We start from the raw sequence: 455416 nt of genomic DNA on the forward strand, positions 1-455416 counted from the left end.
CGATCGCCGGTCACAGCCTGAGAGAGATACGTGCCAGAACCTTACGCCGGACCGATCATCGACGCCCATCATCATCTTTGGGATCTCAGACTGGGACGGCATCCCTGGCTCGCCGCCACGGCCAGCGAGCGCGGCGGCCTCGGCGAGCTTGGCCCCTTGCGGCGGAACTATCTGCCCGGGGATTATGCGCGCGATGCCATAGGGCATAATGTCGTCGCCACCGTCCATGTCGAAGCCGGCTGGGCGAGTGGCGACTGCATCGGAGAAACGCGCTGGCTTGAAACACTCGACAAATCGCGCGGCGTCGCCGCCCGCTATGTCGTTCACGTGCCGCTCGCCGATCGCCAGGCGCCGGCGCTGATCGAAGCGCAAGCCGCGTTCGAGCGTGTCGCCGGCGTGCGCGACATATTGAGCTGGGATCCCGACCCTGCCCGCCGTTTTGCGGCCCGTGACGGCATCATGGACGATCCGGCCTGGCGCGCCGGGCTTGCCTTGCTTGGCCAGCATCGGCTGGCCTTCGACATGATGGTGTTTCCGCGCCAGCTCGCCGACGCGGGGCTGCTTGCCAGGGCCTTCCCCGATCAGCAATTCGTGCTCAACCATTGCGGTAGCCCGATCGACCGCGACGCCGATGGCATGCAGGTGTGGCGCGACGGGCTGCGGCTTCTGTCGCAATGCGACAACGTCGCCATCAAAATATCGGATCTGGTCGCCTACGATCATGACTGGACGCTCGACAGCCTGAAGCCCGTCGTCCTGCATTGCATCGATTGTTTCGGCACCGGTCGCGCCATGTTCGGCAGCGACTTTCCGGTCGCCGGCCTGCATGCCTCGTTCGATGACATATATGACGGCTTCAAAACCATCACAGCGGACTTTTCCGCCGACGAGCAGACGGCGCTGTTCTTCGGCAACGCAAGGCGCATCTATCGGCTCGACGATGTGTCATCGGCGCGCCTGCTCCCGGCCTGAGAGCAGCAGCAGGCCGAGGATCAGCGAGCCGAACAGGATGCTGCGCCAGCCGGGCGATGCGTTGACGACGGTGATCAGCGCGGTGATGGTGACCAGCAGGATGGCGCCGGGGATGGTGCCGGCATAGGTGCCAAGCCCGCCGAGGATCGAGGTGCCACCGAGGACCACGGCGGCAATCGAGGCGAGCAGATAGGGATCGCCGATGCCGACATAGCCCTGTCCGTTCATGCCCAACACGAGCACGCCGGCAAGTCCCGAGCAGAAGCCGCTGATGCCGTAGACCGCAAGCGTCGTGGACGTGACCGGAACACCGGACAGCGCCGCGGCAAGCGGGTTGGCGCCCATGGCAAAAATCCGGGCGCCGAGCGATGTCGCATGCATCGTGGTCAGCACGATCGCCGAGACGACCACCCACAACAATACGCCAGCGGGAATGCCGGCCGGCCGGCCATTGCCGAGCCAGTGGACCAGCGGGTTCTCGGCGGTCACGGCGCTGCCGCCGGCGATGATGATCAACAGACCCTGCAAGAATGTCGCCATGGCCAATGTCATGATCATCGGGTGGACGCGCAGCAAAGCGACGCCGAGCCCGTTGACCAGGCCGATTGCCGTGGTCAGCACCAGAACGGCAAGAATGGCGGTGATGCCGGTCGGATCCACCTGCCACGACAGCAGCGGCAGGCTGACGGCGCTGACCGTGACGATGGCCGCGACGGAAAGGTCGATGCCGCCGGCGATCACCACAAAAGTCTGGCCCGCGGCAACCAGGCCGATGACGGCGCCGAGCTCCACCAGATAGCGCAGATGGCCATAAGCGCCGAAGCCGCGCGAAACGAAGCTCGCCACGATCCAGACCGCGGCAACGATGGCAACGGTGAGAAACGGCCGGCTGCGCAGGACCGTCAGGGCGCGTTTGCCGCCCGCGCTGTCATTCCATGCTGTCATTGCTGTGCCTTGCGGAATTGCGGGATGGCGACCGCGCCGATGATGATCAGGCCCTGGGCCACATATTGTGCGACCGGCGTGAAGCCGAGGAAGAACATGACGCTGATCATCAGGCTGAGCAGCAGGCTGCCGGCAAGCGCGCCGCGCATCGTGCCCTGGCCGCCGAGGAAGCCGATGCCGCCGAGCACCGCAGCGGCAATCGAGTTCAGGGTAAAGGCGGCGCCGATGACCGGGTCGCCCGAACCGGTCTGTGCGGCGACGAACAAGCCGGCGCCGGTGGAGAGCAGACCGCTGATCGCATAGGCCGCAATGCGCGCGCCGTCGACCGGCACGCCGGAGCGATAGGCGCCGACCGGATTCTCGCCGGCGGCATAGAGGCTCAAGCCAAGCGGCGTGGCGAGATAGAGCTTCCACAGGAGAACGATGAGCACCAGCAGCACGAATGCCGCCGGTGTGTTGCCGGCAAGCAGGTCGGACAGCCACGCCGGGATTGCGCCGCCGGGCCGCGGCAGGATCAGCAGTGCGGCGCCGCCGATGATGAACGACCCGGCAAGCGTCACCACGATGGCCGGCAGCCGAAGCCGTACCACGATGAAGCCGGTCGCCGCCCCGATGCCGAGGCCCGTCAGCGCCACCGCGGCAGTGCCCCCGGCGACGCCCAGCGGCCCGGCCATCGTCGTCGCGGCGATGACCGCGCCCAAGCTGACCGTCGCGCCGATGGCCAGGCTGATGCCGCCGGTGAGCATCAGGATCGCCTGCGCCATCGCGACCAGAGCCAATGGAAACCAGCTCTGCGTGAATTTGGCGAAGCCGGACGCCGTGAACAGACCCGGAAAGAGGACGCCATAGGCGATGAGAAACACCAGGACGACGGCAAACAGGCTGCGCACGCCGACATTGCGACGCAGTTGCACCGGCCAGTAGAGCGCGCCGGTCTGCCGGGCGGAGGAAGATGTGTTCATGCCGCAACCTTCCGCTGTTCGGCGCCCATCGCCGCGGAGACGATGGCTTCCTCGCTCAGCGCTCCACGCGCCAGCATGGCGACGATGCGGCCTTCGCGGACGATGGCTACACGGTCGCAAAGGTGCACGAGTTCGGGCGTGTCGGAACTGAGCAGCACGACCGCCTTGCCGGCGGCGGCGAAATTGCGAAGCATCATGTAGATCTCACGCTTGGTTTCGACGTCGACGCCGCGCGTCGGATCGTTGAGCAGAAGCACCAACGGGTCGTGCGGCATCCATTTCGCCAGCGCCACCTTCTGCTGGTTGCCGCCCGATAGAGCCTGCGCCGCCCGGCCGAGGTGACCCTTGATGCCGAGTTGGGCGGCAAGGCTTTTGGCCGTCTCGCGCTCTGCGCGGCGGCTGCGCAGCTTCAGCGCCGGCAGCCTGGCAAAGGCGGGCAGCATCATGTTGGTGATGATGGGATGGATCAGGTGCAGGCCCTCGCGCTTGCGATCCGCGGGCACATAGGCCAGCCCCAGCGCGTTGGCTTTCGGCACGCCGCCGGGCAGGCCGGAGGCGCCGTTGACGGTCGCCGACGCCGTCCGTGCCGGAATGGCGCCGTAGAGACCGAGCAGCAGATCTTCCTGCCCTTGCCCGACCAGGCCGCCAATGCCAAGCACTTCGCCCGTTTTGATATCCAGATCGACGTCGCGCATCAGGCCGGCCGAAAGATTTCGGACGGAGATAGCGTCGGCAAGCAAACTGGAAGGCTGCCATTGCGGAAAAAGATCACCGGGATCGCGGCCGACCATCAGCCGAACCAACCCGGCGGCGTCGGTGCCTTCCAGGGTGCGGTCGGCCGTGCAGGTGCCGTCCTTCAGCACGGTGACGTGCTGGCACAGCGCCATGACTTCGTTCAGTCGGTGCGAGATGTAGAGAATGGCGATGCCTTCGCCGCGCAACCGCTGCAGCAGATCGGTGAGGATTTTGGTTTCGGTTGCCGATAGCGACGATGTCGGTTCGTCGAGAATGAGCACGCGCGGCCGGCGGTAGAGCGCCTTGGCGATCTCCACCATTTGGCGGCGGCCGAGCGACAGATTCCCGACCGGCGTCGACAGCGGCTCGTGCAGCCCGACAAGTTCGCATGCGGCCCTCGCCCGCGCAGCGAGTTCGCGGTAGTCGATCAGGCCGAACCGTTTGGGATAGGCGCCGAGACCAACATTTTCGGCGATGGAAAGACTGGCCGTCAGGCTGAGTTCCTGCTGGACGACGGCGATGCCGGCCTGCCGCGCAACAGCTGGCGTCATGCGTGAGACCGCGCGTCCATCGACCTCGATCGTCCCGCCATCCGGTCTCAAGGCGCCGGACAAAAGGTTGATCAAGGTCGACTTTCCGGCGCCGTTCTCGCCGAGCAGCGCATGCACGCGGCCCGGCTGGAGAGCGATTGAAACGTCGCGCAGGACGGGGTTGCCGAAGAAAGACTTCGACACCCCGCGCGCCGCGAGCAGCGGAGCCATGGTTGTCAACACTACAACCCTTCAGGCTTATTTCTGAGCCAGCAGCTTCTTGAACAGCTCCTCATCGTAAGGAGAAAAGATGTAGCCGTCAGCCGGGAAGTCCTTGGCCCGGGCGAGGTATTCGTCGATGTTGGAATTGTCGATCACCGGCAGCGGAATCTTGACGAAAGCCGGCACATCCTTGCCTTCCAGCGCCTGAACGGCGGTGTAGGTGGCGAAGGCGCCGAGCCAGTTCGGCTGCATCGTCGCCCAGCTCTTCAAGCCCTTTTCTTTCCAGAGTTCCAAAAACTGCCGGGCGTTCTCACCGGTGATCGGCACCTGTTCACGGCCCTGCTTGTCGAGGGCCAGCACGGCGCCTGCCGACAGAGCGCCGCCGAGCGACAGGATGCCGTCGATCTCGGGGTTGGCGAAGAGCAGGCTGGTGACGGCTTCCTGTGCCGGCGCGACGTTGTAGGGCGTGTTGGTCTCGGCAAGCACCGTCACGTCGGGATGGGCCTTGAGCTCAGCGTCGGCGCCTTTGCGCCTGTCATCGCTGACCGAAACCCCGGCGGGGCCATTGAGGATCAGGATCTTGCCCTTGCCGCCGATGGCATCGATCAGGAACTTGGCGGCCTGGTCGCCCCATTGCGAAGAATCGGTGTTGACCTTGGCGGTGACCTTGTCTGTGTCGACGAGGCTGTCGAAGTTGATGATGGCGATGCCCTTGGCGCAGGCGTCGGCCAGAACGCGTGCCGGTGCGGTCGACGAACCGGCGATCAGGATGATGGCGTCGACATCGGAATCGATCATCGACTGGATCTGCTGGATCTGGACGTTGGCATCGCCCTGAGCGTCGGTGACGACGAGCTTGTCGGCCAGTCCCTGCTTCTTCAGGGTCTCGACTTCGGCTTCGATCGTGCCCTGGGTCTGCTTCATCCAGGTCGGCACGGAATAGATGTTGGCCCAGCCGATCGTGTACGGCGCCTTGCGGTCGCCCTTGATGCAGTTGGCGGCAGCATTGGCCTGCGAGGCGACGCCAAAGCTCAGCACGAGACCGAGGCAAAGCGCGCTGGCGGATGCGAAAAACGGTGATTTCATCATGACTGTTCCCTTCAGAGGTTGTGGCCTCGACGTGCAGAACAAGGGCGAGGAAACCCGTCGGTCGCCGGGTCTTGGAAACCGTGTGTCCTCTCGGGATTTGTCTGCGTCCGGCTCGTTAGTTTGTCTGGTATTTCAGACAATGTGTCTGTATATCGGACAAATTGGATGCTAGACCGAGCCTTGACATCTTTCAAGCGCCTTGAGACGAGAACCGAAATGATTTTGGCGGATGGTCATGAGCGACGGCACTAACGATGCGATCGGGAAGGAAGCCGGCGCGGAGCCGCGCAACGGCGAACGACGACGCGGCATTGACCGCGTCATCATGCTGCTCGAGGCGTTGCTGCGGCACCGCGCGCCAATGCGCGTCGGCGACATCGCCAAGATGATCGGCGCGCCGCGTTCGACCACCTACGAGATCGTCAACAGCCTGCTCGACGCCGAAATGCTCGAAAACGTCGGCGGTGAAGGTTACGTCTATTTCGGACGCGCCATGCATCTGTTCGGCTGGGCCTACTCACATCACAACGCCCATTACCGTCGCATCATCGAGACCTTGGATAAGTTGGCCGCCGAGACAGGCGAGACGGTCCAGCTATGCGGCCTGCGTGGCAACAAATACGTCGTTCTGGACTGCCGAGATTCGCCGGGCCCGTTCCGGATCTCAAGCGATGTCGGGGTCGAGGTGCCGATCCCATGGACGGCATCCGGACGGCTGCTCCTCGGCCATATGAACGAGCAAGAGTTGAGGGACTTCATCCCATCTGGCGACTACAAGCTTCCCGACGGCCGCATCATTGCACCAGCCGAATTCTTTGCCGATGTTGCCCTGGCCCACCGGCAGGGTTTCAGCGAGACCGCCGCTCTGGCGGACCGCTTCACCTGGTGCATGGCAGCGCCCATCCACGACGGCCACGGCGCCATCAAAAGGACCTTGTGTCTGGTGTTACCCGTCGACACGCCGGAGCCACGGCGCGACGAACTGCTTGCCTTGCTGCGCGAGCGCGCCCGTGGACTGTCTCTGGCGGGAGGCTGACGATCAGCCGTCGTGCCCTCTGGTTGAAGCCTCTTAAAGGCACATGGATTCCGCTCTTCCCCATCGGTTCCATTTAGGTTCGGGACCTTAGTCCCATAGTCGGTGGATAAGGTCCGAACCAGGGAACACGCAACCGGAAGCCACATTAGGAGAAGACCGTCGATCAAAGTCCCTTCATCGCCGGTTGAGGATCCCGCCGCTCTTACTGTCGAGAGCGCGGCGGGATCCTTACGCGCGGAGCGAGCACATGAGATTTGTCGAAATTTTCACAGATGTGCTTACGGCCCTGCTTCTCGCTTTATTCGTGTGCGGGATATTCGCTGTTTTCGGAGGCCATCTGGTTCCTCCACGCTACGCAAAGATGGTGTTGCTGCCGGACCTCGATAAGATGACGACTGCATCATCTACACCCAGCTTGCCCGATTCCATCGACTTGCAAGTTCAAAAGCGCCCAGAGGTGCAAAGGTCTGCCGGCGTGACACAGCGCGCAGTCGGTCTGGAGCCGCCAGTGCCATCCAGCAAGCGGTAAGAATCAGCGGAGGTTTCCCCAGCTATCAGAGAGCGCCGGCGATTATTGACAGACCCGGCTCTTGAAATTGGCTGAAATCGCCGCTCCACATTTCCGCATCTGTTTGAATTGTGTTTATCAACTAGTGCGAACGCTATGGCGAAGCAGGTTGAGTTGGCGGCGTTCCTGGCTGATCCCCGCCAGTGCTTGATCGCGGCGTGGGATCCTTGTCGAGCTTGGGATTTCGGTCCACCGGTTCGCCATTCACATCATCGGCCTTGGAGTTTGCGGGGTCCGTTTGGCCAGGATTTGGGCTGTAAGTATCTGGCGATGGAACCCGGCTGTTTTGTTGTGTCGCCGGTGTCTTAGCCTGCTCGCCATAGATTTCAGCGATCCCCCAGGCAACGAGCGCCAAGACAAGGCCTGCCAAGAGCACGCCAAGGACCGGTCGCCCCAAGCCACCCTGCCTGGCCCGCTTTTCCGGAATGTTTCTGCTCATGATCGCAACCTTGGGCTAAGAGGAGTGGCCCGCGCTCCAGGAGCGAAGACGCGGGCAGTCAAGAGCTCCGGCAGTCGGCCATGCGGCGAACAGGGAACTCGCTGCACATACCGAACTCGCTGGCGCTGTTGATGTTCCCACGGAATCCAAACAGCGCGCCGCCGGGAGCCGGACTGGCAATTTGGGTTGGAGTGGCTGGAACGAGCCAGCTCAAGGTCAACGAGCGGCGGTGTGCGTAAGCGGGCATTGCGAGCCAGACTGGAACTTTGCCGAATCTGCCGCGTTGCCGACCATGGCCGCCAGCGGCAGGAGCATCATCATGAACGTCGAACGTAACCCGGCCGAAGACAGAGGCGATATTCAGTCTGGGGTGACAGAGGACAAGACGCCGGGATTCGACCCGGCGGCGGCGCCTATGGAAACCGATGCCGAAGCAGCAGACACCTGCGCCGTGCCGGTTCCCGCAGCGACGGGCACGCCGGCTTTCGCTAATCAAGCAAGCTTCGCCAATGCGATGCGGCGGCCGGACGACGAGCGAGCCCCGGCCCCGAGTAAAAACGGCCCGGTGCTGGCCATTGTCGCGCTTGTCGTCGTTGCCGCCGTCGTGTTCGTTGTCGCCGCGATGCTGGCGCGATAGCAGATCCTGCGCTTGCGCCAAACCTCTGCCCTGCGAAGCGATCAGGGATGCGGTCGTGGCAGCAGGCGATCAGCGGCTGGAAAAACAAGCTGCAGGTTGCAGCGGCGCATGGCACGCCGGCCGGCACCCTGGCCGAGCAGCATTGCGGCATGGCCGAACCCGGCTCGGCCGCCAAGGGTTGAGGCCGGATGCTCGTTGGAAGCGGGAACATTTCACATCAAGCCAAGTTCGGGCTCGCAGGGCTTGTCGTCAAGGAACAGCACATGAAGGCCCTCACATGGCACGGCAAAGGCGACATACGTTGCGAACAGGTGGCCGATCCGACGATCCAGGATGAACGCGACATCGCTGCAGAAAGTTCAGAACGGCGATATCGACCCGTCATTCCATCGCGCTGGCCTCAAGGCCGGGCCCGAACTTACAAAACCTTCCGCGACAAGGAGGACGGCTGCATCAAAGTCGTGATGCGCCCGCACGGCTGACCGTTCTGTCCAATGGCCCGACTTTGTTGTCCGGCCGTCTGCATGCTGAAAAGGCGAGAGTTGAAAATGGCCAAGGATAAACCCGCATCGACAAACCCGGCCGCCACACCCCCGGTCAGGTCGCCTGAGGCCGCCGGTTTGCCACATCCCCGTCGCGATGCTGAAGACAGCGATTCCGGCGCCAAGCCGACGGCACCCAAGACCGCTGGCGCCCAGCAAGCGTCCAGATCGCCACTCGACAGCCGCATTGCAAATCGCAATGCCGGCCGTCCTCGTCAGGCAGGCACGACGCCTCGGCCGACCGACGAACCGCTGGAGTAAAATGAAACCTAAGCTGCGGCGCGGGTATCCGCACCGCGGTGTGTGTGCGCAGTCAGGGTCTTCCTGCCCTGCCGACAGGGCCATACAGGTCTTGATCTCTCGTGGATCGTCGGGATCGGCAATCAATACTTTAGCGGGAAATTCGATGGTACCGTTGGCTGGGATCGAACCAGCGACCTCCGGATCCACAATCCGGCGCTCTAACCATCTGAGCTACAACGGCACGTTCGCCTGAGCCAGATCGTGGTGAAAATTCATTCTCCGAGATCCGCTCTGTCGTTCGGCGATGCGTCCAATACGGTCTATCAGAGACTAATTCAAGGCCTTTGATAAGGCAAAGCCGGTCTGCCAACAGACGCCCGTTTCTTCGGCAAAAGAAAAAGGCCGGCGGGAGGAGGTGCCGGCCTTTTCCTGTTACGAGCCAGCGGGAGGAGGTGCTGGCTGGTCACCCCGGAGAGCAGAGGGAGGAGGTTCCACTCGCCGGGTATTCATTTGGACAACTCTATCGCACACCTATTTGTCTGACGAAATGCGACGTTTTGATGCATCGCAGAGTTGTGCGCAATTATTAGGCGGCCTTGATGTCCTTCAGGGCCTTCTCGAAAGCGGTCTTGACCGGCTTGGAGACGTCTTCGGCAGCCTTCGAAGCAACAGCCTGGAAGTCCTTGGCCTGCTCGACCGTGGTCTCGACGCGCTTGCGCAGGAAGGCGGTCTGCAGTTCGACTACTTCCGACAGCGACTTGGCGCCGATGAGGGCCTCGAGATGCGAGAAGCCGGCTTCGGCATTGGCGCGCAGAGCGGCGATCGTCTTGAGCGACAGGTCGCTGGAAACGGTCTTGGCAGTCTCGAAGGTCGATTCCAGGACTTTCTGGGTCTCTTCGGCGCCGGTCTTCAGCTTGGAGTAGGCTTCCTTCGACTGCTCGACGCCCTTTTCGGCGAAAGCGCGGATCTGGTCGGTTGCCTTGGAAGCGTCGAAGCTCGGGAATTCGACGTTTTCGATGGTCTCAGCGGTCTTGGCCTTGGTCATTTTCCATCCTTTCGGGGTAGCGGCTTTGACAAAAAGCCGTCTCGTTCATGTATGATGGCAATATAGCGGTTTTTTTGTGCGATGCAATATCTTTGTTGCAGTGCACCATAAATTTCTTCCCATGCGTCACCCAAGAGGTTATCCAGGGACATTCCGAGACGCTGTTAACCAAGTGGCCAGAGATTCCACCTGCTTCCCGCCATGGCTTGTGGACCTTCGCCGCGCGGGCTTTTATTAACAAAGCGTTAACTGCAAATTGCCCGCCTTGTAGGTTCGCCAAGAGGGGTTCGCCAAGAGGTTTCACCGAAAGGGTCCGCCAAGCGCATGCCTTCCGAGAACTACTCTTTCCTCGATGTCGCCGTGCTTGATGCGGTTCGCCAGCGCTTCGCCGCCGGCGACGCGATCGCGATTCTGTCGGCCGACCTCGAACAGGTGATCTGGGCCAACGGCCCGGGCGCTGCGGTGTTCGGCTATCCCGATATCGAGGCCATCATCGGCGCCTCGGCTCAGCTGCCGCTGATCGCCAGGCGCCAGATCATGGCGACCGCGGGCTTCCCGCAGATCGGCAGCGACCGCGCCATTACGGTACGGCTGGCGACCGGCATCACCAGCCGCGCCGTCGGCTTCCTGGCCAGTGCGGTGACTATGCCGGACGGCGAAAGCGCCATTATGCTGGTGGTGCCGGCAGCGCAGGCCGGCTCGCGCAGTGCTGCCGACATTGGGACCCGCGCCATCAGCGGCTTTACCGAAGACGGCCATTTCATCGCCTTTGTCGACGCCGCCGGCACTGTCGAGGCGGCTTCGGATGGCTTTGGCGCGCTCGCCATCCGGCCTGAGACGCTGGCCGCGCTTGTCGCCGACGTGGCGAGCCAGGACGACCGCATCGTCAAGCGGCTGGTCCCCGGCGGCGCCACGTCCTATCCGGCCGGCTTCGCGCGCCTGACCGAGTCCAGGCATCTGCTGGTGGTCATCGACGAGGATCAGCTCGGTGAGGAAAATCCTGTCGGCGAGCTGGATGCCGAACCTGCTGCAGCGCAGGTCGACGATGGCCCGGCGCAAGCCGCCGCGGAGAACGCGGTAACGGTGGATGCGGTGGCTGACCACCCCACCGCAAGCGGGAATCAGGGCGCCCCACTCGCGGCCGCGCCTGATGTCGGGGAGACAGGTCCGGCTGCCACCGAGCATGATGCTTCGGCGTCAACCGATACAAAGGCGGACCATCGCGAGCAGACGACCGGCCGCGAGCAGGCGGCGAATGACAGCGCGCCGGCGCAACATGATCATTGGTACTTCCATGCCGGCGAAGAGCCGCAGGCGGGCGAGCCGGACAGCCCGGCGCAGGCCGAGCCGGACTCTGTTTCCCCGGCCGAGAGTGCGCAGTTGGACAGCAGTGCCGCTGCGCCCGCCCTGCCGTCCGACGCAGCCCCACCGGCTGCGCCTCCCGCCAAACGTGAGGTCGACCGCTCGGCGCCGCCGCTGCGCTTCGTCTGGCGCACCGACGCCGAGGGCAAGTTCAGCGCGCTGTCGCCGGAATTCGGCGACATTGTCGGCAAAGCCGCCGCCGACGTGATCGGCCGCCGCTTCAAGGACGTCGCGACAACTTTCGGCCTCGACGCCTCGGGCGAGATCGCGGGCCTGCTTGAACGGCGCGACACCTGGTCGGGCCGCTCGGTACTGTGGCCGGTTGCCGGCTCCGACCTGAAGATACCGGTCGATCTGGCAGCACTGCCTGTCTATGGCCGCAGCCGCGCCTTCGAAGGTTTTCGTGGTTTCGGCGTCGCCCGCGCCGGCGATGCGGTGGTCGATCCGGAAGCAATCGGCATGGCGCTGGTCCCCAATGGCGCGCCAGCGGCAGCAGCTGAGCCGGCCCCGGAACAGCCCGTGGCGGAAGCTCCCAAGGCGGCCGATCCGTTCGAGGGCGAAGTGCCGGCACTGACCATCGTGCCGAAGCAGGAACGTCGTTTTGCCGACAAGGTCATCCGGCTGGCCGAGCATCGGCAGCCCGCCAACGACAAGCAGCCGACAAGCGAGAGGGGCCTGTCGACGCTGGAGCGCAGCGCTTTCCGCGAAATCGGCGAGCGGCTGAAGAAGGACAATCCCCCGCCGGAGCAGCCGGAGACTGCCAAGCAGGCCGAACCGGCCAATCCGGATCAGGTAATGCCAGACCAGGCCAAGGCAGATGAGCCCAAGCCGGATCATGTCGAGGCGGACCAGCCTGAAACAGCCGCGCCAGCCCGACAACCCGCCGAGGTCTCGAGTCCGGACGAAGCCGGCCCGGCTGCCGTGGCTGAACCATCGGCAGCCGCACCCGAAAGCGAAACGGCTGAGGCCGAACCGCCGGAAAGCGATGCCGAGGACGAAAAGGACCTGACGCGGCTTGACGGCGAGCAGCCGGACGACGGCCTTGCGGACAGCGAAGCAGGCGAGGCGAAGGCGCCGACAGTGTCGCGCTCCCTGCTCGACTATGCCGATCCCGAACCAGGCTCCGTCACCGAAGACAGTACGGAAGCAACGTCGTCCAACGACGAACTTGCGCCGGCTTCCGAACCGGATGATACGCAAGCCCAAGAGATCGTCGAGGCCGCAGAGCCACAGCCGGTTGTTGCCGAGACGCCGGCCAATGCCGGTGAAGACGACAGCATGACGTCGGCCGACTTCCGCGATGCCGAGGACAATGAGGATTGGGCGCCGTCCGACGAGGCGACCGATTCCGCCGTGGAAGACGGGGACAAGGCCGGCGATGCGGACACAGTGCCGGCAGAACCACAGCGCCTGAAAGTGCCGCCGCTCAAGCTTGAGGGGTTCATGCCTTCGGCATTCTCGGCCGGAGATGAACACAAGGCCCCTGACACGTCGATCCTCGGCAAGCTGCCGGTGCCGCTGCTCATCCATTCGGGCGACGAGCTTCATTACGCCAATGAGGAATTCCTCGGCCTGACCGGCTATGACACGCTTGAGGACCTGAGCGACGCCGGCGGGCTCGACGCGCTGTTTGCCGATCCCTATTCAGAAATGGCCGGCGAAAGCGACCACACACTCAAACTGAAGACGCGCGAGGGCCAGGAATTTCCGATCGAAGCCATTTTGCGTTCGGTGCCGTGGCGCGCCGGCAAGGCGCTGATGCTGGTGGTGCGACGTACCGGCGATAACGAGCCGCCGATGGTTGCGCATCTCGCAGCCGAGGAGCAGACGCAGCCCGATGTCTCCGAACTCAAAGCGCGCATTGCCGAGATGCGCACCATCATCGACACCGCGACCGATGGTGTGGTGTTGATCGGCCGCGACGGCGACATCCGCTCGATCAGCCGGCCGGCCGAGGCGCTGTTCGGCTTCGACAGCGACGACGTCACCGGTAAACCGTTCGCCTCGCTGTTTGCCATCGAAAGCCAGCGCGCGGCGCGCGACTATCTGAACGGCCTGTCCGAGCCCGGCGTGGCGAGTGTGATGAACGATGGCCGCGAGGTGATCGGGCGCGAGGCGCAAGGGCGCTTCATCCCGCTGTTCATGACCATCGGCAGGCTGCCCAATGACAGCGGCTTCTGCGCCGTGGTGCGCGACATCACGCAGTGGAAGCGGGCCGAAGAGGATCTGACCCAGGCGCGCGCGGTGGCCGAGCGCGCCTCCTCGCAGAAGACCGATTTCCTCGCCCGCATCAGCCACGAGATCCGCACGCCGCTCAACGCCATTATCGGCTTTTCCGAGCTGATGGTGGACGAGAAGTTCGGCCCGGTAGCCAATGACCGCTACCGCGACTATCTCAGAGACATCAACCGCTCGGGCAACCATGTGCTCGATCTCGTCAATGACCTCCTCGACATTTCGAAGATCGAGGCCGGCCAGCAGGAAATGGACTACGAGGCGGTGTCGCTCAACGATACGCTGGCCGAGACGGTGGCGATGATGCAGCCGCAGGCCAACCGCGAGCGTGTCATCATCCGCTCCAGCTTCGCCTCGCGACTGCCGGAAGTCGTCGCCGACCTCAGAAGCGTGCGCCAGATCGCGCTCAACATCCTGTCCAATGCCATTCGCTATACGCAAGCCGGCGGACAGGTGATCGTGTCGACCGCCTATGAAACCTCCGGCGACGTTGTCATGCGGGTGCGCGATACCGGCATTGGCATGAGCCATGCCGAGATCGAGCAGGCGCTGAAGCCGTTCAAGCAGATCAATGCGCTGAAGCGCGGGCGTGGCGACGGCACCGGTCTCGGCCTGCCGCTGACCAAGGCGATGGTGGAAGCCAACCGCGCCCGCTTCACCATCACCTCGACGCCGGGCGAAGGGACGCTGGTCGAGGTCGCCTTCCCGTCGACGCGGGTGCTGGCCGAATAGGCCGGCGATTTCCGGGCGAGAATCCCGGACAAAGAAAAGGCGTCCAACAGGACGCCTTAAATGGGATTTGCTGTCACAACGGGGGCTTGAGCGAATCTGATCCTCAGGGGACGAGGAACGGGATTTCTCCCTCAAGTTACGTGCGACTATCGACGCCGGGCCTTAACAACTCCTTACCGGCCGTCCAAAAAATTTACGAATGTGTACCACTCATGAAATCTAGGTAAATTCGACCGACATATCTGGTTAACCATCCCGGCCGCGTCACTCAGCCAGCTGCGGCAGGTTCCTGAACAGCTCCAGCGCCTCTGGATTGGCCAACGCTTCCTTGTTCTTGATGGCGCGGCCATGCACCACGTCGCGCACTGCAAGCTCGGTGATCTTGCCCGATTTGGTGCGCGGAATGTCGCTGACGGCGACGATCTTTGCCGGCACGTGGCGCGGGCTGGCGCCGCTGCGGATCTTGGAACGAATGCGCTTTTCCAGATCCTCGTCCAGCGTCACGCCGGCGGCCAGCCGCACGAACAGCACGACGCGGACGTCATTGTCGAAATCCTGACCGATGCACAGCGCCTCAAGGATCTCCGGCATCTGTTCGACCTGATTGTAGATCTCCGCCGTGCCGATGCGCACACCGCCCGGATTGAGCGTCGCGTCGGAACGGCCGTGGATGATCATGCCGCCATGCGCGGTCCATTCGGCGAAGTCGCCGTGGCACCAGACATTGTCGAAGCGCTCGAAATAGGCGGCCTGGTATTTCTTGCCCTCAGGATCGTTCCAGAAGCCGATCGGCATCGACGGGAACGCTTTTGTGCAGACCAGCTCACCCTTTTGCTCGCGGATCGGCTTGCCGTCATCGTCCCATACATCGACGGCAAGGCCGAGGCCGGGACCCTGGATCTCGCCGGTCCAGACCGGTTGCGTCGGTACGCCGAGCACGAAACAGGAGACGATGTCGGTGCCGCCGGAAACCGAGGCGAGATGTACGTCCTTCTTGATGCCGCCATAGACGAAGCGGAAATCCTCCGGCGACAACGGTGAGCCGGTGGAGGAAATAGCCCGCACACTCGACAGATCATGGCTGCGGATCGGCTTGAGCCCGGCCTTGCGCACGGAATCGATGAATTTGGCTGAGGTGCCGAAAAAGGTCATCTTCTCGGCATCGGCGAAGCTGAACAGCACATTGCTGTCGGGGTGGAAGGGTGAGCCGTCATAGAGCAGCAGCGTGGCGCCCGAGGCCAGGCCCGACACCAGCCAGTTCCACATCATCCAGCCGCAGGTGGTGAAGTAGAAGAAGCGGTCGCCTTCGACGAGCCCGGCATGCAGCCGGTGTTCCTTGACGTGCTGGACCAGCGTGCCGCCGGCCGAATGGACGATGCATTTGGGAACGCCGGTGGTACCTGACGAAAACAGGATGTAGAGCGGATGCGCAAACGGCAGCCGCTCGAACGTGACCGCTTTGGCGGCAAAGGGTGACAGCGCCTCTTCGAGCGCCACGGCCTTATCGATGACCGCGGCGATGTCACGCGAGGTACCGAGATAGTCGACGATCAGGACCTTGGCTACTGTTTCGAGCTTCGCTGCAACGGCAGCGATCTTGTCGGCGACCTCGATTGCCTTGCCATTGTACCAATAGCCGTCCGGCGCAATGAATATGACCGGCTCGATCTGGCCGAAACGGTCGAGCACGCCCTGCTCGCCGAAATCGGGGGAACAGGACGACCAGACCGCGCCGATGGAGGCGGCCGCCAGCATGGCGGCGACGGTTTCCGGCATGTTGGGCATCATCGCCGCGATGCGGTCGCCCTTTTTCACCTTGAGCGACAGGAAAAGCTGCTGAAAGCGCGAGGTCAGCTGGTGCAGTTCGCTCCACGACAGCCGCCGCTCGATCTTGTCCTCGCCGCGAAAGACGATCGCGTCACCGGAACCGGTCTTCTTCAGCAGGTTCTCGGCGAAGTTCAGCGTCGCTTCGGGAAAGAACGATGCGCCGGGCATCTTGTCGCCATCGACGAGCACGGGCTCGCCCGCATCGGTCCCTTTGTCGCCGACAATGCCGCAAAAGTCCCACAGCAGGCTCCAGAAGCCCTCGCGATCCTCGACCGACCAGCGGTGCAGTTCGGCGTAGGAGGCGAAGGATGTGCCGCTTTTGGCCGCTGCTGCCTTCATGAACGCGGTCAGTGGTGCTGCGTCGATCTGGTCTTGCGTCGGGGTCCAGAGCGGTGCTTCGGCAGCCATTATCGATCCTCCTTGAAGCCCGTCGCGTCGCAAGATAGATATGCTTTTGTTTTGATGCACGTCGTTGTCCCGGAACCGCTGCACTCTTCCGGGCGACATGCACTAGCCTCAGCTTTACAGGCGCGCTGTCCCAAAAACGCCGCGCCTCGTAGCAGGCTGAAGCTGCATCGCTTATGCCTACCACCGTGCGGCAGAGCAAGATTTTGTTCCGCTAAACTCGGCCATGTGTGCGCAATTGCCATCGCCGGGCCATAAAGACTTGAAATGCCTCAGCCCTAAGTCGTAGTGACGACTGGAAGGCGTGGTGACGACTGGCGGTTACACCCGTCAGACGATTTTTATCGGAATGAAAGCAACCGGGGCAATATGCCATCACCTTTGATCCGGCGCGGAATATGGGCGATCGGCGTTGCCGTGCTCGTCATCGCGCTGGTCGTCGCCGCTCTGCCGCTGATTGCCTCGACCCGGATCGTGCGCGATCGCATTGCCTGGGAGATGAGCGCGTGGAGCGGATTCAGGGTCACCATCGCCGGTTCGCCGCGCATCGAGGTGTGGCCGAAGTTCCGCGCCATATTGAGCGACGTCACGCTGTCGCAGTGGACCGAGACCGACGCGCCGCCGGTGATCGAGGCCGAACGGGTCGAGGTCGACCTTTCGGCCATGGCGGCGCTGCAGGGCGATGTGGTGTTTTCGACGGCGCGGCTGGTGCGGCCGACGATCCGGGTCCAGCGCGCCGCAAACGGCATATTCCTGCCCGCCATACCAACGGGCGGACGCATCACCCGCTCCATCGACACGGCGCGCGGCGTGGTCAACGCCGATCCGACGAAGCCGGATCTGAGCAAGCTGCCCGCCGATCCGTTCGGCACCGTGGAATTCAGGGACGGCCGTATGGTCGCCTCCGTCGGCGGCAAGGACGTCGAATTGCTGACCAGCCTGTCCGGCCAGGCGAGCTGGGCAGCGATGAACAGCAACGCGACCTTGTCGGCGACCGGAATCTGGCGCGGCGAGAGCGTCACCGTCGATGCCGCCTCGCCCAAGCCGCTGGTGCTGTTTGCCGGCGGCGCCGCACCGGTCACGTTTTCGTTCAAGGCAGCGCCGGCCAGCTTCTCGTTCGACGGCACGGCCAGCATGTCGCAAAACGCCTATTTCGATGGCCAGGCGAAATTCGCCGCGCCCTCGCTGCGGCGCGTGCTGGAATGGTCGCAGGCCGGCATTGCTCCTGGTACGGCGATCGGTTCGGTCTCGATTTCGAGCAAGATCACGGCGACCGCCGGCCGCGTCAAATTCGAAAACACCGCGGTGACGCTCGACAACAACCCGGGAATGGGGGCGCTGGATTTTTCGTTCGGCGACGCCTTGCCGGTGATATCAGGCACACTCGCCTTCGATACGCTCGACCTCAGGTCGCTGTTTTCGGCCTTCACGCCGCTGGCGCCGACCGGCGAGACCGGTCCCGGCGAAATCGACACCAGCTTCGCCGACCGGATCAATCTCGATCTGAGGCTGTCAGCGGCGCATGCCTCGGCCGGCGCAATCCAGCTTGCCGACGTCGCCGCCACGGCGCAGGTGAAGAACGGGCTTGCCGTCTTCGATATCTCCGATGCGTCGGCCTTTGGCGGCAACGTGCAAAGTAGCCTGCGTTTCGACCGCAAACCGGAGGGCTCGCAGGTCGAGATCCGGCTGCTCGCCTCCGACATTGACGGCGCCGCTTTCGGCACCGCGGCCGGAATGACGCGGCTGGTGCCGGCCAGCACCGGCACTGTCTCGGTCATTCTCAAAGGGCCGGGCAAATCCTGGGACTCGATCTTCGAGAACGCGGACGGCTCGGTCTCTGCGACGTTCGGGCCGGGCGCGCTGAGCGGGCTCAATTTGCCGGCATTTCTGAAGCACACGGAACAGGGCGGCTTCTTCGCGCTCGACGACGTCTCGGACGGGACACTGCCGATGGACGGCGCCGAGCTCAAGGCCACCATCTCGAAGGGTGTGGCAAGGCTGGACAAGGCCGAGGCCAATTCGGCGAAATACAAGGTCTGGCTGTCCGGCATCGCCTCTTACGGCGGACGCGGGCTGGCGCTTTCGGGGGGTGTCACCCAGGCCGACCCGGCAGCGGCACCGGTCAATGGCCAGCAGGGATCCAACCAGTCGTCATTCTTCGTCGGCGGCACCTGGAGCACGCCGTTCATCTCGCCGATCAGCCGCGGCGTCTCAGGCGAATAGGCGGACCCTTACCGGGACCGCCCTATCCCTCGTTTGACGCAATCAACCGCGCTGCGCGGCCTGTTCGTCGAGCTGGCGTTGCACCTCACGCCGCTTGTTGGCGACCGAAGCGATGATGACGCCTACCGCCACGACGGCGATCAGGATGGTGCAGGCGGCGTTGATTTCCGGCGTCACGCCGAGACGCACCTGGCTGTAGATCTTCATCGGCAGCGTGGTGGCGCCAGGCCCGGAGGTGAAGGAGGCGATGACCAGGTCGTCAAGCGACAGGGTGAAGGCCAGCATCCAGCCGGAGACGATGGCCGGCATGATGACCGGCAGCGTGATCTGAAAGAAGGTCTTTACCGGCGTTGCGCCGAGGTCCAAGGCAGCTTCTTCCAGCGAACGATCGAACGACACCAGGCGCGACTGCACGACGACAGCCACGAAGCACATGGTCAAGGTGATGTGAGCAAGCGTCACGGTCAGGAAGCCACGGTCGAGACCGACGGCAACGAACAGCAGCAACAGCGACAGGCCGGTGATGACTTCCGGCATGACCAGCGGCGCAAACACCATGCCGGAAAACAGGATGCGGCCGCGGAAGCGGGTGTAGCGGGTCAAGGTCAGTGCTGCCAGCGTGCCGAGCACGGTTGCCACAGTGGCGGAGATGACACCCACACGCGCGGTCACCCAGGTGGCGTCCATCAGCCCCTGATTGTGGAACAGCGAGGCATACCATTTGGTCGAGAAGCCGCCCCAGACGGTGACCAGCTTCGACTCGTTGAAGGAGAAGACGATGAGCAGCACGATCGGCAGATAGAGAAAGGCAAAGCCCAGCACGACCGAGGTGACGTTGAAGCGGCTCCAGGTGGCGTTCATTTGTCCTGCTCCTGGGCGCGTGCCTGGGCCTGCTGGAAGAGCATGATCGGCACGATCAGGAGCAGCAGCAGGATGACGGCGACGGCCGACGACACCGGCCAGTCACGGTTGGCGAAGAATTCATTCCACAAGGTCTTGCCGATCATCAGCGTCTGCGAGCCGCCGAGCAGATCGGGAATGACGAACTCGCCAACCGCTGGAATGAACACCAGCAGGCAGCCGGCGATGACCCCGGGCAGCGACAGCGGGAACGTGATCTTCCAGAAGGCTGATGTCGGCGGGCAGCCGAGATCCTTTGCCGCCTCGATCAGCGAGTAATCCATCTTTTCCAGCGACGAATAGAGCGGCAGCACCATGAATGGCAGGTAGGAATAGACGATGCCGATGAAGATCGCCGTGTAAGTGTTGAGGATGATCAGTGGCTGATTGATGATGTGCAGCGACAACAGCATCTGATTGAGCAGACCCTCGGGCTTGAGGATGCCGATCCAGGCATAGACGCGGATCAGGAACGACGTCCAGAACGGCAGGATAACCAGCATCAGCAAGGTCGGACGGATCGTCGCCGGCGCGCGGGCCATGCCGTAGGCGATCGGGAAGCCGACGAGCAAGGTCAGGATCGTCGAGACAGCAGCGATGATAACACTGGTCACGTAGGCTTTGAAGTAAAGCGCGTCCTGCGTTAGCCAGACATAATTGTCGACGCTGAGTTCGCGGAAGCGGACAAAGAACCCGGACACGCCGTCCCTGAAATCGAGCGCCGGCGTGTAGGGCGGCATGGCGATCGCCGACTGCGACAGCGAAATCTTGAAGACGATGATGAACGGGATGAAGAAGAAGAACAGCAGCCAGAGATAAGGCACGATGATGACGAGCCGGCTGACAAAGCCGGCACCGAGCCGCATCAGGAACGGTTTGGCCGCGGCCGATGGACCGGCGTCGGTGAGTGCAATGTTGGACATGGCCGCCCCCTACCGTGTCAGCACGACGCCGGCATCCGGCCGGAAGGAGACCCAGGCGCGGTCGTTCCAGGTCAGCGGGTCCTCGGTGACTCGCGCCGCGTTGAGCGCGCTTGCCCTGATGATCTGCCCGTCATCCAGCCGGATGTGGTAGACGGTCATGTCGCCGAGATAGGCAACGTCGTAGACCTCGCCCTCAAGCGCATTGACTGCGTCGGCCGGTTTCTTCGACGACACCTTGATCTTCTCCGGCCTGATGGCGAAGACGATGTCGGAACCGGCCTTTGTATCGGTGCTGTTTTCGACGACGATCTGGGCCCCTGTCGCGCCGGTAATGCGCGTGGTGTTTGCCGCACGCTCGGCGACCTTGCCTTCGAACATGTTCACATTGCCGACGAAGTGGGCAACGAAGCGTGAGCTCGGCGCCTCATAGACTTCCGCCGGCGTCGCCACCTGCATCACCTCGCCCTTGTCGATGATGGCGATGCGGTCGGCCATGGTCATCGCCTCTTCCTGGTCGTGGGTGACGACGACGAAGGTAAGGCCGAGATTTTGCTGCAGGTCCATCAGCTCGAACTGCGTTTCCTCGCGCAGCTTCTTGTCGAGCGCGCCGAGCGGCTCATCGAGCAGCAAGACTTTTGGCCGCTTGGCAACCGAGCGGGCGAGCGCGACGCGCTGGCGCTGGCCGCCCGACAATTGGTGCGGCTTGCGCTTGGCGAACTGCTCTAGCTTCACCAGCTTCAGCATCTCGGCGACGCGCTTTTCGATATCCGGTCCCGGCATGCCTTCCTGCTTGAGGCCGAAGGCAATGTTCTTTTCCACGCTCATATGCGGGAACAGCGCATAGGACTGGAACATCATGTTGACCGGGCGGCGGTAGGGCGGGATGCCGCGCAAGTCCTGGCCGTCGAGAAGGATACGGCCGGCGGTGGGCTCCTCGAAGCCGGCAAGCATCCGCAGCAACGTCGACTTTCCGCAGCCCGACGCGCCGAGCAGGGCGAAGAACTCGCGCTCGAAAATGGTCAGCGACAGATTGTTGACGGCGGTGAAGTCACCGAACTTCTTGGTGACGTTCTCGAATTGGATATATGGCTTGGCGTTCGGGTCGTTCCATGGCGCGAAATCCCTGCGGATGCTGCCAAGCGATTTCATGTCCCACTCCGTCCTATTTTTTTGCTTCTTGCCCCAGAGAAGAATGGTCCCGGCAGGTGGCTGCCGGGACCATGTCGCATTGCTTACTGGCCGGTGACGATCTTGGTCCAGCTGCGCGTGATCAGGCGCTGGGTCTTGGGATCGTAGGGCTGGACCGTATAGAGCTTTTTCAAGGTCTCGGCGTCCGGATAGACCGCCGGATCATCCAGCAGCGCCTTGTCGACGAACTGCTGCGAAGCCTTGTTGCCGTTGGCGTACAGCACATAGTTGGACGACTTGGCGATCACTTCCGGCTTCATCATGTAGTTGAGAAATTCGAGTGCCTCGGCGGCATGCGGCGCATCGGCGGGAATCGCCATCTGGTCGAACCACATCTGGGCGCCTTCCTTGGGTACGGAATAGCCGATCTCGACGCCTTGCTTGGCCTCGACCGCGCGGTTGCGCGCCTGGAAGACGTCACCCGACCAGCCGACCGCCAGGCAAATATCGCCGTTGGCGAGCGCGTTGATGTATTCGGACGAATGGAATTTGCGGATATACGGCCGCACCTTCAGCAACGTCTCCTCGGCCTTGGCGATGTCGTCAGGTGAGGTGCTGTTCGGATCGAGGCCGAGATATTTGAGCGCCGCCGGAATGATGTCGGCCGGCGAGTCCAGCACATAGACGCCGCAGTCCTTCAGCTTGGCCAGGCTGTCGGGATTGAAGAACACATCCCAGCTGTCGATCTTGTCGGTGCCGAGTGCTGCCTTCACCTTCTTGATGTTGTAGCCGATGCCGACCGTGCCCCACATGTAGTTGATCGAATATTCGTTGCCCGGATCGTATTTGGCGGTGCGCTCCGAAACCGTGTCCCACATGTTGGAAATGTTGGGCAGCTTCGACTTGTCGAGCTTCTGGAACACGCCGGCCTGGATCTGGCGGGCCAGGAAGTTGCCGCTGGGCACGACGACGTCATAGCCGCTGCCGCCGGCAAGCAGCTTGGTTTCGAGGATTTCATTGGAATCGAAGGTGTCGTAGACGACCTTGATGCCGGTCTCCTTGGTGAAGTCGTCGATGATCGAACTGTCGATGTAATCCGACCAGTTGAAGACGTTGACGACGCGATCCTCGGCATGGCCGCCGACGGCGAAAAGCGTCAGAAATGCCGAGGTTGCCGAAAGCCAGAGCGCTTTGCGGATCATGCTGTTCTCCTTTGATGAGTGTTCCTTCGCCAAGTCGTCGCTGTTCGAGCGCGATTGGGCATTTGCTTCAGAGTATTGAGCTTTCCGGGCAGCCACAAGCATGAACTTCCAGCGCCGTCCGGGCGGTTCGACGAGCGGCAGATGATGGCTCTGTGTGCCCGCATGGCGGGCGCGCTGACGCCGTCAGAGGCTTTCGCCGTGGCGCGGGCAGGGATACGACGCTGTGGTCCGGTCTTGGTCCGACCGGCGGGGACACTTGGCAAGATAAGCCTGTCTTGTTGTTGCCGTGCCCCAGCCTGCCCGTGCCGCAGCAAGGTTGTCAATGGCCCGCGCGGGGCAAGCCCGGTCCATATGGCGTGCGGCTTCGTTAATTAGGAAAGACGAGCCTAATAGGGAGAGACGTTGTCAACCAAGGGAAAGGCGGTCAATTAGGCGATGGCAGGCCGCTGGTCCCCGGCCGTGCAGCCTCGCCTGGCGCTTGAATTCAAGCCCGATATGGAGGAGCAGCGCGGCGACCACCACCGCGCCGCCGATGATGGTGCGCACCGAGGGCACCTCGCCATGGACGAGCCAGACCCAGATCGGTCCGAGGATCGGCTCGAACGTGCCGAGGAGTGCTGCGATCGCCGCCGGAACCAGCCTCGCGCCGGTGGCGAAGAAGGCAAGGCCCAGCCCGAGATTGATGACGCCGAAGGCAAACAGGAAAGCCATGTCGTGGGCCGACGTGGCAAACTGCGTGGCTTGCGATGCGGCGAAAGCCGCTGCCAGCATCGTGCCGAGGCACGTCGCCGGCGTCATGCGCACATGGGCGAAGCGCCGGGTGATGACAGTGGCGATCGAGAACATGACGGCGATCAGCAGCGACAGCCCGTCACCGATGGGCGATACGGCGCCGTCGAGCGATTCCGACACCATGATGGCGACGCCGGCGATGACGGCGGCGATCGCCACCCAGGTCGCGACGGCGACGCGTTCGCGAAACAGCACCCAGGCAAGCAATGCCGCCAGCAGCGGCACACCGGCCTGCATCAACAGGATATTGGCAACGGTGGTGTAGGCGAGCGCGACAACGAAGCACGTCGACGCCGTGGCGAAACAGACGGCCACGGCAAGGCCGGGCAGGCCCATGTCGCGAAACAGCCGCAACATGCCGCGCCAGCCGTCGCGCCAGGCCATGAAGCAAATCAGGAACACAGCCGCCCACAGCGATCGCCAGAACACCACGGTCCAACTGTCAGCGGTGTCGATGAAGCGGGCGATGGTGCCGCCAAAGCTCCACATCAGCGCCGACAGGAACACCAGCAGCAAGCCGACCCGCTCTTCGCGCGGCGAGACGATCGGCGGTGCGGCGATTGGAGAAGATGCGGTATCGGTCATGGGGTGCGACTGTCGGCTATCTCGGGGCGGCATGATGCACAATGGACGACAGAAACGTGCCGTATTCGCCTAGCGCATAGGCTACCGCCGGACGTGATCCAGCCCGGCATTCCCTTTGGCGCACCGCCAACCGGCAGCCATACGGGCAAACACCGCCGTTTCTAGGACGTGCCCTTGTTGCCGCGGATAAAGCGCCAAAGACCGGCCAACGGTACCAGCAGCAGAATGCCGAACTTTTTCAGGGCGATGACCGCGACCGCAATCAGGCCGGCCTTTGCCGCGAGTTTTCCGGCGATGAGGCCGCCAATGCCAACCGCGGCGACCGTGTCGGTGCCGGGCAGAAAATCGGTGTATTTCTTGCCGGTGTTGAAGTCCGCCACGCCCAGCACTTCGTCCAGGCTCTGCTTGATCTCCGGCAATTGTTCAACCGTAGCGATGTAGCTCATCACGAAGACGCCTTCCCGGCCGAGGAAACGGACGTCGTAATTGAGCGTGTGGACGGTATCGTCTCCGAACTGCAGTTCCTTGGCCCAGTGCAGCCGCTTGTGGACGAAATCATAGACCGGCGGCGAGGCCCAGCCGATTAGCTTGATCGGGGGAAAGCCGTCCTTTACCCGCTGATCGTTGGCCGACAATGTGTCCGCCTGCATGCTGCTCAGCAGTTCGGTGTAGTCGATGGATGCGGCGTCGGCGTCATCGACATGGCCGATCTTTTCATAGCGCAATTCGATGCCCCAACCCTTGCCGGCGATGGGCTCGTACTTGGCCGGGAAGATCATGCCGATTGCTTCGGACGCGGTATCAGGCGGATTGCCCCAGGCCTCGGTCAGGACGGACGTCGCGTCCTTCTTGCCCAGAAAATAGAACTTGTCCTTGAGATCGAGATGGATGCCTTCGGGAAGGTCGACCGCGCCGGTCTTTGGATCGATCTTGTCCAGGAATGCCTTGCCGTCGTCACTATACTGTTGATAGTCCTTGAAGAATTCCGAGGATTTTTCTGCCAGAACAGGCCCCGCCAAAAGGGCAAGCGCCACGCCAAGCCACAAAGCTTTCCTGTTCATAAGCCGTCCCCCCTTGGCTGCCCTGCAGCTCACCTTCGATAGCGCAGCGCCGATGCTTAATCAATATTTGGTTCGGTGATGGTTCGGGCCGCGCTCTATTGCTTTAGCGCAAACAGCTGCAGTCTTCCGCGACCTCCAGCCCGAGAAGCATCACTGGAAATCGAAGGCGCTCAGGCCCGTCACCATCTCGTCGAGGCCCAGCGGACGGGTCACCGGCGGCTCGGCGCGGGCGAGGCAGCCGATGCGTTCGCACAGCCGGCAAGCGGGACCGACCAGCGTGGCGGCGCCCTGTCCGGCCTTTGCCGGCAGCCCGGCGCCATAGACGATCTCGTCGCGAAAGCCGATATCGCAGCCCAACAGCAGCGCGGTGCGGCGCGGACGCTCGGAGAACGAACCCTGCGGCCCCTCGAGCGTGCGTGCGATGCAGAGGAACTCGGCGCCGTCGGGCATTTCAACCGCCTCGACCAGGATTTGGCCAGGCGAAGCGAAAGCGGCATGGACCGGCAGTTTCGGGCAGCCGCCGCCAAAGCGGCTTTGCGGAAAGCCCTGGCCACCGGCCTTGCGGAAGCGGTTACCGGCATTGTCGACCTCGAGCATGAAGAACGGGACCCCGGACAAGCCAGGACGCTGCAGCATGGTCAGGCGGTTCGCCGCCTGTTCGAAGGAGACGCCGAAACGCGAGCGCAGCACATCGATGTCGTAACAAGCCCGCACGGCGGCGGCATGAAAGGCCTGATAGGGCATCATCAAGGCATGGGCGGCGTAGCGGCCGAACTCGAAGCGGGCGAGCCGGCGGGCTTCGTCCGTACCGAGCTTCAGCGCCTGAATTTCGCCGGCGACAGCGACCGTCATGCGGATCAGGCAGGCCTCCATGGCGACTTCGCGCAACTGGTCGAACGGCGACAGCCGCTCCGATAGAAAAAGACGCTGCGAATGACGGTCATAACGGCGGCGCCAGTTCGGCATGGTGGCCACCGGCAGCACCTTGACGACGATGCCATACTCGCGCTTCAGCCACGCCTTCAGCGCGCCGAACAGATCGTCGCCGGGGTCGAGCACCGAGGTGAAGGCCTCGGCCTCCTCCTCGAGTGCTGCAAAATGGTTCGGCCGGCGCTCGAAAATCTCGTGCACTTCGTCGATCGGCAGCCGCGCACCGGACAGCGCCGTGGCGCGGCCCTCGCGCGCCAGAAGCTCGTTGAGATCGGACAGCCGCTCGACCTGCTCGCGGTAAGCGCGAAACAGTTTTATCATCGCAGCCGATGCGTTGGGGGCGGCCTCGGCCAGTTCGATCAGTTCCTGGTCCCCCGGCAATTCACCGGCAAGCAGCGGGTCGCCGAACACTTCCTTCAAGGCCGAGATCGACCCTCTCGCCTCACCCTGCAATTCATGCGGGTCGACCTTGTAGACAGAGGCCAGCTTTAGGATCAGCTGCACCGTCAGCGGCCGCTGGTTGCGCTCGATCAGGTTGAGATAGGACGGCGAGATGCCGAGCCCCTCTGCCATCGCTGTCTGGGTCAGGCCTTTGGCGATGCGGATGCGGCGGATGCGCGGCCCGGCAAAGATCTTCTGGTCGGCCATCGGCTTTCCTTGACAGGAAATTTACACGACTTGCGAGCGATGAACGGCGCACCATCTTTTTACAATCATGACAGATTTACAGCGGCAGGCAGTCAAACACAACACAGGTTTTCTCTTATTTTCTACCGGAAATAGCGGTTTTCCTCGCTCTCGTCGCGGCGCAATGTAAATGATGTCACACACAGACGACGCACACTATCCCAGGGCGCGGCGTTTCAAGACACTGGCATCGATTGATCTGGAGTGACCAATGACTGATTTTTACAATCTTGTCCCATCCGCGCCCGAAGGCCGCTTCGACGGCATCGAACGACCCTATTCGCCGGACGATGTGAAGCGGCTGCGCGGGTCGGTCCAGATACGCCAGAGTCTTGCCGAAATGGGCGCCAACCGGCTGTGGAAGCTCATCCACGAGGAAGACTTCGTCAATGCACTCGGCGCCATGTCGGGCAACCAGGCGATGCAGCAGGTGCGTGCCGGGCTGAAGGCAATCTATCTCTCGGGCTGGCAGGTAGCCGCCGACGCCAACACCGCGTCGGCCATGTATCCGGACCAGTCGCTCTATCCCGCCAATGCGGCGCCCGAACTGGTCAAGCGCATCAACCGCACGCTGCAGCGCGCCGATCAGATCGAGACCTCGGAAGGCAACGGCCTGTCGGTCGACACCTGGTTCGCGCCGATCGTCGCCGATGCCGAGGCCGGCTTCGGCGGACCGCTCAACGCCTTCGAGATCATGAAGGCGTTCATCGAGGCCGGCGCTGCCGGCGTCCACTATGAGGACCAGCTGGCCTCTGAGAAGAAGTGCGGCCATCTCGGCGGCAAAGTGCTGATCCCGACCGCCGCGCATATCCGCAACCTCAACGCGGCGCGTCTGGCGGCCGACGTGATGGGCACGCCGACGCTAGTCGTGGCACGCACCGATGCGGAAGCGGCAAAGCTTCTGACCTCCGACATTGACGAGCGCGACCAGCCTTTCGTCGACTACGATGCCGGCCGCACGGTTGAAGGCTTCTACCAGGTCAGGAACGGCATCGAACCGTGCATCGCGCGCGCCGTTGCCTATGCGCCGCATGCCGACCTGATCTGGTGCGAAACATCCAAGCCCGATCTGGCGCAGGCCAAGAAATTCGCCGAAGGCGTGCGCAGGCATCATCCGGGCAAGCTGCTCGCCTATAATTGCTCGCCGTCGTTCAACTGGAAGAAGAACCTCGACGACGCGACGATCGCCAAGTTCCAGCGCGAGCTCGGCGCCATGGGCTACAAGTTCCAGTTCATCACGTTGGCCGGGTTCCACCAGCTCAACTTCGGCATGTTCGAGCTGGCCCGCGGCTACAAGGCGCGGCAGATGGCCGCCTATTCCGAGCTGCAGGAAGCCGAGTTCGCGGCCGAAGTCCACGGCTACACCGCGACCAAGCACCAGCGCGAGGTCGGCACCGGCTATTTCGACGCCGTCTCAATGGCGATCAGCGGCGGCCAGTCCTCGACCGCCGCCATGCATGAATCGACTGAGCACGCCCAGTTCAAGCCGGCAGCGGAATGAACCGGTCGACATACCAACAGAGGAAACGCCCGAAGGGCAAGGGAGAAGAAAATGGCATCCATAAGCCGCGTCAAGGAACGTGCAGAAGAGCAGTCCACCACGATGAGTGTCGACCAACAGGCGACCATCCGCATGCTGGCCAACGACCTGCACCGGCTCAATCAATCGGTGATGAAGGCAGTGGAGGCCGGCGTCTCGGTGGAACTGGTGCGCTCGGCCCGGCATCATGGCGGCGACGGCAATTGGGGCGACCTGCTGATCCCGGTGATCGTCACGCAGAAGAGTCACGGCTGATCTTTCCCTTACGGAAGCTTTGTGCTTGTGGAATCTATGGGCCCCGCCGTTCACTGGCCGATTTCAACGTCACCCGCGGGTTTTCAGCGCGGGTGACTTTCGCTTTTGAGCGTAAACTTAACTACAGTTCGAAAACAGACCTTGTCTCCGGGGTTTAATATTTCCAGCTATATTTCGCAGGTCCGTCATTTCAGCTTGACATGGCGGGCGATCTCACGCCAATTGGCTCTCGGATTTCAACCCTGCATTGAAGCAGCGCCGAGTGCCCGCCCCGCCCATGTGCCCTGTGAACCGCGAGACCGACACCGCCAAACATCTGAATTCGTCAAGCAGGGACGCGAACTCCGAGATATCAACGGATTTCTCCCACGTGCTGGTCGTTGGAAGATCGCCGATTAACCGGGTGGTGGTGTCGAAGATCGTCGAGAAGTCCGGACTGAAGCCGATCTCCGAGTCGCCCGAAATGGCGGCAAAGACATTGCGAACCCTCATTCCGGGCGCCGTCGTTCTCGATGGCGGCCCCGACAACGAGGACTGCCGCGCGCTGATGGCGGCCATCGACGCCTTGCGGCGGACATCTGGGCGGTCGCTCCCCAAGGTGATCCTGCTTTCAACCAAGACCGGCACGCCCGACAGCCTGGGCCTGTCGAGCGTGGTCGATGTGGTGGTAACCAAGCCGATCACCACCGAAAGGCTGCAGCCGGTGGTCGACCGGCTGATCAGTCTCGGGCGCGGCTGATCGCAATCCGCCCGAACGCGTGCGGGGCGGTCAGCCTTCCTTGCCGATGCTCTCGATCAAAGCCGGCAGTTCGCCAAGATCGACAAGCTGACGAAAACGCGGTGCCTCGACCGGCGGCTCGACGTGTTCGAGCACCCAGGTCAGCTCGTGCGGCACATACACACCCCAGCTGCCGGCCTCGATGGCCGGCACCACGTCCGACTTGAGCGAATTGCCGACCATCATGCTGGTCTGCGGGCTGCCGTGGCGGCCAAAGATCCTGGCATAGGTGGCGGCGCTCTTGTCGCTGACGATCTCGACGGCATCGAACAGGTCGCCAAGGCCGGACGCCGCCAGCTTGCGCTCCTGGTCGAACAGATCGCCCTTGGTGATCAGCACCAGATGGTAGGCGCCGGCGAGCCTTTCCACGGTCTCACGCGCATGCGGCAAAGCCTCGACCGGATGTCCCAGCATGTCGCGGCCGGCGGCAAGGATTTCGGCGATGGTCGACCCCGGCACACGGCCCTCGGTCACTTCTATTGCCGTCTCGATCATCGACAAGGTAAAGCCCTTGATGCCGAAGCCGTAGACGGCAAGGTTGCGCTTCTCGGCCTCCAGCAGCCGTGCCGAAATGTGCTCGGCCTCGCCATGGTCGGCGAGCAGGGTTGCAAAATGCTTCTCGGTCAGGCGGAAGAACTGTTCGTTCTGCCATAGGGTATCGTCGGCGTCGAAGCCGATAGTGGTCAGGGGCATGGTCGACTGTCCCGTTCAAGTGAAGGCAATGATGTAGACGTTGTCGCCGCACACTGCTAGCTACGGCAAGGGAATGGTGGGAAGCAATGCCGGAATTGGGCGCCTGGAAGCGTGAACTGGAGCAAATTGTGGGCTCCTTGCCAGGGCGTACTCCGACTGAACTCATAAATGCCATCCGAGATCTTGGCATCGCCATGGGACACGATACCGGCGAGGCGTTGCTTGAAACCTACCCGGAGATCCTTTCGTACCGACCGGCGCTGACCGCCGCATTCGGCAAGATGGTGCAGGAGCAAGATACCGCCGAGATCAGGCACATGCTGGATCAGGATCTGAGCGGTCCGGCATCCTTCGGGCAGATCGCAGCGGGAAAAACAAGCATCGGCGTGCTGTCATCCAGGGATGCGTATAATCGCCTGAACGAAGTCTTCGATCACGTCGATTTCGGCAGCTGCTGCCGCGCTGTCATGGTCGGCTGCGGAGGGCGTCCGTTTACGATGTTCCGCATACACGACCAGACTGTCGTCCCCGAAATCATCGGTCTCGATATTGTGCCTGAAGCGGTCGAAACGGCAAACAGGCTTGCGGCCAAGCTCGGCTATGTGCGGATGCGGGCCGAGCTTTGCGACGGCCGCGACTATGACTATGGCGAGGCGCAGGTCGTTTACGTCGCCAGCATGGTATCGCCCAAGGCAGCGGTGGTTTCTCGCATAGCCGATACCGCGCCTCAAGGTGTGCAGATCGTCTTGTGGGAGCCGGTCTCGCTTGGCAGGCTGTGGGTGGAAAGCGTAGAAAGAACGCTTGATCCCCGGCTTGCGGTTACCGGCCGCACGAGCATCCATCGAAATATGACGCGGGACGTGTTCGTTGCACGCGGGAGTGTTCCCAGGCCAGCAAGCTGATCATGCCAGGGCTGCGGATGAGCGACCGCGTGCTGCTTACCCTGGTACAGGCATGGTGCCTTGTCCGCCATCCGATGATTTGCGCCCGCACCTTCAATCATAGCGGCGTGCTGCCCGATCCGGCAAGGCCCGCTTCCTATGCAGACAAGTTCCTGTGGCGCAAGATTTTCGACCACAATCCCTTCTTCACCACGGCTTGCGACAAGCTCGCCTCGAAAGCCTACGCTCTGTCCACCTGTCCAGAACTCAAGACGGCTGCGGTTCTGTGGTCCGGATATGACGCGGCAGAACTTCCGGCGGAGCTGCTCACCGGCAATGTCATGGTGAAGGCCAATCATGGCTGCCGCTGGAACATGATGGTGCGCAACGGTGAGGTAGACAGAGCTAGGCTGCGCCGGCGTACGGCACGCTGGATGCGCCACCGCTACGGCAGGAAGCTCGGCGAATGGGGCTACAAGCACGCCAGCAGGCGCATCCTCGTGGAAGAGATGCTCCTCGAGGACGGTCAGTCCGTTGCTTTGGAGTACAAATTCCACGTGTCTAACGGGACGACGGCCTATGTCTATGCCGCGCGTCGGGATGAACACGGCAACGAACAGAAATGTCATTTCGACCGTGACGGAACCTACGCGCCGCCACCGCCAGGCAGCGGCCCCCAGTGGATCCGGATCGACCTGCCGGCATCCTTCCCGCGCATGCTTGCCATCGCCGAGCGGCTGACCGCGCCGTTCGATCACATGCGATGCGATTTCTACGAAATCGAAGGCGCGATCTTCTTTTCCGAATTCTCGGTCTATCCGCTATCCGGCAAAGGCATCATCAACACAAGGCTCAGGGATCTGTGCGCAGACAGCTGGAACCTCAGCCAATCCTGGTTCCTGACCGCGCCGCAAAGCGGATGGCGCAGGCGCTATGCCGGTGCCTTGCGCAGATGGCAGGGCGCAAATGCGCCGCCCGGCAAGGCCGTCTGACATAGGCCGTTCAGCCTCGTTGCCGCACCTATCGGGCCGGCTCCCCTTCCCTTCCATCACCGGCAACAGCTATACTGTGATAATTGCAACCCAAACTGGTGAATGATGCCGCCTGCGAAAAAGGAAGTCCGTCCGTCGACCCGCGGAGGACGCGTCCGAACGCCTGCCTTCGTGAAAAATCAACGCGGCGTGAAGAACTGGAAGGAAGTCAGCGCCTGGCTGGAATGGCGCGGCATCGAAGACATAGAATGCATCACGCCTGATCAGGCTGGCGTCGCGCGCGGCAAGATGATGCCGTCGAAGAAATTCACTTCCAACACCTCGCTGGCGCTGCCATCGGCAGTGTTCATGACGACGATTTCGGGCGGCTATCCCGAGGACGGCAACGGTTTCCACTATCCGGAGGATGATGGCGACCTGAAGCTGATGCCGGATCTGTCGACGTTGACCGTGGTGCCGTGGGAAGAAGACCCGACGGCCGCCGTCATCTGCGACCTCGTCCATCAGGATGGCCGTTCGGTCGAGTTCACGCCGCGCAACGTCCTGAAGCGCGTGGTAGCAGCCTATGACAAGCGCGGGCTGAAGCCGGTGGTGGCGCCCGAGATCGAATTCTACCTGGTGCGCAAGAACCCCGACCCGGATTACCCATTGACGCCACCCGTCGGGCGTTCCGGACGGGCAATCGGCGGCGGCGCCGGCTATTCGATCGCCGGCGTCAACGAGTTCGACGAACTGATCGACGACATCTACCATTTCTCCGAAAGCCAGGGCCTGGAGATCGACACGCTGATCCACGAGGAAGGCGCCGGCCAGCTCGAGATCAATCTGCGTCACGGCGATCCGGTCGAGCTCGCCGACCAGGTGTTCATGTTCAAACGCACCATCCGCGAGGCAGCGCTGAAGCATGAGATCTATGCCACCTTCATGGCCAAGCCGATCCAGGGCCAGCCAGGTTCTGCCATGCACATCCACCAGTCGATCATCGACAAGAAGACCGGGCTGAATATCTTTTCGGCGAAGGACGGCTCGGAAACCGACGACTTCTTCCATTTTATCGGCGGCATGCAGAAGCATGTGCCGAACGCGCTGGTGATGTTTGCCCCTTACGTCAATTCCTACCGCCGGCTGACGCAGTCGGCCTCGGCGCCGGTCAACAACAAATGGGGCTATGACAACCGCACCACGGCGTTCCGCGTGCCGCGCTCGGATCCGGCGGCGCGGCGTGTCGAAAACCGCATCCCGTCTTCCGACGCCAACCCCTATCTGGCGCTGGCGGCCTCACTTGCCTGCGGGCTGATCGGCATCACCAACAAGATCAAGGCCGAGCCTCCGGTGCTGACCACCGCAAACGCCGATGAGATCGACCTGCCACGCGGCCTGCTCGAAGCCGTCGACCTTTTCGAAGGTGACGAGGAACTGTGCGCTCTTCTGGGCAAGTCCTTCGCCGCAACCTATGCAGCGATCAAGCGGGCGGAGTTCGAGACCTTCATGGAAGTGATCAGCCCGTGGGAGCGGGAGTATCTGTTGCTCAACGTGTGAGCGGCGACTTCGTCGTGTGAATGGTGAATAGTGAATGGTGAGTAGTTTCATATTGGATGGATGAGCGCAGACGTCGTGCGTCTCGCAGCCATTCACCATTCACCATTGGCTGGTGTCCCCATGCCTTACCAATCACCTATCTCCCCCGGTCGCTCCTGGTACGAAGACACAGCCGGACCACGCCCTGAGTACCCTGCCCTGGACGGCGACCGCAGCTGCGACGTCGTCGTCGTCGGCGGTGGCTTCACCGGGCTGTCGGCGGCCGCTCATTTGGCGAAGGCGGGAGCCGACGTCGTTCTGATCGAGGCGCATCGCTTCGGCGACGGCGCTTCAGGGCGCAATGGCGGCCAGCTCGGCACGGGCCAGCGCGCCTGGGCCGAAGAGATGGAGGCCGAATACGGCTTCTCCCGCGCCAAGGCGCTGTTCGACCTTGCCGAGGAGGCGAAAGCGCACCTGCTCGAATTCGCCGCCGTTAACCAGATCGACATCGACTATATGCCCGGCCAGTTGTCCGTGGCGCACAAGCCGCGCTATCTCGACGACTACAAGGCGCATGCCGAGATCATGGCCGGCCGCTTCAATTATCCTCACATCGCCTTCATGGATGCCAGGGAAACGGCCGAACGGCTGGGCTCCACACGCTACTTCGGCGGCACCCGCGACACCGGCACCGGACACATCCACCCGATGAAGCTGGTGATCGGCACGGCAAAGGTCGCGGCAGCGGCCGGCGCGCACCTGTTCGAGCAGACACTATCGACCGGTGTTACCTCCAGCGGCGGCAAGGTCAGGGTGACGACTTCGAGAGGAACCATCACCGCCCAGAAATGCCTGATCGGTGTAAATGCCTATGGCGGCACGCTCGAGCCGGTGAGTGCCGCGCACATCATGCCCATCGGTTCCTTCATCGGCGCGACGGTGCCGCTGGGCGTCGATTCGAAAGTGCTGCCGGGCGGCGAGGCGGTCGACGATTCGCGTTTCGTCGTGCGTTATTTCCGCAAATCCAGGGATGGAAGGCTGCTGTTCGGCGGGCGCGAGGTCTATGGCGTCAACGATCCGAAGGACATCCATGTCCATATCCGCCGGCAGATAGCCGAGCTTTATCCGGAACTGAGCGATGTCGAGATCACCCATGGCTGGGGCGGCTATGTCGGCATCACCATGCCCAGGAAACCGTTCGTGCGCGAGGTGATGCCCAATGTGATCTCGGCCGGAGGCTATTCCGGCCACGGCGTGATGCTGTCGAACTTCTTCGGCAAGCTCTATGCCCAGACCGTCGCCGGCAACCGCGACAGACTGAAGCTGATCGAGGACCTGAACATCCCGGCTTTTCCCGGCGGCCGGCGATTTAGAACGCCATTATTGTTCTTGGCACTGAACTGGTTTGCCCTGAGGGACCGAATATAGAGAAAGTATCTCATATCGGCCGTGGCTGGTACTGAGCTGATTCTATTGAGCTGTTGGTTGCCGCAGCGAGACGTTGCAGAATCCTTAACAAGAGCGCACAATTCCCCTGAGGGCGCACTGATGCCACAATCAAGGGCAAAGGATGCCGGTTCTGGGCGATTGAACGGGGATTTCTGCGGGCCTGCCCGCTTTGTTGTTGGGACCGATGCCGATCGAATGCCGGGCTGCCGGCGCCGATCGAAAGAACACCGGCTCATCTTTTGGAGGTGGCAAGAGTGAACGAGCCCTTCAGTTTCGGCGCGCCGGAACGTCGGCGCTTCGCCATGCAATTCGGCTATGACATGCGGCCCTCCTTCTGGCAGGGGGTGCGCACGAATTCGCATCTGGTGATCGCCGCGGTCGGCACCGCAGCGCTGCTTGGCGTGGCGGGCATAGCGCTTTGGCTGGCGTTGCCGGCCAGCGACCGGCAAGCGATCGCCAGCACACAGCAGAACGTTCCGACTTTTCCGGTCAAGACGACCAAGATTGCCCCGGTCGCAGCGACGGCTGCCGCGGTAGCGGCGCCACAAGCCGCGCGCAAGGGCGACGCGGTTTCATCGACGGTCGCTGTGGGTGGGGCTGCGATGCCGCCGCTGTCGGCCAACGATCCGCGCTGGACTGCGGCGCAATCCAACAGCGACCCTGCCGCGACGCCATCCGATCAGGCGCCTACCGAGCAGGCTGCCGCCAAACCGTCCGATGCCGCGGCATTCGAAGAACCGGCGGCCCAGGGCGACGCCACGACGCAGTTGTCAAAGGTCGCTGCTCCCGCCAATGACGACGACGCGGAAACCGCCGCCATACCGACGCCAAAACCGCAACTTCCAGACGAGCAATCTTCCGCCGCAACGAACGATACCCAGGCCAAGGCCAAGCCACAGAAGGTGGCTGCTGCCGCCGGCACCGGACGCATCCTCAGGACGGTGACAATGCGCAGCGGTCCGCAGAAAAACGCCGCCGCCATGGGCACCGTGCCCGCCAAGTCGTCGGTGCAGGTGGTGAGTTGCAAGAAATGGTGCCAGATCGTCTACAACGGCAAGCGCGGCTGGATCTACAAGAGCTACATCAAGACCGGGGCTTGAGACACAAGCCGCCAGATCTGGTCAGCCGCCGAGCAACCACCTGAAACGGTGTCTCCTGCGAGCAAGTTTGCGCTTCGCCAGGAAATCCCGGTGTTCCTCGAACGGCACCTCACAGAGGCCGCACATTTGGCAGCTTTCGGACTTGCCGCATAGCGGGGTCCAGCATTTCACATCGTGCGTCCAGGCGAGCGCGATCCTTTCCAGATGAAGGTTAGACGAACTTTTCAGCAGAATCAGTTCTCCTGGGACCGCCGTCTGTTTGATGTGATCCGAAACTTCCTTGGGACTGCGAAGCTCAATGAACCGGCCGCTGTCGCGGTCGGCCTGGCTGGCGCGCGAGCGATGCGCATTGTCGCCCGTGTAGATGACCTCATCGGCGATTTCGCGCGCGATCTTGTATGCACTGCCGTATTTCCTCGGCGAGCCGGCGAAGTCGGATATCTGCCCAAGCACAATGCGCTTGCGAGCGACCTTGGCCTTTGCGATCATCTCCAGGGCAATGTTGAGCGAATGCCAGGGCGCTTTGGCCGTATCGACCAGGAATTTCGGACCCGCTGATACCTCTTGCACCGTAGAGCGGTTGGGCAGTGGTGCAAACGATGCCGTTCTCGCTACGACTTGCTCTGGCGGGACGCCAAGTTCCAAGGCGGCGGCAACAGCCGCTGCAGTCGGCAGCCAGAATTGCTCGCCGGGAAAAGGCGCTTGAATATTCAGGCTGCCACCGCGCCAATGAAGGGTGAACCGCAGCAATTCCGGATACGCGGCATGCACGTCACTCACGCGGTAGTCTGCCTCGCCGGACTGGCCGAAGGTCGCAATCCGGCATTTCGCGCCAGACGCCATGCCGATCACCAGTGGGTCATCGCAATTGAGAACCGCAAGTCCATCGGGTTGGAGTGCCTCGACCAGCGCCCGCTTCTCTCCCGCCACAGCTTCCAGAGTCCTGAACTTGCCGAAATGCTCCAGACGGATCATCGTAACCACCGCCACACTCGGCTTCAGCATCTGCGCCATGGCGCTGATCGTGCCGAAGTCGGAAGCGCCGGCTTCGAAAACGACGTAATCGACTTTGCCGGCCTTCCTCAGGCGCTTGTAAAGCGTTCGAACCAACACCTTCATAGTGTTGGCCAGAACCTGTGTGTGGACCGAACCCTGGCCAGCCAGGATGTGTCCAAGCAGGCTTCCCGCCGTCGTCTTGCCGGAGCTTCCGGTAACACCGATGAAAATTGCCTTGCTTCGCGCCCGCGCACGCTTGGCCAGGTAAAGCCGCAGCCGCCATCCCAGATCGTAGCGACTTTTCTGCTGCCTGATCTTCATCACCCGCCAACACTATCCACGATCCGTTATGCCTTTCGGGGGATCGAGAAGTCAAACTGGGGTCCGGCGTGACGACGTCAACTGTTCGTTCCTCGGCCGGCCGGCGCACCGATGCGAACTCTTGCCGACATTGCTCTGTCTGCCATGCATTGCGAACAGCGAGGTACTTCCCGAATTGCTCAAATGCAGCGGCCGCCGTCGACCTCCAGCGCCACACCGGTGATGAAGGCGGCTTCGTCCGACGCAAGCCAAAGCGCAGCGTTGGCGATATCGAGCGGCGTCGACAGACGGCCGAGCGGTATCGAGGCACGGAATTTCTCGCGGATCTCCGGCGTGTCAGTGCCCATGAATTTCTCCAGCATGCCGGTCTCGCCGGCGACCGGGCAAAGGCAGTTCACGCGGATGTTCTTGGGCGCGAGTTCAACCGCCATCGACTTGGTCGCGGTGATCGCCCAGCCCTTCGAAGCATTGTACCAGGTGAGCCCCGGCCGCGGCCGCAGACCGGCGGTCGAAGCCGTGGTCAGGATGACGCCGCCGCCCTGCCGCTCCATGATCGGCACCACGGCAAGTGCGGCGTGATAGATCGCCTTCATGTTGACTGAAGTGATCAGGTCGAAGGTCGCCTCGTCGACGTCGAGCATGTCGCCATTGCGATGGGTGTAGCCGGCATTGTTGACCATGATATCGATGCGGCCGAAGGCGCTTTTTGCGGCATAGACCATCTCGTCGAATTCGGAACGCTGCGAAACATCGGTCTGGGTCCAGATCGCGGCCTGGCCGATCTCTGCTGCAACGCGCTCCGCGCCCTTGGCGTTGAGGTCGGCGACGACGACCTTGGCGCCCTCTTCGGCAAAGCGCCTGGCCATGCCTTCGCCGAAACCTGACGCAGCACCCGTGATGACGGCAACCTTGTTTTCCAGACGCATGCTTTTTCCGCTCATTGAAGACCCACCTCGCAAGCGCATTTTTCCTTTTTGTTTGATGCGTGTCTGTCTCCCAGAACCGCTTCGCACTTCTGGGCGACACGCATTAGCTTTCGTCACATTCCCGCTTTATGTTGCAGGCGCGAAAGCCCCGGGACCATCGCTTGACGAAAAGCCTCCGGGTGGGAGCCAGTGTCAAGGCACATTTGGAGCGAATCAATATGCAGTGATTTGGCCTTGATGTGACACCATGGCACTGGATAGTTTAAATCGATTAGATTATATCCTGCCGCGTCACAGCGAGCGGCGTCAAAGCGGACAGACCATGACCAGCCAGATCATTCCCGTCGAGCCTTTCGACTTCATCATTTTCGGCGGCACCGGCGACCTGTCGGAACGCAAGCTGCTGCCCTCGCTCTACCACCGCCAGCGCGACCACCAGTTTTCCGAGCCGACCCGCATCATCGGCACCTCGCGCTCCAAGATGAGCGACGAGGAATTCCAGGCTTTCGCCAAGCAGGCGATTTCCCAGCATGTGAAGCCGGCCGACATCGACGCCGAGGAACTCAAGACATTTCTTGCCCGGCTGTCCTACGTATCGGCCGACGCGACGACGGGTGCCGGCTTCGACAAGCTGAAAAAGGCGATCGGCGAAAGCGACCGCATTCGCGCTTTCTATCTGGCGGTTGCGCCGGCGCTGTTCGGCGACATCTCGCACCAGCTGAAAGCCCACAATCTCATCACGCCGAATTCGCGCATCGTGCTGGAGAAGCCGATCGGCCGCGACCTCGATTCGGCGCGCAAGCTCAACGACGTGGTTGGAGACGACTTCCACGAAAGCCAGATCTTCCGCATCGACCACTATCTCGGAAAGGAGACGGTGCAGAATCTGATGGCGCTGCGCTTTGCCAACGCGCTCTATGAGCCGCTTTGGAATTCTGCCCATATCGACCATGTGCAGATCACGGTGGCCGAGACCGTCGGTCTTGAAGACCGCGTCACCTACTACGACAAGGCCGGCGCGCTGCGCGACATGGTGCAGAACCACATGCTGCAGCTGCTCTGCCTGGTTGCCATGGAGGCGCCATCGTCGATGGATGCCGATGCCGTGCGCGACGAGAAGCTGAAGGTGCTGCGGGCGCTGAAGCGCATCAACGGCAATGAGGCACCCAAGCACACCGTGCGCGGGCAGTACCGCGCCGGCGCCTCTGCAGGCGGCGCGGTGAAAGGCTATGTCGAGGAACTTGGCAAAGACAGCTCCACCGAGACTTTCGTCGCCATCAAGGCTGAGATCGGCAATTGGCGCTGGGCCGGCGTGCCGTTCTATCTCAGGACCGGCAAAAGGCTGGCGACCCGCGTTTCGGAAATCGTCATCGAGTTCAAGCCGATCCCGCATTCGATCTTCGGCGACAGCGCCGGGCCGATCTCAGCCAACCAACTGGTGATCCGGCTGCAGCCCGACGAAGGCGTCAAGCAGTTCATCATGATCAAGGATCCAGGCCCAGGCGGCATGCGGCTGCGCCAGATTCCGCTCGACATGAGCTTTGCAACATCTTTCGACGGCCGTGCGCCGGACGCCTATGAACGGCTGATCATGGATGTTATCCGCGGCAACCAGACGCTGTTCATGCGCCGCGACGAGGTCGAGGCGGCATGGAAGTGGATCGACCCGATCCAGAACGCCTGGGAAAGCGCCAGGCAGGAGGCGCAAGGCTATACGGCCGGCACATGGGGTCCCTCGGCCTCGATTGCGCTGATCGAACGCGACGGGCGGACATGGCACGAAAGCAATTGAGCGAGCCCGTCTATAACTGGAACGGCTTTGCCGGGCGCCAGGATCTGGCGGCAGCCCTTGCCGGCAATGTCGCGGCGCGCCTGACCAAGGCCATCAACGAGCGCGGCACGGCCCTGCTTGCCGTTTCCGGCGGCACCACGCCGGCAAAGTTCTTTGCAGCACTTTCGGCCATTCCGATCGCCTGGAACAAGGTGACGGTGACGCTGGTCGACGAACGGTTCGTGCCGGCCTCCTCGCCGCGCTCGAATGCGGGGCTGGTCGCGGCCAACCTGCTGCAGAACAAGGCGGCTGCCGCGCACTTCGTGCCGCTCTACCATGAGGCGGCAAGCATCGAGACCGCCGCGGCGGCCGACGATGCGGCGCTGAAGGCTCTGCCCTGGCCCCTCGATGTCGTCGTGCTCGGCATGGGCGGCGACGGCCACACCGCCTCGTTCTTTCCCGACGCCGAGAATCTCGGCGATTTGCTCGACCCCGCCTCATCAAGGATCGTGCTGCCGGTTCACGCGGCAAGCGCCGGCGAACCCCGGTTGACGCTGCCGCTGGCGCGGATCGTCGACGCCGGCTTCATCGCGCTGCATATAGAAGGCGAGGACAAGCGCACCGCCTTCGATGGTGCGATGGGACCGGGTGCGAAAAAGCCCATCCGCAAAGTGCTCGAAGCGGCACCCATCCCGGTAGAGGTGTTCTGGGCACCCTGATTTCACGCAAAGCAGTCCCGGCAGACGGTGGAGGACGTTCTTCCGGGGCTCGAAAGGACCGACCATGACAGCCAGACGCGACATCGAAGCCATCACGGAACGCATCCGCCAACGCTCGAAAGCCGGCCGCGAGCGCTATCTCGGCCGCATCGCCGAGACCTCCAGCCGCGCCGCCAACCGGGGGGTTCTGTCTTGCGGCAACCTCGCGCATGGCTTTGCCGTCTGCAGCCCGTCTGAAAAGCTGGCGCTCGGCGCCGACAAGGTGCCGAACCTCGGCATCATCACCTCCTACAATGACATGCTGTCGGCGCATCAGCCCTTCGAAACCTTCCCGGCGCTGATCAAGGAAGCCGCGAAGGAAGTTGGCGGCATCGCGCAAGTGGCCGGCGGCGTGCCCGCCATGTGCGACGGCGTGACCCAGGGACAGCCCGGCATGGAGCTGTCGCTGTTTTCGCGCGACGTCATCGCCATGTCGGCGGCGATCGGCCTGTCGCACAACATGTTCGACGCCGCCGTCTATCTCGGCGTCTGCGACAAGATCGTGCCCGGGCTGGTGATTGCAGCCCTCACCTTTGGCCATCTGCCGGCGGTGTTCGTGCCGGCAGGGCCGATGACGACGGGCCTGCCCAATGACGAGAAGGCCAAGGTTCGCCAGCTCTATGCCGAGGGCAAGGCTGGGCGCGCAGAACTACTCGAAGCGGAGTCCAAATCCTATCACGGGCCGGGCACCTGCACCTTCTACGGCACCGCCAACTCCAACCAGATGCTGATGGAGATCATGGGCCTGCATACGCCCGGCGCCTCGTTCGTCAATCCGGGCACGCCGCTGCGCGACGCGCTGACGCGTGAGGCGACGAAGCGGGCGCTCGCCATCACCGCGCTCGGCAACGCCTACACGCCGGTCGGCCGCATGATCGACGAGCGCTCTTTCGTCAATGGCGTCGTCGGCCTGCACGCCACCGGCGGCTCTACCAACCACACCATCCACCTCATCGCCATGGCGGCGGCCGCCGGCATCACGCTTACCTGGCAGGACATTTCCGACCTGTCGGAAGCGGTGCCGCTTCTCGCGCGCGTCTATCCGAACGGGCTTGCCGACGTGAACCATTTCCATGCCGCCGGCGGGCTCGGCTTCCTGATCCGCGAATTGCTTGACGAAGGCATCCTGCATGAGGATGTGCAGACGGTATGGGGCGAAGGTCTCAGGCCCTATGCGGTCGAAGCCCGGCTCGGCGAAGACGGCAGCGTCGTGCGTGAAGCCTCGCCGCTGCAGAGCGGCGACGAGAAGGTGCTGGCGCCGTTCAAGAAGGCCTTCCAGCCGACCGGCGGCCTGAAAGTGCTCGCCGGCAATCTCGGCCACGCCGTCATCAAGACGTCCGCCGTGAAGCCGGAACGCCGCGTCATCGAGGCGCCGGCCAAGGTGTTCGACAGCCAGCAGGGACTGAACGAAGCCTTCAAGGCCGGCACGCTGACCGGCGACTTCATCGCCGTCATCCGCTTCCAGGGCCCGAAGGCAAACGGCATGCCGGAACTGCACAAGCTGACCACCGTGCTCGGCATCCTGCAGGATCGTGGCCAGCGCGTCGCGCTGGTCACGGACGGGCGCATGTCTGGCGCTTCCGGCAAGGTGCCGGCGGCGATCCATGTAACGCCGGAAGCGGTCGAGGAAGGGCCGATCGCCAGGATCCATGACGGCGACATCATCCGGCTCGACGCCGATGCCGGCACGCTGGAAGTGCTGGTGCCGGGGCCAGAGCTCGCGCTGCGCCGCACGGCCGACATCGATCTCATCGGCAACGAGTTCGGTTTCGGCCGCGAGCTGTTCGCCGGTTTCCGCCAGCTGGTCGGCCGCGCCGACCATGGCGCCAGTGCTTTCGGCACGGCCTGAGGCATCATTGCCTATTTTGTAAAAAGGGCGGCTCGAGCTCGGTTTGAGGCCGCCCTTTGGTGAGGGATGGATGGCGATTACGGCTGAACCGTAATCTCGCTCCGTTCGCCGGCCTTGACCGTCACCGGCATTTCCTTGTCATGGCCTTGATCGGACATGTGGCGGAGGACGACATAGTCGCCGGCCGGGATAGTCTGCTGCCAGGTGTCGCCATAGTTCAGGCCGAGCGCCTTGCGGTTGCCCTGGATATCCTTCTTCGACGACAGCACCTCGATCGAATAGGCACCCGGCGCCGACATCACCAGCACGCCGGCATCGAGCGTCACCTTGACGTCCTTGACGTCGCCAACCTTGACGCTGAAAGGCTGCTCGACGGTTGCGAGCTCAAGCGAGGTGACCGCGACATAGTCGTCCGGCGGCAGCCAGAACTTGCTGTCGGGCCCATAGGAGTGGGCGACATCGTCACGCGAGCCGTCGATCTTTTTCTTGGCCTTGACGATCTGGACGCTGATGCCCGAGGAGTCGGCCTTGTCGCCGCCTGCAGTGTAGTAGGCGTTGACGGCGGCATGGCCGACGCCGACGACTATGTCTTTTTCCACAGTCTGCCCGGCGGCGAGCTGGATGTTCTCGGTCACCGAGCCGCTGCCGATCGCAACCGTCACCTTCTGCTCACCAGCCGGCACGATGATCCTGGTGTCGCCATAGTGGGTGGTGCTGCCGCCCGGGAAGGCGAAGTCGACATGGGCTTCGTCACTGATCTCGGCGCCCTGGCTTGGCTTCGGATGGATGAGCATGGTGCCGGCGTTCAAGGTGAAGAGCGGCTTGTAGACCTGGCCCGCCTCGATCTTGACCTTCTGTTCCGCCCGAGCTTCGTCGGCGCGCGCGACGACGACATAGTCGCCCGGCTCGAGATTGGCCTCGTAGTTGTTGTACTGGGTGGTGACGGCCTCGCCGCGCGTGCCATCGGCCTTGGCCTTGTAGACCTCCCAGGCATTGCCGTCGGTGATCGGATCGCCGCCTTCCGCCATGACCACGGTCGGGATGAAATTGAATTCGGGCTTTGCCGGTTCAGGGGCAGGCGCCGGAGCGGGTTCGGGTGCCGGCGCCGGAGCCGGCGCGGCGACGGTTTCGACCAGTGCTTCCTGCAGCGCCTTCTCGTCCGAGGCCTGGATATATTTGCCGCCGGTGTTGTCGGCAAGGCAGGCGATCTGCTTGCCCTCGTCAGCGGTCAGGCCGAAGCCGACGACGTCGACGGTGAAATCGACGCCTGAGGCCTCCAGTTCCTTGCCCAGCGCGCACGGGTCACCTTCACAGGTTTCAAGCCCATCGGTGATGAGAACCACGGTCGCCTTGTCCTCGGTGTATTTCAGAGCTTCGGCCGCCTGCTTGACGGCTGCGGTCAGCGGCGTCTTGCCGAGGAATTTCAGGCTGTCGGCAGCGGCCGAAATGGCGCTAGCCGAGCCGGCTTGCGGCGGCACGATCAGCTCGATGTCGTCGCAGCTGCCCTTTTCGCGGTGGCCATAGGCCATTAAGCCGATCTCGTCGTCGCCCGGGACCGACTGCAGTACGGTCCTCAGCGATTCGCGCGCGATCTCGAGCTTCGGCTTGCCGTCGATCTGGGCCCACATCGAGCCTGAAGCGTCAAGAATGATGATAACCTTATTGGCGGCAAAGCCGAGCGAAGTCATCGACAAAAGGAGCAGCGCCGCAGCGACGCTCCGCAAAAGTCCCGCCATCGAAATCTCCTTGAGGCCGCCCTCTGATCCGCGCCGGAAGCTATTTGACAGCGCGTCCGGACACAAGCCTGGAGCGGGTTACTAGATCATGATGAGATTTGGATGAAATCTCATCATGATCTAACCCTTTGTTGGAGCACGATCTTTTCCAAAAACCGGCACCCACTTTTTGGGATCATGCTTCTAACGGTTGCAGTGTAACAGGATCGGCGCCGGCAGAGCTGGTAACACGAAATCAGTAGGTGGTGCGCCGCTCTTCGGAAGGCGGACGGCCAAACTGCAGCCGATAGCTCTGCGCGAAATAGGAGTGCGAGGTAAAGCCGGTGGCAATGGCCACGTCGAGGATCGGCATGTTGGTCTGGCGCAGCAGTTCGCGCGCCCGCTCAAGCCTGAGCCGCATGTAGTAACGACCGGGCGTGACGCTCAAATGGCGCAGGAACAAGCGCTCGACCTGGCGCACCGACAGGCCCGCCGATTTGGCAAGCTGCACGGCTGATAGCGGCTCGTCGAGATGGTCGGCCATCAGTTCGACGATGCGCCTTAGCTTCTCCGACTTGCCGGTCAGGTCGCGCTCCGGCCCGACGCGCTGGCGGTCGCCGGCGGAGCGGATGCGCTCATGCTGGAACTGGTTGGCAACGCCGTTGGCGAGGTTCGAGCCGAAGTCGCCACGCACGATCTCCAGCATCAGGTCGATCGAGGTGGTGCCGCCGGCGCAGGTGTAGCGCTTGCGGTCGATCTCGAAGACGTTGCCGGTGCAATTGATGTCGGGAAAGCGCTCGACGAAGCCGGCGCGGTTTTCCCAATGGATGGTGCAGCGATAACCTTCGAGCTGACCGGCTTCGGCCAGGAGGTAAGAGCCGACCGACAACGCGCCGAGCGCATTGCCGCGCCGGCCCCAGCTGCGCAGCGCCGCCAGCACCTTGCTCTTGCCGGGGAACTCGACCGACAGGCCCACCGACACGAATAGGATATCGACGGGCGGCAAATCGGCGACGGCATAGTCGATCTTGAGCGGCAGGCCGTTGGAGGCCATGACGGGATCGCCGTCGGCCGAGACCGTCGTCCAGCCATAGAAATCGCGGCCGAGCAGGCGGTTGGCCGAGCGGAAGGTATCGATCGCCGCTGCCAGCGAAAACATCGAAAACTTGTCGACCAGCAGGAACGCGAATTGCCGGCCCCCTTGAACGGGATCATCCACGACCGGCCGTTCAGAGGGTACAGTAAGGTTCGGCAAAGAAGCTGCTTTCTGGGTCAGAAGGAAGGCCGCTTCAAGCCGGCCGCAAGGTAGGCTGAGGCTAACGTATTGGCCATCAGCATGGCAATGGTCATCGGTCCGACACCGCCGGGCACGGGGGTGATGGCGCCGGCGGCCTTGGCCGCTTCGGCATAGGCTACATCGCCGACGAGGCGGGTTTTGCCTTCGCCCTTCTCGGGTGCGGCAATGCGGTTGATCCCGACATCGATCACGGTGGCGCCGGGCTTGACCCAGTCGCCCTTGATCATTTCGGGCCGGCCGACGGCGGCAACCAGAATGTCGGCTGTGCGGGCCAGTGCCGGCAGATCCTTGGTGCGGCTGTGGGCGATGGTGACGGTGCAGTTGGCGGCAAGCAACAGATTTGCCATCGGCTTGCCGACGATGTTGGAGCGGCCGACGACGACCGCGTTGAGGCCGGAAAGATCCTTGCCGCGCACGCGTTCGATCAAAAGCATGGAGCCGGCCGGCGTGCAGGGCACGAAGGCTGTTTCGAGTTCGCCGGTGCCGAGCTTGCCGACATTGATGAAATGAAAGCCGTCGACATCCTTTTGCGGTGCGATGGCCTGGATGATCTTGCCGGCATCGATATGGGCGGGAAGCGGCAGCTGCACCAGAATGCCGTTGATGGCCGGATCGGCGTTGAGTTCGCCGATGATCTTCAGCAGTGCCGCTTCGGACGTGTCGGCCGGCAGCGTGTGCTGCAGCGAATGAAAGCCGCATTCCTTGGCGGTGCGCGACTTCGACGCGACATAGACCTGGCTTGCCGGATCCTCGCCGACGATGACCACCGCTAAGCCGGGCTGGGCCTTTCCCTTGGCGACCAGGTCCTCGGTCAAGGCCTTGACCTTCTGAACCACGTCTGCGGCGACGATCTTTCCGTCAATCACTTCGGCCATGAACCATCCTCGACATCATTCCAGCCAAGGCGCGGCGCGCGCCTTGAACGTTGCTTCGTGCATGTCGTTGTTCCAAACGTTCCGCCCTTTCGGGTAAAGCCCGACGGCAGCGCTTTTTGGGCGCCATGCTGCGCGGCATTGTCACGAAATTTGGCCTAAGCAATCCCGTCAAAGCGCCGTCACATGCCGTAAACTCGAAACCGGCAGCTTTTATTCTGTGCTGACGGGCTCAGAGCGACTCATCCTTTCACGGAAAGGCTAAACCGCTCTATTTCTTGTTTTGACGCAATTCCCAAGGGAAAGCGCGCTACGCGCTTTTCCCGGGAAAACCGTTTCACACTTTTCCTGGAATTGCTCAGAAATAGCGGCGGTGCGAACGGCTTTCGGTGAGTTCGCGCACCGCTTCGCGAAATTCGCGCAGGCCGGCGCGGATATCGTCGATTTGCGCCTGCTGGTCTTCCGGCGCCGCCCCAGCGGGCTGCGGAGAAGACCACGGCCCGGACGCCGCGGGCATCGGCTGAGCCTGCGAATAGGCATAGTCAGCCGGCTGACGAGGCTGCGCGTAGCCAGGCTGCTGCGCAGGGGAATTGGCGTGCGGAACCTCGTTCCGGAAATCCGGCTGGCGATAGCCCACAGGCTCCTGCACCGGCCTTGTATATTCGGCGGCTGGTTGGGCGCGGTAGGTCTCGACGGGTTCGCCTGACGTCCCGCTACCCGGCGCGGCTTTGCGCATCGCCGAGAACAGTCCGTCGAACAGACCTGGGCTCCGGGCGGGAGCGGCCGCGGTCGGCAACACCGGAGGTGCTGCCGGTGGCGGCGCCACAGGCAGCGGCGCGCGATAGACCTTGTCCTCGACCGGAGGGCGGCGCTCGTCCATTCTGCCGCGCGAACGCGAATTGGCAGCGCCGCGCAGGCTGGCAAAGGCGCCGCGCATGGCGCCGACACCGATGCCCGAAGCAAGCCCGAGCAGCAGGCCGGCCATCGCTATTACAGCCCGCGACGGTCCGTTGGGTTCGAGCGGCGGTTGCGCGGGGGTCATCAGATTGATGTTGGTGGTGTTGATGTTTTGCTGTTCGCCGGTCTCCTTGGCGCGCAGAAGGTACTGTTCGTAGACGGAGCGTTTGGCCGTGGCATCACGCTCCAGTTCGCGCAGGCTGACCAGATCGCTGTTGACGTCGCCGCTCTGGACCTTTGCCTGAGCCAGGCGGGAAGCGAGATCCTGCTCAAGCTGGACCGAGCGCTTCAAGTCGACCTGCAGCGACGAGGCGATGCGGCGCAGTTCGCCTGCGATGCGCTCGCGCGAGCCGTCGAGCTGGGCACTGAGCGCCTGGTATTCGGGATGACGCGGTCCCAGACGCACGGCGGCGCGGTCGGCCTCCTGCTTCAAAGCTGCATATTGCGCGCGCAGTTCGCTCATCGTGTTGGAATTGATTTCTTCCGGCAACGTGCCGTTGATGACCGAATTAACGTCCAGCGAACGCGCCGACGCGGCCCGGGCATTGAGTTCCAGCGTACGGGCCCGGGTGACTGAGAACTGCTCGTTGAGCTTCAGCATCTGGTCGTCGCTGATCAGATGGCCCTGCGCGTCGACGAGATCATGCGTGGCCCTGAAATCCTCGACCTTGCGCTCCGCTGTCTCGACATCCTTGCGCAGGTCATCGAGCTTGGCCGTCAGCTGGTCCGTCGCGCGCCCGGCCATCCCGAACTGGTATTGGGCCGCCTCCTGCTGGAAAACGTCCCTGGTCGTATTGGCTATCTTCGCCGATTTGTCGGCGCTTTGAGTGGTGGCGCTGATGGAAACGACAAAGCTCTTGCCGCTGCGCTCAACCGACAGGCTCTTGGCCAGATTGCCGACCGCCAGCGCCTGGCGGCGCACTTCACCGGCGCCGCCAGGGCCATCCTGGCGCGACAGTATCGAGCGAATGAGCGACAGGACGCCAAGGCCGCCAGAGCCCTGTCCGTTGAATTCCGGATCGTCGACGAGATTGAGATCGGCCACGACCTTGTCGAGGACCTTGCCGGATGTCACCATCTTGATGCGGGTTTCGACAACAGCCAGCGCCGCATCGGGCTGCCCGACCGGTTGGGTGAGATCGTTGTCGGAAAGCTTCAGGTCGCCTGGCTCGATGACCATCTGTGTGGTGGCTTCGTATTTCTTCGGTGTCGAAACGGCGACGGCGACGCCGAGCACCGTGCCCAATATCGTCGTCGAGACGATCAGCAACTTGGAACGACTAATGCCGCGGACGACCTGGAGCGGATCGATCAGCGGCTTCCATTCCTGCCCGTCATCGTCGTCGCGGTCCGGTCGCTGCTCGTGGAAAGAGCGGAGCTCATAGGCGGCGTGCTGCTGACGCCGGCCGGAAACAGGCTCCTCACGCGCGCTGGCGGCCGAAACGGGTTCGCCGTCGGCCTGGAACTGCGGCGGCTCGGGCGGTGACGTTGGCGCCGGATTCGACCGCGCCTCGCGTTGCGAGCGGGCTATGCGGTGACGCGTGGCGGCGTCCTCGCGCCATGACGGATCGACCCGGTCACCGATCGAGACCGCCGACGCATCCGCCGCCTCATCGCCGCGCACGGCTTTGCCGAGCGCCAGGAGGGAGCGCTCGCGCCTCCAGTCTTCACGGTTTTCCCTGTCGACCATTGTCTCGAAACTTTACCTTCGACGGCGCAGGAGCGGCGGTCGGCCAATCGTTAAGTCACGCTAAACAGGCATGGGAAACAAAAGGTTAATTTCCGAAGTCTGCAAGTGAAAGTTTCTCGCTTCGCCACGCATTGCCGGGATCTGTAAAATGGCGTCAGAACCGCACGTTAAGCTTTCCGGATTACGGCTTTCCTCGATATGACGCAGGCCAGCGACATACCGCAAAGGCGGACACTCGCCCGCATCGGCACCTTCCTTGCCGAAAGACGGGGGCTGGTTCGCGACTATCTTTCAGCGATCAGCGGCGCCGGCGGGCGGCTGGTGTTCTCGCTCGCCTATTTCATTGCACTCGCGAACACGCTGTCGATTGCCGAGTTCGGCATGTTCGCCACCGCCTCGGCGGCCGGCGTCATGCTGTCGCGCATCCTCGCTTTCGGCTTCATCTCGGCGCTTTACCGCACAGCCACCATCCGCCCCAATCTGATCGGCACCTTCACCGCCGGCTTCCTTTTGCTTGGCGCCGTGTCCCTGCCACTGCTGGCGGCCGCCTCGTGGGGCGTCTACCTGATCTTCTTCGCCAGCACCGTTCCGCTGGCCGTCTTTGCCGCAATCGTCTTTGCAGAGGCGCTTTTGTGGCGGTCGGTCGAGGTGGTGCTGATCGTCAACAACGGGCTCGGCAAATTCGGCCGCGCCGCCGTGCTGTCGATCGTGGCCACGGCGTTCCGCGCGCTGGGCGCCGTGCTGTTCATGCTATCGGGCCAGCACAGCGTCTGGATCTGGTCGTTGTTCTACATCGGCGCCAACGCCGCCTCGCTGCTGCTGGCCTTCGGCTTCTATTATCCACGCCAGCGGCTGAGGCTGCGCACCGAGCTCTATCTCAGGCGGCTTGCCGATTCGATCTATGTTGCCGGAGCCGAAGTGCTGTTCTACCTGCAGTCGGAATTCGACAAGCTGCTCGTGCTGGCGATCGGCGGGCCGCATCTGGCCGGTATCTATGCCATCATCATGCGGCTGGTCGACCTGACGGCAATACCGATCCGCACCTTCTCGATGATGCTGGTGCAGAAGATGATGCGGGCGCCGGAGCTGTTGTCGCGACTGCGGGTCAAGAGCGGTATCGAAGCCGGCGTGTTCCTGGTGTCGACATTGGCGCTGGCCGCACTCGGCATCGTGCTGCATTTCTTCCCCAATGCACTTGGCCGGAATGTCGCCGAGGCGTCGCCCTTGGTGGCATTGGCAATCGGCGTGCCGGGACTGCGCAACCTGGTCGAATACCAGGCCGAGCTGCTGTTCGCGCGCGGCCAGACCGCGCTCAGGGCGCTCAACCTCGGCCTGCTGGCGGGGCTGAAGGCGGTGCTGTTGACCTATGTGCTGACCACGATTGCCGACACGCCCAGGCTTGTCGTATCGCTCAATGTCGTCTTCCTGCTGCTCTATCTCGCCTCGGCGCTGCTGACCTATTCGGCGCTGCGCAAGCCCGCCAAGGCAATCTAAGCCAATCCGATCAAGCGGCGGATGCGGCCAATATCGGTGCCGATGAAGGATTGCATGCCGATCGCCACCTGCCCCGGTGCCATGGCGGCGACGAAGCTGCGGAATTCGTCATCCGACAGCGCCTCCCCGGTCCAATGCACGCGGCAGAATTCCTCCGAGCCGTGGAAATGGCCGGCGCCCCCCAGCACATCGTCGACATAGCGGCCATAGATCATGCATTCGGAGAACCGGCGCACTGAAGCGATGACCTCGACCCAGCCGCGCGCGTGCACCTTCTCGATCTCGGCGCACATCGCCGTCACGGTCTGACGGCGCCAGGCGATCAGCGTCGAAATATAGTCGTGGTTCGAAACCTCGGATGCATCGATACCAATCGCCGAGGCCGCATTGCGCGACCAGATGCGATGCTCGTCGTGACCGTCGCTCGACAGCACGCCGTCGCGCCGGAACAGCCGCACCTTGCCGTCGCGCCAGAAGGCGCTCAGATCGAATGGCTTGAGGAAGGCGACGTCGGAATCGCAGAAGACCAGCACGTCTTCTCCAGCATGCGCAGCGATGGCGATGCGGCGCAGCTGCTGCACATGCCAGCCGCGCAGCGGCTGGGTCTTGAAACTGAGCCAGATGCGACGGCGAAAGAGGCTCATCGGATCGTCGAACACACGCAGCCAGCGCGGTAGCAGGTCGCGCTCGTCGACAATGCTGCGGCGGTCGTTTTCCAACTGGCGAAACAGCGCCACGTCGCGGTGCTCGACCAGAATGTAATGATGCGCCACGCCGGAGACATGGCGGTCGAAGGTCTCGCACAACAGGCGGCAGCGTTCGAAATCCGGCGCATAGCTGGCGGTCACCACCGCCGCCGTCGGCGTTTGCGGCAGGGCACCGGTCTCGGCTGCAGGGCTCGGCACGACGCGGCTGTTCACCGCAACTCTCCGGCGGGCTCGGGCCGACGCGAGAATTTCTGCCTGACGACACGCAGCAGGAACACCGGATTGCCGACGACGTAGCGGCGCCACAGCCGGCCGGGCTCGATGCACAGACGGAACAACCATTCGAGCCTCAGCTGGCGCATCCACAGAGGCGCCCGCGGCACCGTGCCGGAGAGAAAATCGAGCAGCGCGCCGACGGCGATCGGCAGCGTGCAGTGGCGGGCATCGATATGACGGGCGATCCACAATTCCTGGCGCGGCACGCCCATGGCCACAAGCAGCACGTCGGGCCGCAATGCCTCGATGCGATCGACGATCGCCTGCTCTTCGGCGGGGGAGAAATAGCCGTCATGGATGACGACGAATTCGTGCTGCACCGCCAGAGCGGCTAGCCTGACCGACGCCGCCTCGGCGTTGGCGCGGGTGGCGCCAAGCAACCCGACGGTCAGCGGCCTCGCCGATGCCTGCAGAAAGGCCGGAATGAGATCAGTGCCGTTGAGATTGTCCGGGAACGGCGCGCCGTAGAGCAGCTTTGCCGCCAGATCGACGCCAACGCCGTCAGGCAGGATGAGGAAATCGTCGAGCGCCTCGGCAAAGACCGGATCGGTAGAGGCGATGTTGGCGTTGTGAGCGTTGAGAAAACTGACCTTGGTGAAGCGCCGCTCGGCAATCAGACGAGTGAGCAGCGCGATCGCGTCATCCCAGCCGATGGCAAGGACCGAAATGCCAAGGATCGTCTTCAGCGTATCGAGCCCGAAGGCGGCGCGGGCGGTGTGCATGTTCATGCAAACACCTCCTCCCCCACCGGCCCGAGCTTTTCCAGGCCGAGCCTGATGGCGGCATCCAGTGCCTTGATCTGCCGGCGATGGAAGGCGCTGCCATCGACATCCCTGACATCGGCCGCCGCTGCCTCCAGCGCGCCGGCGAAGGCGGCCGGATCGTCGGTGACGAAACAATTTGCCGGGCGATGATCGATGCCGCGCAGCGAACGGCTGGTGGCGACCGACGGCAGGCCGAGTTCGAAGGTTTCGATGGTCTTGAGCTGAACGCCGCTGCCCGCGGTGCTGATCAGTGGGATGACGGCGGCGCCGCGCACGAAATCCTGGGCGTCGGGCACGCGGCCGACAAATTCGACACCGGGATGGGCAGAGGTGATATCCGACGGCATGTTGCCGGCGACCCTGATGCGAAAGCTCCGGCGAAGATGCGGCACGACTTTTTCCAGGAACCAGTCGAGGCCGATGCGGTTCGGCTGCCAGGTCCAGGTGCCGATCAGCGCCGCGTCGCAATCGATGCGGCGCGGCTTGACCGGCTTTGGCGCCGTGGCAGTGGTCACCAGCGGCAGCACCGCCGAGCGGTCGTCGCTGGCAACGCCGAGTGCGGCGCGGTCTTCCTCGGCCAGCGTGAAGACGAAGCGAGCCCGGCGGCAGAGCCGCTCCTCCATGGTCTTGAGCAGCCTGGCCTCGCGGGCAAACAGCAGGCGCTGGAAGCGACTGTTTGCTGCTGCCGCATTCTCTTTGGCCGAACCATGTTCGACATTGTGGGCGACGAAAATCGAGGGACGGTCGGCGAACAGTTTTTCAAAGGCGCCGGCGAACTGCACCGAATTCAGGACATAGCCGTCGAAGGGACCGGCGCGCTCGATCGCGGCACGGACTTCGCTGTCGGAAACCGCGCGCAGCTTCACGGAAGCGAAGGTGAGCCCTGACAGCACCGCCTTGCCAAGCCAGGCGAGCTTCTGCCGCGCCGAGGCGCTTTCCGTGCGCACGTCGACGGCGCCGAGCACGAAGGTGTTTTCGGGGTCGCTGGGCGCCTTGCCCGGCCAGATGAAGCCAATGACGGTGACGCGCACGCCGGCGCGCCGCAAGGCGGCGATGATCGCAGCATTGGCGATCTCATAGCCCGAAGCGAGAGCGCCGTCGGGCACGATCGATGTGGCGAACAGCAGATGCATCTCACCTATCCAGGCGTCAGCCACTAGCAAAGCTGGGTGAACCCTTGATTAAATCACGCAACGCAACGGCTGAAAGGCGCGGACCGGCAGGCGCCGCTGCGAAAGGTGATTAACGAAACGTTATCGTCGCGGTGTTATCGAAAGCCAGATTCAAAACATGCGGCTGGAGCGGATGATCCCTTTGCCATCGGACGGTTCGGTTTCGATTGCGGGACGCTCTCCGGGGCTCGCCGCAGAGACGATGGAAGCCGTCGTCACGCTGCCGACCTTCAAGCGGCCGCAACTGCTGCTCGAAACGCTGGCGTCGCTCAAGGCACAGCAAACCAGCCGGCGCTTCGCCGTCATCGTCATCGAAAACGAGGCCGAGGCGCGTGAGGGCGCCCAGGCGGCCGTGCCGCTGTTCGAACGCGACGATATGAAGGGCATGGTCATCATCGCGCATGAGCGGGGCAATTGCAGTGCCTACAATGCTGGCTGGCAGACGGCGATCCTGCATTTTCCGGATTTCCGCCACCTGCTGGTCATCGACGATGACGAGATCGCCGACGCGGACTGGCTGGAGCGCATGTGCAGGACGGCGGAGACGCTTGGCGCCGACATTGTCGGTGGCCCGCAAGTGCCGGTGTTTACCGATCCTGCTCACGCCAAATGGGCCGAGCACCCGGTGTTTGCGCCGCCCTATCGCCAGACCGGGCGCGTGGCCGCACTCTATTCCTCGGGCAACCTTCTGGTCGGGCGCAATGTGCTCACCATCATGGGGCCACCCTTCCTCGACCTGCGGTTCAACTTCATGGGCGGCGGCGATTCCGACTTCCTCAGCCGCTCGGCGCAGAAAGGTTTCGTGCTTGGCTGGTGCGCCGAGGCAAAGGTGCGCGAAGGCGTTCCGGCCCGGCGCGTCGAGGCTGACTGGATCCGCGCCCGATCCTTACGCAACGGTGTAATCTCGACGCTGGTCGAAAAGAAGAAGCGCGCCGGCACGCCATTCGCCGGCGCCAAGGTGTTTGCAAAAAGCCTGGCGCTGCTGATAGCCTCGCCCGTGCGCGGCGCAATCAAATTGGCGCGGACAGGATCGCTGTCGACGGCGCTTTACCCCGTCTATGTCTCGCTCGGCCGCGTGCTTGCCGAATTCGGATACGCCAATGAGCAATACAGGCAGCCTGAGAAGAACTGACGAGCTGCTGCTGGGCGGCATCGTCACCCGCAACAGTGTGGCGACGGCGATTGCCGCGCTGTTATTTGCCGTCGTCATCGTGTCGTTCCGGCCGTTTCAGCCGGCAGGCGCGGAACTGACCGGCGACGGCGGCGACATCGTCAACCAGCTCGGCTTCAGTTCGCTCGGCGCCATTTCGATCTTCTCACTGCTGACGTTCGCCGACCCCAAGATGGTGCGCTCGCTGCTCAGCCCGTCCTGGATCCTGATGCTCGGCTTTTTCATGCTTTCGGTCATCAACGCGACCGACCCGTCCTCGGCCATGCGCGCGGCCTTCTTCACGCTGCTTGGCGTTCTGACGATAGCGACGGTCCTGGTGCTGCCGCGCGACGCCGACAGTTTTTCGAAAGTCATCATATTCTGCGCGATCGTCGTTATCGGCCTGTCCTATATCGGCCTCATCGTCTTTCCGCATGAGGCCCTGCATACGGCCGATTCGCAGGAGCCCGAACATGCCGGCCTGTGGCGTGGTGTGTTCGCCCACAAGAACATTGCCGGACCAATCATGGCCTGCTTCAGCTTCGCCGGCCTCTATCTCTTCCGGCGCGGCCAGAAGTTCTGGGGCGTGGCGATCTTCGGCGCGGCGATGATCTTCATGCTGCACACCGGCTCCAAGACGACGGCCGGCCTGGTGCCGTTCTCGATCCTGATCGTCGTGCTGCCGGGCCTGATCGGCATGCGGTTCGGCACGCCGATCCTGTTTGCACTGGCGATCATTGCGACGGCCATCGGTACCTTAGGCATCGTCTTCATCCCCCCGGTGAAAGAGCTGGCGGCCACCTATTTCCCCGACCTCACCTATACCGGGCGCACGACGCTGTGGGAGTTCTCCGGCGAGATGCTGGCGAAGAAGCCCTGGACCGGCTACGGCTATGAAAGTTTCTGGGGCACGCCGCTGCTGCTCAGTCAGGACCAGCCCTTCGACCGGGCCTGGGACATCCGGACCATCGTGCATGGCCATGACGGCTATCTCGACATTGCGGTGCTGATGGGCATCCCGGCGCTGTGCGTTGCCGTCTACACTTTCGTGATCGCGCCGCTGCGCGACTACATGCGCATCCCGCCGCGCAAGGAGAACATCTATCTCGGTGACTTCTTCATGATGGTGGTGCTGTTCACGGCGCTGAACGCGTTCCTGGAAAGCTTCTTCTTCCATCGCGGCGACCCGGTGTGGCTGTTCTTCGTGCTCGGCGTGCTTGGCTTGCGGCAAGTGTCGCTGCGGCCGATCGCGGTACGCCGGCGACCTTGACCGGCTGGCCTGATCCAGCACCCCTTGAGGGGCTTTCCCGTCTGCCCGCTAGCGTCTAAGGAGAACCCTTGTCTCGGAGGGCTCTCAATGACGATCAGGCTTGTTCTCGCCGGTTGCGGCAATATGGGTTACGCCATGCTTTCGGGCTGGCTGAAATCCGGCAAGCTTGCCCCGCAAGCCGTGTTCGTGGTCGAGCCCAATGCCGAATTGCGCAAGCGCGCCGAGCACCTCGGTTGCAGTGTCGCCGCGGACGCGAACGGGATCCCCGCCGACGCAGAGCCCGACCTCGTCGTCATCGCCGTCAAGCCGCAGGTGATCCGCGACGTCACCGCCGCCTACAAGCGCTTCGGCGACGGCAGGACCACCTTCGTCAGCATCGCCGCGGGCACGCCGGTCGCCACCTTCGAGCACATCCTCGGCCATCTCGCGCCTGTTATCCGCTGCATGCCCAACACGCCGGCCGCGATCGGCAAGGGCATGATGGTGGTCTATTCCAACCCGCTGGTGACCGACGACATCAGGCGTTTCGTTGCCGAGCTGCTGTCGGCGAGCGGTGTGGTGACGACGATCGACGACGAAGGCCTGATGGACGCGGTGACGGCGGTTTCGGGGTCCGGTCCGGCCTACATCTTCCATTTCATCGAGGCGCTTACGGTTGCAGCCGAGAAGGCCGGGCTGCCGACCGAGACCGCCAGGCTGCTTGCCATGCAGACCGTCTATGGCGCTGCTGCACTCGCTGCCGAAAGCGGCGAGGAGCCCGGCGTCCTGCGCCAGCAGGTGACCAGCCCCAACGGAACCACGGCAGCCGCCCTTGCCGTGCTGATGGGCGAAGACCGGCTGACGAAGCTGCTGACCGAGGCGGTGGAAGCCGCGCGGCTGCGGTCGGTGGAATTGGGGAAGTAGCCCAGACGCTCGCGGGGCCGTATCAGCCCCACTTCATCTCACCCTTGGCGACCTTTGCGCCCAGTTCCAGGGACGAGACGTCCAGAAGATCGGGATAGCGCCGCTTCATCGCTGCAATCAGCTCGACGCTGGATTTCGCTTTTCGGCTTCCTTATTGAAAGCTTCGAGGTAGGCGCGGGTGAATTCCACGGCCGCCAGACCGTCCGGTGCACCGGCTACCTGATGGGACGGCACCACGATGTTGGGTTTGCGGGACGCGATTTCGTTGAGCGCGGCAATCCATTTCTTGCGGTCGTCTACGGTTGGCTCGTCGGCAACCCAGACATGTACGCCGGACGAGATCAGCACGCCGCCGAACACCGCTTCAAGGCTGGGCACCCAGAGATACCGCCGGTCTTTCAGATCGGCGACGGTGACGATCTCGATCTTGTTTCCTTCGATTTCAAGTGAGGTGATATCGGATGCCTCGGGAATGACGACATCCGCCAGGACCTTCGGTCCATTGTCCTTGAGCTGCGGGCCCCAGACATCCAGCTTGGCTTGCACATTGGCTTTGATGGCCGCCACCGTCGCAGCGGCCGCGATGATCTTGGCGCCGGGGAAAGCATCCGCGACGGGACGCAGGCCAAAATAATAGTCAGGGTCGCTGCAGCTGACATAGATCGTGGTCAGGGTCTTGCCCGTCGCCTTGATCGCATCCGCGACCGCACGGCCATCGGACAGGGTAAATCCGCCGTCGAGGAGGATGGCTTCTTTTTCCCCGGTCAGCAGCACCGGCGTGCGGCGGAAACCATTCTCGTCAGCCTGAAAATGGGTCCATTCCAGCTTGGCGGCGGCCTTGGCTGCAAAAGCCAGAGGCTGAAGCATGGCAACCATGCCCGTTGCCAGAAGGGTTTTCATCGTCTCGCGTCTTGTCCAAATGGTTTGCAAGATTTCAATCCTCAATGGGGGTTCAACTGATCGAGATTGGCATCTCGGCATCGTTTGAAAAACCCGGATCAAAAAGGATCACACAATGGCAGCCGATGGTCTGCGTCGTCAGCACGAGCGCAATGATCAGGCGTGTTGCGCGACCAGGTCAACAGCCCATGGCGCGAGCGCGGCAGCATTTGGCCTGCTGGGCGGGAGCGGCTGACGAAGCTGCTGGCCGAATCGTGGAACTGGGGGAGTAGGATCAGGCCAGATCGGTGTGGGAAAAGTCTTTCCCTTTGTAGAGTAAGGGCATCCCACAGCTTTTTGCCGAGGCATATGACAGGCAGTCAGCGAGATTGAGCTGAGCCGGGTGGCCGCGACGTTTGCCATAGTTCGAAAAAGCCTGGATCGCGAGCTTGGCATCACCGATTTCGATCGGAACCACCTCGATCTCGGCCTCACGCAGGAAGTCCTCTATCGCCTTTTCGGCGAAGAGCGGCTCCACCACCAACTTCGATGAAAGCCGCATCGCCGCTTCGAGCACGACCAGCGGAGATGTTATCCGTATCGAGGCCTGCCCGATCCGGCGGCTCCAATCGGCGGCGTCTTCCTCTCCGGCGAGGACAGCGATCACCACCGAGGTGTCGATGAACATCAGGAATGTCCCCACATCTCGTCGATCTCATCCTTAGTCAAATCCCTGCCGCCGCTTCCCGCCTTGGCCTTCAGATCGTTCGATATGGCGGCCAGCCGCTCAGCCAGCGGAACTCGTCCACGTTCGCGCTGAAGCTCGGATTCGAGCGCCTCGATCACCGCCTCGGTCATTGAAATCTTTCGCTTTTCGGCAAGCTGCCGGGCGAGGTCACGGGCGCGCGGGTCTCTGATCTGGAGATTCATCCTGGAAGCCTCCGTTCGGTGCCACTACAACATAGGGAGTTGTCATGACAAGGCCAGCCCGACTGGCCTGTCATCCAATCTCAGCTCCCGTACAGCATCTCATCCTGCAGCTTGCGCAAAGCGAACAGCCTGGTCGTGCGGTCGGGTGTGGCGTTGTCGGTGGTGATGAGCTCGCCCTTCCTGACCGGCTTCAGCACCTTGCCGCCTTCGAGCAGGCCGACCGGCACTGCCAGATTGGCGCGCGCCTCTTCGACGGTCATGGTCCAGGAGCGGCAGCAAGTCTCGCCGATGGCATCGAAGGTCTCGCCCGTGGCGAGATCGCGCTTGGCGACCGCGCAGACCTCGGCCACCGGCTTCGGCAGCGGCACCATGTCGGGGCGGCCGTAGAGCATGATACGCGCTGCCGTCAGCGGCACTTCCAGCGAGGTCAGATGGTAGGGCCGGAAGAAGCTGTAATAGGGGCCGTGGCCGATATGCAGATCGTCCATGCGCTCGACGATGCGCGGATGCGTCGCCTCGACGATGACGAAGACCCCCGGCGCCACACCCTTGCCGATCGTGTAGTCGACAACACCCTTCTTCGACAGGATGCCGCCATCGGCGCGCGGTATCAGCACCTTGGCCAGCTGGTCGCGGTCGGCCTTGGGCCCGTGCATGCCCGGCACATCGGGCACCAGCCCGGTGGCGTTGGCGATGGCGCACATCTCGACCATGGTTTTCGAGCCGTCGACGAACTCGACCAGCATGCGCGGGTTCATGTTGCGGCGAAGGGCTTCCTCGCGATAGTCATCCGGAACGGCATCGTGGTTGAGCGGGTTGTTCTTGCCCTTGCCAGCCGAGACGATGGTGTAGCCGAGCGCGGAGGCAAACTCGATCAGCTCCATACAGCTCGAGGGCTCGTCGCCGGCGCCGACCGAATAGACGACGCCGAGCCGGTCTGCCTGCTGCTTGAGGTAGCAGCCGATCGTGACGTCGGCCTCGACATTCATCATCACCAGGTGCTTGCCGTGCTCCATCGCCTTCAAGTCGAAATCGGCGGCGACACCAGGCTTGCCGGTGGCGTCGATCACGACGTCGATCAGCGGATTGGTGACCAGCATCTCGTTCGAGGTGATGGCGATTTTCCCGGCCTCGATCGCCGCGGTGACTTTCGAACCCATGTCGGCCTCGACCGCCATCGCCTCGTCGCCATAGGCGATGCGGATGGCGTCGCGCGCCGTGTGCGGACGCCGCGTCGAGATGGCGCAGATCTCGATACCGGGCATCAGCATGCCTTGCGTGACCAGGTCGGTGCCCATTTCGCCGGAGCCGATGACGCCGATGCGCACCGGGCGGCCCTCGGCGGCGCGCCTGGCGAGATCGCGGGCCAGTCCGGTCAGGGCGACATTGGTCATGCAAGCGTGTCCACGGCTTCTTGATTGCAGGCGGGAATAGCAGGGAACGGCCCCGCTTTGCCAACGAAACCAGCGGACGGCGGCAATTTCTCCGGCAACAGGCCCGGCAGGTGAGGCCAACCCCAGTAGAGGCTGATTGACCCGCCTCGGCGTCAAACCACCCTGATATAGCTCGTCATGCCGGTTTTCTGATGTTCGATGATGTGGCAGTGCAGCAGCCAGTCGCCGGGATTGTCCGCGACGAAACCGAGCTGAACCTTCTCGTTGGGCTGCATGAGATAGGTGTCGGAGATGACCGGCTGAACCTGGCGTGTCGACGACGACAGCACCTTGAAGCTCATGCCGTGCAGATGCATCGGATGCGATTGCGGCGTCAAATTCTCCATGTCGATGACATAGCTTTTGCCGAGCTTCAGCTCGGCCAAAGGCGCGGTCGGGTCCGGCGTGTCGCCCGGCCACGGTACCTTGTTGATGGCCCAGAAGGAGTAGCCTAGCGTGCCGCATATGCTGTCGCTCGGCACGTTTTCCGCCGTGGCGCTGAGCGAGAGCGCGATGTGTTTCGCGCTGGCGAGATCCACCTCCGGCACCGGGTTGGCTTCCAGCGGTGCGAGGTCGCGCAAATCGCGCTTGAGCGAGCTGCCGGTGGCGCGCAAGGTGGCGAGGACCTTGGGTTTGGTGCCTCTGATGTCGCCCAGGCTGACGATCGCGCCCTCCTGGTCAGGCATGCGGATGGCGAGCTCCATGCGCTGCCCCGGTCCGAGCAGCAAAGCATCGGGCGCAAAACGCTGCGGCACCGGATTGCCGTCCAGCGCGATGACCGCGGCCTCCCCACGCTCGACGCGAAAGGCGTAGATGCGGGTGACATCGGTGATGGCGACCCGCAGCCGCACCAACCCGCCGGCCGGCGCGTCGAATTGCGGCTGGTCGAGCCAGTTGGCGGTGCGCACCGTGCCATAGGTTCCGGTTTTTGCGGCATCGCGCGGCCGGAATTGCTGGATGAACTGCGCGTCGTCGCCGAGGCGCCAGTCGCGCAGATTGACGATTGCCTCCGCATCGAATTTCGGATCGCCCGGGTTTTCGACCACGATCACGCCGGTCAGGCCGTGGCCCATCTGCTCCAGCGTGTTGCAATGCGGGTGATACCAGAACGTGCCGGCGTCGGGCGGGGTGAAGGCGTAGTCGAAATGATCGCCGGTGTAGACGTAGGGCTGAACCAGGAAGGGAACACCGTCCATCTTGTTTGGAACGCGAATGCCGTGCCAATGGATGGTCGTGGGGTCGTCGATGGCGTTGACGAGACGCGCGGCAAAGGGCTCGCCCTTTTTCATCCTGAGCACCGGCGGCATTCCGGCCTCTCCATAAGTCAGCACATCGCGGGTCTGGCCGATATCCATGAACCTGGCCTGGATCTTTGCCGTCTTGAGCACCACCGGCTCCGGTGCGGCCGCGGCCCAGCCACCAAGCCTGGCCATCGCTGCAAGGCCGATCCCACCAGCGCCGGCAACCGCAGCCGTTTTCAAAAGCCTGCGGCGGGTGAGTAAGGTCATCTGGCGCTCCAACGGAATATGATTACCTGCCGCCCTGAATGACGGGGGGCGACCGGCGCACAAGCCGATACTGCCACATCGCATCTCTGTCACGCCATGGCGAGCCGGTGACATGCTTGCACAACAGCGTGAACGCTGGCGTGCCCACCATTCGCCCGCATCCGGGAGCGCGGGCTCGGATTAATGCAACTCGGCCAGCAACGCCTGTGCCTCGGCGAGGTTCTTTTCGGAACCGGCGGCGAGATCGTCCATCTTCTTGTCACGGAAGATGACGAGCGCGTCCTGGCATGCGGCGATCGCTTCCTGTGCCATCGCCTTGTCCTTGTAGGCGGCGCCCAGATCGACCAGCACGTCGCACAGGCTGTCCTGCGTGAAGGCGACAGCCGGCACCGAATTGATCTTCTTTTGCACCACGATCGCCTCGCGCAGGACCAACACCGCCTCCTCGAAATGCGCGACATTGTTTTCGGCGCGGCCGGCCATGGTCAAGGCATAGCCCATCTCGTTGCGCGCATTGGCCCAACGTTCGGGATCGCGGTCGCGACCGAGCTGCTCGGCAAGCGCCCGGTTGACGACAATCGCCTCCTCGTACAATTCAGCCGAAGGCTCGCGGGCCGCGATCATGCCCAGCGTCTGCGCGAGACTGGTCTGGTTGGTGATCCAGAGATCGGGATCGCGGGCGATCGTTCGCACCGTGGCGAGGTCGCGGTAGATCTGAGCGGCTCGTTTCAGCTTGCCGACATCGTTCGCCCAGTAACCAAGACTCGACAGCCCGCCGGCGAGATTGTTCTGATTGTTCTCCCAGACAGCCAGCGCATTCTCGCGCGTTACCACGCTGAGCGCTGCGTCATAGGCGGCAATCGCGCGGGTGAGCAACTCGACGTCCTTGCCGTCCGCGGCCATCAGCAAGGCATTGCCGATATCGCCCTTGGTGCGCGCCCATTGCATGCGGTCGGGAAAACCGTCGTAGATCCGCGCTGCCGTCTCGAAGCTCTCCACGGCCTTGGCGTAGAACGTGGCGTCGCCACCAATCCGGCCCTGGCTGTAGCGGGCAAAGCCGAGCTCGTAGTTGATATTGGCCCACTCCTCCGGGTCGGCGTCCTTGGAGTAGGCGGGGAGCGCGGCTTCCAGCATGTCGGCTGCTTGCGCCAGCAAGTCCAGGTTGGATGTATTGTCGCCCAGGATCGACAGGGTCTGGCCGAGCACGCGGCGCGTCTGGCCGATCTCCGTGACATCACCGCCTTTCGTCTGCCCGTCGAGCGCCGCCCGCAGCGCGTCGACCGATTGCTGCAGCAGTAGATCGTCAGAGGCCAGCTTGCCTGACATCATCAATGCGCAGCCGAGGCGGAATTCCGTCTTGGCCCAATTGGCTGGGTCCTTGTCGCGGGTGCGAACCCTGAGCACCTGACCGTAGACATCGATCGCCTGCCGCAGGATCGAGATGTCCCCCGCGCGTTCGCCCCAGTTCGACAGCGTGCCTGCAAGGCTGTAGCCGATCGAAGCGAACTCGCGCGGCGCGGCGGTTGCGGTATAGACCTCCCATGCCTGATGATACGCGGTCACCGCCTGAATGTAGTAATCGGTTCCCGTATCGAGATCGCCGAGCGTGTCGTTGACCGATCCCAGATTCTGCTGCAGCGAAGCCCAGTCAAGCGGCAGTTTCTCACGCGGATATTCGGACAGAGCGGCCTGGTACGCGGTGGCTGCCTGCATCAGCAGTTCCTTGTTCTTCTGCTTGGCGCCGAGGCGCTGCAAGGCGTTGCCGAGCGTCAGCTGGCCGTTGGCCCAGCTCGCCGCGGCGTGCTCGCGCGTCCAAACCGTAAGCGATGCCAGGGCGGCGTCGCGCGCCTGCTCAAGCGTGGCGACATCGCCGTTAATGGTTCCGATCGATTCCAGCGCCGTGCTCAGATTATTCTGGATTGTCGCCCATTGCGCCGGCGCGCGTTCCCTGGTCATTTCGCCGGTCGCCGCCTGATAGGCAGCAACCGCCTGCTGCATGGTCGCGATATCCTTTTCGCGCTCACCGAGGCGGTAGAGCGCAGCACCCAGATTGACCTGGCTCAGCGCCCAGTCGAGCGGCACGCGCTCTCTGTTGTATTCCGTCAATGCCGCACGATGCGCTTCGATTGCGGCGCGAAAACTGTCCGATGTGGTCTGGCGTTCGCCGATCTCGGACAGCACGATGCCGAGATTGTTCTGCGTCGCGGCCCATTCCAACGGCAGTTTCTTCGACGACTGCACCTCGAGCGCCGAGCGAAAGGCCGCAACCGCCCGCTCCAGCAGCGCGGTGCCGTTCTCGCGCTGGCCGAGCCGCCAGTAGACCGTGCCCAGATTGCCATAAGTCGATGCCCAGTCGTCAGGGTAGGCGTCATGCGTATAGACGGTCAGCGCCTGCTCATAGGCGGCAGCTGCCTTGTCGAGGTTTTCGCGGCCGGCTTCCCGTTCGCCCAACGTAGCAAGCGTGGCGCCCATATTGTTCTGGGTGGCCGCCCAAAGCAGCGGCAACTTTTCGCGGGTGACATAGGTCAATGCCTGTTCATAGGCTGTCAGGGCCTGGGCGAGATACGCATTGTCGCCGGAGAAATCCCCTTGTTCTGACAGAGCGTTGGCCTCTGCCGCCTTGTAGTAGAACGCGTCCTCATCGCTCCATTTGGAGGCCTGTTCATAGGCCTTGGCGTAATCCTGCGCCGCCTCCTTGAAGTTGAAGGAGATTTCATAAGTCCTGGCACTGCTGGCGAAGACCTTTGCGAATTCCAGCCGCTTTGCCTTCACCTCGGCCTCGGCCTGGTCGACCGTTGACGACAGTTCGCCGATGCGGGCCTTGGCCTGCTCGTTGAATTTCTGCGCCGCTTCGAGCGCGCCTTCCTGAACCGCCTGTTCGGCGAGTTTCGATAGCCTGGCAATTTCGGGGTCCGGGTTTTTCAAAGTCTCGCGTTCAGCCAGCACCTGTTTCAGCCGTTCGGTCTGGCCACGCAGCAGCTTGTCGAGCTCAGCCGGATCCTTGGGTATGTCGACGCCTAGCGCCTTCAGCATGGCGTAGAGCCCATCCATCGGCACCTTGCCGTCACGCGATATGGTTTCGATCTGGCGACGCTCCGGGTCAGGCAGCGTCGAGATGGTCAGCAGCAGCTGGCGCCGCTCGCTGAGGATTTCGCCCTCATCGCCTTTCGGCGCCTCGGCGGGGGTGCCGAAATAGAGCAGCCTGCGCAGGCTCTCATTGACCCAGGGCCGCTGCTGGCCGTTGGTCTTGAGATAGACCTCCTCGCCGATCATGCGCAAAACGGTGCCGAATTCCTCGCCGCCCATCGTGTCGATGTGGCGCAGGATCGCCGCCGCATATGGGCTGTTGCCGTCGGCCGGACCGTCGAGCGCAACTTTACCGGGTTCGGCGGCAAAGGCGATGACCTGGCCGAGGCTGTCGTCGGCAGAGCCCTTGGCCTGGTCTCCCGACTTGAACGCAACGACGCCGCGCGTTTCGCCGAGGCCGCCCGCGCCGATCGGCTTGCCTTCATCATCCGGCGCCAGCTTCAAGAGCGTGCCCGGCGGGAACGGATCGTTGCGGCAGGCGTCGAGCAACACGATGGTGACCGGCACCTTGGCCTTCAGTTCGGCGACGATGGCCGACAGCGGCACCAGCTTCTCGCCGGCGTCGTCGAGCGCCGAAATGTCGGCATCGACAGGCAACAGATAATTCTCGCCGCCGGCTTCGATGCCATGACCCGAATAGTAGATGATGGCGACGTCTGCTCCCTCGGCGTCGTCGACGAAGCCTTCGAGATCGCGCCGCAATTTGCGCGCGTCGCGGTTGGTGGCGACATCGGTCTCGAAGCCGAGCTTGTCGAGCATCTCCTCGATGGCGCGGGCGTCGTTTTCCGGATTGGGCAATTTGCCGACATGCTGGTAGCCGGACTGACCGATGACCAGCGCCACGCCTTTCAGCGCCTTCGGCTCTTCAGCCCACGCAGGGAGAAGCGTGCACAGGCACAGCAGCAGTGCCGCGGCTATCGCCGCACACGCGCGCCCCATCGCACCTGCTGTTCGCCCAAAGAGCATCGTCTATCCCAAACCCGGCGATATCTTCCGCAGCCGAGATGGCATCATGATGGCCGACCGATGGCAAGTCCTTGGGCGAGCTGTGTTCTTGTCGTGGATATGCGTACGAGGCGGCTGGCTTTCAGCGTGCGAGCGGTAGTGTTCAGCATGCCGGATACGGCCAGTCCGGCCTGTTCGTGAGTTGACAGGTCCGGACTTGTTGAGCAGTCGTCCGGCCCGTAGAGCCTCTTTCTCTCAATGTTTCCGGGCGAGGGGGCCACGGTTGGATGCGCGGGATTGGCACTTTTACGTCAGCCGGCTTTTTTGGTCCGCAACGAGACCCCGACTTCGCGACTGCATCTTTTAAAATCAAAGGAATGAACTGGTGCTGCGAGAGAGGATTGAACTCTCGACCTCTCCCTTACCAAGGGAGTGCTCTACCACTGAGCTACCGCAGCCGCTGATGGCGGGGCTTCTGCCATATAGAACCGGCAAGCGCAAGGCGTCTGTGAAAGGCTTTGCCAGACAAGTTTCGCTGACATGGCGGCGCCACAATGCTAGCTATCCCTTGAACGGCAGGCCCTGCCAGTTGCGGGCGGGACGGAACGATGGACGAGAAGACAATTCCACCGAAAAAGGCTGATCCGGCAAAAAAGGACGGGACTGACCGCAAGGACCGTCTGGCCGAGCAGCTGCGCGCCAATCTCATGAAGCGCAAGACGCAAGCGCGCTCGCGGCGCACCGGTGACGCTGACCAGCGCCCGGAAGGCCTGGCGGCTGCTGAAAAAATGCACAAGGACTGACCGATATCAGCCACACTGGCCGGTCACCTTGGCCAAAGGGGCTCAGAAATCCTATTTCTTGAACCAAGCCGGCCAATGGTCTAGACGGGCCGATACTCAAACTGACGAAAACCGGCCTTTCGGGCCGAGGGGACATTCTCTCATGGATCGCATCAGAATTGTCGGCGGCAACAAGCTCGCCGGACGCATTCCGATTTCGGGAGCGAAAAACGCCGCTTTGCCGCTGATGATCGCCTCGCTGCTCACCGACGACACGCTGACGCTGGAAAACGTGCCGCATCTGGCCGATGTCGAGCAGCTGATCCGCATCCTCGGCAATCACGGCGTCGACTATTCGGTCAACGGCCGCCGCGAAAAGCAGAATGAGGGCTATTCGCGCACCATCAATTTCTCGGCCCGCAACATCGTCGACACCACCGCGCCTTACGAGCTGGTGTCGAAGATGCGGGCGTCGTTCTGGGTGATCGGCCCGCTGCTGGCCCGCATGGGCGAGGCAAAAGTGTCGCTTCCCGGCGGTTGCGCCATCGGCACGCGCCCGGTCGACCTGTTCCTCGAGGGCTTGCAGGCGCTGGGCGCCGACATCGATGTCGACACTGGTTATGTGCTGGCCAAGACCAGGAACGGCCGCCTCGTCGGCAATCGCTATGTATTCCCGAAAGTCTCCGTCGGCGCCACCCATGTGCTGATGATGGCGGCGGCGCTCGCCAAGGGCGAGACGGTGCTGGAAAACGCCGCCTGCGAGCCCGAAATCGTCAACCTCGCCGAATGCCTCAACGCCATGGGCGCAAAAATTTCCGGCGCCGGCACGCCTGTTATCACCATCGATGGCGTCGAGTCGCTGTCGGGCGCGCGCGTGCGCGTCATCCCCGACCGCATCGAGACCGGCACCTATGCCATGGCGGTGGCCATGACCGGCGGTGATGTCGTGCTCGAAGGCGCCCGCCCCGAGCTGCTGCAGACCGCGTTGGATGTGATTGCCCAGACCGGTACCGAGATCACGCCGACCAATTCCGGCATTCGCGTCCGGCGCAACGGCGCCGGCATTTCGCCGGTCGACGTAACGACGGCGCCGTTCCCGGCCTTCCCGACCGATCTGCAGGCGCAGTTCATGGGCCTGATGACCATGGCCAAGGGCAAGTCGCGCATCACCGAGACCATCTTCGAAAACCGCTTCATGCATGTGCAGGAACTGGCCCGGCTCGGCGCCCACATCACGCTGTCCGGCCAAACGGCGATCGTCGACGGCGTCGCCAAGCTGAAGGGCGCACCCGTGATGGCGACCGATCTGCGCGCCTCGGTGTCGCTGGTCATCGGCGGTCTGGCGGCCGAAGGCGAAACGACGGTCAACCGCGTCTACCACCTCGACCGCGGTTTTGAGCGGCTGGAAGAAAAGCTCTCCAATTGCGGCGCGGTGATCGAGCGGATTTCGGCTTGACCGCACGGCAGTTGCTTCAGACAGACAGGCGTCTGGTGCTGCCTTCATTCGCTACCAACACTTCAAACCCGAGGCCCTAGCCTCGGGTTGAGTTTGTGTCGCGGTTGCACGGACCGGAAAGACCGCCTAACAGAAGGCTGAAACCAACTTTCAGGTGTGCATTCGGCATGGCAGCCCTCAAACTCATTGCGCTCGACGATCAGGATCTGAGCATCGTCTCGGCTCACGTCCAGGACGCCGTGATGAAGGTCTCGGATCTCGAATACCTGCCTTCGGCCAAGCGTTTCATATTGACCATGAACCGCTTCGTCTGGGAGGCGAAGTCCGGGCTGTTCAGCCAGCACAATGAGCGGCGCCAGGCGGTGTTGCATTTCGACCGCGTGCTCGGCGCCAAGACCAGCGGCATTGCCCGCGATCGGCCGGCCGAGGTGCTGTCGCTTCTGGCAATCAGCTTTATCGAAATCAGCAAGCCGGCCGGCATCGTCGAATTGGTCTTTTCCGGCGGCGGCGCGATCATGCTCGACGTCGAATGCATCGAGGCGCGGCTTGCCGACATAGGCGGCGCCTGGGAAGCCACCTCGCGTCCGGTGCACAGGGTCTAGAGCATGATCCCAAAAAGTGGGTGCCGGTTTTTGTTGGACAAAACGGGAATCGTTTGTCCAGAGATCTTGCTCCAACAAAGGGTTAGATCGTGATGAGATTTCAACCAAGTCTCATCACGATCTAGACGCAGCCGATGGCCATTACGCTTATCCAGTCCGATGCCGGTTTCGAGCAGCGTTTCGCCGCCTTCCTGACCACCAAGCGGGAGGTATCGGAGGACGTCGACACTGCCGTGCGCGCCATCATTGCGCGGGTTCGTGCCGAGGGCGACGCTGCCCTGGTCGACTACACGCTGAAATTCGACAAGGCCGACCTCAATAGCCTCGGCATTGCCGTGTCGAAGGACGACATCGCGCAGGCCTACAAAGACGCCGATCCGCAGACGGTCGATGCGCTCAAGTTCGCGCGCGACCGCATCCGATCCCATCACGAGCGACAAATGCCCAAGGATGATCGCTATACCGATGCCGCCGGGGTCGAGTTGGGTTCGCGCTGGACGGCGATCGAGGCGGTCGGGCTCTATGTGCCGGGCGGCACGGCAAGCTATCCAAGCTCGGTGCTGATGAACGCCGTGCCGGCCAGGGTGGCGGGCGTCGAGCGCATCGTCATTGTCGTGCCGGCGCCGGGCGGCATCATCAATCCGCTGGTGCTGGTGGCAGCCGATATATCAGGCGTTTCGGAGATTTACCGCGTCGGCGGCGCGCAGGCGATTGCCGCCCTTGCCTATGGCACGCAGACGATCCGGCCGGTCGCCAAGATCGTCGGACCGGGCAATGCCTATGTCGCCGCCGCCAAGCGCCAGGTGTTCGGCACGGTCGGCATCGACATGATTGCCGGACCGTCTGAAGTGCTGGTGGTGGCCGACGGCAGCAACGATCCCGACTGGATCGCCGCCGATCTTCTGGCGCAGGCCGAGCACGACGTGTCGGCGCAATCGATCCTGATCACCAACGATCCTGCGTTCGGAAAAGCAGTCGAACAGGCGGTCGAGCGCCAATTGCTGAGCCTGCCGCGCGCCGAGACGGCGGCTGCCAGCTGGCGCGATTTCGGCGCGGTGATCCTGGTGGAGACCATCGAAGCCGCGCTGCCGCTGGTCGACCGCATCGCCGCCGAACATGTGGAACTCGCCATCGACGATGCCGAGGGCTTCCTGGCCAGGATGCGCAATGCGGGTGCTGTGTTTCTGGGACGCCATACGCCCGAAGCCATCGGCGACTATGTCGGCGGCTCCAACCACGTGCTGCCGACGGCGCGTTCGGCGCGCTTCTCTTCGGGCCTGTCGGTGCTCGATTTCGTCAAGCGCACCTCGATCCTGAAGCTCGGGCCGGAGCAGCTGAGAGCACTTGCGCCGGCGGCGATTGCGCTGGCCAAGGCGGAAGGCCTCGACGCGCATGGCCGCTCCGTCGCCATCCGGCTGAACATGTAGGCGGCGATGGCGGACGGCGATCAAACCCGCGCAAGGCTGATCGATGTCGAGCTCGACGAGTCGATCGGCCGTTCGACGCCCGATGTCGAACATGAGCGCGCGGTGGCGATCTTCGACCTGATCGAAGAAAACAGCTTTCAGCCGGTCAATGATGACGGCGCCGGGCCTTATCGGCTGAAGCTCTCGCTGGCCGAATCCCGGCTGGTGTTTGCGGTCGCCCGCGAGGATGGTGCTGATGTCGTCACCCATATCCTGTCGCTGACGCCGCTCAGGCGCATCGTCAAGGACTACTACCTGATCTGCGAAAGCTATTACGACGCCATCCGCTCCTCGACGCCAAGCCATATCGAGGCGATCGACATGGGCCGGCGCGGCCTGCACAATGAAGGCTCGCAGACGTTGATGGACCGGCTGGCCGGCAAGATCGACATCGACTTCGACACGGCGCGGCGGCTGTTCACGCTGGTCTGCGTGCTGCACTGGCGGGGTTAGACCTGACTGCGGCGCCCCGCTCGATCCTGTTTTTGTGCGGCATGAACGCCGTGCGCTCACCGATGGCCGAGCAGCTGGCGCGGCGCATGCTGCCGCCGGCCACTTTCGTCGCCTCTGCCGGCGTGCACAGGGGCGAGCGCGATCCGTTCGTCGACGCGGTGCTGGCCGAAGAGGGCCTGACGCTGGGCGAGCGCCAGCCGCGCTCGATGGACGATCTCGAGGACGATTATTTCGACCTGATCGTCACCCTGGCGCCCGAAGCCCACCACGCCGCGCTCGAGCTCACCCGCTCGCTTGCCGTCGACGTCGAATACTGGCCGATGCCGGATCCGACCGATGTCGGCGGCAGGCGCGAGCAGATCATGGCCAGCTATCGCGACGTGAGAGAACGGCTGAAAGCGCGCATCAGCCGACGTTTTCTGCTTCCGGAGGTAAAAAACGCGGCGGATTGATGCATGTCGCTCAAAAGCGGTCCCGGTTTTGAGACAACGACATGCATAAAACGAAAGCTTGGAGCGCGTCGCTTATGACGCGATCTAAGCGTGTTCACAAGCGCACGATTATCATATAGGTTCCGCCGAAATTCCGGCCTGGGCGCTCCAGGGCGCCGGAACTGCAATCCAAGCAAAGGTATCGAATGCCGAAGGAAGAAGTCCTCGAGTTTCCGGGTGTCGTGACGGAATTGTTGCCCAACGCGATGTTCCGGGTGAAGCTCGAAAACGAACACGAGATCATCGCCCATACGGCCGGCCGCATGCGCAAGAACCGCATCCGTGTGCTGACCGGCGACAAGGTCCTGGTCGAGATGACGCCCTATGACCTGACCAAGGGCCGCATCACCTACCGTTTCAAGTAACAGTCCGGCGCGAACCGCGATGAGCATCCTGCAGAAGCTCGTGCTTGCCTCTGGTTCGCCGCGCCGGATCGAACTGTTGCAACAGGCCGGCATCGAGCCGGACCGAGTGCTGCCAGCCGATGTCGACGAAACGCCGCTGCGCGCCGAACATCCGCGCTCGCTGGCCAAGCGGCTGTCGAAGGAAAAGGCCGAGAAGGCGCTGGCCTCGCTGAAAAGCGAGGAAGACTATGCGCCAAGTTTCGTGCTGGCCGCCGATACGGTGGTCGCGGTCGGACGCCGCATCCTGCCCAAGGCCGAGACGCTGGACGACGCCGCCAATTGCCTTGGACTGCTTTCGGGCCGTTCGCACCGGGTCTATTCCGGCATCTGCCTGATTACGCCGGGCGGCAAGCTGCGCCAAAGGCTGGTTGAATCCAGGGTACGCTTCAAGCGGCTTCCACGCGAGGAGATCGACGCCTATGTCGCCTCCGGCGAATGGCGCGGCAAGGCCGGCGGCTATGCCGTCCAGGGTCTCGCCGGTTCGTTCGTCGTCAAGCTGGTCGGCTCCTATACCAACATTGTCGGCCTGCCGCTCTACGAGACGGTGGCGCTGCTTTCGGGCGAAGGCTTCAAGGTCCACACCAGCTGGCATACCGCGCGGCCATGAGCCTGGACGATAAGGTCACACCACTGCGCCCGAAGCGCCCCTGCCCCGAATGCGGCAAGCCGTCGGCGCGCGAGACCTATCCGTTCTGCTCGAAGCGCTGCAAGGACATCGACCTCAACCGCTGGCTGAAGGGCGCCTATGTCATCACCGCGCGGGATGACGAGGACGAGAGCGACGAGCCGAAGTAGGGTTTGGGCGGTGCCGGCCGCGCAATTCCACTTCGCCGACCTTACGCAATTGCTGCTTTGCCGGCGTCGGTATTGTCTGCGACAATTGCCCCGGAAAATCAGCGCTTAGGCGCTGGACAGGCCGGATTCCCGTGCTATAACCCACGCGCTTTCAAGGGGTGCCCCACGGCGCTTTCCTGAAATCCGGTCAGGCGATGTCTCGTTTGCCGGCGAGGCCCAGATAGCTCAGTTGGTAGAGCAGCGGACTGAAAATCCGCGTGTCGGTGGTTCGAATCCGCCTCTGGGCACCATCACCCTAGGGTCCATTCCGGACACATAGCTGAGCAATGCCTCCGCGCTGCACATCGCGGTGTCAGCGCCGCCAGTGAGTTGAACTCCGCCTGCAGCCATCCGAAACGCCGCGCCGATTAGCGCCGGTTATTTCAGTCCGAACTCGACCGGCGTCGGCTGACCGCCGGCCGGCCCATCGAACAGCAGAAGCGCGCGCAGCCTGCCATCGGCCTCGCCGAGCGGCAGCAGCGCTTCCGGCTTGATCTCGGCGCCATAGCCTTCGAGATCGAGAAGCTTATCGGCCTGATCGCCATCGGAGAACACTGAGTAGTCGCCGAGCTTGATGGGCTGGCCTTCGGGCGGGTCGTTGACGGGACCGGCGAGCACGAGCAGCTTTCCCTGATAGGCGAGAAGATCGCGCACGCCGCGCGCATGTCCCTCGCCGTCGACTCCGAGTTCCAGCTTCAGCAGGGTCGCGCCGCCCGGCCCGTGATCGAACAGCATGCCGAGCGGCACCGACAGGATGACGGCCCGGTTGCCCTCCAGAACCGGCCCGCGCAGCCCCGCCAAAAGGGCGCCGTCGCGCACCGCCACGCCCTCTATGGTGAGGCCGTTTTCCTCAAGCGGGCTTTGGGCGAAGGGCGCGAGCTCGGGCTGGGCGCGCACGATTGCCGGCAGTTCCGTCGATCGCCTCTTTTCCGGCTCGGCCATGAGCTTGCCGGTCGTCATATCGATCGAATCGGGCGCAAAGCGAATGCGGAAAATCTCACTGCTCGCCATGACCCTCGCCTCGACCTCGGCGGCGGCGTCGACGCCGGATTCATGGCGCGGCCGGCCATATGAACCTATGACATAGAAGGCTCCGCCGGCGAAGGCCACGCCCTCGGCGTCCAGTTCGAGAGGCTTGCCGACGAAACTGTCGTCGATCAGCCGCACGAAATCCCCGGCGATCAGCTTACCGTCCTGCAGGATGATGATCTGTGCCCCTTGCGTCTCGTCATCGGCAATGAGGCAAAGCCGCGGGAAGCCACTTTCCGTCGCGCAGGCAATGCCGCTCACATCCTTGGAATTCTTGCTCTCCGATCCCTCGAGATTCTTCGGCTTGCCTGTCAGCTTGCCCTGGATCGTCCAAGGTTGCGGAGCCTGCGCAAGCGCCGCTCCGCTCCAGCCAACCGCCAGGCACGCAGCCACAAGCGAGGCGCTTAGTTTGCGAGAGTCAATCGACCATGTCATGGCGCTCAATCCATCCGCCGGCCCGTCAAGAACATGCCAAACGCGCGATGCGGCACAGCCGTCGGGAACGGGTGGAGCAGACGATTGACTTGCTTTGTCCGTTTTGAACAGCTTCTTCCGAAGCGCGTCGTATTTAAACGGGATCCTGCGACGCACTTCAAGTCTTTGTCTCGATACACGCTCAATTCCTTCCATGGCATTCAGGTATTTTCGAAGACGCTGAAATAGCCACTGGATTTTTACAATAGATCAAAGTAACCTTCTCCTGTCGGCTTCTCACTTTTGAATGATCGTTGTCTATTTTCGTGCGGCGCAGTAGCACTGTGCTGGGCAAATTCTGGTATTTATGGAGGCACTGGCATGTCAGGCATTGTGCGCGTGTGGATTTTTGGAATGTCGGTGCTTTTCCCGATCGCCATGAATTCGCCGAGTGCCGCGAAATCGCTCGAATGTACCTATGAGGGGCAGGCTGGCGTCGATGGCAGCCGGCTTATCGAAATCAACACAGAGCATTCGAACTATTCTTACCAGATGGTCGCATCAAACCCCGAAGATCTTGAGGCAGAGGGCAGCACTTCCTCTGACGCCACATTCGTTGAACTGGACGGCGCCCTCGCCGCTCTCGTTCATGTGAAAGGTTTGATGCAAGGGGGCGAAATCACCACCGAGACGCCGGCCCTCACAATTTTTTACGCCGGAGCGGACGGTAAGTTCGTGGAGGTGACGGACGGGGCCATCGCCAAGGGTACCTGCGTGGCCGGCAATGGCGAGGAGGCTGCACGGCAAGAGGCGCCTTCCGATACTTCTGATCCTTTTTCAGCGCCTTGGGAAAATTCGCAGAACGCAATCGTGCTCGATCCGTTCAAGGGCAACGGCATCGTCTGGGACAAAGTAAAGACGGACCGGCGCGTCGCCGCGGTTATTCACAAGGCGACGCAGGGGCTCGGCAGAGATTCCGCATATGCCACCCGCAAAGGCGAGGCAAAGGCGCTCGGTCTCAAATGGGGCTCATACCACCTCCTGACAAAAAGCGACGTTGACCGGCAGATCAGCAACTACCTCCAGGTGGTCGGAAACGATACGACAGAGACCCATGCCGTTGATGTGGAATGCCTTTCCACGTCCTCAGACTGCCAGGATGGAACGTTCAAGGTCACTTTCGTGCAGATCGAGAGCGCGCTTCGCAGGATGAAGTCGGAGACTGGACGGTTTCCGCTGCTCTATGTGAACCATTCCGTCGCCAAAGAGCTCTCCCGCCACTGGCACGGCTCGACCGAGTTCGGCGGCGTCCCGCTCTGGTATGCACGCTTCAAGCGGCACGTAACCGACTTCCCCGAAGGGCCTTGGCACGGCTACACGCTCTGGCAATTCTCCAGCGAGATAAACTGCTCTGCTGCTTCCTGCCCATACCGAGTACCGGGGACCGACCCTGACATGGACCTAAATGTCTACGGGGGGACCGTTGCGGCACTTCAGGCAGCGTGGCCTCTCGATCATTGAGTAGGCCGGGAAGCCACGGCCTGTGCCCCACAGCACGATTTGAACTGACTTGAGCGGTGGCCGCTCAAGCCTAGGCGTCGCGTTCAACGAGGATATCGGCCTCGATCGCCGCATTGACGGAGGCAGCGCGGGCATAGTGCGCCTCTTTCAGGCCTTCGAGAACGCCGAGGCAGGCCTTGCGGGCGGCGACGTGATAGCGGCCCGTCTTCGCGGGCCAGCGGTTCATCAGGATGTCGGCGGCCTGCGCCACGCGCTCCACCTTGTAGATGGTGTTTCCGGACCTGCCGAGCGCCACGCGAACCGGCTCATCGACATGCTGGTCTTGCATGCTTCCCCTCCCGAACGCGATCGCGAGTCAATTCGGCATGCACTGAAATGGTTCCAGAAACGAAAGAAGCCCGCCAGCCTGAGCCAGCGGGCTTTCTGTTGATCAGCAAGTCTCGCGCTCAGTGGAGGTCTATATCAAGTCTCGTCAGTGGATGGCGGAACGTCAATGGTTCCGCCGCCACCTGACGTAGGCGAAGCAACATGCGCCGCAAGTTTGCCCTTCCGGTGCAGGACCGGCTTTTCGTATACTTCTTTCATTGAAATATGCCCCAAGGCCCAAACGCCCGGCGCAACCCGCGCCTCCATCAGCCCAATGTCAAGCAAATACGAAAACCGGCGCAACGCGAATGACAGGCTTGCCGCGATAGGAGATGGCGGCGTCCAACATTTGCCGCCCAATGAAATCACTTTGCGCCCATCGGCCAAATGGCGGATTCGCTTTGCTTGGTGATCCCCTCCACCTAGGGCAAACTGCCTGCCGGGGCTGCAGGAGGAGAAATGCGAGCACGCGCAGCTACGATCGGCGATCTCGAAAGTGTCTTCCGTGATCTGTCCACGCGGATGTCGGACGAGTATGTGGCCGCCGGCAAGGACAGCAAGGTCGCCTACGACAATCTGATGATGAATTTGAAGGAAGGCCGAGCGCACGCGCTGGTCGAGGGCGACAAGACGGTGGCGATCGTCGCCTGGCACGAGAACAGCGACGCCGCCGACACGCTGTTTGCCGCGCAGGAGGGTTTCTTCAGCGCCGCGACGGTCCGCTTCTGCAGGCGCCACATCCGCCACATTCAGGCGCTGGCCGGCAACCTTCCCATCCACTCGCGCAGCTGGCTGCAGCGGGCCGACGTCGGCAAATGGTTCCGTGTCATCGGTTATGTCGAACGCGGCCGAGAGAACGGCGCCACTGTGTTCGAATTGCCGCCGGCACGGGGAGCGTCAGCTGCGCGGGCTGCCTAGGGCTGCGCACCCACGGATGCCATCACGGAAAAGCCCCCGCCAGGATGGCGATGGGCCAATATCGCCTGCAATGGGCTCATATCGGGGGCTCAGATATCGGGCTGATCCAGCGCCTCGAAAATCACCCGTTCCAGCGGACCGAGATCCTCTTCGATCTCGCTGACCTCAAGGCCTAAATGCCGAGCATCCAGGGCAGCTCGCGTGGTTAGGGTTCGAGCCGTTGCCTTGTCGGCAGGCAGTTCGCCCGGCAGGTGCTCGTGGATCCAGCCCTGCAGGAAATCAACGCCGCGCTCGCTCATCGATTTATCCCTTCCGTTATCTGGGGGATCATTCCCCCAGAATGACCCCAGAAGCGACGATCTGAGCCGTCAGGCTGGTGAGCCTGCCTCGCTTCACGAGCGTCGGCTTTTGGTAGATTTTCTTCATGGCGGTGCCTTTCGCGACAAATCGCTCGTCGGCAACAACGTCCGTCGCGGGGCAGCGTTCCATGGCGGGCTGTTGAGCCCGACCCCCTGACACATCGTATTTGAGAACAGCCCCGCTCCCGCGACCCGTGATGTTGATGCCGAGGCAGGTTGCGAAGCCAATGCGGGGCGTGGCATTTGTCGATGCCGATCATTGGGATGGCAAGCAGGACATGGCACGGCCACCAGACATCGCCCGACACCAGGCCGCCAAGGCAGGCGTTAGCCTGAACCGGGCGCTTTCCAAACTCGGCCTGTGTTCGCGCAAGCAGGCCGAGCTGCTGATAGCCGAAGGGCGCGTGCGGGTTGGCGGCAAGGTGGTGCGCGATCCGTCGCTGCGTGTCGATCTCGGCCGCGACCGCATCGCTGTCGACGGCGAGCAGATCGTCGGCGAGGCAAAAGTCTACCTGATGATCAATAAGCCGCGCGGACAGGTCACCACGCGCGATGACCCGCAGGATCGTGGCACCGTCTATGACTGCCTGGTGGAACTGGAGTTGGCTTTCGTGTCGCCGGTCGGCCGCCTCGACAAGGCCAGCGAAGGCCTGTTGCTGATGACCAACGACACGCGCTGGGCCAACCGCCTGCTCGATCCGGCCTCGCATGTCGCCAAGACCTATCATGTGCAGATCGGTATCGCGCCGGACGAAGCGATGCTGGCGCGCTTTCGCGACGGAGCGATCGTCGACGGCGAACTGCTGACCGCAAGTTCGATCGAACTGCTGCGCAGCGGCGGCCGCACTGCCTGGCTGGAAATCGTGCTCGACGAGGGCCGCAACCGCCAGATCCGCCGCCTGCTCGGGGCATTCGATATCGAGGTGCTGAGGCTGGTTCGGGTGGCGATCGGCGGTTTGCAGCTCGGCGAACTCGCCAAGGGCAAGGCGCGGCATCTGACATCGGAGGAATTGGCGGTGCTCGCGCGTTAAGAGGCAGGCTTGCCGCGAAACCCTACTTCTGGTTCCACCTGCGTATCACCGGCTCGCTCAGATCGTGCTCATAGCCGAGGATGCTGAGGCTCGCGGTATCAAGTACGAAGTGCGCACCGCCTTCGGGTGGCAGACCGAGCCAGCGCGCGGCCAGCACGCGCAGGAAATGCGAGCTTGAAAACACCAGCACATTGCCCTCGATTGCCCGCAGCCCGGCGATGATCCTGTCGGCCCTGGCGCCAACATCCGCTACCGACTCGCCGTCGGGACAGCCGTCACGGAACAATTGCCAGCCGGGGCGCTGCACAAGAATCTCCTTGGTCTTAACGCCCTCATAGGCGCCATAGTCCCATTCCTGCAGGTCGTCCTTCTTGACGGCAGCAGCGCCGAAGCCGGCAAGCGTGCAGGTGCTGAAGGCGCGCTGCGACGGGCTCGACCACACCGCCTGGAAGGACAGATCCTTGAGCCGGTCCGCCACGCCGCGAGCCGCCGCCTCGCCCTTTGGCGTCAACGGTATGTCGGTGCGGCCGGTGTGTTTTCCCGAAGCGCTCCACTCCGTCTCGCCGTGACGGACCAGATAGATCTCGGGGTATGCACTGCTCATTCGCCGGCCTTTCGGTTGAAAACCGCCGACATCCTAGCCGGGAAGCTTTGGCCAACACCAGCCGCCATGCGCGCCAAAACAAAAGGCCGCAACGGGCGAACCGGCTGCGGCCTTGTGGCGAACGTCTGCGTTCAGTAATCAGGCGGGCTGCAGATTGCCCGACAGCGCCAGGTCGGCTTCCTCGGACAATGTGCCGGCCATGGCGGCGGCGAACTTGGTCTGGTCGAGTTCGCCTTCCCAGCGCGCCACAACGATCGTCGCCACTGCATTGCCGACGAAATTGGTCAGCGCTCGGCATTCCGACATGAAGCGGTCGACGCCGAGGATCAGTGCCATGCCGGCAACGGGTACCGTAGGCACGACAGAGAGCGTGGCGGCCAGCGTGATAAAGCCGGCGCCGGTGATGCCGGCGGCACCCTTGGAGCTCAGCATGGCAACCAGCAGCAGCAGGATCTGGTCGCCATAGGTGAGCGGCGTGTCGGTCGCCTGGGCGATGAACAGCGCCGCCAGCGTCATGTAGATGTTGGTGCCGTCGAGGTTGAAGGAGTAGCCGGTCGGGATGACCAGCCCGACCACCGAGCGGTTGCAGCCGGCGCGCTCCATCTTGGCCATCAGGCCGGGAAGAGCGGCTTCCGAGGACGAGGTGCCGAGCACCAGCAGCAGCTCTTCCTTGATGTAGCGGATCAAGGCGAGGATCGAGAAGCCGTTGTACCAAGCGACAGCGCCGAGCACGACCAGCACGAAGAGCAGCGACGTCAGGTAGAAGGTGCCGATCAGAAAGGCGAGGTTGGCAATCGCGCCGATGCCGTATTTGCCGACGGTGAAGGCCATGGCGCCGAAGGCGCCGATAGGGGCGGCCTTCATCAGGATGGCGACCAGGCGGAAGATAGGCGAGGTCAGCGCCTGCAGGAAATCGACGACCGGGCGGCCGCGCTCGCCGACCAGAGCGAGAGAGATGCCGAACAGCACCGAGAAGAACAGCACTTGCAGAATGTCGCCTTGCGCGAAGGCGCCGGTGATGGTGTCGGGGATGATGTTGAGCAGGAAGCCGACGATGGTCGTGTCATGCGCCTTCTCGGTGAAGGTGGCGACCTTCGAGGGGTCGAGCGTCGCCGCATTGATGTGCATGCCAGCGCCCGGTTGGACGACGTTGGAGACGACCATGCCGACGACCAGCGCCAGGGTCGAAAAGACCAGGAAATAGATCATCGCCTTGCCGGCGACGCGGCCAACCTTTTTCAGGTCGGAGACGCCGGCAATGCCGGTGGTCACCGTCAGGAAGATGACCGGCGCGATCACCATCTTGACCAGCTTGATGAAGGCATCGCCGAGCGGCTTCAGCGAAGCACCGAGTTCGGGATAGAAATGACCGAGCAGCACGCCGGCGGCGATCGCCGTCAGGACCTGCACGTAGAGATGACGGTAAAAGGGTAGCTTGCCGCGCGGTTCGGCGGCAGCGAATGCTGGCTGCATGACGTCCTCCATGGCGCCCCGATCGAAAGCTCGACCTCCCGGGGCAGTTGTTTTCCGCAGCCTTGCGACTGCTGTATTGGTCACTGCAACTGCCGTGCCAGACTGTGCGGCATACCGCAGCCATTGATTTTGTTGGGTATTCGTCCGATCGAGGCTGCTGCCGCTCAACGCAAGTGCGGACATCCGCATGACTGAATTGTGCTTTGTGCGAAATCATGCACAAATAGGGAATGCTGCAACGCCCTGCCGCGGTCCTGTCGCCGACGCCCGAGCAACTCGGCAAACGCGCGCGTCGCGCCTGGCTGCTGTTTGCGGCGATCGCGCTGGTGATCGTTGCCACGGCGCTCACCGGCGCCGGCCTCTACGCGCGCCGCGCCGAGGTCGCGGCACTGGCGGCGCAAGGCCGCACCGATGCCAATCTGAAGGTTGCGTTGCTGCGCGCCGTGCTGGAAAGCCCGCGGGCGCTGCCGCTGCTCTTGTCCGAGGACCAGCAGGTGCATGACGCCCTGCAGAACAAGGGCGCTGTCACGATCGACGTGCTCAACCGCAAGCTCGAAGGGCTGGTCTCCGGCACCAAGGCTTCGGTGCTTTACGTCACCGGCGTCGACGGGTTTGCGATCGCCTCCAGCAACTGGCGCGAAACAACCAGCTTCGTCGGCAACGACTATGGTTTCCGCGCCTATTTCTCCGGCGCCATGCAATCGAGAACGGCCGAATATTTTGCGCTGGGCAACATCAGCAAGCGCCCGGGCCTCTATATTTCGCGTCGCGTCGGCAATGCGGCGGCACCGCTCGGCGTCGTCGTCGTTAAGATGGAATTCGACCAGCTTGAAGCCGACTGGCATGAGGCCAACCGGCCGGCCTATGTCAGCGACGACCACGGCGTCGTGCTGATCACCAGCGTGCCGTCCTGGCGCTTCATGACCACCGCGCCGCTGACCGGCCCGGTGGCTGCCGCCATCCGGAGCAGCCAGCAATTCGGCAACGCGCCGCTGATCCCCTTGCCGATCACACGCCCCGAGGCATTGAGCCCTGACGTGTCGATGGTGCATGCGATAACACCGGGCGGCAGCGATGCCGAATATCTCAGGCTTTCGACACTGGTCCAATCGACGCCATGGCGGCTCGATTATCTCGTGCCGGTCGAAGCGCCGATCGCGGCTGCGGTGCGTGAGATGCGGCTGCTGGCGCTGGGCGTTGTGGTGCCGTTGCTGGCGCTGGCCGGCTACCTCCTGTGGCGCCGTCAGTCGGCGCAGATGCGCATCGCCGCCGAACAGGCAGCGCGCATCGAGCTCGAGCGCCGCGTCGTCGAGCGTACGCATGACCTCAGCCTGGCTCGCGACCGGCTGCAGGCCGAGATCACCGATCACCGCAGCACCGAAGCCAAGCTGCAGGTCATGCAGCAGGAATTGGTGCAGGCCAACCGTCTTGCTACCCTCGGCCAGGTTGCCGCCGGCGTCGCGCATGAGATCAACCAGCCGGTGGCGACCATCCGCGCCTATGCCGACAATGCGCGTGTGTTCCTGGAGCGCAAGCAGACCGCCTCGGCCGAGGAGAACCTTGGAGCGATTGCCGCGCTGACCGAGCGCATCGGCGGCATCACCGAAGAGTTGAAGGTCTTTGCCCGCAAGGGGCGCACGGCAGCCGAACCGGTCGAACTGCGCGGCGTCATCGAGGGCGCCGTGGTGCTGCTCAGAAGCCGCTTTGCCGGCCGGCTGGACGCGCTCGATATCACGCTGCCGCCGGTAACGCTCAAGGTGATGGGCAACCGGCTGCGGCTCGAACAGGTGCTGATCAACCTGTTCCAGAATGCGCTGGAAGCGCTGGACGGGCGCGACGGCGCCAGGGTGCAGGTGTCGGCCCAGGAGACGGCCGACGGCGTGGCGCTTGCCGTCGCCGACAATGGGCCGGGCATTTCGCCTGCCATCCTCAAGTCATTGTTCACGCCGTTCAACACCTCGAAGGAAAAAGGCCTGGGGCTCGGCCTCGTCATCTCGCAGGACATCGTCGCCGATTATGGCGGGCGCATCGAGGTGGCGAGCGGCCAGGCCGGCACGCGCTTTACCATTCACCTCGCCAGGGCAGCATGATGGACACCGCACCGGTCGTATTGATCGACGACGACAGCGAATTGCTGAGGGCCACTCGGCAGACGCTGGAACTCGCTGGTTTTTCCGTCTCGGCCTTTGCGGTGGCGGCCGAGGCGCTGGCCGGGCTCGACGCCAATTTTCCCGGCGTGGTGGTGTCCGACATCCGCATGCCCGGCATTGACGGCCTGCAGCTCTTCGACCGCGTCTTGCAGCTTGATGCCGACATTCCGGTCATCCTGGTCACCGGGCATGGCGACATCGCGGTTGCGGTCAAGGCGATCAAGGATGGCGCCTACGACTTCATCACCAAGCCTTTCGCCGCCGACCGGCTGGCGCAAAGTGTGGCTCGGGCGGCGGAAAAGCGCCGGCTGGTGATGGAGAACCGCGCCTTGCGCGAAAGCGCCGAACAGGCGCAGGACGGCCTGCCGCTGATCGGGCAGACGCCGGCGATGCAGCGATTGCGCCGCACGCTGCGGCAAATCGCCGACACCGATGTCGACGTGCTGGTGACCGGCGAGACCGGCTCCGGCAAGGAGGTGGTGGCGAGCCTGCTGCACCGCTGGAGCCGCCGCGCCAAGGGCAATTTCGTGGCGCTGAATTGCGGCACGCTGCCGGACACGGTCATTGAAAGCGAGCTGTTCGGCCATGAGGCAGGCGCCTTCACCGGCGCACAGAAGAAGCGCATCGGCCGCATCGAGCATTCGAGCGGCGGCACGCTGTTCCTCGACGAGATCGAAAGCATGCCGGCCTCGACCCAGGTGCAGATGCTGCGGGTGCTGGAAATGCGCGAGGTGACGCCGCTCGGCACCAATGAAATCCGGCCGGTCGACCTGCGCGTCGTCGCCGCCGCCAAGGTCGATCTCGGCGATGCCAGCCGGCGCGGCGCCTTCCGCGAGGATCTCTACTACCGGCTCAATGTGGTGACGATCTCGATCCCGCCGCTGCGCGAACGCCGCGACGACGTCGCCCTGCTGTTCTTCTACTTCGCCGAGCGTGCAGCCGCCCGCTTCCGCCGGCAAATGCCAGCAGTGCCTGCCTCAGTGCACCGCCATCTGAGCCAGCACGACTGGCCGGGCAATGTGCGTGAACTCGCGCATTTCGCCGAGCGTTTCGTGCTGGGACTCGAGGAAGCGGCGCAAGCGCCACCTTCCGCCCCGGCGGAGCCGGATGACGCCAGCTCACTGCCGGAACGGCTGGAACGCTATGAAGCCAATGTCATCCGCGAGGCGCTTGGCCGGAATGACGGCGATGTCCGGCGCACGATTGAAGCGCTCGGCATTCCGCGCAAGACCTTCTACGACAAGCTGCAGCGGCACGGCATCGTGCGCAGCGATTTTTCCAGGTAATTCATTTTCCAGGTAATTCAGGCGTGTGGACCCGAAAGCAGGGTAGATTTTGTGAACCGGCGCAAAAAAACCGTGGCAAGTCGGCATCAGAAAGTGTTGAAGACCGCATCGGCGGCCTTCGGCACGGCGCGATCCGGTTGCGCTCGGCAGATGTTGATGATTTGTTGCCGGTCAGCGGAGAATGAATGATGCGAGAACCTGTCGGTCAAGATGAATATGGATCGACCAATCCGTTCGATCCGGACGATCTGACGAATTTGAACGCGATCGGCCCGGCCATGGGCGGCGGCAACGACTTCGAGAAATACGCCGTTGCCGTGATCATCGTCTTCGGCGCGCTGATCATTGGCGGGCTGATGGCCGCTTCCATGACCTTTGGTCACCGGAACGGCTTCCTGTTTGCGCTTGGCGGCGCAACCGCGGCCTGGATATCGGGCAATGCGCTGCTCCTCGACCGTCCCCGCATCTACGCGGCGTTCGTCGTGATCGCCGCGCTGATGCTCGTCGGGTCGACGCTTACGCTCGTCCTCTGATTAATCTCTTGTTTTGATCAGTAGCCAATCGCCTCGCCGGATGCGGCGCGGCTGTCGATGGCGCCGTTGTAGCGGGCGCCGCCGCCCTTCTCGATTTCCGCCAGGCTCTTGCCGCCGACAAGAATGCCGGCAGCCTGACCCCAGGTAGAATCCGCGAGATCGAGGTGGTAGCCCATGCCGGCCAGCAGTTTTTCCGTGTCGGGCGACAGGCCGAAGGGTTCGACATAGATCGTGTCGGGCAGCCATTGATGGTGGATGCGCGATGCGTCGATCGCCTCCTGGATGTTCATGCCGTGGTCGATGACGTTGACGATGGCTTCCAGCGTGATGGTGATGATGCGCGAGCCGCCGGGGCTGCCGATAACCATGAACGGCTTGCCGTCCTTGGCGACGATGGTCGGGCTCATCGATGACAGCGGCGTCTTCTTCGGCTGGATGGCATTGGCCTCTCCCTGCACGAGACCGTAGAGGTTGGGCACGCCAGGCTTCTGGGTGAAATCATCCATCTCGTTGTTGAGCAGGATGCCGGTGCCGTCCGCGACCACGCCGGCGCCGAACGAGCCGTTCAGCGTATAGGTGACCGCGACCGCATTGCCGTCATCGTCGATGATCGAATAGTGCGTCGTTTCCTTCGACTCGCCGAAGCCCTTCGGCATCAAATTTTGCGAGACGCCGGCGCGGAACGGGTCGATCTTGTCGCGGGTCTCCTTGGCGTAACCCTTGTCGAGCAGTTTCGAGACCGGATTGTCGACGAAATCGGGATCGCCGAGCGCCGAGTTGCGGTCCACATAGGCGTAACGCATCGCCTCGACCATGACATGCACCGTCTCGGCCGAGCCGGCGCCGAGATAGGACAGCGGGTAGCCCTCCAGCACGTTGAGGATTTCGCAGATGATAACGCCGCCGGAGCTTGGCGGCGGCGAGGACGTGATCTCATAGCCGCGATAGGTGCAGCTCACCGGTTGCAGCTCGCGTATCTTATATTGCTCGAAGTCTGCCTTGGCCAGAATGCCGCCCCTGGCGCCGCTCGCCTTGACGATGGCGTCGGCAATGGCGCCTTTGTAGAAGGCGTCGGCGCCTTTTTCGGAGATGGCGGCGAGCGAGGCTGCAAGATCGGGCTGGAGGAGACGCTCGCCGGCGCCATAGGGTTTGCCGTCCGGCTTCAGGAAGATGGCGGCGGCGGCAGGGTCCTTCGCCAGCCGTGCGACATTGCTTGCGAATGAAGCAGCGTCGCCCTGGTCGAGGATGAAGCCATCCTTGGCATAGGCAATTGCCGGCGCCATCAAATCCTGGCGTGGCAGCGTGCCATATTTTTCACGAGCCATCTCGAACCCTGCCACGGAGCCCGGTACGCCGACCGCGAGGTAGCCATCAAGGCTGGCGCCCTTCACCGGATTGCCGTCCTTGTCGAGATACATGGTCTTGGTTGCCGCCAGCGGCGCGCGCTCGCGGAAATCGAGGAAGGTCGATTTGCCGTCCTTGAAGCGGATGGTCATGAACCCGCCACCGCCGATATTGCCGGCATTGGGGTAGACGACGGCGAGCGCATAGCCGACGGCGACCGCCGCATCGACGGCATTGCCGCCCTTCTTCAGCACCTCGACGCCGGCTTCCGACGCCAGATGCTGGGCGGTGACGACCATGCCGTGCTCGCCCTTCGCCGGTTGAGGCGAGGCGGCATGGAGCGCGCCGGATGGCGCGAGCGCAATTGCGAGCGAAAGGGTGACGCCAATCAGCGTCCGGCGGGTCAAGGGCATGGCGGTGCTCCAAGTGCAGTGTGCCTAGAAGACCTACATGGAGCGGCCGAGTCCATCATCAATGTGAGCGAACATTGGTGTTCGCCTGCTGGCGGAGGCAAGCTGATCTCCCCCCTGTGGTGGAGATTAGCCAATCTCAAACAATCCCGCCTGAACCGGCCACAACCGCCGGCCGTTCCGCCGCGACCTTCGCCCGGTAGCCCGCCGCGCGATATGCGGCGACTGGATCGATGGCGCCGCCTGTGTTCAGCCGCGCCATGGCCAGGATCGGCTCGACATCGGTGCGGTAGGCAGCTTTCAGCGTCTGCGTCGCCATCAGCGCATCATTGCCGTCCTGAAAACCTTCGAGCGCCTTGCGGTCGACCAGCAGCGCCTGCGCATAGGCGCGCTGCACCTCGACTGCCGACAGCATCAGGCTTTCGATCGGGTCGGTGACGTTGTGGCTCTGGTCGAGCATGTGGGCGGGATCGAAACCCTCGGCGCCGGACAGCTCGGCATCGACCAGTTCGTTGAAGACCAGGAACAGCCGGTAGGGATCGATCGAGCCGGCATCGAGGTCGTCGTCGCCATATTTGGAATCGTTGAAGTGGAAGCCGCCGAGTTTCTTGAACTGGATCAGCCGCGACACGATCATCTCGATGTTGACGTTGGGCGCATGGTGGCCGAGGTCGACCAGGCAGTAGGCCTTGTCGCCCAGCTCCTTGGCGATCATGTAATTGGTGCCCCAGTCCTGCACGACCGTGGAGTAGAAAGCCGGCTCGTACATCTTGTGTTCGGTGAACAGTTTCCAGTCGGCGGGCAGTCCGGCATAGATCTCCTTCATGGCGTCGAGATAGCGCTCGAAGGCTTTGGCGAAATTGACCTGGCCGGGGAAATTCGAGCCGTCGCCGATCCACACTGTCAGCGCCCTGGACCCCAGCGTCTTGCCGATCTCGATGCATTCGAGATTGTGCTCGACGGCCTGGCGGCGCGTGCCGGCATCGGCATGCGAAAGCGAGCCGAATTTGTAGGAGAGCGTCTGATCCCTGGCATCCGAAAAGGTGTTGGAGTTCATGGCGTCGAAGCCGAGGCCGAAGCGCGAGGCGGCCTGCTTCAGCCGGTTCGGATCGGCCTTGTCCCACGGGATGTGCAACGAGACGGTCGGTGTCGCCTGCGTCAGTTGGCTGATGACTGCGCAGTCCTCGATCTTGTCGAAAATGTCGCGCGGCTCGCCGGCGCCGGGAAAGCGGGCAAAGCGTGTGCCGCCGGTGCCGACGCCCCAGGACGGAATGGCGACGGCGAATTTCTCGACCTTGCCGCGGATGGCGTCGATGGCGATGCCGCGACGGTCGAGGCGTTCCCCGAGAGAGGCGTAGTCGCGCTCGAGGTCGGGTTTGCGCTGGGCGTTGTGGCTGGAGACGAGATCGGCGGCGATGATGGTTTCGGACAAGTGCTATTCCTCCCAATGCGTTCAGTCAGCGCTGCCCCTCATGCGGCCCTTCGGGCCACCTTCTCCCCTTATAGTGACGGGGAGAAGAGAAGCGCTCCGCCCTTAACTCAGCGCGTAAAGCTCTGCGCGTTGCCGGCGTCGACGTTGATGATGTTGCCGGTGGATTTGGCCGACATGTCGGACGCCAGGAAATAAATCGCTTCGGCAATGTCTTCCGGAAACACCGAGCGCTTCAGCATCGAGCGCGAGCGGTAGTGTTCTTCCAGATCGTCGGTCGACATCTTGTAGGCGGCGGCGCGCTGTTCCTTCCACTCGCCGGTCCAGATCTTCGAACCGCGCAGCACGGCGTCCGGATTCACGACATTGACCCGGATCTGGGCTTCCGCGCCTTCCAGCGCGAGGCAGCGGGCGAGATGGATTTCGGCGGCCTTGGCGGTGCAATAGGCGGCGGCGTTGGGTGACGCGGCAAGGCCGTTCTTGGAGGCGACGAAGACGACATTGCCGCCGATCTTCTGGGCGCGAAACAGCCGGAAGGCTTCGCGCGAGACCAGGAAATAGCCGGTCGACAATATGTCCATGTTCTTGTTCCACAGCGCCAGCGTTGTCTCCTCGATCGGCGCCGAGGAGGCGAGGCCTGCGTTGGAGACGAGAATATCAATGCCGCCGAACTCGACGGCTGTCTGGGCGAAGCCGGAAATCACCTGCTCCTCCGCGGTGACGTTGATCAGCACCGGCCGGACGAAGTCCTTGCCATAGGCTTTCGCCAGTTCGTCGTTGGCGTTGGCAAGTGCGGTCTCGTCGATATCGGCCAGCACGACGCAGGCGCCTTCGCGCAGCAGCCGGCTGGCGGTGGCGCGGCCGATGCCGCCGGCGCCGCCGGTGACCAGCGCGATTTGGCCGGCGAGCGACTTCGGCTTCGGCATGCGCTGCAGCTTCAAATCCTCGAGCAGCCAGTATTCGATGTCGAAGGCCTCCTGCGCCGGCAGGCCGACATAGGACGAAACGGTCGAGGCGCCGCGCATGACATTGATGGCGTTGACGTAGAATTCGCCAGAGATGCGGGCGGTGGCCTTGTCGCCGGCGAAGGTGAACATGCCGACGCCGGGCATCAGGTAGACCACGGCGTTGGGATCGCGGATCGGGGGCGAGTCCGGATGCTTGCAGCTGTCGTAATAGGCCTGGTAGCCGACACGGTACTCAGCGATATCGTCGGCGAGGCGCGCAATTACGGCTTCGACGTCGGGCTTCGCTGGGTCGAACTCGATAACCAGCGGGCGGATTTTTGTGCGCAGGAAATGATCCGGGCATGAGGTACCGAGTGCCGCCAGCGGGCGCAAATCCCTGGAGTTGACGAATTCGAGCACGGCGGCGGAATCGTCGAAATGGCCGAGCTTGTGGCTCTTCTCCGAAATCAGGCCGCGGATCCTCGGCATCAGTCTCGCCGCGATGGCGCGGCGCTCAGCGGCGTCTAGCGATTTGACGACTTCGCCGCCGAAGATGGCGAGACCCTCGGAGCGGCGCTCGAACCATTCGATCGCCTGGTTGATGACCGAAATGGTCGTTTCGTAGCACTCCTTGGGTGTGTCGCCCCAGGTGAACAAGCCGTGGCTTTCGAGGATGACGCCCTTGGCCTCGGGGTGTTCGACGCAGAATTTCTCAAGCCACAGGCCAAGTTCGAAGCCCGGCCGCTTCCATAGCAGCCAGCCGATGGCGTCGCCGAAGATTTCCTTGGTCAGCGCCTTGGAATCCTTGGCCGCGGCAATCGCGATAATGGCATCGGGATGCATGTGATCGACGAACGGCTTCGGCACATAGGCGTGCAGCGGCGTGTCGATCGAGGCCGCGCGCGGGTTGAGATTGAAGGTGCAGTGGGGAAGATAGCCCACCATCTCGTCCTCATGCGCGACGCCACGATAGAGGCCTTTCAGCGCCTGCAGTTTGTCCATGTAGAGCGTGGCGAAACCGTCCAGCTTGATCGAGGCGCTGTCGCCGCCCGAGCCCTTGACCCATAGCACTTCGACTTCGGCGCCGGAGAGCGGGTCCTTCTGCCGGATCTTGGACGAGGTGTTGCCGCCGCCATAATTGGTGACACGCTTGTCGGAGCCGAGCGTGTTGGAGCGATAGACCAGAAGCTCAGGCTCGCTCAGCCCCTTGGCTTTCGCATCGTCCCAAAGGTTGGCAAGGCGCGAGCCGGAGCGCTTGTCGAGCATGATTATCCTCCCTGGGACGCAAAAGGCGCGGTCCATTTTGCCGGAAATGTCTACGCAAGCATCTCGGTTGTCAATCATAAACGATCAAGATCGATCATATTGCACTGCACAATGAAATTATATGAGCGAAAATGATTGACACTGGTGGTTTTCTAGTGCCTCATGACCATGCAGGGAGGAACCATGCACGAAAAAGAGCGCCACAGGATCATTCTGTCCGCCGTCCAGGAAAAGCCTGTGGTGACGGTGCAGGAGATGGTCGACCTGACGGACTCCTCCGAGGCGACGATCCGGCGCGATATCGCGGCTCTTCATGTGCAAAAGCGCCTGCGCCGCGTGCGCGGCGGCGCCGAGGCGATCTCGCCACCGCAGTTCATCGGCCTCGCCGGCCGGCCCTTTTCCGTCAACGAAACGCTTAATGCTTCGCAGAAGCGCGCGATTGCGCGCGAAGCGGTGGAGCTGTGCAAGGACGGCGAGCCGATCATCATCAATGGCGGCACCACCACCTTCCAGATGGTGCATTTCCTGACCGGACGCCGCATGCCGATCTTCACCAATTCGTTCCCCATCGCCGAGCACCTGCTCAAGCATTCGAAGAACACCGTCATGCTGTCGGGCGGCACCATCTACCGCGAGCAGAACATCATCCTCTCGCCCTTCGACAATGACGTGACGCGTAATTTCTACGCGCGCCGCATGTTCATGGGCGCTCAAGGGCTGGGGCCGCTTGGCCTGATGGAAGGCGACCCGCTGCTGATCCAGGCGGAGCAGAAACTGATCGACCAGGCCGACGAACTGGTGGTGCTGGTCAACTCATCGAAATTCCGCCAGCGCTCGAGCCTGATCCTGTGCGGGCTGAAGCGCATCGCCACCGTCATCACCGATGACGGCATCGAGGATCGCGAAGCCAACATGCTGGAGGCCGCGGGTGTGACGATGATCGTCGCCCGCAAGTCGGCAAAGGAAGAATCCTCGCTGCAGGCCTGAGGCCAACCGCAGCGACGATGGAATGCAACGCTCAAGGGAGGAAATACGATGAGCTTTCTGAAGAAATTGATGGTGACGGCCGCGTTCTCGGCCGCCATGTTCGTGAATGCCGCCTATGCCGAGAACGTCAAGATCGCGCTGGTGGTGAAGTCGCTCGGCAACGGCTTCTTCGACGCCGCCAACAAGGGCGCCGAAGAGGCGGCCAAGGAACTCGGCGATGTCGACATCATCTACACCGGCCCGACCAAGGCGACCGCCGAAGCGCAGATCGAAGTGGTCAATTCGCTGATCGCGCAGAAGGTCAACGCCATTGCGATTTCGGCCAATGACGCCGACGCGCTGGTGCCGGTGCTGAAGAAGGCGATGGAGCGCGGCATCACCGTCATCTCGTGGGATTCGGGCGTCGCCAAGGAAGGCCGCCAGCTGCACCTCAACCCGTCCGACACCGGCCTGATCGGCGAGACCATCATCAAGCTTGCCGCCGACTATCTGCCGGAAGGCGGCGAAGTCGCCATTCTGTCGGCTTCGTCCACCGCGACCAACCAGAACGCCTGGATCGACGCGGCCAAGAAGATCCTGCCGGATAAATTCCCCAAGATCAAACTCGTCGCCACCGTCTACGGCGATGACGATTCGGCCAAGAGCACCGACGAAGCCAAGGGCCTGCTGAAATCCTATCCGAACCTCAAGGCGATCATCGCGCCGACCACCGTCGGCGTCGTTGCCGCTGCCCAGGTCGTCACCGACGCGAACCTGATCGGCAAGGTCAATGTCACCGGTCTCGCGCTGCCGTCGGAATTCAAGAAGTTCATCGACAACGGTTCCAGCCAGGCGGTTGCCCTCTGGAATCCGATCGACCTCGGCTACTCCGCCGTCTACCTCGCTCATGATCTGGCGGTGAAGAAGGAAGAGGCAAAGCCGGGCGCAACGCTGTCGATCGGCCGCGTCGGCAAGGTCACGCTCGATGACAGCAACTCGGCTGCGATGGCTCCGCCCTTCCAGTTCGACAAGTCCAACATCGAAAAGTTCTCCAAGATCTATTGATCTCGGACGTCTCGGACCAAGCGCGGCGGGACCAAAATCCCGCCGCGACTTTAAACGGACCTTGTTTCAGGGCTTGATACGGATATGGACACGACAGCCCAGCACGGCATTGCGAAGGAGGAGCCCACGGGTCCTGCCCCGCGCCTGACGCTGTCCGGCGTCTCCAAAAGCTTTCCCGGCGTGCGCGCGCTGCACAATGTCAGCCTGTCGCTTTACCCCGGCCAGGTTACGGCGCTGATCGGTGAAAACGGCGCCGGCAAGTCGACGCTGGTCAAGATCATGACCGGCATCTACCAGCCGGACGCCGGCACGATCAGCATTGACGGCCAGGCCGTCACCCTGCCCAGCGCGCATGCCGCCTTCGGCCACGGCGTCACTGCCATTCATCAGGAAACCGTGCTGTTCGACGATCTGAGCGTCGCCGAAAACATTTTTCTCGGCCATGCGCCGCGCACGCGGCTAGGCACCATCGACTGGCGCACCATGCGAAAACACGCGCGCGAAGTGCTCGACACCATGCATGCCGGCCATATCGACGCCGATGCGCGGCTGAAAGACCTCGGCATCGCCAACAAGCATCTGGTAGCGGTTGCTCGCGCGATGTCGATCGATGCGCAGATCGTCATCATGGATGAGCCGACCGCAGCCCTTTCGATGAAGGAGATCGAGGAGCTTTTCCTGCTGATCGAATTCCTCAAGGAGGAAGGCAAGGCGATCCTGTTCATCAGCCACAAGTTCGACGAGATCTATCGGATCGCCGATCGCTACACCGTGTTCCGCGACGGCGAGATGGTTGGCGAGGGCCTTATCAAGGATACCGGCCAGAGCCAGATCGTGCGCATGATGGTCGGCCGCTCGGTCGATCACATCTTTCCGCAACGCAAGGCCGAGATCGGCGCGCCTGTGCTGTCGGTCGCTGGCCTTTCGCACCCGACCGAATTCAACGACATCGGCTTCGAACTGCACAAGGGCGAGATCCTCGGTTTCTACGGCCTTGTCGGCGCCGGGCGGTCAGAGGTGATGCAGGCGATTTCAGGCATCACCCGCATATCGGGCGGCACGATAACGCTGGAAGGTAAGGTGATCACGCCGAAATCGGCGGCGGATTCCATCGAAGCCGGCATCGTCTACGTGCCGGAGGAACGCGGCAAGCAGGGCGTGGTGATCGGCCTGCCGATCTTCCAGAACGTCTCGCTTCCCTCGCTCAAGCGCACCTCCAAATCCGGCCTGCTGCGATTGTCGGACGAATTCGCGCTCGCCCGCTCCTACACCGAGCGGCTAGACCTGCGCGCCTCGTCGCTGAGCCAGGATATCGGCACGCTGTCGGGCGGCAACCAGCAGAAGATCGTCATCGCCAAATGGCTGGCGACAGCGCCCAAGGTGATCATCCTGGACGAGCCGACCAAGGGCATCGACATCGGCTCCAAGGCCGCCGTGCACGGCTTCATGGCGGAGCTCGTCGCGCAGGGCCTGTCGGTGATCATGGTGTCGTCGGAACTGCCGGAGATTCTGGGCATGTCCGACCGCGTCGTCGTCATGCGCGAAGGGCTGGTTGCGGCGGTCTACGATAATAAGGGGCTGGACGCCGAAACGCTGGTCCGGACGGCAGCGGGGATCGCGGCATGAAGGCTCTCCTGAAATTCCGCGAGATCTGGCTGGCAGCGGCGATCGTCGTTTTGATTGCTATGATCTCGACGCGCTTCCCGGCCTTTGCCGACCCCGGCAATCTCGCCCAGGTGTTCAACGACACATCGATCCTGATGATCCTGGCGCTGGGACAGATGGTGGTCATCCTGACCCGCTCCATCGACCTGTCAATGGCCTCCAACCTCTGTTTCACCGGCATGGTGGTGGCGATGCTGAACGCGGCGCATCCGGCGATCCCGATCCCGCTGCTGATCGTCATTGCGCTGGCCGTCGGACTGGTGCTCGGCGCCATCAACGGGCTGCTTGTGTGGCGGCTGAACATCCCTTCGATCGTGGTGACGCTGGGCACGCTCACCATCTATCGCGGCGCCACCTTCGTCCTCTCCGGCGGCGCCTGGGTCAATGCCGACAAGATGAGCCCTGAGTTCATCGGCTTCCAGCGCGCAGCTTTCCTGGGCATTCCGGTTCTGTCCTGGATCGCCATACTGGTCATCGCGCTGTTCTTCGTGGTGATGACGCGAACGGCGCTTGGCCGTTCGATCTATGCCATCGGCGTCAACCCGACGGCGTCGGTCTATGCCGGCATCGATGTCGGCCGAACCAAATTCATCGTCTTCTGCATTTCCGGCATGATCGGCGGGCTCGCCGGTTATCTCTGGATTTCTCGTTATGTCATCGCCTCGGTCGAGGTCGCCAATGGCTATGAACTCAATATCATCGCCGCCTGCGTCATTGGCGGCATTTCGATTGCCGGCGGCATCGGCTCGGTCGGGGGCGCGGTGCTCGGCGCGCTGTTCCTCGGCATCATTTCCAACGCGCTGCCCGTCATCAACATCTCGCCCTTCTGGCAGATGGCGATTTCAGGCAGCGCCATCATCCTGGCCGTCGTGCTCAACGCGCGTGGCGAACGTCAGCAGGGGCGGATTATCCTGAGGAAAGCGGAAGTGGCATGACCGACACCCCCGCCCCGCGCCACATTCCCGACCGGCTCGACAAGCCGCTCTCCTCGGCGATCTTTTCCTGGGAGGCGCTGCTGGTCGTCGTGGCGGTCGCCATCTTCGCCATCAACAGCTTCGCCTCGCCCTATTTCCTCGACGCCTACTCCCTGTCGGATCTGACTTTCAATTTCACCGAGAAAGGCCTGATCGCCTTCGCGATGGCGCTGCTGATCATTTCGGGCGAGATCGACCTGTCGGTCGCCGCCATCATCGCGCTCGCCTCGACCATGATGGGCATGGCGGTGCAGGCCGGCGCCGACACGCCGGTGCTGGTGGCTATCGGCATCGTCGTCGGGCTCGGTTGCGGCGCCTTCAACGGGCTCCTGGTGACAAGGCTCGGCCTGCCCTCCATCGTCGTCACCATCGGCACGATGAGCCTGTTTCGCGGCATTGCCTTCATCATCCTGGGCGATCAGGCCTACAAAGGCTATCCCGAGAGTTTTGCTTTCTTCGGCCAGGGCTATGTCTGGTGGGTGGTGTCGTTCGAACTGGTGCTCTTCCTCATCGCGGCCGTCGCCTACTGGTTCCTGCTGCATCGCACCAGCTTCGGCCGCCGTGTCTTTGCCATCGGCAACAATCCGGTCGCGGCACAGTTTTCCGGCGTTCGTGTCGGCCGCATCAAATTCATCCTGTTTTGCCTGACCGGGCTGATGGCCGGCATGGCCTCGGTGCTGATCACCTCGCGGCTCGGCTCGACGCGGCCGTCGATCGCGCAGGGCTATGAGCTTGAAGTCATCACCATGGTGGTGCTCGGCGGCGTCAGCATTCTGGGCGGCGCCGGCAGCATTCTCGGCGTCGTGCTCGCCGCCTTTATCATGGGGCTGGTGACCTTCGGCCTCGGCCTGCTCAACGTGCCCGGCATCGTCATGTCGATCTTCATCGGCCTGCTCTTGATCTTCGTCATCGCGCTGCCGATCGTCTGGCGACAGCTGCGTGGTAACAGCTGATGCCTGAGAAATACGCCTTCAAGATGCAGCTCAAACCCGGCATGAAAGCCGAGTACAAAAAGCGCCACGATGAGATCTGGCCGTCGCTGGTGGCGCTGCTGAGAGAGGCCGGCGTCGCCGATTATTCGATCCATCTCGATGAAGACACCAACATCCTGTTCGGCGTGCTGTGGCGGCGCGACGACCATGGCATGGCCGACCTGCCGAAGCACCCGGTGATGCAGCGCTGGTGGGCGCACATGGCCGACATCATGGAGACCAGGCCGGACAACCAACCGGTGGCCATCCCCCTGGAAACAATGTTCCATATGGCATGAGTGCGCTGCGCCACATCGCCGTCATCGACATCGGCAAGACCAACGCCAAGGTGGCGCTGGTCGATCTCGTCACGCTGAGCGAGGTGGGGTTGCGCCGCATGGCGAACGCGCCGCTGCGACAAGCGCCCTATCCGCATCACGATGTCGAGGCGCTGTGGACGTTTATCCTCAACAGCCTTGCCAGCCTCGACCGCGAACAGCGTATCGACGCGATTTCGATCACCACGCATGGTGCGACCGGCGTGCTGGTCGACGCCTCGGGCGAGCTGGTGCTGCCTGTCCTAGACTATGAGTTCGATGGCCCCGACAGGTTGGCGGCGGAGTATGATGCTGTTCGTCCGCCCTTCGCCGAAACCGGTACACCGCGCCTGCCGGTCGGTCTCAATCTCGGCGCGCAATTCTTCTGGCTTGAGAAGCGTTTCCCCACCGAATTCGCCAAGGCCGCCGCGATGCTGATGTATCCGCAATACTGGGCGCTGCGCCTGACCGGCGTTGCCGCCAACGAGGTGACCTCGCTCGGCTGCCACACCGATCTGTGGAGCCCTTGGGAGGCGGACTTTTCCTCGATGGTCGACAGGCTGGATTGGCGCAGGCTGATGGCGCCGGTGCGGCCGGCCAGGGACCAGCTCGGCCCGATCCTGCCGGCGCTTGCCGCGCGCACCGGGCTCGATCCGCAGACCCCGGTATTCTGTGGCCTGCACGATTCCAACGCCTCCCTATTGCCGCATCTTCTGTCCGACGAGCCGCCCTTCTCGGTCGTCTCGACCGGCACCTGGGTGGTATCGATGGCGGTCGGCGGCAGAGAGATTGCGCTCGATGCTGCGCGCGACACGCTGGTCAATGTCAGCGCGCTTGGCGCTCCCGTCCCCTCGGCGCGGTTCATGGGTGGCCGCGAGTTTTCCCAGCTGACCAAGGACAAGCCGCAGGACTGCAGCGGCAGCGAGGTGCTGGCCGTTCTGACCGGAAAAATGCTGCTTTTACCTTCTACGCAGCAGGGATCGGGACCGTTCCCGCACCATGCCGCGGAATGGCTTGATGCCGACGGCATCAGCAAAGGCGAGCGATTCGCCGCCATTTCCTTCTATCTGGCACTGATGACGGCGACCTGCCTCGAGCTGATCGGCGCCGACGGCCCGACCACCGTGGAAGGACCGTTTGCTCGCAACCGGCTCTTTGTCGGCATGCTGGCGGCAGCGACCGCGCGCATCGTCATCGCCTCCGAGGCGGCCACCGGCACCAGCATCGGCGCGGCACTGCTCGCATCCGATCAGCCAGTGACGCACGGCAAGGGCGAAAGAATTGAGCCGCAGACCGACCCGGTCTGGGCGGCCTATGTCACCGCGTGGCGCGCGGCAGTCGACGCGCAAGGCTGATCACAAAATCCGCTTCCCAAAGGCCGACATGACGAAGTTGACGGCGTCGGCGCCGATCCGCGGCTCCAGACCGGCGGTCAGCCCGGAAACATCCATCGACAGCAGACCGCCGGACAGCGAGATCGCCTCCATTGCCTGATGCGTCTCGCGCACCGTCAGCCCGCCCGAGCCCGCAGCCCAGCCGGTAAATTCGGTCGCCGTCGGCGAATAGCTGACGTGAAAGCCCTGCGTGCCCGACGTCGCGATGCGGATCGCCTCATGCATGAGGTCGCGCATGCCCATGGCGTCGATGTCGGTCATGGTGAAGGCCGAGACACGCGAATCCTTGAGCACCCTTGCCTCCGCCGGATCGGCATGGCGCAGGCCCACGATGACGACATTTTCCGGCGACAGCTGCGGCTGCAGCGCGCCGGGCTTGTGATCGAGACCGAGCGCGCGGGCCAGCACCGAGACTTCAGGCATGTCTTCGGCCTCCTCGTCCTCGGGCATCAGGGCGGCGAGGGAATCGATCCAGATCAGGCCAAAGGAATGCGTCGCCCGCGCCGTTGCGGTCAGCGCCTTGTGGGCGATACGGCGATCTGCGCCGGCGGCGAGACGGACGAGGCCCGAGGGCGGCCGCTCGACGTCGGCGAGTTCGACCACGTCGAAATTCATTGCCTCCAGCCGCGCGCCGGTTCCCTCGCGGGCGATAATCCCGCCGGCTTCCGGTTCGGCCGAGATCGACACCATCTTGCGGCCGGAGAAATCCGCGACGTCGTGCATCGGCGCCTTCTCGACATATTCCGAGGTCATCGCCAGAAGCATGGCGCCATAATTCATGCGGAAGGCGACGCGGTCGCCGACGGTGGGTCGCGGATCGGCATCCTGCACATCGAGCAGCAGATGGTCGCTGGAAGCGCCGAGCACCCTCACCCCTTTGGCGATCGGCGTCAGCCCTTCCACCAGCACGTCCTCGCGGCCTATATTGGCGATGGCGCGCAGCCGGTCGCCCTCGTCGGCAAAGACCGGCTGGTTGCCGAAGGCGTCGTAGCCGGATGTGCCGATCGGCCGCGAAGGCTTGAGTTTGACCTCGATGATGTCGCTGGTCAGCCGGCAGGCATCGGGTTCGAGTTCGGGCCACGGCACGTCGCGAAAGGTTTCGACACCGCCTTGCAGGATCGCCTCGCCCACGCGCAGATTGTTGATGCCGGGCGGCAGCTTGCCTTCGAGCAGCAGCGTCAGCGATGACGAGGCGCCGCCGGAAATGAAGTCGAGGCTTTTGCCGGACAGGCGCTCAGTCTTGTAGGCATGGGCGACGAGTTGGCCAAGGTTCTCCGGGGTCGGCATTATGGCGCCGAAGCAGCCGAGATTGGTGCCGATGCCGGCGATGCGCACGCCCTTGAATTCCAGGATCTGCTCGACGGTGGGGATCAGGTCGCTTGGCCAGATGCCTTCGCGGAGATCGCCGAGATCGATCATCAGCATGATGTCGTGGACGCGGCCCATGCGCTCGGCAATGCGCGATATCTCGCGGATGGTGGTCAGTTCCGACTGCAGGCTGATGTCGACGGTGCGCACGACCTCCTCGACGCGCGCCATGGGCGGGCTGCGCAGCAGCATGACCGGCGCATTGATGCCGCTGTCGCGCAGCCGCCGAATGTTCTCAAAACGCGATTCCGCGATGCCGGCAACACCGCCGCGCAGCATGGCCCGCGCCACCTGCGGCATGCCGCATGTGCCCTTGGTGACACCGAATACCTTGATATCAGACAATGCGCAGCGTTCGACGATGGTGCGGGCGTTGCGCTCGATGCGGCCAAGGTCGATAGCGACTTGCGGTCCCGACATTTCGTCACTCAGGGTTTGTAGAATCTGTCAGTCAGATGCATCTTCCAGATCGTCGTACGATATTTGTCAAACTTTGCGCAGTGACGGTCTCAATGTTGGAAACCAGAGCAATTGTATGTGGGCACGTCTTTCGATCGGAGAGGCCGGTGACGCTGGTCGTTCATCATTTCGATGGTGAGTGGCAACTGACCTGCGGCGAACATGATCACCCCGCGGACTGCGGAGGTTTCGAAGTTATCGGTCTCGGCCATTTGACCGCCAGGCAGGAAAACTTGGCACAGATTGGCCAGCTTGAGCGCGGATGGCTTGCCGAATGGGTGCACGACGAATGGACTCGATGCCAACACGACGACTAGAGCTCCCTCAGTTCCCGTAGACCAGCCCTTGCGGGTCGATCTCCGGCTTGCGGCCGGCGACGAGGTCGGCCAGGAACTTGCCCGAGCCGCAGGCCATGGTCCAGCCGACATGGCCGTGGCCGGTGTCGAGGTAAAGGTTCTTGTATTTCGCCTTGCCGATGACCGGCACCGAGTTGGGCATCATCGGTCGCAGACCTGCCCACAACAGCGCCTTCTTCTCGTCGAAAGCGCCGGGGAAAAGGTCTTTGCCGGTGCTCAGCATGGACTTGAAGTCGCTGAGCTTGAAGCTGCGGTCGAAGCCGGTGAACTCGGCTGTCGAGGACATGCGCAGGCGGTTTCCGAGCCTGGAGTAACCAACCAGCCGGTCCTCGTCGGCGCCGCCCATGGTCGGTCCCTTGCTCTCGTCCTCCAGCGGGATGGTCGCGCTATAGCCTTTAACCGGATAGACGGGCAGGTCGATACCGTAGCGGCGGCCGATCAGGCCGCTCTCGGGGCCCATGGCGATGACGACGGCGTCGCCCGTCACCGGGCCGGCCGATGTCATGACCGCACGCACCCGATCGCCTTCTATGTCGAGCCCCTCGACCGTGGTGTCGAACAGGAATCTGACGCCGAGCTTTTCGGCGGCATAGGCGGCCAGCCCATCGACGAATATCCTGGAATCGCCGGTCTGGTCGATTGGCGAATAAACGCCGCCGGCGATCTTTTCCTTCACTCCGGCGAGCCCGGGCTCAAGTTCGACCAGCCGGTCGCGGCCGACGATCTCGATCGGCAGGCCATGCTTCGCGAGAAACTGGTAGTTGTCGGTGCCGGTGTCGAGACTGTGCTGCGAGCGGAAGAAATAAAGAATGCCCTTCTTGCGCTCGTCATAGTGGATGCCGGTGGCGTCGGAGAGCGCGTTGATGCAGTCGCGCGAATAGAGCGCCAGGCGCAGTTTGACCTGGCTGTTGGCGCGCAGGCGCGCCACCGTGCACTGGCGCAGGAAGCGCAGGCTCCAGGCGAGGAAATAGGGATCGAAGCGCAGCCTGACCTTGATGCCGAGATCATGGTTCCAGAGCGCGCGCAGGAAGGTCTTCAGCGCCGCCGGGGAGGCCCAGGCGGTGGCGTCGCCCGGCGACACTAGGCCGGCATTGGACTGGCTGGTGCCGCGCGCCGGCGCCGGATGGCGCTCGATAACGGTGACCTCATGGCCGTCGGCGGCCAGATAATAGGCGGCCGCGGTACCGACAACACCGGCTCCAAGCACCGTTATCTTCATGCCACCCCCTCTTCGCGGCGCAGCGCCTCCACGCCGCATCGCCAATGCCTTCAATAGCGCTTCGCTGCGCGCCTTGCGAGCCCTCGGAAGTGCCCGGCTCAGCCCCGCGCGGAGTTCTTGCCGGTGAGGATACGCTCCCAGGCGAGTGCATCGGCGACGATCTGGTCGAGGTCGTCGCGTTGCGGGGTCCAGCCGAGTTCGGCGCGTGCAAGGTCCGAATTGGCAACCACGGCGGCGGCGTCGCCGGGGCGCCGGTCGCCCATCTTGACCTCGAAATCCCGGCCGAAGGCGCGCCGCACGCTGTCGATGACCTCGAGCACCGAATAGCCGTGGCTGTAGCCGCAATTGGCGACGAGGCTGCCGCCGCCGGCGCGCAGGCGCTGCAGCGCCAGCCGGTGCGCCGCGGCCAGGTCGCTGACATGGATATAATCGCGCATGCAGGTGCCGTCCGGCGTCGGATAATCGGTGCCGAACACCTGCATGAAGGGGCGTTTGCCGAGCGCGGTCTCGCAGGCGACCTTGATCAGATGCGTGGCGCCAGGCGTCGACTGCCCCGTCCGGCCCCTGGGATCGGCGCCGGCGACGTTGAAGTAGCGCAGCGCCGTGTACCGCAAGGGATGCGCAAGCGCTGCGTCGCGCAGCATCCATTCGCTCATCAGCTTGGACAGGCCGTAGGGCGATTCCGGCGCCAGGCGGGCATCCTCGCGCACCGGCTCCAGGCCGGCGCCGCCATAGACGGCGGCGGTCGAGGAGAAGATGAAATGCGGCACGCCCTCGTGCACCGCGGTTTCGATCAGCGTGCGGGTCTTGGAGGTGTTATTCTCGTAATAGGCGAGCGGGTCGGCAACCGATTCCGGCACCACGATGGAACCGGCGAAGTGGATGATCGCGTCGACCTCGTTATCCCGGATGATCTGGCCGACCAATTCCCTATCGGCGACATCGCCGACGACAAGCTTGGCTTCCGGCGCTACCGCCCATTCGAAGCCGGTGGAAAGGCGGTCGAGAACGACGACGCTCTCGCCGACATCCAGCAGTTCCCAGACCATGTGGCTGCCGATATAACCGGCGCCGCCCGTTACCAAAACCGTCATCCGTGTCCTCTTTTACTCATGATTTATCGGAAACTGTCTCAATCACCGCCTTACTGGAAAGCCTGCGGCAAGGCCATTAGAAACGCCTGAATGTTAAATCCGTAACAGTCTCACCGGCCTGTGGCATCGTACGGAAACAAAATTGATCCACATCAAGGGAATAGGCCACGATCCGGGGTCGTTAGGAACAGGCTTGGGGCGTGGCATTTTGACCAAAACGGCCCGGTGGACGACGAATGGGCCAACGATTATGATCCCGCGCAAAACTGGGAAGGCGACATGAACTATCAGCGGTTCTTTGAGGAAGCGATCGATCAGCTCCACGCCGAGCGGCGCTACCGGGTTTTCGCCGATCTCGAGCGCATTGTCGGCAAGTTTCCGCGCGCTATCTGGCGTTCCAACGGCCGCGCCGAGGAAATCACCGTCTGGTGCTCCAACGACTATCTCGGCATGGGCCAGAACCCCGATGTCATCGCCGCTTTCCAGAACGCGGCCGGCAAGATGGGTTCGGGCGCCGGCGGCACCCGCAACATTTCCGGCACCTCGAACCCGTTGGTCGAGCTCGAGCTGGAACTGGCCGACCTGCACGACAAGGAAGCGGCGCTGGTCTTCACCTCCGGCTTCGTCTCCAACGAAGCGTCGATCTCGACCATTGCGCGGCTTTTGCCCAACTGCCTGATCATTTCGGACGAGCTCAACCATGCCTCGATGATCGAAGGCGTGCGGCGCTCGGGCGCCGAAAAGAAGATCTTCCGTCACAATGACGTCGCGCATCTCGAAAGCCTGCTACAGGCGGCGGGCCGCGAACGCGCCAAGCTGATCGTGTTCGAGAGCGTCTATTCGATGGACGGCGACATTGCGCCAATCAAGCAGATCGTCGAACTGGCCGAACGCTACAACGCCATGACCTATATTGACGAGGTCCATGCCGTCGGCATGTACGGACCGCGCGGCGGCGGCATCACCGAGCGCGAGGGGCTTGCCGACCGCATCGATATCATCGAAGGCACGCTGGCCAAGGCGTTCGGCACGCTGGGCGGCTATATCGCCGGCAACAGCGCCGTCATCGACGCGGTGCGCTCCTATGCGCCGGGCTTCATCTTCACCACGGCGCTGCCGCCGGCCGTCGCCGCCGCCGCCACCACGTCCATCCGCCACCTCAAGCGCTCGCAGGCCGAGCGCGATGCGCAACAGCACCAGGCGTCGCGGACCAAGGAGGTTCTGTCTGCAGCTGGCCTGCCGGTGATGGAATCGCCGACACACATCGTGCCGGTGCTGGTCGGTGACCCCGAACTCTGCAAGATGGCCAGCGACCGTCTGCTCGGCGTGCACGGCATCTACATCCAGCCGATCAACTATCCGACCGTGCCGCGCGGCACCGAGCGGCTGCGCATCACGCCGACGCCGTTCCATACCGATGCGCTGATTGCGGGACTTCAGGACGCGCTGGTCGAGACATGGGATGCGCTGGGCATTCCCTACGGCTCCGCCGGACGGCCCACTGTCGCCAAGAGCGACCGGATTGTGCCACTGCTGGTGCCGAAGTCGGGCGGCTGAAGCCGCCGCCCATTTATCTCAAACCGTCCTCATCCATCCCGCCAAGCGATGTGCCGCTTCCTCGAGCTGGTCGAGGCGGCGGTGGAAGCACAGGCGCAAAAACGCCTCTCCGCCAGGGCCGAAGGCGGTGCCCGGCGCCAGGCCGACATTGGCCTTGTCGACGATGTCGAAAGCAGCCCGGCGCGGATCGGTGATGCCGTCGACCGTGAAAAACAAATAGAACGCGCCTTGCGGCACGGTGAAGCGCGCTTTGCCGGTTGCGCCGAGAATATCGCAGACCAGGTCGCGCGCTTTCCTGGCGCGCTCCACCTGCTCGACGATGAAGGCATCACCGTGGTCCAGCGCCGCGACGGCGCCGCGCTGCATGAACTGGGCGACGCCTGAGGTCGAATACTGGATCAGGTTCTCGAACACCTGCTGCAGCTCGGGATGGGTCTTGATCCAGCCGACGCGCCAGCCGGTCATCGCCCAGTTCTTGGAAAAGGAGTTGACGAACAGGATGCGGTCTTCCGCGGTCGAAATGTCGAGGAAGGACGGCGCACGGCCGTGGCCGTAGTGGAACAGCGAATAGATCTCGTCGGCGATGATCCACAGACCCTTTTGGCGGGCGAGATTCAGGATCGCCTGCAGCGTTTCCTTATCGGCCGTCCAGCCGGTGGGGTTCGATGGCGTGTTGACGAACAGCGCCTTGGTGCGCGGCGTCACCGCAGCCGCAATCTTGTCGACATCGCAGGACCAGCCATTGCCCGACTGGTCGAGCGTGACCGCAACCGGGGTAGCGCCGGAAATACCGGCGGCGGCGGCGAAATTCGGCCAGGCCGGGGAGAGATAGACCACCTCGTCGCCGCTGCCGGCGACCGCGGCTAATGCCAACTGAATGGCATGCATGCCGGAACCGGTGGCGATGAATTCCTCTTCGGCGAAGCTCTTGCCGAAATGCCTGGCATAGTAGCGAGAAAGCGCTTGCCTCAGCTCCGGAATGCCTTTCTGCCAGGTATAGAAGGTCTCGCCATTGGCGAGCCCCTTGGCGGCGGCTTCCGAAATGAAGGCAGGCGTCGGCAAATCGCCTTCACCGGCCCAGAGCGGGATCATGCCCTCGCGCGTACGGCCGTAATTGACGACGGCGACAATGCCGCTTTCGGGGGCGGCCACCGCTTCGGCGCGCAAGCTATCGATCAGGGTCATGACAGGTCCGTTTTGATGTCCGCTTTGATGCATGTCATTATCCAGAACCGCTGCGCACTTATGGGCGACATGCATTGGCGGATGCTCTTAGCAGATGCGGCAACAGAAAACCCCGGCCGCGAACGACCGGGGTTTTGGTCCAGAAATCTGGCCTTGTCTATTTCCTGGCGAGGAGATCGCGAATTTCGGTGAGCAGTGCGACGTCAGCCGGCGGCGGAGCCGCAGGTGCGGCCGGCTTCTCGCGCTCGAGCCGCTTGCGCATGTTGTTCACGGCCTTGACCATAAGGAAGATGATGAAAGCCAGGATGACGAAATTCAGCGCCACGGTGATAAAATTGCCGTAGGCGAACACCGCGCCTTCCTTACGCGCGTCGGCAAGATTGGTCGAATGCACTGTTGATGAGAGGCCTATGAAGTAGTTGGAAAAGTCGACGCCACCAAGTGCGCCGATGAAAGGCATGATGATGTCATTGACAAGAGAATCGACGATCTTGCTGAAGGCCGCGCCGATGATGACGCCGACCGCAAGGTCCATCACATTTCCTTTGGAAATGAATTCCTGGAATTCTTTCAGCATTCGACCCTCCTTGTCATGACGGACCGCGCTGCCGCCGTCCCTCCGGCGTCGGCCCGTGCGCACCATAACAAAAACCTGCGGTTGCAACAGAAGCAAAAGCTGGAAAACACCGCTTTCTCCTTACCTTAGGTCACGGTTCGACAGGGCGGCGTCGCGGCCATGCGCCGAAAGCCGCGATGGACTTGACCTTAGAGCTGTGATTGCCTCTGGGCAGGCCGGGGTGAAAGCTGGCCGAGGAGGATTTTCGGGTCGTGCAGGGCTGGTTCATCGTCATCATTGCGGTCGCCTATGTAACGCTGCTGTTCGTCATCGCCAGCCTTGGCGACCGGCGGTCGACGGCGTTGGGACCCGGCCGCGCCCGGCCCTTCATCTATGCGCTCAGCCTCGCCATCTACTGCACCTCCTGGACCTTCTTCGGCTCGGTCGGCCTGTCGTCCGAGCGCGGCCTCGAATTTTTGGGCATCTACACCGGGCCGGTGCTGGTGTTCGTGTTCGGCTTTCCGCTGCTCAATCGCATCGTGCGGCTGGCCAAGAGCGAGAAGATCACCTCGATCGCCGACTTCCTCGGCGCGCGCTACGGCAAGAGCTTTGCCGTCTCGGCGATCGCCACGCTGATCGCCACCATCGGCGCGGTGCCCTATATCGCACTGCAATTGAAGGCGATCTCCGGTTCGGTCGGCCTGATGGTCGAGCATTATACGGGATCGCCGCCCTCCTTCGATCCCTTCGTCAGCGACATCTCGCTGGTGGTGGCCATGCTCTTGGCGCTGTTTGCGGTGCTGTTCGGCACCCGCCATGCCGACGCCACCGAGCACCAGGACGGGCTGGTGCTGGCGGTGGCGGTCGAAACCGTGGTCAAGCTCGCCGCCTTCCTGGCGATCGGCCTGATGGTCACCTTCCTGATCTTCGGCGGCCCGGGCGACATGATCGACAAGCTGGCCGAAAACAGCCAGGTGCGGCAGGCCATGGGCTACAACACCTCGCTCGCCACCTGGCTGGTGCTGACCTGCCTGAGCGGCTTTGCCATCATCATGCTGCCGCGCCAGTTCTACGTCACCATCGTCGAGAACCGCGGCGAGGCCGAACTTCGCACCGCGACCTGGGTGTTTCCGCTCTATCTCGTGGCGATAAACCTGTTCGTGCTGCCGATCGCCTTCGCCGGCCTGGCGCTGGTCGGCGCCAAAACCACCAGTGACCTCTATGTGCTGGCGCTGCCCTTGTTCGGCGGCCATGACTTCCTCGCCATGGCCGCCTTCATCGGTGGGCTGTCGGCGGCGACCGCCATGGTGATCGTCGAAAGCGTGGCGCTGTCGATCATGATCTCCAACGACCTCGTCATCCCGCTGTTCGTGCGCCGCCTGCTCAAGACCACGACCTCTGAGAATGAGGATTGGTCGACGCTGATCCTCAACGTGCGGCGCGGCGCCATCTTCATCCTGTTGTTCATCGCCTTCCTCTACTACCGCGAAAGCACCAACTCGGCGCGGCTGTCGTCGATCGGCCTGATGTCGTTCGCGGCAATCGCCCAATTCGCGCCGGCGCTGATCGGCGGGCTGATCTGGCGCGGCGCCAATGGCCGCGGCGCGGCCCTTGGCATGGTCGCCGGCATCCTCGTCTGGGGCTATACGCTGCTTTTGCCGTCGCTCTCGGCAGCCGACGCGGACATCGTCGTGCAGGGGTTGTTCGGTTTCGAGGCGCTGCGGCCGCAGGCTCTGTTCGGCACCGTCGCCGAACCGTTGAACCACGGCGTGCTCTGGAGCCTGTCGGTCAACACGCTGTTCTTCGTGCTCGGCTCGCTGTCGCGCGCGTCAGTGCCGCTGGAGCGGATCCAGGCGTCGATCTTCGTGCCGCGCGAATCCGGCCCGATGCCCAGCCTGCGCCGCTTCCGCACCGCCATCACCGTCAACGTGCTGAAGGACACCATCTCGCGCTACCTCGGCGTCGAGCGCACCGAGCGCTCCTTCCAATCCTTCGAGAAAAGCAATGGCGTCTCGCTGCACGGCAATGAGCAGGCCAGCATGGATGTCATCCGCTTTTCCGAGCAGCTGCTGGCGAGCGCGGTCGGCTCGTCTTCGGCGCGGCTGATCCTGTCGCTGCTGTTTCGCCGCAACGACCGCGAGTCCAAGGACGCCTTTCGCCTGCTCGACGACGCCACCGAAGCGCTGCAGCACAATCGCGACCTGCTGCAGATCGCGCTCGACCAGATGGAGCAGGGCATCACCGTATTCGACCGCGATTTTCGTCTGATCTGCTGGAACAGACAATATCGCGCGCTGTTCGATCTGCCCGACGAGATGGGCCAGGTCGGCGTCTCGCTCGACCGCATCCTGCGCCACCTCGCCGAGCGCGGCGATATTCCGGCCGACCAGCGCGTGGCGATGCTCAACCGGCTGACCAGCTTCGTCAGCCCATGGCAGATGGAGTTGAAGACCAGTGGCCGTATCCTCGAACTGCGCTCCAACCCGATGCCGGACGGCGGAATCGTCGCCACCTATGCCGACATATCAGGACGCGTCGAACAGGATTTGGCGCTGAAGCGGGCCAATGAATCGCTGGAGCAGCGGGTCAAGACGCGGACCATCGAACTGACTAGGGTTAACGAGGAGTTGACCCGGGTCAATGAGGAGCTGGCGCAGGCGCAGATGCTGGCCGAGGAGGCCAATCTGGGCAAGACGCGCTTCCTCGCCGCCGCTGGCCACGACATCCTGCAGCCGCTGAACGCCGCCCGTCTCTACTGCTCGTCGCTGATCGAAAAGGCCGGCAAGGGCCCGGCCGGGAAGGCTGCTGTCAACATCGAATCCTCGCTCGAATCGGTCGAGACGATCCTGGGCGCCGTGCTCGACATTTCGCGCCTCGACGCCGGCGCAATGAAGCCGGACGACAGCGCCTTCCGCCTGGACGGGCTGCTGCGCCAGATCGGCAATGATTTTCAGCCGCTCGCCGCCGAAAAGAAACTCGATCTGACGATCATAGCCTCGTCGCTCAGCGTGTTGACGGACCGCAACCTGCTGCGCCGGCTGATCCAGAATCTGGTCTCCAACGCCATCAAATACACCCCCCATGGCCGCATCCTGGTCGGCGTGCGACGGCGCGGCGAACTCGCCGAAATCCAGGTGATCGACACTGGCATCGGCATTGCCGGCGACAAGCTGAACACGGTCTTCAACGAGTTCACCCGGCTGGACGAAGGCGTGCGCGAGGCCGAAGGTCTCGGCCTTGGCCTGTCCATCGTCGACCGCATCGCGCGGGTGCTGCGGCTCGAGATCCAGATCTTTTCCAACCCGGGCAAGGGTACGCGCTTTTCCGTTATCCTGCCGGTTGCGGCGGTTGAGGCGCCGCGGCGCGAGGTCGAGCCGAAGGCGCCTGCCCGCACCGCGAATTCGCTGGCCGGCCTGCGCGTCATGTGCATCGACAACGACGCTCGCATCCTCGACGGCATGCGGCTTCTGCTCGAGGGCTGGGGCTGCAGCATCGGCACGTTTTCGGGTTCGGAGGATTTTGGCAGGGCCGATCGTCCCGACATCGTGCTTGCCGACTATCATCTCGATGGCAGAAGCGGCCTCGACATCATCGCCCGCCTGCGTGACATCCATGGTTCGGACCTGCCGGCCGTGCTGGTCACCGCCGACCGCTCCACCGAGGTCCGTGCCGCTGCCGCCGCCCTGGACGTGCCGGTGATCAACAAGCCGCTGAAGCCGGCCGTGCTGCGTTCCATGATGGCAAGGGTCAGGCCGCTGGCATCGGCGGCCGAGTAGGGTTCAATGCATGTCGCCCAGAAGTGTGCCCCGGTTCTGGGACCACGACATGCATCGAACAAGAGCTAAAGCGGGTCGCATGAATCCGTTCAGCGCGATGCGCTTTAGCCTGCTGGCTGCAACGGATCGCTGCCGATCTTGGACAGCTGGATCACCGCCTGGGTGCGGCTGTCGACGCCGAGCTTCTGCAGGATGGCCGAAACATGCGCCTTGACCGTCGCTTCGGAGACGCTGAGCTCGTAGGCGATCTGCTTGTTGAGCAGGCCTTCGGCCAGCATGCCGAGGACACGCGTCTGCTGCGGTGTCAGCGCCTGCAGCCGCTTGATCAGGTCGGATATTTCCGGGTCGCGCTCGACGCCGAGGTCGATGCCGACGGGGGCTGCGATATCGCCTACCAGCACCGATTGCACAGCGCTGCGGATTTCCTCCATGCTGGCCGATTTGGAGATGAAGCCGGATGCGCCGAGATCGAGCGCGCGCCGGATGGTCACCGGGTCGTCGTGCGCCGACACCACCACCAGCGGCACCGCCGGGTGGATGCCGCGCAACGCGATCAGACCGGACAGGCCGCTGGCGCCCGGCATCGACAGGTCGAGCAGCACCAGGTCGACATCCTCATTGGCCACGACCAGGGCCTTGGCGCTTTCGAAATCGCCGGCCTCGTGAATGGCGGCGACATCGCCGACGCCGGCAAGCGCCTCTTTCAAGGCGCCGCGGAACAGCGGATGGTCGTCGGCAATGACGAAGGTGTAGCCCGACGGCAAATGTTCCTCCCCAAATCCCGTTGTTGCCCAAACTTCGTTATCGATTGACGGCTTTTACGGGATCGGACGATTATGCGGCGAAGCGCTTTGTTTTCAAGCGGCAATGGCCGGACGGCACTTTGCGCCGGGCAGCTCAGGTCTTTTGCGAGTTGAGCTTGGCGCCGTCGCCATTGTCCTTGTCCATCTCCTTGACGATGCCCATGAAGCCACGCAGCATGCGCTCCATATAGCTCATCGTCTTGTCGAAATCCTCTTCGCTCGGCAATTTCGACTCGAGACGGGCCGACAGCGAATTCTCCAACCTGGCGACGCGTTCGTCCATGGCCTTCATCGAGGCCTGCAAACGCTCGACCTCGTCCTGGAAGGCGGCGCGTTCGTCGGCCGCCATCTTGCAGACGAGCTGGCCGGAGCGCTCCTCGCAGATCGACATGGCGCCGGTCCGGGTGTCCATGCGGACATAGCCGTTGGCCGATTTTTCCAGCCGGTAGTGGTCGGCCTCCTCCGACCAGGCCGATGCCGCGACCAGCGAGACCAGTGCGGCGGGGATCAGTATGTGCTGCAGACGCATGTTCCATCCTCCACGAGCCAGTATGCGCAACCTATCACAGCTTTGCGCCGTAAATGCGGACGAGTTGCCCTTCCCCGCATGAGCCATCCGGACCAGAGCGGGTCGCCGTTCCACGGCGCTCCGCTCTATCTCCTTGTTTTAACGCAATTCCGGGCGGAAAACCGCTTCACACTTTTCCTGGAATTGCTTTATAGCGCAACAATGTCTCAGATCATCTACAAGATCGCGCCCGAAGCGCTTTGGCGCGCGGCCGAGAAAAACGGCCGTTTCACCGGGGCTCCGATCGACATCGCCGACGGCTTCATCCATTTCTCCACCGCTGATCAGGCCAGGGAGACGGCAGCGAAGCATTTCGCCGGCCAGATGGATTTGCTGCTGATCGCCATCGACGGGGCGCTGCTCGGTGACGCGCTGAAGTACGAGGTCTCGCGGGGCGGCGCGCTGTTTCCGCATCTTTACGGCGAGCTCGACCTGAAGACAGTCCTGTGGGTGCGGCCATTGCCGCTGGGCGCCGACGGCACGCATCAATTCCCGGCGCTGGAGGCCGAATGAGCGTGTTCGACCGCATCGGCCAGAAACTGCTGTTCACCTTCGACCCTGAAACGGCGCATGGCATGTCGATCGCGGCGCTGCGATGCGGTCTGCCGGTCGGCGCACGGGTGGTGCGAGACGATAGGTTGAAGGTCAGCCTCTGTGGCATCGCCTTTCCCAATCCGCTCGGCATGGCCGCCGGCTACGACAAGAACGCCGAGGTACCGGACGCGCTGCTTGGGCTCGGTTTCGGCTTTGCCGAAGTCGGTACCGTGACGCCGCTGCCGCAAGCGGGCAATCCGAAGCCGCGCATCTTCCGGCTGACCCAGGATGACGCGGTGATCAACCGCCTGGGCTTCAACAACGAGGGCCACGAGGCGGCGGAAAAACGCCTTGCCGCGCGCCAGGGACGCGGCGGCATTGTCGGCGTCAACATCGGCGCCAACAAGGACAGCGCCGATCGTGTCCGTGACTATGAGTTGGGCGTTTCCCGCTTTGCGAAATACGCCAGCTATCTCACCGTCAACATCTCGTCGCCCAACACGCCCGGCCTGCGCACCATGCAGGCGCGCGAACAGCTCGGCGAACTTCTGGCTCGCGTCGTATCGGCGCGTGCCTCGGCATCGGCCCAGCCACCAATCTTCCTCAAGATCGCACCTGATCTGGTCGAGGCCGAGCTGGAGGACATCGCCGCCGAGGTCAGCGAAAAGCAGATCGACGGGGTCATCGTCTCCAACACGACGCTGGCGCGGACCGGATTGCGTAGCACCACCAGCGAGACCGGAGGGCTCTCCGGCAAGCCGCTGTTCGAACGCTCGACGATCGTGCTGGCCAAGATGCGCAAACTGCTCGGGCCGGAGTGCGCCATCATCGGCGTCGGCGGTGTCGATTCTGCCGAGACGGCTCTGGAAAAAATCCGCGCCGGCGCCGATCTGGTGCAACTCTACACCGGCATGATCTATGCCGGCCCCGCGCTGCCAGGCCGCATTCTTTCAGGCATGGTGCGCTTTGCAGAAAAGGAAAGGCTGACGTCTTTGCGCGAACTGCGCGACAGCCGGCTCGATCAGTGGGCTGCCAAGGCGCTCTAAAAAGCCGTGCGCAGCCTGAGCCGCAGGATGGCCAGCAGGCTGAAGCCGCGCACCAGCAGGAAAACGTGCAGCGCCGCCCACAGGCCGCGATTGCCGAGAGACGGCGCCAAGCTGAACAATGCGGCGCTGAAGGCCAGGAACGACACCAGCATCATGTTGCGCATGTCGCGCGACCACGTGGCGCCGATGAAGACGCCGTCCATCTGGAAGGCCAGCACGCCGCTCAACGGTGTCAGTGCCGCCCACGGCAGATAGATGTCGGCAGCAGCACGAACGTCCTGCGACGTGGTGATCAAAGAAATCAGGCCGGCGCCGCCGAGCCAGAAGATCAGCGTCGCGGTTCCGGCGAGGCCGAACCCCCAGAACAAGGTCAGACGCACCGCCCGGCGGAACGCCGTCTCGGCGCGTGCGCCGATCGCGCGTCCCGCCAACTGCTCGGCGGCTGTGGCAAAACCGTCGAGGAAATAGCCGGCGACGAGAAAGAAGTTCATCAGCACGGCATTGGCGGCCAGCGTCAGCGTGCCGAACTGCGCGCCCTGGCGGGTGAACAGCGCGAAAGCGGCGAGCAGCGAGAACGAGCGGATCATGATATCGCGGTTGAGCGACAGCATGCGCAGGAAAGCGGGCATGTCGAGCAGGCGATGCCGCGGCAGGCGGGGTGCGGCCCGGAACCGCCAGACAACGATGGCGAGACCCAGCAGCATGGCCAGACATTCGCCGGTGACGGTCGCCCAGGCCACGCCGGCGACGCCCCAGCCAAGCTTCAGGCCGAGCAGGATGCAAAGCACGATGTTGATGCCGTTGAGCACCGCCTGCAGCATCAGCCCAAGCCCGCCCTCGCCGCGTCCAAGGACATAGCCGAGGATGGCGTAGTTGATCAGCGTGAAGGGGGCGGCGAGCATTCTGATGTGGATATAGACGCCCATCGCCTCGCCGACGCGCGCTTCGCCGCCGATGAATTTCTGGCCGGCGATGGCGATCAGCGGCGCAAGGACGACAAGCACGATGCCGGCGGCGGCCGCGATCAGCACGGCGCGCCAGAACACCGCCTGCTCCTCGGTTTCGTCGCCGCGCCCAAACGCCTGGGCGACGAGGCCGGTGGTGCCGGAGCGCAGGAAATTGAAGGTGCTGAAGACGACGTCGAAGACCAGGGCCCCGGCCGCCAGGCCGCCGAGCAGGGCGGCATCGCCGAACTGCCCGACCACCGCCGTGTCGACGATGCCGAGCAGCGGCGTCGTCAGATAGGCGAGCGTCATCGGCACGGCGATGGCGAGCACCGAACGGTTGGTGACGGCGAAGGGTCTCGCGTCGGCTGGGGTTGCACCCGTGTCCAGGGGATTGCTGCCTTGCTGGTTGCGGCTTGATCGAACAGCCGATGTGCCCCATTTTCCCGCCACCGCGCAATCACTCTTGCCGTGACGGCCAACCGAAATGTTCTTCTGGCGCGAGCCCGCCGGATCCCAGTACTGGTTTTAAGCAATTCCCAAAGGGAAGCGCTACGCGCTTCTCCCGGGAAAACCGCTGCACACTTTTCCTGGAATTGCTTTAGCCATGCCCCTGCAGATCGTCCATCATCCCGACTACGATGCCGGCTTCGCCGTCAATCATCGCTTTCCGATGAGCAAATATCCGCTGCTGATGCAGGCCTTGCATATCAGGGGTCTGATCCATGCCGGGGCGCTGTCGATGCCCGAACCGGCGCCGGCCTCCTGGCTGAAGCTCGCCCATGCGGCTGATTATGTCGACCAGGTCATCACGTGTTCAGTGCCTGAAAAGATCGAGCGCGAGATCGGCTTTCCCGTGGGACCGCGCGTTTCGCTCAGGGCGCAACTCGCCGCCGGCGGCACGGTGCTGGCGGCGCGACTGGCGCTTATCAATGGCATTGCCTGCAACAGCGCCGGCGGCAGCCACCATGCGCGGCGCGCGCAAGGCGCGGGCTTCTGCACCTTCAACGATGTTGCCGTCGCTTCGCTGGTGCTGCTAGCCGAAGACGCGGTGAAAAACATCCTGATCGTCGATCTCGATGTGCATCAGGGCGACGGCACCGCGGACATCCTGAAAGACGAGCCACGCGCGTTCACCTTTTCCATGCATGGCGAGCGCAATTATCCGGTGCGCAAGATTGCCTCCGATCTCGACGTTGCCCTGCCGGACGGCACCGGCGATGGCGCCTATCTCGAACGGCTGGGTGTCCTCCTGCCGGAGCTCTCGGCCAAGGCGCACTGGGACATCGTCTTCTACAATGCCGGTGTCGACGTGCATGCCGAGGACCGGCTCGGCCGGCTATCGCTCAGCGATGACGGCGTGCGTGCACGCGACGCCATGGTGATCGGTCATTTCCGCGCGCTCGGCATCCCGGTCTGCGGTGTCATCGGCGGCGGCTATTCGACCGATGTCGCAGCGCTCGCGGCGCGCCACGCCATCCTGTTCGAGGTGGCGTCGGACTTTGCCTGAGTGGCCTTTGGTTTGAGCACAATCTTTTCCGAAAACCGGTTTCCACTTTTCGGGATCGTGGTCCGCTTCACTTCCGGTAGTTCGCGAGCCTGAGCAGGATGAACACCGGCACGACGATCGCGGCTCCGAGCAGGATATAGCCCAAGAAGCGATAGACCGCGTTGAAGCCGAGGTTCCAAAGATCGATGAAGAAACCCTGGATGCGGTAGAAGACGTCCATCGGCGTCCAGCCGAACGCATTCATGACCAGGCCGACCAGGAACGAAACGACCAGCAGCTTGACGATCACCCTGACGGGCGAGTCACCGAGAAAGCGCGTCACTGTGGACAAGGGGCCTGCCTCCAGATTGGTGTGCCCGGATTCGGGGTACAAACCCACGAATACGCACTTGCTGCGCCCGCATCAAGGCAGGCGGACTGGCGCAATCGGTCGGGGTTTCCAACAGCCGTTTCCGAAGAGCTGTCCAAGGGCGATTGCCCGAAGCACGCCCGTCATGATATCGAGAGGCCAATGCGGGTATGATGTAATGGTAGCTTGTCAGCTTCCCAAGCTGAACGCGAGGGTTCGATTCCCTCTACCCGCTCCAGTTCCTATCCCACCTCCCGCAAGATAAAATCGTGCAGCATCTTGGCCGCCGGCGACAAGACTCGGTTCTTCACCGTGATCAGGCTGTAGGGCCGGACCTCGATGTCGAACTCGGTCTGGACGACGTCGATGGCGCCGGCGAGACCGTCGGGGTTCTGGATGAATTTTGCCACCTGGATCGACACCGGGGCGATGGCGTCGGACTGCGCCACCATGACCAGGGTGAGCAGCAGCGACGAGGTGTTGAGGATGCGGTCCGGCAGGGCGATGTTGCGGTTCAGGAAATTGCTCTCCATCGCCTGGCGCAGCGGCGACCCGCCCGACTGGAACACCCAGTCAAAGGCGGCGGTGTCCTCCAGCCTCACCGCCTTCCCATTGTTTAGAGGATGGCCGTTGCTCAGCGGGTGGCCTCGGCGCACGATCAGGCAGGCCTTCTCGACGCCGATGACGCGCGATTCGAACAGGCGCGGATTGAGGTCTTCGGGGACACGGGCGATGATGAAATCATGGCGCGTGGCGATCAGTTCGCGCGCCAGCACATTTGACGTCTCGACCTGCATGGTAATCTCGATGCGCGGATAAAGGCGGCGTATCTCGCGGATCGCCGGGACCGCCAGTTCGATCGCCGGCGCCGTCACCGCGCCAAGGAACACCGAGCCGCCCTTGCCGGCCTTGAGCTCCGATATTTCGCGGTCGGCCTCGCGCATTTCGAGCAGGATCGAGCGCGCGCGCCGCGCCAGCGCCTTGCCGTAAGGGGTGAGCGTGATGCCGCGCGGCAGCCTTTCGCACAGCTTGACCTCAAGCACCGCTTCCATCTCGGAAATCATGCGCGAGGCCGCCGGCTGCGAGATGTTCATCACCTGGGCGGCCGCGCTCACCCGACCGTGATCGTCCAGCGCTGCGATCATGCGCATGTGACGCAGGCTCAAGCCACTGCGCAGAAGTGTCTCGCCATCGCCCGGCAATTCATCGTAACCGCTTGAAATTCCCTGAGGACCTCGTAAAGCCGCCATGCCTTTTCCCGCTTCCGCCACTGTTCCAGCCCGGTCTCGTCATATACCGGTTTTGGTATAGCAACCACCGAAGATCGCATTTGACAGTTATGGCAAAGGGTCACACTTTCGCGCGTCCTCAAGACTTGACGGTCGATGACGAGCAAAATCGTATCGATTTAAATCAAGACTGTGGGCCGATTGGGAGGATACCGGAGATCGATTATGACGGCGGCGGCGCTTTGGCGCATCCGCCCGACTGCGCGGCCCGCGAAGCCCCGAGGTGTCGCGTCCATCAACCAGGGAGAGTTTACGTGAAAATCATCAAGACACTGGCCGCCGTCGCGGCCCTTGGCATCGCTGCCATGACCTACTCGGCGCATGCAGCCGACAAGGGTCTTGTCGGCGTGCTGATGCCGACCAAGACCTCGCAGCGCTGGATCAATGACGGCGATGCCGTCAAGTCCCAGCTCGAAGCTCTCGGCTACACGGTCGACCTGCAGTACGCGCAGGACGACATCCCCAACCAGCTCAGCCAGCTGGAAAACGAAATCACCAAGGGCCCGAAGGCGCTGATCATCGCTTCGATCGACGGCACGACCCTGTCGGACGCGCTGCAGAAGGCCGCTGACGCCGGCGTCGTCGTCGTCGCCTATGACCGCCTGATCAAGAAGACCGCCAATGTCGATTACTACACCACCTTCGACAATTTCGGCGTCGGCGTGATCCAGGCGAACTCGCTGGTCAAGGGCCTCAAGGAGCGCTTCCCGAACACCAAGCCGTGGAACGTCGAACTGTTCGGCGGCTCGCCGGACGACAACAACGCCTTCTTCTTCTACAACGGCGCAATCTCGGTGCTGCAGCCGCTGATCGATGACGGCTCGATCAAGATCAAGTCCGGCCAGACTGGCATGGACAAGGTCGGCACGCTGCGCTGGCTCGCCGCGACCGCCCAGGCGCGCATGGACAACCTTCTGTCGGCCAACTACTCGGACGGCAGCCGCGTCGATGGCGTTCTGTCGCCCTATGACGGCCTGTCGCGCGGTATCACCGCTTCGCTGCGCGCCGTCGGTTACGGCACCGACGCCCAGCCGTGGCCGATCGTGACCGGCCAGGACGCCGAGACTGCTTCGGTCAAGCTGATCATCACGGGCGAGCAATACTCGACCGTGTTCAAGGACACCCGCGAACTGGCCAAGGCCACCGTCGAACTCGTCGACAAGGTGCTCTCGGGCGGCAAGCCGGACGGCCTCGATGAAAAGACCTACAATAACGACGTCAAGGTCGTTCCCTCGATCCTTTTGACGCCGCATGAGGTCGACAAGTCGAACTACCAGGCACTGGTCGTCGACTCCGGCTACATCAAGGCCGACGAACTGAAGTAATCCGTTTAGAAAGACAGGGGTCCTGCGCGACGCAGGACCCCTTTCCGTTCACAAGCGACCCCGGTATTGTTTCTACCGGACTTAGTTTGCGTGCATGTCGTTGTCTCAAACCGCAAGCACTTTGGAGCGACATGCAACAGGAGGAGCTTGCCCTGATGACGACGATTTTGGAGATGCGCGACATCACCAAGACCTTCCCCGGCGTGAAGGCGCTGTCGAACGTCAACCTCAGCGTCGAAGAAGGCGAGATCCACGCCGTGGTTGGCGAGAACGGCGCCGGCAAGTCGACGCTGATGAAAGTTCTGTCGGGCGTCTATCCCGTCGGCACATATGACGGCCAGATCATTTTTCAGGGTCAGGAATGCCAGTTCAAAGGTATCCATGACAGCGAACACAAGGGCATCGTCATCATCCACCAGGAGCTAGCGCTGGTGCCGATGCTGTCGATCACCGAAAATATCTTCCTCGGCAACGAAAACGCCCGATACGGCGTCATCGACTGGGATGCCAACGAGGCGCGCACCGCTGCCCTGTTGAAGAAGGTGGGCCTCAAGGAAGACCCCAAGACACTGATCACCAATATCGGCGTCGGCAAGCAGCAGCTGGTCGAGATCGCCAAGGCGCTGAGCAAGGACGTCAAGCTTTTGATTCTCGACGAGCCGACCGCGTCGCTCAGCGAGAAAGACAGCCAGGCGCTGCTCGACCTTCTGCTCGAATTCAAGCGGCAAGGCATGACCTCGATCCTGATCTCGCACAAGCTCAACGAGATCAACCGGGTCGCCGACAAGGTAACCGTCATCCGTGACGGGCGCACCATCGAGACGCTGGCCAAGAAGGATATCTCCGAAGACCGCATCATCACCTCGATGGTCGGCCGTTCGCTAGACGACCGCTATCCGCCGCGCGAGCCCAAGATCGGCGAAGTCGTGTTCGAGGTGAAGAACTGGTCGGTCTATCACCCGCTCCATGCCGAGCGGCAGGTGATCAAGGGCATCGACATCAATGTGCGCAAGGGCGAGGTGGTCGGCATCGCCGGGCTGATGGGCGCCGGCCGCACCGAATTCGCCATGAGCCTGTTCGGCCGCTCCTATGGCCGCCGCATCACCGGCGAAGTGCTGCTCAAGGGCAAGCCGGTCGATGTCTCCTCGGTAAGCAAGGCGGTCCAACATGGCATCGCCTATGTCACCGAGGACCGCAAAACCTACGGCCTCAACCTCATCGACCATATCAAGCATAACATTACGCTGGCCAATCTCGACGGCGTGTCGCGCCACAGCGTGATCGACGACATGCGCGAACTTGCGGTCGCCAACGACTATCGCAAGAAGACCAATATCCGTGCGTCAAGCGTCTATCAGATGACCGGCAATCTTTCCGGCGGCAACCAGCAGAAGGTGGTGCTGTCGAAATGGCTGTTTGCCGATCCTGACGTGCTGATCCTCGACGAGCCGACACGCGGCATCGATGTCGGCGCCAAGTATGAAATCTACACGATCATCGCGCGCCTTGCCTCGGAGGGTAAGGCGATCGTGGTCATCTCGTCGGAAATGCCGGAATTGCTAGGGATTACCGACCGCATCTACGTCATGAACGAAGGGCGCATGGTGGGCGAAATGCCGGCGGCGGAAGCAAGCCAGGAAAAGATAATGCGCGCCATCGTCCGGGGAGAAGGAAAAGCAGCATGAGCACCGAAAGCGCCCCCGCCCCGCAGGGCAACGTCGCTGACGAACAGCGCCCGCGCATCGCCGTCTCGGCGCTGGCGACGAATTTGCGCGAATACGGACTGATCATAGCCCTGATCGTCATCATGCTGTTCTTCCAGTTCACCACGTCGGGGACGTTGTTCAAGCCGGTCAACCTCAGCAATCTGGTGCAGCAGAACTCCTTCATCATCGTGATGGCGCTGGGTATGCTGCTGGTGATCGTATCGGGCTATATCGACCTCAGCGTCGGATCGGTCGCCGGTTTCATCGGCGCGCTGGCGGCAAACATGATGGTCATCTGGCAGCTCGGACCGCTGAGCAATCCGCTGGTGGTTTCGATCGTCTGCCTGGTCGCGGGTGGCCTGATCGGCGCCGCGCAAGGGTATTGGATCGCCTATCACCGGATACCGAGCTTCATTGTCACGCTGGCCGGCATGCTGATCTTCCGCGGCATTTGCCAGGCCTTGCTTGGCGGCGGCTCGTCGGTTGGTCCGCTTCCCGACGACTTCAAGATGCTCAGCTCCGGCTTCATCCCGGATGTGATCGGCCCACTGACGCTCGTCCCGCCGGTCGTGAACGCAGCCGGCAAGACCATCATGGGCAGCGGCGTGACCCTGCACATGACGACGGTCGTGCTGGGGCTGATCGCCGTGCTCGCCTATGCCTATTTCGGGGTCCGCACCCGGCGCAAACGAGAACGCCATGGTTATGAGGCCGAGCCCTTCACCCTGTTCGTCGTCAAGACGCTGGTCGCCAGCGCGCTGGCGCTGTTCCTGGTCTATGAGTTTGCCAGCTACCGCGGCCTGCCCGTGGTGCTGCTGGTCATGGGCGTGCTGATCACGCTGTTCGTCTTCGTCACCAAGCGCATGACCATCGGGAGGCGCATCTACGCCATGGGCGGCAATCCCAAGGCGGCGCAGCTGTCGGGCATCAACACCGAGCGGCTGACGCTGATGGTGTTCATCAATATGGGCGTGCTGTCGGCGCTTGGCGGCCTGATCATCGCGGCTCGTCTCGGCCAGGCGGTGCCGGCGGCGGGTCTCGGCTCGGAGCTCGACGTCATCGCCGCAGTGTTCATCGGCGGCGCCTCGGCGATGGGCGGCGTCGGCCAGGTCATCGGGGCGGTCGTCGGCGGCTTCATCATGGGCGTGATGAACAACGGCATGTCGATCATGGGCGTCAATGTCGACTGGCAGCAGGTGGTCAAAGGCCTGGTGCTGCTCGGCGCCGTCATCTTCGACGTCTACAACAAGAACAAGGCCTGACAAGCTTCAGGCGAGGCAAGCAGGAGGCATACGATCGCGGCGCAGCCGGCAAATTGTCGGCATAAGAAGTCCCCCTGAAGGATGTAGCTCGCGAGCGCAATCCGGACGAAGAGTTCAACCCGTGGCGCGGCTAGGTCCGAGCCGCGCAGGTCAAGGTTTGCCAAGAGGCATCCAAGGCCAAGCACATGAGAGAGGATTTAATCATGCTGATCTCCCAGATCCTCGACGACGCCGAGACCATCCGCGTCGTCGCCCGCAATGGCGGCGGCAAGACCAGGATCATCAACGGCGCCCGCAGCGTCTATTCGCTGGCCATGGAAGCCGCGCGCACCGGAACGGGCCTCGCCGCGCTGATCGAACGCAAGGGGTTCGGTGAAGCGATAGACCTCGACGCCGTCTACAAGAAGGGCCGGCTGGTGTCGCCGATCAATCATCCCGATCCCGCGCATCTGCATCTGACCGGCACCGGCCTGACCCATCTCGGCTCGGCGGCGACACGCGATTCCATGCACAAGAAGCTCAGCGATGGCGGCGGGGAGCAGCTTACCGATTCCATGAAGATGTTCCGCATGGGGCTCGAAGGCGGCAAGCCGGCCAAGGGCCAGACCGGCGTGCAGCCGGAATGGTTCTACAAGGGCAACGGCACCATGGCGGTGGCGCCGGGCGCCGCACTGATGTCGCCGGCCTTCGCGCAGGACGCCGGCGAGGAGCCGGAAATCGCCGGCATCTATGTCATCGGCGACGACGGCGCGCCGTTCCGCGTCGGCTTCACGCTGTCGAACGAGTTTTCCGATCATGTTACCGAGCGGGTGAACTATCTGTTCCTGGCACATTCCAAACTGCGCAACGCCTCGTTCGGGCCGGAAATCCTGATCGGCGACCTGCCGGCCGACGTCAGGGGCTCATCGCGAATCTATCGCGACAGCAATTTGCTGTGGGAAAAGCCGTTCCTGTCGGGCGAAGCGAACATGTCGCACACAATCGCCAATCTCGAACATCACCACTTCAAATATTCGGCCTTCCGCCAGCCGGGCGACGTGCATGTGCACATGTTCGGCACGGCGACGCTGTCCTTTGCCGACGGCATCAAGACTCAGGCCGGCGACGTGTTCGAGATCGAGGCCGGGGATTTCGGCCTGCCGCTGCGCAACCCGCTGGAGATTGAGCAGCCGGTGAAGGTGGCGGTGAAGGCGCTTTGAGAGCGTAATCTCCCTCCTTGAGGGGGAGATGTCGCCGAAGGCGACAGAGGGGGTCGTTGCGCGTGGAGCGCTAAAGTCTTCCGCGGCTGAGAGGCGCTGGCATTCTACGCGCAGCGACCCCCTCTGGCCTGCCGGCCATCTCCCCCTCAAGGGGGAGATTTGGCAGTTCCAACCTCAATAAATATCGAAATCGAAATACTTGGCCTGGATCTTCTTGTAAGTGCCGTCGGCGACGATGGCGTCTATCGCCGCATTCAGCTTGTCGCGCAGCGCCGTGTCTTCCAGGCGGACAGCGATGCCGGCTTGCGTCTCGGTGCCCTTGACGTCGCCGACAAGCTTGCAGCAGCCTTCGCTCGCCTTCTTCAGCCAGTCCATCAGCACGAACTTGTCGGAGATGACGGCGTCGAGACGGCCGTTCTGCAGGTCGGTGATCGCCTCTTCCTGGGTGGGGTAGAGTTTCGCCTCGGCGCCGGCCTTGCCGTAGGCGTCCTGCGCATAGTCGGCCTGAGTGGTCGAGGCCTGCGCGCCCACCGTCTTGCCGGCAAGGGCTGCCGGTTCGGTGGTAGTGAGATCGCTGTCCTTCGGCGCCACCAGCGCCAGCGGCGTCGTGTAGTATTTGTTGGTGAAGGCGACCTGTTTCTTGCGCTCCTCGGTGATGCTCATCGAGGCGATGATGGCGTCGAACTTTTTCGCCTGCAGCGCCGGGATGATGCCGTCCCAGTCCTGGGTGACGATCTCGCACTCGACCTTCATCTGCGCACACAGCGCATTGGCAATGTCGATGTCGAAGCCCTCGATCTTGCCGTCCGCGGTGATGGTGTTGAAGGGCGGATAAGCGCCCTCGGTGCCGATCTTCAATTTCTCCTGCGCCTCAGCCAGCGAGCCGGCCGATATCACCAGCATGGCAGCGCTCGCTGCCGATATGATCCATCTTGAAATCTGCATTTTGGTTCCCCTTGCGCGCCGTTCTCTTGCCGGCCTCCGAAAGGCAGCCAAGCATGGTGAGGCAGCGCAGGCAAGTATTTTGCCTGACGGTGATCGAAGGTTCAGCCGGCGGGGCGGAAATGCTTGGAGAGCTTGAGGCCTTGCGCCTGGTAGTTCGAGCCGAGATCGGTGCCGTAAAGCGCCTGCGGCCGCTTCAGCATGTGTTCGTAGACCAGCCGGCCGACGATCTGGCCGTGGTCGAGGATGAACGGCACTTCGTGGCTGCGCACTTCGAGCACCGCCCGGCTGCCGGTGCCGCCTGAGGCCGAATGGCCGAAGCCCGGATCGAAGAAGCCGGCATAGTGAACACGGAATTCGCCAACCAGCGGATCGAAGGGCGTCATCTCGGCGGCGTAGAGCGGCGGCACGTGCACGGCTTCGCGGCTGACCAGGATGTAGAACTCGTCCGGGTCGAGCACCAGTTCGCCGGCGCCGCTCTTATAGAGCGGCTCCCAGAAATCGACGGCATCCTGGGCGGCGCGCTTGTCGACATCGACCAAGCCGGTGTGATGCTTGCCGCGATAGCCGACCAGGCCGTTCTGGTCGCCGTCAAGATCGATCGACAGCGCAATGCCGCCGCCGGAAATGTTGGGCGGCTCGGTCGCCACCAGCATCTCGGCGCGGTGCAATTCGTTCAGCTCTGCCTCCGACAACAGCGCGTTGCCGGTGCGAAAGCGGATCTGCGACAGTCTCGATCCGGCGCGTACGACGATCGGGAAGGTGCGCGGACTGACTTCAAGATAAAGCGGCCCGTGATAGCCGGCGGCGATCTTGTCGAACTCATGGCCGCGATCGGTCATCACCCGGGTGAAGATGTCGAGCCGGCCTGTCGAGCTCTTCGGGTTGGCCGAGGCCGACACGTTTGCGGGCAGCGCCAGGCTTTCGAGCAGCGGCACGATGTAGACGCAGCCGGTTTCCAGCACCGCGCCCTCGGCGAGACTGAACTCATGCAATTTCAGCCGGTGAAGCTTGTCGGCCACCAGATGATCGGGACCCGGCAGGAAGGAGGCGCGCACGCGAAAAGCCTTGTCGCCGAGCCTCAGATCGAGGCTCGCCGGCTGCACCTGGTCGACATCGAGCGCGCGCGGCGACTCCAGCGCGCCGGACTGAAACAGCGCGGAAATGTCCTGATCGGGAAGAATGCCTGTCTGCCGCAAAAGGCTGGCTCCGCTCCAAGGTCGGTCTCTTTGTGGCAGGTTCTTGCCGCAAAACCGCTGGATATTATTGCGGAACCTGCCTGGTACAAACCTCTTAATGAAGCCGGCAATTGACGCAAGCGCAGGTGAGGTCTAAAGAGTCGTTATCCCGTGGTGATTTGGCCGGTCGGCTTGCAGCCACGTTAAACAAGTCGCTAAAGGACCGTCGGGCCGCAAGGCCATATGGACCGGTTGCGACTTTCGCGGCCGGTTTTTTTGTGTCTGGAACAAAAGCGATGAGCACCAAGAAGCGTAACTGGAAACCTCAGACCGCACTCGTGCACGGGGGAACGCTGCGTTCCCAGTTCGGCGAGACGTCCGAAGCGATGTACCTCACCCAAGGCTATGTCTACGAGACGGCGCAGGCTGCCGAGGCCCGTTTCAAGGGCGAGGAGCCGGGCTTCATCTATTCGCGCTATGCCAACCCTACCGTCGACATGTTCGAAAAGCGCATGTGCGCGCTGGAGGGTGCCGAAGATGCGCGCGCCACGGCGTCCGGCATGGCGGCGGTGACGGCAGCGCTCCTGTGCAGCGCCAAGGCCGGCGACCATATCGTTGCGGCGCGCGCGCTGTTCGGCTCCTGCCGCTGGGTGGTGGAGACGCTGGCGCCGAAATACGGCATCGAGGCAACGCTGGTCGACGGCACCGACATCGCCAACTGGGAAAAGGCGGTGCGGCCGAACACGAAACTGTTCTTCCTGGAAAGCCCGACCAATCCGACGCTGGAAGTGGTCGACATCGCAGCGGTGGCGGCGCTCGCCACCTCGATCGGCGCCAGGCTGATCGTCGACAATGTCTTTGCCACGCCCTTGCAGCAGAAGCCCTTGCAGCTCGGCGCCCATATCGTCGTCTACTCCGCGACCAAGCACATTGACGGCCAGGGACGCTGTCTCGGCGGCATCATCCTGTCGGACAAGAAATGGATCGACGAGAATTTGCACGACTATTTCCGCCACACCGGCCCGAGCCTGTCGCCGTTCAACGCCTGGACGCTGCTCAAGGGCCTGGAGACGCTGCCGGTTCGGGTGCGCCAGCAGACGGAAAGCGCGGCCAAGATCGCGGATTTCCTGGCAGGACGGCCGGAAATCGCCCGCGTCATCTATCCCGGCCGCGCCGACCACCCGCAGGCCGACATCGTCAAGAAGCAGATGACGGGCGGATCGACGCTGATCTGCGTCGACGTCAAGGGCGGCAAGCAGGCGGCCTTCGCCTTGCAGAACGCGCTCGACATCGTGCTGATCTCCAACAATCTCGGCGACGCCAAGAGCCTGATCACCCATCCGGCGACCACCACGCACAAGAACCTCAGCGACGAAGCTCGCGCCGAGCTTGGCATCGGGCCGGGAACGCTCAGGCTGTCGGTCGGTCTTGAGGATACGGACGATCTGCTGGAGGACGTTGCGCAGGCGCTGAAGGCAGCCGGGTAGGCCGCGAGGCGTCACGCTCCCGACGAAACCTCTTCCAGTTCGGCCGTCTTGGTGCCGATGGTCATGGTGTTGCCGCGCCAGTCGACGGCGCCGCTCAGCCAGCCGCGCGCCCAGATGGCGGGAAGCATCATGTCGCGGACCATCATCGCCGGGACCATGCGCAGCGACAGATGCCAGCCCTTGGCCGCGGCCAGCGCGCATTCGGGAATGTAGGCCGCCGTCAGCACGGCCAACACCGTGGCCGGCAGGCTGATGCCGGCACTTGCGGCCGCCACCAGCGCCAACGCCAACGGCACGGCGACGCCGGTCAGGATCTCGGGTGCGAAAAACAGCGGGAAGGTGACGCGGCGCAACCGCGCCCAGCGCGCCTGACGCGACCAGATGTCGGGAAGTCGGCGCTGCCCCAGTGGTTGCTCGAAAGGCGAGGCAACGAGATTGACGCGCAGGCCCAGTCCGTTGACCAGCTTGGTTGCAGCAGCATCCTCGGCGATCTCGGCGGCCAGCGCGCGGATACCGCCACTGGTATCGAGCATCGGCTTGTTCCACAGCATGCTCTTGCCCTGGGCAAAGCCGAGACCGAGCGCCTCGCCGGCATATTGCCAGCGCGCCTGCAGCGTGTTGAGGAACGCGCATTCGACCTCGGCCCAAAAGCCATCCGGCCGAGAGCCGATCGGCGTCGAGCAGATAAGCCCGGTATTGGTCCGCCAGGCCGCCATCATGTGCTGGACGTAATCCCTAGGCATCAGCACGTTGGAATCCGCGAGAATCACCCAATGGTAGTGCGCCGCTTCCCAGCCCTTGACGCAGTTGTTGAGCTTCGGGTTGCTGCTGACGCGGTCGTCGCCGATCAGCAGCCGGGCCGGCACGTTGGGAAACAGGACGATCGCCCTGTTTATCAGTTTGACGACGGGATCGTCGGCGTGAGCGACGCAGAAGATCAGTTCGTAGCGCGGCCAGTCGAGCGAGAAAGCTCGCTGCAGCGTCTCTTGTGTGAACGGCTCCACGCCGCGCGACGGCACGACGATCGAGACCGGTGGCTGCTCGTTGGACGGCGGAGGGATGAGACGGCGCGCTTTCAGCTTCGACGATGCAAGCAGGATGCTGGCGAGATTGGAAAGAAGCAAAGCGGAGGAAGCGAAGGCGGCTGTGAGAGCTGGTTCCATCGAGATCTGGTCACTCCGGAAAGGCCGCTCGCGGCTGCTTTGTCAGTCGACAGATGGGCCTTGAGTCGCCGGCAAGGTTTGCGCACACCAACATTGTCATGTGTCACTTAAATGACATTGTTTGTCGGCACCTGCGCTTTGAGGCTGGCAGGACATGCCGCTCTGCGCGTATCAAACCGCATGGCGCGACAAATGTTCCCTGCTGCGCAACCGGAGCAGCCCATGTATCGCGCCGTCACGCGCAACATCGAAGTGCAGGTCAGACCGTTCTACCTGGAGGACCGCTCGGACCCGGCGGAGAACCGTTATGTCTGGGGCTACCAGGTCACGATCGACAACCAGTCGGACGATTTCGTGCAGCTTATGTCGCGTTACTGGCACATCACCGACGGCAGCGGCCGGGTCGAGGAAGTGCGCGGCGCCGGCGTGGTCGGCGACCAGCCTGAGCTCAATCCCGGCGACAGCTATCAATACACGTCAGGCTGCCCGCTCTCGACGCCCTCCGGCTTCATGGTCGGCCACTACACCATGCGCAACAAAAAGGGCGAGACGTTCGACGTCGCTATTCCCGCGTTTTCGCTGGATCTGCCGGGGACCCGACGGACGGTGAATTAGGGGTTTTCTCCCCGTCACTATACGGGGAGAAATGCCCGGCAGGGCAATGAGGGGCAGCGCCAGACTCATGAGGTTATCTTCCACGCACATGACCTGGCTATGCGCGGCCATTCACCAAAGTTCGCGCTGCCCCTCATCCGCCCTTCGGGCACCTTCTCCCCGTGAACGGGGAGAAGGAAAAGACTTCACTGAGCTGCGAATTCCGCCGGGTCGAAGTCGTACTGCTTCGAGCAGAACTCGCAGGCGACGTGGATGCCGCCATCTTCGGTGCTGTCCTTGATCTCCTGCGCGGAAAACCCCTCGAGGATGCCGCGTATCTTGTCCCTTGAGCAGGAGCACTGGTCGGCGACCGGCACGCCGCCGAAGACGCGCACGCCATGTTCGTGGAACAGCCTGTAGAGCAGCCGCTCGGCGCCGATGGTCGGGTCGATCAGCTCGGTCGGCTCGATGGTGCCGAGCAGCGCCACCAGCTCGCGCCAAGAATTGTCGGCCGGCTCGTTCATCACGTCGCGCGGATCGCCGTCGCCTCCCGAAATGTCGGGCACGCGCATGCGCTCGGGCGACTGCGGCAGGAACTGCGCCAGGATACCGCCGGCGCGCCACTGCTCGCGCGCACCGCCGGGGCCGGGCGTCAGCAGCTTGGCCACCGACAGCCTGAGGTCGGTCGGGATCTGCTCCGACTGGCGGAAATAGGTGCGCGCGGCGTCTTCCAGCGTCTCGCCGTCGAGCTGGACGATGCCCTGATAGCGCTGCGTGTGCGCGCCCTGGTCGATGGTCAGCGCCAAAACGCCGCTGCCCAGCAGCGTCTGCTGCGAGGTCTGGCCTGCGGCCACCAGGGCCTCCAGCCGGTCGGCATCGAAGCGCGCATAGGCGCGCAATGCCGAGGGCGTGGAGAAATCCGCGACCAGCATGTCGACAGGCCCGTCGGTGCGGGTCTGCAGGATGAACTTGCCTTCAAATTTGAGCGAAGTGCCGAGCAGCACCGTCAGCACACAGGCTTCCGCCAGCAGGCGGGCGACCGGCTCGGGATAGTCATGACGGTTGAGGATGGCGTCGAGCATCGGCCCGAGCTGCACGGTGCGGCCGCGCACGTCGAGCGGGCCGACCTCGAAGGGCACGACATGATCGTCGCCGGCATAGCCGAACTCGCCGAGTTTGGGGTGATGTTCAGTCACTTGATGCGTTTCCAACATTACAAAGCTCCAGGGCGCGGCCATGCGGCCCGGAGGGGTGCATGCGTCCAAACGCGCTTGATTTGCGTGATGCGGCGCAAATAGGCATCGCGCCGCCCCGGATCAAGCGCTTGGAGATCAAGCGCCTGGAGAACAAGCGCCCAGACACCAGGCCAAAACCGCCTTCTGGGCGTGGAGCCGGTTCTCGGCTTCGTCGAAGACCACCGAATGCGGACCGTCGATGACCTCGTCGGTGACTTCCTCGCCGCGATGCGCCGGCAGGCAGTGCATGAACAGGGCGTCGGGCTTGGCCCTCGCCATCAGCGCCGCATTGACCTGATAGGGCGAGAAGACATTATGGCCGCGGGCGCGGTGTTCCTGGCCCATCGACACCCAGCAGTCGGTGACGATGCAGTCGGCTTGGTCGACGGCCTCTTCGGGCGAGCGGGTGAAGTGCAGCTTGCCGCCATTGGTCTTCGACCAGTCGATATGCTTTTGCGCCGGCTCGCTGCCTTCCGGCACTGCGACGTTCAGGTTGAAGCGGAACCGCGCCGAAGCTTCGAGCAGCGAATGCAGCACGTTGTTGCCGTCGCCGGTCCAGGCGATGGTCTTGCCGGCAACCGGACCGCGATGCTCCTCGAAGGTCATGATGTCGGCCATCAGCTGACAGGGATGGGTGTCGTCGGTCAGCCCGTTGATGACCGGAATCGTGGCATTCTCGGTCAGCTCGAGCAGCCGCTCATGCGACGTGGTGCGGATCATGATGGCGTCGACATAGCGCGACAGCACCTTGGCGGTGTCGGCGATGGTCTCGGAGCGGCCGAGCTGCATTTCGGTCCCGGTCAGCATGATGGTCTCGCCGCCGAGCTGTCGCATGCCGACGTCGAAGGACACGCGCGTGCGCGTCGACGGCTTGTCGAAGATCATGGCCAGCACCTTGCCTTCGAGCGGTTTGGTCCGTTCGCCGGCCTTGAGGCGCGCCTTGCGCACCACCGCATCGTCCAGCATCAGGCGCAGATCGCCTTCGGAAACGGCGGAAAGATCGGTGAAATGGCGAAGGCTCATCGGGAATGGTTCTCGGGATTACTTCGCGGCGGCCGCGGCGATGGCGTCGGTCAGGCCCTTGGCGCCGGCGCGGATGCGATCGAGCGCTTCGCCGATCTCGGCGTCGGTGACGGTCAGCGGCGGCAGCAGACGAATGACGTTGTCGCCTGCCGGCACCGCCAGCAGATGCTGGTCGCGCAGCGCCATGTTGACCTTGGTGTTGGGCATGGCGCATTTCAGGCCAAGCATCAGGCCGCTGCCCCTGATGCCTTCGATGACATCGGGAAATTCGTCGGCGACCGCCGCCAGGCCCTGCTTCATCAGCAATGCCTTGCGCTGGACGTCTTCGAGGAAGCCGTCTTCCAGCACGACGTCGAGCACAGCGTTGCCGACTGCCATGGCCAGCGGATTGCCGCCGAAAGTGGTGCCATGCACGCCTGCCGTCATGCCGACGGCAGCGTCGTCGGTGGCGAGGCACGCGCCCATCGGAAAGCCGCCGCCAATGCCCTTCGCAATCGCCATGATGTCGGGCGTCACGCCGGTCCATTCATGCGCGAACAGCTTGCCGGTGCGACCGATACCGCACTGGACCTCATCGAAGATCAGCAGCAGGCCATGCTGGTCGCAGAGCTGCCGCAGCCGCTTCAAGGATTGCGTCGGCACCGGGCGGATGCCGCCCTCGCCCTGTACCGGTTCGATCAGGATCGCGGCGGTCTCTGGTGTGATCGCCTTCTCGGCGGCGTCGATGTCGTCGAAGCCGACCTGGTCGAAGCCTTCGACCTTGGGGCCGAAGCCTTCTAGATATTTGTACTGGCCGCCGGCGGCGATGGTCGCCAGCGTGCGGCCGTGGAAGGCGCCTTCGAAGGTAATGACCCGGAAGCGCTCGGGATGGCCCTTGACGAACTGGTAGCGCCGCGCCGTCTTGATCGCGCATTCGAGCGCCTCGGCGCCGGAATTGGTGAAGAACACCTTATCGGCGAAGGTGGCGTCAGCCAGCCGCTCGCCGAGCCGGGCCTGCCCCGGGATCTCGTAGAGATTGGAGACGTGCCAGAGCTTGGCCGCCTGTTCGGTCAGCGCCGAGACCAGATGCGGATGGCTGTGGCCCAACGAATTGACCGCGATGCCGCCAGCGAAATCGAGATATCGCTCGCCCTTGTCGGTAACCAGCCAGGTGCCTTCGCCATGGTCGAAGGCCAAAGGGGCGCGGGCAAAGGTCTCGTAAAGCGCCGAACCGCTCATTATATGCGTCTCCGGTACCGGAAAAATCAAAAAAGCCGCCAAAGCGGCGGCCTTTGCGGCTTATCGTGTTTTTCGGCCATGAAGTCAACGAAAACGTCGCGCAGAGGCGCGCGGCAAGCTCCCGACGAGACGCCGGCTCATAAGCGACCGGGCAAGTTGGGGAAAACCTAAAAAACCGATTCGTGTTGCACCTGGGACTCTTGTCACCGAGTCAACACATGAGGTAATTGTAGTCGGGAAATAACTAGATTTCGTGCGGCGGACCTAATCACCTAATATATGTGGTGTCTGCCCCGGCAAAGATTGCCGGGTCGGGAATGGATTCCGGCTGCCGCACACTTAGCAGGAGCGCGGTCTCATGAACTGGACTGACGAGCGGGTCGAACTTCTCAGGAAACTGTGGTCGGAGGGCTTGAGCGCAAGCCAGATCGCCGCACAACTCGGCGGGGTCAGCCGCAACGCGGTCATCGGCAAGGTGCACCGGCTGAAGCTGTCGGGCCGCGGACGCTCGACCGCGACGCCGGCGCGTCAGAAGAAGACAACGCAGGGATCTTCGATCCAGAAATCGGTGCCTCGCGCCGCAACCACGCAGCGCCATGTCACGACGTCGATCGGGGCGAACGCGCTGCAGGCGCAGTTCGACGCCGAGCCAGTGGCGCGCCACTACATCCGCCCGGTCGAAAACGTCGTCGTGCCGATCTCGCGGCATCTGCAGCTCACCGATCTCACCGAGCGCACCTGCAAATGGCCGAATGGCGACCCGCTGTCGGAAGACTTCAACTTCTGCGGCAACGAGGCGGCCGAAACCGGACCTTACTGCAAGTACCACGCAAGGGTGGCGTTCCAGCCGGCTTCAGAGCGGCGCAGAAGCCGGTAGTTAGGAATAGGGATTGGGGACTGGGCAGTAGGGAATGGGGTAGCGCTCGTGAGGCGCTACCTTATTCTGCCTACTGCCTACTGCCTACTGCCTACTGCCTACCATCACAGCCACCCACTCTTCCGAAATCGCCAATACAAAAACGAGCAGATCAGCGCGATCGAGACCAATACGACGGGATAGCCGTATTGCATCTTCAGCTCCGGCATGTCGTCGAAATTCATGCCGTAAATGCCGGCGAGCGCCGTCGGCACCGCCAGGATCGCGGCCCATGAGGCCAGCTTCTTGGTGTTCGCGGTTTCCTGGCTCTGGCCGACCAGCAGGCTGGCTTCGAAAGCGAAGGCCAGAACCTCGCGCAGGCTGTCGATCTTTTCCTGCACGGTGCGGATATGATCGGTGACATCGCGAAACAGCGGATGCATGGCGGTATGGATCTGCGGCAGGTCGGCGCTGGTCAGCCGGCGGCAGACCTCGACCAGCGGCAGCGCCGCATTGCGCAGGCGCAACAGATCGCGGCGCAGCATATAGAGCCGCTCGATGTCGGGACCGGTCATCGGCTTCAGCAGCACCCTGTCCTCGATCGCCTCGACCTCGTCCTCGATCTGCTCTAGCACCGGCATGTAGTTGTCGACGATGAAGTCGAGAATGGCGTAGAGGACGAAATCCTCGCCCTTGGCCAGTGAGTGCGGACAGCTTTCCCAGTGCTGGCGCACGGCGGCGTATGAGGTCGAGGGACCATGCCTGACGCTGACGATATAGCCTGAGCCGACGAACAGATGCGTCTCGCCGAAGGTGACGCGTCCGTCGATCAGCTGTGCAGTGCGGGCAACGATGAACAGCGCATCGCCATATTGCTCGATCTTCGGCCGCTGGTGCGGATGTTCGGCGTCTTCAATCGCCAGCTCATGCAAATGGAATTGCGCCTTGACGCGCAGCAGAAGCTCGCGGTCGGGTTCGAGCAGCCCGATCCAGACGACATGGCCCGACTTCTTGGCCCATTCGCCGGCTTCCTCGATCGGAATGTCGGCGATGCGCTTGCCGGCGGTGTAGACGCTCGACGCGATGATGCCGGACGATGCCGGCGCCGGCTTGAACTCTCGGACATATTCCATCGCAGCCTCCTGAGCGCCTGGCCTTGGCCAGGAACCGAGACGCTAACATCCGGGTAGTTTAGCGCAATATGATTAAGCGTTCGAGGGGCGCGCGATCACTTCACCGGCAGCGCCGGAAGGGCAATCTTGTCGGTCTTGTCGCCCTTTGGACGCTCGGCCGGCAACTGCTCGCCGGTGACGATGTAGTAGATCGTCTCGGCGATGTTGGTGGCGTGGTCGCCGATGCGCTCGATGTTCTTGGCGCAAAACAGCAGATGCGTGCACGGCGTGATGTTGCGCGGATCTTCCATCATGTAGGTCAGCAATTCGCGAAACAGCGAGGTGTACATGGCATCGATCTGGTCGTCGCGGTCGCGAACGAAGCCTATTTTCTCGACCGAGCGCGAGGCATAGACGTCGAGCACTTCCTTGAGCTGGGTCAAAGCGAGTTCGGCCAGCGCCTCGAGGCCGCGAAACAGGCTGGTCGGCTGGCGGCCGTCAATGACGCTGACCACACGCTTGGCGACGTTCTTGGCGAGGTCACCGACCCGTTCGAGGTCGGCCGAAATGCGGATGGCGCCGACGATCTCGCGCAGATCCGTCGCCATGGGCTGGCGCTTGGCGATGATGACGATGGCTTTGTCGTCGATTTCGCGCTGGCCATCGTCAAGCACGATGTCGTCACGAATGACCTTCTGGGCGAGGCCGGGATCGGCATTGACCAGCGCCTGGATCGCCTGCTCGACCATGCGCTCGGCATGGCCGCCCATCGCAGCGATGCGCTTCGCCAGGTATTTCAGCTCTTCGTCATAGGCGCTGACAATGTGTACGGACTGCATGGGCGAAATGCCTTCCTTAAATCTTTGGCCTTTTGAGTCGTTTTCCTCGACCCTGTGCTGATACGCTAGCCGGATGACAGAAAGAAGAAACAGGCAGTTAGCAGATAGTACCGCCTCAGCCTGCCGGCAAATGGACCGTGAACGCCGCTCCCTTGCCAACTTCCGACTTGATCGAAAGCCGGGCGTTGTGGCGCGTCAGAATATGCTTGACGATGGACAGGCCAAGACCGGTGCCTTTCTGGGTGCGGCTGCTCTCCACGTCGACGCGATAGAAGCGCTCGGTAATGCGCGGTATGTGCTCTTCCGGGATGCCCGGGCCATAGTCCCTGATGGTGACATCGATGCCCGGTTCCGGGCCGGCCTCGCCCCGCGCGATCGACACCGTGACGCGTCCGCCAGGCTGGCCGTATTTGCAGGCGTTTTCCAAGAGATTCTCGAACACCTGGAACAGCTCGTCGCGGTCTCCGGGCACGTCGAGCGGCCCCTCGGCGTAGTCGCGTTCGACGACGACGCCGTTCTCGCTGGCGAGTGGGCCCAGTGAATCGATGACGCTGTCGATGGTCTGGCGCAGATCGACCTCGGTTCCCGGCCTCAGGTAAGGCTTCATTTCAAGCCTCGACAGCGACAGGAGATCGTCGATGAGGCGCGCCATGCGGCCGGTCTGGTTCTGCATGATCTGCAGGAACTGCTCGCGCGCCGCCGGATCGTTGCGGGCCGGGCCGCGCAACGTCTCGATGAAGCCCGAGATCGAAGCAAGCGGGGTGCGCAACTCGTGGCTGGCATTGGCTATGAAGTCAGCGCGCATGCGGTCGATGCGGCGCGTCTCGCTCTGGTCCTTGAATACCAGCACATAGAGATCGGTGGCGTGGCCGACCGAGGACGCGCTGACCCGGTAGGCGCGTTCCACCGGCAGCTTCTCGGTGTAGTCGACGGCATCGGAGGCGACGGCTCCCGACAGCACGCCGTCCAGCAATGCCTGCATTTCCGGGGCGCGGAATTTCAGCGACAGCGACAGGCCGGGCGCGATGCCGCCAAAGGCGGCATAGGCGGCGGCATTGGCGTGGACGATGGTGGCGGTGCGGTCGAAGATGATCAGCGGATCGGCAACGGCAGCCGCAAGATATTCGCCGGAAAGCCGCTGCAGCCCGCTCGCCTCGACCGTGGTAATGGTCTCAGCAGACCGGCTGGCGCCACCGGTTGGCAGAAGCGCGGCGGCCAGCAGCACCGTCAACGCAGCCAGGACGACATAGGCGGAGATACCGGCAAACCCATAAACGGCCATGATGGCGATCGCACCGGCGGCAAGCAGCCATCGGCTGTTCCACAGCCGGCCGGCGACGGCCTGCCCCGTGGTTGTCCGCTCTGCGCCGGTGTCAGCCATTCGTGCTTTCCGTGCTTCTGCGCCGGTCCCGCCGAAACTTCCGCTGGACCGGGTTTGAGGCCCCCCATAGCATGAGTCCGCAAGCTGGAAAGGTTCGTCTCGATGAAAAAAGCCAAGGAAAGTCCCGCCGCAGAGCCGGCAAAGGGGCCGCTGAAGATCAAGGTGGACGGCAAGGAGCGGGAGTTCGACATCGAAAACCCCGAGCTTCCCAGCTGGATCGAGGACCACAAACTGACCGCAGGCGACTACCCCTACGACAAGAAAATGAAGAGCGAGGAGTATGACGAGACGCTGGAGCGGCTGCAGATCGAACTGGTCAAGGCGCAGGCCTGGCTGCAGGCGACCGGCAGCAGAGTGATGTCGCTGTTCGAGGGGCGCGATGCCGCCGGCAAGGGCGGCACCATCTCGGTGCTGCGCCAGTATCTCAATCCTCGAACCGCGCGCAATGTGGCGCTGACCAAGCCGACCCCAACCGAAGTCGGGCAATGGTACTACCAGCGCTACGTCGCCCATTTCCCGACATCGGGCGAATTCGTCACCTTCGACCGGTCCTGGTACAACCGCGGCGGCGTCGAGCCGGTGATGGGCTTCTGCACACCGGAACAGCATGCAAAATTCCTCGACGAGACGCCGCATTTCGAGCGGATGATCTCCAACGACGGCATCTATTTCTTCAAATTCTGGCTCAACATCGGCCGCGAAACCCAGCTCGAACGGTTTCACGACCGCCGCTGGTCTCCGCTGAAGAACTGGAAGTTCTCGCCGATCGATATTGCCGGCATTACCAAATGGGACGACTACACCAAGGCGCGCGACCAGATGGTCGAGCGCACGCACAAACAGTTCGCGCCCTGGATCATCGTGCGGGCCAATGACAAGCGACGCTCGCGGCTGGCCGTCATGCGGCGCATCCTGTTGTCACTGCCCTATGATGGGCGCGATCTCGACGCCATCGGCAAGGAAGATAAGAAGATCGTCGGCGACGGGCCGTCGTTTCTCGAGAAGTAGAGACTGGCCTCGATGCAGAGGCTGAAATTACAGAGCCCACCCCCACACGGAGGTGGGCTCTGTGGCCATTGTCTAAAGCGCGTCGCATTTGAACGGATTCACGCGACGCGCTTTAGGTCTTTGTTTCATGCATGTCGTTCTCTCAAAACCGGGGCCACTTTGAGCGACATGCATTAAAGCGCGTCGGGTGAAGACAGTCTCACGACGCCTGCCGCATGCCGAGCATGTGGGGGGTGCCCCTGACCAACACCGGGGCGTGATGGTTGCGGCGCGAACGCACGACATCCAACGTATGCTCGTTGAAGGTCAGCAGCGTAGCGACGACCTGCTGATTGCCATAGGTGCGCTGGTAACCGAGCGGCGTCGCCAGGAAGTGCAACTGCAGCGTCCGCAGCACCCACACCGGCTCGACCTCGATAATGACCTGATCGACATTGCGAGCAAGGCCCCATTCGACGAAGCCGGCGATCAGTTCGGTGCCGACCGTAGACACGCCGCGCTTGCCATCGCGAAAGCCTGGCGCCACCGCGTAACGGGTTAGCTCCCAGACATTCGGTCCCGAAGGGCGCTTTCCCTCGCAGAGTTCCGGCATCACATCGCTAAGGAGATGCGGCCGTGTGGTCGGCAGCATCCGATGATAGCCTGCAAGCTCGCCATTGCGGATGACCAGGTGGTGTTCGGCCTCATCATGGTCGAATTGATCGATTTCGAGGCCGTCCGGGCGATCGAGATCGGTCCACCGCATCTCATCGACGAAGACCTTGTAACGCAGGCGATGGACGGCCTCCCATAGGTCGGGACGTTCCATCAGTTGTTGAGTGGTAAGGGAAAATAGCATTAGCCGTCTCCTGGGCTTAAGAGGAAGATACGGCCGGGCTTTCCCGAAAAAATTGCGCGAAGGTGTTGGCAAGGATTTCCAGGCTGCCACAGCCGACATGGCTAATATAGCTGCGCCTAAACGCCTCCGCGATGGCGTGCACCCTGTTGGCGACGCCGAGTCTGCTTTTGGCGTTAAGAAAGCATTAGCCGTCTCAAGAGGACGACAGGGGCCGGTCTTTTCTGAAGATATGACGCCGACAATGCGGCCATAAATTTCGGGCCGCCAGAACCGGCCTAGCTGATATAGCCGTGCCTGACTGCTTCGGCGACTGCCTGCACACGGTTGGCGGCGCCTAGTTTGCTCTTGGCGTTGAGAAGGTGTTTCTCAGAGGTATGCTCCGAGATGCCGAGGATCTGCGAAATCTCCCACTCGGATTTTCCGACCGCCGCCCATTGCAGGCATTCGCGCTCGCGCGGCGTCAATTCAATGTGATCGATAGATTTGCCGGCCGTCGTTTGAAGCTGCATGGCGCGGCCGATTGCATAGGTGGAGGCCAGCGAGATCATTGCGAATTCGGCTTCGGACAGTTCGACCGCCTCACCGCCCAGCGAAACCAGCGCGATCTGGCCTTCGAGCGTGATCAGCGGGAAGGCGAGGCCGTCACGCAGCTTGAACTGGCGGGCGTCGCGCATTACCTCGGCGCTGCTCTTGTCGGCGGGCATGCTTTGAACGGCATCGCGCCATTGGAATGGCGCCCGAAACTGCTTCAAATGGCTGACGACCGGATCGTGGTCGACGTAGTTGCGCGATAAGTAACGCTCCAGCCATTCGCTAGGCCAATCGCAGAGCAGCACATGGTCCTTCGTCTGGCTGCTTGGTGTGCCGGGCTGCGGCACCGTTGCGGCTATCAGGGCCGTCAATCCGAAATTCGAGGTGACACTAAGTAGCTGCTCGCACACCGCAGCCGACGTGTCGGCACGCTGCACCCGGTCAATATATTCAAGTGTCCGGTCAAAATAACCCATCGCAACATCTACCCCATGTTGCCTACCGCTCTTGAGACCGATGCTACGTGCCTGCCCCGCACTTAGCCATCAACCCCGGATTGCAAAGCCACATCCTTAGCTTTTCTAACGCCAGCGACCGCCAACCCCGGGCCGACTCTGTGCGGCTATTTGCAACCTCGCCAAAGCATAACCCGAAATTTGCCCTTTGAAATCAAAAACAATTGTGCCTGCGCCGTTTTCGTATCACAAGCCAACGGCCAAGACGGGCGGAGTTTTTTGTGACATCACGCTGGATAACCATCGCCTTGCTGTCGATGCTGATCGGAGTGCAGCCGTTTGCCGGCGCTGTGCGGGCAGCGGAACCGCAGGTGCCGGTGCTTTGGGATGCCAAGGAGCGGCTGCCGAAGCCGGACCTTGCGGCGCTGCCGAGGCTCAGGTTCCTCACCACAACCGATTTCCCGCCCTTCAATTTTCTCGACGGCACGGGCCGACTGTCCGGCTTCCACATCGACCTGGCGCGGGCGATTTGCGCCGAACTCGACATCGCCGACAAATGCCAGATCCAGGCGCTGCCCTGGGCCGAACTCGACGACGCGTTGCAGAAGGGCGAAGGCGAGGCGATCATCGCCGGCATCGCCGCAACGCCGGAGACGCGGGCGAAGTACAGCTTTTCGCGCTCCTATCTACAGTTTCCGGCGCGCTTCATCATGCCGAAGACCAAGGCCTTCGCCGAGCCGATCCTCGACAAATTGCGCTCGAAGCGGGTCGGCGTGCTGGCCGGCTCGGCGCATGAAAAGATGCTGCGCGATTATTTCGGCACCGTGCAGATCATCCGCTTTCAACGGCCGGAAGACCTCTACAGCGACTTGAAGAGCGCCAAGATCGATGCCGCCTTCGGCGACGGCATGCGCTTTTCCTTCTGGCTGGGCGGCACGGACGCCGCCGGTTGCTGCCGCTTCGCCGGTGGACCCTACCTGGCGCCGGAATATCTGGGGTCCGGCATGACCATTGCCACCCGGGCCAGCGACCCAGCGCTGGCCGCAGCCATGGACTACGCGCTGCAGGAGATATCGGTGAAAGGCACCTTCGCCGAATTCTACCTGCGCTATTTCCCGGTCAGTTTCTTCTGATCCGGTTCCCGGTCAGCTTTTTCTGATCCGGTCCCGGTCAGCTTCCTCTAGGGGCTGGATCAGGTCAGCGTGCGCAGGCGGGCCTTCGCCCCGCGCGCGATGGCTGCGGCGGTCAGCGTGTCGAGATCGAGCTCACGCCGGATCAACTGCAGCACCCGCAATTCCTCCATGCGCATTTCTAGATCGACGGCGGCAACCTCGAAGGCCGCGGCATAGGCGGTGTCGTGCAGCCGTTCGGGCAAAGTCTCGGCGACACGCTCGAGCACGCCTTCCAACCCATCCTTTTCATGCAGCATCTTCTGGCAGTCCTGCGCAATGGCGATCAGCCTGTCCTGCTTGAAATCCTCGAACACCGGCCAGCTGCGGACGACGTCGCCGATGCGCGCCAGTTCGATATCGGTCATGTCGCGATCGGAAGCCGAGGTGATGACCATCAGGTAGATCAGGGCTTCATGGGTGGACGGCAACGGCATTCAAAACTCCTTGATAGTGAGGGTCGAAGGTAGGGACGCCACGGCGCCGTCGCAACGAAAACGCCTGATATCGTTGACGCTCCGCCCTGTCGCGCCTAGAGACCCGGTTGAAAATCTTACCAGCCGCGAAAGCCGGCCATGACTGGAACTTTGACATGACGGGATCAAACATCGCCGATCTCAACCCCGAAATGCTTGCGGCAGCCGCCGAAAGCAAGGCCTGGCCGTTCGAGGAAGCCAAAAAGATCATCGAGCGCTACAAGGGCGGCGACTTCCCGGAGATCGTCCTGTTCGAGACCGGCTACGGCCCGTCGGGCCTGCCGCATATCGGCACGTTCGGCGAGGTCGCGCGCACCTCGATGGTGCGCCATGCCTTTCACGTGCTGACCGGGAACAAGGTCAAGACCAAGCTGCTCTGCTTCTCCGACGATATGGACGGCATGCGCAAAATCCCCGACAATGTGCCGGATCGCGCAGCGCTCGAGCCCTATCTGCATATGCCGCTGTCGGCGGTGCCCAATCCGTTCGGCGGCGACTATCCGAGCTTTGGCGACCACAACAACGCGATGCTGTGCCGCTTCCTCGACACGTTCGGCTTCGACTACGAATTCGCCAGCGCCACGCAGTACTACAAGGCCGGCCGCTTCGATGCGATGCTGGTGCGCGCCGCCGAGCGCTATGAGCAGATCATGGCGGTGATGCTGCCGACGCTGGGGCCGGAGCGGCAGGCAACCTACAGCCCGTTCCTGCCGATCTCGCCGAAGAGCGGGCGCGTGCTCTACGTGCCGATGAAGCATGTCGACGCCAAGGCCGGCAACATCACCTTCGACGATGAGGGCACCGAGACCACGCTTTCGGTGACCGGCGGGAAGGTCAAGCTGCAGTGGAAGCCGGATTTCGGCATGCGCTGGGCAGCGCTCGGCGTCGATTTCGAAATGTTCGGCAAGGACCACCAGACGAACGCGGTGATCTACGACCGCATCTGCAACATTCTCGGCGGGCGCGCGCCCGAGCATTTCGTCTACGAACTGTTCCTGGACGAGAACGGCCAGAAGATCTCGAAGTCGAAGGGCAACGGGCTGACCATCGACGAATGGCTGCGCTACGCGCCGACCGAAAGCCTCGGCCTCTATATGTATCAGCGGCCAAGGCAGGCGAAAAAGCTCTATTTCGACGTCATCCCACGCGCCGTCGACGAGTACTACACCTTCCTCAACGCCTATCCGCGCCAGGACTGGAAGGAGCGGCTGGGCAATCCGGTCTGGCACATGCATGACGGCAAGCCGCCTTCCATCGACATGCCGGTGCCGTTCTCGCTGCTGCTCAACCTGGTCAGCGCCTCCAACGCGCAAAACAAGGATGTGCTGTGGGGCTTCATCTCGCGCCATGCATCTGGCGTGACGCCGGCGACGCATCCCGAACTCGACCAGCTGGTCGGTTTCGCCATCCGCTACTTCGACGATTTCGTGAAGCCGACGAAGACCTTCCGGCCGGCCGACGATGTCGAACGCGTGGCGCTGGAAGCGCTTGGCAACGCGCTTGCTGGCCTGCCGGCCGGCGCCGACGGCGAAGCGATCCAGAACGCTTCGCTCAACGTGGCGCGCAAGATCGAACGCTATCAGGACCATTCGAAGAAGAGCCCGGACGGCGGCCCTGGTGTCTCGGGCGCTTTCTTCCAGATGATCTACCAGGTGCTGATCGGCCAGGAACGCGGACCGCGCTTCGGTTCGTTCGCAGCCCTCTACGGCATCGCCGAAACCCGCGCGCTCATTGAGCGGGCGCTGGCTGGTCAGCTGGCGGCGTAATTTCCGTCCCGGACGGCGGCGTGTCTATCGCCGGGGCATCGAGGATCGGTTGCGACGCCGTCGGTGCCACAACAGGCGTTGGCGCCGGTGGCAGGCCGCCAAGATCGGGCGCGGCGCCGAAGACGCCCTTCTTGGCGGCGCGCGCCTTGTCGCCCGCTTCGACATAGGGGCCGGCTGCCGTGGCGCGCGCCCAGCCGTTTTCGACCAGCCACTGGCCGACATCCAGCTTGCCGATGCGGCATTCGGCGGCGATCAGCGCACGGTCGGCCTCCGGCGGCACCTTGCAGGCAACGGCCCGGCCGCGCAGGAAAGACCGGAACGCGGTGCGCGCCCTGATACCGCAAGCCCAGGACTTGCCGCCCTCGGTGCAGGTCTCGTCTTGCCTGACGATGTCGATGCCGGAGACCGTCACGGAATAACCATTGGCTTCGATCAGGCCGGCGGCGGCCGCGACCGGCTGGAACAGTTTTGTTCCTCCCCAGTCGTCGACCGCTCTGCGCCCACGCGGCTTGGGCGGCCCGGCCAGCGCCAGGTCGCTCAGCGGCGCGCGTGGCTCAACCCGTTCAAGTTCTTCTACCGGCAGCGGCGGCGGAGCGATGGCCTCGGGATCGATCGCCCTCGAATGCACCTGAGGCGAGTGCATCGGAGGCTTGACGGGCCGGACCTCGGGGATCGCCGACGTCGCCGGCTCCTCGGGCACGGCCTCGGTGTCCGGGTCGATCTGGTCGACGGTGATGGCGGGGCCGTCGCGATGCAGCGCGCGACCGCCGGCGACGACAATGGCGACCATCACCGGGATCGCCAGGAGGGCTATGAGGATTTGAAGCAGACGCACCGCGAGACCTACTGGCTTGCCCAGACGATCCGCGCCACCCATTCGACATCGCGCATCGCGATGTCGCGGTCCGGGTGGTCGGGGTTGAGCGAAATCAGCACGATCGATTTCGTCGTCTGGCGGTCGAGCACCTTGGCCATGACTTCGCCGGCATTGGTCTTGACGACGACGCGGTCGCCCTTGCGGGTAGCGGCGCCCGGCTCGACGATCAGCACATCGCCATTGCGGTACAGCGGCAGCATGGAATCGCCCTGCACCTTCAACGCATAAGAGGTTTCGGTCGCCCGTGCCGGAAGCTCGACAAGGTCCCAGCCCTGGCCTGAGGGATAGCCGGCATCATCGAAGAAGCCGCCGGCGCCGGCCTGGGCAAAGCCGAGCAGCGGCACCGCCGAACGCTGCGCGGCTACCGAGCCCGAAGCGGCCTTGGCACGGCCTTCGACCAGCCCGGTGAATTCGTCGAGCGAGGCGCCGGTCGCCTCGATGATCTTCGCCAGCGATTCGGTCGACGGCCAGCGCGGCCGTCCATCCGAGGACAGCCGCTTCGATTTGTTGAAAGCGGTGGAGTCCAGACCGGCTCGCCGGGCCAGGCCGGAGGCCGACAACGAATAGCGCTCAGCGAGAGCGTCGATGGCTGCCCAAACTCGGTCATGCGAGAGCAATTCGCTCTCCTCAAAACAGGAAAAAATACCTTTTCCTTCTAACGCGCGGTCATCCGATTGTCCACCGGCGCGCGGCCCGATCCCCTAAAAAGCTGTGTGCGGCGAAGTCGTCATGGATGCCTCAAACTGCCTTGGCAAGGCTGCGCAATCCCTGGTCGGAGCTCATGAAACCCCGCTCGGCCTAGGTCGGCGGTCGCGGTTGAACGGAGCGGGCAAGCGTACTGTTGGACGCGCCAAGGACGCTGTAGCATTTTGATTTGGCGCATGACCCCGAAAATCGATTCCGATTTTCGGGGTCATGCGCGAGGTCGGCGAGCATCACGTAGCGGGCGTTGTTGAGATGGAGGTTGAAGTCGATCTCGGTCGGCAGGCAGCGAAAAGCCAGTCGGCTTTCGCTACCGACCGCATAAGGCCACGGCGCCTTGCCGTGGCCATCATGCGCGCAAGGCGCCCCCAGACGTACATGGGGCGCTAGCTCAAGCGGCCTTCTGCACCTCGCCTTTCGCATAGGGATCGAAGCGCTGGTAGAAGGTCTCGCCCTTCTCGGCCAGGTCGAGCAGCAGCTTGGGCGCCTTGAACTCGGCGCCGTATTTCTTCTGCAGGCCTTTGGCTATTCTGACGAACTCCCTGGCGCCGATGCCGTCAATATAGGACAGCGCGCCGCCGGTGAATGGCGCGAAACCAAAGGCGAGGATCGACCCGAGATCGGCCTCACGCGGATCGGTGACGATGCCTTCCTCCATCACCCGGGCCGCTTCCAGCGCAATGGTTACCAGCAGGCGCTGCTGCAGTTCCTCATAGTCGACCTTCTCGGCCTCCAGCTGCGGATAGAGATCCTTCAGGCCCGGCCACAGCTTCTTCTTGGCAGGCTTGGCGGGATAGTCGTAAAAACCCTTGCCGTTCTTGCGGCCGAAGCGGCCATGGGTGTCGACCAGCGTGTTGATCAGCGCCATCTGCCTGGGGTCGACAGACTTGTCTCCGAGATCCCTGACGGTCTGCTTCATGATCTTCTGGGCAAGGTCGATCGCCGTCTCGTCGGTCAGCGCCAGCGGGCCGACCGGCATGCCGGCGGCCTTGGCGGCATTCTCGATCATCGGCGCCGGAACGCCTTCGATCAGCATCTTGTAGGCTTCCGACATGTAGCGCAGCACGCAGCGGTTGACGTAGAAGCCGCGCGTGTCGTTGACGACGATCGGCGTCTTCTTGATGGCGCGCACGAAATCGATCGCGGTGGCCAGCGCCTTGTCGCCGGTCTTCTTGCCCAGAATGATCTCGACCAGCATCATCTTGTCGACCGGCGAGAAGAAGTGGATGCCGACGAAATTCTTCGGCCGCGCCGAATTCTTGGCCAGCGCGGTGATCGGGATGGTCGAAGTGTTGGAGGCGAAGATCGCCGACGATTTCAGCACGGCTTCGGCCTGCTCGGTGGCAGCCTTCTTGACGGCCGAATCCTCGAAAACCGCCTCGACCACCAGATCGCAGCCGGCGAGATCGGCATAGTCGGCCGTCGGCGTGATCAGCGACAGAAGTCTGTCCTTCTCCTCGGGCTTGGCGCGGCCCTTCTTGACCTGATCGGAGATCAGGCTGTCGGAATGCGCCTTGCCTTTTTCGGCCGACGCCATGTCGCGGTCGAGCAGGACGACCGGGATGCCGGCCTTGGCGGTGACAAAGGCGATGCCGGCGCCCATGAAGCCGGCGCCGAGAATACCGATCTTCTTGAACTTGGTCTCTGGCACGCCGGCCGGACGGCGGGCGCCCTTGTTGAGCTCCTGCAGCGAGACGAACAGCGAGCGGATCATCGCTGCTGCTTTCTTGGACTGCATGATTTCGGTGAAATAGCGCTGTTCGATGCGCAGACCGGTGTCGAACGGCACCAGCAGGCCCTCATAGACGCATTTCAGGATGGCCGCGGCGGCCGGATAGTTGCCGTAGGTCTCGCGACGCAGGATGGCGATGGCCGGCGGCCACAGATTGAAGCCGGCGGGCGAATAGATCAGGCCGCCGGGCAGCTTGAAGCCCTTCTCGTCCCAGGGTTGGACGGCTTTCAGGCCGTTCCTGATCATCGCCTTGGCGGTCTCGATCAGCTTGCCGGGTTCGGCGATCTCGTGGATCAGCCCCATCGCCTTGGCTTTCTGCGGCGACAGCGTCTGGCCGGTGGTCAGCATCTGCAACGCCTGCTGCTGGTCGGTCAGGCGCGGCACGCGTTGGGTGCCACCGGCGCCGGGGAAGATGCCGACCTTGACTTCCGGCAAGGCCATCTTGACCTTTTCGGAGTCAGCGGCAACGCGGCCATGACAGGCCAGCGACAGCTCGAACGCGCCGCCCATGCAGGTACCGTTGATCGCCGAGACCCAGGGCTTGCCCGACGTTTCGAGCTTGCGCCACAGGCCCCCCATGCGGCCGGCATTGTCGAACAGAAGCTGTGCCGCCTTCTCCGGGTCCTTGGTCTTCTCCTTGGCAAATACGGCCAGCATCTTCTGCAGCATGGTCAGGTCGGCGCCGCCGGAGAAGCTGTCCTTTCCCGAGGTGATCACCGCGCCCTTGATGGCGGCGTCGGCCACCACCTGGTCGATGATCTTGTCGAGCTCGTTCATTACCTCTTCGGTGAAGACGTTCATCGAGCGGTCCGGCATGTTCCAGGTGACCAGCGCGATGCCGTCTGCGTCGGTGTCGACCGTGAAGTTTGTATAAGTCATGTCTCTCTCCTTCCGGCCGAAAATCAGACGCGTTCGATAATCGTTGCGGTGCCCATGCCGGCGCCGATGCAGAGCGTCACCAGAGCGGTGTTCAAATCGCGGCGCTCGAGCTCGTCCAGCACCGTGCCCAGGATCATCGCGCCGGTGGCACCGAGCGGATGGCCCATGGCGATGGCGCCGCCATTGACGTTGATCTTGTCGTGCGGGATTTCGAATGCCTGCATGTAGCGCAGCACCACCGAGGCGAAGGCCTCGTTAAGCTCGAACAGGTCGATATCCGACAGCTTCATCTTGGCGCGCTTCAGAAGCTTCTCGGTGACGTCGACCGGACCGGTAAGCATCAGCACCGGCTCGGAGCCGATGTTGGCAAAGGCGCGGATACGCGCGCGTGGCTTCAAGCCCATCGTTTTGCCGGCCTTCTTGGAGCCGAGCAGCACTGCGGCGGCACCGTCGACGATGCCCGACGAATTGCCGGCATGGTGGACGTGATTGACCTCTTCCACCTCAGGGTGCTTCTGCACGGCGACCGCGTCGAAGCCGCCCATTTCACCAGGCATGACGAAGGACGGGTTGAGCGAGGCCAGCGACTGCATGTCGGTCGACGGCCGCATATGCTCGTCATGATCGAGGATGGTGAGGCCGTTCTGGTCCTTGATCGGTATGACGGAGTTCTTGAAACGGCCATCGGCCCAGGCCTTGCCGGCGCGCGTCTGGCTCTCGACCGCATAGGCATCGACGTCGTCGCGCGAAAAACCATACTTGGTGGCGATCAAATCGGCCGATATGCCTTGCGGCACGAACCAGCCGGGCAGGCCGACGGACGGGTCCATGAACCAGGCGCCGCCCGAGGCGCCCATGCCGACGCGCGACATCGATTCCACGCCGCCTGCAATGACGATCTCGTCGGCGCCTTGAGCGATCTTGGCGGCGCCGAAATTGATGGCGTCGAGGCCTGAGGCGCAGAAGCGCGAGATCTGCATGCCCGGCGCCTTGTTGTCGTAGCCGGCCTCGAAGGCGGCGGCACGCGGGATGACGGAGCCGGCTTCGCCGACCGGATCGACGCAGCCGAAGATGATGTCGTCGACGTTTGCAGTGTCGAGGCCGTTGCGGTCGCGCAACGCTTCAAGCGTCCTGGCCGCAAGCCGCACCGCCGGCACCTCGTGCAGCGAGCCATCCTTCTTGCCCTTGCCGCGCGGTGTGCGCACGGCGTCATAGACATAAGCTTCAGCCATTTGCTTGCTCCTTGCTTTGCCGACGTCGCTCTCAGAGAGAGCGGCCGATCAGCAATTTCATGATCTCGTTGGTGCCGCCGTAGATGCGCTGGACGCGGGCGTCGCGGAACATGCGGGCGATCGGATATTCATTCATGTAGCCATAGCCGCCATGCAATTGAAGGCATTCGTCGACGACTTTTCCCTGCAGGTCCGAGAGCCAGTATTTCGCCATCGACGCCGTCACCGGATCCAGCCCGCCATTGATGTGGCGGGTGACGCAATCATTGTAGAAGACGCGGCCGATGGTCGCCTCGGTCTTGAGTTCGGCGAGCTTGAACTGGGTGTTCTGGAACTCGATGATCGCTTTGCCGAAGGCCTTGCGATCCTTGACGTAGTCGATGGTCAGCGCCAGGGCGCGTTCGATCATGGCGATGGCGCCGGTGCCGATCTGCAGGCGCTCCTGCGGCAATTGCTGCATCAGCTGGATGAAGCCCTGTCCCTCTTCGTGGCCAAGCAGGTTCGAGGTCGGCACGCGCATATCATTGAAGAACAGCTCCGACGTGTCGTTGGCCTTCAGGCCGATCTTGTCGAGGTTGCGGCCGCGTTCGAAGCCTTCGGCCTCGTCGGTCTCGACGACGATCAGCGAGGTGCCCTTGGCGCCTTTGGCCGGATCGGTCTTGGTGACGACGATGATGAAATTGGCCAGTTGCCCATTGGTGATGAAGGTTTTCGAGCCGTTGATCTTGTACTGGTTGCCGTCCTTCTCGGCGCGCGTCTTGACGCCTTGTAGGTCGGAGCCGGCGCCCGGCTCGGTCATGGCGATGGCGCCGATCAGTTCGCCGGTTGCCAGCTTCGGCAGCCACTTCTTCTTCTGCTCCTCGGAGCCGTAATGAAGGATGTAAGGGGCAACGATCGCATTGTGCAGGCCGATGCCGAAACCGTCGACGCCGACATGGCCGATCGCCTCGATGATGGCGCTCTCATGCGCGAAGGTGCCGCCGGAGCCGCCATATTCCTCCGGCATCGAGGCGCAGAGCAGGCCGGCGGAACCTGCCTTGCGCCAGCTCTCGCGGTCGACCATCTCGTTCTTCTCGAACTCGTCGTAGCGCGGCGCGATCTCTTCCGACATGAAGCGATGCGCCATGTCGTAGAGCATGCCGACTTCGTCCGCCGCCCAGGCGGGCGTCGGCAAGGAGAGCACTTCTGATGGATTTGTCATGCCGTTTCTCCCGCGCCAACGTCCCCCTCCCCCTCGAGGGGAGGGTGGCCGCGAAGCGGTCGGGTGGGGTCGCCGATGACGTGCTCGACCTTATCTTCGGAATTGACGCGGGTTTGGGGCATTGCGATCATCTCCTACCAAAGCGCCAACCAGCCGGCGCACTGCACGCAGGACCCCTCCCGGCCCTTCGGGCCACCCTCCCCTCAAGGGGGAGGGGGACGCTGGCCATTTCTAGAACGCTTCCGCAGGCAGCGCCATTAGCGTGTCCGCACCACTGGAAATGCGGGCCAGATGTGCCGACGTCTCGGGCATGATCCGCTCCATGAAGAAGCGCGCCGTCACCACCTTGTTGTCGTAGAACGACTGCGAACCATTGGCGCCGGTCTTGCGGAGCGCGGCCTTGGCCATCTGCGCCCACATGTAGCCCAGCGCCACCAGGCCGAAGAGATGCATGTAATCGGTCGACGCGGCGCCGGCATTGTCGGGCTTGGCCATGCCGTTCTGCACCAGCCACATGGTCGCCGCCTGCAGATCATTGAGGCCCTTCTTCAGCGCCTTCGTGAAAGGCGCCAGCTTCTCGTCGGCGCGGTTCTCCTCGCAGAACTCGCCGACGTCCTTGAAGAAGGCCTGCACGGCGCGGCCGCCATTCAGGCCAAGCTTGCGGCCGACGAGGTCGAGCGCCTGGATGCCGTTGGCGCCTTCATAGATCATGGCGATGCGGGCATCGCGCACGAACTGGCTCATGCCGTGCTCTTCGATGTAGCCGTGGCCGCCGAACACCTGCTGCGCCATGACGGCATGGTCAAAACCCTTGTCGGTGAGCACGCCCTTGATCACCGGCGTCAGCAGGCCGGTATAGTCGTCGGCCGCCTGGCGATCCTTGTCGTCGGCGGAGCGGTGGGCGATGTCGGACTTGATCGCCGTCCACAGCGCCAGCGCGCGGCCGGCCTCGTTGAAGGCCCTCATGGTCATCAGCGAGCGGCGGATGTCGGGATGGACGATGATCGGGTCGGCTTGTCTGTCCGGCGCCTTGGCGCCCGACAGCGAGCGGCCCTGCAGCCGGTCCTTGGCGTAGGAGACCGCGTTCTGGTAAGCGATCTCGGACAGCGACAGGCCCTGCAGGCCGACGCCGAGGCGGGCTTCATTCATCATCGTGAACATCGCCTTCAGGCCGCCATTGGCCTCGCCGAGCAGCGTGCCTTCGGCCTCGTCATAATTCATGACGCAAGTCGAATTGCCGTGGATGCCCATCTTCTCCTCGATCGACCCGCAGGAGAGCGTGTTCTTCTCGCCCGGATTGCCCGAGGCATCGAGCTTCAGCTTTGGCACGATGAACAGCGAGATGCCCTTCACGCCTGCCGGCGCGCCTTCGATGCGGGCCAACACGAGATGAACGATGTTTTCCGACATGTCGTGCTCGCCGGCCGAGATGAAGATCTTCTGGCCGGATATCTTGTAGGTGCCGTTGCCGTTCGGCACCGCCTTGGTGCGCAGCAGACCGAGATCGGTGCCGCAATGCGGCTCGGTCAGGTTCATGGTGCCGGTCCAGGACCCCTCGACCAGCTTCGGAAGCCATGTCGCCTTCTGCTCGTCGGTGCCGTGGGTGATGATCGCCGCGATCGCGCCTTGCGTCAGGCCGGGATACATCATCAGCGCCATGTTGGCCGAAACCATGTATTCGGCAACCGCGGTGTGCACGGCATAGGGCAGCCCCTGGCCGCCGAACTCGACGGGCGCCGCCAGTCCCATCCAGCCGCCTTCGCGATACTGGTCGTAGGCTTCCTTGAAGCCCTTCGGCGTCGTCACCGAGCCGTCCTCATGGCGCACGCAGCCTTCCATGTCACCGACGCGGTTCAGAGGATGCATAACGTTTTCGGCGAGCTTGGCGCCTTCGGCGAGGATCGCCTCGACAACGTCGGGCGTCGCGTCGGCAAATCCGGGAAGGTTGGAGTAGCGCTGATAGCCCAGCACCTCGTTGAGCACGAACAGCGTGTCCTGGACCGGCGCCCTGTAGATCGGCATGTGTTTCCTCCACCATGCGGGTCTTGGCCGCGAGATCGAGCCCCGAAACATGAGGTTGGGGCGGCATGCGGGCCAATGTTGAAAGCGGGATAGCAAAAATTGACGTTTGCGTAAACGTCAATTTAGTCGCCGCGACAAAATTTACTTATGCCAGCCTGTCGCACGAGCGGTGCATGGCTTTGCGCAAAGCAAGGGGGGGTCAAACAAAAAGAGCCGCGCGGGCGGCCGCGCGGCTCTTCCGTTCAAAGCTTTCGCCGGGAGCTGCGGAGCAAAATCAGCTGGCGGCGCTGGCCGGGGCCGAACGCTCGGACAGCATCTGGCGCACGGCCGACATCGAGCCGCTCAACTCGTTGATGGCGTCGTCGATCAGCGCGCGCTGCTTCTGCAGGCGGGCAAGCTGCTTCTCCGACTTGTCGAGAGCCAGCCGCAGCTGCTTGGTGTTGGATCCCGTCGGATCGTAGAGATCCATCATCTGCTTGACGTCGCGTAGCGAGAACCCGACCTTGCGGCCGAGCAGGATCAGCTTCAGCCGCGCCTTGTCGCGACGCGTGTATAGCCGCGTCGCCCCATCGCGCTTTGGATTGAGCAGGCCCTTGTCTTCATAGAAACGCAGCGTGCGCAGCGTCACGCCGTATTTCTTGGCCATCTCGCCGATGCGCACGAGCTCCTCACTGGCTTCGGCAGACATATTGTTGGTGTTGGCCGCGGCTTCGCCGGGCGAAACAAGTTTCATAGTCACTGGCTTTCCCCTGTCGTGGCATCGCGGTCTCGGACCTTGCAACGCCTGAGTGGAAGCGGGGGCATGCTTCCAGTCGTGGTTTCAACTAATTCATCGCAAAAGGCACGAACGGCGCCCCTCTTACGTTTACGTCAATTCTATATCGATAGCCGCCGCATGACGCAAGGGCGTTCTGGGATTGCGAAACCTTATGCCGCACCCCCGGCGCCGGGTCCGAACGGGCACCGCCTGTATTTCAGCAATGCCGTAACTTCTTAAGCTTGGTTAACACCTTGTTTACCACGATGGGTGAAATGTGCGGATGTCGGTCACCCGTGTTTATCCTGTAGCGAATTTTTCACGGTTTTTCGGAGAGCGGGCCTGGCCCGGGAAGCTCGTCTTCCGCCGCAGCAGTGCCGCGCGGCCGCCTTCGTTCCCGACAAGGACTTGGGAAACTGGCAGCAAGCCGGCCATTCTGAAAAACGGACGCATCGATGAACAGCAAGCGGTCCTATCTCGATACACTCAACGCCGGCAGGCCGCGCAGGCCGAACACCACACTTGATGAATTGAACCGCTCGCTGGAAACGCTGGAGCAGCGGCTGGAGCGCAAGCGCGAGGACGCCGCCGAGCGCTTCGATCCGCGCCGGCCGCCGGCAGAGCCGCGCTACGCAAGCGCCCAGCCCTACGCCCCGCCGCGCTGGTACGAGGACCCGCAGCCCACGCCGCGGCCGAAAGGCGCCGGGCCGGCCGGCTTCGACCAGAACTATCAGGCGATCGCGCGCGACATCGACCGCGTGCGCGGCCAGGAAGACAGCGTCGCCGTGGTCGGCAAGATCGCCGGCGAATTGCGTGGCCTGCGCGAGGAACTGCGCCATCAGATGACGGCCGGCCTGCAGCGCGAATTCGCCGCGTTGCGCAAGGACATCGAACGGGCCTTCCAGGCGAGCAACCAATCGGGTGGTCAGGCAGGCGGCTTGCCCGGCAAGGGCAGCGCCGAACTCGGCGTCGAATTCGAGCGGCTGTCCGGCGCCATCCAGACGCTGGCCGAGAAGAGCGACGACCGAAGCGTCAACATGCTGCGGCTCGAGCTCGAGCAGGTAAAGACGGCGCTCGACACATTGGCGCGCGAGGAAAGCGTGCTGAAGGTCGACCGCCGCTGGGACGATTTCGACCGCCGCTGGAGCGCGTTCGAGGACCGTGTCGACGCCGACCAGCGCAACCGCGCCGACGGCCCCGGATTTTCGGCCCTGACCGACCGGCTCGAACAGATCAGCAATGCGGTCCACAATCTGCCGGAATCGCTGTCGCTGCGCTCGATGGAAGAAAAGGTCCGCACGCTTGCCGGCGCCGTCGATCATTTCGTCAGCCAGCAGAGCAACCGCGGCGGCGACACGCTTGGCCTGATCGACGAACGGCTCGACGAGATTTCGCGCGCCATCGTCGCCTCGACCGTCGCCGCACAGGCCAATTCCTTCGACCCCGAACCCTTTGAACGCATCGAGAAGCGGATCGCCTCGCTGGCGCAGCAGATCGAGGAAGTCGTGCAGGTTCGTCCGAGCGGCGAGGTTCTCGACCGTCTCAGCACGCTGTCGAACAGGGTCGACGAGCTTGCCGGCCGCGCCAATCTGCCGGAACAGGCGATGGAGCGCCTCGGCAAGCAGATCGCGATGATCGCCGACAAGATCGACCGCGCCCCGGCCATGCCCGACGCCGACTATATCTTCCAGGGTCTGGAACAACGCTTCGACGTGCTGTCGGGCATGATGGAACGCCGGCAGGGCGACGCCATCGAACAGGGCAACATGCTGTTTCGCGATCTCGAGCGGCGGCTGGACGAGGTTGCCGACCGGCTGGACCAGCGCCAGCCGCAGGCTGACAGCGCCGGCATCATGGACGCCATCGACGCACGCTTCACCGCGCTCGCCCAACGCATGGAGACGCGCATTCCCGATCCTGCCAACGAGGCGGCGATCCGCGGCCTGGAAAGCCGGCTCGAAGACATTTCAAGCCGGCTGGAATCGTCGGCCGCGCAGGTCGCCGGCATCGATCCGGCACTGATCCGCAGCCTCGAGGCGCAGGTCTCCAGCCTATCGGCGCATCTGTCGAAGCCCGGCACGCCGCTGCCGGAATTCGAGGACATCAGCCCGCGCCTCAACGAAATCGAGAAGTCGCTGGCCGGAACCCGCGAATCCATCATGGGCGCGGCACGCGAAGCAGCCGAGAGCGCCGTGCGCTCGCTGGCAGATTCCAACGCCAACACCGCGGCCGTTACCGGCCTTGCCCAGGATCTGAAGACGCTGGAAGCGCTGACGCGCCGTTCGGACGAGCGCAATTCACGGACATTCGAGGCGATCCACGACACGCTGCTCAAGATCGTCGATCGTCTGGGCTCGCTGGAGACCAGCGAACCGGCCGAGGCGGTGAGCGAGCTTCTGGATGCCCAGGCCGAGCCGGCGCGGCGGGCCCGCGCTGCACGCGCCTCCAAGATTTCGGTGCAGGACGCGCCATCGATGGATATCGACCGGCCGCTGCCGCTGACCGGAGACATGGCCGATCTCGACGGCCGCGCCGCCGTCATCATGCGCAGCGAGCCGGATATGCGCGCCGACTCGGGTACGCGTAGCGACCCAGGTACGCGTAGCGACCCGGTCATGGGCAGCGAACCAGTGCGGCGCTCGCCAGCCGAGGCTGCCGCGGCCGCTGCCCAGGCAGCGCTCGGTTCCGACAGGATTGCCGAGAAAGGCGAAGGCACGGCCAAGAAGTCGCTGTTCGGAGGATTGGCGCGCGCCTTCAGGGGCAAGAAGCCGGCTGACATGCCGCCGCTTGCCGGCTCGGGGCCCAATGTCGACATGCCGAGCGTCGATCTCGACGAGCCGCTCGATCCGAAGCTCGCCAACCGGCCGTTGGAGCCGGGCTCCGGCGCGCCCGACCTCAACGCCATCATGAAGCGCGTGCGCGACGAGCGTGGCCCACCGGTGCGCCAAAACTCCGGCGATGCATCGAAATCCGACTTCATTGCCGCTGCCAGGCGCGCGGCGCAAGCCGCGGCCGCCGAGGCCGACGCACTGAAACGCCAGTCCACCATGAAGGGCCCGGTCAAGGCGCTTCGTATCGGCGACCTGCTCAAGGCGCGGCGCAAGCCGATCCTGATGGGAGCGGTCGCGATCATGCTGGCGCTTGCCGGCCTCCAGTTGGGCAAGGCCTTCTTCGCCGACCCGGTCGAGGTCGCAAGCAACGATACAGCGCCGATCGTCGCCTCGCAGCCGGTCGAGACTGCTTCGGTCAACGCTGCCAGCCAACCCAAGGCAGACGCGCAGGTGGCCGTGCAGGACGCGCCGGCCCGGACCGTCAGGCAGGCGGAGCCCACGGAACCGGCAGCTGGCAACGATGCGCCAATGAATGCGGCCTCGATCGCCGAGCCCGAAATGCCGGCCGTGGAACCCGTGCCAGCGCCGGTGGCTCTGGCCGATCCGGCCCCCGCGCCAAATGCAATGCTGCCGAGGACCGCCACTGCGGAACCGGCGGCTGCCGACGCGCAGCCTGCGGCCGCCGTCATGGCGCCCTCGGCCTCGGATACGACGGCCTCGGATACTACCGGCGCCGTTCCGCCGGCTGATGCCGCGGTAACACCTGTCGTGGCCAAGATAGACGTTCCGGCCGATGCCGGCCCGCAAGCCTTGCGCGACGCGGCTGCCGGCGGTGACGCCAAGGCGCTGTTCGAACTCGGTTCGCGCTATGCTGAATCGCGCGGCGTCAAGGAAGACATGGCGGCAGCGGCCAAATGGTACGAAAAGTCGGCCGAGCTCGGCTTCGCACCGGCGGAGTACCGCATCGGCAATTTCTACGAGAAGGGCATCGGCGTCACGCGCGACGTCAAGAAGGCAAAGACCTTCTACCAGCTCGCCGCCGCGCAGGGTAATGCCAGCGCCATGCACAATCTGGCCGTTCTGTTTGCCATGGCCGCCGACGGCGTGACCGACAATGAATCGGCCGCGCACTGGTTTCAGGCGGCGGCCGATGTCGGCGTCAAGGACAGCCAGTTCAATCTCGGCATCCTGGCGGCAAAGGGCGTCGGCATGAAGCAGAGCCTGGAGGAATCCTACAAATGGTTCGCGCTCGTCGCCAAGACCGGCGACAAGGATGCGGCTGCAAAGCGCGACGAGGTCGCCACTGCGCTGCGCCCCGAACAGCTGGAGCGGGCGCGCGCCGCCACGGAACTGTGGAAGCCGAAGCCGCTCGACCCGGCGTCCAACTCGGCCGATATTCCTGAATCCTGGCAGGAAGGCACGCCGCAGACCACCGCCAGCGTCGACATGAAGAAGGCGGTCAAGAACATCCAGCTCATCCTCAACAAGAACGGCTACGATGCCGGCGGCGCCGATGGCGTGATGGGCGGCAAGACCAAGACCGCAATCATGGCTTTCCAGACCGACAACAAGATGCAGGCGACCGGCGAAATCGACGAAAAGCTGGTGAAGGCGCTGCTGGCGCACAAATAACGGCAGATGCGTCGCTAACGCGACGCCCTTGCCATACATTTGCCTGTTAACTGCTTGAGATGTTTTTTGTTTCGGTAGGGCGGCGGGGTTTGATCCCACTGCCCCGGCGGTGCAAGAAAGAATTGGCTTTTCGGTGCGACAATGCCCTGGAATGGCTGCAATCGCCGACAGGCAAACTGATCGAGACTGACGGGTGGGCATCTATCTCCCGATCGCGGAAATTTCCGTCAACGTCTTCGTGCTGCTGGCAATGGGCGCGGCGGTGGGTTTCCTGTCGGGCATGTTCGGGGTCGGTGGCGGCTTTCTGATCACGCCGCTCTTGATCTTCTACAACATCCCGCCGGCAATCGCCGTTGCTACCGGCGCCAACCAGGTTATCGCCTCCTCCTTCTCCGGCGCGCTGTCGCACATGAAGCGCGGCACGCTCGACTTCAAGCTCGGCGGGGTGCTGCTGGCCGGCGGCATCGTCGGCTCGACCGGAGGTATCTTTGTCTTTGCCTTCCTGCGCCGGCTCGGCCAACTCGATTTGTTCATTTCGCTGCTCTACGTCGTGCTGCTCGGCACCGTCGGCGGGCTGATGCTGGTCGAGAGCGTCAATGCGCTGCGCGCCACGCGCAGCGGTGCGGCGCCGGTCTTGAAGAAATCCGGCCAGCACAACTGGATCCACCGGCTGCCGCTGAAGATGCGCTTCAGGGCCTCGAAGCTGTTCGTCAGCGTCATTCCGGTGCTGGGGCTCGGCGCCGGCATCGGCTTCCTGTCGTCGATCATGGGTGTCGGCGGCGGCTTCATCATGGTGCCGGCGCTGATCTATCTCTTGAAAGTGCCGACCAACGTCGTCATCGGCACCTCGCTGTTCCAGATCATTTTCACCTCGGCCTACACCACGCTTGTCCACGCCACCACCAACCAGACGGTCGACGTCATGCTTGCCTTCCTGCTGATGGCGGGCGGCGTTGCCGGCGCGCAATATGGCGCCAAGGCAGGACAGAAGCTGCGCGGCGAACAGCTCAGGGCACTGCTGGCGCTGCTGGTGCTGGCGGTTGCCATCCGGCTTGCCATCGATCTCTTCGTCACGCCGCCAAACCTCTATTCGCTGACCGCCGCGGGCCTGAACTGATGCCGCGGTGGGGGATTTTTTCGGCCGCCGCTTTGCTTATCGCCGTCGCTCTGCCGGCCGCAGCGCAATCGCCGAACCCCTTGCCGGAAGGCATCCAGATCGGTCTCTCCACCGACGCCGTGTCGATCACCGCCGGTTTTTCCGGCGCCGACCTGACCATTTTCGGTTCGCTGGAAAACCCCGACCCGCTGGTCGCGCGACAGGGGCGCTACGACGTCATCGTCGTGCTCGAAGGCCCGCCGCGGCCGGTGGTGGTGCGCCGCAAGGACCGCGTGCTCGGCGTCTGGGTCAATCTGGAATCCGAGACCTTCGAGAACGTGCCGGTATCCTACTCCGTCGCCACGACGCGGCCGCTGCAGGACATCACCGAACCCAACAGCTACAAGCAGCTGTCGCTCGGCGCCTCCAACCTTTACATGCAGCCGGCCGAGGTAACCGACAGTCCGGCGACGATCGAGGAATTCACCGTGGCGCTGCGCGAGCGCAAGGCGGCGACCGGCCTCTATAGCGAGAATGTCGGCGGCGTGCAGTTCTTGTCGCAGAACCTGTTTCGCGCCACGGTGCGGCTGGCGCCCAACGTCCCGGTTGGAACGCATAAAGCCCGCGCGTTCCTGTTCAAGAGCGGCCTGTTCCTCAAGGAAAGCTCGGCCCAGCTCGAAATCCGCAAATCGGGTTTCGAACAGTCGATCTTCCGCGTCGCGCATGATTACTCCTTCCTCTACGGCGTCTTCTCCGTGTCGCTGGCCATGATCACCGGCTGGCTGGGCAGGCTGATCTTCCGCAGGGATTGACGCGCACGACCCATTTCCGGGGAAAGGGGGTTCCCCTTTTCTCAGTCTTGCGATAGACCGCCGCCTCCCAACCCTCGGGTTACACGCACAATCATTCGGCAGAACGGTCAGGCCTCTGGACGGCGCGCGCCTTGCGGACGCCCGCCACAGCGACGACCCAATGACAGGAGGCTGCAATGCACCAGGCATTTGGCGGCATCGATTTCGGCACGTCCAATTCTACGGTGGGCGTGATCCGCAACGGCCAGGCACGGCTGGTGGCGCTGGAAGGTGAACAGCCGACATTGCCAAGCGCGGTTTTCTTCAACTTCGAGGACGGTCACACCTATTTCGGCCGCCGCGCCATTGCCGACTACACCGATGCCATCGAAGGCCGGCTGATGCGGTCGCTGAAGAGCGTGCTCGGCAGTTCGCTGGCGCATGAGAAGACGCGGATCAAGGCCCGGCAGATCGGTTTCATCGACATTGTCGGCATGTTCGTCGGCCATTTGAAGAAGCGGCTTGAGGAAGATGCCGGCGCTCCGGTGGAGAACGTTGTGCTCGGCCGGCCGGTGCAATTTGTCGACGACGATGTGGAAGCCGATGCCAAGGCGCAAAGCGAGCTTGAAAAGGCGGCGCGCGCGCAAGGCTTCAAGCACATCGCCTTCCAGTTCGAACCGATCGCGGCAGCGCTCGACTATGAGCAGGACGTGAAGCGCGAGGAACTGGCGTTGATCGTCGACATGGGCGGCGGCACGTCCGACTTCTCGATCGTGCGCGTTTCGCCGCAACGCGCCCGCTCACGCGACCGCAAGGACGATATCCTGGCCAACCGCGGCATCCATATCGGCGGCACCGATTTCGACCGGCTGCTCAGCATTGCCCATGTCATGCCCAAGCTCGGCTATCTCTCGCCCACAAAAGACGGCAAGCGCAACCTGCCGGCGAGCTATTTCATTGATCTCGCGACGTGGCAACGCATCAACCTCGTTTACACCGCCAAGGCGATGACGCATCTGAGGCAGATCCGCTTCGAGGCCGTCCGCGCCGACCTTGTCGACCGCTTCATCCATATTGTCGAGCACCGTTACGGCCATGCGCTGGCCGGCCTGGTCGAACGAGCCAAGATCGCGCTGACAGATCAGGCTTCGGCTGATGTGACGGTGGCACTGCCCGGCGCGGGTTTTGCCGCCGAGATCACGCGGACCGGCCTGGAAGAGACCATCGCCGCCGACATCGAGCGGGTGTCCGCTACGGTGCGGCAGACGATTGCCGATGCCGGCATAACGGCGTCTGCGATCACCGCCGTATTCCTCACCGGCGGTTCGACCGCGATCCCGCTGGCACGGCGTGAAATCCTGTCGCTGGTGCCGCAAGCCGCCGTTATCGAGGGCGACATGTTCGGCTCGGTTGGCCTCGGCCTGGCGCTGGATGCGCAGCGGAAGTTCTCCTGAACACATAACTGCGGCTACCCACAATGACCATAAATACCCAAACGAGGCCGCACCATTTCACCCCGACCCTAGACCGATATCAGATGCCCTGAGGACGGCTATGCCGGGATGCCGTTCCCCGCTTCAGCGCCGAGATGCGCCTTGAGCGCCATCTGGGCCAGGCTTGCCCGGCGGTCACGATGGGTGATCATGGCGAAGTCGCGCTTCGGCAGTTCGAGCGGCACCGACCGGAGACTGCCCTCGGCGACGGCGCGTCCGACGACGAGGTCCGAGATGATGGTGGCGCCGGCGCCGGCCTCGATCGCCTGGCGAACCGCCTCGTTGCTCGGCAGCACCAGAAATATCTGCAGGTCGCCAAGCGATATCCCCTCGCGGCGGGCCAGGTCCTCCAGCACCTCGCGCGTGCCGGAACCACCCTCACGGATGATCCAGCGCAGCCCTCTGATATCCGGGCGGCCCGGCGCGATCTCGGCGATTTCGGGATGCGAGGCGGCGACGACCAGCATCAACCTGTCGACGTCGACCTTGGTGCGGCGGAGGATGTCTGACTCGGTGCGCCCCTCGACCAGACCGAGATCGGCGGTGCCGTCGAGCACATTGGCCTCGACCTGCCTGGTGTTGCCGATGCTGACGCTTAAGCGCACCGCCGGGTAGGCCTCGTGGAAAGAGGCCAGCCTGCGCGGCAGCCAGTAGCTGGCGATGGTCAGGCTGGCGGCGATGGACAGACTGCCGGCGACCGTCTGCGAGACATGCTCCAGCACATTTCGGGCGGCGGCGGCGCGTTCCAGCACCGCCTTGGCCTCGGGCAGGAAACGGTGGCCGGTCTGAGCCAGCTCGATGTTGCGGCCGACACGGTTGAACAGATGAACGCCATGCTGCTCTTCGAGCGCGCGGATGGCGGCCGACGCCGCCGACTGGGAGATGCCCAAAAGCTCCGCCGCCTTGGTCATATGGCCGCGTTCGGCAACGGCAACGAAAATGCGCAACTGGTCCAGCGTCATGTGTGCATTAAGAACCAATTCCGATCGAATTTACAAGAACAACTGATTAGACGGATCGATAGCTTTATTCTACTTTTTCTGCCGAAGTTAGAAAAAATTCGCCAACAAATCGCAGCCAACAAAATGATCGGGCGGTTCAGATCCCTGTTTGCGCATTGGACCCGTGGCCTCAGGCGGCGGCTGGCCGGCGACCGCTATCATCCTGAAGAACACTATATGCGTGGCCCCGGACCGAAGACGCGGGCCAAATTCGCAGGTAGCAAAAGCACGCCGGCATCATGAACCCAGCTGCGCCGCGCGGGGCCAATTCCGCACCGTCGCAACGGCCGCTTGCCGACACGCGCGCGCCGGATGAAGGCGACGGCGTCGACACCTCGCCCGATGTCTCCGACAGCATCGCCAAGACCACCTGCTATATGTGCGCCTGCCGCTGCGGCATCGACGTCCATATCAAGAACGGCAAGGTGCGCTACATCAACGGCAACAAGGACCATCCGGTCAACCGCGGCGTAATCTGCGGCAAGGGCAGCTCCGGCATCATGCAGCACTACAGCCCGGCGCGGCTGAAGAAGCCGCTGTTGCGCAGCGGCCTGCGCGGCTCGGGCGAATTCCGCGAGATCGAGTGGGAGGAAGCGTTTTCGATTGCGACCGGGCGGCTATCGAATATCCGCCGGGCCGATCCGAAAAAGCTCGCCTTCTTCACCGGGCGCGACCAGTCGCAGTCGCTGACCGGCTGGTGGGCGAGCCAGTTCGGCACGCCGAACTTCGCCGCCCATGGCGGCTTCTGCTCGGTCAACATGGCGGCCGGCGGGCTCTACACGATCGGCGGCTCGTTCTGGGAGTTCGGCGAGCCGGACTGGGACAATACGAAATACTTCATGCTGTTCGGCGTCGCCGAGGACCATGATTCCAACCCGATCAAGATCGGCTTGGGTAAACTCAAGGCGCGCGGCGCCAAGGTGGTGTCGATCAACCCCTGTCGCACCGGCTACAACGCCATTGCCGACGACTGGATCGGGATCCGGCCCGGCACCGACGGCCTCTTCGTCTTCGCCCTAATCCATGAACTGCTGAAGGCAGGCCGCGTCGATCTCGATTATCTGCTGCGCTACACCAACGCCCATGTGCTGGTCGTCCAGGAGCCGGGCGCGGTCGATGACGGGCTATTCCTGCGCGACAGCGACAACAATCTTCTCGCGTGGGACAGAGTGGCGAAGACAACCGTCAACGCAGCCGATGCGGATGCGAAGCCGGCGCTGACCGGCAGCTTCACGTTCGCCGGCCGCCGCTGCGTGCCGGTGTTCCGGCTTATCGCCGACCGCTACATGGACGACAGCTACGCACCCGATGCGGTCGCGGCACGATGCGGCATTCCGGCCGACACCATCCGCCGGATCGCTGCCGAACTCGCCCACGTCGCCTTCGAACAGACGGTCGAACTGCCGGTTGCGTGGACCGACTGGGCCGGACGCCGGCACGAGACGATCAAGGGACGGCCGGTGTCGATGCATGCCATGCGCGGCATCTCGGCCCACTCCAACGGCTTTCACTCCTGCCGCGCCATCCACCTGCTGCAGGTGCTGCTCGGCACGGTGGACGTGCCCGGCGGCTTCCGTTTCAAGCCCCCCTACCCGCGCTCGGCGCCCCCGGGACCGAAGCCGGCCGGCAAGGTGGTCAGGCCGATGACGCCGCTCGACGGCATGCCGCTCGGCTTCGTCTGCGGGCCGGACGATCTCCTGGTCGACGAGGCCGGCACGCCTTTGCGCATCGACAAGGCTTATTCCTGGGATGCGCCGCTCGCCGCGCATGGGCTGATGCATACGGTCATCCGAAATGCGTGGGCCGGTGACCCGTACCCGATCGACACGCTGATGATGTACATGTCGAACATGGCTTGGAATTCCTCGATGAACACCGTCGAGACCATTGCCATGCTCACCGACCATGACGAAGCGGGTAACTACAAGATCCCCTTCATCATCTATTCCGACGCCTATTATTCCGAGACGGTGCCGTTCGCCGATCTGGTGCTGCCCGACACCACCTATCTCGAACGTCACGACTGCATCAGCCTGCTCGACCGGCCGATCAGCCATGCCGACGGGCCGGGCGACGCGATCCGCCATCCGGTGGTCGAACCGGACCGAGATGTCAGGCCGTTCCAATCGGTGCTGATCGAACTTGGCGCTCGGCTTGGCCTGCCCGGCTTCGTCGAGGACGATAGCTCGGCCAGATATGCCGACTATGCCGACTACATCGTCAATCACGAACGCACGCCCGGCATTGGGCCGCTCGCCGGCTGGCGCGGCAAGGACGGCACGTCTGTCGGCGAGGGCGAAGTCAATCCCGACCAGTTGCAGCACTACATCGACAATGGCGGCTTCTGGCACCAGGATTTTGCTGAGGACCAGCGCTATTACAAGATGGCGAACCGCTCCTATCTCGACTTCGCAGAGCAGATGGGGTTCATCCCCAAGGCCGAGCCGATCGTGTTCCAGCTCTATTGCGAACCGATGCAGCGCTTTCGCCTCGCCGCGCGCGGTCATGGTCGCGTCCAACCGCCGGAGAGCGAGCGCCAGCGCATCGAGACCTATATGGACCCGCTGCCGTTCTGGTTTACGCCGTTCGAGGAGGCCGCCGTCGATCCGCAGAAATATCCGCTGCATGCGCTGACGCAGCGGCCGATGCACATGTATCATTCCTGGGGTTCGCAGAACGCGTGGCTGCGGCAAATCACCAGCCAGAACCGCCTGTTCGTGCACCACAAGACCGCGGCGGGCCTCGGCCTTTTCGACGACGACTGGGTGTGGATCGAAAGCATCAATGGCCGGGTGAAGGGGCAGATCAAGCTGGTCGACGGGGTCAATGCGGATACGGTCTGGACATGGAACGCCATCGGCAAAAGGCGCGGCAGCTGGGGGCTTAAGGACAACGCTGCCGAGAGCAATCGCGGCTTCCTGCTCAACCACATTATCGGCGACCAGACATCGGCTGACGCGAAAGGCAAACGCTATTCGAATTCCGATCCGGTGACCGGCCAGGCGGCGTGGTTCGACCTCAGGGTACGCATCCTCAAATGCTCTGATGAGGAAGCCGGCTTCACCGAACCGCAATTCGAGCGTTTCAGCCAGCCGCCAAATGTCGAGCCTTCGCCCGACATCCTTCGCTTCGGCGCCGAGTTCCGCGTCAATAGGGAAGCCGTGGAATGACCTGCCTTCCCGCCCATACAGACAAGAAGCTTGGCCTGGTCATCGACCTCGACACCTGCGTCGGCTGCCAGGCCTGCGTCACCGCCTGCAAGGAGTGGAACACCGGCGGCCACATGGCGCCGCTGACCGACATCGACCCCTATGGCGGCCATGTCGACGGCGTCTGGTTCAACCGCGTGCACAGCTACGAGCACACGACCGAGGCGGGCGGGCGCACGGTCAACTTTCCGCGCTCCTGCCTGCATTGCGAGACGCCTGCCTGCGTCACTGTCTGCCCGACCGGCGCGTCCTACAAGCGGGCGTCGGACGGCATCGTGCTGATCGACGAAAGCAAATGCATCGGCTGCAAACTGTGCAGCTGGGCGTGCCCCTATGGCGCGCGCGAATTCGACACCGATGTCGGCGTGATGAAGAAATGCACGCTTTGCGTCGATCGCATCTACAATGACAATCTGGCCGAGGAAGACCGCGTGCCGGCCTGCGTTGCCGCCTGCCCGACCAGCGCCCGGCATTTCGGCGATCTCGGCGATCCCTCGTCGGCTGTCTCGCAACTGGTGGCGGAGCGTGGCGGCGTCGACCTGATGCCGGAGATGGGCTACAAACCGACCAACAAATATCTGCCGCCGCGCGCCCAGCGCGCCGCATCGGTGCCGGCGCCAAGGCTCGAGCCAGTCACGGCCGAAGGCGGTTTTCTCGGCTGGATCGACCGCATGCTTTCGAACTGACCAATGCATCCAGCCTTTTCCGTCGTCTTCTTCACAACTGCCACAGGAGCGGGCTACGGCCTGCTGGCGCTGCTTGGCGTGCTTGGCGGACTGGGTTTTATCCCGGCCCATTTCTGGCTCGGCCTTATCGGCATGGGGCTGTCGCTCGGCCTGATCGCCGCCGGCCTATTGTCCTCGACCGGCCATCTCGGCCGCCCCGAACGTGCATGGCGCGCCTTCTCGCAATGGCGCAGTTCCTGGCTGTCGCGCGAAGGCGTGGCCTCGGTCGCGACCTTCATTCCCGCCGGGCTGTTCGGCATCGGCTGGGTGTTTTTTGGCCGCACCGGAGGCTGGATGGCCATCGCCGGGTTTCTCGCAACTATCGGCGCAATCGTCACCGTCTGCACCACCGGCATGATCTATGCCTCGCTGAAGCCGATCGCGCAGTGGCATAGCCCGTATACGCTGCCGGGCTATGTCATCTTTTCGGCGATGACCGGCAGCGTGCTGTTGAACGCGCTGCTGCAGGCTTTCGCCATCAGCCCGACCGCCGTTGCGGTAGCCGCCCTGCTGCTGACCTTGCTCGGCTGGGGCTGGAAGCTGGCGACGTGGCGATACAATGACGCGCTGGAGATTGCGAGCACCGCCAACACGGCAACGGGGCTCGCCGGGGGTACAGTGCGCTCACTGGAATGGCCGCACACCGAAGAGAACTACCTGCTCAAGGAAATGGGCTTTCGCATCGCGCGCAAGCACGGCGCCAGGCTGCGTCGTATCACGCAGGTGCTGGCTTTCGCCTTGCCTGCCCTGCTGCTTGCTGTTCTGTTCGCTTTGCCCTGGCCGTTCGCAGCGGCGCTGTCGGTGCTTGCGGCAATCGTCCAGTTTGCCGGCATGCTGGTCGAGCGCTGGCTGTTCTTCGCCGAGGCCAAGCACACCGTCACCCTCTATTACGGCCGGTAGAGCGTCCCGCCGTCAGGCGGCCCGTGCTCGTGGCGCCGCCGGCAAATCCTTAAGCAGGATTTCGATCGCGGCATCGATTACAGCTGTCCTGCGGTCGTGCGCGTAAAGGCCGTATTGGACCGTGAGCGGCTCGGGCAGGCCGGCTGACGTCTTCAGCACCCGCATCGAAGCGGTACGCACGGATTCGGGCGGAAGCAGCCCGACGCCCAGCCCGTTCTCGATCGCCGCCTGCAGGCCGGTGACGCTCTGGCACGACAGGACGATCCTATACTGCCGGCCGGCGGCGACCAGCGCCTCGATCATACGCCTGCGCCAAGGGCAGGTTGCGCCGAAGGCGGCGAGATCGAGTGGCCGGTCATGGTCCAGCACATAGTCCTGGGCGCAGACCCACTGCAGTTCGACGTTCCAGGTCGTCACTGCATCGGCCGCGACGACGGATGTCGGGGCAATCATGACATCCAGCGCATCCTCGCTCCACAGCCGTCCCAGCGCGACGCTGTGCTCGACCATCGCGTCGAGGCTGATGTCGGGATATGTGCGATGCAGCCGCCCAAGCGCGGCCGAAAGCGCGGCCGTGGTGACCTCTTCGGCAAGACCAATACGCACGCCGCCGCCAATGCCAGCCTGCTGCAGACGCGCCACCGCTTCATCGCCGAGAGCGAGGATGCGGGTCGCGTATCCCAGAAAGAGCTCTCCCTCCGCAGTTGGTACGACACCGCGGCCGGTGCGCTGGAACAGATGCCGTTGGAGCAGGCCCTCCAGCCGGCGCATCTGCATGCTCAGCGCCGATTGGGTCTTGCCGGTCTGCGCGGCGACCCTGCTCAGGCTACCTTGCCGGCAGACCGCGACATAGGTGCGGAGAAGGTCGAGGCCGATCTGTTCAGATATCATCTTGTTTGAACTCTGATGTCATCGGTATCAGTCTACAATGATATCCCGCCACGCGCTATCTCACACTCAAGAGAACAGCGCAGGCAAGAAAACCATGAAAGCGATCCGTGTTCACCGCCATGGCGGGCCAGATGTGCTCGCCTACGAAGATGTCGACATCGGCCAGCCCGGACCGGGCGAGGTGCGCGTGCGCAACCGGGCGGTCGGTCTCAACTTCGTCGACATCTATTTTCGCACCGGCGAATACGCGCCGCCCGCTCTGCCATTCATTCCCGGCAATGAAGGCGCCGGCGAAATCGTCGCCGTCGGTGAAGGCGTCAGCGGCTTCGCGCCTGGCGACCGAGTCGCCTATGTCGAGACCCTCGGCGCCTATGCCGAAGAACGCATCGTGCCAGCGCATTTCGTCGTGCATCTGCCCGACGCCATCGATTTCGAGACGGGCGCGGCCATGATGCTGAAGGGGCTGACGGCGCAATATCTGCTGCGTCGCACGTTTCGCGTCGAGGCGGGCCATACAATCCTGGTGCATGCCGCGGCGGGCGGCGTCGGCCTCATCCTGACGCAATGGGCAAAGCATCTCGGCGCCATCGTCATCGGCACGGTCGGTTCACCCGAAAAGGCCGAACTTGCGCGCGCCAATGGCTGCGACCATGTCATCGACTACAGCAAAGAGAATTTCGCCGCACGGGTGAAAGAGGTCACCAACGGCGAAGGCTGCCACGCCGTCTATGACGGCGTCGGCAACGCGACCTTCCCCGCCTCGCTCGACTGCCTGCAGCCGTTCGGCACCTTCGTCAGCTACGGCACAGCGTCGGGGCCGATCCCGCCCTTCGACATCATGCTTTTGATGCAAAAGGGTTCGCTGTTCGCCACCTGGCAGTTGCTGTTCCATCATCTCGCCAGGCGTGAGGACGTCGTTGCCATGAGCGAGGATCTGTTCAGCGTCGTCCTCAGCGGCGCAGTGAAAATCCCGGTGCACACAAGCATGCCGCTTGCCGAAGTGGCGGAGGCGCACCGCCGGCTCGAAGCACGGCAGACGACAGGCGCAACCGTGCTTATACCGTAGAAACTCAGCCCGGCCGCAGCATCGAACCGGAAATGGCGAAGATGCGCGCGGCGCCCATCATATAAGCTATCAACGTCTCGCGGCGGAACAGGCCGGCATAGGCGCGGTCGAGCACGTTGAGCGAGCCGGTATAAGCGCCGAAGGCCGGCATGATCATGCGGCCGCCATCGCCGGCAAAGCAGCGCCGCCGCACCGAGCGGCCCTGCTGGACGATGCGGGCGCAAGGGTGAAGATGGCCGGCAACTTCGCCCTCGGTTCTTATCTTCGACGGCTCGTGGCGGAACAGCAGCGAGCCGATGGCGAGTTCGCGCACCGTCTCGCCGGGCAAATCCGCCGGCGCTTCCGGGTCATGGTTGCCGGCGACCCAGAACCAGTCGCGGCCGGCCATCAATGCTTCCAGCCGATCTCGGAAGGTTTGATGCATGCGCTCGGCGCCGCCGCCGTCGTGGAAGGAGTCGCCCAGGCTGATGACGATGGCCGGCTGGTAGTCCGCGATTACCGCCTGCAGCCGGAGCAGAGTGGCGCCGGTATCGTAGGGCGGGATCAGTGCGCCGCGCCTGGCGAAGGACGAGCCCTTTTCCAGATGCAGGTCGGAGACCGCGAGCAGCCTCAGATCGGGGAAATAGAGCACGCCGCGCGAATCACAGACCGCGCGCTCGCCCGCGATGCCGACAAAATCGGCCTCGGCGATCAGCGATGCCCGCGCCAGCGAAAAATTCATTCCTCAACCATCCCAGGACCCATGGCTTCCTCGACCAAAGTCGCGGCATCCATCAGCAGCGTTTCGTCGGCCTCGCCATTCACCGGCATCTTGCCGATTTCGAGCATGATCGGCACGGCCAGCGGCGATATCTGTTCGAGTGCCTTATGCACGATTCGACCCTGGATACGCGAGAGCATGTCGGCAAGTCTGCTGACATCGAGCAGACCGGTCGCCGCGTCGGCGCGCGTCGCCTGCAGCAGGATGTGGTCGGGCTCATGGCTGCGCAGCACGTCATAGATCAGATCGGTCGAGACGGTGACCTGACGGCCGCTTTTCTCCTGTCCCGGGTGGCGCTTCTCGATCAGGCCTGAAATCAGCGCGCAGTTGCGGAAGGTGCGCTTGAGCAGCCAGCTGTCGGCCAGCCAAGCCTCGAGGTCGTCGCCCAGCATGTCCTGGTCGAACAGAGCGCCAAGCGAAGGTTTCCGCGATTTGAACATCGCGCCCATATCGCCCAGCGACCAGATGGCCAATGCGTAGTCGGTGGCGACGAAGCCAAGCGGCCTGGCGCCGGCCCTGTCCAGCCGGCGGGTGAGCAGCATGCCGAGCGTCTGGTGCGCCAGCCTGCCCTCGAAAGGATAAGCGACGAGATAGTGACGGTTGCCGCGCGGAAAGGTCTCGATCAAGAGGTCGTCGCGTTTGGGCAATACCGATTTGTCGGCCTGGTAACGCAGCCAATCCGAAACCTGCTCGGGCAGCTTCTTCCAGCGCTGCGGGTCGTCCAGCATGGCGCGCACCTGCTCGGCGAGGTAGGTCGAGAGCGGAAATTTGCCGCCGCCATAATAAGGCACCTTGGCGTCGCTTCCCGGCGCATTCGAGACGAAGCATTCGTTCTCGCGGATGCCTTCGAAGCGCAGGACTTTGCCGGCAAACATGAAGGTGTCGCCATGCGTCAGCGTTTCGAGGAAGGCCTCCTCGATCTTGCCCAGAACCCGGCCGCCGTGCGAAGCCGAGCCTTTGCTGCCGGCCTTGACGTAACGCACATTGAGCGCCGGCACCTCGATGATCGTGCCGACATTCAGCCGGTATTGCTGGGCAACGCGCGGATTGGAGACCCGCCACATGCCGTCCTTGTTGAGGCGGATTCGGGCGTAGCGCTCGTAGTTCTTCAGTGCGTAGCCGCCGGTGGCGACGAAATCAATGACGCGGTCGAATGTCGGCCGGTCGAGGCTGGCATAGGGCGCTGCTGTCAGCACTTCCTCGTAGAGATCGTCGGCGCGAAACGGCGCCCCGCAGGCGCAGCCCAGCACATGCTGGGCCAGCACATCGAGCCCGCCATTGACCAGCGGCGGCGTATCCTGGGCGCCCAGATAGTTGGCGTCCAGCGCTGCCCGGCACTCCAGCACCTCGAAACGATTGGCCGGGATGAGGATCGCCTTCGACGGCTCGTCCATGCGGTGGTTGGCACGGCCGATGCGCTGCGCCAGCCGGCTGGCGCCCTTGGGCGCCCCGACATGCACGACCAGATCGACGTCGCCCCAATCGATGCCGAGATCGAGCGTCGAGGTGGCGACGATGGCACGTAAGGCATTGTCTCCCATCGCCTTCTCGACGCGGCGGCGCTGGGCGACATCGAGCGAGCCGTGATGCAGCGCGATCGGCAAGGTATCCTCGTTGACCCGCCATAATTCCTGAAACAGCAGCTCGGCCTGGCTTCGGGTGTTGACGAACAGCAGCGTGGTCTTGTGGCGCTTGATCTCGCGATAGATTTCCGGCGTGGCGTAGCGCGCCGAATGGCCGGCCCAAGGCACGCGCTCCTCCGAATCGAGGATGGAAATTTCGGGCTTTGCACCGCCGGTGACAACGATGAGCTCAGACATGTCCCCCGGAGGATTCTGGCTCACCAGCCAGCGCCGCAACTCGTCGGGCTCGGCCACCGTTGCCGACAGACCGATCGTCTGCAGGCCGGGCACGATGCTGCGCAGCCGCGCCAGCCCGAGCGCCAGCAGATGGCCGCGTTTCGATGTCACCAGCGAATGCAACTCGTCGAGCACGACATAGCGCAGATCCTCGAAGAAGCGCCCGGCATCGCCGGCCGCGATCAGCAGCGCCAATTGCTCGGGCGTGGTCAAAAGGATGTCGGGCGGCGCCAGTTTCTGGCGCTGCCGCTTGTGCGAAGGGGTGTCGCCGGTGCGCGTCTCGATGGTGACGGGCAGGCCGATCTCCTCCACCGGCTTGCCGAGATTGCGCTCGATGTCGACGGCCAGCGCCTTCAGCGGCGAGATGTAGAGCGTATGGATGCCGCGCCGTGCCATACCGGCTTTGCGTCTGGGGCGGTTGGCCAGTTCGGTCAACGATGGCAAGAAGCCGGCCAGTGTCTTGCCGGCGCCGGTCGGTGCGATCAAGAGCACCGATTGCCCGGCTTGAGCCTTCGCCAGAAGCTCGATCTGGTGAGCGCGCGGCGACCAGCCTTTTTCGCCAAACCATCTGATGAATGGCTCGGGCAGAAGGACGGCGGCATTCTGTTTGGCAAGGCGCGGCTGCTCGGTCACGCGAAAGAGGTAGCGCGACGGCGCGCGATCGCCAAGGAAAATCGGAACAAAAGGTGATCGGGTGAGCTATCCCTCGCCGCATTTAGGGGGAGAGGATGCCGGCAGGCAGGTGAGGCGCAGCGCGACCTTTCAGTCGCTGGCGTCGCCCCTCATCCGCCCTTCGGGCACCTTTCCCCGTGAACGGGGCGAAGGAAGAGGCGCTAGGGCCGCCGAAACCCCGTCGGCCCGCCATAGAGATACCCAATCCGGTCGATCGCCTCCTTCAGCCCTTCGCGCGAGACCAGCATGGTGTGGCCGTTGGCGTGGATCATGGTCTCGGCGTCGGTCATCACCGCGACATGCCCCTTCCAGAACACGAGGTCACCGCGTTTCAGCCCGGCATAATCGGGTCCCGGATCGAGCGGCTCGCCGAGGCCTGCCGCTTGCATGTCGGAATCACGCAGCACATTGCGGCCGGCCATGCGCATGGCCAGTTGCACGAGGCCAGAACAGTCAATGCCGAAGCCGGAGGTGCCGCCCCAGAGATAGGGCGTGCCGAGAAACATCTCGGCGACCGAGACATAGTCGGCGGCGATATCACTGACCGGGCGCACATGGCCGGCAATGAGCGCCTCGCCGGAGGGCAACAGCGCATAGTCCGTGCCGCGCGTTTCGGCAGCGCCGGTCACCGTCACCGTCGAGCCCATCGACAATTGGCCGCTGATCGGGAAGCGCAGATCCGGGCCGGGATAGAGAAAAGTGCGCGGCGCCGTGACGATGTGGGTTGGCGCATGCTCGCGTGCGCCCAGCATGGTGGCGCCGACGTAGCCGACATAGCCGTCGCGTTCGGCCTGGACCCAGGCCCATCCCTCGGCTTCCTCGAAGACAAGCACATCGTCGCCGAACAGAATTTGCGTGTTGACGCCGGCATCCGGGCGCGGTGCCTTACGCAGGTCAGCCACGGAGGCTGTGATCCGGGCCGGACGGCCGGTGACGAAGCGATCGGCCGAAACCTCCCCTTTCAGCCTGGCATCGGCGAGGTCGGAACGGAAGGCGTGGAGGCGGGCATCCCTGGCAGTCAAATCGGTACTCGTTCTAATTCATGGATTGATCAGATGGGCAGTTCATGAGCCCTGGCAACGATACCATCCCCGAAGCGCTCGACAAAGAGCGCGCCTTCGACCGTGCGCCGGATCAGCACATTGCGCTTGTCGAGCTCGTCGCGATGGCGTGACACCAGTTTCAGCGCACCCATCGTGTCGAGCGCCCGGGTGATAACCGGCTTGGTGACATTGAGGCGGGCGGCTAGACCGCGCACCGTGTGCGGCGGCGGGTCGAGATAGATGGTGAACAGGATCGCCGTCTGGCGCATGGTGAGATCTGGCGCGCCGGCGCGCACCTGCGACAGCATCACCTGCTGCCACAGCCGCATCGCCTGGCTCGGACGCATCGAAATCGACATCGCCCGAGCATGACGGCAAATTGTTTCGGTTCCGTTTCAGTTTTGGTGGCCGTCTCAGGGCGTCAGGCATAGCGCCTCGAAATGACCCGCTCCAGTGCACGGATGCCTTGCGCCTCTCCGCCGGCGGGTCCGTAGGGGCGATCGGACGGGTTCCAGGCGAAGATGTCGAAGTGCGCCCAGCCCGTTGTCCGTTCGACAAAGCGCTTGAGGAAAAGCGCCGCGGTGACCGAACCGGCGAAGCCGTCGGTGGTGACGTTGTTGATGTCGGCGATCTTCGACGCCAGCCTGGCGTCATAGGGCCGCCACAACGGCATGCGCCACAACGGATCCTCGACGGCCACCGAGGCCGCAGCCAGTTCGGACGCCAGCGCTTCGTCGCCAGTGTAGAAAGGCGGCAGATCGGGCCCGAGCGCGACACGCGCTGCCCCGGTCAGCGTCGCCATGTCGATCAGCAGTTCCGGCTCCTCGTCATCGGCCAGCGCCAGCGCGTCGGCCAGCACCAACCGCCCTTCGGCGTCGGTGTTGCCGATCTCGACGGTAATGCCCTTGCGGCTGGTCAGTACATCTCCAGGCCGGAAAGCGTTGCCGGCAATCGAATTCTCGACCGCCGGGATCAGGACGCGCAGCCGCACCTTCAGCCCGGCAGCCATGATCATCGAGGCCAGGCCCAGCACATTGGCGGCGCCGCCCATATCCTTCTTCATCAAGAGCATGCCCGAGGACGGCTTGATGTCGAGGCCGCCAGTGTCGAAACAGACACCCTTGCCGACCAGCGTCACCTTCGGCGCGCCTTCCGGTCCCCAAACCATATCGATCAGGCGCGGCACTCCGACCGAGGCCCGGCCGACCGCATGGATCATCGGGAAATTCTGCTTCAGGAGATCATCCCCCTTGATCACCGATACCTCGGCCTTGTGAGTGGCCGCCAGGGTCCGTACGGCCTTCTCCAACTCGTCCGGTCCCATGTCGCTGGTCGGCGTGTTGACGAGGTCGCGCGCCAGGAAGACGCCGTCGGCGATGCGCCGGACACGACCCGCATCGGCGCCGGACGGCAGCGCAAAACGCAACGCCTTGCCTGATTTCTTGCCGTAGCGAGTGAAGACATAGCCGCCGAGCACCAAGCCTATGGCCGCGAGTTCCGGCTCGGCTGGAGCGGCGGCAAAATGCCAGTCGCCTTCCGGCAAGGCTCTCGCCAGCATGCCGACGGCCAGCGCGCCCTCGCCATCACCGACGCCGAACAAGGCGCCGGCAAGGGAACCGTTGTCGCCGGGGACGGCGAGCGTCCTGCCGGCTTCGCCGGAAAAGCCGTTGGCGGCCGCCCATGCGGTCATGGAAGGCGAAAGTCCCAAGGCCTCCAGTCCATCCCTCGCGACCAGATGGACCGGCAAGGCAGTGTTTAGTGTCTCGATGAGTTCGACGGGCATTTGATGGTCTCCGGGAGGCTTGCAGGTCGTCCTCAGTCAAGTGACAGGGACGTCGAATGATTTCAACATCTATGCACAGGGGCCGGGCATGGGACGTGCCAGGCCAAAGGCTTCCGGCGGGCCGTTCACCGATCCGACGGCTCACTTTTTAACTGTCCGTTAGGGTTAACAGAATATTTCTGCGGGGATGAAGATGGCCACGTGAATGGCCACGCGCAGGAATGGAGAGCCCCGTGCCGATGCCCACCAACCGCAGGATGAACGTCACGGGCAAACGGTTGGTCACCACGGCACTGCTGATGGCGCTGGCGGCCGGTGTTGCCGGGTGCGGAACCAGCAAGCTCACGACCGGCTCGATCGGGCGCACCAGCGGCAAACCGCTGGAAACCATGTCGGCCAGCGAGTTGCACGGGGCGACCGGGCGGCTGGGCGAATCCTACGCAAAGAACCCCAACGACAAGCGGCTGGCGACAAATTTTGCGGCGGCGCTCCAGATGGACGGCGATGCCGACCAGTCGCTTGCCGTGATGCGCAAGCTGGCGATCGCCTACCCCAAGGATCGCGACGTGCTTGCCGCCTACGGCAAGGCGCTGGCCGCCAACGGCCAGTTCGAGCCGGCGCTCGACGCCGTGCGCCGGGCGCAGACGCCGGAATATCCGGACTGGCGGCTGATGTCGGCCGAGGCCGCCATTCTCGACCAGCTTGGCCAGAAGGATGAAGCGCGCCAGAACTACCGCAAGGCGCTGGACCTAAAGCCGAACGAACCCTCGATCCTTTCCAATCTCGGTATGTCCTATGTGCTGGAAGGCGATCTGCGCACCGCCGAGACCTATATGCGCTCGGCAGCCCAGCAACCGAATGCCGACAGCCGGGTGCGCCAGAACCTTGCGCTGGTCGTGGGACTGCAGGGCCGCTTCGACGAGGCCGAGAAGATCGCGTCGCAGGAGCTTTCACCCGAACAGGCGCAAGCCAATGTAGCCTATCTTCGCCAGATGCTTGCCCAGCAGAACGCCTGGAGTCAGCTCAAGGATCAGGACAAGGCAAAGCCGGCGACCAACTGAGCGCCGCATGGGCGCCGGCTCCGCACAGCGCAAAATCCGTCCACATCTCAAAGCTGAAAACAAGAGCCGCACTGCATTGGCAGTGCGGCTCTTTTGTATGGCTGCAACGAGGCCTACTGGCTTGAGGAATTGTGCTGGTCGCCGAAGATGCCGCGCTGACTGACCTGAATGCCGGCTGGGCCCAGAATGATAGCGAACAAAACCGGCAGGAAGAACAGGATCATCGGCACGGTAAGCTTCGGCGGCAGGGCGGCGGCCTTCTTCTCGGCGGCATTCATGCGCATGTCACGGCTTTCCGAGGCCAGCACGCGCAATGCGTGCGCCACGGGTGTGCCGTAGCGTTCGGCCTGGACCAGCGCCTGGGACACTGACTTCACCGACTCCAGGCCGGTACGAGCCGAGAGGTTTTCATAAGCCTGCTTGCGCTCCTGCAGATAAGAGAGTTCGGCGTTGGTCAGCACGAATTCCTCCGCCAGCGCCACCGACTGCGAACCGATCTCCTCGGAGACCTTGCGCAAGGCGGCCTCGACCGACATGCCCGATTCGACGCAGATCAGCATCAGGTCGAGCGCATCCGGCCACGCCGCCTGGATCGACTGCTTGCGCTTGGCGGCACGATTGTTGACGTAAAGGATCGGCGCGTAGAAACCGGCGTAGGCGACAAGGATGCAGACGAACAGTTTCACGAAGGCCGGCCGGTCAGGCAGTCCGCCGAGCACGAACAGATAGATCGCTGCCAGCGCGAAACCCACAAACGGCAGGATCAGGCGGAAAAACAGGAAGCGCGTCAGCGGGTTTTGGCCACGAAAGCCCGCCACCTTGAGCTTCTGCAACGTGCCTTCATCGGCCAACGCACGCCGCAGGTCGAGCCTGTCGACGATGTTGCGCATGCCGATCGACTGCTCTTCGCGCAGCCCCTTGCGGCGGCGATCGGCTTCGTTGGCAAGCCGCGAGCGCTGCTTGGCGCGCAATTCGTCACGCTCCAGCGCCACCGATTTCATGCGCGCCTTGAGCTGATTGCCGCCAAGCGCCGGCAGCAACGTGAAGACGGTCGCGAACACCGCAACGCCGACCAGCAATGCGATCAGGAAGGCAGGATCGGTCAGCGATTTTACGACTTGGTCGGTCATCCGTTTTCAGTCTTTTCGTTCGAGCTTTCCAAGGTGGGCCTAAACTTCAAAGTTCATCATCTTGCGCATCACCAGAATGCCGATCGACATCCACACGCCGGAACAGCCAAGGATCAGATTGCCGGTGCTGGTGGTGAACAGCGGCATGATGTAGTTCGGGCTTGACAGATAGACGAGAAGGGCGACGACAATAGGCAGCGCGCCGATGATGACGGCCGACGCCTTCGCTTCCATGGACAGCGCCTGGACCTTGGCCTTCATTTTCTTGCGATCGCGAAGCACGCGCGAAAGGTTGCCTAGCGCCTCGGAGAGATTACCGCCGGCCTGTGACTGGATCTGGATAACGATTCCGAAGAAACTTGCCTCGCTGCACGGCATGGTCTCAGCCATGCGCAAGGTGGCGTCGGGGATGGACATGCCAACCTGCTGCGAATCGACGATCCGGCGGAACTCGGTCTTGACCGGCTCCGGCGATTCATTGGCGATCAGGCGAATGGCGTCGTTGAGCGGCAGGCCGGATTTGACGGCGCGCACGATGATGTCGAGGGAGTTGGGAAATTCGTTGAGGAACGCCTTGACCCGGCGCGCGCGGCGAAACGAGACGAACCAGCGTGGCAGGCCGAGCGCGCCGGCCAGAAGCGTACCCGGCAGGACAAGTAGCGGCGCGCCGGCGAGATAGGCGAGCACCGTCAGCGCGATGCCGCAAATGACGGAGTAGATATAGAAACGCTCGATCGAGACCTGCATGCCGGCCTGACGAATCTGGGCCTTCAACGGCGGCTTCTTGACGGCGAGTTCGTTGGTTTTCTGCTTTTCGTCGAGCTGTTTCAGCGTGTCCTGGACAGATTTACGCCGCTTGACCGCCTCCGCGACACGGTCGCGCGAAGCCTTGACGACCGAACGATCGGTCTCGGCGGCCTTGATCGTCTCGAGCCGCTTGCCGGCCTGCTTCTCGTTGCTCATCTTGGTGAACAGGAAGGCATAGGCGACCGCACCGGCGCTGAAGCCGGCGAGCACGATGAACGCCAGTACGGTGGTATCAATTCCGAACATCGACCTCAGTCCCCACGCCTCGATATGCGTTAGTCAGCGCGTTTCTCCATCGATTCCAGAGCGTTGGCGAGGCGCTGTTCCTCGCCATAGTAGCGGGCGCGATCCCAGAAATGCGGACGGCCGATGCCGGTCGACACATGCTCGCCAAGCAGCCTTCCGTTCGAGTCCTCGCCCTTGATGTTGTAGAGCACGATGTCCTGCGTGATGATGACGTCACCTTCCATGCCGATCACCTCGGTGATGTGGGTGATGCGGCGCGAGCCGTCGCGAAGGCGTGCTGCCTGGATGATGACATCGACGGAGCCGACGACGATTTCACGCACGGTCTTCTGCGGCAGCGAATAGCCGCCCATGGCGATCATCGATTCGATACGGTTCAGGCATTCGCGCGGGCTGTTGGAGTGGATCGTTCCCATCGACCCGTCATGGCCGGTGTTCATCGCCTGCAGCAGGTCGAAAACCTCCGGTCCGCGCACTTCGCCGACGATGATGCGTTCGGGCCGCATGCGCAAGCAGTTCTTGACCAGGTCGCGCATGGTCACCTCGCCTTCGCCCTCGAGATTGGGCGGGCGGGTTTCGAGACGTACCACGTGCGGCTGCTGCAGTTGCAGTTCGGCCGAGTCCTCGCAGGTGATGACGCGTTCCTCGCGGTCGATATAGTTGGTCAAGCAGTTGAGCAGCGTCGTCTTGCCGGAGCCGGTACCGCCGGAGATGACGATGTTGCAGCGGACGCGGCCGATAATCTTGAGTATCTCGGCGCCCTGCGGCGAGATGGCGCCGAACTTGACCAGCTGATCGAGCGTCAGCTTGTCCTTCTTGAACTTGCGGATGGTGAGCGCGGTGCCGTCGATGGAGAGCGGCGGCGCGATCACGTTGACGCGAGACCCGTCAGGAAGACGGGCGTCACAGATCGGGCTCGATTCGTCGACGCGGCGGCCAACCTGGCTGACGATGCGCTGGCAGATGTTGAGCAGCTGCTGATTGTCGCGGAAGCGGATGCCGGTCTGTTCGACCTTGCCGTTGACTTCGATGTAGACGTTCTTGGAGCCGTTGACCATGATGTCGGCGATATCGTCGCGGGCGAGCAGCGGCTCCAGCGGCCCGTAGCCTAGCACATCGTTGCAGATGTCGTCGAGCAACTCTTCCTGCTCGGCGATCGACATTGCGAAATTTTTGATGGCGATGATGTCGTTGACGATATCGCGGATTTCCTCGCGCGCGCTCTCGGGATCGAGTTTCGCAAGTTGCGACAGGTCAATGGTGTCGATGAGCGCGGAGAAGACCTGGCTCTTGGTGTCGTAGTAGGTTTCGCTTTTTTCGCGCTGGATCTTTTTTGGCGGCTCCGGCGCCATCGACGGCGCCTCAACGGCACGGCGAGTTGGCGGAGTTGCCAGCGCTCCCGGCGGCGGCGCTGCCGGGGGTCGGGCAAGTACCGCCATGTCCGCAGGCGTTGCAGCAGCCGGCGCCGCTGACGCTGGCTGACGGAACTCCGGGGTGAACCGGCCGCCGTCGTCGGAGCCTCTTTTTCCAAACATGATCGACTACCAATTTCGCTTGAGAAGCGTCATTTCTTGTTACGCGAGAGCTTGCCGAGGAGGCCGCCAAGGCCTGCCTTCTTCCTGGCCTTGATTTCGCTGCGACCGGTCAGCACGTGCGCGATTTCGTTGATCATGCCGACGACCGGGCTCTTGGGATCCATCTCGCCCAGCATGCGGCCGTTGTTCGCGGCATTTCCAAACAACAACGGGTCGAAGGCGATGACCGACATCGGCGTGAGGCTGAGCGGCTCGGCGAAGTCGGAAGCGGAAATCTCGGGCCGTTTCGGCACGCCGGCCTGATTGATGATCAGTTTCGGCGGCGGATCGTTCGGGCGAAGCCGCGTCAGCATATCGACCAGATTCTTGGTGTTGCGCAGATTGGCCAATTCCGGCGTCGCAGTGATGACGATCTCGTCGGCCTTGATCAGTGTGTTCTTGGTCCAGCCCGTCCAGATATGGGGGACGTCGAGCACCAGCAGCGGCACGCTGCGCTGGGCGGTATCGATGAGTTGCGTGAAGGCATCGGGATCGAAATCATAGACACGTTCGAGGGTGGAGGGCGCGGCGAGCAGCGATAGGTGTTCGGCGCACTGGGCAAGCAGACGGTCGAGATAAACCTCGTCGACGCGTTCGGGCGAAAACACGGCCTCGGCGATGCCTTGCGCAGGGTCCTGGTCGAAGTTTATGTTGGCCGTCCCGAAAGCCAGGTCGAGATCGGCGACGACCACTTCCGACTTGAACAGCGATGACATCGCCCACGCCACATTGTGGGCGATGGTCGAGGAGCCGACGCCACCCTTGGCGCCGACGAAGGCGATCGAGCGGCCGATCGGCTCGGCTTCCGGATCGACGAAGATCGACGAAACCACCGAGACAATATCGGCCATCGACACGGGCGCGATGACGTATTCGGAAATACCGAAGCGGATGAGTTCGCGGTAAAGACCGACATCGTTGTAGTGGCCGATCACCACGACTTTAGAGGAGGGATCGCAATATTCTGAAAGCTGGGCAAGCTGCTCCAGCAACTGCTTCGGTTCGCTGCGCGACTCCAGAAGGATGAGGTTCGGCGTAGGCGCGGATTGGTAGAATTCGATCGCCGTGGCGATGCCGCCCATATGCACTTTCAGATGCGCCTTGGCCATGCGGCGATCCTCGCCGGCCCGCTCCACCGGATGCGCGACACCTTCCGTCTCGCAAAATGCCTGGATGGAAATACGCGGAACCGGCCGCAGCGCCTGCATCGCGGCAATATCCAATTGCGAGCTGTCGCCGCCGTCTACGGGCGTATCGTAGGCAAGATTGCTCATTGTCATGCTCTTTTCCGTGACTTCTCTTTCGGTCTCTACGCGGGACCGGCGCTCCTAGTACGTCACTTCCGAATTGCCGAGGAACTCGTCCGAAATACCTCTGCCGCGGTAGACGTCGATCACCGCGCCGCGGTTCTCGGCGTCGATGTCGGACGACTTTCTTGGCCCGAGCAGATCGGTCGGATTGGCGAGTTGCGCGGCGAGGTTGTTTTGAGACGAGCAGCCGTAATCGGCGTAGTGCTTGTTTTCGGAGGTTTCGAGGATGTCTTCGGGCCAGCGCCCGCATTTGTCGGTCTGGGCTCTCACCGAAATATAGGAAACGCGGATAGGCGCCGACGCTTCCGGGGAAACCGACTGGTAGGAGGTCACCACGATCCGGTTTAGCTTGATGCCGCTGGCAACCGCCAGCCTTGCGAAATCGCGCGCCGCGGCAGTCGCCGCGACCTCATTAGCCGAGCCGATCGGGGTTGCGATCGTCAGCGCCGGGGCAGCGCTCTTGTCGTAACCGTCGAGGAAGCCCAGAAGCGTGTCGCGCTGCGAGCCGGTCATGCCGCGATCGCCGGCGCCGACCGGGAGGTCGAGCTTCTGGTTCTTCTCAGCAATTACGATCGGATGCGTGGTGCGATAATCATCGGGAATTGCCCCAACCGTGATGCTGTCGCGCTTAGCGCAACCGGCAAGCGAGGCGGCGATCGCGACCGCCAGGATCGGCATTGCCGATCGGCGGATCCGGCCACGGCCAGACCATGCCGTTGCGGCAATCGCCAGTACCTTTGATGCTGACTGAGACATGTCCGCTTCCCCGCTTACTTGTAGATGAAGCCGACAACGCCGTGGTAGCGGCCGTTGGGCTTGTCGGTCTGCATGGTGCCGTAGACGCGGTTGACGCGGCCAAGGAACATGGCCGGACCATCGCCGGCGGCATTGAAATTGTCGTCCGGCTTAGCCAGGTCGTTGCGCGCCACCGGCCGAGCCAGATAAGGCGTGATGATGATGACCAGTTCAGTTTCATTGCGGACGAAATCGCGGCTGCGGAATAGCGTGCCGAGCACCGGGATCTTGGTCAGGCCGGGCAAGCCCGATACAGCCTGGCGGACGTCGTCGCGAACGAGGCCGGCAATCATCATCGAACCGCCCGACGGCAATTCGACGGTGGTGTCGGCAAGTCTCTTGCGGATCGACAGAAGCGTCAGGCCGGGCAAGCTGCCGCCGCCTTCCAGGGTGGTAGCACCTTCCGAGGTCGGCTCCGAAACCGATGTTCTGACCTTGAGGCTGATCCGACCCGCCGACAGCACAACGGGCTGGAACTCGAGGCCTATGCCGTATTCCAGCTTTTCGTTGGTGTAGGTGACCTGGCCGGTCTGGTTGTCGGTCGAAACGTTGTTCGTACGTGCCGTGATGAGATTGAATTCGCCGCCGACCCTGAACGTTGCCTTCTCGCCCGAAACCGCGGTGAGGGTCGGTTCTGCAAGCGTCTTCATGACGCCGCTTTGCTCCATGGCATTGATGTAGGCTTTGAGGCCACTGCCGCCCAAGTTAAAGCCTGAATTCTGCGAAAGCGGCTTTCCCAAACCGTAGTTGGGCGAACTCAGCGCACCGTAGGCGATGCCGTCCATGCTGCCGCTGCCAACCATGTTGACGCCGAGCTGCTTCATCACCGAGCGGCTGACTTCGGCCACGGTCACCTTCAGCGTCACCTGGTCGTCGCCGATGATCTGTAGCAGGTTGACGATCTTCGAGACCCGGCGTTCGGCATCCGGGTTGTTGATGTCGACGCCGCCATTGGCATTGCCGCCGGCCGCGGTCTGCGAATACTGGCCCGTCGTCGCTTCACCTCCGGACACGAAGATGGTTGCCAGATCAACGGCGCGCTTGGCATCGAGCGGCGTATCCACCGTCCCGGTCAGGACGACGTTGTCGTTCAGCAATTCGACCTTGATCTCGGCATTCGGAAGGAAGCGCTTGAGGTAGTCTTCCAATCCGGCGACGTCGCGTTCGACGGCCAGATCCAGGCTGGCAATCTGCTCGCCATTGGGACCGAAGACGAAGATGTTGGTTTCGCCCACCGACTTGCCGAACAGATAGATGCGCCTTGCGGTGCGGGTCACCGCATCGGCGACCGCGGGATTGGCGACAAGGATGTCGTAGGCGTCGCTCGGCAGATCGATGACGACCGATTTGTTGAGGCCGAGCTTGACACGTTGCGTGGCGGTCGAGGCCGTGACCCCGACGCTCTTTCCGGCGGCCTTGGCGTCGCCGAGGCCACTTGCATGGGCTCCGAGGAAAAGCAGGCCGACGGCTGCAGCCATGGTGACCGGCAGTTTAGCGACTAACCTCATTTCCTTGCCCCTACTTCGGAAACTTCGCCCGATTTGATCAACCGCACCGTTCCGCGCCGCCCACTGCCGGAAACGAGGTAGTCGGCTTCATCGGTACCCTTTTCCTTGTTGTCGGTGATCGAGCGCAGCGCCAGCGTCAGGCGATCGGCCATCTGCTGGGCGACGGTTATGATCTCGGCCTGCTGCGGCGTCAGCTCCAGCGTCGCCGTCTGTCCGACCCTGGTCTTCTTGCCTTCCTCGTCCTCCTGGATGGTCTGATCGATCGCCAGGACGCGGATGTTCTTGAGGATGGTCTCGGTGGTGAATCCGCTGCCGCCGTTGCCGGTGTCGGATCTGCGGGTCATGATGACGTCGACAAAATCGTTGGGCAGGATGAACCCGCCTGCCGACGTGTCAGCCGAGATCGCGGTGGCGACGGCACGCATGCCGGTGGGCAGGATCGAAGACATGAAGCTTTGCCCCTCGCCGATCAGCTTGGAGCGCCGCAGCGGCTCACCGGTGTACATCGCCATGCGGGCGACGGAGCCCTTCAGTTTCTCCCGCGCTTCGGGTTCGGCGGCACGGGTGATGAAATTCGCATTGATGCCATCGGACGGCCAGGACTCCCAGCTGAGATTGTTCTCAAGTGGGCTGCCCATCGGCACGTCGCCGGAAAGCACGAGCACATCCTGCAAGGCAATGGCCGGCGCCTGCGGGGCATCGGCGACGACCTGCTGGGGCGGGACCGCCACCATATTCTTGGCGACATAACCTGCACCACCCGCCGCAGCCACCGCCACGCCCAGAATAATCAGTCGGGATGCTGGCATCTGTCCGAACCCTCGCCTTTAGGCAACCACCTAGCCAGGCCGGACTTTGCAGCGGCAATCGTCAAAACAAGGTTAATGCAATGCTTACGATCGTGATTAATTTAAGGTTTACATAAATTGGACGGACCCGTGCTCCGACGACAGAAAGGGCGACCAGCGGCCTCTTTTCAGACCGATGTCGGAGCGGCAAAGGTTGCTTGCTGTTTCAGTTCGCCAGCTTTGCCAGTGCCCAAACCATCAGGGGTGAATCCGGATAGGTCAGCAGCCCGCCAATGCCGAGTGCAATGCCGTAGGGAACGCCAGTCGTGTCGTCGGCGAAATGGCGCAGGAATAGATTGTGGCTGGTGTAAATCGCCAGCGGCGATTTCCGGTAGAGAAGGATGGCGAGCGTCAGCAGTCCGCCGATGAACGTCGATATCACGAGATACTCGACAAGGTGAATGTTGAACCCCATCCAGACGGCGGTGCCGGCGAGCAGCTTGGCGTCGCCGCCACCCATGCCGCCGAGTGCAAACAGACCGAACGTCACGGCCAGCACCAGGCCGCCGGCGGCGAAATGCCAGCCATAGGTTGCCCAGTCCATGGCCGTCAGCGGCGCAACCAGCGCAAACACCGCCAGCAGCAGCACCGGTACGCGGTTGGCGATCGTCATCGACAGCATGTCGGAGATCGCGGCGAAGAGCATGCAAAAAGGAAAGATGACGAAGATCAACGCTTCGAGCATGGGCGCGACACCCTGTTGCCAACTGTATCCAGCCTCAGCCTAGACATATATGATTAACGATCGATGAGACTGGGTTACTCAAAACCACCCGACGCGATGAAATAAGGGCCGCCAGTCAGGCGGCCCCTATCTCTAAGGCAACCAGGGTATTACGAACCACTCACCTTACCGGCGATGGCGATGAACTTGTTGTTCAGGGCGTTGCCGAGCTGACCAGCGCCAAAAATGATGGCAAGTGCGATGAGAGCGGCGATCAGACCGTATTCGATAGCGGTCGCGCCGGATTCGTCCTTCGCGAAACGTGCGATGAGATTAGACATTCGAGAGCTCCTACTCCACGTGTTACAGCACTTCCGTCAACTTCTGTGGTGGTTGATCGGATGCTGCTAATCTACGGAGAAGCTCTTTCAATCGGCTTAATAAACAGCCTTACCGATTCCTTTCCCGCTTCGAACAGCTTGCGTGGTTAACCGTAAACTAAACGCTGGACAGTAGCTCGCCTGCCCGTGAAAAGCTGTAATTTCACGGCTATCGGCAGGACGCATTGTTATATTAGCTGGCAGCAAGATTGGAGCGAATACCCGGCGCCGGTCAAGGGTTTAACCGTTGGTTCACCAATCTCCTTCATGTTCCGTGAACAAGTTTTGCCGCTGTGGAGCGCCTCGATGACCGCCATGAAATCGTCATTCCTGCTTGTCGCGCTTCTCGCCGTCCCGGCTTTCGTGCTGCCGGCCAAGGCCGGAGCCGGCATCGAAGTGACGATGAACCAGGCCAAGATCGTCAAACTGACACGCCCCGCCGACACCATCGTCGTCGGCAATCCGGCGATCGCCGACGCCTCCGTCCAGGATGCATCGACGATCGTACTGACTGGCAAGGGGTTCGGCGTCACCAATCTGGTTGTCCTCGACCACGATGGCAGCCCGATCGTCGACGAGCAGGTGACCGTGGTGCGCCAGGACGCGTCGTCCGTGCGTATCTACAGGCGCGCCTCGGTACAGACCATGTCCTGCACGCCCTATTGCGAAAGCTCGTACAAGAGCGACTCGGAAAAGTCGTCCGAAGCCGAGATGAGCGCTGGGCAGTAAGCGCCTCAGTTGGCTCGATTGTCTCGGGAAAGCCGCGTCGGTTAGCGGCCGGTTAATGTCGCCTGGTCGAATTTAACGGTCATTCAAACCGGAGCTAAATGGGTTCTTGATAGTGGTGCTGACGGTACCGCATCAGGATCGCAGGAACGGGATATGGGCGACGTTTTGGACGAGGATTCAGAACGCGAGATCTGCAAGGCCAAGGCAGGGCGCGTGACGTTTGCCCGTCGTTTCCTTCGTGATCGGCGCGGCAGCACGGCGATAGAATTCGCGATGCTTGCGCTACCGTTTGCGGCTCTCGTCTTCGCCATCCTCGAGAGCTGCGTTTCATTTGCCGGACAGGAGGTGATGGCCAACATCACCGATGATATCGCCCGTCAGTTGCGTACTGGCCAGTTGAGGCAAGCCGATGTGACGGAAGAGAAGCTGAAGGGCTTGGTCTGCGCCAGACTCGAGATCATTGTCGCGAAGGGTTGCCCCGGTTTGCTGGTGGATCTGCGCCCGTTCAAGACCTTTGCCGGGGCAGCCAGTGCGGGTTTCACGATTTCCGGCTCGACCATCACGCTGACGGGCAAGGATCCGGATACAGGCAAGGATCCGGCTTTCGGGACCCCTACAATAGGTCCGGCAGAATCAAAGAACATGCTGCGGGTCTTTTACCCTTGGCCGGTCATGACCGATTTCATGGCTCAATACATGTCGAATATGGATGGCGGCAAGACTCTGCATTACGCGACGACAACGTGGCAAAACGAGCCATTCGACAACTGAAATTGCACGTGTAAGCAAAAGGAAAAGTGCATGTTTCGTGCGGGGGCATATCCGGGGATGTCGGTTAGCTGGAAGAGAGCGGCGCGGTTTTTTTCTGATCGGCGCGGCATAGCGGCCGTCGAGTTTGCCCTCATCGTGCCTGTCTTGCTGATCATGTATTTCATTACGATGGAGGCCTCGCAAGCCATCGAGGCCAGCAAGAAGGTCAGCCGCATCAGCTCCATGGTTGCCGACCTCGTCACGCAGCAAACGTCGGTGGTCAACGCAGATCTCACCGACATCATGAAGATCGGCAACTCCAGCCTTCAGCCTTACAACCGCTCGGTCGCCAATATCTCCATTACGGCAATCGACATCAGAACCGACCCGAACAATCCGATACCGCAAGCAAAGGTGGCGTGGTCCTGGAGCGTGCTGGATGGGAAGACTGGCCGCGACTCCAACCCGACAACTTCCACCACCGTTCCGGCGACGCTCAATGTTGCGGGGACTTTCCTCATTCGTGTCAAAACCACTCTAGCATACCAACCGATCATCTCCTGGTCGGAAGGCTCCGAAAAGCCGCTCGGATTTATCTCGGCCTTCAACGAAGGCAAGATAACGATGAGCGAAACCTACTATCTCAGGCCGCGCCGGACCACGTCGATCCCCTGCAGCGATTGCTGAAGCAGCTCTGGCCCATCCGACCCCGGCTTTATTGCGCGCCGCTGTCGGTGCTGCCCGACACCAGGCGCACGATGGAATCGGCCATCGCATAGTCACTCGCAGCGGCGAGCGTGAACCCTCCCGAATGTTTCGATTCCACGAAATCGTAGACTTCCGGCGACTGCGATCTGAGATTGGTGAGGAAGACGGTCAGTCGGCGTTTGGCTTCGGGGTCGAGATCGCTGCGGACGGCGTGAGGGCCGTATCTGAGCACGCCGGAGGTCCAGATGATCTGGAGCGCGGCTTCTGGAATGCCCGCCGCCTCCAGTCGCGCCGCCGTGCCGTCCGGATCAGCCGGCTGATCGCCAGCAATCGCCGTCCGGTTTTCCGCCGTGGCCCGCTCCCAGCCGAACAAGGCATCGGCCTGGCCATCGACCAGCATCGCTTCTGCGGCGGCAGCCGAGCCGGCATGAGCGAGGAATGGCGCATCCTGGCTGATCTTGATGCCGTCGGCCGCCAGCCCGGCGAGCGGTAGAAGCGAACCGCCGACATTGTCGGAAGGCGCCATGGCGATGCGGTGCGTTTCCAGGGCCGCGAGATCGGAAAGCCTGCCGTCGCGCGTCAAAAGCACGGAGCGGATGCCCGTGGCACCGTCGGCGTCGACCGGCGCCACAAGAGGTTCGACGCAGCCGCAGCGCTCCGAGGCGGTGGCGTAGGCGGTCGCCGAATAGACCGCGTATTGAATCCGGCCATTGGCCTGCGCCTCGATCAGCGCCGCATAGTCATGCGCGACGACGAATTCCACCTTCATGCCGAGCGCCCTGCCGTAGGCGTCAGTCAGCATGGCCAGACCCGGAACCGTGTTGCCGGCGTCCGGCTCGGCAACGATGCCGATGCGAAACGTGCCGATCTGGTCGCGCCAGTCGGCGTGCGCGGCGAGCTGCGAGGCCAGCAGCGCTACAGTGGTCGCCAGTGCACTCCAACCGAGGTCAGCCCGTCTCATCGATCCATGCCCCGCACACCGTTTCCTTGAAGCGCATCGCATGTCTCAAGGATGCGTACAGCGCGCCTGCCCGACCTCGCGACTATTGCGCCAGGCCGCTGCCGCCTGGTTTACGATTTGCCAATGCCGCGACGGGACCTTATGTCTGGTCAACCAGACTGGCAATGACGGCACCGATGTCACGCGCTTTCCTCTTCGTTCTCGATTCTTTCGGCATTGGCGGCGCCGCCGATGCCGAACGCTATGGCGACGCCGGCTCGAACACATTCGGACATATCGCGCTGGCCTGCGCGGAAGCCCGCGCCGATCGCGAGGGCCTGCGCGAGGGACCGCTGAAGGTGCCCACCATGGTTTCGCTCGGTCTCGGCCGCGCAGCAGAAACCGCAACCGGCTTCCAATTCGACAGCAAAGCCGCCGTTTCAGCCTCCGCCTTCCACGGCGCCGCGCAGGAGATTTCGAGCGGCAAGGATACGCCGTCGGGTCACTGGGAAATCGCCGGGCTGCCCGTGCGGTTCGACTGGGGCTATTTCCCCGATAAGGTGCCCGCCTTCCCTGCCGAACTGACCGAAGCGATGATCCGCGAGGGCAAGGTGCCGGGCATTCTCGGCAACTGTCATGCGCCCGGCACGGAGATCATCGAGCGCTTCGGCGAGGAGCATATCCGCACCGGCCAGCCGATCTGCTACACCTCGGTCGATTCCGTCCTGCAGATAGCAGCGCACGAAGTTCATTTCGGCCTGGAGCGGCTCTACGAGTTCTGCAAGACGGTACGCCGGCTGGTCGATCCGCTGAAGATCGGACGGGTGATCGCACGGCCTTTCCTGGGCGAAACATCAGCCACCTTCGAGCGCACCTACAACCGCCATGACTACGCCGTGCCGCCGCCTGAGCCGACGCTGCTCGACCGCTTGACCGGGCGCGGCAGCCGGGTGATCGCGGTCGGCAAGATCGGCGACATCTTCGCCCACCGCGGTATCTCGGAAGTACGCAAGGCGCCCGGCAACATGGCAATGTTCGACAAGGCGCTGGGCGCGATGGACGATGCCGGCGACGGCGACCTGGTGTTCGCCAATTTCGTCGACTTCGACACCGAGTTCGGCCATCGCCGCGACGTCGCCGGCTATGCTGCGGCGCTCGAAGCCTTCGACCGCCGGCTGCCCGAGGCACTGGCAAAGCTGAAGCCGGGCGATCTGCTCATCCTCACCGCCGACCATGGCAACGATCCGACATGGCGTGGCACCGACCACACGCGCGAACGCGTCCCGGTCATCGGCACCGCACCGGGTCTCACGGGCGGCGACATCGGGCTCAGGACCACCTTCGCCGATATCGGCGAGACGGTCGCCGAACACCTCAAGCTGGCGCGCGGCCGCCACGGCGCTTCCTTCCATTCGGCGATAGGCGGCCATGCCTGAACTGCCCGAGGTCGAAACGGTCCGGCGCGGCCTGCAGCCGGTTCTGGAATGCGCGCGGATCGTGCGCGTCGAGGCGCGCCGGCCCGATCTCAGATTTCCGTTTCCGGCGAAATTTGCGCAGCGGCTGACCGGCAAGACGGTCATCGCGCTTGGCCGCCGCGCCAAATATCTCACCATACACCTGGACGGTGGCCCGGTGCTGATCTGCCATCTCGGCATGTCGGGCTCGTTCCGCATCGAGGCCGCTGATGACAAAGAGACGCCCGGCACGTTCCATCAAGAGCGCTCGAAGGATGCCAAGCACGACCATGTGGTGTTCCATGTCGTGTCGCCTGTCGGCGTCCAGTCTCGCGTGGTCTTCAACGACCCGCGTCGCTTCGGCTTCATGCTGTTTGCGGAAGGCCTGGCCGACGCGCATCCGATGCTCGCGGGACTGGGCGTCGAGCCGACCGGCAATGCGCTGGAAGGCGCCCTGCTCGCCTCTCTGCTGAAGGGCCGCAGATCGCCGTTGAAGGCGGCGCTGCTCGACCAGAAGCTGATTGCCGGGCTCGGCAATATCTATGTGTCGGAAGCGCTGTGGCGCGCCGGCCTTTCGCCATTGCGCGAGGCAGGCACCATCGCCGGGACCGGCAAGAAGGCCAAGGAACAGAGCGAACGACTGGCCGAGGCAATCCGTTCGGTGATCGCCGATGCGATCGCCGCCGGCGGGTCTTCGCTGCGCGACTATGTGCACACAGACGGGTCGCCGGGCTATTTCCAGCATTCCTTCGCGGTCTACGATCGCGAAGGCGGGCCCTGTCCGACGCCCGGCTGTCGCGGCCACATCGAGCGCATCGTGCAAAGCGGCCGCTCGACCTTTTATTGCCGGACCTGCCAGCGGTAAGCTAGACGGTCCTTCAGTGCCGCAACCAGGAGGCCAGCCCATGAGCTATGAAACCATCATCGTCGAGACGCGCGGCAAGGTCGGCCTGATCACGCTGAACCGGCCCAAGGCGCTGAACGCGCTGAACGCGCAGGTGCTGGCGGATTTGCTGACGGCGGCAAAGGGGTTCGACGCCGATCCCGGCATCGGCGCCATGGTCATCACCGGTTCCGAGAAGGCTTTTGCGGCGGGCGCCGACATCAAGGAAATGCAGGCCGTCACCTACGCGGAGGCCTATGTGCAGGATTTCTTCGTCGGCTGGGAAGAGTTTACCCGTGCGCGCAAGCCGATGATCGCGGCGGTCGCCGGCTATGCACTGGGCGGCGGCTGCGAACTGGCGATGATGTGCGATTTCATCATTGCCGCCGACACGGCGAAATTCGGCCAGCCCGAAATCACGCTCGGCGTCATTCCCGGCATGGGCGGGTCGCAACGGCTGACCCGCTTTGTCGGCAAGTCGAAGGCCATGGACATGTGCCTGACCGGTCGGATGATGGATGCCGCCGAAGCCGAGCGCAGCGGCCTGGCCTCCCGCGTCGTGCCGGCCGGCGAGTTGATCGAGGAGGCGATGAAGGCCGCGGCCAGGATATCAGAGTTTTCACTGCCATCGGTGATGATGGCCAAGGAGGCAGTCAACCGCGCCTACGAGACGACGCTGGCGGAGGGACTGCGCTTCGAACGCCGGCTGTTCCACTCGCTGTTTGCGCTCGACGACCAGAAGGAAGGGATGGCAGCCTTTGCCGAGAAGCGGAAGCCGAATTTCACCAATCGCTAGAGTGGCGGCGGCGCGGACCAAAAAGAAGCCAAAGCGGCGTTGACGCGCCGGAAAAGCTGAACTATAAGCCGCTCCAACCGAGGCGGCCGTTGGCTGCCCGTTTATTTTTTGCGCCCTGCGGCATCCCGCATGCGCCCACCAGATCAGAAGAGAGGCATCATGGCCAATACCTCCTCGGCCAAAAAGGCAACGCGCAAGATCGCCCGCCGCGCAGCGATCAACAAGAACCGCCGCTCGCGCGTGCGTACATATGTCCGCCAGGTCGAAGAGGCACTGGCTGCCGGCGACAAGGCAGCCGCGCTGGAAGCCTTCAAGACCGCAGAGCCGGAATTGATGCGCGCCGCGACCAAGGGCGTGATCCATAAGAATACGGCATCGCGCAAGGTGTCGCGTCTGGCTCACCGCCTCAAGGTGCTGTCGGCCTGATCGACCGTTCCTGAACTGTCGTTCTTTCAAACCCGGCCAATCGCGCCGGGTTTTTTCGTTTGCCGGCAAGCACTTAAAAAGAACGGCCGCAAAGCACGCCCGAGCCGCATTCCAGAGTCCGGAATGCTTTGCCGGCACATACACTCCCACTGATATTCCAATCCGCCGAAACGGCCCACGCCAATAAATTTGGCTGTCACAAATTGCTGATATTTTTCAGCGACTTGCTGGAAGTGATCCACAGCTTGTTCACATCGCCTGTGGGCGACAGGCAGCAAGTTGGTGTCAAGCGAATTATTTCAGAAAATTTCAAACCGCACAGCCATTTTCATATTCGCGGCAAAAGGGTTTGAATCCCAATGGCTTTGTCAAAATATGCGCTTCCAGCACGGAGCCCGAACCGTTGTTCACTAACCAGATTCCTTAAAAATCCGTTAGAGGTGGCCTTGCCCTATCCACAGCGATTTCGGTAATGTCGATCTATCGAAAGGGACGGGCCATTAGCCCTTAACCCAGCCTGAATCGGCCAGCTAACAGTGGCAGAATTCATGACGTGGATCAATTCCGCGAACGGGTATGGCTTGCCTTTTCGATACGATAGGGGACTGGCGTAATTGTACATGGCAGCTTGATGGCGCACCGGCGTTTTCGCCGGGCAGCACCGCTTTGCCCGAACATGTCAGACGGACTGGCTTTAAGCAGCCGGGACCGATCCCTTTTTGACGAGGCAACGTCATCCGCCGGCGGCGGCGGTGGTGTTGTAGCGAAGATACGGTCGCCGGAAACATGGGTGCAGGAGGCGCACTCCCGGCGGGAAAAAGGTACAAAGGAAAAAGGGACGCACAATCATGCAGAGCGGCATCGAGCGGGAGCTTACGGGCGACCTGCCATTTCCCGGAACATTGGTCGGAGCGCACGATATGGTGGCTTCCAGCGACGCGGAACAGAAGTTCGACCGGGTCAAGGCCCAGTTGAAGGCGCGCCTGGGAACCGAGGTCTATTCGAGCTGGTTCGGCCGTATGAAGGTGGCTGAGGCTTCCCGGGGCATTGTACGCATCTCGGTGCCCACGGCCTTCCTGCGCTCGTGGATCAATGGCCATTATCTCGATCTCATCGCCGATCTGTGGAAGCACGAGGATCCCGAAATCCTCAAGATCGAGATGGTCGTGCGCACCGCGACCCGTCCTGCCCGCAATGGCGTCGAACCCGAGGCCGTGCCGGCGCGCAAGATGACCAAGCATACGCAGACCGCATTGGCGGCCGGCACGGTCGGCCCCGGCAGGGTGGAGCGGGCGCCCGCCCCTCGTCCCGGCACGCCGATCGAGAGCGAATTCCGGCACAATGTGCTGGGGTCGCCGCTCGACCCGCGCTACACGTTCGGCTCCTTCATCGAAGGCCCGTCGAACCGGGTGGCTTTCGCCGCAGCCAAAGCCGTGGCGGAATCGCAGTCGAGCGCGGTGCGCTTCAACCCGCTGTTCCTTCATGCAACCGTCGGGCTCGGCAAGACGCACCTTTTGCAGGCGATTGCGGCCGAATCCCTGAAACAGAACCCGAAATCGCGCGTCGTCTATCTGACGGCCGAATATTTCATGTGGCGCTTCGCCACCGCGATCCGCGACAACAATGCGCTGACGCTGAAGGAACAGCTGCGCGACATCGACCTCTTGATCATCGACGACATGCAGTTCCTGCAGGGCAAGTCGATCCAGCACGAATTCTGCCATCTCATCAACATGCTGCTCGACAGCGCCAAGCAAGTGGTGGTTGCCGCTGACAGGCCGCCGTCGGAACTGGAATCGCTGGAACCGCGGGTGCGCTCGCGCCTCAATGGCGGTGTCGCGCTGGAAATGTCGGCGCCGGACTTCGCCATGCGCATAGGGATGCTCAAACTTCGGCTTGCCACCGCCAAGGTTGACGATGCATCGCTCAATATTTCGGAGGAGATCCTCAACCATGTCGCCCGCACGGTGACCGGCAGCGGTCGTGAGCTGGAGGGCGCGTTCAACCAACTGCTGTTTCGTCAGTCGTTCGAGCCGGCGATCACCATCGACCGCATCGACGAGATCCTGGGGCACATCTATCGCTCTGGCGAGCCGAAGCGGGTGCGCATCGAGGACATCCAGCGCATCGTGGCGCGCCACTACAATGTGTCGAAGACCGAGTTGCTGTCCAACCGGCGCACGCGCACCATCGTGAAGCCCAGGCAGGTCGCCATGTACCTGTCGAAGGTATTGACGCCGCGCTCGCTGCCGGAGATCGGCCGGCGGTTCGGCGGGCGCGACCACACCACGGTGCTGCATGCGGTGCGCAAGATCGAGGACCTTTCCGGCGTCGACAACACGCTGGCGCAGGAACTGGAACTGTTGCGCAGGCTGATCAACGACCAAGCCTGATCGGCGCGGCAAACGGAGCGCGCCGGGTTAGAGTATTCGGTCGTCGCGCTTTAAATTTTCTTGTTTTGATGCATGTCTTTGTCCCAAAACCGCTGCGCAGTTTTCGGCGACATGCATCGGTTGCCGGCCAACGTCCGCTTTATCCCCAGAAAGCCCGCTTGACCGGCGCGAACCGGTGGCCCGGACTTGCGTTTGCTGGCTTTTTCCTGTCAGTTTGCATAGATTCTGAGCCTGTTCAGACCTTTCGCGGGGCGCCGCCCACTGGTGACCCGTCCATTCATTCAAGCGAGCCTGTTTCGTCATGCGTGTTATCCTGGAACGGTCCAATCTCCTGAAGTCGCTCAACCACGTTCATCGCGTGGTCGAGCGGCGCAATACCATACCGATCCTGTCGAACGTGCTGCTCAGCGCCGAGGGCGCCAGCCTTGAAATGAAAGCCACCGACCTCGACCTCGAAGTGACCGAAGCGACGCCGGCAAAGGTCGAGCGCGGCGGGGCGACGACGGTTCCGGCGCACCTGCTCTACGACATCGTGCGCAAGCTGGCCGACGGCGCCGAAGTGATGCTGAAGACCGACGAGGACGGCAACGCCATGACGGTAACGTCGGGCCGCTCGAGCTTTCGCCTGCAATGCCTGCCGCAGTCCGATTTCCCGGAGCTTTCGGCGGGATCCTTCTCACACATCTTCCGGCTCGATTCCGTCGCCCTGAGAGGCCTTATCGAAAAGACCCAGTTCGCCATATCCACCGAAGAGACGCGCTACTATCTCAACGGCATCTACCTGCACACGCATGAAACTGGCGGCAAGCTGAAGCTGCGTTCGGTGGCGACCGACGGCCACCGCCTGGCGCGCGCCGAGATCGACGCTCCGGCCGGGTCCGAAGGCATGCCGGGCATCATCATTCCGCGCAAGACGGTCAGCGAGTTGCAGAAGCTGGTCGACGATCCCGATGTCGCGGTGACCACCGAATTGTCCGACACCAAGATCCGCTTCACCATCGGCAGCGTGGTTCTGACCTCGAAGCTGATCGACGGCACTTTCCCGGACTACCAGCGCGTCATTCCGACCGGCAACGACAAGAAGCTGATCATCGACCGCCAGAGCTTCGCCGCCGCCGTCGATCGCGTCTCGACCATTTCCTCCGAGCGCGGCCGCGCGGTGAAGCTTTCGATCACCGAAGGCCAGGTGACGCTTGCCGTCAACAATCCGGATTCGGGCAGCGCCACCGAGGAACTGGCGGCCGACTATTCGTCCGACCCGATCGAGATTGGCTTCAACGCCAAATATCTGCTCGACGTCGCTGCTCAACTCACCGGCACGGAAGCCAAGTTCATGCTGGCCGATGCCGGCTCGCCGACGCTGATCCACGACATGGCCGATGAGACCGCGCTCTACGTGCTGATGCCGATGCGGGTGTAGCCGCACTGCGGCACACTGCAGCATAGTGATTGCGGCGACTTCTATAGGCGGATAGCGGTTGCCGGAACAAAATCACATAAGTAAGCTCACACTTACGAATTTCCGCAATTATGCGGCGTTGTCGATCGGCTTTTCACCCGGCGCGGTGGTGTTTTCCGGCGACAATGGCGCCGGCAAGACCAATCTCCTGGAAGCCATCTCGCTGCTGACGCCTGGCCGCGGCCTGCGCCGCGCGCCCTATGTCGACGTGGCCCGCGAAGGCGGCGATGGCGGCTTTGCGCTCCACGCAAGGCTCGACGGGCCGGAGGGACAGGTCGAGATCGGCACCGGCATCACCGGGGGTGAAGCGGCCGGCGAGGGTGGTCGCAAGGTGCGCATCAATGGCGCGCCGGCACGGTCGGCCGACGCCATGCTGGAATGGCTGCGCGTGGTCTGGCTGACGCCGGCCATGGACGGCCTGTTCCCCGGACCTGCCGCGGACCGGCGGCGCTTTCTCGACAGGCTGGTGCTTGCGATCGATCCCGGCCACGGCCAGCGCGCGCTCGACTATGAGAAGGCGATGCGCGGACGTAACCGATTGCTTACGGAAGGTTCGCGAGACGGCGCATGGTTCGACGCCATTGAGATGCAGATGGCCGAAACCGGCGTGGCGATTGCCGCGGCGCGCGCCGAGCTGGTGCGCCTGCTTACCGCCATGATCGACATGTTGCCGTCCAGCGGGCCGTTTCCGCAAGCCGACATCAGCCTCTTCGGCGACCTTGAAAGCCATGTCGCCTCAGCACCCGCTGTGGATGTCGAGCAACGCTATCGCGACGCCCTTGCCGACGGCCGCGAGCGCGACCGCGCCGCCGGACGCACGCTCGACGGCCCGCACCGTTCGGATCTACTGGTGCGCCACCGCCCCAAGGCGATGCCGGCCGAACTCTGCTCGACCGGAGAGCAGAAGGCGCTGCTGGTCGGCATCGTGTTGTCGCACGCAAGGCTGACCGGCGAGATGTCGGGGATGACGCCGATCCTGTTGCTCGACGAGATTGCCGCGCATCTCGATGCCGGCCGGCGCGCCGCGCTGTTCTCGATCCTGGAGGAGCTGAATTGCCAGGCCTTCATGACCGGAACCGACGCCGCGCTGTTTTCCAGCCTGAGGGGACGCGCGCAGTTCCTCACCGTCGACCAAGGCACGGTCGGGCCAACCGAAGAGACCTGACAAGCTTTTTGCTCCGCTATATGGTCCGGCAATGACCCCTGCCGCCCTCACCGACGAAGAGCTCGAACGCTATGCGCGCCATATCGTGCTGCCGGAGATCGGCGGCGCCGGCCAGCAGAGGCTGAAGCGGGCCCGGGTACTGGTCATCGGCGCCGGCGGGCTCGGCGCGCCGGTGCTGGAATATCTCGCTGCCGCCGGCGTCGGCACGCTTGGAATCGTCGACGACGATATTGTCTCGCTGTCCAATCTGCAGCGGCAAGTGATCCACGCCACCGATACGGTCGGCACGGCGAAGACCGAGAGCGCCAAAGCAGCGATCGCCCGGATCAATCCCCATGTCGCGGTGGAATTGCACGATTTCAGGCTGACGGCCGACAATGCTGCCGTTCTCGTCGCGCGCTACGACGTGGTCGTCGACGGCTCCGACAATTTCGAGACGCGCTATGTGGTGGCGGATGCCTGCGCGGCGGAAAAGCGGCCGCTCGTGCATGCCGCCGTCGGCCGCTTCGACGGCTCGGTGACGGTGTTGATGCCGTTCGGGACCGGCGCCGACGGCAGACCGAACCCTGGATATCGCGACCTCTTTCCTGAAGCGCCGCCAGAGGGGCTGGTGCCGTCCTGCGCGGTGGCCGGGGTCGTCGGTGCGCTGACCGGCGTCGTCGGCACGCTGCAGGCGATGGAAGCCATCAAGCTGATCACCGGCATCGGCGAACCACTGGTCGGCCGGCTGCTGCTCTACGATGCGCTGTCGGCGCGCTTCGACACGATCCGCTACAAGAAAAACTGACCGCATGGATCAGTCCACCAGCGTCCTTGTTACGCAGCTCGCCTCCGATTTCGAGCGCTGGGATGAACTGCTCAGCCTGATCATGCGCGCCTTTGCACCGATGGACGGCGTCATCGATCCGCCCTCCTCTGCGCATCTGCTGAGCGTCGAAAGCCTGAGGGACAAGGCTGGGCGGGAAACGGTGTTCGTGGCTCTGCAGGGCGGCCAGATCGCAGGCTGCATTTTTGCGCTGGAGAGACCCTATGATTTCTATGTCGGCAAGCTCGCCGTCGAACTCGGGCTTCAGGGCCAAGGCATCGGCAGACGATTGATGCAGGCTGTCGAGGATCTTGCCCGCAACCGCAACAAACCCGCCATCGAACTGCAGACGCGGGTCGAGCTCACGGCAAATCACGCAACCTTTGCGCGTCTCGGCTTCCGCGAAACCGCGCGCACGGCGCATGACGGTTATGACCGGCCGACCTCGATCACCATGCGCAAGGAGTTCGCGTGAGCCTCGCCCTCAGCGCACAGGAGCAGACAATCGCCTCCGGCCATGACGGGGCGGCGATGGCGATGCGCATCGTTGCCGAAAGCGCTGCGCTGCTCGGCGCGCCGCGACTGATCCCGATCGCCTCGACGCATATAGACGGCGCGCTCTATCACGGCGATTCCGGCACGCTGTTTGCCGAAAGGCTGGTCGATGGCGGCGCCAGGGTCGCGGTGCGCTCGACGCTCAATGTCGGCGCGCTCGACCTGATGGGCTGCTCGCGCGTGCGCCTCGAAGAGCCGGCGCGCGGCATGGCGCGACGAATGATGGAGGCCTACCGCAAACTGGGCTGCGAGCAGAGCTGGACCTGCGCGCCCTATCAGGCCGGCCACAGGCCGGCGCTTGGCAGCGATGTCGCCTGGGGTGAATCCAACGCGGTGGTGTTCTGCAATTCGGTTCTGGGGGCACGCACCAACCGCTATGGCGACTTCCTCGACATCGCCTGCGCCATATCGGGCCGCGCGCCGGATTACGGCCTGCATCGCCCCGAGAACCGGCAGGCACGGCTGTTGTTCGATGTGTCCGGCCTATCCGCCTCGTTCCTTGGCTCCGAGATCGCCTGGCCGGTGCTGGGCAACCTCTACGGCCGTGAGGTCGGCAATGCGATCGGCGTCGTCACCGGCATATTCAGCCATCCCGGCGAGGATGCGCTGAAGGCCTTCGGCGCGGCTGCGGCATCGTCGGGCGCCGTCGGCCTGTTCCACATTGCCGGCGTGACGCCCGAGGCGCCCGACGCCGAGACCATCCTGGTGGGCGGCAGGCCGGAAACGATGATCCGCGTAACGCCGGAGATGGCCATGAAGGCCCGCGCCGGCCTGTCCACCGCAGCCACGCAGACCGCCATCGATGCCGTGGCGATCGGCAGTCCGCATCTGTCTTTGGCCGAATTCGATGCACTTGAGCGGCTGATTGGCGGGCGGCGGCTCAGCGTGCCGATTTACGCCTGCACCGGCCGCCACGTGCTCACCAGGCTGGAGCAGAACGGCAAGCGCAAGATGCTCGAAGCCAGCGGCGTCATCATCGTCGCCGACACCTGCGTGGTGGTGACGCCGATCCTGCCGGATCTGGCCGGCGGCGTGCTGATGACCAATTCGGGAAAATTCGCGCACTACGCGCCGGGCAATACCGGTTACGCCGTGCTTTACGGCTCGCTGGCCGACTGCGTGGAAAGCGCGGTTGCCGGTAAGCCCAGGTTTACGGACATCGCCGCATGAATGCTGCAGCCGACATACTGGTGCCGGGCAGCGGAGGCGAAGGGCTGGCCTTGGTGCTGACCGCGCCAATCAGCTTCTGGGGTGGCGTCGATCCGAAGAGCGGCCGCATCGCCGATGTCCGTCACCCGCATCATGGCGAGACCATTTCCGGGCGTGTGCTGTTCCTGCCCGGCACGATCGGCTCGTCCTCAGCGTCAGCCGTGCTGATGGAACTCGTCCACAATGGCCATGCGCCGACGGCACTCGTGCTGCACGAGCCGGACGCGATCCTGCTGCTTGGCTTGATCGTGGCCAGGGAAATGGGCTGGCCGACGCCGGTAGCGCTCAGGCTCGAGCGCGACGATTTTGAGGCCTATCGCGGCAAGCGTGTGAGTGTCGCGGCGGATGGCGCCCTCACAACCGCATCCTGAACGCGGCCCGCTTCAAGTCCGTAGCGGCAGCACGCGGTCCGGCGGCCGGTGGCCGTCGAAGAAGGCGCGGATGTTGATGATCACCTTCTCGCCCATGTCGATGCGGCCCTCGATCGTCGCCGAACCCATATGCGGCAAAAGCACGACCTTGTTCTTCGCGGCAAGCTTCAGCAGTTTCGAGTTCAGCGCCGGTTCGTGCTCGTAGACGTCGAGGCCGGCGCCGGCGATCTTGCCGTCCTGGATCAGCTTGACCAGCGCTTCCTCGTCGATGATGTCGCCACGCGCGGTGTTGACCACATAGGCGGTGGGCTGAAGCAGAGCCAGGCGCCGCGCCGAAAGCAGATGAAAGGTCGCCGGCGTCGACGGGCAATTGACCGAGATGATGTCCATGCGGGCAAGCATCTGGTCGAGGCTTTCCCAGTAGGTCGCCTCAAGCCCTTCCTCGACCGCCGGCAGCACGCGATGGCGGTTATGGTAGTGGATCGACAGGCCGAAAGCCTTTGCGCGCCTCGCAACCGCAGTGCCGATGCGGCCCATGCCGACGATACCGAGGCGCTTGCCCCAGATGCGCCGGCCGAGCATCCAGGTCGGCGACCAACCGGCCCATTTCTTGTCGCTGGTGAGCACATTGGCGCCTTCGGCCAGCCGCCGCGGGCCGGCCAGCATCAGCGCCATGGTCATGTCGGCCGTATCCTCGGTCAGCACGTTCGGCGTATTGGTGACGGTAATGCCTTTCTTGGCCGCCGCAGCGACATCGATCTTGTCGACGCCATTGCCGAAATTGGCGATCAGCTTGAGATTGTCGCCGGCCTGGGCAATCAGCGCCGCATCGATCTGGTCGGTGATGGTCGGCACCAGCACATCGGCTTCCTTGATCGCCGCGACCAGCTCCGGCTGCGTCATCGGCCTGTCCTCGACATTCAACCTGGCGTCGAAGAGTTCGCGCATGCGGGTCTCGACCGGATCGGGCAGCTTGCGCGTGATGACGACGAGAGGCCGTTTTTTGCCTGCCATTGTTTCCTCGAACCCGATCTCGTTGAGACCTCTTTAACCAAGACAGGCGAAACTGAATACCGGTCGCGGTGCCTGCCACTCCTGTAACAAGCGGTGCCGCCGAAGACAAAGAAAAAGGGGCGCCCGGACCAAAGGGCACGCGCCGAAAGGAATGAAAGTGTCTGGTTTCGCGTCGCTTCGCCTGATCCTCAGCGCAGCGCTTCTCGGCGCTCTCCTGCATTTCCCGCAAGCCGCGGCGCAAGGTGCCGCCGCACCTGTGCAGACGGTCACGCTCGGGCCGAGCGGCCTGCCGCTGCCGCGTTTCGTCAGCCTGAAATCGGCTCGCGTCAACTCGCGCGTTGGCCCCGGCGCCAACTATTCCGTAGACTGGATGTACACAAAGGCCGGCCTGCCGATGGAAATCATCCAGGAATTCGATACCTGGCGGCGCGTGCGCGATGCCGATGGCTCGGAGGGTTGGATCAACCAGTCGCTGCTGTCGGGCCGCCGGACCGCGATCGTCGCCCCTTGGCAACGCACCAAAGGTGGCCGAATCAATCTGCTCGACGATGCCGATAAGGACGCCAGCGTCATCGCGATCATCGAGCCGGGCGTTACGGGCACGATCAAAACCTGCGATGGCCAGTGGTGCGAAATGACCTTCGACGGCCACACCGGCTGGATCGCCCAGTCGCAGGTGTGGGGCGCCTATCCCGGCGAGCACGTCAAGAATTGAGATTGCTGGAGTCCTAACGGCCGATACGGCCGAGATGGGTGTCCTGAAAACCGGTCGACAATTTGAGACCGTAGCCGAGCGCGCGGTCGACGGCGATGTGGATGATCCAGATCAGACCAATCGCGGTCGCCGTCGAGTTGGCCAGAACATATCCGGCGAGCGCCAGCAACAGCGGGACGATCAATATGTGCAAGGCATTGTAAGCGACAACGCCGATCCGTGCCCCGGCGAGATAGCTCAGCATCGACAGGTCTGGCGCCAGGATAAGCAGGGCGAACAGCCACCAGGAAACGCCTGACGCGGCATAGGCGACTATAGCCACGACCGCGACCGCAACCCATTCGAGCCGGATTGCAAAATCGACAGGTTTCACGGGTTGGGGCTTAAACGCTGCGCTTCGGGCGCAGCCTCACCACGATGTCGACATTGGCGATCTCCATGCCTGCGGGTGGCTCCGGCAGGTTGGAGACGGTCACCGGACCGCTTTCTATATCGAAGATCCTGTTTTCGCCTTCGATGTAAAAATGATGGTGATCGGAGGTGTTGGTGTCGAAATAGGTCTTGGACCCCTCGACCGCCAGGATGCGCAGCAGGCCGGCCTGGGTGAACTGGTGAAGCGCGTTGTAGACGGTGGCGAGCGAGACCGGCACGCCGGCGGCGACCGCCTCTTCATGCAGTTCCTCGGCCGAAAGGTGGCGGTCGCCCTTGGCAAACAGCAGATCGGCCAGCGCAATGCGTTGGCGTGTCGGCCTGAGGCCGGCTTCGCGAACCCGCTTGTCCACAGCGACATTTTCCTTCCGGCCGCCCAGATCCATCTATCCGTCCAAGCCCACAGTTCTGCCTCAAGACACGCCCAGAGTGGCGAAAAAACGTCATCGGCCGAAACTGGGCACCTCCCGACATATATTCTGTTGGCCGAATACGATCAATAGAGCGACGTGCGGCCAGTTGGACGCACCAAATGCGCTCTATCACTTTTGGCTAGCATCGTGCTTTCTGGAAATCGGAATCGATTTCCAGGCCGATGCGAGAGCGCGCATTGACCCGGGCAGACGGGCGGGTTAAGCGCAAACGCCGGTTTCCGGCCCGAATGGGATTGTGTTAGGAAACCAACGACAAGGGCGCCCCACCGCCCGGGACGATTATGGGGACGAGACATATGGCGGGTTCGAAATCCAGCTACGGTTATGAGGAATTGCTCGCCTGCGCCCGCGGCGAGCTGTTCGGGCCCGGCAACGCCCAGCTGCCCTACCCGCCCATGCTGATGTTCGACCGCATCACCGAGATCAGCGAGACCGGCGGCGCCTACGACAAGGGCTTCATCCGTGCCGAATTCGACATCAAGCCGGACCTGTGGTTCTTCGCCTGCCATTTCATCGGCAATCCGATCATGCCGGGGTGCCTGGGCCTTGACGCCATGTGGCAATTGACGGGTTTTTACCTCGGCTGGCTCGGCGAGCCGGGCAAGGGCATGGCGCTGTCGACCGGCGAGGTCAAGTTCAAGGGCATGGTGACGCCTTCGGTCAAGAAGGTGGAATACGGCATCGATTTCAAGCGCGTCATGCGTGGACGCCTGGTGCTCGGTATCGCCGATGGCTGGCTTAAGGCCGACGGCGAACCCATATACGCTGCGACAGACCTCAAGGTGGGGCTGTCCAAGCAATCGGCCGCCTGACCGGCGCCACTGCAGCGGCGCGTTCTTCCGAGACGCAACGCCGCTGCGGCATTTTGATTTTGCGTATGATCGCCGGCGAAAACCGACTAGGGTTTCGGGATCATCCGCTGGAAGGAGTTGCGAATGAGAAGGGTCGTCGTCACAGGCCTCGGCATCGTATCGTCGATCGGCAACAACGCCAACGAGGTGCAATCCTCGCTGCATGATGCCAAATCAGGCATCAGCTTCTCAGATTCCTTCGCCGAACACGGCTTCCGCTGCCAGGTCTGGGGTGCGCCGACGCTCGACCCGACCCCTATGATCGACCGGCGCGCCATGCGCTTCCTGAGCCAGGGCGCGGCCTGGAACCATGTCGCGATGGACCAGGCGATCGCCGACGCCGGGCTTGGCGAAAGCGACATCACCAATGAGCGCACCGGCATCGTCATGGGCTCGGGCGGCCCCTCGACCCGCACCATCGTCGAGGCGGCCGAGACCACGCTCAAGAACAACAGCCCCAAGCGCATCGGTCCGTTCGCGGTGCCGAAGGCGATGTCGTCGACCGCGTCGGCGACGCTCGCCACCTGGTTCAAGATCCACGGCGTCAACTATTCGATCTCGTCGGCCTGCTCGACCTCGGCGCATTGCATCGGCAACGCCTACGAACTGATCCAGTGGGGCAAGCAGGATGTGATGTTTGCCGGCGGCCATGAGGACCTCGACTGGACGATGTCGGACCTGTTCGATGCCATGGGGGCGATGTCGTCGAAGTATAACGATCGTGCGCCGACAGCTTCCCGCGCGTATGACGCCAATCGCGATGGCTTCGTCATCGCGGGCGGCGCGGGCGTCCTCATCCTGGAGGAGCTCGAACACGCCAAGGCGCGCGGCGCCAAGATCTACGCTGAGATCGTCGGCTATGGCGCGACGTCGGACGGTTACGACATGGTGGCGCCGTCGGGCGAAGGCGCGGTGCGCTGCATGCGCCAGGCTCTGGCGACGGTGTCCACGCCGGTCGACTACATCAACACCCACGGCACCTCGACGCCGGTCGGCGATTCCCGGGAAATGGGCGCCATCCGAGAGGTGTTCGGCGACACGATGCCGTTCATCACCTCGACCAAGTCGCTGACCGGCCATTCGCTGGGTGCCGCCGGCGTACAGGAATCGATCTACTCGATCCTGATGATGCAAGGCGGCTTCATCGGCGAGAGCGCCCATATCGAAAACCTCGATCCCGAATTCGAGGACATGCCGATCGTGCGCAAGCGCATCGACGACGCCAGGATCGACACGGTTTTGTCCAACTCGTTCGGCTTCGGTGGCACCAACGCAACGCTGATTTTCCAGCGCTATTCCGCATAAGGCCAGCGTTTTATTGTAGGGGGATTGCCGGCCATGGACGGACTGATGAAGGGCAAGCGCGGGCTTGTCATGGGCGTCGCCAACGATCATTCGATCGCCTGGGGCATCGCCAGGAAATTGTCCGAACACGGGGCGGAGCTTGCCTTCACCTATCAGGGCGACGCATTCGGGCGCCGCGTCAAGCCGCTTGCCGAGAAGCTTGGCGCGTCTCTGGTGGTGCCCTGTGACGTCGAGGACAGCGCATCGGTCGCCGCCACCTTCGAGACGCTCGGCAAGGAATGGGGCGGGCTCGACTTCGTCGTCCACGCCATCGGCTTTTCCGACAAGAACGAGCTCAAAGGGCTCTACGCCGACACCAGCCGCGACAATTTCGTCCGCACCATGGTCATCTCCTGCTACTCCTTCACCGAGGTCGCCCGCCATGCCGCCCCGCTGATGAGCGAAGGCGGCGCGATGATCACGCTGACCTATGCCGGCTCTGTCCGCGTCATGCCGAACTACAACGTCATGGGCGTCGCCAAGGCCGGGCTGGAAGCCAGCGTGCGGTATCTCGCCAACGATTATGGCCCGCGCGGCATCCGGGTGAACGGCATATCGGCGGGACCGGTGCGTACTTTGGCCGGCGCCGGAATCTCGGACGCCCGCCACATGTACTCCTACCAGCAGCGCAACTCGCCGCTGCGCCGCACGGTGACCATCGACGAGGTCGGCGGCTCGGCGCTCTATCTTTTGTCCGACCTCTCGTCAGGCGTCACCGGCGAAATCCATTATGTGGATTCCGGCTATCACATCGTGTCGATGCCAACCCTGGATGAGTTGAAGCAGACCGACAGCGTACGCGATTAACTCACCAGTAAAATTAGATGCATCGGCGGAAACTCATTTTAAGGAGATATCCGCTAGAAGTCCTATAGGCTTGGGCTCTGCGCGTTCTTGCTGGGCGCAAAGGATGCTTTAGCCTTTATGAATTTGCGCTTGATATTCCCGAAAGTCGAGTTGATTTCGGGATCATGCGACAGGGACTGAGCAATGCCTGCTGTCAGCAACCCGAAGCGGACACCTGTGTTCCGGCTGCTCACCGTCGCCAGTTCGGGCCTTGGCAGTTTCATCCTTGGGCTTTGGGGCCTCCGGCATGGTTTCGGGGACGGCTTTGCCGGCATGCAGGCGGAAACCATGATCGGCATCGCGTCGGCGCTATGCGCGCTGGCCGCCGCCGGTGCTGCCTTGTCCTTCTTCGCCGGCGTCGATGAATCGGTGGACTACGTTTTCAACGAAACCCATTTTGACAAGCTGACCGGGCTTTTTGCGCGGCCGGCGATGGTCGGCAGGATTGCCGACGCGGCGTCCGCGACGATCAGGACCGGTGAGCCGGTGTTCCTCATCGACATCGACATCGACCGCTTCAAGCAGATCAACGACGCGATCGGCTACAGCCATGGCGACGAACTGATCCGCGGCTTCACCAAGCGGTTGAAGGCCTGCATGCCCGAAGGCGCGGTGATGGGGCGCATCGGCGCCGGCGAGTTCGCTATCCTTGTCTGGGAACACCAACTCCAAAGGTCCATGGAAAGCACCGTCGAAACCATGATCGAGGAGATGCTGAAGCCGTACCAGCTCGATTCCCACCTGCAGTCGGTCGGCCTGTCGGTCGGCATCGTGGCGATGCCAAAGGATGGCGTCGATCCGGTCCTCATCCTGCGCCACTCCAACCTGGCGCTGCAGAATGCCCGCGCCGGCGGCGTGGGCAACTGGTCGGTCTTCCATTCCGACATGGGCCAGGTCGCCGACTACCGCCACTGGATCGAATCCGAACTGCACATCGCCTTCGTCCGTGGCGATTTCGACCTTCACTACCAGCCGCAGCTCGACCTGCCGACCGGCCGTATCGTCGGCTACGAGGCGCTAATCCGCTGGAAGCACCCGGAACGCGGCATGATCCCGCCGATGGAATTCATTCCGATCGCCGAAGAGACCGGCATGATCCACCCGATCGGCAATTGGGTGCTGAACAAGGCCTGCAGCGATGCCCGTCATTTCCCCGAGGACTGCTTCGTTGCCGTCAACATCTCGCCGGTCCAGTTCATGACCAAGGATTTCGTCGGCATCGTGCGCGATACGATGGCCAGCACCGGCATCAAGCCGTCGCGGCTGGAGCTCGAAGTGACCGAGACGGCGATGATGCAGGACCGCGACCGCGCCGCCACCATCCTGCAGCAGCTTGCCGACATGGGCATTTCGGTGGCCGTCGACGATTTCGGCACCGGCTATTCCAATCTCAGCTACCTGATCGACTTCGCCTTCGGCAAGCTGAAGATCGACCGCTCCTTCGTCAGCCGCATCGACACCGATTCCAATTCGGGCGCCGTCGTCTCTACCATCGTCGGCCTGTCGCGGGCGCTCGGCGTCGGCATCATCGCCGAAGGCGTCGAGACCGAGAACCAGGCGACGCTTTTGCGAGCAGCTGGTTGCGAGATGGTGCAGGGCTATCTGTTCGGCAGGCCGGCGCCGCTCAAGATCAAGCCTGGCGATATCAGACCGACCATTCCCGTCCACGAGCCGGCGCGCATCGTCAGCATGCATTGAGGCGACCGGCACCGTCCTATCGGCGCGCGGAGAAAACCTTGAACATGCCGTCGCGGGCGAGCTCGGCATGGCTGGAGAAGACGGCCTTCAGAACCGGTTCGTAAGGCAGCTGACGGTTCGCCACCATGAACAGCCGCCCCCCCGGCTTCAGCGCCTTGCCCGCCGCCTGGATCATGCCGGCGCCGATTTCCGGCTCGGCCGCCCGGCTGCGATGGAAGGGCGGGTTCATGACGATGGCATCATAGCGCCGCTCGACCGGCTCGCTCAGCAGATCGGTCCAGAAGAAGCCGGGCTCGAAGCCTGTCTGGCCGATATTGCCCTTGGCCGCCTCAAGCGCGTCGAAATCCGCTTCGTAAAGGTCGAGCCCCGTTATGCCGGATGAACGTGCCGCGACCTCGGCGGCGACATAACCCCAGCCGGCGCAGAAATCAGCAATGTTGCCGCGCAGGTCTTTGGGCAGGTTGTCGACCAGAAGTTTCGAGCCGACGTCGATCCGGTCGGAGGAGAACATGCCAGGCGCGGTACGGAAGCGGTCCTCTACGACCAAGGCGGGATTGGCGACGCGCAGTTTTTCCGCAGGCGCCAGATCGGCCGGACGGCGAAGCCAGAAGGCGATGCCGTGATATTTCGGCAGATGCCCTTCGATGGGGACAAGCTCGTCGATGCGCTTGCGCAGGCTGGCGATGCCTTCGTCCTTACCGCCGGCGACAATGATCAGACCGCCCGGCGTGACGCGTTCGATCGCCTCGGCAATACGCATCTCGTTTAGCCCACGATGGCGGCCGGCAAGCACGAGCGCTGCATCGAATGCATCGCCTTCCGCGCGCGGCGTTACCTTGTGACCGGCACGCTCCAGCGCTCGGAGATGCGGCCGGAAACCCTGTGCAAGATGGAGCTCTGCCTCGAAGCCTTCCGGCAAGCGGAAGCCGGGCTCCGCACCCAGGAACAACACACGCTCGCCCTTTTGCGCCAGAGGGAGCCCCTCGGCCTCGAAGGGATGGAACAGTGTCTTCAGCGGCTCAGCGGCCATTCTTCGATTCTCACTCGTAGACGGGTATTAAACGAAAACGGGCGCGACATAAGCCGCGCCCGTTCAACTCTATTGTCAGACCACTCAGGCGGCGTTTTCTTCGCCTTCGGCCTTCTTGTCGCGGGCGATTTCCTTGCCGGTGGCCTGGTCGACGACCTTCATCGACAGGCGGACCTTGCCGCGCTCGTCGAAGCCCATCAGCTTGACCCAGACCTTGTCGCCTTCCTTGACGACGTCCGAGGTCTTGGCGACCCGGTCGTTGGCAAGCTGCGAGATGTGGACGAGGCCGTCACGCGGACCGAAGAAGTTGACGAAAGCGCCGAAGTCGGCGGTCTTGACGACCGTGCCTTCGTAGATTTCGCCGACTTCCGGCTCGGCGACGATGGTATGGATCCACTTCTTGGCCGCCTCGATCTCCTTGGCGTTCGACGAAGCGATCTTGACCGTGCCGTCGTCCTCGATGTTGATCTTGGCGCCGGTCTTCTCGACGATCTCGCGGATAACCTTGCCGCCGGAGCCGATCACGTCGCGGATCTTGTCGGTCGGGATGTGCATGACCTCGATGCGCGGTGCGAACTCACCGAGTTCGGGGCGGGCGCCGGTCAGAGCATGCGCCATCTCGCTGAGGATATGCTGGCGGCCATCCTTGGCCTGGTCCAGCGCGATCTTCATGATCTCCTCGGTGATGCCCTCGATCTTGATGTCCATCTGCAGCGAGGTGATGCCGCCTTCGGTACCGGCAACCTTGAAGTCCATGTCGCCGAGGTGATCTTCGTCACCCAGGATGTCGGACAGAACCGCGAAGCGCTCGCCTTCCTTGATCAGCCCCATCGCGATACCAGCAACCGGCTTGGCCAGCGGAACGCCGGCATCCATCAGCGCCAGCGATGTGCCGCAGACGGTGGCCATCGACGACGAACCGTTGGACTCGGTGATCTCCGAGACGACGCGCAGCGTGTAGGGGAACTGGTCCGCGCTCGGGAGCATCGGACGGATAGCGCGCCAGGCGAGCTTGCCGTGGCCGATTTCCCGGCGGCCCGGCGAACCCATGCGGCCGGTCTCGCCGACGGAGTAGGGAGGGAAGTTGTAGTGAAGGAGGAACTTCTCCTTGTACATGCCGGTTAGCGAATCGACATACTGCTCGTCCTCTCCGGTGCCCAGCGTGGCAACGACCAGCGCCTGGGTCTCGCCGCGGGTGAACAGCGCCGAACCGTGCGTGCGCGGCAGGACCCCGACTTCCGAGACGATCTTGCGGACAGTCTTGAGGTCACGGCCATCGATGCGCGAACCGGTGTCGAGAATGTTCCAGCGCACGACCTTGGCCTGGAGTTCCTTGAACACCGAACCGATCTGCTCGGAGGTGTACTTGGCGTCTTCGCCTTCGGCCGGAGCGAACGCTGCCTTGACCTTCGCCTTGACGGCGTCGACGGCGGCGTAACGCTTCTGCTTGTCGACGTTCTTGTAGGCATTGCTGAGCTCGTCGCCGACGATCTTCAGCATTTCGGCTTCGAGCGCGGAGTAGTCCGGTGCCGTGAAATCGCGCGGCTCCTTGGCGGCAACTTCGGCCAGCTTGATGATGGCGTCAATCACCGGCTGGAAGCCCCTGTGGCCGAACATGACGGCGCCGAGCATCAGCTCTTCGCCGAGTTCCTTGGCTTCGGACTCGACCATCAGCACGGCGTCGGCGGTGCCGGCGACAATGAGGTCGAGCCTGGATTCCTGCATCTCGTCGACATGCGGGTTGAGCACGTATTCGCCGTTGATGTAGCCGACGCGAGCGCCGCCGATCGGGCCCATGAAGGGAACGCCCGACAGCGTCAAAGCGGCCGAGGTGGCGACGATCGACAGGATATCGGGATCGTTCTCGAGGTCATGCTGGACGACGGTGACGACGATCTGGGTGTCGTTCTTGTAGCCGTCGGCGAAGAGCGGGCGGATCGGGCGGTCGATCAGGCGGGAAACCAGCGTTTCCTTTTCGCTCGGACGTCCCTCGCGCTTGAAGTAGCCGCCCGGGATCTTGCCGGCGGCGTAGGTCTTTTCCTGGTAGTTGACGGTCAGCGGGAAGAAATCGAGGCCTGGCTTCGGCTCCTTCATCGAAACGACGGTGGCGAGAACCTTGGTTTCGCCATAGGTCGCAAGCACCGCGCCGTCAGCCTGACGTGCGATCTTGCCGGTTTCCAGGATGAGCGGACGGCCGCCCCATTCGATTTCCACTTTGTGGTAGTTGAACATATCTTGTCCTTAATAAGCGGAAAGGGCCGCGCCGTTTCACGGTGCGCGGATGCCCTTTCCCTGGCTTCCTTTCTCGGGCAGCCACGGGCAAGACAACGGGAAGCTCGGGTAGATTTCGGCGCTGGTTAGCGCACGAGCGTCCTGCAATCCTGCCCCATGACCGTCCATGGGCGGTTTCGAGTGGCCTCTGCGCGCTCGAAACCGGGTCTGGCCAATCGATGCGACTGGCAGAATGCGCGACCGGCGGGCTCTCCTTCGAAAGCCCGCCGGTCAATTCGTCAACGGCGCAGACCGAGCTTCTCGATTAACGTCTGATAGCGCGCGTCATCCTTGCGCTTGAGATAATCAAGCAGGCTGCGGCGCTGGGAGACGAGAGCGAGCAGACCACGGCGGGAATGGTTATCCTTCTTGTGGTCCTTGAAGTGGTCGGTCAGGTTCTTGATGCGCTCGGAAAGGATGGCCACCTGGACTTCCGGAGACCCGGTATCGCCCTTGGCGGTTGCGAATTCACCCATCAATTCCTGTTTGCGCTCGGCAGTAATCGACATCGTGTTTTTCCTTATCTGTTTGAGGAAACGGGTCGCCCTCAGCCGGGATGTCGTCCAGCAGGGGCCGGTGCAAGCAAAGCGACATGGCGCGATGCTGCGGCGCATATAGGGCAATTCCCCGGAAAACACCAGCCCATTCATAAAGCCGGCTTGTCGCAGCCCTTTGCTCGGGAATCCAGGATTCCCCTGACACCGAAACCTTACAGCCACTTCTTGCTTTTGAAGAAGACGATCAGCCCGACAGCAACGGCCAGCATGAACAGCAGCGAAGCCGGGTAGCCATAGTAGGCTTTCAGTTCCGGCATGTTCCACGGCGAGATCTCGGGATCGAAATTCATCCCCCAGATACCGACCAGGAAGGTTAGCGGCATGAAGATCACCGAGACGATGGTGAGATAAGAGATGACGTCGTTGGTGCGCGCCTGGCTCAGCGACAAATGCATTTCGATCAAGCCGGTCAGCATATCACGCTGGTTCTCGACCAGCTCGATCAGCCGCAATGCGTGGTCGAGCGTGTCGTTGAAGAAGATTTTCGTCTCCGGCTTCACATAGGGCACGTCGTTGCGGATCAGCGTCGCCAGCGCGTCGCGCATCGGCCACAGCACGCCCTTGAGCACATTGGCGTCGCGCCGCAATTCGTGCAGCTGGCGCATCTGATGCTTGTGAGGCGTGTTGAGCATCTCGTCCTCGATGCCATCGACCTCCTCGCTAGCGGCCTCAATCGGCGGAAAATAGCTGTCGACGATGGAATCGATGAGCGCATAGGCCAGATAGTCGGCGCCGCGCATCCGCAAGCGGTTGGGCAACGCTGCGGCGATGCGCTTGCGCACGGGGTCGAACGGATCGCCTTCGCGCTCCTGGAAGGTGACGACGAATTTCTTGCCGAAGAACACCGCGATCTGCTCATAGCGATGCACCTTGACGTCGTCGATCATGCGCATGACGACGAAGGCGTGGTCCTCGAAGAAGTCGACCTTCGGCCGCTGGCCGGTGTTGACGACATCTTCCAGAGCCAGTGGATGCAGGTTGAAGATCCGGCCGATCTCCTCGATCAGCTGGATGTTGGCGAGACCGGTGCAGTCCAGCCAGACGACCGGCCAGTTGTCGCAATGGGTGTTGAGATCGTCGATGCTGGCATCGTTGATGGTCTTGAATTTTTCAGGCGAAATCAGCGTCAGCCGCAGCTCGGACCGTCGCGCCGCCGGATCGGCGATCAGCGTGCCGGGCGAGGCGCCAACCGGCGGCCGGCGCGTTGTCACCGGCGCCCGCTTCTTCACCGCCTCAGCCTTTGCCATGTGCCCCTCGGATGTGACGTCGACGTAAGACTAGACGAGAGTGGTCAGCCGGCAAAGACCCGCTTCGGCTTGAACATGCCTTGCTCGATGGCGCCGATGGCGACAAGCTTGCCGCGCGCGGTGGCGCAGGCTTCCTCGGCTTCCACGGGCGCGTCGCGGCCGCGGATGATGACGGGATTGCCAAGGCGGATCTTGGTCGCCGCTTCGTCGCTGATGGCAATCTGCGGCAGGCAGTCGAGCGCGGCGGCCGTGTCGACGAGCAGCGCATCGATTGCGCCAAAGTCGATCGGCGCGTCGGCAACATCGGCGTCGCCCTCTTCGTCAGCTTCGCGCTGTTCGCCGAAACGGGCGGCTTCCAGTTCGGCGACGGTGACGAAATCCTCCTGGGTGAACGGCTCGACCTCGACCCTGCGCAATTCGGCGATGTGGCCGAAGCAGCCGAGGTCGCGGCCCATGTCGCGGGCCAGCGAGCGCACATAGGTGCCTTTGCCGCATTCGACCTCGAACAAGGTGTGGTCGGCAGCGTGCTCGACGATGTCCAGACGGCCGATCTCGATCTCGCGCGCGGGGATGTCGACTGTCTCGCCCCCACGGGCGAGATCGTAGGCGCGTTCGCCTGATATCTTGATGGCCGAGAATTGCGGCGGTGTCTGCATGATGACGCCGGTGTAGTTCGGCAGCAGCGCCCTGACATCTTCTTCCGCCGGACGGCGGTCGGAACTTTGCGTCACCGGGCCTTCGAGATCGTCGGTCGAACGCTCCTCGCCCCAAGCGACGGTGAACCGGTAGATTTTGGCGCCGTCCTGCACATAAGGCACGGTCTTGGTTGCCTCGCCCAGCGCGATCGGCAGCATGCCAGAGGCCAGCGGGTCGAGCGTGCCGGCATGGCCGGCCTTTTCGGCCTGGAAAAGCCATTTGATCTTGGAGACGGCTTCGGTCGAACCCATGCCAACCGGCTTGTCCAGCACCACCCAGCCGGAGATCGGCCGGCCCTTCTTCTTGCCGCGGCGCCCCACTATTTCTCGTCCTTGTCGTTGTCTTCGCCATCGGTACCCAAGTCTCGCGCGACTTCCGGCGATTTCAGCAAATCGTTGATCCTGGCGAAATTGTCGAAGGACGTATCGAGCTTGAAGCGGAACTCCGGCATGAACTTCATCTGGCGGAGCGCGCCGGAGACGCGGCCACGCACGAACTTCGCGTGCTTGTTGAGCGCGTCGATGACCGCACCCGTGTCCTTGGCGCCGAGCGGCGAAACGAAGGCCGTTGCGACCCTCAGATCAGTGGACATGCGCACTTCCGAGACCGAAACCACGGTGTTCTCGATCAGCGGGTCGATAATCTCGCCGCGCTGCAAGGTTTCCGACAGCGCATGGCGCACCTGTTCGGCGACGCGAAGCATGCGCTGGGATGGGCTGGAGGCGGTTGGACGGGGCATTTTTCTCAATCCGGAAAGCGTGAGGCGCGGGATGGGACCGTGCCGCCATGTCTCATATTTGTTCTATGCATGTCGTTTATCCCGCACTTTTGGGCGACAGGCATTAAAGTTAGGGCGGCGGTCTTTCGACCACCGCCCGGTCGTATCGACAGTATACGAACTCAGAGCGTCCGGGTCACCATCTCGACGCGGAAGCACTCGATGATGTCGCCGACGCGCATGTCCTCGTAGTTCTGGAAGGCCATGCCGCACTCCTGGCCGCCCGGAACTTCCGCGACTTCATCCTTGAAGCGCTTGAGGGTCTTCAGCGTACCTTCGTGGATGACGACGTTGTCGCGGATCAGGCGCACGCCCGCTCCACGCTCGACCTTGCCTTCGGTGACACGGCAGCCGGCGATCTTGCCGACCTTGGTGATGTCAAAGATCTCGAGGATCTCGGCATTGCCGATGAAGGTCTCGCGGCGTTCCGGCGACAGCAGGCCGGAAAGTGCTGCCTTCACATCGTCGACGAGGTTGTAGATGATCGAGTAGTAGCGGATTTCGATGCCCGCGGCCGCCGCGGCCGCACGTGCCTGCACGTTGGCACGGACGTTGAAGCCGATGATCGCGGCCCCCGAGGTCTCCGCCAGCGACACGTCGCTTTCGGTGATGGCGCCGGCGCCGGCATGAACGATGCGCGCACGCACCTCGTCGGTGCCAAGCTTGTCGAGAGCGGCGTTGATCGCCTCGATCGAACCCTGCACGTCGCCCTTGATGACCAGCGGGAATTCCTTCAACCCGCTCGTCTGCAGCTGCGACATCATCTGTTCGAGCGAGCCGCGCTGGCCGGCATGGCGAGCCACTGCCTTCTCGCGCGCCAGACGCTGGCGATATTCGGTGATCTCACGGGCGCGGGCCTCGTTGTTGACGACAGCGAAGCGGTCGCCGGCTTGCGGCGTGCCTTGCAGGCCGAGCACCTCGACCGGCATTGCCGGCGGCGCCTCCTTGATCTGCTCGCCATGGTCGTTGACCAGCGCGCGCACCCGGCCCCATTCGTTGCCGGCGACGAGGATGTCGCCCGGCATCAAAGTGCCGGTCTGCACCAGTACGGTGGCGACGGGGCCACGGCCCTTGTCGAGCTGGGCTTCGATGACCACGCCCTCGGCGGTACGGTCCGGATTGGCCTTGAGGTCGAGGATTTCGGCCTGCAGCAGGATCGCCTCGAGCAGCTTGTCGAGGTTGGTGCCCTTGGTCGCCGACACTTCGACGTCCAGCACTTCACCGCCCATCGATTCGACGAACACCTCATGGCGCAGCAGTTCCGACCGCACCTTCTGCGGATCGGCATCATGCTTGTCGATCTTGTTGATCGCCACGATGATCGGAACGCCGGCCGCCTTGGCATGGCTGATCGATTCGATGGTCTGCGGCATGACGCTGTCGTCGGCCGCCACCACCAGGATGGCGATGTCGGTCGCCTGAGCGCCGCGGGCGCGCATCGCCGTGAAGGCGGCGTGACCGGGCGTGTCGATGAAGGTGATCTTCTGACCGTTCTTCTCGACCTGGTAGGCGCCGATATGCTGGGTGATGCCGCCGGCTTCGCCGGAGACGACATTGGCATTGCGGATGGCGTCGAGCAGCGAGGTCTTGCCGTGGTCGACATGGCCCATGATGGTCACGACAGGCGGCCGCGATACCAGGTCCTCGGCATTGTCGGCAATGTTGAACAGGCCTTCCTCGATGTCGGACTCGGCGACGCGGCGGACCGTGTGGCCGAATTCGGTGGCGACCAGCTCGGCCGTGTCGGCGTCGATGATGTCGCCCGGCTTCAGGATCTGGCCCTGCTTCATGAAGTACTTAACCACATCGACAGCGCGCTCGGACATGCGCTGCGCCAGTTCCTGGATGGTGATCGTTTCAGGCAGGATCACTTCGCGCATAACCTTCTCGCGCGGCTCATTATGCATCGCGCGCTTGAATTTTTCCTGGCGGCGACGCATCGACGACAGCGAGCGGGCGCGCGCGTCCTCGTCGGAAAGCGCCGTGTTGAGGGTCAGCTTGCCGCGACGACGGTCTTCCTCGGCCTTGGTCGGCTTGGCCGGGCGCGCCACTTCGGGCGTAACCGGACGGCGTACCGGGGCGCCGGCGGCGGTGCGCTTCGGCTTGACCTCTTCCTCGTCGTCCGATGCCACAAGCTCGGCAGCCTGCGGCGCGCGGCGGCGCGCTTCTTCCTCGGCGCGGCGGCGGGACTCGGCCTCGGTCTGCAGGCGGGCTTCTTCCTCGGCCTGACGGCGCGCGGATTCCTCGCGCTCGCGCTTGCGGCGTTCCTCATCCTCGTTGCGGCGCTTGGCCTCTTCGATGGCGCGTTGGCGGTCCTCGACGTCGCGAACCTTGGAGCCTTCGAGCGCCCTGCGGCGCGCTTCCATTTCATTGCGCGACAGTTCGTTCAGCACCATGCCGCCGCGTTCGGCCGGCGGCGGCGGAGGCGGCGCCTTGGGCGCTTCCTGCACGACGGGGGCTGCCACTACCGCGGGCTTGGGCGTAAATACGGGTGCAGCCACCGGCTCCGGCTTGTCGCCGGGCATGGAGAATTTGCGCTTCTTGATCTCGACCTGGACCTGCTTGGTGCGGCCATGCGAGAAATTCTGTCGCACGACGCTCTGCTCGGTACCGGGGCGCTTCAGCGTCAAGGTCTTCTTCGGTGTAACACTCAACGTCTTGTCGTCGCCCGATTTCGTATCGCTCATTCCATATCCTCTGCAGCATCATCTTCGTCAGCAACGGCCGCAAGCATTGCCAGATCGTCGGGGGTTCCGCCCCGATATCGGTCGAGCGCAACCATGCGCCTCTCAACCGCCTTGCCCGCGTCTCCCGCGAGAACGGCAGCATGTATCACATTTGTACCCCCCAATGCCAAGCTCAACTCGGCCTCGGAGAAAAGTTTGTAGGCAAGGACTGCCGGCCCGCCGAGGTGGACAGTTGCCCGCCGCGCCTGACTGATCTTGCGCACGCCATCGTCGGATGCCTCGGTCGCGTGGAGCACGAAAAGCGCCAACCCCGAGCGCACCGCGCTCTCGACCTTGGTTGCGCCGAGTGCGATCGAGCCAGCCTTGCGGGCAAGGCCAAGCATACCCAAAGCGGATCGTGCAAGCAGTCCGTCGACCATGCCGCCGAGATCGGGCGGCACGACGACCTGCGCCTTGAAGGCGCGGGCAAACAGGTTCTTCGCCGCCGCCTTGTCGATATGTAGGCGGTCGGCGCTCACCCAACAACCACGGCCGGGCAGATTTCTCTTCAGGTCAGGAACGACGGCCGAATCCGGGCCGACGACGAAACGGATCAGCTCATCCGGCTCGGCTTGCTTGCGCGTGACGATGCAGGTGCGATCGTTCATCTCGTCCTGGGGCGGGTTGTGTGCGATGCGGTTTCACCTCACGCACCAACGGCTTCGTCAGCCGGGACCTGTTCGGCTGCAAGCTCGTCTTCGGTGATCCAGCCGGCCTTGAGGCGGGCTGCCAGAACCATCTGCTCGGCGTCGGCGCGCGACACGCCGTGATTGGCGAGCACACCCGGGAATACCTTGGTCTCGCCGTCCTTGCGTTCCTTCCAGCCGGTCAGGTCGTCGGCGGCATAGCCGGCGAAATCCTCGATCGTCTTCACGCCATCCTCGCCGAGCGTCACCATCATGGCGGTGGTGACGCCAGGGATCTCGCGCAGTTCGTCGGTGACGCCCAGCGCCTTGCGCTTGTCGTCATGCTCGGCTTCGATCTTCTCCAGATATTCGCGGGCGCGGGTCTGGATCTCCGAAGCGGTGTCTTCGTCGAAACCGTCGATCGAGGCGATCTCGCCCGAATCGACATAGGCAACTTCCTCGACGCTGGTGAAGCCTTCGGAGGCCAACACCTGGCCGACCATCTCGTCGACATCAAGGGCTTCCATGAACAGCGACGAGCGTTCGACGAATTCCTTCTGGCGGCGCTCGGACTCCTCGGCCTCGGTCAGGATGTCGATGTCCCAGCCGGTGAGCTGCGAGGCAAGACGCACGTTCTGGCCGCGACGGCCGATGGCCAGCGACAGCTGGTCGTCGGGAACCACCACTTCGATGCGCTCGGCATCCTCGTCGAGCACCACCTTGGCGACTTCCGCCGGCTGCAGCGCGTTGACGATGAAGGAGGCGGCCGAAGGCGACCACGGAATGATGTCGATCTTTTCGCCCTGCAATTCGCCGACCACGGCCTGGACGCGGCTGCCGCGCATACCGACGCAGGCGCCGACCGGATCGATCGACGAGTCACGCGAAATGACGGCGATCTTAGCGCGCGAGCCTGGGTCGCGGGCGACCGACTTGATCTCGATGATGCCGTCATAGATTTCCGGCACTTCCATGGTGAAGAGCTTGGCCATGAACTGCGGATGGGTGCGCGACAGGAATATCTGCGGGCCGCGCTGTTCGCGGCGCACGTCGTAGACATAGGCGCGGACGCGGTCGCCGTACTTGTAGTTTTCACGCGGGATCAGCTCGTCGCGGCGGATAATCGCCTCGCCACGGCCGAGATCGACGATGACGTTGCCATATTCGACGCGCTTGACGGTGCCGTTGACGATCTCGCCGATGCGGTCCTTGTATTCGTCATACTGGCGGTCGCGCTCGGCCTCGCGCACTTTCTGCACGATGACCTGCTTGGCTGACTGGGCGGCGATGCGGCCGAAATCCATTGGCGGCAGCTGTTCGGCGATGAAGTCGCCAAGCTGGGCGTCCGGATTGCGCTCGCGGGCCGAGGAAATGGCGATCTGGGTGGCGTAGTCGTCGACCTTCTCGACCACTTCCATCAGCCGCTGCAGCTTCATCTCGCCGGTGTTGGCGTTGATGTCGGCGCGGATGTTGGTTTCCTGGCCGTAGCGCGAGCGCGCGGCCTTCTGGATCGCATCAGCCATGGCGGCAATGACGATCGACTTGTCGATCGACTTTTCACGCGCCACCGCGTCGGCGATCTGCAGCAGTTCAAGTCTGTTGGCGCTTACAACCATCTTATTTCTCCCGAGCTTGTTGCCGAGCTTTTAGGCCCGGCCGCTCATCATAGTTCCTGTTCGATTTCGTCTTCCGCGCCGCCTTCAGCACCTTCGGGTGCATCATCAGCTTCGCCGCGGCGTTTCTTGGCTTCCTTGCGTTCCCGGTTGTCCTTCGAAAGGGCATCGCGAATAAGGTCGTCGGTGAGGATCAGCCGCACATCGGCGATCGCGTCATAAGGAATGCGAACCGTCGGCTCTTCGCCGTAGGCGGCCTTGTCGCGCTCGAGCAGCATGTCGTCTTCGCCGGCTTCGGCGATCTTGCCCTTGAAGCGCTTGCGGTCGGCGACCGGCACCGAGGTTTCCATCTTCACAAGATGGCCGGTCCAGGTGACGAAATCCGACTTGCGTACCAGCGGCCGGTCGATGCCCGGCGACGACACTTCGAGATGATAGGCCTTCTCGATCGGGTCATCGACGTCGAGCGCCGGCGACACAGCGCGGCTGACCTCTTCGCAATCCTCGACGGTCATGGTGCCGTCCTCGCGTTCGGCCATGATCTGCAGCGTCAGGCCGTTCTGGCCCGACAGATGCACCCGCACGAGGCGGAAGCCAATGCCTCGCAACACCGGCTGAACGATCAGCGCGATGCGCGCATCGATACCGCTTTCGCGGATGATGCGGTCGTCGGCTTCGCTTGCCGTTGCAGTCATGCGGTTCCTGTCGTTCTCTGGATCAGGATGATCGTCGTCCCGAACCATCTCTTTGCTGATGGCTGACCGGCAGGTAATAAAAAAGAGCGGGACCGGGTGGACCCACTCTTCGTCATACCGACCAAGAATTTGAGGCTGATATAGACGATCCCGGCCGGTGTTTCAAGTCTGTTGACGGGCCGGGCAGAGTGCAGCCGGGGACGGCTGGCAGGATTGCGCGCGGCGCATGCCGGCTATGCGGTAACGGCCCTGTGATCCCGGATTTCACATCCCTATCTATGTTGCACTGCACAAATCAAAGATGAGCGCGCGGTGGCGCGCGAAAGGTCAAGACAATGAGCAACCGTACCGTGTTTTCCGCCATAGGCGACGCCTTTGCCCTGTTCGGCAGCGCCGTTGCCGCCTCGCGGGCCGTCGAAGCCGGCCGCAAGCCGCGCGCCAACGATCTGCGCCGGCTCGGCATGGACCCGACCGCTTTCGGCAAGATCGGCCGTTTCTGAAGCCAGACCGGCTGTCGATGCGGGACACTTTCCCGCATCGAACTATTTTCTGATGAAGGTGAGATAGGCCGGCCGTCGGCCCTCGCGAATGGCTTTTGCCTCGTAGCGTGTGCCCGGCCAGCCTTCATAGGGCCGATGCCAGTCGGCCCCATCTTGCACCTGCCAGAGGAGCCCGCCATGCGCCCGACAGTGCAACAAGGTCCAGTTCACATAGGTGTCGATGTCGGATGCGAAGCGGAATTTTCCGCCCGGCTTCAGCACGCGCGCGAACCGATCGAGGTTGAGCGGGCTGACAAAACGCCGCTTCCAGTGCTTTTTCTTCGGCCAGGGATCGGGGTAGAGCAGATCGATGCCGTCGAGCGACGTCTGCGGCAACCAATCGAGCAGGCGCGTGGCGTCGTCGTCATAAACGCGAAGATTGGCAAGCGGCTTTTCCCGCACCGCCATCATCAGCTTGGCCATGCCGTTGACGAACGGCTCGACACCGATGAAGCCGGTCGCCGGTGCCTCCGTGGCACGGTGCAGCAGATGCTCACCGCCGCCGAAGCCGATTTCCAGCCGAACCGTTGAAACATCCGCTGAGAATAGCGCGCGCAATTCTGCCGGTGCCTGGACGGAGAGGTCGAGGCCATAGGCCCCAAGACCGCTTTCCAGCGCCGCCGCCTGCTGCGGGCGAATGGTCTTGCCGTGCCGGCGGCCGAAGAACCCTTCGGTCGCCCGGCTCCGCCTGTCCTGTGGATCCATGGCTTGGTTCGCGCGCCGCGCTTAGATTGAGATGAGATTTGGGATTGAGATGAGATTTGGCTGAAATCTCATCTCAATCTAATCCTTTGTTGGAGCATGATCTTTTCCAAAAAACCGGTACCCACTTTTTGGAATCATGCCTAAGCAGCGATCGCGTCCTTGAGCGCCTTGGCCAGATCGGTCTTTTCCCAGGAGAAGGACCCGTCTCGGCCGGCCTTGCGGCCGAAATGGCCGTAGGACGAGGTCTTTGCGTAGATCGGCTTGTTGAGGTCGAGATGCCTGCGGATGCCGGATGGCGACAAATCCATCACCGTGCGCAGCGCTTCCTCGAGCTTGGCCTCGTCGACCTTGCCGGTGCCGTGCAGGTCGACATAGACCGACAGCGGCTGGGCAACGCCGATGGCGTAGGACAGCTGGATGGTGCAGCGGTCGGCGAGCTTGGCCGCCACTACATTTTTGGCGAGATAGCGCGCCGCATAGGCGGCAGAGCGGTCGACCTTGGTGGTGTCCTTGCCGGAGAAGGCGCCGCCGCCGTGCGGGGCAGCACCACCGTAGGTGTCGACGATGATCTTGCGGCCGGTCAGGCCGGCGTCGCCGTCCGGCCCACCGATGACGAACTTGCCGGTCGGGTTGATGTACCACATGCAATCGTCGGCGATCTTGAGGTCGCCGAGCGCCTCACGGATGTAAGGCTCAACGACCTTGCGGACCTTCTTGGAATCCCAGGTCGCGTCGAGATGCTGCGTCGACAGCACGATCTGAGTCGCTTCGGCGGCCTTGCCATCGACATAGCGAACGGTGACCTGGCTCTTGGCGTCAGGCCCGAGCTTGCCGGCTTCGCCGTTGTTTTCGTGACGGGCAGCGGCGAGCAGTTCGAGAATCTTGTGGCTGTAATAGATCGGCGCCGGCATCAGGTCCGGGGTCTCGCGGCAGGCATAGCCGAACATGATGCCCTGGTCGCCGGCACCCTCTTCGCCCTGGCGGTCGGCGGCGTTGTCGACGCCCTGGCCGATGTCGGGCGACTGGCCGTGCAGCAGAACCTCGATCTTTGCCGTCTTCCAGTGGAAGCCGGCCTGCTCGTAGCCGATTTCGCGGATCGCCTTGCGGGCGACCGACTTGAACTTGGCCGGGTTGACGACCGAATGCCCGGCGGCGTCCTTGAGGATGTTGCCGGCTTTGTCCCGCTTCAGCAGAGTATCGGGAACCCTTACTTCGCCGGCGATGACGACGCGGTTGGTGGTGGCGAGCGTCTCGCAGGCGACGCGGACTTTCCACGGGTCCATGCCGGTCTTCTTGGCCTCGCGATAGACCAGATCGACGATCTCGTCCGAGATGCGGTCACAGACTTTGTCGGGATGACCCTCGGCCACGGATTCCGAGGTGAAGAAGTAGTTCTGCCGCGTCACGGGTGTCCCCTCTTGAAAAAACGATCGGCAGGGCTGCCGATTTTGGCGCGCCACGTGTTAACGGTGCCGGACGCCGCTCGTCAAGCGGTGCCGCGGTTCTGGCATGAGTGTCGCAGCAATATATCTTGTACCACCGGCGGCTTGGCGCCGCCGGCAGTCGAGCCTCTGGGCTACTCGGGCCCAGGGGATTACTGGGGCCAATGGGTCAATCGACCCACCGAATCACTCGGCATCTTCGGCAGAAAGGGACTTCACAAGGTCGATAATCCGGCGGCGCACCTTCACATCCGCGATCTTGACGAACGCGCGGTTGAGCTGAAGCCCTTCCGGACTGCCGCAGAATTCGACGGCGAAAGCCATCGAAGTGTCCTCGGCAAATCCTCTATTACCCACCGGCTCCTGCCCTGGCGCATCCTCGAAAAAGAAGGCGACAGGCACGCTGAGTATCGAGGCTATTGCCTGCAGACGGCTGGCGCCGACGCGGTTCGTTCCTTTTTCATATTTTTGGATCTGCTGAAACGTAATACCGAGATTTTCACCAAGCTTTTCCTGGCTCATTCCAAGCATATTGCGCCGAAGGCGGACGCGACTTCCGACATGGATGTCGATCGGATTCGGTTTCTTCTTGTTTTCTTCTGTCATTTTTTCCTCGCCGAATTTTTCCGGCCTTTTCTATTTTTCTCGCCCAACGAAGCCGGAGCCAACTGCCCCAACAGAAACACCAACCGACTTCGAGAAAATTAGGCGGTAACAGTATGAGTTTCTAATGTGTCGACTGTCAATTCACCCGTAGCCGTTGCCTTACGTTCAAGCTGAGGGCGATTGCGGCAAACACCAACATGATCAGCATTCCGTTAATGCGCCGCCGCGCGGCGGAGATGAAGGCTTGGCCGGAGATCGGCACCCGCACGTCGATGGCGCCACGTGCATCGACCGCCAATGCGTCGACGATGCGTCCGCGCGTATCGACAACGGCGGAAATGCCGTTGTTGGCGGCGCGCAACAGCGGCAATCCGTTTTCCACCGCGCGAATCTGAGCCTGCCTGAAATGCTGGTACGGCCCGGGCGTGTCGCCGAACCATGCGTCGTTGGTGACGTTCACAATAAGCTGGGATGACGTTGCGTCAACAGCCACAAGATCAGGAAAGATCACCTCGTAGCAAATAAACGGCAAGGCGCTGATGCCGCCGGGCAAAGCGATCGGATGGCGCTCGTTGCCGGCGGCGAAATTCATCGGCCCGGCGACGAGCTGTCCGATGCCGAAGCGGCTGAGCAGACCGGAAAACGGCAGATACTCGCCGAACGGGACCAGATGGACCTTGTCGACGGCATCAGCGATTTCGCCCTTGTCATCGATCGCCACCACCGAATTGTAGTAGCGGCTGTCGGCATCCGCCCCGGATCCGCGCTCCTCGCGCACGACGCCGGCAATCAGCATCTGACCAGGCTGCAGCATGTCGCCGACCGCGGTCAGCGCGTCCGGACGCTCGGTGAACAGGAAGGGTACCGAGGTCTCCGGCCACAGGATCAACTGCGGTTTGTTATGGCCGGGATCGGGCGCTGCGGCCGACAGGCCCATCATCGTGGCGAAGATGCGGTCGCGCACCGAAGTGTCCCATTTTTCGCTGAGGTCGACATCCGGTTGCACGATACGGACATCGAGAGTGCGGGTTGCCGGCTTGTCGGGGGTCGCGAGCCTGACATAGCCGAAGCCGGCATGGGCGGCGACGAGAATGGCAAGCAGGACCACACCGAGACGGACATGCCGGCGTGCTGCAAGCAAGGCCGGCATGGCGAAGACAAAGACCGCCAGCGCGTTCATGCCGACCATGCCGGTCACCGACACGCTTTGCATCAACAGCGGCACGGGCATCGCCGCATAGCCGACGGCATTCCAGGGAAAGCCGGTGAACAGGAAGCCGCGCAGCCATTCCGTCAGGCCAAAAGCAAAGGCAAGGGCGGCAACGCGGCCAATATCGTTGGTCCATAACAGCCGCGCGACGACGGTGGCGAAGCCGTAGAAAAATGCCAGCGCCAAAGGAATGCCTACGACCGCGAAGGGTAAGGCCCAGGCGAAACTGTCGGCCTCGACCAGAAGCGCCTCGCCGATCCACCACAGGCCGGCGAGGAAATAGCCGAAGCCGAACCACCAGCCGATGGCAAAAGCCGGCCGCAGGCGCCTGAGCCAGCCGTCGGAAGCCTCGCCGGTGGCGCCGTCGAGCAGCCAGACCAGCAGTGGAAACGAGACGAAACAGACGGCGAAGAAATCGTAAGGCGCCTGGGCGAGCACCGCCAGCGCCCCGGCAAGAAACGCCACCAGCGCGCGCCGCCAGCCCCAAAGCAGAATTATCCGGCCGGCAAGGCGCTCCATACAGACTTCCCAGGTCGCGCGAATCAAGAGCCAAGATTTATCAGATTTATTGAAACGCGAACCGGCCGATCGCTGCGCTATCGGTGCCATCCCTCGATGGTTAGCCCGCTCAGTTGCTCGGCCTCCTCGCGCGGCACGGTGCGCAAGGTCTGGGAGAAGGTCCAGACATGGCTTTCGGGGTCGCGCGCCCGATACTGCCGTTCGCCGTAGAAATGGTCGGCAGGCTCCTCGACGATTTGGGCTCCAGCCGCCATTGCCCGCTCACAATGCACGTCCAGGCCGTCTTTCAGACGCACACAGACCGACTGAGTGTTCTTGCCGCCGACGCTTACCGGACTGGCAATATGATCGGCCCATTCGGAATCGACGATGATGTAGCCGTCGCCAAAGCGCATTTCGGCATGGACCAGCCGTCCGTCGGCATCGCTGACCACCATGCTCGGCTCGAAGCCGAAGGCCGTTTCGAGCCATTTCAATGCGGCTCGCGGGTCCTTGTAGAAGACACCCGAGCCAAAGGTTGAGTGCTTGAAGGGATCGTCGATCGTCATCGGCCGGGCAACGTTCTGTCCTAGGCCTGCTCGGTGCGGGGGGCGGTCACGCGGCGGCGACGCTCGCCCTTCTGGTTCTGGACGATGCGCACCCGCTTGACGCGGCGCGGATCGGCGTCGAGCACGTGGAATTCGAAGCCGGGAATGGCTTGCACAACCTCACCACGCGCGGGCACGCGACCGAGCGTGTTGAAAATCATGCCGCCGATCGTGTCGACATATTCACCATGCTCACCGGCGGTAAAGTCCTCGCCGATCATCTTGGCGACCTCGTCGATCTCGGCCTTGCCGTCGACGACGAACACGCCCTCGCCGGTCTGGGTGATCAGCGGCTCGTCCTCGTCATGCTCGTCCTCGATATCGCCGACGACCATCTCGACGATGTCTTCCAGCGAGGCGAGACCATCGGTGCCGCCATATTCGTCGATGACCAGCGCCATCTGGGTTCGCGTCGTCTGCATATGGCCCATCAGGTCGGAGGCAAGCATCGAGGGCGGCACGAACAGCACCGGGCGGATCAGATTGAGGTCGCCGATGGTGCGGCCGAGATCGACCTGGGCGAGGTCGAGAAGCGTCGTTGCCGGCGTCTTCCTGGATGTTCTGCCCTTCTTGACCCGGGCGACCTTGGTGATGTGGGCCAGCACGTCGCGGATGTGAACCATGCCGCGCGGATCGTCGAGCGTCTCGGAATAGACCGGCATGCGGGAATGGCCGGACTGCTCGAACAGACCGAGGAGATCGCCCAACGTCGTGGTGATCTCGACGGCCTCAATATCGGCGCGCGGCACCATGACGTCCTCGACGCGTACCTCGCGCAGGCGCAATATGTTGTTGAGCATGGCGCGTTCGCCGGGCGAGAAAGACCCGGCATCGCTGGTCGTTTCGGCAAGCGCGCCGGCGATTTCCTCGCGCAGGCTGGTGCCGTTCCGCTGCCTGAAAAGGCCCAAGACGCGGTCGAACAGGGACGGACCGGCAGGCGATGGCTCGCTGGCAATGCTACCAGAAGCAGGGCTGCCGGAACTGGGACTCGGACTCGATCCCTCTTCCGTCGTATCGGAAGGCTTTGTCGCACTGCCAGCCTCGGGGCGGGCGGCAGTTTCTGGTTTGTCGTTCATCGTCGTCCGGTCAATTGGTCTTTTGTCATTACGTGTAGGGATCGGGAATGGCAAGCCTTGCGAGCGCCGAGCGCTCGATGGCTTCCATCTCCTCGGCCTCTGCATCGGTCTCGTGATCGTAGCCCAGCAAATGCAGCAGGCCGTGGACGACGAGATGGGTGATATGGTTCTCGAAGGGCTTGTCTTCCAGGGCGGCTTCGCGCGCCACCGTCTCGGCGGCCAGCACGATGTCACCCAGCATGGGCGGCAGCTTGCCACCCCTGGGGAACGGAAAAGCCGGGAAAGACAAGACGTTGGTCGCCTTGTCCTTGCCGCGCCAGCCGGCATTGAGGGTACGGATATGGGCATCGTTGGAAAAGACGATGCTGAGTTCGGAAGGACCGGCAGCAGCGGTTTCGGCAAAGGCAGCCGACACGGCGCGATCGACCAGACGCGTCAGCGCCGCCTCATCGGGCCAGTCGCCGGCCTCGACCGACATATCGATCTCGACGGGAACCGAACTGTCCCCGCCGCCAGGTCTTATGTCTTCAGGCATGAGCCCGCATCGTCACATCAGCTCTCGGCGCCGAGGCCGCGTGCCAGCTTGGCGTCGCGGTCATAGGCCCTGACGATTTCGGCCACCAGCGGGTGGCGCACAACGTCGACATCGTTGAAGCGCACGGTTACCGCGCCGGCCACGCCGTCAAGGACACGCAAGGCTTCGACGAGGCCCGACTTGGTGCTTGGAGGCAGATCGATCTGCGTCGGATCGCCGGTGACGATCATGCGCGAATTCTCGCCGAGGCGGGTCAAAAACATCTTCATCTGCATCGGCGTGGTGTTCTGCGCCTCGTCGAGGATGACGGCGGCATGCGCCAGCGTGCGGCCGCGCATGAAGGCCAGCGGCGCGATTTCGATGACCTCGGCAGCGATAGCACGTTCGACCTTGTCGGCCGGCATCATGTCGTAGAGCGCGTCATAGAGGGGCCGCAGGTACGGATCGACCTTTTCCTTCATATCGCCGGGCAGAAAACCCAGCCGCTCGCCGGCCTCGACCGCTGGGCGTGACAGGATGATGCGCTCGACCATGCCGCGTTCGAGCAGCATCGCCGCATGCGCCACCGCCAGATAGGTCTTGCCGGTGCCGGCGGGGCCAATGCCGAAGACAAGTTCCGAACGCTCCAGCGCCCGCATATAGGCGTCCTGGTTGAGCGAACGGGCATAGATCGTCTTCTTGCGGGTGGAGATCTGGGCGGCCGAAACCTTGCCCTTGCGTTCCAGCGTCGGCAGCGTCAGCTGGTCGTCGGCGGCAATCGCCATGCGCACGGCGCCATCGACGTCGGACTGGCCAATATCGGTGCCCTTCTGGAGAATGCCGTAGAGATTGTCGAGCGCGCGGCGCGCCTGCTCGGCCGCCGAGGCCGAGCCCTTGATGGTGAGCTGGTTGCCGCGCGAGCGGATGTCGACGCCGAGCTTCTGCTCGAGCCGGGCCAGGTTCTCGTCGAACTGGCCGTACAGGGCGCTGGCAAGCTTGTTGTTGTCGAAAGTCAGAACGATGTGCGCCATGTCAGAGGCCCCGGACGTCTGGTTCTGGGGCAGAGTCTTCACTTCAGCAGCGCTCAACCGTCTCTCCTCATCTGCCGAGGCCATCAAGCCAACTCGGCGAACAGGCTATTGTAGCCCGTCTTCGTGATTCGCACCCGGATAATGTCACCGATTTCGCCGGCCTTTTCATCAACAATAACCGGCTGCAGCCAGGGCGAGCGGCCGACCTTCTGGCCGGCCTGACGGCCGGGCTTCTCGATCAGCGTGTCGATGGTGCTGCCGACCAGGCCCAGGCCGAAATCCTGCTGCTGCTTGAGCAACAATGCCTGCAGCTGTTGCAAACGTTCATCCTTGACCGCTTCCGGCACGTGATCGGGCATATCGGCGCCCGGCGTGCCGGGACGCGGCGAATATTTGAACGAGAAGGCCGAGGCGTAGTTCACCTGGCGCACCAGACCCATCGTCGCCTCGAAATCCGCCTCGGTTTCGCCGGGGAAGCCGACGATGAAGTCACCGGACAGCGCGATGTCGCCGCGCGCAGCGCGGATGCGCTCGAGCAGCGCCAGATAGTCCTTGGCCGTGTGCCTGCGGTTCATCGCCTTGAGGATGCGGTCTGACCCGGATTGCACCGGCAGGTGCAGATAAGGCATCAAAGCCGGGAGATCGCGATGGGCAGCGATCAATTCGTCGTCCATGTCGCGCGGATGGCTGGTGGTGTAGCGCAGCCGCGCCAGGCCAGGAATTTCGGCCAGCCGGAACAGCAGGCGACCAAGCCCCCATTCCATGCCATCCTCACCCTTGCCGTGCCATGCATTGACGTTCTGCCCCAGCAGCGTCACCTCGCGCACACCGGCATCGGCCAGCCGCTCGGCTTCGGCGACGATCTGCGCCACCGGCCGCGACACTTCCGAGCCCCTGGTATAGGGCACGACGCAGAAGGTGCAGAATTTGTCGCAGCCTTCCTGTACCGTGAGGAAGGCGGTGACGCCGCGCTTGATCATTTCGGCACGCTTCGGCTGCGGCAGATGCTCGAACTTGTCCTCGATGGCGTATTCGGTCTCGACGATCTTTTCGCCGCCACGCACCCGGGCCAGCACATCGGGCAGCCGGTGATAGGTCTGCGGGCCGATGACCAGATCGACAGCAGGCGAACGGCGGATGATTTCCGGGCCTTCGGCCTGCGCGACGCAACCGGCGACGCCGATCAGCATTTCGCGCCCAACTGCTGCGCGTTCAGCCTTCATGTCGCGGATGCGGCCGAGCTCAGAATAGACCTTTTCCGCCGCCTTCTCCCTGATATGGCAGGTGTTGAGCAGCACCAGGTCGGCGTCGGCGATGACATCGGTCGCGGTGTAGCCGTCGGCGGCCAGCGCATCGGTCATGCGCTGTGAGTCATAGACATTCATCTGGCAGCCATAGGTCTTGACGAAGACCTTTTTGGCCGGGGCGGACGCCGCAGCAGCGCTTTGCGAGGCGCTGTCGGTTTCGTTCCGCTCTATCGTGTTCAAATCCATCCGGCGGCTTCTAACGCCTTTCCGTGACAAAAAACAGACGATTCTCGGGCATCGGCCTGTAGGCGCTCGGCCTGCGCTAGCGGCTCGGTCGGGGATCGGCGAGCGCGGCCTGCATCATGGCGCGCACCTTGCTTTCCATCATCCTCGACGTTTCCTTGCGGTTCGAGCCCTTGGAAAAGGCGATGGGCTCGCCGAAATGCACCTCGACGTCAATGGCGCCTTCGGCCATCAGCACCTTGAGATGCGGCATCAGGTCCTGATCGCCGATCCAGGCAGCGAGCGGCCGGTGGCGACGGCCGAGAGGCACGCCGTGCACCCGCGTGTAGGCAATCGCCAGCGGCTGGATGAAGACCTGCTCGGCCGCGCCTTCCGAAATCGCCATCGAGGCGGCGCCGAACAAGGTGCTCTTGAACGGCAGGATGGTGTTGCCGTCGCCGGTAGAGCCCTCGGCAAATAGCACCATAGCGTCGCCCTTGGCCATGCGGCTGGCGATCTCGCTGGCCTGGTCGCCAGCTGTCCGCTTACGCTCGCGTTCGATGAAGACCGTACGCTGCAATTTCGACAGCCAGCCGATCAGCGGCCATCCCTCCATGTCCGCCCGAGCGATGAAGGTCACATCGGCAAAGGAGCCCAGCACCATGATGTCGGTCCAGGAGATATGGTTCGAGGCGACCAGCAGCGGGCGCTGGCTGGACAGCGCACCTTTGACATGGATGCGCAGGCCGAGCGTCCGGACGATGAGGCTGTGCCAGGCCTTCAGAATGACCGTCTCGCGCCAGATTCCAGTCTTCATCGACAGCAGCTGCAAAGGCACAAGGACCAGCGAACCGATGACAACGAGGCTCAGCGCCAGGAAAATCCTGATTTTTCCGATCATGCAGCTTGGCCCTGCCCCAAAACTTTGGCTAGCGAAGATCGCGGCGCATGACAAGCGCGCCGGTAGGACCATGTTCGGTCGAGCGGTAATAATTGGCGCGGTGCCCGACCTGGCGGAAGCCCAGCCGCCGGTAGAGGGCGATGGCAGCGACATTGGTCTCGTCGACCTCAAGGAACAGCGCCTCGGCGCGCTGCGCATGCAATTCGCGCAGTACGGCGTCCATCAATTGCCAGCCGAGCCCCTGGCGGCGATGCGAGCGCGCCACCCCCACGGTCAGAATCTCGCCCTCGCCGGCTGCAAGCCTGGCCAGCACGAAGCCGACCGGCGGCTTGGCGCCCTGGCCGATTTCGCGCGCGGCATAGCCGAACACGGTTTCCTGTTCGAGCAACGCGGCGAACTCGCCATCGGTCCAGGGCCGGACGAAATCCTCGCGGTGCAGCACCGACGCTGCCGGGCTGTCGGCGATGGTCAGCGGCTCGAGCGCATAGTCCCTGCGGCGCGGCTGGAGGAAAGGGATGCGCATCACTTTTCCTGCCTCAACAGGATGAACCCGGCCTGCGCCTTGGCATCGGCGCCGCGCAGATAGAGTGGCTTCGGCTTGTCGCCCTCGCCTTTTGCAGCGGCGAGCCGGGCGTAGACGGCAATGTCGGCGGTGGCAGCCGTCGGGCCGATATCGAAATCGCGACCGGCCGCGGCTGCGATCTGCACGGCGGCCGTGCCGGCAAGCACCGGACGATTGTCCGCCGCCATTCCCGCGGCTTGCGCAAGTGTGGTCACCGCCGGACCATAGCGCAAAATCGCTTCCGCATCGTAAAGCGCGGCATGGATTTCCTCGCGGCCGGCATCGAGAGCGGCCAGGACCGGGCGGCCGGGAAATGCCGCCCTCGCCTCGGCCGCCAGCGCCTCCAGTGTCGTTACCCCGATCGCCGGGATCTTCAGCGCCAGCGCCAGGCCGCGCGCCGCCGAGACGCCCACCCGCAGGCCGGTGAAGGAACCCGGACCGATGGAAACCGCAACGGCGCCAAGGCCGGCATAATCGGTGCCGTCCGCTTTCAGCGCTTCGTCAATGACAGCCATCAGGTGTTCGGCATGGCCTTTGCCGAGATCGAGTACCGAGCGGCCAAGTTCTCTGCCGCCCGATGCGTCATAGACGCAAGCGGCGCAGAGATTGGCGGCACAGTCGATGGCGAGCAGTTTCATGGGCGACCGGTTCGAAAAACAGTCTCCCTCTGCCCGCCACGGCGCGCCGCCGCAAGAGCCAGCGCGTAAATTGTTAAGTGGCTTCGCTTCGGTGCAGGCCGGACGGCTTACGCCGCCGGCGCGATGCGCAGCATGTGGTTGTCCCAGACATAGTCGGGCTCGGAGCGCGTCGCGCCGCTGCCTTCGATGATTTCGCCAGCACCCGTGGTTGCCATGAAGCCCGGGCCGTCGGGCGCCAGGCCGCAGACCTCGACCAGCGCCTTGGTGGCGACGATCTTGCCGCTGGCGGCGTCGATGACGGCCAGCGAATTGCCTTCCGGCGAAGACACCGCGACCGTGCCGGCAATCGGGTTGGCGGCGACCGAGCCGATGTAATTCCGGAAGCCGGATAGCACGTCCTGCGGCATGTCGAGCAGCTGCAGCCCCTTGCCGCGCGTGGCGCGGCCGACCAGCGGTGGCCGCTCGGTGCCCGGCCCGCGGTACTGGCAGCCGAACCAGATGGTGCCTGTGGGGTCGGCATCCATGTGGCGAATCGACAGCTGGTGCAGAGCCGGCGGCAGTTCGTGCTTTTCGATGAGATCGCCGGTTGTGCGATCGACCAGCACATAGGACGGCTTCATGGTGGCGATGTTGAGCTCGGCGCGGCCATAGTCGGGATGGGTCTCGATGCCGCCATTGGCGATGGCGATCGTCCGGCCGTCTCCGAGCAGCAAGAGCTCATGCGGCCCCATGCCATAGGTCGGAAACTCGCCGATGCGGCTGAACTTGGCCCGTGCGTGGTAGATCCCGACGACGCCGGCGGCATTGTCGAAATTGTTTTCGGTGGCGTAAAGCAGCGCGCCGTCGGTGGAAAACACACCGTGGCCGAAGAAATGCCGACCGGTGATGCTGGCGATGGTCAGCGGCGGCTCGCGGCCGGCATGGTCGAAGACCACGGCGAAGGTGCCGGGTTGCCGGGCGAAGACCACGGAGCGCTTTGAGGCCGGATCGAAGGTGACGTCGTGGCCACGGTCGGGCAGGTCGATCGCATGCAATACTTTTCCGGCTTCCGACAACACAGCGGCGCCAAAGCTGCCGTCGCGCTTGCCGAAGGCGGTGGCAAAGACGGCATCGGCGGCAAGCGTGTCCGCCCAGGCCCGCGGCGCCATTGACGCGACGAAGCCGGCGCCGGCAGCCCTGAGAAAATCGCGGCGGTCGATCAGCGGCGTCCTCATGATCAGTCTCCGTCGAGCGAGGAGAAGCCGGCGGTCAGGCCGAACTCGGCGGTCAGCCTGGTTCCGATCAGGCCCGACAGGCTGGAGGTGATCAGCGCGAAATGCTCGAGTTTTCCGCGCTCCGCGGGATCGGCCAGCGTCTTGTCGATCGGACCCTGGATGGATTTGGCAGTGGCAACGCCATTGATGAGCTGGATATGGATGGATTCCGCCATCCATCTGCTATCCTCGGGCAGCGCGTCGCCGAGCTTCGAGGCCTGGAACAGCGCATCAATGCCGGAGAGGTTGCCGGCTAATGACAGGCCGGTGTTTTGCGACCGCCAGTAGATCGCCTGCCTTGGCTTGTCAGCCTCCGGCTTGGCGCCGAAAAAACCTTTGAGGCGCACGTCGCGGACCATTTCCAGCTCGTTGATGAAGACGCCGACCAGTTCGGTCACCGCTTCGGTGCCGTCGCGGTAAAGCGCATTGTCGGGTCCGGGATTAGCCCACGAGGCTGCAAAACCGTCCGGTTTTTTCCAGGCCGCGTCGACATCGGCCGCCATGGTCTCGATGTTCTTGGCGACTGCCGCGCCATAGGCGCAGCGATAGGGCTCGTCCTTGCCGACGAGCGTCTCGGCGCCGTCGCCGTAAAGCACGAACTCAAGCGCCCCTAATCCCTGCATCGCGACACTCTTGCCCGCCAGCTGCGCCGGATCGGTGGCGGTCGGATCCTTGCCGGCCAGCGCCGCCTGCACCTGCTTCAGGCCGATGCTCTTTCGGTCCGGCCAGTAGAGCATGCGCTCCAGCCGGTTGTTCTCCTTGATTGGCCCGAAGCCGATGATTTCAGCCGACGACCAAGCTGCGACCGTGGCCGAGAATCCGGCATGCGCGGCATCGAGGTTGCCCTGCGACGGCGCCTGGCAGAGCGCGTCCATGGCCTTCGCCAAGGTGCCGGCATGGCCATGCAGGCTGGCATAGGCGGGGCGGACAAAGCCGTCGATCGCTCTTTGGATCACGTCGGAGGCTTTCACCGAGGCCGATGCCGGGGACGCACCGAACAGAGCCAATGGGAGGAGGAGAACAGGCAAAACCCGCTTGAGCATCAGAATGACTCCAGGAATTTGATGAGAGCATCGCGGTCGGCCGTATTGGCGGCGGCAAAGCGATCGCGCGCCTTCTGCCCCTCGCCGCCATGCCACAGGATCGCTTCGGTAAGCGTGCGCGCACGCCCGTCATGCAGGAAGAAAGCGTTGCCGTTGACGGTCTTTGTCAGGCCGATGCCCCATAGCGGCGGGGTGCGCCATTCACTGCCCGTGGCATCGCCCACCGCCTGGCCGTCGGCAAGGCCAGGCCCCATGTCGTGCAGCAGAAAGTCGGAATAGGGCCAGATCAGTTGGAACGCCTGCGCCTTGTTCCCGCGCATGGTGACGAATTTCGGCGTATGGCAGGCAATGCAGCCCATCTCGTAGAACAGCTTCTTGCCGGCGAGCACGGCGGGTGCGCCGACATCGCGCCGCGCCGGCACCGCAAGGTTCTGTGAATAGAAGGTGACGAGGTCCATCACCGGTGGTGGCGCCTCGACCGGGCCGAGCCGCTTCTGCACGCCATTGGGCATGGCTAAGCAGGCCTCTTCGGCTGCGGTGCAATCGCCCCAGTGGCTGGGCTCTTCCGGCGTCGAAATGCCGATATCGCCGGCAAAGGCGTCCGCCGCCTGCTGGCGGATCGATGCGGTCTGCGCCTTCCAACCGAAGCGGCCAAGCGTCAGTTGCCCGCTGCTGAGGTCACGCACCATGTTGGGCTTGCCGGAAATGCCGTCGCGGTCGTCGGGATCGGCATGGGCAAGGATGTCGGCCGGCGCGATCTGTTCGATCAGGCCAAGGCCGATCATGGGCGGGGTCAGACGTGGCGACAGCGTGGTGCGCGGGTCAAGCGGGCCGTAGCCAAGCCCGTCGAGCGAATAGCTCGGCTTGCGCAGCGAAACGATGCTACCGTCGCCGAGCGTGACCTTTTCCTTGCGATAATCGACATACATGCGGCCTTCGCCCTTGAGGCCGGGCACCGCCAGTTCCTGCAACTGCGCGCCGTAGACCGGATCGGGGAAGTTCAGCACCTTGTGCACGGCAATCTCGGCTTTTTCCTCGGCCGTGCTCGCATCGCGCGCCAGCCGCAGGAACATCGACGTGGTGCGGCTGTCGGCGGCCGGCGGGCGGCCGCGGCCATCCTTCAAATGGCAATTCTGGCAGGCGCGCTCGTTGAACAGGGGTCCGAGACCGTCCGAGGCCTGGGTCGAGGATGGCGACGACACCCAGTTCTTGCGGAAAAGCGCATTGCCGAGCTTGAAATTGCCCTGTTCCTCGAAGGTAATGTTTTCAGAGGGTTGCGAGAAGGCGTCGCGGTCGACCTGCTTGCGCGACGTGCCGGCGCCGCCTTGCATCGTTTCGAAGGATTCGGGCTTGGAGAAATCCTGGGTTGGCCTGGTAACTGCAAGGACGCGGGCCTGGTCCTTCGGCGTCAGGTCGGTGCGGCTCGTGGCGAGGCCGACCGGTTCCGACGATCCGGCCAGGGCCGGGGCCAAAATTGCCGCCAGGGTTACAACCGAAAGCCCGCGAAAGGCCTGATATCGCGGGTTTTTGAGGAGCAGCGGGCCGGCGGCCCGCCGCAAGCGGCGCAGAATATCTATGGGGCGCCGCATTCCTGCATGGTCCTATTCCGCCTCGTCCGCCGATGCGGCGTTGAGCTGGCCGTATTTTTCCTCGCCGATCGAGGCAAGGAGGTCGAGCTGCGTCTCGAGGAAGTCGATGTGACCTTCCTCATCCGCCAGCAATTCCTCGAACAGCTTCATCGTCACGTAGTCGCCGGCTTCGTTGCAGATCTCGCGCGAACGCTTGTAGGCGGTGCGTGCGTCATATTCGCCGGCGAGATCGGATTCGAGCACTTCCTTGACGTTCTGGCCGATGCGCAACGGCGCCACGGACTGCAAATTGGGATGCCCTTCGAGGAAGATGATACGGGCCACCAGCCGGTCGGCATGGTGCATCTCCTCGATCGATTCGGCGCGTTCCTTCTTTGCCAGCTTGGCATATCCCCAATCTTCGAGCAGGCGGAAATGCACCCAGTATTGATTGACGGCGCCAAGCTCCAGGAACAGAGCCTCGTTAAGCCGCTCGATGATCTGCGGTTCGCCTTTCATGGATTCTGCTCCCATATTGGACGCGCAGGCCTCTGACGCGATCCAGGTGTGAAACGATGTCCACGCCGCTCGCCTCCGAACGGGTGTGGTAATTTTCGGTGACCCGAATGATCGTTTCGACCACATTTGGGAAGCAGCCGCAACAGCGACCGCGCTTTTGCATCGTGTGATAGACCTTCGCCGGCACGATCAGTTGCCAGGGGTCCTGATCCAGCAGATCGACGATCGTCTGCTCAATCTCCTTTTCGGTGATGATGTTGCAATGGCAGATCAGCATGGATTGGCTCTGGCTGACGGCGCCCCTCCGCGCCGTTTGGCTGGTAGTTGGTTGGGGTGCTACTTGAACACCTTGTCCGGTGCGTCGAGGCTGTCGGACCCCTCGAAGGCTATGTTGTTCAGGTTCAGCGCGCCGACGGCGCGTTCGATCGACTTGGTCTGGTCGACCAGCGCGTCGATTGCCGCCTGCACGGTAGCATTGCCTTCGGTGTTGCCCTCGGCGATCTGCTGGTCGTAGGCCTCGCCGGCCACTTCCCGCGCCTTGATCGCCTCCATCTTGGCGACCGAGACATCGAGCTTGTCGGACAGTTCCTTGTCGATCGCCGGATCGGCCGCCTTGACCATATCGTGCACCGACGGGCCTGAAACGACGGTGCCGTCGATGCGCGTGTAGCTGGCGAGATAGGCGGCGCGGATGCCGATGGCGTCATAGAGATGCGAGTTGTAGGTATTATCCGAGAAGCAGTCGTGCTCCTCTTCGGGATCGTGCAGCAGCAGGCCGAGTTTCATGCGCTCCCCGGCCAGTTCGCCGTAGGACAGCGAGCCCATGCCGTTGAAGATCACCGAGATAGCGGTGTTCGGCTGGCCATCGACGAGGTTCTTGCGGGCGGCGCCGTCTTCCTTCCAGTTGCCGACCATCTCCTGCAGGTCGGAGACCAGAAGATCGCTGGCCGACTTCAGATACTCGGCCCGGCGATCGCAATTGCCGCCGGTGCAGTTCTTGAGGTCGTAGTCGGTGTACGGACGCTCGCCGGCGCCCGGGCCGGTGCCGTGCAAATCCTGGCCCCAGAGCAGGAATTCGATGGCGTGATAACCGGTGGCGACATTGGCCTCGATGCCGCCGGCCTCCTGCAGCGTGCCGGCGAGGAACTCCGGCGAAAGCTTCGAGGCGTCGACCTTCTTGCCGTCGATCTCGATGTCCTTGTTGGCGATGACATTGGCGGTGTAGAGCGCGTTGGCGTCGGACTCGGTGCCGTAGCTCTTGGCGACGTAGTCGATCAGGCCTTCGTCGAGCGGCCAGGAGTTCACCTTGCCTTCCCAGTCGTCGACGATCTTGTTGCCGAAGCGGTAGACCTCGGTCTGCTGGTAGGGCACGCGCGACGCCTTCCAGGCATCGCGGGCGGCATTCAGCGTGTCCGCCGACGGGTTGGCAAGCAGCGCGTCGACAGCCTTGTCGAGCGCCTGCGCCGTGGTCAGCGAATCCTCGTACTTGGCCAGCGCGATGTCGGAATAGGTCTTGATGACCGCCTTGGCATCGATCTCCGCCGCCTTGGCCGGCAGGATGAAAACCGCCGCCGTCAACATAGCCGTGGCACCGATCGCAGCCAGTCTGCCGCCATATCGCGCTGTCATCATCAGTCTCCAGTTCAAAGGGGATTCGGTAAAAGGCGCGCGTGCCAAACGGTGCCGGGACATAGGCATGCCGTAGGACACCACAGATGCCGCGCCGCTCTGCGGCTCACGGGAGAAAGACACCAAATGCCTCCAATCGAACGGGTTCAAGGCCCAAACATCAAAGGGATGCGCTGACGCGCGAGCCTCCATAAAACGATGGCGAGGCCGGAAGTCAACTGGTGAACCCTAGAAAATTCAATTGAAACAACAGTTTAGAATTATTCTAAACTAGGACTGTCAACTTTAAATCGTATAGCCAGCAGCCAAGATGAGAGACGGCGCGATTGACAAGCGACCGTTCCGGGTGCGACCCGGACCGGGGCTCTTGCGACGGCGGCAGACAATCGCCATCTGGCGGAACGGCTCACAATCAAAGCATGATGTCGTCCGAAAACCGCTTCACACTTTCGGCATCATGCTCCAGATTTGAAACAGGAATTCGGTTTGCGATGAAGAACGGGGTCGTCATTCTCGGTGCGGGTCATGCGGGCGTGCAAGCGGCCGCCAGCCTGCGCGAGGAAGGCTATGACGGGCCTGTCGTACTGATCGGCGACGAAACCGATCTGCCCTATCACAAGCCACCGCTGTCGAAGACCTTCATCAAGGACGCCGATGCCAAGCCGCAACCCTTGCGCGGCGAGGCCTTTTACACCGGCAGCGCCATCGACTTCAGGCCGGGCGTCCGAATCGACAGCATCGATACGGCAGGCCGCAAGCTGGACATAGCAGGCGGCGGCGTGCTGCCGTTCGACCGGCTCATCCTGGCCACCGGTTCGCGGCCGCGGCTCCTGCCGCTGCCGGGCGCCGACCTCTCGGGCGTGCTGTCGCTGCGCTCGATCGCCGATGCGCGGCTGATCCGCCAGCTCAGCGCCCAAAGCGAAGACGTGGTCATCCTCGGCGGCGGCTTCATCGGGCTGGAGATCGCGGCTACGCTGAGGGCCGCCGGCCGCAACGTCACCCTGGTCGAGGCTGTCGACCGGCTGCTTGGCCGCGCCGTGGCGCCGGTGGTGGCGAGCCATGTCCGCCAACGGCTGGAGGCGATCGGCGTGCGTATCCTCACCGGCACCACCATTGCCAGGCTGGAAGGGGAAAACGGCCATGTCTGCGCTGCCATCACCTCCACCGGCGAAAGGCTGCCCGCGCGCATGGTCATCGTCGGCATCGGCGCCGTGCCGAATGTCGAACTTGCTCAGGCTGCCGGACTGACTGTCGCCAATGGCATCCGCGTCGACCAACAGATGCGCACCTCAGTGCCTGATATTCTGGCCATCGGCGACGCCGCTTCCTACCGCCACTGGTCGACCGGCGGCGACGTGCGGCTGGAATCGGTGCAGAACGCCACCGACCAGGCGCGGCTTGCCGCACGCACGATCACCGGCCATACGGACGCCTATGCGGCGGTGCCGTGGTTCTGGTCTGACATCGGCGACATGAAACTGCAGATGGTCGGGCTGACCTCGGGCGGCGACAGCCATGTCGTGCTGGGCGACCTCGCTGAGAACAAGTTCTCGATCTACCACTATGCTGGAAGCCGGCTGCTCGGCATCGAATCCGTCAACAGGCCGGGCGACCATATGCTGGGCCGCAAGATGCTCGGGGCCGGGTTTTCGCCGATGGCGCAGACGATTGCTGAGGGACCTGACGGGCTGAAGGCTGCACTGGCAGCGTTCCAGCAGGATGAGCCGGCACGGGCTGCGGGGTAGACGCACTTACCCTCCCCCTTGTGGGGAGGGTCGCTGCGAAGCAGCGGGGTTGGGGTCGGCGCGAGGCCCCCCACCCGGACCTGCGGTCCGACCTCCCCACAAGGGGGAGGTAGGGTTTTGCGCTAGGCAGCGCAGACTTCGCGGATCGAGCTTTCCAGAATGTCGAGCGCCTCGTTCATGACATTGTCCTGGATGGTGATCGGAGCCAGGAAACGGATGACGTTGCCGTAGACGCCGCAGGTCAGCAGGATCAGCCCCTTGTCGAGCGCCTTCAGCCGGATCGCATTGGCGATCTCGGCCGACGGCAGGCCCCTCTTGACGTCGTTGAGCTCGACCGCGTTCATGAAGCCGAGACCCCTGATGTCGACAATCTCGGGCACATCGTCGCGGATCGACTGCAGCCGCTGTTTCAGCCGGGCGCCCAGCGTATTGGCGCGGTCGCACAGCTTTTCGTCCTCGATTACGTCGAGCACGGCGTGTGCTGCGGCGACACCGATCGGGCTGCCGCCATAGGTGCCGCCGAGCCCGCCAGGACCGGGCGCATCCATGATCTCGGCGCGGCCGGTGACCGCCGCCAGCGGGAAGCCGCCGGCCAGGCTTTTCGCCATGGTGGTAATGTCGGCCGCGACCTCATGATGATCCATGGCGAACATCTTGCCGGTGCGGGCAAAGCCGGTCTGCACCTCATCGGCGATCAGCAGCATGCCGTGCTGGTCGCAGAGCTTGCGCAGCGCCGTCAGGAATTCGCGCGGCGCGTCGTAGAAGCCGCCCTCGCCCTGGACCGGCTCGATGATGATGGCGGCAACGCGAGCCGGATCGACATCGGCCTTGAACAGTTTGTCGAGTGCGACCAGCGAATCGGCTGTAGACACGCCGTGCAGCGGCACCGGAAACGGCGCGTGGTAGACGTCGCCCGGCATGGCGCCGAAGCCGACCTTGTAGGGCACGACCTTGCCGGTCAGCGCCATGCCCATGAAGGTGCGGCCGTGGAAGCCGCCGGCAAAGGCGATGACGGCTTGGCGGCCAGTGGCGTTGCGGGCGATCTTGATGGCGTTCTCGACCGCTTCAGCACCCGTAGTGACGAAGATGGTCTTCTTCTCGAACTTGCCGGGCAGCATGCCGTTCAGCCGTTCGGCCAGCCTGACATAGCTCTCATAGGGCACGACCTGGTGGCAGGTATGGGTGAAGCGGTCGAGCTGTGCCTTGACCGCCTCGATCACCCTGGGATGGCGGTGGCCGGTGTTGACGACGGCGATACCGGAGGAGAAATCGATGTATCGGCGGCCTTCTACATCCCAGATCTCCGAATTCTCGGCGCGGTCGGCATAGATCTGCGTCGTCATGCCGACGCCGCGCGAGATCGACTGGTTCTTGCGCTCAGAAATGGCTGCGTTCTTCATTTCGTCCCTCATCGGGCCGACGCCCGTTCTCGTTAGATGAATGCCAAGGCCTCTTCTGACCTTATTTCACGTTTTCCTCAAGTTGGCACCGCCGCCGGGCGATTGGGCCTGTCGTCGATGCGGGCCACTTCGACAGACCGGTCTTAACCAGCCGACCGATACACGTACGGGGCAGTCCGTGACAGCTCACCCGTCACCGGGAACGGCGAAGCGATCCCGCTCGCCGCGGTGGCGAACTTCCGCTACGACCTCGAACAGCCGACGGTGTGGCGGCGCAACCGCATCCCGACGATCACCGTTCGCGCAGGCCTCGTTGGCGACGTGCTGCCGGCCACCGTCGTCAACGAATTGAAGCCGTCGGTCGACGCCTTCATCGCCAAACTGCCGCCCGGCTATTCCGTTGCAACCGCCGGCTCGGTCGAGGAAAGCGCCAAAAGCCAGGGACCGATCGCAGCGGTGGTGCCGCTGATGCTGTTCGTGATGGCGACCATCCTGATGATCCAGTTGCAAAGTTTTCAGCGCCTGTTCCTGGTCGTGGCGGTGGCGCCGCTCGGCCTGATCGGCGTGGTCGCGGCCCTGGTGCCGAGCGGCGCACCGCTCGGCTTCGTCGCCATTCTGGGCGTCCTGGCGCTGATCGGCATCCTGATCCGCAACTCAGGTGATCCTGATCGTGCAGATCGAGGATCTGGTGGCCGAGGGCCAAGACCGCTGGGAAGCCGTGATCGAAGCGACCGAGCACCGCATGCGGCCGATCGCGCTGACGGCCGCGGCCGCCAGCCTAGCGCTGATCCCGATCGCGCGCGAAGTGTTCTGGGGCCCGATGGCCTACGCCATGATGGGCGGCATCATCGCCGGCACGGCGATCACGCTGCTGTTCCTGCCGGCGCTTTATGTGACGTGGTTCAGGATCAAGGAGCCTAAGCAGGGGGACGAACCATCTGTTCCGGAGAACGGCGAACTGGCGCAAGACCCCGCTTAAGGCTTTGCCGGATCATTCGTTATCGTTAGAGGGTTCGGGGCGCGATTTCGCTCGCTGCCATGGCGATGATTTTGACGTCCGCCAAGCATGCCAGCCTTTTGGCAAGTCGGCCAATGCCAGGATGCTTTCATCCTGCTGCACCACCTCTTGCAGGCCAACGAGCATTATCTCGCGTTCATCCCAATCTCAAGAGTCGCTGCTATAGAATTGCCAACTGCCCCCTTCATCGTTGTAGTTCTCGTCATCGTCAGCTTCATGCACAACGTATGCGATCCAGTCGCCCCGTTTGAATATGCTCTTGTCCGATAGCACCGCGACATTGGGCGGATCTGCAAACTTCCATTCTTCCATGGAATTCCCCAAGCGATTATTCTGCGGAACAAACTAGTTCACGCCGTCCGAACAAACCCCTCGCTCGCCCTAAGCAAATTGCGTGTGTAATCCTTCTCCACGCGGTGCCCGATCAGCTGGCCCGCCGTCAGGTTCTCCACCGCTTCGCCATTCTGCATCACCATCAGGCGCTCGCACATATGGGTGATGATGGCGAGGTCGTGGCTGACCATCAGGAAGGTCAGCTTGCGCCGACGGCGAACCTCTTCCAGCAGGTTGAGCACTTCCGCCTGCACCGAAGCGTCGAGCGCCGAGGTTGGTTCGTCGAGCAGCAGGATCGACGGTTCGAGGATGAGCGCCCGCGCGATCGCCACGCGCTGACGCTGACCGCCGGAGAGCTGGTGCGCGTAGCGGAAACGGAAACCGTTGCCTAATCCGACCTCGTCGAGGGCGCGCTGGATGCGTTGCTCGCCATCGGCAAAGCCGTGAATGGCGAGCGGCTCCTGTAGCAGGCGGTCGACGGTCTGACGCGGGTGCAGCGAACCATAGGGGTCCTGGAAGACCATCTGCACTTCGCGATAAAAAGCCTTGTCGCGGCGCGCTCCCAGCGTCTTGCCATTGACCGTGATAGTACCGGATGCGACAGGCACCAGGCCGGCAATGGCTTTGAGCAGCGTCGACTTGCCGGAACCGCTCTCGCCGACCAGGCCGAAGGATTCGCCGGACTTCACCTCGAGGTTCGCCCCTTTCAGCGCGCGAAAACGGTCGAACACCACCTCCAGCCCTTCAATCGAAATGGCTGGCGTCATGCCGCCCACTCCGGCTTGCGGTCGAGCACCGGCAGCGGGTGGCGTTCGTAACCGATCCTGGGCATGCAGTTGAGCAGGCCGCGCGTGTAGGGATGCTGGGCGTCGCGCAGCTCCGACGCCTTGAGCTGCTCGACCACCTTGCCGGCATACATGACGATGACGCGGTCGCAGAAGGAGGCGACCAGCCGCAGATCGTGCGAGATGAAGATCAGACCCATGCCGCGCTCACTGACCAAGCGGTCGAGGATGCCGAGCACATCGAGCTGAACGGTGACGTCGAGCGCCGAGGTCGGCTCGTCGGCGATCATCAGTTCCGGTCCGGCGATCAGCATCATTGCGATCATGGCGCGCTGGCCCATCCCGCCGGACACCTCGTGCGGATGCAGGTCGAAGACACGCGAGGGATCGCGGATCTGCACAGCTTCCAGCATGGCCAGCGCCCGCTCGCGCGCTTCGGCCTTGGAGACCTTTTCATGCGTGCGCAGCGTCTCGACGATCTGGCGGCCGATGCTCATCACCGGGTCGAGCGAATATTTCGGATCCTGCAGGATCATGGCGATGCGTTTGCCGCGCAGCGCCCGGCGCTGGCGGGCGGGTATGTCCAAAAGATCGATGCCGTCCAAGGCGAGCTTCTTGGCCGAAACCAGAGCCTGCGGCGGCGTCAGCCCCATGATGGCGCGGCCGGTCTGCGACTTGCCGGAGCCGCTTTCGCCGACAATGCCCAGCCGCTCTCGGCCGAGCGAGAAGGTGACGCCGCGCACCGCCTGGATGAGGCCGGTCCGAGTCGGGAAGGTGACGCGCAGGTCGTCGACATCGAGAAGTGCACCGCTCATTGGTCACCACTCATTGGTCGCCACTCCGGGGATCGAGCGCATCGCGCAGGCCGTCGCCCAGCAGGTTGAAGCCGAGACTGACGATCAGGATGGCGAAGCCGGGCGCGCCGGCCACCCACCATTGGTCGAGCACGAAGCGACGGCCGGACGCGATCATGGTGCCCCATTCCGGCAGCGGCGGCTGCGCGCCGAGGCCAAGGAAACCGAGGCCGGCGGCGGTGAGGATGATGCCGGCCATATCGAGCGTCACCCGGATGATCAGCGAAGAGATGCAGAGCGGCATGATGTGGCGCAGCACGATGCGGAACGGCGAGGCGCCCATCAATTGCACCGCCTTGATGTAATCGGAATTGCGCACGGTCATCGTCTCGGCCCGCGCAATTCGGGCGTAAGGCGGCCACGAGGTGATGGCGATGGCCAGCACCGCGTTTTCGATGCCGGGGCCAAGGGCCGCGACAAAGGCCAGTGCCAGGATCAGCTTGGGGAAGGCGAGGAAGATGTCGGTAATGCGCATCAGAATGGCATCGGTCCAGCCGCCGGCATAGCCGGCGACGGTGCCGACCAAAAGGCCGATGGGGGCTGCGATGACAGCGACAAGAATGACGACATAGAGGGTCCAGCGCGAGCCAAAAAGAATGCGCGAATAGATATCGCGGCCGAGATCGTCGGTGCCGAACCAATGCGCCGCACTCGGCGCCAAAAGCCGGGCATTCTTGAGTTCGCCGATGGTCGGCGAATAGGGCGCCAGCACATCGGCAAAGGCTGCGACCAGCAGCAGCGCGATGATGATGAGCAGGCCGAGAAACGCCAGCCGGTTGGCGGAAAAGCGCCGCCAAGCGACGTAGGCGCGGCCGAGCCGTGCCTGCATGCGCGAGGCCGGCCGATCGCTGAGCAGCCAATCGCGGCGCGTTTGGATTGCTTCGGCGCTCATCCTGTCTTCGTCCTCGGATCGAGCACCTTGTAGAGAACATCGGACAGGAGATTGATGCCGATGAACACCGAACCGATGACGATGGTGCCGCCGAGCACGGCGTTCATGTCGGCGTTCTGCAGCGAATTGGTGATGTAGAGGCCGATGCCGGGCCAGGAGAACACCGTCTCGGTCAGCACCGAACCTTCGAGCAGCCCGGCATAGGACAGCGCGATCACCGTGACCATCGGCACCGCGGCGTTGCGCAGCGCATGGCCCCAGATGATTCGCGTTTCAGACAGGCCCTTGGCGCGCGCGGCGACGATGTATTCCTGCGACAGCTCGTTCAGCATGAAGGAGCGCGTCATCCGGCTGATATAGGCGAGCGAGAAATAGCCCAGCAGCCCTGCCGGCAGGATGATGTGGCGGTAAGCGTCGTAGAAGACATCCCACTGGCCCTGCAGCGCGGCGTCGAGCAGGTAGAAGCCGGTGATCGGTGTGAATGTGTACTCGTAGACGATGTCGAGGCGGCCGGGAAAAGCCACCCATTGGAGCTTGGCGTAGAACAGGACAAGCCCCAAAAGCCCGATCCAGAAGATAGGCACGGAATAGCCGATCAGGCCGACAATGCGAACGATCTGGTCGATGAGACTGCCACGTTTTACCGCTGCCAGCACGCCGAGCGGCACGCCGAGCAACGAGCCTATCAGTGTGCCCAGCGTCGCCAGTTCGATGGTTGCCGGAAAGGCGCGGCGTATGTCGGTCATCACCGGATTGGTGGTCAGCACCGAGGTGCCGAAATCGCCGTTCAGCGCATGTTTGAGATAGATATAGAATTGCTCGATCAACGGCAGGTCGAGCCCCATCTCGCGGCGCGTGCGCTCGACGACATTGGCCGGTGCGCGGTCGCCGAGCACCGCCAGCACCGGATCGATCGGGATGACGCGGCCGATGAAAAAGGTCACCGCGAGCAGGCCGAGATAGGTGGTGACGGCGATGACCAGGAAGCGGCCGATCGCCAACAAGATAGCGACGGCGCGGGCGCTTCCCTGCCCCGCCGTCGCCTGGTTTTCAATCGCGCTCATCAGGGCGCGTCCGCCGGCGCTATTCCTTGGAGACCGGGCCGACAAAGTTGGTGTCGAAGCTCGGGCCGAGCGCAAAGCCTTTCAGGTTTTTGCGCAGGCCTGCCACTTCCAATTGCTGGTGGATGATGACGAAGGGGCTGGTGTCGAGGATCGTCTTTTCAAGGCTCTTGTACATATCGGCGCGCTTGCCGGCATCCTTCTCCAGCAAGGCTGCTTCGGTCTGCTTTGTCAGGTCCGGAATGTCCCAGGCATTGCGCCAGGCCAGCGTCTTCGTCTTGCCTTCATCCGAATTGTCCGGGTTTGAGGCAAAGGTCTGGGCGTTGGAGTTCGGATCGAAATAATCCTGGCCCCACTGGCCGATATAGATGTCGTGATTGCGGGCGCGGTATTTGGTCAGCGTCTGCTTGCCGTCGCCGGGGATGATTTCCAGCTTGATGCCGGCCTGGCCAAGCGTCTGCTGGATCGATTCTGCCATGCCCGTTGTCGGCTGTCCCGTGCGTACATCCATGGTTACGCTGAAGCCGTCGGCCAGGCCGGCCTTGGTCAGCAGTTCCTTGGCCTTGGCGACGTCGAACTTGAACGGATTTTCGTCCAGTTCGCCCAGCACGCCCTTGGGCAGGAAGGTCTGGTGGATCTCGCCAATGCCCTTGAGGATGGTCGTGCTCAGCGCATCGTAGTCGACCAGATATTTGAACGCCTGGCGAACCTCGGGCTTGGCGAGGTTCGGATTCTTCTGGTTGAGACTGATGTAAAAGACCGTGCCCTTCGGCGCGCTGGTCGTGGTGAGATCGGCATTCTTGGCGATGGCGTCGAGATCGTTCGGCTCGAGGTTGCGGGCAACGTCGATGTCGCCTGCTTCGAGCGCCAGGCGCTGCGCCGAGCTCTCCTTCATGTTGCGGTAGATGACGCGGGCGAGCTTGGCCTTCTCGCCATTGTAATTGTCGTTGCGCTCGAGCACGACGACCTCATTGGCCCGCCATTCGCGCAGCTTGTAGGCGCCGGAGCCGGCATAACCGGTCTTCAGGAAGGCGTTGCCGAAATCGTTGTCCCATTTGTAGTCGGCACTCGGTGTCACCGCGGCGACATGTTCCTTGACCAGCTTTGCGTCGACGACCGAAGCGACCGTTGCCGACAGGCAGTTTAACACGAAGCTCGGCGCATAGGCTTTGTCGACGGTGAATTGGAAGGTGGTATCGTCGACGGCCTTGGCCTTGTCGGCAACATTGTCGCCGTTGATGCCGAACTGGTTGATGATGAATGCCGGCGGCTTGTCCAGCTTGATGGCGCGCTCGAAGGAATAGGCGACATCGGCCGCGGTCAGTGGATTGCCCGAAGCGAACTTTAGGCCGGGCTTGAGCTTGAACGTATAGACCAGACCGTCGTCGGAAACGGTCCAGCTCTCGGCAAGGTCGCCCTTGACCTTGGAGGTGTCGCTGAGGTCGAGGCGGACCAGTAGATCATAGGTGTTGCCGGTGACTTCGGCGGTCGACAGTTCGAACGCCTCGCCCGGATCCATGGAGATGATGTCGTCGATGGCGAAACCTTCGACCAGCGTGTCGGCGGGCGTCACGGCGAAGGCGGGCGCAACGCCAATGAGCAGAGCGGACATGGCAGCACCTGCGAGCCAGACGCGCGAACGTAGAGCAAACTTTTCCATCATCATGATGATTGTTCCCTGTTTTGTTGATTGTTGACCCCGAGTTCCCGGCTCAGGGCTGCAGTAATTTTTTTCGCGGCCGGAGGACGACCGTTAGACCCATACCGTGTTGATTTTTTTCCAGTTGGTCAACACCCTATCCGGCAGCCCTCCAACCGGCAACGGGCATTTTGCGAGCCGGCATACTGGACCGGAATATGCTGTGCGCGTCGAAGCATGGGCGAGCCAATTGCAGCCGCCGATGGGGAAAAATCTGCTCTTTTCGGTGTTACTTGATGGCAGCAACCAGATCGGCGTCGGGGAAGCAGGTGGCGGGGCGGCCATTCTTTTCCTGCCAGCTGCCGATCGAGCGGCGGGTCTTGAAGCCGGGCAGGCCGTCGGCGCTGCCGATATCGTAGCCCTTGGCCTCCAGCGCCCGTTGCAGCGCGGCGATGTCGGAACGATGCAGGCCGCCAACCGCACCCCAGCTGCCGACGAAATCAGCATCGCCATGGGCGATGCGGTCAGCGCCATGGCCGATGAACAGGGCGTACAGGTCGCTGGTGTTGTACTGTTTCAGCACGTAGAAATTGGGCGTGGCGATGAAGGCGGGGCCGCTGCGTCCGGCCGGCATCAAAAGGAATCCTTCCGCTTTCAGTTCGCCGGCCGGAAAGGCTTTGCCGCCGACGCGGCTGATTCCCATCGCCGCCCAGGCTGAGATTTTCTTGCCCTGGTCGGGACCTTCGAGCGAGCAGGAAACGCTTTCCGGCACCGTCACCTCGAAGCCCCAGCCACGCCCCTTCACCCAGCCATAGTGGACGAGATAGTTGGCGATCGAGGCCAGCACATCCGGCGTCGAATTCCAGATGTCGGGGTGGCCGTCACCGTCGTAGTCGACGGCGTGCTTCAGGAACGAGGTCGGCATGAATTGCGGCTGGCCGAGCGCGCCGGCCCAGGACGATTTCATGGCGCCGACCGGCGCCAACCCATGCTCGACGATCTCGAGCGCCGCCAGCACCTCGGTGCGGGAGAAGTCCTTCTTGGTCGACATGAATGCCTTGGTGCCGAGCACCTCGAAGGCGTCGTAGGGCATTTTCGCCGCGCCGAAGCCGGTCTCGCGGCCCCAGATCGCCAACAGTATCTCGCCCGGGACACCGTAGCGCTTTTCGATCGCAGCCAGCGTCTTGGCGTTGGCCGCCTCGCGCGTGCGCCCACCTGACGTGACGGCGCGCACCGTCTTTTCGGCGAAATAGGCGCCGGGCGAACCGAACTCCGCCTGATGCTGCTTCTGCGGCGTGTTGGGCTTTTCGCCGGGCAGGACGAGGTCGGGCAGTTTGAGGTTCGGCTTCACGCCGTCGAAAGCGGCGTCGAAGGTGGATTTGGAGATGCCTTTGGTCTGGGCTTGCGGCCAGAGATCGGTTTGCAGCCAGGCGCGGAACTGGTCGTCGATTTTGGCGGCGGAGGCGGGGGCTACGAAAAGCAGGGCAACAAGGGATGCGAGGAGCGCAACGAGCGCCAATCCGAAAGATCCGCGTTCTGTCGCGCCCCCCTCTGTCCTGCCGGACATCTCCCCCTCAACGGGGGAGATTGGCTGTCGCTTCGGTTTTCGCCAACCACCAGCGTTGAAAGAAGAATGCCGCCCGAGAAGCTGCTGATCTCCCCCCTTGAGGGGGAGATGTCCGGCAGGACAGAGGGGGGTGTTTGGCGCAAACCTCGAAGAATGCGAAGCTTTCATGTCGCGCATCCCGCCCGCCAATTGCGTCAAAACGCCGTCCGCGATCGCAACGCGGCTGCCAGCGTACCCTCATCCAGATAATCAAGCTCGCCGCCAACCGGCACGCCATGGGCAAGTCGTGTCACCTTGACCTCGAAGCCCGACAACTGGTCGGTGAGATAGTGCGCCGTCGTCTGGCCCTCGACGGTGGCATTGACGGCAAGGATCACCTCCTTCACCTCACCGCCGGCAACGCGGTCGACCAGCGAGCGGACATTGAGCTGGTCGGGGCCGATGCCGTCGAGCGGCGACAGCGTGCCGCCGAGCACATGGTAGCGCACATTCATGGCCGCCGCCCGCTCCAGCGCCCAGAGGTCGGAGACATCCTCGACGACGATCAGCGTCGAGGCATCGCGGCGCGGATCGGTGCAGATCATGCAAGGGTCGGAGGTATCGACATTGCCGCAGGTCGTGCAGATGCGCACCTTGTCGGCGGCTTCAGCCATGGCGGCGGCGAGCGGCGACAAAAGCTGCTCCTTCTTCTTGATGAGGTGCAGTGCCGCACGCCTGGCCGAACGCGGCCCTAGCCCCGGGACCTTGGCCAGGAGCTGGATCAGGCGTTCGATCTCGGGACCGGCGATTCGCTTCGACATCGCACTGATCTAGGATTTTTCCGCGCGCTTTGAAACATGCCGCATACGCACCGAGCCCGCCATGCTGCCATGGCGGGCTTGGAAACTGTTTTAGGCGTCAGTAAGCTGACGCTGGCCGGGTCTGGTCGATAATCATCGCGCCGATAGCGTCGGTATTCTCAGGCGTCGACTGGAAGCCCATCGACGCTTCCTGCGTTGCCGATGGAACCGAGGTGATGTAGCGGGCGTTCAGCGTGCCGCCGAAACGCGAGGCATCGGGCTCGGCCATCGGCTCCTGCATCGCCACCTCCGTCTGCTTGGCGGCGACGCGGGCGCTCTTGGCGGGCGCCGCGGAAGCCGTCACATAGGTCTGCTCGGCCGGGGCACGTGTCGCCTTGGCTGCGCGAACCGCCGCGGCCTGCTTGGCAGGATCTGGACGGACAATGGTCTTCACCACCGGCTCGGCGTAGGCAACCTGCACCGGCGCTTCAGGCACAGGCGCGCGCGGCTGCGCCGAGGCAACCATGGTCGTGGATTCATCCGGCAGCGGCTGCCAGTTGCGACCGCGCTTCTCGTAGAAGGCGTTGCCGCCGGCAACCATGGTGTAATGCATGTTCTTGTAGGGGAACCTCAGGCCGGCGGTGTGGAAGTACATCGTGTTTTTCAGCTTGGCCTTGCGCTCGCCCTTGAGCACCGCATCGGCGGCCTCCTCGACATCGGGCATCGCTTTCGAATTCATCGCCCGCGTCATCACGCCGGGCGCGAACTGGCCCGGTTCGCCAACCACTTGGCAAATGGTGCTGCCATGATTGCCGGAGCGCAGCCGGTTCATCACCACCGTGCCGACGGCGATCATGCCGTCACGGCTCGAGCGGTTGGACTCGAAGAACATCGCCCGCTCCAGACATTCCTTCTCCTTCGGCGTGTTGCGGTAGGCGCGCGTCGAAAGGAAGCTGGGCGTGATGGCGTCGGTCAGACTGGCGACCGACAGGCCGTGCGAAGACGTGGTCTGGCTGCAACCGGCCAGGAACATAGGGGAGAAGATGATGCCGAGCAGAAGCGGCGTCTTCCATCGCGTCGCGATCAACAAAAATGCCTCATTGTCCAGATGCCAGCCCGCCCCGAGATGTGGCAAGAATGAGACTCTTAAAGGCAAAAAGATGGCTAAAGGATTAGCTTTGGTGCAGCATAGGTAAAACTTTATAAATGCCCGGATATGTCCGCGTGAGCAAAGCCGGAGAAAGTCTTAACAACAGCCTCCGCAGCCGATTTCCCTTCATAATCAATTAACTGGTTGGAGCCGGCTCAGAACGGCAATTTCATTCCGGGCGGGATCGGCAAGCCTGCCGTCAGCGCCTTGGTCTTCTCCTGCATAATCTGCTCGACCTTATTTTTGGCGTCATTGTGAGCGGCCAGCAGCAGGTCTTCGAGAATCTCGACCTCGTCCTCCTTGAACAGCGACGGATCGATCTTCAGCGACTTCATTTCGAACTTGCCGGTCAGCGTGACATTGACCAGCCCGCCGCCCGCCTGCCCGCTTGCTTCAATCGTCGCGATCTCGTCCTGCATGGCCTGGAACTTGGCCTGCATTTCCTTCGCCTTGCCCATCAGGCTGAGAAGATCTTTCATGGTCGGGTCCTTTGCGGATTCGTGGCTATGGTCAGGTTTCGTCGTCGTCGGACGGCGGCTCGACCGGCGCTTCGGCCTTGTCGGTGTCGACTTCCGGCGCGTCGGGAATGCGCACGTCGATGATCTTGGCGCCGGGAAAGCGCGCGAGGATGGCGGCCACCGCCGGATCGCTTTTCGCGTCGGAGAAAGCGGTCTCGCGCCTGGTCGATTCCATCTCGGCTAACGTCTGGCCGCCCTCTTCCTTCGACAATGACACCAGCCAGTTGCGGCCGGTCCAGGCCCGCAGCTTCGTCGTCAAGTCGTTGAGCAGCATCTTGGGCGCATCGGCGGTCAGGCCGACGTCGATACGGCCGGGCTCGATGCGCACCAGGCGAATACAGCTCTTGACCAGCACCTTGAAGGCGATGTCACGCTGCGCGTCGGCAAGAGCGACAATATCGGCCAGCGATTTCAGCGGCGGCGATTGCGGCTCGACGACCGGCTGCGGAGGCGCGACAAAGGCGACCGGGGGCGCGTCGACCAATCGCATGGTTTGCGCACCGGCTGGCCCGGACGGCATCCGGGTCTGCGCTACCGCGCTGGCGCCGCCGCCATTGCCGGCATTTACCGGCGCACCATTCGGGCGTGAAACACCACCGGACGCCGGAGCGCCGCTCTCTAGAGATTTCAGCGCCTCGTCCAGCGTCGGCAGGTCGGCGGCATGCGCCAGCCGGATCAGCACCATCTCGCCGGCGCTGACCGGTCGGTTGGATGACTGCACCTCGGGAATGCCTTTCAAGAGCATCTGCCAGGTTCGCGACAGAACCTTGACCGACAGCGTGCTGGCGAAGTCGGCGCCGCGGCGGCGCTCATCCTCGGACAGGGAAGCGTCGTCGGCAGCCGTCGGCACGAAGCGCAGCCGGGTGACGAGGTGGTTGAATTCGGCCAGATCGGTCAGCACGGCAGTCGGATCGGCGCCGGTGTCGTACTGGTTGCGGAATTCGGCAAGGGCGGCCGCCACATCGCCCTTCATGACATGTTCGAACAGGTCGACGATGCGGGCGCGGTCGGCGAGACCCAGCATGGCGCGCACCGCTTCGGCGCTGACGGCGCCGCCGCCATGGGCGATCGCCTGGTCGAGGATGGAGAGCGAATCGCGGGCCGAGCCTTCGGCGGCGCGCGCGATCATCGCCAGCGCGTCGTCGTCGACCGATATGCCTTCCTTGCCGGCAATCGAGGAGAGGTGCGCGACCAGTGCGCCGGCATCGATGCGTCTCAGGTCGAAACGCTGGCAGCGCGACAGCACGGTGATCGGCACTTTGCGGATTTCGGTGGTGGCAAAGATGAATTTGACGTGCGGCGGCGGTTCTTCCAGCGTCTTCAACAGGCCGTTGAAGGCCTGGGTGGAGAGCATGTGCACTTCGTCGATGATGTAGACTTTGTAGCGCGCCGACACCGGGGCATAGCGCACGCGCTCGATAATGTCCCTGATGTCGTCGATGCCGGTATGCGACGCGGCGTCCATCTCGATGACGTCGACATGGCGGCCTTCCATGATCGCCTGGCAGTGCTCGCCCAGGAAGGCGAGGTCGACCGAGGGATGGTCGACCGTCGGCGTCTTGTAGTTGAGCGCCCGTGCCAGGATGCGCGCCGTCGTGGTCTTACCGACGCCGCGCACGCCGGTCAGCATCCAGGCCTGGGCGATGCGGCCTGTGGAGAAAGCGTTGGTCAAAGTGCGGACCATCGGCTCCTGGCCGATCAGTTCGGAGAAATTCGACGGACGATATTTGCGCGCCAGCACGCGATAGGCGACGGCCTTTTGCTTCTCCAGGTTTTCGGGGTCCGAATTTCCGGCTTCGCTCATTCGCCCGTAAAGCTCCAAAAGGCCGCGTCTCAGCGTAGCCGATTCCTGCTAGATCGTTTCACCGTTTTCTGAAACGGCAAACCGCTCTACCCTTTGCTTTAACGCAATTCCGGACGGGAAACCGCTCACACTTTCCCTGGAATTGCTCCAATAGTCTCGCCCGCGCTGCAATGCGTCGTCAATGTCGCGAGAGGGGCCGATGAGGTGGGAGGCTGGAACAATGACCCGTTCCGGGCTCGTTAGGGCTGCTTCCTTCCGGACCTGACCCGGTTGGCGAGTGGATCGTCCACCACCAACCTCCCGCGTTCCATATCGGCAATTCAGCGATCAAATGCAAGGGTGCATTGAGAATCGGATGCCCGTGAACTCCGCCGCTCAATGAATCGCTTGCAGCCCCCGTGCAGCCGCTCTAGCGTCATGAGTTTGGGAATAATGCGAGAAGCGCAAGGGAAACGCCAATGCTACCGGGCCTCAAGGCCGGATTCACGCTCGACTCCAGGCTGGAGGCGGATAGCGAGCAGCTGATGTGGCTCGGCCTGTGCGAGCTCAGGGTGATGAACGATAGCCGCTGGCCATGGCTGGTCCTGGTGCCGCAGCGGCCGGGGGCCGAAGAAATCCACGACATGACGCCGCTCGACCAGGCGATGTTGACCTTCGAAACCAACATGGTGGCGCAGGCGCTGAAAAGAACCACGGGCTGCACCAAGATCAACACCGGCGCGCTCGGCAACATCGTTCGGCAATTGCATGTCCACGTCATCGCCCGCTCGGAAGGCGATCCGGGCTGGCCGGGGCCGGTGTGGGGGCACGGCATGCGCGAGCCCTATGAGCGTTCAGGCATCCGCCAATTTGCGCAACAGATCAAGGCGGCGCTATAAGCCGCCTGTGTCCATCCCTAGACGTTCGAGCTTCCATGACCTTTCGCCTTTTTGACGCGCCCTTGCGCGAACCGAGCCAGTTCGTCGGCTTCGCCGGAAACACGATTGATCGGCAATCCGAGAACCGCGCCGACGATTCCGTCGAAAGGGCGTTGGCCGATCCCTCGGCACGTCTTCTGCCGATGCATGGCGGACGGCTGTATCTGAAATTGCACGATGGCAGCTTCGACCCTTGGTTCGATCTGGCTGAGAGCCAGAAGCTGCAGCCATCACTCGCACAAGGCGTGCTGCTTGGCTTTGCCGAGAGCGGCCCGGTCCTTGCCGTGCCGGTCGGCCTCGATCCCGAACAGCTGCCGGAGACCATGAAGGCGATCGATTATCGCTCGGTCTATATGCAGGGGCTGATCGACGAGGCGGCAGCGGGCGCGCTGGCGCAAGGCGCCGCCCTGCTTGCCTGGCATGCCACCCATCGCTTCTGCAGCAAATGCGGCCATGAATCGCAAATGCGGGCCGGCGGCTACAAGCGCCATTGCCCAAATTGCGGCACCGAGCACTTTCCACGCACCGATCCGGTGGCGATTATGCTGACGGCGACGCGGGAAAAATGCCTGCTCGGCCGCGGCCGGCATTTCGGGCCCGGCATGTACTCGGCGCTTGCCGGTTTCATCGAGCCGGGCGAGACGATCGAGGCGGCGGTGCGCCGCGAAACGCTGGAGGAAGCCGGCATCCGGCTCGGCCGCGTCGTCTACCATGCCAGCCAACCCTGGCCGTTCCCCTATTCGCTGATGATCGGCTGTTTCGGCGAACCGCTCAATGACGACATCCAGGCCGATCTCAACGAGTTGGAAGATTGCCGCTGGTTTTTTCGCGACGAGGTGCGTTCCATGCTGGAGAGGACGCACAAGGACAATCTGGTCACGCCGCCGAAAGGCGCGATCGCGCATCATCTGATCCGCGCCTGGGTCGACAGCGAATAAGACTTGTTATTTTACGCAATTCCGGACGGAAAACCGCTTCACACTTTTCATGGAATTGCTTAACGGGAGCAAAAAATGATCCGTCACACCGTGGTTTTCACCCTGAAGCACCCGCAGTACTCGCTGGAGGAAAAGCGGTTCCTCTCCGATGCCAAGCGCATTCTCAGCGCAATCAAGGGCGTCACCCAGTTCGAGCCGCTGCGGCAAGTCAGCCCGAAGAACGACTATCACTTCGGCTTCTCGATGGAGTTCGTCGATCAGGCCGCCTACACCAGATATAACGAGCATCCCGACCACGTTGCCTTCGTGCGCGACCGCTGGATCCCGGAAGTCGAAACCTTCATGGAAATCGACTATGTGCCGCTGACCCTGCTGGTTTAGGGGAACCTTAGTCCGCGACCTTCCACTGCTCGCGCGACTCGCTGGCGGGATAGACACCCAGAATGCGCACTTCGCGCGAGAAGAAGCGCAGTTCGTCCAGCGCCAGCTTGACCAGTGGATCGTCGGGATGGCCCTCGATATCGGCGTAGAACAGCGTCGCGGTGAAGGCGCCCAGTTGATAGCTCTCCAGCTTCGTCATGTTGACGCCGTTGGTGGCGAAACCGCCCATTGCCTTGTAGAGCGCAGCCGGCACGTTGCGGACACGGAACATGAAGGTCGTCATCATCTTGGTGTCGGCCGAGGGCCGTTCGGCCAACCGCTTGTCCTTGGTCAGGACGACGAAGCGGGTGACATTCGAGTCCGTGTCCTCGACATTCTTCTCGATGATGTCGAGGCCATAGAGTTCTGCGGCGAGCGCAGGCGCCAGCGAGGCCATGCTGCGGTCCTTGAGCTCGGAGACCAGCTTCGCCGAACCCGCCGTGTCGCCGGCAATCACCGGCTTCCAACCATTCTTGCGGATGTATTTGCGGCACTGTCCCAGCGCATGGATATGGCTGTGCACGGTCTTGATCTCTTCGCGTTTAACGCCGGGCAGCACCATCAGCTGGAAATGGATCGGCAGGAAATATTCGCCGACGATGTGGAGTTTCGATTCCGGCAACAGATGATGGATGTCGGCGACGCGGCCGGCGATGGTGTTTTCGATCGGGATCATGGCGAGGTCGGCCTTGTTGGTCTCGACCGCGTTGAAGGCGTCCTCGAAGGTCGGGCACGGCAACGGCTCCATCGAGGGGAACATGTTGCGGCTGGCGGTGTCGGAATTGGCGCCCGGTTCGCCCTGGAAGGCTATTCTGTTGGTCTTGTCAGGCATGCCGATATCTCAGGTTTGAAAGGATCTGCGGTGTCAGGAAAGCAAAGAATTTGTCTGGCGCGTTCGAGGTCTTCCGGCGTGTCGACGCCGAGCGGCAGCGATTGCACGATCTCGGCATCGATGCGCATACCGGCCTCCAGCGCCCGCAACTGCTCCAGCCGCTCGCGCCGCTCCAGCGGCGACGGCTTCAAAGCGACGAAGCGTTCGAGGGCTGAGCGCCGATAGGCGTAGAGGCCGACATGGTGATAGAGCGGCCCCTCGCCCCAGGGCGCGGTGGCGCGGGTGAAATAGAGCGCCTTCAGCCGCGTCGCCGACAACGGCGAACCGACGATCTTGACGACGTTGGGGTTGGCCTTTTCCTCGTCGCGGACGATCTCGACGCCGAGCGTGGCGATGTCGACCGCAGCGTCCTCGAACGGTTTCAGCGCCGCACCGATGATCTTGGGATCGATGGTCGGCAGGTCGCCCTGCACATTGACGATGGTTTCGACCTTGCGATCGGGGTCGAGCGCGGTCAGCGCCTCGAAGATACGGTCGGAGCCGGATTCGTGGTCGGTGCGCGTCATCACCGCCTCGAAACCGTGCGCGCGCACCGCTTCGGCCACGTTGCGCGTGTCGGTTGCCACCACCACCCGGCCAAGCCCAGCCTCAGCGGCGCGGCGGGCGACATGGACGATCATCGGCGCGCCGGCTATGTCGGCCAGCGGCTTGCCCGGCAGGCGCGTCGAGGCCATGCGGGCCGGGATCAGGATGAGCGTGGACATCGAGGTTGCAAGGCGTTCGAAAGAGGATGGGGAAAGTGGCAAAAGGTCTCACTGGAAGCGCCCTTATAGGTGTTGCAACGCCCAAGCAAAAGACCTAGTTTCCGCCCGATTTGACCGGCTCGACGGGGTGGGTCACGATACCGACGGACGGAGTGGACGGAGAGGTCCGCCGGAAAAGGGAGCCCTGGGGCGTATGGATTCCAACGAAGTCAACAAACTGCTCGCCGGGTTGCTTGGAACCTGTTTCGTCGTCTTCTCGGTCGGTTTGGTGTCCGACGCCCTGTTTGCCTCGCCGGCGCCGGAAAAACCCGGCTTTGCCATCGAGGCGACGGAGCCTGCCGAAGGCGGCGCCGCCGGACCCGCGGCAGAGGCCAAGCCGATCGCCGACCTTTTGGCCACCGCCAATGTCGAGCAAGGTGCGGCCGTCTTTAAGAAATGCCAGGCCTGCCATTCCGGCGAGAAAGGCGGCCCCAACAAGGTCGGCCCGGATCTCTGGGACATCGTCGACCGCCCCGTCGCCGAGCATGAGGGCTTTGCCTATTCGGCCGGCATGAAGGAGTTTTCCAAGGGCGGCGCCGAGAAGTGGACCTATGACAACCTCAACCACTTCATCACCTCGCCGAAGAAATTCGTGAAGGGCACTGCGATGGGCTTTGCCGGCCTGCCGAAGGACGAGGATCGCGCCAACGTCATCGCCTATCTGCGCACGCTGTCGGATAGTCCGAAGCCGCTGCCGACGCCAGGTGCCGCCGCCGATGCAACGGCGCCGGCCAAGCCTTCCGAGGGTGCCGCTCCGGCCAAGCCGGCTGAAGGTGGAGCTCCCGCCCCTGTGGCGCCGGCACCGGCGCCCGCCAAATAACCGAATTGTCATCTCCATGATCTCAAAAAAGCCGGGTTCAGCCCGGCTTTTTGTTAGGAAAATCGCATATGCGGCGACAAAGCCGCCGCATGGCGGTTTTCACCGGCGTCAAATCATTTAGGATTGCCGGGCATCGCGAAGAGGAGAACGCATGACCGTTGGCCGAACGCTTCTGAGGTCCTTTCTGGTTGTGGGCGCCCTCGCAGGCGGCCTGCAGGCAGCCTTCCCCCAGGAATGGCACACCACCTCTTCGCTGATCGGCCCCTCCAAATATGGCGAGAACTTCCAGCGCTACGATTATGTGAATCCGGATGCACCGAAGGGCGGTACCTACAATTCGGTCGTTTCCGGCACGTTCGACAGCTTCAATCCCTATATCGTTCAGGGATCGCCGGCGGCCGGCCTGCAGCCATTTGGCGGCGGCCTGCTCTACGACACGCTGATGGATCAGGCGACTGACGAAGGCAGCGTCAGCCACCCGCTCATCGCCGATGCCTACAAGTACCCTACCGACTATTCCTCGGCCACCTACCGGCTCGACCCACGGGCGAAATGGCATGACGGACAGCCGATCACCACTGACGACGTGATCTGGTCGTTCCAGGTGCTGAAGGCCAACAGCCCGATGTACAGCCGCTATTTCGAAAACGTCACCGACGCCGTCGCTGTCTCGGACCGTGAGGTCGAGTTCCACTTCGACCAGAAGGGCAATCGCGAACTGCCCAAGATCCTCGGCGACCTTGTCGTGCTGCCCAAGCATTGGTGGGAAGGCACCGACGCCAATGGCAAGAAGCGCGACATCACCAAGGGGACGCTGGAGCCGCCGCTGGGCTCGGCTGCATACAAGATCGCCAGCTTCAAGGCGGGGTCGGAAATCGTCTGGGAGCGTGTCCCCGACTATTGGGGCGCCAAGCTGGCTGTGAAGATCGGCCGGGAGAATTTCGACACGCAGCACTTCACCTACATTCTTGACGACAACGCCTCCTGGGAGGCGTTCAAGAAAGGTGGCCTCGACGATATCAAGCCGGAAAACAGCTCGAAGCGCTGGGCGACATTTTATGATTTCGCGGCGATCAAGGCCGGCGATGTGATCAAGCAGGAGTTCAAGACCACCTCGCCCGAGCCGATGCAGGCTTTCATGCTCAACCAGAGACACAAGCTCTTTGCCGATCGTCTGGTCAGGGCCGCGCTCACCTATCCCTTCGATTTTGAATCGATGAACCGCACGCTGTTCTTCGGTTTCAACACCCGCACCCACAGTTATTTCCAGGGCACGGAACTGGCCTCGAGCGGCCTGCCGCAAGGCAAGGAATTGGAGATCCTGGAGAAGTACCGCGACAAGCTGCCGCCGGAGCTGTTCACGCAGGAATTCAAGCTGCCGGTCTACGATTCGCCGCAGGCGGAGCGCAAATATCTGAAGCAGGCGGTCGACCTGTTCGCCCAGGCCGGCTGGGTGATCAAGGGCGGCAAGATGGTCAACGCCAAGACCGGCGAGCCATTCAAGTTTGAAATCCTAGGCTCGAATGAAACCGACCAGGTCATTTCCAGCCCCTGGATCGCCAATCTGCGCAAGATCGGCGTCGATGCGACACTGCGCATCGTCGACCCGAGCCAGTACACCAACCGCGTCAGAAATTTCGATTACGACGTCATCACAGGACAGCTCCAACAGTCGGAATCGCCCGGCAACGAGCAGCGCGATTTTTGGAGCTCCAAGGCCGCCGACACACCGGCATCGCGCAATTATTCCGGCATCAAGAACCCGGTCGTTGACGCCCTTGTCGACCGCATCATTTTTGCCACGGATCGCGATGACCTCGTCGCCACCACCCATGCGCTCGATCGCGTGCTGCTGTGGAATTACTATGTGGTGCCGCAATACTATCGCGCCGTTGTGTGGCTGGCTTACTGGAACAAGTTCGGCATCCCGGAAAAGCAGCCCGGCTACCGTGGCGCCGATATCGATTCCTGGTGGATCGATGCGGACAAGGAAAAGGCCCTGGCCGCCAAGTACAAGGGCAGCAATTGATGGCGGGGCTCCCTCGCCGCGATTTCCTGGCCCTCAGTGGCGCCGCGGCCGTTGCTGCGCTGCTGCCGGGCAAGGCTTTCGCCGCCAGCCCAACCGGCGTGAAACTGCATGGACTGTCGGCTTTCGGCGACCTCAAATACAAGCCGGACTTCACTCATTTCGACTATGTCAATGTCGATGCGCCGCAAGGTGGCGTCTTCAACTTCCTGCCGCGCAACTGGCTTGCCAACCAGACGCCGCTGACCTTCAACACGCTGAATTCGTTCGTTCCCAAAGGCGATTCGCCCCAGCGCACGGAGATGTGCTTCGATTCACTGATGGTGAGAGCGTACGACGAACCTGACGCCGTTTACGGGCTGATCGCTGACAGCGTGACGATTTCCGACGACCGCAACGACTTCACCTTCTCGCTGCGCCCGCAGGCCCGCTTCCATGACAGCACGCCATTGACGGCAGAGGATGCCGCCTTCACCTTCAAGCTGCTCAAGGACAAGGGGCACCCGTACTATTCCCTGCCGCTAACGCATCTGGATGACGCGATTGCCGTGGATGCCCACACGCTGCAGCTTAGGTTTTCCGGCAAGCAGACAAGCCGCACCATCCTCAACGTCGTCGAGTTCCCGGTCCTGTCGAAGGCGTTCTACACGACCAACCCGTTCGATTCCTCGCAGATGAACCCGCCGTTGGGGTCAGCCGCCTACAAGGTCGGTCGCTGGTCGGCAGGGGCCTGGATCGAATATGAGCGTGTGGCTGATTATTGGGGCAACGACCTGCCGGTCAATCGTGGCCAGAACAATTTTCAGCGGATCCGCGTTGAGTTCTATCAGGACCGTAGCGTTGCCTTCGAAGCGTTCAAGAAGGGAGAAATCCTCTACAGGGAGGAATTCACCTCGCGCGTCTGGGCGACCGGCTACGACTTCCCAGCCTTCACTGCCGGCAAGGTGGTGAAGCACGAATTCCCGGCCGAAACGGTGCCTTCGATGCAGGGCACCGCCGTCAACCAGCGGCGCGAGCAGTTTCGCGACTCGCGCGTGCGGCAGGCGATCGGGCTGTGCTTCGACTTCGAATGGACGCGGCGCAATTTCTTCTACGGTTCCTATGAGCGCTCGCAATCCTGCTTCGAGAAATCCGAATTTCGCGCCGAGGGCAGACCGTCGCCACAAGAATTGGCTCTTCTTGAGCCGCTGCGTGAGCAGATTCCCGCCGAGGCTTTTGGCGAAGCCGTGATCCAGGACGCGTCGAACGGCTCCGGCCGCGACCGGCAGTTGCTTGGCAAGGCGGCCAAGCTTCTGGCCGAGGCCGGCTGGAAACGGTCCGGCAATTTCGTCGTGAACGACAAGCGTGGTCGGTTGTCCGCAGAGTTTCTTGTCGACGACGAAGTCTTCGAGCAGGTCTACTCGCCCTGGGTCGAAAACATGAAGGCGGTCGGCATCGATGCCTCGATCCGGCTGGTGGATGCCGCGCAATATCAGCTGCGGCAGAATTCGTTCGACTACGACCTCGTCTCGGTCGCGGCCTCGTTTCCGGCGACGCCAACCCGTGACGACCTCGAAACCATTTTCCATTCGCGAGCAGCTACCGTATCGGGCTCTCGCAATCTGCCGGGAACGTCGAGCCCGGCCATCGACGCCCTGGTTGACGCCGCGGGCGCCGCCAAGGATCGCGAAGGCCTGACAATTGCCATGCGCGCGCTCGACCGGGTCTTGCGTGCACGGCGGGATTGGATTCCAAGTTGGTTCCTGGCGAATCATCGAAGCGCCTATTGGGACATGTTCGGTTTTCCCGAGCGGAAACCCGATTTCGACTTTCCGGTCGAAGCGCTGTGGTGGGTCGACAAGGGCAAGGCGGCAAAAATTGGCAAAGGGTAGGCTGTTGCGCGGCACTTTACCCTCCCCCTCGTGGGGAGGGTCGGTGAGCACTTCGTGCGCAGCGCGAATGGCGAACCGGGGTGGGGGTGTGACGGCGTACGCCGGGTCGAGACTACCCCCACCCCGCTCCGCTTCGCGGATCGACCCTCCCCACAAGGGGGAGGGTGAAAGCTGATGGGCGCCTACATACTGCGCCGTATCCTGCTGATGATACCGACCCTGTTCGGCATCATGGCGGTTGCTTTCGTCGTCACTCAATTCGCACCGGGTGGACCGGTCGAGCAGGTCATCGCCAGCCTGACCAATCAGGGCGGCAGCGACCGCCTCGGCAGCGGCGGCGGCGATGCAGGAGGCGGCGGCAATTTCGATGTGGCCGGTGACGTCGGCTCGAAGTATCGCGGCGCGCAAGGACTCGATCCCGAGTTCATCAAGAAGCTGGAAAAGCAATTCGGCTTCGACAAACCACCGCTCGAACGCTTCGGCATGATGCTGTGGAACTATGCCCGCTTCGATTTCGGCGACAGCTATTTCCGTGACATCTCGGTTCTCGACCTAATCCTGGAGAAGATGCCGGTGTCGATCTCGCTTGGGCTGTGGATCACGCTGTTGTCCTATCTGATCTCGATCCCCCTTGGCATCCGCAAAGCGGTCAAGGACGGCTCCGCCTTCGACGTCTGGACCAGCGGCGTGATCATCGTCGGCTATGCCATACCGGCCTTCCTGTTCGGCATATTGCTGATGGTGCTGTTCGCGGGCGGCTCCTTCTGGGACTGGTTCCCACTGCGCGGCATCGTCTCCGACAATTGGGACCAATTGTCGTGGCCTCACAAGATCGTCGATTATTTCTGGCACATGACCTTGCCGCTGACGGCGCTGGTGCTGTCGGCCTTCGCGACGACGACGCTGCTGACCAAGAACTCCTTCCTGGAAGAGATACGCAAACAGTATGTGGTGACGGCCCGTGCCAAGGGCCTGTCGGAGCGGCGGGTGCTTTACGGACATGTGTTCCGCAACGCAATGCTGATCGTCATTGCCGGCTTTCCAGCGGCCTTCATCTCGGCCTTCTTCACCGGCTCGCTTTTGATCGAGAACATCTTTTCCCTCGACGGTCTCGGGCTGCTCGGTTTCAGGTCCGTGTTGGCGCGCGACTATCCGGTCGTGTTCGCCAACCTCTATATATTTTCGCTGCTTGGCCTGTTCGTGACGCTGTTGTCCGACCTGATCTACACCTGGGTCGATCCGCGCATCGATTTCGAGCGGAGAGACGTCTGATGACGCAGGCTGCAGCCGAGATCACACCGACAAGGATCGCCCGCCCCTGGCTGTCGCCGCTCAACAAGCGGCGCTGGCAGAACTTCAAGGCCAACAGGCGCGGCTACTGGTCGTTGTGGATATTCCTCGCTCTGTTCGTGCTGTCGCTGTTTGCCGAACTGATCGCCAACGACAGACCGATCGTCGCCTACTACAAAGGCGAGATCCTGTTCCCGGTGGCGGTCGCCTACCCCGAGGAAAAATTCGGCGGCTTCTACGCCGTCACCGACTATCGCGACCCAGTCATCCGCGACGAGATCAACGCCAATGGCTGGATGATCTGGCCGCCAATCCGCTATTCCTACCGCACCGTCAACAATGCGATCCCCGACGCCGCTCCCGCAAAACCGTCATGGGAATACGACGCGCAGAGGCGATGCAGCCAATATCCGCAAGGCGCTGCCGATCCTGACTGCATTGTCGGCAACTGGAACTGGCTGGGTACCGACGACCAGGCGCGCGACGTGCTGGCGCGCATCATCTACGGGTTTAGGATTTCCGTGCTGTTCGGGTTGATCCTGACTGCGGGTTCGTCGGTTATCGGCGTCGCCGCCGGCGCGCTGCAAGGGTATTTCGGCGGCTGGACCGACCTTCTCTTTCAACGCTTCATAGAAATCTGGTCGGCGATACCGCTGCTGTATCTGCTGCTGATCGTCGCCGCCATCCTGCCGCCGGGCTTCTTCATCCTGCTCGGGCTGATGCTGCTGTTCTCCTGGACGTCGCTTGTCAGCGTGGTGCGCGCCGAATTCCTGCGCGCACGCAACTTCGAATATGTCAACGCGGCCCGCGCGCTTGGTGTGTCCAACCGCACCATCATGCTGCGCCATCTTCTGCCCAATGCCATGGTGGCGACGCTGACCTTCATGCCTTTCCTGGTCAGCGCCTCGATCTCGACACTGACCTCGCTCGACTATCTCGGCTTCGGCCTGCCGCCCGGCACCGCGTCGCTCGGCGAACTGCTAAAACAGGCGCAGAGTAACCTCAATGCCCCCTGGCTCGGTATATCGGGCTTCATCGTCATCTCGCTGATGCTCTCGCTGTTGGTGTTCATCGGTGAAGCAACGCGCGACGCCTTCGATCCGCGCAAGGCGTTCCGATGAGCGAACTCCTGCTCTCCATCCGCGATCTCAGCGTTGCCTTCACCCAAGGCGGCAACGAGTCGACCGCCGTCGACCACATCTCCTTCGATCTCGCCAAGGGCGAGACGGTGGCGCTTGTGGGCGAATCCGGTTCCGGCAAATCGGTCTCGGCGCTGTCGGTGCTGAAGCTTCTGCCCTACCCGACGGCCAGCCATCCCTCGGGCAAGATCCTGTTCCAGGGCGCCGACCTTTTGGCGATGAACGAAAAGCAGTTGCGCAGCGTGCGCGGCAACAAGATCACCATGATCTTCCAGGAGCCGATGACCTCGCTCAATCCGCTGCACACGATCGAGCAGCAGATCGTCGAGATCCTGGCGCTGCATCAGGGCATGGGCGACCGCCAGGCCAAGGCGCGCACGCTGGCGCTGCTCCACGAGGTGGGCATTCGCGAACCGGAAAAGCGGCTCGACGCCTATCCGCACCAATTGTCCGGCGGCCAGCGCCAGCGCGTCATGATCGCCATGGCGCTGGCCAACGAACCGGAACTGCTGATCGCCGACGAACCGACAACGGCGCTCGACGTCACCGTGCAGGCGCAGATCCTCGAATTGCTGGCGGAGTTGAAGAGCCGTAAGGGCATGTCGATGCTGTTCATCACCCATGATCTCGGCATTGTCAGAAAGATCGCCGACCGCGTCTGCGTGATGACCAAAGGCAAGATCGTCGAGACCGGGCCGACCAGGGACATCTTCGCCAACCCGCAGCACGCTTATACCAAGCACCTCTTGGCCGCCGAGCCGAAGGGCAAGCCGCCGGCCGCCAACGACGCCGCCAAACCGGTTATGACCGGCAAGGACATCAAGGTTTGGTTCCCGATCAAAAAGGGTTTCTTTCGCACCACCGTCGACAATGTGAAGGCAGTTGACGGCATCGACGTCACCGTGCGCGCCGGCCAGACGCTCGGCGTCGTCGGCGAATCCGGTTCGGGCAAGACGACGCTCGGCCTGGCGCTGGCGCGGATGATCTCATCGACCGGCACCATCCAGTTCAACGGCAGCGACATCGACCAGCTTTCCTTCAACGCCATGCGGCCGCTGCGCCGCGAGTTGCAGATCGTTTTCCAGGACCCGTTCGGCTCGCTCAGCCCGCGCATGTCGGTCTCGGAGATCATCGAGGAAGGCTTGAAGATCCATGAGCCGAAGCTGTCGCCCGACCAACGCGACGACAAGGTCGTCGCCGTGCTGAAGGAGGTCGGGCTCGATCCGGCGACCAGGAACCGCTATCCGCATGAATTCTCCGGCGGCCAGCGCCAGCGCGTCGCCATTGCGCGCGCCATGGTGCTCAATCCGCGCTTCGTCATGCTGGACGAACCGACCTCGGCGCTCGACATGAGCGTGCAGGCGCAAGTGGTCGACCTCTTGCGCAATCTGCAGGCCAGGCACGACCTTGCCTATCTGTTCATCAGCCACGATCTGAAAGTCATTCGCGCCCTTGCCAATGACGTCATCGTCATGCGCAATGGCAAGATCGTCGAAGCCGGCCCTTCCGAACAGATTTTCGAGCGGCCGCAGACCGACTATACGAAGGCGCTGATCTCGGCCGCGTTCAAGATCGAGACGGCGCCGGTCGGTATCGTCAGCGAATAACAGGGAATACAATCCGCAAATGGAAAAAGGCAAAATCCTGCTTGCCGTCACCGGCTTTCATCCGCAGCGCTGGCGCGAGCTGCTGTCGGCCGAGCGCGAAGTGGTGCTGGAGCCGGACGGCGCTTCGGATCCGTCGATCACCTATGCGGTGGTGTGGAAGCAGAAGCCGAACCTCTTGAAATCGCTGCCCAATCTACGCGCAATCTTCTCGATCGGCGCCGGCGTCGACCATATCTTCGCCGATCCCGGCCTGCCCGATGTGCCGATCGTCAAAGTGGTAGCCGACAACCTCACCCAATACATGACCGAATATGTCGTCTGGCGGGTGCTCGACCATCACCGCCAGGGCATGCTCTATCGTGCGCAGCAGCCGAAGAAGACCTGGCACGAACCGCCGCAGCGGCCGGCCGGCGACATCTCGGTCGGCATTATGGGGCTCGGCAATCTCGGCCGCGCCGCGGCGTCGGTGCTGTTGTCGCTCGGCTTTGCCGTCAATGGCTGGTCGCGCAGCGACAAGGCCATGAAAGGCGTTGCGACCTATGCCGGAGAGGCCGGGCTGATCCCCTTCCTCAACGCCACCGACATACTGGTGGTGCTGTTGCCGCTGACGCCGGACACGCACGGCATCATCAATTACTGCGTGCTGAAGGAATTGCGCAAGCGCAACGGCCTCGGCGGCTCGGTGCTGATCAATGCCGGGCGCGGCCGGCTGCAGAAGGACGCCGACATCTTGCGAGCGCTGGACGACGGCACGTTGAAGGAGGCGAGCCTCGACGTGTTCGAGGTCGAGCCGCTACCGAAGACCAGTCCGCTTTGGAGTCACCCAAAAGTGTTCGTGACGCCGCACGCGGCGGCGACCTCCGACCCTGTCCACCTGGCGCCGAGCATGTTGCGGCAGATGGATGCCTTCGAGCGCGGCGAAAAGCTTGATAACGTGGTCGACCGCAAGGCGGGGTACTGAGGAAGTTCAGGTTCAGCTCGGCAGGGTGAACTTCTTCTGTTTGTTGGGCTTGCCGCAGTCGCGGCGGACGATCGAGCGGTTCATGGCGTCGATCTTGCCACTTGCCAGATCAGTATCGCGCTTGCTTTTGGAGCGCATATCCGGCGTGAACGGGCCGAAGCCCATCGCCGGATTGGAGAAGCTCGGCTTGGCGTCCGTCGACAGATGGTATTGCTGCGCCAGTTCGTTGCGCTGCGCCAGCAACTGGTCGCAAGGCACGTTGTCATATTGCAGCGACGATTGCACGTCCTGGTCCTGCCGCTCCGACATCGAACTGCCCATGCAGCCGGTCATTGCCAGGCAAGACACCAAGACCATCATGTTCCAGCGCATGTGTTCCTCCTCAATGCCTGCCGAGGGCTTTTCCCGGCTTGTATCCTACCTGATGCCGCGCCAGCCGCAAAAATCCTATTCACGTTTTCGAACAAGACGAGACATCAACCCTTGGACGAGGGCACCGCCAGCGCGGCAAGCCCGTCGACCGGCTGGCGGCGATCCCAGCGGATGACGGTCGGCTGCATCGACAGCACCGACAGGCCGTTTGCGGCAAGCACCCGCTCGACATAGGCTTGAGAAGGGACGTAGCGACGAGACGGCTGCAGCGCGAAACCGGCGTCGCCGCCCGCCCCGCCCTTGGCTGGCTTTTCGACGGAAAAGGCAAACAGGCCATTGGTGGCCAGAATGCCCGCGACGGTCTTCATCACGCGATCGAGCGCTCCGACGTAGATGAACACGTCGGCCGCCACCACCAGATCGGCTTTCGGTCCGGCATAGGCGAAATCCTGCAGGTCGGCCTTGGCGAGCAGATCGTAGACGCCTTTGGCGCGGGCCTTTTTCAGCATGGCGGCGGAGATGTCGTAGCCCTCCAGCCGTTCGGCGACCGGCCGCAGTTTCTCGCCCATCAGACCGGTGCCGCAACCAAGGTCGAGCGCCAGCGAAAAGCGGCCCGCCCTTGCCGCTCGAATGGCGCGATCGAGAAACTCCGGCAGCCGGTAGCCGAGCTTGCCGACAAGCGAATCTTCGAAAGTTTCGGCATAGTGGTCGAACAGCGTTTCGACGAAGGCGCTGGGTGGCGCCGCGGCAGCCGGCGCCTTGCCGATCAGTTGCAGCTTCAGCGCAGCGCCAAGGCGATCCGCCGGGTCGAGTTTCAGCGCCGTCGCCCAGGCCTGCGTCGCCAGGTCGAGCAGCCCCGTTGCCTCCTGCATCTCGCCCAGGCGGAACCAGCCCGCCGCCCATTGCGGCGCCAGTTCCAGCGCGCCGAGCAGCAGCTCCGCCGCTGCCGCGTGCTCGCCCGAGCCGAAAAGCATCTCGGCATAGTCGGCGCGACGGTCGGCGGTCAGGTCGCCGGACGAGATTTTCAGCGGTTGCATGGCGATGGCCCCGCCGGCTGATGCGGCCGGTGGCTGGCTGTAGGCCGAGTCAGCAGTCTCTTGCAACAGGCTTCCCGCGCTGGAATTAGCCACTATCTTGAGTGGATGCGCGCCAGCGAACTGCTTCATCCCCGGCCTGAAGGCCTTTATTGCCCATCCGGCGATTTCTTCATCGACCCGGTGCGGCCAGTCGACCGGGCGTTGATCACGCATGGCCATTCCGACCATGCCCGCTCCGGCCATCGTTCGGTGCTGGCGACGCAGCAGACGCTCGACATTATGGGGTTGCGTTATGGCGAGGATTTTGCCGGGACAACGCAAGCGGCCGTGCTTGGCGAAGCGATGGCGCTGAACGATGTCAGCGTCACCTTCCATCCGGCCGGCCATGTGCTGGGCTCGGCGCAGATCGCGGTCGAGCACAAGGGCAGGCGCATCGTCGCCTCCGGCGACTACAAGCGCCAGAAGGACGCGACCTGCGCACCGTTCGAACCGGTCCGATGCGATGTGTTCATCACCGAGGCGACCTTCGGCCTGCCGGTGTTTCACCATCCGCCCGACACGGAGGAGATCGCCCGGCTGCTCAAATCGGCGGCGCAGTTTCCCGAGCGATCGCATCTGGTCGGCGCCTATGCGCTGGGCAAGGCACAGCGGGTGATGCGGCTGCTGCGCGATGCCGGTTATGACAGACCGATCTATATCCACGGCGCGCTGGCCAAGCTCAGCGACTATTACCAGAGCCAGGGCATCGACCTCGGCACGCTGGAGCCGGCAACCGTCGACAGCGGCGGCAAGCAGGATTTCACCGGGGCCATCGTTGTCGGCCCGCCATCGGCCTTCGCCGACCGCTGGGCGCGCCGCTTTCCCGACCCGATCTCGTGCTTCGCCTCGGGCTGGATGCGCATCCGCCAGCGCGCCAAGCAAGGCGGCGTCGAACTGCCGCTGATCATTTCCGACCACGCCGACTGGGACGAACTGACCGCCACCGTCAAGGAGACGGGCGCCGGCGAAATCTGGGTGACGCATGGCCGCGAGGAAGCGCTGGTGCGCTGGTGCGAGCTGGAAGGCATCGCCGCCAGGCCACTGCACCTGGTGGGATATGAGGACGAGGGCGATTGATGGTGATTTTTGATCCAGAAATCGCCGGCGCGGCGATCCTTCCCACCCCCCTCTGGCCTGCCGGCCATCTCCCCCGCAAGGGGGGAGATCAGATGTCACCTCCGCTTTCGCCAATCGCCAACCTCGCAAGATGGGCGGCAAGATCAAGGCTGCCAATCTCCCCCCTTGCGGGGGAGATGTCCAGCAGGACAGAGGGGGGTGTGCCAGAGCGCAAACCTCTGCCGTCAACGCGGTCCTTGCATCCATGAACCGCTTTGCCGAACTCCTCGACCGCCTGGTGCTGACGCCGTCGCGCAATGGCAAGCTGACGCTGCTCGTCGACTATTTCCGCAGCGTCGAGGACCCCGACCGCGGGCTGGCGCTGGCGGCGATCACCGGCGACCTCAACATTGCGGCGGTCAAGCCGGCGATGCTGCGCACGCTGGTCACCGAGCGCATGGATCCGGTGCTGTTCGGCTATTCCTACGACTATGTCGGCGACCTCGCTGAAACCGTGTCGCTGGTCTGGCCGCAAACGCCGGGACATATCCCCAACCGGGAGCCGACGCTTGGCGACGTCGTGACAAAGCTGCAGGCGGCGAGCCGCTCGGACGGACCCAAGGTGCTGGCCGGGCTGCTCGACAGCGCCGGCATTTCGGCGCGCTTTGCCATCATCAAGCTGGTCACCGGCGGCTTGCGCATCGGCGTTTCGGCGCGGCTGGCCAAACAGGCGCTGGCCGATTTCGGCAAGGTCGATGTCGCCGAGATCGAGGAGCTGTGGCACGGGCTGACGCCGCCCTATATCTCGCTGTTCGCGTGGCTGGAAGGCAAGGCCGAGAAGCCGAAGCGGACCGCACTTGCCCTGTTCAGTCCGGTGATGCTGTCGAACCCAGTCGGCGACGGCGACCTCGAAAAGCTCGATCCGGCCGCCTATGCCGCGGAATGGAAATGGGACGGCATCCGCGTTCAGGCGGTGTGCGAGGGCGGCGTGCGCCGGCTCTATTCGCGCACCGGCGACGATGTGTCCGGCGCATTCCCCGATCTCGCCCAGGCGATGAATTTTTCCGCCGCGCTCGACGGCGAATTGCTGGTCGGCGAGCCCGCGGCGACCGGCACGTTTTCGGACCTGCAACAGCGGCTCAATCGCAAGAGCGTGGCCCCGAAGATACAGCAGCAATACCCGGCCTTCATGCGCTGCTACGATGCGCTGCAGATCAACGGCGAAGATTTGCGCGCGCTACCTTTCCGCGAGCGGCGGGCCCGTCTTGAGGCCTTCATCACAACGCTGGACCCGCACCGTTTCGATCTGTCGCCATTCGTCGAATTCCGGGATTGGCAAACGCTGGAGGAACTGCGCCGCGCGCCGCCGCACCCGATTATCGAAGGCGTGATGCTGAAGCGCTGGGATTCGCCCTATCTCGCGGGACGGCCGAAAGGGCCGTGGTTCAAGTGGAAGCGCGATCCGCACACGGTCGATGCTGTGCTGATGTATGCGCAGCGCGGCCATGGCAAGCGGTCGAGCTTTTATTCCGACTATACGTTCGGCGTCTGGTCGGGGCCGGAAGGCGCGGAGGAATTGGTGCCGGTCGGCAAGGCCTATTTCGGCTTCACCGACGAGGAGTTGAAGCAGATCGACAAATTTGTCCGCGACAATACGGTCGAGCGTTTCGGCCCGGTGCGCTCGGTGCGCGCCGACCGCAGCCAAGGCCTGGTGCTGGAGGTGGCGTTCGAAGGTCTCAACCGTTCGACCCGCCACAAATCCGGCGTTGCGATGCGATTTCCCCGCATCTCACGGCTGCGCTGGGACAAGCCGACCGCCGAAGCCGACCGCATCGAGACGCTGCAGGCGCTGCTTGATCGCTAGGCGGCGCTTACGGTTCGATCGAAACGCGGATCTCGTAGATGTCGACCGCCTTGCCCTGCTTGTCGAAGTCGGAGTTGATGGCGATGCTGCCGGCCGCGCCCGGGGGCTTGTCGGGGAATTTCACGTCGAACAGATATTCGTTACGCTGCTGGCCGACCGCATAGCGCTTGCGGCCGCAGTCGCCGAGATCGCCGAAATTGCAGTCGACGGAGATCTGCGTGTCCTTGCCGTCCTCGGCGCGGGCGACGATGTCGAACACGGCATGTTTGCCGGCAAGCTTCTCCAGCACGCCCTGCCCGACATCGAAGCTGATGGCCGAGCCGGAAGCACCGGAGCGGATGCGCAGGAAGGAGCCGGTGTCGTCCTGCACGACATCGGCCTTGGCGTCGGACGGGGTCGCCACATGCGTTGGATCGGTGGGTGTAAACACGTTGATCCAGTCGCGCGTCTGTTCGGCGACACCAGGCTGCTGCGGCTCAGTTGTATCGGCAGGCGGCGTGAAGTCGTCATCGTCGACGGTCGGCGGCGCTTCGGGCGGCGCCGTGTCGAGCTGCGCCGGCGTCTTGAAGACCCCGGTCTGCACGGCGAAATAGAGGCCGATGCCGGCGGCGGCGAGCAACGTCACGCCAAAGAAGATCGCCGTCAGCGGCAGGCGGCGGCCCCTTATCCGCCTTTCATCACGGTCAGGCGCCACTTCCGCCGCGGCCTCGGCCGGCGCGGAATCGGCCATATCGATCGCCGGGGCGCCGGGCAGCGTGGCGTCAGGCATGATGTCGGGGACGACCGGCAGCACGCGCGAACGCGGCGCGTCGGATGCCTCGGGCTGAACCGGTTCATCAACGACGATCGCCGGCGACGGTCCGGCCGCGACACCTGTCGGGGCATCGACCGCGGGCGCTTCGGCGGCGCCCTGTACGGCGTCTTGCGGCTGCGCAACGCGTTGCGTCAGCGCGGTATCTTGTGTCTGCGCAGCGCTCTGCGTCTGCGCGGCGACATCGGGGACCGCGGGCAGGAATTCGGATTCGATCTCGGCGATCTTTTCCTGCACCGCCTTACGGCGCTTGATGGCGGCTTCCACCGTCACGCCGGGATTGGCCTGGAGCACGCGGTCGAGCGCCGCGAAAGCCGACCGATAGACCCGCTCGCGAAATGCCCGGTCCTCGGCGTTGCCTTTCTCGAAGGCGTTGCGGATCGCTTTTTCGATCGCGTCCAAGCGAATTCCCCTGTCCGTTCGCTTACATTGCCATGATCGTTAGCCGCAGGCGACCAATCAATCAACGGGCGAGCGCCCGCATTCTGCCTTACAGGCCTGTTCAACGCCCATTTCGATGCCTTTTAGCAATAAAATCAGTCCGTTTGCCGCCTTGCCGGGCGATTTGCGCGCAGTCCGGCGCGACGTCTCCGCGTAATCGAAAAAGCAAACGAGGCGATGGCTTATTCCGCGCCAATGGAAAATGACGGGACGAATTGCCGGATCCAGCCTTGAAATCACGGTTGCCCATCTTGAATTAGCGGCCGGTTGAGTCTATCACCCAGCCGATCCTGGAGGCTTCGCGCTTCCTGGGCCGCTTTAGCTCAGTTGGTAGAGCACATCATTCGTAATGATGGGGTCAGGTGTTCGAGTCACCTAAGCGGCACCAGTTCTCCATCCGACGCAAGCGTGACGGCAGGTGCAAGGCTAATGCACGTCACTCCCTACGCCAACACCGGCACTTCCTGTCTGCCTCGTCGACATGCGCCATATGGCCGCCGCCACAGGATTGCGTCGTCAGACGCTTGACCATCGACTATGCTGCATCGCGCAAGATCGACAGCCTAGAGAACCCGACAATACAAGCATAATTTATAAGATACAAAACCACTATCTTAGAATAATCTTCGTCAATTTTGACCTATATCAGACACTCCGGATTATAGTTGTGTAATTAAACCGTGCCTTTCTGACATGGTACTACTGCTCATGCAGCATTGCGGACGTGAAAAACCCTCAGCGACGCAACGCACTCGCAAATCATACCCATTTTTAGCACTAACTCACACAAATATTACAGCTCGATAGATATTTTGTGTTGCACTGCACCATTGCTCGGTTGCACCATTTCTTGGGGGATTGGTACTGGGAAGTGCGCCGTGGAGGATTCCGCCAAGTTGATCAGCTTGAATTTTTCGCTGGCCAGCACCGATTTCGAGGCTGCCCCGCGCACAAGGCGCGGGTTTGATGTTGTCGGCGCACTCTCGACGCTGGCAGGCCTCGACCTGAGGCCCGGAATGCAGGGCCGCTGGCTTCATCGGAGATTTCAGACCGGCGGAAATGGCTGATGGCGGTCGCGCGTGACAATCAGTTGGACGCTCTGCGCGCCATCGCTGTCACGATGGTTCTCTATTCCCATTTCCTTGCACCCAACGGGTCCTCCTTTTGGGGCCACATCGGGGTGCGGCTTTTTTTTGTGCTGAGCGGCTTCCTGATCACACGACTGCTGCTCGAAGCGCGCGCCGCGGCCGAATTCAAAGCCGGCCCTGCATTGAGTTCCTTCTACATCAGGCGCGCGCTGCGCATATTCCCGCCCTATTTCGCCGTGCTTGGGTTCGTCTGGCTGACCGATCTGGAGCAGTCCAGTGGATCGCTCGTCTGGCATGCGCTTTACCTGTCGAATTTTTGGTACGCGCTGCGCAACGAATGGACGCCCTGGCTACTCTGCCATTTCTGGAGCCTGAGCATCGAGGAGCAGTTCTATATCGCCTGGCCGCTGGTCGTGCTTCTCGCACCCCGCCGGCGGGTGGAAGCGATCACTATCGGCGTCATCCTGTTGTCGCTGGCCTATCGCTTCTACTGGCCGATCACCGCCACCCCGGCGCTAGCGCGCGACCTGCTGCCGCCAGCATCGATGGACGCGCTGGCGTTTGGTGCTTTGCTTGCCTGCCGGCGGACCAGAGGCGCCGGCCTGCCGCAATGGATGCGGCTAGGCTGGCCAGCCCTTGCGGCTGTCTTCCTGGCGATTGAGTGGCTTATCCCTGCGCCGGCCGATCCTATGCTGGAATGGGCCCGCTGGGCGTTACTGCAGATCCTGCCCCTAGTGCCGCTGGTGGCCGTTGTCGCCGCCTGTTCAGCCGGCGTTGGCGGCGTCCTCGGCAGGGTTTTCGAACTGCCACCGCTGCTGTCACTGGGCCGCATCAGCTACGGCGTCTATCTTTACCATCCGATCCTTCTGTCGCTCGCCGTCAAGTCACAGCCCTGGATCCCGCTCAATGTCTCGGAGCAGGGGCCAGGGCGTTTCCTGGTCGCGAGCGCCGCCACGATCGCCGTCGCTTCGATCTCGTGGACGGCTTTCGAAAAGCCGCTCAACGGCCTCAAGCGCCGCTTCCCCTATGTAGCGCGCCGCCGCTCCCAGGCACGCTCTGGCGATGCCGGCTGGCTCGGCAGGGCGGCGGACGCCTATCCCGGCGGATCCCCCGATGGCCGCGCCGCACTCGAACTCCGGCGAACGGATGCGCAGAGATGACCACCGCGCCGCTCGTCTCCGTCCTGCTGCCGGTCTACAATGCCGGGCCTTATCTCACCGCTGCGCTGGAGAGCATTCTGCGGCAAGACTACGATCGCCTGGAGGTCATCGCTATCGATGACGGATCGACTGACAACTCGCTCGAGATTCTCGAACGATACCGCCGGGCAGACAATCGCGTTTCTGTCATCTCGCGTGAGAACCGCGGCCTCGTCGCCACCCTCAATGAAGGGCTACGACTGGCCCAGGGCGAGCTTGTTGCGCGAATGGATGCGGACGATGTCGCCTATCCCCGGCGCCTCTCGCGCCAGGTCGCACTGTTCGAGCGGCGGCCCGATCTCGGCTTCTGCGGCGCCTGCGTCGATACCTTGCTTCACGGCCGTATCGCCAAAGGCAGGCTAGACCCGGTGTTCCGGCTCGGCCGGCTCGACATATTGTCGATGTTCTTTACGATATTCTTACATCCGACGGTGATCTATAACAGGAAGGTTATTGGGAACAACGATCTCTATTACGATCCAAAATATAGGCATGCCGAGGATTTCGATCTCTTCAGACGGCTTGCCGGCCGTTTCCCGGCGACCATATTGCCCGATAGCCTGCTCGTCTATCGCATCCACGCGGGAAGCGTGACCATGCGGCATGCCAAGGAAATGCGCAGGACGCATTTGCGGATCGTGGCCGAAAATCTCGAGCGTGAGGGGCTTGCGGAAACCACAGCGGATCTGCGCGACATCGGCGAGGCCGTCTCTTTCGACACGGTTTCGCGCGCAGCCGATTTCATCCGTGCGCTCGAAGAGCGGATTTCCGAGCTGCCGACCGACACACGGCCAAGCTTCGAGGCAGGCGCGCTGAACCTGTTCTATTTCCTCTACCAACTCGTCGGCGACGAAGGAGAACCGCCGCTGACCCACGAATTGCTCACGCGGACGGCGAGATGGAATTTCATCCGGCGCCGCGAACAATATGCGCTGCGTCCCGGCGTCTGGGCGCCTTGGCTCAGCCTGCTCTCGATAAGGGCCGGAAAGCGGGCGGACGCGGTGGCGTACTTCTTCAAAACCACGCCGGCCGAAGCGGTGCTTGCGCGTTATCAGCGGGGACTGGTATGACCGACAGGCCCCACCCGCTCCTGCGCGATCACCAGTTTGCGAGTGCACCTGTCCCGACATCTCCCCGATCGGAGCGGCCGTCGCTCGAGGTCAGTTTCATCGTCTGCACGCGCGACCGCGCCGCTGTGCTGGAGGCTTGCATAGCCTCGATCCAGGCCGCATGCCGGGTGCACGCCACCTTCGCGGCAGAGTTGGTGGTGGTCGATAATGGTTCACGGGACGGCACGTCAAAGCGGCTGGCCGCTATCGCCGAAACTTCCGACATCCCAGTCACAGCCGTCTCGGAGACTCGCCCCGGACTAGCCGCTGCCCGCAATGCCGGATTGGCGCGAGCGCGAGGCCGCGTGCTGGTCTTCGTCGACGACGACTGCAAGCTCGACCGCGACTATCTCCGCGATCTGGAGCGGCACTACCGGAGTGGCGAGAAGTGGCTGATCCGCGGCGGCCGGGTCGAGCTCGGTGATGCCCGGGACCTGCCCTTCACCATAAAGCTCCGCGAGGCAAGCGAGCGGCTGACCCCGGCGGTCCACCCCGGCGGCTTCGTGCTCGGCTGCAACATGACCATGCACCGCGACGTCGCGGCCCGCATCGGCTCGTTCGACGAACGCTTCGGCGCTGGCGGCCCGCTACGCTCGGCTGAAGATACTGATTATCTCGTGCGGGCGATGCTGCTCGGCATGCCGGTCGAGTACGTGCCCGACATGACGGTCTTGCATCATCACGGCCGGCGAGACCGCAAGTCGATCGACAGGCTGCACCGCGACTATAGCCTCGGTAATGGTGCGCTGTGCCTGAAACATGTCCGCCACGCCCCTTGGCTGCTTCGCCATGTCTATTGGTCTGCGCGGGCCGCGTTCAGGGAACTGGCGGGCCGTCCTCGCTTTGACCGCGACCTCGATCTGTCGCACTGGCCTATTGTCGTTATGAATCTGGCAGGTGCCGCCAGATTTGCGCTGCTCGTCATGATGGGATGGCCAAAACGGCTGCCGCTGCGCCACGACCGACAAGCCAGCGAAGCCAATGCGGAGGCCAGAGCGCGATAATGTCACTGATTCCGTCAGCCCTGCCAATGCTGCGCCGCGCGCTTGGTGGCAGGCTGTTGCGGCTCGTTCCCGTCGTGGTGGGGCTCGGGCTTGCGGGCGCCGCGCTGGAAGGCCTCGGCATCGGTCTCATCATTCCGCTGCTTGGCATCATTATGGGACGTGGCGAAACATCAGGCATGGCCGGTTTCTCCGCCCTCCTCCAGCAGGTTGGAGCGGACCTCGGCGAGCGCCAGCGGCTGATCGCCATTTCGGCCGCGATCCTCGGTTCGATCGTACTGAAAAATGTCTTTGCCTTCGCCAACACTCTGCTGACCAGCTACATCTACGGCAAGGCAGGTTATTCGATCCGTAGCGCACTGTCGGAGCAGTTGCTCAGGGTCGGCTACCCCTTTTTCCTGCAGCAAAGCCCCGGGCGGCTGCTCAACATCATCTCCAACGAATCCTGGCGAGCATCCGACGCTATCCAGGCCCTGCTCGGCGCGATCGTCAGTGCCTCGGCCGCCGTCATCCTGCTCGCCTTCCTCCTGCTCCTCTCTTGGCAGATGACGCTGCTGGTGACTCTAGGGCTGGCGCTTGTCCAGCTGGCGCACGGGGTTTTGTCGTCCAATCTGAAGGCGCCGAGCCGCAGCGTCGTCTCGCGCAACAGCGCACTGGCGTCGCAGATGCTGCATCTGGTGCATGCCGGGCGCCTGATTCGCATCTTCGGGCAGGAGAACCGCGAAAAGGCGGTCTTCGCCAAAGCGTCCGACGGGGTGCGGCGGGCGGCTTTCGTGCTTTCAATCCGCCAGGGCGTCTTGCCGCCACTGACCGAGGTATTGCACGCAATGCTGTTCCTGGCGGTGGTGATCGGAGCCTGGCTGGCGAATGTAAGCTTCCCGCTGACCGTCGCCTTCCTCATCCTGCTCTACCGACTGCAGCCGCATATGCGGGCCTTGCAGATGTCCTGGAGTCAGTTGCAAGGCATGAGCGGCTCGCTGGAGGAGGTACAATGGCTGCTCGATCCTTCCGACAAGCCCGAGGCGCCGCAGGGCAGCCTGCCGTTCGACGGCTTGCGCCAAGGGATCAGCTTCGATGATGTGAGCTTCGCCTATTCCGGTCCCCTGTCAGGCCCCGACGCGCGCGAGGCGGTGCTGCATAAGGCGGTGTTCGATATCCGCAGCGGCCGCTCGACGGCGCTGATCGGCCGCTCGGGCGCCGGCAAGACGACGATCGTCAATCTCCTGTGCCGCTTCGTCAAACCCGACAGCGGCAGGATCCTCGTCGATGGGGCACCGCTCGATGAAGTGGACCCAAGCCAGTGGCGGCGGAACATTGCCCTGGCCAGTCAGGAGCTGGAACTGGTCGATGGCACCATTTTTGAAAACATTATCTACGGCTACGACACGGCGTCGGCCAGCGACGCCATGCGCGCCGCAAGGCTGGCCGAGGCACATCAATTCATCGAGCACCTGCCGCAGGGCTACGCGACACTGGTCGGATACCGGGGCATCAACCTGTCAGCCGGACAAAGGCAAAGGATCGCCCTGGCGCGGGCGCTGGTGCGCGATCCCGATATTCTCATCCTCGACGAAGCCACCAGTGCGGTGGATGGGTTGTCAGAAGCCGCTATTGTCGAGACGCTGAAATCGCGGGCCGGCCGCCGCACCACCATTGTCATCAGTCATCATTACAGCACCATATCGTTCTGCGACGACGTGGTGATCTTGAGCCGCGGTCGGGTGAAAAAACAGGCCCCCTTCGCAACCCTGGCAATGCTCAGCATGGACGAGCTTTACCAGCACGGAGCGGGTGAGTGATGGGGGCGCACCCCAACCTGCGACGCGGCTTGCGCCCGGCAGCTCGCAGATCGCGATCAATCCTGCCGGCAAACCACCGCCGCGACGCATTTCCGATTGTTCAAAAACAATTCTCGGTGGGAGGTCAGGCGGCCTTCTTCTTCGCCAGCCGCGCCTTGATCGAGGCGACGTCGGCGCGCGGCGTCGCGGCGAACAGCGTCCTGGTGTAGTTGTGCTTGGGGTCGGCGAAGACCTCCTCGCGCGAGCCGTATTCGACGGCTTCGCCGAAATACATCACCATCACATCGTCGGCGATGTAGCGCACGACCGACAGATCGTGGCTGATGAAGACATAGGTCAGCTGGAATTCGTCCTGCAGGTCGGCGAGCAGGTTGAGCACCTGCGCCTGCACCGAAAGATCGAGCGCGGAGACCGGTTCGTCAAGCACCAGCAGGCTCGGGTTCAGCATCAGCGCGCGGGCAATGGCGATGCGCTGGCGCTGGCCGCCCGAGAACATGTGAGGATAGCGATTGTAGTGCTCGGTTCCGAGGCCGACTTTCTTCAGCATCCTCATGGCGAGGTCGCGCCGCTCTTCGGCCGGCTTGTCGGTGTTGATGAGCAGCGGCTCGCCCAGCACATCTCCGATCTTTTGGCGCGGATTGAGCGATCCGTAAGGGTTCTGGAAGACGATCTGCACCTTGCGGCGCATCTCCCTGGTCAGGCCGTTCCTTGCGATGTCGACCTTGTTGCCGTCGATGAACAGTTCGCCCGACGTTGCCGGATCGATCAGCGTGATGATGCGCGCCAGCGTTGACTTGCCGCAGCCCGATTCACCGACGATGGCCAGCGTCTTGCCCTTGTCGACGCTGAACGAGACGCCTTTGACCGCATGCACGGTGCGCGCGCCGCGAAACAGGCCGCCGCCGACGTGATAGTCGCGCACGATGTCCTTGCCTTCGACGACCTTGATGCTCATCAGACGCCCCCGGCAGCCGGTTCGAACAGCATGTCCGCGACGGTCGGTAGCCGGTCGCCGACGGCATTTTCCGGCAGCGCCGACAAAAGCGCGCGGGTGTAATTGCTCTTCGGCGATTCAAACAGCGACAGCACGTCGGCCTCTTCCATCTTGCGGCCCTTGTACTGGACGATGACGCGGTCGGCGGTCTCGGCGACGACGCCCATGTTGTGGGTGATCATGATCAGGCCCATGCCGTATTTGACCTGCAGCGAGACCAGCAGGTCGAGGATCTGCTTCTGGATGGTAACGTCGAGCGCGGTGGTCGGCTCGTCGGCGATCAGAAGCTTGGGATTGCAGGCGATGGCGATGGCGATCATCACCCGCTGGCACTGGCCGCCCGACATCTGGTGCGGGAACGAGTTCAGCCGTTCGGCCGGCTCGGCAATGCCGACCTGCGTCAGCAATTCGATGGCGCGCTCGCGACGCTGGGCCTTGTCCATGCCCATATGGAAGCGCAGCACTTCCTCGATCTGGAAGCCGACGGTGAAGCACGGATTGAGACTGGCCATCGGCTCCTGGAAGATCATCGACATGTCCTTGCCGACGATCTTGCGACGGTCGGCCGGGCTCATCTTCAGAAGATCGCGACCGTTGAAGCTCATCTGGTCGGCAGTGACCGTCGCCGTCCACGGCAACAGTCCCATCACAGCCAGCATCGACACCGACTTGCCGGAGCCGGATTCGCCGACGATGGCCAGCACTTCACGTTCGTTCACATGGAGCGAGACGCCATCGACCGCGCGGAACGGGCCGGATGCGGTCTGGAACTCGACGACGAGATTGCGGATGTCGAGCAGCGCCATTACGACCTCCTCAGCTTCGGATCGAGCGCATCGCGCAGACCGTCGCCGATCAGGTTGATGGCAAGCACGGTGATGAGGATGGCCAGACCGGGGAAGGTCACCACCCACCAGGCGCGCAGGATGAATTCACGCGCCGAGGCGAGCATGGTTCCCCATTCCGGTGTCGGCGGCTGGGCGCCAAGGCCGAGAAAGCCGAGAGCGGCCGCCTCCAGGATGGCGTTGGAGAAGGACAGCGTGCCCTGCACGATCAGCGGCGCCAGGCAGTTGGGCAGGATGGTGCGCAGCATAAGCCTTATATGGCCGGCGCCGGCGACCTTGGCGGCGACCACATATTCGCGGCTCTTTTCGGCCATGACGGCAGCGCGCACCAGACGGGCAAAGTGGGGTTGCAGGACAAGCGCGATGGCCAGCATGGCGTTGAACAGGCCGGGGCCGAGGATGGTGACCAGAACCAGCGCCAAGAGCAGCGACGGGAAGGACAGGATCAGATCCATGACCCGCATGATCGCCACGTCGACCCAGCCCCGGAAATAGCCAGCCAAAAGGCCGAGCGTGATGCCGCCGACAAGCGCCAGCGTGACCACGACGGCGCCGATGAGCAGCGAGAAACGCGCGCCATAGAGCAGGCGCGAGAGCATGTCGCGGCCGACCGCGTCGGTGCCAAGCAGATATTCCATGCTGCCGCCTGCCTGCCAGGCCGGCGGACGCAAGAAAGCGGTCTTGTCCTGGATGTCGGGCGCATAGGGCGCGAGCAGCGGTGCAAAGAGCGCGGCCAGCACCAAAAGGATGAAGACGAACAGGCCGATGACGGCGCCGCGGTTTACCGAGAAATAGTGCCAGAAAGTCCTGAAGCCGGTCAGTCGGTCAGGGTTGCCGGCGGCCATCGGGGCGATTTCGGTCGACTGGCTCATCACGCCGCCCTGATGCGCGGGTTGATGACGGCATAAAGCACGTCGACGATCAGGTTCACCGCCATGACGATAAGGGCGATCAGCAGCAAGCCTGACTGCACGACGACATAGTCGCGCTTGGATATGGATTCGACCATCCACTTGCCGATGCCCGGCCAGGCGAAGATGGTTTCTGTGAGAATGGCGCCGGCGAGCAGGGTACTGACCTGCAGGCCGATGGTGGTGACCACCGGGATCAGCGCATTGCGCAGCGCATGCACGCCGATGACGCGGGACGACGACAGGCCCTTGGCGCGGGCGGTCCGCACATAGTCTTCGCCCAGCACTTCGAGCATGGCCGAGCGCGTCTGGCGCGCGATCACCGCCAGCGGGATGGTGCCGAGCACAATTGTCGGCAGCACCAGGTGACTCAATGCCGAGCGGAAAGCATCCCATTTGCCGTAGAGCAGGCTGTCGAGGGTCAAGAAGCCGGTGATCGGCTTGATAAAGAACTGAAGGCCGATGCGGCCTGAAACCGGGGTCCAGCCGAGATAGCCGGAGAAAAAGATGATCAGCAGCAGGCCCCACCAGAAGATCGGCATGGAATAGCCGACGAGGGCGGTGCCCATAAGCCCCTGGTCGAACCAGGAGCCGCGTTTGACCGCAGCAATGATGCCGGCCGGTATGGCCAGCACCATGGCGAAGATCATGGCGAAGACGGAGAGCTCGATGGTTGCCGGGAACAGCGTCATGAAATCTTCGATGACCGGCCGCTTGGACGAAATCGACACGCCGAAATTACCGGTCGCGGCATCGCGGACATAATGCGCGTATTGCTCCCAGATCGGCAAATTGTAGCCGAACTGTTCCTTCAGTTCCGCGTAACGCTCGGGCGACACGCCATGCTCGCCGGCCATGGCAAGAATGGGATCGCCGGGCAGCAGCCTGACGAAAGCGAAGGCGCAGATGGTGATGCCGATCAGCGTCGGCAGCACCAAGACGATTTTGTTTAGGAGATATCGGAGCATCTTGAAAAGCGGGCGGCGCCTGATTGCGCGCCGCCCGCCTAACAGTTCTATTCGGCCTTGTCGACGCCGTCGAAGCGATGAATGCCGAGCGGGTCCATCATGAAGCCGCTGACATTCTTGCGCACGACTGCGTAGACTTGGCTGTGTGCCATGAGGAAGGCCGGAGCCTGCTTCTGGAAGACAACCTGCGCCTCTTCATAGAGCTTGGTACGTTCGGCCTGGTCGCTGGTCTTCTTGGCCTTCTGGATCAGATCCTCGAAGTCCTTGTCGCACCAGCTGGAGTAGTTCGACACGCCGATGGCCGAGCAGGCGAACAGCGTGGCGAAGAAATTGTCCGGATCGCCATTGTCACCGGTCCAGCCGATCTGGAAGGCGCCCGGTCGTTCCTTCTTCTTGCCTTCTTCGCGGTACTTCGTCCACTCGTAGCTGACGATTTCCGCCTTGACGCCGACCTTGGCCCAGTCAGCCTGGATCAGTTCGGCGGCGCGCTGGAAGTTCGGGTTGTAGGGACGGACGCGGTCGGAGGCCCAAAGCTGGATCTCCTTCAATCCGGCATCGGCCAGCACCTTCTTGGCTGCTTCCGGATCATAGGCGTCGGACTTCACGTCCTTGTTCCACGACCACATGGTCGGCGGGATCAGGTTTACGGCCGGCGTGGCGCCGGCGTCCTGGAACAGCGACTTGATGAGCGATTCCCGATCGATCGCCTGGTTGAGCGCATGGCGCACTTCAGGCTTGTCGAGCGGCGGGATGGTGGTGTTGTAGCTCATATAGCCGATGTTGAGGCCAGCCTGATCCATCAGGGTCACGTCGGCGTTGGCCTTGATCGTGCCGATGTCGGCAGGATTCGGATAGGGCGCGATATCGCATTCGCCGGCGAGCACCTTCTGGATGCGGGCGGTGGCGTCAGGCGTGATCGCGAAGACGAGATCGTCGATCTTCTCCTTGCCCTTGAAGTAGTCCGGGTTGGCCGCATAGCGGATGACCGAATCCAGCTGGTAGTCGACGAACTGGAACGGACCTGTACCGACCGGCTTGGTCGAGAAGTCGGCCATCTTGCCGTCTTTTTCCAGCTGGTCGGCATATTCCTTCGACACGATCGAGGCGAAGTCCATGCCGAGATTGGCCAGCATCGGCGCGTTCGGCTCGGTCAGCGTCAGCTTCACGGTCAGGTCATCGACCTTTTCCCACTTGGCTACGTATTTCGGCATGTCCATGCCGGTGTAGTAGTCCCAGGTCAGGTTCGGCAGGTACTTCTCGCCGTTCCAGGGGTTTTCCTTGTTGAACTGGCGATCGAACGAAAAGACGACGTCGTCGGCATTGAAATCACGCGTCGGCTTGAAGAAATCCGTCGTCTGGAACTTCACGCCCGGATGCAGGTGGAAAGTATAGACCAGGCCGTCGTCCGAAATCTCCCATTTGTCGGCGAGACCGGGCACAACTTCGGTGCCGCCATGCTTGAACTCGACCAGGCGCGAATAGACGGTGCGCGACGAGGCGTCGAAGTCGTTGCCGCCCGTCGTGGTACCCGGGTCGAAGTTGGCCGGCGAGGCCTCCGAGCAATAGACCAGCGTCTTGGCATTGGCCACACCGCCGAGGACGCTTGCAGCCAGCAACGCGGCTGCAAAAGTCAGTTTCTTTTTCATTGAGCACTCCCTGATGTTCTTCCAAGCCCCTCTATAGGCTCGCGAAGCGCGCATATAAGCACCGTTTTTCCGGCTTTGGAACACCCTGTTTGCCTACCCCACCGTAAGCAGAAAATATTTCTCGGTCTTTGACGAACTACAGAAAGAAATAGCAAAATCTGCTAATCACGGGATTGTTAACGACCGCATTTTTTCATTGATCGCAGCAATCGTAAGCCAAAAATCCACAAGCCTGGGTTTCGCCACCGAGATGACAGGACGGCATTGCCTGAGCTGGCATCGCGGGAAGGATTTCGACGGCAAATCTTTGCCGTCCTGCCGCTGGGGCAAGACTTGCACGCCCGCCGATAGTCGCAATAGATAGATGACACGCTGGATTTTCCGGGAATCCGCGACATCGCTGCAGCGGAGGACGCCTCACCACATCGAGGCGGCGCAGCATGGAGCAGGCAACAGAACGACTGAGGGAGGCTAGAGGTGGCGAAAGCAACAAAGACAACGGCCCCGGCGAAAGCAAAAGCGGCGAAAGCTTCAAAACCGGCCGCCGCTGCCTTCAAGTCGAAAGCGCCACCGGCCAAAGCCACTCCCGCCGTCAAGCCAACGGCAATCTCGACGCCGGCGAAGGCAAGCGCCAAGCCGGCGGCGAAACCTGCGGTCAAGCGCGCGGCGAAGACAGCACCCGCTGCAAAGCCCGCCCAGCCGCCAGCCGCCAAGACAGCCGCGGCGAAGCCCGCCTCGAAGCCGTCGCCGGGCGCGGCCAAAAAACTGCCGAATACGCTGACGGCGCTTGCCGCGGGCTTGCCGGAAAAGCCATGGCTAAAAAGCTATTCGAAAGTCGTGCCGGCGGAGATCGGCGCCCTGCCCTACAGTTCGATCGGCGACTTCCTCGTCGGCGCCTGCAAGCAGTTTTCCGGCCAGCCGGCATACGTCTGCATGGGCAAGTCGATCTCCTATGCCGAACTCGAGCGGCAATCGGCCGCCTTCGGCGCATATTTGCAATCGAAGGGCCTGCAGAAGGGTGCACGCGTGGCGCTGATGATGCCGAATGTGCTGCAATATCCGGTGGCAATGATGGCCGTGCTTCGCGCCGGCTATGTCGTGGTGAACATCAATCCGCTCTACACGCCGCGCGAGCTCGAACACCAGCTCAAGGATTCTGGCGCGCAGGCGATCGTCATTCTGGAGAATTTCGCCAGCACCCTGGACGCGGTGATTGCCAGGACGGCGGTCAAGCATGTGGTGGTCGCGGCGATGGGCGACATGCTCGGCGGCCTCAAGGGCACGATCGTCAACCTGGTCGTGCGCCGGGTGAAGAAGATGGTGCCGGCCTGGTCGCTGCCCGGCCATGTCAAGTTCAATGCGGCGGTGAAGGCCGGCGCCGGCATCGCCTTCAAACCGGCCAAGATGGAGGCCAGCGACGTCGCCTTCCTGCAATATACCGGCGGAACCACGGGGATTTCCAAAGGTGCTGTGCTGCTGCACTCCAATGTGCTGTCCAATGTCGCGCAGAACACGCTGTGGCTGCAGGACGCCTATGCGATCAAGCCGAAACCGGCGCATCTCAACTTCATCTGCGCGCTGCCGCTCTACCATATCTTCGCGCTGACGGTGAACGCGCTGATGGGCATGCAGCAGGGCGCCCAGAACGTGCTCGTTCCCAACCCGCGCGACATTCCCGGCTTCGTCAAGGAGCTGCAGAAATACCCGATGCACATTTTCCCCGGCCTCAACACGCTGTTCAACGCGCTGCTCAACAACGAGGATTTCCGCAAGCTCGACTTCAAGCCGCTGATCATGACGCTGGGTGGTGGCATGGCGGTACAGAAGGGGGTTGCCGAGCGCTGGAAGGCGCTGACCGGCAATTCGATCACCGAGGGCTACGGGCTGTCGGAGACCTCGCCGGTGGCCACCGCCAACAAGTTCAGCGACAGCAATTTCACCGGCACGATCGGCCTGCCGCTGCCGTCGACCGAGATCGTCATCCGCGACGATGACGGCAACAACCTGCCGCTCGGCGAGGTCGGCGAGATCTGCATTCGCGGGCCGCAGGTCATGGCCGGTTACTGGAACCGGCCGGACGAGACCGCCAAGGTGATGACCAAGGACGGGTTTTTCAAATCCGGCGACATGGGCTTCATGGACGAGCGCGGCTACACCAAGATCGTCGACCGCAAGAAGGACATGATCCTGGTCTCCGGCTTCAACGTCTATCCCAACGAACTCGAGGAAGTCGTCGCCCAGCATCCGGGCGTGCTCGAAGTGGCGGCGATCGGCGTGCCGGACGAGCATTCGGGCGAGGTGCCGAAGCTGTTCGTGGTCAAGAAGGACCCGGCGCTGACCGTCGAGGCACTGACCGCCTATTGCCGCGAGAACCTGACCGGCTACAAACGGCCGAAATACATCGAGTTCCGAACCGAACTGCCGAAGACGCCGGTGGGCAAGATTTTGCGCCGGGCGCTGCGGGAATAAATTTGAACGGCGAGCCTGGCGACGGCGGGATGGCGGACGATAGTCGGCGTGCCGATGCAGTAGTGTTCATCAGGGCGAACCTGCGGCTTGCGCCTGTTCCAGCACTTCCTGAAATCCAACTCTACACGGCTCATCCCGGCAGCGGCCTGAGGCGGCTTGTCGACCCGCACCAAGGCGCGGACGACGATGCGGTTGAGCCAGTCGACGACGCGCCTCAGCCACCGCCGCCCTACTGGGCCTATCCATGGGCCGGCGGGGCGGTGCTTGCGCGCTATATACTCGACCATCCGCAAAGCGTAGCCGGCCGACGCGTGCTCGATCTCGGCGCCGGCTCCGGCCTCGTCGGCATCGCCGCCGCCAAGGCCGGCGCCAGCGCGGTGATCGCGGCGGAGATCGACCGCAACGGCGTCGCCGCGATCGGCCTCAACGCGTTGGCCAACGGCGTCGAGATCACCATTGTCGACAAGGACATCACCACAGGCCCGCCGCCGGCCGTCGACCTCGTGCTTGCCGGCGACGTGTTCTACGGCCGCGAGGTTGCGATACGAGTTATTCCGTTCCTCGACCGCTGCCTGGCAGCCGGCATCGAAGTGCTGGTCGGCGACCCCCGCCGCGCCGATCTGCCGCTGTCGCGGCTTCGGTTGGTTGCGGAATATCAAGTGCCGGACTTCGGTGACGCGAAGGGCGCTGCGGGCAGGCTGAGCGGTGTGTTTTGGTTCGAGCCGGAAGATTTGCTAGCGCGACGCGGCAAAGCCCAGTCGCTCTGAATGGCCGGATTCTACTCATTGTGGACAAACCTCAAGGGGCAGAAAATAGATTCGATTAGCCGTTGATAGGAGAAGTCGAATGGCGTGGATTAAAGTTGTTCAACGTATCGGTTTCACAGTTTGCCCAAAGTGCGAAAATCGCGGCTTCGACCTTCAGCCGGGCGAAGACATCGATAACGCAAGCGCCAAGATCAGGTGCGGCAAATGCGGGTACGTTTGCTCTGCTGATGAGTGGCCCACTGTGTCCGAAAACAAACCAGAAGCTCCATAGTTTTCATGGGCTGCTTCGCCCAACGCGGCCATTGGCGGGAAATCTCGAGTCGAATTGAGTTTGCCCCAGGCCCCCTTCAGACCGTCTCCTTGACCCGCGCCGAGAGAAAGTCTGGCAAATCGGCGACCGAATCCAAAACGACATCGGCGATCGCCGACAGCGATTCACGCGTGCCGGTGCCGGAGAGCACGCCGACCGCCAGGCCGCAGCCGCCAGCACGCGCCATCTCCAGGTCGTGGCGGTTGTCGCCGACCATGGCGATCTCGGACGCCTTCAACCCGGTCAGGTCGCAAAAGGCGACGATCGTGTCCGGCGCCGGTTTCGGATTGGCGACCGCGTCATAGCCATAGGCGGCGGTGAACAGCTGGGCGACGCCGAGCGTGACCATGGTCTTTTCGGCACCGGCAGTCGAATCGTTGGTGGCGACGCCGAGCCGGTAGGATCGCTTGTGCAGAGCCGTCAGCGCCGCGACGATGCCGGGCAGGGCCACCGCCATCGATGAGCCTTGCACCGAGGTGATCTCGTTGAAGCGGGCGACGGCCAGCATCTGGTCCTCGTCGGACAGGCGCGGGAACCATAGTTCGACGACATCCATGTTGGTGCCCGAGGCGAAGATGGAATCCGGCTTGAAACGCTTGGCGACAAAATCGAAGCCCGCCGCCGAAAGCAGCCTGTCGGCTTTCCAGCGATCGCCCTCGGCGGCGTCCATGGCCATGAAATCGGCGATGCCGAGCCAGGTCGCGTTGAAATCGACAAGCGTGCCGTCCTTGTCGAACAAGATGCCCTTGATGTCGGCCGGATTTTTCATTGAGCCCCCCGCAGTTGCTGGATGCGCGCCACCAGCCCGGCCGTCGATGCGTCGCGCTTGTCGGCGCTCTCCTTGCCTTCCACGACTGGCAACAGGCCGGTCGCCAGCTCCTTGCCGAGCTCGACGCCCCATTGGTCGAAGGAATTGATGTTGAACAGAGTGCCTTCGACGAAGACGCGGTGCTCGTAAAGCGCGATCAGCCGGCCGAAGGTGCGCGGGTCGAGCTTGCGGTAGAGGATCGTCACCGACGGGCGGTTGCCGGAGAAGACACGGTGCGGGGCTATTCTGTCGACATCGGCCGGCTTCATGCCCTTGGCCAGCATCTGCGCGCGCGCCTCGTCCAGCGTGCGGCCCTTCATCAACGCTTCCGATTGGGCCAAGCAATTGGCAAGCAGTAGATCGTGCTGGTGCTTGAGATCAGGCTCATGGCCGACGGCAGCGGCAAGGAACTCGACCGGGATGAAATCGGTGCCCTGGTGCAGCAGCTGGAAGAAGGCGTGCTGGCCATTGGTGCCGGGCTCGCCCCAGACCAGCGGTCCGGTCGGCGTCGTCACCGGCGTGCCGTCGAGGGTGACGCCCTTGCCGTTCGATTCCATGTCGAGCTGCTGCAGATAGGCCGGCAGCCTGGAAAGGCGCTGGTCATAAGGGATGACCGCACGCGCCGGATAACCGCAGATCACGCGATGCCACCAGCCGACCAGCCCCAGCAGCGCCGGCAGGTTCTTCTGCAGGGGTGCGGTGCGGAAGTGCTCGTCCATCTCATGCGCGCCATCGAGGAAGGCGCGGAAGTTGCGCGGGCCGATGGCGATCATCACCGGCAGGCCGATGGCGCCCCACAGCGAATAGCGGCCGCCGACCCAGTCCCAGAAGCCGAACACGCGATCGGCCTCAATCCCAAATTTCGCCACCAGGTCGAGCGCGGTCGAGACGGCGGCGAATTGCTTGCCGACTGCTTCCTTGCCGAGCGCCTTCTGCACCCATTCGCGCGCCGTCTCGGCATTGGTCATCGTCTCGACCGTGGTGAAGGTCTTGGAGGCGATGATGAACAGAGTGGTTTCGGCCGACAGGCCCTTCAGCGTGTCGTGGATATGGGCGCCGTCGATGTTGGAGACGTAGTGCGCGCGCGGGCCGTCGTGATAGGGCGCCAGCGCCAGCGTCGCCATGGCCGGGCCGAGATCGGAGCCGCCAATGCCGATGTTGACGATGTCGGTGATTTTCTTGCCGGTGGCGCCGGCGGCCTTGCCGGAGCGAATGGCATCGGCGAAAGCGCCCATGGCGTCGAGCACGGACAGCACATCCGCCTTGACGTCCTGGCCATCGACCGTGACGCCCTTGCCCGAGAGGTTGCGCAGCGCGGTGTGCAGCACGGCGCGATCCTCGGTGATGTTGATCTTCTTGCCGGAAAACATTGCGGCGCGGCGACCTTCGAGATCGGCGGCGGCGGCGAGCTTCTCGAGCAGTTCCATCGTGCGCTGGTCGACCGCGCATTTCGACCAGTCGAGCAAAAGGTCGCCATCGCTGGCCGAAAATGTCTCGAAGCGCTTGGGGTCCGCGGCAAACGCCTCGCGCATCGTGCCCGATGCCGCCGCGCGCGCAGAACGCAATGCGACAAGCTGGTTGTCGAAGGAGGAATGATCCACTGCCGGCTCCTGATCGTTTTTCACGACATCTTATCAGACCGGATGTTTCCGGCGCGTGTCGTCGGGGTGATGTTATCGAGCCGAATTCCCCATGTTTCAATGCGTGGGGATGACGCAGTGCAGCATAGTGCGATGTGATGGAGCTACGACGCTGCGCGTCGCGCTGGATGATGTGATGGGAGTAGCGACGACGCTTCGCATCGCGCTGGGGATAATGAGGCGCGACGACGCTGCGCATCGCGCGGGCGTCCGCGCTGCGGGATGACGCAAGCGTCACCCGGGGATGCGACGACGCTGCGCGTCGCGCATAGATCACTGGCATAAATCCCAGCGATCAGAAAAATTGATTGGCGCAACCCCTTGTGCCACGGTTACCTTCCGCTGGTCCAGCCAAGCAAAAAAGACTGGCCATCGAGGAACACCTTCCATGCCACAGCGTAACGACACGGCCATATGGTCCGGCCTGTTCCGGATTTCGGCGGAATCGGGCCAGACCCTGCAGGCGCAGATCCGTCAGGCGATCGTCGCCGCCATTCTCGACCGGCAGATCGCCGCTTCGATGCCGCTTCCGTCCTGCCGCATCCTGGCCGAGAAACTCGGCGTCGCGCGCGGCACTGTGGTGCTGGCGTTCCAGCAATTGGTCGATCAAGGTTTCCTGGTCGCGCGCGAACGGCGCGGCCATTTCGTCAATCCGGATGTGCTGGCCACCCCCGCCAAGCCGCACCAGAAGGCGCCCGACCAGCAGAACGAGATCGACTGGAAGGCACGCCGGCAGATCGCCGCCAGCGACATGCCGCCACCGGCCAAGCACGACAACTGGATCAAGTCGTCCTACCCCTTCGTCTACGGCCAGTTCGACCCGGCGCTGTTCCCGACAGCCGAATGGCGTGAGTGCAACCGCATGGCGCTGGCCGTGCTCGAAATCCGCAACTGGGCCTCCGACATGGTCGACCGCGACGATCCGCTCTTGATCGAGCAGATCCAGGCGCGGCTGTTGCCGCGGCGCGGCATCTTCGCCAATCCGGACGAGATCATCGTCACGCTCGGCGCCCAGAACGCGCTCTATATGCTGGCGACACTGCTGATGACAAAGGGCTCCAAGGTCGCGATGGAAGACCCGGGATACCCCGACGCGCGCTCGATCTTCCGCCTGGCAGGCGCCGAAATCCAGCCGGTTCCGGTCGATCAGTCCGGCATCGTCACCTCGTCCATCCCCAACGATTCCGGCTTTGTCTTCGTCACCCCCAGCCACCACTGCCCGACCATGGTGCCGCTGTCGGCGGAGCGGCGGCAGGACCTTCTGGCGCGCGCCAACCGCCACAACCAGATCATCATCGAGGACGGCTATGACAGCCAGCTTCTCGACGAGGCGCCGCAGCAGGCGCTGAAGAGCCTCGATCGCTCGGGTCGCGTCGTCTATGTCGGCTCGATGTCGAAGACGCTGGCTCCGGGCCTGCGGCTTGGCTACATCGTCGCTTCGGCTGGACTAATCTCCGAGCTTAGGGCGCTGCGCCGCTTCATGCTCAGGCACCCGCCGGCCAACAACCAGCGCGCGGTCGCGCTGTTCCTGTCGCTCGGCCATCACGAAGCCCTGGTGCGGCGGCTGTCGTCGGCCTTCGATGAGCGACGCAAGCGTCTGGTCCATGCGATTTCCGCATTCCTGCCGGAATGGCGCTCGACCGATTCGGCCGGCGGCACATCGCTCTGGCTGGAAGGCCCGCGCGGCACCGATTCACGTGGACTGGCCGAGGCCGCGGCGTCGCGCAGCGTCATCATCGAGCCCGGCGATCGTTTCTTCGATCGCACCGAAAAGCCGTCGCGTTTCATGCGCTTGGGCATTTCCTCGATCGCGCTGCAGCACATCGAGCCGGGTATTCGCGAGCTCGCGACTGCGGCCGGACGCAGGCCCGCGGCAGCCTGATTTGCCTGTGCCGGAGCTTTGAACAGCCCCGGCCCTTGGCATGATCACCAACATTCTGCATTAGCTCTCTGGCATACTCGGCTGCGTTGACTGGCCCATAGGCTGGGCCAATGGCAACGGCATAGTCGGCTGACAGAGGGACGAAGCAAGCCGACGGTGGACCAATCATCGCGTCGTGTTTCGCAAACTAAAGGTGGAGTGCCCCCATGTCAGTGGCTGTTGAGAAGCAGGATGCGGCTCCTAAAGATGCATCAGCCGACCAGCGTTCGCGCCGATCCGGCGGGCGCGAAGCGCGCCGCGCCATGCGGGCCGCACCGCTTGCCGACGATATCCGGCCGGTGCGCGCCGGCCTCGAAGGCGGCAGCTACGGGCCGCTCAACCAGAACGACCAGGAACGCATCCATGAAGCGGTGCTGACGCTACTGGAGACCGTCGGCTTCGCCAATGCCATTCCCTCCTGCATCGAGGCTCTGACCGGGGTCGGCGCCGTCTATGGCGATGACGGCCGCGTCCGTTTCCCACGTGGGCTTGTGATGGACACGATCAGACGAGCCGCGAGGAATTTTACGCTGCACGGCCAGGACCCCAGGCATGACATGCTGATCCAGGGCAAGCGCGTGCATTACGGCACGGCGGGTGCGGCGGTGCATCTGGTCGATGTCGAAAAGCGCGAATACCGCGAGTCGCTGGTGCAGGACATTTATGATGCCGCCCGCCTCGTCGAAGGGCTCGACAACATCCATTTCTTCCAGCGACCGATGGTGCCGCGCGACATTCCCGATCCGCTCGAAATGGACTTCAACACGCTCTACGCTTGCGTGATGGGGACGTCGAAGCATGTCGGCACCTCGTTCACGGTGCGCGAGAACGTGCAGCCGGCGCTGGAAATGCTTTATGCGATCGCCGGCAGCGAGGAGAACTTTCGCGCCCGGCCGTTCGTGTCGAACTCCAATTGCTTCGTCGTGCCGCCGATGAAGTTTGCCGAGGACGCCTGCGGCGTGCTCGAAGCCTGCGTCGAAGGCGGCATTCCGATCCTGCTTCTATCGGCCGGCCAAGCCGGCGCCACCGCACCGGCGGCAATTGCCGGCGCTGTGGTGCAAGCGGTGGCCGAAGTGCTGGTCGGCCTCATCTACGTCAACGCCATCAAGCCCGGGCATCCGGCGATCTTCGGCACCTGGCCGTTCGTCTCCGACCTCAGGACCGGCGCCATGTCGGGCGGCTCGGCCGAGCAGGCAGTGTTGACTTCGGCCTGTGCGCAGATGGCGCAGTTCTACGATCTGCCGGGCGGTTCGGCCGCCGGCATGACGGATTCGAAACTGCCCGACATCCAGTCCGGCTATGAAAAGGGCATCACCGATGTGATGGCCGGTCTTGCCGGCCTCAATCTGGTCTATGAATCGGCGGGCATGCACGCCTCGCTGCTCGGCTTTTGCCTGGAGAGCCTGATCATAGACAATGACATGCTGGGCCACTGCCTGCGCTGCGTGCGGGGCATCGAAGTGACCGACGAAGCGCTGTCGATCGACACCATCACCGAAGTCTGCATGAATGGCCCAGGCCACTATCTCGGCAACGAGCAGACGCTGCGCCTGATGCAGACCGAGTATTTTTATCCGGCCGTCGGCGACCGCTTTTCGCCCAAGGAATGGAACGAGAAGGGCCGGCCCGACATCTTGCAGCGGGCGATCATCGAAAAGAAGCGCGTGCTTGCCGAGCGCTTCCCGCGCCATGTGCCGAAGCTGCTCGACGACAAATTGCGTGCCCGCTTCGGCGAGATGATCAAGCTGCCACGCAGCGGCATGGGCGGGTAAGCTTCACCTTACGAAGGTCAGTCCGCACTTAGCCCAAAGCGCTCGACGACTTCGGCGCTGATCAGCTTGCCATGCAGCGCCATCAGCACGATCTGGGCATCCAGGCTGTCGCCGGTTTCAAGCGCTGCCTCGATGCGGCGCTCAGCGTCCAGCCGCCGCTCCGGCCCATTGGCCTGCTCAAAGGTTTGTGGGCCTGCGATGCAATAACCAAACAGCTGCGCCACGGACCGATAAGCCTCTGGCGGGGGCTCGTCCGGCCAGTGATCCTTCATCAGATTGACGATGGTGAGCTTTACTCCCTCTGGCACCAGTGCCGGGTGAAGGTCGGCGCCGCGCAGCGCGTTGTCCAGTTCCCGCAAGTCACCCGAGCGGCCGAACATGCCGAGGAAACCGAGGGAAGAGCGCCGTTTAGTCACGTTGATACTTTCCGTCCGATAGCCGACCATTCATATGGGAACGTAGGATCGCTTTTCATCGCCTTTCCGGAGTCTCAGGCAAACCAGGCGTCGAGCCCGAATTCCCGCTGCAACAGGTCTTCCGCACTTTCCAGCGCGCCCTCGATCCAGCCGTGATTGTTGGACCACGCTTCGCCACAGACATGAATGCCCGGAGCGAGCGTATGGCTCGCCGGTTTTATACCGGAGATATCTATGCCACGGTCCCAGACATGCGACGCGCCGCCATAGGCCGGCGCACCCCAATCCTGCGCAAACCCGCCGATGGGTTTCGAGATGGCGCCGTGTTTGCCATGGACTTCGACCATCTGGCCGTGAAAGGCCTCCAGCGCGGAATGTCCCTCGGCCAAAACCGCAAAACCGTGGCGCCGAGCGAGCTCAGGCAGCAGTGAGCGCCAGAATACCATGTGCCTGCCATCGCAATAGGCCATGGCGACGCTCCGACGAATCGTCGCGTCGCGAGCGTCCGCTTTTGTGAACTGCCATATCTGGCGAGCCGGCAGATCGGTCACGCTGTGGCCGGCCGCGATGCCGTTTCGAGCCCACCACGGGCTGGCATAGCAGGCGGCCAGCGTGAGCATCGGCCAGGGTTCCGGTGCCGGCAGATCGCTGGGCTGCTCGATGCCGGACTTTTCCAGCAGGGTCCGCAGGGGGCGGACCGGTAACGCCAGCACGACCTTGCGCGCCTCGACCGTCCCGCCCTGCCCCTCGACAGACAAGACCATCCCTTGCGCCGAGCGGGCGATGGCGGTCACGTTGTGATCGAGATGGACGGCGCCGCCGCTGACAGCGATCCGCCCGGCCATTCGCTCCGCAACCGGCTGGAACCCGCCATCGGGGGAACAATAGGAGCGGCCGCCGCTCAGCTCGCCGAGCGCAAGCCTGAACGTCTCGGCGGCGTTGGGTCCACGCAGGAGCAACGAATAGCCCACCGCGTCCTCGGCAAAAGCCATTTCCTCCGGGGTCAAGACCGTTGCCAGCACATCCCAAGTCGCCCAATCCGCCAGCTTGCGGCCGCGATAAACGAAGCCTGCGGCGCCGTTCCATTCGGCGCTGCCGAAGGCCTCCGAACCCGGCAGGATCAGTGCTGCCGCCTTTCGCAGCAGGCGGGACGGGCCTTTTTCCTGCAGCCGACGCGTCACGTCATAGGCAAACAGGCGGCGCGGCGCAAAGCGCGATATAGCGGCGTAGGGCAGGCTCCTACCGCGCAGATGGAGCCGGTTGGCGCCGGTGACGACGTCCATACCCGACAGCTTTACATCCAGCGTCGCCATGAGTTTTTTGAGCAGCCGATGTTGCGGCATCAGCATCATCGCGCCGAGATCGATGCCGAAGTTCGGCTCTCCGGGAAATGAGACCGTGGAGGCCCGACCGCCGACGCGACCGGCGGATTCGAAAACAGCGATCCTTGCGGGCTTTTCACTTTGGGACAAGCGCCACGCCAGGAAGAGACCGGCCATGCCCGCGCCGACAATAGCAATGTCGACCGGGGCAATGTCGATCGGGCTAGGCGGCAAGGATACGCCCGTGGCGGAAAACCATCATCATGGACGCTCTCTGGACCCCTCTTGATTTCGTGTCAAAAAACCCGAAACTGACGAGGACTGCAATGTCATACTGACAGGTGGGTCAGTTGGCGTGCGAGCAGTGATCTAAAACGGGCAACGGGTCCTATGAAGAAACAGTATCACACACCAGTCATCCGCAAGGCAGGACGACTCTCCGGCATCACAGCCATCGCCGCTTCGTCCGGCCCGCCTCCACCCTGAGGCCGCCACCCAAACAAGCTTACGCCAAGGCTTTCATGCCGGCCCGATCAGGCCGGCATTTGCATATCAAGCGGGTGCTTAGTGATTGTCCCTTGGCACGCCGCTGGTGTGCGCGACGTCCTGGTATTTCACCGCCGGCTTCAGCACCATGCCCTCCGAGAACTGGTCGACCATGGAGCGCTGGATCTCCTGCCATGGCGTCTGATGCTTGGGATAATGATAGCCGCCATCGACCTGCAGTTCGGCACGGCGGCGCGTGATTTCCTCGTCGGTGACGAGGATGTTGGCAGTGCCTTTCCGTAAATCGATGCGCACACGGTCGCCGGTCTTGAGCAGCGCCAGGCCGCCGCCAATGGCGGCCTCCGGCGAAGCGTTGAGGATAGACGGCGAGCCGGATGTGCCCGACTGGCGGCCATCGCCGATGCAGGCCAGCGCGTGAATGCCCTTCTTGATGAGATAGGCCGGCGGCTGCATGTTGACGACCTCGGCGCCGCCGGGATAGCCGATTGGGCCAGCGCCGCGCATGAACAGGATGGTGTGCTCGTCGATGCCTTGCGCCGGATCGTCGATGCGGGCGTGGTAGTCCTCGGGACCATCGAAGACCATGGCGTTGCCCTCGAAGGCTTCCGGGTCGTTCGGGTTGGAGAGATAGCGTTCGCGGAATTCCGGCGAGATGCCGCTCATCTTCATGATTGCGGAATCGAACAGATTGCCGCTGAGATTGATGAAGCCGGCATTGGCCTTCAGCGGCTCGGCGACGGTGCGGATGACGTCGGTGTTCTCGTTGGCGACATCCTTGCAATTGTCGCCGATCGATTTCCCGTTGACGGTCATCGCTTCGGGATAAGGCAGCAGCTTGGCCTTCATCAGTTCGGCCACCACAGCCGGCACGCCGCCGGCATGATGATAGTCCTCGCCGAGATATTCGCCCGATGGCTGCAGATTGACGATGAGCGGCACATGGAGGCCGACCGTCTGCCAGTCGTCATTGGTGAGCGGCACGCCGAGATGGCGGGCAATCGCGTTGAGGTGGATCGGCGCGTTGGTCGAGCCGCCAATCGCCGAATTGACGACAATGGCGTTCTCGAACGCCTTGCGCGTCATGATGTCGGATGGCTTCAGATCCTCATGCACCATCTCGACGATGCGCTTGCCCGTCTCATAGGAGATCTGGCCGCGCTCGCGGTAGGGTGCCGGAATGGCAGCCGAGCCCGGCAATTGCATGCCGAGCGCCTCGGCCAGCGAGTTCATCGTGGTGGCGGTGCCCATGGTGTTGCAATAGCCGGTCGACGGCGCCGATGAGGCGACGATGTCCATGAACTCGTCATAGTCGATCTCGCCGGCCGAGAGGCGCTGGCGCGATTCCCAGACGATGGTGCCCGATCCCGTGCGCTTGCCCTTGTGCCAGCCATTGAGCATCGGTCCGACCGAAAGTGCTATGGCCGGAATATTGACGGTGGCCGCCGCCATCAGCAGCGCCGGCGTGGTTTTGTCGCAGCCGATGGTCAGCACGACGCCGTCGAGCGGATAGCCGTAGAGCACTTCGACTAGGCCGAGGTAGGCAAGGTTGCGGTCGAGTGCCGCGGTCGGGCGCTTGCCGGTCTCCTGGATCGGATGGCACGGGAATTCGAAGGGGATGCCGCCCATCGAGACGATGCCTTCGCGCACGCGCTTGGCGAGCTCGATATGGTGGCGGTTGCATGGCGACAGATCCGAGCCGGTCTGGGCGATGCCGATCAGCGGCTTGCCCGACATCAGCTCGGCCCGCGTCAGGCCATAGTTCAGGTAGCGCTCGAGGTAGAGCGCGGTCATGCCTGGATTGTCGGGATTGTCGAACCACTCCTGCGAGCGAAATTTCTTCTTTCCGGTGGGGGCGCCTGCCATCATGGTCTCCGTATTTGTAAGACAAATCGATATGGCAACGCGCGGAAGCAGGCAAGAGGGCGCACCGTCGCAACCGGACTTTGGTGCGATAGACACAGACCAGACCGTGCGTTAGGCCTTCGAAGTCTGTCCGGGAGGTGTCGATGGCTTTGGTGATCGAAGGCGAGGAACGCATTACCGCCCCCCTGCAGAAAGTGTGGGACGCGCTGAACGATCCGAAGGTTTTGCAGGCGACCATTCCCGGCTGCCAGCACCTGGAGATGAAATCGCCGACCGAAATGGCGGCGACGGTGGTGTTGAAGATCGGACCGATCAAGGCGACATTCAACGGCGAGGTGACGTTGAAGAACCTGAAGCCGCCGCACTCCTACACCATCCAGGGCGAGGGCAAGGGCGGTATTGCCGGCTTCGCCAAGGGTGGCGCCGACGTGACGCTGACGGCGGACGGGCCGGATGCGACGGTCCTCAAATACGCGGCCAAAGCCGAAGTCGGCGGCAAGATCGCCCAACTCGGCAGCCGGCTCATCGAATCGACTTCGAAGAAGCTGACCTTGCAGTTCTTTTCAAGCTTTGGCGAGAAGGTGGGTTCCCCTCCCCCTTGAGGGGAGGGATATCCGAGCTACTCGAACACGATGTTCGGCACCGCCGCTTCGGCCGCGCCGCGTTCTTCGTTGACCCGGTCCCAGACCTTCGAAGCAATATCGCGGTAAATCTTCGCCTCGGGGCTGTCGGGCTTCGACCCCACCACGGGCGAGCCTTCATCAGAACTTTCGCGAATGCCCATTTCCAGCGGCACTTCGCCGAGGAAGGTTACGCCGAGTCGCTCGGCCTCGCGCCGCGCCCCGCCATGGCCAAAGATGTCGTAGCGCTTGCCGGTATCGGGTGCTATGAAATAGCTCATGTTCTCGACGATGCCGAGCAGCGGCACGTCGACCTTCTTGAACATATTCAATCCCTTGCGGGCGTCGATCAGCGCCAGGTCCTGCGGCGTCGAGACGATGACGGCGCCGGCCAGGGGCACCTGCTGGGCCATAGTCAGCTGCGCGTCGCCGGTGCCGGGCGGCATGTCGACGACGAGCACGTCGAGGCGGCCCCATTCGACCTCGCGCAGCATCTGCGTCAGCGCCGACATCACCATCGGACCGCGCCAGATCATCGGCGTCTCCTCGTCGACGAGGAAGCCCATCGACATCACCTTAAGGCCGTAATTCTCCATCGGTTTCAGGATCTTGCCGTCGACGGTCTGCGGCCGGCCATGGATGTTGAGCAGCCTGGGCATGGACGGCCCATAAATATCGGCATCGAGCACGCCGACACGCAAACCGTTGGCGGCGAGGCCAAGCGCGATGTTGACAGCGGTGGTCGACTTGCCGACGCCGCCCTTGCCGGACGCCACCGCGATGATCGCCTCGATGCCGGGCACGCCGCGCTTGCCCGAGCTTTGCGAGGCCGGGGCGTGCGGGGCTGGAGAGTGTGGAGCTGGGCGCGGCGCGGCTGGCGCAGCCGGCGGTGCGGGCCTGGGCGCGGGACGCGACGCAACCGGAGCCTCCATGCCGCCGCCCTTCTTCTCCGCCGTCAGCGCGACGACGGCGCCGGCGACACCAGGGATCGCCTTGACGACACGCTCGGCTGCGGCGCGCAGCGGCTCCATCTCCTGTGCGCGGGCGGCGGGAACGGTGATCGAGAAAAACACTTTCGAATCGGCGATGAAAATCTCCGAAACCATGCCGAGGTCGACGATGTTGCCGGTGAAGTCCGGCCCGTTGACCGTCTTCAGACGCTCGGTGACGATTTCCTTGGTGACGGACATGCATTATTCCCTAAGGCGTTTGGCTGCGGCTCAGATAGTGCAGATTGGCAGCGACTCCAAGCACCACGGTGTCCGCCTCACCTTGCCAGGCCAACCGCAAGGTAGGTGAGCGCCGAAATTGCAGCCGTGGCCGGCAAGGTGACGATCCAGGCGATGACGATGTTGCCGGCAATGCCCCAGCGCACGGCAGAGACGCGACGGGCAGCGCCGACACCGATGATGGCCCCGGTGATCGTATGGGTGGTCGACACGGGGACGCCAAGCCAGGTGGCGGCAAACAGGGTGATGGCGCCGCCGGTCTCGGCGCAGAAGCCCTGCATCGGGTTCAACCGGGTGATCTTCGAGCCCATCGTGTGGACGATGCGCCAGCCGCCGAACAAAGTGCCGAGCGCCAGTGCTGTCTGACAGGTGAGGACGACCCACAGCGGCACGTAGAACGTCCCGCCGAGCATACCTTGCGAATAGAGCAGCACGGCGATGATGCCCATGGTTTTCTGGGCGTCGTTGCCGCCGTGCCCTAGCGAATAAAGCGAGGCCGAAAAGAACTGCATGACGCGGAAGGTGCTGTCGACGGCGAACGGTGTCTGGCGCACGAACAGCCAGGAAACGGCCAGGATCAGGACCAGCGCCAGAACAAACCCTGTCGCCGGCGACACGACGATTGCGGCGACCGTCTTGCCAAGCCCGGTCCAGACTATGGCGCCGGGCCCAGCCTTTGCAACGCCGGCACCGACGAGCCCGCCGATCAGCGCATGCGAACTGCTGGACGGGATGCCGGCAATCCAGGTGACGATGTTCCAGACGATGGCGCCGACGAGCGCCGAGAAGATCACCGCCGGCGTGACGATGCTGACGTCGACGATACCTTTTCCCACGGTTTCAGCCACGTGAAGGCCGAAGAACATGAAGGCGATGAAATTGAAGAAAGCCGCCCACAGGACCGCATATTGCGGTCTCAGCACGCGGGTGGAGACGATGGTGGCGATGGAGTTCGCCGCATCGTGCAGGCCGTTTAGAAAATCGAAAAACAGCGCGACAGCGACAAGGCCGATCAGCACGGGAAAGGCGATGGTGGCTTCCATTGCCTAAACGTTCTCGATGACGATGCCGCTGATCTCGTTGGCGACGTCCTCAAAGCGGTCGACCACCTTCTCCAGCTGGCCGTAGATCTCCGAGCCGATCAGGTAGGCCATCGGATCGCTGCGGCCATGCCGCTTGAACAGGTCCTTCAATCCCTGCTCATGCAGATCGTCGGCGCGACTTTCGACGCGCATCACCTCTTCGGCGATGGCGTTGAGGCGCACCATGTGCGTGCCGACCTTGCTGAGCAGCGGGATCGCCTCGGCAACCAGCCTGGAGGCGGCAACGATGACGCCGCCCATCTCCTGCATCAGCGGGTCGAATTCCTTCTTTTCGAACAGCTTCACCGTCTTGACGGTCTTGTGCATCATGTCGATGGCGTCATCCATCGACTGGATCAGGTCCTTGATGTCGCCGCGATCGAAAGGCGTGATGAAGGAGCGCCGCACCGCCAGCAGGACTTCGGCCGTGATATGATCGGCCTCGTCCTCGAGATCGATGATATTCTGGCACCAGCGATCGATGTCCTTGCCCTGCAGAAGCTGCTCCAGCGCCTCGGCGCCGCCGACCACGGTGCGGGAATGCCGTTCAAAGAGGTCGAAGAAGCGATCTTCGCGCGGCAAAAGCTTGCGGAACCAGCCCAGCATGTCCGATCTCCTCGTATTCCATCCAACCACATAGCGCCGTGTTCGGCCGGGGGAAACAGCCAGCCGGCCCAAAGATGTGGATGCATGGCCAATTGCGGGTAGAGCTTGCGGCGAAAGGCAATTTCTCCGACCTTGCGCGCAACGAACGGACGGATGGTATGATCGACAAGCTCGAATTCTTCATCGCGCTGGCCAAGGAGGAGCATTTCGGCCGGGCGGCGGAAGCGTGCGGCGTCACGCAGCCGACCTTGTCGGCCGGGATCAAGCAGCTGGAGGGCCAGCTCGGCGTCATGCTGGTTAATCGCGGTTCGCGCTTTCAGGGGCTGACGCCGGAAGGCAAGCAGGTGCTGGTGTGGGCGCGTCGTATCGTCGGCGATTCCAGGACGATGCGCGAAGAGATGCGGGCGGCGCGACATGGCCTGTCCGGGCGTATCCGTATTGCCGCCATCCCAACCGCGCTAGCCATGGTGGCGCGGCTTACGACGCCATTTCGCGAGAAGCATCCGGGCGTCACCTTCTCTATCCTGTCGCGCACCTCGATCGAGGTGTTGTCGCTGCTCGGCAATTTCGACGTCGATGCCGGCATCACCTATCTCGACAATGAGCCTCTCGGACGGGTGACCAGCGTGCCGCTCTATGACGAGCGCTACCAGCTGATCACGGCGGTCGGAAATCCCTATTCGGATCGCGACAAAGTGACATGGGCCGAAATCAGCCAGCTGCCGCTCTGCTTGTTGACGCCGGACATGCAGAACCGCCGCATCATCGACCAGCATCTGGCCGAGGCCGGCGTGCAGGTGCGCCCGACACTGGAATCCAACTCGATGATCGTGCTGTTCTCCCACATACGGACAGGCAAATGGTCGTCGATCATGCCGCTCAACCTGGCGGAAACATTCGGTTTTTCCGAGCCGATCCGGGCCATTCCGATCGTCGAACCGGATGCCAGCCACACGGTCGGGCTGGTCGCCGCGCCGCGCGAACCGCACACGCCGCTGGTGCAGGCGCTGCTGGACGAGGCGATGGCGCTGGCAGACGATTTCCGCGCCAATCGCTGAGCTAGTCATAACTGGTCAATCGGCACGATAGAAATTTTCTATCGTGCAACGAAACCGCTTTATTGATTTCAGAGGTTTTCTCTGATTTCTTAAGCACTTAGCGATTAAGCGGCGTAGGCATGTCGTTGTTCCAAAACCGCTTCATGCTTTTGGACGATTATATGCATCGATCGCTACGATAGGGAGGGCGCTGCGTGACGATGCAGCCTGCAAGTACCGAGATACAGTCGCGCACGGCGGCGATCATCCAGGAGTTGAAGGGCCTCGAAGGCCCCCTGCTGCCGATCCTGCACGAGATCCAGGAAGAATTTGGCCACGTGCCGCAGGACGCCGTGCCCGTCATCGCCGATGGGCTGAACCTGTCGAGGGCCGAAGTGCATGGCGTCGTGACCTTCTATCATGATTTCCGTGCCCGGCCGGCTGGCCGGCATGTGCTCAAGCTCTGCCAGGCGGAAGCCTGCCAGTCGATGGGTTCGGATGCGATCGCCGCAAAGGTCAAGCAGTTGTTGGGCATCGATTTCCATGAGACCACCCGCGACGGATCGGTTACGCTTGAGCCTGTCTATTGCCTCGGGCTGTGCGCCTGTTCACCGTCGGCGATGCTGGATGGTGAGGTGATCGGGCGGCTCGATGACGAGAAGATCGAAGAGATCGTCGCGGAGGTACGCTCATGATCCCGCGCATCTACATTCCAGGTGACTCCGGCGCGCTGGCGCTCGGCGCCGAAAAGGTCGCCAAGGCTGTTCGTGCGGAACTGGCTGAACGGGGCGTCGAGGCCAAGATCGTCCGCAACGGCTCGCGCGGCGCCTATTTCCTCGAACCGATGGTCGAGGTCGCGACCGAAAAGGGCCGCGTCGCTTACGGGCCGGTCAAGCCATCGGACGTCAAGAGCCTGTTCGACAGCGGCTTTCTCACCGGCGGGCATCACAAGCGCTGGCTGGGCGCGCCCGACAAAATCCCGTTCCTGGCCAAGCAGACGCGCCTGACCTTTGCGCGTTGCGGCATCAACGACCCGCTATCGCTCGATGCCTACAAGTCACTGGGCGGGCTCAAGGGCCTGCAGAACGCGGTGGCCATGGCGCCGCTCGACATCGTCAAACAGGTCACGGAATCGGGCTTGCGCGGCCGAGGCGGCGCCGGCTTCCCGACCGGCATCAAGTGGAAGACGGTGCTCGATACGACATCTGACCGCAAATACATCGTCTGCAATGCCGACGAGGGCGACAGCGCCACCTTTGCCGACCGCATGATTATGGAGGGCGACCCCTTCGTGCTCATCGAAGGCATGACGATTGCCGGCATCGCCACCGGCGCGACCAAGGGGTTCGTCTATATCCGCTCGGAATATCCGCATGCGGTGGCTGTCATGAACAAGGCTGTCGAGGTCGCCCGCAAGGCAGGCGTGCTCGGCGTCAGCGTGCTGGGTTCGCCCAACGCCTTCGACATGGAAATCCGCGTCGGCGCCGGCGCCTATGTCTGCGGCGAGGAAACTTCGCTGCTGAACAGCCTTGAAGGCAAGCGCGGCGTGGTGCGAGCCAAGCCACCGCTGCCGGCAATCCAGGGTCTGTTCGGCAAGCCGACGGTGATCAACAACGTCATCAGCCTAGCCTCCGTGCCCATCATCATGGACAAGGGTGCTGCCTTCTACAAGGATTTCGGCATGGGCCGCTCGCGCGGCACGATCCCGATACAGATCGCCGGCAACGTCAAATTCGGCGGCCTGTTCGAGGCGGCCTTCGGCATGACGCTGGGCGAAATCGTCGACGATATCGGCGGCGGTACGGCCACTGGTCGCCCGGTGAAGGCGGTGCAGGTCGGCGGCCCGCTCGGCGCCTATTTCCCGCGCGGCCTGTTCGACACGCCGTTCGACTACGAAGAGTTCGCGAAGCGCGACGGGCTGATCGGCCATGCCGGCATCACCGTGTTCGACGACACGGCCGACATGCTGAAGCAGGCGCGCTTTGCCATGGAGTTCTGCGCCATCGAAAGCTGCGGCAAGTGCACGCCCTGCCGCATCGGCTCGATACGCGGGGTGGAGACCATCGACCGGATTGCCGCCGGCATCGAGCCGGAGAAGAACCTGGCTCTGGTCACCGATCTCTGCAACACGATGAAGTTCGGATCGCTCTGCGCGCTGGGCGGCTTCACGCCCTACCCGGTGATGAGCTCGATCACCCATTTCCCCGAAGATTTCAAGCCCGCGCCGGCGCGCGTGGCTGCTGAATAGGAGCTGGCAGATGAATATCAAGGCCGACTTCCCGACACTCATCGAAGAACTCGATTACGGAACCCCGGAATCGAAGGCGCAAAAGCAGGTTACGCTGATCGTCGACGGCCGCAGCATCAGCGTGCCGGAGGGTACGTCGATCATGCGCGCGGCGATGGAAGGCGGGGTCGAGATCCCAAAACTCTGCGCTACCGACATGCTGGACTCGTTCGGCTCCTGCCGCGTCTGCCTGGTCGAGATCGACGGGCGCGGCGGCACGCCGGCATCCTGCACGACGCCCGTCGGCGAAGGCATGGTGGTGCGCACGCAATCCGAGCGGCTCGACGCCATCCGCCGCGGTGTCATGGAGCTTTACGTCTCCGACCACCCGACCGGCTGGGACGAGAAGGCCGGCACCGGCGCCAGCGAGTTCGACGTTGTGGCGAAATCGGTCGGCCTGACCGAGAACCGCTTCGGCATCGAGGGCCGCAACCACGTCAAGCAGGAAAACGGCGTCGCGCCCGGCCATGGCTCGCTGGCGGTCGACTACATCGCCCGCGACGAGTCCAACCCATATTTCACCTATGATCCGGCGCAATGTATCGTCTGCTCGCGCTGCGTGCGGGCCTGCGAGGAGGTGCAGGGCACCTTCGCGCTGACGATCGAGGGCCGCGGTTTCGAATCGCGCATGGTCGCCGGCATGCACGAGGATTTCATCGCCTCCGAATGCGTATCCTGCGGCGCCTGCGTGCAGGCCTGTCCGACCGATGCGCTGCGTGAAAAGACCGTGCTTGAGAAAGGCATGCCCGAGCGCTCCGCCGTCACCACCTGCGCCTATTGCGGCGTCGGCTGCTCGTTCAAGGCAGAAGTGAAGGACGACGAAGTCATTCGCATGATGCCCTACAAGGACGGCAAGGCCAACCACGGCCACTCCTGCGTGAAGGGCCGTTTCGCCTATGGCTATGCCACCCACAAGGACCGCATCCTGTCGCCTATGATCCGGGAAAAGGTCAGCGATCCCTGGCGCGAAGTGAGTTGGGAAGAGGCCATCGCCCATACGGCCAAGGAATTCCGCCGTATCCAGTATCAATACGGCCGCACCTCGATCGGCGGCATCACGTCCTCGCGATGCACGAATGAAGAGACCTATCTGGTGCAGAAGCTGGTGCGCCAAGGCTTCCGCAACAACAATGTCGACACCTGCGCCCGCGTCTGCCACTCGCCGACCGGCTACGGCCTCGGCCAGACCTATGGCACCTCGGCCGGCACGCAGGATTTCGATTCCGTCGATTTCACCGATGTCGCCGTCATCATCGGCGCCAATCCGGCTTCCGCGCACCCGGTGTTCGCCTCGCGGCTGAAAAAGCGGCTGCGCCAGGGCGCCAAGCTGATCGTGCTCGATCCGCGCCGCACCGAAATGGTCAAGTCGGCGCATATCGAGGCCGACTATCACCTGCCGCTGAAGCCCGGCACCAACGTGGCGGTGCTGACGGCGCTGGCGCATGTCATCGTTACCGAAGGGCTTTTCGACGAAGCCTTCATCCGCGATCGCTGCGACTGGGCGGAGTTCCAGGATTGGGCTTCTTTCGTCGCCCTGCCGGAAAACAGCCCCGAAATCGTGGGCAAGCTGTCCGGCGTCGATCCCGAACTGATCCGAGGTGCTGCACGGCTCTATGCCAAGGGCGGCAATGGCGCGATTTATTACGGCCTCGGCGTGACCGAACACAGCCAGGGTTCGACCACGGTTATGGCTATCGCCAACCTTGCCATGGCGACCGGCAATATCGGCCGTCCCGGCGTCGGGGTGAACCCGCTGCGCGGCCAGAACAACGTGCAGGGTTCCTGCGACATGGGCTCGTTCCCGCATGAACTGCCAGGCTACCGCCACATCTCCGGCGAGGTGGTGCGCGACATCTATGAGACGTTGTGGGGAGTGAAGCTCGACGACGAACCGGGCCTGCGCATCCCCAACATGCTGGATGCCGCCGTCGACGGATCCTTCAAGGGCATATACATCCAGGGCGAGGACATCCTGCAGTCCGACCCTGATACCAAGCATGTCGCGGCCGGCCTGGCGGCGATGGAATGCGTCGTCGTGCACGACCTGTTCCTCAACGAGACAGCGAACTACGCGCATGTCTTCCTGCCGGGCTCGACCTTCCTGGAAAAGGACGGCACCTTCACAAATGCCGAGCGCCGCATCAACATGGTGCGCAAGGTGCTGGAGCCGAAGGCGCGCTATGCCGACTGGGAAGCGACACAGGAGCTTGCCCGCGCGATCGGGCTGGATTGGAACTACCAGCATCCCTCCGAAATCATGGACGAGATCGCCAAAACGACGCCAAGCTTCGCCGGCGTCTCCTTCGATCTGCTCGACCGTGTCGGATCGGTGCAATGGCCCTGCAACGAGAAGGCGCCGCTCGGCACGCCTATCATGCATATCGACGGCTTCGTGCGCGGCAAGGGCAAGTTCATCCGCACAGAATATGTGGCGACCGACGAGCGGACCGGGCCGCGTTTCCCGTTGCTGCTGACCACCGGCCGCATTCTCAGCCAGTACAATGTCGGTGCACAGACAAGGCGCACCGAAAACGTCATGTGGCACTCGGAAGACCGGTTGGAGATCCATCCGCACGATGCCGAGAACCGCGGCCTGCGCGATGGCGACTGGGTGCGGCTGACCAGCCGTTCGGGTGAGACGACGCTGCGTGCGCTGATCACCGACCGGGTGTCGCCAGGTGTGGTCTACACAACGTTCCACCATCCCGACACGCAGGCCAACGTCATCACCACCGACTTCTCCGACTGGGCGACCAACTGCCCGGAGTACAAGGTGACCGCGGTGCAGGTCGGCGCCTCCAACGGGCCTTCGGACTGGCAGCGCGACTATAACGAGCAGGCCGAGCAGAGCCGCCGCATCGCAAAGCTGGAAGCGGCGGAGTAGTCTTGCCACGGCGTTCGACAATGAGAGCTTCAATCTTGACGGTTGGTCGACCCCCACTCCGTCAGGAAGGAGAGCTTAAGCCGCATGGCGCCTTTCCTCTCCCTCCGGAGGGGGGAGAGGTGGCGCCGCGAAGCGGCGACGGAGTGGGGGAAGCCGGCCCCGCAACACGCAGCCGTCGAAAGTCGCGCACAACCCAAAGAGCAGGCAAACCGGCCTATCTGGCGAGCAGTCGCCCCCCACTCCGTCAAGCTTCGCCTGACACCTCTCCCCCAATCGACGGGGGAGAGGAAAGGCGCGAGCCTCCACAGCTAGTGCTAAGGACGAACAGGGCAGAGGGGCGCGCCTCGTGACCCGAAAACGCCAAGCGACCACCCAAATCTCTCGCCTTGCCCACCGCGCCAGCGGCACTGCGGTGGCCAACCGCATGGTGCCGGAGGAGACGCCGGTGGCGTTCTCCTTTGCCGGCACCACCCATGCGGTGATGATGGCGAGCCCGGCCGACTTCGAGGATTTCGCGCTCGGCTTCTCGCTGACCGAAGGCATCATAGCCTTGCCTGACGAAATCGATGCGATCGAGGTCGAGGACCATGGCGCCGGCATCGATATCCAGATCCGGCTGAAGGACCAGGCCAATACGCGCTTCGAGGCGCGGCGGCGGCGGCTCGCCGGCCCGGTCGGCTGCGGGCTGTGCGGCATCGAATCCATCGAGGAAGCGATGCGCTCGGTCGATAAGGTTAGTGCGTCCAAGCTTACGCTTGAAGCCGACGACATCACCCGTTCGGTAAAGCTTTTATCCAAGGTGCAGCCGCTGCATTCGGAAACCGGTGCAGTTCATGCAGCGGGCTTCTACATCCCCGGCAAAGGCATCGTCATGGCGCGCGAGGATGTCGGCCGGCACAATGCGCTGGACAAACTGGCCGGCGCGCTGGCCAAGGCCGGCATTGACAGTGCATCGGGCGCGGTGGTGGTGACATCACGCGTCTCGGTGGAGATGGTGCAGAAAACGGCGGCGATCGGCTCCGCCTTCATCATCGCCGTGTCGGCGCCGACAGCCCTTGCCATCCGCACCGCCGAAGAGGCCGGCATGACGCTGGTGGCGCTGGTGCGCGGCGACGATTTCGATGTTTTCACCCACCCGGAACGGGTGGTCTTGGGAGTTGCCCAGCATGTCGCATGACGAAGAACACATCACGAGCACCGGGGAAAAGCTGGTGCGCATGGCCAACCAGATCGCCGCCTTCTTCCATTCAAGGCCCCGCGAGGAAGGTGTGGCGGGCGTGGCCGAGCACATCAACAAGTTCTGGGAGCCCAGGATGCGCCGGCAGTTCTTCGAGATGCTGGACAGTGGCGGCGAAGGTTTTGACGAACTCGTCGTCGTGGCCTCGGCCAGGATCAAGCGGCCGAAGACCGAGGAGCAGGCCGATGTGAGCATCGGCTACGTCCAACCCACGGGTGCAGAGAGCGCCGCTCCCCAGAAATAGCCTCCCCCAGAAATGGCGGGCGAACACGGTTCGCCGCGGGCTATATTCCTGTCTTCTAAAGTTTGGCTGCCGCATCCGCCGGGCGTCTGCTATGGTCGGCGATCAGAAATCGTCTGGCCGGGCGGGATAGCAACGTGAGGCCGATCGAGACGCGATATGCCCTCAGCGGCGACGTGCGGATCGCCTATCAGGTGGTCGGCCAGGGATCGTTCGACCTGGTTTTCGTGCCCGGCTTCATCTCCAATCTCGACCTGCATTGGGAAGACGAGGGCTACGCCAGGCTCTTGAAACGGCTCTCGGCGTTCTCGCGGCTGATCCTGTTCGACAAGCGCGGCACCGGCCTGTCCGACCGCGTCGACCCACGCCACCTGCCGAGCCTCGAAACCCGCATGGACGATGTGCGCGCGGTGATGGATGCCACCGGCAGCGGCCGCGCGGCCTTGCTCGGCGCTTCGGAAGGCGCGCCGATGGCAATGTTGTTTGCCGCCACCTATCCGGAACGGACACGAGCGCTGGCGCTCTATGGCGGTTATGCGCATTTCCACAAATGGGTGATGTCGCCGGAGCGCCTCGAGGCCTTCATCGCGACGGCCGGCACGGAATGGGGCACGGGCGCCACACTGCCCAACTTCGCTCCCGGCCGGGTAGATGATGCGCATTTCACCCAGTGGTGGGCCCGCTTCGAGCGGCTGTCGGCCAGTCCGACGGCAGCGGCCGCTCTTGCCCGAATGAATGCCGGGATCGACGTGCGCGGCGTGCTTTCGGCGATCGGCGCACCGACCCTGCTCATCCATCGCCGCAACGACGCGCGGGTCGACCCCGGAGCCAGCCGCTTTCTGGCGAAAAACATCTCGAATGCGCGACTGGTCGAGGTCCCCGGGCGCGACCACCCGATCTGGACCGGCGATGTCGACCGGGTGGCCGACCTGATCGAGGAATTCCTGACCGGCGAGCGTGCCGTGGCCGAAGCGGAGCGCGTGCTTGCCGCTCTTCTGGCGACACGCATCTACGACACGGCGCGGGTTGGCGACCGCATGTGGAGCGAACGTAGCGAGCGCTTCCAGGAGAGCTGGCAGCAGCTGGTCGGCCGTCATGGCGGACGCGTCGCCGGCATCCATGGCGAATTGATGATCTCGCGCTTCGACGGGCCGGCGCGGGCCATACGCTGCGCGGCGGCACTGCGCGATGCGGCGCAACATGTGGGCATTGCAAGCGCCCAGGGCGCCCATGTCGGTGAGGTCGAAATGCGCGGGCCGCCGGTGGGGCTGATGGCACGGGTGACGATGCAGATCGCCGCCCATGCCGGGCGCGGCGATATTCTGGCGTCGCGGCTGGCCGCCGATCTGGCGGCGGGGTCCGGCCTGCATTTCATCGATGCCGGGCGTGTCACGGTGGATGAGCTGGACGAGCCGCTGGCGCTGGTTCAGGCAACGTCGGAACAGCACCTGGAGCCGGCCTGCCGCCCCAAGGCGAAACCCGCCGAGCCGGCTCAACTGACGGCGCGCGAAAGCGAGGTGGTGATCCTGATCGCCGACGGCAAGAGCAATGCCGCGATCGCCGCCGAGCTGAGGCTCAGCGAGCATACGGTCAAGCGTCATGTCGCCAACATATTGCTGAAGCTCGATTTGCCGTCACGGGCGGCGGCAGCGGCATTTTCCGCCAGGCAGGCTGGCCCGGACGGGCCATAGGGACCATGGCGCTTTCGGGCGAAGCGGCCAGGTGGGGTCGAGGCGTACCAATTCTCTCCATGCAGGCCAGGCGGATGTCGCCGGGAAAGGCACTGCGGATGGAGGATGCAATGCTGAAGTCAAACAGGTCGATCAAATCGCTGGTGATAGCGGCAGGCGTTGGCGCGTTGTTCACGATCGCTCCCGCCAGAGCCGAGGATGCCTCGGCGGCCGCCGCCTACAAGGACATCGAGGCGACGCTCGGCTCAGTGCCGGACATGTTCAAGACGCTGCCCGATGTCGCGGTTGCCGGCGCCTGGGCCGAGATCAAGGGTGTGCAGCTCAACCCCAAGACCGCGCTCGACGGCAAGACCAAGGAACTGCTGGGGCTGGCCGTCGCCTCGCAGATCCCCTGCCAGTACTGCATCTATTTCCACACCGAGGCCGCCAAGCTCAATGGCGCGACCGATGAGGAGATCAAGGAGGCGATCGCGATGGCGGCGATCGTGCGCCACTGGTCGACGATGCTCAACGGCAGCCAGGTCGATTTCGCGACCTTCAAACAACAGACCGACGGCGTGTTCGCAGCCGTCAAAGCCAAGTCGCAGTGAAAGAAAATGCCGGGCGGTGCGCCGGGCATTGCTTGTGATCATTCAACCGCCCGATCAACGGGCCATGGAGGAGAAGATGCTGACCAAGACGCAAAGCGTGGACGGCGCGGCGATCAAGAAAGCGATCGAAGGACGGGACGGCAGGATGCTCGCTAGCTTCTATGCCGACGACGCACTGGTGCGGGTGATCGACCGCAACAATCCGCCGAGCAAGCCGCGCGAGATCCGCGGCCGGGCGGCGATCAGCACCTTCTGGGACGACATCTGCAGCCGGGCGATGACCCACAAGGTCGACACCACCATCGCCGATGGCGACAATCTCGCCTTCACCCAGGCCTGCGCCTATCCGGACGGAACGAAAGTGTTCTGCGCGGCGATGCTGGAGCTGAAGAATGGGCGGATTGCACGACAGACCGTCGTGCAGGCCTGGGACGAGTAGTTCCACCGCGGAAAGATCAACCGCGGTTTGGGCCGCAAAACTGGAGGAGACAAAAATGTTCAGCGCCAGATGGCAGATCGACGCCAAGTTCGGGCACAAGCAGACCGTGCTCGACCTGTTGAAGAAATGGGAACGCGAGATCGGCTCTCAGGTCGGCATTGCCGATCTCGAGTTCCAGATCATGACCGGTTCGGTCGGAGCTCGGGAAGCGACGGTCGAATCGCATCATCAGGTCGAAAGCCTTGCCCAGCTGGAGGGATTCTTCGCCAGGATCGGCAAGATCGACGCGCACGCCAAATGGGGCAAGGAGATGGAGCCCTACGTCGTTTCAGGCACCAGCCTTTGGAACATCTACCGCATCGTGGAGTAGCCGTGGCAGGTGCAGCAGTTTTCGGCCATCAGTTGCGGCGGCCGAAACTCGTCCGCTGCCCGGAAAACCGCCCTTCCCTGGCCGATCCGGCAGCCGCGACACGTGCCGGCTGATTGGGCAATGTGGCCTGCTTGGCCAGGGCCGCCGCTATCAAGGCGTCGGCCTGGCGCGCGCGCTGGTCCGCGCCGGCATCTCCGGCAGGGTTGCCCGCCACGGCGGAGGTCGACATCCGCCGGCGGGGTTTGAAAGCAAGATAGAGAAGCAACGCGCCGAGCAGTCCAGCCCCAATGACGATCGTCAAACGCGTGCCGGTCATGCCGGTGCGTTCGATCTGGGTGGGGTTGACGGGGTTCTGGACGACGGTGAGCTTGTCGCCGACCTGCGGTTCGCGGGCACCGTTCTTGTTCAGCTCCATCGTGGCCTCGACGGCGTCGGCGCCGGTGCCGACGCGCAAGGTGCCGGTGAATTTCTGGGTCACCTTCCACTCTTTGTCAGCATGAACCGTCTTGAACGCATCCACCAGTTCGCACGGGATCGTGGCGGTGCTGACGGTCTTGTAGACAATCTTGTGGGCGGTCGATTCCATGTCGCATTCGACATTGACCGCGAGGATTTCAGCAGGCGCCTCGGGCCAGCCGCTCTTCTTGATCATGTCCTTGCCGCCGAACACAGCGATCAGCAGACAGAAGCCGCCAATGAGTACCAGCTTGATCTTGGTCGTGTTCATGCGCAAACCCCTCGCCGCGCGGTTTCCCGGCAAGAGGCTGCTCGTTCAGGTTGAATATTCAGTAAATCGTGAACTCCCGCCGTACCGCAAAAGTAACTCTCGCTTAATGTACAGAAAACGGGTTGGCGAACATTTTAGAGATATTGGCAGCCTCTACCCATGCGCGACCATCACATGACGAACGGCGGTATAATCCTCCAGCGCATAGAGAGACATGTCCTTGCCGTAGCCAGACTGCTTCAGCCCGCCATGCGGCATCTCGTTGGTCAGCATGAAATGGGTGTTGATCCAGGTGCAGCCATATTGCAGACGGGCGGCCGTCGCCATGGCGCGCGAGACGTTCTTGGTCCACACCGAGGATGCCAGGCCGTAGTCGCTGTCATTGGCCCAGTTCACGGCTTCATCGACTTCGGAGAAGCGGGTGATGGAGACGACCGGACCGAACACTTCGCGGCGCACGATCTCGTCTTCCTGCAGCGCGCCGGCAACCACCGTCGGCTGGTAATAGAAGCCGGAGCCTTCGCCCGGCTTGCCGCCGGTGGTGATCTCGATGTGCTTCAGTTCCGAAGCGCGCTCGACGAAGCTCGAGACTCGATCGCGCTGGCGGCGCGAGATCAGCGGCCCGATCTCGTTTTCGGTGTCGTCGGGCTGGTTGTATTTGATGGTCGAGACGGCAGATGAGAGATCGGCGACGAGCTTGTCGTAGATCTTCTTGCCGGCATAGATGCGGCAGGCGGCTGTACAATCCTGCCCGGCATTGTAGTAGCCGAAAGCGCGCAGGCCGTTGACCACGGCGCCGAGGTCGGCATCGTCGAAAACGATGACCGGCGCCTTGCCGCCGAGTTCCAGATGCGTGCGCTTGACCGACTTGGCGGCGGCCTGCAGCACCTTCTTGCCCGTGGCGACGTCGCCGGTGATCGAAATCATGTTGACCTTGGCGTGATTGATCAGCGTGTTGCCGACGCTGTCGCCGCGGCCGAGCACGACATTGACGACGCCCTCGGGCAGCACCTCGGCCAGGATCCTGGCCAGCTTCAGCGCCGTCAGCGGCGTCTGCTCCGACGGCTTGAAGACGACGGTGTTGCCGCCGGCAATGGCCGGCGCCAGCTTCCAGGCCATCATCATCAGTGGATAGTTCCACGGCGCGATGGAAGCGACGATGCCGATCGGGTCGCGCCGCACCATCGAGGTGTGGCCGGGAATGTATTCGCCGGCGACCACGCCCGGCATCGAACGCACAGCGCCGGCAAAGAAGCGATAGCAGTCGACGATCGCCGGGATCTCGTCATTGAGCACGGCGTTGATCGGCTTGCCGCAATTCAGCGCCTCGAGCGCCGCGAACTCCCGCGCGTTGGCCTCGATGCGGTCGGCGATCTTGAGGAGATAGCCGGAGCGCTGCGCCGGCGTTGTGCGTGACCACAAGACGAACGCTCGCTCGGCGGCAGTAACAGCCGCCTCGATCTGCGCCTGGCTGGCTTCAGGCAAATTGAGAATGGTCGCCCCGGTCTTTGGATTCAGAATCGGCTCCTCGGTCTCGGTGCCGTTCTCGAAGCTCGAGCCGATCAGCATCTGGGTGTCCATGCAGGTTCTCCTCGGTCAGGAGCGAGTAGCGAATAGCGAGTAGCGAATAGGGCTGGTCGTGCAATCTCCCCTATTTGCTGTTCGCTACTCCCTATTCGCTGTTCTTCATTTGCCCGAACCGGCGATCTGGTCGCCGTCGCGGGTCAGGTAATAGGCGGCAAGGATGGGCAGCAGCGTCACCAGCACCACGACCATGGCGACGACATTGGTGACCGGACGCTGGCGTGGGCGGATCAGCTCTTCCAGCATCCAGATCGGCACGGTCTGCTGCTGGCCGGCGGTGAAGGTGGTGACGATGACCTCGTCGAAGGAGAGCGCGAAGGCGAGCATCCCCCCGGCAAGCAGAGCGGTGGCGATGTTGGGCAGCACGACGTGCCGGAAGGTCTGGAAGCCGTCGGCGCCGAGATCCATCGAGGCCTCGATCATTGAGCCGGAAGCGCGGCGGAAACGGGCGACCGCATTGTTGTAGACGACGACAACGCAGAAGGTGGCGTGGCCGAGCACGATCGTCCAGAACGAGAACGGTATGTCGGCCAGTGAGAAGGCGGAGCGCAATGCGATGCCGGTGATGATGCCGGGCAGTGCGATCGGCAGGATGACGAGCAGCGAGATGGTCTCGCGGCCGAAGAATTTCGTCCGCGACACGGCGGCGGCGCACAGCGTGCCCAGGATCAAGGCAATCGCGGTCGAGATGGCGGCGACGCGGACCGACAGCGACAGCGCCTGCCAGACATCCGGCCGGTTCCAGGTGACGGCGAACCATTGTGTGGTCAGCCCCGGCGGCGGCCAGACGAAGCTCTTCTCTTCCGTGGTGAAGGCGTAGACGAAGATCAACAAGATCGGCAGATGCAGGAACAGCAGGCCGCAGGCGGCAGCGATCTTGAGGCCGAGCGGAGCGGATTGCGAACCGTCAGAGCGCATCGAAGGCCCCCATGCGCTTGGCGCCCCAGAGATAGAAACCCATGATGACGATGGGCACGACGGTGAAGGCTGCGGCGAGCGGGATGTTGCCGGCTGTGCCTTGCTGCGAATAGACGGCCTGCCCGATGAACAGCCGCGATGTGCCGATGATCTGTGGGATGATGTAGTCGCCCAGCGTCAGCGAGAAGGTGAAGATCGAGCCGGCGACGATGCCGGGCAGCGCCAGCGGGAACAGCACGTTGCGGAAGGTCTGGCCCGGCGATGCGCCGAGATCGGAGGACGCCTCGACCAGATTGCCGGGCACGCGCTCCAATGCCGCCTGCACCGGCAGGATCATGAACGGCAGCCAGACATAGACGAAAGCGATGAAGGTGCCGGTGGCGGAGACCGACAGGGAATTGCCGCCGACGACCGGCAGCGACAGCCAGCCATCGAGCACCCAGAGCAGATGCAATTTGGCGAGCAGCCAGGTCAAAATGCCTTCCTTGGCGAGGATCAGCTTCCAGGCGTAGATCTTGACGAGGTAACTCGACCATAGCGGCAGCATGACGCCGAGATAGAACAGCGCCTTCCAGCGGCCGCGGGCATAGCGCGCCGCATAATAGGCGATCGGGAAGGCGATGACGGCCGAGGCCAGCGTGACCAGCACCGCCATCGTCACCGTGCGCAGGATGATGTCGAGATTGGCGGGCTGGAACAGGTCGCCATAGGTCTTCAGCGTGAATTCGTGGTTGATGAGGCCGGAGAACTCGTCGATCGAAAAAAAGCTCTGCGCCAGAAGTGCGAACAACGAGCCGATATAGACAACGCCGAGCCATAGAACCGGCGGCAGCAGCATGAGGAACAGCAGCAGTTGCGGCTTGCGCCAGAAAAGGTCCGACAGTGCGCCGCGCATGCCACCGCTGCCGGGCAGGATGGCGGGGGCGGAGGTTGAGTTGAGCGCGGCGATGGTCATGGGGCGACCGCGTGCTGAAGGAACCCTGAGAAGCCGCGTTCCTTCACACCCCCCTCTGTCCTGCCGGACATCTCCCCCTCAAGGGGGGAGATCAGCAGTTTCGCTGCCTCGCCAAATCCCCAACGTTGAAGATTGGCGAAACCGGGAGGAACAGCCAATCTCCCCGCTTGAGGGGGAGATGTCCGGCAGGACAGAGGGGGGTGCTTGGCGCAAACCTCAATCATGCCGGCTCGTCCATCAAATGCAAATGCTCGCGGTTGAACGTCAGCACCACCGCTTCGCCTTTCGCCGGCAGCTTTGTCCCGGCCGGTACGATGGCGTGCAGCCTCAACCCGTCGGCGTCGAGCGTCAGCTTGGTCGTAGCGCCGAGATAGTTGGTTCCGACCAGGCGCGCGGCGACGCCCTCGCCTTTGGCGGCGCGGCCGATGCGGATGGATTCGGGACGCAGGCTGCCCCAGCGGTGCTGGCCGGAATAGCGCTGGACGAAGTCCGGCGGCAGTACGTTGGAGGAGCCGACGAAATCGGCGACGAAGCGGGTCTTCGGCCGCTGGTAGATGTCTTCCGGCGTGCCGATCTGCATGATCTTGCCGTCATTGAAGACGGCGACGCGGTCGGCCATCGACAGCGCTTCGCCCTGGTCGTGGGTGACGAAGACGAAGGTGATGCCGAGCGCCTTCTGCAGCGACTTCAGCTCTTCCTGCATGTTCTCGCGCAGCTTGAGGTCGAGCGCGCCGAGCGGCTCGTCGAGCAAAAGCACCTTGGGCTGGTTGACCAGCGCACGGGCCAGCGCGACGCGCTGGCGTTGGCCGCCGGAGAGCTGGCCGGGACGGCGGGCGCCATAGCCGGGAAGCCGCACCAGTGACAATGCCTCTTCCGCCGCCTTCTGCTGCTGCGGCTTGGCGATGCCCTTGACCATCAGCCCGTAGGCGACATTGTCCAGCACGTTCAAATGCGGGAACAGCGCGTAGTCCTGGAACACCGTGTTGACGTTGCGGCGATAGGGCGGCACGCCCTCGGCTCGGTCGCCGAAGATCGAGATCGAGCCCGAGGTCGGCTGCTCGAAGCCGGCGATGAGGCGCAGGCAGGTCGTCTTGCCGGACCCCGACGGACCGAGCATGGCGAAGAACTCGCCCGGCACGATGTCGAGATCGACCGCATCGACGGCGCGCACGCTGCCGAAATGGCGAGAGACTTTCTGGAAGGAAACGGCCGAGGTCATGGGCTGTCCTGATCTGTTGCCGGTTTGTGGTTCGTCGAAATAGCTCTTGCCGCCACCAATCAGGCCAGCGGGCACGGCACTTCACCTCCCCCTCGATGGGGAGGTCGCGGCGAAGCCGCGGGTGGGGGTGACTAGCACCGGACGTCAGCGCTGCCCCCACCCCGACGCTGCGCGTCGACCCTCCCCACAAGGGGGTGGGTTAAAGGGAGCTCAACGCCCGCCGATGACGCCGATATAGTCGGATACCCAGCGGTAGTAAGGCACGCACTGGTCGTTCTGGGTTGCGCACTTGGAGACCGGGGTCTTCCAGAACTTGATCTTGTCGAAGTTCTCGTAGCCGTTGGTCTTGCAGCCTTCCTCGCCGAGCAGCTCGTTGCCCTTGCAGGCAGCGGGCACCACGGGGAGCGAGCCGAACCAGGCCGAGACATCGCCCTGGACCTTGGGCGACAGCGAATGCTCAAGCCACATATAGGCGCAGTTGGGATGCGCGGCGTCGGCCTCCATCATGGTGGTGTCGGCCCAGCCGGTGACGCCTTCTTCCGGCACGGTCGAGGCGACCGGCTTCTTGGCGGCAACCAGCGTGTTGACCTGGTAAGGCCACGAACCGGAAGCGACGACGCCTTCGTTCTGGAAATCGTCGACCTGGATGGCGGCGTCATGCCAGTAGCGGCCGACCAGCGTCCGCTGAACACGCAGCAGCTCGAGCGCTGCCTTGTACTGGTCTTCGTTCAATTCGTACGGGTCCTTAATGCCGAGTTCCGGCTTGTGGAACATCAAATAGTTGGCGGCGTCGGCGATGTGGATCGGGCCGTCATAGGCCTGGACGCGGCCCTTGTTGGACTTGCCGTCCGGGAGGTTCATTTCCTCGAAGACGACGTTCCAGCTCTTGGGCGCTTCCTTGAAGACATCGGTGTTGTACATCAGGATGTTCGGGCCCCACTGATAGGGAACGCCGTAATGCACCTTGTCGACGGTGAACCAGGGCGCATCCTTCAGACGGTCGTCTACCGCCTTCCAGCTCGGGATGAGATCGGTGTTGATCGGCTGCACGCGCTTGCCGGCAACGAGGCGCAGCGATGCGTCACCCGAAGCGGTGACTAGATCGAACCCACCCTCATTCATCAGCGAGACCATCTCGTCGGAGGTGTTCGCGGTCTTGACGTTGACCTTGCAGCCGCTCTCCTTCTCGAAGGAGGTCACCCAGTCATAGCCCTTGTCGGTTTCGCCGCGCTCGATGTACCCCGGCCAGGCAACGATGCTGACCTCCCCTTCGCCCTTGCCAAGTTCCTTGACCTGGGCGACGGCCTGACCGGAAAAGGTCAGCGCGACCGTCAAGGCGGTGCACGTCTTCAGGAATGAATTCATCGTCAATCTCCCATTTTGGCGCCTGACTGCGAAGCGAGTCGCCGCCGCGGTCAGCCGCAGGCTGAAAAGCGTCAGTTCATCCGATGGCACGTTGCCGCTCTGATCGCGGCTTTCGTCCCTGACATGAAAAGTGCTCGGAAAATTCCGGTTTCGCAAATTCATTTATCAGAAACGCGATATCGGTTTTTCCGATAGATAACCACGCACCCTATCAACGCTGCTGGCGTACCATACGCTGCGACTGGGCAAGGCCGATGAAGTCGCGCGACGCCTGCGGCAGACCGGAGCCGCGGCGCCAGACCATGCCGACCTGGACGACCGGCAGGGAACCCGAAATGTCGCGCGATTCGATGCGGTCGCCTTCCAGCGACCACGGCCGGTAGACTAGGTCGGGCAGCAACGCCACGCCCGCACCTGTGGCGACGAGGCTGCGAACGGCTTCGACCGAGCGGGTGCGAAAGGCGACATGCGGCCTGGCGCCGATCGCCGCCAGAAGCTTGCCGGTGTTCTCCTCGATCTCGTCGACGGTCAGCATGATCAGCGGCTCGCCGGCAATGTCGCCTATGCCGATAATGTCGGCGCTGGCCAGCTTGTGGCCGAGCGGGACCCACAGCCGGTAGGCCGAGACCTCGAGGATTTCCGACTGCAGAGCGGTGCGGTCGCGCAAATTGGAGGTGACCATGACGGCAATGTCGAGCTTGCCGCCGATCAGCAGATGTTCGAGATAGTCGCCATTGTCCTCGATGGCCGAGACATCGACGCCGGGATAGGCGCGGCGGTAGCGCGCCAGCAGATCGGACAGCACATAGCCCGCGACCAGCGAGGTGACGCCGAGCTGCAGCCGCCCGCCGGCCACCACCTGGTCGTCGGAAAAAGCGCGGCGCGCGTCGGAGACGTCGGCCAGGATCTTGGTCGCATGGCGCAGGAACTGGTGGCCTTTGTGGGTAATGTTGAGGCCACGCGGATGGCGCTCGAACAATTCGACGCCGAGATCGCTCTCCAGCTCCTTGATCGCCTCGGTGACCGAGGATTGCGAGATGGAGAGGTTTTGTGCGGCGCCCGACACCGTGCCTTGCTCGGCGACGGCAATGAAGAACTGCAGCTGGCGGATGGTGAAAGCCATGGCCGGACTAAACACCGGCGCGCCGGGGAAGGAAAGCCGAAGGCGGAGCTTATACCCATACGGCTTGAGGCGCCTCCTGGTCAGCCGAACCCGAGGCGCCGCCGGCAGGCAGGACCGTAGCGAAGCGCGAGCATGAACGCCGTCTCCAGCGCCAGGACGATGACGATGATGCGAAAGCCGATGGCATAGGAATCCCGGCCGCTGCCGCGCATAAGGTAGCCGGTGACGAGGAAGCCGGTGTTCCATAGCGTGGCGCCGAGCAGCGTCGCCGCCGCGAAGGGCAAGAGTGGAAGACGGAGCGCGCCGGCCGCGATCGGCAGATAGTTGCGAACCGTCGGGATGAACTGCGCCAGCAAGGAGACCCGGACATGATGGCGGCGGTAGGCCTGACCAAGCTTGCTGTAGGTCGCATAGCGCAAGCAGACATATTTGCCGAAACGCTCGACCAGCCTGTCGGCACGATCCAATCCAATCCTACGGCCCACACTATACCAGACAAGGCAGCCTGTGATGGCGGACAGCGTCGTCACCAGAAGCAGGATCGCCAGCGCCAGGAGATCGGAGGCTGCCGTCATGCCGAGGAACAGCAGCAGCACATGCGAGGGCGGCAGCGGCAGGATCTTTTCAGTGAAGGCGAGACAGCCGACACCAAGCAGGCCGAAGCCCAGGATCGCCGACAGTGGATCAGTCATGCGAAGCGCCAGTCATAGGTTTTGAGGTTCTTGATCCTGGACACCTTATACACCGTCATACACCGTCGCCGGCGGAAAGTTGCGGAATGTCCGGCCAAGCCGGGTCCGCTTCCAGGTCGGAGCGCGCAAGCGTCCAGGAAAGACAAGGCATCGTTTGCAGCATGGTGGCCTCATTGCTGATGCGGGCGATTCGCCCGGCCCGCATTTCGACGAGGCGCTGTTTGCGGCTGCCAAGTTGCATGGACATTGCGAAGAGCGGGATGATTGAAAAAAGCAATTTTTCACCAGAACGACATCTTATGCGGCCGGCGACGCGGCGCGCATGATGCACAACATCGCCTTCGTGGTATCGGGTGGCGGCATGGGCCGGGATCGCGGCGCGCCAGTCGCTGGTGTTTGGCTAGGCCGCAGCGATGCTGAGGCGCGCTCCAGCCTCGGCAAGTGCCGAGGCAATGTCGCGCGGCGGCGGCTGGTCGGTGGCGAGTTCGGAAAAACCGTCGAAGCCGCAGACCTGGACCAGACCCTGGCGACCGAACTTGGTGTGGTCGGTGATGACCAGCGAGCGCTGGCCGCGCGACAGCACCATGCGGGCGAACTCCGCCTCTTCCAGATCGTAGTCGGCAAGGCCTGCGGCGGCATCGACGGCGCCGATCGAAATCACCGCATGGCTGACCGAGAAGCGGCTGACGAAATCGATCGCCGAGGCGCCGAAGGCGGCTCCGGAATCGCTGCGCAATTCGCCGCCGGCCATATAGACCTTGTTGCCGTTGACGGTGGCCAGCGTGCGGGCGATGTCGGATGAATTGGTGACCACGGTCAGCCGCCGGTGGCCGAGCAGTTCGCGGGCCAGGAACGAGGTCGTGGTGCCGGTGTCCAGCATGACCGATTCACCGTCGCGAATGGTGGCAGCGACCATGCGGGCGATCAGCCGCTTGGCCTCCGCATTGTCGCGCATGCGCCGCTCGAACGGCGCTTCGCCGGCCATCGACGGCAGGCCGATGGCGCCATGCATCTTGAGCACCGAGCCATTGCCGGTCAGTGGCTTGACATCCCGGCGCACCGTTTCAAGCGAAACCCCCAGCCGGTCGGCGAGGCTGGCAATGGTGACGGTGCCCTCTTCCTTGAGGAGGCGGAGGATTTCGCCATGCCGTTTCGAATGGATCATCTGGCTTCCTGAATTTGCGGCCTGCCCGGTTTTAGGGCAATGCCGCCGTTTTTAAAGGAATTGCTCGTGGTTTCGGGCAAAACACCCAAAAAAAGTCACAACATTTCATTGACAGTTAGGTAGCACTGGCGTGACATTGACGGCGTGACAGCTTCGGAACTGCCACGGGAGGGTGATGGCAGAGCCGCAATTCACGGACCGGACCGTCTGGCCAGACCGTCTGGGTTTGAACTGGCACAAAAGTTTCTCAAATCCGCGGGGGCGGAGACCGGGTATCAAAACCTGGCCAGAGGGGCTCGTCGGTGCGGCGCGGGATAGGAGTTCCTGCGTCCCGCACCGACGAGATTTTTTGCGTTTCCCAACCCTCGTTGCGCGGCGCTTGGCGCCTATCGAAGCTCCGCAAAAGTCAGGGATGGCCCCGTGACTGCTGAAGACCGCATCCGGGCCTTGCCTTGCTGGAATGGCAGCATCGACATTGCGCCGCTGCCGGGCGGCCTCAGCAACGCCAACTATCTGGTCAAGGACGCGGCCGGGCGGCATGTCGTGCGCTTCGGCCAGGACTATCCATTTCACCACGTCTTTCGCGACCGCGAGGTGATGACGGCCCGCGCGGCGCACGCCGCAGGCTTCGCGCCGGCGGTCCGCCATTCCGAACCCGGCATCATGGTCACGGAATTTCTCGGCGCGAAAACCTATGTTGCCGAGGACGTGCGCGCCAATATCGGCCGCGTCGCAGCCCTTATGCGCGGGTTCCATCGCGAGATGCCCAATCACATCTCCGGCGCCGGCTTCATGTTCTGGGTCTTCCATGTCATCCGCGACTATGCGCGAACGCTGAGCGAAGGCGGCAGCCGCAAGCGCGACGAGCTGCCCAGGCTGCTGGCTCTGGCCGACGAGTTGGAGCGGGCCCAGAAACTGCTGCCGATCGTCTTCGGCCACAATGATCTTTTGCCGGCAAATATTCTCGACGATGGCGACAGGTTGTGGCTCATCGATTTCGAATATGCCGGTTTCAACACCGCGATGTTCGATCTTGCCGGCGTTGCCTCCAACGCCGAGATGAGCGACGCGGAGTCCTTCACTTTCCTCACGGCGTATTTCATGCGCGAGCCGGATGAGGCGATCCGCCGCTCGCACGCCGCCATGCAATGCGCCTCGCTGCTGCGCGAGGCGATGTGGAGCATGGTTTCCGAACTTTACCTCGACGCGCCCGGCATCGACTACGTCGCCTACACCGCGGAGAACCTGACGCGGCTTGACGCGGCGCTGGACAATTACCGCACGAAATACGGGACACAGTCATGAGCTTGCCCACGCATGCCGGCATCGTCGTCATCGGCGGCGGGATTATCGGATGTTCGACGGCCTATCACCTGGCGCGCGACCACAAGGCCGATGTCGTGCTGCTGGAACAGGGCAAGCTGACCTCGGGCTCGACCTGGCATGCGGCCGGGCTGGTCGGCCAGTTGCGCTCGTCGGCCTCGATCACCCGCGTGCTCAAATATTCGGTCGAGCTCTACAAGGGACTGGAGACTGAGACCGGGCTCGCTACCGGCTGGAAGATGACCGGGTGCCTCAGGCTTGCGACCAATGCCGACCGCTGGACCGAATATAAACGGCTGGCGACGACGGCCAGGAGCTTCGGCATGGACATGCAGTTGCTGTCGCCGGGGGAGGTCAAAAAGGTGTGGCCGCTGCTGGAGACCAGCGACCTCGTCGGCGCCTCCTGGCTGCCGACCGATGGGCAGGCCAGCCCCTCCGACATCACGCAGTCGCTGGCCAAGGGCGCGCGCATGCATGGCGCGAAGCTGTTCGAGGATGTCCGCGTCACCGGATTTGACATGACGGACGGGCACATCACCGCGGTGAAGACCAACAAGGGCGACATTGCTTGCGACAAGGTGGTGAACTGTGCCGGGCAATGGGCGCGCCAGGTCGGCGCGATGGCCGGCATTTCCGTGCCGCTGCAACCCGTCAAGCACCAGTACATCATCACCGAGAAGATCGACGGGCTGGCGACCGACGCGCCGACAATCCGCGATCCCGACCGCCGTACCTATTTCAAGGAAGAGGTCGGCGGGCTGGTGATGGGCGGCTATGAGCCGAACCCACAAGCCTGGACGACCGGCCTGCCCGGCGGCGATGTCCCCGATGACTGGGAGTTCCGCCTGTTCGACGACGACTACGATCATTTCGAACAGCATATGAGCCAGGCGATCGCGCGCGTGCCGGCGCTGGAGACGGTCGGCGTCAAGCAGATGATCAACGGGCCGGAGAGTTTTACGCCGGACGGCAATTTCATCCTCGGTGTCGCGCCCGAATGCGCCAACATGTTCGTCGGCGCCGGCTTCAACGCCTTCGGCATCGCTTCCGGCGGCGGCGCCGGCTGGGTGCTGGCGCAATGGGTTGTCGATGGTGAAGCGCCGCTCGACCTTTGGGTGGTCGACATCAGGCGCTTTTCCAATTTGCACCGCGACCGGCAATGGGTCAGCGATCGCACGCTGGAAGCCTATGGCAAGCATTACACGATCGGCTTTCCGCATGAGGAGTACGTCTCGGGCCGGCCGCGCATCGTCTCGCCGCTCTACGAGCGGCTGAAAGCGCACCGCGCGGTGTTCGGCTCCAAGCTCGGCTGGGAACGGCCGAACTGGTTCGCGCCGCAGGGCGCCAGACCCGAAGACATTTATTCCATGGGCCGGCAGAACTGGTTTGGCCCGGTCGGCGAGGAGCATCGCCATGTGCGCGAGAAAGTCGGCATCTTCGACCAGTCGTCCTTCGCCAAATACGAAATGACGGGTTCGGATGCGGCCAAGGCGCTGGACTGGATCTGCGCCAACGATGTCGCCAAGCCGGTGGGACGGCTGACCTACACGCAGCTTCTCAACACGCGCGGCGGCATCGAGGCCGATTTGACGGTGGCCAGGCTCGCCGAAGACAAATTCTACATCGTGACCGGCACCGGCTTCCGCACGCATGATCTCTCCTGGATCGGCGACCATGTCGGCAAGGGTCTCGACGTGACGCTGAAAGATGTCACTGAGGATTTCGGCACGCTGTCACTGATGGGACCGCGGGCCCGCGACGTTCTGGCTGCCGTGACCGATGCCGATGTCTCGAACGCCGCCTTCCCGTTCGGCCATATCCGCGAGATCACGACTGCCGGCCATACGGTTCGGGCGCTGCGCGTCACCTATGTCGGCGAGCTTGGTTGGGAATTGCATGTGCCGATCGCCGCCACCGGCGAGATTTTCGACACGCTGATGGCGGCAGGCAAGCCGCACGGCATCCGGCCGATCGGCTACCGGGCGCTGGAATCACTTCGGCTGGAGAAAGGCTACCGCGCCTGGGGCTCCGACATCACCCCCAACGACACGCCTCAGGAGGCCGGCCTCGGCTGGGCGGTGAAGCTGAGGAAGAACACCGATTTCGTCGGCCGGCGGGCGCTCGAAAAGATTAGCGGCGCCGACCTGAAGAAACGCTTTGCCGGCTTCACGGTCGACGATCCCGAAATCGTCCTCGTCGGACGCGAGACGATTTTGCGCAATGGGGAACCGGTCGGCTATCTCACCAGCGGCGGTTATGGCTACACGCTGGCTAAGAACATCGGCTATGGCTATGTCCGCAACGCCGATGGCGTCAGCGACGATTTTCTCAGCTCAGGCTACTATGAGCTGGTGGTCGCGATGGAACGGACGCCGGCGAAGATCCATCTCGAACCGATGTACGATCCTTCGATGAGCAGGATCAAGGCATAGCCCGAGCCCGGATTTGAGGTCAAAGGATTCAGCTCACGCGCAGCACAAGGCCGCGGCTGGGCACGGTATCCGCCTCGCCCGGCATCGAGACATAGGGCGCCGTCTCCTCGGCGGGGACAACCCTGCCCTCAGCTTCGAGTACAGCGATGCGTTCGGCGAAGCCGGCGTTCCACAGCGTGTTCTTGATGGTCAGCACGATGACGCCACCGGGACGGCAGATGCGGATCAGTTCATCCAGTCCCCCGGCGCCGACATGGCCGGAGGTGAAAACGCCGGCCGAGACGATGCCGGCATAGGCATTGTCGGCAAAGGGCAGCGGGCCGCCGAGCGCCAGGCAATGCAGCGCCGAATAGACGCCCTTTGCCGCCGCCTTGGCCAGCATGCCTTGCGAAATATCGAGCGCTTCGACCTGGGGATAGCCGGTGATGGCCAGCCACTCGCCGATCAGCCCGGTGCCGGCCCCGGCATCGAGAAGCGGGGCCGCGCCGCGCGGCAGATGCCGTGCGAGCAGGGCCAGGCAGATCGTCGGATGGCGGTAGCCGGCGGCCGACATATCGGCATCGTAGGTTTCCGACCAATTGTCATAGATCGCGGCGACGTCCTCGGGCCGTTGCGCCGCATAGGCGGCGCCAAGCCCGCCATGATCCTTGTCGTCCGCCATGGCTGTTTCTCCGCCAGCTCGCTGCTCACCCTGGAACCGATGATAGCCAAACGGCGAAAACTGTGGAACCGTTGTCGCAAGAAATAGCACGCCAGGGGCAACAGGCATGGGGACGGACGAGGCACGCGCAACACTTGCGGCGATTCCGGCGTTGGCGGGCTATGATGGGCCGCTGAAACGGCTGGGCGGAATGACCAATCTCGTCTTCCGGGCCGGTGATATCTGCCTGCGTATCCCCGGCAAAGGCACGGAGGAGTACATCAACCGCGCCAATGAAGCGGTGGCGGCGCGTGAGGCGGCCAAAGCCGGCGTCAGTCCCGAGGTGCTGCATGTCGACCCCGCGACAGGCGTGCTGGCGAGCCGCTTCGTTGCCGGCGCAGTGACGATGTCGCCGCAAAAGTTCAAGCTGCGCGCCGGCAGCCCGGCCCGCGCCGGCGAAGCCTTCCGCAAGCTGCACGCGTCCGGCGCGGTGTTTCCGTTCCGCTTCGAGCTGTTTGCGATGATCGACGACTATCTCAAGGTCTTGTCGACCAAGGACGTTGCCTTGCCGCCGGGCTACCACGACGTGGTGCGCGAATCCGACACCGTGCGTGCGTCCCTTGCCGCGCATAGACTGCCGCTTGCCGCCTGCCATTGCGATCCGCTGTGCGAGAATTTTCTCGATACGGGCGAGCGGATGTGGATCGTCGACTGGGAATATTCGGGGATGAACGACCCGCTCTGGGATCTCGGCGACCTCTCGGTCGAAGGCCGATTCGACATCGCGCAAGAGGAAGAGATGATGCGGGCCTATTTCGGCGGCGAGGCAAAACCGGCCGACCGCGGCCGCGTCGTTATCTACAAGGCGATGTGCGACCTGTTGTGGACGCTGTGGGGGCTGATCCAGCTTGCCAACAACAACCCGGTCGAGGATTTCCGCGCCTATGCCGACGGCCGCTTCGCCCGTTGCAAGGCGCTGATGGAAACGCCTGAGTTTTCACGGCATCTGGCGGCAGTGCGGCAAGGTTAGGTCAATTCACGCCTTTCGGCACGTTCTCCGGCGGCACGACTGTTTCGACCACCTTCTGGCGGTGGAAGATGAACAGGCCGGCGAGCACGACGATGGCCGAGCCGATCAGGATGCGCGGTCCCGGCACGTCGCCGAAGAAGGCCAGGCCGAAGATCACCGCCCATAGAAGTAGGCTGTAGTGCAGCGGCGCCAGCGTCGAGGCAGGGGCCAGTTTCAGCGCCCTGGTAATCATCAGATGCGCGCTGCAGGAGACGATGCCGAGCAGGAGCATGGCGCCGAAATCGAGTGCCGACGGCGCCTTCCAGGCGCCGATGGTCATCACGGCGCCAACCAGCAGCGTGCCGATCGTCTGCCATGTGACCAACGTGGTGTCGCTGGTGCCGCGCAGGCGGCGGCTGAGGATGATGGCGAAGGCGAAGGCGATGCTGCCGACCAGTGCGAACAGCGAGGACTGCGAGAACGCCGCCGAAGAGGGCTTCAAGATGATCAGCACGCCGCAGAAGCCGACCAGGATGGCGGCCCAGCGGCGCCAGCCGACCTTTTCGCCGAGCAGGAAATGCGACAGCGCCGCCACATAGATCGGCCCGGCCATGTAGAAGCTCATCACATCGGCCAGCGGCAGATAGACGACGGCGGCGTAGAACAAGGCTGTGTCGACCGTCGTCGCCACCACGCGCAGAAGCTGGAGGACTGGCCGCTCCATCTGGAACAGCTTTGCGGCGCCCTGGTTGGCGATCATCGGGCCGAGCACGATGAAGGCCCCGATCGATCGGATCAGCACCACCTGCCCCACCGAGAAGCTGGCGACCAGCCATTTGCCCATCGCGTCGTTCAGCGCGAACATGAAGTCGCCGGCCAGCATCAAAAGGATGCCGGCCAAAAGCACGTTCCTGATGGTAAAGGTGCGGACGAGCGACTGGGCCATGCGGCTCCCTAGCTGCAAGCGGCCGCTTTGACGAGGCAAATCGGTAAGACCAGCGGCGGAAATCGGCTGTTTCTACGCAGCTTTGTGCCGCCGGTTCACCTGTCCGGGACGGCCGGCGATCGACAGCCGTGTCTCCTGCTTCGTGCGCTCGGCCACCACCTTGCCCCTGGCGACGACGCACAGCCGTTCGGCACGCAGCCTCAAGGCCTCGATCGGGTTGCCTGCATCGAGGATGACGAAGCTGGCGCGCTTGCCCACGGCAAGGCCGAGATGATCGAGGCCCATGATGGCGGCGTTGACGTTGGTGACCATGTCGAAGCAGCGCGCCATGTCGGCAGGGCTCGACATCTGAGCGACGTGGAGGCCCATGAAGGCGACGTCGAGCATGTCGGCGGTGCCGAGCGAATACCAGGGGTCGAGAACGCAATCCTGGCCCCAGCCGACGCGGATGCCGAGCGCCTGCATCTCCTTCACCCGGGTCATGCCGCGGCGTTTGGGAAACGTGTCGTGGCGGCCCTGCAGCATGATGTTGATCAGCGGATTGGGGATCGCCGAGACACCGGTCTCGGCGATCAGCGGCAGCAGCTTGGAGACGTAATAATTGTCCATCGAGTGCATGGAAGTCAGGTGCGAGCCGGCCACCTTGCCCTGCAGGCCAAGGCGCTGCGTCTCATAGGCAAGCTGCTCGATGTGGCGCGACAACGGATCGTCGGTCTCGTCGCAATGCAGGTCGACCATCAGCCCGCGCTTCGCCGCGATTTCGCAAAGTTCGGTGACCGAGCGCGTGCCGTCGGCCATGGTGCGTTCGAAATGCGGGATGCCGCCGACGATGTCGACGCCCATGTCGAGCGCGCGCAGCGTGTTCTGGCGCGCCGTCGGCGAACGGTAGAAGCCATCCTGCGGGAAAGCGACCAGTTGCAGATCGATATAGGGCGCGACAATCTTCTTGACGTCGAGCAGCGCCTCGACCGCCAGCAGCCGGTCGTCGCAGACATCGACATGGGTACGGATGGCGAGCAGGCCCATCGAGACCGCCCAGTCGCAATAGGCGAGCGCCCGCTCGCGCACCGCGTCATGGGTCAAGAGCGGCTTCAGTTCGCCCCACAGCGAAATGCCTTCCAGCAGCGTGCCCGAAGCGTTGATGCGTGGAATGCCGTAGGACAGCGTGGCGTCCATATGGAAATGCGGATCGACGAAGGGCGGCGAGATCAGATTGCCACGGGCGTCGATCGCCGTGCCGGCGCTGACATGCAGTTCGGACTCGATGGCGACGATCGTCTCGCCGATGATGCCCAGGTCGGCGACGGTGCCGTCGGGCAGCGTTCCGCCGCGCACAACAAGGTCGAAATCCATCTGTCGTCATCTCCCTGCAGATCAGTCGCCGCAATCGTGGCGCAAAAGACACCGTGCCGCAGCCGATTGTCTCCGCGACAGCGAAAGGTTCCATCCGGCCACAACTCGCTCTATAAGCCGCCTTTCGCCCCGGTGGCGAATCCGAAATTCGTCAGTCAGGCATGGGATCGGCCATTTGTTTCGCTTCTTCCGTTCGACGGAAAACCAGCGCCTTATCGCAAGGCTTTTGCGGGAATCCTTTCACGCGCATAGATTTGGCTACGCTGCGGCCATTCTGTCGATGCTGGTTGTGGCGGCAACGACAGCAGCCAGCGCCTATATGCTGCGCGAAATCACCAATGAATTCGTGGTTTACAAGCGGATTGGGCAGGTCAATCTGATCGCGGCGGCGACCGGAGCGATTTTCATTCTCAAGGGCTTCGCAAACTTCATCCAGGCCTACTTCATGAGCAGGGTCGGCAATGCCATCATCGCCGACCGGCAGCGCAAGATCTATGACAGCATTCTTGCGCAAGGCATCGAATTCTATCATTCGACCTCTTCGTCCGAACTGATTTCGCGCATGACGAACAATGCCCAGGCCGCGCGCAGCGTGCTCGACCAAATCGTCACGTCCTATGTTCGCGACCTGGTGACGCTGGCTGCGCTGGTGGGGGTGATGGTCTGGCAGCAGCCGGCGCTGTCCCTGATCTGTCTGGTGATCGGGCCGATCGCCATTTACGGCGTCAATCGTATCCTGAAGCGCGTCCGAAAAATTGCCTCGCAAGAATTCCGTTCGCTCGGCCAGATCGTGCAGGTGATGCAGGAAACGGCGATCGGCGTGCGCGTCGTCAAATCCTTCGGTCTCGAAGGCGCCATGCGCAAGCGCATGTACAAGGCCGTGTCGGACGTGGAGAGCCGCGCCAACAACATCGCCACGCTGGAGGCCGCCACCAGCCCGGTGATGGAAACGCTTGCGGGGCTGGCCATCGCTGGCGCCGTTTTTGTCAGCGGCTTCCTGGTTCTGGGCGGCGGCGGTCAGATGCCGGGCAACATCATGGCGTTCATCGCGGCGCTGCTGTTGGCCTATGAGCCGGCCAAGCGCCTGGCCCGCGTACGCATCTCGCTTGAAACCGGCATTGTCGGCGTGCGCATGATGTTCCAGCTCGCCGACCGGCCGCTGACGCTGGCCGAAAAGCCGGATGCAAAGCCGCTGCGGGCCGGGCCGGGCGAGATCCATTTCGACAATGTCAGCTTCGCCTACCCCGAAAGCGCGCCGGTGTTCGAGGGACTGGACCTGACGCTTGCCGCAGGCAAGATGACGGCGCTGGTCGGACCCTCGGGCAGCGGCAAGTCGACCATCCTCAACCTGATCATGCGCATGTACGACCCGCAGGTCGGCAGGGTGATGTTCGACGGGCAGGACATTTCTTGTGCCACGCTCACCTCGGTCAGGGAAAAGATCGCCTATGTCAGCCAGGACACGTTCCTGTTTGCCGGCACGATCATGCACAACATCAGGCTCGGGCGCGAGGGCGCCACGGACGAGGAAGTAATGGCCGCCGCAAGGGCCGCCAATGCACATGACTTCATCAGCGCCCAGGCGAAAGGGTACGACACGGATGTCGGCGAGAATGGCGCGCTGCTGTCAGGCGGCCAGCGCCAGCGCATCTCGATCGCGCGCGCCATGCTGCGCAATGCCGAAATCCTGCTGCTCGACGAGGCGACCAGCGCGCTCGACGCCGAATCCGAGGCGCTTTTCCGCGACGCGCTGCAGCAGCTGACGGTCGGGCGCACCACCATCGTCATTGCCCACCGCCTGTCGACCGTGCACCAGGCCGACACGATCGTGGTGCTGGAGGCCGGCAAGGTGGTGGAAAGCGGCGCGCATCGCACGCTGCTCAACCAAGGCGGGCTGTATCAGAAGCTTTATGAATATCAGCTGATGCCATAACGGAGTGCGAGTATGCGCGCTGCTCGGTTCATGTCCTTTCTACGATCCGTCTTGTTGGGCACCTTTGCCGCGCAATCTCCTGCCATGGCTCTCGACTACGACAAGGCGCATCACCTCGACGCGGAGAACCTCGCCGAACAAGGAATCGCAAAGACCTACCAAGAAGTTTTGCCCGAGCTTCGGCAATATGTGAAAGACCCAATCGCAATCGAGGAAAGCGTAGACATGTACGCTTCACGATATGCCGTGCGCTCGGCTGGCCAGGAGTTCGTGATATACGCCCCGGATAGGGTGGGCAGCGAAGACAAAAGCTGGGGCACGGCCACTTATGTCTTCTTCAAAATCATCAATGACCAACTCACCCATTCGGGCGTGCGATACTACGCGCTCAACGGTGGAAACGACCTGTTCGGCATCTTCTTGACACCATCACAGGCGGAAGACGCAAAGCGATCGCTGCCAACCCGCACGGATTGGCCCTATCTTCCCGATCCGAAATCGCCTTGGTACGGCCAGTACCACTAGCCGGGCTGGATCACTCCGGCACGTGCCGCACCGCGCCCTTGTCGGCGCTGGTGGCGAAGGCGGCGTAAGCGCGCAGCGCGGTCGTCACCTTGCGCTTGCGCTTTTCCTCGGGCTTCCAGGCCATGGCGCCCTTTGCCTCCATGGCCGCGCGGCGCGCGTCGAGTTCAGCGTCGCTGACAGCAAGCCGGATCGTGCGGTTGGGGATGTCGATCTCGATCGTATCGCCTTCCTGCACCAGTCCGATCGTGCCGCCTTCCGCTGCTTCGGGCGAGGCATGGCCGATCGACAGGCCTGATGTGCCGCCGGAGAAGCGGCCGTCGGTGACCAGCGCGCAGGCTTTGCCGAGGCCTTTCGACTTTAGATAGCTCGTGGGGTAGAGCATTTCCTGCATGCCGGGACCGCCGCGCGGTCCTTCATAGCGGATGACGACGACATCGCCGGCCTTGATTTCGTTGGACAGGATCGCCTTCACGGAAGCGTCCTGGCTTTCGAACACGCGGGCCGGGCCGGTGAACTTCAGGATCGACTCGTCAACGCCGGCCGTCTTCACGATGCAGCCGTCGAGCGCGAGATTGCCTTTCAGAACCGCAAGCCCGCCGTCTCTGGAGAACGGCGTCTCGGCTGAGCGGATGACGCCCTTCCCGCGGTCGAGGTCGAGCTCGTCCCAGCGGCGGTCCTGGCTGAAGGCGACCTGTGTCGGCACGCCACCCGGAGCGGCGAGAAAGAAGTCGCGGACGCTCTGGCTCGAGGTGCGGGAGATGTCCCAATGGTCGAGCGCTTCGCCGAGGCTTGCCGTATGCACCGTCGGCAGGTTGCGGTTGAGCAGCCCGGCATTGTCGAGCTGGCCGAGGATGGCCATGATGCCGCCTGCGCGGTGGACGTCTTCCATATGCACGTCGGACTTGGCCGGTGCGACCTTGCATAGCACCGGAACCCGCCGTGACAGCCGGTCGATGTCTTCCATGGTGAAATCGACTTCGCCCTCGTGGGCGGCGGCCAGGATATGCAGCACCGTATTGGTCGAGCCGCCCATGGCGATGTCGAGCGTCATGGCGTTCTCGAAGGCGCCCTTCGAGGCGATGCTGCGCGGCAGCGCCGTCTCATCATCCTGCTCGTAGTAGCGCTGGGCGAGATCGACGATAAGGTGACCCGCCTCGACGAACAGCCGCTTGCGGTCGGCGTGGGTTGCCAGCGTCGAGCCGTTGCCCGGCAGCGAGAGCCCCAGTGCTTCGGTCAGGCAGTTCATCGAATTGGCGGTGAACATGCCCGAGCACGAGCCGCAGGTCGGGCAAGCCGAGCGCTCGATGACCTTGACGTCCTCGTCGGAGATCTTGTCGTCGGCGGCGGCAACCATGGCGTCGACCAGGTCGAGCGCTTGTGTCTTGCCGGCGAGCACCACCTTGCCGGCTTCCATCGGCCCCCCGGAGACGAAGACGCTTGGGATATTGAGGCGCAAGGAGGCCATCAGCATGCCGGGCGTGATCTTGTCGCAATTGGAGATGCAGACCATGGCATCGGCGCAATGCGCGTTGACCATGTATTCGACCGAGTCCGCGATCAGCTCGCGCGACGGCAGCGAATAGAGCATGCCGTCATGGCCCATGGCGATGCCGTCATCGACGGCGATGGTGTTGAATTCCTTGGCGACACCGCCGGCCTTCTCGATCTCGCGCGCCACCAGCTGGCCAAGGTCTTTCAGATGGACATGACCCGGCACGAACTGGGTGAAGGAATTGACCACCGCGATGATCGGCTTGCCGAAATCCGAATCCTTCATGCCTGTGGCGCGCCACAGGCCGCGGGCGCCGGCCATGTTGCGGCCGTGGGTGGTGGTGCGGGAGCGATAGGCAGGCATGAATTTTCCTTGGCTGGCTGGCTGCGCTCAACGCGGAGCGTGGCGGCGCTGGATTTGGATCGCAGGGTTTATAGACCGGCAAGTATGGTCTGGCCACATTTTTGCAATGCGCCAGAGTCTCGCTGAAATCAGGGTTTCGAAAAAGATTGCCGGCCAGTGTCGGATCGCTAGCCCGGCATCCGTCCTTGGGACGACGGCAAGGGAATGGTACCATTTCTATAAGTCAGCCGCTTCACCTGTAATCGCAACCAAACACCCGAGGAGCATGACATGCAAAAGATCACCACCTGCCTGTGGTTCGATGGCCAGGCCGAAGAGGCGATGAATTTCTACGTCTCCATCTTCAAGAACTCGAAGGTACTGAGCGTGCTGCGTTGGCCCGAAGGCCATACCGATGCCGGCAAGGCGCTGGTGACCACGTTCGAACTCGACGGCGTGCGGTTCCAGGCGCTCAACGGCGGACCGCAATTCAAGTTCAACGAGGCGATGTCACAGTCGATCGACTGCAAGACCCAGGAAGAGGTCGATTATTTCTGGGACAAGCTCATCGAAGGCGGCGGCGAACCGTCGCAATGCAGCTGGCTGAAGGACAAGTTCGGCGTCTCCTGGCAAGTCGTGCCGGAGCAACTGCCGCGCCTGCTTCTGGATCCGGACCGGGCCAAGGCCGGGCGGGTGATGTCGGCGATGATGCAGATGAGCAAGATCGATATTGCGAAGATCGAGGAAGCTGCGGAGGGGTGAGAAGGGGTCCGCGTAGCGGACGAAAAGCCAATTGCTTGGCTTTTCGAGCTTCGAACGCCCTGAGCCATGCGGAGGGCCGGCGCGCGTTGGAGCCAATTGACCCTTCAACGTCGGCGCTGCCCCTCATCCGCCCTTCGGGCACCTCTCCGCGTAAACGGGCAGAAGGAAAAGGGGCGCCTTACGCCGCCTTGTCGCGGACCTGGTAGTCTTTGACGGTTGCGAAGCGGATCGCCTTCCAGCGTTCGGCTTCGTAGTTCAGCGAGAAGGCGTGCTGGGCCAGAAACACAGGGTCGTTGTCGAGGTCGCGGGCGATGTCGCCGCGATGCGCTTCGATGAAGCGAAGCGTCTCGCCCTTGTCGTCGGCCGAGATCCAGCGGCAGACCGAGAAGCGCGACATTTCGAATTCGACCGGCAGCGTGTATTCGAAATTCAGCCGCTCCTTCAAAACGTCGAGCTGCAACGCGCCGACGACACCGACGATGGCAGGTGAGCCATCCTCGGGCGAAAACAGCTGCACGACGCCTTCCTCGGCCATCTGGTGCAGCGCTTCCTTGAGTTTTTTCGCCTTCATCGCGTCGCCGAGGCGCACACGGCGCAGGATTTCCGGCGCGAAGTTGGGTACGCCGCGGAACAGTATCTCCTCGCCTTCGGTCAGCGTATCGCCGATACGCAGCGTGCCGTGGTTGGGAATGCCGACGACATCGCCGGCAAACGCTTCGTCGGCGGTGACGCGGGTGCGGGCAAAGAAGAACTGCGGCGCCGACAGGCTCATCGGCTTGCCGGTGCGCACCAGCTTGGCCTTCATGCCGCGCTCGAGCTTGCCCGAACAGACGCGCACGAAGGCGATGCGGTCGCGATGGTTGGGGTCCATATTGGCCTGGATCTTGAACACGAAGGACGTCATCTTCTCCTCCGTCGCCTCGACCTTGCGGGTGTCTGCGTCCTGCGCACGCGGCGGCGGGCCGAAGGCGCCGAGCGCCTCGATCAGGTCGCGCACGCCGTAATTGCGCAGCGCCGAGCCGAAATAGACCGGCGTCAGATGGCCCTCACGGAACGCGTCAATATCAAGAGGTCGGCAGGCCTCGCGCGCGAGTTCCAGCTCCTCGATGAAGGCTTCGCGCTCGTTTTCCGGCAGCAGGCCGGCGACGCGGTTGGAGTCGGGGCCGTTGACCGGCGTGCGGTCTTTCTCGGCATCGCCCCTGCGCACAGCGTTGAGCGCCAGGTGGTAGGTGCCGGCAAAAGTCTTGCCGCGGCCGATCGGCCAGGTGATGGGGGCGGTGTCCAGCGCCAACTTCTGCTCGATCTCGTCGAGAATTTCGAACGGGTCGCGGCTTTCGCGGTCCATCTTGTTGATGAAGGTGATGATCGGGATGTCGCGCAGCCGGCAGACTTCGAACAGTTTCAGCGTGCGCGGCTCGATGCCCTTGGCGGCGTCGATGACCATGACGGCCGAGTCGACCGCCGAGAGCGTACGATAGGTGTCGTCGGCGAAATCCTCGTGACCTGGCGTGTCGAGCAGGTTGAAGACATTGTCCTCGTATTCGAAGGTCATCACCGAAGTGACGACCGAAATGCCGCGCTCGCGCTCGATCTTCATCCAGTCGGACCGGGTCTGGATGCGGTCCTTCTTGGCCTTGACCTCGCCGGCAAGCTGGATGGCGCCGCCGAACAGCAGCAGCTTTTCGGTGAGCGTCGTCTTGCCGGCGTCGGGGTGGGCGATGATCGCGAAAGTGCGGCGGCGCGATACCGCCTGTTCGATGTCTTCAGCCAATTTCTGGAATCCTGTCTGTGGCGCGGGCTTCTAGCAGCGCATTGCCAGCCTGTCGACCGTTTCGGGCCGGCAGGCCTCGACCGCCCTTGAGCTTAACCCGCTGCGGTGGCATCAGAGGAGCCCAATTTGAGAGGTCCGGTATGAGCAGCGCTAAAGAAGTCATCGTCATCGGCGCCGGCATTATCGGGGCGTCCATCGCCTGGCACCTGACCAAGGCCGGGGCGCGGGTGACTGTGATTTCCGATAGTGGTGCCGGCGGCGTCGCCACGCCAAACTCCTTTGCCTGGATCAACGCCAGCTGGGGCAATCCCGAAATCTATTTCCGGCTGCGCATCCGTGCGATGGCCGAATGGAAGCGGCTGGCAAACGAGCTGCCCGGCCTGCCGCTCGCCTGGTGCGGCGGGCTGTGCTGGGATCTGCCGGCAGGCAGGCTCGAAGCCTACGCGGCTGAGCACGCTTCCTGGGGTTACGGCATCGAACGCGTCGACGCCGGGCGGGCAGCGCAAATCGAGCCCAGTCTCGTCGAGCCACCGGAATTGGCTGTCTATGTCGCGGAAGAAGGCGTGGCCGAACCGGTCGCAGCGGCCAAGGCGCTGCTGGCCGACGCAGAACGGCAAGGTGCGCGCGTTCTCTCCAGTTCTGTAACCGCACTTGTCCAGACCTATGGCAGGATTACCGGTGTCGATACATCGCATGGGCTGATGGCAGCCGAAGAGGTGGTGATCGCAGCCGGCGTCGGGGCGCCCGATATTGCCGCTACCGCCGGCATCAAGCTACCTATCGAGACCCCGCCCGGCCTGATCGTCCACTCGCGGCCATACAAGAAGCTGCTCAACGGGCTGGTGCATGCCGAAAAGCTGCATATGCGCCAGACGGCGGAGGGCCGCATCATTGCCGGCTCGGATTTCGCCGGCGGCGATCCAGGTGAGAACCCCGACGCCACGGCGCGCGATTTGTTCGCAGCAATGAAGGCGGCCTTGCGCGGCGCCGACGGGCTGGAATTCGAATTTCACACGGTTGGCTACCGGCCGACGCCGATCGACGGCTTTCCGATCATCGGCCGCGCCGAGGGCGTCGACGGCCTCTATGTCGCCGTCATGCATTCCGGCGTCACGCTGGCGCCGGCGGTCGGGCTGTTCGCCACGCGCGAAATTCTCGACGGCGAGCGTGATCCGCTGCTGACGCCTTATGGGTTGGGTCGGTTTGCTCAGTAGCCCGGCGGACGCTTGAAGCCGCCGGTCAGCGCTTCGATCGCCTTGGCGATGCCGAGCAGCCGCGATTCCGACCAGCGCTTGCCGACCAGTTGCAGGCCGATGGGCAGGCCGTCGCGGTCTTGCCCGCAGGGCAGCGAGAGTGCCGGATGGCCGGAATAATTGAAGACCGCGCCATAGGCCGGTAGCATCCAATAGCTTTGCTCCTTGCCGTCGACTTCGATCGGCGTGCCGGGCTCACAATGCGCGAAGGCCGTGGTCATGGCGACCGGGCACAGCAAGGCATCGCAGGTTTCGAAGAACCTGTCCCAGGCCAGGATCGAGCGGTCGCGGCGAGCGAGCGCCTCGAACCAATTGGTGATCGGCGTTGGCTGCTCCGGCGGTTCGGGCTGCGCTGCCTCCAGCATCATGCCGATCAGATCGCCGCCCTGCTCCAGATCGTCATGCAGATCGATCTCAGGCAAGTTCGCTTCTTCCACAATCACCCCTGCTGATTGCAACCGCTTGGCCAGGCTTTCGACCGCGGCAGCGATTTTACCAGCCACCGGAAAGCCGGGGAAGGACGGCGCGACGGCGATGCGCAATGTCTTGAGGTCGAGCCTGGGCATGGCCTCTACGGGCACCGGCGCGAGGTCGGTGTCTGCTCCGTCCGGGCCGGCGATGATTTTGTAGATCAGCGCAAGATCCTCCACGCTGCGCGCCAGCGGGCCGAGGCAGGACATCAGCCGCACGCTACGCGCCGCGCCGTTCGGATCGGGGAAGGCGCCGGCCAGGGACACGCGGTGCTCGGTCGGTTTCAACCCGTAGACGCCGCAAAAAGCCGACGGCAGGCGGATCGAATCCTGCATGTCGGTGCCGACATCGAACGGCGTCATGCCGGTCGCCACCGCTGCCGCTGCGCCACCGCTGGACCCGCCTGACGTGCGCGATCGGTTCCACGGATTGCTGGTGCGACCGAACAGCGGATTGTCCGATTGCCAGTCGCCCAGCATCGTCGCGACATTGGTCTTTCCAATCAGGATGCCGCCTGCGGCTTTCAATCGGGCGACGACCGGGCTGTCTGCCTTTGCCACATAGTCGGCGAATGGTGCGAAACCAACCGTGGTCTTCATATCAGCGGTTTGGTGCATGTCCTTCAACGTGAAAGGCACGCCATGCAGCGGTCCGAGCGCATCGCCGCGCGCCTGCACCGCGTCGGCTTGTTTCGCGCGCTCGCGGGCGCCTTCCCGATCGAGATTGACGACCGCGTTGACCGCCTCGCTGTGTCGGTCGATTTGGGTCAGATGGGCGTCCAGAGCTTCGACGGCGGAGATCTTTCGCGCCGCGATTGCGGCGGCGAGATCGATGGTCGAGGAAAAGGCGAGGTCCATGATTGCTCCGGCTGCTGCCAAACGTATCGCGGTTTAAAACCAAGTTCAGCATTCGGAGATCATCGGCGCTTGATCAAAATTGCGCTTGCCGGTCGGTTGAGGTTGGCGCTCTACGGCGCCCCCCTCTGTCCTGCCGGACATCTCCCCCACTTTGGGGGGAGATTGGCAGCTTTGGCTTCCGCGCCCCTTTTCCTGCGTTGGCGAAGGCCGCCATGACCTCCAATCTCCCCCCTCGTGGGGTGATGTCCGGCAGGACAGAGGGGGGGCGCGAAGGAATGCGGCTTAGGTTAGGGCCTAGACGACCGGTGCCAGCCTTGCCACAGCCGGCACGAACGGCCGAATGCTCATCCCATCGCCAGTGATCGTGACAAAACTCGCCGGCGGGATCGCCTGCCAGTCGCCGCCTTCGCGGTCGAAGGGTTCGGACACGATGCAACGACCGCCGTTGCGGAGCGACGTGTACAGCGTCGGTGCGTGGGCATCGCTTGCGTAGCGCACGGCATAGAGCGCGCGCCCATCGGAAAGGGCCGCAGTGAGTTTCAAGGCCGGTTCGAGACCGGCGTGGCGTGACGCCTCTAGAACCCGAGCGGTGGCGCGCGATACTGCCCCTTGCGGGTCGCCAGCAAGACCCTCGTCGATCATCAGCAGGAAAAACAATTCGGAATCGGTGGTGCCCTCGCGCTGGTCGAAGACGGCGTCAGAGAGCGAGTTCTCCAGCGCGCGGCGGATCTTTTCAAAGCCGCCGATCTGGCCGTTGTGCATGAACGACCAGCTGCCGGAGATGAAGGGATGGCAGTTCATGCGGCTGGTGGCGCCGCCGGTCGACGCCCTGACATGGGCGAGGAACAGGCCGGATTTGATCTGCCGGCACAGGCTTTTCAGATTGGGATCCGACCAGGCCGGCAGGATGTCGCGGTAGAGGCCGGGCTCGGGCCGGTCGCCATACCAGGCAAGGCCGAAACCGTCGCCATTGGTCGGCGACTTGGCTTCCTGGGCGCAATGGCTCTGGGCGATGAGCGAGTGGCAAGGCGCGGTGACGACGTCCTCGAGGAAGACCGCGTCACCCAGATAAGCCGCCCATCGGCACATCGCTTCTAACCAATCCTAGGCGCGATCCAAGAGAGCCTGGGGCTCCTTGACCGCGTGCGAGCCTCTGTTTTGCGTCCGTTCATAGAGTTCGCGAACGATTCGGCTTGCCGTAGTTTCGAAGAGAAACGGCAAGAAAGCGTGAACGAGTGCCGCACCAGCGGCCATCAGGAGGCGCGAGCAGAACCAGGCGGCAAAGGCCATATGGCTGAAATAGGTCTCGCCCACCTTGGCCGGGTGAGAGGTGAACAGCTTCGAAAACAGCGTCGTCATGGTGATCCCTCCTGCCGGGATAAGCCCCGATGTGGGTATCCTGCCACGGGGTAAAGGTTCATCGGTCTCAATTTGTCCTTGTCTAACGCCGTGGTTCGGGACATTCATCCCAACATGGCGCTTGAATTTGATGAAATCGACCGAAGATTGCTGGCCGAGCTGCAACGCGACGGCACACTGTCGGTCGATCAGCTCTCCGAAAAAGTGTCGCTGTCGCGCAACGCCTGCTGGCGCCGGGTCAAGCGGCTGGAAGAGGACGGCGTCATCACCGGGCGGGTGGCGCTGGTCGATGCCGACAAGCTCGGGCTCGGGCTTTCGGTGTTCATCCTGATCCGCACGTCCAATCATGACCCGGACTGGCTGCAGAAGTTTCGGGCGGCGGTGACCGGTTTTCCCGAGATCACCGGAGTCTATCGCATGTCCGGCGATCTCGACTACGTGCTGCGCGCCCGCGTCGCTGACATGAAGGCCTATGACCGGCTCTATCAGCGGCTGATCGCCAAGGTGGCGCTGTCGGACGTTTCGGCCTCCTTCGTCATGGAGGAGATCAAGGAGACGACGGTCGTTCCGGTGGAATTGCGCTAGGTCACACTGACGCCCGAAAGAAAGCCGTTGATAGGCCTGCGGACGAGTTGACCGAATCGCCGTTCGCGCCGATAGGATCGATTTTATGCGCGCAGCCCTCCACAATTCCTCCGTCATCGGTCCAACCGTCGGCTTCGTCAGGTTGCCGCATGGCGATGGACTTCCCCTTCCCGCTTACGAAAGCACCGGCGCCGCCGGCATGGATCTGCGCGCCGCGGTGCCGGAAGACCGGCCGCTGCTGATCCTGCCTGGCAAGCGCGCCTTGGTGCCGACCGGTCTGATCCTGGAAATTCCCGAAGGAATGGAAGGCCAGGTGCGGCCGCGCTCCGGCCTTGCCTTCAAGCATGGGCTGACCGTCCTCAATTCACCAGGCACGGTCGACAGCGACTATCGCGGCGAGGTTAAGGTGCTGCTGGTCAACCTCGGCGACGAGGATTTCGCGGTGACGCGCGGCATGCGCATTGCCCAGATCGTCTTTGCCGCGGTGACGCAGGTGACGGTTGAGGAGCGCTCGCTGGCCGGCGCCACGACGCGCGGCGCGGGCGGGTTCGGATCGACCGGCACCGCCTGAAATGAGCATACCGAAACTGGTCATCTTCGACTGCGACGGCATCCTGGTCGACACCGAGAACCTTGCCAACCGGCGGCTTGCCGAGTGGTTTGTTGCCGCCGGTTATCCCACCACATTCGAATATTGCCGCAAATATTTTTCCGGCCGCAGCATGGCTTCGGTGCAGAAGGAAATCGAAGAGACGACCACGGTGCGGCTCGGCGCCGATTTCGTCGATCGCTGGAATGCCGGCCTGCCCGATCTGTTTGCGCATGGCGTCGAGGCGATCCCCTATGTGCGCGACTTCATCGAGGCGGTTCGCGCGGCCGGCATTCCCTATTGCGTCGCCACTTCTGCGCGTATCTCGAAGATGCACATCACGCTCGGCCAGACCGGGCTACTGCCGCTGTTCGAGCATGCCATGTTCTCTTCGACCATGGTCAGCCGCGGCAAGCCGTTCCCGGACCTGTTCCTGCATGCGGCAAAGACCATGGGTTTTGCGCCGGCCGACTGCATCGTCATCGAGGACAGCGTTGCCGGCACGCAGGCCGGCATTGCCGCGGGCATGCGTGTCTATTCCTATCATGGCGATCCCTATTCCGACCGCGATGGCCTGGCCGGCGCTGGCGGCGTCCTGTTCGACGACATGCGCGAACTTGCCGGGCTGGTGCCGATCCACTGAAGCTGTGTTAGGTTCCGCGCGGCCAGCCTGAGGCACCCATGCCAACGAACCTGCTTCGCTCCATCCTAAAGCGTTTCACCGTTTCATGGAAACGGCGAACCGCTCTATCTTTTTGTTTTGTCGCAATTTCCGGCCGGAAAACCGCACACACTTTTCCTGAAATTGCTCTAGCGCTTGTGCTGCTGCCGTGGCTTTGGACCGCAGCCGGCGCGCAAGCCGTCAGCTTCCCGGAATTCGGCAGCGCCATCCCCGGCCACATGGATGTGACCTATCTGGACCTCGCAAGGATGGTCATTCCCGGCCTGGCAGGTGACAGCAACGGTTTCTACCGGGGTGGATTGCCGATCGAGATGCGCCACATCGAGGGGCCGGATGACGGCGGTTCGCCGCCTGAGACATCGGGTCTCTCCAACGCCGGCGTCCTCGCCATCAAGGCCGGGGGTAAGGACCGGCTGGCGATGCTCTACGACCTCGGCGACTCTCCCGACAGCGCCGAAGGCTATGCCGTGCTGGCGCTCTACGACATCACAGACAAGCCGAAGCTGCTCGACGCCGTCAATGTCGCGCTCGACCGCGGCACCTATTTCCGTGAACCGGGCAAGCTTTCCGTTGGGCCGAACGACGACATCGTGATCACCATGAGCGCGCATTTCAATTCAAGCCAAAACTACGCGATCACGCCGCTGATCATGGTGCGCGACGACAAATTCCAACTGATCGACATGATCTTCACCTTCGATGAGAACCTGTGCGCCTACAGCCGCAAGCAGGACGTTGCTTTCCAGACGATCGCTGACGGGCAGCCTTATGCCGCGGTCAAAGTGACAGTGACCGACGCCACGGTGCTCAACGGCGAGAGCTGCGACGACCAGCCGCCCAAGCCTGAAGCCCACGCAATTTCCGTTATCTATCATTGGGACAAGAAGACGTTGCACTATGTCAAGGATTCCGATGCGCTGGACAAACTGGCAGGAGAGAACGCCAAACGCTTCTAAGCCAACCGCATTCGTTTGCCCGGTGCATTTCTGCACGATAGAATCCGCCGGCATTTCCGCATCTGAAGGGAGCACTCATGGACAAGGGCAAGATCTTTCGCGACCTGCACGCCTCGACCTTCGTCATGCCCAACCCCTGGGATGTCGGCACGACCAAGCTCCTGGCCTCCTTCGGCTTCAAGGCGCTGGCGACGACCAGCGCCGGTTTTGCCTTCTCGCGTGGCCTGCCCCATGGCGCAGTGACCTTCGAGGCGATGATCCACCATTGCCGCGAGCTGACGGCGGCAACCAGCCTGCCGGTCTCGGCCGATCTCGAGAAAGGCAAGGGCGACAGCGCGACGAGTGCCGCCGAGACGGTTTTTGCGGCCGAAGCGGCAGGTCTCGCCGGCTGCTCGATCGAGGACCATACCGGCGATCCCGACAAGCCCATCTATGAGATTTCACACGCCGTCGAGCGCGTTGCAGCTGCTGCTGAGGCCGCACGGGCGCTCAAGCATGATTTCGTCTTCACCGCACGGGCCGAGAATTTCCTTTGGGGCAAACCGGATCTCGACGACACGATCAAGCGGCTGCAGGCCTTCGAAAAGGCCGGCGCCGATGTGCTCTATGCGCCCGGCCTCAAAGATGTCGAGACCATCCGGGACGTCTGCTCGGCGGTGAGCAGGCCGGTCAACGTCATGGCACTGCCGGCCTTCACCATCGCCGACCTTGCCATGGCCGGGGTCAAGCGCATCTCGCTCGGTCCGTGGCTGACCAATTTCGCCTTCGGCATGCTGGAAACCGCGGCGCGCGAGATCCAGCAGGACGGCACGTTCGGCTTCACCCGGGCCGCCATCCCGTTCGGCAAATTGCAGGCGCTGTTTTCCAAATCCTCAGGCTAAGGGTTCCCGGCGCATGACGCTCACCGTCGTCGACATGCATACCGGCGGCGAGCCGCTCAGGATCGTCACCGACGGCTATCCAGACATTCCCAAAGGCACGATCCTGGAAAAGCGCGCCTATGTGCGCGACCACCTCGACCATTTGCGCAAGCTGCTGATCTTCGAGCCGCGCGGCCACTACGACATGTATGGCGCGCTGCTGGTGGAGCCCGACCTGCCCGGCGCCGAGCTGGCCGTGCTGTTTATGCACAACGAGGGCTATTCGACGATGTGCGGCCACGCCATCATTGCGCTTGGCCGCTACGCCGTCGACGAAGGGCTGGTGGTCAAGCAGGAGCCAATCACCACCGTCAACATCGAGGCGCCGTGCGGCATGGTCGTCGCCTCGGTCGAGGTCAGGGACGGCAAAGCGGGATCGGTGTCGTTCGAAAGCGTGCCGGCCTTTCTGTTTGCCCATGACCAACAAATCGAATTGGGGGGATACGGCAAGATTGCGTTCGACATCGCCTATGGCGGCGCCTTCTACGCGCTGGCCGACTGCCATCAATTCGGCCTGGAGTTCGGCCGCAGCCGGGTGCGCGATTTCGTCGACGCGGCAACCGCGCTGACCGAACGGCTGAAGGCGGCGTTCCCTCTATCGCATCCCGACCATGCCGATCTCGCTTTCCTCTACGGCACCATCCTCACCGATGGACACGATGCGTTCTCCGGCGAGGCAACAAAAAACATCTGCGTCTTTGCCGATGCCGAGGTCGACCGCTCGCCGACCGGCTCCGGCGTCACCGCGCGGCTGGCGGCAATGCATGCCAAGGGTGAGATCAACCCTGGTCAGGAGCGGTCCTTCGAAAGCATCGCCGGCTCGCGCTTTTCCGGAGCGGTGGCGCGCACGACCATGGCCGGCCCGCATGATGCGATCATCGCCCGCGTCGGCGGCCGCGCCTACTATTCGGGCCGGGCGGAATTCACCGTCGAGCCGGATGACGAATTGGGACGCGGTTTTCTTCTGCGTTGATAGGCCTATCGCCCGGCGCTCTCCCGCGCGCCGACCGCCTTGTGCAGATGCACCATCATGGCGGCGGCAAAGAGCGGCGTCAGCAGGTTGAGCAGGGGCACGGCGAGAAAGGCGGCAATGAGCAGCCCGGCCAGAAACACGGTGCCGGCATGTTTCCGGCGCAACGCCCTCGCCTCGTCTTCCGGGCGGAAGCGCATGGCGGCGAATTCGAAGAATTCACGTCCCAGCAGATAGCCGTTGACGATGAAGAAGGCGGCGATGTTGACGCCCGGAACCAACAGAAGCAGCAGGGCGACGATGTTGCCCAGGATGACAACGCCGAAGAATTTCACCGACAACACGAGCGAGCGCAGCGCCGGCATGGCGCGTCCGACGGGATCGGCCGGATAGTCGGTGCGCTCGACCACTTCGGCGATGTCGTCGAGAAACAGGCCCGCCACGATTGCCGTCACCGGCGCGATCAGCAGCGCCATCCCGAAGGCAAGCGCGATGGCAGCGATGATGCCGCTCAGCCATCCGGCCCAGGACGGCAGGCCGGGCAGCAAGGAGTGAACCCATGGCAGGGCCAGCCAATCGACAAGCCCGGTCAAGACGAACCACAACGCGACCAGCGCCAGGACGGTCAAGCCCAGCGTCTTCAGGAAAACCGCGCGGAATTCGGGAGAAAACAGCCGGCTGAAGGCGGCGCGGGCAGCGTTGAAGATCACGGCGTTTCACCCCCAGGAACGAACGGATATCTCCGACATAGGCTGAGACCCTGTCAGCCACAAGCCTGCTGGAGCGGGCGCAATTCCGGACGGGAACTAGAGCATGATCCCAAAAAGTGGGTACCGGTTTTTGGAAAAGATCATGCTCCAACAAAGGGTTAGATCATGATGAGATTTCAACCAAATCTCATCACGATCTAGCGCGCCAGCGCCCGGGAGCGGGCTGGGATGGTCATTGCCGCAACGCCGGCGACGACGCAGCCCATGCCCCAGAAAGCTGTCGGCCCAAGGCTCTCGCCGAGGAACACGACGCCGATGCCGACGCCGATCGGCACGCGCAGATAGGCCTGCGACGTCGTGCCGACCGAACCAAGCGTGTGGATGAGGCGGAAAAAGATGCAGAAGGCCAGCGCCGTGGAGAACACCGACAATGCGAACAAGGCCAGTATCGACGCCATTGAAGGCGACAGCGTCCACGGGCGGTCGAAGGCCAGGCTCAAGGGGACGAGGATGACCGCGCCGCACAGCATCGAGCCGGCGGCCGGCAGCATCGGGTCGAGTCCCCTAAAGCCGCGGCCAAAGATGGCGGCGCCGGCATAGCAGACCGTGGCGGCAATGACGGCAAGTTGCGCCCACAATTGATGGCCGAGCCCGCCAAGCGCCTGGGTGCCGACGATCAGGCAAATGCCGGCAATGCCGGCACCGACACCGAACAGCTTGCGTGCGGTCACGGATTCGTGGCGGGTGATGAGCGCGGTCAGCAGGAAGGTGAAGATCGGCGACGTCGCGTTGAGAATGGTGGCGAGGCCGGCGTCGATGGAGCGCTCGGCGGCGGCGATCAGCGTGAATGGCACGACGCTGTTGAGACAGGCCTGGACCATGAACCGCCACCAGGTCGCGCCGTCCTTGGGCATGGAAAGGCCGCGCCAGCGGATCAGCGCGAGCAGGATGGCGCCGGCGATCAGGGTGCGGGCGGCGATGAAGGTTATCGGCGGGATCGTCTCGACACCGATCTTGATGAAGGTATAGGACGCGCCCCACAGGGCGGCCAGCACGCCAAGCAGCGCCAGTTCGGTGGTCATGTCGGTCTTTGCTTGCATGCAGGGTGCTTCCAGGGCTTGATTTGAGGCCAAGCTTGTAGGCGACCCGGCGGTCAGATGCTTCGGCCACGGTCGAACTGTGATGGAGCCTCGTCCCAGGCGCGCGCGCCGGCTTGGGCCGGCAAAGGATGGAAATCGGTTGCCATTTTTCGGGGTGATGCTGTAGACCCGCCCGGGCGCGGCAGAAAGCCGGCAGGTTCCCAGGCGGAGACATTGATGCCGGATTTTGACGTGCTTTGCATCGGCAATGCCATTGTCGACATCATCGCCCAGTGCGACGACGCTTTTCTCGAGACCAACGGCATCATCAAGGGTGCGATGAACCTCATCGACACCAAGCGCGCCGAGCTGCTCTACAGCCGCATGGGGCCGGCGATCGAGGCCTCCGGCGGCAGCGCCGGCAATACGGCGGCGGGCGTCGCCAGCTTCGGCGGGCGCGCTGCCTTCTTCGGCAAGGTGTCGAACGATCCGCTCGGCGAAATCTACGCCCATGACATCCATGCCCAGGGCGTTGCCTTCGACACCAGGCCGCTCGAAGGACAGCCGCCGACGGCCCGCTCGATGATCTTCGTCACCCCCGACGGCGAGCGTTCGATGAACACCTATCTCGGCGCCTGTGTCGAACTCGGGCCGGAAGACGTCGAGGCCGACAAGGCGTCCGGCGCCAAGGTCACCTATTTCGAGGGCTATCTGTGGGATCCGCCGCGCGCCAAGGAGGCGATCCGGCAGACGGCGAAGCTCGCACACGAGGCCGGGCGCGAAGTGTCGATGACGTTGTCGGATTCGTTCTGCGTCGACCGCTACCGGGACGAGTTCCTTGAGCTGATGCGCTCGGGCACTGTCGACATCGTCTTTGCCAACAGCCACGAGATCAAGTCGCTCTACCAGACCAAATCCTTCGACGAGGCGCTGGCGGCGATCCGCAAGGACTGCAGAATTGCCGCCGTCACCCGCTCCGAAAAAGGCTCGGTGATCGTGCGCGGCGACGAGACTGTCACCATCCAGGCGACGACGATCCGCGAGCTGGTCGACACCACCGGCGCCGGCGACCTCTACGCCGCCGGTTTCCTCTACGGCTACACCTCGGGGCGCAGCCTGCAGGATTGCGGCGATCTTGGCTCGCTGGCCGCCGGGCTGGTCATCCAGCAGCTCGGGCCACGGCCGCGGCAGAACCTGCGCAGCGCGGCCCAATTGGCGGGGTTGCTGTAGGGCCGTCTTTCGGCGCGCAGCGCCGAGCCAGATGAGGGGTGCCCGCCGGTTCAGGCTGTCCGGCGCTCCGCTCAGGCGGTGCGGCGAAGGTCGTCGGACGTAGGCCCGGGTTCCAAAGCCCCGGCGGTGACCAGCCGGTTGCGGCCGCTCTTTTTGCCGATGTACATCAGTCGGTCGGCGAGCGTTATCAGCGCCTCCGAATCGGACGCTTCCGCCGGGTAGATGGCGACGCCAACGGTGCAACCAACATGGATGGCACCATTCGGCGTCGGCACCTTGATCCGCAGCTTTTCCAGGATACGTTCGGCGACGCCCACGGCCTTCTGTCGGGCCCGGCTAGCCTCTCCTGAAAACAGGAATGCGAACTCGTCTCCACCGAGCCGCGCCACGAAATCAGCGCTGCGCAGGACGGTGCGAAGCTGACCCGCCACCTCATGCAGCAGCGCGTCGCCGGCCTCGTGGCCGAGCGTGTCGTTGACCTTCTTGAACCTATCGAGGTCGATGAACAGCAGGCCGGCCGCCTGGCCGGTGCTGTCGCAGCGGTCGATCACCGACCTCAGCTCGTTGTGAAAGGCGCGCCGGTTGGGCAGGCCGGTCAATGCATCGTGGTTGGCCGAGTGGTCGCTGTGCTGCTTGGCCAGCTCGATCTCGCGCTTTTGTACGGAGAGTTCCTCATTGGCGGCCTTGAGTTCGAGCAGCAGCTCGGCGTTGAGATCCTCGACGACCTTGCGGTCGCTGATGTCGACGACGAAACCTTCCAGGAATTCGAGTTCGCCGGCACCATCCCAGACCCCGCCTCCGATCTCGCGCACCCAGAGCGGCTCGCCGACCTGTGGCACGATGCGGTAGTCGACGTTCCAGTTGCAGCGCGCCTCGAGCGCGGTATCGACGGCGGCATAGACCGCAGCGAGATCATCCGGGTGGATCGCCGAGACATAGTCGCGCACGGCATTTTGAATGAAGTCGCTCGGCCGATAACCGCTGACGGTTAAAATGCCGTCGCTGATGTAGAGCATGGTGTAGGACGCATCGTTGCGGCAACGGTAGAGATAACCGTCCATGCGGCCGGTGATGCTCAGCAGCGCATCCAGGCGCTCGTCGTGATAGACCCCCTGGCCGACCACAGATGCCGTGTCATGCTTCATGGCCGCACCCCCGTTTTGGCGGTCTGAGCGCGCCGCCAATGCCATAAGGCCATAGGGGGCGAGAACGTTCCCTATAGCAGCCGAATATTATCAATCTCTTATGCGTTGGCGATTTTGCCGCCAATCAGGCTCCCGCGCTATAGGCCGCGATCGCAGCCATGTTGACGATGTCCGAATCCTTGGCGTTGAGCGAGACGATCTGGACCGGTTTGTTCAAGCCGACCAGCAGCGGGCCGATGACGGTGGAGCCGCCGAGTTCCTGCAGCATCTTGGTCGAGATCGAGGCCGAGTGGAACGCCGGCATGATCAGCACGTTGGCCGGGCCGGTCAGCCGGATGAACGGATACTGCGCCATGGCACGGGCGTTCAACGCAACGTCGGCGGCCATCTCGCCGTCATATTCGAAATCGACGCGGCGCTTGTCGAGGATACGCACCGCTTCCTGCACCCGCTCGGAGCGTTCGCCCTGCGGGTGGCCGAAGGTCGAATAGGCAAGCATGGCGAGCCTCGGCTCGTAGCCCATGCGGCGGGCAAATCCCGCCGCCTCTTCGGCGATGTCGGCGATCTGTTCGGCATTGGGCATGTCGTGCACGGCGGTATCAGCGACGAGGACTGTTTTGCCCCGCGCGAGCACGATGGAGACGCCGATGACGCGGTGTCCGGGCTTGGCGTCGATGACGCGGCGGATATCGTCAAGCGCCGTGGAATAGTTGCGGGTGACGCCGGTGACGATGCCGTCGGCATCGCCCAGCGCCACCATGCAGGCAGCGAAATGGTTGCGGTCGTTGTTGATCAGCCGCTGGCAGTCGCGGAACAGGAAGCCTTTGCGCTGCATGCGCTCGTAGAGATAATCGGTATAGATGCCGTTTCGGCGCGACAGCCTGGCATTGATGATCTCGATGCCTTGCTTGTTGAGGTCGATGCCGGCGTGCCTGGCGTTTTCCTTGATGACATCGTCGCGGCCGAGCAGGATCGCGGTGCCGAGCTTCTGGTTCACATAGGAGACGGCGGCGCGCATCACCTGTTCTTCCTCGCCCTCGGCAAAGACGATGCGCTTGGGCTGGCGGCGGACGCGATCGTAGATGCGCTGCAAGGTCGAGGCGATCGGGTCGCGGCGGGCCGACAGCTCCTGCGCGTAGCGGTCGAGGTCGAGGATCGGCTTGCGGGCGACGCCCGACTCCATCGCCGCCTTGGCCACAGCGAGCGGGATGGCCGAGATCAGGCGCGGATCGAACGGCACCGGGATGATGTAGTTGGGGCCGAATTTCGGCCGGTTGCCCTGATAGGCGGCGGCGACATCGTCGGGCACGTCCTTGCGCGCCAGGTCGGCCAGCGCTCTCGCTGCGGCGATCTTCATGTCGTCATTGATGGTGGTGGCCCTGACATCCAGCGCACCGCGGAAGATGTAGGGGAAGCCCAGCACATTGTTGACCTGGTTGGGGTAGTCGGAACGCCCGGTGGCCATGATGGCGTCGGTGCGGATTTCGGCCACTTCCTCCGGCGTGATCTCCGGGTCGGGATTGGCCATGGCGAAGATGATCGGGTTCTTGGCCATCGACTGCACCATCTCGGTGGTCAATGCGCCCTTGGCCGACAGGCCGAGGAAGACGTCGGCGCCATCCAGCGCCTCGGCCAGGCTGCGCGTGGCGGTCTTGACCGCATGCGCCGACTTCCACTGGTTCATGCCTTCGGTGCGGCCCTGGTAGACGACACCCTTGGTGTCGCACAAGATGATGTTTTCCGGGGCGAAACCCATCGCCTTCATCAGTTCGATGCAGGCGATGCCGGCGGCGCCGGCGCCGTTGCAGACCATTTTCGTGGTCTTCATGTCGCGGCCGGTGATCTCCAGCGCGTTGATCAGCCCGGCGGCCGAGATGATGGCGGTGCCGTGCTGGTCGTCATGGAAGACCGGGATGTCCATCAATTCACGCAGGCGCTGCTCGATGATGAAGCATTCCGGCGCCTTGATGTCTTCCAGGTTGATGCCGCCGAAGGACGGGCCGAGAAAGCGCACGCAATTGATGAATTCGTCGGCATCCTCGGTGTCGACCTCGAGATCGATGGAATCGACATCGGCGAAGCGCTTGAACAGCACCGCCTTGCCTTCCATCACCGGCTTGGAGGCCAACGCGCCGAGATTGCCGAGGCCGAGAATGGCGGTGCCGTTGGAGATGACGGCGACCATGTTGCCGCGCGTCGTGTAGTCGAAGGCGCGGCTGGGGTCTTCGGCGATGGCCAGCACAGGAACCGCGACACCCGGCGAATAGGCGAGGCTCAGATCGCGCTGCGTCGCCATCGGCTTGGTGGCGACGATCTCCAGCTTGCCGGGGCGGCCCATGGCGTGGAATTCCAGCGCCTCCTCGGCGCTGACGGAGGGGCCGCTATTTTCGGTTTTCTTGGCCATGATGCTTTTGAATTCCTCGCCGGTGTCGCCCCCTTGAGACGGGTGCGTGTTTTTGAAACTTCTGGATCAAGGCTACACGCCACCGCTGTAAATCGCCAAGCGATCTTCACGCCCGCAGCGAAATCTCCCGAGGTCGAACGGCGTCACGTCGGCTCTGGCTCGCTGACGAAGGCAGCGATTTCGCGCACCGTTCCCCGTCGCATCATGCCGTCTGTGCCGGGGAAAGGCCACGTCTCGATGGGTGGCGCACGGCTTCCCTTGCGCCGCAGCAATGCAGTCAGGAACGCCATGAGTTCGATGCGCTGGGCGTGAACCTTCTCCAGCGTGCGGCGGCGGATGTGCTGACGCGGTATGGCACGATCTCGCAGCGTCTCGACGGCGCGGCGAATGGCAGCCGGTTCCGGATCGGCGACGATGCAATAATCCGGATCGAAATAGACGTCGCGACCGCCAAGGCTCGGCGTACTGACGATCGGCAGGCCGGCCATCAGATATTCCATCGAGGAGTACATCGCTCCTTCCACGGCCGACAGGCACAGCCCGACGGCGGCCTGGTTGTAGACGTGGTTGACCTGTTGCGCCGTCAGCTTGCCCGGCCAGCCGTCGACGAGCGGATTGGCGATCTGGTGGAGCGGCGAACGCGCCTGCAGTCGCCGAACAAAGGCGCGGGCGGCAACCGGCGGCAATTCGCCGATCGAATAGGTGATGTGGGCCAGCCGCTCTATGTCGAAGGCCAGGTGATGGCGTTTGATCGGCGAGATGCGGCCATTGTAGACCGCGTCGAATTCGACCGGCACGTCCGGCAGCGGCCGGAATATATCCTCCGACACCATCAGATTGTGGTTGGAGAAGATGGCATTGCCGCCCGCAGCCGCGACGAGACGGCGCTCTTCCTCGGTGTTGCACAGGAAGATGATTTCGTGCAGCGGAAACCGGCCGGCATACCAGGCGAGATCGCGGCCCATCCGGGCGATGACAGCCGGCCGCTCCATGGTCCAGGTCTGCATCGTCAGGAAGGTGACGCGCCGTCCCGCCAGGCGCCGGCCAAGGGCCGCCAGCGGATAGAGCGGACGGGCTCCGCCAATCGGGACATAGAGCACCAGCGGGTCGCGGCTGAGCACATGCAGCGACATCTCGATGCCGCTATCGAGATCGGACAGCGGTCCCCGTGTCGGCAGGAGGAAGGGGACGCGCTTGCGCACTGTCCCCCTAAGCTTGCTTTTGGTGCGGTGGACGCGCCGCGCCGCCAACAGCAGCAGGCGCTCAAGCGCCGATCCAGCCGGACCGACCAGCTCTTCGAACGCCTCCTGTTTGTCCTGATCCATGCCGCTTATCCCCGCCATGGCGATCATAGGGTCTGGTTGGCGCCCGAAGCAACCAACGGCTTCACCCGGCGTAGAGGGAGCACAAGCCGCCGTCGAGGCCGGTCGTCCCCTGCTTTTCGGGCCGCCGGCATTAAACCCCGCACCCACATCTGCTAGCGTGCGGGCATGAACATGCACACTTCAGCAGAAACCGACGCCCCCGAGGTGACACCGCCTGCGCCCGTCGGCAGCGTCACGCCGATGATGGAGCAATATATCGAGATCAAGGCGGCGAACCCAGACTCGCTGCTGTTCTACCGCATGGGCGATTTTTACGAGCTGTTCTTCGACGATGCCGAGAAGGCGAGCCGCGCGCTGGGCATCGTCCTGACCAAGCGCGGCAAGCACCAGGGCCATGACATTCCGATGTGCGGCGTGCCGGTGCATGCGGCCGACGACTATCTGCAGAAGCTGATCGGCCAGGGTTTCCGCGTCGCCGTCTGCGAGCAGGTCGAGGACCCGGCGGAAGCCAGGAAGCGCGGCGGCAAATCGGTCGTACGCCGTGACGTGGTGCGGCTGGTGACGCCCGGCACCATCACCGAGGACAAATTGCTGGCGCCGTCGGAATCGAGCTTCCTGATGGCGCTAGGGCGGGTGAAGGGCGGCAACAGCGGTGACGCCTTCGCCCTGGCCTGGATCGAGATCTCGACAGGCGTCTTCCGCGTCGCCGAAACCACGGCCGACCGCCTGCTGGCCGATGTCTTCCGCGTCGACCCGCGCGAGCTGATCGTCGCCGAGCCGGTGTTTTACGATCCCGAGCTGAAGCCGGTGTTCGACGTCATCGGCCGCGTCGCCAGCCCGCAGCCGCCGTCGCTTTTCGATTCGGCTTCGGCAGCGGGGCGGATCGCGCGCTTCTTCGAAGTGGCGTCGCCTGACAGTTTCGGTGCCTTCTCGCGCGCCGAATTGTCGGCGATCTCGGGCGCCATCGCCTATGTCGAAAAGACGCAGAAGGCCGAGCGGCCGCCTTTGTCGCGTCCCGAACGCGAGGAGCAGGGCTCGACGCTGTTCATCGATCCTGCGACACGCGGCAATCTGGAACTGTTGCGCACGCTGTCGGGCAGCCGCGACGGCTCGCTGTTCAAGGCTATAGACCGCACGGTCACCGGCGGCGGCGCCAGGCTGCTCGCCGACCGGCTGATGGCGCCGCTGACCGATCCGGCGGCGATTGCTGCCCGGCTTGATTCGGTATCGTTCTTCCGCGCCGAGACGCGGCTCTGCCAGGCGGTGCGGTCAAGCCTGAAGAGCGTCGCCGACATGCCGCGAGCGCTGTCGCGGTTGGCGCTCAACCGCGGCGGCCCGCGCGACCTCGGCGCGCTGCGTGCCGGCTTTGAAGCGGCGGGCGCCATTGCCGAAATCTTCGCCGCAACAGCGCTGCCCCATGAATTGACGGAAGCACTTGCCGCGATAAAGGCGCTGCCGCGTGCGCTGGCCAAGCATCTGGCCCAGGCTCTTGGCGAGGAACTGCCGCTGCTGAGGCGCGACGGCGGCTTCGTGCGTGGCGGCTACCATGCCGAACTCGACGAAATGCGGGCGCTGCGCGACGAATCGCGCAAGGTGATCGCCGGACTGGAGCGCTCGCTGATCGAGGAGACCGGCATCCGCTCGCTGAAAATCCGGCACAACAATGTGCTGGGTTACTACATCGAGGTGACCGCCAACCACCATTCGATCATGACCGGAAGCGACGGCGCCAAGGCGCGCTTCATCCACCGCCAGACCATGGCCAATGCCATGCGTTTCACCACGACCGAACTTGCCGAACTCGAGACCAAGATCGCCAATGCCGCCGACCGGGCGCTGAGCATCGAGCTTGCCGCTTTCGATACGCTGACGGTTGAGGCGGTCGGCGAGGCGCAGAAGATCCGCGCCGGCGCCGATGCGCTCGCCGTGCTCGACGTGTCGGCGGCGCTCGCGCTGTTGTCGGAGAGCGAAGCCTGGTGCCGGCCGCTGGTCGATTCCAGCCTTGCCTTCGACATTTCGGGCGGGCGCCATCCTGTGGTGGAACAGGCGCTGCGGCGTTCGGGCGAAGGGCCGTTCGTCGCCAATGATTGCGATCTGTCGCCGCAAGACGGGGCCAAGGCCGGCGCGATCTGGCTGCTCACCGGTCCGAATATGGGCGGTAAGTCGACCTTCCTGCGGCAAAACGCACTGATCGCCATCCTCGCCCAAACCGGTTCCTTCGTGCCGGCGACGTCGGCCCATATCGGCGTTGTCGACCGGCTGTTCTCGCGGGTCGGCGCCTCGGACGATCTGGCGCGCGGCCGTTCGACCTTCATGGTCGAGATGGTAGAGACGGCGGCGATCCTCAACCAGGCCGGCGAACGGGCGCTGGTGATCCTGGACGAGATCGGTCGCGGCACCGCCACGTTCGATGGCCTGTCGATCGCCTGGGCGGCAGTCGAGTATCTGCACGAGAAGAACCGCTGCCGGGCGATCTTCGCCACTCATTTCCACGAAATGACGGCACTCTCCGGCAAGCTGCCGCGACTGCACAATGTCACGATGCGGGTCAAGGAGTGGGAAGGCGACGTGGTCTTCCTGCACGAGGTCGGCAAGGGTGCCGCCGATCGCTCCTATGGCGTTCAGGTCGCTCGCCTTGCCGGTCTGCCCGAAGCGGTGGTCGGCCGCGCCAAAGAGGTGCTGCATCAACTCGAGGAAGGCGATGTCTCCGGCAAGGCCAACCGACTGGTCGACGATCTGCCGCTGTTTTCGGTGGCAATGAAGCGGGAAGCGGCAAAGCCTGCGAAGAGCGACGCATTGGGCGCAGCGCTGGGTGAGATCAATCCAGACGAGATGACGCCGCGCGAGGCGCTGGAAGCGCTCTACCGGCTGAAGGGGCTGGCGGGGAAAACCTAGTCCGATTTCAGCCTTGACCAATTGTACCGTTTGGTACAACGCTCGCCATCGCCTTTGCCGATGGGAGAATGACATGAGCCGTCCGCCGCTGCCGCCCTTCACCGCCGAGACCGCCGCGCAGAAGGCGCGCATGGCCGAAGACGCCTGGAACAGCCGCGATCCCGAACGGGTTTCGCTCGCCTATACGCAAGACAGCACCTGGCGCAACCGCGCCGAGTTCGTCTCGGGCAGAAATGAGATCGTCTCCTTCCTCACGCGCAAATGGGCGCGCGAGCTGGACTACCGGCTGATCAAGGAGGTCTGGACCTGGAACGACAACCGCATCGCGGTGCGCTTTGCCTATGAATGGCGCGACGACAGTGGCCACTGGTTCCGCTCCTACGGCAATGAGAATTGGGAATTTGACGCGGATGGACTGATGCGTAGGCGCGTCGCCAGCATCAACGACCTGCCGATCGCTGAGGGTGAGCGCAAATATCACTGGCCGCTCGGCCGCCGGCCGGACGACCATCCCGGCCTGACCGAACTCGGACTTTAGAGTGTGATCCCTAGAACTGTGTCGCGGTTTTCGGCAAAGATCATGCTCAAGCGGAAAAACTAGCGCATGCGTAGGATCGCGCCCGATCGCGCCGATTTGCTCTCCATCATCGGCGAGGTTTTCCGCGAACACGGCTATGAAGGGGCGAGCCTGGCGCGGATCGGTGCGGCGACCGGCCTAGGCAAAGGCAGCCTTTACCACTTCTTCCCCGGCGGCAAGGAAGAGATGGCGGCGGCTGTCATTGCCCATATAGATGGCTGGTTCGAGGAGAATGTCTTCGTGCCGTTGCAGGACAGGGCCTACCCTCGCACGGGCATCGATCGGATGTTCGAAGCGACCGACAGCTATTTCCGCTCGGGACGCCGAGTGTGCCTGATCGGCGCCTTCGCGCTGGACGAATCCCGCGACCTCTTCGCCATTGCGATCAAAAGCTATTTCGGCCGCTGGGTGGCGCATCTTGCCGAAGCGCTGACCCGAAGCGGGCACAGCGCTGCCAGGGCGGACGAACTCGCCGAAGAAACGGTCGGCGCCATCCAGGGCGCGCTCACGCTGGCGCGCGCCTTCGACGACACCGCAGTGTTTTCGCGCGCGTTGCGACGGGCGCGGGCGGCGCTCGGCTAGAGTGCTACAAGGGCTCGAAGCGGAAAGCCGTCTCGGTTCGAAAAACCCGGCCGACGCCGGGCGAATCAAGATGCGCGCCGGCAACGTAGCAGTCGTTGTTGGCCGCAAGCGCCAGCATTTGCAACCGGCTTGCCCTCGCCTGCTGCTGGTCTGCGTCGAATTCCCACGTGATCTCGGGTCGATCGAATTGAAGCGACGGCACATGTACGATGTCGCCCCAGATCAACAGTGTTTCGCCTGCGCTCACAACGCGAAAGCAAGTGTGGCCGGCTTCATGGCCAGCGGAGCCGATCGTATCGATGTCAGAGCTGACGCGCTGTCCAGCATCGAGAGGCTGGGCGCGATCGTGGAAGCGTTCCAGCCTCGCCACGTCGCGAAACATGCCAAGCTCAGCGCGCGGGACAAGCAGGCGAGAGAGCTGCGGGAAGCCGTCGCCACCATCGGCAAGGATGAGCCCGTGTATATGGTCGAGATGGGTGTGGGTGAAAGCAACAGTCCGAATCCGGTCGGTGGCGATCTTCGCCTCGCGCAGCGCCTCGGGCAGGTGCCCCATTGTCGGGTGCCAGGCGTTCGAAGCCCCTGTGTCGATCAGCGTGATGTCGTCGCCGTCATCGATGGCGAAGGCGTTGACCGACAGCCTGAGCGCACCGTCGACGAGCGGTACATGCGAGGGCAGGTTGTCACCGAATGTCCGGTCTCCGGGCTGGCGCAGCCGCCTGATTGGCATGTCGACGTAACCGTCGCGCAGCGACGTGACCGTCATGGCTCCGACTCTATACGCCGTATGATGATACCCGGTCGAAACCCGTTCCAATCTAGATCATCTCCAGCCCGCGCTTGCGCGTCGGCGGTGGAAAGGCGCGGTCGAGTTCGGCGAGGTCTTCGGCCGTCAGCTCGATGTCGAGCGCGGCAAAATTCTGGCGGACATGCTCCTGGCTACTCGCCTTCGGGATGGCGATGACACCGGGCTGCGCCATCACCCAGGCAAGCGCGATCTGTGCTGCCGTGGCGTTGTGGCGGGCGGCGATGGTTTCCAGCCTGGAATTGCGCGCCAGCGCGCCCTGCTCGACCGGCGAATAGGCCATCAGCGGGATGCCGCGCTGCCGGCTCCACGGTACGAGATCGAATTCGGGGCCGCGCCGCGACAGATTGTAGAGTACCTGGTTGGTCTGGACATGATCGCCAGACGACAGACCGGTCAGTTCCTCCATTTCGTCGGTGTCGAAATTGCTGACGCCCCAGTGACGGATCTTGCCGGCCTTCTTCAACGCCTCGAAAGCGTCGACCGTTTCGCCTAGAGGCACACTGCCCGGCCAATGCAGGAGATAGAGATCGATGCGGTCGGTGCGCAGGCGCTTCAAGCTGTTTTCGCAGGCCCGCGCCACGCCGGTGCGCGAGGCATTGGACGGCAATACCTTGGAGACAAGAAAGAGTTCGTCGCGGCGCCCGGCAATGGCTTCCGCCACCACCTCCTCGGCGCCGCCGCTGGCATACATTTCAGCGGTGTCGATCAACGTCATGCCGAGGTCCAGCCCGAGCTTCAGGGCATTGACCTCCCCGGCGCGGCGGCGGGAATCTTCGCCCATCTTCCATGTGCCCTGTCCCAGCACCTGGACGGCCTCGCCCGAAGGCAGCGTGGTGGCTCTTATCGTCGATGGCATGTGGGCTCCTGGCGCCGTGTAATCGATGTGAATGGCATCACAACCACGGAGAGAAATCCAGAATGGATCTCTCCGGCATGGCCGTTGCTGCCTTACTTCGCCGGATGGGCGGCGAGCCAGGCCTGCATCTTGGCGATCTCGGCTTCCTGCGCGGCGATGACATCTTCGGCCAGCTTGCGGATTTCGGGATCCTTGCCATTGGCGAGTTCCACCTTGGCCATGTCGATCGCGCCCCGATGATGCGGGATCATGCCGCGCACGAAATCGACATCGGCATTGCCGGAATATTCGATCATCATGTCGGTGTGCATCTTGTCCATCGCCGCCTTGTAGCCGTCGGTCGAAGGACCTTGCGCCCCCATCGCGCCCATGTCGTGTTTCATCTCTTCGGATTGCGCCGGGACGCTTTCGAGGAAAACGGCAAGCAGCATTCCCGCCGCCATCATCAAAAGCACGATTTTCTTAGCCAAGGTCATCCATGATCTCCTGTTGATTGAAATTCGTATCTGGGGGCTTTGCTCAGAGTTTCAACGTCCGCAGCCGCAATGCGTTGGCGATGACCGAAACCGAAGACAGGCTCATGGCCGCCGCCGCCAGCATCGGCGACAAAAGCGTGCCGGTGAGCGGATAGAGCACGCCGGCAGCAACCGGCACGCCAAGCACATTGTAGAGGAAGGCGAAAAACAGATTCTGGCGGATGTTGCGGATAGTCCCCTGGGCGAGCGTTCGCGCCCTGACGATGCCGTTGAGATCGCCCTTGACCAGCGTAATGCCGGCGCTCTCGACAGCGACATCGGCGCCGGTGCCCATGGCGATGCCGACATCGGCGCTGGCCAAGGCCGGCGCATCGTTGACGCCGTCGCCGGCCATGGCGACGCCCGCACCTTTCGCACGCAACTCCTCGACAAGGGCGGCCTTTTGTTCCGGCAGCAGGCCGGCGCGCACCTCGTCAATGCCAAGGCTTTTGGCGATGGCGCGCGCCGTGCGTTCATTGTCGCCGGTCGCCATGATGATCCGCAACCCTCTGTCGTGCAGCGCCCTGATCGCCTCGGCTGTCGTTGCCTTGACCGGATCGGCGACCGCGACAATGCCGGCCAGTCTTTTGTCCACCGCAACGAACATCGCCGTCTTGCCTTCTGCCTGCAGCGCCTCGGCCCTGGCCGACAGGGAAGCGGTGTCGATGCCGACGTCGGCCATCATGGCGGCGTTGCCGAGCGAAACCTTCCTGCCAGACACCGTGCCGGATACGCCCTTGCCGGTGACGGCGTCGAAGCCGCCGGCCTCGACGAGCGTCAGCCCGCGTTCGCCGGCGCCGCCGACAATGGCCTCGGCCAGCGGATGCTCCGAGCCTTTTTCCAGGCCGGCGGCGAGCGCCAGCAATTCATTCTCGGACAGGCCTTCGGCAGCGACGACATCGGTCAAGCGAGGCTTGCCTTCGGTCAAGGTGCCGGTCTTGTCGACGATCAACGTGCCGACCGAAGCGAAGCGCTCAAGCGCGGCCGCGTCCTTGATCAGCACGCCCGCGTGCGCCCCGCGCCCGGTGGCGGTCATGATCGACATCGGCGTCGCCAGGCCGAGCGCGCAGGGGCAGGCGATGATCAGCACCGAGACCGCCGAGACGATGGCAAAGATCAAGCTGGGTTCGGGACCGAAGATCGCCCAGGCGGCAAAGGCCGCGAGCGCGACCAGCACGACGGCCGGCACGAAGTAGAAGGAGACGCGGTCGGCTAAACCTTGAATCGGCGCGCGCGAACGCTGCGCCTTTGCGACCAGCTCGACGATGCGCGAAAGCGTCGTTTCGGAGCCGACCTTTTCGGCGCGCATGATCAGCGAACCGTTCTTGTTGAGCGTGCCGCCGGTCAAGGCATCGCCTTTCGTTTTTTCGACCGGCAGCGGCTCGCCCGAGATCATCGATTCGTCGATGGAGGAACGGCCTTCCGTTACGATGCCGTCGACCGGCACGGCGTCGCCCGGACGGAGGCGCAGGTGGTCGCCGGTCTTGACCGCATCCAGCGGCACGTCGGTGTCGGAGCCGTCCTCCCCGATCAGCCGTGCCGTCTTCGGCGCCAGGTCGAGCAGCGCACGGATGGCCGAGCCGGTCTTTTCGCGCGCCCGCAATTCGAGCACCTGACCGAGGAATACCAGCGCGACGATGACGGAAGCTGCCTCGAAATAGACCGGGACGGTGCCGCCATGGCCACGGAACTGATGCGGAAAGATGTCCGGAAACAGTGCGGCGACGACGCTGTAGAGGTAGGCCGCACCCACACCCAGCGAAATCAGCGTCCACATGTTGGGGCTGCGGTTGACCAGCGAATCCCAGCCGCGGTGGAAGAAGGGGAAGGCCGCCCACAGCACCACCGGGCTGGCCAGCGCGAATTCCAGCCAGACCATCGTTCGCTCGTCGACAAACACCTGGAACGTCAGGCCGAGCATCGGCGCCATGGCAACGATCAGCAGCGGGAGGGACAGCACCGCGCTGACCCAGAACCGTCTGGTGAAGTCTACCAGTTCGGGGTTCGGCCCCTCATCGCCAGTGGGAACGCCCATCGGCTCAAGCGCCATGCCGCAGATCGGGCAGGAGCCGGGCTTGTCTCTTATCACTTCGGGATGCATCGGGCAGGTGTATTGCGTGCCTTTCGGCACCGGCGACGCCGCCGGCCTGTCGCCGAGATAGTTTTGTGGCTCGGCCTCGAACTTCGCCTGGCAGCCGGCCGAGCAGAAATAGAAACCCTGGCCTTCGTGGCGGAAAAAATGCCTGGCGGTAGCGCGGTCGACACTCATGCCACAGACGGGGTCGGTGGCGGTCAGGTATTTTTCGGGCCCGGCGACGAATTTCGTACGGCAACCCTCGCTGCAGAAGTGAAAGAGACGGCCGCCATGCTCGGCCGTCGGCTTGCCCGCGGCCGGATCGACGCTCATGCCGCAGACCGGATCGCGCACCACGGCTTCGGCGGCCGGCTCAGCAGCCTTTGCCGCACAGCAGCTGCCATCGGCCGCGTGGTGGTGATGCTCGGAATGCGCCATCGAAAAATGCCTTATATCTGTCTGGGTGAGGGGGTAGTGCTTCCAGTAACTGGAAGGTCAAGGGGCGATTTCCACTTTTCGATCATGGCCCTCATCGCACACATCGAGGGAAAATCGCTTACGCAACTTTGTTCCCATGCTATGGACGCGCGTCCCACTGCATCGATCCCACCCAAATGAAATGCCTGATTATCAATCTCGATCGGTCCCGCGATCGCCTCGCCCATGTAACGGCGGAGTTCGCCCGCATCGGCATCGCGTTTGAGCGGGTCGCCGCCATCGATGCGCGAGATCGGCCGGATCTGGCCGAAATGCCGCAGGGCAAGAAGCATTTGCGTCTGGCCGACGCCGAGATTGCATGCCTGCTCAGCCACCAACAGTGTTGGTCGATGATCGCTGCAGGTGAGGATGCTTACGCGGCGATTTTCGAGGACGATGTCGTTTTCCCGGACAAAGCCGGCGCTTTGCTTGCCGATGCGGGCTGGATTCCCGCCGATGCGGACATCGTCAAGTTGGAAACGTTCTTCAACCGGACCGTAATTTCACGCAAGCAAGTTGCCTGCGGCCACGGTTTTTCTGCGAGCAGACTGCACGGGCTCCATATCGGTACGGCGGGATACATCCTGTCCAGACAGGCCGCGCGGGACCTTCTTGCGGCAACGAATGAGATCAGCATTCCCGTCGATCACCTCATCTTCAATCCGCGTTTTGCTACCTCGTCCGACAAGGTCATTTACCAACTCGTCCCAGCATTGTGCCTGCAGGCACAATTCCTCGGCGACAGTCCGGTGAGATTGCCAAGCCTGCTCAAGCAGGAGCGAACAGAGGAATGGGTGGCAAGCGGGATAGGTAAACGGCGCCCCAGGCCAATCACCGCCAAGGTAAGGATCGAGACCAGGCGGTTGACGCGGCAGATCGCCGATCTCTTCCGGCTCCGGCGCGAGATGATCATCCCTTTCTGGTATCGCGGCCGACGCGTCCGTCCGCCCCATACACAGCGCCGTGAAAACGCGCTATAGACGCCGCGCAAAGGCGAGGCCCACCGGCAATCCATGGCAAAAATCTCCCTCAAGCTCGACGCGCTGATCGACAGCGAGGCTTTGCGCCGCGACATGACGGCGCTGATCTCGGCGGCCAGCGGCGCCGAGCCCGGCGCGCGCGTCGGTGCGCTCCGGCTGCTGAAGGATCGGCTGACCGAGGGCCGCAAGGTTGCCGAGCGCATGCTGATGGACGATGGCAGCGGCACGGCATGCGCCGCCCGGCTGTCGCATCTGATGGACGAGATCATCCGCGCCCTCTACGAGTTCGCCGCGACCCACGTCTACCGGGTGAAAAGCCCCTCGACCGCAGAGCGCATGGCGGTCGTTGCCGTCGGCGGCTATGGCCGCGGCACGCTGGCGCCGGGCTCCGACATCGACCTGTTGTTCCTGCTGCCCTACAAGCAGACGCCGTGGGGCGAACAGATCGTCGAATATATGCTCTATATGCTGTGGGACCTCGGGTTGAAGGTTGGCCACGCCACCCGCAACATCGACGAGTGTCTCAGGCTGTCGCGCAGCGATATCACCATCCGCACCACGATCCTGGAAGCGCGGTTCCTGTGGGGCGAACAGAAGCTCTTCGACGAATTGCTCGCTCGCTTCGACCATGAAGTGGTGCGCACCACCGGACCGGAATATGTGCAGGCCAAGCTCGCCGAACGCGACGATCGCCATGCCAAGGCCGGCGAAAGCCGCTATCTGGTCGAGCCCAACGTCAAGGACGGCAAGGGCGGCCTGCGCGATTTGCAGACGCTGTTCTGGATCGCCAAATACTTCTATCGCGTGCGCACCGGCGAGGAATTGGTCGAGAAAGGTGTCTTCACCGAGGCCGAGTACCGCGAATTCCAGAAGGCCGAAGACTTCCTGTGGGCGGTGCGCTGCCACATGCATTTCCTCACCGGCAAGCCAGAGGAACGGCTGCATTTCGATATCCAGCGCGAGATCGCCGAACGGCTGGGCTACACCACCCATCCCGGTCTGTCGGCGGTCGAGCGCTTCATGAAGCATTACTTCCTCGTCGCCAAGGATGTCGGCGACCTCACCCGCATCTTCTGCGCCGCGCTCGAGGAAGAGCAGGCCAAGCATGTGCCCGGCTTCAACCGCATCTTCCTCACCTTCCAGCGCCGCAAGCGCAAGCTGGCAGGCACGTCGGACTTCATTGTCGACAATCACCGCATCAACGTCGCCGACGACAGCGTGTTCGAGCGCGACCCGGTCAATCTGCTCAGGCTGTTCTGGTTCGCCGACAAGCACGGGCTGGAGTTCCATCCCGATGCGCTGAAGCTGCTCACCCGCTCGCTCGGTCTGGTCAACAAGTCGCTGCGGCGCGACGAGGAGGCCAACCGGCTGTTCCTCGACATCCTGACCTCGGACCGCAATGCCGAGCTTAATTTGCGGCGCATGAACGAGGCCGGCCTGCTCGGCAGGCTGATCCCCGATTTCGGCAGAATAGTCGCCATGATGCAGTTCTCGATGTACCACCACTATACGGTGGACGAGCACCTGATCCGCTGCATCGGCGTCTTGGCCGAGATCGAGCGCGGCGACGGCGAAAAGGTGCATCCGCTGTCGCACACGCTGATGCCGGGGCTAGAGAAGAGCCGCGAGGCACTCTATGTCGCGGTGCTGCTGCACGACATCGCCAAGGGCCGGCCGGAGGATCACTCAGAGGCCGGCGCCCGGATCGCACGCCGCATCTGCCCGCATATGGGGCTGTCGGCCGCCGACACCGAGACCGTCGCCTGGCTGGTCGAGAACCATCTGGTGATGTCGATGACGGCGCAGACGCGCGACCTCAACGACCGCAAGACGATCGAGGATTTCGCCTCGATCGTGCAATCGGTCGAGCGGCTGAAAATGCTGTTGATCCTGACTGTCTGCGACATCAGGGGTGTCGGGCCGGGCGTGTGGAACGGCTGGAAGGGCCAGCTCCTGCGCACGCTATACTACGAGACCGAACTGCTTTTGACCGGCGGCTTCTCGGAAGTGTCGCGCGCCAAGCGGACGGCGGCGGCGCGCGAGCGGCTGGCCGAGGCGCTGGCCGATTGGCCGGACAAGGCCCGCAAGCGCTATGTCGGCCTGCACTACGGGAACTATCTGCTGACGGTCGACCTCCCCGATCAGCTGCGCCATGCCGAATTCATCCGCGAAGCCGACGCGGCAGGCAAGAAGCTCGCCACCGTGGTCAGGACCCACCAATTCGAGGCGGTGACCGAGATCACCGTGCTGGCGCAGGATCATCCGCGCCTGCTTTCGGTCATTGCCGGCGCCTGCGCGGGAGCCGGCGGCAACATCGTCGACGCGCAGATCTTCACCACGTCCGACGGCCGCGCGCTGGACATCATCCTGATCTCACGGGAATTCGACCGCGATGAGGATGAGCGCCGTCGCGCCGAGCGCGTCGGCCGGCTGATCGAGGACGTGCTGTCGGGCAAGAGCTGGCTGCCGGAGATGATCGAGAAGCGCACCCGGCCGCGGCGCGGCGCCAAGGTGTTCAAGATTCCGCCGCGCGCCGAAATCCGCAACACGCTGTCGAACCGGTTTTCGGTGATCGAGGTCGAGGGACTGGACCGGCCTGGGCTGTTGTCGGAAATCACCAGTGCGTTGTCCGATCTCTCGCTCGACATCGCCTCGGCTCACATCACCACCTTCGGCGAGAAGGTGATCGACACTTTCTATGTCACCGACCTTACGGGGCAGAAGATCGACAACCCGGCACGCACCGCCACCATCCACGCCAGGCTGATCGCGGCGCTTGAAGGCGTTGTCCCAGAGCGCGGCGGCAAGGCCAAGGCGGCGGCCGAGTGACCATCACTTTGTCCCAATCACCCCCTTTGTCCCAATCATCCAGGCAATCTCCCCGCGCATGAGCCTCGTCAAGAAATTCGCCACGGTTGCGTCCGGCACGCTGATGAGCCGCGCCCTTGGCTTTGGCCGCGAAATGCTGATGGCGGCCGCACTCGGCACCGGGCCGGTGGCGGACGCCTTCAACGCCGCCTTTCAGTTTCCCAACACGTTTCGCCGGCTGTTTGCCGAAGGCGCCTTCAACGCCGCTTTCGTGCCGCTGTTTGCCAAGGAGATCGAGACTCACGGCACCGACGGCGCCAAGCGCTTTTCGGAGGAAGTGTTCGGCGTCCTGTTCACCGCACTTCTGGCGCTGACCATCGTCATGGAATTGGCGATGCCGCTGATCGTGCGCTATCTCGTGGCGCCGGGCTTTGCCGACACGCCGGGCAAATTCGAGACGACCGTCCTGCTGGCGACGATCATGTTCCCGTATCTCATCTGCATGTCGCTCGCAGCCATGATGGCCGGCATGCTGAATTCGCTGCGCCGCTATTTCGCGGCTGCCGTGGCGCCCGCATTCCTCAACATCATCCTGATTAGCGTGCTCGGCTACGCCTGGTACCACGGCATGGATGCCCGTGAGGTTGGTTTCAGCCTGTCCTGGGGCGTGCTGGCGGCGGGGCTGGTACAGCTCGCCATTGTCTGGGTGGCTGTGCGCAATGCCGGCATCGCCATCGGTTTTCGCCGGCCGAAGATGACGCCCAACGTCAAGCGCCTGCTGATCCTGGCGCTGCCGGCGGCGATCACCGGCGGCATCACCCAGATCAACCAGCTGATCGGCACGGCGATCGCGTCGGCGCAGGACAGCGCCGTGTCGTCGCTTGCTTACGCCGACCGCATCTACCAGCTGCCGCTCGGCGTCGTCGGCGTCGCGGTGGCCATCGTGCTGTTGCCGGAGCTGTCGCGGGCGCTGAAATCGGGCAATCTGGTCGAGGCAGCCAATCTGCAGAACCGCTCGGTCGAGTTCACCCTGTTCATGACCTTGCCGGCGGCGGCGGCCCTTTGGGTAATGGCGGAGCCGATCGTGCGGCTGGTCTATGAGCGCGGCGCCTTCGCCGCCAACGGCTCGACGCCGACCGTGGCCGCGATCCTGGCGATTTTCGGCCTCGGCCTGCCGGCCTTCGTGCTGATCAAGGCCTTCACTCCCGGCTATTTCGCCCGCGAGGACACGCGCACGCCGATGATGTTCGCCGCCATCTCGGTCGGCGTGAACGTGATCACCGCGCTGACGCTGTTCCCGAAAATGGGCGCGCCCGGCATTGCGGTGGCCTCGGCCGTCGCCGGCTGGGTCAACGCGGTGATGCTGCTTGCGGTGCTGATCCGACGTGGCCATTGGGGCCGCGACGTGCCATTGCTGAAGCGCATTCCGCGCCTGGTGCTGTCGGTTGCGGTGATGGCGATGGCGCTCTATTTCGCCGAGCACTGGCTGGCCGTCAGGCTCGGCCCCGGCTCGCCACTGGTGATCAAGGCAACGACGCTGCTGGCGCTGGTAGCCGGCGGCGCTCTGCTCTACTTCATCACGGCCTTTGCCACCGGCGGCGCCGATTTCGGCATGATCCGGCGCAATGTGAAACGCGGCTCGGGCAAGGCAGCGGCGCCAGCGCCAAACGCCGATCTGGACGAATAGTCCGGGCGAGCTAACAGCAACACCGGTCTTGATCCTCTCCGCCCCTTCGTCCATAAGCGCGCCGTCGCAAGACTTTCGCCGCGCGTGGTTTCCAGCCGCGTGATTGGCTCCGAAAAGTCTGCAACTTTTCGGAATCACGCTTATACGGCCCTCCACAAGCCATGAGGACATCATGACCGCCTTCAAACAGCTCGTCTTTTCCGGGGTACAGCCGACCGGCAATCTGCATCTCGGCAACTATCTCGGCGCCATAAAGAAATTCGTTGCGCTTCAGGACACGTCAGACTGCATCTATTGCGTCGTCGACCTGCATTCGCTGACGGCACAACTCGTCCATGATGACCTCGCAGACCAGACCCGCTCGATCACCGCCGCCTTCCTCGCCTCGGGCATCGACCCGAAGAAGCACATCGTCTTCAACCAGTCGCGGGTGATGCAGCATGCCGAGCTTGCCTGGATCTTCAATTGCGTGGCGCGCATCGGCTGGATGAACAAGATGACGCAGTTCAAGGACAAGGCCGGCAAGGACCGCGAGAACGCCTCGCTGGGCCTGCTTGCCTATCCCTCGCTGATGGCCGCCGACATCCTGCTCTACCGCGCCACCCATGTGCCGGTGGGCGAGGACCAAAAGCAGCATCTGGAGCTGACCCGCGACATCGCGCAAAAGTTCAATAATGATTTTTCGAGCCGCATCGCCAGTCTTGGCGTCGGCGTCGAGATGCAGGTTGGCGAAGAGACGGTAAACGGGTTCTTCCCGATAACCGAACCGGTGATCGGCGGGCCGGCGGCGCGCATCATGAGCCTGCGCGACGGTTCGAAGAAAATGTCGAAGTCGGACCCGTCCGACCTGTCGCGCATCAATTTGACCGACGATGCCGACACCATCTCGAAGAAGATCCGCAAGGCCAAGACCGACCCGGAAGCGTTGCCAAGCGAAGCCGACGGACTGGAAAGCCGCCCGGAAGCGGAAAACCTGGTCGGCATCTATGCCGGGCTGGCCGAGATGTCGAAGGCGGACGTGCTGAAGGAATTCGGCGGCCAGCAGTTTTCCGTGTTCAAGCCGGCGCTCGCCGACCTTGCCGTGGAAAAACTGGCGCCGATCGCCGGCGAGATGCGCCGTATCGAGGGAGACCGCGCCTATGTCGACGCGGTGCTGAGAGACGGCGGCGAACGCGCCGGCGCGCTGGCTGGGACCACCATGAAGACGGTACGCGACATTATCGGCCTGTTGCAGGGCTGATCCTACCGTCAGTGCACCGCACCATTCTGGCCCAAGGCCGGCGGCTTGCCGCCGGTCTGTCGCGGTGGCAGATTGCGGCCGAAACATCGAGTAGATAGACATGGTCTCCAAACGCCTCAGTCGCGAAGCCGGCCATCGCAGGAAATTCCTGACGATCATCGACGACACGCCCGAGTGCGAGCGCGCCGTCGCCTACGCCTCCAAGCGGGCGCAGAGCACCAGCGGCACGCTGGTGCTGCTCTACATCATCACACCGGACGACTTTCAGCACTGGCTGGGCGTCGAGAAGATCATGCGCGAGGAAGCCAACGCCACGGCGCGCGCGGCACTCGACGGCTACGCCAACAAGGTGCGCCAGAAGCTCGGCATCGAGCCCGAGATGGTGGTGCGCGAAGGCAAGCCGACCGAAGAGATCCACAAGCTGATCGAGGAAGACCAGGACATCGCCATCCTGGTGCTGGCGGCAGGTGCCGGCAAGGAAGGACCCGGGCCGCTGGTCGGGGCTGTTGCCGGCAAGGGCGCCGCCTTCCCTATTCCCGTCACGGTGGTGCCGCAGAACCTTTCCGACGAGGAGATCGACAGCCTCGCGTAGAGAGTGATGCGGGAAAGTGTGAAGCGGTTCGGATAACATCACGATCCTGGATTTATAGCCCGCGCGGGATTCCTTCCCAGCCAGCAAAAACATTCCGCCAGCCAGCCATTTTGAGCGATGCGTTTCGCTTGAATGTACAGCCGATTGAGCCTATTTAGAACTATTCCAAACTAGCTGCCCGACTGGGGCACGGAGACGGCCATGTTCATCCAGACCGAATCGACGCCGAACCCGGCAACGCTGAAGTTCCTGCCCGGCAAGGAAGTGCTTGTCGAAGGCACCGCCGATTTCCGCGACGCCGACAGTGCAGCCAGCGCCTCGCCGCTGGCCGGCCGCCTGTTCGAGATCCCCGGCGTGACCGGCGTCTTCTTCGGCTATGACTTCATCACCGTGACCAAGGACGGCCCGGACTGGCAGCACCTGAAGCCGGCGATCCTGGGCGCCATCATGGAGCATTTCATGTCGGGCGCGCCCGTCATGGTCAACGCCGGCCCCGCCGCCGAGACCAGCCAGACCGGCGAATTCTACGACAAGGCCGATGAGCAACTGGTCATCACCATCAAGGAATTGCTCGACACCAGGGTGCGCCCGGCGGTTGCCCAGGATGGCGGCGACATCACCTTCCGCGGCTTCGAGAACGGCACCGTGTTCCTGCACATGAAGGGCGCCTGCGCCGGCTGCCCGTCCTCGACGGCGACGCTGAAGCACGGCATCCAGAACCTGCTCCGCCACTTCGTGCCGGAAGTACAGCAGGTCGAGCAGGTCTCCTAAGACCCCTTCACGCATTCGAGCGAGCAACAAAAAACCGGGCCAGATTGCCCGGTTTTCTGTTTTGGACGTCCGTTGTTGCCTAGACGGTCCGCGTACGAAGGGTAACGCCTACTTTGACCATGATCTTCCCGAAAACCGGTTCCACTTTTCGCTTTCGTGGACCTCGGTTCCGGATCATGGTCCTACATCACGATGACCTTGGCGCCGACCGACGTGCGGTCGTAGAGGTCGATGATGTCCTGGTTCATCAGCCGGATGCAGCCTGACGACATCGCCTTGCCGATCGAATTCCATTCCGGACTGCCGTGCAGGCGGTAGCCCATATCACCGCCCTTGTTGAACAGATACATGGCGCGCGCGCCGAGCGGGTTCTTCAGGCCCGGCTCCATGCCGCTCGCGAACTTCGCTAGCTCCGGCTGGCGCTGGATCATCTGCCGCGGCGGCGTCCAGGTAGGCCATTCGCGCTTCAGCGCGATATGGGCGGTGCCGTGCCATTCAAAGCCTTCGCGGCCGACGCCGATCCCGTAGCGGATCGCCCGGCCGTCGCCTTCGACGAAGTAGAGAAACTTGTTCTGAGTATCGACGACAATGGTGCCCGGCTTTTCCGAGGTGTCGTAGTTTACCTCTTGCCGGTGGTACTTCAGCGGCACCCTCTCGATCGGGATGCGCGGCAGTTGGTAGCCTGCATCGTTCACCGAACCGTAGTTGTTGGTGAACAGCTGCGAGCCGATCGTGCTGCAACCCGAGATCGCGGCCGACAACGCAAGTGCGGCGACGATTGCAAATGACTTCATGCGCATGAAATGGTCCGATGCCCCGCCAAGATGTCGCGACACGTTACGGCCGCTTTTCCTGAAATCATTCATGCTGGCATTTGCTTTGCTTGCCAAGCGCGCGATGCCTATATGCAGGAGCTTACGTGCCGGTAAGCCGTCAACTATGGCATTTCGGCAACAGGACTCACGGGATTGTGAAGGAAAAACAATGGTCGGTCCTGTCGGATAGCCTAGAATCAGGGAACCACATCGAGGAATCACAATGAATGTAGGCGACGCCGCGGCGCGGTCCGGCCTGCCGGCCAAGACCATCCGCTACTATGAAGAGATCGGCCTGATCGCCCCGGCGCGCGCCGGCAATGGCTATCGCGATTATTCCAGCGACGACATTCATCGGCTGGCCTTCCTGCGCCGCGCTCGCAACCTCGGCTTTTCAATCGACGATTGCCGCCAGTTGATGGCGCTCTACCGCGATCGCAGCCGCGCCAGCCACGATGTGCGCGAGATTGCCGCCGCCCATGTGAGCGCCATCGAGGAAAAGGTGCGCGAGCTGCAATCGATGCGCACGACCTTGCAGACGCTGATCCAGGCCTGCCATGGCGACGACCGGCCGGATTGCCCGATTTTGGATGACATTGCGGGGGCTGCGCTGCTCGAGAACAGGCCGGCTTCGGCCATATAGGTAGTATCTCGACTGACTAAAATACGGGAACGTCCAAGGGACAAGAACGGAACCAAAGCGGTTACATCAGACCTTTGCGCTCACGACGCAAGACTTTAGTCCGGCCGCCTTATAGCTAAGAACGGAAGTCGATCGGCACGACATAGGGCCGCTGCGGATCAATACCAGACTGCGCCGATACAGATATGGTGCGATCGCGGAAGGCGCTCGGATCAAGTCGTAGCCTCAGTTCTGTCAACCGTATAATTGCCGCCATTCCCCTACGGCTGGGTAGCGCTCGTGAGCAGTGGGTCATCTAGCTCTGCCTTTGTCTTCAGGACGGCATCAACGAGGGAACCGAACTCCTCGACGCTGAATGTGTAACTATCCTGGACCGCTCCCATATGGCTGAGGCGGAAGCGTACGAATTTCCGGTTTTCGGCTGAGATGCGCTTCACCAGAAACATGAATGAATAGGGACCCGCGATCGCTGAGTACCGGCGCAACTCTTCGGTCGCGGGGAAAAGCCGGTTGATGAATCCCAAAAACCCCATGGTGTCTCCCCTCGTGCCAAGGACCGTGCTTCTTATCATTGCGAGAGAAAATTCGCCTATGGGTTTGTCAACCATACGATCGCCATGGTCACACAGGGTTCAAACCGTGAACAAAATCTGGCATGGTGGGTGCCATGCCGATCATTTCGCCGATTCCCCTCAATCCCCTCATCGACGGCCGCCAGTCCGAACGCGCCATGCTGGTGCGGCGCGGCGTGCAGAGGCTGTTGATGCAAATGGGCATGCATGTGCTGCCCGAACTGTCGCTGGCCACCGGGCGGCGCGCCGACCTTGTGGCGCTGACCCGGCAGGGCGATATCTGGATCATCGAGGTCAAATCCTCGATCGAGGATTTCCGCGTCGACCGCAAATGGCCTGACTACCGGCTGCACTCCGACCGCTTCTTCTTCGCCACCCATCCGGGCGTGCCATCGGAGATCTTCCCCGAGGAATGCGGCTTCATCCTCTCCGACGGCTACGGCGCCGAGATTCTGCGCGATGCGCCCGAGCACCGGATGGCGGCGGCAACGCGCAAGGCGCTGATGCTGCGCATCGCACGGGCGGGTGCGGCGCGGCTGCTGGCGGCGGAACTGGCGGGTGTGGCGGTGCCGGCGCTGGCGGGAGAGAGCGAGTAGACGAAGCTCAAGTTCCTCGCCCCGCTTTGCGGGGGCGAGGAACCCAAGAACACCTACTCCACCACCTCCTCCACCCCTGCCGCCGGCGCCATCAGGAGCACGGCGGCACCCAGCAGCGCTGCAACGAAGGACCCCGCCAGGATGCCGACCTTGACGGCGTCCTGCAGCGCCATGTCGTTGGCGAAGGCGAGCAGGCCGATGAACAGGCTCATGGTGAAGCCGATGCCGCAGAGCAGCGAAATGCCGATCATGTGCAGCCAGCCGGCATTGACCGGCAGGTCGGCGAAGCCGAGCCGGATCGCCAGCGCCGAGGAGCCGAAGACGCCGGCCAGCTTGCCCAGCACCAGGCCGGCGGCAACGCCGAGCGTCAGCGGCTCGACCAGGGCAGAGGCGCTGAGGCCGGCCAGCGACACGCCGGCATTGGCAAAGCCGAAGATCGGGATGACGAAGAACGGCACGATCTTGTGCAGGCCGTGCTCCAACCGGTGCAGCGGCGAATGGTCGAGATCGTGCCCGCTGCCGGGAGAAGTTTTCAGCGGAATGGTGAGCGCCAGCGCCACGCCGGCCAGCGTCGCATGCACACCCGATTTCAGCACGAGCACCCACAGCACGGCGCCGAGCACGAGGTAAGGCGTCAGCCTCGTCACCCGCATGCGGTTGAGCACGATGAGCACCGCGATGACGGCGAAGGCCGCACCGAGATAGGCCAGCGACAGGCCGCTTGTGTAGAAGATGGCGATGATGATGACGGCGCCGAGATCGTCGATGATGGCGAGCGCGGTGAGAAAGATCTTGAGCGACGCCGGCACGCGGTTGCCGAGCAGCGACAGTACGCCGAGCGCAAAGGCGATGTCGGTGGCGGTCGGGATCGCCCAGCCGGAGAGCGCGGCGGCGTTGTTGCGGTTGATGGCGACATAGACGAGTGCGGGAACCAGCATGCCGCCGGCGGCGGCGACGCCCGGCAGCACGCGGCGCGGCCAGGTCGAGAGCTGACCGTCGAGCATCTCGCGCTTGATCTCGAGGCCGACCAGCAGGAAGAACACCGCCATCAGCCCATCATTGATCCAGTGCGACACGCTGAGCGGGCCGAGATAGGCGTGGAGAGCGGCGAAATAGGTTTCGGCCAATGGTGAATTGGCGACGATCAGCGCAAGGGCTGCCGCAACCATCAGGATGATGCCGCCCGCCGCCTCGCCGTCGAGGAATTCGCGAAGGATGGATTTCGGCTGCTTGTCGCGCATCTGTGCTCCGTTGCCGGGTTTTCCGGCGGCGTTATTGCCGATGATGGGCAAAGGTCGATGGCACGGCAAGCGCAACTGTTTCCAGCGTTGGCGCCGCCCCTCATTGTCCTGCCGGACGCTCGTCATTCGAAAAGCCAAGCAGTTGGCTTTTCGTCCGCTTCGCGGACCATTCCTCAACTCCCCACATAGCGACGGGGAGAAAGAGGCAGCTTCAGCCTCGCCGTCGTCTCCTGCAACGCCGGCGATTGGCGAAACCGGCGATGAGAGCGCCCCTCTCCCCGTCTCTATACGGGGAGAGGATGCCGGCAGGCAGGTGAGGGGCAGCGCTGAGGTTCGGCAATTGGCGGCCGGCGCCGGAACCTCAGCGTGGTGCGCGCTTGGCGAGTATGCGCTGCAGCGTGCGGCGATGCATGTTGAGCCGGCGCGCGGTTTCCGACACGTTGCGGTCGCACATTTCGTAGACGCGCTGGATGTGTTCCCAGCGCACGCGGTCGGCCGACATCGGATTTTCCGGGGGGGCGGCGCGCTCGCCGGCGGTGCGGGTGAGCGCTGCAAACACGTCGTCGGCGTCAGCCGGCTTCGACAGATAGTCGATGGCGCCGAGCTTCACCGCGGTCACCGCGGTGGCGATGTTGCCGTAGCCGGTGAGGATGACGGTGCGGGCATCGTCGCGCTTCTCGCGGATGGCGGCGACGACGTCGAGGCCGTTGCCGTCGCCAAGCCGCATGTCGACCACCGCATAGGCCGGCGGGTGGGCGCGCGCCTTGGCCACCGCCTCCTCGACGCTCTCGGCCGTCTCGACCACGAAACCCCTGGTTTCCATGGCGCGGGCCAGCCGCGTCAGGAACGGCTTGTCGTCGTCAACGATGAGCAGCGAGGTGTCCTCGCCTTCAACCATTGCGCCAATTGCTTCTTCGCCAGTCATTATCTTAAAAAATCCTGCTGCCTTAATTTTACGCAGATATAGTTCCTGAACGCCATTGTCCAATTTTGCCGCCTCCGCCAAGGCTTTTACGCGGTGTCGAACATCGAGATCCCCACCGATTCCGGGTTGAGGAAGACGGTGCGGGGCCACGATATCTGCACGATGGCGCCTTCGCCCAGTCCGCTCGAATTGCGGAAATCGAGCGTGGCGCCGGAGCGTTCGAGCAAGGTCTTGGCTATGAACAGCCCGAGACCCAGGCCACCGCCGGCCTCGTTGCCCTGGCGCGTCGACATATAGGGCTCGCCGATGCGGTCGATGATTTCGGGCGGAAAGCCCGGCCCGTCATCGATGATCGAGAAGGTGACGTCGAGTTCGTCCCAGCTCCATCGCACCGTCACACTGTTGCGGGCGAAGTCGACGGCGTTCTCGACCAGATTGCCGAGGCCGTAGATGACGCCGGGGTTGCGTCGTCCCACCGGTTCGGGGCCGACGCGCTCGCCCGGCCGAAGCTTGATCGAGATGCCGAAATCGCGGTGCGGCGCCGTCACCTCCTCGACCAGCGAGGTCAGCGGCAGACGCGACAGATGCGCCTCACCCTCGGAGGACAGGCTGGTCAGCCGCTTCAGGATCTCGCGGCAGCGCTCGCTCTGCGACCGCAACAGCTTCACATCCTCACCATATTTCGGATCGTTACCCAGCGCCTTCTCCATTTCCTTGGAGACAAGGGCGATGGTGGCGAGCGGCGTGCCGAGTTCGTGCGCGGCGGCGGCGGCGAGGCCATCGAGCGCCGACAGATGCTGCTCGCGCTGCAACACCAGTTCGGTGGCGGCAAGCGCATTGGCGAGCAGGCGGGCTTCCTCGGCGACGCGGAAGGCATAGATGGCGGTGAAGGCGATCGAGGAAAACACCGCCATCCATATGCCGGCGACATAGATGAACGGCATGGGCAGCGGCGCGCCCTCATACCATGGCAGCGGCTGGTGGAAGAAGACCAGCAACGTGGCCGCCGCCATGACCAGCGCGCCGAGCACCGCAGTCAGCCGCAGCGGCAGCGACGCCGCCGAGATGACGACGGGCACGGTCATCAGCACCGAGAACGGGTTGGTGAGGCCGCCAGTCAAATAGAGCAGGCCGGCAAGCTGCAGGCTGTCGAAGGTCAGGATGAAAAAGGCTGAGAACGGGGTCAGCCGGTGCGCTGCCGGATAGCGGAAGGTCAGCACCAGGTTAAGCCAGGCCGAGCAGGCGACCAGCGCGAAGCAGAGGCTGACCGGCAGCGGGAATTTGAGCCCATAGGCGACGACCAGCACCGCCAGGCTCTGGCCGACGATGGCCAGCCAGCGCAGCCGGATCAGCGTGTTGAGGCGCAGCCGCTGGCTTTGCTGGAAGTCTGGCGCGTGCACGATGTTGATCATGGCCAAGGATTATAGCCGGGAAAGGACGAGCGCTAGGTCCCTCGCGGTTTGGCGCGGGCGGTGGCCGCAGCGAGCAGCGGATTTTCCGGCCAGACATGGCGGGGATAGCGGCCGCGCATGTCGGTGCGCACATCGGCCCAGGAGCCGCGCCAGAAGCCGGGCAGGTCGCGCGTCGTCTGGATCGGCCGGTGCGCCGGCGACAACAGCTCGAGCGTCAGCGGCACGGTGCCGTTGGCGATTGCCGGATGGCGGTCAAGGCCGAACAGTTCCTGCACGCGGATGGCCAGCACCGGCCATTCGCCGTCATAGCGGATCGGCACATGGCTGCCGGAGGGCGCGTCGAAATGGGTCGGCGCCAGTGTGCCGACCTTGCGCTGCAATTCGTGCGGCACCAGCGCCATCAGGCCTGACGACAGCACGCCGGGATCGATCGCGGCGAAGGATGCCTTGCCCGAAAGGAACGGCAGCAGCCAGTCGTCGAGGCCTTCGAGCAGGGCGGGTTCCGAAACATCGGGCCAAGGCGCGCCGAGGCCGCGATGCAGCCAGCCGAGCCGTTGGCGCAGCGTCTCGCCGTCCTTGCCCCATTCCAGCAGCGACAGGCCGTGCTCGCGCAAGGCATCCAGGATGGCGCGGTCGGCGTCTGTTCCAGTTGGTGCGGGCAGCATGCGCTCCGACAAAGTGATGGCGCCGAGCCTGGCGGTCTCGCGCACGCGCACCGCGCGCCGCTCGCGGTCGAAGCTTGTCTCGCGGCGCGTCTCGATCCTGTCGGCGAGAGCGGCACGGATGTCGGTCTCGTGGACCGCGGCCGCGGCGGTTATACGGGCGTTTTGCGCCTTGCCTTGCAGATCGGCGACGACCAGCCAGGTCTCACCGGCCAGCGGATCGGCGGCTTCGAGCATGGCGCCGGAGCCGTTGGCGAGCACGAAACGCCCGCGCTCGCCGCGCGCTCTGGCGACACGGTCCGGCCAGGCGTGGATGAGGAGAAGACCGGCAGAAGCGGTTTCGCTGCTCTTGGGGCCGCCCGCCTCCTTCGCCAATCGCCCGGCAAGCTGCCTTGCCGCAACGGCGCGCGGTGACTTTTCGGTGCGGAAGCGCATCAAGCGCCGTTCGAGGTCGGCGCCGTCGCCGCCGAGACCACGCTCGGTGAGCAGGACGGCTAGCATCGCAGCCTCGAGCGCGTGGCCGCCGCCAGCGGCTTCAGCGACCATGTGTGCGAGCCGCACGGGCAGCGCCAGCTTGCGCATCGCGCCGCCCGCCTCCGTCAGCCGGCCGGCCGCATCGATGGCGTGCAGCGCCAGGAGCAGCGCCCGCGCCTCGTTGAGCGCGGGAATGGGCGGCGGATCGAGGAAGGACAGGCTTGCGGGATCGGCGACGCCGAAGGCGGCGCAATCGAGCAGTAGGCCGGACAGGTCGGCTTCGAGAATCTCGGGTGGGGTGAAGGCGGGAAGGGCCGCCGTCTGCTCGGCCCGCCACAGGCGGATGGCGACGCCTGGCTGTGTACGCCCGGCGCGGCCGGCGCGCTGATCGGCGGACGCCCTGGAAACGCGCACCGTCTCCAGCCGGGTCAGGCCGCTCGCCGGTTCGTAGCGCGGCAGCCGCGACAGGCCGGAATCGATGACGACGCGCACGCCGTCGATGGTGATCGAGGTCTCGGCGATCGACGTCGCCAGCACCACCTTGCGGCGGCCCGGCAGCGGCGGTTTGATGGCGGCATCCTGCGCCCTGTTGTCGAGCTGACCGTAGAGCGGCACGATGTCGGTGTCGGCGCCGAGGCGGCTCTGCAGCCGCTCGGCCGTGCGCTCGATCTCGCGCTGACCGGGCAGGAAGGCGAGCACGCTGCCGCTCTCGCCGGCAAGAGCGGAGCGGATCGCCTTGGCCATGGCGTCTTCGATGGGAACGCCGGCTGGCCGCTCGTCGTATCTGACATCGACGGGGAACGCACGGCCTTGGCTTTCGATCACCGGGGCGCCGGACAGGAGTTTCGCGACGCGCGCGCCATCGAGCGTTGCCGACATCACCAGCAGCCGCAAATCCGGCCGCAGCGCGCCCTGCACGTCGAGCGCCAGCGCCAGGCCGAAATCGCCGTCGAGCGAGCGCTCGTGGAATTCGTCGAAAATCACCGCCGAGACGCCGGGCAGCTCGGGATCGTCTAGGATCATGCGCGCCAGGACGCCTTCGGTGACGACCAGGATTTTTGTCCGGGCCGATGTGCGGTTTTCCATGCGCATGGCATAGCCGACAGTGGCGCCGGGCTCTTCATCAAGCAATTCGGCCATGCGGCGGGCGGCGGCGCGGGCGGCGAGCCGGCGCGGTTCGAGCAGGACGATCTTGCCGGCGACCAGCCAGGGCGCATCGAGCAGCGCCAGCGGCACCAGCGTCGTCTTGCCGGCGCCGGGCGGCGCCACCAGGACGGCGCTGTTGCCGGAGCCGAGCGCCTCGCTCAGGGCCGGCAGCACGGCGGATACCGGAAGCTCCGGCAAGGATCTCGTCGTCATTGCGTCCGCATATCAGCGGTCACCACAACCGTGCAACGGCTCAAAGCCTTGTGCGTGAAAACGGGTTCCAGCGCACCGTGCCCAGCCGCACCTCCTCGCGCACCATGGTGAGCAGGCCGGACGCGCCGACGACGGCAAGGCCGACCAGCGATATCCAGTCCGGATACTCCTGGAAGAACAGCGCGCCGAGGATGACCGCCCAGGCGATCTGCGAATAATGCGTCGGCGCGATGCGGTTGGCCGGCGCGTATTTGGCGGCCAGCAGCTGCAGCAATTGGCCGCCGGCGGTAAAGGCGCCGCCCAGCACCAGCCACAGCAGTTGCATGGCGTTGGGGAGGGTGAACGATGTGGCGATGGTGCCGGCCCCGTTGAACAGCAGCCCGTAACCGATGAGCACGCCGAGCATGGTGGTGCGCTTTTCCTGCTGGGCGAGCGACCGCATCAGGATGACGCTGGCCGCGGCGAGGAAGGCCACCGTGAAGGCGGCAAGGTGTCCGAGATGCAACTCGCGAAAACCTGGCCGCACCACCAGCATGACACCTGCAAAGCCGGCAACCACCGCCAGCCAGCGCCATGGACCGACCTTTTCTTTCAGGATGACGGTCGAGAGAATGGTAACGCAAAGCGGCGCCAGGAAGATCAGTGCATAGGTCTCGGCCAGCGGAATGGTGGTGAAGGCGTAGACGCTGAGCACGCCCGAGGCGATGCCGGCCCAGGCGCGGGCCTGCACCGCCCATGGCCGCCCGGTGCGCCAGAAGTCGCGCCAGCGCTCATCGACTGGGCGGCTGAAAAACAGGAAGCAGCCGGCAAACAGCGTGATGAAGAAGCCGATCTCGAAGACGGTGAACTGTCCGCCAAGGCTCTTGATAACGGCATCGCTGCACGAATAGCTTGCATAGGCGATGAGGGCGAGCAGGATTCCGTTCGTCACGTTTTTCCATTTCCGGGGAGAGTGCAGTGAAGGTATTGGCGCTCGGCGCGCATCCCGACGACATCGAGATATTCATGTTCGGTACGCTGGCTGCCTATGCCACGCAAGGCGCAGAACTGACTTTTGCCGTGGCCACGGATGGCGCCAAGGGCGGCATGGGCGACCCGAGCGTTCTGGCTCGTGTCCGCCGCGACGAGGCGGCGACCGCTGCGGCGCTGCTCGGCGCAACCCTTCGCTTTCTCGACTTTCCCGACGGCGAACTGGTGGCCGATGCGGCACTGATCGCTTCGCTGAAAGCGCTGATACGCGAGACAGCGGCGAATCTGGTGATCACGCATGCCCCCAACGACTATCACGCCGACCATCGCGCTTTGTCTGACGGCGTGCGCATCGCGGCATCCTTCACCGCTCCGGTGCTGCATGCCGACACGATGGGCGGCACTGGATTCTCACCGACGCATTATGTCGACATTTCCGCCCACGCCGATATCAAGACGCGGGCGATCCGCGCGCACCAGTCGCAGTGGCCGGAGCAATATGTCGACAGAGCGCGCGTCCAGAATGAGTTTCGCGCCGGGCAATGCAACAGCGTTCCCGGCTCTCTGGCCGAGGCCTTCCGATTCGAGCCGACATTTCCCTTCGCCGACATCCGCGCGCTGCTGCCGCCCGCGCCCCCTGTCCGGCCGGTGACGCCGCAGACGAAAATTGTAGGCGACCCCGGGTAGCAACTTCCGGGCGAGCCGTCCGGCAATCATTTCCCAACGATTTCAATCGCCGTTTCGCCATGTTGCGGCGCAGCGACGAATTCGCTTGCCTTGTTTAGTAAAAATTGCATCACTAAACAAATTACTAAACATCTGCGGCGCACCGCGCCGCCCTAGCGACGCATAGCGCGCCGTGTTTAGCCCCTCGGAGGAGCGAGGGTTAAGGGGTTCTTGAAACGGCCATCCGGGCGCGTTTCGCAAATGGGAGGAAGACATGAAATCGAGCTCGAAACTGGCGTTGGGGCTGGCCTCGGCGATTACCGCGTCGACAGCCGTCTCGAACGCGGCGCACGCTGAAGACCTGACGCTTTGCTGGGCCGCCTGGGATCCGGCAAACGCGCTGGTCGAACTGTCCAAGGATTTTACCAAGGAAACCGGCATCGGCATGAAATTCGAATTCGTGCCGTGGACCAACTATGCCGACCGCTTCCTCAACGAGCTCAACTCGCACGGCAAACTGTGCGACCTGATCATCGGCGACAGCCAGTGGATCGGCGGCTCGGCCGAGAACGGCCACTACGTCAAGCTGAACGACTTCTTCGACAAGGAGAAGATCAGCATGGACGACTTCGTGCCGGCAACAGTCGTCGGCTATTCCGAATGGCCGAAGAACACGCCGAATTACTGGGCGCTGCCGGCCATGGGCGACGTCGTCGGCTGGACCTACCGCAAGGATTGGTTCTCCAAGCCGGAGCTGCAGAAGGAATTCAAGGAAAAATTTGGCTGGGATCTCGGCCCGCCGACCACCTTCGACCAACTGAAGCAGGTCGCCGAGTTCTTCCAGAAGCGCGAGATAGACGGCAAGACCGTCTATGGCGCCTCTATCTACACCGAGCGCGGCTCGGAGGGCATCACCATGGGCGCCATGGACGTGCTCTACAGCTTCGGCTTCCAGTATGAAAACCCGAAGAAGCCCTACGAGATGGAAGGCTTCGTCAATTCGCCAGACGCGGTCAAAGGCCTGGAGTTCTACAAGTCGCTCTACGATTGCTGCACGCCTCCGGGTGCCTCGAACAGCTATATGGGCGAAGGCGTCGACGCCTTCAAATCCGGTCAGGTGGCCATGCACATGAACTTCGCCTTCACCTGGCCCGGCCTGCAGAAGGACGAGAATGTCGGCGGCGACAAAATCGGCTACTTCGTCAATCCGAAGGGTCCCGGCGGCGCCCAGTTCGCGCAGCTCGGCGGCCAGGGCATTTCGGTGGTGTCCTATTCAGACAAGCAGGAATCGGCGCTGAAATACATCAAGTGGTTCGCCAACAAGGATGTGCAGGCCAAATGGTGGTCGCTCGGCGGCTATTCCTGCCTGAACGCGGTGGTCAAGGACCCGGCCTTCCCGTCCAGCCAGCCTTATGCGCAGACCTTCCTCGACTCGATGGCGATCGTGAAGGACTTCTGGGCCGAGCCGAGCTACGCACCGCTGCTGCAGGCGTCGCAGAAGCGCTTCCACGACTATGTCGTAGCCGGCCAGGGTTCGGCCAAGGACGCGCTTGACGGCCTGGTCAAGGACTGGACGCAAGTGTTCCAGGACGACGGCAAGATGTAACCGGACCAACGGCTCCTCCCGAGCCTGACCCAGAGGCGGATGATTTTCAGGCCGAATCGACCAGAAATCATCCGCCTCGGGCTAAAAAGAGAGAGAGAGCATGATGTCGTCCGAAAACCGCTTCACACTTTTCGGCTTCATGCTCTTGGTCCCGTGCCGCCCTTGGCACGGGACGCAGTTCAGATAAATTCCAGTGTCGAGACTTGACGTGACCGAAGCAGGACTCACCATGCTCAATCGGACTGCGGAGAACGTTGCCCGGGCGACCCCGGAGCCGTTGGCCCGCAAGGTCCGGGGGATCAGCGACAAGGGCCTCGCCTGGCTGTTCATCTCGCCGACGATCCTGTTGCTCTTGGCCATCAACATCTTCCCGCTGTTCTGGGCGATCTACCTGTCCTTCACCAACTTCCGCGCGAACCGCCCGAACGAGGTGGTGAAAAACCTCGGCTTCGCCAACTACCAGCGCATCCTCGGCGACCAGGACATCTGGATCGCCATGCAGACGACGGCGCATTTCGTGTTCTGGACGATCCTGCTGCAGACGCTGATCGGTTTCACGCTGGCATGGCTGATCGACAGGAAGTTTCGCGGCCACGCCTTCTGGACGACCATCATCCTGGTGCCGATGATGCTGTCGCCGGCGGTGGTCGGCAATTTCTGGCGTTTCCTCTACGAGCCGCAGATCGGCCTGTTCGCCTACGCCATCTCGTTCGTCACCCGGATACCACCGACCGACATCCAGATGCTGTCCAACGTGTCGCTGGCGCCGTGGTCGATCATCATCGTCGACACCTGGATGTGGACGCCCTATGTCATGCTGATCTGTCTCGCCGGCCTGCGCTCCATCCCCGAATACATCTATGAAGCCGCCGAGGTCGACCGCGCGTCCAACTGGCGGCAGTTCTGGTCGATCACGCTGCCCATGGCGCTGCCCTTCATCATGCTGGCGGTGCTGTTTCGCGGCATCGAGAACTTCAAGATGTTCGACATGGTCAACCTGCTGACCGGTGGCGGGCCGGGCTCGACCACCGAGGTCGCCTCGATCACGCTGAAGCGGCAGGCCTTCGAGAGCTGGCGCACCGGATATTCCTCGGCCTTCGCCATCATCCTGTTCGTCGCGGTGTTTGGGCTGGCCAACATCTACGTCAAGGCGCTGAACAAGGTGAAGCAGAGATGAGCCTGACCACCGCCCACTCCGTCGTCGCCCCCTCGGCCAATTCGAAGCGGATCGCCGGCACGATCATCGTGCTCTACGCGCTGATCTCGATCGTGCCGCTGCTGTGGATCTTCGCCACCAGCTTCAAGACGCCGCCGGATTCGATCGCCTATCCGCCCAAGATTCTGTTCCAGCCGAGCATCGAGGGCTATTGCAACCTGTTCACGACGCGCACCAGGCAAACGCCCGAGTACATCAACTCGCTCGGACCCGCGACCGGTTTCTGCGACGAGACCTCGCGCAAGCGCAACATGGTGATTGCCGGCCCGTCCAATTTCCTGCCGCGCTTCGTCAATTCGCTGATAATCGCCTTCGGCTCGACCTTCTGCGCGGTCTTCCTCGGCACGCTGTCTGCCTATGGTTTCTCGCGCTTCAAGGTGCCGCTGGCCGATGACCTTCTGTTCTTCATCCTGTCGACGCGCTTCATGCCGCCGATCGCGGTCGCGATTCCCATCTACCTGATGTACCGCGAGCTCGGCCTGTCCGACACCGCGCTGGGCATGATCCTGCTCTACACGGCGGTAAACGTGTCGCTGGCGGTGTGGCTGCTGAAAGGCTTCATCGACGAGATCCCGCGCGAGTATGAGGAAGCGGCGATGATCGACGGCTACACCAGGCTGCAGGCCTTCTGGCGCACCGTGCTGCCGCAAGCCACCACCGGCATCGCCGCGACCGCCATCTTCTGCCTGATCTTCGCCTGGAACGAATATGCCTTCGCGGCACTGCTCACCTCCGGCACGGCGCAAACCGCACCGCCCTTCATCCCGACTATCATCGGCGAAGGCGGCCAGGACTGGCCGGCGGTGGCGGCCGGCACGACGATCTTCCTGGTGCCGATCCTGGTCTTCACCATCCTGCTTCGCAAACAATTGCTGCGCGGCATCACCTTCGGCGCGGTACGCAAATGATTGGTGTGTCAAGTCGACCCCCACTCCGTCGAGCTTCGCTCGACACCTCTCCCCCGATCGACGGGGTAGAGGAAGGACGCGAACTTCATTCAGGCAGGCTGCCTTCCTCTCCCTCCGGAGGGGGGAGAGGTGACGCTGCGAAGCAGCGACGGAGTGGGGGAACCACCTGGCAACCGTCTCGCCCCGTTGCCGGGCAGAAGGAAGGCAGCTACGCATGACGCGCCCAGCCATCTCCAAAAAGTCATCCTGGCCTCGCTGGGCCCGGCGCGGCCTGATGGAAAACATTGCGACGGCGCTCATCGCCGTCGGCTTCCTGATGCTGTTCCAGCCTTTCGCGCTCGCGCTCTACACCTACTCCTTCATCACTATGCTCGCCGGCACAGTGATGTTCATCATCGTCTCGAAATTCCCGGAATAATCATGGCCGAAATCCGCGTCCAACATTTGAGAAAGGCCTTCGGCGATTTCGTCGCCGTGCAGGATTCCAGCTTCATCGTCGAGGATGGCGAGTTCTTCGTCATGCTTGGCCCGTCGGGCTGCGGCAAGACGACGACGCTGCGCATGATCGCCGGGCTGGAACTGCCGACGGGCGGCCAGATCCTGCTCGGCGGCGAGGATGTCACCATGCGCCGGGCGCGCGAACGCGACATCGCCTTCGTCTTCCAGCTTTTCGCGCTCTATCCGCATATGAATGTGCGCAAGAACATCGGCTTCCCGCTTCTCGCGCAAGGCATGCCGTCGGCCGAGATTCGAAGCCGTGTCGAGGAAACGGCGAAGCTGCTGCGCATCGACCATCTGCTCAACAAATCGGTCTCGGGCCTTGCCGGCGGTGACCGCCAGCGCGTGGCGCTCGGTCGCGCCATCGTGCGACGGCCAAAATGCTTCCTGATGGACGAGCCGCTCGGCACGCTCGACACCGAATTCCGCGATCTGATGGTGCATGAGCTGCGCGAGCTGCACAACCGCATCCACGCCACCACCGTCTATGTCACGCACGACCAGATGGAAGCGATGTCGATGGCCGACAAGATCGCCGTCATGAACCATGGCGTCATCGAACAGTTCGGCAGCCCGCGCGAAATCTACGACCGCCCGGCAACCATGTTCGTCGCCGACTTCATCGGCTCGCCGCCGATGAATTTCCTGGGCTTCGGTGGCGGGCTGGCGAAGGGGGCGAAGGAAATCGTCGTCCAGGGCGCCAAGGTGGCGGTGCCGGAAGTGCGCGAGGAAATTGCGCCCGCCGACATGGCGCTCGGCATCCGTCCCGAGCACATCCGTTTCGACGATGCGTCGAAACTGCGCGGCACCATCTACGGCACCGAATATCTCGGCACGACGCAGATCGTGGCGGTGGAGACGGCGGACGGCATCATCAAGGCGCGGGTGCCGGCCGAAATCCGGCTCGCTGCCGGCGATCATGTCGGGCTGACGTTGAACAGCGTGCGGCTGTCGCTGTTCGACAAGGGCTCGGGTCGGGCGGTGCGCACCGCGATCCACGATACCGCCTCTCAAGGGAGAGCGCAGCATGGCTGACGTGCACATCAAGGGCGTGACCAAAAGCTTCGGCGACCATGTCGCCGTCGATGGCCTCGACCTTAACATCGCCGATGGCGAATTCGTCGTGCTGCTCGGCCCGACCGGCGCCGGCAAGACGACGACGCTGAGATTGATCGCCGGACTGGAGCGGCCGGATGGCGGCACGATCCATATTGGCGGCCACGATGCGACGACGCTGTCGCCGGCCGAGCGCGACACCGCCTTCGTGTTCCAGCAATATTCGCTCTACCCGCATCTGTCGGTCTACGACAACCTCGCCTTCCCGCTGCGTTCGCCAGCGCGGAAAGTACCGGAGGACCAGATTCGCCGCCGCGTCGAAGAGGTGGCGAAGATGGTGCGCATCCACCACAAGCTGAACAACCGCTCGACCAAGCTTTCGGGTGGCGAAATGCAGCGCGTCGCCATTGGGCGCGCGCTGGTGCGCAAGCCGTCGATCTATTTGATGGACGAGCCGCTGTCGTCGCTCGACGCCAAATTGCGCGCCGATCTCAGGCTCGAACTCAAGCGCATCCAAGCCGAGCTCGGCGCCACCATGCTCTATGTCACGCACGACCAGATCGAGGCGATGACCATGGCGGACCGCATCGGCATCCTCAACAATGGCGTGCTGGTGCAGATCGGCACGCCGCGCACCATCTATTCCGAGCCGGCAAACCTTCATGTCGCCGCACGGCTCGGCCAGCCGGCGATCAATCTGCTGCCAGCGGGACTGCTGCCTGATGGTGGGGCGCCGACCGGAACCAAGACCATCGGCGCGCGCACCGAGCATCTGTCGATCGAGAAGACCGCAAACGGCCATGCCGACGGCGTCGTCGACTGGGTCGAACATCTCGGGGACCAGAACCATCTGCATGTTACGGTCGGCCCGAAGAAACTGGTGACGCTCACCGACCCCGATACGGATCTGGCCGAGGGCGACAAAGTGGTGATCCGCTACCGCTCGCCGCTGTATTTCGGCGCCGACGGACAAAGGCTGATGTGAAGATTTCGGCGGTCTAGACGCCGGCTTCTGACTGACGATTGCGAATACGGGACGAACTCGATGAAGCACTTTTTCAACCGCAGAGAAACGATCGTCACCGAGGCGCTGGATGGCCTGTTGCGGACCATCGGTTCCGGCGATCTCGCGCGCCTCGACGGTTATCCCGAGATCAAGGTCGTGCTGCGCGCCGACTGGGACAAGGCGAAAGTTGCCGTCGTCTCCGGTGGCGGCGCCGGACACGAACCGTCCCATGCCGGCTTTGTCGGCAAGGGCATGCTGACGGCGGCGGTTTCGGGCAAGATCTTCGCCTCGCCCAGCGTCGAGGCGGTGCTGGCCGCCATCCGCGCGGTGACCGGCCCGGCCGGCTGCCTGCTGATCGTCAAGAACTACACCGGCGACCGGCTCAATTTCGGCCTGGCGGCCGAGAAAGCGCGCGCCGAAGGGTTTCGCGTCGAGATGGCGATCGTCGCCGACGACATCGCCCTGCCGGATATCAACCAGCCGCGCGGCGTCGCCGGCACCTTGTTCGTACATAAGATCGCCGGCCATTTGTCGGAGACCGGTCAGGACCTGGCAGCCGTTGCTACAGCCGCTCGCGTGGCGGCGAAGGACATCATCTCGCTCGGCATGTCGCTGTCGTCCTGCTCGATCCCCGGCCAGCCACATGAAGAGCGGTGCGGCGAAAATGACGGCGAACTCGGCCTCGGCATCCATGGCGAGCCGGGCGTCGAGCGCATCGCCGTGCAGAGCGCCGACAGACTTGTGGCGATCATGGCGGAGCGGCTGGCGGTGCGGCTCGACCCGAACGCCAGCCACGCGTTGCTCATCAACAATCTCGGCTCGGTGCCGCCGCTCGAAATGTCGCTGGTCGCCAATGCCGTGCTGGCCTCGCCGCTGGCCAAGACCGTGAAGCTTGCGATCGGCCCAGGACCGCTGATGACGGCGCTCAACATGAACGGTTTTTCGCTGTCGCTGATCAAGCTCGATGCGGCGCGCGAGGCAGCCTTGCTGGCGCCTGTCGGCCCACATGCCTGGATGCCGGCCAAAACCGTCGTCGCGCCGGCTATCGTGCCTATGGCGAAAGCGGCTGGAAACAGCGCAGCCCAAAGGGCCAGCCAGGATTCCGGCACCAGGCGTTTGATCATCACGGTCTGCGAACGGCTGATCGCGCTCGAAGAGACACTGAACGGGCTCGACGCCAAGGCGGGCGATGGCGATACCGGTTCGACGGTTGCGACCGGCGCGCGCAGCGTGCTGGAACGGCTCGATGCGCTGCCGCTGGCCGACCCTGCCGCCACGCTTGCGGCTATAGGCGATAGTCTGGGCGTCGCAATGGGCGGCTCCTCAGGCGTCTTGCTGTCGATCTTCTTCACGGCGGCGGCTCAGGCTTCGAACGGCGGAGCAACCCTGTCCAAGGCGCTGCTTGCCGGGCTTGACCGGATGACCTTCTATGGCGGCGCCAGGGTCGGCGACCGCACCATGGTCGATGCCTTGGAGCCGGGGCTGAAGGCGCTCGATGCCAAGGGGCTGGATGCCGCGGCTACAGCGGCACGGCACGGCGCCGAGGCGACCGCGGCCATGGAGAAGGCGAAGGCCGGGCGCTCCGCCTATGTCGGCACCAAATTGCAGGGCGTAGTCGACCCTGGCGCCCATGCCGTGGCCGAAGTGTTCGCGGCCGCCGCGCTGCATGCAACGGCCTGACGGCATGCTTAGATTGTCGAATGAAAACTCTTGCGATACTGCCGGCAGGATCGAAACCGGGAATCTGGACATGGCAGCGTTCGACCTTGCCAGGCTGATCACCGCCGCCGCGGACACGATCGCCGCTCACTCGGAAGAGTTGACCGCGCTCGACCAGGCGATCGGCGACGGTGACCATGGGCTGAACATGAAGCGCGGGTTTGAGGCCTTGCGTGCCGATGCCGAGGCGTTTTCGGCCAAGCCGCTGCCCGAGGCGCTGAAGGCGATCGGCACCAAGCTGGTGATGACGGTTGGCGGTGCATCCGGGCCGCTCTTCGGTACATTGTTCCTGGCGCTGGGCAAGGAGATTTCGGGAGAGCCGGATCGTGCCAATCTGGCGGCTGCTTTCGGCAAGGCAATCGAAGCTGTGGCCGCCAGAGGCAAATCCCAGGTCGGTCAAAAGACCATGCTCGATGTGCTGCAACCTGTGCAGGACGCGTTGGTCGAAGGAAAGACGGCCATGGAAATTGCAGATATCGCCGACATGGCTGCCGAGGCGACCGTGCCGATGAAGGCAACACGCGGTCGCGCCTCATTCCTCGGCGACCGCTCAATCGGTCATATGGATGCCGGCGGACGCTCTGTGGCGCTGCTGGTGCGGACCGTCGCCGAAACCGTCGAGGGCCAAGCATGAGCAATGTCGGCATCGTCATCGTCTCGCATTCCCCGCTGGTTGCCGAAGGCACGGCCGACATGGTGCGGCAGATGGTGGGCGACGAAGTGCCGCTTGCATGGTGCGGCGGAAACGGCCATGGCGGGCTCGGCACCAGCGTCGAAGCGATCATGGGCGCCATCGACAAGGCGTGGTCGGAGGCGGGCGTCGCCATACTGGTCGATCTCGGCGGCGCCGAGACCAATTCGGAAATGGCGGTGGAAATGATCGGCGAGCCGCGGGCGCAGAAGATCATCGTCTGCAACGCGCCGATCGTCGAAGGCGCGGTGATGGCTGCGACGGAGGCGTCCGGCGGGGCCTCACTGAAGGAAGTGGTGGCGACGGCGCATGAATTGTCGCCGTCGTGAGCGAACGGGAATTTTGAGCGCATGTCCGCATTTGCCGAGGCCGCCGTCCTGATCACCCACGAGGTAGGTCTGCACGCGCGCCCTTCGGTGAAGTTCACCAAGCTTGCCAAGAGCTTTGCCGCCGAGGTGGAGATTGCGCTTGCCGCCAACGGCCCATGGTTCGACGCCAAGAGCATCGTCAAGGTGATGGCGGCCAGGGCGCCGAAAGGCACCATGCTGCACATCCGGGCCACAGGCGACGGCGCCGATGATGCCGTGAGAGCGCTGGCCGAGCTGGTGCGACGCGGTTTCGACGAGGATGCGGGCCATGCCCGAACCGCTTAGGCTGCAAGGCATTTCGGCGTCGGCCGGCTATGCCGAGGGGCCGTTGTTCAACCTCGACAACGGCACCGCGCACTACACGGGCAAGGCGAGCGCCGCGGACGAGAAGGCCGCATTGGAAGCAGCTATCGCCAGCGCGACGGACCGGCTCGCGACCCTGATCGAAACCGCCGATGACGAGGCCGCCGGAATTCTCGAATTCCAGCTCGCCATGCTTGGGGACGAGGCACTGACCGGCCCGGCTTTTGCCGCGATCGCGTCCGGCATGCCGGCTGACATGGCCTGGCGACAGGCGCTGGACGCCGAGATCTCCGGCTACGAAACGTCAGACCAGGACTATTTCCGGGCTCGCGCCGCCGATATCAGCGATATCCGCGACCGCGTGCTGCGCGCCCTTACCGAGGAGCAGGAGAGGGCTCCACCAGCGGGCGCCATTCTCTATGGCGAGGACATCGCGCCGACGCGCTTTCTCGAGACCGACTGGAGCACCGGCGGCGGCATCGCGCTGAGGGCCGGCAGCGCCGCCAGCCACGTCGCCATGCTGGCGCGCTCGCGCGGTGTGCCGATGGTGGTGGGGCTTGGCGCTTCGCCGGCTAATCCCGTCGGTCTGGCTCTGCTCGATGCGGAGCATGGCGGTATCGTGGTTTCGCCGACGACGACCGAGATCGAAGCGTTCCACCGGTCCTCGTCCTCGTTTGTGGCACATCTAGACAAGGCCGGAGCCTATCTCGCGAAACCGGCGGTAACCCGGGCCGGCACGACGGTGCGCGTGCAGGTCAACATCGCCGATCCGTCCGAGGTCGATGGCATCGACATCTCGACCTGTGATGGCGTCGGGCTGATGCGCACCGAATTCCTGTTCGGCAAGGCGCCGCCGGACGAGGAGACGCAATACCAGGCCTATCGCAAGGTGCTGGAATGGGCAGGCGACAAGCCGGTGACCATCCGCACCGTCGATGCCGGCGGCGACAAGCCGGTGCCGGGCTTCACCGTCGAGGAGAGCAACCCGTTCCTCGGCCTGCGCGGCATCAGGCTGTCGCTGGCAAGGCCGGAGGTGTTTCGCGTACAGATCAGGGCGCTGCTGCGCGCGGCGGTGCACGGCAATCTGAAGGTGATGTTTCCGATGATCGCCGTCGCGGAGGAGTACCAACGCGCCGCCGCTCTGTTCGTGGAGGAGCAGGCCGGGCTTGCCGCGCGCGGCGTAGCGTACAAAATGCCGCCGCTCGGGATCATGGTCGAGGTGCCGTCGGTGGCGATCGCGCCGGAAGCGTTCGCCGATGTCGCCTTCTTCTCGATCGGTTCGAACGATCTGACCCAATATGTTATGGCCGCCGCCCGCGACAACGCTGCCGTGGCACACCTCAATTCGGTGCGTCATCCTGCCGTGCTGCGGTTGATCGCGGGGGTGACCGCGTTCGGCCTGCGCGCGAAAATCCCAGTCAGCCTGTGCGGCGATGCCGGCGGCGATCCGGCATCGATCCCGGCACTGCTCGAGGCCGGCCTGCGGGATCTCTCGGTGGCTCCCGCCCAACTCGCCATGGCCAAGGCGGCCATCTCAGATGTTTCGGTCTAGGGTGACTGAGATGGCCGACAAGACACCAGAAGCCGGCTCCGAAGAGGCGATCCGCGCCTACAAGACGATCCTGTCGCAGGTCATCGACCAGCGTCCGTCGGGCATGCGCCAGCGCCTTGCCGATGCGCTTGGCAAGCACCGCAGCTTCGTCACCCAGATTTCCAGCGCGGCCTATTCGACCCCGATCCCATCAAAACATCTGCCGGCTATTTTTTCGGTCTGCCATTTCAGTCCGGCCGAGCGCGATCAGTTTCTGGCTGCCTATCATCTGGCGCATCCCGGCAAGATGTCGGTTGCGGCAGGCATGCGCAAGACCCGGCATGTCTCGCTGATCGTGCCCGATTTCGGCGACGACAAGCAGAACGCAGCGCTCGACAGGGCGATCAACGAATTCATCCAGAAGATCACCAGCATCACCGGCAGGAGTGGTGGCTGATCGTGTTGTGTCGGGAGGACACATGAAGAAGTTTATGAATTCCGTCGACACGGTGCTGACCGAAAGCCTCAACGGCTTCGTTGCAGCCCATGCCGACATCCTGGTGCTGGGCGAGGAGCACAAATTCATTCGCCGCAAGGTGCTGAAGCCGGGGAAAGTGGCGCTGATCTCGGGCGGCGGTTCCGGCCACGAGCCGTTGCATGCCGGCTTTGTCGGTCAGGGCATGTTGGACGCCGCCTGCCCCGGCCAGGTCTTCACCTCGCCAACGCCGGACCAGATACTGGCGGCGGCCGCCGCCGTCGATACCGGCGCCGGCTGCCTGTTCATCGTCAAGAACTATGAAGGCGACGTGATGAATTTCGACATGGCCGGCGAAATGGCCGACGGCGTCCTGCAGGTGGTGATCAATGATGACGTCGCCGTCGAGAATTCGTCCTTTACGACCGGCCGGCGCGGCGTCGCCGGCACGCTGGTGGTGGAGAAGATCGTCGGCACCGCCGCCGAGCAAGGCATGGCGCTGGCGGATCTCAAGGCGCTCGGCGGTCGCATCAACAGCGCGACGCGTTCGATGGGCGTGGCGCTGACCAGTTGCACGGTGCCGGCGGCCGGCAGGCCGACCTTCGAGATTGGTGATGGCGAGATGGAATTCGGCGTCGGCATTCATGGCGAGCCCGGCCGGCGTCGCGACACGTTGAAAAGCGCCGATGCGATCGCCGAAGAGATTTGCGCCGCGATCCTGGGCGATCTCGGCGACAGGGCGAAAGGCCCGGCACTGTTGTTCATCAACGGCTTTGGCGGCACGCCGCTGATGGAGCTCTATCTGATGTACAACAGCGCCCGAAACATCTTCGAAAAACAGGGCGTGACGGTGACCCGCTCGCTGGTCGGGTCCTACGTGACATCGCTCGACATGGCCGGCTGCTCGATCACGCTGACCATGCTGGATGACGAGGCAACGTCAATGTGGGACGCGCCGGTGCAAACAGCCGCGCTGCGCTGGGGACTGTAACGGAGGGGCCTTGCCCATATCCCGAACAGGCGGCTTATGAACTTGCCTTAGCCTGCGGGACCGGACGGACCGTTACCCGCAGTCACGCCGACAGATTGCCCGCCTGCAGCGCGGCTTGCCTTGCGGCCGACCGCTCCGGCTTCATCCAAACCGAAGCCGTAGAAGTCTTATCGCGGTATCGGCAGCGACGGCCCGGCCACCACGCTGGACAACTTTCCTGCCTTGCGCAGCACGGGCGCTTCATACTTTTTCTTGGCCATTCCAAACACCCTTTTCAGTCCAGTGCAAAAGAATGGACCGAAACCGTGGAAAGTCAATTCATGAGCTGGTTCTGCCACCACACGCTGGCTTCATGCATGCTTTTCTGCAACATACGCTCCTCTGAGTTGGTTGTTTGACGCAATTCCGGACGGGAATTGCTGATGTGGGCGAACGCAATCCGGGTTTGATGCTGCCATCTCTTGCGCCTGCCGATGAAAAACTGCTGCTGACCTTCGCCGACCCGGAGGCGACGGTTGCCATTGGCCGTGACGTTGCTGCCGAAAGCTTGCTGGCACTGCTCGCCAATGCCGAGTTCCACGGCGTGCTGCCGATCATGCTGCGCAAGCTCAGCGAGATCGGCGACGCCCAACTGCCTGCGGACGCAGCCTTGCGGCAAAAGCTGTCGGAACTGCGTGATCGCTCGACGCTGGCGACCGGCCAATCGATGCTGCTGCAATATCATGGCGACCGCATCATGAAGGCATTGGCGGCGAAAAATGTTCCGGCCCGCATCGTCAAGGGTCCGGTCTTCGCACGCAAACTTTACCGCCACGCCGCTGACCGGCCGTTCACCGACATCGACATTCTGGTCGAGCCGGCCAGCATCATTGAAGCCAACACGGTGATTGCCGGATGCGGCTTCGAGCTCTGGAGCGGCGAGGCGCAGTCGCAGGATCTGCAGGAGTTCAAGTGGCTGGAGAAGGAGAATACCAGCCTGCTGATCGAACTGCACGGCAACCTGGTGCATGATTCCGGCATGCGGCGGCGGCTGTCGCTGGGCTTTCGCGAATTGCAGATCATCGACGGCAGCGAGGCCGACACGCCGGCCGCGCTGCTGACCATCGCCATTGTCCACGCCGCCGGCGGGCACAAGTTCCACCGGCTGCAGCTTTGCGTCGATGTGCTGCAGGGCGTGCGCGCGCTGCGGTCGCCCGCGGATGAAGACCGGCTTTTCGAGGCGGCGCGCATCAGCGGCATCGAGCTCGAACTGGCGACGGTTCTCAATGTGACGGGGCGGCTGTTTGATGCACCGCGCGCGATCGAACTGGCCGACCGCATCAAGCCCGACCTCTCGATATTTTTGGCCAAATGGCTGATCACCGGCGATACGCTGCTCGGCGTCAATTCCAGGGACAAGATGCATTCGCGCCTGCGCCGCGACGCCTTCCGCTGGATCCAGCGCCTCGCCAGGCCAAAGCCGCATTCTGCCTGAAGTGTGCTTTAGTCCCGCGCCGCCAGCGCCGAGCGGATCAGCGGGGCCGCCTCGGCCGGGTTCGCGCCGACTTCCAGGGTAAATGTCGGGACGGCTTTGACCAGCGTTGCGATGGTTGCCATGCGGCGCTTCTGCGCCGGCAAAAGGCCGGTCATGCCGGTCCTGACATTGTCGGTGGCAAGCGCCACCATGGCGTCTGTCCTGGTCATGGGCACGAGCCGGGTTTGCGCGTCCGCCGAGCGGGCGAGATGAAACAGTGCCGCAACCGGTCTGCCGACAGTTTCCTCGATGCGGATGATCTCGGCGAGACGTTCCAGCGAGACGGCCTGCTCGCCATTGGCGTCCCATTTGTCGCCAAGGCAAGGCGCCACGAAGGGCAGCATTGCCGCGGTGTGGCGGTGGACCTTCACCTTGCGCGGCAAGCCCCAGGCCGTGATGCCGCCACCGGCCAAAACCTTGAGGATCATGGCGTCATCCGAGCACAGGCCGAAACCTTGCGACGCCAGCGCCAGCGACGTCGTCGACTTGCCGGTGCCGCTCGGCGCATGGATCAGCACGAGCGCCTCGCGGCCGGGCAATGTCAGGCCGGCGGTGTGCAGCATGTGCTGGTCGCCGGCATCAAGTGCTGCATCCAGCACCATCATCAGCACCGTCCATTTGACCTTGGCATCGGGATGGACTCGTATCTCGGCCCAGCCTCCATCGGCATTGATCGAGACGGTCTGCAGGCCGGGAAAGACCAGATGAACGGTGCCGCCACCGTCGATCAGCCGGCAATGGCCGTCCTCCGGCACCTCGCCGTCGAAAGCGAGTTTTCCGGCAGGCGATTCCGGTAACTCCCGCGTCTCGACGATGTCGACGCGGAAATCGGGCTCGACCGGCCCGCTCACGCGCAACGTGCCGAGCAAGAGGTCGAAGCTCGGCCAGAGATCGGCCCGCGGGGCCGATATGCTGATGACCTGGCCCTGGAGATCATAGCAGAAGGTGGTCGCCGGACCGGTCAAGCAGCGTGCGCCTTTCCGGCATCGGCGTGATGGCGATAGATCTGCACCATGCCGGGGAGGCTGTCCGAGACCACCGGGCGGCCATCGAGACAGACCCAGCAATGGGCAGACATACGCGGCGCCTGCATCGACTTCGGATCGACGCCGAAGCGCAGATCCGGATCGAAGCCGGCAAAGCGCAGGAAGCGGTGGGCGAGCAGGCCCTCGCGCAGGCATCTGCGGTCGCGCATCAGCCAGGGGTGCCGGACGGTCCGGTTGACGGCAGCGACGATGTAGGCTGACGACAGGCCGCGATAAGGGGTGGGTGCGCTGAGCGGCGCCCATTTCAGCACCGATTCGAAGCTGCGGCGGCCGATCAGGGTCGGCATCAGCCGCGCGCTTGCCCATAAATGGACACGAAACAAAGCGCGCAGGAGAACGCCGTCCACCATCAGGGAGCCGGGTCGGCGAGAATGCCTTCGCTCACCAGTTCGGCGGCCAGCGCCGCCATGTCCTGGTCGAGCGTGCCCTTGTCGACCTCGAACTCGTCAGACAACAGGACGACGATCTGGTCAAGGCTGCGGGCGCCGTCCACCTTGTCGAGAAAGGCTTCGGTGGTGCCGTTGCAGGTGTAAAGCTGGCCGCTGCGCGCCAAGAGCACGACGGCGCCATCGCCGACATGCTGGACCGAGGCGTCGTCCGCCAGCCGCAGAACCATTTCAGAACCGATTTGGGCCATGGAGCCCCTCCACCATTTTCCTGGAGAGCAGATAGCGCGGCGATGCGGGTCTGTCCATTGCGCGGGCGAGAGGGAGAACAGGCCGGCCTGACCGTTCTGTGGCAATCCGGCAACGCCACCATCCTCACGACACAGGCGACCGAAGCCTAATGGAGACATCCAATTTCAGATTGTGGTAACTTCCACATCATTCAGAGCCTGAGAACAGGGAAGCACCCCAGAAATCGTCGGTGATTGCAGCTGGTAATCACCGCCGCAAACCGTCAAGCCGGCTATCTCGCAGGGTCAAGGTCTTGCTTTTCTTACCTAAAGTAAGCTATGCAGTCGCGGGGTTTTGGGAGAGCATTGGGTATGCGTTACAATTGGGAGCGGGCGCCGACCGCGTTCGAACGTCATCGAAAAGCGTTGGCAGCCGCCATATTGATTGCGGGTGGCGTCGGGCTGATGCTGGCGGCCTTGCCGCTTTAAGAGCTGATATCCGACACGAACGCCCTGCTTTCTCCGGGCGCATGAGCTTTTTCTGCCTGCCACAAGGGGGGCCGCGGCTTAGCGTGCCTGGCCGGTTACGGCGATGAAGCGGCGGTCCCGTCCTTCGAAGCCCTGGCTGAAGCGCTGCACCAGCACGGCCAGTACCGCCGGCTTGTCGGGCGGGGCGTATTCGTAGGATTCCGACAGGCTGTAGGAGGTCGGGCAGTTGCGCGAGCCCGGCACGGCCTTGTCCTCGTGCAGCACCTTGAACGGCTTGCCGTCCTGCCCCTGCAGCGACAGGCGGAAGCCGCGCGCCTTGCCCGTCTTGTCCCCTTGAAGTGTCTTGTCGCCTTGAAGTGTCTTGTGCCCCTGAAGAGGCTGGTCGCCTTCCTTGGCGTCATCAAAGCTTGCCGAGCAATCCTCCTTGCTGTCGGCCAAAATCTCATCGAGCTGGATGGTCGAAATCTGTGTTTCGCCATAGAACGGCGACAGCCATTTCTGCGCGGCCTGCTCGAGGCGGGGGATGTCGTTGTACTCGACCGTGTCGTCCGGGAAGGTGAACCTGTCGGAGGCCGTGCGCGTGCCGCGCTCGGCGATGCCGTATTTGGCCAGGATTGGCGCGGCCTGCTTTGCGGCCTGCGCCCGTGCCTGCTCCACCGTCGTGGTCGCCTCTTCCGATTCATCGAGGACAAGGATCGGCTTGCCGCCGACGAACTCGTCTGTGCTTGTGTCGATGATGTCGATCTGCGACCAGCCGGAAAGGGCAGCGTCGACCTCGCCATATTGCTCGAAGGCGAAATATTTGCCGTCGGGGGAAAAGCCGATGATGCGCCGCGCGGCGGCATCGCCGGCCTGGGCGGCGGAAACGATCGTCAACAGCAGCGCTGCTCCAACGGCAGATCCAACCCCGTATCGTACCGTCATTGCGCGCCCTGCCCCGATTTCAAACCCGGCCATGGTGCCTGCAATTTATGGCCAAGGCGAGATCGGCCAAGCCCCAAATTTCGGGAAAGACATGGCATTTGGGGAAAGACGTGGCCGGGAAAACCCGCATAGGCTATTGCAACATAGAGAGTTTTCCCGAGGAGGGATGAATGGCGTCACGCTACCACGAGGTCTATGACGGCTGGAAACGCGACCCGGAACAATTCTGGGCCGCTGCCGCCGAGGCGATCGACTGGTATTCGCCGTGGACCAGCGTCTTCGATGCCAAGGCGGGCGTTTACGGGCGCTGGTTCAACGGCGCCACCTGCAACACCTGCTTCAACGCTCTCGATCGCCATGTCGCAGGCGGCCGCGCCGACCAGATCGCACTTATCTACGACAGCGCGATCACCGGCACGGTCAAGAAATTCACCTATGCCGAATTGAAGCGCGAAGTGGTAGCGCTGACTTCGGTGCTCAAGAACCGCGGCATTCGCAAAGGCGACCGCGTCATCATCTACATGCCGATGGTGGCCGAAGCGACGATCGCGATGCTTGCCTGTGCCCGCATCGGCGCGGTGCATTCGGTGGTGTTCGGCGGCTTTGCCTCGCACGAGCTCGCCACCCGCATCGACGACGCTAAGCCGAAGCTGGTCATCTCCGCGTCCTGCGGCCTGGAGCCTGGACGTGTCGTGGCCTACAAGCCGCTGCTCGACAAGGCGATCGAAATGTCCCGCCACAAGCCGGACGCCTGCCTGATCCTGCAGCGCGACCAGCTGCGCTGCGATCTGAGGGAGCATTACGATATCGATTTTGCCGACGCCGTTGCCCGCGAGCGGGCGGCGGGCGCCAACGTCGATTGCGTTCCGGTACTGGCTACAGACCCGCTCTACATCATCTATACCTCCGGCACGACCGGCCAGCCGAAGGGCATCGTGCGCGACAATGGCGGCCACATGGTCGCGCTCAAATGGACGATGGAAAACGAGTTCGGCGTCAGACCGGGCGAAGTATTCTGGGCGGCCTCCGATGTCGGCTGGGTGGTCGGCCATTCCTACATCGTTTACGGACCGCTGCTGCATGGTGCGACAAGCGTGCTGTTCGAGGGCAAGCCGATCGGCACACCCGACGCCGGCACCTATTGGCGGGTGATCGCCGAACACGGCGTTGTCGCGCTGTTCACCGCGCCGACAGCCTTTCGCGCCATCAAGGGGCAGGACCCCAAGGGCGAATTCGTGCCGAAATACGATCTGTCGAAATTCCGCACTCTGTTCCTGGCCGGCGAACGCGCAGACCCGGAAACCATCAAATGGGCGGAGCAGAAACTCAACGTGCCGGTGGTCGATCATTGGTGGCAGACCGAGACCGGCTCGCCGATGACCATCAACCCGGCAGGCCTCGGCCTGCTGCCGGTGAAATACGGCTCGCCCGGCGTGCCGATGCCGGGCTACGACATTCGCGTGCTCGACGATGCCGGCCATGAAGTGCCGCGCGGCACGCTTGGCAATGTGGTGGTGAAACTGCCGCTGCCGGCCGGCTGCCTGCCGACGCTGTGGAATGCCGACGAGCGTTTCCGGCAGGCCTATCTCGAGGAGTTTCCCGGCTTCTACAAGACGGCCGATGCCGGCATGATCGACGAAGACGGCTACCTCTATGTCATGGCGCGCACAGACGACATCATCAATGTCGCCGGACACCGGCTGTCGACCGGGGCCATGGAGGAGGTGCTTTCAGCGCATTCCGATGTTGCCGAATGCGCCGTCATCGGCGTCGCTGACGCTATGAAGGGCCAGGTCCCGCTCGGCTTCGTCGTGCTCAATGCCGGTGTGTCGCGCGATACCGCTGCCATCGAACGCGAAGTGGTGGGGCTGGTGCGCGAACGGATCGGCCCGGTCGCCGCCTTCAAGACGGTGGTGACGATCAAGCGCCTGCCGAAGACGCGCTCCGGCAAGATCCTGCGCGGCACCATGCAGAAGATTGCCGACAAGGAAGAATGGACGATGCCGGCGACAATCGACGATCCCGCCATTCTTGACGAGATCACCGCGGCGCTCAAAGCCCGCGGCATCGGGGTCTGACGGCCCCAGTGGCGTTGTTTCAGCGGTCCAGACCTCCCCGGCCGGCGCCGCGCGAGCGCCTGGAAATGGATATGGACGACACCGTCGTCTACGCGATCGGCGACGTGCATGGCTGCTACAAGGAATTGCTGTCGCTGGAGCAGAAGATCCAGCTCGACGCGCTGCAATTTCGCGGCCGCAAGATTATCGTCATGCTCGGCGACTATATCGATCGCGGGCCGCAATCGTCGCGCGTGCTCGACCACCTCTTGGCGCTGCCGCCAACAGAGTTCCTGCGCGTCTGCCTGGCGGGAAACCACGAAGTGGCCATGCTGAACTATCTCGACGGCTATCTGTCGCGGGACCGCTGGCTGGCGGTCGGCGGCCTCGAGACGCTGTTTTCCTATGGGGTCGATCCGGCGCGGCTTGCCAGCCTCTATGCCTTGAGCGACGAGGTCGACCGGCGCGTGAAGGAAGTCATTCCGGCCAGCCATATCGACTTTCTGCGCAGCCTGCCGGTGCTGCTCTGTTCGGATAAATTCGTTTTCGTCCATGCCGGCATCAGGCCGGGTATCGACCTGGTCGCACAGGATGAGCAGGACCTGCTCAACATCCGCGACGAGTTCTTCAACGCCGCCTATCTGCTCGACCGCTTTGTGGTGCATGGGCACACGCCGGTCGATATCCCCAGGCTTGACGGGCGAAGGCTCGGCATCGACACCGGCGCCTTTCAAAGCGGCCGGCTGACAGCGCTCAGGATCGCCGGTAAATTCGGCAAGCTGATCTTTTCCTGACCTGCCGTGCTTCTTCGTTTGAGCGTGATCCTTTCCGAAAACCGGATCCGCTTTTCCGGATCACGCTCCTTTTCAGGATCGCGCTCCGTTCAGGCCGCGGTCTTGGCCCGCACGTCCGATTTCTCCAGATAGTAGGTCGAATAGCGGTCGAAGAACTTTTCCGAGCCGCCGAGCGAGCCGTATTTCGGCAGCTTCTTCAGATCGACCTTGTTGAGCACGGCGCCGACGACCTTGCTTGCGACGTAGGGTTCCTGCTCCAGCAGCGAGCGCACCATGGCGCGCGGCGTGCGGCCCCATTCGGCAACCAGCACGAAGCCGTCGACCAGCGGCGCAAACGCCTTGGCGTCGACCACGGGGCCAAGCGGCGGCAGGTCGACGATGATGTACTCGAACGTCTCCTTGGCGTTGTCGATGAAGCGCCGCATGCCGGCCGACGACAGCAGCTCGCTGGTATGCGAGAACTGCCCACGCAGCACGGCCGGGATGATCGCCAGCTTGGTCTGGCGGTCGACCTTGCCGACCGACTGCCAGGTCTGGCCGTTGACCACGGCCTCCATCAGCCCCTGCTCGGCCTCCATGCCGAGGTTGCGGCTGAGGCCAGGATTGCGCAGATCGGCGTCGATCAAAAGCGTCTTCGAGCCGTTGGCGGCCAGCAATCCGGCGAGATTGGCGGCGACCGTAGACTTGCCCTCGCCGGGCAGGACCGAGACCACGCCTATGACCCGGCTGCCTTGCCCTTCCATGACGACGTCGAAGGCGATCTTGGCGTTGCGCAGCGTTTCGGAGAACATCGATGCCGGCGCATCGACGCTGACCCGCAAGCGCGCCCGTTTCTCGGCCGCCGACAATGTGTTGGCGCCTTTGGCATCCGCCGCACCGTCGTCGGCGTCCTTGCCGAGCCTGCCGCCGATCATCGGCAAATAGCCGAGGAATTTGAGGCCGACGCGATCGCGAATGTCCTCGCCGGTCCTGAAGAAGCGCTCGTTGAACTCATTCAGGCCACCAAAGCCGGCGCCAAGCAGCACGCCAAGCACCAGCGACAGCGCCAGCACCCTGGAGGTGCGCGGGCTTGAGGCGGAAAGCGGCGTTGAGGCATCCGAGATGATGCGGACCTTGCCGACCGGGAAGGATTGCTGCTGCGAGGCCTCCTCGTAGCGGCTAAGGAAAGTCTGGTAGAGCGTGGTCAGCGCCTGCGCCTGCTGATCGAGCTCGCGCAGTTTGACCTGGCTCTGGTTGTCGATGGAGCTCTTGCCGGCCGCGTCGGCGATCTTCTGCCTCAGTGAGGTCTCGCGTGAAAGCGCGACTTCATATTCATTGCGATAGCTTTCGGTCAGCTGCTTCAACTCGCCGAAAATCTGGGTCGACAGGTCGGCCTTCTCCTTGGCCAGCGCCACCGCCTGCGGATGGTCGGCGCCGAAATTGGCCGTCACGTCCTGCAGCCGCTTGGCGACTGTGAGATAGCGGGTCTTGAGCGTTGCAATGACGGAGCTTGCCGGCTGATCGCTTGAGATGGCGGAATCGTTGAAGGCATTGTCCGAGCCGCTTTCGACGATGGTCTTGTATTGCTGATAGCGGGCGCTGGCGCGCGCCGTATCGGCCTGCGCGACGATCAGTTGCGCGGTGAGATCGGCAATCTGCTTGTCGCTGATCAGCTGGCCGTCGCTGTTGGCGGCCAGACCATGCTCGGCCCTGAATTTCTCGACCGCCATAGCGGCCGCCTGTGAGTTCTGACGAAGCTCGGTCAGCCGGCCCTGCAGCCAGACCGCAGCGCGCTCGGTGGCGTCGAAGCTGGCATTGAGCTGGTCGGCGAGATAGGCGTCGGCATAGGCCTTGGTGATGGCGGTGGCGAGTGCCGGATTGGTCGACTGGTAACCGATGGCGAGCACATAGGAGCGGCCGTTGCGCTGCGCCAGCACCTCGCTCTGCAGCTTCAGCACGGCATAGTCGTGGCGCGCCGTCTGCATCATGGCCTGGCGTGTCGCCTCATCGACGTTTTCCATGCCGGGAATCTGCTCGGCGGAACTTGAGCGGAAATAGCCGATCACGCCGCGCACGAAGCCGATGCCCTTGACCAGCGCCGATTGCGGCGGGTTCATGAACTCTGCGTTCTGGTCGAGTTTCAGCTTGTCGACCACCACCGAGGCCAGCCGCGCCGAGGTGATGATTTCGATCTGGCTGAGCAGGGCGGCGTCGGTCTGCATGGTGACGGATGCAGCCGAGATGTCGTCGATGACCTTGTTCAGGCCTTCGTCGATCAGCACGCTGGCGACCGACATGTATTGCTTGGGCGTGGTCTGCAGATAGAGCAACCCCAGGAACAGGCCAATGATGGCGCAGACTGCCACCACCTTGACCTGACGCGCCGCCATGCCAAGCAGGCGCTCGACGTCGATGAAGTCTTCACCCTTTTCCTGATCGGGGTTGGGCAACGGCATCCTCTTGTCGAGAGGAAAGCTGGCATAATTCATCTTCGATCCAATTCTAGGTTACAGGCGCCGGAGCGAGACGGGGCACCTCGCCCGGAGCTGCGGAGATCGGGGGCAAGATATGCAACGCAAGCTTCATGCCATCTGGCGCCGGGCCTGAGCGGCCTGGCGTGCAGGCACGAGCCGCGCCATCGTCCAAACGCATATGCCCTCGAAAGATGGGCATTATGCGGCCACTTCCTGACGCTCATGCGACCGCACGAACGCCTGCAGCATTTCCAGCACAGGTCCCTTCATGTCGTCGCGCGCCAGCGCGAAGGCGATGGTGGCCTCTATGAAGCCTTCCTTGGAGCCGCAGTCGAACATGCGGCCATTGAAAGGCTGGGCAAAGAAAGACTGGCTTTTCGCCAGCCGCACCATGGCATCGGTAAGCTGGATTTCGTTGCCGGCGCCGCGTTGCTGGTTGCCCAGCAGCGAGAAGATCTCGGGCTGCAGGATGTAGCGGCCGTTGATGTAGTAATTCGACGGCGCATTGGCCGGCGCCGGCTTTTCGACCATGGCCGTCACCTCGAAGCCGCTGCCTGTCTCGGCGCCGCGCCCGACGATGCCGTATTTGCTGGTCTCGCTGGGATCACAGCGCTCGACGGCGATCACATTGCCGCCGGTCTGCTGATAGAGATCGACTGTTTCAGCCAGGCAACCTCGGCGGCCGAACGACACCATATCGGGGAGCAGCAGGGCGAAGGGCTCGTCGCCGATGACTTCGCGTGCGCACCACACCGCATGGCCGAGACCATGTGGCGACTGCTGGCGGATGAAGCTGGTGGCGCCGGCCACGGGCAGCATGCTTTCGAGCGCCTCCAGCTGGGTCTTCTTGCCGGTTTGTTCGAGCGTTCCAATCAGTTCGGGGTGCAGGTCGAAGTAGTCCTCGATGACAGCCTTGTTGCGGCCGGTGACGAACACGATGTGCTCGATGCCGGCTTCGAAGGCCTCGTCCACCGCATATTGGACGACCGGCCGGTCGACCACGGGCAGCATCTCCTTCGGAATCGACTTGGTTGCCGGCAGGAACCGTGTTCCAAGCCCCGCCACAGGGATGACTGCCTTCCTGATTTTCTTCATCGCAAATTCCTTCTGAGCAGATCGATTTCAGCCTGTTGCAGGCCATGAACAAACGTCTTCATGTACTCGCCCTCCTTACCTCTCCGCGCCGACGGCAAACTGCGCCGCCACCCTTTTGAGGCGGACGGCGATCGGCATCGACATGTGCCTGACAGCCGCCGGATCACTTAGCGCGGTGCGTATCGCTTTCAACGGCGAACGCGCCTTGATGTGCTGGACCAGCGACAGGAACGATGCCGCCTTGCGCAGGCTGCGGGCGCGTTTGGCGAAGGCGGCCGCAGCAGCAGCGTCCATGGAATTGGTCTCGGCGAAGACCGCGTCGGCCTTGCGCATCGCCTCGATATGGTGAAGCTCGAGCACGCGCGAGATCGAGCCCGTGCGGATGTGGTAGATATAGCCGGTCGTCGGCTCGACCACGCATTTTCCGCCCTTGGCCAGCGCGTTGGCGAGCAGGATGTAATCCTCGCCGATGCTCAGACTTTGATCATAGCGAAGGTCGTTTTCGATCAGGAAACGGCGCTGGAAGATCGGCTTGAGATAGCCAAGGTTGAACGTGGATTCGAAAACGATGTTGCCAGCGATGTAGTCGGCGAGCGTGATTTCACGCAGGCCCTCCAGATATTTGGCGGGAAACATCGTCGCTTCGGCAATGCCGTCCTCGCGCACCACCTGGAGGTTGTCGACGGCGATTACAGCGCCCGCACTTTCGGCTCGCGCGATCATGGCGGCGAGCCGCCCGGGCAGGACGGCATCGTCGGAATCGAGCACCGCGACCCAGCGGCCTGTGGCGAGGTCGAGGCCGGCATTCCTGGCGCCGCCAGGGCCACGATTTGCCGGCAGCGCAACCACTTTGACGACATCTTTTGGATAGGCTCTTGCGACGTCGAGCGTGTTGTCGCGCGACTGGTCGTCGGCGACGATGATTTCGACGCTGACATCGCGCTGGGCCATGGCGCTTGCGATCGCCCGGTCGAGCGTGGCCGCGGCATTGTGGGCTGCGATGACAAAGGAGACGTCAGGCTGCACGCTTGCCTCCTTGCTGCGGGGAAGACAGTCCGTATTGGCGAATTTCGCTGATACCGACCAGGCCGCTGACGACGCCGACATGCATGATGCCCCGCAGCACGCTGCGGTTGCGGCGGACCGGGCTAATCGCGGTCAACGCCGCCATGCCGAAGCAATAGACGGCCTTGGCCGAGGCAAGGCCGACAGCCTTCGCACGCTCTATCACGCCTGCGTCATGGCCGATGAGGTGGCCATGCGTCTGGCCGAAGCGGAAGCGGCGGCGGCGCAGCCAGTCGAAAGCGGCTCGCGAACGCGGCACGACTTCCTCGACCCACGCCTCCGGCGCAAAGGCGATGCGACCGCCTGCCTTGACCATGCGGTCGAAGAATTCGGTGTCCTCGCCGCCGCTCTGGCCGCGCGCCAGGCTGAAACGACGGTCGCGCAAGCTGTCGGCGCTCATCCTCAAAAGGACGTTGCAGGTGTAGCCGGTGCGGATTTCGCCCTGCACCCAGACCGGCAAGGTCGAATGAAAATCGCCCTTGCGCATCCAGTCCGGCGCATCCGGGCGGTAGAGCGCCCGCACCGGACCGAGCACGGCCTCGGCGCCGATTGTCTCTGCCGCAGCGACCAGTTTGGCCAGCCATTGCGGGGAGGCGGTTTCATCGTCGTCGATGAAGGCGAGAAAATCGGCCGTGCTGGCATCAAGACAGGCGTTGCGGGCGACCGAGATGTTGCGCGCCGGGGCGTGCCGGTAGCGGACCACGAGCTTCAATTCGCTCGCCAGCGCGGTCACCAGCGGCTCGGCGGTCGGCTCGTCGTCATTGTCGGCGACGATGACGCCGATGCCGAAACCGGCAGGCATATCCATGGCAGCGAGCGACCGCAGCGTGTCGGCCAGTTCCGGCCGCCGGAACGTGCAGACGCAGATGTCGATTCGGCGGCTGTCGGCGACCATCATGCCACCCCGCGCTGCGATCGCGAGCCGAGCAGTTGCAGCCAAAACCCGAGCGACCAGCCGAAATGCATGACCATCGCCGAAATGCCCGCCAGCACATTGTTGGGATTGCGCTGGCTGATGGCGGTCACAGCGCCGTAGCCCAGACAGACCGAAGCCCAGACCAGCAGCGGCACCGCCGCCAGCCAGTGGATAAAGGAAAATACCGCGAGAAGGACGACCGGCGCCACCAGCAGCGGGATCATCTGCCGAACTTTCGGGATCATGCGGTGCTTGAGCACATTCTTGGCGCGGCCGCGGCCATAGCCGAGATATTGGAAATACAGGCCCTTCAGCGACGAACGCGGATAGTAGACCATCTGCGTCTTGCCGCTCATCCAGATGCGGTAGCCTGCCCGGCGCAGCCGGTAGTCGAGTTCGGCATCCTCATTGTGGCTGAAGCTCTCGTCATAGCCGCCGACCGCGGTGAAGGCCGAGATCCGGATCAGCGCGTGATGGCCATGGTCCACCCATTCGCCGGCGGAAAGGTGCCGGTGCTTGGAGCCGCCGGTGCCGAGCTTGGAATTCTGCGCCGCCGCGACCGCTTTCTGCACCGCGCCGCTGCCGCTGGTCAGCATCGAGACGACGACCGAATCGGCTGAAGTGGCGAGCGCCTCCTCAACCAGCCGGTCGCAATAATCGGCGGGATAGCCGCCATGGGCATCGATGCGGATCAGGTATTCGGCGCCGTCACCGAGGCTGGCGACGGCGAGATTGATCGCCGCGCTCTGGATACGTTTTGGGTTGTGCAGGAGGACGACCTGAGGGTCCTTGGCCGCAACCGCTTCGACAATGGCCAAAGTACCATCGGTGCTGCCGCCATCGGCAACGACGATGCGGGCGCCGAGCCTTAGCGCTGCCGGCCTGAGCTGCTCGAGCAACGCGCCGATATGGGCTGCCTCATTCAGGCACGGAATGACGATCAGGCTTGGCGGCAGCGCTTCGGTTTGCGTCATCGGCGCCTTCCCATGCTCTGTACTTTTCCCATCATCAGCCATCGCTAAGCCAGCGCTTCGGTGACGAAGGGACCGGGGACCGCCGCCAGACCGCGCAGCCTGTCGACAAAGGCGCGGCAGTCGCTGCGGTCGTAGCTCCAGGTTCGTGGGTTGCGGGCCAGCACACGCGCCTTGGCCTTGCCGAAGTGCTCCTGGTCCATGCGGCCGAGCGCGGTTTCCAGGATTTCGGGCGTGGCATCGGAAAGCAGGACGCCAATGTCCTGCTGGTCGAGAAAGCGCCCGGTCTCGGTATTGCCCATCGAGATCGGCACGGCGCCGAAGCGGCAGCCCTCATAGAGGCGGTTGGGCAGCAGCCATTCCGAATTCTGCCCTTCCTCGAAGAAATCGATCGCCCAGGAAAAATGCACTTCGCCGTAGATCGCGGCCATGTCTTCCGGGTTGCGGTAGGGGCCACGAAAGGAGAGATAGGGTTCGGCCTCGACAAAAGCGTGGAAATCCGGGAATTCCGAGAGTGCCGGACGGCCCCGGAGGACGACCTCGAAGCGCCCGCCCTGACGGCGCGTGAAGTCGGCCAGCAGCTCCAGCGAGCGGCGGCAGCGCAGCGCGCCGAACCAGCCGATGCGCCACGGGGGTGCTGCAGGGTGTTCGGCCTTTGACCTGTCATCCAAGGCGATCGGCGCGGTTTCGAAGTATTTGTTTTCGACCAGTTCCACCGGTGCGGCGACCTGCCCGAACGGCTTGAAATAATTGGCGATGAAGGCCGGTGAGCTCGTCACCAGAAGCTTCACCTCGCGGGCGAGATAACGCTCCGCTGTGCGCAGTGCTTTGCCCAGCATGTCATTGCGCAGCACCAGGCGATGGATGTCGAGGCATTCGTAGACGATCGGCACGCCGCCGCGAAAGGCGGCCTTGGCGCGCCTGGCCAGCGCCAGCATTTCCAGATTGCGCGCGATGATGAGGTCGGGCTTCGGCATCGCCGCAAGCTTCGAGCCTATCGACAGCGCCGCCTTGGCGACCGCCGCCAGACGCTGGCCGAATCGGCCGTCTCGCGTCGCGCCGAGGTCGACCGGCTGCAGCCCCTCGACGTCGGGAACAGCATTTGTGGTCCGACGGAAGCCGGCCAATGTGACCCGCGCGCCGCCTGCCTTGAGCATTATGATCCGCCGGCGCACCGCCGGGTCGGAAACATCGTGCACAAGGTACAAGACATGCAGCATGAAAACTCGACCGCTGTTGGCCCACCCACGGGAATGCTAACCCAGCTTTTGCTGCATCGCAACATTTTTGGTGCGCCGTAGCATAAGTGCACGTTTTTTGTTGCACTGCAAAATTGATGCGTTACCCTCCGTCGGGCTTGAGCGCCGCTCTGGCTGGTCACCCAGCCCGATGCAGCGATGGATTGTGACGCGAGCCGCATCGGGATCGTCCTGGCGTGGGTATTTTCGGTCACCATGCCCGTCCTAGGCACCGCAGGCCCCGCCGCGGAATCTGCTGACGAAATGAGGTATCCCATGAAGATCGTCGTTGAAAACACAGTCTGCCTGAATACCGGGGATGCGGCGATTCTGCTGGCGATCCGCCACATTCTCAAGACGATCGTGCAAGGCGACGTGCGGTTTGCCGTCTTCGACAGCCAGCCCGAGGTTGCGGAACGACTCTATCCGAAGACGGATTATCCCGACCTCGAATTTCATAAGCTGCTGTCGGAATCCCTGTTCCGATACAAGAATGGCAGCGGGCTGAGGGACCGGTTCAAGCCGATCTACAATCGGCTCGTTCTCCAGGCTCTGCGCTGGTTTGGCAGCAGCGCGCTAGGCAATTTTTTCAGCCATCGCGACCGGCGCGGTCTCGATATCTACGCCGACGCGGACATGGTGGTCACCACAGGGGGAACCTATCTCGTCGAGAACTACAATCTCGAACGACGCCTCAATCAGTTCAGGCTCGATGCCGTATTTGGCAAAGATCCGGTCTTCTTCACGCAATCCCTCGGTCCGTTCGACAAAAGTTACAACCGCCAGGAGCTCGGCCCGATCTTTGACCGCAGTCCGCTCATCCTGTTGCGCGACGAACGGTCGCGGACCCATATCCGGGACTTGGTGAAGGATCTCGGCAAGTGCCACGTGGTGGCCGATGCGGTATTCGCCTTGGCCGATACCGACAGGATCCGCAAGCGTCTCGCTTCCAGCCAGCCGCCGGCGTCGACGGGCCGCGTCGCTATTTCGGTCCGCCACTGGAACTACGTCAGCGACGGTGAGGGCGGCATGCGCCGCTATCTGGATTCGATCCGCGAGATCGCCACAATTCTTGTCAGGGACCTTGGCAAGGAGGTGACCTTCGTCTCCACGTGTCAGGGCGTGCCGGAATATGCCCATGACGATTCCAAGACCGCACAGGCCATCGTTGCCGAGCTCGATCCTGAGATCGCCAGCCACGTGACAGTGGACGCTTCGTTCCACACGCCGGACCAGTTGATGGGGCTGGTGAAGGGCTTCGACTTCGTCGTCGCGACGCGCATGCATATGATGATCATGTCGCTTTGCGTCGGCACGCCGGTGCTGCCGATCGCCTACGAGTTCAAAACCAAGGAAGTGGCCAAGCGAATCGGTGTCGACGATGTGCTGCTCGACATCGACACCGTGACGCCCGAAGAGGCGCGCGAAAAGCTCGGCCGGTTTGCGGGAAATCTCGACCGCTATCGCAAGACAAGCCTTCAGGCCGTGCTCGAAGAACATGCTTCGGCAATGTCGGCCACAAACCTGCTGGCGCCGCTGATCGCCGGCCGCTCAGCGGATATTGCGCGCGGCGTTGGACAGGGTGGTGAACAAGGCGCGTCGCGACTGCGGGACGGCAAGCATGAAAACGAGACCGATGCCGTAGTTGAGGGCAAGCGCCAAAAAGACCGCGAGCAGGTCTGACTGGCCCGTTAGAGACGCCGGCAACCACAGGTACAGGAACCAGGCAAGCAGGGACGAGGCGATGAAAAGCCCCTGCATGAGCAGGAAGTCGGCGGCGGTCACCGGACCGACGCGATGGACCAGTAGCGCCAGCACGGGAACGCGCAGCACGTAACCGCTGATGGCATAGGCCGCGGCAACGCCGACGGCGCCCCAGTGCAGGCCGACGACGAAGGCAGCGACGGTCGTCAGCGACGAATAGATGCCCCAATGGAACATGGTCTTCGTCTTGCCCTGACAGATGAATATCCATCCCGTCGTGCTTGAAACGGACTGGACCAGGCTGGCGATGCCCAGCCAGGCAAAGATCGGTGCGACCGGTGCCCAGCCCGCGCCGAAGAGAAGTCCGACGATCTGATTGGAGGTCAGCGTCAGCGCCGCGATGCCCGGCATGGTAACGGCCGCCAGCATCCAGTTGGTGCGCACATAGATATCGCGAAAGCGGGCCTTGTCATCGTGGATGCGGCTGAGCAGCGGCACCATGACCCGTGTCAGCGGCTGGTTGATGTTCTGCAGCGGGAACAACAGGAGCTTGTAGGCGCGGTCGTAATAGCCGAGTTCGATCGCACCGGAATATTTTCCGATGAGAATGTTGTCGAGATTGCGCGAGAAGAAGTTGGCGAGGTTGAAGCCGGTCAGGTTGGCGCCGAACGACAATATATCGGCATCGACCTTCAGGTCCGGCCGCAAAGGCGTCCAACGCGCCACCAGCCAGGCGGCAGCCAGGGCGATAGCTGCCGAAACCGCCGGGCCGATGACCAGCGACCAGTAGCCCAACCCCGCATAGGCCGCGATCGCGGCGGCCAGAAGTCCGGCGGCGGCGCTTATCACGTCGTTCAGTGCGAGCTGGCCGAACTGCAGGTGCCGGTTCATCAACGCCAGCGGCACTGCGGCGAGACTGCCGAGAAGCAGCGGCAGGGCGGAGCCAAGGGTGATGCCGGACATACGTTGATCGCCATAGAACGCGGCGATGGCAGGCGCCAGGCCGGCCACTACCACGGCACTACCCAGCCCGACGAGCGCGCTGATCCAGAACACCTGGTTGAGCTGCTGGTTGCTGATGTCCTTGCGCTGAACCACAGCCTGCTGCAGGCCCAGATTCTGAAGCAGCCCGACGAAGGCCACGATCGGCCCGACCGAAGCCACCAGACCGAAATCCTCGGGGACCAGCAGACGGGCCAGCACGATGACGGAGAGAAACTGGATCGCCATCTTGAAGCCCTGGGCGCCGATGGTTACCAGCCCGCCGCGCAGGGCGACACGACCGAACTGGGGGGGCGGATTGGCGTTCATGCAAGCGACCTCGTTTCGCCAAGCCGCATGGCGATTTCCACGAAATGTTGGTTCAGCAGATCGGAGTTGAACTCGGCCTCGATCTTCTTGCGCGCCGCGAGAGCGATCCCTTCACACGGCTTCGGATTCTCGGCGATCCAGGCAAGCTTGCCGGTCAGCGCCGCAACGTCCCGCTCAGCCACGAGAAAACCCGTCTTGTGATCATCGATCAGTTCAGGGATCCCGGAATGATACGTGCTGACCACCGTCAGGCCGGCGGCCATCGCTTCCATCAGGGAAACCGGAATGCCTTCCAGATCGCCATCGCGGGCGCCGACGCTGGGCAGCAGGAACACATGCGCGTCGCGCAGACGCTGTTTGACTTCGCTGTGCGGCCGGGGCCCAAGAAAATTCACCCTGTCGGCAATGCCGAGCTCTGCGGCGATCCCCTTCAGCTCCTCGAGAAGTTCTCCGCCGCCGATCACCGAGTAGATCCAGTCTCGCCGCGGCAGGCCAGCAAGCGCGCGAAGCGCATATTCGATGCCCTTCTTTTCAGTCAGGCGGCAGACCGAGATGAAAGAGAGCGTGGCCTGCTCCCATGAACGCCACCGATAGTCGATCTCACTCGGCCGCACCCCCATGTGGTGAACCACAACCTGCTCCGGTGATGCACCGACCTCAATCAAGGCGTCGCGGAAAAACGCATTCACCGGCAGTTGAAGAACGCCCTTTTCGAACACAACTTTGTAGCGCGCGAGCGTATCGTCATGCAGCGGTTCGCCGACATCACGGCCGTGAAATATCGTCACCAGGGGAGCGGAAATCCTCCCGCGCTTGATGGCGCGGGCCACGCGCATGCCGTTGTTGCCGAAATGGGCAACGATGACGTCGGCGCCCTGCAGTTTTCGCGCATGAGCAATGTCGATGGCGGTCGAGAGCTTGTCCCAGAACCTGCCGGACCACTTCCTGAGCAGCGGGCGATAGCGACCCAGGCCACCCCACCAGCATACGACCTTTCCTGGCAACGCCTGCCAGCGCGGATCATCGATGTTGCTGTCCCTGCCGAAGGACGTCTCGTTGCAGACGACGCCGACTTCCATGCCGCGCTCAAGGCATCCGGCTATCTGGTCGAGAACAAAGGTTTCGGACAATGAGGGAAACTTGTCGACTACAAAGCAGATCTTCATCGGCAGGATGCGCTCGTCCGGGGAGCCGGTGTCCCTTTGACAAAAGCCGGGCCGAAGACAGGGTGGCGGAAGCACAAGACATGCAGCATGGAACTCTACCGCTGTTGGCCCACCCGCAGGAACGTTAGTACAGGTCTTGCTGCACTGCAACATTTTTGGTGCAGTGTAGCAAGATTTCCCTCAGCTTGGCGTGCCTGCCGATCAAACGCAGAGGAGCAGTGTCAGCCGGCAGATGAAGGATCCGCCAAGCCCTCGGAAACGCCGACATGACCGGTGGGTGCATGCGCAGGGCTCGATGTGGCCAGTTGGGTAACGATCTGCGCAAAACGTTCATTCAGAACATCTGCGTTGAAGTCCTCCTCGACTTTGCGGCGTGCGGCAAGCGCGATACGCTCGCATTCGGTCGGGTGCTCCGCGGCCCAGGTAAGCTTGCCGGCAAGCGCTGAAATATCTCGCTCGGGCGCAAGCAACCCCGTCTCCCCATCCTTGATGAGCTCCGGGATTCCCGAATGATACGTGCTGACCGCAATCAATCCGGCGGCCATGGCCTCCATGAGCGCGACCGGAATGCCTTCCATATCCCCGTCGCTGGCAGTGATACTTGGCAGCAAAAAGAGATGCGCCATGCGAAGCCGTCTTTTCACCTCTGCGTGAGGGAGGCTGCCGAGGAATGTTACGCGACCAGCCAAGCCCAGCTCTACGGCCAGCTTCTCCAGATTCATCCGCAGAGGACCGTCGCCAACAATGTCGTAACGCCAGTCTAGCTGCGGCTGGGAGGCCTTGAGGGAGGCCAGGGCTCGCAAGGCGAACTCGACGCCTTTCTTTTCGACCAGGCGGCAAACCGTCGTCACGACCAGTTGGGTGCCTTCCCACGATTCCCAGCGATAGCCGATTTCGCGGGTGTCAATTCCCATATGGTGGACCGTCGTGCTCGCCTGGGACAGGCCGGCTTCCAGCAGCATCGTGCGGAAGTAATCGTTGACGGGCAGGTTCAGGGTCCCATGCTTGGTCAGCCCGGCATATTGTGTCGCGAGCACTGCCTGCCGCGCCGGGATCGCCACGTCCGCGCCGTGAAAGATGGTTATGATCGGTGGTTTGAGCACCTTCCATTTCTTCAGTGCGGCTGCTCTCTCGCCGTTCTGTCCGAAGTGGGCGACAATCACGTCGCAGCGGTTCAGGCGGCGTGCAAAGGCGATGTCGAGAACGGTCGAGGCCTTGTATCGCAAACGCGGCGGCAGACGCTGTACAAATTTGCTGATTACAGCGGCCCATCGCCACCAATGTCGGGTTCTGGCGAGCAGCGTCGCCATCGGCTCGCTTTGCCGGTCAATTCGGTGGTCACCTTGCATCTTTTCGCAGACCACTTCGACCTGAAAGCCCCGCGCCAGCAGCCCAGCCATCTGGTCCACGACGAAGGTTTCCGAAAGCAGAGGGAATTCGCCGACGACAAAGCCCACGCGCATGACCCGCCCATAAGGTTGGGGCTTGCTCGAACCAAGTGGTCCATATCGCACAAGCCCTAATGTAGACAGGCAGAATACACGTTGATTGCTGCAGCGCCACAAAATATTGCACTGCAGCAATTAAAAGTGATCCGGACGGGCGCACGACGCCTGGACCTGGCTAACGGGAACTTTGCGCGACCACGGTCGTGCAGCGTCTCAGCTGAAATGCAACACGACGCGTTTAGGCTGCGCGCTCCAAACCGACACGTCTTGCGCGGTCGAGAACGCCCATGAACGTTGCGAACTGGCTGTCGGGGTTCATTTGCCGCCGCTCCGAAAACTGACGTGCTGTCGCTGACAGCCGCTTGTACTCGGCCTCATCGCTCCACAGCCGCCTGACCGTTGCGACCCAGTCGGCGAGCGGGGCGTCGTAGTCCAGTACCACGCCGCCGGCGCCGATCGCTTCCGGCAGACCGCCGCGCCGCGAGCCGACCACGGGAATGCCACTACAATGCGCTTCCGAGGCCACCCGGCCCCAGGCTTCTTCCCATTTGCTGGGCGCAAGCAGGATTTTCGTGCGGCCGTAGACCGTCTTCATGTCGCTGGTGCGGCTTTCCAGCTTGACGTTCTGGAGGGGAGAGATTGTTGCTTCGATCCGGGCTCGATGATCGTCGTCGAGCTTCCAGCTTTCGACGAACAGGAACGGGATCTCGGGACAGGCGGCGGCAATGCGCACCGCAAGATCGAAGCCTTTTTCCTCATATGGATTGATGAGCGTGACAAATTCACCGGTCGTCGGTGTGCTGTAGAACGCGGGATTGATGGTCGGCGGAATAACCGTCGAATCGATATCGAATTTTGCCTTATAGGCGCGCGCGGTGAACTCGGAGTTGGCGATATAGACCGCCGAATGGAGCTCACGCAGATCGCCGGCCAATTCGTCGAATTCGACATTCCTCAGATAGACGGTCAGCGGCACGCCAAGCCTCTGCAACTCTCTGCCGATCGGCACCGAATTGTGGCACTGCACGACCGCGACATCCGGCCTCAACTTTTTGACGGCGAAGCCGGCCGCTTCCCAGGGGAACCACGCCCGTACAACCGGATAGCCCGGGAAATTGTCGATGACCGCGCGCTGACGAAGGAGCTTCATCTTGGCGCGCGCCCGGAAGCCGAACATGCCGTCGCCGAACAGCGCTGCCAGAACGGATGCCTCGTGACCGTTTTCGCGCAATTGCTCGACCAAGTGGTGGGTGCTCGACTGGACGCCCCCGCTGAATTGCGGCGGGTAGCCGGTGCCGCCTGCAAACAGAACTTTCATGAACCTGGCTCCGCGTTGTGCCGCCCTGCCTTCACGCCGCCATCCTGCCGATCGAGAAATACTCGATGCCGTGACGGGCGATGACCTTGGGATCATAGAGGTTGCGGCCATCGAAGATGACCGGCGTGGTCAGGGCATCCTTCACCGCGTCGAAGGACGGGGCGCGGAAACTCTTCCACTCGGTGGCGATCAGCAACGCGTCGGCGCCGCGCAACGCCGCCTCCTTGGTGCCGCACAAAAGCAGATCGTCGCGCAGGCCGTAGATGGCCTGGCATTCCTGCATCGCCTCGGGATCGTAGGCCTGCACATTGGCGCCGGCCTGCCACAGCGCCTCCATCAGGACGCGCGCCGGCGCCTCGCGCATGTCGTCGGTGTTGGGCTTGAAGGCGAGGCCCCAGAGCGCGAAGGTCTTGCCCTTGAGACTGCCCTTGAAATAACGGTGCACCTTGTCGAACAGCACCGACTTCTGGGCATTGTTGCGCTCCTCCACGGCGCGCAGCAGCTTGGCGTCGAACTTGACACCTTCGGCGGTCTTGATCAGCGCGCGGACATCCTTGGGGAAGCACGAACCGCCATAGCCGAGGCCGGGATAGATGAAGTGGTAGCCGATGCGCGGATCCGAGCCGATGCCCTTGCGTACCTCCTCGATGTCGGCGCCGAGCTGCTCGGCCAGATTGGCCATTTCGTTCATGAAGGAGATCTTGGTCGCCAGCATGCAGTTGGCGGCGTACTTCGTGAATTCGGCGCTGCGCACGTCCATCACGATCATCTTCTCGTGGTTGCGGTTGAACGGCGCGTAGAGCTCGCGCATCACCGCCTCGGTGCCCTCGCTGTTGGTGCCGACAATGATGCGGTCAGGCTTCATGCAGTCGGCGACGGCGGAACCCTCCTTGAGGAACTCAGGATTGGAAGCGACGTCAAAAGCCAGGTCCTGGCGCCCGCGCGCCTTCAGCGTCGCGGCTATTTTGGCCTTCACCTTTTCGCAGGTGCCGACCGGCACGGTCGACTTGCCGACGACGATCTTGGGACCGTCCATCTCGCGGCCGATGGTCTCGGCCACCGCCAGCACATATTTGAGGTCGGCCGAACCGTCCTCGCCGGGTGGCGTGCCGACCGCAATCATCTGGATCTCGCCATGCTTGACGCCGGCGGCGGCATCGGTGGTGAACTTGATGCGGCCGGCGGCGTGGTTCTCCTTGACCAGGGCCTCCAGTCCCGGTTCGAAAATCGGCACCAGGCCCTGGTTGAGCCGCTCGACCTTCTTTTCATCGACATCGACGCACACCACCTGGTGCCCGACCTCCGCCAGCACCGCGGCCTGCACGAGACCGACATAGCCAATTCCAAAGACCGTCAAATTCATTCGGGTTAATTCCTGTTCACGCCCTTTGGCCTTATATGGCCGGGCCGGTTCAGATCTACTTTATGCTGCTTACACTGCATGCCAGCGATTCCGGAAACTGGCACGGCTGGCCGAGCGCGGTGAAGGCGACGCGCTGCACCTGCATCGTCACCTGGCGGCCGGGGTCGGAAAAGGCGCCCATCCAGTTTTTCAGCGTGTCGCTGCCCCAGAGGCTGAAGAATATCTTCTGCGAGTGGGTCGGCAATTGCTCGGGATTGGTCACCTCCTGGACCAGCTTGCCGTTGACGTACCAGCGCAGCCGGTCCTTTTCCCAGATAAAGGCATAGTCGTTGAAGCCCTTGTCGGCGCCGCCTTCGACCTCGGCCAGCTTCTCGTTCTTGGGCTTGCCGGCGATGTAGCTGTTGACCTGCACCTTGGATGTATCCTTGGTCAGCACCTCGAAGTCGATCTCATACCAGGGCTGTTTGTCGGCAGGGCCGATATAGGTGAAGAAAGCGGCGTTGAGACCGGATCCGGTGTCGGTCTTCATCCGTGCTTCATAGGTCCCATAGCCGAAGCGCTGCTTGGTCTGGATCTCGGCGCAGGCGAACTCGCGGTCCTTCAGTTTGCGCTTTTCGAAGCCGAGCGTCAGCATGTTGTCGGAAAGTTTTACCAGGCTTTTCGACCAGGTGCAGTTCTGGTGATTGCCGTTCGACCAGCCGTCGGAGACATACCAGCGCGAACGATCGAAACTCTTGAAATCGTCAACGAAGGACGGTGCGCTTTGCATCTCCGGGGAGGTGTCCTGGGCGCGGGAGGGGTGCGCGGCGCCGAGCAGAGCTGCGGCTGCCGACAACAGAAGCGCACCAACGGATAGAAGACGCGTTGGGTTTACAAGACGCATTGGCCGATTTGGCCGCGCGGAAATCATGGCATCGATTGCCGCCATGGGCGTCGTCTTCGGATCTGCGTTCATATCAATTCACCTTTGTGCTGTTCCGCCCCAACCCAAAGTCAACGATTGGCCCACATTGCCAACGGGCCGATCCTCCGTCCCCGAACTTTCTCTTCTGTGTCTCGTGTGACCGTGTTCAGCCGAAGCGACCTGCGGATTTGACATATTCGCCGTGCGAATCAGAACTCTGGCCATCCTCGCCGACGATCGCGTCGAGTGAATGACGCAGTTCCTTCATCCGGCTCGTCTGGCGCACCAGCTCGGCGATGCGCTGTTCGCAGTTCAGGATGGACTTCGTCAGCTCGCCGACTTCCGACAGCTTGCTTGCCGACGCCGAGCCGTTCTCCATCGACTCGACCAGGAAGGCCGCGTTGGTGGACTTCGACCGGTAGCGGGCCTCCAACCCGGTCTTCTCGGCCGCAATCTCGGCCGTGATCTGATCCAACAGCTTTGCCAGACGGTCGAAACGCGCCAGATCGGTCTGCTTGTCGCGCGCTGGGTCCCTGGACCTGAAGCCGAAAATTGAAGCCATCCGGTTGGCCTTCCAAAATTGCTGCACCGCAACATACAGTGCCATCGTCGGGGCGTGTAGGCAACCTCCGAGTTTCAGAAAGGCAATTTTTTCAGCCTTGCGGCCGCCGTCCCGGACTTGGCGGAGCCTACTTTTGCGCCGCCGTGCTGGTAGCGGCCATGAGGAAGCGCAAGGGCGGCACCGGCTGCTGCCGCGGGGGCAGACCGGCGTGGCGAAACAACGCATCGAGCTTGTCGGCGGCCACGCCGACAACGATGGGAATGAAGTTCGACTGGCTGGCCAGCGCGTAGGCGGCCGCAGACGCCATGCCGCGCTCGGCCTTCACATCGAGAAAATTGCGCAGCCGGTATTTGTCACGCACATGCCGCTCGTGCTTGCGCAGCAGGGCCTTGGAGCCTTCCGGCAGGCTGTCGATCTTGAGCAGTGCCAGATCCGCATCGGCGAGGCGCTTCAGATCCTGTGTCTTGTGGCGCCCGCTCAGCGAATCGGCGCGCACGATCGCGCCATAGCCGCAGGAACGGATGACCTTGAAGCGTGCGCCAAGGGCAAAGGCGCGGGCGTACAGTTCATAATCTTCGCCGAGACGCAGGTTCTCGTCGTAACGCAGCCCATGCCTGTCGAGGAAAGCTCTTGATATCACCGGCTTGAGAAAGCCGAGTTCGCCGCGCTGGACACGCCGTCTGGAGATGTTGCCCTCGATGAACCGCTCGAAGTCGAGGAATTCCGGGTCCGCCGAAAAGGACGGAGCGACGATCTTAGAGATGTCGGTCGCCGTATCGTCACGGATCAGCATGATGTTGTCGGCGGCGAAATCCCAGTCGGTGCTGGCAAACAGCTGGCGAAACCGTCCCTGAAGGAAGAAATCGTCGGCGTCGAGAATGCTGATGAAAGGCGATTTCGACCCGGCAATGGCGGCATTGCGAGCGAAGGACGGGCCGCGATTGACGTCGAGCCGGATGACCGAAAGCCGACCGCTGCCATCGTCGGCAGCGCTGGCCACTTTTGCGGTGTCGTCGGTGGAGGCGTCGTCGACGACAACGACTTCCGCCACCTCCGGCTCGCGCAGCGCCGAGGCGATGGCTGCGGGAATGGTCCGGGCCGCGTTGCGCGCCGCGATGATCACGCAGACCCGGGATTCTGTCATGGACATAGGATGGCCTTTCGATTGCGTAAAGTGTCGCGAGGCCCCTCGCCCTCCCGGCGCGCGGCGCCGGACCCCGATCCATCCTCCCATGATCCATCCCCAGCGGATCGGGACGGAACGTTTTCTGCCTGCTGCATGACGACCCTCATCGTCACCGGCTTTCCCGCTCGAAAATCCGCCGGCTGAGGTCGGCTGACGCGGCCCAGCCGGCCTCGGTCAGGTAGCGGACAGGTTCGCGGCCGCACAATTCCCACAAAACGGTGCGCCGTTGCGGCCATCTGAGCGACGACAGCCACGGCGCGATGACCATGTGGAACAGGTCTTCATTGCCGATGCGTGACAGGATCCTGGTGGCCCGATCCGACAGCAGCGTGCCGGCGCCTCCAAGCAGCACATCGGCGGCGCGCAGGCCCAGCAGCAGGGTGTCGGCCAGCCCCTGCTCGGCCGCGTAGTCGAGCACAGTCTGCTGCTCGGCCTCGCTCAGCCGACTGGCAGCGGCCCGGATATCGCAGACATAGCCCGCGCATGGCTCGCGGTTGAACAGCGCCTTTGCGACACTGATGCAGGACAGAAGCAAAGTGTCGGAGGCCGAGATGAACGGCACGCTGGAGCCGGCGATCGCAAGCGCGCGCTTGCGGCGCAGGAACCCTTCCGTATCGCGCGGGCTGGGCGATCCCGGCTGCTGGAGCCGGTAATGGAGATCGACGGTGGACAATTTCCGACCCTGGCTGCGAACCATGTGCTGCTCGCCCAGAAAGCGCACCCACCAGACGGAGCGGGACTTGCCGGCGACCTCGTAGCCGATCGAGCGCAACGCATCGCGAGCTCTAAAGAAGCCGGCCGGCGACACCAATATGTCGACATCTCCGGACGGCTTCATGAAATGGTCGCCATAGAGCAGTTGCTGCTGGAGGGGCCCCTTCAGGAACACGAAATCGATGCCGCTGCCGCGCAGCGCCTTGTCGATGGCCATCGAATCCATGATGCCGGACGAGTTCATCGCAATCGTGCGCCGGCGATAAGTGTCGAGCCACTCGAGCAATCCCGGCGGCGTCTCGCCCGCCGGTGGGCGCGACAGCGCCTTCAGCATGAAGGTGGCGACCTTGTTCAGCCTGGCGATGGCGCAAACATCGGCAACGGAGATGGCCGGTGCAGGCGCGGTGCCGGGGCTAGCCCCGGAGGCGAAGAACAGCCGCAGGCACGCCTGCACATAGGCCACTTCGTCGGCGCAGCCAGCGGCGCGCAACCTTTCGAAGGTCCCTTCCTGCAAGGCCATCTGCTGCAGCATCTCCGCAAAAAATTCGCCAAGCGCGTTATATTGCAAGTGCGAAGCAAAGCATCGCCAAATTCATGCGCCGCGTCCAGTTTTTTCCTTGGAGACAATTTTCCTGCAACCTCTGCGTCTAACGACACGGTCGTACAACGATGCAAGGCGTCGCCTGATCGGAGCCTATGCCCGACACGTCAGCAACAATCTTGTGGGAACACGCGCTAGCGCCCAAATGACGAGCGTTCGACTAGAAAATTTAATGTAATAAAATCAGCTACGTAACTAAGAACCACGGTCACTCCGCTGAAATCACCTAGGCTGTGAAAATGCAAGCGGTTTTGATCACCATTGAAGGCTACCGCAACCGAGAATTGATTAACGGCGGGTAAATCAGGCTTGACTCATAAATGCTGCCATGCAGCTATTGCGGTGCAGCAATAGCTCGCTGCCGGCAATCGACAGGCCGCTTCCAGTCCACAAGTGGAGAGTAAATTGGAACAGAATGTTGAAAAGCATGAGTACGAAACCCCTAGCCTGACGGTCCACGGCTCGATCGAGACCATCACGCAAGGCGGTAGCGGTACTACGGCACTCGACGCCTCGTTTCCGGCACATACGCCGGTCGGCGAACTCACCTTCTCCTGAGTCTTCTCTCGTTGGGGTGACAAAGTCCGGACTCTGCAAACAGAGCGCACTAAGGAGAGTCGGGGGTCAAACCCCGGCTCTCGCGTCTTTGTCCGGAATTGCCGAAGCGTTGGTGTTGTGAGCGAGGTTTAGGAATGGACTGGAACCCCACGGACCATGATCGGATGAGCGCGAGCAAGGATGCCGTGGCCTGCGAATTCGGCAACGGCCTGGCGCTGCTCGATATGAGGTCCAACATCTATTACAGCCTGAACAGCGTCGGCGCCTATATCTGGGAGCTGATCCAGGAGCCGCGGCCGATTTCCGAAATCCGCAGCGCCGTGCTGGATCGCTACAATGTCGATCCGGAACGCTGCAAGGCCGATGTCGATGGATTGTTGAAGGGCTTGGCGGACGCCGGGCTTGCGAGGCTCCATGATGAGGAACTTGTCTAGAGCTTTCTCACTGAGCGGGCCGGAGATGCTCTTTCTCGCCCACTGCCTTGCGGTGGTGGTGGCGGTGCGGCTGGGGCTGACGCTGCTTTCCTACAACAAAGTGCGCCGCGTGGTGACCCGGCTCGACGCGCGCGAACCAGCCGACATCGGCGATCTCAGGCGTGTCGCCTGGGGCGTGGCTGCGGCTGCCCGCCTGGTGCCTGGCGCAAGCTGTCTGACCCAAGCGCTCTCCGGCCAGTATTTGCTTGCCCGCCAGGGCAACGCCTCAAAAATCCGCATCGGCATCGAGCGCGATACCGGCACCGAGTTGAAGGCGCATGCCTGGCTGGTCAGCGGCGACCATATCGTGCTCGGCGGCTCGCTTGGCAGGTTTAACCATCTCGTCGACCACGGCCAGTGAGCGATGAGCGGCGTCGCCGGAATTCTGCTGAGGCAGGAAGGCAGGCAGGCCGCCGCGGCCGACATCCAGCGCATGCTTGCCCGCATGCAGCATCGCGCGCCTGACGGCAGTTCGTGGTGGATCGACGAGGGCGTCGTTCTTGGCCACGCCTGGCTCAACACCACCGATGAAGCCGGCCCCGGCCCGCTGACCATGGCCGGCGGCAAGCTCGCAATCACCGCGGATTGCCGGCTGGACAACCGTGACGAACTCTTGGCCAGGCTCGGCATCCGGGACAATTCGGCTGCCGACGCCGTGCTTGTGATGCGCGCCTATCTGCGCTGGGGCGAAGCCTGTCCCGAATATCTGCAGGGCGACTTCGCCTTTGCCATCTGGGACGCCGAGCGCCAGAAGCTGTTTTGCGTGCGCGATCATTTCGGCGTCAAACCCTTCTATTACCATTCAAGCGACCGGCGTTTCGTCTTTGCTTCCGAGATCGGGCCGATCCTCGAGGTCGGCGGCGTCGACATGCGCATCAGCGAACACCAGATTTCCGGCTTCCTCGCCGGGCTGCCCGATAATCCGCAATCGACTGCCTATGCCGATATCTTCCGCCTGCCCGCGCGCCATAGCCTGACGGTGACCGGGAACCAGGTGGTGTTGCGCCGCTACTGGCAGATCGAACCCTCGCCAAGGCCGATGCGATCGGATACGGCCGAGGAATTCCGGCATTTGTTTTCGCAATCGGTCCGCAACCGCATGCGCGGCACGCCTGCGGTCGGGGCGATGCTGAGCGGAGGCCTCGATTCCTCCTCGATCGCCTGCGTGGCGGGCCTTCAGAATGCCGCGCAGCGCAAGCCGAGGCTGCCGACCTTCTCGCTGGTGTTCGAAAAGGGTTCGCCGATGGACGAGCGGCCTTTCATCGAGGCAGTGCTTGGACAGGAGCAGGTCGACGGCACTTTGATTTCCGTCGGCAACTACGCGCCCTTCGCCGAGTTCGAACGCATTCTGGAAGAGCAGGAGGAAACGTTCCTGGCGCCCGGCCTGTCGTTGACCCGCGACATCTACAGGACCGCCGGCGCCAAGGGCATGAAGGTGCTGCTGGACGGCCATGGCGGCGACGAGGTGGTTTCGCAGGGCCACGGCCATCTGCACGAACTCGCCTATGCCGGCAAATGGATGGAGCTGTGGCGCGAGCTGCGCAGCGCCTCCAACACCTATGGCGACGGCATGCTCGGCCTCTACTACCAGTTCCTTACCCTTTACGGACCGGCCTGGCGCATCGCGAGAATCAAGCGGTTCGCGAACCGCGTGCTTGGCAAATTGCGGCGCCATCCAACTGGGCGGCCGGCGACGAGCTGGCGCGGCCTGATCAATCCGGACCTGGCGATGCGCACCGACCTCGTCGAGCGGTTCCGCAGGGCCGGCTACATGCCGCCCGCAGTCAGCGCCAGCGAGACCTTGACCCATCGCTGGCTGCTGTCGAACGGCATGGTGCCGCACGCCTTCGAGGTTCTCGACAAGGCCGCCGCCAATTTCGGCGTCGAGCCGCGCTACCCCTTCTGGGACAAGCCGCTGGTCGAGTTCTGCCTGGCGCTGCCCGGCGCGGAAAAGCTGAACCAGGGCTTTGGCCGCTCGGTGTTGCGCCGCGCCATGGAAGGAATCCTGCCGCCGGCGGTGCAGTGGCGGCGCGACAAGATCGATTTCACCTCGAACCTGGTCAAAGGCATGCTCGGCAATCACCGTGATCTCCTCGACAAGGTGCTGGTAGCGGATGCGGCGCTGATCGCGCCCTATGTCAATTTGCCCGAAGTGACAGCCGCCTATGGCCGCATCGCGCGGCAACCGGACGAAGCCACCCTGCCCGATGTCCAGTATGTCTGGCGTTCGATCGCGTTGTCGCTGTGGCTAAGGCAGGTGCAACAGCGCGGGAGCCAAGCATGACACTGGCCAACATGCCACTCACCGCCGATGCGATCCGCGATGCCGGCCATCCCAAGGCTCGCGCGCAACGCTTCTACAGGGCTTATGGCCTGACGATCGGTTCGCAGGTCGAATTGCCCGAGCTGGAGCCGAGCGCGCCGGCGGCGGTCGATGTGGTGATTACAGTCGGCCCGATCGACTTGCCAAAACCCTCGCCCGAGACCGGAACTGCTTTCCGCTTCGAGGCGCGGCAGCAATATCTGGCATGGCAGACGGTCGGCGCATTCCTGATTACCGATGCCTGCCGCATCGAGGTGGAGCCGGCGCCTGATGTCGACGATGCACTGCTGGCGTTTCCGCTGCTCGGTCCGGTCATGGCACTGCTCCTGCACCAGCGCGGCCTGCTCATCCTGCACGCCAGCGCCATTGCCGTCGGCGTCAAAAGCGCTGTTTTCATGGGCGACAAGGGCGCCGGGAAATCGACGACGGCGAGCGCGATGATCCGCGCCGGCCATCGCTTGCTGACCGACGATGTCGTGGCGCTCGATCTCACGGAGCGGCCGATGATCGTTCCGGGTTTTCCGCAGTTGAAGCTCGCCGCCGATGCCGCCGCCGCGTTTCCCATCCGACAGGCAGAGATACGCCCGCAGGTGCATGCGGCGATCGACAAGATGCAGCACCGCCTGCACGCCGGATTTGCGGCAGACGCGGTGCCGGCGACCCGGATCTATATCCTCGAGCGCAGCGACAAGGCAGCGATCACGCCGCTGCCAGGCATCGGCGCCCTGCCGGCAATCATCAAGTTTTCCTATGTGACGCGTTTCGGCCGTCCAGCCCTGGTCGGCGATTTTGCCACGACACATCTTCGCCAATGCGCCGCCTTGGCCAGCCAGATCGGCGTCTGTCGCCTCGAAGTGCCCACCGGGCTCGACCGTATCGGCGAAGCCGTCGCCCTGATCGAAAACGATCTGGCGGCCGACAAAGGGCCGCGGTGACTGACATGTCCGCATCGCAGATCCTGCGCTTTTCGTTTTACCGCGATGTCGCCGGCTTCGGCGCCGCCATGGCCCGGATCGGCGGGCGCAGGACCTTCACGGCATTGCTGTTCCTGATCCTGGGAAGCCTGACCGAAGGCATCTCGATCCTGCTTCTGGTGCCGCTGCTGCATCTGGTCGGGCGACCCGAGCAGAATTTCGCGGTCAGGTTGCCTGACCGCGACTGGGTGCGCTGGCTGGCTCCGGACGGAACGCTGCAATTGACCACGGTGCTTTGCCTGCTGGTCGGGCTTGTCGCGCTGCAGGCAGCGTTCAACCGCTACAAATCCGTCTACATGGCGCGGCTGCTGCTCGACTTCATCAATCGCCTGCGCATGAACCTGTTCGAGAGCATCGGCAAGGCGCGGTGGGGGATATTCGCGCGCATGCGCAGCTCCGATCTCGACCATGCGCTGACCGGCGATATCGACCGCGTGCAGTCGGCGGCGTTCTCGCTGCTGATGCTGGTGCAGATCGCCGTGCTTCTGGCGGGTTATCTCGTTGTCTCGCTGTTCATTTCGACAGTAATGACGGCGTTTGCCATTGTCGTCGGCATCGTCACCTTCCTGGCACTGCAGCCGTTTCGGGCACGAGCCAGCGCCTTCGGCCGGGTTTTGACCAGCAATCGCCAGGAGCAGTACCGAACGGTCTCGGAGTTCCTCGGCGGCATCAAGGTGGCCAAGAGCCTGAATGTCGAGGCGACCTATTACGCGCAGCTTCGCGCGACGCTGGAGAAGATGAAGGCCGACAACATCAACTATGTGCGCAACAGCACCATCGGCACCGCTCTGTTCCAGGTCGCCAGCGTCATTGGTCTGAGCCTGTTCATCTATGTCGCTTTGGTCCGCTTCAACCTCTCGCTGGCCGAGATCGTTGTCCTGCTTCTGGTGTTCATGCGCATCGCGCCGCGTTTCATGGACATGCAGATGCAGGCGCAGCAGGTGCTGATCAACCTGCCGGCCTATGCCTCGATGCGCGACATGCAGGCGCGTTTCGATGCCGAACGCGAGCCGGCAAACCTCGAATCGGATGCCAAGCTGTCGCTCGATGTCGGGCTCAACATCCGCAACGTCTCCTTTGCCTATGAGGCCGGCGGCAAGCCGGTGGTGAGCGATGTGACGTTTGGCCTTCCCGCCGGCAAGGTAACGGCGCTGATCGGTCCGTCAGGCTCGGGCAAGAGCACGCTTGCCGACATGCTGCTTGGCCTGCTCGAACCGAGCGAGGGCAAAATCCTGGCCGATGGCGTCGAGATCGGCGCGGCCAACCGCCGGCGCTGGCGCGACCAGGTGGCGTATGTGCCGCAAGACGTGTTCCTGCTGCACAATACGATCGCCGCCAATCTGCGCCTTGCCGCGCCGCAAGCCACTGACGCGGAGCTGTGGACTGCACTGCGCGCTGCGCATGGCGCCGACTTCGTCGAGCGGCTGGAGTTGCGGCTCGACACGGTGGTCGGCGACCGCGGCGTCCGGCTCTCGGGCGGCGAACGCCAGCGCATCGCGCTGGCGCGCGCGCTGCTGCGCAAACCTTCGCTGCTCATTCTCGACGAGGCGACCAGCGCGCTCGACTGGCAGAACCAATCCCTGATCGCCAAGTCGATCGACGGCTTGCGCGGATCGATGACGATCCTGACCATTGCGCACAGGCCATCGATGATCGCCTTCGCCGACTGGGTGGTTGCAGTCGAAAACGGACGAATCGTCGAAGTCGGGCAATATCAGAGGTTGAAAGCGAAGGCCGGCAGCCGCCTGTCGAAAATGCTTTCAGGCGAGCAATCGGAACCCGAGCCGGCCGAAGCAGGCTGAGTCCGGCTGCAAGATGATCCGAGGCCGACCTTGCGGCTTCAGACTACTCAATGCACGCTGCGCCTCGCCGAGAGCTTCTCGCCTTCAACCGCCTTGTCGGCGCCGAGGCTTCTTTCGGCGTCGCGAGCCCTGTCGGCCGATGTCGGCGCGCTCCTGGCGATCATCACATACACCAGCAGGAAATAACCGATTTGGATGAGGACAGCGCAGCCGATGACGCGAAGCACCGTTGTGGTGACCGTCGCGCCGTCGACATAGGACCACGCGACCACGATCGCGAGGGCGAAAACCATTCCAATGACGAATTTTGGTAATGACATGTTCGGCGGCCCGTCAACCGGCCCGAGCATGCAAAAGCGATGACTTACCCACCCGAGTATCTCCCCATTCGCCATGCGAGCTTATTTAGTTGCTCTTTTTCGGCCGGTTGCTTCCGGCCTTCCCAACCCATCCAGACTCTATCAGGAATAATTTGCGACTCTATTAAGGCGCGAAACTGACGGCAAGGGCAACCTGCAATAATTTTCGGCTTGGCGGCGGCTTGGACTCCGCCATGCTGCGATGCACACGCAGGGGTGGTGACCTAACTCGTCATGCGCTTTATACTACAGTAGAATCTACAATGTTGATTAGTATTTTACTTGATTAATTTAGCAAATCCAGTGATTCGAAAATCAGTTAAAGCCGTTCCCTCTGCGGCAAAGGACGATTTGCCCAAAACCCGCCGAAAAAAGGCATTACATTTCCTACGGTTGCTAATTATTCGTCACAAACCCGCCATAAAGGGCAAAATTTGGGCAAGGAGCGTTTATTATTTAGTCAATTCCTGACGTGACTATTTCAGCCATATGGGAAATTGTGTGTTGCGCTGCAGCATTTTTTTGGTATCGTGGCATAAACCATCCGTTCAACGTATGGAGCTTTTGCATGAGGGACGTTGCCAAGTCGGCCAATGCGGCATTTTCGCATGTCGGCGTAGATTTTCCGCCACCCATCGGCGGGCTGCTGAAGCGCAGTTTCGATATTTTCGGTTCACTTGTCGGCCTAGTGGCGCTTAGCCCGCTGTTCCTGATGGTGGCCCTTCTGGTCAAGCTTTCCGACGGCGGCTCGATCTTCTACGGCCACAAGCGCATCGGACGCGGTGGGCGGATTTTCCCCTGCCTCAAGTTCCGCACCATGGTCGAAGACGGCGAACGTGTGCTGGCCGCCTATCTCGCGGCCAATCCGGAAGCCAACGCCGAATGGATCGCGACCCGCAAGCTGAAGAACGATCCGCGCGTCACCCGCGTCGGCGCCGTTCTGCGCAAGCTCAGCCTCGACGAGCTGCCGCAGATCATCAACATCCTGCAGGGCGACATGAGCCTTGTCGGGCCTCGCCCGGTGGTGCGCGACGAGCTTGAGATCTACGGCAGCGCCGCGGTCTATTATTTGAAGTCGCGGCCGGGCCTGACCGGGCTCTGGCAGGTGAGCGGACGCAACGATGTCTCCTATGACAGTCGCGTCGCGTTCGACCGTCACTATGTCGAGAACTGGTCGCTGTTCGAAGACGTTCGCATCATCCTCAAGACCGTGCCTGCGGTGTGGATGTCGCGCGGTTCCTACTGACCGACCGCAACTGGTCAGCAATCGGGCCGGTACGGCCCGAAGCCAATCCGGTCCAAAGCTATTCGGCGATGGGCCGGTCTCGCATTGCAGCCATAGTATTCTGCCAGGTTCCGAAGGAGGCACTCGGCAGCAGGCCTATCGGGCGGATGGGGCCAAAACGGATCGGAAACGTTCAGTTGAAAACAGACATATCAGCGTATTTTCGCCTTGCCGGCCCGATGCGGCCGGCACGGCTCGTCGCCACGTGCCTCGCTCTGTCGCTCGCGGTTCCGGCCATGGCCGACGAGTACCGGCTCGGCTCGCAAGACAAGCTCAACATCCGCGTCGCCGAGTGGCAGACGGTGGAAGGCACGTTCCGTGACTGGTCGGCGGTAAACGGCGAATATTCGGTCGGTCCAGCCGGCAATTTGTCGGTGCCGTTCGTCGGCGAACTGCCGGCCGCCGGCAAGACCACGTCGGAGGTTGCGGCCGCGATCAGCGTCGCCCTGCAGCGCAAGCTTGCCTTGTCGGACAAGCCGGAAGCCTCGGTGGAAATGGTGCAGTTCCGGCCGTTCTACATCTCGGGCGAGATCCAGACGCCTGGCCAGTTTCCCTATGTGCCGGAGCTGACCGTGCTCAAGGCGATCAGCATCGCCGGCGGCATCCGGCGCAACGCCGACTTCGGCACCCAGCTCGGCAAGGACCTGATCACCGCCAAGGGCAATTTCGACATTTATGACGACCAGCGCGTGCGGTTGATCGTCAAGCGTGCCCGCATCGATGCCGATCTCGCCGGCAAGGAGAGTTTCGAGGCGCCTAAGGAAGTCGAGGGCGACCCGCGCCTGGCGACAATCGTCTCCGACGAAATGCAGATCCTGATCTCCGACCAGAAAGCGTTGAAGCTGAAGCTGCAGGCGCTTGACGATCTGAAAGGGGTCCTGCAGTCCGAAATCGAGGCGCTGCAGAAAAAGATCGTCAACCAGCAAAAACAGGTCGACCTGGCGCAGCAGCAGGCGGACAGTATCGGTCCGCTGGCGCAAAAGGGCCTGGTCGCCAACGCACGCCTGCTTTCCTCGCAACAGTCGGTCACCGATCTGCAGGGCAAGATCCTGGACTATGAGACGGCGATCCTCACCGCCAAGCAGTCAGTCAGCAAGGCGGCGCAGGATGCCATCGATGCCCAGAACACGTTGAACTCGAGACTTGCCGCCGACCGGCAGCAGGTCGAAGCAGACCTCAACGAAGCCGCACTCAGGGTCAACATGCAACAGGGCCTGATGGCCCAGGCATCGGACTCGGCCACGACCGCCGCCATCACAAACAACAATGAAGAGCCGGCGCTCATCTATTCGCTGGTGCGCGTGACCGACGGCAAGACCAGCGAGATCGACGCCAAGGAAGATACGCCGGTGCTGCCGGGCGACGTCATCAAGGTGAAGCTGGCGCCGACGGCCAGCCAGTAACCTGTTTGTTTGGAGCAATTCCGGACGGAAAACCGTTTCCCACTTTTCCCGGAATTGCTCTAGCGCTCGGGCTCGCTCGGCGAGGCCCGCGCGATGGAGGCGGGAGGAACAAGTTCGGCTCGTTCGCGCCAGGGTGCGGGCGGGAACTTCCGTTTTCCGACCGCTTGAAGGCATTCCATGCAGCCCGCCGCACCGCGCCACGTCTACCTCAATCTCGATGCCATCCGCGGCGTCGCGGCGATCAGCGTCATGCTCTACCACTTCTCGCCGTTCCTGGCCGCCGGCAAGGTGCTGCCGTCGAGCTATCTGGCGGTCGACCTGTTCTTCCTGCTCAGCGGCTTCGTCATCGCGCATGCCTATGACCGCAAGATCGAAAACGGCATGGGCTTCGGCACGTTCCTGGCGATCCGCCTGATACGCCTCTACCCGCTCTACCTCGCCGGCACGCTGCTCGGTTTCTTCTATCTCATCGTCAAGAACCGGCTGATTCCGGCGGAATACATGCCGATCTCCGAGATCGGCACCATGCTGACGACCGGCATGTTCTTCATCCCGCTGGTCAGCGATGCCTATCACACGATCTTTCCGCTCAACCCCGCGTCGTGGTCGCTGTTCTTCGAGCTGATCGTCAACATCGCCTATGTCGCCGTCTTCTTCCTGCTGACGAAACGCGTGCTGAGCGTGCTCATCGCCGTCAGCCTGGTGCTGCTGGTGGTCGCCTCTATCATTGCCGGCACGCTCGACTTCGGCATGACCGGCTCGACCATCATCAGCGGCCTGCCGCGCGTCTGTTTCTCGTTCTTCCTGGGCGTGCTGCTTTGCCGGTCCATGACACGCTATCAAAGCGGGCTCGGCTTCCTGCGGCGCGGCTGGTGGGTCGAGGGTGCGATCGCGCTGACGCTCATCGTCTTTGCCATCGCGCCGGCCGGCGGCGCGCGCGTCGCCTACGATCTCGCCTGCGTCGTCCTGGTCTTCCCGGCGCTGGTGGTGGTCGGCACTATTGCGCCGACGGCGCCGCGCCTGTCAGGCCTCTATGGCTGGCTGGGGCGGATTTCCTACCCGATCTACATCATCCACACGCCGCTGCTGATGATCATCGCCGGGGCGGGCAAGGCCGCAGCGATCGACCCGTTCGCGCATCATCCCTGGTTCGGCATCGTCATGGCGGTTTCCGTCATCGTCATCGCTGACATCGCCACGCGCCTCTATGACGAGCCGTTGCGCCGCTTCCTGCAGCGGCTGATGCTGCGCAAGCGCGCCGTCGCCTGAGATAAGCAAGTCAGACGCGCGCCGGCATGCGGCCGTTGGCGGTGTTCTCGTCCGGCACCGGAACATAGGCCCGCCTTGCCCTGGCGAGCGGCACCGGGCGCAGCTTGAACAGGCCGTAATAGACGATGAACGAGGCCATGAAATAGGGGCCGAGGATCTCGACCTCGAAGAAGGAGCGGATCAGCATCATGCCGACCGCGCCGGCGAGCACCACCGAATCGGCGCTCCAGTCACCGAACACCACCTTCGAAACATGGCCCCAGAAGGAGCGCAGGATGATCAGCGCCAGCATCGTCACGCCGATGAAGCCGAGCTCGACCAGCGTCTCGATATAGGTGTTGTGGAAATGGAAGCCGGTGCGGGTGGAGATGTAGAACTCGGCCCAGAGCCGTTCCGGATCGGCAAAACCCTGGATCCAGTAGGCGGCATAGCCATAACCGAGCACCGGACGCTGCTGCGCGGCGGCCCAGCCCTGTTCCCAGAGATAGGTGCGGCCGGTCAGCGTCGAATCCTTGCCGAAGATGCCGAGCACGACATCGAGCAGGCCAAGGTTCAGCGCAGCCATCACACCGCCGACCAGCGCCGTAGCGCCGACGACGAACAGCACGCGGCGGTAGCGGCGTGACAGAACCTTGCTCATGGCAAGCAAAGCAACGACACCGATCACCGCCGGAAGCGAAGCGATTGACGTCGCCGAGTGGGCGATCGCCAGCATATAGACCGACAGCAGGATGATCGGCGCGGTCCAGACGAAGCTCATCCAGTTGCGCCGGTAGAAGGCCAGAAAAGCGAAGCAGAAGAAGATGCCGAGCGAGGCGAAGAAGCCGATCTGGTTCTTGGAGCCGAAGGCGCCGACGAAATTGGTGGTGCCGTCGATAGTGTCGAGCGCATAGGCGCCAACCTTCAGCGAATACAGCAGCACGATGAAGATGCCGATCAGCGAGCCCAGCACCAGCGTGCGCGTGCTGATGGTGCGCGCCGCGATGTAGGCGCACAGCATGTGGGAGAAATATTGCAGCCCCGCCCGCGCGCTGGTGCCGGCCGCTTGCGACCAGAACAGCGACAAACAGACATAGGCCGCAAACAGCAGCGGCAGCCAGGCGCTGGAGAGATCGCGGGCGAAACGCCGGTAGTCGACGAACAGCAGCGGCAGCCATACCAGATAGTAGGCGAGGATCAGGATCTGGCCGAAATTGGTGGAGTAGGCGAAGGCAAAGACCGACACCGCAACGGCGAAGGCGGCATAGGCCTTGTTGTTGTCCGGATCGATCAGAATGGATTTCGGGATCTTCATATCCGTACCGGATTTCTCATGCTGCCGCCTTTCAGCTGGGCTGAAGCGCCCATGGTCGGCTTTTCTGCGTCATGCGCGATCGCCGGAACCTGCCCTTGCCGGATCCCGATCAGCGGGCATCCATTGTGCAGTGCACAATATAACCTCTATCGCCTGTCACTCAATGGTAAATTTGCCGCGAGGGGTAAAGTTGCCGCAGGCAGGGCCAAAACGAACATGCAACCGACAAATGGCGTTAATGCGGCTCGCTCGTTCGAAAATTCAAACTGTGGCCGCTACCACAGCGCTCCGCCGGTGATCTGGATGTTTTCCATGGTGATGCCCTTGGCCAGATCCGAGCACAGGAACACGGCTAGAGCCGCGATTTCCTGCGGCTGCAGCATGCGCTGCTGGGGATTGCCCTTGGCGATCTCGGCCATCGCTTCCTCGGCGGTTCTGCCGTTGCCCTCACGCTCGACCACCTGCGCCACGTTGCGGCGCATCAGTTCGGTCTCGACCCAGGTCGGGCTGATCATGACGCAGGTGACACCGTGCGCGGCGCCTTCCAGCGCCACGCAGCGGGTAAGGCCGAGCAGCCCGGCCTTCGAGGCGCAGTAGGCCGGGTTGTCCTTCCAGCCGACGGAAGCCGCTGTCGAGCCGATGTTGACGATACGGCCCCAGCCGCGCTCGATCATGCCGGGCAGCACAGCTCGGGTGACGCGGAACGCTCCGCTCAGATTGGTGTCGACGATCTTGTCCCACAGTGCGTCGGAATGGCCGCAGACCGGCTGTTCGGCGGTGGTGCCCGCGGCATTGACCAGTATGTCTCCCGGGCCGATGGCGGCTTGTGCGTCAGCCGCAAACCGGTTGGTCACATCGCTGTCGCGGACATCGAGATGGGCGGCATAAACCCTGGTGCCGTGTGCCGACAGGGCCAACCGCACGCGCTCGATTTCATCGGCGCCGGGATAGTAGGCGGCGTCGGTTCTGTCGGCGTCGGCGGGGGCGATGTAGGAGCCGACCGCTACATTTGCGCCGGCCTGCGCCAACGCCGTCGCAATGGCGAAGCCCATGCCGGAAAACCCGCCGGTGACGATCGCACTGCGGCCGGAAAGGTCTGTCATGGGCAGTGAATCTCCGATGCCGACGTTTGATGCCATAGTCTTAGACCCAGCCCGGTGACGAGCGCTACCTTGCCTGCAGCGCTGGTCACCACGTCGCTAAAGCGGTTTGCCCAGCCACTCGCGATAGAAGCCTTCGAGATCGGGTTCGAAATCATGCACGATCGGATAGCCGGGTGCTGCCGCCTCGACCTCGTGCATGGTGCCGCATTGCGGGCAGATGAATTCGCGGATTTCCATCCATTGCGGATCGGGGATATCGCTGTTGGGATAGATCTCGCGCAGCGCTGCCTCGGTGTTGCGCACGTTGATCGCGGCCTTGAGCTTCCAGTTCTTGCGGTAGTCGCCGAAGGAGTGGCCGCATTCGCAACGGGTGATGCGCTCGTCGCCGCTCTGGCAGATGAACAGGTGATCCGAGACCGGCAGCAGGATCGGGTCCTTCCAGGTGACACGGTCCTGATAGACGGCGAGCATCTTGAAGAAGCGGTCGTCGTCCTTGTAGGCGCTCATGATGCGCTTTGTCTGAGGCCAGGGGAGCTTGCCGGCTGAGAGATCGCCGAGGACTTCCTTGCTGTACGAGGTCATGGCTTTGCTCCCGGCATGAAGATCGATCTGGCGTCGACGGTCCAGAAATCGCTGAAATCCCTGGTGAAGCGCGACGACAGCTTGATCGCGCTGGCATACATTTTCTTCACCTCGGGCGCGAAGTCGGCCTTCTCGACACGGCCGTGTTCGGCAGCGATCCAGTCGGAAACCGGGATCGCCTTGGCCAGACGCTCTCTGCGCATGGCGGCACGACGTTCGACGGTGGCGTCGATATCGGCAACCGGATAACCCTCGGCGTCGTCCTTCAGCACGATGCCGAAAATCTGGATCGCCGCCTGGCGGGTGAGAAAACCGTTCTCGACATCCCAGGCGGTCTTGACCGGATCGCGCTCCAGCACGTCGCCGTAACCGCCGCCACCATTGTAGGAATGGCTGAAGATGTCCCCCGACTTGTGCGGCGAGGTGATGTAGGGGCCTTCGACCACGGCATGGTCGCCGCCGATGTTCTTCTCGTAGTCGGAGACATGCGGATCGATACCTGGGGCATGCGCGAGCGGTTCGCCTTTTGCCGCCAGTTCATGGATGTTGGAATTGCGTACCGCGCGATGCTTCTGGCAGGTCGGCGCGGGATAGCCGCCACACATGCCGCCATTGTCGAATACCCGCGAGGAGTGTTCCGAGGTGTGCAGTCGCAGGTGCGAGGTCTTGTTGATCAGCCAGGTCGAGACGAAGGAACAGCCGCCGCGATATTTGCCGGCGCCCCCTGAATTGGGGACGATCGAGCGGCCGATATAGACCATCGGCATCGATTGTTCCCAGACCTCGATGTTGCCCATGTCGGATTCCGGATTCCAGCCGACATAGGCGGTGTCGAGGCCATCGGCGATGGCCAGCGCGCCGGAGCCGGCGGCGGCGCATTCGAAATGCGCCATGCCGAACGGCGTACCGTACTGGCTTTCGCCGCCCATCTCGATCATCGGGCTGTTGACCTGGCCAACGAAGGCCTCCTCGACGAAGCCGCGCGCGACGAAGCCGCGCGACAAAAGGCGCTGGAACACGCCATAGGCCGGCAGCAGCAGCGCCCAGGATGTGGCGGTCGCCACCATCTCATTGTCGGGGTTGGTCCAGGTGCCGTGCGGCAGCTTCAGCTCGGTCGCCATCCAGGCGCCGTCATTGACCAGGCCCTCGAAATTCATGTGCTGGGTCAAGGTGACGAACATGCCGCCATCCATGCCGGCCGGCGTGCAGTTCATCGAATGGTAGCCCCAGGGCTGCGTGCCCTCGAAGTCCATGGTGATCTTGCCGTCGGTGGTGATCTCCATCTCGATCGGGATGTTGTAGAGCCAGTCGGGATCGCCAAGCAGCTGGAAGCCGGGCTTGCCCGCCGTGACATGGCCGTAGAAGGTGTGGCCACGATAAATGCCGGGCACGGTGAGCTGGCGGGTGCGGGCGAGCTGGGCGCGACGGCCCTCCTCGATGAACTCCTTCGACACCTTCATCCAGTAGTCGAGGCCGATCTCGGAGATCAGCTGCTTGACGCTTTCGCGCATGTCGATGCAGGAGGCGACCTTGGCCTTCTCGTCGAGCACCCAGTAGATCGGCATGCGTAGATTGCGCTCGCAGCGGATGACGTAGTCGCGGCGGATCTCGTCATTCTCGCCGATCTTCTCGGCGCAGACGAACAGGCCTTCGGTGAAGCGCTCCTGCGCCAAGCAGACGTCGCCGCCGGGCGTGATGCCGCCGGCTTCGAGCTCGTGGCAGACCGCACCGGCCCAGCCGACCAGCGTGCCTTGATGGAAGATCGGCACCACGTCCATGACGTCGGGCACCTGCACGGTGCCGATGAAGGCATCGTTGTTGGCAAAGATGTCGCCTTCGCGGATCTTCGGGTTTTCCTCGTAATTGTTCTTGATCATCCATTTGATGAAGCGGCTCATCGTGTGGACGTGGACCATGATGCCGTTGGACAGCGCGATCGCATCGCCCTCGGGCGTATAGATCGCCACCACCATTTCGCCGACTTCGCGCACGCCGGGCGAGGCCGAGATGCGGCGGGCCATTTCGCGGGCCGAGACGCAATAGGCGCGCAGCTTGGTGTGCAGCGTCTCGAATTTCAGCGGGTCCTGGTTGCGTAGCGTGAGCTCGGTGATGCCGTCATAGCAGCCGGTCTCTTCCATCAGCCGTTCTGAATCGAGCAGCCGTTCGCGAAGGCGCAGGGCCGAGGCAGGTCTGTCCAACATGGCGGTGCCCTTTCAAGAATGGGTGTAATGCAGCAGCGTCCACTCATCGACGTGGACACGGTCCTGCGGATGAACAACGAGCGTGGTGGCGGGATGTTCGATGATGGCCGGACCGATCACCTCATGGCCGGGCTGCAGTAGGTCCATCTCGTAGAGATTGGCCTTGTGCCAGCGTCCCCCGATATAGGCCTCGCGCACGCCCTTGTGCGCTGCTGCCGGGGCCGACTTGCCGAGCGGGCGCTTCAAGAGCACCGGCTTGACCTTGTCGGCGGTGGCGATCAATCCGAGCTCGGTGATGGTGAAGCCGGCTTCGCCATAGCGCGAAATGCGATGGTTGACCTTGGCGTAGACCGCCTCGAACTCGTCGATGACCCTACGCATGTCGTCAGCCGAATTGACCTCGGCAAGCGGTGCCATGACCTCGACATCCTCGAGCTGGCCGGTGTAGCGCATCATCAGGAACGGCACGGTCTTGATCTTGTCTCTGATATGGCCGTCGCTGATCATCTCGTCGACCGCCGCCTTGGTGAGATCATTCCAGACGTCGGTGACCTTCTTGCCGAAAGCGAGCAGCTCGTCATCGCTTGCGCGGGCGCCGATGTCGTGCTGCGTCGAGACCGAACGCCGACGCATGAAATCGGCGGTGGTGCAGCCGAAGGCCGAGAAGGCGGCGGCAAACTGGAAGGTGATGATGTCCCTGAAGCCGATGCCCCTGGAGCAGCCGGCCAGATGCAGCGGACCCGAGCCGCCATAGGACAGCAGCGTGAATTCCGAGGGATGGATGCCCTGGCCGGAAATGACCCGGCGCAGCGCGTTGTTGGCATCGGCTTCCAGCATGTCGATCATGCCTTCGGCAGCCTCCTCGACACCGACGCCAAGGATGCTGGAGCATTTTTCCTCAAACGCTTTGCGCGCCTTCTGGACCTGCAAGACGACCTTGCCGCCGAGGAAATAATACGGGTTGAGGCGGCCTAGTATGGCGTCGCAATCGGCGATGGTGGGTTCAGTGCCGCCCTTGGCGAAGCAGATGGGGCCGGGGTCGGAACCGGCGCTTTCCGGCCCGAGCGAGACTTTCTTGGTCAGCGGGTCGACCTTGAGGATCATGCCGGCGCCGGCGCCGATCGTGTCGAGATGCAGCGTCGGCACGTTGAGCTTGAAACGGTCCATCAGCGGCTCGTTCTCGATCCGCGTCTGGCCGCGCGAAATGACGCCCATGTCGAAGGAGGTGCCGCCCATGTCCGAGCAGATCAGGGAGTCGTTGCCGATGAGCTTGCCGACATAGGCCGCGCCGAGAATACCGCCGATCGGGCCGGAAATCATGGTTTCGTGCAGGCGCGGATGGTTGATTGAGGTCAGGCCGCCAAAGGACAGCAGCGTCTGCACGCCGTATTTGAAGCCGTATTTTTTCGAAACGTCCTCGATACCCCTAAGCTGCTTGCGGCCGCGCGACGTCGCGTAGGCTTCGATCAGCACCGAGTTCAGCCGCGACTGTTCGCGGATGACCGGGCGGACCTCGTGGCTGGTGTAGATGAGGATGTCGGCGCCGGCTTTCAGCACCTCCTCGCGGCATATCTCGGCGATGCGCTTTTCGTGCACCGGATTGACGTGCGAGAAGATGGTCATGATGCAGATCGCCTCGACCTTGTCGGCAATCAGCTTCCTGGCCGCAATCGCGACTTCATGCTCGTAGAGCGGCAGCACGATGTCGCCGAACTGGTCGATGCGCTCGGTGACGCCATGGGTGCGACGGCGCGGCACCAGCGGACCGGGATGATGGTGGGTCACCGCATGCAGCCGGTCGGCATAGGAATAGTCGGCCCAGGCCTGCAGGCCGCGACCCATCAGGATCATGTCTTCCAGACCCTTGGTGGTGATCAGGCCAAGCCGGCGCCCGGTGCGCGACAACAGTGTGTTGAGCATGCCGGTGCCGGAATAGAGCACGACGTTGACGCCGGAGAACAGCTGCTCCAGCGAGATGCCCCAGGCGTCGGCCGCGTCTTCGGCCGATGCGAGGAAGCCTTCGGCCTCGTTCTTCGGCGTGGTTGCCGACTTGCCGATCTTGAAGTGGCCGTCCTGGTCGACAAGGATCGTGTCGGTCATGGTGCCGCCGGCGTCGATGCCGATGACGATTGGATTGCCGACGATGGGGCTGGTGAGGTTGGGTTGGGTCACGGTCGCCTCAGGATTGCTCTAGGATGGCTCAAGCTAGATTCCTTGGGCGGCCTTGCGCCATATGCCAAAAGACACAATGACCGCCGGACCGGGATAGCCGAGAAAAGGGCATGCGCATGGGCAATATCTGGGGGCCGCTCGCCAGGGCGATTGCCGCCACCGGTACGGACAGGCATGTCGACTGCCTGATCGACCTGATCGGCGCCGATATCGAGCACGATCTCGTCACCGTGACCCGATATTCGGCGACGCAGACGCCGGAATTCATCAAGCACCGGCGCTTCTCCGACGAGATGGTCCGGCGCTATCTCGACAATTACTACGTCTTCGACCCGTTCTATGCCTCGTGGCGGCGTGAACGCCGGCTGGGCATCCTGCCGCTGAAGCGGCTTGCCGACGACGAAGCCAAACGCGGCCAGTACATAGCCGGCTTCCTGGCGCAGTCGGAGATCTGCGACGAGGTCGGCATCATGCTGGCCGATGGCGGCGACTGGTGCCTCGGCATCTTCCTCGACCGCTCGACCTCCACCTTCAAGGAGAGCGAAATCGCCCTGCTGGACGAGCGGCTGCCGGTGTTCGAGGCCTTGCATGCGCTCGACATCAAGGCGCGCGGCACCGAGTTCTCCCGCACATCGGCGCCGACCGGCCCCGGCGCCTCGCCCCGGCAAGAGCCGACCATTCCTGCGAGCCTGTGGCCGGAACTGTCGCTGCGCGAGCGGGAATTGGTTCAGTTGATCCTGGCGGGACATCCGACCGCCAACATCGCGGAACGGCTCGGCATCGCCGTCGGCACGGTGAAGAACCACCGCCGCCGCATCTACGAGAAGCTCGACATAACCACCGAACGGGAGCTGTTTTTGCAGTTCTTCCAGCATCGGGCAGACGGTTAGTCCGCCATCGATATGGCCGTCAGTCGTGCAATTGCCTGGAAATCGGCGGGCCGACAGTAAAGCCGGAGAATGTTACCTCAAACCCTTCGCGCTGCGGCGAGCAGCACATCATGCCGACATCGACGGATTTGGAGATCGGGAAATAAGCCAGCCGCACCGGCTTCCACTTGCCATCGGTGGTATCAAGATATTGGATGCGGATCGCCTCGGCATGGCGGGTCAGCCGGATGCGCACGCCGTCGGGGCCGGTGGGAATGCTGAGCAGCGACCAGTCCGAGGTGTCGTTGGTGACCACCACCGAAAAGTAAGCCAGCCCGTCGGTGTATTCGATGCCGGCCTTGATCCAGTGCGTTTCACTCAGCCGCAGCATCAGCCCGGCCTGGTCGTAGAGCACCTTGTAGTCGCCCTTGACCGTGACTTCGGCGCTGAAGTCACCCTCGACCGGCCGATACAGGAAATGGCCATTGTCACGCCAGAAACCGTAGAAGGTTTCGCGCCAGAAGTCGGTTTCCCCGGCGGTGCGCACATGCACGATGCCATCGCCGAAGGCATGGTGCGGCGGCGGGTTGAGCCAGGTCAGGTCCTCTTTCGCCGCTGCCATCGGGTCACCCGTCGATCAGCCGGCGAATGTATAGGCTGTCTTCACCGTGGTGTAGAACTCCGCGGCATAGCGGCCCTGCTCGCGCGGGCCGTAGCTCGATCCCTTTCGGCCACCGAACGGGACGTGGAAATCGACGCCGGCGGTCGGCAGATTGACCATCACCATGCCGGCCTCGGAATTGCGCCGGAAATGCGTGGCATGCTTGAGGCTAGAGGTGCATATCCCGGAGGTCAGGCCGAAGGGCGTGTCGTTGGCAACCGCAAGCGCCTCGTCATAGTCCTTGACGCGAATGACGTTGGCTACCGGGCCGAAGATTTCTTCCCGCGAAATGCGCATGGCGTTGGTGCTCTCGGTGAACAGCGCCGGCCGGAGGTAGAAGCCGGGCGTTTCGCGATCCAGCCGCTCGCCGCCGAAGGCGAGGTTGGCGCCTTCCTGGCTGCCGATGGCGATATAGTCCTCGTCCTGCTTCAGCTGGCTCGCATCGACGACGGGCCCGATCTGGGTCTTGGCATCAAGCGCATCGCCGATGACGAGTTTTTCCAGGCGCTCCTTGAGCACGGCAACGAAGCGGTCATGAATGCCTTCGGTCACCACCAGGCGCGACGAGGCCGTGCAGCGCTGGCCAGTCGAGAAATAGGCGCCGTTGATGGCGCACTCGACCGCCGTGGCGAGGTCGGCGTCGTCGAGCACGACCATCGGATTCTTGCCGCCCATTTCGAGCTGGAACTTGCGCATGTGCTCGACGCTTGCCGCGGCCACGCGTCTGCCGGTGCCGACCGAGCCGGTGAAGGTGATGGCGTTGAGGTCGGGGCTGTCGAGCATGGCCTGGCCGACCACCGAGCCCTTGCCCATGACCAAATTGAGCACGCCTTTCGGCAGGCCGGCGCGGTGCAAGATGTCGACGATGGTCCAGGCGCTTTCGGGAACGAGTTCGGCTGGCTTGAAGACGATGGTGTTGCCGTGGGCGAGCGCCGGCGCGATCTTCCAGGTGGGAATGGCGATCGGGAAATTCCACGGCGTAATGATGCCGACGACGCCAACGGCCTCGCGGGTGATCTCGACGCCGACGCCCGGGCGCACGCTGGGCACCAATTCACCCGACAGGCGCAGCGTCTCGCCGGCGAAGAAGTCGAAGATCTGGGCGGCGCGGATGGTCTCGCCAATGCCCTCGGCCAGCGTCTTGCCCTCTTCGCGCGACAGCGCGCGGCCGATCTCGTCCTTGCGCGCCATGATCTCGTCCGACGCCTTTTTCAGCACGGCGTGGCGCACCAGCGGCGCCGAACGCGACCAGGCCGGGAAGGCGGCTTTGGCCGCCGCTATGGCCTGCTTTGCCTGTTCGGCGCCGGCCGAGGCATATTCGCCAACGACATCGCCCGTGTTCGAGGGATTGATGTTGCGCGAGCCGGCCTCGCCCACCCACTCGCCATCGATCAGATTTTTACGAAACAGGCTCATGTCGCGGTTTCCTTGTATTGGTTCGCTGGGGGTGCCGTATGCCTGAATTATTTATCAGACAAATGACGACACTGTGAGGGCTGAAATCTAGCTGCGGACTGGATAGCCGATGGCGCGCGGCTATGAAAGCCGCGACCTCAAGATGGACAATATGAAGCGGCCCTGTCAGGTCGGAAAAGTCCAGAACAGGCAAGCCAGCGTCGCCGCGGCGAAGATGACGAAGAACAAGCTCCTGAGCAGGATGTTGCGGCGCAGCTCGTTCATGGTGAAATGGCTGCCAACGATGGCCGCGGCGAACAGGAAACGCCAGTTCAGGAGCGCCCACAGCACGCTGCTCTGGCCGAAAGCCCAGCGGGCGACGAGACAGCCGACAATTGTGGCGAACAGGGCAATCACAGCCCAGAACAGCGCATCCGCAGCATGGGTCAAGACGATGCCGGCGGCGCGGATCGGCAGGATCATCATCAGCATGGCGCCGAAAAAATAGACGGCGGCGAGTGGCAGGAACGACCCGGCATCGGCGATGCCGTCCAGCCGCCTCACCCCGATCGCGCCATAGGGATAGCCGTGCCTGGCGACCGCCAGGCTGAGCGCCATGAGCAATGCGGTGAGCACCGCGACCAATGCGAATGTAATGAGGGCCTTGCTCATGCCGTTCCTTGCTTTGAGGCCCTGTCAGAGCCGAATCACGAGGAACGATTTTAGCGCACGGTCCGCGATTGCGCGTCAGCTTTGCTGAGCGTTGCGCTCTTCACCGATCGCTGTTTTCGAAGGCGCCCATGCCTTGCGCGATCAGATTGGTTGCCATGACAAGCGAAACGATGGCCGCCGAGTTGAAGATCACCACCCACCATTTGCCGCCGGTCAGGAAGCCGTAGCCGTCGGCGACCGCCAGTCCCCAATCGGCTGAGGGAGGCTGGATGCCGAGGCCGAGGAAGCTCAGCGTGGCGATCGAAAAGAAGGCGTAGCCAAGCCTTGTGACCAGCTCGATGAGGATGGTTTCCCTGACATTGGGCAGGATCTCGAGGAACATGATGGCAAGAGCGCTCTCGCCGCCGAGGCGGGCGGCGCTGACATAGTCGCGGTCGCGCTGTTCGCGCACGGCGGCACGCACCGTCCGTGCCACCAGCGGGGCATAGGCGATGCCGATCACCAGGATGACGGTGAGGTTGGACGGCCCGAGCGCGACAAGCGTCATGGTGACGAGAACGATGAAGGGAAAGGCCATCAGCGTGTCGAGCAGCCTGGCACCGATGGCGTCGACCAGCCCGTCGAAATAGCCGAGCACGAGCCCAAGCACGCTGCCGGCGGCAACGCCGAGCAGGGTTGCCGCCGGCGCGACCAGCAGGATGTCGCGCGAGCCGACGACGATGCGCGACAGCACGTCGCGGCCGAGCTGGTCGGTGCCGAACCAGTGCGCGGCGTCGGGCGGTGCCAGCATGACCAGGAAATCCTCGGCATAGGGGTCGTAAGGCACAAACAGGCTGCCGAACACGGCGCAGCCGACCCAGAACAACAGCAGCAACGACCCGACGATGACCGAGGGCGGCAGCTGCGAAACAGTCTCGCGGATGCGACTTGCTGCCCGCCAGCCCAGCGTACGGCGCTCCGGCAATTCCATCAGTTCCATCATGGCGAGACACGGCGGCGCTGCCGCGGATCGAGCAAGGCATTCACGAGATCGCCTGCCGCGGCCGACAGCACGAAGATGGTCGCCATGACCAGCACGCCGGCTTCGAGCATCGGGAAGTCACGCGACTTGGCGGCGTTGAGCACCAGATTGCCGAGACCCTGTATGCCGAACAGCGCTTCGATGACCACCAGCCCGCCAAGCATGTAACCGGTCTGCGTCGCGAGCACGGCGATGGTCGGCGTCAGCGCATTGCGCAGCACGTGCCGGATGAGGATTTCGCGATGCTCGAGGCCTTTCAGGACGGCGGTGCGCGTATAGTCGGCGGCCAGCGCCTCGATCACGCCGGCCCGCGTCATGCGGGTGATGTAGCCGGTAAGGTTCAGCACCAGCGGCAGCGCCGGCAGGATCAGATAATAGCCACTGACCCACAGCCCGGCGCCATCGGGAGCAGCGCCGGTGATCGGGAACCAGTTCAGCCACAGGCCGAAGACGATGAGCAACAGCAGGCCGGAGACGAAGTCCGGGACGATGCCGAAGGACACGCCGGCGAGTACGATCAGGCGGTCGATAAAGCGGCCCTGGTTGAGACCGGCGACGATGCCGGCGCCGATGCCCAGCGGCAGCAGAAAGACGAGGATAATTCCGGCAAGGGCCGCCGAGCGCTTGAGGCTTTCCAGAACGAAGGGCGCCACCGGCAGACGCAGCGACAGGGAGGTGCCGAAATCGCCTGACAGCACGCTGCTGAACCAGTGCCAGTATTGCACGAGCACCGGCTGGTCGGCGCCGAGCTGCCTGTTCAGCGCCGCGACGGCCTCGGCATCGGCGAACGGCCCGAGCATGAGGCGACCGACATCGCCGGGCAGAACCTGCCCGGCGAAGAATACCAGCATGCTGACCAGCCACAGCGTGAGCAGAAGCGAGGCTGCCCGCGCCGACACAGTGCGGCCGGTCAGCATCGGATTTTAGTGCCCGGAGTGGCTGGACGTCTCGCAATCATGCCTGGGCGAACGTCACGCGGTCGAGCAGCAGATGCGAGATCGCCGTGAAGCGGACGCCCTCGACCTTCGACGAGACGATGCGGCTGTATTGCGAGAAGTAGCTGATGATCAGCGGCGTCTCGTCCAGCAGCAAGGTCTGGATCTTGCCCGCGGCAAGGCGTTGCGCCTGAAGGTCGCGGGCCTTGCCGTATTCGAGCAGCAGCCCGTCATAGGCCGGGTTGTTGAAATGCGCGGCGTTCCAGGCGCCCGAACTCTTCAGCGTCGCGTTGAGGAAGATGTCGGGCGTGCCGCGATGTCCGAAATCGGTGATGCCGAGATTGGAATCGAGCCATGGCGACGAGCCGAACTTCGCCGAGCCATAATAGGCGTCCTGCGGCAGCACGTTGAGCTTGATGTCGATGCCGGCCTTCTTGGCGAAGTTCTGGATCAGCACCGCATAATCGGGAATGTCATAGGCGCGTTCGGTGGTCAGCGTCACCGGGAAGCCGTTCGGCACGCCGGCCTCGCCAAGCAGGCGCTTGGCCTCGGCGATGTCCTGCTTGCGCTGCGGCACCGACGGATCGGCCGAGGGGAAGATCGGCGCGAACGGGGTGTCGTTGCCGACGATGGCGCGGCCCTTGAGCAAGCCCTTGACCACCGCCTCGCGGTCGATGGTGAGCGCCAAGGCGCGGCGGATGCGCTTGTCGGTGAACGGCGCCTGGTCGGTCCGCAGATGCACCTCGTCATGCGAACTTGCCTGCACGCTGAGCAGCTTGAAGTTGGGATTGCCCTCGATCGCCAGTTCGAGCCGGGTCGTGCTCGGGATGACGTCGAGCTGGCCGGCCTGCAGCGCCAGCACCTGCGCCTGCTCGTCGTCGAAGAACTTGATCTCGACGCGGTCGGGCAGCGCCTTGTCGCCCCAATAGTCTGGGTTGCGCACGAAGCTGGCGCCCTGCTTGGGGCGGAAGGATTCGAGCTTGAACGGGCCGGTGCCGTTGAAATTCTTCTCGAAATCGCCGGCATAGTCGGCCGGCAGGATGACGGCATTGTAGACGTCGGACGAGACATAGAAGGGGAAGTTGCTGTTGGGCCCGTCGAGATCAAAGGCGACTGTCTGGTCGTCGACGACCTTGGCGCCGCCCTTGGACAGGATGCCCTTATAGGCAGACAAAGCGGACGAACCGCTGGCCGGATCGACCAGCCGCTCGAAGCTCGCCACCACATCCTTGGCGGTGACGGTGCGGCCGTCGTGGAATTTCACGCCCGGCCGCAATTTGAAGGTCCAGCGGCTGGCGGTCTCGTCGGCCTCCCACGACAGAGCGAGCTTGGGCTGCAGACCGTCCTTGGGATCGTCGAGGATGAGATATTCGCCGACCTGGCTGATGACGCCGATGCTGGCCGGATCGGTGATGGAGACGGGATCGATCGCCTTGGTCGGCTGTCCGAGCCCAACGCGGACCGTGCCGCCGGCGCCGGCAGCGCGCGCAGTGCCGAAACCAGCAAGTCCCTGCGAGGCGGCAAAGCCGGTGAGGCCGATCAAGGCTGCGTATTTCAGCAGATCGCGGCGCTTGAGGAAGCCGGCCTGGTGCTCATCGACGGCGACGTTCCAGATGTCGCCGGACAGATTGCGAAGCGTATCGATGTCGTTGCGTTTGGTCATTTTGAAACCCCTGTCTGAAATGACTGTTGAATGGCTTAAGCGACTGGTTCGCCGTCGAGATGGATGCGGTCGACGGCTTGCGGGTAAAAGGCGATGAGGCCCCTGATCTTGGGCATTTCGGCAATGGGATCGCGGTAGCTCCAGGCGACATCGGGGCTTACCGAGCCGTCGGCGCGCCGGCCCGACCAGTAGGAGGCGATGCCCTTGTAGGGACAGCGCGTCGTGCTGTCCGAAGCGACCAGCCGGTCGAGCCTGACATCGTCCGGGTGCAGGTAGAAACGCGTCGGTAGATGCGTTTCGAACAGCAGCACCGGGCGATGGCTGTCGGCGATCAGTTCGCCGTCGAACCAGATTTGGACGTGACTTGAACTCTGCAGCACATCGATGCGTGCGTATGGATCGCGGGCGTGGACGAAGACCTCTTCTTCCTCCTCGAACCATTGGTCGACCGCCTTCCAGGTGAAGGCGATACGCCCGGCCAGCGGCGACAGATTTTCATCCGGCGGCGCGACAAGCGACCAGGCCGCGTTGGGCGAAGCTTTTTCTCCCGTCTCCAGGTTCCAATAGGTGGTTTCGCCACCGACGGGATGGCGCTGGCTATGCTCGGACGGCTTTAAGAGCGAGCGGTCCACCGAGGAGGCCGGGAAGAAATAGATCGGCAGAAAATGGTTGGAGCGCAGCACCAGGACGTTGCGGCTGTCGGCGATGGTGCGGCCGGCGAATTTGACCCGAATGCGCTTGGGGCTGTGCAGAACATTGATGAGCTGCGGAGCCGTGGCTTCGCGGGGCTGAAGTTTTGGCGCTGCGGTCATATCAATTGCCCCAAGTCAGGATACGGCGCGCACATTGTCGCGCTGTTCGGCGAAGCGGTTGGCCGGCCGAGCCAGGCCGAAACGGTCACGCAGCGTCCCCGGCGCATATTCGGTGGGGAATACGCCGCGGCGCTGCAGTTCCGGCACGACCTGCTCGGCAAAATTCACCCAATCCTCCGGGAGCAGCGGGAACATCAGGTTGAAGCCGTCGGCGGCACCTGCCTCGAACCAGTCCTGCAGCTGATCGGCGATCTGGTTCGGTGTGCCGACGACGGTCGGCACCGAACCGCTGTTGGCGAGCTTGCGAGCGATCTCGCGCAGAGTGAGGTTCTGCTTCGACCATTCCTTGACGCGATTGAGCGAGGTGCGGCCGCCATTGAAGGTGCTCTCGTCCGGCAGCGGCGGCAGCGGGCCGTCCGGCGGATATACGGAGAGATCGACGCCGCTCCAGCTCGAGAGAAGGTCGATGCCGACCCTATCGGGAAGCAAGCTCTGCAGATACTCCTGCCGCTCGCGTCCCTCCGCTTCGGAAGCTGCGACGATCGGCAGGATGCCCGGCAGGATCTTGAAGCTCTCGGGCTTGCGACCGTAACGGGCGAGGCGCTCGTTGATGTCCTGCCTATAGTTGATGCCGTCTTCCTTGGTGCTGTAGATGGCAAAGTGCGCATCGGCATGCGCGGTAGCGAAATTCTTGCCGTCTTCGGACGAGCCGGCCTGGACGATCAGCGGATGGCCCTGCGGCGGGCGCGAGACATTGAGCGGTCCGCGCACCTTGAAGTGCGGGCCCTTGTGGTTGATCGCATGGACCTTGTCGGGATCGGCGAAATAGCCCGATGCCTTGTCGATAAGCAGGGCTTCGTCTTCCCAGCTGTCCCACAGTGCCTTGACGATATCGAGGAATTCGGTGGCGCGCTCATAGCGAAAGGCGTGCTCGATATTGCCGTCGCGGCCGAAATTGCGGGCCTCCTCGTCCATGGCCGACGTCACCACATTCCAAGACGCCCTGCCCTTGCTGATATGGTCGAGCGTGGCAAACATGCGGGCGACATTGTAGGGCTCGCTGTAGGAGCTCGAGGCGGTGGTGATGAGGCCGATATGCCTGGTCACGCCGGCAAGCGCCGACAACAGCGTCAGCGGTTCCAGGCGGGCATTGGCGTAATGGGCTACGCCGCTCTGTACGGAATCCCAGATCGCGACATGGTCGGCGACGAAGATCGTATCGATCCTGGCGCGCTCGGCAGACTGGACGAGATCGCGGTAGAAGTCGAAGTCGAGCACTTCGCGGCCCGGCGCGCGCGGATGGCGCCACGACATGCGATGATCGCCCTGCGGATTGAAGAAAAACGCGCTGAGGATCATGTGGTCGCGTGCCATGCCGGTCTCCTTGCAGAACTGCTTCAGGCGACCGTCGCGATGCCTCGACCGGCTGCGACAATCTCTCCTGAGCGGTGAAAGGTAGATTGCGCTCCAGCTTAATTCGAGTAATTTTATAGAGATTGTGCGGCGCGAAAGCGGAAGCGATTGCCCTCGAAGACCGCGCCGAAAGAAAGTGGTTTCAGCAAGACATGTCGTCATCGGTTCTGAACGTCGAGCAGCTCACCGTCGCCTATGATGAACGCCGGGGATCGCATCCGGCCGTCAACGGCGTGTCGCTCACCATCGGCGAAGGCGAAGCGCTCGGCCTTGTCGGCGAGTCCGGCTCGGGCAAAAGCTCGGTGGCACTCGCTATTCTGCGCTATCTGCCGAGTAACGCCCGGATCGCCGCGTCGGCGCTCGAGTTCCAGGGCCGCGAGATCCGCAATCTCTCCGGCGAACAGCTGCGCCGGCTAAGGGGCGATCGCATCGCGGCCGTCTACCAGCATCCGGGTGCGGCACTCAATCCGGCCATGACGATCGGCCGGCAGATCACCGAAACGATCATGCGGCACCGCCCAGTTCGGCAGGACGAGGCGCGTGGGCGCGCCGCCGAACTGCTCCGCCGTGTCAGGGTGAGCAATCCGGAGCGGGTGCTCGATCTCTACCCGCATGAATTGTCGGGCGGCATGCAGCAGCGCGCCAACATCGCGATTGCCATTGCGCTCGACCCGTCGCTGCTGGTGCTCGACGAGCCGACAACGGCGCTCGACGCCAGCGTCCAGTCCGAGATCATCGCCATCCTGCAGGACTTGCGCCGCGATCACAAAACCAGCGTTCTGCTGATCAGCCATGACATCAACATGGTCCGCCGGGCCTGCGATCGGGTGGCCGTGATGCAGTCGGGGACGGTGGTCGAAAGCGGCACCGCCAACGATGTCTTCGAGAACCCTGTTCACGCCTACACCAAGGCGCTGATCGCCTCGATCCCGGCGCTCAACTTCACCAAGCGCGACGGCAGGCTGGCCGAGACGCACGCAACCGGTCCTTTGGCGCCTGTCCGCAGCGATCAGCCGGAAGCCCCACGTCCGACCGCCGTCGCCTGCAAAGGCATCAGCCACGCCTTCGGCCCCCAGCCCGTCCTGTACGATATCGACCTGGAGATAGGCCAGGGCGAGACATTCGGGCTGATCGGCGAATCCGGCTCCGGCAAGTCGACATTGGCAAGGATCGTGACCGGCCTGCAGACGCCGGACTCTGGGTCGGTCGAGCTGTTCGGCAGCACTGTCGCGCCGCGCGTCGAGAAAAGAAGCCTGAGCGAACGCCGCGACGTGCAGATGGTGTTCCAGTCACCCGACCGCACGCTCAATCCGCGCCAGCGGATCGGCAGGATCCTCAGCCGTCCGCTGCGGCGGCTCGCCGGCTTTGGCCGCAGCGAGGTGAAGCAGCGTGTCGGCGATCTCCTGGCCTCGGTTCGTCTTGCCGCTACGACCGTCGACCAGAAGCCGAGATCGCTGTCTGGTGGCCAGCGCCAACGGGCGGCGATTGCGCGCGCCTTTGCCGGCGTGCCGAAGCTCGTGGTGTTGGACGAGCCGACCTCTGCGCTCGACGTTTCCGTGCAGGCGACCGTGCTCAATTTGCTCAACGACCTGCAGCGCGACAAGGACACCACCTATCTGTTCATCAGCCACGACCTCAGGGTGGTGCGCTATATGGCCGACAGGATCGGCGTGCTCTATCGCGGCCGGCTGGTCGAGACGGGGTCATCCGAGCAGATTTTCCGTGGCCCCAACCACCCCTACACGAAGCTGCTTCTGGCCGCGTCCTCGGATGAGACGGCGCCGAGGGCTCCGGCTCAGCTCCACGCCGCGGCACACGATGCCGAGACCTCCGGATGCTCCTTTGCCGCCCGCTGTCCTGTCGCGCTGCCCGATTGCCGAAAGGCGCAACCACCCGTCAGGCAGGCCGGCGACGGTCATCTGATCGCCTGCTGGAGAGACGCAAGCAGTCTCTGATTGCGAAGCGGGCAACTGACAAGCCTTCCTTCGAGGAGATGTCCCCCGGCCGATGCGGCCGGAGGACAGGCTTGGGAGGCGCCTGACGTCGGCTGGAAATTTCCGGCGATGGTTTTGACCAGCGTCGATTTGCCGGCACCATTGTCGCCCGTCAGGCCGAGAACCTGGCCCTCATTGATGTCGAGCGAGACGTTGTCCAGCGCGCGAACGGCACCGAAATCCTTCACGATGTGTTCGAGACGCGCTAGAATCGGCATCGCATCCTCCCATGCAAATTTGTAAGTTTCTGATACAAATCATCGTTTGAAACTTGGGTCAATGGGCTTGGAATGCTGAATATTTGTTGCAATGCACCCAACCTTGGGTCTTTCAAACCGCCTAGAAATTCTATTAGTATGTCAATCAAACAAATTGCGGAGAACGACGTGCTGGTGTCGACCGATCTTCGGCCGAACGAAACGCGGGCACTTGCGGCGCTGTTTCGTGCCGGCGCGTCGAGCCGAGCGGCGCTCGCACGCGATCTCGGCCTGACCCGGTCCACCACCGGCGCCCTGGTGCTGGGGCTGACGGAAGCCGGTCTGGCGCGCGAGCGGTCGGATGGAGCGGATGACGAGCAGGATAGCGAGGGTCGGGTCGGCCGTCCCGGTATCCTGGTCGAGATCGACGGCAATGGCGGCTTCTTCCTTGGCGCTTATATCGGCGTCAACTGGATCGCAGTCATAGCTGTCGACCTTGCCGGCGCGCGGCGTGCGAGCGCCTCTAGGGCATTTGCCGGCCCCGGTAGCACGCCCGAAGCCGCGGTCGACATCATCGGGGAACTCGTCGCCGAGATCCGCTCGCAATTGCCTGCGGGTACGCGCCCCTACGGGCTCAATGTCGCCGTGCCCGGCTTCCCCGCCGCTGACGGCGTCTCATACCATGCCACCATCCTTGGCTGGCATGGGGTCAATCTGGCGGAGCTTTTGCGCACTGCCTTTGGCGCGGACTTTCCAATCCTCTTGGAAAACGATGCCAATGCCGTGGCGGTGGCCGAGACATACCGGTCGCCGCCAGGAAAGGACGACGAGGATGCTCTGGTCATCCTGATCGAGAACGGCGTTGGCGGCGGCATCATCAATGCCGGCAGGCTGCATCGCGGCCGGCTCGGCGGCGTCGGCGAAATCGGTCATCTTCGCATTGGCGACGACGGTTTTGTCTTCGACGCGAAGCGCCCGGGGCGGCTGGAATCCTATGTCGGCAAGGATGCGTTGCTGGCTCGCTATTTGCACATAAGCGGACTGCGCGCCGGCCTGCATGAGTTTGTGGCGGCATTGGCCGACGGCGATCCGCCAGCCGTTGCCACCGCGCGTGACTGGGCGCTCTGGTTCGGTCGCGGGCTGGCGACACTTGCCTGCACCTTGCAGCCGGAGCGCATCATCCTCTCCGGCTCGGTCAATGCGGTCTATCCCTTTGTCGCCAAACAGGTGGAAGCTTTCCTCTCGGACTTCCTGGCTGAAGGTTATCCGGTTCCCACAGTCGAACTGTCGCGCGTCGGCGCCGACGGTCCGGCATTGGGCGCTGCCTGTCTGCTGCATCAGGCAGCTTTGTCGGGCGATCCGCAATTTCAACTTCGCGGCCTCGCCGCGCGCTAATCAGGAGAGATTCCATGCCTCGCAAAGACGAAAAGCGGCTGCGTGTCGGCGTGCTCGGCTGCGGTCCGATTGCCCAGGCGGCGCATTTCGAATCCTGCACCAAGGCACGCAATGCCGATCTCTATGCCATCTGCGATGTCGCCGACGATCTGCGCGACAGGATGGCCGCGACCTACGCGCCTGAAAAATCCTATGCCGACTACGGCCTGATGCTGGCCGATCCCGATCTCGATGCCGTCATCATCGCGACATCGGACATTTTTCACGTCAAGGCCGCGGAACTGGCGCTCGATGCCGGCAAGCATGTGCTTTGCGAAAAGCCGCTGGGCGTTTCGGTCGAGGAGGTCGAAGGCTTGCGGGCCACGCTCGACAAGAGCGGCAAGGTGCTCCAGGTCGGCCATATGAAGCGCTTCGATCCCGGCATCCAGGCGGCAAAGGCTTTCGTCGACGACGAAATGGGCGAGCGGCTGGCGTTCAAAGGCTGGTACTGCGACAGCACCCACCGCTACCCGATGACCGATGCGGTGCAACCGCTGATCATCACCAGCGCCAAGGCGCGCAAGCCTGCCGTCAATCCCAAGGCGGATCTGCGCCAATACTACATGCTGGCGCATGGCAGCCATCTCCTCGATACGGCGCGCCATCTGCACAGGCCGATCGAGGCGGTCGAGGCCCGGCTGACCGAGCGCTATGGCGCCTATTGCTGGTTCATCACCACCATCTTCGCCGACGGCACGATCGGCCATCTCGACCTGACGGTCGCCGTGCGCATGGACTGGCACGAAGGGTTCCAGATCTATGGCCAGAACGGCAGCGTTCTCGCGAAGACGTATAACCCCTGGTACTTCAAGAGCAGCGAGGTCGACCTTTTCCGCGAGGCCGATGGCAGTTGGCATCGGACGCTTGGCGCGGATGGCCACTTCTATCGCCGCCAGCTCGAAGGCTTTGCCGATGTCGTGCTGAATGGCGCGCCGATGATCGGCGCCGGCATCGAGGACGGCATCGCCTCGGTCAGGGGCATGGCGGCCATCGCCCGCTCGGCCGCTGCCGGCGGCCGCGCCGTCCGTCTGGCCGATGTCGACGGGGTGGTGTGATGCAGCTTGGGATTTTCGCCAAGACCTTCGCCACCACCGGCGCCTTGCCGGTGCTGCGCGCGGTCGCGGACGGCGGCTACACGGCGGCGCAGTTCAACATGGCGTGCCTTGGACTGCCGTCGATGCCGGACAGCATTGAGCTCGGCGCGGCCCGGTCCGTCGCTGAGGCGAGCGGTGAAACCGGGGTTTCGATCGCGGCGGTTTCGGGAACCTACAACATGATCCACCCGGATCGCTCGGTTCGTGTGTCAGGTCTTGCTCGGCTGGAGGTGCTGGCTGCGTCATGCGCTGACATGGGCACGCGCCTGATCACGCTGTGCACCGGCACAAGGGATGCGCAGGATCAGTGGCGCTGGCATCCCGACAATGCAAGCGAGGCGGCATGGAGCGATCTGCGGATGGAGATGGAAGCGGCGATCGCGATTGCCGAGCGCTTCGACATCGAGCTTGGCATCGAACCGGAACTGGCCAATGTCCTCTCCAGCGCCCGGGCCGCACGCCGCCTGCTGGACGAAATGAACAGCAAGCGCCTGCGCATCGTGCTCGATCCGGCCAATCTGTTCGAAGTGGCAGACAGCGCGGAGCGTCATCGCCTCATCGACGAAGCCATCGATCTGCTGGCCGCCGAGATCGGCATGGCCCATGCCAAGGACCGCCACGCCGATGGCAGCTTTGCCGCGGCCGGACAGGGCGTGGTCGACTTCCCGCATTTCATCGGCCGCCTGAAGGCTGCCGGGTTCGACGGCCCCTTGATCACACATGGCCTGACAGAGGCCGAGGCGCCAGGTGTCGGCGCCTTTCTGCGCACCGTACTGGAAGAGAGCGAGCGCGCGTGAAAGAGACCTTCAGCCGCGATGGCGTCGATCTTGCCTACCGGGACGTCGGCGCCGGGCTTCCCGTCATCTTTCAGCACGGCCTAGGCGGCGACGACGCGCAGGTCGCCGACGTGTTTCCCGATCTGCCGGTGACCCGGCGGGTGACGCTCGAATGCCGGGGCCAGGGCGGATCCAGCTACGGGCCGGTCGAGCGGCTTTCGGTTGCGACGTTTGCCGAAGACGTCGAAGCGCTGGCCGACGCTCTCGGCATCGGCTCGGCCGTCGTCGGCGGCATCTCGATGGGTGCCGCGCTGGCGCTGCGCCTGGCGGTGCACAGGCCGGCTCGTGTGCGGGCGCTGGTGCTCGCCCGACCAGCCTGGGTGTCAGAGCCTGCACCCGCCAATATGAGGCCCTATGCCGTGGTCGGCGATCTCCTGATGCGCCATTCGCCTGACGCCAGGCGTCTGTTCGATGACAGCGCAGTTGCCGCAGAGCTAGCGAGGCTGGCGCCGGACAATCTCGCCAGCCTGCAAGGCTTCTTCAATCGCCCGGACCCGGTTCTGTTCGGTAGGTTGCTGGTGGCGATCGCGGGCGATGGTCCGGGCGTGAGCGAGGCGGACATCCGCGCTATCGCGGTGCCGACCCTTGTCATCGGCCATGACCATGACCTCGTCCATCGACTGGACGACGCACAGACGCTGGCCGGGCTCATTCCGTCGGCCCGGCTTTGCACCATCACAGCCAAATCGCAGGATCGCGCCGCCTACCGGCTGGAATTCCGCGCCTGTCTTTCGGAATTCCTGGAACCGCTCGCATGACCGACAAAACGGCGGATGAGACCATCGCCGTGGTCGAGATCGGCGGCACGTCAGTCAAGGTTGGCTTTGCCGATCGCGGCCACCCGGTGGATTTCGCCCGCACCTACCCGACCGCGCAACTGCGCCAGGGCGCGCCGGTGGTGGGATTGGCAGATGCGGTCACCGCAGCCTGCCGCGATGCCGGGCTCAAACCTGCACGGGTCGTTGCGACGGTGCCTGGGTTCATCGACCGCGACTTCGACACGGTGCTGCACACGGCCAACATTCCCGAACTGAACGGTATCCGGCTGGGTACGGAACTGGCATCGCGGCTCCGCGTTCCCGTGCGGCTCGAACGCGACGTCGTGCTGCAATTGCTGGGCGAAAGCGTTGCCGGCGCGGTGAAGCGGCAAAAGGAGGTGCTGGCGGTTTATCTTGGCACCGGCATCGGTGCGGCCTATCTCGGCAAGGACGGCATTTTCAGGGGTGGCGGCTGGGCGCTCGAGATCGGCCACATGCCGATCTACCGGCCCGACGAAAGCGGTCCGCCAAACCGGGTCGAGACCTATGCCTCAGGGGCAACGCTCGTCGAACTCGCGACAGACTACGATATCCCGGTGGCCGATCTGTTTTCGGCGGCCGGGCAGCCGCCATCGCTGCGCGAATGGCTCGACGAAATCGTCTGGCAGCAGGCGGTGGCCGTCGCAACCGCAGCCGCCCTGTTTTCCCCGCAGACGATCCTGATCGGCGGCGGTATCGTCGACATGAAGTCCTATCCCCGCCAGACGCTCAAGCAGCGCATCGCGGACAGCCTGCCGCATTCGCTTGTTGTAGAGCCTCTGGACATACGCTGGGCGGCCCTGGGCTGGCAGGCGGCGATCCATGGCGCGGTGCTGCTCGGCGCGGTGTGATCGCCGTGGTTGCTGTCGGCGAAGGATTACTTGATCGTCTTGCCGTCCGCCCCAAACCGGTATGTCTTACCCGGCTCGGGCGTTGCATACAGCGTCGCACCGGGCTCGGCGTCGTAGACACCGAAAATGCGCACCGTGATCAGCCCGGCCTTTTCGCAGTCGAGATAGAGGTTGGTGTCGGCGCCGAGATGTTCGGCGTGCACCACCGTTCCCTTCCAGGCGCCGGATTTTGGATCCACGGTCAGATGCTCCGGCCGCACGCCAATGGTCTTGGCCGTCTCGCCCAGCCGCGCGCCGTCAATGAAATTCATCTTCGGCGAACCGATGAAGCCGGCGACAAACTCGTTTGCCGGCGAATTGTAGAGCTCCATCGGGCCGCCGATCTGTTCGATCTTTCCCGCATTGAGCACAACGATTTTGTCGGCCAGCGTCATCGCCTCGACCTGATCATGGGTGACGTAGATCATCGTTGCCTTCAGCCGGCGATGCAGCTGCGCGATCTCCAGTCGCGTGTTGACGCGAAGCGCTGCATCGAGGTTCGACAAGGGCTCGTCGAAGAGAAACAGTTTTGGCTCACGCACCACGGCGCGGCCGATGGCGACGCGCTGGCGCTGGCCGCCCGACAGTTCCGCCGGCCGCCGCTCGAGATACGGTTCCAGCGACAGCATCGACGAGGCGACGCCGATGCGGCGTTCGATCTCCGGGGCGGGCGTGCCGGCCTGCTTGAGGCCGAGGCCCATATTGTTCTTCACCGTCAGATGCGGGTAGAGCGCGTACGTCTGGAACACCATGGCAATGCCGCGTTTTGCCGGGGGCGTGGCCGAGACATCGGCGCCGTCGATCACCACCCTGCCGGAGGTCGAATCCTCCAGCCCGGCGATGACCCTGAGCAAGGTTGACTTGCCGCAGCCAGATGGGCCGACGAAGACGACGAATTCGCCGTCGGTCACTTCGAGGTTGATGCCTTTCAGCACCTCGACCGGCCCGAAGGCCTTCTTCACATTCTCGATTACCAGCGAGCCCACGGCTTCGTCCTTGTTCTAGAGTTTGCCCTACTAGAGCTTAACTGGGGCGCCGCTGCGCACGCTCTCATCGGCGGCAAGGCAGACGGCGAGCGATTTCACCGCGTCGTCCATGTGGCGGGTCAGGTCGATGTCTTCCCGGATCGCCTTCAGCACGAAGGCCTGTTCGAGGTCGCAGAGGTCCTGGTGGCCGGGTTCGCCGTCCATCGACAGCATCTCGTCCGGCCTGGCGAACTGGCCGTCCGCACCCGTCGCAGCGCTGTGCAGGCGGATGGTCGAGGTCTTGGTGTGGGTGTCGATGTCGTCCGACTTCACACCTTCCTTCATGACGATCGACACGCAGCCATTGGGCGACATCACGTCCTTCACGAAGAACGCCGTTTCCGAAATCATCGGTCCCCAGGCAGCTTCGTACCAGCCGACCGAGCCGTCGTCGAACAGCACCTGCAGATGGCCGTAATTGTACATGGTCGGCGCGATTTCCTCGGTCAGCCGCAGCCCCATGCCGCGCACCTCGACCGGCCTGGCGTCGGTGATCTGCAGCATGACGTCGAGATAGTGCACGCCGCAATCGACGATCGGCGACGTCGTCTGCATCAGCTGCTTGTGCGTCTGCCAGGTCGGCCCTGACGATTGCTGGTTGAGGTTCATGCGGAAGACATAAGGGCCGCCGAGCTTGCGCGCTTCGGCGATGAGCCGGACCCAGGACGGGTGGTGGCGGAGGATGTAGCCGATCACCAGTTTTCTGCCGTTGGCCTTGGCCGCGGCGACGACGCGCTTGGCGTCGGCGACCGTCGTTGCCAGCGGCTTCTCGACGAAGACGTGGCAGCCGGCCTCGAATGCCTTCACCGCATAGTCGGCATGGCTGTCGGAATAGGTGGCGATGCAGGCGACGTCGGGCTTTTCATCGCGCAATGCATCGTCGAAGGAACGACGGATGTCATAGCCCGACAGTCCTTCCGGCAATGGCACGTCGGAGCGGTTGATGAGTGCTGCGATCTCGAAACCCGGATTTGTGTGGTAGGCCAGCGCATGGCTACGCCCCATATTACCGAGGCCTGCGACGACGACGCGAAGGGGCGATTTAGAGGTCACCTAACTACTCCAGATGTTCCAGTTGTTCCTTCTGAGAGGGTGTCACCCCACCCGGCGCTTCGCGCCGACCTCCCCATCGAGGGGAGGTAGGACGTTGGCGCGAACACCCTCACTGCCAAAGAAGCTTCTCCGAAAGTCGCCCTTTGGCGGTCGTGAATGAAGCCACGACCTTTTACCTCCCCTTGATGGGGAGGTCGGCGCGCAGCGCCGGGTGGGGTGAAGGCTCCAGCAGAGATTTGTAGGGCTCCGCTCACTTGACGGCTCCGGATGTGATGCCGCGGATCAGCTGCCGCGAGAAGATGACGTAGAGGGTCAGCACCGGCATGATCGCCAGCGAGAGTGCGGCCAGGATGGCGTTCCAGTTGGTGACGAACTGGCCGAGGAACAACTGCGCGCCGAGCGTCACCGTCTTGGTCTCTTCCGACGGCGCCAGGATCAGCGGGAACCACAGATCGTTCCAGATCGGGATCATGGTGAAGACGGCGACCGTCGCCATCGACGGCCGCACCAGCGGCAGCACCAGCCGGAAGAAGATCGTGTATTCCGACAGGCCGTCGATGCGGCCGGCATTCTTCAGATCGTCGGACACCTGCTTCATGAATTCCGACAGGATGAAGACGGCCAGCGGCAGCCCCTGCGCGGTGTAGACCAGGATCAGCGCCGTCAGCGTGTTGACCAGCCCGCTCGCCACCATCAATTGCAGGATGGCGACGGTGCCGAGCCGGATCGGGATCATGATGCCGAGCGCGAGGTAAAGCCCCATCAGCGTGTTGCCGCGGAAGCGGTATTCCGAGAGCGCGAACGCCGCCATCGCGCCGAACAGAAGCACGAAGAACAGCGAGGCGACGGTGACGACCAGGCTGTTCTGGAAATAATGGATGAAGTCGCCCTGGCCGATCACCGTGGTGTAGCCGATCAGGTCGAAGGTTTTTGGCGTCGGCGGCGTCAGCGGCTCGCTGAAGATGCCGGCGCGCGATTTGAACGAGTTCATGATGACCAGGATCACCGGAAACAGCGCGATCGCCGTGTAGGTCAACAGGATCGCGTGGGCGCCGATGGTGCGGGGCAGCGAACGGGCGGCGGTGCTCATTGGAAGGTCTCCTGACGAGCGATGACTGTTGAGGTCGGCACCAAGGCACCCCCCTCTGTCCTGCCGGACATCTCCCCCGCAAGGGGGGAGATCAGATGCCGCGACTGCTTTCGCCAATCGCCAACGTTGCAAGACGAGCGGCAAGGCCAGAGCTGCCAATCTCCCCCCTTGCGGGGGAGATGGCCGGCAGGCCAGAGGGGGGTGTTCAAGCTCGACATCTCGCCCCTCAGAACTGGTAGCGACGCAGGCGCGTCTGGACGAGGAACAGGTAGACGCAGACGCCGCCGAGGATGATCAGGAACATCATCGTGGCGATCGCCGCGCCCATATTGGGATCGCCGGTCTGCAGCTGAAAGCCGAAGAAGGCGCGGTAGAGGAAAGTGCCCAGAATATCGGTCGAATAGTTCGGGCCGGCGAGCGCCCCTTGCGCGGTGTAGATCAGGTCGAAGGCGTTGAAATTGCCGACGAAGGTCAGGATCGAGATGATGCCGATCGACGGCAGGATCAGCGGCAGCTTGATCTTCCAGAACTGCGACATGCCGGTGATGCCGTCACATTCGGCCGCCTCGATCACCTCTTCGGGGATCGACAAAAGGGCTGCATAGATCAGCATCATCGGGATGCCGACGAACTGCCACACCGAGATCAGGCTGAGCGCGGTCAGGGCATATTGTTCTTTGCCGAGCCACGGCGTGAACAGGCTTTTCAGGCCGACCAGATCCATCAGATGCGGCGCCACGCCCCACAACGGCGACAGGATCAGTTTCCAGGCGAAACCGACGATGACGAAGGACAGGATGGTCGGCACGAAGATCGCGGTGCGGTAGAAGGCGGCGAATCTCAGCCTCGGGCTGGACAGCAATGCCGCCAGCATGACACCGATCGGGTTCTGCACCACCATGTGGATGATGAAGAACCAGGTATTGTTCCGCAGCGCGTTCCAGAAGCCGACCGACCAGTTGGGGTCGCCGAACAACGTACGGAAATTAGTGAAACCGACGAACACCTGATGCTGATCGACATTGCGGAACAGCGACAGCTGCAGCGTGCCGGCGAGCGGCAGGATCATGATCGCCGTATAGACCAGCAGCGCCGGCGCCAGGAAGACGCCGATATGCCAGCGGAACGGTCGTTTCGGTCGTGTTTGTGCGGCCATGAGTGCGGTCCCCGCCGATCAGGTTTAGCAATGCCTTCGACGGCAGCGCTGCCCCTCACCCTTACCCTCTCCCCGTGAAGGACGGGGAGAGGGGGCGCCTGCGTTTCGGCTGATCCTTCTCCCCGTCACTATACGGGGAGAAGGTGCCGGCAGGCGGATGAGGGGCGGCGCCGTCGTTCGCAGTCGATGATGCTGTCGAAAAACGCAGGGCCGTCCACTTGGGGCCCTGTCTGTTGTCTGAGCTCTTACTTGCCCGGCTTGTACCAGCTGTCGAGGCCGTCCTGCAGCTTCTTGGCGGCAGCTTCCGGCGTGTCGGTGCCATTGATGACGTTGGCCGATTCAACCCAGGTTTCGTTCTCGAGGTTCGGCGTGCCGCGCGACAGGATCTGGTAGGTCGAGCGGATCGTCGACTTGCACTTGTCGCGCCAGGAGACGAATTCCTGCGCCAGCGGGTCTTCCATCTTCACCGGGGTGGAATTCAGGCTGAAGAAGCCCGGCAGTGCGTTGGCGTAGATGGTGGCGAAGTCCGGCGAGGCGACCCAGGACAGGAAGGTCTTGGCCGCGTCGGCATTCTTCGACGCCGCATTCAGGCCCATGCCGATATCGGTATGGTCGGAGATGTAGCAGGTGTCGCCGGCCTTCTCGACCGGCGGCGGGAAGGCGCCCATCTTGAACTGCGCCTGGGTGTTGAACAGGCC

Annotated in this window: 396 protein-coding genes, 5 tRNA genes, 1 other RNA gene, 9 pseudogenes and 1 riboswitch (1 of these 412 only partly in view); of the genes and pseudogenes, 187 read left to right on the forward strand and 224 right to left on the reverse strand. The window is 63.2% G+C overall.

Annotation, left to right across the window (positions count from 1 at the left end; genetic code table 11):
- Positions 1–30: 30 nt before the first annotated feature.
- Positions 31–972 (forward strand): amidohydrolase family protein, encoded by a 942-nt coding sequence (locus tag ACYG9Y_RS20695; RefSeq protein WP_023692366.1) that lies wholly within the window; start codon positions 31–33, stop codon positions 970–972.
- Here the strand turns inward: ACYG9Y_RS20695 and ACYG9Y_RS20700 are convergent.
- From ACYG9Y_RS20700 to ACYG9Y_RS20715, 4 genes are read right to left on the reverse strand one after another with little or no spacing between them, the layout of a single operon-like run.
- Positions 946–1917 (reverse strand): ABC transporter permease, encoded by a 972-nt coding sequence (locus tag ACYG9Y_RS20700; RefSeq protein WP_023695084.1) that lies wholly within the window; start codon positions 1915–1917, stop codon positions 946–948. The two genes, ACYG9Y_RS20695 and ACYG9Y_RS20700, sit on opposite strands and share 27 nt — an antisense overlap.
- Complete coding sequence (locus ACYG9Y_RS20705) at positions 1914–2879, reverse strand: ABC transporter permease (RefSeq protein WP_023686801.1); 966 nt, start codon at positions 2877–2879, stop codon at positions 1914–1916. The genes ACYG9Y_RS20700 and ACYG9Y_RS20705 overlap by 4 nt, the downstream gene beginning before the upstream one ends.
- Positions 2876–4375 carry a sugar ABC transporter ATP-binding protein gene (locus ACYG9Y_RS20710; RefSeq protein ID WP_196815217.1) on the reverse strand — a complete coding sequence of 500 codons (1500 nt, stop codon included), beginning with the start codon at positions 4373–4375 and terminating at the stop codon, positions 2876–2878. The genes ACYG9Y_RS20705 and ACYG9Y_RS20710 overlap by 4 nt, the downstream gene beginning before the upstream one ends.
- Positions 4376–4402: 27 nt before the next feature.
- Positions 4403–5455 carry a substrate-binding domain-containing protein gene (locus tag ACYG9Y_RS20715; protein WP_031253329.1) on the reverse strand — a complete coding sequence of 351 codons (1053 nt, stop codon included), beginning with the start codon at positions 5453–5455 and terminating at the stop codon, positions 4403–4405.
- 229 nt (positions 5456–5684) lie between these two features.
- Between ACYG9Y_RS20715 and ACYG9Y_RS20720 the strand changes: the two genes are divergently transcribed.
- The 5 genes and pseudogenes from ACYG9Y_RS20720 to ACYG9Y_RS20740 all read left to right on the forward strand — a co-directional run.
- Positions 5685–6491, forward strand: coding sequence for an IclR family transcriptional regulator (locus tag ACYG9Y_RS20720; protein ID WP_023748648.1), 807 nt, complete (start codon positions 5685–5687; stop codon positions 6489–6491).
- Positions 6492–7817: 1326 nt separating this feature from the next.
- Positions 7818–8135 (forward strand): hypothetical protein, encoded by a 318-nt coding sequence (locus ACYG9Y_RS20725; RefSeq protein WP_031196696.1) that lies wholly within the window; start codon positions 7818–7820, stop codon positions 8133–8135.
- 68 nt (positions 8136–8203) lie between these two features.
- Positions 8204–8317 (forward strand): annotated as a pseudogene (locus ACYG9Y_RS20730) (SDR family NAD(P)-dependent oxidoreductase); the annotation flags it as partial.
- 81 nt (positions 8318–8398) lie between these two features.
- Positions 8399–8479: pseudogene (locus tag ACYG9Y_RS20735) on the forward strand (alcohol dehydrogenase catalytic domain-containing protein); the annotation flags it as partial.
- A gap of 4 nt (positions 8480–8483) precedes the next feature.
- Positions 8484–8617 (forward strand): annotated as a pseudogene (locus ACYG9Y_RS20740) (glutathione-dependent formaldehyde dehydrogenase); the annotation flags it as partial.
- Positions 8618–9084: 467 nt separating this feature from the next.
- Here the strand turns inward: ACYG9Y_RS20740 and ACYG9Y_RS20745 are convergent.
- A tRNA-His gene (locus ACYG9Y_RS20745) sits at positions 9085–9161 on the reverse strand.
- A gap of 345 nt (positions 9162–9506) precedes the next feature.
- Positions 9507–9965 carry a phasin gene (locus ACYG9Y_RS20750; RefSeq protein ID WP_023669330.1) on the reverse strand — a complete coding sequence of 153 codons (459 nt, stop codon included), beginning with the start codon at positions 9963–9965 and terminating at the stop codon, positions 9507–9509.
- A 324-nt stretch (positions 9966–10289) separates the two neighbouring features.
- Here ACYG9Y_RS20750 and ACYG9Y_RS20755 point away from each other — a divergent pair, with 324 nt between their 5' ends.
- Positions 10290–14294 carry a PAS domain S-box protein gene (locus ACYG9Y_RS20755; RefSeq protein ID WP_023697295.1) on the forward strand — a complete coding sequence of 1335 codons (4005 nt, stop codon included), beginning with the start codon at positions 10290–10292 and terminating at the stop codon, positions 14292–14294.
- 264 nt (positions 14295–14558) lie between these two features.
- Here the strand turns inward: ACYG9Y_RS20755 and ACYG9Y_RS20760 are convergent, their stop codons facing one another.
- On the reverse strand, positions 14559–16529 hold the full coding sequence (locus tag ACYG9Y_RS20760) for an acetoacetate--CoA ligase (protein WP_023738252.1): 1971 nt from the start codon (positions 16527–16529) through the stop codon (positions 14559–14561).
- 366 nt (positions 16530–16895) lie between these two features.
- On the opposite strand from ACYG9Y_RS20760, the gene ACYG9Y_RS20765 reads away from it, so the two are divergent.
- A complete protein-coding gene (locus tag ACYG9Y_RS20765; RefSeq protein WP_023681868.1) occupies positions 16896–18749 on the forward strand; it encodes an AsmA family protein in 1854 nt (617 codons plus the stop codon).
- Between the two features lie 42 nt (positions 18750–18791).
- Here ACYG9Y_RS20765 and ACYG9Y_RS20770 read toward each other — a convergent pair whose 3' ends face one another.
- The 7 genes and pseudogenes from ACYG9Y_RS20770 to ACYG9Y_RS20800 all read right to left on the reverse strand — a co-directional run bounded on the left by ACYG9Y_RS20770 (position 18792) and on the right by ACYG9Y_RS20800 (position 26918).
- Entirely contained in the window at positions 18792–19610 is an 819-nt protein-coding gene (locus ACYG9Y_RS20770; RefSeq protein WP_023669326.1) for an ABC transporter permease, read from the reverse strand.
- Positions 19607–20572 (reverse strand): ABC transporter permease subunit, encoded by a 966-nt coding sequence (locus ACYG9Y_RS20775; protein ID WP_031195899.1) that lies wholly within the window; start codon positions 20570–20572, stop codon positions 19607–19609. Before ACYG9Y_RS20775 ends, ACYG9Y_RS20770 begins: the two co-directional genes overlap by 4 nt.
- Positions 20573–20581: 9 nt before the next feature.
- Positions 20582–21721 carry an ABC transporter ATP-binding protein gene (locus tag ACYG9Y_RS20780; RefSeq protein WP_023697298.1) on the reverse strand — a complete coding sequence of 380 codons (1140 nt, stop codon included), beginning with the start codon at positions 21719–21721 and terminating at the stop codon, positions 20582–20584.
- An 83-nt stretch (positions 21722–21804) separates the two neighbouring features.
- Positions 21805–22902 (reverse strand): polyamine ABC transporter substrate-binding protein, encoded by a 1098-nt coding sequence (locus tag ACYG9Y_RS20785; protein WP_023681872.1) that lies wholly within the window; start codon positions 22900–22902, stop codon positions 21805–21807.
- A gap of 424 nt (positions 22903–23326) precedes the next feature.
- Positions 23327–24279: pseudogene (locus ACYG9Y_RS20790) on the reverse strand (DMT family transporter).
- Between the two features lie 161 nt (positions 24280–24440).
- Positions 24441–25340 (reverse strand): DUF2167 domain-containing protein, encoded by a 900-nt coding sequence (locus ACYG9Y_RS20795; RefSeq protein WP_031253330.1) that lies wholly within the window; start codon positions 25338–25340, stop codon positions 24441–24443.
- A 150-nt stretch (positions 25341–25490) separates the two neighbouring features.
- Positions 25491–26918, reverse strand: coding sequence for a helix-turn-helix domain-containing protein (locus ACYG9Y_RS20800; RefSeq protein ID WP_023738250.1), 1428 nt, complete (start codon positions 26916–26918; stop codon positions 25491–25493).
- Between the two features lie 250 nt (positions 26919–27168).
- Here ACYG9Y_RS20800 and aceA point away from each other — a divergent pair, with 250 nt between their 5' ends.
- From aceA to ACYG9Y_RS20815, 3 genes are all read left to right on the forward strand, one after another.
- Positions 27169–28458: an isocitrate lyase gene (gene aceA, locus ACYG9Y_RS20805; protein WP_023738249.1), complete on the forward strand. Its 1290-nt coding sequence runs from the start codon at positions 27169–27171 to the stop codon at positions 28456–28458.
- 51 nt (positions 28459–28509) lie between these two features.
- Complete coding sequence (locus tag ACYG9Y_RS20810) at positions 28510–28752, forward strand: SMc00767 family acetate metabolism repressor (RefSeq protein ID WP_023669318.1); 243 nt, start codon at positions 28510–28512, stop codon at positions 28750–28752.
- 277 nt (positions 28753–29029) lie between these two features.
- Positions 29030–29491 carry a response regulator gene (locus ACYG9Y_RS20815; protein WP_023697301.1) on the forward strand — a complete coding sequence of 154 codons (462 nt, stop codon included), beginning with the start codon at positions 29030–29032 and terminating at the stop codon, positions 29489–29491.
- Between the two features lie 30 nt (positions 29492–29521).
- On the opposite strand, the gene ACYG9Y_RS20820 is transcribed toward ACYG9Y_RS20815, so the two are convergent.
- On the reverse strand, positions 29522–30223 hold the full coding sequence (locus tag ACYG9Y_RS20820) for an HAD family hydrolase (protein WP_031201930.1): 702 nt from the start codon (positions 30221–30223) through the stop codon (positions 29522–29524).
- A gap of 86 nt (positions 30224–30309) precedes the next feature.
- On the opposite strand from ACYG9Y_RS20820, the gene ACYG9Y_RS20825 reads away from it, so the two are divergent.
- The 5 genes from ACYG9Y_RS20825 (at position 30310) to ACYG9Y_RS20845 (ending at position 36163) form a co-directional block, all read left to right on the forward strand.
- Positions 30310–31125: a class I SAM-dependent methyltransferase gene (locus tag ACYG9Y_RS20825; RefSeq protein ID WP_156929752.1), complete on the forward strand. Its 816-nt coding sequence runs from the start codon at positions 30310–30312 to the stop codon at positions 31123–31125.
- 2 nt (positions 31126–31127) lie between these two features.
- Complete coding sequence (locus ACYG9Y_RS20830) at positions 31128–32096, forward strand: ATP-grasp fold amidoligase family protein (RefSeq protein ID WP_050593108.1); 969 nt, start codon at positions 31128–31130, stop codon at positions 32094–32096.
- 102 nt (positions 32097–32198) lie between these two features.
- Complete coding sequence (locus ACYG9Y_RS20835; protein WP_023669313.1) at positions 32199–33635, forward strand: glutamine synthetase family protein; 1437 nt, start codon at positions 32199–32201, stop codon at positions 33633–33635.
- Positions 33636–33755: 120 nt separating this feature from the next.
- On the forward strand, positions 33756–35042 hold the full coding sequence (locus ACYG9Y_RS20840; protein ID WP_023692383.1) for an NAD(P)/FAD-dependent oxidoreductase: 1287 nt from the start codon (positions 33756–33758) through the stop codon (positions 35040–35042).
- Between the two features lie 275 nt (positions 35043–35317).
- The gene (locus tag ACYG9Y_RS20845) at positions 35318–36163 is read left to right on the forward strand and encodes an SH3 domain-containing protein (protein WP_023738247.1); all 846 of its coding nucleotides are present in this window, start codon (positions 35318–35320) and stop codon (positions 36161–36163) included.
- A 21-nt stretch (positions 36164–36184) separates the two neighbouring features.
- Here the strand turns inward: ACYG9Y_RS20845 and ACYG9Y_RS20850 are convergent, their stop codons facing one another.
- Both ACYG9Y_RS20850 and ACYG9Y_RS20855 read right to left on the reverse strand, forming a co-directional pair.
- On the reverse strand, positions 36185–37480 hold the full coding sequence (locus tag ACYG9Y_RS20850) for a Mur ligase family protein (protein ID WP_023738246.1): 1296 nt from the start codon (positions 37478–37480) through the stop codon (positions 36185–36187).
- Between the two features lie 179 nt (positions 37481–37659).
- Positions 37660–38406 (reverse strand): SDR family oxidoreductase, encoded by a 747-nt coding sequence (locus ACYG9Y_RS20855; protein ID WP_027049416.1) that lies wholly within the window; start codon positions 38404–38406, stop codon positions 37660–37662.
- A 322-nt stretch (positions 38407–38728) separates the two neighbouring features.
- On the opposite strand from ACYG9Y_RS20855, the gene zwf reads away from it, so the two are divergent.
- The 3 genes from zwf (at position 38729) to edd (ending at position 42784) form a co-directional block, all read left to right on the forward strand.
- Positions 38729–40198, forward strand: coding sequence for a glucose-6-phosphate dehydrogenase (gene zwf, locus ACYG9Y_RS20860; RefSeq protein WP_023669307.1), 1470 nt, complete (start codon positions 38729–38731; stop codon positions 40196–40198).
- Positions 40180–40896, forward strand: a complete 717-nt coding sequence (gene pgl, locus ACYG9Y_RS20865) for a 6-phosphogluconolactonase (RefSeq protein WP_023707965.1) — start codon at positions 40180–40182, stop codon at positions 40894–40896. Before zwf ends, pgl begins: the two co-directional genes overlap by 19 nt.
- Before the next feature lie 64 nt (positions 40897–40960).
- Positions 40961–42784 carry a phosphogluconate dehydratase gene (edd, locus tag ACYG9Y_RS20870; RefSeq protein ID WP_023704509.1) on the forward strand — a complete coding sequence of 608 codons (1824 nt, stop codon included), beginning with the start codon at positions 40961–40963 and terminating at the stop codon, positions 42782–42784.
- Positions 42785–42861: 77 nt separating this feature from the next.
- Here the strand turns inward: edd and ACYG9Y_RS20875 are convergent, their stop codons facing one another.
- The 4 genes from ACYG9Y_RS20875 to ACYG9Y_RS20890 all read right to left on the reverse strand — a co-directional run bounded on the left by ACYG9Y_RS20875 (position 42862) and on the right by ACYG9Y_RS20890 (position 49315).
- Positions 42862–44520, reverse strand: coding sequence for a vWA domain-containing protein (locus ACYG9Y_RS20875; protein WP_023704510.1), 1659 nt, complete (start codon positions 44518–44520; stop codon positions 42862–42864).
- Positions 44521–44755: 235 nt separating this feature from the next.
- Positions 44756–45754: a GlxA family transcriptional regulator gene (locus ACYG9Y_RS20880; protein ID WP_032891834.1), complete on the reverse strand. Its 999-nt coding sequence runs from the start codon at positions 45752–45754 to the stop codon at positions 44756–44758.
- Between the two features lie 17 nt (positions 45755–45771).
- Positions 45772–46671 carry a bifunctional methylenetetrahydrofolate dehydrogenase/methenyltetrahydrofolate cyclohydrolase FolD gene (folD, locus tag ACYG9Y_RS20885; RefSeq protein ID WP_023669302.1) on the reverse strand — a complete coding sequence of 300 codons (900 nt, stop codon included), beginning with the start codon at positions 46669–46671 and terminating at the stop codon, positions 45772–45774.
- A 355-nt stretch (positions 46672–47026) separates the two neighbouring features.
- Complete coding sequence (locus ACYG9Y_RS20890) at positions 47027–49315, reverse strand: GumC family protein (protein WP_023738245.1); 2289 nt, start codon at positions 49313–49315, stop codon at positions 47027–47029.
- 198 nt (positions 49316–49513) lie between these two features.
- On the opposite strand from ACYG9Y_RS20890, the gene ACYG9Y_RS20895 reads away from it, so the two are divergent.
- Complete coding sequence (locus tag ACYG9Y_RS20895; protein WP_023707966.1) at positions 49514–50809, forward strand: lipopolysaccharide biosynthesis protein; 1296 nt, start codon at positions 49514–49516, stop codon at positions 50807–50809.
- On the opposite strand, the gene ACYG9Y_RS20900 is transcribed toward ACYG9Y_RS20895, so the two are convergent.
- Genes ACYG9Y_RS20900 through ACYG9Y_RS20910 form a run of 3 tightly spaced genes read right to left on the reverse strand, consistent with a single transcriptional unit; the run spans position 50806 to position 53689 of the window.
- On the reverse strand, positions 50806–51729 hold the full coding sequence (locus ACYG9Y_RS20900) for a DUF6492 family protein (protein ID WP_023738244.1): 924 nt from the start codon (positions 51727–51729) through the stop codon (positions 50806–50808). The genes ACYG9Y_RS20895 and ACYG9Y_RS20900 overlap by 4 nt on opposite strands.
- On the reverse strand, positions 51726–52520 hold the full coding sequence (locus tag ACYG9Y_RS20905) for a WecB/TagA/CpsF family glycosyltransferase (protein ID WP_023715617.1): 795 nt from the start codon (positions 52518–52520) through the stop codon (positions 51726–51728). The genes ACYG9Y_RS20900 and ACYG9Y_RS20905 overlap by 4 nt, the downstream gene beginning before the upstream one ends.
- Complete coding sequence (locus ACYG9Y_RS20910) at positions 52517–53689, reverse strand: glycosyltransferase (protein WP_023715616.1); 1173 nt, start codon at positions 53687–53689, stop codon at positions 52517–52519. The genes ACYG9Y_RS20905 and ACYG9Y_RS20910 overlap by 4 nt, the downstream gene beginning before the upstream one ends.
- A gap of 172 nt (positions 53690–53861) precedes the next feature.
- On the opposite strand from ACYG9Y_RS20910, the gene ACYG9Y_RS20915 reads away from it, so the two are divergent.
- The 3 genes from ACYG9Y_RS20915 to proC all read left to right on the forward strand — a co-directional run bounded on the left by ACYG9Y_RS20915 (position 53862) and on the right by proC (position 57051).
- Positions 53862–54860 (forward strand): glycosyltransferase family 2 protein, encoded by a 999-nt coding sequence (locus tag ACYG9Y_RS20915; RefSeq protein ID WP_023692395.1) that lies wholly within the window; start codon positions 53862–53864, stop codon positions 54858–54860.
- A complete protein-coding gene (locus tag ACYG9Y_RS20920; RefSeq protein ID WP_023738243.1) occupies positions 54829–56148 on the forward strand; it encodes an O-antigen ligase family protein in 1320 nt (439 codons plus the stop codon). The genes ACYG9Y_RS20915 and ACYG9Y_RS20920 overlap by 32 nt, the downstream gene beginning before the upstream one ends.
- Before the next feature lie 87 nt (positions 56149–56235).
- Positions 56236–57051: a pyrroline-5-carboxylate reductase gene (gene proC / locus ACYG9Y_RS20925; RefSeq protein WP_023738242.1), complete on the forward strand. Its 816-nt coding sequence runs from the start codon at positions 56236–56238 to the stop codon at positions 57049–57051.
- A gap of 22 nt (positions 57052–57073) precedes the next feature.
- Here proC and ACYG9Y_RS20930 read toward each other — a convergent pair.
- The 7 genes and pseudogenes from ACYG9Y_RS20930 to ACYG9Y_RS20960 form a co-directional block, all read right to left on the reverse strand.
- Positions 57074–57972, reverse strand: a pseudogene (locus tag ACYG9Y_RS20930) (MBL fold metallo-hydrolase).
- Positions 57973–58225: 253 nt separating this feature from the next.
- Positions 58226–58618 (reverse strand): type II toxin-antitoxin system VapC family toxin, encoded by a 393-nt coding sequence (locus ACYG9Y_RS20935; RefSeq protein WP_023738240.1) that lies wholly within the window; start codon positions 58616–58618, stop codon positions 58226–58228.
- Entirely contained in the window at positions 58618–58860 is a 243-nt protein-coding gene (locus ACYG9Y_RS20940; RefSeq protein ID WP_023738239.1) for a type II toxin-antitoxin system VapB family antitoxin, read from the reverse strand. Before ACYG9Y_RS20940 ends, ACYG9Y_RS20935 begins: the two co-directional genes overlap by 1 nt.
- An 80-nt stretch (positions 58861–58940) precedes the next feature.
- The gene (locus ACYG9Y_RS20945) at positions 58941–60254 is read right to left on the reverse strand and encodes an NAD(P)H-dependent oxidoreductase (protein ID WP_023738238.1); all 1314 of its coding nucleotides are present in this window, start codon (positions 60252–60254) and stop codon (positions 58941–58943) included.
- A 152-nt stretch (positions 60255–60406) separates the two neighbouring features.
- Positions 60407–61801 (reverse strand): multicopper oxidase family protein, encoded by a 1395-nt coding sequence (locus tag ACYG9Y_RS20950; protein WP_023738237.1) that lies wholly within the window; start codon positions 61799–61801, stop codon positions 60407–60409.
- Between the two features lie 180 nt (positions 61802–61981).
- Positions 61982–65827: a caspase family protein gene (locus tag ACYG9Y_RS20955; protein WP_023738236.1), complete on the reverse strand. Its 3846-nt coding sequence runs from the start codon at positions 65825–65827 to the stop codon at positions 61982–61984.
- 389 nt (positions 65828–66216) lie between these two features.
- Positions 66217–66291 (reverse strand) — tRNA-Thr (locus tag ACYG9Y_RS20960).
- Between the two features lie 150 nt (positions 66292–66441).
- Between ACYG9Y_RS20960 and ACYG9Y_RS20965 the strand changes: the two genes are divergently transcribed.
- The 10 genes from ACYG9Y_RS20965 (at position 66442) to ACYG9Y_RS21010 (ending at position 72572) form a co-directional block, all read left to right on the forward strand.
- Positions 66442–66636 carry a hypothetical protein gene (locus tag ACYG9Y_RS20965; protein WP_023738235.1) on the forward strand — a complete coding sequence of 65 codons (195 nt, stop codon included), beginning with the start codon at positions 66442–66444 and terminating at the stop codon, positions 66634–66636.
- A 142-nt stretch (positions 66637–66778) separates the two neighbouring features.
- Positions 66779–68071, forward strand: a complete 1293-nt coding sequence (gene murA, locus ACYG9Y_RS20970) for a UDP-N-acetylglucosamine 1-carboxyvinyltransferase (RefSeq protein ID WP_023738234.1) — start codon at positions 66779–66781, stop codon at positions 68069–68071.
- 167 nt (positions 68072–68238) lie between these two features.
- On the forward strand, positions 68239–68673 hold the full coding sequence (locus ACYG9Y_RS20975; protein WP_023692404.1) for a DUF2948 family protein: 435 nt from the start codon (positions 68239–68241) through the stop codon (positions 68671–68673).
- A 134-nt stretch (positions 68674–68807) separates the two neighbouring features.
- The gene (gene hisD / locus ACYG9Y_RS20980) at positions 68808–70100 is read left to right on the forward strand and encodes a histidinol dehydrogenase (RefSeq protein ID WP_023738233.1); all 1293 of its coding nucleotides are present in this window, start codon (positions 68808–68810) and stop codon (positions 70098–70100) included.
- Positions 70101–70106: 6 nt separating this feature from the next.
- On the forward strand, positions 70107–70592 hold the full coding sequence (locus ACYG9Y_RS20985) for a UPF0262 family protein (protein ID WP_023669283.1): 486 nt from the start codon (positions 70107–70109) through the stop codon (positions 70590–70592).
- Entirely contained in the window at positions 70580–71044 is a 465-nt protein-coding gene (locus tag ACYG9Y_RS20990) for an arsenate-mycothiol transferase ArsC (protein WP_081731224.1), read from the forward strand. Before ACYG9Y_RS20985 ends, ACYG9Y_RS20990 begins: the two co-directional genes overlap by 13 nt.
- 185 nt (positions 71045–71229) lie before the next feature.
- On the forward strand, positions 71230–71448 hold the full coding sequence (gene infA, locus ACYG9Y_RS20995) for a translation initiation factor IF-1 (RefSeq protein ID WP_006200926.1): 219 nt from the start codon (positions 71230–71232) through the stop codon (positions 71446–71448).
- A gap of 19 nt (positions 71449–71467) precedes the next feature.
- Entirely contained in the window at positions 71468–72094 is a 627-nt protein-coding gene (locus ACYG9Y_RS21000; RefSeq protein WP_023681911.1) for a Maf-like protein, read from the forward strand.
- On the forward strand, positions 72091–72282 hold the full coding sequence (yacG, locus tag ACYG9Y_RS21005; protein WP_023669280.1) for a DNA gyrase inhibitor YacG: 192 nt from the start codon (positions 72091–72093) through the stop codon (positions 72280–72282). Before ACYG9Y_RS21000 ends, yacG begins: the two co-directional genes overlap by 4 nt.
- A 214-nt stretch (positions 72283–72496) precedes the next feature.
- Positions 72497–72572: transfer RNA gene (locus ACYG9Y_RS21010), tRNA-Phe, on the forward strand.
- A 127-nt stretch (positions 72573–72699) separates the two neighbouring features.
- Here the strand turns inward: ACYG9Y_RS21010 and ACYG9Y_RS21015 are convergent.
- Positions 72700–73785: a DUF3616 domain-containing protein gene (locus ACYG9Y_RS21015; RefSeq protein ID WP_198018620.1), complete on the reverse strand. Its 1086-nt coding sequence runs from the start codon at positions 73783–73785 to the stop codon at positions 72700–72702.
- 360 nt (positions 73786–74145) lie between these two features.
- Between ACYG9Y_RS21015 and ACYG9Y_RS21020 the strand changes: the two genes are divergently transcribed.
- Positions 74146–75285 carry a glycoside hydrolase family 25 protein gene (locus tag ACYG9Y_RS21020; RefSeq protein ID WP_023687388.1) on the forward strand — a complete coding sequence of 380 codons (1140 nt, stop codon included), beginning with the start codon at positions 74146–74148 and terminating at the stop codon, positions 75283–75285.
- 70 nt (positions 75286–75355) lie between these two features.
- On the opposite strand, the gene ACYG9Y_RS21025 is transcribed toward ACYG9Y_RS21020, so the two are convergent.
- Positions 75356–75613, reverse strand: coding sequence for a DUF982 domain-containing protein (locus tag ACYG9Y_RS21025; RefSeq protein ID WP_023738231.1), 258 nt, complete (start codon positions 75611–75613; stop codon positions 75356–75358).
- 497 nt (positions 75614–76110) lie between these two features.
- On the opposite strand from ACYG9Y_RS21025, the gene ACYG9Y_RS21030 reads away from it, so the two are divergent.
- Positions 76111–76569 carry a hypothetical protein gene (locus tag ACYG9Y_RS21030; RefSeq protein ID WP_023669674.1) on the forward strand — a complete coding sequence of 153 codons (459 nt, stop codon included), beginning with the start codon at positions 76111–76113 and terminating at the stop codon, positions 76567–76569.
- A gap of 89 nt (positions 76570–76658) precedes the next feature.
- Here the strand turns inward: ACYG9Y_RS21030 and ACYG9Y_RS21035 are convergent, their stop codons facing one another.
- Complete coding sequence (locus tag ACYG9Y_RS21035; RefSeq protein WP_023669673.1) at positions 76659–76868, reverse strand: DUF768 domain-containing protein; 210 nt, start codon at positions 76866–76868, stop codon at positions 76659–76661.
- A 28-nt stretch (positions 76869–76896) separates the two neighbouring features.
- Positions 76897–77058 (reverse strand): hypothetical protein, encoded by a 162-nt coding sequence (locus ACYG9Y_RS21040; protein ID WP_023669672.1) that lies wholly within the window; start codon positions 77056–77058, stop codon positions 76897–76899.
- Positions 77059–77206: 148 nt separating this feature from the next.
- Between ACYG9Y_RS21040 and ACYG9Y_RS21045 the strand changes: the two genes are divergently transcribed.
- The gene (locus ACYG9Y_RS21045) at positions 77207–77959 is read left to right on the forward strand and encodes a pseudouridine synthase (RefSeq protein ID WP_023738230.1); all 753 of its coding nucleotides are present in this window, start codon (positions 77207–77209) and stop codon (positions 77957–77959) included.
- Positions 77960–77981: 22 nt separating this feature from the next.
- Here ACYG9Y_RS21045 and ACYG9Y_RS21050 read toward each other — a convergent pair whose 3' ends face one another.
- Together ACYG9Y_RS21050 and ACYG9Y_RS21055 are read right to left on the reverse strand one after the other, a co-directional pair.
- Positions 77982–78563, reverse strand: coding sequence for a histidine phosphatase family protein (locus ACYG9Y_RS21050; RefSeq protein ID WP_023703410.1), 582 nt, complete (start codon positions 78561–78563; stop codon positions 77982–77984).
- Positions 78564–78701: 138 nt separating this feature from the next.
- Positions 78702–80036 (reverse strand): dicarboxylate/amino acid:cation symporter, encoded by a 1335-nt coding sequence (locus ACYG9Y_RS21055; RefSeq protein ID WP_023738229.1) that lies wholly within the window; start codon positions 80034–80036, stop codon positions 78702–78704.
- Between the two features lie 230 nt (positions 80037–80266).
- On the opposite strand from ACYG9Y_RS21055, the gene ACYG9Y_RS21060 reads away from it, so the two are divergent.
- The 3 genes from ACYG9Y_RS21060 (at position 80267) to ACYG9Y_RS21070 (ending at position 84005) form a co-directional block, all read left to right on the forward strand.
- Positions 80267–82126, forward strand: coding sequence for a sensor histidine kinase (locus tag ACYG9Y_RS21060; protein ID WP_023738228.1), 1860 nt, complete (start codon positions 80267–80269; stop codon positions 82124–82126).
- A complete protein-coding gene (locus tag ACYG9Y_RS21065; RefSeq protein WP_023738227.1) occupies positions 82123–83472 on the forward strand; it encodes a sigma-54-dependent transcriptional regulator in 1350 nt (449 codons plus the stop codon). Before ACYG9Y_RS21060 ends, ACYG9Y_RS21065 begins: the two co-directional genes overlap by 4 nt.
- Before the next feature lie 185 nt (positions 83473–83657).
- Positions 83658–84005 (forward strand): hypothetical protein, encoded by a 348-nt coding sequence (locus tag ACYG9Y_RS21070; RefSeq protein ID WP_032885862.1) that lies wholly within the window; start codon positions 83658–83660, stop codon positions 84003–84005.
- Between the two features lie 17 nt (positions 84006–84022).
- Here the strand turns inward: ACYG9Y_RS21070 and ggt are convergent, their stop codons facing one another.
- The 3 genes from ggt to ACYG9Y_RS21085 form a co-directional block, all read right to left on the reverse strand.
- Positions 84023–85762 (reverse strand): gamma-glutamyltransferase, encoded by a 1740-nt coding sequence (gene ggt / locus ACYG9Y_RS21075; protein ID WP_023681919.1) that lies wholly within the window; start codon positions 85760–85762, stop codon positions 84023–84025.
- A 136-nt stretch (positions 85763–85898) separates the two neighbouring features.
- Positions 85899–87191, reverse strand: a complete 1293-nt coding sequence (rhaI, locus tag ACYG9Y_RS21080) for an L-rhamnose catabolism isomerase (protein WP_023681920.1) — start codon at positions 87189–87191, stop codon at positions 85899–85901.
- A gap of 107 nt (positions 87192–87298) precedes the next feature.
- Positions 87299–89401 (reverse strand): bifunctional rhamnulose-1-phosphate aldolase/short-chain dehydrogenase, encoded by a 2103-nt coding sequence (locus tag ACYG9Y_RS21085; RefSeq protein ID WP_023681921.1) that lies wholly within the window; start codon positions 89399–89401, stop codon positions 87299–87301.
- A gap of 183 nt (positions 89402–89584) precedes the next feature.
- Here ACYG9Y_RS21085 and ACYG9Y_RS21090 point away from each other — a divergent pair, with 183 nt between their 5' ends.
- The 7 genes from ACYG9Y_RS21090 (at position 89585) to ACYG9Y_RS21120 (ending at position 96714) form a co-directional block, all read left to right on the forward strand.
- Positions 89585–90388, forward strand: coding sequence for a DeoR/GlpR family DNA-binding transcription regulator (locus ACYG9Y_RS21090; protein ID WP_460223140.1), 804 nt, complete (start codon positions 89585–89587; stop codon positions 90386–90388).
- Positions 90389–90436: 48 nt separating this feature from the next.
- Positions 90437–91432, forward strand: a complete 996-nt coding sequence (rhaS, locus tag ACYG9Y_RS21095; protein WP_023681923.1) for a rhamnose ABC transporter substrate-binding protein — start codon at positions 90437–90439, stop codon at positions 91430–91432.
- 84 nt (positions 91433–91516) lie between these two features.
- Positions 91517–93058: a sugar ABC transporter ATP-binding protein gene (locus ACYG9Y_RS21100; protein WP_023738226.1), complete on the forward strand. Its 1542-nt coding sequence runs from the start codon at positions 91517–91519 to the stop codon at positions 93056–93058.
- Positions 93055–94032 carry an ABC transporter permease gene (locus ACYG9Y_RS21105; protein ID WP_023715349.1) on the forward strand — a complete coding sequence of 326 codons (978 nt, stop codon included), beginning with the start codon at positions 93055–93057 and terminating at the stop codon, positions 94030–94032. Before ACYG9Y_RS21100 ends, ACYG9Y_RS21105 begins: the two co-directional genes overlap by 4 nt.
- Positions 94029–95024, forward strand: coding sequence for an ABC transporter permease (locus ACYG9Y_RS21110; RefSeq protein ID WP_023715348.1), 996 nt, complete (start codon positions 94029–94031; stop codon positions 95022–95024). Before ACYG9Y_RS21105 ends, ACYG9Y_RS21110 begins: the two co-directional genes overlap by 4 nt.
- On the forward strand, positions 95024–95341 hold the full coding sequence (gene rhaM, locus ACYG9Y_RS21115; RefSeq protein WP_023681927.1) for an L-rhamnose mutarotase: 318 nt from the start codon (positions 95024–95026) through the stop codon (positions 95339–95341). Before ACYG9Y_RS21110 ends, rhaM begins: the two co-directional genes overlap by 1 nt.
- Positions 95338–96714, forward strand: coding sequence for an FGGY-family carbohydrate kinase (locus ACYG9Y_RS21120; RefSeq protein WP_023711395.1), 1377 nt, complete (start codon positions 95338–95340; stop codon positions 96712–96714). Before rhaM ends, ACYG9Y_RS21120 begins: the two co-directional genes overlap by 4 nt.
- On the opposite strand, the gene ACYG9Y_RS21125 is transcribed toward ACYG9Y_RS21120, so the two are convergent.
- Entirely contained in the window at positions 96715–98541 is a 1827-nt protein-coding gene (locus tag ACYG9Y_RS21125) for an alanine racemase (protein ID WP_023711396.1), read from the reverse strand.
- 146 nt (positions 98542–98687) lie between these two features.
- Between ACYG9Y_RS21125 and ACYG9Y_RS21130 the strand changes: the two genes are divergently transcribed.
- Positions 98688–98897: a hypothetical protein gene (locus ACYG9Y_RS21130; protein WP_023688670.1), complete on the forward strand. Its 210-nt coding sequence runs from the start codon at positions 98688–98690 to the stop codon at positions 98895–98897.
- Positions 98898–98904: 7 nt separating this feature from the next.
- Here ACYG9Y_RS21130 and ACYG9Y_RS21135 read toward each other — a convergent pair whose 3' ends face one another.
- Entirely contained in the window at positions 98905–100155 is a 1251-nt protein-coding gene (locus tag ACYG9Y_RS21135; RefSeq protein WP_023692518.1) for a D-amino acid dehydrogenase, read from the reverse strand.
- A gap of 98 nt (positions 100156–100253) precedes the next feature.
- A complete protein-coding gene (galE, locus tag ACYG9Y_RS21140) occupies positions 100254–101249 on the reverse strand; it encodes a UDP-glucose 4-epimerase GalE (protein ID WP_023730982.1) in 996 nt (331 codons plus the stop codon).
- 279 nt (positions 101250–101528) lie between these two features.
- Here galE and hemA point away from each other — a divergent pair, with 279 nt between their 5' ends.
- The gene (hemA, locus tag ACYG9Y_RS21145; protein ID WP_023738225.1) at positions 101529–102806 is read left to right on the forward strand and encodes a 5-aminolevulinate synthase; all 1278 of its coding nucleotides are present in this window, start codon (positions 101529–101531) and stop codon (positions 102804–102806) included.
- A gap of 18 nt (positions 102807–102824) precedes the next feature.
- Here hemA and ACYG9Y_RS21150 read toward each other — a convergent pair whose 3' ends face one another.
- Positions 102825–103991 (reverse strand): pyridoxal phosphate-dependent aminotransferase, encoded by a 1167-nt coding sequence (locus ACYG9Y_RS21150; RefSeq protein ID WP_023669650.1) that lies wholly within the window; start codon positions 103989–103991, stop codon positions 102825–102827.
- Positions 103992–104148: 157 nt separating this feature from the next.
- Complete coding sequence (gene mscL / locus ACYG9Y_RS21155) at positions 104149–104568, reverse strand: large conductance mechanosensitive channel protein MscL (RefSeq protein ID WP_023681933.1); 420 nt, start codon at positions 104566–104568, stop codon at positions 104149–104151.
- A 251-nt stretch (positions 104569–104819) separates the two neighbouring features.
- Here mscL and ACYG9Y_RS21160 point away from each other — a divergent pair, with 251 nt between their 5' ends.
- Positions 104820–108323, forward strand: coding sequence for a PAS domain-containing hybrid sensor histidine kinase/response regulator (locus ACYG9Y_RS21160; RefSeq protein WP_023738224.1), 3504 nt, complete (start codon positions 104820–104822; stop codon positions 108321–108323).
- Between the two features lie 104 nt (positions 108324–108427).
- Here the strand turns inward: ACYG9Y_RS21160 and ACYG9Y_RS21165 are convergent, their stop codons facing one another.
- Positions 108428–109087: a response regulator transcription factor gene (locus tag ACYG9Y_RS21165; protein ID WP_023681935.1), complete on the reverse strand. Its 660-nt coding sequence runs from the start codon at positions 109085–109087 to the stop codon at positions 108428–108430.
- A gap of 133 nt (positions 109088–109220) precedes the next feature.
- Entirely contained in the window at positions 109221–109655 is a 435-nt protein-coding gene (locus ACYG9Y_RS21170; RefSeq protein ID WP_023732402.1) for a hypothetical protein, read from the reverse strand.
- Positions 109656–109856: 201 nt separating this feature from the next.
- On the opposite strand from ACYG9Y_RS21170, the gene ACYG9Y_RS21175 reads away from it, so the two are divergent.
- Both ACYG9Y_RS21175 and ACYG9Y_RS21180 read left to right on the forward strand, forming a co-directional pair.
- Positions 109857–110207 carry a DUF952 domain-containing protein gene (locus ACYG9Y_RS21175; protein ID WP_023738223.1) on the forward strand — a complete coding sequence of 117 codons (351 nt, stop codon included), beginning with the start codon at positions 109857–109859 and terminating at the stop codon, positions 110205–110207.
- The gene (locus tag ACYG9Y_RS21180; protein WP_023738222.1) at positions 110204–111274 is read left to right on the forward strand and encodes a quinone-dependent dihydroorotate dehydrogenase; all 1071 of its coding nucleotides are present in this window, start codon (positions 110204–110206) and stop codon (positions 111272–111274) included. The genes ACYG9Y_RS21175 and ACYG9Y_RS21180 overlap by 4 nt, the downstream gene beginning before the upstream one ends.
- On the opposite strand, the gene ACYG9Y_RS21185 is transcribed toward ACYG9Y_RS21180, so the two are convergent.
- The gene (locus ACYG9Y_RS21185; RefSeq protein WP_023730976.1) at positions 111271–112608 is read right to left on the reverse strand and encodes an MATE family efflux transporter; all 1338 of its coding nucleotides are present in this window, start codon (positions 112606–112608) and stop codon (positions 111271–111273) included. The two genes, ACYG9Y_RS21180 and ACYG9Y_RS21185, sit on opposite strands and share 4 nt — an antisense overlap.
- Positions 112609–112825: 217 nt before the next feature.
- On the opposite strand from ACYG9Y_RS21185, the gene ACYG9Y_RS21190 reads away from it, so the two are divergent.
- On the forward strand, positions 112826–113728 hold the full coding sequence (locus ACYG9Y_RS21190) for a histone deacetylase family protein (protein ID WP_023726827.1): 903 nt from the start codon (positions 112826–112828) through the stop codon (positions 113726–113728).
- Positions 113729–113795: 67 nt separating this feature from the next.
- Here the strand turns inward: ACYG9Y_RS21190 and ACYG9Y_RS21195 are convergent, their stop codons facing one another.
- Positions 113796–114059, reverse strand: a complete 264-nt coding sequence (locus ACYG9Y_RS21195; protein ID WP_023696688.1) for a DUF6460 domain-containing protein — start codon at positions 114057–114059, stop codon at positions 113796–113798.
- A gap of 182 nt (positions 114060–114241) precedes the next feature.
- Here ACYG9Y_RS21195 and ACYG9Y_RS21200 point away from each other — a divergent pair.
- Positions 114242–114315: transfer RNA gene (locus tag ACYG9Y_RS21200), tRNA-Gly, on the forward strand.
- Between the two features lie 4 nt (positions 114316–114319).
- On the opposite strand, the gene ACYG9Y_RS21205 is transcribed toward ACYG9Y_RS21200, so the two are convergent.
- Positions 114320–115327, reverse strand: coding sequence for a LysR family transcriptional regulator (locus tag ACYG9Y_RS21205; protein ID WP_023681942.1), 1008 nt, complete (start codon positions 115325–115327; stop codon positions 114320–114322).
- Positions 115328–115620: 293 nt separating this feature from the next.
- Between ACYG9Y_RS21205 and chvE the strand changes: the two genes are divergently transcribed.
- The 4 genes from chvE (at position 115621) to araD1 (ending at position 120858) form a co-directional block, all read left to right on the forward strand.
- Positions 115621–116691, forward strand: a complete 1071-nt coding sequence (gene chvE, locus ACYG9Y_RS21210; RefSeq protein WP_023681943.1) for a multiple monosaccharide ABC transporter substrate-binding protein — start codon at positions 115621–115623, stop codon at positions 116689–116691.
- 152 nt (positions 116692–116843) lie between these two features.
- Positions 116844–118376: a multiple monosaccharide ABC transporter ATP-binding protein gene (gene mmsA, locus ACYG9Y_RS21215; RefSeq protein WP_031253332.1), complete on the forward strand. Its 1533-nt coding sequence runs from the start codon at positions 116844–116846 to the stop codon at positions 118374–118376.
- Positions 118373–119659, forward strand: coding sequence for a multiple monosaccharide ABC transporter permease (gene mmsB / locus ACYG9Y_RS21220; protein WP_023669637.1), 1287 nt, complete (start codon positions 118373–118375; stop codon positions 119657–119659). Before mmsA ends, mmsB begins: the two co-directional genes overlap by 4 nt.
- Positions 119660–119862: 203 nt before the next feature.
- Complete coding sequence (gene araD1, locus ACYG9Y_RS21225; protein WP_023738220.1) at positions 119863–120858, forward strand: AraD1 family protein; 996 nt, start codon at positions 119863–119865, stop codon at positions 120856–120858.
- A gap of 174 nt (positions 120859–121032) precedes the next feature.
- Here araD1 and ACYG9Y_RS21230 read toward each other — a convergent pair whose 3' ends face one another.
- Together ACYG9Y_RS21230 and ACYG9Y_RS21235 are read right to left on the reverse strand one after the other, a co-directional pair.
- Entirely contained in the window at positions 121033–121803 is a 771-nt protein-coding gene (locus ACYG9Y_RS21230; protein WP_023738219.1) for an ABC transporter substrate-binding protein, read from the reverse strand.
- A 101-nt stretch (positions 121804–121904) separates the two neighbouring features.
- Positions 121905–122999, reverse strand: coding sequence for a 2'-deoxycytidine 5'-triphosphate deaminase (locus tag ACYG9Y_RS21235; protein ID WP_023738218.1), 1095 nt, complete (start codon positions 122997–122999; stop codon positions 121905–121907).
- A 140-nt stretch (positions 123000–123139) separates the two neighbouring features.
- A riboswitch (SAM riboswitch) is annotated at positions 123140–123217 on the forward strand.
- 57 nt (positions 123218–123274) lie between these two features.
- Between ACYG9Y_RS21235 and ACYG9Y_RS21240 the strand changes: the two genes are divergently transcribed.
- The gene (locus ACYG9Y_RS21240) at positions 123275–124465 is read left to right on the forward strand and encodes an O-succinylhomoserine sulfhydrylase (RefSeq protein WP_023738217.1); all 1191 of its coding nucleotides are present in this window, start codon (positions 123275–123277) and stop codon (positions 124463–124465) included.
- A gap of 11 nt (positions 124466–124476) precedes the next feature.
- Here the strand turns inward: ACYG9Y_RS21240 and ACYG9Y_RS21245 are convergent, their stop codons facing one another.
- A complete protein-coding gene (locus tag ACYG9Y_RS21245; protein ID WP_023738216.1) occupies positions 124477–125628 on the reverse strand; it encodes a ceramide glucosyltransferase in 1152 nt (383 codons plus the stop codon).
- A 222-nt stretch (positions 125629–125850) separates the two neighbouring features.
- Here ACYG9Y_RS21245 and apaG point away from each other — a divergent pair, with 222 nt between their 5' ends.
- Positions 125851–126243: a Co2+/Mg2+ efflux protein ApaG gene (gene apaG, locus ACYG9Y_RS21250; protein WP_023738215.1), complete on the forward strand. Its 393-nt coding sequence runs from the start codon at positions 125851–125853 to the stop codon at positions 126241–126243.
- Positions 126244–126428: 185 nt separating this feature from the next.
- Here the strand turns inward: apaG and ACYG9Y_RS21255 are convergent, their stop codons facing one another.
- From ACYG9Y_RS21255 to ACYG9Y_RS21265, 3 genes are all read right to left on the reverse strand, one after another.
- Complete coding sequence (locus tag ACYG9Y_RS21255) at positions 126429–127460, reverse strand: Hsp33 family molecular chaperone (protein WP_031202777.1); 1032 nt, start codon at positions 127458–127460, stop codon at positions 126429–126431.
- 93 nt (positions 127461–127553) lie between these two features.
- Positions 127554–128480, reverse strand: coding sequence for an ornithine carbamoyltransferase (argF, locus tag ACYG9Y_RS21260; RefSeq protein WP_023738214.1), 927 nt, complete (start codon positions 128478–128480; stop codon positions 127554–127556).
- Positions 128481–128498: 18 nt separating this feature from the next.
- On the reverse strand, positions 128499–129698 hold the full coding sequence (locus ACYG9Y_RS21265) for an aspartate aminotransferase family protein (protein ID WP_023738213.1): 1200 nt from the start codon (positions 129696–129698) through the stop codon (positions 128499–128501).
- A gap of 358 nt (positions 129699–130056) precedes the next feature.
- Between ACYG9Y_RS21265 and ACYG9Y_RS21270 the strand changes: the two genes are divergently transcribed.
- Positions 130057–130575 (forward strand): GcrA family cell cycle regulator, encoded by a 519-nt coding sequence (locus tag ACYG9Y_RS21270; RefSeq protein WP_023669627.1) that lies wholly within the window; start codon positions 130057–130059, stop codon positions 130573–130575.
- 104 nt (positions 130576–130679) lie between these two features.
- On the opposite strand, the gene ACYG9Y_RS21275 is transcribed toward ACYG9Y_RS21270, so the two are convergent.
- The 3 genes from ACYG9Y_RS21275 to ACYG9Y_RS21285 all read right to left on the reverse strand — a co-directional run bounded on the left by ACYG9Y_RS21275 (position 130680) and on the right by ACYG9Y_RS21285 (position 133886).
- Entirely contained in the window at positions 130680–131687 is a 1008-nt protein-coding gene (locus ACYG9Y_RS21275; protein WP_023669626.1) for a magnesium and cobalt transport protein CorA, read from the reverse strand.
- Between the two features lie 95 nt (positions 131688–131782).
- On the reverse strand, positions 131783–132505 hold the full coding sequence (gene phoU / locus ACYG9Y_RS21280) for a phosphate signaling complex protein PhoU (RefSeq protein WP_023681951.1): 723 nt from the start codon (positions 132503–132505) through the stop codon (positions 131783–131785).
- Between the two features lie 115 nt (positions 132506–132620).
- Positions 132621–133886: an ATP-binding protein gene (locus tag ACYG9Y_RS21285; protein ID WP_023738212.1), complete on the reverse strand. Its 1266-nt coding sequence runs from the start codon at positions 133884–133886 to the stop codon at positions 132621–132623.
- A gap of 102 nt (positions 133887–133988) precedes the next feature.
- Here ACYG9Y_RS21285 and ppk2 point away from each other — a divergent pair, with 102 nt between their 5' ends.
- Positions 133989–134894, forward strand: a complete 906-nt coding sequence (gene ppk2, locus ACYG9Y_RS21290; RefSeq protein ID WP_023738211.1) for a polyphosphate kinase 2 — start codon at positions 133989–133991, stop codon at positions 134892–134894.
- A 199-nt stretch (positions 134895–135093) separates the two neighbouring features.
- On the opposite strand, the gene ACYG9Y_RS21295 is transcribed toward ppk2, so the two are convergent.
- Positions 135094–135732, reverse strand: coding sequence for an acyl-homoserine-lactone synthase (locus ACYG9Y_RS21295; protein WP_023692538.1), 639 nt, complete (start codon positions 135730–135732; stop codon positions 135094–135096).
- A gap of 275 nt (positions 135733–136007) precedes the next feature.
- Positions 136008–136739 (reverse strand): helix-turn-helix transcriptional regulator, encoded by a 732-nt coding sequence (locus tag ACYG9Y_RS21300; protein ID WP_023738210.1) that lies wholly within the window; start codon positions 136737–136739, stop codon positions 136008–136010.
- Positions 136740–137035: 296 nt separating this feature from the next.
- On the opposite strand from ACYG9Y_RS21300, the gene ACYG9Y_RS21305 reads away from it, so the two are divergent.
- The gene (locus ACYG9Y_RS21305) at positions 137036–137851 is read left to right on the forward strand and encodes a transporter substrate-binding domain-containing protein (RefSeq protein ID WP_050586840.1); all 816 of its coding nucleotides are present in this window, start codon (positions 137036–137038) and stop codon (positions 137849–137851) included.
- A 59-nt stretch (positions 137852–137910) separates the two neighbouring features.
- Here the strand turns inward: ACYG9Y_RS21305 and ACYG9Y_RS21310 are convergent, their stop codons facing one another.
- Positions 137911–138324 (reverse strand): tellurite resistance TerB family protein, encoded by a 414-nt coding sequence (locus ACYG9Y_RS21310; RefSeq protein ID WP_023688697.1) that lies wholly within the window; start codon positions 138322–138324, stop codon positions 137911–137913.
- A 155-nt stretch (positions 138325–138479) separates the two neighbouring features.
- Between ACYG9Y_RS21310 and ACYG9Y_RS21315 the strand changes: the two genes are divergently transcribed.
- Positions 138480–140129, forward strand: coding sequence for a lysine--tRNA ligase (locus ACYG9Y_RS21315; RefSeq protein WP_023732412.1), 1650 nt, complete (start codon positions 138480–138482; stop codon positions 140127–140129).
- Here the strand turns inward: ACYG9Y_RS21315 and ACYG9Y_RS21320 are convergent.
- The 8 genes and pseudogenes from ACYG9Y_RS21320 to ACYG9Y_RS21355 all read right to left on the reverse strand — a co-directional run bounded on the left by ACYG9Y_RS21320 (position 140092) and on the right by ACYG9Y_RS21355 (position 149507).
- Positions 140092–140964, reverse strand: coding sequence for a thermonuclease family protein (locus tag ACYG9Y_RS21320; RefSeq protein WP_023738208.1), 873 nt, complete (start codon positions 140962–140964; stop codon positions 140092–140094). The genes ACYG9Y_RS21315 and ACYG9Y_RS21320 overlap by 38 nt on opposite strands.
- 8 nt (positions 140965–140972) lie before the next feature.
- Entirely contained in the window at positions 140973–141623 is a 651-nt protein-coding gene (locus ACYG9Y_RS21325; protein WP_023681959.1) for a S24 family peptidase, read from the reverse strand.
- 304 nt (positions 141624–141927) lie between these two features.
- Positions 141928–142088 (reverse strand): annotated as a pseudogene (locus ACYG9Y_RS21330) (thioesterase family protein); the annotation flags it as partial.
- Positions 142089–142099: 11 nt separating this feature from the next.
- A complete protein-coding gene (locus ACYG9Y_RS21335; protein WP_023738207.1) occupies positions 142100–144319 on the reverse strand; it encodes a 3-hydroxyacyl-CoA dehydrogenase NAD-binding domain-containing protein in 2220 nt (739 codons plus the stop codon).
- 23 nt (positions 144320–144342) lie between these two features.
- On the reverse strand, positions 144343–145551 hold the full coding sequence (locus tag ACYG9Y_RS21340) for an acetyl-CoA C-acetyltransferase (RefSeq protein ID WP_023738206.1): 1209 nt from the start codon (positions 145549–145551) through the stop codon (positions 144343–144345).
- A 31-nt stretch (positions 145552–145582) separates the two neighbouring features.
- Entirely contained in the window at positions 145583–146752 is a 1170-nt protein-coding gene (locus ACYG9Y_RS21345; RefSeq protein WP_023738205.1) for an acyl-CoA dehydrogenase family protein, read from the reverse strand.
- A 231-nt stretch (positions 146753–146983) separates the two neighbouring features.
- A complete protein-coding gene (locus tag ACYG9Y_RS21350; protein WP_023738204.1) occupies positions 146984–148774 on the reverse strand; it encodes an acyl-CoA dehydrogenase in 1791 nt (596 codons plus the stop codon).
- A gap of 274 nt (positions 148775–149048) precedes the next feature.
- Positions 149049–149507, reverse strand: a complete 459-nt coding sequence (locus ACYG9Y_RS21355; protein WP_023669610.1) for a MerR family transcriptional regulator — start codon at positions 149505–149507, stop codon at positions 149049–149051.
- A 479-nt stretch (positions 149508–149986) separates the two neighbouring features.
- Between ACYG9Y_RS21355 and ACYG9Y_RS21360 the strand changes: the two genes are divergently transcribed.
- The 4 genes from ACYG9Y_RS21360 (at position 149987) to ACYG9Y_RS21375 (ending at position 157335) form a co-directional block, all read left to right on the forward strand.
- Complete coding sequence (locus ACYG9Y_RS21360) at positions 149987–153994, forward strand: SEL1-like repeat protein (RefSeq protein ID WP_023738203.1); 4008 nt, start codon at positions 149987–149989, stop codon at positions 153992–153994.
- Positions 153995–154187: 193 nt separating this feature from the next.
- Entirely contained in the window at positions 154188–155111 is a 924-nt protein-coding gene (locus ACYG9Y_RS21365; protein ID WP_023669608.1) for a sulfite exporter TauE/SafE family protein, read from the forward strand.
- Positions 155111–155902, forward strand: a complete 792-nt coding sequence (locus ACYG9Y_RS21370; RefSeq protein ID WP_023696705.1) for a TIGR02186 family protein — start codon at positions 155111–155113, stop codon at positions 155900–155902. Before ACYG9Y_RS21365 ends, ACYG9Y_RS21370 begins: the two co-directional genes overlap by 1 nt.
- 176 nt (positions 155903–156078) lie before the next feature.
- A complete protein-coding gene (locus tag ACYG9Y_RS21375) occupies positions 156079–157335 on the forward strand; it encodes an Hsp70 family protein (protein ID WP_023738202.1) in 1257 nt (418 codons plus the stop codon).
- Between the two features lie 98 nt (positions 157336–157433).
- Here ACYG9Y_RS21375 and ACYG9Y_RS21380 read toward each other — a convergent pair whose 3' ends face one another.
- Positions 157434–158336, reverse strand: coding sequence for a LysR substrate-binding domain-containing protein (locus ACYG9Y_RS21380; protein ID WP_023738201.1), 903 nt, complete (start codon positions 158334–158336; stop codon positions 157434–157436).
- 278 nt (positions 158337–158614) lie between these two features.
- Between ACYG9Y_RS21380 and ACYG9Y_RS21385 the strand changes: the two genes are divergently transcribed.
- Genes ACYG9Y_RS21385 through ACYG9Y_RS21395 form a run of 3 tightly spaced genes read left to right on the forward strand, consistent with a single transcriptional unit; the run spans position 158615 to position 163209 of the window.
- Complete coding sequence (locus ACYG9Y_RS21385; RefSeq protein WP_023738200.1) at positions 158615–161545, forward strand: molybdopterin oxidoreductase family protein; 2931 nt, start codon at positions 158615–158617, stop codon at positions 161543–161545.
- Positions 161542–162270: a 4Fe-4S dicluster domain-containing protein gene (locus ACYG9Y_RS21390; protein ID WP_023738199.1), complete on the forward strand. Its 729-nt coding sequence runs from the start codon at positions 161542–161544 to the stop codon at positions 162268–162270. The genes ACYG9Y_RS21385 and ACYG9Y_RS21390 overlap by 4 nt, the downstream gene beginning before the upstream one ends.
- A gap of 3 nt (positions 162271–162273) precedes the next feature.
- Positions 162274–163209: a dimethyl sulfoxide reductase anchor subunit family protein gene (locus ACYG9Y_RS21395; protein WP_023738198.1), complete on the forward strand. Its 936-nt coding sequence runs from the start codon at positions 162274–162276 to the stop codon at positions 163207–163209.
- Between the two features lie 12 nt (positions 163210–163221).
- On the opposite strand, the gene ACYG9Y_RS21400 is transcribed toward ACYG9Y_RS21395, so the two are convergent.
- Positions 163222–164100: a LysR substrate-binding domain-containing protein gene (locus ACYG9Y_RS21400; protein WP_023738197.1), complete on the reverse strand. Its 879-nt coding sequence runs from the start codon at positions 164098–164100 to the stop codon at positions 163222–163224.
- A gap of 94 nt (positions 164101–164194) precedes the next feature.
- Between ACYG9Y_RS21400 and ACYG9Y_RS21405 the strand changes: the two genes are divergently transcribed.
- Positions 164195–165166: a quinone oxidoreductase family protein gene (locus ACYG9Y_RS21405; protein WP_023738196.1), complete on the forward strand. Its 972-nt coding sequence runs from the start codon at positions 164195–164197 to the stop codon at positions 165164–165166.
- 4 nt (positions 165167–165170) lie between these two features.
- Here ACYG9Y_RS21405 and pdeM read toward each other — a convergent pair whose 3' ends face one another.
- Together pdeM and ACYG9Y_RS21415 are read right to left on the reverse strand one after the other, a co-directional pair.
- The gene (pdeM, locus tag ACYG9Y_RS21410; protein WP_023669598.1) at positions 165171–165887 is read right to left on the reverse strand and encodes a ligase-associated DNA damage response endonuclease PdeM; all 717 of its coding nucleotides are present in this window, start codon (positions 165885–165887) and stop codon (positions 165171–165173) included.
- Positions 165884–168373, reverse strand: a complete 2490-nt coding sequence (locus ACYG9Y_RS21415) for a ligase-associated DNA damage response DEXH box helicase (RefSeq protein ID WP_245260406.1) — start codon at positions 168371–168373, stop codon at positions 165884–165886. Before ACYG9Y_RS21415 ends, pdeM begins: the two co-directional genes overlap by 4 nt.
- On the opposite strand from ACYG9Y_RS21415, the gene ACYG9Y_RS21420 reads away from it, so the two are divergent.
- Positions 168281–168475, forward strand: coding sequence for a hypothetical protein (locus ACYG9Y_RS21420; RefSeq protein WP_245260413.1), 195 nt, complete (start codon positions 168281–168283; stop codon positions 168473–168475). The two genes, ACYG9Y_RS21415 and ACYG9Y_RS21420, sit on opposite strands and share 93 nt — an antisense overlap.
- A 143-nt stretch (positions 168476–168618) precedes the next feature.
- On the opposite strand, the gene ACYG9Y_RS21425 is transcribed toward ACYG9Y_RS21420, so the two are convergent.
- From ACYG9Y_RS21425 to ACYG9Y_RS21435, 3 genes are all read right to left on the reverse strand, one after another.
- Positions 168619–169479, reverse strand: a complete 861-nt coding sequence (locus ACYG9Y_RS21425; RefSeq protein ID WP_023738194.1) for a C40 family peptidase — start codon at positions 169477–169479, stop codon at positions 168619–168621.
- A gap of 29 nt (positions 169480–169508) precedes the next feature.
- Positions 169509–169859, reverse strand: a complete 351-nt coding sequence (locus tag ACYG9Y_RS21430) for a MarR family winged helix-turn-helix transcriptional regulator (protein WP_023669596.1) — start codon at positions 169857–169859, stop codon at positions 169509–169511.
- 62 nt (positions 169860–169921) lie between these two features.
- Complete coding sequence (locus tag ACYG9Y_RS21435; RefSeq protein WP_023738193.1) at positions 169922–171283, reverse strand: leucyl aminopeptidase family protein; 1362 nt, start codon at positions 171281–171283, stop codon at positions 169922–169924.
- A gap of 239 nt (positions 171284–171522) precedes the next feature.
- On the opposite strand from ACYG9Y_RS21435, the gene ACYG9Y_RS21440 reads away from it, so the two are divergent.
- Positions 171523–172344 carry a tetratricopeptide repeat protein gene (locus tag ACYG9Y_RS21440; RefSeq protein WP_023669594.1) on the forward strand — a complete coding sequence of 274 codons (822 nt, stop codon included), beginning with the start codon at positions 171523–171525 and terminating at the stop codon, positions 172342–172344.
- A 113-nt stretch (positions 172345–172457) separates the two neighbouring features.
- Here the strand turns inward: ACYG9Y_RS21440 and ACYG9Y_RS21445 are convergent, their stop codons facing one another.
- From ACYG9Y_RS21445 to ACYG9Y_RS21485, 9 genes are all read right to left on the reverse strand, one after another.
- Positions 172458–173474 (reverse strand): type II secretion system F family protein, encoded by a 1017-nt coding sequence (locus ACYG9Y_RS21445; protein ID WP_023738192.1) that lies wholly within the window; start codon positions 173472–173474, stop codon positions 172458–172460.
- Positions 173475–173513: 39 nt separating this feature from the next.
- Positions 173514–174527 (reverse strand): type II secretion system F family protein, encoded by a 1014-nt coding sequence (locus ACYG9Y_RS21450; protein ID WP_023703461.1) that lies wholly within the window; start codon positions 174525–174527, stop codon positions 173514–173516.
- Positions 174528–174556: 29 nt separating this feature from the next.
- A complete protein-coding gene (locus ACYG9Y_RS21455; protein ID WP_023738191.1) occupies positions 174557–176062 on the reverse strand; it encodes a CpaF family protein in 1506 nt (501 codons plus the stop codon).
- Positions 176063–176091: 29 nt separating this feature from the next.
- Positions 176092–177375: an AAA family ATPase gene (locus ACYG9Y_RS21460; protein ID WP_023681982.1), complete on the reverse strand. Its 1284-nt coding sequence runs from the start codon at positions 177373–177375 to the stop codon at positions 176092–176094.
- 54 nt (positions 177376–177429) lie between these two features.
- On the reverse strand, positions 177430–178167 hold the full coding sequence (locus ACYG9Y_RS21465) for a CpaD family pilus assembly protein (protein ID WP_023681983.1): 738 nt from the start codon (positions 178165–178167) through the stop codon (positions 177430–177432).
- Positions 178168–178181: 14 nt separating this feature from the next.
- Positions 178182–179714 carry a type II and III secretion system protein family protein gene (locus ACYG9Y_RS21470; RefSeq protein WP_023681984.1) on the reverse strand — a complete coding sequence of 511 codons (1533 nt, stop codon included), beginning with the start codon at positions 179712–179714 and terminating at the stop codon, positions 178182–178184.
- Positions 179711–180523 carry a Flp pilus assembly protein CpaB gene (gene cpaB, locus ACYG9Y_RS21475; RefSeq protein ID WP_023681985.1) on the reverse strand — a complete coding sequence of 271 codons (813 nt, stop codon included), beginning with the start codon at positions 180521–180523 and terminating at the stop codon, positions 179711–179713. Before cpaB ends, ACYG9Y_RS21470 begins: the two co-directional genes overlap by 4 nt.
- 205 nt (positions 180524–180728) lie before the next feature.
- Complete coding sequence (locus ACYG9Y_RS21480; RefSeq protein ID WP_023703464.1) at positions 180729–181247, reverse strand: A24 family peptidase; 519 nt, start codon at positions 181245–181247, stop codon at positions 180729–180731.
- Between the two features lie 149 nt (positions 181248–181396).
- Positions 181397–181567, reverse strand: a complete 171-nt coding sequence (locus ACYG9Y_RS21485; RefSeq protein WP_023681987.1) for a Flp family type IVb pilin — start codon at positions 181565–181567, stop codon at positions 181397–181399.
- Between the two features lie 345 nt (positions 181568–181912).
- Between ACYG9Y_RS21485 and ACYG9Y_RS21490 the strand changes: the two genes are divergently transcribed.
- From ACYG9Y_RS21490 to ACYG9Y_RS21500, 3 genes are all read left to right on the forward strand, one after another.
- Positions 181913–182335: a pilus assembly protein N-terminal domain-containing protein gene (locus tag ACYG9Y_RS21490; RefSeq protein ID WP_023681988.1), complete on the forward strand. Its 423-nt coding sequence runs from the start codon at positions 181913–181915 to the stop codon at positions 182333–182335.
- A gap of 153 nt (positions 182336–182488) precedes the next feature.
- Complete coding sequence (locus ACYG9Y_RS21495; RefSeq protein ID WP_050587055.1) at positions 182489–183106, forward strand: TadE/TadG family type IV pilus assembly protein; 618 nt, start codon at positions 182489–182491, stop codon at positions 183104–183106.
- A gap of 30 nt (positions 183107–183136) precedes the next feature.
- Positions 183137–183772 (forward strand): TadE/TadG family type IV pilus assembly protein, encoded by a 636-nt coding sequence (locus ACYG9Y_RS21500; RefSeq protein WP_023738190.1) that lies wholly within the window; start codon positions 183137–183139, stop codon positions 183770–183772.
- 28 nt (positions 183773–183800) lie between these two features.
- Here the strand turns inward: ACYG9Y_RS21500 and ACYG9Y_RS21505 are convergent, their stop codons facing one another.
- Entirely contained in the window at positions 183801–184754 is a 954-nt protein-coding gene (locus tag ACYG9Y_RS21505) for a PhnD/SsuA/transferrin family substrate-binding protein (protein ID WP_023736143.1), read from the reverse strand.
- 176 nt (positions 184755–184930) lie between these two features.
- On the opposite strand from ACYG9Y_RS21505, the gene ACYG9Y_RS21510 reads away from it, so the two are divergent.
- The 4 genes from ACYG9Y_RS21510 to rpsT all read left to right on the forward strand — a co-directional run bounded on the left by ACYG9Y_RS21510 (position 184931) and on the right by rpsT (position 188292).
- Entirely contained in the window at positions 184931–186169 is a 1239-nt protein-coding gene (locus tag ACYG9Y_RS21510) for a phosphopentomutase (RefSeq protein WP_023711431.1), read from the forward strand.
- Positions 186162–187052 carry a bifunctional DNA-formamidopyrimidine glycosylase/DNA-(apurinic or apyrimidinic site) lyase gene (gene mutM / locus ACYG9Y_RS21515; RefSeq protein WP_023738189.1) on the forward strand — a complete coding sequence of 297 codons (891 nt, stop codon included), beginning with the start codon at positions 186162–186164 and terminating at the stop codon, positions 187050–187052. The genes ACYG9Y_RS21510 and mutM overlap by 8 nt, the downstream gene beginning before the upstream one ends.
- Before the next feature lie 40 nt (positions 187053–187092).
- The gene (locus tag ACYG9Y_RS21520; protein ID WP_023681994.1) at positions 187093–187866 is read left to right on the forward strand and encodes an enoyl-CoA hydratase; all 774 of its coding nucleotides are present in this window, start codon (positions 187093–187095) and stop codon (positions 187864–187866) included.
- A gap of 159 nt (positions 187867–188025) precedes the next feature.
- Positions 188026–188292 carry a 30S ribosomal protein S20 gene (rpsT, locus tag ACYG9Y_RS21525; protein WP_023681995.1) on the forward strand — a complete coding sequence of 89 codons (267 nt, stop codon included), beginning with the start codon at positions 188026–188028 and terminating at the stop codon, positions 188290–188292.
- Between the two features lie 26 nt (positions 188293–188318).
- Here rpsT and ACYG9Y_RS21530 read toward each other — a convergent pair whose 3' ends face one another.
- Positions 188319–188570: a hypothetical protein gene (locus ACYG9Y_RS21530; protein ID WP_155927304.1), complete on the reverse strand. Its 252-nt coding sequence runs from the start codon at positions 188568–188570 to the stop codon at positions 188319–188321.
- Between the two features lie 570 nt (positions 188571–189140).
- Here ACYG9Y_RS21530 and dnaA point away from each other — a divergent pair.
- From dnaA to ACYG9Y_RS21565, 7 genes are all read left to right on the forward strand, one after another.
- On the forward strand, positions 189141–190685 hold the full coding sequence (gene dnaA / locus ACYG9Y_RS21535) for a chromosomal replication initiator protein DnaA (protein WP_031208576.1): 1545 nt from the start codon (positions 189141–189143) through the stop codon (positions 190683–190685).
- A gap of 301 nt (positions 190686–190986) precedes the next feature.
- Complete coding sequence (dnaN, locus tag ACYG9Y_RS21540; protein ID WP_023669575.1) at positions 190987–192105, forward strand: DNA polymerase III subunit beta; 1119 nt, start codon at positions 190987–190989, stop codon at positions 192103–192105.
- A 58-nt stretch (positions 192106–192163) separates the two neighbouring features.
- Positions 192164–193309 (forward strand): DNA replication/repair protein RecF, encoded by a 1146-nt coding sequence (gene recF / locus ACYG9Y_RS21545; RefSeq protein ID WP_023715308.1) that lies wholly within the window; start codon positions 192164–192166, stop codon positions 193307–193309.
- Between the two features lie 31 nt (positions 193310–193340).
- Positions 193341–194096: a molybdopterin-synthase adenylyltransferase MoeB gene (locus tag ACYG9Y_RS21550; RefSeq protein ID WP_352609096.1), complete on the forward strand. Its 756-nt coding sequence runs from the start codon at positions 193341–193343 to the stop codon at positions 194094–194096.
- A gap of 4 nt (positions 194097–194100) precedes the next feature.
- Positions 194101–194589 (forward strand): GNAT family N-acetyltransferase, encoded by a 489-nt coding sequence (locus tag ACYG9Y_RS21555; protein ID WP_023738188.1) that lies wholly within the window; start codon positions 194101–194103, stop codon positions 194587–194589.
- A complete protein-coding gene (locus tag ACYG9Y_RS21560; RefSeq protein WP_023715305.1) occupies positions 194586–195839 on the forward strand; it encodes an aconitase X in 1254 nt (417 codons plus the stop codon). Before ACYG9Y_RS21555 ends, ACYG9Y_RS21560 begins: the two co-directional genes overlap by 4 nt.
- Positions 195836–196249, forward strand: coding sequence for an aconitase X swivel domain-containing protein (locus ACYG9Y_RS21565; protein WP_023669571.1), 414 nt, complete (start codon positions 195836–195838; stop codon positions 196247–196249). The genes ACYG9Y_RS21560 and ACYG9Y_RS21565 overlap by 4 nt, the downstream gene beginning before the upstream one ends.
- Before the next feature lie 12 nt (positions 196250–196261).
- Here ACYG9Y_RS21565 and ACYG9Y_RS21570 read toward each other — a convergent pair whose 3' ends face one another.
- The gene (locus tag ACYG9Y_RS21570) at positions 196262–197263 is read right to left on the reverse strand and encodes a 2-hydroxyacid dehydrogenase (protein WP_023738187.1); all 1002 of its coding nucleotides are present in this window, start codon (positions 197261–197263) and stop codon (positions 196262–196264) included.
- Positions 197264–197420: 157 nt separating this feature from the next.
- Between ACYG9Y_RS21570 and ACYG9Y_RS21575 the strand changes: the two genes are divergently transcribed.
- A complete protein-coding gene (locus ACYG9Y_RS21575; RefSeq protein WP_023703477.1) occupies positions 197421–197978 on the forward strand; it encodes an SH3 domain-containing protein in 558 nt (185 codons plus the stop codon).
- Between the two features lie 13 nt (positions 197979–197991).
- On the opposite strand, the gene ACYG9Y_RS21580 is transcribed toward ACYG9Y_RS21575, so the two are convergent.
- On the reverse strand, positions 197992–198351 hold the full coding sequence (locus ACYG9Y_RS21580) for a DUF4260 domain-containing protein (protein ID WP_023738186.1): 360 nt from the start codon (positions 198349–198351) through the stop codon (positions 197992–197994).
- A gap of 10 nt (positions 198352–198361) precedes the next feature.
- On the reverse strand, positions 198362–198793 hold the full coding sequence (gene irrA, locus ACYG9Y_RS21585) for an iron response transcriptional regulator IrrA (RefSeq protein WP_031193300.1): 432 nt from the start codon (positions 198791–198793) through the stop codon (positions 198362–198364).
- Between the two features lie 344 nt (positions 198794–199137).
- On the opposite strand from irrA, the gene fabA reads away from it, so the two are divergent.
- The 4 genes from fabA to ACYG9Y_RS21605 all read left to right on the forward strand — a co-directional run bounded on the left by fabA (position 199138) and on the right by ACYG9Y_RS21605 (position 203580).
- Positions 199138–199653, forward strand: coding sequence for a 3-hydroxyacyl-[acyl-carrier-protein] dehydratase FabA (fabA, locus tag ACYG9Y_RS21590; protein ID WP_023738185.1), 516 nt, complete (start codon positions 199138–199140; stop codon positions 199651–199653).
- A gap of 123 nt (positions 199654–199776) precedes the next feature.
- Positions 199777–200997 carry a beta-ketoacyl-ACP synthase I gene (gene fabB / locus ACYG9Y_RS21595; protein ID WP_023738184.1) on the forward strand — a complete coding sequence of 407 codons (1221 nt, stop codon included), beginning with the start codon at positions 199777–199779 and terminating at the stop codon, positions 200995–200997.
- 33 nt (positions 200998–201030) lie between these two features.
- Positions 201031–201843 carry an enoyl-ACP reductase FabI gene (gene fabI / locus ACYG9Y_RS21600; protein ID WP_023669564.1) on the forward strand — a complete coding sequence of 271 codons (813 nt, stop codon included), beginning with the start codon at positions 201031–201033 and terminating at the stop codon, positions 201841–201843.
- A gap of 183 nt (positions 201844–202026) precedes the next feature.
- Positions 202027–203580: a putative bifunctional diguanylate cyclase/phosphodiesterase gene (locus ACYG9Y_RS21605; RefSeq protein WP_023738183.1), complete on the forward strand. Its 1554-nt coding sequence runs from the start codon at positions 202027–202029 to the stop codon at positions 203578–203580.
- Between the two features lie 16 nt (positions 203581–203596).
- Here the strand turns inward: ACYG9Y_RS21605 and ACYG9Y_RS21610 are convergent, their stop codons facing one another.
- The 10 genes from ACYG9Y_RS21610 to rimP all read right to left on the reverse strand — a co-directional run bounded on the left by ACYG9Y_RS21610 (position 203597) and on the right by rimP (position 215819).
- Entirely contained in the window at positions 203597–204610 is a 1014-nt protein-coding gene (locus ACYG9Y_RS21610) for a class I SAM-dependent methyltransferase (protein WP_023738182.1), read from the reverse strand.
- An 84-nt stretch (positions 204611–204694) separates the two neighbouring features.
- A complete protein-coding gene (gene pnp, locus ACYG9Y_RS21615; protein ID WP_023682005.1) occupies positions 204695–206842 on the reverse strand; it encodes a polyribonucleotide nucleotidyltransferase in 2148 nt (715 codons plus the stop codon).
- 278 nt (positions 206843–207120) lie between these two features.
- The gene (rpsO, locus tag ACYG9Y_RS21620) at positions 207121–207495 is read right to left on the reverse strand and encodes a 30S ribosomal protein S15 (RefSeq protein ID WP_280790898.1); all 375 of its coding nucleotides are present in this window, start codon (positions 207493–207495) and stop codon (positions 207121–207123) included.
- 95 nt (positions 207496–207590) lie between these two features.
- Positions 207591–208685: a magnesium/cobalt transporter CorA gene (gene corA / locus ACYG9Y_RS21625; RefSeq protein ID WP_023738181.1), complete on the reverse strand. Its 1095-nt coding sequence runs from the start codon at positions 208683–208685 to the stop codon at positions 207591–207593.
- Between the two features lie 44 nt (positions 208686–208729).
- A complete protein-coding gene (gene truB, locus ACYG9Y_RS21630) occupies positions 208730–209701 on the reverse strand; it encodes a tRNA pseudouridine(55) synthase TruB (protein ID WP_023738180.1) in 972 nt (323 codons plus the stop codon).
- Positions 209701–210120: a 30S ribosome-binding factor RbfA gene (rbfA, locus tag ACYG9Y_RS21635; protein ID WP_023692585.1), complete on the reverse strand. Its 420-nt coding sequence runs from the start codon at positions 210118–210120 to the stop codon at positions 209701–209703. Before rbfA ends, truB begins: the two co-directional genes overlap by 1 nt.
- A 161-nt stretch (positions 210121–210281) precedes the next feature.
- On the reverse strand, positions 210282–212846 hold the full coding sequence (gene infB / locus ACYG9Y_RS21640) for a translation initiation factor IF-2 (RefSeq protein WP_023726861.1): 2565 nt from the start codon (positions 212844–212846) through the stop codon (positions 210282–210284).
- Positions 212843–213493, reverse strand: a complete 651-nt coding sequence (locus ACYG9Y_RS21645) for an RNA-binding protein (RefSeq protein WP_023669556.1) — start codon at positions 213491–213493, stop codon at positions 212843–212845. The genes infB and ACYG9Y_RS21645 overlap by 4 nt, the downstream gene beginning before the upstream one ends.
- 38 nt (positions 213494–213531) lie before the next feature.
- Positions 213532–215127 (reverse strand): transcription termination factor NusA, encoded by a 1596-nt coding sequence (gene nusA, locus ACYG9Y_RS21650; RefSeq protein ID WP_023669555.1) that lies wholly within the window; start codon positions 215125–215127, stop codon positions 213532–213534.
- A gap of 47 nt (positions 215128–215174) precedes the next feature.
- A complete protein-coding gene (rimP, locus tag ACYG9Y_RS21655; protein WP_023669554.1) occupies positions 215175–215819 on the reverse strand; it encodes a ribosome maturation factor RimP in 645 nt (214 codons plus the stop codon).
- Positions 215820–216154: 335 nt separating this feature from the next.
- Here rimP and ACYG9Y_RS21660 point away from each other — a divergent pair, with 335 nt between their 5' ends.
- Complete coding sequence (locus tag ACYG9Y_RS21660; protein WP_023669553.1) at positions 216155–216319, forward strand: hypothetical protein; 165 nt, start codon at positions 216155–216157, stop codon at positions 216317–216319.
- A 42-nt stretch (positions 216320–216361) separates the two neighbouring features.
- Here ACYG9Y_RS21660 and trmB read toward each other — a convergent pair whose 3' ends face one another.
- The 18 genes from trmB to ACYG9Y_RS21750 form a co-directional block, all read right to left on the reverse strand.
- The gene (gene trmB / locus ACYG9Y_RS21665; RefSeq protein WP_023738179.1) at positions 216362–217063 is read right to left on the reverse strand and encodes a tRNA (guanine(46)-N(7))-methyltransferase TrmB; all 702 of its coding nucleotides are present in this window, start codon (positions 217061–217063) and stop codon (positions 216362–216364) included.
- 140 nt (positions 217064–217203) lie between these two features.
- Positions 217204–218469 (reverse strand): methionine adenosyltransferase, encoded by a 1266-nt coding sequence (gene metK / locus ACYG9Y_RS21670; RefSeq protein ID WP_023669551.1) that lies wholly within the window; start codon positions 218467–218469, stop codon positions 217204–217206.
- A gap of 222 nt (positions 218470–218691) precedes the next feature.
- Positions 218692–219111, reverse strand: coding sequence for a helix-turn-helix domain-containing protein (locus tag ACYG9Y_RS21675; RefSeq protein ID WP_023669550.1), 420 nt, complete (start codon positions 219109–219111; stop codon positions 218692–218694).
- A 136-nt stretch (positions 219112–219247) separates the two neighbouring features.
- Positions 219248–220840 (reverse strand): apolipoprotein N-acyltransferase, encoded by a 1593-nt coding sequence (lnt, locus tag ACYG9Y_RS21680; protein WP_023715302.1) that lies wholly within the window; start codon positions 220838–220840, stop codon positions 219248–219250.
- Positions 220841–220917: 77 nt separating this feature from the next.
- A complete protein-coding gene (locus ACYG9Y_RS21685) occupies positions 220918–221388 on the reverse strand; it encodes a VOC family protein (protein WP_023738178.1) in 471 nt (156 codons plus the stop codon).
- A gap of 20 nt (positions 221389–221408) precedes the next feature.
- The gene (locus tag ACYG9Y_RS21690; protein WP_023682011.1) at positions 221409–222503 is read right to left on the reverse strand and encodes a hemolysin family protein; all 1095 of its coding nucleotides are present in this window, start codon (positions 222501–222503) and stop codon (positions 221409–221411) included.
- A 28-nt stretch (positions 222504–222531) separates the two neighbouring features.
- Positions 222532–223038, reverse strand: a complete 507-nt coding sequence (gene ybeY / locus ACYG9Y_RS21695) for an rRNA maturation RNase YbeY (RefSeq protein ID WP_023711440.1) — start codon at positions 223036–223038, stop codon at positions 222532–222534.
- A 17-nt stretch (positions 223039–223055) separates the two neighbouring features.
- A complete protein-coding gene (locus ACYG9Y_RS21700; RefSeq protein ID WP_027049340.1) occupies positions 223056–224048 on the reverse strand; it encodes a PhoH family protein in 993 nt (330 codons plus the stop codon).
- An 83-nt stretch (positions 224049–224131) separates the two neighbouring features.
- A complete protein-coding gene (gene miaB, locus ACYG9Y_RS21705) occupies positions 224132–225541 on the reverse strand; it encodes a tRNA (N6-isopentenyl adenosine(37)-C2)-methylthiotransferase MiaB (protein WP_023669544.1) in 1410 nt (469 codons plus the stop codon).
- 76 nt (positions 225542–225617) lie between these two features.
- Positions 225618–226418: a lyso-ornithine lipid O-acyltransferase gene (gene olsA / locus ACYG9Y_RS21710; protein WP_023669543.1), complete on the reverse strand. Its 801-nt coding sequence runs from the start codon at positions 226416–226418 to the stop codon at positions 225618–225620.
- A gap of 28 nt (positions 226419–226446) precedes the next feature.
- Positions 226447–226941: a GNAT family N-acetyltransferase gene (locus tag ACYG9Y_RS21715; RefSeq protein WP_023738177.1), complete on the reverse strand. Its 495-nt coding sequence runs from the start codon at positions 226939–226941 to the stop codon at positions 226447–226449.
- Positions 226941–227618: a tRNA (adenosine(37)-N6)-threonylcarbamoyltransferase complex dimerization subunit type 1 TsaB gene (gene tsaB / locus ACYG9Y_RS21720; RefSeq protein WP_023669541.1), complete on the reverse strand. Its 678-nt coding sequence runs from the start codon at positions 227616–227618 to the stop codon at positions 226941–226943. The genes ACYG9Y_RS21715 and tsaB overlap by 1 nt, the downstream gene beginning before the upstream one ends.
- A 107-nt stretch (positions 227619–227725) precedes the next feature.
- A complete protein-coding gene (locus ACYG9Y_RS21725) occupies positions 227726–228832 on the reverse strand; it encodes a DUF1513 domain-containing protein (protein WP_023738176.1) in 1107 nt (368 codons plus the stop codon).
- 2 nt (positions 228833–228834) lie between these two features.
- Positions 228835–229914, reverse strand: a complete 1080-nt coding sequence (locus ACYG9Y_RS21730) for an imelysin family protein (RefSeq protein ID WP_023692589.1) — start codon at positions 229912–229914, stop codon at positions 228835–228837.
- Entirely contained in the window at positions 229914–231503 is a 1590-nt protein-coding gene (locus ACYG9Y_RS21735; protein ID WP_023692590.1) for a di-heme oxidoreductase family protein, read from the reverse strand. Before ACYG9Y_RS21735 ends, ACYG9Y_RS21730 begins: the two co-directional genes overlap by 1 nt.
- 12 nt (positions 231504–231515) lie before the next feature.
- The gene (gene bfr / locus ACYG9Y_RS21740; RefSeq protein ID WP_023669537.1) at positions 231516–232001 is read right to left on the reverse strand and encodes a bacterioferritin; all 486 of its coding nucleotides are present in this window, start codon (positions 231999–232001) and stop codon (positions 231516–231518) included.
- A complete protein-coding gene (locus ACYG9Y_RS21745; RefSeq protein WP_023669536.1) occupies positions 231967–232278 on the reverse strand; it encodes a (2Fe-2S)-binding protein in 312 nt (103 codons plus the stop codon). The genes bfr and ACYG9Y_RS21745 overlap by 35 nt, the downstream gene beginning before the upstream one ends.
- 59 nt (positions 232279–232337) lie before the next feature.
- Entirely contained in the window at positions 232338–233630 is a 1293-nt protein-coding gene (locus ACYG9Y_RS21750; protein WP_023692591.1) for an imelysin family protein, read from the reverse strand.
- Between the two features lie 491 nt (positions 233631–234121).
- Here ACYG9Y_RS21750 and ACYG9Y_RS21755 point away from each other — a divergent pair, with 491 nt between their 5' ends.
- On the forward strand, positions 234122–235375 hold the full coding sequence (locus ACYG9Y_RS21755) for an NAD(P)/FAD-dependent oxidoreductase (protein ID WP_023738175.1): 1254 nt from the start codon (positions 234122–234124) through the stop codon (positions 235373–235375).
- Between the two features lie 122 nt (positions 235376–235497).
- Here the strand turns inward: ACYG9Y_RS21755 and ACYG9Y_RS21760 are convergent, their stop codons facing one another.
- Complete coding sequence (locus ACYG9Y_RS21760) at positions 235498–236775, reverse strand: 4-aminobutyrate--2-oxoglutarate transaminase (RefSeq protein ID WP_023738174.1); 1278 nt, start codon at positions 236773–236775, stop codon at positions 235498–235500.
- Positions 236776–236970: 195 nt separating this feature from the next.
- Between ACYG9Y_RS21760 and ACYG9Y_RS21765 the strand changes: the two are divergent.
- Positions 236971–237754 (forward strand): annotated as a pseudogene (locus ACYG9Y_RS21765) (efflux RND transporter permease subunit); the annotation flags it as partial.
- 186 nt (positions 237755–237940) lie between these two features.
- Here ACYG9Y_RS21765 and ACYG9Y_RS21770 read toward each other — a convergent pair.
- The 12 genes from ACYG9Y_RS21770 to ffs all read right to left on the reverse strand — a co-directional run bounded on the left by ACYG9Y_RS21770 (position 237941) and on the right by ffs (position 249476).
- Complete coding sequence (locus ACYG9Y_RS21770) at positions 237941–238105, reverse strand: hypothetical protein (RefSeq protein WP_023749158.1); 165 nt, start codon at positions 238103–238105, stop codon at positions 237941–237943.
- Between the two features lie 38 nt (positions 238106–238143).
- Positions 238144–238893, reverse strand: a complete 750-nt coding sequence (locus ACYG9Y_RS21775; RefSeq protein ID WP_023669527.1) for an ABC transporter ATP-binding protein — start codon at positions 238891–238893, stop codon at positions 238144–238146.
- Positions 238890–239726: an ABC transporter ATP-binding protein gene (locus ACYG9Y_RS21780; protein WP_023669526.1), complete on the reverse strand. Its 837-nt coding sequence runs from the start codon at positions 239724–239726 to the stop codon at positions 238890–238892. Before ACYG9Y_RS21780 ends, ACYG9Y_RS21775 begins: the two co-directional genes overlap by 4 nt.
- Positions 239727–239736: 10 nt before the next feature.
- Complete coding sequence (gene nikC / locus ACYG9Y_RS21785; protein ID WP_023738173.1) at positions 239737–240657, reverse strand: nickel transporter permease; 921 nt, start codon at positions 240655–240657, stop codon at positions 239737–239739.
- The gene (locus ACYG9Y_RS21790; RefSeq protein ID WP_023738172.1) at positions 240654–241721 is read right to left on the reverse strand and encodes an ABC transporter permease; all 1068 of its coding nucleotides are present in this window, start codon (positions 241719–241721) and stop codon (positions 240654–240656) included. Before ACYG9Y_RS21790 ends, nikC begins: the two co-directional genes overlap by 4 nt.
- A gap of 19 nt (positions 241722–241740) precedes the next feature.
- Entirely contained in the window at positions 241741–243384 is a 1644-nt protein-coding gene (locus ACYG9Y_RS21795) for an ABC transporter substrate-binding protein (RefSeq protein ID WP_023738171.1), read from the reverse strand.
- Positions 243385–243646: 262 nt separating this feature from the next.
- The gene (locus ACYG9Y_RS21800) at positions 243647–244924 is read right to left on the reverse strand and encodes a lytic murein transglycosylase (protein WP_023738170.1); all 1278 of its coding nucleotides are present in this window, start codon (positions 244922–244924) and stop codon (positions 243647–243649) included.
- 194 nt (positions 244925–245118) lie between these two features.
- Positions 245119–245724 (reverse strand): recombination mediator RecR, encoded by a 606-nt coding sequence (recR, locus tag ACYG9Y_RS21805; RefSeq protein WP_023669521.1) that lies wholly within the window; start codon positions 245722–245724, stop codon positions 245119–245121.
- Between the two features lie 97 nt (positions 245725–245821).
- Positions 245822–246790, reverse strand: coding sequence for a cell wall hydrolase (locus ACYG9Y_RS21810; RefSeq protein WP_023738169.1), 969 nt, complete (start codon positions 246788–246790; stop codon positions 245822–245824).
- A 218-nt stretch (positions 246791–247008) separates the two neighbouring features.
- Positions 247009–247332 carry a YbaB/EbfC family nucleoid-associated protein gene (locus ACYG9Y_RS21815; protein WP_023682030.1) on the reverse strand — a complete coding sequence of 108 codons (324 nt, stop codon included), beginning with the start codon at positions 247330–247332 and terminating at the stop codon, positions 247009–247011.
- Positions 247333–247363: 31 nt separating this feature from the next.
- A complete protein-coding gene (locus ACYG9Y_RS21820) occupies positions 247364–249175 on the reverse strand; it encodes a DNA polymerase III subunit gamma/tau (protein WP_023703500.1) in 1812 nt (603 codons plus the stop codon).
- Positions 249176–249379: 204 nt separating this feature from the next.
- Positions 249380–249476, reverse strand: an RNA gene (gene ffs / locus ACYG9Y_RS21825) — signal recognition particle sRNA small type.
- Between the two features lie 157 nt (positions 249477–249633).
- Here ffs and ACYG9Y_RS21830 point away from each other — a divergent pair.
- From ACYG9Y_RS21830 to ACYG9Y_RS21840, 3 genes are all read left to right on the forward strand, one after another.
- On the forward strand, positions 249634–250053 hold the full coding sequence (locus ACYG9Y_RS21830; RefSeq protein WP_023682032.1) for an HIT domain-containing protein: 420 nt from the start codon (positions 249634–249636) through the stop codon (positions 250051–250053).
- Positions 250054–250088: 35 nt separating this feature from the next.
- A complete protein-coding gene (nudC, locus tag ACYG9Y_RS21835; protein WP_023738168.1) occupies positions 250089–251030 on the forward strand; it encodes an NAD(+) diphosphatase in 942 nt (313 codons plus the stop codon).
- A gap of 75 nt (positions 251031–251105) precedes the next feature.
- Positions 251106–251411: a Dabb family protein gene (locus ACYG9Y_RS21840; RefSeq protein ID WP_023738167.1), complete on the forward strand. Its 306-nt coding sequence runs from the start codon at positions 251106–251108 to the stop codon at positions 251409–251411.
- 7 nt (positions 251412–251418) lie between these two features.
- Here the strand turns inward: ACYG9Y_RS21840 and ACYG9Y_RS21845 are convergent, their stop codons facing one another.
- Together ACYG9Y_RS21845 and ACYG9Y_RS21850 are read right to left on the reverse strand one after the other, a co-directional pair.
- Positions 251419–252282: a prephenate dehydratase gene (locus ACYG9Y_RS21845; protein WP_023696750.1), complete on the reverse strand. Its 864-nt coding sequence runs from the start codon at positions 252280–252282 to the stop codon at positions 251419–251421.
- Complete coding sequence (locus tag ACYG9Y_RS21850) at positions 252258–253046, reverse strand: 3-deoxy-manno-octulosonate cytidylyltransferase (protein WP_023749159.1); 789 nt, start codon at positions 253044–253046, stop codon at positions 252258–252260. Before ACYG9Y_RS21850 ends, ACYG9Y_RS21845 begins: the two co-directional genes overlap by 25 nt.
- A gap of 193 nt (positions 253047–253239) precedes the next feature.
- Between ACYG9Y_RS21850 and ACYG9Y_RS21855 the strand changes: the two genes are divergently transcribed.
- The 7 genes from ACYG9Y_RS21855 (at position 253240) to ACYG9Y_RS21885 (ending at position 262799) form a co-directional block, all read left to right on the forward strand.
- A complete protein-coding gene (locus tag ACYG9Y_RS21855) occupies positions 253240–253905 on the forward strand; it encodes a c-type cytochrome (RefSeq protein ID WP_023738166.1) in 666 nt (221 codons plus the stop codon).
- A gap of 151 nt (positions 253906–254056) precedes the next feature.
- On the forward strand, positions 254057–255934 hold the full coding sequence (locus ACYG9Y_RS21860; protein ID WP_023738165.1) for an extracellular solute-binding protein: 1878 nt from the start codon (positions 254057–254059) through the stop codon (positions 255932–255934).
- Complete coding sequence (locus ACYG9Y_RS21865) at positions 255934–257802, forward strand: extracellular solute-binding protein (protein WP_023715294.1); 1869 nt, start codon at positions 255934–255936, stop codon at positions 257800–257802. Before ACYG9Y_RS21860 ends, ACYG9Y_RS21865 begins: the two co-directional genes overlap by 1 nt.
- A gap of 174 nt (positions 257803–257976) precedes the next feature.
- A complete protein-coding gene (locus ACYG9Y_RS21870; RefSeq protein WP_023738164.1) occupies positions 257977–259074 on the forward strand; it encodes a microcin C ABC transporter permease YejB in 1098 nt (365 codons plus the stop codon).
- The gene (locus ACYG9Y_RS21875; RefSeq protein ID WP_023682037.1) at positions 259074–260213 is read left to right on the forward strand and encodes an ABC transporter permease; all 1140 of its coding nucleotides are present in this window, start codon (positions 259074–259076) and stop codon (positions 260211–260213) included. Before ACYG9Y_RS21870 ends, ACYG9Y_RS21875 begins: the two co-directional genes overlap by 1 nt.
- Positions 260210–261838: an ABC transporter ATP-binding protein gene (locus tag ACYG9Y_RS21880; RefSeq protein ID WP_023715293.1), complete on the forward strand. Its 1629-nt coding sequence runs from the start codon at positions 260210–260212 to the stop codon at positions 261836–261838. Before ACYG9Y_RS21875 ends, ACYG9Y_RS21880 begins: the two co-directional genes overlap by 4 nt.
- A gap of 19 nt (positions 261839–261857) precedes the next feature.
- Positions 261858–262799: a 2-hydroxyacid dehydrogenase gene (locus ACYG9Y_RS21885; protein WP_023715292.1), complete on the forward strand. Its 942-nt coding sequence runs from the start codon at positions 261858–261860 to the stop codon at positions 262797–262799.
- Positions 262800–262811: 12 nt separating this feature from the next.
- Here ACYG9Y_RS21885 and ACYG9Y_RS21890 read toward each other — a convergent pair whose 3' ends face one another.
- Entirely contained in the window at positions 262812–263171 is a 360-nt protein-coding gene (locus tag ACYG9Y_RS21890; RefSeq protein ID WP_023669505.1) for a hypothetical protein, read from the reverse strand.
- Between the two features lie 104 nt (positions 263172–263275).
- The gene (locus ACYG9Y_RS21895) at positions 263276–264208 is read right to left on the reverse strand and encodes a class I SAM-dependent DNA methyltransferase (protein ID WP_023738163.1); all 933 of its coding nucleotides are present in this window, start codon (positions 264206–264208) and stop codon (positions 263276–263278) included.
- A gap of 105 nt (positions 264209–264313) precedes the next feature.
- On the opposite strand from ACYG9Y_RS21895, the gene ACYG9Y_RS21900 reads away from it, so the two are divergent.
- Positions 264314–265324, forward strand: a complete 1011-nt coding sequence (locus tag ACYG9Y_RS21900; RefSeq protein WP_023715290.1) for a ligase-associated DNA damage response exonuclease — start codon at positions 264314–264316, stop codon at positions 265322–265324.
- A gap of 244 nt (positions 265325–265568) precedes the next feature.
- Positions 265569–267167, forward strand: a complete 1599-nt coding sequence (locus ACYG9Y_RS21905) for a cisplatin damage response ATP-dependent DNA ligase (protein ID WP_023738162.1) — start codon at positions 265569–265571, stop codon at positions 267165–267167.
- Positions 267168–267174: 7 nt separating this feature from the next.
- Here the strand turns inward: ACYG9Y_RS21905 and ACYG9Y_RS21910 are convergent, their stop codons facing one another.
- Together ACYG9Y_RS21910 and ACYG9Y_RS21915 are read right to left on the reverse strand one after the other, a co-directional pair.
- A complete protein-coding gene (locus ACYG9Y_RS21910) occupies positions 267175–268380 on the reverse strand; it encodes a hypothetical protein (protein ID WP_023738161.1) in 1206 nt (401 codons plus the stop codon).
- 57 nt (positions 268381–268437) lie between these two features.
- On the reverse strand, positions 268438–268659 hold the full coding sequence (locus tag ACYG9Y_RS21915; RefSeq protein ID WP_155921595.1) for a hypothetical protein: 222 nt from the start codon (positions 268657–268659) through the stop codon (positions 268438–268440).
- A 72-nt stretch (positions 268660–268731) separates the two neighbouring features.
- Between ACYG9Y_RS21915 and ACYG9Y_RS21920 the strand changes: the two genes are divergently transcribed.
- The 6 genes from ACYG9Y_RS21920 (at position 268732) to ACYG9Y_RS21945 (ending at position 274615) form a co-directional block, all read left to right on the forward strand.
- Positions 268732–268807: transfer RNA gene (locus ACYG9Y_RS21920), tRNA-Thr, on the forward strand.
- A gap of 490 nt (positions 268808–269297) precedes the next feature.
- On the forward strand, positions 269298–269486 hold the full coding sequence (locus tag ACYG9Y_RS21925; protein ID WP_023682045.1) for a hypothetical protein: 189 nt from the start codon (positions 269298–269300) through the stop codon (positions 269484–269486).
- Positions 269486–270667, forward strand: coding sequence for an acyltransferase family protein (locus tag ACYG9Y_RS21930; RefSeq protein ID WP_023738160.1), 1182 nt, complete (start codon positions 269486–269488; stop codon positions 270665–270667). The genes ACYG9Y_RS21925 and ACYG9Y_RS21930 overlap by 1 nt, the downstream gene beginning before the upstream one ends.
- The gene (locus ACYG9Y_RS21935; RefSeq protein ID WP_023682047.1) at positions 270664–271776 is read left to right on the forward strand and encodes a glycosyltransferase family 2 protein; all 1113 of its coding nucleotides are present in this window, start codon (positions 270664–270666) and stop codon (positions 271774–271776) included. The genes ACYG9Y_RS21930 and ACYG9Y_RS21935 overlap by 4 nt, the downstream gene beginning before the upstream one ends.
- A complete protein-coding gene (locus ACYG9Y_RS21940) occupies positions 271773–272819 on the forward strand; it encodes a glycosyltransferase family 2 protein (protein ID WP_023738159.1) in 1047 nt (348 codons plus the stop codon). The genes ACYG9Y_RS21935 and ACYG9Y_RS21940 overlap by 4 nt, the downstream gene beginning before the upstream one ends.
- Positions 272819–274615, forward strand: coding sequence for an ABC transporter ATP-binding protein (locus ACYG9Y_RS21945; protein ID WP_027049321.1), 1797 nt, complete (start codon positions 272819–272821; stop codon positions 274613–274615). Before ACYG9Y_RS21940 ends, ACYG9Y_RS21945 begins: the two co-directional genes overlap by 1 nt.
- Positions 274616–274739: 124 nt before the next feature.
- Here ACYG9Y_RS21945 and ACYG9Y_RS21950 read toward each other — a convergent pair whose 3' ends face one another.
- From ACYG9Y_RS21950 to ACYG9Y_RS21970, 5 genes are read right to left on the reverse strand one after another with little or no spacing between them, the layout of a single operon-like run.
- The gene (locus tag ACYG9Y_RS21950) at positions 274740–275570 is read right to left on the reverse strand and encodes a dipeptide ABC transporter ATP-binding protein (protein WP_023682050.1); all 831 of its coding nucleotides are present in this window, start codon (positions 275568–275570) and stop codon (positions 274740–274742) included.
- Positions 275570–276415: an ABC transporter ATP-binding protein gene (locus tag ACYG9Y_RS21955; RefSeq protein ID WP_023738158.1), complete on the reverse strand. Its 846-nt coding sequence runs from the start codon at positions 276413–276415 to the stop codon at positions 275570–275572. Before ACYG9Y_RS21955 ends, ACYG9Y_RS21950 begins: the two co-directional genes overlap by 1 nt.
- Positions 276415–277299 (reverse strand): ABC transporter permease subunit, encoded by an 885-nt coding sequence (locus tag ACYG9Y_RS21960; protein ID WP_050485757.1) that lies wholly within the window; start codon positions 277297–277299, stop codon positions 276415–276417. Before ACYG9Y_RS21960 ends, ACYG9Y_RS21955 begins: the two co-directional genes overlap by 1 nt.
- 26 nt (positions 277300–277325) lie before the next feature.
- Positions 277326–278333, reverse strand: coding sequence for an ABC transporter permease subunit (locus tag ACYG9Y_RS21965; protein ID WP_023703511.1), 1008 nt, complete (start codon positions 278331–278333; stop codon positions 277326–277328).
- Between the two features lie 47 nt (positions 278334–278380).
- The gene (locus ACYG9Y_RS21970) at positions 278381–279979 is read right to left on the reverse strand and encodes an ABC transporter substrate-binding protein (protein ID WP_023669491.1); all 1599 of its coding nucleotides are present in this window, start codon (positions 279977–279979) and stop codon (positions 278381–278383) included.
- Between the two features lie 477 nt (positions 279980–280456).
- Between ACYG9Y_RS21970 and ACYG9Y_RS21975 the strand changes: the two genes are divergently transcribed.
- Positions 280457–282448 (forward strand): long-chain fatty acid--CoA ligase, encoded by a 1992-nt coding sequence (locus ACYG9Y_RS21975; protein ID WP_023738157.1) that lies wholly within the window; start codon positions 280457–280459, stop codon positions 282446–282448.
- Between the two features lie 29 nt (positions 282449–282477).
- Entirely contained in the window at positions 282478–283215 is a 738-nt protein-coding gene (locus ACYG9Y_RS21980; protein WP_050593122.1) for a class I SAM-dependent methyltransferase, read from the forward strand.
- Positions 283216–283562: 347 nt separating this feature from the next.
- On the opposite strand, the gene ACYG9Y_RS21985 is transcribed toward ACYG9Y_RS21980, so the two are convergent.
- Together ACYG9Y_RS21985 and pgi are read right to left on the reverse strand one after the other, a co-directional pair.
- Complete coding sequence (locus ACYG9Y_RS21985; RefSeq protein ID WP_023709202.1) at positions 283563–284294, reverse strand: HAD family hydrolase; 732 nt, start codon at positions 284292–284294, stop codon at positions 283563–283565.
- On the reverse strand, positions 284291–285934 hold the full coding sequence (gene pgi, locus ACYG9Y_RS21990; protein WP_023738155.1) for a glucose-6-phosphate isomerase: 1644 nt from the start codon (positions 285932–285934) through the stop codon (positions 284291–284293). The genes ACYG9Y_RS21985 and pgi overlap by 4 nt, the downstream gene beginning before the upstream one ends.
- A 427-nt stretch (positions 285935–286361) precedes the next feature.
- Here pgi and pdxR point away from each other — a divergent pair, with 427 nt between their 5' ends.
- Together pdxR and ACYG9Y_RS22000 are read left to right on the forward strand one after the other, a co-directional pair.
- Positions 286362–287855, forward strand: a complete 1494-nt coding sequence (gene pdxR / locus ACYG9Y_RS21995) for a MocR-like pyridoxine biosynthesis transcription factor PdxR (RefSeq protein WP_023669484.1) — start codon at positions 286362–286364, stop codon at positions 287853–287855.
- 206 nt (positions 287856–288061) lie between these two features.
- Positions 288062–289666 (forward strand): trimethylamine methyltransferase family protein, encoded by a 1605-nt coding sequence (locus ACYG9Y_RS22000; RefSeq protein ID WP_023738153.1) that lies wholly within the window; start codon positions 288062–288064, stop codon positions 289664–289666.
- A 17-nt stretch (positions 289667–289683) separates the two neighbouring features.
- On the opposite strand, the gene ACYG9Y_RS22005 is transcribed toward ACYG9Y_RS22000, so the two are convergent.
- The 3 genes from ACYG9Y_RS22005 to ACYG9Y_RS22015 form a co-directional block, all read right to left on the reverse strand.
- Complete coding sequence (locus ACYG9Y_RS22005; RefSeq protein WP_023738152.1) at positions 289684–290112, reverse strand: hypothetical protein; 429 nt, start codon at positions 290110–290112, stop codon at positions 289684–289686.
- Positions 290113–290156: 44 nt separating this feature from the next.
- Positions 290157–291638: a flavin monoamine oxidase family protein gene (locus tag ACYG9Y_RS22010; protein ID WP_023738151.1), complete on the reverse strand. Its 1482-nt coding sequence runs from the start codon at positions 291636–291638 to the stop codon at positions 290157–290159.
- Positions 291639–291968: 330 nt separating this feature from the next.
- Positions 291969–293774, reverse strand: coding sequence for an IlvD/Edd family dehydratase (locus ACYG9Y_RS22015; RefSeq protein ID WP_023688786.1), 1806 nt, complete (start codon positions 293772–293774; stop codon positions 291969–291971).
- A gap of 143 nt (positions 293775–293917) precedes the next feature.
- Here ACYG9Y_RS22015 and ACYG9Y_RS22020 point away from each other — a divergent pair, with 143 nt between their 5' ends.
- On the forward strand, positions 293918–294376 hold the full coding sequence (locus ACYG9Y_RS22020) for an SRPBCC family protein (protein WP_023738150.1): 459 nt from the start codon (positions 293918–293920) through the stop codon (positions 294374–294376).
- A gap of 17 nt (positions 294377–294393) precedes the next feature.
- Here ACYG9Y_RS22020 and ACYG9Y_RS22025 read toward each other — a convergent pair whose 3' ends face one another.
- The 3 genes from ACYG9Y_RS22025 to ACYG9Y_RS22035 all read right to left on the reverse strand — a co-directional run bounded on the left by ACYG9Y_RS22025 (position 294394) and on the right by ACYG9Y_RS22035 (position 297311).
- Entirely contained in the window at positions 294394–295584 is a 1191-nt protein-coding gene (locus ACYG9Y_RS22025; RefSeq protein ID WP_023738149.1) for an Mrp/NBP35 family ATP-binding protein, read from the reverse strand.
- Positions 295585–295661: 77 nt separating this feature from the next.
- Positions 295662–296666, reverse strand: a complete 1005-nt coding sequence (locus tag ACYG9Y_RS22030) for an inorganic phosphate transporter (RefSeq protein WP_023688789.1) — start codon at positions 296664–296666, stop codon at positions 295662–295664.
- A gap of 3 nt (positions 296667–296669) precedes the next feature.
- Complete coding sequence (locus ACYG9Y_RS22035; protein ID WP_023738148.1) at positions 296670–297311, reverse strand: DUF47 domain-containing protein; 642 nt, start codon at positions 297309–297311, stop codon at positions 296670–296672.
- A gap of 158 nt (positions 297312–297469) precedes the next feature.
- On the opposite strand from ACYG9Y_RS22035, the gene ACYG9Y_RS22040 reads away from it, so the two are divergent.
- The 10 genes from ACYG9Y_RS22040 to ACYG9Y_RS22085 all read left to right on the forward strand — a co-directional run bounded on the left by ACYG9Y_RS22040 (position 297470) and on the right by ACYG9Y_RS22085 (position 308087).
- Positions 297470–298369 carry a LysR family transcriptional regulator gene (locus ACYG9Y_RS22040; protein WP_023688790.1) on the forward strand — a complete coding sequence of 300 codons (900 nt, stop codon included), beginning with the start codon at positions 297470–297472 and terminating at the stop codon, positions 298367–298369.
- A 194-nt stretch (positions 298370–298563) separates the two neighbouring features.
- Complete coding sequence (locus ACYG9Y_RS22045; protein WP_023738147.1) at positions 298564–299043, forward strand: formate dehydrogenase subunit gamma; 480 nt, start codon at positions 298564–298566, stop codon at positions 299041–299043.
- A complete protein-coding gene (locus ACYG9Y_RS22050) occupies positions 299040–300596 on the forward strand; it encodes a formate dehydrogenase beta subunit (protein WP_023738146.1) in 1557 nt (518 codons plus the stop codon). The genes ACYG9Y_RS22045 and ACYG9Y_RS22050 overlap by 4 nt, the downstream gene beginning before the upstream one ends.
- Positions 300597–300606: 10 nt before the next feature.
- Entirely contained in the window at positions 300607–303519 is a 2913-nt protein-coding gene (gene fdhF / locus ACYG9Y_RS22055; protein WP_023738145.1) for a formate dehydrogenase subunit alpha, read from the forward strand.
- Positions 303520–303865: 346 nt separating this feature from the next.
- On the forward strand, positions 303866–304696 hold the full coding sequence (gene fdhD / locus ACYG9Y_RS22060; protein ID WP_023738144.1) for a formate dehydrogenase accessory sulfurtransferase FdhD: 831 nt from the start codon (positions 303866–303868) through the stop codon (positions 304694–304696).
- Entirely contained in the window at positions 304686–305000 is a 315-nt protein-coding gene (locus tag ACYG9Y_RS22065; protein WP_023688796.1) for a formate dehydrogenase subunit delta, read from the forward strand. Before fdhD ends, ACYG9Y_RS22065 begins: the two co-directional genes overlap by 11 nt.
- Before the next feature lie 134 nt (positions 305001–305134).
- A complete protein-coding gene (locus tag ACYG9Y_RS22070) occupies positions 305135–306688 on the forward strand; it encodes an alpha/beta fold hydrolase (RefSeq protein WP_023703523.1) in 1554 nt (517 codons plus the stop codon).
- Between the two features lie 110 nt (positions 306689–306798).
- The gene (locus ACYG9Y_RS22075) at positions 306799–307278 is read left to right on the forward strand and encodes a carboxymuconolactone decarboxylase family protein (protein WP_023688798.1); all 480 of its coding nucleotides are present in this window, start codon (positions 306799–306801) and stop codon (positions 307276–307278) included.
- Between the two features lie 76 nt (positions 307279–307354).
- On the forward strand, positions 307355–307717 hold the full coding sequence (locus ACYG9Y_RS22080; RefSeq protein ID WP_023688799.1) for a nuclear transport factor 2 family protein: 363 nt from the start codon (positions 307355–307357) through the stop codon (positions 307715–307717).
- Positions 307718–307772: 55 nt separating this feature from the next.
- Positions 307773–308087: a hypothetical protein gene (locus ACYG9Y_RS22085; protein WP_023738143.1), complete on the forward strand. Its 315-nt coding sequence runs from the start codon at positions 307773–307775 to the stop codon at positions 308085–308087.
- A gap of 28 nt (positions 308088–308115) precedes the next feature.
- On the opposite strand, the gene ACYG9Y_RS22090 is transcribed toward ACYG9Y_RS22085, so the two are convergent.
- The 10 genes from ACYG9Y_RS22090 to ACYG9Y_RS22135 form a co-directional block, all read right to left on the reverse strand.
- Positions 308116–308814, reverse strand: a complete 699-nt coding sequence (locus ACYG9Y_RS22090) for a hypothetical protein (RefSeq protein ID WP_023738142.1) — start codon at positions 308812–308814, stop codon at positions 308116–308118.
- 153 nt (positions 308815–308967) lie between these two features.
- Complete coding sequence (locus ACYG9Y_RS22095; RefSeq protein ID WP_023702661.1) at positions 308968–310395, reverse strand: gamma-aminobutyraldehyde dehydrogenase; 1428 nt, start codon at positions 310393–310395, stop codon at positions 308968–308970.
- A 105-nt stretch (positions 310396–310500) separates the two neighbouring features.
- Positions 310501–311316, reverse strand: a complete 816-nt coding sequence (locus tag ACYG9Y_RS22100) for an ABC transporter permease (protein ID WP_023702660.1) — start codon at positions 311314–311316, stop codon at positions 310501–310503.
- On the reverse strand, positions 311306–312271 hold the full coding sequence (locus ACYG9Y_RS22105) for an ABC transporter permease (RefSeq protein WP_023702659.1): 966 nt from the start codon (positions 312269–312271) through the stop codon (positions 311306–311308). The genes ACYG9Y_RS22100 and ACYG9Y_RS22105 overlap by 11 nt, the downstream gene beginning before the upstream one ends.
- A 220-nt stretch (positions 312272–312491) precedes the next feature.
- Entirely contained in the window at positions 312492–313490 is a 999-nt protein-coding gene (locus ACYG9Y_RS22110; protein ID WP_023715589.1) for an ABC transporter ATP-binding protein, read from the reverse strand.
- A 210-nt stretch (positions 313491–313700) separates the two neighbouring features.
- Positions 313701–314855, reverse strand: coding sequence for an ABC transporter substrate-binding protein (locus ACYG9Y_RS22115; protein WP_023692632.1), 1155 nt, complete (start codon positions 314853–314855; stop codon positions 313701–313703).
- 211 nt (positions 314856–315066) lie between these two features.
- Positions 315067–315978 carry a LysR family transcriptional regulator gene (locus ACYG9Y_RS22120; protein ID WP_023673412.1) on the reverse strand — a complete coding sequence of 304 codons (912 nt, stop codon included), beginning with the start codon at positions 315976–315978 and terminating at the stop codon, positions 315067–315069.
- A gap of 80 nt (positions 315979–316058) precedes the next feature.
- Positions 316059–316670 carry a DedA family protein gene (locus ACYG9Y_RS22125; RefSeq protein WP_023692634.1) on the reverse strand — a complete coding sequence of 204 codons (612 nt, stop codon included), beginning with the start codon at positions 316668–316670 and terminating at the stop codon, positions 316059–316061.
- Between the two features lie 55 nt (positions 316671–316725).
- Positions 316726–317001: a hypothetical protein gene (locus tag ACYG9Y_RS22130; protein WP_155923951.1), complete on the reverse strand. Its 276-nt coding sequence runs from the start codon at positions 316999–317001 to the stop codon at positions 316726–316728.
- A gap of 69 nt (positions 317002–317070) precedes the next feature.
- A complete protein-coding gene (locus ACYG9Y_RS22135) occupies positions 317071–317835 on the reverse strand; it encodes a DeoR/GlpR family DNA-binding transcription regulator (protein ID WP_023685103.1) in 765 nt (254 codons plus the stop codon).
- A gap of 420 nt (positions 317836–318255) precedes the next feature.
- Between ACYG9Y_RS22135 and ACYG9Y_RS22140 the strand changes: the two genes are divergently transcribed.
- Positions 318256–319140 (forward strand): phosphotransferase family protein, encoded by an 885-nt coding sequence (locus ACYG9Y_RS22140; protein WP_023703531.1) that lies wholly within the window; start codon positions 318256–318258, stop codon positions 319138–319140.
- Positions 319137–321590, forward strand: coding sequence for a GcvT family protein (locus ACYG9Y_RS22145; RefSeq protein ID WP_023738141.1), 2454 nt, complete (start codon positions 319137–319139; stop codon positions 321588–321590). Before ACYG9Y_RS22140 ends, ACYG9Y_RS22145 begins: the two co-directional genes overlap by 4 nt.
- Before the next feature lie 28 nt (positions 321591–321618).
- Here the strand turns inward: ACYG9Y_RS22145 and ACYG9Y_RS22150 are convergent, their stop codons facing one another.
- On the reverse strand, positions 321619–322251 hold the full coding sequence (locus ACYG9Y_RS22150) for a class I SAM-dependent DNA methyltransferase (protein ID WP_023738140.1): 633 nt from the start codon (positions 322249–322251) through the stop codon (positions 321619–321621).
- Positions 322252–322357: 106 nt separating this feature from the next.
- On the opposite strand from ACYG9Y_RS22150, the gene ACYG9Y_RS22155 reads away from it, so the two are divergent.
- On the forward strand, positions 322358–323260 hold the full coding sequence (locus ACYG9Y_RS22155) for a phosphotransferase family protein (RefSeq protein ID WP_023738139.1): 903 nt from the start codon (positions 322358–322360) through the stop codon (positions 323258–323260).
- A gap of 1 nt (position 323261) precedes the next feature.
- Here ACYG9Y_RS22155 and ACYG9Y_RS22160 read toward each other — a convergent pair whose 3' ends face one another.
- Positions 323262–324185, reverse strand: a complete 924-nt coding sequence (locus tag ACYG9Y_RS22160) for a DMT family transporter (RefSeq protein ID WP_023738138.1) — start codon at positions 324183–324185, stop codon at positions 323262–323264.
- Between the two features lie 72 nt (positions 324186–324257).
- Positions 324258–325538 (reverse strand): amidohydrolase family protein, encoded by a 1281-nt coding sequence (locus tag ACYG9Y_RS22165; RefSeq protein ID WP_023712614.1) that lies wholly within the window; start codon positions 325536–325538, stop codon positions 324258–324260.
- Positions 325539–325713: 175 nt separating this feature from the next.
- Between ACYG9Y_RS22165 and ACYG9Y_RS22170 the strand changes: the two genes are divergently transcribed.
- Together ACYG9Y_RS22170 and ACYG9Y_RS22175 are read left to right on the forward strand one after the other, a co-directional pair.
- Entirely contained in the window at positions 325714–327471 is a 1758-nt protein-coding gene (locus ACYG9Y_RS22170; protein WP_023698913.1) for an ABC transporter ATP-binding protein, read from the forward strand.
- Positions 327472–327525: 54 nt separating this feature from the next.
- The gene (locus ACYG9Y_RS22175) at positions 327526–327996 is read left to right on the forward strand and encodes a hypothetical protein (protein ID WP_156929827.1); all 471 of its coding nucleotides are present in this window, start codon (positions 327526–327528) and stop codon (positions 327994–327996) included.
- A 10-nt stretch (positions 327997–328006) separates the two neighbouring features.
- Here the strand turns inward: ACYG9Y_RS22175 and ilvD are convergent, their stop codons facing one another.
- A complete protein-coding gene (ilvD, locus tag ACYG9Y_RS22180) occupies positions 328007–329851 on the reverse strand; it encodes a dihydroxy-acid dehydratase (protein WP_023738136.1) in 1845 nt (614 codons plus the stop codon).
- A 270-nt stretch (positions 329852–330121) separates the two neighbouring features.
- Between ilvD and ACYG9Y_RS22185 the strand changes: the two genes are divergently transcribed.
- The gene (locus ACYG9Y_RS22185) at positions 330122–330592 is read left to right on the forward strand and encodes a VOC family protein (protein WP_023738135.1); all 471 of its coding nucleotides are present in this window, start codon (positions 330122–330124) and stop codon (positions 330590–330592) included.
- Between the two features lie 178 nt (positions 330593–330770).
- Here the strand turns inward: ACYG9Y_RS22185 and ACYG9Y_RS22190 are convergent, their stop codons facing one another.
- On the reverse strand, positions 330771–332363 hold the full coding sequence (locus ACYG9Y_RS22190; protein WP_023738134.1) for a peptide chain release factor 3: 1593 nt from the start codon (positions 332361–332363) through the stop codon (positions 330771–330773).
- A gap of 140 nt (positions 332364–332503) precedes the next feature.
- Between ACYG9Y_RS22190 and ACYG9Y_RS22195 the strand changes: the two genes are divergently transcribed.
- Positions 332504–333577 carry an NAD(P)/FAD-dependent oxidoreductase gene (locus tag ACYG9Y_RS22195; RefSeq protein WP_023752999.1) on the forward strand — a complete coding sequence of 358 codons (1074 nt, stop codon included), beginning with the start codon at positions 332504–332506 and terminating at the stop codon, positions 333575–333577.
- Here ACYG9Y_RS22195 and ACYG9Y_RS22200 read toward each other — a convergent pair.
- The 3 genes from ACYG9Y_RS22200 to ACYG9Y_RS22210 all read right to left on the reverse strand — a co-directional run bounded on the left by ACYG9Y_RS22200 (position 333571) and on the right by ACYG9Y_RS22210 (position 336303).
- Entirely contained in the window at positions 333571–334944 is a 1374-nt protein-coding gene (locus ACYG9Y_RS22200; RefSeq protein WP_023725823.1) for an amidase, read from the reverse strand. The genes ACYG9Y_RS22195 and ACYG9Y_RS22200 overlap by 7 nt on opposite strands.
- Positions 334945–335238: 294 nt before the next feature.
- Positions 335239–336033 (reverse strand): class II glutamine amidotransferase, encoded by a 795-nt coding sequence (locus ACYG9Y_RS22205; RefSeq protein WP_023738133.1) that lies wholly within the window; start codon positions 336031–336033, stop codon positions 335239–335241.
- Between the two features lie 15 nt (positions 336034–336048).
- Positions 336049–336303, reverse strand: a complete 255-nt coding sequence (locus ACYG9Y_RS22210; RefSeq protein ID WP_031253525.1) for a DUF6356 family protein — start codon at positions 336301–336303, stop codon at positions 336049–336051.
- Between the two features lie 114 nt (positions 336304–336417).
- On the opposite strand from ACYG9Y_RS22210, the gene ACYG9Y_RS22215 reads away from it, so the two are divergent.
- The 6 genes from ACYG9Y_RS22215 (at position 336418) to ACYG9Y_RS22240 (ending at position 341008) form a co-directional block, all read left to right on the forward strand.
- Positions 336418–336888 (forward strand): Lrp/AsnC family transcriptional regulator, encoded by a 471-nt coding sequence (locus ACYG9Y_RS22215; RefSeq protein ID WP_023690042.1) that lies wholly within the window; start codon positions 336418–336420, stop codon positions 336886–336888.
- An 85-nt stretch (positions 336889–336973) separates the two neighbouring features.
- On the forward strand, positions 336974–337459 hold the full coding sequence (dut, locus tag ACYG9Y_RS22220) for a dUTP diphosphatase (RefSeq protein ID WP_023690041.1): 486 nt from the start codon (positions 336974–336976) through the stop codon (positions 337457–337459).
- A gap of 1 nt (position 337460) precedes the next feature.
- A complete protein-coding gene (locus ACYG9Y_RS22225; RefSeq protein ID WP_023725825.1) occupies positions 337461–338120 on the forward strand; it encodes an HAD family hydrolase in 660 nt (219 codons plus the stop codon).
- Positions 338121–338296: 176 nt separating this feature from the next.
- On the forward strand, positions 338297–339115 hold the full coding sequence (locus tag ACYG9Y_RS22230; RefSeq protein WP_245260385.1) for a hypothetical protein: 819 nt from the start codon (positions 338297–338299) through the stop codon (positions 339113–339115).
- A gap of 77 nt (positions 339116–339192) precedes the next feature.
- The gene (locus ACYG9Y_RS22235) at positions 339193–339996 is read left to right on the forward strand and encodes an isocitrate lyase/PEP mutase family protein (RefSeq protein ID WP_023738130.1); all 804 of its coding nucleotides are present in this window, start codon (positions 339193–339195) and stop codon (positions 339994–339996) included.
- Between the two features lie 13 nt (positions 339997–340009).
- Positions 340010–341008: a proline racemase family protein gene (locus tag ACYG9Y_RS22240; RefSeq protein WP_023692651.1), complete on the forward strand. Its 999-nt coding sequence runs from the start codon at positions 340010–340012 to the stop codon at positions 341006–341008.
- A gap of 5 nt (positions 341009–341013) precedes the next feature.
- On the opposite strand, the gene ACYG9Y_RS22245 is transcribed toward ACYG9Y_RS22240, so the two are convergent.
- On the reverse strand, positions 341014–341715 hold the full coding sequence (locus tag ACYG9Y_RS22245) for a sulfate transporter family protein (RefSeq protein ID WP_023738129.1): 702 nt from the start codon (positions 341713–341715) through the stop codon (positions 341014–341016).
- A gap of 197 nt (positions 341716–341912) precedes the next feature.
- Positions 341913–342815 (reverse strand): DMT family transporter, encoded by a 903-nt coding sequence (locus ACYG9Y_RS22250; RefSeq protein WP_023738128.1) that lies wholly within the window; start codon positions 342813–342815, stop codon positions 341913–341915.
- A 216-nt stretch (positions 342816–343031) separates the two neighbouring features.
- On the opposite strand from ACYG9Y_RS22250, the gene ACYG9Y_RS22255 reads away from it, so the two are divergent.
- Positions 343032–344024 (forward strand): adenosine kinase, encoded by a 993-nt coding sequence (locus ACYG9Y_RS22255; protein WP_023738127.1) that lies wholly within the window; start codon positions 343032–343034, stop codon positions 344022–344024.
- Positions 344025–344095: 71 nt separating this feature from the next.
- Here ACYG9Y_RS22255 and ACYG9Y_RS22260 read toward each other — a convergent pair whose 3' ends face one another.
- The 3 genes from ACYG9Y_RS22260 to ACYG9Y_RS22270 form a co-directional block, all read right to left on the reverse strand.
- The gene (locus ACYG9Y_RS22260; RefSeq protein WP_023738126.1) at positions 344096–345169 is read right to left on the reverse strand and encodes a GGDEF domain-containing protein; all 1074 of its coding nucleotides are present in this window, start codon (positions 345167–345169) and stop codon (positions 344096–344098) included.
- 124 nt (positions 345170–345293) lie between these two features.
- Complete coding sequence (locus ACYG9Y_RS22265; RefSeq protein WP_023738125.1) at positions 345294–347573, reverse strand: NADP-dependent malic enzyme; 2280 nt, start codon at positions 347571–347573, stop codon at positions 345294–345296.
- A 143-nt stretch (positions 347574–347716) separates the two neighbouring features.
- Positions 347717–348898: a glycosyltransferase family protein gene (locus ACYG9Y_RS22270; protein WP_031200463.1), complete on the reverse strand. Its 1182-nt coding sequence runs from the start codon at positions 348896–348898 to the stop codon at positions 347717–347719.
- Between the two features lie 165 nt (positions 348899–349063).
- Between ACYG9Y_RS22270 and mutS the strand changes: the two genes are divergently transcribed.
- From mutS to ACYG9Y_RS22285, 3 genes are all read left to right on the forward strand, one after another.
- Positions 349064–351793, forward strand: a complete 2730-nt coding sequence (gene mutS, locus ACYG9Y_RS22275; RefSeq protein WP_023738124.1) for a DNA mismatch repair protein MutS — start codon at positions 349064–349066, stop codon at positions 351791–351793.
- A gap of 73 nt (positions 351794–351866) precedes the next feature.
- Positions 351867–352331: a nuclear transport factor 2 family protein gene (locus ACYG9Y_RS22280; RefSeq protein WP_023715575.1), complete on the forward strand. Its 465-nt coding sequence runs from the start codon at positions 351867–351869 to the stop codon at positions 352329–352331.
- Positions 352332–352397: 66 nt separating this feature from the next.
- Positions 352398–352952 (forward strand): TetR/AcrR family transcriptional regulator, encoded by a 555-nt coding sequence (locus ACYG9Y_RS22285; protein WP_023685131.1) that lies wholly within the window; start codon positions 352398–352400, stop codon positions 352950–352952.
- A 4-nt stretch (positions 352953–352956) separates the two neighbouring features.
- Here ACYG9Y_RS22285 and ACYG9Y_RS22290 read toward each other — a convergent pair whose 3' ends face one another.
- The 4 genes from ACYG9Y_RS22290 to ACYG9Y_RS22305 all read right to left on the reverse strand — a co-directional run bounded on the left by ACYG9Y_RS22290 (position 352957) and on the right by ACYG9Y_RS22305 (position 357640).
- Positions 352957–353715, reverse strand: coding sequence for an MBL fold metallo-hydrolase (locus ACYG9Y_RS22290; RefSeq protein ID WP_245260384.1), 759 nt, complete (start codon positions 353713–353715; stop codon positions 352957–352959).
- A 52-nt stretch (positions 353716–353767) separates the two neighbouring features.
- The gene (locus tag ACYG9Y_RS22295; protein ID WP_023738122.1) at positions 353768–354613 is read right to left on the reverse strand and encodes an aldo/keto reductase; all 846 of its coding nucleotides are present in this window, start codon (positions 354611–354613) and stop codon (positions 353768–353770) included.
- Positions 354614–354705: 92 nt separating this feature from the next.
- The gene (copM, locus tag ACYG9Y_RS22300; protein ID WP_023685134.1) at positions 354706–355089 is read right to left on the reverse strand and encodes a CopM family metallochaperone; all 384 of its coding nucleotides are present in this window, start codon (positions 355087–355089) and stop codon (positions 354706–354708) included.
- A gap of 43 nt (positions 355090–355132) precedes the next feature.
- Positions 355133–357640, reverse strand: coding sequence for a heavy metal translocating P-type ATPase (locus ACYG9Y_RS22305; protein WP_023738121.1), 2508 nt, complete (start codon positions 357638–357640; stop codon positions 355133–355135).
- 176 nt (positions 357641–357816) lie between these two features.
- On the opposite strand from ACYG9Y_RS22305, the gene ACYG9Y_RS22310 reads away from it, so the two are divergent.
- The 6 genes from ACYG9Y_RS22310 (at position 357817) to ACYG9Y_RS22335 (ending at position 365757) form a co-directional block, all read left to right on the forward strand.
- Entirely contained in the window at positions 357817–358659 is an 843-nt protein-coding gene (locus ACYG9Y_RS22310) for a glycosyltransferase family 25 protein (RefSeq protein WP_023685136.1), read from the forward strand.
- 33 nt (positions 358660–358692) lie between these two features.
- Complete coding sequence (locus tag ACYG9Y_RS22315; RefSeq protein WP_023738120.1) at positions 358693–361488, forward strand: [protein-PII] uridylyltransferase; 2796 nt, start codon at positions 358693–358695, stop codon at positions 361486–361488.
- A gap of 58 nt (positions 361489–361546) precedes the next feature.
- Positions 361547–363154: a murein biosynthesis integral membrane protein MurJ gene (gene murJ / locus ACYG9Y_RS22320; RefSeq protein ID WP_023738119.1), complete on the forward strand. Its 1608-nt coding sequence runs from the start codon at positions 361547–361549 to the stop codon at positions 363152–363154.
- 172 nt (positions 363155–363326) lie between these two features.
- Entirely contained in the window at positions 363327–364394 is a 1068-nt protein-coding gene (gene trpS, locus ACYG9Y_RS22325) for a tryptophan--tRNA ligase (RefSeq protein ID WP_023738118.1), read from the forward strand.
- A 100-nt stretch (positions 364395–364494) separates the two neighbouring features.
- Positions 364495–364986 carry a universal stress protein gene (locus ACYG9Y_RS22330; protein ID WP_023672856.1) on the forward strand — a complete coding sequence of 164 codons (492 nt, stop codon included), beginning with the start codon at positions 364495–364497 and terminating at the stop codon, positions 364984–364986.
- Between the two features lie 201 nt (positions 364987–365187).
- Entirely contained in the window at positions 365188–365757 is a 570-nt protein-coding gene (locus ACYG9Y_RS22335; RefSeq protein WP_023685140.1) for a NifU family protein, read from the forward strand.
- Between the two features lie 182 nt (positions 365758–365939).
- Here ACYG9Y_RS22335 and ACYG9Y_RS22340 read toward each other — a convergent pair whose 3' ends face one another.
- The gene (locus ACYG9Y_RS22340; protein WP_023692663.1) at positions 365940–366557 is read right to left on the reverse strand and encodes a L,D-transpeptidase; all 618 of its coding nucleotides are present in this window, start codon (positions 366555–366557) and stop codon (positions 365940–365942) included.
- A gap of 238 nt (positions 366558–366795) precedes the next feature.
- Here ACYG9Y_RS22340 and cueR point away from each other — a divergent pair, with 238 nt between their 5' ends.
- Positions 366796–367215, forward strand: a complete 420-nt coding sequence (gene cueR / locus ACYG9Y_RS22345) for a Cu(I)-responsive transcriptional regulator (protein WP_023703112.1) — start codon at positions 366796–366798, stop codon at positions 367213–367215.
- Between the two features lie 260 nt (positions 367216–367475).
- On the opposite strand, the gene ACYG9Y_RS22350 is transcribed toward cueR, so the two are convergent.
- Positions 367476–367823, reverse strand: coding sequence for a hypothetical protein (locus ACYG9Y_RS22350; protein WP_023738117.1), 348 nt, complete (start codon positions 367821–367823; stop codon positions 367476–367478).
- A gap of 59 nt (positions 367824–367882) precedes the next feature.
- Here ACYG9Y_RS22350 and ACYG9Y_RS22355 point away from each other — a divergent pair, with 59 nt between their 5' ends.
- Entirely contained in the window at positions 367883–368383 is a 501-nt protein-coding gene (locus ACYG9Y_RS22355; protein ID WP_023692665.1) for an MmcB family DNA repair protein, read from the forward strand.
- A gap of 53 nt (positions 368384–368436) precedes the next feature.
- On the opposite strand, the gene nhaA is transcribed toward ACYG9Y_RS22355, so the two are convergent.
- The 5 genes from nhaA to ACYG9Y_RS22380 all read right to left on the reverse strand — a co-directional run bounded on the left by nhaA (position 368437) and on the right by ACYG9Y_RS22380 (position 375387).
- Positions 368437–369624: a Na+/H+ antiporter NhaA gene (nhaA, locus tag ACYG9Y_RS22360; protein WP_023732524.1), complete on the reverse strand. Its 1188-nt coding sequence runs from the start codon at positions 369622–369624 to the stop codon at positions 368437–368439.
- 361 nt (positions 369625–369985) lie between these two features.
- Positions 369986–370549 carry an ActR/PrrA/RegA family redox response regulator transcription factor gene (locus tag ACYG9Y_RS22365; protein WP_023672848.1) on the reverse strand — a complete coding sequence of 188 codons (564 nt, stop codon included), beginning with the start codon at positions 370547–370549 and terminating at the stop codon, positions 369986–369988.
- A gap of 86 nt (positions 370550–370635) precedes the next feature.
- On the reverse strand, positions 370636–371961 hold the full coding sequence (locus tag ACYG9Y_RS22370; protein WP_023738116.1) for an ActS/PrrB/RegB family redox-sensitive histidine kinase: 1326 nt from the start codon (positions 371959–371961) through the stop codon (positions 370636–370638).
- A 32-nt stretch (positions 371962–371993) separates the two neighbouring features.
- A complete protein-coding gene (hrpB, locus tag ACYG9Y_RS22375; RefSeq protein ID WP_023738115.1) occupies positions 371994–374456 on the reverse strand; it encodes an ATP-dependent helicase HrpB in 2463 nt (820 codons plus the stop codon).
- A 40-nt stretch (positions 374457–374496) separates the two neighbouring features.
- Entirely contained in the window at positions 374497–375387 is an 891-nt protein-coding gene (locus tag ACYG9Y_RS22380; RefSeq protein ID WP_023738114.1) for a DMT family transporter, read from the reverse strand.
- A gap of 26 nt (positions 375388–375413) precedes the next feature.
- Between ACYG9Y_RS22380 and ACYG9Y_RS22385 the strand changes: the two genes are divergently transcribed.
- From ACYG9Y_RS22385 to ACYG9Y_RS22455, 15 genes are all read left to right on the forward strand, one after another.
- On the forward strand, positions 375414–376112 hold the full coding sequence (locus tag ACYG9Y_RS22385; protein WP_023738113.1) for a PIG-L deacetylase family protein: 699 nt from the start codon (positions 375414–375416) through the stop codon (positions 376110–376112).
- A 253-nt stretch (positions 376113–376365) separates the two neighbouring features.
- Complete coding sequence (locus ACYG9Y_RS22390) at positions 376366–377697, forward strand: ABC transporter substrate-binding protein (protein ID WP_023738112.1); 1332 nt, start codon at positions 376366–376368, stop codon at positions 377695–377697.
- 229 nt (positions 377698–377926) lie between these two features.
- Entirely contained in the window at positions 377927–378874 is a 948-nt protein-coding gene (locus tag ACYG9Y_RS22395) for a carbohydrate ABC transporter permease (RefSeq protein ID WP_031198535.1), read from the forward strand.
- Entirely contained in the window at positions 378871–379821 is a 951-nt protein-coding gene (locus tag ACYG9Y_RS22400) for a carbohydrate ABC transporter permease (protein ID WP_023711245.1), read from the forward strand. The genes ACYG9Y_RS22395 and ACYG9Y_RS22400 overlap by 4 nt, the downstream gene beginning before the upstream one ends.
- A 214-nt stretch (positions 379822–380035) precedes the next feature.
- Positions 380036–380239 carry a hypothetical protein gene (locus ACYG9Y_RS22405; RefSeq protein ID WP_023694181.1) on the forward strand — a complete coding sequence of 68 codons (204 nt, stop codon included), beginning with the start codon at positions 380036–380038 and terminating at the stop codon, positions 380237–380239.
- Between the two features lie 2 nt (positions 380240–380241).
- On the forward strand, positions 380242–381354 hold the full coding sequence (locus tag ACYG9Y_RS22410) for an ABC transporter ATP-binding protein (protein WP_023738111.1): 1113 nt from the start codon (positions 380242–380244) through the stop codon (positions 381352–381354).
- Positions 381347–382360: an ABC transporter ATP-binding protein gene (locus ACYG9Y_RS22415; RefSeq protein ID WP_023738110.1), complete on the forward strand. Its 1014-nt coding sequence runs from the start codon at positions 381347–381349 to the stop codon at positions 382358–382360. The genes ACYG9Y_RS22410 and ACYG9Y_RS22415 overlap by 8 nt, the downstream gene beginning before the upstream one ends.
- Positions 382361–382420: 60 nt before the next feature.
- Positions 382421–384061: a dihydroxyacetone kinase subunit DhaK gene (locus ACYG9Y_RS22420; RefSeq protein ID WP_460223141.1), complete on the forward strand. Its 1641-nt coding sequence runs from the start codon at positions 382421–382423 to the stop codon at positions 384059–384061.
- A gap of 70 nt (positions 384062–384131) precedes the next feature.
- Positions 384132–384734 carry a dihydroxyacetone kinase subunit DhaL gene (gene dhaL, locus ACYG9Y_RS22425; protein WP_023668780.1) on the forward strand — a complete coding sequence of 201 codons (603 nt, stop codon included), beginning with the start codon at positions 384132–384134 and terminating at the stop codon, positions 384732–384734.
- Positions 384731–385120 (forward strand): dihydroxyacetone kinase phosphoryl donor subunit DhaM, encoded by a 390-nt coding sequence (dhaM, locus tag ACYG9Y_RS22430; RefSeq protein WP_023738108.1) that lies wholly within the window; start codon positions 384731–384733, stop codon positions 385118–385120. Before dhaL ends, dhaM begins: the two co-directional genes overlap by 4 nt.
- 21 nt (positions 385121–385141) lie before the next feature.
- Complete coding sequence (locus ACYG9Y_RS22435; protein ID WP_023738107.1) at positions 385142–385444, forward strand: HPr family phosphocarrier protein; 303 nt, start codon at positions 385142–385144, stop codon at positions 385442–385444.
- Positions 385428–387014, forward strand: a complete 1587-nt coding sequence (ptsP, locus tag ACYG9Y_RS22440) for a phosphoenolpyruvate--protein phosphotransferase (protein WP_023738106.1) — start codon at positions 385428–385430, stop codon at positions 387012–387014. The genes ACYG9Y_RS22435 and ptsP overlap by 17 nt, the downstream gene beginning before the upstream one ends.
- Positions 387015–387024: 10 nt before the next feature.
- On the forward strand, positions 387025–387450 hold the full coding sequence (locus tag ACYG9Y_RS22445; RefSeq protein ID WP_023725853.1) for a hypothetical protein: 426 nt from the start codon (positions 387025–387027) through the stop codon (positions 387448–387450).
- A 22-nt stretch (positions 387451–387472) separates the two neighbouring features.
- Positions 387473–388459, forward strand: a complete 987-nt coding sequence (dhaK, locus tag ACYG9Y_RS22450) for a dihydroxyacetone kinase subunit DhaK (protein WP_023738105.1) — start codon at positions 387473–387475, stop codon at positions 388457–388459.
- A gap of 448 nt (positions 388460–388907) precedes the next feature.
- The gene (locus tag ACYG9Y_RS22455) at positions 388908–389933 is read left to right on the forward strand and encodes a nucleotidyltransferase family protein (RefSeq protein WP_023668787.1); all 1026 of its coding nucleotides are present in this window, start codon (positions 388908–388910) and stop codon (positions 389931–389933) included.
- Between the two features lie 8 nt (positions 389934–389941).
- Here ACYG9Y_RS22455 and ACYG9Y_RS22460 read toward each other — a convergent pair whose 3' ends face one another.
- The 4 genes from ACYG9Y_RS22460 to ACYG9Y_RS22475 form a co-directional block, all read right to left on the reverse strand.
- Positions 389942–390937: a phosphoenolpyruvate carboxykinase (ATP) gene (locus ACYG9Y_RS22460; protein ID WP_023738104.1), complete on the reverse strand. Its 996-nt coding sequence runs from the start codon at positions 390935–390937 to the stop codon at positions 389942–389944.
- Positions 390934–391368 (reverse strand): lasso peptide biosynthesis B2 protein, encoded by a 435-nt coding sequence (locus ACYG9Y_RS22465; protein ID WP_023668789.1) that lies wholly within the window; start codon positions 391366–391368, stop codon positions 390934–390936. The genes ACYG9Y_RS22460 and ACYG9Y_RS22465 overlap by 4 nt, the downstream gene beginning before the upstream one ends.
- A complete protein-coding gene (locus ACYG9Y_RS22470; RefSeq protein ID WP_023684213.1) occupies positions 391368–391655 on the reverse strand; it encodes a PqqD family protein in 288 nt (95 codons plus the stop codon). The genes ACYG9Y_RS22465 and ACYG9Y_RS22470 overlap by 1 nt, the downstream gene beginning before the upstream one ends.
- 546 nt (positions 391656–392201) lie before the next feature.
- Positions 392202–392999, reverse strand: coding sequence for a DUF2259 domain-containing protein (locus tag ACYG9Y_RS22475; protein WP_245260383.1), 798 nt, complete (start codon positions 392997–392999; stop codon positions 392202–392204).
- 218 nt (positions 393000–393217) lie between these two features.
- Here ACYG9Y_RS22475 and ACYG9Y_RS22480 point away from each other — a divergent pair, with 218 nt between their 5' ends.
- Positions 393218–395125, forward strand: coding sequence for a propionyl-CoA synthetase (locus ACYG9Y_RS22480; protein ID WP_023684216.1), 1908 nt, complete (start codon positions 393218–393220; stop codon positions 395123–395125).
- Positions 395126–395196: 71 nt separating this feature from the next.
- Positions 395197–395898, forward strand: coding sequence for a metallophosphoesterase family protein (locus tag ACYG9Y_RS22485; protein WP_245260382.1), 702 nt, complete (start codon positions 395197–395199; stop codon positions 395896–395898).
- Between the two features lie 89 nt (positions 395899–395987).
- Here ACYG9Y_RS22485 and ACYG9Y_RS22490 read toward each other — a convergent pair whose 3' ends face one another.
- The 6 genes from ACYG9Y_RS22490 to ACYG9Y_RS22515 form a co-directional block, all read right to left on the reverse strand.
- Positions 395988–398366 carry a polysaccharide biosynthesis tyrosine autokinase gene (locus tag ACYG9Y_RS22490; protein ID WP_023738101.1) on the reverse strand — a complete coding sequence of 793 codons (2379 nt, stop codon included), beginning with the start codon at positions 398364–398366 and terminating at the stop codon, positions 395988–395990.
- A 183-nt stretch (positions 398367–398549) separates the two neighbouring features.
- Positions 398550–399446 (reverse strand): UTP--glucose-1-phosphate uridylyltransferase GalU, encoded by an 897-nt coding sequence (galU, locus tag ACYG9Y_RS22495; protein ID WP_023668795.1) that lies wholly within the window; start codon positions 399444–399446, stop codon positions 398550–398552.
- A gap of 75 nt (positions 399447–399521) precedes the next feature.
- Complete coding sequence (locus tag ACYG9Y_RS22500) at positions 399522–400472, reverse strand: glycosyltransferase family 2 protein (RefSeq protein ID WP_023738100.1); 951 nt, start codon at positions 400470–400472, stop codon at positions 399522–399524.
- Positions 400462–401406, reverse strand: coding sequence for a glycosyltransferase family 2 protein (locus ACYG9Y_RS22505; protein WP_198018618.1), 945 nt, complete (start codon positions 401404–401406; stop codon positions 400462–400464). The genes ACYG9Y_RS22500 and ACYG9Y_RS22505 overlap by 11 nt, the downstream gene beginning before the upstream one ends.
- Positions 401406–402401 (reverse strand): glycosyltransferase family 2 protein, encoded by a 996-nt coding sequence (locus tag ACYG9Y_RS22510; RefSeq protein ID WP_023738098.1) that lies wholly within the window; start codon positions 402399–402401, stop codon positions 401406–401408. The genes ACYG9Y_RS22505 and ACYG9Y_RS22510 overlap by 1 nt, the downstream gene beginning before the upstream one ends.
- A 44-nt stretch (positions 402402–402445) precedes the next feature.
- Entirely contained in the window at positions 402446–403618 is a 1173-nt protein-coding gene (locus ACYG9Y_RS22515) for a glycosyltransferase family protein (protein ID WP_023738097.1), read from the reverse strand.
- Between the two features lie 294 nt (positions 403619–403912).
- On the opposite strand from ACYG9Y_RS22515, the pseudogene ACYG9Y_RS22520 reads away from it, so the two are divergent.
- Positions 403913–404962: pseudogene (locus ACYG9Y_RS22520) on the forward strand (polysaccharide pyruvyl transferase family protein); the annotation flags it as partial.
- Between the two features lie 225 nt (positions 404963–405187).
- Here ACYG9Y_RS22520 and ACYG9Y_RS22525 read toward each other — a convergent pair.
- The 9 genes from ACYG9Y_RS22525 to ACYG9Y_RS22565 all read right to left on the reverse strand — a co-directional run bounded on the left by ACYG9Y_RS22525 (position 405188) and on the right by ACYG9Y_RS22565 (position 415832).
- The gene (locus ACYG9Y_RS22525) at positions 405188–406651 is read right to left on the reverse strand and encodes a lipopolysaccharide biosynthesis protein (protein ID WP_023684224.1); all 1464 of its coding nucleotides are present in this window, start codon (positions 406649–406651) and stop codon (positions 405188–405190) included.
- Positions 406648–407817 carry a glycosyltransferase gene (locus ACYG9Y_RS22530; RefSeq protein WP_023738095.1) on the reverse strand — a complete coding sequence of 390 codons (1170 nt, stop codon included), beginning with the start codon at positions 407815–407817 and terminating at the stop codon, positions 406648–406650. The genes ACYG9Y_RS22525 and ACYG9Y_RS22530 overlap by 4 nt, the downstream gene beginning before the upstream one ends.
- A 221-nt stretch (positions 407818–408038) precedes the next feature.
- Positions 408039–409280: a glycosyltransferase gene (locus tag ACYG9Y_RS22535; protein ID WP_023736210.1), complete on the reverse strand. Its 1242-nt coding sequence runs from the start codon at positions 409278–409280 to the stop codon at positions 408039–408041.
- Positions 409281–409503: 223 nt separating this feature from the next.
- Complete coding sequence (locus tag ACYG9Y_RS22540; protein ID WP_023738094.1) at positions 409504–410583, reverse strand: glycosyltransferase; 1080 nt, start codon at positions 410581–410583, stop codon at positions 409504–409506.
- 31 nt (positions 410584–410614) lie between these two features.
- Complete coding sequence (locus ACYG9Y_RS22545; protein ID WP_023668805.1) at positions 410615–411946, reverse strand: UDP-glucose dehydrogenase family protein; 1332 nt, start codon at positions 411944–411946, stop codon at positions 410615–410617.
- 55 nt (positions 411947–412001) lie between these two features.
- Positions 412002–412901, reverse strand: coding sequence for an endo-1,3-1,4-beta-glycanase ExoK (gene exoK, locus ACYG9Y_RS22550; RefSeq protein WP_023738093.1), 900 nt, complete (start codon positions 412899–412901; stop codon positions 412002–412004).
- Positions 412902–413016: 115 nt separating this feature from the next.
- Positions 413017–413412, reverse strand: coding sequence for a cytochrome P450 family protein (locus ACYG9Y_RS22555; RefSeq protein ID WP_023738092.1), 396 nt, complete (start codon positions 413410–413412; stop codon positions 413017–413019).
- 127 nt (positions 413413–413539) lie between these two features.
- On the reverse strand, positions 413540–414562 hold the full coding sequence (locus ACYG9Y_RS22560; protein ID WP_023738091.1) for a glycosyltransferase family 2 protein: 1023 nt from the start codon (positions 414560–414562) through the stop codon (positions 413540–413542).
- 145 nt (positions 414563–414707) lie between these two features.
- Positions 414708–415832: a nucleotidyltransferase family protein gene (locus tag ACYG9Y_RS22565; protein ID WP_023738090.1), complete on the reverse strand. Its 1125-nt coding sequence runs from the start codon at positions 415830–415832 to the stop codon at positions 414708–414710.
- Positions 415833–416318: 486 nt separating this feature from the next.
- On the opposite strand from ACYG9Y_RS22565, the gene ACYG9Y_RS22570 reads away from it, so the two are divergent.
- The 6 genes from ACYG9Y_RS22570 (at position 416319) to ACYG9Y_RS22595 (ending at position 422043) form a co-directional block, all read left to right on the forward strand.
- On the forward strand, positions 416319–416471 hold the full coding sequence (locus ACYG9Y_RS22570) for a lasso RiPP family leader peptide-containing protein (protein ID WP_023684233.1): 153 nt from the start codon (positions 416319–416321) through the stop codon (positions 416469–416471).
- A 164-nt stretch (positions 416472–416635) separates the two neighbouring features.
- Entirely contained in the window at positions 416636–416905 is a 270-nt protein-coding gene (locus ACYG9Y_RS22575) for a PqqD family protein (RefSeq protein WP_245259933.1), read from the forward strand.
- A 25-nt stretch (positions 416906–416930) separates the two neighbouring features.
- A complete protein-coding gene (locus ACYG9Y_RS22580; RefSeq protein ID WP_023689984.1) occupies positions 416931–417305 on the forward strand; it encodes a lasso peptide biosynthesis B2 protein in 375 nt (124 codons plus the stop codon).
- 3 nt (positions 417306–417308) lie between these two features.
- Positions 417309–419228, forward strand: a complete 1920-nt coding sequence (locus tag ACYG9Y_RS22585; RefSeq protein ID WP_023738089.1) for a lasso peptide isopeptide bond-forming cyclase — start codon at positions 417309–417311, stop codon at positions 419226–419228.
- On the forward strand, positions 419225–420202 hold the full coding sequence (locus tag ACYG9Y_RS22590) for a phosphoenolpyruvate carboxykinase (ATP) (protein WP_023738088.1): 978 nt from the start codon (positions 419225–419227) through the stop codon (positions 420200–420202). Before ACYG9Y_RS22585 ends, ACYG9Y_RS22590 begins: the two co-directional genes overlap by 4 nt.
- A gap of 5 nt (positions 420203–420207) precedes the next feature.
- Complete coding sequence (locus ACYG9Y_RS22595; RefSeq protein ID WP_023738087.1) at positions 420208–422043, forward strand: ABC transporter ATP-binding protein; 1836 nt, start codon at positions 420208–420210, stop codon at positions 422041–422043.
- Between the two features lie 47 nt (positions 422044–422090).
- Here ACYG9Y_RS22595 and ACYG9Y_RS22600 read toward each other — a convergent pair whose 3' ends face one another.
- The gene (locus ACYG9Y_RS22600) at positions 422091–422363 is read right to left on the reverse strand and encodes a hypothetical protein (RefSeq protein WP_023668815.1); all 273 of its coding nucleotides are present in this window, start codon (positions 422361–422363) and stop codon (positions 422091–422093) included.
- A gap of 607 nt (positions 422364–422970) precedes the next feature.
- On the opposite strand from ACYG9Y_RS22600, the gene ACYG9Y_RS22605 reads away from it, so the two are divergent.
- From ACYG9Y_RS22605 to ACYG9Y_RS22615, 3 genes are all read left to right on the forward strand, one after another.
- Positions 422971–423648: a sugar transferase gene (locus ACYG9Y_RS22605; RefSeq protein WP_023668816.1), complete on the forward strand. Its 678-nt coding sequence runs from the start codon at positions 422971–422973 to the stop codon at positions 423646–423648.
- Positions 423649–423866: 218 nt separating this feature from the next.
- Positions 423867–425090: a polysaccharide biosynthesis/export family protein gene (locus tag ACYG9Y_RS22610; protein WP_032923778.1), complete on the forward strand. Its 1224-nt coding sequence runs from the start codon at positions 423867–423869 to the stop codon at positions 425088–425090.
- A gap of 177 nt (positions 425091–425267) precedes the next feature.
- Positions 425268–426359 (forward strand): acyltransferase family protein, encoded by a 1092-nt coding sequence (locus ACYG9Y_RS22615; RefSeq protein ID WP_023738085.1) that lies wholly within the window; start codon positions 425268–425270, stop codon positions 426357–426359.
- A 10-nt stretch (positions 426360–426369) separates the two neighbouring features.
- On the opposite strand, the gene ACYG9Y_RS22620 is transcribed toward ACYG9Y_RS22615, so the two are convergent.
- The 5 genes from ACYG9Y_RS22620 to ACYG9Y_RS22640 all read right to left on the reverse strand — a co-directional run bounded on the left by ACYG9Y_RS22620 (position 426370) and on the right by ACYG9Y_RS22640 (position 433711).
- Positions 426370–427653 carry an O-antigen ligase family protein gene (locus ACYG9Y_RS22620; RefSeq protein ID WP_023725867.1) on the reverse strand — a complete coding sequence of 428 codons (1284 nt, stop codon included), beginning with the start codon at positions 427651–427653 and terminating at the stop codon, positions 426370–426372.
- Between the two features lie 275 nt (positions 427654–427928).
- The gene (locus ACYG9Y_RS22625) at positions 427929–428756 is read right to left on the reverse strand and encodes an SDR family NAD(P)-dependent oxidoreductase (RefSeq protein WP_023738084.1); all 828 of its coding nucleotides are present in this window, start codon (positions 428754–428756) and stop codon (positions 427929–427931) included.
- Positions 428757–428852: 96 nt separating this feature from the next.
- Positions 428853–429338, reverse strand: a complete 486-nt coding sequence (locus ACYG9Y_RS22630) for an acetone carboxylase subunit gamma (protein ID WP_023729650.1) — start codon at positions 429336–429338, stop codon at positions 428853–428855.
- Positions 429335–431539 carry a hydantoinase B/oxoprolinase family protein gene (locus ACYG9Y_RS22635; RefSeq protein WP_023738083.1) on the reverse strand — a complete coding sequence of 735 codons (2205 nt, stop codon included), beginning with the start codon at positions 431537–431539 and terminating at the stop codon, positions 429335–429337. The genes ACYG9Y_RS22630 and ACYG9Y_RS22635 overlap by 4 nt, the downstream gene beginning before the upstream one ends.
- Positions 431540–431551: 12 nt before the next feature.
- Positions 431552–433711 carry a hydantoinase/oxoprolinase family protein gene (locus ACYG9Y_RS22640; protein WP_023738082.1) on the reverse strand — a complete coding sequence of 720 codons (2160 nt, stop codon included), beginning with the start codon at positions 433709–433711 and terminating at the stop codon, positions 431552–431554.
- 110 nt (positions 433712–433821) lie between these two features.
- On the opposite strand from ACYG9Y_RS22640, the gene ACYG9Y_RS22645 reads away from it, so the two are divergent.
- Complete coding sequence (locus ACYG9Y_RS22645) at positions 433822–434601, forward strand: helix-turn-helix transcriptional regulator (protein WP_023834390.1); 780 nt, start codon at positions 433822–433824, stop codon at positions 434599–434601.
- Between the two features lie 19 nt (positions 434602–434620).
- Here the strand turns inward: ACYG9Y_RS22645 and ACYG9Y_RS22650 are convergent, their stop codons facing one another.
- The 8 genes from ACYG9Y_RS22650 to ACYG9Y_RS22685 all read right to left on the reverse strand — a co-directional run bounded on the left by ACYG9Y_RS22650 (position 434621) and on the right by ACYG9Y_RS22685 (position 443113).
- Positions 434621–435202, reverse strand: coding sequence for a DUF1349 domain-containing protein (locus ACYG9Y_RS22650; protein WP_023738080.1), 582 nt, complete (start codon positions 435200–435202; stop codon positions 434621–434623).
- A 15-nt stretch (positions 435203–435217) separates the two neighbouring features.
- Entirely contained in the window at positions 435218–436657 is a 1440-nt protein-coding gene (locus ACYG9Y_RS22655) for an aldehyde dehydrogenase family protein (RefSeq protein ID WP_023738079.1), read from the reverse strand.
- 165 nt (positions 436658–436822) lie between these two features.
- The gene (locus ACYG9Y_RS22660) at positions 436823–437308 is read right to left on the reverse strand and encodes a hypothetical protein (RefSeq protein ID WP_023694218.1); all 486 of its coding nucleotides are present in this window, start codon (positions 437306–437308) and stop codon (positions 436823–436825) included.
- A 100-nt stretch (positions 437309–437408) separates the two neighbouring features.
- Positions 437409–438290, reverse strand: a complete 882-nt coding sequence (locus tag ACYG9Y_RS22665) for an ABC transporter permease (RefSeq protein ID WP_023738078.1) — start codon at positions 438288–438290, stop codon at positions 437409–437411.
- Positions 438287–439246: an ABC transporter permease gene (locus ACYG9Y_RS22670; protein ID WP_031253518.1), complete on the reverse strand. Its 960-nt coding sequence runs from the start codon at positions 439244–439246 to the stop codon at positions 438287–438289. The genes ACYG9Y_RS22665 and ACYG9Y_RS22670 overlap by 4 nt, the downstream gene beginning before the upstream one ends.
- A 37-nt stretch (positions 439247–439283) precedes the next feature.
- Positions 439284–440927, reverse strand: a complete 1644-nt coding sequence (locus ACYG9Y_RS22675; protein WP_023738076.1) for an ABC transporter substrate-binding protein — start codon at positions 440925–440927, stop codon at positions 439284–439286.
- Positions 440928–440962: 35 nt separating this feature from the next.
- On the reverse strand, positions 440963–441739 hold the full coding sequence (locus ACYG9Y_RS22680; RefSeq protein WP_023738075.1) for a DUF427 domain-containing protein: 777 nt from the start codon (positions 441737–441739) through the stop codon (positions 440963–440965).
- Positions 441740–441754: 15 nt separating this feature from the next.
- The gene (locus ACYG9Y_RS22685; protein ID WP_023738074.1) at positions 441755–443113 is read right to left on the reverse strand and encodes an LLM class flavin-dependent oxidoreductase; all 1359 of its coding nucleotides are present in this window, start codon (positions 443111–443113) and stop codon (positions 441755–441757) included.
- A 191-nt stretch (positions 443114–443304) separates the two neighbouring features.
- Here ACYG9Y_RS22685 and ACYG9Y_RS22690 point away from each other — a divergent pair, with 191 nt between their 5' ends.
- Complete coding sequence (locus ACYG9Y_RS22690; protein ID WP_023738073.1) at positions 443305–445107, forward strand: dipeptide ABC transporter ATP-binding protein; 1803 nt, start codon at positions 443305–443307, stop codon at positions 445105–445107.
- A gap of 77 nt (positions 445108–445184) precedes the next feature.
- On the opposite strand, the pseudogene ACYG9Y_RS22695 reads toward ACYG9Y_RS22690, so the two are convergent.
- Positions 445185–445364, reverse strand: a pseudogene (locus ACYG9Y_RS22695) (ATP-binding cassette domain-containing protein); the annotation flags it as partial.
- A 138-nt stretch (positions 445365–445502) separates the two neighbouring features.
- On the opposite strand from ACYG9Y_RS22695, the gene ACYG9Y_RS22700 reads away from it, so the two are divergent.
- From ACYG9Y_RS22700 to ACYG9Y_RS22720, 5 genes are read left to right on the forward strand one after another with little or no spacing between them, the layout of a single operon-like run.
- Complete coding sequence (locus ACYG9Y_RS22700; RefSeq protein ID WP_050593107.1) at positions 445503–446738, forward strand: ROK family transcriptional regulator; 1236 nt, start codon at positions 445503–445505, stop codon at positions 446736–446738.
- A 14-nt stretch (positions 446739–446752) separates the two neighbouring features.
- Positions 446753–447832 (forward strand): Gfo/Idh/MocA family protein, encoded by a 1080-nt coding sequence (locus ACYG9Y_RS22705; RefSeq protein ID WP_023738070.1) that lies wholly within the window; start codon positions 446753–446755, stop codon positions 447830–447832.
- Complete coding sequence (locus ACYG9Y_RS22710; protein ID WP_023738069.1) at positions 447832–448668, forward strand: sugar phosphate isomerase/epimerase family protein; 837 nt, start codon at positions 447832–447834, stop codon at positions 448666–448668. The genes ACYG9Y_RS22705 and ACYG9Y_RS22710 overlap by 1 nt, the downstream gene beginning before the upstream one ends.
- Positions 448665–449465 (forward strand): alpha/beta fold hydrolase, encoded by an 801-nt coding sequence (locus ACYG9Y_RS22715; protein WP_023738068.1) that lies wholly within the window; start codon positions 448665–448667, stop codon positions 449463–449465. The genes ACYG9Y_RS22710 and ACYG9Y_RS22715 overlap by 4 nt, the downstream gene beginning before the upstream one ends.
- Entirely contained in the window at positions 449462–450355 is an 894-nt protein-coding gene (locus tag ACYG9Y_RS22720; protein ID WP_023738067.1) for an ROK family protein, read from the forward strand. The genes ACYG9Y_RS22715 and ACYG9Y_RS22720 overlap by 4 nt, the downstream gene beginning before the upstream one ends.
- A gap of 26 nt (positions 450356–450381) precedes the next feature.
- Here the strand turns inward: ACYG9Y_RS22720 and ACYG9Y_RS22725 are convergent, their stop codons facing one another.
- The 5 genes from ACYG9Y_RS22725 to ACYG9Y_RS22745 all read right to left on the reverse strand — a co-directional run.
- Complete coding sequence (locus ACYG9Y_RS22725; RefSeq protein WP_023738066.1) at positions 450382–451380, reverse strand: ABC transporter ATP-binding protein; 999 nt, start codon at positions 451378–451380, stop codon at positions 450382–450384.
- 30 nt (positions 451381–451410) lie between these two features.
- Complete coding sequence (locus ACYG9Y_RS22730; RefSeq protein ID WP_023738065.1) at positions 451411–452472, reverse strand: Gfo/Idh/MocA family protein; 1062 nt, start codon at positions 452470–452472, stop codon at positions 451411–451413.
- Positions 452473–452722: 250 nt separating this feature from the next.
- Positions 452723–453562 (reverse strand): carbohydrate ABC transporter permease, encoded by an 840-nt coding sequence (locus tag ACYG9Y_RS22735; protein ID WP_023738064.1) that lies wholly within the window; start codon positions 453560–453562, stop codon positions 452723–452725.
- Between the two features lie 226 nt (positions 453563–453788).
- Positions 453789–454718 carry a carbohydrate ABC transporter permease gene (locus ACYG9Y_RS22740; RefSeq protein ID WP_023696936.1) on the reverse strand — a complete coding sequence of 310 codons (930 nt, stop codon included), beginning with the start codon at positions 454716–454718 and terminating at the stop codon, positions 453789–453791.
- A 245-nt stretch (positions 454719–454963) separates the two neighbouring features.
- Positions 454964–455416, reverse strand: partial view of an ABC transporter substrate-binding protein gene (locus ACYG9Y_RS22745; protein WP_023711281.1) — the end only. The gene runs 807 nt beyond the window's last position; 453 of the gene's 1260 nt are visible here — the last part of the coding sequence; the start codon falls outside the window, past its right edge; the stop codon is at positions 454964–454966.

The organism is Mesorhizobium sp. W050 (assembly GCF_054719535.1).

What these genes read in the sequence shown, in the direction of transcription:
- ACYG9Y_RS20700 (WP_023695084.1), bottom strand. Translation starts at nt 1,917, where the DNA reads ATGACAGCATGGAATGACAGCGCGGGCGGCAAACGCGCCCTGACGGTC.
- ACYG9Y_RS20705 (WP_023686801.1), bottom strand. Translation starts at nt 2,879, where the DNA reads ATGAACACATCTTCCTCCGCCCGGCAGACCGGCGCGCTCTACTGGCCG.
- ACYG9Y_RS20710 (WP_196815217.1), bottom strand. Translation starts at nt 4,375, where the DNA reads ATGGCTCCGCTGCTCGCGGCGCGCGGGGTGTCGAAGTCTTTCTTCGGC.
- ACYG9Y_RS20715 (WP_031253329.1), bottom strand. Translation starts at nt 5,455, where the DNA reads ATGATGAAATCACCGTTTTTCGCATCCGCCAGCGCGCTTTGCCTCGGT.
- ACYG9Y_RS20720 (WP_023748648.1), top strand. Translation starts at nt 5,685, where the DNA reads ATGGTCATGAGCGACGGCACTAACGATGCGATCGGGAAGGAAGCCGGC.
- ACYG9Y_RS20725 (WP_031196696.1), top strand. Translation starts at nt 7,818, where the DNA reads ATGAACGTCGAACGTAACCCGGCCGAAGACAGAGGCGATATTCAGTCT.
- ACYG9Y_RS20750 (WP_023669330.1), bottom strand. Translation starts at nt 9,965, where the DNA reads ATGACCAAGGCCAAGACCGCTGAGACCATCGAAAACGTCGAATTCCCG.
- ACYG9Y_RS20755 (WP_023697295.1), top strand. Translation starts at nt 10,290, where the DNA reads ATGCCTTCCGAGAACTACTCTTTCCTCGATGTCGCCGTGCTTGATGCG.
- ACYG9Y_RS20760 (WP_023738252.1), bottom strand. Translation starts at nt 16,529, where the DNA reads ATGGCTGCCGAAGCACCGCTCTGGACCCCGACGCAAGACCAGATCGAC.
- ACYG9Y_RS20765 (WP_023681868.1), top strand. Translation starts at nt 16,896, where the DNA reads ATGCCATCACCTTTGATCCGGCGCGGAATATGGGCGATCGGCGTTGCC.
- ACYG9Y_RS20770 (WP_023669326.1), bottom strand. Translation starts at nt 19,610, where the DNA reads ATGAACGCCACCTGGAGCCGCTTCAACGTCACCTCGGTCGTGCTGGGC.
- ACYG9Y_RS20775 (WP_031195899.1), bottom strand. Translation starts at nt 20,572, where the DNA reads ATGTCCAACATTGCACTCACCGACGCCGGTCCATCGGCCGCGGCCAAA.
- ACYG9Y_RS20780 (WP_023697298.1), bottom strand. Translation starts at nt 21,721, where the DNA reads ATGAAATCGCTTGGCAGCATCCGCAGGGATTTCGCGCCATGGAACGAC.
- ACYG9Y_RS20785 (WP_023681872.1), bottom strand. Translation starts at nt 22,902, where the DNA reads ATGATCCGCAAAGCGCTCTGGCTTTCGGCAACCTCGGCATTTCTGACG.
- ACYG9Y_RS20795 (WP_031253330.1), bottom strand. Translation starts at nt 25,340, where the DNA reads ATGAACAGGAAAGCTTTGTGGCTTGGCGTGGCGCTTGCCCTTTTGGCG.
- ACYG9Y_RS20800 (WP_023738250.1), bottom strand. Translation starts at nt 26,918, where the DNA reads ATGGCCGACCAGAAGATCTTTGCCGGGCCGCGCATCCGCCGCATCCGC.
- aceA (WP_023738249.1), top strand. Translation starts at nt 27,169, where the DNA reads ATGACTGATTTTTACAATCTTGTCCCATCCGCGCCCGAAGGCCGCTTC.
- ACYG9Y_RS20810 (WP_023669318.1), top strand. Translation starts at nt 28,510, where the DNA reads ATGGCATCCATAAGCCGCGTCAAGGAACGTGCAGAAGAGCAGTCCACC.
- ACYG9Y_RS20815 (WP_023697301.1), top strand. Translation starts at nt 29,030, where the DNA reads ATGTGCCCTGTGAACCGCGAGACCGACACCGCCAAACATCTGAATTCG.
- ACYG9Y_RS20820 (WP_031201930.1), bottom strand. Translation starts at nt 30,223, where the DNA reads ATGCCCCTGACCACTATCGGCTTCGACGCCGACGATACCCTATGGCAG.
- ACYG9Y_RS20825 (WP_156929752.1), top strand. Translation starts at nt 30,310, where the DNA reads ATGCCGGAATTGGGCGCCTGGAAGCGTGAACTGGAGCAAATTGTGGGC.
- ACYG9Y_RS20830 (WP_050593108.1), top strand. Translation starts at nt 31,128, where the DNA reads ATGCCAGGGCTGCGGATGAGCGACCGCGTGCTGCTTACCCTGGTACAG.
- ACYG9Y_RS20835 (WP_023669313.1), top strand. Translation starts at nt 32,199, where the DNA reads ATGATGCCGCCTGCGAAAAAGGAAGTCCGTCCGTCGACCCGCGGAGGA.
- ACYG9Y_RS20840 (WP_023692383.1), top strand. Translation starts at nt 33,756, where the DNA reads ATGCCTTACCAATCACCTATCTCCCCCGGTCGCTCCTGGTACGAAGAC.
- ACYG9Y_RS20850 (WP_023738246.1), bottom strand. Translation starts at nt 37,480, where the DNA reads ATGAAGATCAGGCAGCAGAAAAGTCGCTACGATCTGGGATGGCGGCTG.
- ACYG9Y_RS20855 (WP_027049416.1), bottom strand. Translation starts at nt 38,406, where the DNA reads ATGCGTCTGGAAAACAAGGTTGCCGTCATCACGGGTGCTGCGTCAGGT.
- zwf (WP_023669307.1), top strand. Translation starts at nt 38,729, where the DNA reads ATGACCAGCCAGATCATTCCCGTCGAGCCTTTCGACTTCATCATTTTC.
- pgl (WP_023707965.1), top strand. Translation starts at nt 40,180, where the DNA reads ATGGCACGAAAGCAATTGAGCGAGCCCGTCTATAACTGGAACGGCTTT.
- edd (WP_023704509.1), top strand. Translation starts at nt 40,961, where the DNA reads ATGACAGCCAGACGCGACATCGAAGCCATCACGGAACGCATCCGCCAA.
- ACYG9Y_RS20875 (WP_023704510.1), bottom strand. Translation starts at nt 44,520, where the DNA reads ATGGCGGGACTTTTGCGGAGCGTCGCTGCGGCGCTGCTCCTTTTGTCG.
- folD (WP_023669302.1), bottom strand. Translation starts at nt 46,671, where the DNA reads ATGGCCGAAGTGATTGACGGAAAGATCGTCGCCGCAGACGTGGTTCAG.
- ACYG9Y_RS20890 (WP_023738245.1), bottom strand. Translation starts at nt 49,315, where the DNA reads ATGGTCGACAGGGAAAACCGTGAAGACTGGAGGCGCGAGCGCTCCCTC.
- ACYG9Y_RS20895 (WP_023707966.1), top strand. Translation starts at nt 49,514, where the DNA reads ATGACGCAGGCCAGCGACATACCGCAAAGGCGGACACTCGCCCGCATC.
- ACYG9Y_RS20905 (WP_023715617.1), bottom strand. Translation starts at nt 52,520, where the DNA reads ATGAACATGCACACCGCCCGCGCCGCCTTCGGGCTCGATACGCTGAAG.
- ACYG9Y_RS20910 (WP_023715616.1), bottom strand. Translation starts at nt 53,689, where the DNA reads ATGCATCTGCTGTTCGCCACATCGATCGTGCCCGACGGCGCTCTCGCT.
- ACYG9Y_RS20915 (WP_023692395.1), top strand. Translation starts at nt 53,862, where the DNA reads ATGATCCCTTTGCCATCGGACGGTTCGGTTTCGATTGCGGGACGCTCT.
- ACYG9Y_RS20920 (WP_023738243.1), top strand. Translation starts at nt 54,829, where the DNA reads ATGAGCAATACAGGCAGCCTGAGAAGAACTGACGAGCTGCTGCTGGGC.
- proC (WP_023738242.1), top strand. Translation starts at nt 56,236, where the DNA reads ATGACGATCAGGCTTGTTCTCGCCGGTTGCGGCAATATGGGTTACGCC.
- ACYG9Y_RS20935 (WP_023738240.1), bottom strand. Translation starts at nt 58,618, where the DNA reads ATGTTCATCGACACCTCGGTGGTGATCGCTGTCCTCGCCGGAGAGGAA.
- ACYG9Y_RS20940 (WP_023738239.1), bottom strand. Translation starts at nt 58,860, where the DNA reads ATGAATCTCCAGATCAGAGACCCGCGCGCCCGTGACCTCGCCCGGCAG.
- ACYG9Y_RS20945 (WP_023738238.1), bottom strand. Translation starts at nt 60,254, where the DNA reads ATGACCAATGTCGCCCTGACCGGACTGGCCCGCGATCTCGCCAGGCGC.
- ACYG9Y_RS20950 (WP_023738237.1), bottom strand. Translation starts at nt 61,801, where the DNA reads ATGACCTTACTCACCCGCCGCAGGCTTTTGAAAACGGCTGCGGTTGCC.
- ACYG9Y_RS20955 (WP_023738236.1), bottom strand. Translation starts at nt 65,827, where the DNA reads ATGGGGCGCGCGTGTGCGGCGATAGCCGCGGCACTGCTGCTGTGCCTG.
- ACYG9Y_RS20965 (WP_023738235.1), top strand. Translation starts at nt 66,442, where the DNA reads ATGGACGAGAAGACAATTCCACCGAAAAAGGCTGATCCGGCAAAAAAG.
- murA (WP_023738234.1), top strand. Translation starts at nt 66,779, where the DNA reads ATGGATCGCATCAGAATTGTCGGCGGCAACAAGCTCGCCGGACGCATT.
- ACYG9Y_RS20975 (WP_023692404.1), top strand. Translation starts at nt 68,239, where the DNA reads ATGGCAGCCCTCAAACTCATTGCGCTCGACGATCAGGATCTGAGCATC.
- hisD (WP_023738233.1), top strand. Translation starts at nt 68,808, where the DNA reads ATGGCCATTACGCTTATCCAGTCCGATGCCGGTTTCGAGCAGCGTTTC.
- ACYG9Y_RS20985 (WP_023669283.1), top strand. Translation starts at nt 70,107, where the DNA reads ATGGCGGACGGCGATCAAACCCGCGCAAGGCTGATCGATGTCGAGCTC.
- infA (WP_006200926.1), top strand. Translation starts at nt 71,230, where the DNA reads ATGCCGAAGGAAGAAGTCCTCGAGTTTCCGGGTGTCGTGACGGAATTG.
- ACYG9Y_RS21000 (WP_023681911.1), top strand. Translation starts at nt 71,468, where the DNA reads ATGAGCATCCTGCAGAAGCTCGTGCTTGCCTCTGGTTCGCCGCGCCGG.
- yacG (WP_023669280.1), top strand. Translation starts at nt 72,091, where the DNA reads ATGAGCCTGGACGATAAGGTCACACCACTGCGCCCGAAGCGCCCCTGC.
- ACYG9Y_RS21015 (WP_198018620.1), bottom strand. Translation starts at nt 73,785, where the DNA reads ATGACATGGTCGATTGACTCTCGCAAACTAAGCGCCTCGCTTGTGGCT.
- ACYG9Y_RS21020 (WP_023687388.1), top strand. Translation starts at nt 74,146, where the DNA reads ATGTCAGGCATTGTGCGCGTGTGGATTTTTGGAATGTCGGTGCTTTTC.
- ACYG9Y_RS21025 (WP_023738231.1), bottom strand. Translation starts at nt 75,613, where the DNA reads ATGCAAGACCAGCATGTCGATGAGCCGGTTCGCGTGGCGCTCGGCAGG.
- ACYG9Y_RS21030 (WP_023669674.1), top strand. Translation starts at nt 76,111, where the DNA reads ATGCGAGCACGCGCAGCTACGATCGGCGATCTCGAAAGTGTCTTCCGT.
- ACYG9Y_RS21035 (WP_023669673.1), bottom strand. Translation starts at nt 76,868, where the DNA reads ATGAGCGAGCGCGGCGTTGATTTCCTGCAGGGCTGGATCCACGAGCAC.
- ACYG9Y_RS21040 (WP_023669672.1), bottom strand. Translation starts at nt 77,058, where the DNA reads ATGGAACGCTGCCCCGCGACGGACGTTGTTGCCGACGAGCGATTTGTC.
- ACYG9Y_RS21045 (WP_023738230.1), top strand. Translation starts at nt 77,207, where the DNA reads ATGGCACGGCCACCAGACATCGCCCGACACCAGGCCGCCAAGGCAGGC.
- ACYG9Y_RS21050 (WP_023703410.1), bottom strand. Translation starts at nt 78,563, where the DNA reads ATGAGCAGTGCATACCCCGAGATCTATCTGGTCCGTCACGGCGAGACG.
- ACYG9Y_RS21055 (WP_023738229.1), bottom strand. Translation starts at nt 80,036, where the DNA reads ATGCAGCCAGCATTCGCTGCCGCCGAACCGCGCGGCAAGCTACCCTTT.
- ACYG9Y_RS21060 (WP_023738228.1), top strand. Translation starts at nt 80,267, where the DNA reads ATGCTGCAACGCCCTGCCGCGGTCCTGTCGCCGACGCCCGAGCAACTC.
- ACYG9Y_RS21065 (WP_023738227.1), top strand. Translation starts at nt 82,123, where the DNA reads ATGATGGACACCGCACCGGTCGTATTGATCGACGACGACAGCGAATTG.
- ACYG9Y_RS21070 (WP_032885862.1), top strand. Translation starts at nt 83,658, where the DNA reads ATGATGCGAGAACCTGTCGGTCAAGATGAATATGGATCGACCAATCCG.
- ggt (WP_023681919.1), bottom strand. Translation starts at nt 85,762, where the DNA reads ATGCCCTTGACCCGCCGGACGCTGATTGGCGTCACCCTTTCGCTCGCA.
- ACYG9Y_RS21085 (WP_023681921.1), bottom strand. Translation starts at nt 89,401, where the DNA reads ATGCTCGACAAGCGCTCCGGCTCGCGCCTTGCCAACCTTTGGGACGAT.
- ACYG9Y_RS21090 (WP_460223140.1), top strand. Translation starts at nt 89,585, where the DNA reads ATGCACGAAAAAGAGCGCCACAGGATCATTCTGTCCGCCGTCCAGGAA.
- rhaS (WP_023681923.1), top strand. Translation starts at nt 90,437, where the DNA reads ATGAGCTTTCTGAAGAAATTGATGGTGACGGCCGCGTTCTCGGCCGCC.
- ACYG9Y_RS21100 (WP_023738226.1), top strand. Translation starts at nt 91,517, where the DNA reads ATGGACACGACAGCCCAGCACGGCATTGCGAAGGAGGAGCCCACGGGT.
- ACYG9Y_RS21105 (WP_023715349.1), top strand. Translation starts at nt 93,055, where the DNA reads ATGAAGGCTCTCCTGAAATTCCGCGAGATCTGGCTGGCAGCGGCGATC.
- ACYG9Y_RS21110 (WP_023715348.1), top strand. Translation starts at nt 94,029, where the DNA reads ATGACCGACACCCCCGCCCCGCGCCACATTCCCGACCGGCTCGACAAG.
- rhaM (WP_023681927.1), top strand. Translation starts at nt 95,024, where the DNA reads ATGCCTGAGAAATACGCCTTCAAGATGCAGCTCAAACCCGGCATGAAA.
- ACYG9Y_RS21120 (WP_023711395.1), top strand. Translation starts at nt 95,338, where the DNA reads ATGAGTGCGCTGCGCCACATCGCCGTCATCGACATCGGCAAGACCAAC.
- ACYG9Y_RS21125 (WP_023711396.1), bottom strand. Translation starts at nt 98,541, where the DNA reads ATGTCGGGACCGCAAGTCGCTATCGACCTTGGCCGCATCGAGCGCAAC.
- ACYG9Y_RS21135 (WP_023692518.1), bottom strand. Translation starts at nt 100,155, where the DNA reads ATGAAGATAACGGTGCTTGGAGCCGGTGTTGTCGGTACCGCGGCCGCC.
- galE (WP_023730982.1), bottom strand. Translation starts at nt 101,249, where the DNA reads ATGACGGTTTTGGTAACGGGCGGCGCCGGTTATATCGGCAGCCACATG.
- hemA (WP_023738225.1), top strand. Translation starts at nt 101,529, where the DNA reads ATGAACTATCAGCGGTTCTTTGAGGAAGCGATCGATCAGCTCCACGCC.
- ACYG9Y_RS21150 (WP_023669650.1), bottom strand. Translation starts at nt 103,991, where the DNA reads ATGACCCTGATCGATAGCTTGCGCGCCGAAGCGGTGGCCGCCCCCGAA.
- mscL (WP_023681933.1), bottom strand. Translation starts at nt 104,568, where the DNA reads ATGCTGAAAGAATTCCAGGAATTCATTTCCAAAGGAAATGTGATGGAC.
- ACYG9Y_RS21170 (WP_023732402.1), bottom strand. Translation starts at nt 109,655, where the DNA reads ATGCGTCTGCAGCACATACTGATCCCCGCCGCACTGGTCTCGCTGGTC.
- ACYG9Y_RS21175 (WP_023738223.1), top strand. Translation starts at nt 109,857, where the DNA reads ATGTCTCAGATCATCTACAAGATCGCGCCCGAAGCGCTTTGGCGCGCG.
- ACYG9Y_RS21180 (WP_023738222.1), top strand. Translation starts at nt 110,204, where the DNA reads ATGAGCGTGTTCGACCGCATCGGCCAGAAACTGCTGTTCACCTTCGAC.
- ACYG9Y_RS21190 (WP_023726827.1), top strand. Translation starts at nt 112,826, where the DNA reads ATGCCCCTGCAGATCGTCCATCATCCCGACTACGATGCCGGCTTCGCC.
- ACYG9Y_RS21205 (WP_023681942.1), bottom strand. Translation starts at nt 115,327, where the DNA reads ATGGCGGCTTTACGAGGTCCTCAGGGAATTTCAAGCGGTTACGATGAA.
- mmsB (WP_023669637.1), top strand. Translation starts at nt 118,373, where the DNA reads ATGAGCACCGAAAGCGCCCCCGCCCCGCAGGGCAACGTCGCTGACGAA.
- araD1 (WP_023738220.1), top strand. Translation starts at nt 119,863, where the DNA reads ATGCTGATCTCCCAGATCCTCGACGACGCCGAGACCATCCGCGTCGTC.
- ACYG9Y_RS21230 (WP_023738219.1), bottom strand. Translation starts at nt 121,803, where the DNA reads ATGCAGATTTCAAGATGGATCATATCGGCAGCGAGCGCTGCCATGCTG.
- ACYG9Y_RS21240 (WP_023738217.1), top strand. Translation starts at nt 123,275, where the DNA reads ATGAGCACCAAGAAGCGTAACTGGAAACCTCAGACCGCACTCGTGCAC.
- ACYG9Y_RS21245 (WP_023738216.1), bottom strand. Translation starts at nt 125,628, where the DNA reads ATGGAACCAGCTCTCACAGCCGCCTTCGCTTCCTCCGCTTTGCTTCTT.
- apaG (WP_023738215.1), top strand. Translation starts at nt 125,851, where the DNA reads ATGTATCGCGCCGTCACGCGCAACATCGAAGTGCAGGTCAGACCGTTC.
- ACYG9Y_RS21255 (WP_031202777.1), bottom strand. Translation starts at nt 127,460, where the DNA reads ATGGCCGCGCCCTGGAGCTTTGTAATGTTGGAAACGCATCAAGTGACT.
- argF (WP_023738214.1), bottom strand. Translation starts at nt 128,480, where the DNA reads ATGAGCCTTCGCCATTTCACCGATCTTTCCGCCGTTTCCGAAGGCGAT.
- ACYG9Y_RS21265 (WP_023738213.1), bottom strand. Translation starts at nt 129,698, where the DNA reads ATGAGCGGTTCGGCGCTTTACGAGACCTTTGCCCGCGCCCCTTTGGCC.
- ACYG9Y_RS21270 (WP_023669627.1), top strand. Translation starts at nt 130,057, where the DNA reads ATGAACTGGACTGACGAGCGGGTCGAACTTCTCAGGAAACTGTGGTCG.
- ACYG9Y_RS21275 (WP_023669626.1), bottom strand. Translation starts at nt 131,687, where the DNA reads ATGGAATATGTCCGAGAGTTCAAGCCGGCGCCGGCATCGTCCGGCATC.
- phoU (WP_023681951.1), bottom strand. Translation starts at nt 132,505, where the DNA reads ATGCAGTCCGTACACATTGTCAGCGCCTATGACGAAGAGCTGAAATAC.
- ACYG9Y_RS21285 (WP_023738212.1), bottom strand. Translation starts at nt 133,886, where the DNA reads ATGGCTGACACCGGCGCAGAGCGGACAACCACGGGGCAGGCCGTCGCC.
- ppk2 (WP_023738211.1), top strand. Translation starts at nt 133,989, where the DNA reads ATGAAAAAAGCCAAGGAAAGTCCCGCCGCAGAGCCGGCAAAGGGGCCG.
- ACYG9Y_RS21295 (WP_023692538.1), bottom strand. Translation starts at nt 135,732, where the DNA reads ATGCTATTTTCCCTTACCACTCAACAACTGATGGAACGTCCCGACCTA.
- ACYG9Y_RS21300 (WP_023738210.1), bottom strand. Translation starts at nt 136,739, where the DNA reads ATGGGTTATTTTGACCGGACACTTGAATATATTGACCGGGTGCAGCGT.
- ACYG9Y_RS21305 (WP_050586840.1), top strand. Translation starts at nt 137,036, where the DNA reads ATGCTGATCGGAGTGCAGCCGTTTGCCGGCGCTGTGCGGGCAGCGGAA.
- ACYG9Y_RS21310 (WP_023688697.1), bottom strand. Translation starts at nt 138,324, where the DNA reads ATGCCGTTGCCGTCCACCCATGAAGCCCTGATCTACCTGATGGTCATC.
- ACYG9Y_RS21315 (WP_023732412.1), top strand. Translation starts at nt 138,480, where the DNA reads ATGACGGGATCAAACATCGCCGATCTCAACCCCGAAATGCTTGCGGCA.
- ACYG9Y_RS21335 (WP_023738207.1), bottom strand. Translation starts at nt 144,319, where the DNA reads ATGACTTATACAAACTTCACGGTCGACACCGACGCAGACGGCATCGCG.
- ACYG9Y_RS21340 (WP_023738206.1), bottom strand. Translation starts at nt 145,551, where the DNA reads ATGGCTGAAGCTTATGTCTATGACGCCGTGCGCACACCGCGCGGCAAG.
- ACYG9Y_RS21345 (WP_023738205.1), bottom strand. Translation starts at nt 146,752, where the DNA reads ATGACAAATCCATCAGAAGTGCTCTCCTTGCCGACGCCCGCCTGGGCG.
- ACYG9Y_RS21350 (WP_023738204.1), bottom strand. Translation starts at nt 148,774, where the DNA reads ATGCCGATCTACAGGGCGCCGGTCCAGGACACGCTGTTCGTGCTCAAC.
- ACYG9Y_RS21355 (WP_023669610.1), bottom strand. Translation starts at nt 149,507, where the DNA reads ATGAAACTTGTTTCGCCCGGCGAAGCCGCGGCCAACACCAACAATATG.
- ACYG9Y_RS21360 (WP_023738203.1), top strand. Translation starts at nt 149,987, where the DNA reads ATGAACAGCAAGCGGTCCTATCTCGATACACTCAACGCCGGCAGGCCG.
- ACYG9Y_RS21370 (WP_023696705.1), top strand. Translation starts at nt 155,111, where the DNA reads ATGCCGCGGTGGGGGATTTTTTCGGCCGCCGCTTTGCTTATCGCCGTC.
- ACYG9Y_RS21375 (WP_023738202.1), top strand. Translation starts at nt 156,079, where the DNA reads ATGCACCAGGCATTTGGCGGCATCGATTTCGGCACGTCCAATTCTACG.
- ACYG9Y_RS21380 (WP_023738201.1), bottom strand. Translation starts at nt 158,336, where the DNA reads ATGACGCTGGACCAGTTGCGCATTTTCGTTGCCGTTGCCGAACGCGGC.
- ACYG9Y_RS21385 (WP_023738200.1), top strand. Translation starts at nt 158,615, where the DNA reads ATGAACCCAGCTGCGCCGCGCGGGGCCAATTCCGCACCGTCGCAACGG.
- ACYG9Y_RS21390 (WP_023738199.1), top strand. Translation starts at nt 161,542, where the DNA reads ATGACCTGCCTTCCCGCCCATACAGACAAGAAGCTTGGCCTGGTCATC.
- ACYG9Y_RS21395 (WP_023738198.1), top strand. Translation starts at nt 162,274, where the DNA reads ATGCATCCAGCCTTTTCCGTCGTCTTCTTCACAACTGCCACAGGAGCG.
- ACYG9Y_RS21400 (WP_023738197.1), bottom strand. Translation starts at nt 164,100, where the DNA reads ATGATATCTGAACAGATCGGCCTCGACCTTCTCCGCACCTATGTCGCG.
- ACYG9Y_RS21405 (WP_023738196.1), top strand. Translation starts at nt 164,195, where the DNA reads ATGAAAGCGATCCGTGTTCACCGCCATGGCGGGCCAGATGTGCTCGCC.
- pdeM (WP_023669598.1), bottom strand. Translation starts at nt 165,887, where the DNA reads ATGAATTTTTCGCTGGCGCGGGCATCGCTGATCGCCGAGGCCGATTTT.
- ACYG9Y_RS21430 (WP_023669596.1), bottom strand. Translation starts at nt 169,859, where the DNA reads ATGTCGATTTCGATGCGTCCGAGCCAGGCGATGCGGCTGTGGCAGCAG.
- ACYG9Y_RS21435 (WP_023738193.1), bottom strand. Translation starts at nt 171,283, where the DNA reads ATGCCCGTCGAACTCATCGAGACACTAAACACTGCCTTGCCGGTCCAT.
- ACYG9Y_RS21440 (WP_023669594.1), top strand. Translation starts at nt 171,523, where the DNA reads ATGCCCACCAACCGCAGGATGAACGTCACGGGCAAACGGTTGGTCACC.
- ACYG9Y_RS21445 (WP_023738192.1), bottom strand. Translation starts at nt 173,474, where the DNA reads ATGACCGACCAAGTCGTAAAATCGCTGACCGATCCTGCCTTCCTGATC.
- ACYG9Y_RS21450 (WP_023703461.1), bottom strand. Translation starts at nt 174,527, where the DNA reads ATGTTCGGAATTGATACCACCGTACTGGCGTTCATCGTGCTCGCCGGC.
- ACYG9Y_RS21455 (WP_023738191.1), bottom strand. Translation starts at nt 176,062, where the DNA reads ATGTTTGGAAAAAGAGGCTCCGACGACGGCGGCCGGTTCACCCCGGAG.
- ACYG9Y_RS21460 (WP_023681982.1), bottom strand. Translation starts at nt 177,375, where the DNA reads ATGAGCAATCTTGCCTACGATACGCCCGTAGACGGCGGCGACAGCTCG.
- ACYG9Y_RS21465 (WP_023681983.1), bottom strand. Translation starts at nt 178,167, where the DNA reads ATGTCTCAGTCAGCATCAAAGGTACTGGCGATTGCCGCAACGGCATGG.
- ACYG9Y_RS21470 (WP_023681984.1), bottom strand. Translation starts at nt 179,714, where the DNA reads ATGAGGTTAGTCGCTAAACTGCCGGTCACCATGGCTGCAGCCGTCGGC.
- cpaB (WP_023681985.1), bottom strand. Translation starts at nt 180,523, where the DNA reads ATGCCAGCATCCCGACTGATTATTCTGGGCGTGGCGGTGGCTGCGGCG.
- ACYG9Y_RS21480 (WP_023703464.1), bottom strand. Translation starts at nt 181,247, where the DNA reads ATGCTCGAAGCGTTGATCTTCGTCATCTTTCCTTTTTGCATGCTCTTC.
- ACYG9Y_RS21485 (WP_023681987.1), bottom strand. Translation starts at nt 181,567, where the DNA reads ATGTCTAATCTCATCGCACGTTTCGCGAAGGACGAATCCGGCGCGACC.
- ACYG9Y_RS21490 (WP_023681988.1), top strand. Translation starts at nt 181,913, where the DNA reads ATGACCGCCATGAAATCGTCATTCCTGCTTGTCGCGCTTCTCGCCGTC.
- ACYG9Y_RS21495 (WP_050587055.1), top strand. Translation starts at nt 182,489, where the DNA reads ATGGGCGACGTTTTGGACGAGGATTCAGAACGCGAGATCTGCAAGGCC.
- ACYG9Y_RS21500 (WP_023738190.1), top strand. Translation starts at nt 183,137, where the DNA reads ATGTTTCGTGCGGGGGCATATCCGGGGATGTCGGTTAGCTGGAAGAGA.
- ACYG9Y_RS21505 (WP_023736143.1), bottom strand. Translation starts at nt 184,754, where the DNA reads ATGAGACGGGCTGACCTCGGTTGGAGTGCACTGGCGACCACTGTAGCG.
- ACYG9Y_RS21510 (WP_023711431.1), top strand. Translation starts at nt 184,931, where the DNA reads ATGTCACGCGCTTTCCTCTTCGTTCTCGATTCTTTCGGCATTGGCGGC.
- mutM (WP_023738189.1), top strand. Translation starts at nt 186,162, where the DNA reads ATGCCTGAACTGCCCGAGGTCGAAACGGTCCGGCGCGGCCTGCAGCCG.
- ACYG9Y_RS21520 (WP_023681994.1), top strand. Translation starts at nt 187,093, where the DNA reads ATGAGCTATGAAACCATCATCGTCGAGACGCGCGGCAAGGTCGGCCTG.
- rpsT (WP_023681995.1), top strand. Translation starts at nt 188,026, where the DNA reads ATGGCCAATACCTCCTCGGCCAAAAAGGCAACGCGCAAGATCGCCCGC.
- dnaA (WP_031208576.1), top strand. Translation starts at nt 189,141, where the DNA reads ATGCAGAGCGGCATCGAGCGGGAGCTTACGGGCGACCTGCCATTTCCC.
- dnaN (WP_023669575.1), top strand. Translation starts at nt 190,987, where the DNA reads ATGCGTGTTATCCTGGAACGGTCCAATCTCCTGAAGTCGCTCAACCAC.
- ACYG9Y_RS21550 (WP_352609096.1), top strand. Translation starts at nt 193,341, where the DNA reads ATGACCCCTGCCGCCCTCACCGACGAAGAGCTCGAACGCTATGCGCGC.
- ACYG9Y_RS21555 (WP_023738188.1), top strand. Translation starts at nt 194,101, where the DNA reads ATGGATCAGTCCACCAGCGTCCTTGTTACGCAGCTCGCCTCCGATTTC.
- ACYG9Y_RS21565 (WP_023669571.1), top strand. Translation starts at nt 195,836, where the DNA reads ATGAATGCTGCAGCCGACATACTGGTGCCGGGCAGCGGAGGCGAAGGG.
- ACYG9Y_RS21570 (WP_023738187.1), bottom strand. Translation starts at nt 197,263, where the DNA reads ATGGCAGGCAAAAAACGGCCTCTCGTCGTCATCACGCGCAAGCTGCCC.
- irrA (WP_031193300.1), bottom strand. Translation starts at nt 198,793, where the DNA reads ATGGATCTGGGCGGCCGGAAGGAAAATGTCGCTGTGGACAAGCGGGTT.
- fabA (WP_023738185.1), top strand. Translation starts at nt 199,138, where the DNA reads ATGGCGGGTTCGAAATCCAGCTACGGTTATGAGGAATTGCTCGCCTGC.
- fabB (WP_023738184.1), top strand. Translation starts at nt 199,777, where the DNA reads ATGAGAAGGGTCGTCGTCACAGGCCTCGGCATCGTATCGTCGATCGGC.
- fabI (WP_023669564.1), top strand. Translation starts at nt 201,031, where the DNA reads ATGGACGGACTGATGAAGGGCAAGCGCGGGCTTGTCATGGGCGTCGCC.
- ACYG9Y_RS21605 (WP_023738183.1), top strand. Translation starts at nt 202,027, where the DNA reads ATGCCTGCTGTCAGCAACCCGAAGCGGACACCTGTGTTCCGGCTGCTC.
- ACYG9Y_RS21610 (WP_023738182.1), bottom strand. Translation starts at nt 204,610, where the DNA reads ATGGCCGCTGAGCCGCTGAAGACACTGTTCCATCCCTTCGAGGCCGAG.
- pnp (WP_023682005.1), bottom strand. Translation starts at nt 206,842, where the DNA reads ATGTTCAACTACCACAAAGTGGAAATCGAATGGGGCGGCCGTCCGCTC.
- rpsO (WP_280790898.1), bottom strand. Translation starts at nt 207,495, where the DNA reads ATGCGCCGCAGCATCGCGCCATGTCGCTTTGCTTGCACCGGCCCCTGC.
- corA (WP_023738181.1), bottom strand. Translation starts at nt 208,685, where the DNA reads ATGGCAAAGGCTGAGGCGGTGAAGAAGCGGGCGCCGGTGACAACGCGC.
- rbfA (WP_023692585.1), bottom strand. Translation starts at nt 210,120, where the DNA reads ATGCCCCGTCCAACCGCCTCCAGCCCATCCCAGCGCATGCTTCGCGTC.
- infB (WP_023726861.1), bottom strand. Translation starts at nt 212,846, where the DNA reads ATGAGCGATACGAAATCGGGCGACGACAAGACGTTGAGTGTTACACCG.
- ACYG9Y_RS21645 (WP_023669556.1), bottom strand. Translation starts at nt 213,493, where the DNA reads ATGAACGATCGCACCTGCATCGTCACGCGCAAGCAAGCCGAGCCGGAT.
- nusA (WP_023669555.1), bottom strand. Translation starts at nt 215,127, where the DNA reads ATGGTTGTAAGCGCCAACAGACTTGAACTGCTGCAGATCGCCGACGCG.
- rimP (WP_023669554.1), bottom strand. Translation starts at nt 215,819, where the DNA reads ATGACTGCAACGGCAAGCGAAGCCGACGACCGCATCATCCGCGAAAGC.
- ACYG9Y_RS21660 (WP_023669553.1), top strand. Translation starts at nt 216,155, where the DNA reads ATGAGCAACCGTACCGTGTTTTCCGCCATAGGCGACGCCTTTGCCCTG.
- trmB (WP_023738179.1), bottom strand. Translation starts at nt 217,063, where the DNA reads ATGGATCCACAGGACAGGCGGAGCCGGGCGACCGAAGGGTTCTTCGGC.
- ACYG9Y_RS21675 (WP_023669550.1), bottom strand. Translation starts at nt 219,111, where the DNA reads ATGACAGAAGAAAACAAGAAGAAACCGAATCCGATCGACATCCATGTC.
- lnt (WP_023715302.1), bottom strand. Translation starts at nt 220,840, where the DNA reads ATGGAGCGCCTTGCCGGCCGGATAATTCTGCTTTGGGGCTGGCGGCGC.
- ACYG9Y_RS21685 (WP_023738178.1), bottom strand. Translation starts at nt 221,388, where the DNA reads ATGACGATCGACGATCCCTTCAAGCACTCAACCTTTGGCTCGGGTGTC.
- ACYG9Y_RS21690 (WP_023682011.1), bottom strand. Translation starts at nt 222,503, where the DNA reads ATGAACGACAAACCAGAAACTGCCGCCCGCCCCGAGGCTGGCAGTGCG.
- ybeY (WP_023711440.1), bottom strand. Translation starts at nt 223,038, where the DNA reads ATGCCTGAAGACATAAGACCTGGCGGCGGGGACAGTTCGGTTCCCGTC.
- ACYG9Y_RS21700 (WP_027049340.1), bottom strand. Translation starts at nt 224,048, where the DNA reads ATGGCGCACATCGTTCTGACTTTCGACAACAACAAGCTTGCCAGCGCC.
- miaB (WP_023669544.1), bottom strand. Translation starts at nt 225,541, where the DNA reads ATGGATTTGAACACGATAGAGCGGAACGAAACCGACAGCGCCTCGCAA.
- olsA (WP_023669543.1), bottom strand. Translation starts at nt 226,418, where the DNA reads ATGATCGGAAAAATCAGGATTTTCCTGGCGCTGAGCCTCGTTGTCATC.
- ACYG9Y_RS21715 (WP_023738177.1), bottom strand. Translation starts at nt 226,941, where the DNA reads ATGCGCATCCCTTTCCTCCAGCCGCGCCGCAGGGACTATGCGCTCGAG.
- tsaB (WP_023669541.1), bottom strand. Translation starts at nt 227,618, where the DNA reads ATGAAACTGCTCGCCATCGACTGTGCCGCCAATCTCTGCGCCGCTTGC.
- ACYG9Y_RS21725 (WP_023738176.1), bottom strand. Translation starts at nt 228,832, where the DNA reads ATGAGGACGCCGCTGATCGACCGCCGCGATTTTCTCAGGGCTGCCGGC.
- ACYG9Y_RS21730 (WP_023692589.1), bottom strand. Translation starts at nt 229,914, where the DNA reads ATGCTCAAGCGGGTTTTGCCTGTTCTCCTCCTCCCATTGGCTCTGTTC.
- ACYG9Y_RS21735 (WP_023692590.1), bottom strand. Translation starts at nt 231,503, where the DNA reads ATGCGGCGCCCCATAGATATTCTGCGCCGCTTGCGGCGGGCCGCCGGC.
- bfr (WP_023669537.1), bottom strand. Translation starts at nt 232,001, where the DNA reads ATGAAAGGCGAACCGCAGATCATCGAGCGGCTTAACGAGGCTCTGTTC.
- ACYG9Y_RS21745 (WP_023669536.1), bottom strand. Translation starts at nt 232,278, where the DNA reads ATGCTGATCTGCCATTGCAACATCATCACCGAAAAGGAGATTGAGCAG.
- ACYG9Y_RS21750 (WP_023692591.1), bottom strand. Translation starts at nt 233,630, where the DNA reads ATGACAGCGCGATATGGCGGCAGACTGGCTGCGATCGGTGCCACGGCT.
- ACYG9Y_RS21755 (WP_023738175.1), top strand. Translation starts at nt 234,122, where the DNA reads ATGAAGAACGGGGTCGTCATTCTCGGTGCGGGTCATGCGGGCGTGCAA.
- ACYG9Y_RS21760 (WP_023738174.1), bottom strand. Translation starts at nt 236,775, where the DNA reads ATGAAGAACGCAGCCATTTCTGAGCGCAAGAACCAGTCGATCTCGCGC.
- ACYG9Y_RS21770 (WP_023749158.1), bottom strand. Translation starts at nt 238,105, where the DNA reads ATGGAAGAATGGAAGTTTGCAGATCCGCCCAATGTCGCGGTGCTATCG.
- ACYG9Y_RS21775 (WP_023669527.1), bottom strand. Translation starts at nt 238,893, where the DNA reads ATGACGCCAGCCATTTCGATTGAAGGGCTGGAGGTGGTGTTCGACCGT.
- ACYG9Y_RS21780 (WP_023669526.1), bottom strand. Translation starts at nt 239,726, where the DNA reads ATGAGCGGTGCACTTCTCGATGTCGACGACCTGCGCGTCACCTTCCCG.
- nikC (WP_023738173.1), bottom strand. Translation starts at nt 240,657, where the DNA reads ATGAGCGCCGAAGCAATCCAAACGCGCCGCGATTGGCTGCTCAGCGAT.
- ACYG9Y_RS21790 (WP_023738172.1), bottom strand. Translation starts at nt 241,721, where the DNA reads ATGAGCGCGATTGAAAACCAGGCGACGGCGGGGCAGGGAAGCGCCCGC.
- ACYG9Y_RS21795 (WP_023738171.1), bottom strand. Translation starts at nt 243,384, where the DNA reads ATGATGATGGAAAAGTTTGCTCTACGTTCGCGCGTCTGGCTCGCAGGT.
- ACYG9Y_RS21800 (WP_023738170.1), bottom strand. Translation starts at nt 244,924, where the DNA reads ATGTCCGGCAGGACAGAGGGGGGCGCGACAGAACGCGGATCTTTCGGA.
- recR (WP_023669521.1), bottom strand. Translation starts at nt 245,724, where the DNA reads ATGTCGAAGCGAATCGCCGGTCCCGAGATCGAACGCCTGATCCAGCTC.
- ACYG9Y_RS21815 (WP_023682030.1), bottom strand. Translation starts at nt 247,332, where the DNA reads ATGAAAGATCTTCTCAGCCTGATGGGCAAGGCGAAGGAAATGCAGGCC.
- ACYG9Y_RS21820 (WP_023703500.1), bottom strand. Translation starts at nt 249,175, where the DNA reads ATGAGCGAAGCCGGAAATTCGGACCCCGAAAACCTGGAGAAGCAAAAG.
- ACYG9Y_RS21830 (WP_023682032.1), top strand. Translation starts at nt 249,634, where the DNA reads ATGCTACCGGGCCTCAAGGCCGGATTCACGCTCGACTCCAGGCTGGAG.
- nudC (WP_023738168.1), top strand. Translation starts at nt 250,089, where the DNA reads ATGACCTTTCGCCTTTTTGACGCGCCCTTGCGCGAACCGAGCCAGTTC.
- ACYG9Y_RS21840 (WP_023738167.1), top strand. Translation starts at nt 251,106, where the DNA reads ATGATCCGTCACACCGTGGTTTTCACCCTGAAGCACCCGCAGTACTCG.
- ACYG9Y_RS21845 (WP_023696750.1), bottom strand. Translation starts at nt 252,282, where the DNA reads ATGCCTGACAAGACCAACAGAATAGCCTTCCAGGGCGAACCGGGCGCC.
- ACYG9Y_RS21850 (WP_023749159.1), bottom strand. Translation starts at nt 253,046, where the DNA reads ATGTCCACGCTCATCCTGATCCCGGCCCGCATGGCCTCGACGCGCCTG.
- ACYG9Y_RS21855 (WP_023738166.1), top strand. Translation starts at nt 253,240, where the DNA reads ATGGATTCCAACGAAGTCAACAAACTGCTCGCCGGGTTGCTTGGAACC.
- ACYG9Y_RS21860 (WP_023738165.1), top strand. Translation starts at nt 254,057, where the DNA reads ATGACCGTTGGCCGAACGCTTCTGAGGTCCTTTCTGGTTGTGGGCGCC.
- ACYG9Y_RS21865 (WP_023715294.1), top strand. Translation starts at nt 255,934, where the DNA reads ATGGCGGGGCTCCCTCGCCGCGATTTCCTGGCCCTCAGTGGCGCCGCG.
- ACYG9Y_RS21870 (WP_023738164.1), top strand. Translation starts at nt 257,977, where the DNA reads ATGGGCGCCTACATACTGCGCCGTATCCTGCTGATGATACCGACCCTG.
- ACYG9Y_RS21875 (WP_023682037.1), top strand. Translation starts at nt 259,074, where the DNA reads ATGACGCAGGCTGCAGCCGAGATCACACCGACAAGGATCGCCCGCCCC.
- ACYG9Y_RS21880 (WP_023715293.1), top strand. Translation starts at nt 260,210, where the DNA reads ATGAGCGAACTCCTGCTCTCCATCCGCGATCTCAGCGTTGCCTTCACC.
- ACYG9Y_RS21885 (WP_023715292.1), top strand. Translation starts at nt 261,858, where the DNA reads ATGGAAAAAGGCAAAATCCTGCTTGCCGTCACCGGCTTTCATCCGCAG.
- ACYG9Y_RS21890 (WP_023669505.1), bottom strand. Translation starts at nt 263,171, where the DNA reads ATGCGCTGGAACATGATGGTCTTGGTGTCTTGCCTGGCAATGACCGGC.
- ACYG9Y_RS21895 (WP_023738163.1), bottom strand. Translation starts at nt 264,208, where the DNA reads ATGCAACCGCTGAAAATCTCGTCCGGCGACCTGACCGCCGACCGTCGC.
- ACYG9Y_RS21900 (WP_023715290.1), top strand. Translation starts at nt 264,314, where the DNA reads ATGCGCGCCAGCGAACTGCTTCATCCCCGGCCTGAAGGCCTTTATTGC.
- ACYG9Y_RS21905 (WP_023738162.1), top strand. Translation starts at nt 265,569, where the DNA reads ATGAACCGCTTTGCCGAACTCCTCGACCGCCTGGTGCTGACGCCGTCG.
- ACYG9Y_RS21930 (WP_023738160.1), top strand. Translation starts at nt 269,486, where the DNA reads ATGGCGGTCGCGCGTGACAATCAGTTGGACGCTCTGCGCGCCATCGCT.
- ACYG9Y_RS21935 (WP_023682047.1), top strand. Translation starts at nt 270,664, where the DNA reads ATGACCACCGCGCCGCTCGTCTCCGTCCTGCTGCCGGTCTACAATGCC.
- ACYG9Y_RS21940 (WP_023738159.1), top strand. Translation starts at nt 271,773, where the DNA reads ATGACCGACAGGCCCCACCCGCTCCTGCGCGATCACCAGTTTGCGAGT.
- ACYG9Y_RS21945 (WP_027049321.1), top strand. Translation starts at nt 272,819, where the DNA reads ATGTCACTGATTCCGTCAGCCCTGCCAATGCTGCGCCGCGCGCTTGGT.
- ACYG9Y_RS21950 (WP_023682050.1), bottom strand. Translation starts at nt 275,570, where the DNA reads ATGAGCATCAAGGTCGTCGAAGGCAAGGACATCGTGCGCGACTATCAC.
- ACYG9Y_RS21955 (WP_023738158.1), bottom strand. Translation starts at nt 276,415, where the DNA reads ATGGCGCTGCTCGACATCCGCAATCTCGTCGTCGAGTTCCAGACCGCA.
- ACYG9Y_RS21960 (WP_050485757.1), bottom strand. Translation starts at nt 277,299, where the DNA reads ATGGCCGCCGGCAACCCTGACCGACTGACCGGCTTCAGGACTTTCTGG.
- ACYG9Y_RS21965 (WP_023703511.1), bottom strand. Translation starts at nt 278,333, where the DNA reads ATGCTCCGATATCTCCTAAACAAAATCGTCTTGGTGCTGCCGACGCTG.
- ACYG9Y_RS21970 (WP_023669491.1), bottom strand. Translation starts at nt 279,979, where the DNA reads ATGAAAAAGAAACTGACTTTTGCAGCCGCGTTGCTGGCTGCAAGCGTC.
- ACYG9Y_RS21980 (WP_050593122.1), top strand. Translation starts at nt 282,478, where the DNA reads ATGGCGGACGATAGTCGGCGTGCCGATGCAGTAGTGTTCATCAGGGCG.
- ACYG9Y_RS21985 (WP_023709202.1), bottom strand. Translation starts at nt 284,294, where the DNA reads ATGAAAAATCCGGCCGACATCAAGGGCATCTTGTTCGACAAGGACGGC.
- pdxR (WP_023669484.1), top strand. Translation starts at nt 286,362, where the DNA reads ATGCCACAGCGTAACGACACGGCCATATGGTCCGGCCTGTTCCGGATT.
- ACYG9Y_RS22000 (WP_023738153.1), top strand. Translation starts at nt 288,062, where the DNA reads ATGTCAGTGGCTGTTGAGAAGCAGGATGCGGCTCCTAAAGATGCATCA.
- ACYG9Y_RS22005 (WP_023738152.1), bottom strand. Translation starts at nt 290,112, where the DNA reads ATGGTCGGCTATCGGACGGAAAGTATCAACGTGACTAAACGGCGCTCT.
- ACYG9Y_RS22015 (WP_023688786.1), bottom strand. Translation starts at nt 293,774, where the DNA reads ATGGCAGGCGCCCCCACCGGAAAGAAGAAATTTCGCTCGCAGGAGTGG.
- ACYG9Y_RS22020 (WP_023738150.1), top strand. Translation starts at nt 293,918, where the DNA reads ATGGCTTTGGTGATCGAAGGCGAGGAACGCATTACCGCCCCCCTGCAG.
- ACYG9Y_RS22025 (WP_023738149.1), bottom strand. Translation starts at nt 295,584, where the DNA reads ATGTCCGTCACCAAGGAAATCGTCACCGAGCGTCTGAAGACGGTCAAC.
- ACYG9Y_RS22030 (WP_023688789.1), bottom strand. Translation starts at nt 296,666, where the DNA reads ATGGAAGCCACCATCGCCTTTCCCGTGCTGATCGGCCTTGTCGCTGTC.
- ACYG9Y_RS22035 (WP_023738148.1), bottom strand. Translation starts at nt 297,311, where the DNA reads ATGCTGGGCTGGTTCCGCAAGCTTTTGCCGCGCGAAGATCGCTTCTTC.
- ACYG9Y_RS22040 (WP_023688790.1), top strand. Translation starts at nt 297,470, where the DNA reads ATGATCGACAAGCTCGAATTCTTCATCGCGCTGGCCAAGGAGGAGCAT.
- ACYG9Y_RS22050 (WP_023738146.1), top strand. Translation starts at nt 299,040, where the DNA reads ATGATCCCGCGCATCTACATTCCAGGTGACTCCGGCGCGCTGGCGCTC.
- fdhF (WP_023738145.1), top strand. Translation starts at nt 300,607, where the DNA reads ATGAATATCAAGGCCGACTTCCCGACACTCATCGAAGAACTCGATTAC.
- ACYG9Y_RS22065 (WP_023688796.1), top strand. Translation starts at nt 304,686, where the DNA reads ATGTCGCATGACGAAGAACACATCACGAGCACCGGGGAAAAGCTGGTG.
- ACYG9Y_RS22075 (WP_023688798.1), top strand. Translation starts at nt 306,799, where the DNA reads ATGCTGAAGTCAAACAGGTCGATCAAATCGCTGGTGATAGCGGCAGGC.
- ACYG9Y_RS22080 (WP_023688799.1), top strand. Translation starts at nt 307,355, where the DNA reads ATGCTGACCAAGACGCAAAGCGTGGACGGCGCGGCGATCAAGAAAGCG.
- ACYG9Y_RS22085 (WP_023738143.1), top strand. Translation starts at nt 307,773, where the DNA reads ATGTTCAGCGCCAGATGGCAGATCGACGCCAAGTTCGGGCACAAGCAG.
- ACYG9Y_RS22090 (WP_023738142.1), bottom strand. Translation starts at nt 308,814, where the DNA reads ATGAACACGACCAAGATCAAGCTGGTACTCATTGGCGGCTTCTGTCTG.
- ACYG9Y_RS22095 (WP_023702661.1), bottom strand. Translation starts at nt 310,395, where the DNA reads ATGGACACCCAGATGCTGATCGGCTCGAGCTTCGAGAACGGCACCGAG.
- ACYG9Y_RS22100 (WP_023702660.1), bottom strand. Translation starts at nt 311,316, where the DNA reads ATGCGCTCTGACGGTTCGCAATCCGCTCCGCTCGGCCTCAAGATCGCT.
- ACYG9Y_RS22105 (WP_023702659.1), bottom strand. Translation starts at nt 312,271, where the DNA reads ATGACCATCGCCGCGCTCAACTCAACCTCCGCCCCCGCCATCCTGCCC.
- ACYG9Y_RS22110 (WP_023715589.1), bottom strand. Translation starts at nt 313,490, where the DNA reads ATGACCTCGGCCGTTTCCTTCCAGAAAGTCTCTCGCCATTTCGGCAGC.
- ACYG9Y_RS22115 (WP_023692632.1), bottom strand. Translation starts at nt 314,855, where the DNA reads ATGAATTCATTCCTGAAGACGTGCACCGCCTTGACGGTCGCGCTGACC.
- ACYG9Y_RS22120 (WP_023673412.1), bottom strand. Translation starts at nt 315,978, where the DNA reads ATGGCTTTCACCATCCGCCAGCTGCAGTTCTTCATTGCCGTCGCCGAG.
- ACYG9Y_RS22125 (WP_023692634.1), bottom strand. Translation starts at nt 316,670, where the DNA reads ATGACTGATCCACTGTCGGCGATCCTGGGCTTCGGCCTGCTTGGTGTC.
- ACYG9Y_RS22135 (WP_023685103.1), bottom strand. Translation starts at nt 317,835, where the DNA reads ATGATCCATTCGAAACGGCATGGCGAAATCCTCCGCCTCCTCAAGGAA.
- ACYG9Y_RS22145 (WP_023738141.1), top strand. Translation starts at nt 319,137, where the DNA reads ATGAGCTTGCCCACGCATGCCGGCATCGTCGTCATCGGCGGCGGGATT.
- ACYG9Y_RS22150 (WP_023738140.1), bottom strand. Translation starts at nt 322,251, where the DNA reads ATGGCGGACGACAAGGATCATGGCGGGCTTGGCGCCGCCTATGCGGCG.
- ACYG9Y_RS22155 (WP_023738139.1), top strand. Translation starts at nt 322,358, where the DNA reads ATGGGGACGGACGAGGCACGCGCAACACTTGCGGCGATTCCGGCGTTG.
- ACYG9Y_RS22160 (WP_023738138.1), bottom strand. Translation starts at nt 324,185, where the DNA reads ATGGCCCAGTCGCTCGTCCGCACCTTTACCATCAGGAACGTGCTTTTG.
- ACYG9Y_RS22165 (WP_023712614.1), bottom strand. Translation starts at nt 325,538, where the DNA reads ATGGATTTCGACCTTGTTGTGCGCGGCGGAACGCTGCCCGACGGCACC.
- ilvD (WP_023738136.1), bottom strand. Translation starts at nt 329,851, where the DNA reads ATGCCTGCCTATCGCTCCCGCACCACCACCCACGGCCGCAACATGGCC.
- ACYG9Y_RS22185 (WP_023738135.1), top strand. Translation starts at nt 330,122, where the DNA reads ATGCAAAAGATCACCACCTGCCTGTGGTTCGATGGCCAGGCCGAAGAG.
- ACYG9Y_RS22195 (WP_023752999.1), top strand. Translation starts at nt 332,504, where the DNA reads ATGAGCAGCGCTAAAGAAGTCATCGTCATCGGCGCCGGCATTATCGGG.
- ACYG9Y_RS22200 (WP_023725823.1), bottom strand. Translation starts at nt 334,944, where the DNA reads ATGGACCTCGCCTTTTCCTCGACCATCGATCTCGCCGCCGCAATCGCG.
- ACYG9Y_RS22205 (WP_023738133.1), bottom strand. Translation starts at nt 336,033, where the DNA reads ATGTGCCGATGGGCGGCTTATCTGGGTGACGCGGTCTTCCTCGAGGAC.
- ACYG9Y_RS22210 (WP_031253525.1), bottom strand. Translation starts at nt 336,303, where the DNA reads ATGACGACGCTGTTTTCGAAGCTGTTCACCTCTCACCCGGCCAAGGTG.
- ACYG9Y_RS22215 (WP_023690042.1), top strand. Translation starts at nt 336,418, where the DNA reads ATGGCGCTTGAATTTGATGAAATCGACCGAAGATTGCTGGCCGAGCTG.
- dut (WP_023690041.1), top strand. Translation starts at nt 336,974, where the DNA reads ATGCGCGCAGCCCTCCACAATTCCTCCGTCATCGGTCCAACCGTCGGC.
- ACYG9Y_RS22225 (WP_023725825.1), top strand. Translation starts at nt 337,461, where the DNA reads ATGAGCATACCGAAACTGGTCATCTTCGACTGCGACGGCATCCTGGTC.
- ACYG9Y_RS22235 (WP_023738130.1), top strand. Translation starts at nt 339,193, where the DNA reads ATGGACAAGGGCAAGATCTTTCGCGACCTGCACGCCTCGACCTTCGTC.
- ACYG9Y_RS22240 (WP_023692651.1), top strand. Translation starts at nt 340,010, where the DNA reads ATGACGCTCACCGTCGTCGACATGCATACCGGCGGCGAGCCGCTCAGG.
- ACYG9Y_RS22250 (WP_023738128.1), bottom strand. Translation starts at nt 342,815, where the DNA reads ATGCAAGCAAAGACCGACATGACCACCGAACTGGCGCTGCTTGGCGTG.
- ACYG9Y_RS22255 (WP_023738127.1), top strand. Translation starts at nt 343,032, where the DNA reads ATGCCGGATTTTGACGTGCTTTGCATCGGCAATGCCATTGTCGACATC.
- ACYG9Y_RS22260 (WP_023738126.1), bottom strand. Translation starts at nt 345,169, where the DNA reads ATGAAGCATGACACGGCATCTGTGGTCGGCCAGGGGGTCTATCACGAC.
- ACYG9Y_RS22265 (WP_023738125.1), bottom strand. Translation starts at nt 347,573, where the DNA reads ATGGCCAAGAAAACCGAAAATAGCGGCCCCTCCGTCAGCGCCGAGGAG.
- ACYG9Y_RS22270 (WP_031200463.1), bottom strand. Translation starts at nt 348,898, where the DNA reads ATGGATCAGGACAAACAGGAGGCGTTCGAAGAGCTGGTCGGTCCGGCT.
- mutS (WP_023738124.1), top strand. Translation starts at nt 349,064, where the DNA reads ATGAACATGCACACTTCAGCAGAAACCGACGCCCCCGAGGTGACACCG.
- ACYG9Y_RS22280 (WP_023715575.1), top strand. Translation starts at nt 351,867, where the DNA reads ATGAGCCGTCCGCCGCTGCCGCCCTTCACCGCCGAGACCGCCGCGCAG.
- ACYG9Y_RS22285 (WP_023685131.1), top strand. Translation starts at nt 352,398, where the DNA reads ATGCGTAGGATCGCGCCCGATCGCGCCGATTTGCTCTCCATCATCGGC.
- ACYG9Y_RS22290 (WP_245260384.1), bottom strand. Translation starts at nt 353,715, where the DNA reads ATGACGGTCACGTCGCTGCGCGACGGTTACGTCGACATGCCAATCAGG.
- ACYG9Y_RS22295 (WP_023738122.1), bottom strand. Translation starts at nt 354,613, where the DNA reads ATGCCATCGACGATAAGAGCCACCACGCTGCCTTCGGGCGAGGCCGTC.
- copM (WP_023685134.1), bottom strand. Translation starts at nt 355,089, where the DNA reads ATGACCTTGGCTAAGAAAATCGTGCTTTTGATGATGGCGGCGGGAATG.
- ACYG9Y_RS22305 (WP_023738121.1), bottom strand. Translation starts at nt 357,640, where the DNA reads ATGGCGCATTCCGAGCATCACCACCACGCGGCCGATGGCAGCTGCTGT.
- ACYG9Y_RS22310 (WP_023685136.1), top strand. Translation starts at nt 357,817, where the DNA reads ATGAAATGCCTGATTATCAATCTCGATCGGTCCCGCGATCGCCTCGCC.
- ACYG9Y_RS22315 (WP_023738120.1), top strand. Translation starts at nt 358,693, where the DNA reads ATGGCAAAAATCTCCCTCAAGCTCGACGCGCTGATCGACAGCGAGGCT.
- murJ (WP_023738119.1), top strand. Translation starts at nt 361,547, where the DNA reads ATGAGCCTCGTCAAGAAATTCGCCACGGTTGCGTCCGGCACGCTGATG.
- trpS (WP_023738118.1), top strand. Translation starts at nt 363,327, where the DNA reads ATGACCGCCTTCAAACAGCTCGTCTTTTCCGGGGTACAGCCGACCGGC.
- ACYG9Y_RS22330 (WP_023672856.1), top strand. Translation starts at nt 364,495, where the DNA reads ATGGTCTCCAAACGCCTCAGTCGCGAAGCCGGCCATCGCAGGAAATTC.
- ACYG9Y_RS22335 (WP_023685140.1), top strand. Translation starts at nt 365,188, where the DNA reads ATGTTCATCCAGACCGAATCGACGCCGAACCCGGCAACGCTGAAGTTC.
- ACYG9Y_RS22340 (WP_023692663.1), bottom strand. Translation starts at nt 366,557, where the DNA reads ATGCGCATGAAGTCATTTGCAATCGTCGCCGCACTTGCGTTGTCGGCC.
- cueR (WP_023703112.1), top strand. Translation starts at nt 366,796, where the DNA reads ATGAATGTAGGCGACGCCGCGGCGCGGTCCGGCCTGCCGGCCAAGACC.
- ACYG9Y_RS22350 (WP_023738117.1), bottom strand. Translation starts at nt 367,823, where the DNA reads ATGGTTGACAAACCCATAGGCGAATTTTCTCTCGCAATGATAAGAAGC.
- ACYG9Y_RS22355 (WP_023692665.1), top strand. Translation starts at nt 367,883, where the DNA reads ATGCCGATCATTTCGCCGATTCCCCTCAATCCCCTCATCGACGGCCGC.
- nhaA (WP_023732524.1), bottom strand. Translation starts at nt 369,624, where the DNA reads ATGCGCGACAAGCAGCCGAAATCCATCCTTCGCGAATTCCTCGACGGC.
- ACYG9Y_RS22365 (WP_023672848.1), bottom strand. Translation starts at nt 370,549, where the DNA reads ATGACTGGCGAAGAAGCAATTGGCGCAATGGTTGAAGGCGAGGACACC.
- ACYG9Y_RS22370 (WP_023738116.1), bottom strand. Translation starts at nt 371,961, where the DNA reads ATGATCAACATCGTGCACGCGCCAGACTTCCAGCAAAGCCAGCGGCTG.
- hrpB (WP_023738115.1), bottom strand. Translation starts at nt 374,456, where the DNA reads ATGACGACGAGATCCTTGCCGGAGCTTCCGGTATCCGCCGTGCTGCCG.
- ACYG9Y_RS22390 (WP_023738112.1), top strand. Translation starts at nt 376,366, where the DNA reads ATGAAATCGAGCTCGAAACTGGCGTTGGGGCTGGCCTCGGCGATTACC.
- ACYG9Y_RS22395 (WP_031198535.1), top strand. Translation starts at nt 377,927, where the DNA reads ATGCTCAATCGGACTGCGGAGAACGTTGCCCGGGCGACCCCGGAGCCG.
- ACYG9Y_RS22400 (WP_023711245.1), top strand. Translation starts at nt 378,871, where the DNA reads ATGAGCCTGACCACCGCCCACTCCGTCGTCGCCCCCTCGGCCAATTCG.
- ACYG9Y_RS22405 (WP_023694181.1), top strand. Translation starts at nt 380,036, where the DNA reads ATGACGCGCCCAGCCATCTCCAAAAAGTCATCCTGGCCTCGCTGGGCC.
- ACYG9Y_RS22410 (WP_023738111.1), top strand. Translation starts at nt 380,242, where the DNA reads ATGGCCGAAATCCGCGTCCAACATTTGAGAAAGGCCTTCGGCGATTTC.
- ACYG9Y_RS22415 (WP_023738110.1), top strand. Translation starts at nt 381,347, where the DNA reads ATGGCTGACGTGCACATCAAGGGCGTGACCAAAAGCTTCGGCGACCAT.
- ACYG9Y_RS22420 (WP_460223141.1), top strand. Translation starts at nt 382,421, where the DNA reads ATGAAGCACTTTTTCAACCGCAGAGAAACGATCGTCACCGAGGCGCTG.
- dhaL (WP_023668780.1), top strand. Translation starts at nt 384,132, where the DNA reads ATGGCAGCGTTCGACCTTGCCAGGCTGATCACCGCCGCCGCGGACACG.
- dhaM (WP_023738108.1), top strand. Translation starts at nt 384,731, where the DNA reads ATGAGCAATGTCGGCATCGTCATCGTCTCGCATTCCCCGCTGGTTGCC.
- ACYG9Y_RS22435 (WP_023738107.1), top strand. Translation starts at nt 385,142, where the DNA reads ATGTCCGCATTTGCCGAGGCCGCCGTCCTGATCACCCACGAGGTAGGT.
- ptsP (WP_023738106.1), top strand. Translation starts at nt 385,428, where the DNA reads ATGCCCGAACCGCTTAGGCTGCAAGGCATTTCGGCGTCGGCCGGCTAT.
- ACYG9Y_RS22445 (WP_023725853.1), top strand. Translation starts at nt 387,025, where the DNA reads ATGGCCGACAAGACACCAGAAGCCGGCTCCGAAGAGGCGATCCGCGCC.
- dhaK (WP_023738105.1), top strand. Translation starts at nt 387,473, where the DNA reads ATGAAGAAGTTTATGAATTCCGTCGACACGGTGCTGACCGAAAGCCTC.
- ACYG9Y_RS22455 (WP_023668787.1), top strand. Translation starts at nt 388,908, where the DNA reads ATGCTGCCATCTCTTGCGCCTGCCGATGAAAAACTGCTGCTGACCTTC.
- ACYG9Y_RS22465 (WP_023668789.1), bottom strand. Translation starts at nt 391,368, where the DNA reads ATGGTGGACGGCGTTCTCCTGCGCGCTTTGTTTCGTGTCCATTTATGG.
- ACYG9Y_RS22470 (WP_023684213.1), bottom strand. Translation starts at nt 391,655, where the DNA reads ATGGCCCAAATCGGTTCTGAAATGGTTCTGCGGCTGGCGGACGACGCC.
- ACYG9Y_RS22480 (WP_023684216.1), top strand. Translation starts at nt 393,218, where the DNA reads ATGGCGTCACGCTACCACGAGGTCTATGACGGCTGGAAACGCGACCCG.
- ACYG9Y_RS22485 (WP_245260382.1), top strand. Translation starts at nt 395,197, where the DNA reads ATGGACGACACCGTCGTCTACGCGATCGGCGACGTGCATGGCTGCTAC.
- ACYG9Y_RS22490 (WP_023738101.1), bottom strand. Translation starts at nt 398,366, where the DNA reads ATGAATTATGCCAGCTTTCCTCTCGACAAGAGGATGCCGTTGCCCAAC.
- galU (WP_023668795.1), bottom strand. Translation starts at nt 399,446, where the DNA reads ATGAAGAAAATCAGGAAGGCAGTCATCCCTGTGGCGGGGCTTGGAACA.
- ACYG9Y_RS22505 (WP_198018618.1), bottom strand. Translation starts at nt 401,406, where the DNA reads ATGGTCGCCGACAGCCGCCGAATCGACATCTGCGTCTGCACGTTCCGG.
- ACYG9Y_RS22510 (WP_023738098.1), bottom strand. Translation starts at nt 402,401, where the DNA reads ATGACGCAAACCGAAGCGCTGCCGCCAAGCCTGATCGTCATTCCGTGC.
- ACYG9Y_RS22515 (WP_023738097.1), bottom strand. Translation starts at nt 403,618, where the DNA reads ATGCTGCATGTCTTGTACCTTGTGCACGATGTTTCCGACCCGGCGGTG.
- ACYG9Y_RS22525 (WP_023684224.1), bottom strand. Translation starts at nt 406,651, where the DNA reads ATGAACGCCAATCCGCCCCCCCAGTTCGGTCGTGTCGCCCTGCGCGGC.
- ACYG9Y_RS22530 (WP_023738095.1), bottom strand. Translation starts at nt 407,817, where the DNA reads ATGAAGATCTGCTTTGTAGTCGACAAGTTTCCCTCATTGTCCGAAACC.
- ACYG9Y_RS22535 (WP_023736210.1), bottom strand. Translation starts at nt 409,280, where the DNA reads ATGCGCGTGGGCTTTGTCGTCGGCGAATTCCCTCTGCTTTCGGAAACC.
- ACYG9Y_RS22540 (WP_023738094.1), bottom strand. Translation starts at nt 410,583, where the DNA reads ATGAAAGTTCTGTTTGCAGGCGGCACCGGCTACCCGCCGCAATTCAGC.
- ACYG9Y_RS22545 (WP_023668805.1), bottom strand. Translation starts at nt 411,946, where the DNA reads ATGAATTTGACGGTCTTTGGAATTGGCTATGTCGGTCTCGTGCAGGCC.
- exoK (WP_023738093.1), bottom strand. Translation starts at nt 412,901, where the DNA reads ATGAACGCAGATCCGAAGACGACGCCCATGGCGGCAATCGATGCCATG.
- ACYG9Y_RS22555 (WP_023738092.1), bottom strand. Translation starts at nt 413,412, where the DNA reads ATGGCTTCAATTTTCGGCTTCAGGTCCAGGGACCCAGCGCGCGACAAG.
- ACYG9Y_RS22560 (WP_023738091.1), bottom strand. Translation starts at nt 414,562, where the DNA reads ATGTCCATGACAGAATCCCGGGTCTGCGTGATCATCGCGGCGCGCAAC.
- ACYG9Y_RS22565 (WP_023738090.1), bottom strand. Translation starts at nt 415,832, where the DNA reads ATGGCCTTGCAGGAAGGGACCTTCGAAAGGTTGCGCGCCGCTGGCTGC.
- ACYG9Y_RS22575 (WP_245259933.1), top strand. Translation starts at nt 416,636, where the DNA reads ATGAGCGCGAGCAAGGATGCCGTGGCCTGCGAATTCGGCAACGGCCTG.
- ACYG9Y_RS22580 (WP_023689984.1), top strand. Translation starts at nt 416,931, where the DNA reads ATGCTCTTTCTCGCCCACTGCCTTGCGGTGGTGGTGGCGGTGCGGCTG.
- ACYG9Y_RS22585 (WP_023738089.1), top strand. Translation starts at nt 417,309, where the DNA reads ATGAGCGGCGTCGCCGGAATTCTGCTGAGGCAGGAAGGCAGGCAGGCC.
- ACYG9Y_RS22590 (WP_023738088.1), top strand. Translation starts at nt 419,225, where the DNA reads ATGACACTGGCCAACATGCCACTCACCGCCGATGCGATCCGCGATGCC.
- ACYG9Y_RS22595 (WP_023738087.1), top strand. Translation starts at nt 420,208, where the DNA reads ATGTCCGCATCGCAGATCCTGCGCTTTTCGTTTTACCGCGATGTCGCC.
- ACYG9Y_RS22600 (WP_023668815.1), bottom strand. Translation starts at nt 422,363, where the DNA reads ATGTCATTACCAAAATTCGTCATTGGAATGGTTTTCGCCCTCGCGATC.
- ACYG9Y_RS22605 (WP_023668816.1), top strand. Translation starts at nt 422,971, where the DNA reads ATGAGGGACGTTGCCAAGTCGGCCAATGCGGCATTTTCGCATGTCGGC.
- ACYG9Y_RS22610 (WP_032923778.1), top strand. Translation starts at nt 423,867, where the DNA reads ATGCGGCCGGCACGGCTCGTCGCCACGTGCCTCGCTCTGTCGCTCGCG.
- ACYG9Y_RS22615 (WP_023738085.1), top strand. Translation starts at nt 425,268, where the DNA reads ATGCAGCCCGCCGCACCGCGCCACGTCTACCTCAATCTCGATGCCATC.
- ACYG9Y_RS22620 (WP_023725867.1), bottom strand. Translation starts at nt 427,653, where the DNA reads ATGAAGATCCCGAAATCCATTCTGATCGATCCGGACAACAACAAGGCC.
- ACYG9Y_RS22625 (WP_023738084.1), bottom strand. Translation starts at nt 428,756, where the DNA reads ATGACAGACCTTTCCGGCCGCAGTGCGATCGTCACCGGCGGGTTTTCC.
- ACYG9Y_RS22630 (WP_023729650.1), bottom strand. Translation starts at nt 429,338, where the DNA reads ATGACCTCGTACAGCAAGGAAGTCCTCGGCGATCTCTCAGCCGGCAAG.
- ACYG9Y_RS22635 (WP_023738083.1), bottom strand. Translation starts at nt 431,539, where the DNA reads ATGTTGGACAGACCTGCCTCGGCCCTGCGCCTTCGCGAACGGCTGCTC.
- ACYG9Y_RS22645 (WP_023834390.1), top strand. Translation starts at nt 433,822, where the DNA reads ATGCGCATGGGCAATATCTGGGGGCCGCTCGCCAGGGCGATTGCCGCC.
- ACYG9Y_RS22650 (WP_023738080.1), bottom strand. Translation starts at nt 435,202, where the DNA reads ATGGCAGCGGCGAAAGAGGACCTGACCTGGCTCAACCCGCCGCCGCAC.
- ACYG9Y_RS22655 (WP_023738079.1), bottom strand. Translation starts at nt 436,657, where the DNA reads ATGAGCCTGTTTCGTAAAAATCTGATCGATGGCGAGTGGGTGGGCGAG.
- ACYG9Y_RS22660 (WP_023694218.1), bottom strand. Translation starts at nt 437,308, where the DNA reads ATGAGCAAGGCCCTCATTACATTCGCATTGGTCGCGGTGCTCACCGCA.
- ACYG9Y_RS22665 (WP_023738078.1), bottom strand. Translation starts at nt 438,290, where the DNA reads ATGATGGAACTGATGGAATTGCCGGAGCGCCGTACGCTGGGCTGGCGG.
- ACYG9Y_RS22670 (WP_031253518.1), bottom strand. Translation starts at nt 439,246, where the DNA reads ATGCTGACCGGCCGCACTGTGTCGGCGCGGGCAGCCTCGCTTCTGCTC.
- ACYG9Y_RS22675 (WP_023738076.1), bottom strand. Translation starts at nt 440,927, where the DNA reads ATGACCAAACGCAACGACATCGATACGCTTCGCAATCTGTCCGGCGAC.
- ACYG9Y_RS22680 (WP_023738075.1), bottom strand. Translation starts at nt 441,739, where the DNA reads ATGACCGCAGCGCCAAAACTTCAGCCCCGCGAAGCCACGGCTCCGCAG.
- ACYG9Y_RS22685 (WP_023738074.1), bottom strand. Translation starts at nt 443,113, where the DNA reads ATGGCACGCGACCACATGATCCTCAGCGCGTTTTTCTTCAATCCGCAG.
- ACYG9Y_RS22690 (WP_023738073.1), top strand. Translation starts at nt 443,305, where the DNA reads ATGTCGTCATCGGTTCTGAACGTCGAGCAGCTCACCGTCGCCTATGAT.
- ACYG9Y_RS22700 (WP_050593107.1), top strand. Translation starts at nt 445,503, where the DNA reads ATGTCAATCAAACAAATTGCGGAGAACGACGTGCTGGTGTCGACCGAT.
- ACYG9Y_RS22705 (WP_023738070.1), top strand. Translation starts at nt 446,753, where the DNA reads ATGCCTCGCAAAGACGAAAAGCGGCTGCGTGTCGGCGTGCTCGGCTGC.
- ACYG9Y_RS22710 (WP_023738069.1), top strand. Translation starts at nt 447,832, where the DNA reads ATGCAGCTTGGGATTTTCGCCAAGACCTTCGCCACCACCGGCGCCTTG.
- ACYG9Y_RS22720 (WP_023738067.1), top strand. Translation starts at nt 449,462, where the DNA reads ATGACCGACAAAACGGCGGATGAGACCATCGCCGTGGTCGAGATCGGC.
- ACYG9Y_RS22735 (WP_023738064.1), bottom strand. Translation starts at nt 453,562, where the DNA reads ATGAGCACCGCCGCCCGTTCGCTGCCCCGCACCATCGGCGCCCACGCG.
- ACYG9Y_RS22740 (WP_023696936.1), bottom strand. Translation starts at nt 454,718, where the DNA reads ATGGCCGCACAAACACGACCGAAACGACCGTTCCGCTGGCATATCGGC.